425 protein-coding genes, 8 tRNA genes, 3 rRNA genes, 2 other RNA genes, 3 pseudogenes, 1 CRISPR repeat array and 2 riboswitches (2 of these 444 only partly in view) are annotated in these 455413 nt (G+C 63.6%); of the genes and pseudogenes, 241 read left to right on the top strand and 200 right to left on the bottom strand.

Going from position 1 to position 455413, the window contains the following annotated elements:
* A protein-coding gene (locus FLM21_RS21580) for a carbohydrate-binding protein (RefSeq protein ID WP_308418775.1) crosses the window boundary here: on the bottom strand, nucleotides 1-1999 show its 5' portion. Its footprint begins 746 nt before the window's first position; 1999 of the gene's 2745 nt are visible here — the first part of the coding sequence; it begins with the start codon at nucleotides 1997-1999; its stop codon lies beyond the left edge, outside the window.
* A gap of 703 nt (nucleotides 2000-2702) precedes the next feature.
* Between FLM21_RS21580 and FLM21_RS00175 the strand changes: the two genes are divergently transcribed.
* Nucleotides 2703-4001 (top strand): SUMF1/EgtB/PvdO family nonheme iron enzyme, encoded by a 1299-nt coding sequence (locus FLM21_RS00175; RefSeq protein WP_148713635.1) that lies wholly within the window; start codon nucleotides 2703-2705, stop codon nucleotides 3999-4001.
* Nucleotides 4002-4097: 96 nt separating this feature from the next.
* Here the strand turns inward: FLM21_RS00175 and FLM21_RS00180 are convergent, their stop codons facing one another.
* Nucleotides 4098-4982: a helix-turn-helix domain-containing protein gene (locus FLM21_RS00180; protein WP_187360020.1), complete on the bottom strand. Its 885-nt coding sequence runs from the start codon at nucleotides 4980-4982 to the stop codon at nucleotides 4098-4100.
* 400 nt (nucleotides 4983-5382) lie between these two features.
* Between FLM21_RS00180 and FLM21_RS00185 the strand changes: the two genes are divergently transcribed.
* The 4 genes from FLM21_RS00185 (at nucleotide 5383) to egtB (ending at nucleotide 10533) form a co-directional block, all read left to right on the top strand.
* On the top strand, nucleotides 5383-6921 hold the full coding sequence (locus tag FLM21_RS00185; protein WP_187360021.1) for a glycosyl hydrolase family 18 protein: 1539 nt from the start codon (nucleotides 5383-5385) through the stop codon (nucleotides 6919-6921).
* A gap of 163 nt (nucleotides 6922-7084) precedes the next feature.
* Nucleotides 7085-8065 (top strand): hypothetical protein, encoded by a 981-nt coding sequence (locus tag FLM21_RS00190; protein ID WP_148713638.1) that lies wholly within the window; start codon nucleotides 7085-7087, stop codon nucleotides 8063-8065.
* A gap of 177 nt (nucleotides 8066-8242) precedes the next feature.
* Nucleotides 8243-9283, top strand: a complete 1041-nt coding sequence (gene egtD / locus FLM21_RS00195; RefSeq protein WP_187360022.1) for an L-histidine N(alpha)-methyltransferase — start codon at nucleotides 8243-8245, stop codon at nucleotides 9281-9283.
* The gene (gene egtB, locus FLM21_RS00200; protein WP_148713640.1) at nucleotides 9280-10533 is read left to right on the top strand and encodes an ergothioneine biosynthesis protein EgtB; all 1254 of its coding nucleotides are present in this window, start codon (nucleotides 9280-9282) and stop codon (nucleotides 10531-10533) included. The genes egtD and egtB overlap by 4 nt, the downstream gene beginning before the upstream one ends.
* Nucleotides 10534-10538: 5 nt before the next feature.
* On the opposite strand, the gene FLM21_RS00205 is transcribed toward egtB, so the two are convergent.
* Entirely contained in the window at nucleotides 10539-10805 is a 267-nt protein-coding gene (locus tag FLM21_RS00205) for a hypothetical protein (RefSeq protein ID WP_148713641.1), read from the bottom strand.
* 645 nt (nucleotides 10806-11450) lie between these two features.
* Between FLM21_RS00205 and fusA the strand changes: the two genes are divergently transcribed.
* The gene (gene fusA, locus FLM21_RS00210) at nucleotides 11451-13475 is read left to right on the top strand and encodes an elongation factor G (RefSeq protein WP_148713642.1); all 2025 of its coding nucleotides are present in this window, start codon (nucleotides 11451-11453) and stop codon (nucleotides 13473-13475) included.
* Between the two features lie 34 nt (nucleotides 13476-13509).
* On the opposite strand, the gene FLM21_RS00215 is transcribed toward fusA, so the two are convergent.
* The gene (locus FLM21_RS00215) at nucleotides 13510-13839 is read right to left on the bottom strand and encodes a four-helix bundle copper-binding protein (RefSeq protein WP_148713643.1); all 330 of its coding nucleotides are present in this window, start codon (nucleotides 13837-13839) and stop codon (nucleotides 13510-13512) included.
* 396 nt (nucleotides 13840-14235) lie between these two features.
* On the opposite strand from FLM21_RS00215, the gene FLM21_RS00220 reads away from it, so the two are divergent.
* Entirely contained in the window at nucleotides 14236-16983 is a 2748-nt protein-coding gene (locus tag FLM21_RS00220) for an ImpA family metalloprotease (RefSeq protein ID WP_187360023.1), read from the top strand.
* A gap of 65 nt (nucleotides 16984-17048) precedes the next feature.
* Here the strand turns inward: FLM21_RS00220 and rtcA are convergent, their stop codons facing one another.
* The 6 genes from rtcA to FLM21_RS00250 all read right to left on the bottom strand — a co-directional run bounded on the left by rtcA (nucleotide 17049) and on the right by FLM21_RS00250 (nucleotide 22625).
* Nucleotides 17049-18086, bottom strand: coding sequence for an RNA 3'-terminal phosphate cyclase (gene rtcA, locus FLM21_RS00225; protein WP_148713645.1), 1038 nt, complete (start codon nucleotides 18084-18086; stop codon nucleotides 17049-17051).
* 42 nt (nucleotides 18087-18128) lie between these two features.
* Nucleotides 18129-18941, bottom strand: coding sequence for a nucleotidyltransferase domain-containing protein (locus FLM21_RS00230; protein WP_148713646.1), 813 nt, complete (start codon nucleotides 18939-18941; stop codon nucleotides 18129-18131).
* A gap of 11 nt (nucleotides 18942-18952) precedes the next feature.
* Entirely contained in the window at nucleotides 18953-19717 is a 765-nt protein-coding gene (locus FLM21_RS00235) for a hypothetical protein (RefSeq protein WP_148713647.1), read from the bottom strand.
* 159 nt (nucleotides 19718-19876) lie between these two features.
* Nucleotides 19877-21091 (bottom strand): RtcB family protein, encoded by a 1215-nt coding sequence (locus tag FLM21_RS00240; RefSeq protein WP_148713648.1) that lies wholly within the window; start codon nucleotides 21089-21091, stop codon nucleotides 19877-19879.
* On the bottom strand, nucleotides 21088-21447 hold the full coding sequence (locus FLM21_RS00245) for a zinc-ribbon domain-containing protein (RefSeq protein ID WP_246120786.1): 360 nt from the start codon (nucleotides 21445-21447) through the stop codon (nucleotides 21088-21090). Before FLM21_RS00245 ends, FLM21_RS00240 begins: the two co-directional genes overlap by 4 nt.
* A gap of 41 nt (nucleotides 21448-21488) precedes the next feature.
* Entirely contained in the window at nucleotides 21489-22625 is a 1137-nt protein-coding gene (locus FLM21_RS00250; protein WP_148713649.1) for a slipin family protein, read from the bottom strand.
* A gap of 611 nt (nucleotides 22626-23236) precedes the next feature.
* Between FLM21_RS00250 and rtcR the strand changes: the two genes are divergently transcribed.
* Entirely contained in the window at nucleotides 23237-24823 is a 1587-nt protein-coding gene (gene rtcR, locus FLM21_RS00255) for an RNA repair transcriptional activator RtcR (protein WP_148713650.1), read from the top strand.
* A gap of 54 nt (nucleotides 24824-24877) precedes the next feature.
* The gene (locus FLM21_RS00260) at nucleotides 24878-26794 is read left to right on the top strand and encodes a helicase-related protein (RefSeq protein ID WP_148713651.1); all 1917 of its coding nucleotides are present in this window, start codon (nucleotides 24878-24880) and stop codon (nucleotides 26792-26794) included.
* A gap of 82 nt (nucleotides 26795-26876) precedes the next feature.
* On the opposite strand, the gene FLM21_RS00265 is transcribed toward FLM21_RS00260, so the two are convergent.
* The 5 genes from FLM21_RS00265 to FLM21_RS00285 are packed head-to-tail and all read right to left on the bottom strand — an operon-like array spanning nucleotide 26877 to nucleotide 31795.
* Nucleotides 26877-28949, bottom strand: coding sequence for a type IV pilus secretin PilQ (locus tag FLM21_RS00265; RefSeq protein ID WP_148713652.1), 2073 nt, complete (start codon nucleotides 28947-28949; stop codon nucleotides 26877-26879).
* Complete coding sequence (locus FLM21_RS00270; protein WP_246120787.1) at nucleotides 28949-29500, bottom strand: pilus assembly protein PilP; 552 nt, start codon at nucleotides 29498-29500, stop codon at nucleotides 28949-28951. Before FLM21_RS00270 ends, FLM21_RS00265 begins: the two co-directional genes overlap by 1 nt.
* A 5-nt stretch (nucleotides 29501-29505) precedes the next feature.
* Nucleotides 29506-30138, bottom strand: a complete 633-nt coding sequence (locus FLM21_RS00275; protein ID WP_148713653.1) for a type IV pilus inner membrane component PilO — start codon at nucleotides 30136-30138, stop codon at nucleotides 29506-29508.
* The gene (locus FLM21_RS00280) at nucleotides 30135-30725 is read right to left on the bottom strand and encodes a PilN domain-containing protein (protein ID WP_148713654.1); all 591 of its coding nucleotides are present in this window, start codon (nucleotides 30723-30725) and stop codon (nucleotides 30135-30137) included. The genes FLM21_RS00275 and FLM21_RS00280 overlap by 4 nt, the downstream gene beginning before the upstream one ends.
* Nucleotides 30722-31795, bottom strand: coding sequence for a pilus assembly protein PilM (locus tag FLM21_RS00285; protein ID WP_148713655.1), 1074 nt, complete (start codon nucleotides 31793-31795; stop codon nucleotides 30722-30724). Before FLM21_RS00285 ends, FLM21_RS00280 begins: the two co-directional genes overlap by 4 nt.
* Before the next feature lie 217 nt (nucleotides 31796-32012).
* Between FLM21_RS00285 and FLM21_RS00290 the strand changes: the two genes are divergently transcribed.
* From FLM21_RS00290 to FLM21_RS00305, 4 genes are all read left to right on the top strand, one after another.
* On the top strand, nucleotides 32013-34274 hold the full coding sequence (locus FLM21_RS00290; protein ID WP_246120788.1) for a penicillin-binding protein 1A: 2262 nt from the start codon (nucleotides 32013-32015) through the stop codon (nucleotides 34272-34274).
* Between the two features lie 81 nt (nucleotides 34275-34355).
* Complete coding sequence (locus tag FLM21_RS00295) at nucleotides 34356-34955, top strand: nucleotidyltransferase family protein (protein WP_148713657.1); 600 nt, start codon at nucleotides 34356-34358, stop codon at nucleotides 34953-34955.
* An 8-nt stretch (nucleotides 34956-34963) separates the two neighbouring features.
* Complete coding sequence (locus FLM21_RS00300; RefSeq protein WP_187360024.1) at nucleotides 34964-35692, top strand: flagellar brake protein; 729 nt, start codon at nucleotides 34964-34966, stop codon at nucleotides 35690-35692.
* On the top strand, nucleotides 35689-37131 hold the full coding sequence (locus FLM21_RS00305; RefSeq protein WP_148713659.1) for an NAD(P)H-hydrate dehydratase: 1443 nt from the start codon (nucleotides 35689-35691) through the stop codon (nucleotides 37129-37131). The genes FLM21_RS00300 and FLM21_RS00305 overlap by 4 nt, the downstream gene beginning before the upstream one ends.
* A gap of 66 nt (nucleotides 37132-37197) precedes the next feature.
* Here FLM21_RS00305 and FLM21_RS00310 read toward each other — a convergent pair.
* From FLM21_RS00310 to rplU, 16 genes are all read right to left on the bottom strand, one after another.
* Nucleotides 37198-38303, bottom strand: a protein-coding gene (locus FLM21_RS00310) for an IS3 family transposase (RefSeq protein WP_373281771.1) whose coding sequence is annotated in 2 segments (ribosomal slippage) — nucleotides 37198-38054 and nucleotides 38054-38303 — 1107 coding nt in all. Because the reading frame shifts where the segments join, the coding sequence is not laid out codon by codon here.
* A 148-nt stretch (nucleotides 38304-38451) separates the two neighbouring features.
* A 5S ribosomal RNA gene (gene rrf, locus FLM21_RS00315) occupies nucleotides 38452-38564 on the bottom strand.
* Between the two features lie 172 nt (nucleotides 38565-38736).
* A 23S ribosomal RNA gene (locus FLM21_RS00320) occupies nucleotides 38737-41626 on the bottom strand.
* Nucleotides 41627-41865: 239 nt separating this feature from the next.
* Nucleotides 41866-41941: transfer RNA gene (locus FLM21_RS00325), tRNA-Ala, on the bottom strand.
* Between the two features lie 38 nt (nucleotides 41942-41979).
* Nucleotides 41980-42056: transfer RNA gene (locus tag FLM21_RS00330), tRNA-Ile, on the bottom strand.
* 173 nt (nucleotides 42057-42229) lie between these two features.
* Nucleotides 42230-43763, bottom strand: a 16S ribosomal RNA gene (locus FLM21_RS00335).
* The 16S, 23S and 5S rRNA genes sit together here with 2 tRNA genes alongside, the layout of an rRNA operon.
* A 440-nt stretch (nucleotides 43764-44203) precedes the next feature.
* The gene (locus tag FLM21_RS00340) at nucleotides 44204-44668 is read right to left on the bottom strand and encodes a GNAT family N-acetyltransferase (protein ID WP_222846739.1); all 465 of its coding nucleotides are present in this window, start codon (nucleotides 44666-44668) and stop codon (nucleotides 44204-44206) included.
* Nucleotides 44669-44745: 77 nt separating this feature from the next.
* Nucleotides 44746-46059 carry a THUMP domain-containing class I SAM-dependent RNA methyltransferase gene (locus FLM21_RS00345; RefSeq protein WP_187360025.1) on the bottom strand — a complete coding sequence of 438 codons (1314 nt, stop codon included), beginning with the start codon at nucleotides 46057-46059 and terminating at the stop codon, nucleotides 44746-44748.
* Nucleotides 46060-46066: 7 nt separating this feature from the next.
* Nucleotides 46067-46414: an MmcQ/YjbR family DNA-binding protein gene (locus FLM21_RS00350; protein ID WP_148713662.1), complete on the bottom strand. Its 348-nt coding sequence runs from the start codon at nucleotides 46412-46414 to the stop codon at nucleotides 46067-46069.
* The gene (locus tag FLM21_RS00355; RefSeq protein ID WP_148713663.1) at nucleotides 46411-47652 is read right to left on the bottom strand and encodes a DUF2399 domain-containing protein; all 1242 of its coding nucleotides are present in this window, start codon (nucleotides 47650-47652) and stop codon (nucleotides 46411-46413) included. Before FLM21_RS00355 ends, FLM21_RS00350 begins: the two co-directional genes overlap by 4 nt.
* A complete protein-coding gene (locus FLM21_RS00360; RefSeq protein ID WP_148713664.1) occupies nucleotides 47649-50468 on the bottom strand; it encodes an AAA family ATPase in 2820 nt (939 codons plus the stop codon). Before FLM21_RS00360 ends, FLM21_RS00355 begins: the two co-directional genes overlap by 4 nt.
* Nucleotides 50468-51187, bottom strand: a complete 720-nt coding sequence (locus FLM21_RS00365) for a hypothetical protein (protein ID WP_148713665.1) — start codon at nucleotides 51185-51187, stop codon at nucleotides 50468-50470. The genes FLM21_RS00360 and FLM21_RS00365 overlap by 1 nt, the downstream gene beginning before the upstream one ends.
* A gap of 7 nt (nucleotides 51188-51194) precedes the next feature.
* A complete protein-coding gene (locus FLM21_RS00370) occupies nucleotides 51195-52445 on the bottom strand; it encodes a YvcK family protein (protein WP_148713666.1) in 1251 nt (416 codons plus the stop codon).
* 72 nt (nucleotides 52446-52517) lie between these two features.
* A complete protein-coding gene (obgE, locus tag FLM21_RS00375) occupies nucleotides 52518-53669 on the bottom strand; it encodes a GTPase ObgE (RefSeq protein ID WP_148713667.1) in 1152 nt (383 codons plus the stop codon).
* A 141-nt stretch (nucleotides 53670-53810) separates the two neighbouring features.
* Nucleotides 53811-54083, bottom strand: a complete 273-nt coding sequence (rpmA, locus tag FLM21_RS00380; protein ID WP_148713668.1) for a 50S ribosomal protein L27 — start codon at nucleotides 54081-54083, stop codon at nucleotides 53811-53813.
* 20 nt (nucleotides 54084-54103) lie between these two features.
* A complete protein-coding gene (rplU, locus tag FLM21_RS00385; protein WP_148717399.1) occupies nucleotides 54104-54415 on the bottom strand; it encodes a 50S ribosomal protein L21 in 312 nt (103 codons plus the stop codon).
* A gap of 208 nt (nucleotides 54416-54623) precedes the next feature.
* Here rplU and FLM21_RS00390 point away from each other — a divergent pair, with 208 nt between their 5' ends.
* From FLM21_RS00390 to FLM21_RS00410, 5 genes are all read left to right on the top strand, one after another.
* The gene (locus FLM21_RS00390; RefSeq protein ID WP_246120789.1) at nucleotides 54624-55586 is read left to right on the top strand and encodes a polyprenyl synthetase family protein; all 963 of its coding nucleotides are present in this window, start codon (nucleotides 54624-54626) and stop codon (nucleotides 55584-55586) included.
* 42 nt (nucleotides 55587-55628) lie between these two features.
* Nucleotides 55629-55705, top strand: a tRNA-Pro gene (locus FLM21_RS00395).
* A 92-nt stretch (nucleotides 55706-55797) separates the two neighbouring features.
* Complete coding sequence (locus FLM21_RS00400; RefSeq protein WP_148713669.1) at nucleotides 55798-57144, top strand: beta/alpha barrel domain-containing protein; 1347 nt, start codon at nucleotides 55798-55800, stop codon at nucleotides 57142-57144.
* 102 nt (nucleotides 57145-57246) lie between these two features.
* The gene (locus FLM21_RS00405; RefSeq protein WP_148713670.1) at nucleotides 57247-58002 is read left to right on the top strand and encodes a substrate-binding periplasmic protein; all 756 of its coding nucleotides are present in this window, start codon (nucleotides 57247-57249) and stop codon (nucleotides 58000-58002) included.
* A 137-nt stretch (nucleotides 58003-58139) separates the two neighbouring features.
* Nucleotides 58140-58478 (top strand): BON domain-containing protein, encoded by a 339-nt coding sequence (locus FLM21_RS00410; protein WP_246120790.1) that lies wholly within the window; start codon nucleotides 58140-58142, stop codon nucleotides 58476-58478.
* Between the two features lie 93 nt (nucleotides 58479-58571).
* Here FLM21_RS00410 and FLM21_RS00415 read toward each other — a convergent pair whose 3' ends face one another.
* The 4 genes from FLM21_RS00415 to FLM21_RS00430 all read right to left on the bottom strand — a co-directional run bounded on the left by FLM21_RS00415 (nucleotide 58572) and on the right by FLM21_RS00430 (nucleotide 63420).
* Nucleotides 58572-59879 (bottom strand): NAD(P)/FAD-dependent oxidoreductase, encoded by a 1308-nt coding sequence (locus FLM21_RS00415; protein WP_148713671.1) that lies wholly within the window; start codon nucleotides 59877-59879, stop codon nucleotides 58572-58574.
* 163 nt (nucleotides 59880-60042) lie between these two features.
* Nucleotides 60043-60984, bottom strand: coding sequence for a DegV family protein (locus FLM21_RS00420; RefSeq protein ID WP_148713672.1), 942 nt, complete (start codon nucleotides 60982-60984; stop codon nucleotides 60043-60045).
* A gap of 148 nt (nucleotides 60985-61132) precedes the next feature.
* A complete protein-coding gene (locus tag FLM21_RS00425) occupies nucleotides 61133-62437 on the bottom strand; it encodes a DUF3422 family protein (protein ID WP_148713673.1) in 1305 nt (434 codons plus the stop codon).
* 185 nt (nucleotides 62438-62622) lie between these two features.
* Complete coding sequence (locus FLM21_RS00430) at nucleotides 62623-63420, bottom strand: inositol monophosphatase family protein (protein ID WP_281284958.1); 798 nt, start codon at nucleotides 63418-63420, stop codon at nucleotides 62623-62625.
* A gap of 130 nt (nucleotides 63421-63550) precedes the next feature.
* Between FLM21_RS00430 and hemB the strand changes: the two genes are divergently transcribed.
* Entirely contained in the window at nucleotides 63551-64549 is a 999-nt protein-coding gene (hemB, locus tag FLM21_RS00435; RefSeq protein ID WP_148713675.1) for a porphobilinogen synthase, read from the top strand.
* 62 nt (nucleotides 64550-64611) lie between these two features.
* On the opposite strand, the gene FLM21_RS00440 is transcribed toward hemB, so the two are convergent.
* The 7 genes from FLM21_RS00440 to FLM21_RS00470 form a co-directional block, all read right to left on the bottom strand.
* A complete protein-coding gene (locus FLM21_RS00440; RefSeq protein WP_246120792.1) occupies nucleotides 64612-65124 on the bottom strand; it encodes an outer membrane lipoprotein in 513 nt (170 codons plus the stop codon).
* Between the two features lie 91 nt (nucleotides 65125-65215).
* Complete coding sequence (locus tag FLM21_RS00445; RefSeq protein ID WP_148713676.1) at nucleotides 65216-65809, bottom strand: 2OG-Fe(II) oxygenase; 594 nt, start codon at nucleotides 65807-65809, stop codon at nucleotides 65216-65218.
* A complete protein-coding gene (locus FLM21_RS00450) occupies nucleotides 65784-67856 on the bottom strand; it encodes a site-specific recombinase (protein ID WP_148713677.1) in 2073 nt (690 codons plus the stop codon). Before FLM21_RS00450 ends, FLM21_RS00445 begins: the two co-directional genes overlap by 26 nt.
* Nucleotides 67857-67866: 10 nt before the next feature.
* Nucleotides 67867-68721, bottom strand: coding sequence for a fructosamine kinase family protein (locus FLM21_RS00455; protein WP_148713678.1), 855 nt, complete (start codon nucleotides 68719-68721; stop codon nucleotides 67867-67869).
* A 121-nt stretch (nucleotides 68722-68842) separates the two neighbouring features.
* Entirely contained in the window at nucleotides 68843-69259 is a 417-nt protein-coding gene (locus FLM21_RS00460; protein WP_148713679.1) for an ExbD/TolR family protein, read from the bottom strand.
* Between the two features lies 1 nt (nucleotide 69260).
* Complete coding sequence (locus FLM21_RS00465; RefSeq protein WP_148713680.1) at nucleotides 69261-69992, bottom strand: MotA/TolQ/ExbB proton channel family protein; 732 nt, start codon at nucleotides 69990-69992, stop codon at nucleotides 69261-69263.
* 103 nt (nucleotides 69993-70095) lie between these two features.
* Nucleotides 70096-70431, bottom strand: a complete 336-nt coding sequence (locus tag FLM21_RS00470) for an antibiotic biosynthesis monooxygenase family protein (RefSeq protein WP_148713681.1) — start codon at nucleotides 70429-70431, stop codon at nucleotides 70096-70098.
* Nucleotides 70432-70518: 87 nt separating this feature from the next.
* Between FLM21_RS00470 and soxR the strand changes: the two genes are divergently transcribed.
* Nucleotides 70519-70989, top strand: coding sequence for a redox-sensitive transcriptional activator SoxR (soxR, locus tag FLM21_RS00475; protein WP_148713682.1), 471 nt, complete (start codon nucleotides 70519-70521; stop codon nucleotides 70987-70989).
* Between the two features lie 15 nt (nucleotides 70990-71004).
* Here soxR and FLM21_RS00480 read toward each other — a convergent pair whose 3' ends face one another.
* Nucleotides 71005-71949, bottom strand: a complete 945-nt coding sequence (locus FLM21_RS00480) for a helix-turn-helix transcriptional regulator (protein ID WP_148713683.1) — start codon at nucleotides 71947-71949, stop codon at nucleotides 71005-71007.
* A gap of 98 nt (nucleotides 71950-72047) precedes the next feature.
* On the opposite strand from FLM21_RS00480, the gene FLM21_RS00485 reads away from it, so the two are divergent.
* Entirely contained in the window at nucleotides 72048-72779 is a 732-nt protein-coding gene (locus FLM21_RS00485) for a glutathione S-transferase family protein (RefSeq protein WP_148713684.1), read from the top strand.
* Nucleotides 72780-72829: 50 nt separating this feature from the next.
* On the top strand, nucleotides 72830-73507 hold the full coding sequence (locus FLM21_RS00490) for a 4'-phosphopantetheinyl transferase family protein (protein ID WP_187360026.1): 678 nt from the start codon (nucleotides 72830-72832) through the stop codon (nucleotides 73505-73507).
* Here FLM21_RS00490 and FLM21_RS00495 read toward each other — a convergent pair whose 3' ends face one another.
* From FLM21_RS00495 to parE, 4 genes are all read right to left on the bottom strand, one after another.
* Nucleotides 73508-74029, bottom strand: a complete 522-nt coding sequence (locus FLM21_RS00495; RefSeq protein WP_148713686.1) for a nucleoside 2-deoxyribosyltransferase — start codon at nucleotides 74027-74029, stop codon at nucleotides 73508-73510.
* Nucleotides 74030-74091: 62 nt separating this feature from the next.
* Complete coding sequence (locus FLM21_RS00500; RefSeq protein WP_148713687.1) at nucleotides 74092-74976, bottom strand: phosphotransferase; 885 nt, start codon at nucleotides 74974-74976, stop codon at nucleotides 74092-74094.
* Between the two features lie 106 nt (nucleotides 74977-75082).
* A complete protein-coding gene (locus FLM21_RS00505; RefSeq protein WP_148713688.1) occupies nucleotides 75083-75526 on the bottom strand; it encodes a GNAT family N-acetyltransferase in 444 nt (147 codons plus the stop codon).
* Nucleotides 75527-75541: 15 nt separating this feature from the next.
* Nucleotides 75542-77515, bottom strand: a complete 1974-nt coding sequence (gene parE, locus FLM21_RS00510; protein WP_148713689.1) for a DNA topoisomerase IV subunit B — start codon at nucleotides 77513-77515, stop codon at nucleotides 75542-75544.
* Nucleotides 77516-77797: 282 nt separating this feature from the next.
* On the opposite strand from parE, the gene FLM21_RS00515 reads away from it, so the two are divergent.
* Nucleotides 77798-78151, top strand: coding sequence for a globin family protein (locus FLM21_RS00515; RefSeq protein ID WP_148713690.1), 354 nt, complete (start codon nucleotides 77798-77800; stop codon nucleotides 78149-78151).
* Here FLM21_RS00515 and FLM21_RS00520 read toward each other — a convergent pair.
* A complete protein-coding gene (locus tag FLM21_RS00520) occupies nucleotides 78124-79053 on the bottom strand; it encodes an NmrA family NAD(P)-binding protein (RefSeq protein ID WP_187360027.1) in 930 nt (309 codons plus the stop codon). The genes FLM21_RS00515 and FLM21_RS00520 overlap by 28 nt on opposite strands.
* Before the next feature lie 138 nt (nucleotides 79054-79191).
* On the opposite strand from FLM21_RS00520, the gene FLM21_RS00525 reads away from it, so the two are divergent.
* The gene (locus FLM21_RS00525; protein ID WP_148713692.1) at nucleotides 79192-80142 is read left to right on the top strand and encodes an AraC family transcriptional regulator; all 951 of its coding nucleotides are present in this window, start codon (nucleotides 79192-79194) and stop codon (nucleotides 80140-80142) included.
* On the opposite strand, the gene FLM21_RS00530 is transcribed toward FLM21_RS00525, so the two are convergent.
* Nucleotides 80139-81629 (bottom strand): YifB family Mg chelatase-like AAA ATPase, encoded by a 1491-nt coding sequence (locus FLM21_RS00530; protein WP_148713693.1) that lies wholly within the window; start codon nucleotides 81627-81629, stop codon nucleotides 80139-80141. The genes FLM21_RS00525 and FLM21_RS00530 overlap by 4 nt on opposite strands.
* Nucleotides 81630-81719: 90 nt before the next feature.
* Here FLM21_RS00530 and FLM21_RS00535 point away from each other — a divergent pair, with 90 nt between their 5' ends.
* The 3 genes from FLM21_RS00535 to FLM21_RS00545 are packed head-to-tail and all read left to right on the top strand — an operon-like array spanning nucleotide 81720 to nucleotide 83881.
* Nucleotides 81720-82757 (top strand): sensor histidine kinase, encoded by a 1038-nt coding sequence (locus FLM21_RS00535; protein WP_246120794.1) that lies wholly within the window; start codon nucleotides 81720-81722, stop codon nucleotides 82755-82757.
* Nucleotides 82723-83478: a LytR/AlgR family response regulator transcription factor gene (locus tag FLM21_RS00540; RefSeq protein WP_148713694.1), complete on the top strand. Its 756-nt coding sequence runs from the start codon at nucleotides 82723-82725 to the stop codon at nucleotides 83476-83478. The genes FLM21_RS00535 and FLM21_RS00540 overlap by 35 nt, the downstream gene beginning before the upstream one ends.
* A complete protein-coding gene (locus FLM21_RS00545) occupies nucleotides 83471-83881 on the top strand; it encodes a DUF2721 domain-containing protein (RefSeq protein WP_148713695.1) in 411 nt (136 codons plus the stop codon). The genes FLM21_RS00540 and FLM21_RS00545 overlap by 8 nt, the downstream gene beginning before the upstream one ends.
* A gap of 63 nt (nucleotides 83882-83944) precedes the next feature.
* Here the strand turns inward: FLM21_RS00545 and FLM21_RS00550 are convergent, their stop codons facing one another.
* From FLM21_RS00550 to FLM21_RS00565, 4 genes are all read right to left on the bottom strand, one after another.
* The gene (locus FLM21_RS00550; RefSeq protein ID WP_148713696.1) at nucleotides 83945-84316 is read right to left on the bottom strand and encodes a diacylglycerol kinase; all 372 of its coding nucleotides are present in this window, start codon (nucleotides 84314-84316) and stop codon (nucleotides 83945-83947) included.
* 1 nt (nucleotide 84317) lies between these two features.
* The gene (locus FLM21_RS00555; protein ID WP_148713697.1) at nucleotides 84318-85073 is read right to left on the bottom strand and encodes a BPSS1780 family membrane protein; all 756 of its coding nucleotides are present in this window, start codon (nucleotides 85071-85073) and stop codon (nucleotides 84318-84320) included.
* A gap of 136 nt (nucleotides 85074-85209) precedes the next feature.
* The gene (locus FLM21_RS00560) at nucleotides 85210-86409 is read right to left on the bottom strand and encodes an acetate/propionate family kinase (protein ID WP_148713698.1); all 1200 of its coding nucleotides are present in this window, start codon (nucleotides 86407-86409) and stop codon (nucleotides 85210-85212) included.
* Nucleotides 86402-87760 (bottom strand): bifunctional enoyl-CoA hydratase/phosphate acetyltransferase, encoded by a 1359-nt coding sequence (locus tag FLM21_RS00565; RefSeq protein ID WP_148713699.1) that lies wholly within the window; start codon nucleotides 87758-87760, stop codon nucleotides 86402-86404. Before FLM21_RS00565 ends, FLM21_RS00560 begins: the two co-directional genes overlap by 8 nt.
* 222 nt (nucleotides 87761-87982) lie before the next feature.
* Between FLM21_RS00565 and FLM21_RS00570 the strand changes: the two genes are divergently transcribed.
* Entirely contained in the window at nucleotides 87983-88453 is a 471-nt protein-coding gene (locus tag FLM21_RS00570; RefSeq protein ID WP_148713700.1) for a hypothetical protein, read from the top strand.
* Here the strand turns inward: FLM21_RS00570 and FLM21_RS00575 are convergent.
* The 5 genes from FLM21_RS00575 to FLM21_RS00595 form a co-directional block, all read right to left on the bottom strand.
* Nucleotides 88450-89490, bottom strand: a complete 1041-nt coding sequence (locus FLM21_RS00575) for an FUSC family protein (RefSeq protein ID WP_187360028.1) — start codon at nucleotides 89488-89490, stop codon at nucleotides 88450-88452. The genes FLM21_RS00570 and FLM21_RS00575 overlap by 4 nt on opposite strands.
* A gap of 109 nt (nucleotides 89491-89599) precedes the next feature.
* Nucleotides 89600-90679 (bottom strand): 3-deoxy-7-phosphoheptulonate synthase AroG, encoded by a 1080-nt coding sequence (gene aroG, locus FLM21_RS00580; protein ID WP_148713702.1) that lies wholly within the window; start codon nucleotides 90677-90679, stop codon nucleotides 89600-89602.
* Between the two features lie 96 nt (nucleotides 90680-90775).
* Entirely contained in the window at nucleotides 90776-91201 is a 426-nt protein-coding gene (locus FLM21_RS00585; RefSeq protein WP_148713703.1) for a Fur family transcriptional regulator, read from the bottom strand.
* Complete coding sequence (gene dksA, locus FLM21_RS00590; RefSeq protein WP_148713704.1) at nucleotides 91201-91617, bottom strand: RNA polymerase-binding protein DksA; 417 nt, start codon at nucleotides 91615-91617, stop codon at nucleotides 91201-91203. Before dksA ends, FLM21_RS00585 begins: the two co-directional genes overlap by 1 nt.
* 130 nt (nucleotides 91618-91747) lie before the next feature.
* The gene (locus tag FLM21_RS00595; protein WP_148713705.1) at nucleotides 91748-92053 is read right to left on the bottom strand and encodes a c-type cytochrome; all 306 of its coding nucleotides are present in this window, start codon (nucleotides 92051-92053) and stop codon (nucleotides 91748-91750) included.
* 181 nt (nucleotides 92054-92234) lie between these two features.
* On the opposite strand from FLM21_RS00595, the gene FLM21_RS00600 reads away from it, so the two are divergent.
* The 15 genes from FLM21_RS00600 to queC all read left to right on the top strand — a co-directional run bounded on the left by FLM21_RS00600 (nucleotide 92235) and on the right by queC (nucleotide 104268).
* Complete coding sequence (locus tag FLM21_RS00600; RefSeq protein ID WP_148713706.1) at nucleotides 92235-93095, top strand: energy transducer TonB family protein; 861 nt, start codon at nucleotides 92235-92237, stop codon at nucleotides 93093-93095.
* Nucleotides 93095-93616 (top strand): crossover junction endodeoxyribonuclease RuvC, encoded by a 522-nt coding sequence (gene ruvC, locus FLM21_RS00605; protein WP_148713707.1) that lies wholly within the window; start codon nucleotides 93095-93097, stop codon nucleotides 93614-93616. Before FLM21_RS00600 ends, ruvC begins: the two co-directional genes overlap by 1 nt.
* Nucleotides 93617-93690: 74 nt before the next feature.
* A complete protein-coding gene (locus FLM21_RS00610; protein WP_148713708.1) occupies nucleotides 93691-93990 on the top strand; it encodes a TFIIB-type zinc ribbon-containing protein in 300 nt (99 codons plus the stop codon).
* A 99-nt stretch (nucleotides 93991-94089) separates the two neighbouring features.
* Entirely contained in the window at nucleotides 94090-94692 is a 603-nt protein-coding gene (ruvA, locus tag FLM21_RS00615) for a Holliday junction branch migration protein RuvA (RefSeq protein ID WP_148713709.1), read from the top strand.
* Nucleotides 94692-95288 (top strand): phosphatase PAP2 family protein, encoded by a 597-nt coding sequence (locus FLM21_RS00620; protein ID WP_246120873.1) that lies wholly within the window; start codon nucleotides 94692-94694, stop codon nucleotides 95286-95288. The genes ruvA and FLM21_RS00620 overlap by 1 nt, the downstream gene beginning before the upstream one ends.
* The gene (gene ruvB, locus FLM21_RS00625; RefSeq protein WP_148713711.1) at nucleotides 95285-96328 is read left to right on the top strand and encodes a Holliday junction branch migration DNA helicase RuvB; all 1044 of its coding nucleotides are present in this window, start codon (nucleotides 95285-95287) and stop codon (nucleotides 96326-96328) included. Before FLM21_RS00620 ends, ruvB begins: the two co-directional genes overlap by 4 nt.
* Before the next feature lie 114 nt (nucleotides 96329-96442).
* A complete protein-coding gene (gene tolQ / locus FLM21_RS00630) occupies nucleotides 96443-97126 on the top strand; it encodes a protein TolQ (protein ID WP_444542097.1) in 684 nt (227 codons plus the stop codon).
* A gap of 40 nt (nucleotides 97127-97166) precedes the next feature.
* A complete protein-coding gene (gene tolR, locus FLM21_RS00635; RefSeq protein ID WP_148713712.1) occupies nucleotides 97167-97562 on the top strand; it encodes a protein TolR in 396 nt (131 codons plus the stop codon).
* Nucleotides 97559-98419: an energy transducer TonB gene (locus tag FLM21_RS00640; RefSeq protein ID WP_148713713.1), complete on the top strand. Its 861-nt coding sequence runs from the start codon at nucleotides 97559-97561 to the stop codon at nucleotides 98417-98419. The genes tolR and FLM21_RS00640 overlap by 4 nt, the downstream gene beginning before the upstream one ends.
* A gap of 28 nt (nucleotides 98420-98447) precedes the next feature.
* The gene (tolB, locus tag FLM21_RS00645; RefSeq protein ID WP_246120798.1) at nucleotides 98448-99719 is read left to right on the top strand and encodes a Tol-Pal system beta propeller repeat protein TolB; all 1272 of its coding nucleotides are present in this window, start codon (nucleotides 98448-98450) and stop codon (nucleotides 99717-99719) included.
* A 149-nt stretch (nucleotides 99720-99868) separates the two neighbouring features.
* Nucleotides 99869-100411: a peptidoglycan-associated lipoprotein Pal gene (pal, locus tag FLM21_RS00650; RefSeq protein WP_148713714.1), complete on the top strand. Its 543-nt coding sequence runs from the start codon at nucleotides 99869-99871 to the stop codon at nucleotides 100409-100411.
* A 159-nt stretch (nucleotides 100412-100570) separates the two neighbouring features.
* Complete coding sequence (ybgF, locus tag FLM21_RS00655) at nucleotides 100571-101314, top strand: tol-pal system protein YbgF (RefSeq protein WP_148713715.1); 744 nt, start codon at nucleotides 100571-100573, stop codon at nucleotides 101312-101314.
* A 147-nt stretch (nucleotides 101315-101461) separates the two neighbouring features.
* On the top strand, nucleotides 101462-102109 hold the full coding sequence (queE, locus tag FLM21_RS00660) for a 7-carboxy-7-deazaguanine synthase QueE (RefSeq protein ID WP_148713716.1): 648 nt from the start codon (nucleotides 101462-101464) through the stop codon (nucleotides 102107-102109).
* 135 nt (nucleotides 102110-102244) lie between these two features.
* On the top strand, nucleotides 102245-103573 hold the full coding sequence (locus FLM21_RS00665) for a chloride channel protein (protein WP_148713717.1): 1329 nt from the start codon (nucleotides 102245-102247) through the stop codon (nucleotides 103571-103573).
* Entirely contained in the window at nucleotides 103570-104268 is a 699-nt protein-coding gene (gene queC, locus FLM21_RS00670) for a 7-cyano-7-deazaguanine synthase QueC (protein WP_148713718.1), read from the top strand. Before FLM21_RS00665 ends, queC begins: the two co-directional genes overlap by 4 nt.
* On the opposite strand, the gene FLM21_RS00675 is transcribed toward queC, so the two are convergent.
* The 3 genes from FLM21_RS00675 to FLM21_RS21450 form a co-directional block, all read right to left on the bottom strand.
* Complete coding sequence (locus FLM21_RS00675) at nucleotides 104244-105509, bottom strand: serine hydrolase domain-containing protein (protein ID WP_148713719.1); 1266 nt, start codon at nucleotides 105507-105509, stop codon at nucleotides 104244-104246. The genes queC and FLM21_RS00675 overlap by 25 nt on opposite strands.
* A 74-nt stretch (nucleotides 105510-105583) precedes the next feature.
* The gene (locus FLM21_RS00680; RefSeq protein ID WP_148713720.1) at nucleotides 105584-106750 is read right to left on the bottom strand and encodes an NAD(P)H-dependent flavin oxidoreductase; all 1167 of its coding nucleotides are present in this window, start codon (nucleotides 106748-106750) and stop codon (nucleotides 105584-105586) included.
* A 143-nt stretch (nucleotides 106751-106893) separates the two neighbouring features.
* On the bottom strand, nucleotides 106894-108228 hold the full coding sequence (locus tag FLM21_RS21450) for a carbohydrate-binding protein (protein ID WP_148713721.1): 1335 nt from the start codon (nucleotides 108226-108228) through the stop codon (nucleotides 106894-106896).
* Nucleotides 108229-108617: 389 nt separating this feature from the next.
* Here FLM21_RS21450 and FLM21_RS00690 point away from each other — a divergent pair, with 389 nt between their 5' ends.
* The 3 genes from FLM21_RS00690 (at nucleotide 108618) to FLM21_RS00700 (ending at nucleotide 112298) form a co-directional block, all read left to right on the top strand.
* Nucleotides 108618-109688, top strand: a complete 1071-nt coding sequence (locus FLM21_RS00690; protein ID WP_148713722.1) for an HD-GYP domain-containing protein — start codon at nucleotides 108618-108620, stop codon at nucleotides 109686-109688.
* A 67-nt stretch (nucleotides 109689-109755) separates the two neighbouring features.
* A complete protein-coding gene (locus tag FLM21_RS00695; RefSeq protein WP_148713723.1) occupies nucleotides 109756-110457 on the top strand; it encodes a glutathione binding-like protein in 702 nt (233 codons plus the stop codon).
* 221 nt (nucleotides 110458-110678) lie between these two features.
* Entirely contained in the window at nucleotides 110679-112298 is a 1620-nt protein-coding gene (locus FLM21_RS00700) for a methyl-accepting chemotaxis protein (RefSeq protein WP_148713724.1), read from the top strand.
* Nucleotides 112299-112360: 62 nt separating this feature from the next.
* On the opposite strand, the gene FLM21_RS00705 is transcribed toward FLM21_RS00700, so the two are convergent.
* The 6 genes from FLM21_RS00705 to FLM21_RS00730 all read right to left on the bottom strand — a co-directional run bounded on the left by FLM21_RS00705 (nucleotide 112361) and on the right by FLM21_RS00730 (nucleotide 118704).
* Complete coding sequence (locus tag FLM21_RS00705; RefSeq protein ID WP_148713725.1) at nucleotides 112361-112660, bottom strand: hypothetical protein; 300 nt, start codon at nucleotides 112658-112660, stop codon at nucleotides 112361-112363.
* Between the two features lie 151 nt (nucleotides 112661-112811).
* Entirely contained in the window at nucleotides 112812-113738 is a 927-nt protein-coding gene (locus FLM21_RS00710; protein WP_148713726.1) for a Dyp-type peroxidase, read from the bottom strand.
* Entirely contained in the window at nucleotides 113735-114313 is a 579-nt protein-coding gene (locus FLM21_RS00715; RefSeq protein ID WP_148713727.1) for a YqiA/YcfP family alpha/beta fold hydrolase, read from the bottom strand. The genes FLM21_RS00710 and FLM21_RS00715 overlap by 4 nt, the downstream gene beginning before the upstream one ends.
* Before the next feature lie 7 nt (nucleotides 114314-114320).
* Nucleotides 114321-115301: a quinone oxidoreductase family protein gene (locus FLM21_RS00720; protein WP_148713728.1), complete on the bottom strand. Its 981-nt coding sequence runs from the start codon at nucleotides 115299-115301 to the stop codon at nucleotides 114321-114323.
* A gap of 184 nt (nucleotides 115302-115485) precedes the next feature.
* Nucleotides 115486-116250: an enoyl-ACP reductase FabI gene (fabI, locus tag FLM21_RS00725; protein ID WP_148713729.1), complete on the bottom strand. Its 765-nt coding sequence runs from the start codon at nucleotides 116248-116250 to the stop codon at nucleotides 115486-115488.
* A gap of 3 nt (nucleotides 116251-116253) precedes the next feature.
* Nucleotides 116254-118704: a DUF3141 domain-containing protein gene (locus FLM21_RS00730; protein WP_148713730.1), complete on the bottom strand. Its 2451-nt coding sequence runs from the start codon at nucleotides 118702-118704 to the stop codon at nucleotides 116254-116256.
* Between the two features lie 187 nt (nucleotides 118705-118891).
* Here FLM21_RS00730 and metH point away from each other — a divergent pair, with 187 nt between their 5' ends.
* From metH to FLM21_RS00750, 4 genes are all read left to right on the top strand, one after another.
* A complete protein-coding gene (gene metH / locus FLM21_RS00735; RefSeq protein ID WP_148713731.1) occupies nucleotides 118892-122629 on the top strand; it encodes a methionine synthase in 3738 nt (1245 codons plus the stop codon).
* A 169-nt stretch (nucleotides 122630-122798) separates the two neighbouring features.
* Nucleotides 122799-124319: a threonine ammonia-lyase, biosynthetic gene (ilvA, locus tag FLM21_RS00740; protein ID WP_148717406.1), complete on the top strand. Its 1521-nt coding sequence runs from the start codon at nucleotides 122799-122801 to the stop codon at nucleotides 124317-124319.
* A 357-nt stretch (nucleotides 124320-124676) separates the two neighbouring features.
* Entirely contained in the window at nucleotides 124677-125516 is an 840-nt protein-coding gene (locus FLM21_RS00745; RefSeq protein WP_187360029.1) for a PEP-CTERM sorting domain-containing protein, read from the top strand.
* A gap of 197 nt (nucleotides 125517-125713) precedes the next feature.
* Nucleotides 125714-126166: an Hsp20 family protein gene (locus tag FLM21_RS00750; protein ID WP_148713733.1), complete on the top strand. Its 453-nt coding sequence runs from the start codon at nucleotides 125714-125716 to the stop codon at nucleotides 126164-126166.
* A 61-nt stretch (nucleotides 126167-126227) separates the two neighbouring features.
* Here the strand turns inward: FLM21_RS00750 and FLM21_RS00755 are convergent, their stop codons facing one another.
* The 4 genes from FLM21_RS00755 to FLM21_RS00770 all read right to left on the bottom strand — a co-directional run bounded on the left by FLM21_RS00755 (nucleotide 126228) and on the right by FLM21_RS00770 (nucleotide 129486).
* The gene (locus FLM21_RS00755) at nucleotides 126228-126743 is read right to left on the bottom strand and encodes a DUF4124 domain-containing protein (RefSeq protein WP_148713734.1); all 516 of its coding nucleotides are present in this window, start codon (nucleotides 126741-126743) and stop codon (nucleotides 126228-126230) included.
* Between the two features lie 2 nt (nucleotides 126744-126745).
* The gene (locus FLM21_RS00760; RefSeq protein ID WP_148713735.1) at nucleotides 126746-127312 is read right to left on the bottom strand and encodes an ankyrin repeat domain-containing protein; all 567 of its coding nucleotides are present in this window, start codon (nucleotides 127310-127312) and stop codon (nucleotides 126746-126748) included.
* Between the two features lie 83 nt (nucleotides 127313-127395).
* The gene (locus FLM21_RS00765; RefSeq protein ID WP_148713736.1) at nucleotides 127396-128259 is read right to left on the bottom strand and encodes a Rossmann-like and DUF2520 domain-containing protein; all 864 of its coding nucleotides are present in this window, start codon (nucleotides 128257-128259) and stop codon (nucleotides 127396-127398) included.
* A gap of 81 nt (nucleotides 128260-128340) precedes the next feature.
* On the bottom strand, nucleotides 128341-129486 hold the full coding sequence (locus tag FLM21_RS00770; protein WP_187360030.1) for a GGDEF domain-containing protein: 1146 nt from the start codon (nucleotides 129484-129486) through the stop codon (nucleotides 128341-128343).
* Nucleotides 129487-129625: 139 nt separating this feature from the next.
* Between FLM21_RS00770 and FLM21_RS00775 the strand changes: the two genes are divergently transcribed.
* The 4 genes from FLM21_RS00775 (at nucleotide 129626) to FLM21_RS00790 (ending at nucleotide 133750) form a co-directional block, all read left to right on the top strand.
* Entirely contained in the window at nucleotides 129626-130567 is a 942-nt protein-coding gene (locus FLM21_RS00775) for a carbohydrate kinase family protein (RefSeq protein WP_148713738.1), read from the top strand.
* A gap of 91 nt (nucleotides 130568-130658) precedes the next feature.
* The gene (locus tag FLM21_RS00780; RefSeq protein ID WP_148713739.1) at nucleotides 130659-131954 is read left to right on the top strand and encodes a sensor domain-containing diguanylate cyclase; all 1296 of its coding nucleotides are present in this window, start codon (nucleotides 130659-130661) and stop codon (nucleotides 131952-131954) included.
* 92 nt (nucleotides 131955-132046) lie between these two features.
* Nucleotides 132047-132550 carry a GyrI-like domain-containing protein gene (locus FLM21_RS00785; protein ID WP_187360031.1) on the top strand — a complete coding sequence of 168 codons (504 nt, stop codon included), beginning with the start codon at nucleotides 132047-132049 and terminating at the stop codon, nucleotides 132548-132550.
* 99 nt (nucleotides 132551-132649) lie between these two features.
* Nucleotides 132650-133750, top strand: coding sequence for a hypothetical protein (locus FLM21_RS00790; protein WP_148713741.1), 1101 nt, complete (start codon nucleotides 132650-132652; stop codon nucleotides 133748-133750).
* Between the two features lie 4 nt (nucleotides 133751-133754).
* Here the strand turns inward: FLM21_RS00790 and FLM21_RS00795 are convergent, their stop codons facing one another.
* Nucleotides 133755-134198 carry a hypothetical protein gene (locus tag FLM21_RS00795; protein ID WP_148713742.1) on the bottom strand — a complete coding sequence of 148 codons (444 nt, stop codon included), beginning with the start codon at nucleotides 134196-134198 and terminating at the stop codon, nucleotides 133755-133757.
* Between the two features lie 120 nt (nucleotides 134199-134318).
* On the opposite strand from FLM21_RS00795, the gene FLM21_RS00800 reads away from it, so the two are divergent.
* The 4 genes from FLM21_RS00800 to FLM21_RS00815 all read left to right on the top strand — a co-directional run bounded on the left by FLM21_RS00800 (nucleotide 134319) and on the right by FLM21_RS00815 (nucleotide 139278).
* Entirely contained in the window at nucleotides 134319-136355 is a 2037-nt protein-coding gene (locus FLM21_RS00800; RefSeq protein ID WP_148713743.1) for a S9 family peptidase, read from the top strand.
* A 68-nt stretch (nucleotides 136356-136423) separates the two neighbouring features.
* Nucleotides 136424-136993 carry a hypothetical protein gene (locus tag FLM21_RS00805; protein WP_148713744.1) on the top strand — a complete coding sequence of 190 codons (570 nt, stop codon included), beginning with the start codon at nucleotides 136424-136426 and terminating at the stop codon, nucleotides 136991-136993.
* Between the two features lie 217 nt (nucleotides 136994-137210).
* Complete coding sequence (locus FLM21_RS21020) at nucleotides 137211-137870, top strand: DNRLRE domain-containing protein (protein ID WP_222846740.1); 660 nt, start codon at nucleotides 137211-137213, stop codon at nucleotides 137868-137870.
* A 223-nt stretch (nucleotides 137871-138093) separates the two neighbouring features.
* The gene (locus FLM21_RS00815; protein ID WP_148713745.1) at nucleotides 138094-139278 is read left to right on the top strand and encodes a glycoside hydrolase family 18 protein; all 1185 of its coding nucleotides are present in this window, start codon (nucleotides 138094-138096) and stop codon (nucleotides 139276-139278) included.
* Between the two features lie 74 nt (nucleotides 139279-139352).
* Here the strand turns inward: FLM21_RS00815 and FLM21_RS00820 are convergent, their stop codons facing one another.
* From FLM21_RS00820 to FLM21_RS00835, 4 genes are all read right to left on the bottom strand, one after another.
* Nucleotides 139353-140459: an alkene reductase gene (locus FLM21_RS00820; RefSeq protein WP_148713746.1), complete on the bottom strand. Its 1107-nt coding sequence runs from the start codon at nucleotides 140457-140459 to the stop codon at nucleotides 139353-139355.
* A gap of 78 nt (nucleotides 140460-140537) precedes the next feature.
* Nucleotides 140538-140741 carry a 2-hydroxymuconate tautomerase family protein gene (locus FLM21_RS00825; protein WP_148713747.1) on the bottom strand — a complete coding sequence of 68 codons (204 nt, stop codon included), beginning with the start codon at nucleotides 140739-140741 and terminating at the stop codon, nucleotides 140538-140540.
* Nucleotides 140742-141344 (bottom strand): TetR/AcrR family transcriptional regulator, encoded by a 603-nt coding sequence (locus FLM21_RS00830; RefSeq protein WP_148713748.1) that lies wholly within the window; start codon nucleotides 141342-141344, stop codon nucleotides 140742-140744.
* A 255-nt stretch (nucleotides 141345-141599) separates the two neighbouring features.
* Nucleotides 141600-143456, bottom strand: a complete 1857-nt coding sequence (locus FLM21_RS00835; protein WP_148713749.1) for a peptidase inhibitor family I36 protein — start codon at nucleotides 143454-143456, stop codon at nucleotides 141600-141602.
* A gap of 393 nt (nucleotides 143457-143849) precedes the next feature.
* Here FLM21_RS00835 and prmC point away from each other — a divergent pair, with 393 nt between their 5' ends.
* On the top strand, nucleotides 143850-144656 hold the full coding sequence (gene prmC, locus FLM21_RS00840; RefSeq protein ID WP_148713750.1) for a peptide chain release factor N(5)-glutamine methyltransferase: 807 nt from the start codon (nucleotides 143850-143852) through the stop codon (nucleotides 144654-144656).
* 72 nt (nucleotides 144657-144728) lie between these two features.
* Nucleotides 144729-145052, top strand: coding sequence for a Grx4 family monothiol glutaredoxin (gene grxD, locus FLM21_RS00845; RefSeq protein ID WP_148713751.1), 324 nt, complete (start codon nucleotides 144729-144731; stop codon nucleotides 145050-145052).
* 56 nt (nucleotides 145053-145108) lie between these two features.
* Here the strand turns inward: grxD and FLM21_RS00850 are convergent, their stop codons facing one another.
* The 5 genes from FLM21_RS00850 to aceK all read right to left on the bottom strand — a co-directional run bounded on the left by FLM21_RS00850 (nucleotide 145109) and on the right by aceK (nucleotide 149827).
* Nucleotides 145109-145528, bottom strand: coding sequence for a BLUF domain-containing protein (locus FLM21_RS00850; protein ID WP_148713752.1), 420 nt, complete (start codon nucleotides 145526-145528; stop codon nucleotides 145109-145111).
* A gap of 4 nt (nucleotides 145529-145532) precedes the next feature.
* Nucleotides 145533-146231 carry a GTP cyclohydrolase I gene (gene folE, locus FLM21_RS00855; protein ID WP_148713753.1) on the bottom strand — a complete coding sequence of 233 codons (699 nt, stop codon included), beginning with the start codon at nucleotides 146229-146231 and terminating at the stop codon, nucleotides 145533-145535.
* Nucleotides 146232-146397: 166 nt separating this feature from the next.
* Complete coding sequence (locus FLM21_RS00860; protein ID WP_148713754.1) at nucleotides 146398-147168, bottom strand: YaeF family permuted papain-like enzyme; 771 nt, start codon at nucleotides 147166-147168, stop codon at nucleotides 146398-146400.
* Nucleotides 147169-147226: 58 nt separating this feature from the next.
* Nucleotides 147227-147982 carry a substrate-binding periplasmic protein gene (locus FLM21_RS00865; protein ID WP_148713755.1) on the bottom strand — a complete coding sequence of 252 codons (756 nt, stop codon included), beginning with the start codon at nucleotides 147980-147982 and terminating at the stop codon, nucleotides 147227-147229.
* A 75-nt stretch (nucleotides 147983-148057) separates the two neighbouring features.
* Nucleotides 148058-149827, bottom strand: coding sequence for a bifunctional isocitrate dehydrogenase kinase/phosphatase (aceK, locus tag FLM21_RS00870; protein ID WP_246120799.1), 1770 nt, complete (start codon nucleotides 149825-149827; stop codon nucleotides 148058-148060).
* Between the two features lie 184 nt (nucleotides 149828-150011).
* Between aceK and FLM21_RS00875 the strand changes: the two genes are divergently transcribed.
* The gene (locus FLM21_RS00875; RefSeq protein ID WP_148713756.1) at nucleotides 150012-150941 is read left to right on the top strand and encodes an MFS transporter; all 930 of its coding nucleotides are present in this window, start codon (nucleotides 150012-150014) and stop codon (nucleotides 150939-150941) included.
* Between the two features lie 51 nt (nucleotides 150942-150992).
* On the opposite strand, the gene FLM21_RS00880 is transcribed toward FLM21_RS00875, so the two are convergent.
* Nucleotides 150993-151274 (bottom strand): hypothetical protein, encoded by a 282-nt coding sequence (locus FLM21_RS00880; protein WP_148713757.1) that lies wholly within the window; start codon nucleotides 151272-151274, stop codon nucleotides 150993-150995.
* A gap of 30 nt (nucleotides 151275-151304) precedes the next feature.
* Complete coding sequence (gene loiP / locus FLM21_RS00885) at nucleotides 151305-152057, bottom strand: metalloprotease LoiP (protein ID WP_148713758.1); 753 nt, start codon at nucleotides 152055-152057, stop codon at nucleotides 151305-151307.
* A 211-nt stretch (nucleotides 152058-152268) separates the two neighbouring features.
* On the opposite strand from loiP, the gene FLM21_RS00890 reads away from it, so the two are divergent.
* The gene (locus FLM21_RS00890; RefSeq protein ID WP_148713759.1) at nucleotides 152269-152961 is read left to right on the top strand and encodes a phospholipase D-like domain-containing protein; all 693 of its coding nucleotides are present in this window, start codon (nucleotides 152269-152271) and stop codon (nucleotides 152959-152961) included.
* A 63-nt stretch (nucleotides 152962-153024) separates the two neighbouring features.
* Here the strand turns inward: FLM21_RS00890 and FLM21_RS00895 are convergent, their stop codons facing one another.
* Nucleotides 153025-153240: a hypothetical protein gene (locus tag FLM21_RS00895; RefSeq protein WP_148713760.1), complete on the bottom strand. Its 216-nt coding sequence runs from the start codon at nucleotides 153238-153240 to the stop codon at nucleotides 153025-153027.
* Between the two features lie 177 nt (nucleotides 153241-153417).
* Between FLM21_RS00895 and FLM21_RS00900 the strand changes: the two genes are divergently transcribed.
* From FLM21_RS00900 to FLM21_RS00925, 6 genes are all read left to right on the top strand, one after another.
* Nucleotides 153418-154251 carry a class I SAM-dependent methyltransferase gene (locus FLM21_RS00900; protein WP_148713761.1) on the top strand — a complete coding sequence of 278 codons (834 nt, stop codon included), beginning with the start codon at nucleotides 153418-153420 and terminating at the stop codon, nucleotides 154249-154251.
* Nucleotides 154248-155471, top strand: a complete 1224-nt coding sequence (locus FLM21_RS00905) for a TIGR03862 family flavoprotein (RefSeq protein ID WP_187360032.1) — start codon at nucleotides 154248-154250, stop codon at nucleotides 155469-155471. The genes FLM21_RS00900 and FLM21_RS00905 overlap by 4 nt, the downstream gene beginning before the upstream one ends.
* Before the next feature lie 1362 nt (nucleotides 155472-156833).
* Complete coding sequence (locus FLM21_RS00910; RefSeq protein ID WP_281284975.1) at nucleotides 156834-159050, top strand: DUF6531 domain-containing protein; 2217 nt, start codon at nucleotides 156834-156836, stop codon at nucleotides 159048-159050.
* A gap of 286 nt (nucleotides 159051-159336) precedes the next feature.
* Complete coding sequence (locus FLM21_RS00915; protein WP_281284959.1) at nucleotides 159337-161268, top strand: DUF6531 domain-containing protein; 1932 nt, start codon at nucleotides 159337-159339, stop codon at nucleotides 161266-161268.
* An 85-nt stretch (nucleotides 161269-161353) separates the two neighbouring features.
* A complete protein-coding gene (locus FLM21_RS00920; protein WP_187360035.1) occupies nucleotides 161354-163627 on the top strand; it encodes an RHS repeat-associated core domain-containing protein in 2274 nt (757 codons plus the stop codon).
* Between the two features lie 10 nt (nucleotides 163628-163637).
* Nucleotides 163638-163916 carry a DUF7716 domain-containing protein gene (locus FLM21_RS00925; RefSeq protein ID WP_148713766.1) on the top strand — a complete coding sequence of 93 codons (279 nt, stop codon included), beginning with the start codon at nucleotides 163638-163640 and terminating at the stop codon, nucleotides 163914-163916.
* 868 nt (nucleotides 163917-164784) lie between these two features.
* Here FLM21_RS00925 and FLM21_RS00930 read toward each other — a convergent pair.
* The gene (locus FLM21_RS00930; RefSeq protein ID WP_148713767.1) at nucleotides 164785-165201 is read right to left on the bottom strand and encodes a hypothetical protein; all 417 of its coding nucleotides are present in this window, start codon (nucleotides 165199-165201) and stop codon (nucleotides 164785-164787) included.
* 379 nt (nucleotides 165202-165580) lie between these two features.
* A complete protein-coding gene (locus tag FLM21_RS00935; protein WP_148713768.1) occupies nucleotides 165581-166339 on the bottom strand; it encodes an SDR family oxidoreductase in 759 nt (252 codons plus the stop codon).
* Between the two features lie 307 nt (nucleotides 166340-166646).
* Between FLM21_RS00935 and FLM21_RS00940 the strand changes: the two genes are divergently transcribed.
* Nucleotides 166647-167903, top strand: coding sequence for an endo alpha-1,4 polygalactosaminidase (locus FLM21_RS00940; RefSeq protein WP_148713769.1), 1257 nt, complete (start codon nucleotides 166647-166649; stop codon nucleotides 167901-167903).
* 45 nt (nucleotides 167904-167948) lie between these two features.
* Here the strand turns inward: FLM21_RS00940 and FLM21_RS00945 are convergent, their stop codons facing one another.
* Nucleotides 167949-168560, bottom strand: a complete 612-nt coding sequence (locus FLM21_RS00945) for a nitroreductase family protein (RefSeq protein WP_148713770.1) — start codon at nucleotides 168558-168560, stop codon at nucleotides 167949-167951.
* 108 nt (nucleotides 168561-168668) lie between these two features.
* Between FLM21_RS00945 and FLM21_RS00950 the strand changes: the two genes are divergently transcribed.
* Entirely contained in the window at nucleotides 168669-169550 is an 882-nt protein-coding gene (locus FLM21_RS00950) for a LysR family transcriptional regulator (RefSeq protein ID WP_148713771.1), read from the top strand.
* A 1-nt stretch (nucleotide 169551) separates the two neighbouring features.
* Here the strand turns inward: FLM21_RS00950 and blaOXA are convergent, their stop codons facing one another.
* On the bottom strand, nucleotides 169552-170331 hold the full coding sequence (blaOXA, locus tag FLM21_RS00955; protein WP_373281825.1) for a class D beta-lactamase: 780 nt from the start codon (nucleotides 170329-170331) through the stop codon (nucleotides 169552-169554).
* 13 nt (nucleotides 170332-170344) lie between these two features.
* On the opposite strand from blaOXA, the gene FLM21_RS00960 reads away from it, so the two are divergent.
* A complete protein-coding gene (locus FLM21_RS00960; RefSeq protein WP_148713772.1) occupies nucleotides 170345-171907 on the top strand; it encodes a hypothetical protein in 1563 nt (520 codons plus the stop codon).
* Nucleotides 171908-171956: 49 nt separating this feature from the next.
* Nucleotides 171957-172376 (top strand): cupin domain-containing protein, encoded by a 420-nt coding sequence (locus FLM21_RS00965; RefSeq protein WP_148713773.1) that lies wholly within the window; start codon nucleotides 171957-171959, stop codon nucleotides 172374-172376.
* Nucleotides 172377-172420: 44 nt separating this feature from the next.
* Here the strand turns inward: FLM21_RS00965 and FLM21_RS00970 are convergent, their stop codons facing one another.
* Together FLM21_RS00970 and FLM21_RS00975 are read right to left on the bottom strand one after the other, a co-directional pair.
* Nucleotides 172421-172780: a hypothetical protein gene (locus tag FLM21_RS00970; protein ID WP_148713774.1), complete on the bottom strand. Its 360-nt coding sequence runs from the start codon at nucleotides 172778-172780 to the stop codon at nucleotides 172421-172423.
* 231 nt (nucleotides 172781-173011) lie between these two features.
* The gene (locus tag FLM21_RS00975) at nucleotides 173012-173212 is read right to left on the bottom strand and encodes a SlyX family protein (protein WP_148713775.1); all 201 of its coding nucleotides are present in this window, start codon (nucleotides 173210-173212) and stop codon (nucleotides 173012-173014) included.
* A 308-nt stretch (nucleotides 173213-173520) separates the two neighbouring features.
* Between FLM21_RS00975 and FLM21_RS00980 the strand changes: the two genes are divergently transcribed.
* Entirely contained in the window at nucleotides 173521-174348 is an 828-nt protein-coding gene (locus FLM21_RS00980; RefSeq protein ID WP_148713776.1) for an undecaprenyl-diphosphate phosphatase, read from the top strand.
* Nucleotides 174349-174411: 63 nt separating this feature from the next.
* Here the strand turns inward: FLM21_RS00980 and FLM21_RS00985 are convergent, their stop codons facing one another.
* Nucleotides 174412-175848: an NAD-dependent succinate-semialdehyde dehydrogenase gene (locus FLM21_RS00985; protein WP_148713777.1), complete on the bottom strand. Its 1437-nt coding sequence runs from the start codon at nucleotides 175846-175848 to the stop codon at nucleotides 174412-174414.
* Between the two features lie 75 nt (nucleotides 175849-175923).
* Between FLM21_RS00985 and FLM21_RS00990 the strand changes: the two genes are divergently transcribed.
* Nucleotides 175924-176307, top strand: coding sequence for a YidB family protein (locus tag FLM21_RS00990; RefSeq protein ID WP_148713778.1), 384 nt, complete (start codon nucleotides 175924-175926; stop codon nucleotides 176305-176307).
* Between the two features lie 61 nt (nucleotides 176308-176368).
* On the opposite strand, the gene FLM21_RS00995 is transcribed toward FLM21_RS00990, so the two are convergent.
* From FLM21_RS00995 to FLM21_RS01015, 5 genes are read right to left on the bottom strand one after another with little or no spacing between them, the layout of a single operon-like run.
* Nucleotides 176369-177688, bottom strand: coding sequence for an NAD(P)/FAD-dependent oxidoreductase (locus FLM21_RS00995; protein ID WP_148713779.1), 1320 nt, complete (start codon nucleotides 177686-177688; stop codon nucleotides 176369-176371).
* Nucleotides 177685-178662, bottom strand: a complete 978-nt coding sequence (locus tag FLM21_RS01000; RefSeq protein WP_148713780.1) for a lysylphosphatidylglycerol synthase transmembrane domain-containing protein — start codon at nucleotides 178660-178662, stop codon at nucleotides 177685-177687. The genes FLM21_RS00995 and FLM21_RS01000 overlap by 4 nt, the downstream gene beginning before the upstream one ends.
* Complete coding sequence (locus FLM21_RS01005; RefSeq protein ID WP_148713781.1) at nucleotides 178659-179642, bottom strand: glycosyltransferase family 2 protein; 984 nt, start codon at nucleotides 179640-179642, stop codon at nucleotides 178659-178661. Before FLM21_RS01005 ends, FLM21_RS01000 begins: the two co-directional genes overlap by 4 nt.
* Entirely contained in the window at nucleotides 179639-181663 is a 2025-nt protein-coding gene (locus FLM21_RS01010) for a DUF2298 domain-containing protein (RefSeq protein ID WP_148713782.1), read from the bottom strand. The genes FLM21_RS01005 and FLM21_RS01010 overlap by 4 nt, the downstream gene beginning before the upstream one ends.
* Nucleotides 181664-181694: 31 nt before the next feature.
* Nucleotides 181695-183725, bottom strand: a complete 2031-nt coding sequence (locus FLM21_RS01015; RefSeq protein WP_148713783.1) for a DUF2298 domain-containing protein — start codon at nucleotides 183723-183725, stop codon at nucleotides 181695-181697.
* A gap of 279 nt (nucleotides 183726-184004) precedes the next feature.
* Between FLM21_RS01015 and FLM21_RS21615 the strand changes: the two genes are divergently transcribed.
* Complete coding sequence (locus FLM21_RS21615) at nucleotides 184005-184193, top strand: Fe-S-cluster oxidoreductase (protein WP_373281826.1); 189 nt, start codon at nucleotides 184005-184007, stop codon at nucleotides 184191-184193.
* Between the two features lie 107 nt (nucleotides 184194-184300).
* On the opposite strand, the pseudogene FLM21_RS21620 reads toward FLM21_RS21615, so the two are convergent.
* A pseudogene (locus tag FLM21_RS21620) lies at nucleotides 184301-184633 on the bottom strand (NUDIX domain-containing protein); the annotation flags it as partial.
* 137 nt (nucleotides 184634-184770) lie between these two features.
* On the opposite strand from FLM21_RS21620, the gene FLM21_RS01030 reads away from it, so the two are divergent.
* From FLM21_RS01030 to FLM21_RS01050, 5 genes are all read left to right on the top strand, one after another.
* The gene (locus FLM21_RS01030; RefSeq protein ID WP_148713784.1) at nucleotides 184771-185937 is read left to right on the top strand and encodes an imelysin family protein; all 1167 of its coding nucleotides are present in this window, start codon (nucleotides 184771-184773) and stop codon (nucleotides 185935-185937) included.
* Between the two features lie 67 nt (nucleotides 185938-186004).
* Nucleotides 186005-187411 carry a di-heme oxidoreductase family protein gene (locus tag FLM21_RS01035; RefSeq protein ID WP_148713785.1) on the top strand — a complete coding sequence of 469 codons (1407 nt, stop codon included), beginning with the start codon at nucleotides 186005-186007 and terminating at the stop codon, nucleotides 187409-187411.
* A gap of 58 nt (nucleotides 187412-187469) precedes the next feature.
* Nucleotides 187470-188474 carry an imelysin family protein gene (locus FLM21_RS01040; RefSeq protein ID WP_148713786.1) on the top strand — a complete coding sequence of 335 codons (1005 nt, stop codon included), beginning with the start codon at nucleotides 187470-187472 and terminating at the stop codon, nucleotides 188472-188474.
* Nucleotides 188475-189530, top strand: coding sequence for a DUF1513 domain-containing protein (locus FLM21_RS01045; RefSeq protein ID WP_148713787.1), 1056 nt, complete (start codon nucleotides 188475-188477; stop codon nucleotides 189528-189530). It abuts the gene before it with no gap.
* 127 nt (nucleotides 189531-189657) lie between these two features.
* Nucleotides 189658-191244 carry a sensor domain-containing diguanylate cyclase gene (locus FLM21_RS01050; protein ID WP_187360036.1) on the top strand — a complete coding sequence of 529 codons (1587 nt, stop codon included), beginning with the start codon at nucleotides 189658-189660 and terminating at the stop codon, nucleotides 191242-191244.
* A gap of 4 nt (nucleotides 191245-191248) precedes the next feature.
* Here FLM21_RS01050 and FLM21_RS01055 read toward each other — a convergent pair whose 3' ends face one another.
* A complete protein-coding gene (locus tag FLM21_RS01055) occupies nucleotides 191249-192559 on the bottom strand; it encodes a hypothetical protein (RefSeq protein ID WP_148713789.1) in 1311 nt (436 codons plus the stop codon).
* A 157-nt stretch (nucleotides 192560-192716) separates the two neighbouring features.
* Between FLM21_RS01055 and FLM21_RS01060 the strand changes: the two genes are divergently transcribed.
* Nucleotides 192717-193535, top strand: a complete 819-nt coding sequence (locus FLM21_RS01060) for a ChaN family lipoprotein (protein ID WP_148713790.1) — start codon at nucleotides 192717-192719, stop codon at nucleotides 193533-193535.
* 4 nt (nucleotides 193536-193539) lie between these two features.
* Here FLM21_RS01060 and FLM21_RS21455 read toward each other — a convergent pair whose 3' ends face one another.
* Together FLM21_RS21455 and hslU are read right to left on the bottom strand one after the other, a co-directional pair.
* On the bottom strand, nucleotides 193540-194865 hold the full coding sequence (locus tag FLM21_RS21455; RefSeq protein WP_148713791.1) for a methyl-accepting chemotaxis protein: 1326 nt from the start codon (nucleotides 194863-194865) through the stop codon (nucleotides 193540-193542).
* Between the two features lie 326 nt (nucleotides 194866-195191).
* Entirely contained in the window at nucleotides 195192-196517 is a 1326-nt protein-coding gene (gene hslU, locus FLM21_RS01070) for an ATP-dependent protease ATPase subunit HslU (RefSeq protein ID WP_187360037.1), read from the bottom strand.
* Between the two features lie 165 nt (nucleotides 196518-196682).
* Between hslU and FLM21_RS01075 the strand changes: the two genes are divergently transcribed.
* From FLM21_RS01075 to FLM21_RS01090, 4 genes are all read left to right on the top strand, one after another.
* Entirely contained in the window at nucleotides 196683-198002 is a 1320-nt protein-coding gene (locus FLM21_RS01075; protein ID WP_148713792.1) for a sphingomyelin phosphodiesterase, read from the top strand.
* Nucleotides 198002-198982 (top strand): lipase secretion chaperone, encoded by a 981-nt coding sequence (locus FLM21_RS01080; RefSeq protein WP_148713793.1) that lies wholly within the window; start codon nucleotides 198002-198004, stop codon nucleotides 198980-198982. Before FLM21_RS01075 ends, FLM21_RS01080 begins: the two co-directional genes overlap by 1 nt.
* Before the next feature lie 126 nt (nucleotides 198983-199108).
* Nucleotides 199109-199984, top strand: a complete 876-nt coding sequence (gene yedA / locus FLM21_RS01085; RefSeq protein ID WP_148713794.1) for a drug/metabolite exporter YedA — start codon at nucleotides 199109-199111, stop codon at nucleotides 199982-199984.
* 94 nt (nucleotides 199985-200078) lie between these two features.
* Entirely contained in the window at nucleotides 200079-201656 is a 1578-nt protein-coding gene (locus FLM21_RS01090) for a response regulator (protein ID WP_148713795.1), read from the top strand.
* Between the two features lie 185 nt (nucleotides 201657-201841).
* Here the strand turns inward: FLM21_RS01090 and ychF are convergent, their stop codons facing one another.
* From ychF to gcvT, 6 genes are all read right to left on the bottom strand, one after another.
* On the bottom strand, nucleotides 201842-202933 hold the full coding sequence (ychF, locus tag FLM21_RS01095) for a redox-regulated ATPase YchF (RefSeq protein ID WP_148713796.1): 1092 nt from the start codon (nucleotides 202931-202933) through the stop codon (nucleotides 201842-201844).
* Nucleotides 202934-203038: 105 nt separating this feature from the next.
* Entirely contained in the window at nucleotides 203039-203548 is a 510-nt protein-coding gene (locus FLM21_RS01100; protein ID WP_148713797.1) for a glycine cleavage system transcriptional repressor, read from the bottom strand.
* 298 nt (nucleotides 203549-203846) lie between these two features.
* On the bottom strand, nucleotides 203847-204794 hold the full coding sequence (locus tag FLM21_RS01105; protein WP_148713798.1) for a COG2958 family protein: 948 nt from the start codon (nucleotides 204792-204794) through the stop codon (nucleotides 203847-203849).
* A 356-nt stretch (nucleotides 204795-205150) separates the two neighbouring features.
* The gene (gene gcvP, locus FLM21_RS01110) at nucleotides 205151-208030 is read right to left on the bottom strand and encodes an aminomethyl-transferring glycine dehydrogenase (RefSeq protein WP_187360038.1); all 2880 of its coding nucleotides are present in this window, start codon (nucleotides 208028-208030) and stop codon (nucleotides 205151-205153) included.
* A gap of 89 nt (nucleotides 208031-208119) precedes the next feature.
* Nucleotides 208120-208506 carry a glycine cleavage system protein GcvH gene (gene gcvH / locus FLM21_RS01115; protein WP_148713800.1) on the bottom strand — a complete coding sequence of 129 codons (387 nt, stop codon included), beginning with the start codon at nucleotides 208504-208506 and terminating at the stop codon, nucleotides 208120-208122.
* A 71-nt stretch (nucleotides 208507-208577) separates the two neighbouring features.
* Nucleotides 208578-209663, bottom strand: a complete 1086-nt coding sequence (gcvT, locus tag FLM21_RS01120; protein ID WP_148713801.1) for a glycine cleavage system aminomethyltransferase GcvT — start codon at nucleotides 209661-209663, stop codon at nucleotides 208578-208580.
* 32 nt (nucleotides 209664-209695) lie between these two features.
* Nucleotides 209696-209796, bottom strand: a riboswitch (glycine riboswitch).
* 5 nt (nucleotides 209797-209801) lie between these two features.
* Nucleotides 209802-209891: riboswitch (glycine riboswitch) on the bottom strand.
* 158 nt (nucleotides 209892-210049) lie between these two features.
* Between gcvT and FLM21_RS01125 the strand changes: the two genes are divergently transcribed.
* From FLM21_RS01125 to FLM21_RS01145, 5 genes are all read left to right on the top strand, one after another.
* Complete coding sequence (locus tag FLM21_RS01125) at nucleotides 210050-210991, top strand: pseudouridine synthase (RefSeq protein WP_148713802.1); 942 nt, start codon at nucleotides 210050-210052, stop codon at nucleotides 210989-210991.
* Nucleotides 210992-211260: 269 nt separating this feature from the next.
* Nucleotides 211261-212106: a transporter substrate-binding domain-containing protein gene (locus tag FLM21_RS01130; protein WP_148713803.1), complete on the top strand. Its 846-nt coding sequence runs from the start codon at nucleotides 211261-211263 to the stop codon at nucleotides 212104-212106.
* A 104-nt stretch (nucleotides 212107-212210) separates the two neighbouring features.
* Nucleotides 212211-214580: a DNA topoisomerase IV subunit A gene (parC, locus tag FLM21_RS01135; protein ID WP_148713804.1), complete on the top strand. Its 2370-nt coding sequence runs from the start codon at nucleotides 212211-212213 to the stop codon at nucleotides 214578-214580.
* 29 nt (nucleotides 214581-214609) lie between these two features.
* Complete coding sequence (locus tag FLM21_RS01140) at nucleotides 214610-215350, top strand: glycine-rich domain-containing protein (RefSeq protein WP_148713805.1); 741 nt, start codon at nucleotides 214610-214612, stop codon at nucleotides 215348-215350.
* A 12-nt stretch (nucleotides 215351-215362) separates the two neighbouring features.
* On the top strand, nucleotides 215363-215890 hold the full coding sequence (locus FLM21_RS01145; RefSeq protein ID WP_148713806.1) for a M15 family metallopeptidase: 528 nt from the start codon (nucleotides 215363-215365) through the stop codon (nucleotides 215888-215890).
* A gap of 53 nt (nucleotides 215891-215943) precedes the next feature.
* Here FLM21_RS01145 and FLM21_RS01150 read toward each other — a convergent pair whose 3' ends face one another.
* From FLM21_RS01150 to thiD, 4 genes are all read right to left on the bottom strand, one after another.
* Nucleotides 215944-216447, bottom strand: coding sequence for a DUF1993 domain-containing protein (locus FLM21_RS01150; protein ID WP_148713807.1), 504 nt, complete (start codon nucleotides 216445-216447; stop codon nucleotides 215944-215946).
* Between the two features lie 84 nt (nucleotides 216448-216531).
* Nucleotides 216532-217125, bottom strand: a complete 594-nt coding sequence (locus tag FLM21_RS01155) for a phosphotransferase-like protein (RefSeq protein WP_246120800.1) — start codon at nucleotides 217123-217125, stop codon at nucleotides 216532-216534.
* Nucleotides 217104-218021: an AraC family transcriptional regulator gene (locus FLM21_RS01160; protein WP_148713808.1), complete on the bottom strand. Its 918-nt coding sequence runs from the start codon at nucleotides 218019-218021 to the stop codon at nucleotides 217104-217106. Before FLM21_RS01160 ends, FLM21_RS01155 begins: the two co-directional genes overlap by 22 nt.
* Nucleotides 218022-218243: 222 nt before the next feature.
* Nucleotides 218244-219062, bottom strand: a complete 819-nt coding sequence (thiD, locus tag FLM21_RS01165) for a bifunctional hydroxymethylpyrimidine kinase/phosphomethylpyrimidine kinase (protein WP_148713809.1) — start codon at nucleotides 219060-219062, stop codon at nucleotides 218244-218246.
* 61 nt (nucleotides 219063-219123) lie between these two features.
* On the opposite strand from thiD, the gene FLM21_RS01170 reads away from it, so the two are divergent.
* The 11 genes from FLM21_RS01170 to FLM21_RS21460 all read left to right on the top strand — a co-directional run bounded on the left by FLM21_RS01170 (nucleotide 219124) and on the right by FLM21_RS21460 (nucleotide 230293).
* Nucleotides 219124-219288: a rubredoxin gene (locus FLM21_RS01170; protein ID WP_148713810.1), complete on the top strand. Its 165-nt coding sequence runs from the start codon at nucleotides 219124-219126 to the stop codon at nucleotides 219286-219288.
* A 30-nt stretch (nucleotides 219289-219318) separates the two neighbouring features.
* Nucleotides 219319-220170, top strand: a complete 852-nt coding sequence (locus FLM21_RS01175; protein WP_148713811.1) for a M48 family metallopeptidase — start codon at nucleotides 219319-219321, stop codon at nucleotides 220168-220170.
* A gap of 3 nt (nucleotides 220171-220173) precedes the next feature.
* On the top strand, nucleotides 220174-220596 hold the full coding sequence (locus FLM21_RS01180) for a CopD family protein (RefSeq protein WP_148713812.1): 423 nt from the start codon (nucleotides 220174-220176) through the stop codon (nucleotides 220594-220596).
* A gap of 22 nt (nucleotides 220597-220618) precedes the next feature.
* Nucleotides 220619-221080: a CYTH domain-containing protein gene (locus FLM21_RS01185; protein WP_148713813.1), complete on the top strand. Its 462-nt coding sequence runs from the start codon at nucleotides 220619-220621 to the stop codon at nucleotides 221078-221080.
* Nucleotides 221081-221093: 13 nt separating this feature from the next.
* Nucleotides 221094-222371 (top strand): glutamate-1-semialdehyde 2,1-aminomutase, encoded by a 1278-nt coding sequence (hemL, locus tag FLM21_RS01190; RefSeq protein WP_148713814.1) that lies wholly within the window; start codon nucleotides 221094-221096, stop codon nucleotides 222369-222371.
* Nucleotides 222372-222558: 187 nt separating this feature from the next.
* The gene (locus FLM21_RS01195; protein WP_148717413.1) at nucleotides 222559-223083 is read left to right on the top strand and encodes a GspH/FimT family pseudopilin; all 525 of its coding nucleotides are present in this window, start codon (nucleotides 222559-222561) and stop codon (nucleotides 223081-223083) included.
* Between the two features lie 9 nt (nucleotides 223084-223092).
* Nucleotides 223093-223752: a type IV pilus modification protein PilV gene (gene pilV, locus FLM21_RS01200; RefSeq protein WP_148713815.1), complete on the top strand. Its 660-nt coding sequence runs from the start codon at nucleotides 223093-223095 to the stop codon at nucleotides 223750-223752.
* A 17-nt stretch (nucleotides 223753-223769) separates the two neighbouring features.
* Nucleotides 223770-224522, top strand: a complete 753-nt coding sequence (locus tag FLM21_RS01205; protein ID WP_148717414.1) for a PilW family protein — start codon at nucleotides 223770-223772, stop codon at nucleotides 224520-224522.
* A gap of 8 nt (nucleotides 224523-224530) precedes the next feature.
* On the top strand, nucleotides 224531-225049 hold the full coding sequence (locus tag FLM21_RS01210; RefSeq protein WP_148713816.1) for a pilus assembly PilX family protein: 519 nt from the start codon (nucleotides 224531-224533) through the stop codon (nucleotides 225047-225049).
* Nucleotides 225050-225060: 11 nt separating this feature from the next.
* The gene (locus FLM21_RS01215) at nucleotides 225061-229803 is read left to right on the top strand and encodes a pilus assembly protein (protein WP_148713817.1); all 4743 of its coding nucleotides are present in this window, start codon (nucleotides 225061-225063) and stop codon (nucleotides 229801-229803) included.
* A 1-nt stretch (nucleotide 229804) separates the two neighbouring features.
* Nucleotides 229805-230293 carry a type IV pilin protein gene (locus FLM21_RS21460; RefSeq protein ID WP_281284960.1) on the top strand — a complete coding sequence of 163 codons (489 nt, stop codon included), beginning with the start codon at nucleotides 229805-229807 and terminating at the stop codon, nucleotides 230291-230293.
* 20 nt (nucleotides 230294-230313) lie between these two features.
* Here the strand turns inward: FLM21_RS21460 and FLM21_RS01225 are convergent, their stop codons facing one another.
* On the bottom strand, nucleotides 230314-230871 hold the full coding sequence (locus FLM21_RS01225; protein WP_148713818.1) for an energy transducer TonB: 558 nt from the start codon (nucleotides 230869-230871) through the stop codon (nucleotides 230314-230316).
* On the bottom strand, nucleotides 230872-231369 hold the full coding sequence (locus FLM21_RS01230) for a peroxiredoxin family protein (RefSeq protein WP_148713819.1): 498 nt from the start codon (nucleotides 231367-231369) through the stop codon (nucleotides 230872-230874).
* 321 nt (nucleotides 231370-231690) lie between these two features.
* On the opposite strand from FLM21_RS01230, the gene ylqF reads away from it, so the two are divergent.
* The 8 genes from ylqF (at nucleotide 231691) to ptsG (ending at nucleotide 239220) form a co-directional block, all read left to right on the top strand.
* Nucleotides 231691-232590 (top strand): ribosome biogenesis GTPase YlqF, encoded by a 900-nt coding sequence (gene ylqF, locus FLM21_RS01235; protein ID WP_148713820.1) that lies wholly within the window; start codon nucleotides 231691-231693, stop codon nucleotides 232588-232590.
* 29 nt (nucleotides 232591-232619) lie between these two features.
* Nucleotides 232620-233447 carry a helical backbone metal receptor gene (locus tag FLM21_RS01240; protein ID WP_187360040.1) on the top strand — a complete coding sequence of 276 codons (828 nt, stop codon included), beginning with the start codon at nucleotides 232620-232622 and terminating at the stop codon, nucleotides 233445-233447.
* Between the two features lie 28 nt (nucleotides 233448-233475).
* On the top strand, nucleotides 233476-233691 hold the full coding sequence (locus tag FLM21_RS01245) for a coiled-coil domain-containing protein (RefSeq protein ID WP_148713822.1): 216 nt from the start codon (nucleotides 233476-233478) through the stop codon (nucleotides 233689-233691).
* The gene (locus FLM21_RS01250; RefSeq protein WP_148713823.1) at nucleotides 233688-233993 is read left to right on the top strand and encodes a cell division protein ZapA; all 306 of its coding nucleotides are present in this window, start codon (nucleotides 233688-233690) and stop codon (nucleotides 233991-233993) included. The genes FLM21_RS01245 and FLM21_RS01250 overlap by 4 nt, the downstream gene beginning before the upstream one ends.
* Before the next feature lie 23 nt (nucleotides 233994-234016).
* A non-coding RNA gene (gene ssrS / locus FLM21_RS21740) (6S RNA) lies at nucleotides 234017-234202 on the top strand.
* A gap of 8 nt (nucleotides 234203-234210) precedes the next feature.
* A complete protein-coding gene (locus tag FLM21_RS01255) occupies nucleotides 234211-234807 on the top strand; it encodes a 5-formyltetrahydrofolate cyclo-ligase (RefSeq protein WP_148713824.1) in 597 nt (198 codons plus the stop codon).
* Nucleotides 234808-234978: 171 nt separating this feature from the next.
* A complete protein-coding gene (gene ptsP / locus FLM21_RS01260; RefSeq protein ID WP_148713825.1) occupies nucleotides 234979-237504 on the top strand; it encodes a phosphoenolpyruvate--protein phosphotransferase in 2526 nt (841 codons plus the stop codon).
* Between the two features lie 261 nt (nucleotides 237505-237765).
* Nucleotides 237766-239220: a PTS glucose transporter subunit IIBC gene (gene ptsG / locus FLM21_RS01265; protein ID WP_148713826.1), complete on the top strand. Its 1455-nt coding sequence runs from the start codon at nucleotides 237766-237768 to the stop codon at nucleotides 239218-239220.
* A 56-nt stretch (nucleotides 239221-239276) separates the two neighbouring features.
* Here the strand turns inward: ptsG and FLM21_RS01270 are convergent, their stop codons facing one another.
* From FLM21_RS01270 to FLM21_RS01305, 8 genes are all read right to left on the bottom strand, one after another.
* On the bottom strand, nucleotides 239277-240398 hold the full coding sequence (locus tag FLM21_RS01270; protein WP_148713827.1) for an AAA family ATPase: 1122 nt from the start codon (nucleotides 240396-240398) through the stop codon (nucleotides 239277-239279).
* Nucleotides 240395-241015 (bottom strand): nicotinamide riboside transporter PnuC, encoded by a 621-nt coding sequence (pnuC, locus tag FLM21_RS01275; RefSeq protein WP_148713828.1) that lies wholly within the window; start codon nucleotides 241013-241015, stop codon nucleotides 240395-240397. Before pnuC ends, FLM21_RS01270 begins: the two co-directional genes overlap by 4 nt.
* Before the next feature lie 74 nt (nucleotides 241016-241089).
* Complete coding sequence (locus FLM21_RS01280; RefSeq protein ID WP_148713829.1) at nucleotides 241090-241503, bottom strand: hypothetical protein; 414 nt, start codon at nucleotides 241501-241503, stop codon at nucleotides 241090-241092.
* 49 nt (nucleotides 241504-241552) lie between these two features.
* The gene (locus FLM21_RS01285; protein WP_148713830.1) at nucleotides 241553-242578 is read right to left on the bottom strand and encodes a bifunctional nicotinamide-nucleotide adenylyltransferase/Nudix hydroxylase; all 1026 of its coding nucleotides are present in this window, start codon (nucleotides 242576-242578) and stop codon (nucleotides 241553-241555) included.
* Between the two features lie 11 nt (nucleotides 242579-242589).
* On the bottom strand, nucleotides 242590-244293 hold the full coding sequence (locus FLM21_RS01290) for an NAD+ synthase (protein WP_148713831.1): 1704 nt from the start codon (nucleotides 244291-244293) through the stop codon (nucleotides 242590-242592).
* 80 nt (nucleotides 244294-244373) lie between these two features.
* Nucleotides 244374-245117 carry a DUF2971 domain-containing protein gene (locus tag FLM21_RS01295; RefSeq protein ID WP_148713832.1) on the bottom strand — a complete coding sequence of 248 codons (744 nt, stop codon included), beginning with the start codon at nucleotides 245115-245117 and terminating at the stop codon, nucleotides 244374-244376.
* 20 nt (nucleotides 245118-245137) lie between these two features.
* Complete coding sequence (pncB, locus tag FLM21_RS01300) at nucleotides 245138-246340, bottom strand: nicotinate phosphoribosyltransferase (protein ID WP_148713833.1); 1203 nt, start codon at nucleotides 246338-246340, stop codon at nucleotides 245138-245140.
* A gap of 57 nt (nucleotides 246341-246397) precedes the next feature.
* Complete coding sequence (locus FLM21_RS01305; protein ID WP_148713834.1) at nucleotides 246398-247249, bottom strand: cysteine hydrolase family protein; 852 nt, start codon at nucleotides 247247-247249, stop codon at nucleotides 246398-246400.
* Nucleotides 247250-247426: 177 nt separating this feature from the next.
* On the opposite strand from FLM21_RS01305, the gene FLM21_RS01310 reads away from it, so the two are divergent.
* A complete protein-coding gene (locus FLM21_RS01310) occupies nucleotides 247427-248086 on the top strand; it encodes an NUDIX hydrolase (protein ID WP_148713835.1) in 660 nt (219 codons plus the stop codon).
* A 124-nt stretch (nucleotides 248087-248210) separates the two neighbouring features.
* Nucleotides 248211-249089 (top strand): DMT family transporter, encoded by an 879-nt coding sequence (locus tag FLM21_RS01315; RefSeq protein WP_148713836.1) that lies wholly within the window; start codon nucleotides 248211-248213, stop codon nucleotides 249087-249089.
* 542 nt (nucleotides 249090-249631) lie between these two features.
* Here the strand turns inward: FLM21_RS01315 and FLM21_RS01320 are convergent.
* Nucleotides 249632-251320 (bottom strand): AmpG family muropeptide MFS transporter, encoded by a 1689-nt coding sequence (locus tag FLM21_RS01320; protein WP_148713837.1) that lies wholly within the window; start codon nucleotides 251318-251320, stop codon nucleotides 249632-249634.
* A 154-nt stretch (nucleotides 251321-251474) separates the two neighbouring features.
* Between FLM21_RS01320 and cas3 the strand changes: the two genes are divergently transcribed.
* Genes cas3 through cas2 form a run of 7 tightly spaced genes read left to right on the top strand, consistent with a single transcriptional unit; the run spans nucleotide 251475 to nucleotide 259075 of the window.
* Entirely contained in the window at nucleotides 251475-253718 is a 2244-nt protein-coding gene (gene cas3 / locus FLM21_RS01325) for a CRISPR-associated helicase Cas3' (RefSeq protein ID WP_148713838.1), read from the top strand.
* Between the two features lie 19 nt (nucleotides 253719-253737).
* A complete protein-coding gene (gene cas5c / locus FLM21_RS01330) occupies nucleotides 253738-254406 on the top strand; it encodes a type I-C CRISPR-associated protein Cas5c (RefSeq protein WP_148713839.1) in 669 nt (222 codons plus the stop codon).
* Nucleotides 254403-256178, top strand: coding sequence for a type I-C CRISPR-associated protein Cas8c/Csd1 (cas8c, locus tag FLM21_RS01335; RefSeq protein ID WP_148713840.1), 1776 nt, complete (start codon nucleotides 254403-254405; stop codon nucleotides 256176-256178). Before cas5c ends, cas8c begins: the two co-directional genes overlap by 4 nt.
* Nucleotides 256179-256188: 10 nt before the next feature.
* The gene (cas7c, locus tag FLM21_RS01340; protein WP_148713841.1) at nucleotides 256189-257082 is read left to right on the top strand and encodes a type I-C CRISPR-associated protein Cas7/Csd2; all 894 of its coding nucleotides are present in this window, start codon (nucleotides 256189-256191) and stop codon (nucleotides 257080-257082) included.
* 19 nt (nucleotides 257083-257101) lie between these two features.
* Nucleotides 257102-257731, top strand: a complete 630-nt coding sequence (cas4, locus tag FLM21_RS01345; RefSeq protein ID WP_148713842.1) for a CRISPR-associated protein Cas4 — start codon at nucleotides 257102-257104, stop codon at nucleotides 257729-257731.
* Nucleotides 257732-258772, top strand: coding sequence for a type I-C CRISPR-associated endonuclease Cas1c (gene cas1c / locus FLM21_RS01350; protein WP_148713843.1), 1041 nt, complete (start codon nucleotides 257732-257734; stop codon nucleotides 258770-258772).
* A gap of 12 nt (nucleotides 258773-258784) precedes the next feature.
* A complete protein-coding gene (gene cas2, locus FLM21_RS01355; RefSeq protein ID WP_148713844.1) occupies nucleotides 258785-259075 on the top strand; it encodes a CRISPR-associated endonuclease Cas2 in 291 nt (96 codons plus the stop codon).
* 188 nt (nucleotides 259076-259263) lie between these two features.
* A CRISPR array of direct repeats spans nucleotides 259264-262358; the repeat unit is 32 nt; unit sequence GTCGCGCCCCACGCGGGCGCGTGGATTGAAAC.
* Nucleotides 262359-262472: 114 nt separating this feature from the next.
* Here the strand turns inward: cas2 and FLM21_RS01360 are convergent.
* The 3 genes from FLM21_RS01360 to FLM21_RS01370 are packed head-to-tail and all read right to left on the bottom strand — an operon-like array spanning nucleotide 262473 to nucleotide 263918.
* Complete coding sequence (locus FLM21_RS01360; RefSeq protein WP_148713845.1) at nucleotides 262473-262874, bottom strand: GFA family protein; 402 nt, start codon at nucleotides 262872-262874, stop codon at nucleotides 262473-262475.
* Complete coding sequence (locus tag FLM21_RS01365; protein WP_148713846.1) at nucleotides 262871-263137, bottom strand: hypothetical protein; 267 nt, start codon at nucleotides 263135-263137, stop codon at nucleotides 262871-262873. Before FLM21_RS01365 ends, FLM21_RS01360 begins: the two co-directional genes overlap by 4 nt.
* A 7-nt stretch (nucleotides 263138-263144) precedes the next feature.
* A complete protein-coding gene (locus FLM21_RS01370; protein ID WP_148713847.1) occupies nucleotides 263145-263918 on the bottom strand; it encodes an exodeoxyribonuclease III in 774 nt (257 codons plus the stop codon).
* A 124-nt stretch (nucleotides 263919-264042) separates the two neighbouring features.
* Here FLM21_RS01370 and pyrE point away from each other — a divergent pair, with 124 nt between their 5' ends.
* From pyrE to FLM21_RS01470, 20 genes are all read left to right on the top strand, one after another.
* The gene (pyrE, locus tag FLM21_RS01375) at nucleotides 264043-264684 is read left to right on the top strand and encodes an orotate phosphoribosyltransferase (protein WP_148713848.1); all 642 of its coding nucleotides are present in this window, start codon (nucleotides 264043-264045) and stop codon (nucleotides 264682-264684) included.
* Between the two features lie 43 nt (nucleotides 264685-264727).
* A complete protein-coding gene (locus FLM21_RS01380; protein WP_148713849.1) occupies nucleotides 264728-265312 on the top strand; it encodes a DUF4124 domain-containing protein in 585 nt (194 codons plus the stop codon).
* A 186-nt stretch (nucleotides 265313-265498) separates the two neighbouring features.
* Entirely contained in the window at nucleotides 265499-266266 is a 768-nt protein-coding gene (gene ppgK / locus FLM21_RS01385; RefSeq protein ID WP_148713850.1) for a polyphosphate--glucose phosphotransferase, read from the top strand.
* Between the two features lie 133 nt (nucleotides 266267-266399).
* Entirely contained in the window at nucleotides 266400-268316 is a 1917-nt protein-coding gene (gene mnmG, locus FLM21_RS01390; protein WP_148713851.1) for a tRNA uridine-5-carboxymethylaminomethyl(34) synthesis enzyme MnmG, read from the top strand.
* The gene (gene rsmG / locus FLM21_RS01395; RefSeq protein ID WP_148713852.1) at nucleotides 268316-268972 is read left to right on the top strand and encodes a 16S rRNA (guanine(527)-N(7))-methyltransferase RsmG; all 657 of its coding nucleotides are present in this window, start codon (nucleotides 268316-268318) and stop codon (nucleotides 268970-268972) included. The genes mnmG and rsmG overlap by 1 nt, the downstream gene beginning before the upstream one ends.
* The gene (locus tag FLM21_RS01400) at nucleotides 268969-269754 is read left to right on the top strand and encodes a ParA family protein (protein ID WP_148713853.1); all 786 of its coding nucleotides are present in this window, start codon (nucleotides 268969-268971) and stop codon (nucleotides 269752-269754) included. Before rsmG ends, FLM21_RS01400 begins: the two co-directional genes overlap by 4 nt.
* Before the next feature lie 62 nt (nucleotides 269755-269816).
* The gene (locus FLM21_RS01405; protein ID WP_187360041.1) at nucleotides 269817-270665 is read left to right on the top strand and encodes a ParB/RepB/Spo0J family partition protein; all 849 of its coding nucleotides are present in this window, start codon (nucleotides 269817-269819) and stop codon (nucleotides 270663-270665) included.
* 151 nt (nucleotides 270666-270816) lie between these two features.
* Nucleotides 270817-271182 (top strand): ATP synthase subunit I, encoded by a 366-nt coding sequence (locus tag FLM21_RS01410; protein ID WP_148713854.1) that lies wholly within the window; start codon nucleotides 270817-270819, stop codon nucleotides 271180-271182.
* Nucleotides 271182-272000 (top strand): F0F1 ATP synthase subunit A, encoded by an 819-nt coding sequence (gene atpB, locus FLM21_RS01415; protein WP_148713855.1) that lies wholly within the window; start codon nucleotides 271182-271184, stop codon nucleotides 271998-272000. The genes FLM21_RS01410 and atpB overlap by 1 nt, the downstream gene beginning before the upstream one ends.
* An 87-nt stretch (nucleotides 272001-272087) precedes the next feature.
* Entirely contained in the window at nucleotides 272088-272360 is a 273-nt protein-coding gene (atpE, locus tag FLM21_RS01420) for a F0F1 ATP synthase subunit C (protein ID WP_148713856.1), read from the top strand.
* Between the two features lie 43 nt (nucleotides 272361-272403).
* Nucleotides 272404-272874, top strand: coding sequence for a F0F1 ATP synthase subunit B (locus FLM21_RS01425; protein WP_148713857.1), 471 nt, complete (start codon nucleotides 272404-272406; stop codon nucleotides 272872-272874).
* Between the two features lie 7 nt (nucleotides 272875-272881).
* Nucleotides 272882-273418, top strand: a complete 537-nt coding sequence (locus FLM21_RS01430; RefSeq protein WP_148713858.1) for a F0F1 ATP synthase subunit delta — start codon at nucleotides 272882-272884, stop codon at nucleotides 273416-273418.
* A gap of 10 nt (nucleotides 273419-273428) precedes the next feature.
* The gene (gene atpA / locus FLM21_RS01435) at nucleotides 273429-274970 is read left to right on the top strand and encodes a F0F1 ATP synthase subunit alpha (protein WP_148713859.1); all 1542 of its coding nucleotides are present in this window, start codon (nucleotides 273429-273431) and stop codon (nucleotides 274968-274970) included.
* A 31-nt stretch (nucleotides 274971-275001) separates the two neighbouring features.
* Nucleotides 275002-275871, top strand: coding sequence for a F0F1 ATP synthase subunit gamma (atpG, locus tag FLM21_RS01440; protein ID WP_148713860.1), 870 nt, complete (start codon nucleotides 275002-275004; stop codon nucleotides 275869-275871).
* 39 nt (nucleotides 275872-275910) lie between these two features.
* A complete protein-coding gene (gene atpD / locus FLM21_RS01445) occupies nucleotides 275911-277290 on the top strand; it encodes a F0F1 ATP synthase subunit beta (protein WP_148713861.1) in 1380 nt (459 codons plus the stop codon).
* 17 nt (nucleotides 277291-277307) lie between these two features.
* The gene (locus FLM21_RS01450) at nucleotides 277308-277730 is read left to right on the top strand and encodes a F0F1 ATP synthase subunit epsilon (protein WP_246120802.1); all 423 of its coding nucleotides are present in this window, start codon (nucleotides 277308-277310) and stop codon (nucleotides 277728-277730) included.
* Nucleotides 277731-277896: 166 nt separating this feature from the next.
* On the top strand, nucleotides 277897-279267 hold the full coding sequence (glmU, locus tag FLM21_RS01455; RefSeq protein WP_148713863.1) for a bifunctional UDP-N-acetylglucosamine diphosphorylase/glucosamine-1-phosphate N-acetyltransferase GlmU: 1371 nt from the start codon (nucleotides 277897-277899) through the stop codon (nucleotides 279265-279267).
* Nucleotides 279268-279282: 15 nt separating this feature from the next.
* On the top strand, nucleotides 279283-279651 hold the full coding sequence (locus FLM21_RS01460; protein ID WP_148713864.1) for a hypothetical protein: 369 nt from the start codon (nucleotides 279283-279285) through the stop codon (nucleotides 279649-279651).
* A gap of 33 nt (nucleotides 279652-279684) precedes the next feature.
* Nucleotides 279685-280638 (top strand): 5'-nucleotidase, encoded by a 954-nt coding sequence (locus tag FLM21_RS01465; protein ID WP_148713865.1) that lies wholly within the window; start codon nucleotides 279685-279687, stop codon nucleotides 280636-280638.
* A 22-nt stretch (nucleotides 280639-280660) separates the two neighbouring features.
* Nucleotides 280661-281140: a DUF2938 domain-containing protein gene (locus FLM21_RS01470; protein ID WP_222846743.1), complete on the top strand. Its 480-nt coding sequence runs from the start codon at nucleotides 280661-280663 to the stop codon at nucleotides 281138-281140.
* Here FLM21_RS01470 and FLM21_RS01475 read toward each other — a convergent pair.
* On the bottom strand, nucleotides 281107-282315 hold the full coding sequence (locus FLM21_RS01475; RefSeq protein WP_148713867.1) for a WG repeat-containing protein: 1209 nt from the start codon (nucleotides 282313-282315) through the stop codon (nucleotides 281107-281109). The genes FLM21_RS01470 and FLM21_RS01475 overlap by 34 nt on opposite strands.
* Before the next feature lie 192 nt (nucleotides 282316-282507).
* Here FLM21_RS01475 and FLM21_RS01480 point away from each other — a divergent pair, with 192 nt between their 5' ends.
* The 5 genes from FLM21_RS01480 (at nucleotide 282508) to FLM21_RS01500 (ending at nucleotide 286544) form a co-directional block, all read left to right on the top strand.
* Nucleotides 282508-283182: a YiaD family glycine zipper/OmpA-like lipoprotein gene (locus tag FLM21_RS01480; RefSeq protein WP_148713868.1), complete on the top strand. Its 675-nt coding sequence runs from the start codon at nucleotides 282508-282510 to the stop codon at nucleotides 283180-283182.
* Nucleotides 283183-283357: 175 nt separating this feature from the next.
* Entirely contained in the window at nucleotides 283358-283627 is a 270-nt protein-coding gene (locus FLM21_RS01485) for an oxidative damage protection protein (RefSeq protein ID WP_148713869.1), read from the top strand.
* Nucleotides 283628-283684: 57 nt separating this feature from the next.
* Nucleotides 283685-285763: a polyphosphate kinase 1 gene (ppk1, locus tag FLM21_RS01490; protein WP_148713870.1), complete on the top strand. Its 2079-nt coding sequence runs from the start codon at nucleotides 283685-283687 to the stop codon at nucleotides 285761-285763.
* Nucleotides 285763-286218: a SixA phosphatase family protein gene (locus FLM21_RS01495; RefSeq protein WP_148713871.1), complete on the top strand. Its 456-nt coding sequence runs from the start codon at nucleotides 285763-285765 to the stop codon at nucleotides 286216-286218. Before ppk1 ends, FLM21_RS01495 begins: the two co-directional genes overlap by 1 nt.
* 146 nt (nucleotides 286219-286364) lie before the next feature.
* A complete protein-coding gene (locus FLM21_RS01500; protein WP_148713872.1) occupies nucleotides 286365-286544 on the top strand; it encodes a hypothetical protein in 180 nt (59 codons plus the stop codon).
* A gap of 82 nt (nucleotides 286545-286626) precedes the next feature.
* Here the strand turns inward: FLM21_RS01500 and FLM21_RS01505 are convergent, their stop codons facing one another.
* The 8 genes from FLM21_RS01505 to FLM21_RS01540 all read right to left on the bottom strand — a co-directional run bounded on the left by FLM21_RS01505 (nucleotide 286627) and on the right by FLM21_RS01540 (nucleotide 296314).
* Nucleotides 286627-287832: a heme biosynthesis HemY N-terminal domain-containing protein gene (locus FLM21_RS01505; protein WP_148713873.1), complete on the bottom strand. Its 1206-nt coding sequence runs from the start codon at nucleotides 287830-287832 to the stop codon at nucleotides 286627-286629.
* Nucleotides 287829-288869 (bottom strand): uroporphyrinogen-III C-methyltransferase, encoded by a 1041-nt coding sequence (locus FLM21_RS01510; RefSeq protein WP_148713874.1) that lies wholly within the window; start codon nucleotides 288867-288869, stop codon nucleotides 287829-287831. Before FLM21_RS01510 ends, FLM21_RS01505 begins: the two co-directional genes overlap by 4 nt.
* 48 nt (nucleotides 288870-288917) lie before the next feature.
* Nucleotides 288918-289676: a uroporphyrinogen-III synthase gene (locus FLM21_RS01515; RefSeq protein WP_148713875.1), complete on the bottom strand. Its 759-nt coding sequence runs from the start codon at nucleotides 289674-289676 to the stop codon at nucleotides 288918-288920.
* A complete protein-coding gene (hemC, locus tag FLM21_RS01520) occupies nucleotides 289673-290605 on the bottom strand; it encodes a hydroxymethylbilane synthase (protein WP_148713876.1) in 933 nt (310 codons plus the stop codon). Before hemC ends, FLM21_RS01515 begins: the two co-directional genes overlap by 4 nt.
* A 149-nt stretch (nucleotides 290606-290754) precedes the next feature.
* Nucleotides 290755-293031, bottom strand: a complete 2277-nt coding sequence (gene katG, locus FLM21_RS01525; RefSeq protein ID WP_148713877.1) for a catalase/peroxidase HPI — start codon at nucleotides 293029-293031, stop codon at nucleotides 290755-290757.
* A 326-nt stretch (nucleotides 293032-293357) separates the two neighbouring features.
* Nucleotides 293358-294092, bottom strand: a complete 735-nt coding sequence (locus FLM21_RS01530) for an anaerobic ribonucleoside-triphosphate reductase activating protein (RefSeq protein WP_246120803.1) — start codon at nucleotides 294090-294092, stop codon at nucleotides 293358-293360.
* 1 nt (nucleotide 294093) lies between these two features.
* Entirely contained in the window at nucleotides 294094-294279 is a 186-nt protein-coding gene (nrdD, locus tag FLM21_RS21465; protein WP_148713878.1) for an anaerobic ribonucleoside-triphosphate reductase, read from the bottom strand.
* Between the two features lie 28 nt (nucleotides 294280-294307).
* Complete coding sequence (locus FLM21_RS01540) at nucleotides 294308-296314, bottom strand: ribonucleoside triphosphate reductase (protein ID WP_148713879.1); 2007 nt, start codon at nucleotides 296312-296314, stop codon at nucleotides 294308-294310.
* 639 nt (nucleotides 296315-296953) lie between these two features.
* Here FLM21_RS01540 and FLM21_RS01545 point away from each other — a divergent pair.
* On the top strand, nucleotides 296954-297727 hold the full coding sequence (locus FLM21_RS01545) for an F-box domain-containing protein (protein ID WP_148713880.1): 774 nt from the start codon (nucleotides 296954-296956) through the stop codon (nucleotides 297725-297727).
* Nucleotides 297728-297732: 5 nt separating this feature from the next.
* Nucleotides 297733-298287, top strand: coding sequence for a PM0109 family protein (locus FLM21_RS01550; RefSeq protein WP_148713881.1), 555 nt, complete (start codon nucleotides 297733-297735; stop codon nucleotides 298285-298287).
* 493 nt (nucleotides 298288-298780) lie between these two features.
* On the opposite strand, the gene FLM21_RS01555 is transcribed toward FLM21_RS01550, so the two are convergent.
* Genes FLM21_RS01555 through msrQ form a run of 3 tightly spaced genes read right to left on the bottom strand, consistent with a single transcriptional unit; the run spans nucleotide 298781 to nucleotide 300605 of the window.
* Entirely contained in the window at nucleotides 298781-299233 is a 453-nt protein-coding gene (locus tag FLM21_RS01555; protein WP_148713882.1) for a threonine/serine exporter family protein, read from the bottom strand.
* Nucleotides 299230-299982, bottom strand: coding sequence for a threonine/serine exporter family protein (locus tag FLM21_RS01560; protein WP_148713883.1), 753 nt, complete (start codon nucleotides 299980-299982; stop codon nucleotides 299230-299232). Before FLM21_RS01560 ends, FLM21_RS01555 begins: the two co-directional genes overlap by 4 nt.
* Before the next feature lie 44 nt (nucleotides 299983-300026).
* Entirely contained in the window at nucleotides 300027-300605 is a 579-nt protein-coding gene (msrQ, locus tag FLM21_RS01565) for a protein-methionine-sulfoxide reductase heme-binding subunit MsrQ (protein WP_148713884.1), read from the bottom strand.
* 102 nt (nucleotides 300606-300707) lie between these two features.
* Between msrQ and proB the strand changes: the two genes are divergently transcribed.
* A complete protein-coding gene (proB, locus tag FLM21_RS01570) occupies nucleotides 300708-301826 on the top strand; it encodes a glutamate 5-kinase (RefSeq protein ID WP_148713885.1) in 1119 nt (372 codons plus the stop codon).
* Nucleotides 301827-301854: 28 nt separating this feature from the next.
* Here the strand turns inward: proB and FLM21_RS01575 are convergent, their stop codons facing one another.
* The 3 genes from FLM21_RS01575 to FLM21_RS01585 are packed head-to-tail and all read right to left on the bottom strand — an operon-like array spanning nucleotide 301855 to nucleotide 304687.
* Nucleotides 301855-302985, bottom strand: coding sequence for a glycerate kinase (locus tag FLM21_RS01575; RefSeq protein ID WP_148713886.1), 1131 nt, complete (start codon nucleotides 302983-302985; stop codon nucleotides 301855-301857).
* Between the two features lie 5 nt (nucleotides 302986-302990).
* Nucleotides 302991-303581 carry a CNP1-like family protein gene (locus tag FLM21_RS01580; RefSeq protein ID WP_148713887.1) on the bottom strand — a complete coding sequence of 197 codons (591 nt, stop codon included), beginning with the start codon at nucleotides 303579-303581 and terminating at the stop codon, nucleotides 302991-302993.
* Between the two features lie 41 nt (nucleotides 303582-303622).
* Nucleotides 303623-304687, bottom strand: a complete 1065-nt coding sequence (locus FLM21_RS01585) for a cation diffusion facilitator family transporter (protein WP_148713888.1) — start codon at nucleotides 304685-304687, stop codon at nucleotides 303623-303625.
* A gap of 160 nt (nucleotides 304688-304847) precedes the next feature.
* On the opposite strand from FLM21_RS01585, the gene FLM21_RS01590 reads away from it, so the two are divergent.
* The 4 genes from FLM21_RS01590 to rnpB all read left to right on the top strand — a co-directional run bounded on the left by FLM21_RS01590 (nucleotide 304848) and on the right by rnpB (nucleotide 307137).
* On the top strand, nucleotides 304848-305081 hold the full coding sequence (locus FLM21_RS01590; protein ID WP_148713889.1) for a sulfurtransferase TusA family protein: 234 nt from the start codon (nucleotides 304848-304850) through the stop codon (nucleotides 305079-305081).
* A gap of 12 nt (nucleotides 305082-305093) precedes the next feature.
* On the top strand, nucleotides 305094-306131 hold the full coding sequence (gene pyrC, locus FLM21_RS01595; RefSeq protein WP_148713890.1) for a dihydroorotase: 1038 nt from the start codon (nucleotides 305094-305096) through the stop codon (nucleotides 306129-306131).
* Nucleotides 306131-306619 carry a hypothetical protein gene (locus FLM21_RS01600; protein ID WP_148713891.1) on the top strand — a complete coding sequence of 163 codons (489 nt, stop codon included), beginning with the start codon at nucleotides 306131-306133 and terminating at the stop codon, nucleotides 306617-306619. The genes pyrC and FLM21_RS01600 overlap by 1 nt, the downstream gene beginning before the upstream one ends.
* Nucleotides 306620-306628: 9 nt before the next feature.
* An RNA gene (rnpB, locus tag FLM21_RS01605) (RNase P RNA component class A) lies at nucleotides 306629-307137 on the top strand.
* A 425-nt stretch (nucleotides 307138-307562) separates the two neighbouring features.
* On the opposite strand, the gene FLM21_RS01610 is transcribed toward rnpB, so the two are convergent.
* Together FLM21_RS01610 and FLM21_RS01615 are read right to left on the bottom strand one after the other, a co-directional pair.
* Nucleotides 307563-308009 carry a GNAT family N-acetyltransferase gene (locus FLM21_RS01610; RefSeq protein WP_148713892.1) on the bottom strand — a complete coding sequence of 149 codons (447 nt, stop codon included), beginning with the start codon at nucleotides 308007-308009 and terminating at the stop codon, nucleotides 307563-307565.
* Nucleotides 308010-308096: 87 nt separating this feature from the next.
* Nucleotides 308097-308357, bottom strand: a complete 261-nt coding sequence (locus FLM21_RS01615) for an accessory factor UbiK family protein (protein ID WP_148713893.1) — start codon at nucleotides 308355-308357, stop codon at nucleotides 308097-308099.
* A 258-nt stretch (nucleotides 308358-308615) separates the two neighbouring features.
* On the opposite strand from FLM21_RS01615, the gene glnK reads away from it, so the two are divergent.
* The 4 genes from glnK (at nucleotide 308616) to FLM21_RS01635 (ending at nucleotide 311477) form a co-directional block, all read left to right on the top strand.
* Complete coding sequence (gene glnK, locus FLM21_RS01620) at nucleotides 308616-308954, top strand: P-II family nitrogen regulator (protein ID WP_148713894.1); 339 nt, start codon at nucleotides 308616-308618, stop codon at nucleotides 308952-308954.
* A 28-nt stretch (nucleotides 308955-308982) separates the two neighbouring features.
* On the top strand, nucleotides 308983-310284 hold the full coding sequence (amt, locus tag FLM21_RS01625; protein ID WP_148713895.1) for an ammonium transporter: 1302 nt from the start codon (nucleotides 308983-308985) through the stop codon (nucleotides 310282-310284).
* A 126-nt stretch (nucleotides 310285-310410) separates the two neighbouring features.
* A complete protein-coding gene (locus FLM21_RS01630) occupies nucleotides 310411-310749 on the top strand; it encodes a DUF1289 domain-containing protein (protein WP_148713896.1) in 339 nt (112 codons plus the stop codon).
* 77 nt (nucleotides 310750-310826) lie between these two features.
* Nucleotides 310827-311477: a DsbA family oxidoreductase gene (locus FLM21_RS01635; RefSeq protein ID WP_148713897.1), complete on the top strand. Its 651-nt coding sequence runs from the start codon at nucleotides 310827-310829 to the stop codon at nucleotides 311475-311477.
* Between the two features lie 98 nt (nucleotides 311478-311575).
* Here FLM21_RS01635 and FLM21_RS01640 read toward each other — a convergent pair whose 3' ends face one another.
* Nucleotides 311576-312826, bottom strand: coding sequence for an Hsp70 family protein (locus tag FLM21_RS01640; protein WP_148713898.1), 1251 nt, complete (start codon nucleotides 312824-312826; stop codon nucleotides 311576-311578).
* A gap of 219 nt (nucleotides 312827-313045) precedes the next feature.
* Here FLM21_RS01640 and FLM21_RS01645 point away from each other — a divergent pair, with 219 nt between their 5' ends.
* Entirely contained in the window at nucleotides 313046-314383 is a 1338-nt protein-coding gene (locus FLM21_RS01645) for a YdgA family protein (RefSeq protein ID WP_187360042.1), read from the top strand.
* Between the two features lie 61 nt (nucleotides 314384-314444).
* Here the strand turns inward: FLM21_RS01645 and FLM21_RS01650 are convergent, their stop codons facing one another.
* A complete protein-coding gene (locus tag FLM21_RS01650) occupies nucleotides 314445-314885 on the bottom strand; it encodes a DciA family protein (protein ID WP_148713900.1) in 441 nt (146 codons plus the stop codon).
* 40 nt (nucleotides 314886-314925) lie between these two features.
* Here FLM21_RS01650 and FLM21_RS01655 point away from each other — a divergent pair, with 40 nt between their 5' ends.
* Together FLM21_RS01655 and secA are read left to right on the top strand one after the other, a co-directional pair.
* Nucleotides 314926-315813, top strand: a complete 888-nt coding sequence (locus tag FLM21_RS01655; protein ID WP_148713901.1) for a M23 family metallopeptidase — start codon at nucleotides 314926-314928, stop codon at nucleotides 315811-315813.
* 121 nt (nucleotides 315814-315934) lie between these two features.
* Nucleotides 315935-318676: a preprotein translocase subunit SecA gene (secA, locus tag FLM21_RS01660; RefSeq protein ID WP_148713902.1), complete on the top strand. Its 2742-nt coding sequence runs from the start codon at nucleotides 315935-315937 to the stop codon at nucleotides 318674-318676.
* Between the two features lie 165 nt (nucleotides 318677-318841).
* Here the strand turns inward: secA and FLM21_RS01665 are convergent.
* Nucleotides 318842-318917, bottom strand: a tRNA-Met gene (locus FLM21_RS01665).
* A gap of 60 nt (nucleotides 318918-318977) precedes the next feature.
* Complete coding sequence (locus tag FLM21_RS01670; protein WP_148713903.1) at nucleotides 318978-319745, bottom strand: DUF2189 domain-containing protein; 768 nt, start codon at nucleotides 319743-319745, stop codon at nucleotides 318978-318980.
* Nucleotides 319746-319968: 223 nt separating this feature from the next.
* Here FLM21_RS01670 and coxB point away from each other — a divergent pair, with 223 nt between their 5' ends.
* Genes coxB through FLM21_RS01695 form a run of 6 tightly spaced genes read left to right on the top strand, consistent with a single transcriptional unit; the run spans nucleotide 319969 to nucleotide 324450 of the window.
* The gene (gene coxB, locus FLM21_RS01675; RefSeq protein ID WP_246120804.1) at nucleotides 319969-321078 is read left to right on the top strand and encodes a cytochrome c oxidase subunit II; all 1110 of its coding nucleotides are present in this window, start codon (nucleotides 319969-319971) and stop codon (nucleotides 321076-321078) included.
* Between the two features lie 9 nt (nucleotides 321079-321087).
* On the top strand, nucleotides 321088-322743 hold the full coding sequence (gene ctaD / locus FLM21_RS01680; RefSeq protein WP_148713904.1) for a cytochrome c oxidase subunit I: 1656 nt from the start codon (nucleotides 321088-321090) through the stop codon (nucleotides 322741-322743).
* Nucleotides 322740-322838 (top strand): cytochrome oxidase small assembly protein, encoded by a 99-nt coding sequence (locus FLM21_RS21035; RefSeq protein WP_222846745.1) that lies wholly within the window; start codon nucleotides 322740-322742, stop codon nucleotides 322836-322838. Before ctaD ends, FLM21_RS21035 begins: the two co-directional genes overlap by 4 nt.
* 18 nt (nucleotides 322839-322856) lie before the next feature.
* A complete protein-coding gene (locus tag FLM21_RS01685; protein ID WP_148713905.1) occupies nucleotides 322857-323390 on the top strand; it encodes a cytochrome c oxidase assembly protein in 534 nt (177 codons plus the stop codon).
* Complete coding sequence (locus FLM21_RS01690) at nucleotides 323387-323569, top strand: DUF2970 domain-containing protein (RefSeq protein ID WP_148713906.1); 183 nt, start codon at nucleotides 323387-323389, stop codon at nucleotides 323567-323569. Before FLM21_RS01685 ends, FLM21_RS01690 begins: the two co-directional genes overlap by 4 nt.
* A gap of 14 nt (nucleotides 323570-323583) precedes the next feature.
* The gene (locus FLM21_RS01695; protein ID WP_148713907.1) at nucleotides 323584-324450 is read left to right on the top strand and encodes a cytochrome c oxidase subunit 3; all 867 of its coding nucleotides are present in this window, start codon (nucleotides 323584-323586) and stop codon (nucleotides 324448-324450) included.
* Nucleotides 324451-324603: 153 nt separating this feature from the next.
* On the opposite strand, the gene FLM21_RS01700 is transcribed toward FLM21_RS01695, so the two are convergent.
* The gene (locus FLM21_RS01700; protein WP_148713908.1) at nucleotides 324604-324807 is read right to left on the bottom strand and encodes a twin transmembrane helix small protein; all 204 of its coding nucleotides are present in this window, start codon (nucleotides 324805-324807) and stop codon (nucleotides 324604-324606) included.
* 49 nt (nucleotides 324808-324856) lie between these two features.
* On the opposite strand from FLM21_RS01700, the gene FLM21_RS01705 reads away from it, so the two are divergent.
* The 4 genes from FLM21_RS01705 to cyoE are packed head-to-tail and all read left to right on the top strand — an operon-like array spanning nucleotide 324857 to nucleotide 327865.
* A complete protein-coding gene (locus tag FLM21_RS01705; protein WP_187360043.1) occupies nucleotides 324857-325501 on the top strand; it encodes an SURF1 family protein in 645 nt (214 codons plus the stop codon).
* A complete protein-coding gene (locus FLM21_RS01710; protein ID WP_148713910.1) occupies nucleotides 325488-325982 on the top strand; it encodes a hypothetical protein in 495 nt (164 codons plus the stop codon). Before FLM21_RS01705 ends, FLM21_RS01710 begins: the two co-directional genes overlap by 14 nt.
* A 4-nt stretch (nucleotides 325983-325986) precedes the next feature.
* Nucleotides 325987-327000, top strand: a complete 1014-nt coding sequence (locus FLM21_RS01715; RefSeq protein WP_148713911.1) for a COX15/CtaA family protein — start codon at nucleotides 325987-325989, stop codon at nucleotides 326998-327000.
* On the top strand, nucleotides 326963-327865 hold the full coding sequence (cyoE, locus tag FLM21_RS01720) for a heme o synthase (RefSeq protein ID WP_148713912.1): 903 nt from the start codon (nucleotides 326963-326965) through the stop codon (nucleotides 327863-327865). Before FLM21_RS01715 ends, cyoE begins: the two co-directional genes overlap by 38 nt.
* 68 nt (nucleotides 327866-327933) lie before the next feature.
* Here the strand turns inward: cyoE and FLM21_RS01725 are convergent, their stop codons facing one another.
* From FLM21_RS01725 to FLM21_RS01760, 8 genes are all read right to left on the bottom strand, one after another.
* Complete coding sequence (locus FLM21_RS01725; protein ID WP_148713913.1) at nucleotides 327934-330057, bottom strand: TonB-dependent siderophore receptor; 2124 nt, start codon at nucleotides 330055-330057, stop codon at nucleotides 327934-327936.
* 260 nt (nucleotides 330058-330317) lie between these two features.
* Nucleotides 330318-331907 (bottom strand): PepSY-associated TM helix domain-containing protein, encoded by a 1590-nt coding sequence (locus FLM21_RS01730; RefSeq protein WP_148713914.1) that lies wholly within the window; start codon nucleotides 331905-331907, stop codon nucleotides 330318-330320.
* A 1-nt stretch (nucleotide 331908) separates the two neighbouring features.
* On the bottom strand, nucleotides 331909-332175 hold the full coding sequence (locus FLM21_RS01735; RefSeq protein ID WP_148713915.1) for a hypothetical protein: 267 nt from the start codon (nucleotides 332173-332175) through the stop codon (nucleotides 331909-331911).
* Nucleotides 332172-332423, bottom strand: coding sequence for a hypothetical protein (locus FLM21_RS01740; RefSeq protein WP_148713916.1), 252 nt, complete (start codon nucleotides 332421-332423; stop codon nucleotides 332172-332174). Before FLM21_RS01740 ends, FLM21_RS01735 begins: the two co-directional genes overlap by 4 nt.
* Before the next feature lie 49 nt (nucleotides 332424-332472).
* Nucleotides 332473-333876, bottom strand: a complete 1404-nt coding sequence (locus tag FLM21_RS01745; RefSeq protein WP_148713917.1) for an amidase — start codon at nucleotides 333874-333876, stop codon at nucleotides 332473-332475.
* Between the two features lie 138 nt (nucleotides 333877-334014).
* Nucleotides 334015-335076, bottom strand: a complete 1062-nt coding sequence (locus FLM21_RS01750) for a patatin-like phospholipase family protein (RefSeq protein WP_148713918.1) — start codon at nucleotides 335074-335076, stop codon at nucleotides 334015-334017.
* Between the two features lie 68 nt (nucleotides 335077-335144).
* Complete coding sequence (locus FLM21_RS01755; protein WP_148713919.1) at nucleotides 335145-335861, bottom strand: pseudouridine synthase; 717 nt, start codon at nucleotides 335859-335861, stop codon at nucleotides 335145-335147.
* Nucleotides 335862-335871: 10 nt separating this feature from the next.
* Nucleotides 335872-336897 carry a C45 family autoproteolytic acyltransferase/hydrolase gene (locus tag FLM21_RS01760; protein ID WP_187360044.1) on the bottom strand — a complete coding sequence of 342 codons (1026 nt, stop codon included), beginning with the start codon at nucleotides 336895-336897 and terminating at the stop codon, nucleotides 335872-335874.
* A gap of 70 nt (nucleotides 336898-336967) precedes the next feature.
* Here FLM21_RS01760 and FLM21_RS21040 point away from each other — a divergent pair, with 70 nt between their 5' ends.
* The 6 genes from FLM21_RS21040 (at nucleotide 336968) to FLM21_RS01790 (ending at nucleotide 342572) form a co-directional block, all read left to right on the top strand.
* Nucleotides 336968-337198: a uracil-DNA glycosylase family protein gene (locus tag FLM21_RS21040; RefSeq protein ID WP_222846746.1), complete on the top strand. Its 231-nt coding sequence runs from the start codon at nucleotides 336968-336970 to the stop codon at nucleotides 337196-337198.
* Between the two features lie 52 nt (nucleotides 337199-337250).
* Nucleotides 337251-337751 carry a MarR family transcriptional regulator gene (locus FLM21_RS01770; RefSeq protein WP_187360045.1) on the top strand — a complete coding sequence of 167 codons (501 nt, stop codon included), beginning with the start codon at nucleotides 337251-337253 and terminating at the stop codon, nucleotides 337749-337751.
* 107 nt (nucleotides 337752-337858) lie between these two features.
* Nucleotides 337859-339283 carry an efflux transporter outer membrane subunit gene (locus tag FLM21_RS01775; protein WP_148713922.1) on the top strand — a complete coding sequence of 475 codons (1425 nt, stop codon included), beginning with the start codon at nucleotides 337859-337861 and terminating at the stop codon, nucleotides 339281-339283.
* A gap of 16 nt (nucleotides 339284-339299) precedes the next feature.
* Nucleotides 339300-340463 (top strand): HlyD family secretion protein, encoded by a 1164-nt coding sequence (locus FLM21_RS01780; RefSeq protein ID WP_148713923.1) that lies wholly within the window; start codon nucleotides 339300-339302, stop codon nucleotides 340461-340463.
* Nucleotides 340464-340526: 63 nt separating this feature from the next.
* Nucleotides 340527-342080 carry a DHA2 family efflux MFS transporter permease subunit gene (locus tag FLM21_RS01785; protein WP_148713924.1) on the top strand — a complete coding sequence of 518 codons (1554 nt, stop codon included), beginning with the start codon at nucleotides 340527-340529 and terminating at the stop codon, nucleotides 342078-342080.
* 132 nt (nucleotides 342081-342212) lie between these two features.
* Complete coding sequence (locus FLM21_RS01790) at nucleotides 342213-342572, top strand: DUF1304 domain-containing protein (protein ID WP_148713925.1); 360 nt, start codon at nucleotides 342213-342215, stop codon at nucleotides 342570-342572.
* Here the strand turns inward: FLM21_RS01790 and FLM21_RS01795 are convergent.
* On the bottom strand, nucleotides 342569-343546 hold the full coding sequence (locus FLM21_RS01795) for an NAD-dependent epimerase/dehydratase family protein (protein ID WP_148713926.1): 978 nt from the start codon (nucleotides 343544-343546) through the stop codon (nucleotides 342569-342571). The genes FLM21_RS01790 and FLM21_RS01795 overlap by 4 nt on opposite strands.
* 110 nt (nucleotides 343547-343656) lie before the next feature.
* On the opposite strand from FLM21_RS01795, the gene FLM21_RS01800 reads away from it, so the two are divergent.
* Nucleotides 343657-344556 (top strand): LysR family transcriptional regulator, encoded by a 900-nt coding sequence (locus FLM21_RS01800; RefSeq protein WP_148713927.1) that lies wholly within the window; start codon nucleotides 343657-343659, stop codon nucleotides 344554-344556.
* A 3-nt stretch (nucleotides 344557-344559) separates the two neighbouring features.
* Here the strand turns inward: FLM21_RS01800 and FLM21_RS01805 are convergent, their stop codons facing one another.
* The 6 genes from FLM21_RS01805 to mgtE all read right to left on the bottom strand — a co-directional run bounded on the left by FLM21_RS01805 (nucleotide 344560) and on the right by mgtE (nucleotide 351607).
* Nucleotides 344560-345354: a hypothetical protein gene (locus FLM21_RS01805; protein ID WP_148713928.1), complete on the bottom strand. Its 795-nt coding sequence runs from the start codon at nucleotides 345352-345354 to the stop codon at nucleotides 344560-344562.
* A gap of 101 nt (nucleotides 345355-345455) precedes the next feature.
* Nucleotides 345456-345680 (bottom strand): RNA-binding S4 domain-containing protein, encoded by a 225-nt coding sequence (locus FLM21_RS01810; RefSeq protein WP_148713929.1) that lies wholly within the window; start codon nucleotides 345678-345680, stop codon nucleotides 345456-345458.
* A 30-nt stretch (nucleotides 345681-345710) separates the two neighbouring features.
* Entirely contained in the window at nucleotides 345711-347324 is a 1614-nt protein-coding gene (locus FLM21_RS01815) for an NAD(P)/FAD-dependent oxidoreductase (protein ID WP_148713930.1), read from the bottom strand.
* 436 nt (nucleotides 347325-347760) lie between these two features.
* Entirely contained in the window at nucleotides 347761-348738 is a 978-nt protein-coding gene (locus FLM21_RS01820; RefSeq protein WP_148713931.1) for a TonB family protein, read from the bottom strand.
* A gap of 338 nt (nucleotides 348739-349076) precedes the next feature.
* Entirely contained in the window at nucleotides 349077-350063 is a 987-nt protein-coding gene (gene trhO, locus FLM21_RS01825; protein ID WP_148713932.1) for an oxygen-dependent tRNA uridine(34) hydroxylase TrhO, read from the bottom strand.
* Between the two features lie 113 nt (nucleotides 350064-350176).
* A complete protein-coding gene (mgtE, locus tag FLM21_RS01830) occupies nucleotides 350177-351607 on the bottom strand; it encodes a magnesium transporter (protein WP_148713933.1) in 1431 nt (476 codons plus the stop codon).
* A gap of 184 nt (nucleotides 351608-351791) precedes the next feature.
* Between mgtE and corA the strand changes: the two genes are divergently transcribed.
* Entirely contained in the window at nucleotides 351792-352754 is a 963-nt protein-coding gene (gene corA / locus FLM21_RS01835; RefSeq protein ID WP_148713934.1) for a magnesium/cobalt transporter CorA, read from the top strand.
* A gap of 4 nt (nucleotides 352755-352758) precedes the next feature.
* Here corA and FLM21_RS01840 read toward each other — a convergent pair whose 3' ends face one another.
* The 3 genes from FLM21_RS01840 to FLM21_RS01850 form a co-directional block, all read right to left on the bottom strand.
* On the bottom strand, nucleotides 352759-354648 hold the full coding sequence (locus tag FLM21_RS01840; protein ID WP_187360046.1) for a bifunctional diguanylate cyclase/phosphodiesterase: 1890 nt from the start codon (nucleotides 354646-354648) through the stop codon (nucleotides 352759-352761).
* Nucleotides 354649-354709: 61 nt separating this feature from the next.
* Nucleotides 354710-355504, bottom strand: coding sequence for a DUF2145 domain-containing protein (locus FLM21_RS01845; RefSeq protein ID WP_148713936.1), 795 nt, complete (start codon nucleotides 355502-355504; stop codon nucleotides 354710-354712).
* The gene (locus FLM21_RS01850; RefSeq protein ID WP_187360047.1) at nucleotides 355501-355959 is read right to left on the bottom strand and encodes a hypothetical protein; all 459 of its coding nucleotides are present in this window, start codon (nucleotides 355957-355959) and stop codon (nucleotides 355501-355503) included. Before FLM21_RS01850 ends, FLM21_RS01845 begins: the two co-directional genes overlap by 4 nt.
* A gap of 137 nt (nucleotides 355960-356096) precedes the next feature.
* On the opposite strand from FLM21_RS01850, the gene FLM21_RS01855 reads away from it, so the two are divergent.
* Nucleotides 356097-356969, top strand: coding sequence for a DMT family transporter (locus tag FLM21_RS01855; RefSeq protein ID WP_187360048.1), 873 nt, complete (start codon nucleotides 356097-356099; stop codon nucleotides 356967-356969).
* 63 nt (nucleotides 356970-357032) lie between these two features.
* Here the strand turns inward: FLM21_RS01855 and FLM21_RS21045 are convergent, their stop codons facing one another.
* The 3 genes from FLM21_RS21045 to FLM21_RS01870 form a co-directional block, all read right to left on the bottom strand.
* Nucleotides 357033-359063 carry a glycoside hydrolase family 19 protein gene (locus FLM21_RS21045; RefSeq protein WP_222846747.1) on the bottom strand — a complete coding sequence of 677 codons (2031 nt, stop codon included), beginning with the start codon at nucleotides 359061-359063 and terminating at the stop codon, nucleotides 357033-357035.
* A 318-nt stretch (nucleotides 359064-359381) separates the two neighbouring features.
* Complete coding sequence (locus tag FLM21_RS01865) at nucleotides 359382-361400, bottom strand: carbohydrate-binding protein (RefSeq protein WP_148713939.1); 2019 nt, start codon at nucleotides 361398-361400, stop codon at nucleotides 359382-359384.
* Between the two features lie 115 nt (nucleotides 361401-361515).
* Nucleotides 361516-362250, bottom strand: a complete 735-nt coding sequence (locus FLM21_RS01870; protein ID WP_148713940.1) for a pseudouridine synthase — start codon at nucleotides 362248-362250, stop codon at nucleotides 361516-361518.
* 35 nt (nucleotides 362251-362285) lie between these two features.
* On the opposite strand from FLM21_RS01870, the gene rlmH reads away from it, so the two are divergent.
* Nucleotides 362286-362756, top strand: coding sequence for a 23S rRNA (pseudouridine(1915)-N(3))-methyltransferase RlmH (gene rlmH / locus FLM21_RS01875; RefSeq protein WP_148713941.1), 471 nt, complete (start codon nucleotides 362286-362288; stop codon nucleotides 362754-362756).
* Between the two features lie 107 nt (nucleotides 362757-362863).
* Nucleotides 362864-363448: a Maf family protein gene (locus tag FLM21_RS01880; RefSeq protein ID WP_148713942.1), complete on the top strand. Its 585-nt coding sequence runs from the start codon at nucleotides 362864-362866 to the stop codon at nucleotides 363446-363448.
* Here FLM21_RS01880 and FLM21_RS21050 read toward each other — a convergent pair.
* The 3 genes from FLM21_RS21050 to FLM21_RS01890 form a co-directional block, all read right to left on the bottom strand.
* Nucleotides 363413-363946 carry a hypothetical protein gene (locus FLM21_RS21050; protein ID WP_222846748.1) on the bottom strand — a complete coding sequence of 178 codons (534 nt, stop codon included), beginning with the start codon at nucleotides 363944-363946 and terminating at the stop codon, nucleotides 363413-363415. The two genes, FLM21_RS01880 and FLM21_RS21050, sit on opposite strands and share 36 nt — an antisense overlap.
* Before the next feature lie 146 nt (nucleotides 363947-364092).
* Nucleotides 364093-364275 (bottom strand): pseudouridine synthase domain-containing protein, encoded by a 183-nt coding sequence (locus FLM21_RS21055; RefSeq protein WP_222846749.1) that lies wholly within the window; start codon nucleotides 364273-364275, stop codon nucleotides 364093-364095.
* 282 nt (nucleotides 364276-364557) lie between these two features.
* A tRNA-Thr gene (locus FLM21_RS01890) sits at nucleotides 364558-364633 on the bottom strand.
* A 97-nt stretch (nucleotides 364634-364730) separates the two neighbouring features.
* Between FLM21_RS01890 and FLM21_RS01895 the strand changes: the two genes are divergently transcribed.
* The 18 genes and pseudogenes from FLM21_RS01895 to asnB all read left to right on the top strand — a co-directional run bounded on the left by FLM21_RS01895 (nucleotide 364731) and on the right by asnB (nucleotide 382284).
* Nucleotides 364731-365126 (top strand): pilin, encoded by a 396-nt coding sequence (locus FLM21_RS01895; protein ID WP_187360049.1) that lies wholly within the window; start codon nucleotides 364731-364733, stop codon nucleotides 365124-365126.
* 82 nt (nucleotides 365127-365208) lie between these two features.
* Nucleotides 365209-365625, top strand: a complete 417-nt coding sequence (locus FLM21_RS21470) for a pilin (protein ID WP_281284961.1) — start codon at nucleotides 365209-365211, stop codon at nucleotides 365623-365625.
* An 81-nt stretch (nucleotides 365626-365706) separates the two neighbouring features.
* Complete coding sequence (locus tag FLM21_RS01905) at nucleotides 365707-367605, top strand: hypothetical protein (protein WP_148713944.1); 1899 nt, start codon at nucleotides 365707-365709, stop codon at nucleotides 367603-367605.
* Nucleotides 367602-368483 (top strand): glycosyltransferase family 2 protein, encoded by an 882-nt coding sequence (locus tag FLM21_RS01910; protein WP_148713945.1) that lies wholly within the window; start codon nucleotides 367602-367604, stop codon nucleotides 368481-368483. Before FLM21_RS01905 ends, FLM21_RS01910 begins: the two co-directional genes overlap by 4 nt.
* The gene (locus tag FLM21_RS01915; protein WP_148713946.1) at nucleotides 368476-369717 is read left to right on the top strand and encodes a glycosyltransferase; all 1242 of its coding nucleotides are present in this window, start codon (nucleotides 368476-368478) and stop codon (nucleotides 369715-369717) included. The genes FLM21_RS01910 and FLM21_RS01915 overlap by 8 nt, the downstream gene beginning before the upstream one ends.
* Before the next feature lie 4 nt (nucleotides 369718-369721).
* Nucleotides 369722-370552 (top strand): class I SAM-dependent methyltransferase, encoded by an 831-nt coding sequence (locus FLM21_RS01920; protein WP_148713947.1) that lies wholly within the window; start codon nucleotides 369722-369724, stop codon nucleotides 370550-370552.
* An 8-nt stretch (nucleotides 370553-370560) separates the two neighbouring features.
* Complete coding sequence (locus FLM21_RS01925) at nucleotides 370561-371712, top strand: glycosyltransferase (protein ID WP_187360050.1); 1152 nt, start codon at nucleotides 370561-370563, stop codon at nucleotides 371710-371712.
* 66 nt (nucleotides 371713-371778) lie between these two features.
* Nucleotides 371779-372101: pseudogene (locus FLM21_RS21625) on the top strand (Gfo/Idh/MocA family protein); the annotation flags it as partial.
* Between the two features lie 147 nt (nucleotides 372102-372248).
* A complete protein-coding gene (locus FLM21_RS21630) occupies nucleotides 372249-372431 on the top strand; it encodes a Gfo/Idh/MocA family protein (protein ID WP_373281827.1) in 183 nt (60 codons plus the stop codon).
* A 16-nt stretch (nucleotides 372432-372447) separates the two neighbouring features.
* Entirely contained in the window at nucleotides 372448-372777 is a 330-nt protein-coding gene (locus tag FLM21_RS21635; protein ID WP_373281794.1) for a hypothetical protein, read from the top strand.
* Complete coding sequence (locus FLM21_RS01935; protein ID WP_373281795.1) at nucleotides 372723-373724, top strand: DegT/DnrJ/EryC1/StrS family aminotransferase; 1002 nt, start codon at nucleotides 372723-372725, stop codon at nucleotides 373722-373724. The genes FLM21_RS21635 and FLM21_RS01935 overlap by 55 nt, the downstream gene beginning before the upstream one ends.
* A 94-nt stretch (nucleotides 373725-373818) precedes the next feature.
* Complete coding sequence (locus FLM21_RS01940) at nucleotides 373819-375051, top strand: lipopolysaccharide biosynthesis protein (protein WP_148713949.1); 1233 nt, start codon at nucleotides 373819-373821, stop codon at nucleotides 375049-375051.
* Nucleotides 375048-375821 carry a glucose-1-phosphate cytidylyltransferase gene (gene rfbF, locus FLM21_RS01945; protein ID WP_148713950.1) on the top strand — a complete coding sequence of 258 codons (774 nt, stop codon included), beginning with the start codon at nucleotides 375048-375050 and terminating at the stop codon, nucleotides 375819-375821. The genes FLM21_RS01940 and rfbF overlap by 4 nt, the downstream gene beginning before the upstream one ends.
* The gene (rfbG, locus tag FLM21_RS01950) at nucleotides 375818-376900 is read left to right on the top strand and encodes a CDP-glucose 4,6-dehydratase (protein ID WP_148713951.1); all 1083 of its coding nucleotides are present in this window, start codon (nucleotides 375818-375820) and stop codon (nucleotides 376898-376900) included. The genes rfbF and rfbG overlap by 4 nt, the downstream gene beginning before the upstream one ends.
* 84 nt (nucleotides 376901-376984) lie before the next feature.
* Nucleotides 376985-378202, top strand: a complete 1218-nt coding sequence (locus tag FLM21_RS01955; protein ID WP_148713952.1) for a class I SAM-dependent methyltransferase — start codon at nucleotides 376985-376987, stop codon at nucleotides 378200-378202.
* 14 nt (nucleotides 378203-378216) lie between these two features.
* A complete protein-coding gene (locus FLM21_RS01960) occupies nucleotides 378217-379176 on the top strand; it encodes a Gfo/Idh/MocA family oxidoreductase (RefSeq protein ID WP_148713953.1) in 960 nt (319 codons plus the stop codon).
* A gap of 71 nt (nucleotides 379177-379247) precedes the next feature.
* Nucleotides 379248-380324 (top strand): glycosyltransferase family 2 protein, encoded by a 1077-nt coding sequence (locus FLM21_RS01965; protein WP_148713954.1) that lies wholly within the window; start codon nucleotides 379248-379250, stop codon nucleotides 380322-380324.
* Between the two features lie 70 nt (nucleotides 380325-380394).
* Nucleotides 380395-382284 carry an asparagine synthase (glutamine-hydrolyzing) gene (gene asnB / locus FLM21_RS01970; protein ID WP_148713955.1) on the top strand — a complete coding sequence of 630 codons (1890 nt, stop codon included), beginning with the start codon at nucleotides 380395-380397 and terminating at the stop codon, nucleotides 382282-382284.
* Between the two features lie 250 nt (nucleotides 382285-382534).
* Here the strand turns inward: asnB and FLM21_RS01975 are convergent, their stop codons facing one another.
* Together FLM21_RS01975 and FLM21_RS01980 are read right to left on the bottom strand one after the other, a co-directional pair.
* Nucleotides 382535-383602: a glycosyltransferase family 4 protein gene (locus FLM21_RS01975; RefSeq protein ID WP_148713956.1), complete on the bottom strand. Its 1068-nt coding sequence runs from the start codon at nucleotides 383600-383602 to the stop codon at nucleotides 382535-382537.
* 623 nt (nucleotides 383603-384225) lie between these two features.
* Nucleotides 384226-384579, bottom strand: a complete 354-nt coding sequence (locus tag FLM21_RS01980) for a hypothetical protein (RefSeq protein WP_148713957.1) — start codon at nucleotides 384577-384579, stop codon at nucleotides 384226-384228.
* An 18-nt stretch (nucleotides 384580-384597) separates the two neighbouring features.
* On the opposite strand from FLM21_RS01980, the gene FLM21_RS01985 reads away from it, so the two are divergent.
* A protein-coding gene (locus FLM21_RS01985; protein WP_373281771.1) for an IS3 family transposase occupies nucleotides 384598-385703 on the top strand; the annotation gives its coding sequence in 2 pieces (ribosomal slippage) (nucleotides 384598-384847 and nucleotides 384847-385703; 1107 coding nt in all).
* Here FLM21_RS01985 and FLM21_RS21640 read toward each other — a convergent pair.
* The 10 genes and pseudogenes from FLM21_RS21640 to rstA all read right to left on the bottom strand — a co-directional run.
* Nucleotides 385704-386105: pseudogene (locus FLM21_RS21640) on the bottom strand (UDP-N-acetyl-D-glucosamine dehydrogenase); the annotation flags it as partial.
* Nucleotides 386106-386155: 50 nt separating this feature from the next.
* On the bottom strand, nucleotides 386156-386374 hold the full coding sequence (locus FLM21_RS21475; protein ID WP_222846752.1) for a hypothetical protein: 219 nt from the start codon (nucleotides 386372-386374) through the stop codon (nucleotides 386156-386158).
* A 643-nt stretch (nucleotides 386375-387017) separates the two neighbouring features.
* A complete protein-coding gene (gene cysN, locus FLM21_RS01995) occupies nucleotides 387018-388457 on the bottom strand; it encodes a sulfate adenylyltransferase subunit CysN (RefSeq protein ID WP_148713958.1) in 1440 nt (479 codons plus the stop codon).
* Between the two features lie 52 nt (nucleotides 388458-388509).
* Nucleotides 388510-389436 (bottom strand): sulfate adenylyltransferase subunit CysD, encoded by a 927-nt coding sequence (gene cysD / locus FLM21_RS02000; RefSeq protein ID WP_148713959.1) that lies wholly within the window; start codon nucleotides 389434-389436, stop codon nucleotides 388510-388512.
* A 138-nt stretch (nucleotides 389437-389574) separates the two neighbouring features.
* Nucleotides 389575-389946 (bottom strand): ribosome silencing factor, encoded by a 372-nt coding sequence (gene rsfS / locus FLM21_RS02005; RefSeq protein ID WP_148713960.1) that lies wholly within the window; start codon nucleotides 389944-389946, stop codon nucleotides 389575-389577.
* Nucleotides 389943-390575: a nicotinate-nucleotide adenylyltransferase gene (gene nadD / locus FLM21_RS02010; RefSeq protein ID WP_148713961.1), complete on the bottom strand. Its 633-nt coding sequence runs from the start codon at nucleotides 390573-390575 to the stop codon at nucleotides 389943-389945. The genes rsfS and nadD overlap by 4 nt, the downstream gene beginning before the upstream one ends.
* Before the next feature lies 1 nt (nucleotide 390576).
* A complete protein-coding gene (locus tag FLM21_RS02015; protein ID WP_148713962.1) occupies nucleotides 390577-390867 on the bottom strand; it encodes a chorismate mutase in 291 nt (96 codons plus the stop codon).
* A gap of 57 nt (nucleotides 390868-390924) precedes the next feature.
* Nucleotides 390925-392181: a glutamate-5-semialdehyde dehydrogenase gene (locus FLM21_RS02020; RefSeq protein WP_148713963.1), complete on the bottom strand. Its 1257-nt coding sequence runs from the start codon at nucleotides 392179-392181 to the stop codon at nucleotides 390925-390927.
* A gap of 72 nt (nucleotides 392182-392253) precedes the next feature.
* Nucleotides 392254-393549, bottom strand: a complete 1296-nt coding sequence (locus FLM21_RS02025; protein ID WP_148713964.1) for an ATP-binding protein — start codon at nucleotides 393547-393549, stop codon at nucleotides 392254-392256.
* A gap of 30 nt (nucleotides 393550-393579) precedes the next feature.
* On the bottom strand, nucleotides 393580-394308 hold the full coding sequence (rstA, locus tag FLM21_RS02030; RefSeq protein WP_148713965.1) for a two-component system response regulator RstA: 729 nt from the start codon (nucleotides 394306-394308) through the stop codon (nucleotides 393580-393582).
* Between the two features lie 101 nt (nucleotides 394309-394409).
* Here rstA and def point away from each other — a divergent pair, with 101 nt between their 5' ends.
* A complete protein-coding gene (def, locus tag FLM21_RS02035) occupies nucleotides 394410-394934 on the top strand; it encodes a peptide deformylase (protein ID WP_148713966.1) in 525 nt (174 codons plus the stop codon).
* A 61-nt stretch (nucleotides 394935-394995) separates the two neighbouring features.
* Here def and FLM21_RS02040 read toward each other — a convergent pair whose 3' ends face one another.
* Nucleotides 394996-395199, bottom strand: coding sequence for a cold-shock protein (locus FLM21_RS02040; RefSeq protein ID WP_148713967.1), 204 nt, complete (start codon nucleotides 395197-395199; stop codon nucleotides 394996-394998).
* A 257-nt stretch (nucleotides 395200-395456) separates the two neighbouring features.
* Here FLM21_RS02040 and pth point away from each other — a divergent pair, with 257 nt between their 5' ends.
* The 3 genes from pth to FLM21_RS02055 are packed head-to-tail and all read left to right on the top strand — an operon-like array spanning nucleotide 395457 to nucleotide 397765.
* A complete protein-coding gene (gene pth, locus FLM21_RS02045) occupies nucleotides 395457-396077 on the top strand; it encodes an aminoacyl-tRNA hydrolase (protein WP_148713968.1) in 621 nt (206 codons plus the stop codon).
* A 3-nt stretch (nucleotides 396078-396080) separates the two neighbouring features.
* Nucleotides 396081-396701: a ParA family protein gene (locus FLM21_RS02050; RefSeq protein ID WP_148713969.1), complete on the top strand. Its 621-nt coding sequence runs from the start codon at nucleotides 396081-396083 to the stop codon at nucleotides 396699-396701.
* A 2-nt stretch (nucleotides 396702-396703) separates the two neighbouring features.
* Nucleotides 396704-397765 (top strand): CobW family GTP-binding protein, encoded by a 1062-nt coding sequence (locus FLM21_RS02055; protein WP_187360051.1) that lies wholly within the window; start codon nucleotides 396704-396706, stop codon nucleotides 397763-397765.
* On the opposite strand, the gene FLM21_RS02060 is transcribed toward FLM21_RS02055, so the two are convergent.
* The 3 genes from FLM21_RS02060 to FLM21_RS02070 form a co-directional block, all read right to left on the bottom strand.
* Nucleotides 397762-398292, bottom strand: coding sequence for a hypothetical protein (locus FLM21_RS02060; protein WP_148713971.1), 531 nt, complete (start codon nucleotides 398290-398292; stop codon nucleotides 397762-397764). The two genes, FLM21_RS02055 and FLM21_RS02060, sit on opposite strands and share 4 nt — an antisense overlap.
* A 266-nt stretch (nucleotides 398293-398558) precedes the next feature.
* Nucleotides 398559-399518: a protein-methionine-sulfoxide reductase catalytic subunit MsrP gene (gene msrP, locus FLM21_RS02065; RefSeq protein ID WP_246120805.1), complete on the bottom strand. Its 960-nt coding sequence runs from the start codon at nucleotides 399516-399518 to the stop codon at nucleotides 398559-398561.
* Between the two features lie 39 nt (nucleotides 399519-399557).
* Entirely contained in the window at nucleotides 399558-399737 is a 180-nt protein-coding gene (locus FLM21_RS02070; protein WP_148713972.1) for a protein MIGRI, read from the bottom strand.
* Between the two features lie 238 nt (nucleotides 399738-399975).
* Between FLM21_RS02070 and mraZ the strand changes: the two genes are divergently transcribed.
* From mraZ to msbA, 19 genes are all read left to right on the top strand, one after another.
* On the top strand, nucleotides 399976-400413 hold the full coding sequence (mraZ, locus tag FLM21_RS02075) for a division/cell wall cluster transcriptional repressor MraZ (RefSeq protein ID WP_148713973.1): 438 nt from the start codon (nucleotides 399976-399978) through the stop codon (nucleotides 400411-400413).
* A complete protein-coding gene (rsmH, locus tag FLM21_RS02080; RefSeq protein ID WP_148713974.1) occupies nucleotides 400410-401339 on the top strand; it encodes a 16S rRNA (cytosine(1402)-N(4))-methyltransferase RsmH in 930 nt (309 codons plus the stop codon). The genes mraZ and rsmH overlap by 4 nt, the downstream gene beginning before the upstream one ends.
* Nucleotides 401336-401650 carry a cell division protein FtsL gene (ftsL, locus tag FLM21_RS02085; protein ID WP_148713975.1) on the top strand — a complete coding sequence of 105 codons (315 nt, stop codon included), beginning with the start codon at nucleotides 401336-401338 and terminating at the stop codon, nucleotides 401648-401650. The genes rsmH and ftsL overlap by 4 nt, the downstream gene beginning before the upstream one ends.
* Complete coding sequence (locus tag FLM21_RS02090) at nucleotides 401650-403494, top strand: peptidoglycan D,D-transpeptidase FtsI family protein (protein ID WP_148713976.1); 1845 nt, start codon at nucleotides 401650-401652, stop codon at nucleotides 403492-403494. Before ftsL ends, FLM21_RS02090 begins: the two co-directional genes overlap by 1 nt.
* Entirely contained in the window at nucleotides 403491-404972 is a 1482-nt protein-coding gene (locus tag FLM21_RS02095; RefSeq protein ID WP_148713977.1) for a UDP-N-acetylmuramoyl-L-alanyl-D-glutamate--2,6-diaminopimelate ligase, read from the top strand. Before FLM21_RS02090 ends, FLM21_RS02095 begins: the two co-directional genes overlap by 4 nt.
* On the top strand, nucleotides 404969-406321 hold the full coding sequence (locus FLM21_RS02100) for a UDP-N-acetylmuramoyl-tripeptide--D-alanyl-D-alanine ligase (RefSeq protein WP_148713978.1): 1353 nt from the start codon (nucleotides 404969-404971) through the stop codon (nucleotides 406319-406321). The genes FLM21_RS02095 and FLM21_RS02100 overlap by 4 nt, the downstream gene beginning before the upstream one ends.
* A 1-nt stretch (nucleotide 406322) precedes the next feature.
* Nucleotides 406323-407408, top strand: coding sequence for a phospho-N-acetylmuramoyl-pentapeptide-transferase (gene mraY, locus FLM21_RS02105; RefSeq protein WP_148713979.1), 1086 nt, complete (start codon nucleotides 406323-406325; stop codon nucleotides 407406-407408).
* A gap of 12 nt (nucleotides 407409-407420) precedes the next feature.
* On the top strand, nucleotides 407421-408833 hold the full coding sequence (gene murD / locus FLM21_RS02110) for a UDP-N-acetylmuramoyl-L-alanine--D-glutamate ligase (RefSeq protein ID WP_148713980.1): 1413 nt from the start codon (nucleotides 407421-407423) through the stop codon (nucleotides 408831-408833).
* The gene (gene ftsW, locus FLM21_RS02115) at nucleotides 408830-410017 is read left to right on the top strand and encodes a putative lipid II flippase FtsW (RefSeq protein WP_148713981.1); all 1188 of its coding nucleotides are present in this window, start codon (nucleotides 408830-408832) and stop codon (nucleotides 410015-410017) included. The genes murD and ftsW overlap by 4 nt, the downstream gene beginning before the upstream one ends.
* Nucleotides 410014-411084, top strand: coding sequence for an undecaprenyldiphospho-muramoylpentapeptide beta-N-acetylglucosaminyltransferase (gene murG, locus FLM21_RS02120; RefSeq protein ID WP_148713982.1), 1071 nt, complete (start codon nucleotides 410014-410016; stop codon nucleotides 411082-411084). Before ftsW ends, murG begins: the two co-directional genes overlap by 4 nt.
* Before the next feature lie 4 nt (nucleotides 411085-411088).
* The gene (murC, locus tag FLM21_RS02125; protein ID WP_148713983.1) at nucleotides 411089-412480 is read left to right on the top strand and encodes a UDP-N-acetylmuramate--L-alanine ligase; all 1392 of its coding nucleotides are present in this window, start codon (nucleotides 411089-411091) and stop codon (nucleotides 412478-412480) included.
* A 1-nt stretch (nucleotide 412481) separates the two neighbouring features.
* Nucleotides 412482-413402 (top strand): D-alanine--D-alanine ligase, encoded by a 921-nt coding sequence (locus FLM21_RS02130; RefSeq protein ID WP_148713984.1) that lies wholly within the window; start codon nucleotides 412482-412484, stop codon nucleotides 413400-413402.
* A gap of 232 nt (nucleotides 413403-413634) precedes the next feature.
* Complete coding sequence (locus FLM21_RS02135) at nucleotides 413635-414405, top strand: cell division protein FtsQ/DivIB (protein WP_246120806.1); 771 nt, start codon at nucleotides 413635-413637, stop codon at nucleotides 414403-414405.
* 58 nt (nucleotides 414406-414463) lie between these two features.
* Nucleotides 414464-415696: a cell division protein FtsA gene (ftsA, locus tag FLM21_RS02140; RefSeq protein ID WP_148713986.1), complete on the top strand. Its 1233-nt coding sequence runs from the start codon at nucleotides 414464-414466 to the stop codon at nucleotides 415694-415696.
* Nucleotides 415697-415751: 55 nt separating this feature from the next.
* Nucleotides 415752-416924, top strand: a complete 1173-nt coding sequence (gene ftsZ / locus FLM21_RS02145; protein ID WP_148713987.1) for a cell division protein FtsZ — start codon at nucleotides 415752-415754, stop codon at nucleotides 416922-416924.
* Between the two features lie 262 nt (nucleotides 416925-417186).
* Nucleotides 417187-418101: a UDP-3-O-acyl-N-acetylglucosamine deacetylase gene (lpxC, locus tag FLM21_RS02150; RefSeq protein WP_148713988.1), complete on the top strand. Its 915-nt coding sequence runs from the start codon at nucleotides 417187-417189 to the stop codon at nucleotides 418099-418101.
* A 46-nt stretch (nucleotides 418102-418147) separates the two neighbouring features.
* A complete protein-coding gene (locus tag FLM21_RS02155; protein WP_148713989.1) occupies nucleotides 418148-418333 on the top strand; it encodes a hypothetical protein in 186 nt (61 codons plus the stop codon).
* Complete coding sequence (locus tag FLM21_RS02160) at nucleotides 418333-419055, top strand: 16S rRNA (uracil(1498)-N(3))-methyltransferase (protein ID WP_148713990.1); 723 nt, start codon at nucleotides 418333-418335, stop codon at nucleotides 419053-419055. Before FLM21_RS02155 ends, FLM21_RS02160 begins: the two co-directional genes overlap by 1 nt.
* A 19-nt stretch (nucleotides 419056-419074) precedes the next feature.
* A complete protein-coding gene (gene msbA, locus FLM21_RS02165) occupies nucleotides 419075-420814 on the top strand; it encodes a lipid A export permease/ATP-binding protein MsbA (protein WP_148713991.1) in 1740 nt (579 codons plus the stop codon).
* A gap of 9 nt (nucleotides 420815-420823) precedes the next feature.
* On the opposite strand, the gene FLM21_RS02170 is transcribed toward msbA, so the two are convergent.
* A complete protein-coding gene (locus FLM21_RS02170; RefSeq protein WP_148713992.1) occupies nucleotides 420824-421588 on the bottom strand; it encodes a glycosyltransferase family 2 protein in 765 nt (254 codons plus the stop codon).
* An 87-nt stretch (nucleotides 421589-421675) separates the two neighbouring features.
* On the opposite strand from FLM21_RS02170, the gene FLM21_RS02175 reads away from it, so the two are divergent.
* The 10 genes from FLM21_RS02175 to FLM21_RS02220 all read left to right on the top strand — a co-directional run bounded on the left by FLM21_RS02175 (nucleotide 421676) and on the right by FLM21_RS02220 (nucleotide 432237).
* On the top strand, nucleotides 421676-422680 hold the full coding sequence (locus FLM21_RS02175; RefSeq protein ID WP_148713993.1) for an NAD-dependent epimerase/dehydratase family protein: 1005 nt from the start codon (nucleotides 421676-421678) through the stop codon (nucleotides 422678-422680).
* Entirely contained in the window at nucleotides 422673-423785 is a 1113-nt protein-coding gene (gene rfaQ / locus FLM21_RS02180; RefSeq protein ID WP_246120807.1) for a putative lipopolysaccharide heptosyltransferase III, read from the top strand. Before FLM21_RS02175 ends, rfaQ begins: the two co-directional genes overlap by 8 nt.
* Nucleotides 423782-424918 carry a glycosyltransferase family 4 protein gene (locus tag FLM21_RS02185; RefSeq protein ID WP_222846753.1) on the top strand — a complete coding sequence of 379 codons (1137 nt, stop codon included), beginning with the start codon at nucleotides 423782-423784 and terminating at the stop codon, nucleotides 424916-424918. Before rfaQ ends, FLM21_RS02185 begins: the two co-directional genes overlap by 4 nt.
* The gene (locus FLM21_RS02190) at nucleotides 424915-426051 is read left to right on the top strand and encodes a glycosyltransferase family 4 protein (protein ID WP_148713995.1); all 1137 of its coding nucleotides are present in this window, start codon (nucleotides 424915-424917) and stop codon (nucleotides 426049-426051) included. Before FLM21_RS02185 ends, FLM21_RS02190 begins: the two co-directional genes overlap by 4 nt.
* The gene (locus FLM21_RS02195; protein ID WP_148713996.1) at nucleotides 426048-427169 is read left to right on the top strand and encodes a glycosyltransferase family 9 protein; all 1122 of its coding nucleotides are present in this window, start codon (nucleotides 426048-426050) and stop codon (nucleotides 427167-427169) included. The genes FLM21_RS02190 and FLM21_RS02195 overlap by 4 nt, the downstream gene beginning before the upstream one ends.
* Nucleotides 427166-428380: an O-antigen ligase family protein gene (locus FLM21_RS02200; protein ID WP_148713997.1), complete on the top strand. Its 1215-nt coding sequence runs from the start codon at nucleotides 427166-427168 to the stop codon at nucleotides 428378-428380. Before FLM21_RS02195 ends, FLM21_RS02200 begins: the two co-directional genes overlap by 4 nt.
* Nucleotides 428377-429420 carry a glycosyltransferase family 9 protein gene (locus FLM21_RS02205; protein WP_148713998.1) on the top strand — a complete coding sequence of 348 codons (1044 nt, stop codon included), beginning with the start codon at nucleotides 428377-428379 and terminating at the stop codon, nucleotides 429418-429420. Before FLM21_RS02200 ends, FLM21_RS02205 begins: the two co-directional genes overlap by 4 nt.
* Entirely contained in the window at nucleotides 429413-430552 is a 1140-nt protein-coding gene (gene metX, locus FLM21_RS02210; RefSeq protein ID WP_148713999.1) for a homoserine O-succinyltransferase MetX, read from the top strand. Before FLM21_RS02205 ends, metX begins: the two co-directional genes overlap by 8 nt.
* Entirely contained in the window at nucleotides 430549-431142 is a 594-nt protein-coding gene (gene metW, locus FLM21_RS02215) for a methionine biosynthesis protein MetW (RefSeq protein WP_148714000.1), read from the top strand. Before metX ends, metW begins: the two co-directional genes overlap by 4 nt.
* A gap of 123 nt (nucleotides 431143-431265) precedes the next feature.
* Nucleotides 431266-432237, top strand: a complete 972-nt coding sequence (locus FLM21_RS02220) for a Gfo/Idh/MocA family protein (protein ID WP_148714001.1) — start codon at nucleotides 431266-431268, stop codon at nucleotides 432235-432237.
* Nucleotides 432238-432243: 6 nt separating this feature from the next.
* On the opposite strand, the gene FLM21_RS02225 is transcribed toward FLM21_RS02220, so the two are convergent.
* The 3 genes from FLM21_RS02225 to FLM21_RS02235 form a co-directional block, all read right to left on the bottom strand.
* Nucleotides 432244-432741 (bottom strand): M48 metallopeptidase family protein, encoded by a 498-nt coding sequence (locus FLM21_RS02225; protein ID WP_148714002.1) that lies wholly within the window; start codon nucleotides 432739-432741, stop codon nucleotides 432244-432246.
* A gap of 49 nt (nucleotides 432742-432790) precedes the next feature.
* Nucleotides 432791-432866, bottom strand: a tRNA-Lys gene (locus tag FLM21_RS02230).
* A gap of 69 nt (nucleotides 432867-432935) precedes the next feature.
* Nucleotides 432936-433011, bottom strand: a tRNA-Lys gene (locus tag FLM21_RS02235).
* A 149-nt stretch (nucleotides 433012-433160) separates the two neighbouring features.
* Between FLM21_RS02235 and gloA the strand changes: the two genes are divergently transcribed.
* The 3 genes from gloA (at nucleotide 433161) to FLM21_RS02250 (ending at nucleotide 437663) form a co-directional block, all read left to right on the top strand.
* Nucleotides 433161-433550, top strand: coding sequence for a lactoylglutathione lyase (gene gloA / locus FLM21_RS02240; protein ID WP_222846754.1), 390 nt, complete (start codon nucleotides 433161-433163; stop codon nucleotides 433548-433550).
* A gap of 51 nt (nucleotides 433551-433601) precedes the next feature.
* Nucleotides 433602-435002: a sodium:proton antiporter gene (locus FLM21_RS02245; RefSeq protein ID WP_222846755.1), complete on the top strand. Its 1401-nt coding sequence runs from the start codon at nucleotides 433602-433604 to the stop codon at nucleotides 435000-435002.
* Nucleotides 435003-435260: 258 nt separating this feature from the next.
* Complete coding sequence (locus FLM21_RS02250; RefSeq protein WP_148714005.1) at nucleotides 435261-437663, top strand: phosphoketolase family protein; 2403 nt, start codon at nucleotides 435261-435263, stop codon at nucleotides 437661-437663.
* A 51-nt stretch (nucleotides 437664-437714) separates the two neighbouring features.
* On the opposite strand, the gene FLM21_RS02255 is transcribed toward FLM21_RS02250, so the two are convergent.
* On the bottom strand, nucleotides 437715-438923 hold the full coding sequence (locus FLM21_RS02255) for a multifunctional CCA addition/repair protein (protein ID WP_148714006.1): 1209 nt from the start codon (nucleotides 438921-438923) through the stop codon (nucleotides 437715-437717).
* A gap of 286 nt (nucleotides 438924-439209) precedes the next feature.
* Between FLM21_RS02255 and cysK the strand changes: the two genes are divergently transcribed.
* Complete coding sequence (gene cysK, locus FLM21_RS02260) at nucleotides 439210-440142, top strand: cysteine synthase A (protein ID WP_148714007.1); 933 nt, start codon at nucleotides 439210-439212, stop codon at nucleotides 440140-440142.
* Between the two features lie 51 nt (nucleotides 440143-440193).
* Here the strand turns inward: cysK and FLM21_RS02265 are convergent, their stop codons facing one another.
* Complete coding sequence (locus tag FLM21_RS02265) at nucleotides 440194-440547, bottom strand: VOC family protein (protein WP_148714008.1); 354 nt, start codon at nucleotides 440545-440547, stop codon at nucleotides 440194-440196.
* 190 nt (nucleotides 440548-440737) lie between these two features.
* On the opposite strand from FLM21_RS02265, the gene FLM21_RS02270 reads away from it, so the two are divergent.
* The gene (locus tag FLM21_RS02270; RefSeq protein WP_148714009.1) at nucleotides 440738-441148 is read left to right on the top strand and encodes a VOC family protein; all 411 of its coding nucleotides are present in this window, start codon (nucleotides 440738-440740) and stop codon (nucleotides 441146-441148) included.
* A 204-nt stretch (nucleotides 441149-441352) separates the two neighbouring features.
* On the opposite strand, the gene FLM21_RS02275 is transcribed toward FLM21_RS02270, so the two are convergent.
* Nucleotides 441353-441907, bottom strand: coding sequence for a hypothetical protein (locus tag FLM21_RS02275; protein ID WP_187360052.1), 555 nt, complete (start codon nucleotides 441905-441907; stop codon nucleotides 441353-441355).
* A 426-nt stretch (nucleotides 441908-442333) separates the two neighbouring features.
* Here FLM21_RS02275 and FLM21_RS02280 point away from each other — a divergent pair, with 426 nt between their 5' ends.
* The 4 genes from FLM21_RS02280 to pdeM are packed head-to-tail and all read left to right on the top strand — an operon-like array spanning nucleotide 442334 to nucleotide 448342.
* On the top strand, nucleotides 442334-443419 hold the full coding sequence (locus tag FLM21_RS02280; RefSeq protein ID WP_148714011.1) for a ligase-associated DNA damage response exonuclease: 1086 nt from the start codon (nucleotides 442334-442336) through the stop codon (nucleotides 443417-443419).
* On the top strand, nucleotides 443416-445092 hold the full coding sequence (locus FLM21_RS02285; protein WP_148714012.1) for an ATP-dependent DNA ligase: 1677 nt from the start codon (nucleotides 443416-443418) through the stop codon (nucleotides 445090-445092). The genes FLM21_RS02280 and FLM21_RS02285 overlap by 4 nt, the downstream gene beginning before the upstream one ends.
* A complete protein-coding gene (locus FLM21_RS02290) occupies nucleotides 445089-447653 on the top strand; it encodes a ligase-associated DNA damage response DEXH box helicase (protein WP_148714013.1) in 2565 nt (854 codons plus the stop codon). The genes FLM21_RS02285 and FLM21_RS02290 overlap by 4 nt, the downstream gene beginning before the upstream one ends.
* Entirely contained in the window at nucleotides 447653-448342 is a 690-nt protein-coding gene (pdeM, locus tag FLM21_RS02295; RefSeq protein ID WP_148714014.1) for a ligase-associated DNA damage response endonuclease PdeM, read from the top strand. Before FLM21_RS02290 ends, pdeM begins: the two co-directional genes overlap by 1 nt.
* 81 nt (nucleotides 448343-448423) lie before the next feature.
* Here pdeM and FLM21_RS02300 read toward each other — a convergent pair whose 3' ends face one another.
* From FLM21_RS02300 to FLM21_RS02330, 6 genes are all read right to left on the bottom strand, one after another.
* Entirely contained in the window at nucleotides 448424-448852 is a 429-nt protein-coding gene (locus FLM21_RS02300; RefSeq protein ID WP_148714015.1) for a hypothetical protein, read from the bottom strand.
* A gap of 64 nt (nucleotides 448853-448916) precedes the next feature.
* Nucleotides 448917-449171 carry a hypothetical protein gene (locus FLM21_RS02305; RefSeq protein WP_148714016.1) on the bottom strand — a complete coding sequence of 85 codons (255 nt, stop codon included), beginning with the start codon at nucleotides 449169-449171 and terminating at the stop codon, nucleotides 448917-448919.
* A gap of 516 nt (nucleotides 449172-449687) precedes the next feature.
* Entirely contained in the window at nucleotides 449688-449966 is a 279-nt protein-coding gene (locus tag FLM21_RS21755; RefSeq protein ID WP_148714017.1) for an ADP-ribosylglycohydrolase family protein, read from the bottom strand.
* A gap of 315 nt (nucleotides 449967-450281) precedes the next feature.
* The gene (locus FLM21_RS02315; protein WP_187360053.1) at nucleotides 450282-451208 is read right to left on the bottom strand and encodes a beta/gamma crystallin family protein; all 927 of its coding nucleotides are present in this window, start codon (nucleotides 451206-451208) and stop codon (nucleotides 450282-450284) included.
* 202 nt (nucleotides 451209-451410) lie between these two features.
* Entirely contained in the window at nucleotides 451411-451905 is a 495-nt protein-coding gene (locus tag FLM21_RS02325) for a hypothetical protein (RefSeq protein WP_148714019.1), read from the bottom strand.
* A gap of 344 nt (nucleotides 451906-452249) precedes the next feature.
* Nucleotides 452250-452325, bottom strand: a tRNA-Ala gene (locus FLM21_RS02330).
* A 294-nt stretch (nucleotides 452326-452619) separates the two neighbouring features.
* Here FLM21_RS02330 and FLM21_RS02335 point away from each other — a divergent pair.
* Both FLM21_RS02335 and groL read left to right on the top strand, forming a co-directional pair.
* A complete protein-coding gene (locus FLM21_RS02335) occupies nucleotides 452620-452910 on the top strand; it encodes a co-chaperone GroES (protein WP_148714020.1) in 291 nt (96 codons plus the stop codon).
* Between the two features lie 179 nt (nucleotides 452911-453089).
* Nucleotides 453090-454730: a chaperonin GroEL gene (groL, locus tag FLM21_RS02340; RefSeq protein WP_148714021.1), complete on the top strand. Its 1641-nt coding sequence runs from the start codon at nucleotides 453090-453092 to the stop codon at nucleotides 454728-454730.
* A 96-nt stretch (nucleotides 454731-454826) separates the two neighbouring features.
* Here the strand turns inward: groL and FLM21_RS02345 are convergent, their stop codons facing one another.
* Nucleotides 454827-455413, bottom strand: the final stretch of a protein-coding gene (locus FLM21_RS02345) for a YgiQ family radical SAM protein (RefSeq protein WP_148714022.1). 1600 nt of this gene lie beyond the right edge of the window; only the last 587 of its 2187 coding nucleotides appear in the window; its start codon lies off the right edge, out of view; it ends in the stop codon at nucleotides 454827-454829.

The raw sequence follows: 455413 nt of genomic DNA on the forward strand, positions 1-455413 counted from the left end.
CCTTGGCGCGCTTGGCGGCGATGTCGGCGATGAACTCGGCCTCGGTGCCGCCGTTCGGGTCCAGCGTGAAGGTCACTGCACCGTTGCCACCGTCTTCACCGAACGACAGCATGATCACGTCCCAGTCGTCCGACACGTCGCGGATGCGGATGGTCGGGCCCGACGGGTTGGTGAAGTTGTGCCAGTAGCCGATCAGTGCGTGCTTCGGCAGACCGTCCTGGACCAGCGGCATCACCGGACTCAGCACGCAGGTGGAGCTCGATTCAGCGACACACACCTGGACCCGGTAGCTCGCTGGAGCGGTGCTGACATTGAAGGTCTGACCACCGCCGAAGATTTCCGGACCGTTGGCCACTGGCGGCGGAAAAGCGATGCTTGCGCTGGCGTACAACGAGCGCCCTGCGTCATCAAAGACCCGCCAATAGCCAGGGATAAAGCCGAGCTGCACCCGATCCACCGACCAATTCACGGCCAGTTGCCCGGCCGCCGGGGTATTGGCAGAAAGCGTGACAAAGTTGACGGCATTTCCGGCCGGCACAACCCGGCCGCAGGGGTACGCGGGATCCCCGTAGAGCATGGTGAAACCCGGAGGAGGCGGAGCCAGCGTGGGGCACGGCATCGGAGTCGGGGTCGGCGTGACCGGGGTCACCGAGGCAGGCGTCAGCGCCGGGCTCAACACGCAGAAGGCATAACCGGCGTTGCAGACCTGGATGACATAGCGCTTGTCCGAAGGTGCGGTAAACGACTGGCTGGCCTTGTAGAGCCCGGCTTCATTGGTGATCGAACCGTTTGCGCCAAGCAGGTACTGGCCGTTGTCGGTACTGAACACCTTCCAGATCGCCGGCTGATACCCCAGGCCGAACGAGAACGTATTCAGGCTGATCTGCCAGCTCGCCGAGAGCGTGCCAGCGCCTTGATCGGTCACGGCAGCCTGCTCGAACTGCACCGTGTTCCCCATCGGCACCGGCGACCAGCTGCAAGGGCCGGTCTGGACGTTGCGCATGCCCAACGGCGAGGTCGGGATCGGGCAGTACTGCGTTGGCGTCGGCGTGGTGGTCGGCGTTGGGGTAATGGTCGGGGTCGGAGTTGGGGTGCCCGTAACCGTCGGTGTAGGCGTCGGCGGGCAAGGGATCGTGGTCGGGACCACGGCAACCACCTTCCAATAGGCGCGGTCGATCTGCCAGCTGCCGCTCACTTGCTTGGGCTCATTGGCTGCACTGGAAACGTGCGACTGCGCCGCACGCAGGTAAGCGCCGCGTGTCACGCCCTGCCAAAGCGCACTCAGCGAACCACTCGCAGGCTGGACCGACTGGCCGGCGCCATACGTGACATTGATGCGCCACGGCGGCAGCGCGGCAGGCTGCGGGTTCGGCACCCAGCAGCCCTGCGGATAGGAAGAAAAGGTCACGCTTTCGTCGGCTTGCAGCGTAACCGGCGTCACGCCATTGCAGTTGCCCAGCGACTTCCACACGCCCCAGTCACCAGACTGGGACGGGTTGTCACCCTGGGTCCACCACTTGGCTTCGTAGTTCACGCCGTTGTAGCTGACCTGATTGCCACCGGTGTAGACATTGCCGCTGACCCAGGCAGCCTTGCAGCTACCGGTGACCGGGGTGATCAGCGGGGTAATGGGTGGGGTCACGATCGGTGTGATCGGCGGCGAAGAAGGCAATACGTCGTTGCAAGTCGGGCACGGCGTTGGTGGCGGGGTGAGCGGAATCGGCGTCAGGTGAGGTGTCGGCGTCGCATTGGCGGTGCCGAGGTCCTGCCACAGCGTCGGCGTGCTCGCCGGATTCCAGTTGGCGCCGACATAGGCAGTGTGCGTCACCGTCGCCTGATAGTCGCGGCCGTTGTAAGTCACCACGGTGCCGGCGTTATAGGTGCTGCCTTCCTGCCAAGCCGCAGCCGCCAGCACCGCAGGTGCCCAGACGGCCGCGAGCAGGCTGATCGCGGCAAGCGCGGCACGGCCTCGGTGCCGCGCCGATTGGTTTAGAGCCATTTCCATCTCCTCATCGCGTATCCAATGACCGCAGTGGCATGCGCCATCGGGCAGGTACGCTGTCGGTTGTGAAGTGCGCCATGCTGGGCCGGGCCCAATTTGGCCTATCGACTATCGCATCCATTCCGAATGCATACAAATGCATGTCTGAGGAATTTCACGAACGGCAAGACAGGGTTTTATTTAACAATAAAAATCAACAACTTAACTATTTATGCGCCGACAAGTGAAATCACGGGCAGCGCAAGCAAATGCAGCTGCGATCCGTCACTCACCTTGATGAGATCGCCATCGTGGTAACGGCAAGCATGGCAGCGGAGCCGAGCTCACGCCTGCCGCCATCGAGTGCATGACTTCAAGCTAAAAAACCACGATCTTGGCTGCGCTGATACGCCTATCCACCTGCGCTACAGGTAGCTCGCAGGATTTTCCGTAGAGACCACGCCTAGTTTTCAGCGCCAAGTGCCGCACGGACAGCAAGAATCCGCGATTTCCGCGCTTTGGTTTTCACGCCGGACCCATGCCGATTTTCAGCATTAACACATCAGCAGATAGCAATGAACATGTTGTTTTTAAACAAGTTTTCTTATTAAAAACACATGCTTGCTTGAGCATGCAATGCGATCCATGCACCTTGGCGATGCCTGAGTGACATGCCGATGGGGATCGGCGCAGGCATCAAACCAAAGATGGAGGATGTTTCATGTTGGATCGCAACAATCGCCGCGCGGCAATCTCTCGCCCGGCTCAATCCCGCGCAGCCCGCACCTCCGGGCTGAAGGTACTGGGCGTTTCCCTGCTGCTGGCGCTGGCCGGCAATAGCTGGGCTGCGGCCTGGCAGGCCAGCGCCGCCTATACCCAGGGCGACATCGTCCACCACCAGGGTCAGGAATGGCTGGCCAAGTGGTGGACGCAGGGCGAGGCGCCGGGCGCCAACGCTGCGGCGTGGCAGCTGGCACCGGCAGAAGACACTGCTACCGCATGGCAGGCCGGCACGGCTTACCAGGCTGGGCAGATCGTGCTGCACGAGGGCAAGCTCTACCAGGCGCAATGGTGGACCCGCGGCAATACCCCGGCGCCGCAAGGGCCGTGGAAAGCGCTGGGTACCGGGGTGAAGGCCAAGCAGTTCGTGCGCGTGCCAGGCGGCACCTTCATCATGGGCGCCACCATCCAGGGCAACGTGAATTACGAAAACGAATACCCGATCCACCCGGTGACGCTATCGCCGTTCTGGCTTTCCAGCACCGAAGTCACCTATCGCCAGTTCGATCGCTACACCCGCGCCACCAACCAGCCGCTGCTGAGCTCGCTCGACGCGGGCGGCATGGATTTCGGCCGCGGTGAAAATCCGGCGGTGAACGTGAGCTGGACGGCGGCGATCAAGTACATCAACTGGCTGAATCAGCAGAAGGGCTGGCCCAAGTCCTACAACGAAACCACCGGCGACCTGCTCGATGCCGCCGGCCAAGCGACCACCGATGTCGCCAAGGTGATCGGCTATCGCCTGCCGACCGAGGCCGAATGGGAATACGCGGCGCGTGACCGGGGCCAGGACATCATCAACGCCTGGGGCAACGGCGCGCCGTTGATCAACGGCAAGCCGGCCGCCAATATCGCCGACATCAGCCTCAAGTCCTTCTTCGAAGGCGAGCTCGGCATTCCGCTGCCGCCGTGGATGGTCATCTGGGAAGTCACCGACGGCTATCCGCGGCTGGCGCCGGTAGGCAGCTTCGTGGCCAATTCGCTGGGAATCTACGATCTGTCCGGCAATGCCTGGGAATGGACCACCGACAAGGAGCGCGTCTACACCACGGCCGCGCAGACCAATCCGGTGGGCACCGGTACGGCACCGGGCCGCGTAATGCGTGGCGCCAGCTGGGATAACGGCCAGGAGATGCACATCACCGACCGTTATGCCGGCAACCCGGCCGAAAGCACGGGGGCCACCGGCTTCCGCCTGGCACGCTCCACCGCTTCCACCCTGCAGGATCAGGGCCAGTAATCCTGGCTGCGGGCGCCGCAATGGCGCCCGCTCCGGTGCGGTGGGCAAATGCCTGCCACACCGGCCCGCTTCAGCACGTTTTGCAAACAAGATGACTCAAATCGGCACGCGGCCTTCCTTGACGAGGCGGCTCGGTGCACAGCCGAAATGCTCGCTGAACCGGCGGGAAAAGCTGGCGATCTCCTGGTAGCCCAGTGCAATGGCCACATCGGCCACACGGCGCCCGCCCAGCAACCACTCGCGGGCCAACTGCATGCGGATCTCGAACACCAGCTGCGCCGGCGCCCGACCGTAGCGCCGCACGCATAACCGGTAGAGCTGGGTTGCGCCGAGGCCGACACGGCGGCACAGCTCCGGTACTGCCCAATTGGCCGCCGGATCGCGCCGGATCTCGTCGAGCACGCGCAACAATGCCTGCTCGCGCTCCGGCCGCTCGCCCGCCAGCCCCAGCAAGCGTTCGAGCTGGCGGCTGACCAGCTCCAGCGCCTGCGGCACCAGTGCATCGTGCGCGCCGTCGTTGCTGAGCTGCGCCTCGCGCTGCAGCAGCGATACCGCGTCGAAGAGCCGCGGCCCGTGCACGGTCTCGCCCACCCATGGCCGGCTGCGCTCCAGCGATTCCCAGCGCGTGTCGTCGTTGAGCAGCAGCCAGACATGCGGCATCGGCGCGTTGCCCATCCGTCGATAACCGCGATGCCCGCGCGCCGGCAACACGCCGAACTGTCCTGGGCCCACCTGCCAGCGCCGCTCGCCCTCGTAGAGCTCGGCCATGCCGCCCAGTACCGCGATCACCACATGGAACGGCGCATCGATGCGCTCGATGTCGCACGGCCCGTCCGGGCAGCCGACCCCGCACATGAAGAGGCCGTACTGCCGCAGCGCCGGGCACGAGGCATGGTGGTAGATCTGCGCGCCAACCAGGCGCGAGATCTCCGACTCCGTCTCACCGGTCAGCTCGAAACGCTCGTAGTAGATGGTGGCCATGCAGCGATCCCTTGCCATAGCAGGGTGATCGGCAACGGCACGATCCCCCGCAGAATCGGACAAATCCCAAGCAAAAACGGGACATTCAAATGGCCAGAACCCGCCAATTAGAATGCCTGCAGCAATATCCACCAGCGTGAATGAGCAGCGGCTTATATCAGCCCGGCTTCATCCAACACTACGGATACCGCCCCCCTTGAAACGGGGTTTTACTGCCTGGCCCGCGCTGATTCAACTGGATTAGAAAACACTGTTGGCTCCGGCATTCAAACGCAACAAATGCATCAGCCAATGCTGAATTGGCATTGCCGCAATGGGTTCAATCTGCCCAATTGCACTCGGCAATCAAAAGGTCCGGTACAGGACGCCACGCACACACCGACACGGATGGAGAATCGTCATGAAGCCATGTTTCACGCATCGCACATCGTATTCACCGGCCCAGCAGCGGTGGCGCCGAGCGGGCAGCGGGCTCGCAAGCCTCGCGCTGTTGCTGGCGCTCGCAGCCCCACACGCCTGGGCCGCAGCCTGGCAGGCCAGCAGCGCGTATACCAAGGGCGATGTCGTCAGCCACCAGGGCCAGGATTGGCAAGCGCAATGGTGGACCCGTGGCGAAGTGCCAGGCAGTGCCGGCGGCGCCTGGCAGCCGGTACAGGCGCCGGGCAATACGGCCTGGCAGGCCAGCCGCGCCTACACGGCCGGCGAGACGGTCAGCCACGGCAGCCAGCGTTATCAGGCACGCTGGTGGACGCAGGGCGAGGAGCCCGGCAAGCGTGAAGTCTGGAAGCGGCTGGACCCGGTGCGCAACGACTACAAGGTGGTGGGCTACTACATCTCCTGGGGCCAATATCCCACCTTCGGCAATTTCACGCCGCTGAAGATCAAGGCCGATCTCTATACCCACCTCAATTACGCCTTTGCCGCGGTGAATGAAGCCGGCGAAGTGGTGATGGCCGATCCCGGCGAATGGAACAACGGCAAGGGCTGGGGCGACCAGGCCAATTTCGCCCGGCTTGCCGAGCTGAAACAACAATATCCGCACCTGAAAACGCTGATCTCGATCGGCGGCGGCGGCCGTGGCTCCAAGTATTTCTCCAATGCCGGGCTCACCGCCGAGAGCCGCCAGCGCTTCGCCGACAGCGCGGTGGCCTTCATGCAGCGCTGGGGCTTCGATGGCGTCGACATCGATTGGGAGTTCCCTACCTTCGCCGTCCATCCCGAGAACGTGCTGCGCCCCGAGGACATCCACACCTTTCCGCTGCTGTTCAAGACGGTACGAGCGGCGCTCGACGCCGCCGGCAAGGCCGATGGCAAGCAGTACCTGCTGACGCTGGCCTCCGAAGCCAACCCGGCCAACCTGGTGAAATACGACTGGAAGGCGGTAGCCGCCAGCGTCGACTGGATCAATGTCATGGCCTACCAGTACGCCGGCCCGTGGGCGCTGGAGTCGGGCCATATCGCGCCGCTGTATGCCGACCCGGTCTCCGGCAAGCCGCCCAAGTACAACGCCGACGGCACGCTGCAGACCTACCTGCAGCTGGGCGTGCCCCCGGCCAAGCTGCTGATGGGCCTGGAGTACAACGGCCACCTCTGGACCGGCTGCCAGCCGCAGCACCAGGGCCGCTATACGCGGTGCAAGGGCATCGGCAAGAGCACCTGGGATTACCCGACCGAGGGTGCGCTCGACTACCAGGACATCAAGCGCAACTACGTGAACACAAACGGCTACACCCGCTACTGGTCCGAATCCGCCCGCATGCCCTGGCTGTTCAACGCCGAGACCGGCAACTTCGTCGCCTACGAGGATCCGCAATCGCTGGGCGAGAAGCTCAAGTACCTGCAGCAGCACCGGCTCGGCGGCGCCATGGTGTGGGAAGTGACCGCCGACCGCGACGACGACCTCGCCCGCCTGGTGGCTGGCGAGCTGCTGAAGAAATAGCTGGCCCATCCGCCGCAGCCGATCCGGGCCGGTGATTCGATGCGGACCTCACCACCCGCCCGCAAGCAGCGGCGGGCGCGGGTTGCGCTCGGCCGCGGCAACGGCACCGTGCCGTTCGTTTTGCCCACGACAACACCTTTCCCACCGATGTGAGGACATCATCATGACACGCAGGAATCTCGCCCTGGCTTGCACCATTTCCGCCGGCCTGCTCTATCCCGCCGCCCATGCCGAGGACCCAGGTCTGTTCGAGCGCAGTGCGGGCAAGGCCCAGCGCATCAACTGCGCCCGTGATCCACAGGCGCTGAAAGCCGCGCTGGAGCGCCGCAGCGGCGATGCCGAGAAGCTCCGCTTCGTGGTCGCCGGCGAATGCCAGGGTCCCCTGCGCATCACGCAAGGCAGCGTCGATATTGTCGGCGATGCCGGCCAGCCCGGCGCGATCCGCATCACGCAGCCGGGCGAGCAGGAGGCCGCGATCCTGGTGCGCGCCGCCAGCGCCCGCCTCGCCAACCTGAACATCCTGGTGCCAGTCGGCGCGGCCGCGATCAAGGCCAAGGCCAATGCCACTGTCGAGATCGACCGGGTGACCACCAATGCGCAAAGCGACTGGGGGGCACCGCGCGGCCAGTTCGTGGTGACGGACAGCAGCAGTGTGTTCTTCACCAACCAGGTGGCCGCCGAAGTGCTGGTGGTCGGCGGCTCGTCCGCCGAATTCGAGGCCGGCAACAGCCAGACCGTGCTCGACATCCGCGATACCTCCGCGGTGAAGTCGAGCGGCAACGGCAATCACTTCAAATCGGCGGTGCTGTCGGCCAACGGCTACTTCCTCGCCGACAACCAGGCACGGATCGACGCACTGGCCATCTGGGGCAAGGCCAGCGCCGAAGTCACCCGCGCCAGCCGGGTGGGCACGATCGACATGGGCGGACAGACCCTGTTCGCCGCCTACCTGAACTCATCAGTGACCGGACCTTACGGCATCTACGGCAACGTGGTGTTCGAGCTGGAGCACTCGACCGCCACCGGCTGGAAGACAGTCAACAACCCCCACGCCATGTTCATCGGCAACGAGGCCAATGTGAACGGCACGGTCTACCCCGGCTGGAGCTGGTCGGGCCAGGACGGCAGCCAGCCCCAGCAATAAGCCGCTGTCGCTCGGACCGTACGCTGCAGGGCCACGGCCCTGCAGTTTTTCATGGGTCGTGTGTAAAAACTGCAATCGGCTGCTGCGTTTGCAACAGCCAGACCCAGGCACGCCACTTGCCCCAATGCCCGACACGGCCGCGCCGCCGGGGCGCGGCCATCCGCACAGGGGATGCGCATGGCCACCTCGTTTTCGTTCGATTCCTCCTCCCGCCGTGGCTGGTCGCCGTTCGCCACGCTGCACGACACGCCGCTGATCGAGACCGGCGCACTGGAAAGCCCGCAGCAACGCCAGGCCGGCTTGCTGGCCGGGCTGATGCAATCGCCGGCGCGCATCGATCCCAAGTTCTTCTACGACACGCAGGGCTGTGCACTGTATGGGGCAATCTGCCAGCTGCAGGAGTACTACCCGGTCCGGCTGGAATCGGCGATCTTCCGCTGCTACCGCCAGGACATCGCAGCGCTGCTGCCCAATCACTGCCTGTGGGTGGACCTTGGCTGTGGCGACGGCAGCAAGTCCTGGCCCTGGCTGGAAGCCGTCGATGCCGCTGGCTACCTGGGCGTGGACATCGCCGAGGACTGGCTGGCGCAAACGTTGCAGGCGGGCGCGGAGCGCTTTCCGGACCTGACCTTCTCCGGCGTGGTCACCGACTTCAGCCAGGCACCGCTGTTGCGCGCGGTGCTGGATCATTGGCTCGACCAGCCGCCGGTGCTGTTCTACCCGGGCTCGTCCATCGGCAACTTCGCCCCGGCCGATGCACTGGCGCTGCTGCAGGCACTGCGCCAGCACCTCGGGCCGAACGGCCGACTGCTGATCGGTGTGGACGCGCCCAAGGACGAAGCGATGCTGCGCGCGGCCTACGACGATGCACTCGGCGTGACGGCGGCGTTCAACCGCAATGTGCTGCGGGTGGCCAACCATGAGCTCGGCTGCAATTTCGAGCCGACCGATTTCAGCCACCATGCCCAGTTCAACCGCAAAGCCAGCCGCATCGAGATGCGGCTGGTGGCACGGCGGCCGGTGACGGTGCAGCTGGGCAGCAGCACCCGGCAGTTCGCCACCGGCGACGCCATCGTCACCGAGCATTCGTACAAGTACACGGTCGAGCGCTTTGCCGAGCTGTTGCACGAGGCAGGCTACGGTGGCCTGCGGCACTGGAGCGACGATACCGGGCACTACCACGTGTTCGTCGCGGCGGCCGCGCCGATGCACGCATGAAGTCCGAATCGCCGCAGGCGCTGGCCGGGCAGCATGCGCTGCTGCAGCACTATGGCGCCGTGCGCGCCCACTCGCTGCAGCTGGTCGAAGGGCTGTCGGCAGAAGACTGCATGGTGCAGTCGATGCCGGATGCCAGCCCGCTGAAATGGCATCTCGCCCATACCAGCTGGTTCTTCGAGACCTTCGTGCTGGCCGGGCAGGCAGACTACCGCCCGTTCGATCCGGCCTTTCGCGTGCTGTTCAATTCCTACTACGTCGGCATCGGCGAGCGCCACGCCCGCCCAGCCCGCGGCGTGCTGTCCCGGCCCCCGCTGGACACGGTGCTGGCCTACCGCGGTCACGTGGATGAGGCGATGGCCAGGCTGCTGCAATCGGCGCTCAACGAGTCGCAAACCGCGCTGGTGGCACTGGGCCTGCAGCACGAGCAGCAGCACCAGGAATTGATGCTCACCGATCTGAAACATCATTTCTGGAGCAACCCGCAGCACCCGGCCTACCGCCAGCCACCCGCCATTGCCAAGGTCGAGGCCAAGCCGTCGCAATGGCTGCACTATCCCGGCGGCGGCGTGGAAATCGGCCACGGCGGCCCGGGCTTTGCTTTCGACAACGAAACGCCGCGCCACGCGGTGACGCTCGGCGGATTCGAGCTTGCCTCGCGCCTCGTCACCAATGCCGAATACGCTGTCTTCATTGCCGACGGCGGCTACCGCCAACCGACACTGTGGCTGTCCGACGGCTGGGATTGCTGCCAGCGTGAAGGCTGGCAGGCGCCGCTGTACTGGCTGGATACCGTTGGCAAGCATGCTTTCACGCTGTATGGCGATCAGGCGCTCGAGCCGTCCGCGCCGGTGGCCCACATCAGCTACTACGAGGCCGACGCCTATGCCCGCTGGGCCGGCGCACGGCTGCCGACCGAGGCGGAATGGGAACATGCGGCCAGCGCACCGCTGAGCGCCATCGACGCGGCGGCACCATTGGAACCGCAGCCGGCGCACGGCCCGGGGCTGGCGCAATGCCATGGCACGCTCTGGCAATGGACCGGCAGCGCCTACCTGCCCTACCCCGGCTACCGACCGCTGCCGGGTGCGGTCGGTGAGTACAACGGCAAGTTCATGATCAACCAGATGGTGCTGCGCGGCAGCGCCTGCAGCACGCCGCCTGGCCACGCGCGCAGCAGCTACCGCAATTTCTTCCCGCCTGCCGCGCGCTGGCAGTTCAGCGGCATCCGGCTGGCGCGCGATCCGGGCTGATGGGCCTATTCGTGGCGCAGCTGCTCGCGCTGCGGCGGGTTGTCGGCGATGCGGTCGTTGGCCTTGCGTGCACCGACGCTGAGTACCAGCATCACCACGCCGCCCAGTACCATCAGTGCCGCCAGCGGCGGCATCGCCAGCAAGGGCAGGCTGCCGACGATCATCAGCACGCCGACGATGCGCAGCATCAGCGCCCAGTTGCGGCCCTGCAGATCGCGCGGCGGGGCCACGGCGGGGGTGCGGTCAGTCCGCTCGGTAGGTTGGTTTGCCATGATGCGCTCCTGGTCCAAGGCCGGATTGGCCTGTTCCAGCTGGAGCAAGAAGCGCGCCGCACGACGAACGGCATTGCCCGCCCCCTTTGAAAGCACGATGATCCGCCCCCACTAATACAGCACGTGCCCGGCGTATTCCGCCGCCGCACGGGTACCTGGAGCCTTTCGATGATTGCCAACCTCTCGCCCCTCGCGATTGCCCGTCCCGCCAGTGCGGTGGTCGGCATGCGCGTATGCGGCGCAAATCACGCATTGAAGGTTGTCATCACCTAGGTGCCGCGCATTGCCCGGTGCCTGGTCACCGGGTACCCACATCCAGCAAACCCCGGTCTCTCCACCGGGGTTTTTTGTTTTCCATGTTCAACCAGGGAGTTCGCCATGCGGACCTACGACAAGCAGATCGAAACAATTCGCGCCAGCCAAGGGAAGCAGGGCTTGCGCCCTTCCTTTGGCGCGGTTTTGGCTGCCGTCGCGGGTTCACCCGGCACGGCGGCCCCAGCGCAAGACACGGCACGGTCATTCCCCGAGGGGAAGACCCCGACACCCGGCCCATAGCGGCCCGGCGCGCGCCCTTGCAGGGCTGAAACCCGTGCTGATCGACCAGCAGTGCCTGGCGATCCCGGGTTCGAACAGGATGAACACATCATGGAAACCAGAAACGTACGCAATATCGGCATCATCGCCCACGTCGACGCGGGCAAGACCACCACCAGCGAGCGCATCCTCTATTACACCGGCGAGAACCACCGGCTGGGCGAGGTGCACGATGGCGCCGCCACCATGGACTACGACCCGCAAGAGCAGGCGCGCGGCATCACCATCAACAGTGCGGCCACCACGGTGTTCTGGCAGGGCACGCAGATCAACCTGATCGACACCCCCGGGCACATCGATTTCAACATCGAGGTGAACCGCTCGCTGCGCGTGCTCGACGGCGCCATCGTGCTGTTCGACGGTGTGGCCGGCGTGGAGCCGCAGACAGAGACCAACTGGCGGCTGGCGGACAAGTACCGCGTGCCGCGGCTGGCCTTCATCAACAAGCTCGATCGCACCGGCGCGGATTTCCTGCGCGTGGTCGGCATGATCGAAGCGCGCCTCGGCGTGGCCGCTGCGGTGCTGCAGCTGCCGATCGGCACGGAAGGCGATTTCAGCGGCGTGATCGATCTTGTCGGCATGACCGCGCTGACCTGGCCGACTGGCCATGATGCCGCGCCGTACACCCGTGGCGAGATCCCGCCCGCGCTGCGTGCCGAGGCCGAGCGCCACCGTGGCCGCCTGCTCGACACCGTGGTGGACCAGGACGACGCGCTGCTCGCTGCCTATCTCGATGGCCAGCCGCTGGACGAGGCTGCGCTGCACGCGGCGATCCGCCGGGGCACGCTGGCCGGTGCCTTCGTGCCGGTGCTCGCCGGCTCCGCCTTCAAGAACAAGGGGGTGGAACCGCTGCTCGATGCGGCCGTGGCCTACCTGCCGGCGCCGGGCGACATCGCTGCGACCGGTGAGCACGACGTGGCATTCGATCCGGGCGGCCCGCTGGCGGCGCTCGCCTTCAAGGTGGTGCAGGACGACCACGGCGCACTCACCTTCGTGCGGTTGTATCGCGGCCGGCTGGCGGTGGGCGACAGCGTGCTCAACACCACCAGCGGCAAGCGCGAACGCATTGCGCGGCTGTACGAAATGCACGCCGACCGCAAGCGCGAGAAGACACGCGCCGAGGCCGGCGACATCGTTGCGCTGGTCGGGCTGAAGAGCACGGTGACCGGAGATACCCTGGCCGATGCGGCGCATCCGGTGGTGCTGGAGCGGATCGATGCGCCGGAGCCGGTGATCGACATCGCGATCGAGCCGCGCACCCAGGCAGACCAGCAACAGCTGTCACGTGGGCTGCAGGCACTGCTGCAGGAGGACCCGAGCCTGCGGCTGCGGCAGGATGCCGAAGCCGGCCAGACCATCCTGTCCGGCATGGGCGAGCTGCAGCTGGAAGTGACACTGGAAAAGCTGCGCACGCGCTTCAAGGTCGCAGTCAGCACCGGGCAGCCGCAGGTGGCGTATCGCGAGACCATCGCCCACGCGGCGACGGTGGCGCACGTGCACAAGAAGCAAAGCGGCGGCCCTGGCCAGTTCGCGGCGCTGACCTTGCAGGTGGAACCGCTGGCGCGTGGCGAAGGGCTGCAGTTCGATGACCGCATCAGCGGCGGTGCCATCCCGCGCGAGTTCATTCCGGCAGTGGCAGCCGGTGTGATGCGCGCGGCAAAATCCGGCGTGCTGGCCGGTCACCCGGTGGTCGACCTCAAGGTGACGCTGCTCGACGGCGGCTACCATGAGCGCGATTCGTCGCAACAGGCGTTCGAACTCGCCGCCGGCCAGGCGCTGCGGCTGGCATTGCAACAGGCGGGGCCGGTACTACTGGAACCGGTAATGGCAGTGGAAGTGGTCACGCCGCAGGATCACATCGGTGATGTGATCGGTGACCTCAACCGCCGCCGCGGGCTGGTGCGCCAGCAATCGGCGCGCGGCAATGCCGCGGTGATCGAGGCCCATGTGCCGCTGGCGCAGATGTTCGGCTACATCGGCAACCTGCGCGCCTTGAGCAGCGGTCGCGCCAGCTTCACCATGCAGTTCGACCATTACGCGCCGACGCAGCGGCAGGCCGAACCCATCATTCGCTGACCCTGCGAGGCGGGCACCACGGTGCCCGCTTTTTTCAGCCCGCCATTGCCCGGCAGATCTCGGCACACTGCCGGCACGCGATGGCACAGGCTTGGCAATGCTCGGCATCGTGCCGCGCGCATTCGGCCGCGCAGGCTTCGCACAGTTGGGCACAGATCGCACACAGTGCCGGCGCAAAGGCGCTGCCACGTGCCATCAGCGCCGCCGACAGCGCACACAGGTCGGCGCAATCGCGATCAAGCTTGATGCAGGCCGCCATCTCGGTTGCATGCCCCTCGCTGAGGCACGATGCGGCGCAATGCTCGCAGGCGACGAAGCAGGTCTGGCAAGCGGCGATGCAGTCGGTGAAATCAGTCTGTTGCATGAATGTCTCCTGGCGGTGCGATCAAAACCGACAGGGCAAATTTCATGCCGCGGGTGATGAACTTACAGTCACGCCCAGCCAAAAACTTTCATCGCACCGCGTGAAATGAAATGAAACCACTTTCACTCACAGCCGGTGACAAAGCCAGCAGCGACCAATGTGGATGAATCGGGGCATTGATCCGCATACGGCATTTTCATTGATGCATAGTCATGCACGGCGCGCTGGTGCAATCTTACGAACAGGCTTTACTTTCACAATCACTTCAATACCACTTTGCGATACCCGCCATCAGGAACAGACGGCAATTTCAGCATCCGCTGATACGATCCGTCCCACTTCAGCCCAGCTGGCTGAAGCACAACAATCGCTTCGGGGAGTCGAGAAATGCGCGGGATGGGTTGGATATTGCTGTTATTGCTGGGGCTGCTGACCGCCTGCGGCGGCGGCGGTGGAAACGACAGCGGCAGCACGCCGGGCGGCGGCAATGGCCCGACGCCGCTGCCCACGCAACCACCGGCCGTGGTCAGTGCCATCGAAGCCGCGCTCGCCAGCGGCGATCCGGCCGCCCTGACCGATGCGCAACCCATCATCGTCCAGGCCTTCAGCCATGCGCGCACGCTGTCGCAACAGCAGGCTGCCCGCATCAACGCGCTGTACGCCGGCGTGAGCAGCGAATACCTGCCGGGCAGCAACAGCCAGTTCATCCTGCCCGGCAACCCGGAGCGTGCCCAGCCGCTGGTTGTCGGCGATGGCGGGCAACGGCTGGCCGCATTCAGCACGGCGCAGCACGGCCGCAGCGCCGGCTACGGCGTGAACGTGCTTGAGCAGTTCCGCGGCAGCACCAACCTGAATCACGCACCGGCGTTTCGCCGGCTACTGGCCTGGCTCGTGGGCGACAGCGCCGACAGCGCCCTCCCCGCATCACTCGCCGTGAGCATCACCGGCCTATCGGCCGGCAACACCATTGCCGGCCTGACCAAGGCCGGCGTCACCGTCAGCGATGCGGCGTGCGACGCGCTGGCCGACAGCACCTGCGCGGCGCGTGTGGCACTGGTGATCGTCGGCGGCGGCGTGGCAGCGGATGCCACGCTGACAGCACGTACCCGCGCACTGCTGCAATCGGGCAAGCCGGTGCTGTACCTGCACAGCAATGGCTGGGGCGACAGCACCGCCGGCCGCCAGATGCTGACCGCGATGGAGCTGGAACTGGGCGGCTACGGTGGCAACTACTGGGCCGACGACAAGGTCGCCGCCGGGCGCAGCAGCAGCGCCAACGCCACGGCAGCAGCGCAGTTCGGCGCCATCCTGCCGCTGCTGGAGCGGCTGGCCAGCAACGCCTTGCGTATCGACTACGACTGGAGCCGTTGCGGCGATACCGGCTGCGGCGACGCCCCCGGCTTCAACGCCGAGGTGCTCACGCCGGCCGACGAGATTCGTGGCCAGCTCAATGCCTACAGCAGCGCCGGCCGCAACCTGTTCGCCACGCCCGATACCACGCTGCTGCGGCTGCTCGCGCTGTGGGCCGATACCGTGCGCAAAGAGATCCGCTACCCGCTCGACAAGGCCGCCAAACCGGCTGATTTCCAGCGCGCGGTGATCGCCGATGCCTGGGTCAGCTATGTGCGTAGCGCCGGTGGCCGCCAGACCGATCTGGGCTCCTACCTCGGCAGCGGCGCGGCCAGCCTGCCCGTGTCGACCAGCGATGAGACGGTGGACGTCACCCTCGCCAGCGAGAGCGGCTTTACCGCCATCGGCCGCTTCGCCATGCCGGGGCAGCCGCTGCAGGTGACGCTACTCAACCCCGGCAACGCCAGCTTGGCGCTGCGCATCAACACCCAGCGCAGCGGCTCCACCAAGTGGGGAAGCGCCAGCGATTACACCCGGCCACGCTATCTGGCGAGCCCCGCCATCAGCCTGGCCAAGGATGCGCTGGTGCCGGTGGTCACCCCCTACGGCGGGCTGCTCCAGTTGCAATACAGCGGCGCCACACCGGGTCAGGTGGTGAAGCTGCGGCTGCGCGGCACTGCTCGCCAGCCCTTCCTCGACCTGACCGCCAATGGCGATCGCGCCGCCTTCGTCGCCGCGCTGGCCAATACACCGTTCGAATGGGCCGAGATCAAGCTCGCCGGCCTCGAAGCGCACGCCCGGGTGAACATGCTGCGCGACGTGATCAATGGCGCCAGCTACCAGGGCAATGTGAACCAGTATCTCGATGAGATGGTGAACCTGTTCTTCGAGAGCGACTACGACCTCGCCGGCTTCGCCCGCAGCGGCCGCGTGCTGCCCGCCTCGGTGCAGTCGTTCTGCAGCACGCGCGGTTGGAACTGCACCGATGCCACGCTGCACCGCGGGCCCAGCACCCAGCATGTGAACGTCGATGTATACGCGCAGTGCGGTGCCGGCTGCTCCGGCAACCCGTACGACCAGACCTGGGGCCTCTCCCCGCGCGGCTGGGGCGAGAGCCATGAGCTCGGCCACAACCTGCAGCGCGGTGAGCTCAACGTGTATGGCGGGCGCAGCGGCGAGGTATCGAACAACCTGTTCCCGCTACACAAGAAATGGCGGATGTTCCGCGAACTGGGCGTGAACGAGGACAGCACGCGCGTGCGCTATCGCAATGCCTTCGATCTGCTGGTTGCCGCCAAGGCAAGCAGCACGCCGATCGATGCCGCCTACCAGGCACTGTGGGCCGACGATGGCTACGCGGTGCAGAACGGCGAGCGCATGGCGTTTTACGTGCAGTGGGTGCACTACTGGCACGAACGCACCGGCAGCATCACCCAGGCCTGGGACATCGTCACCCTGCTCTACCTGCATGCGCGCCAGCTCGCGGCCGGTGCTGCAACAGGCACGGAGTGGGATGGCAAGAAGACGGCGCTCGGCTACGGCCAATACGCCAGCCGGCCCGCCACCGACGGCAACGACAACCTGCTGCTGGCACTGTCCACCATCACGCAGCGCGACCAGCGCCCAACCTTCGATCTGTGGGGCGTGAAGTACTCGGCCACCGCTGCCAGCCAGGTGGCCGCCTATGGCTACGCGGCCGAGCCAGCGTTCTTCTATGCCAACACCAGCAGCAACGACTACAGCACGGTGCGCAAGGTGGACATGGCGGTGGCGAGCCCGGCCTGGCCGTTCTGAGCACCTGCGGAACAACCACCTTCACACGAAAACGGCGACCCGAAGGTCGCCGTTTTTTCTGGTACTCAGCGCGTATGCAGCGTCACCCTGGCACCCCGCGCCAGCGGCACGATATCGATGTCCACCGGCAGGAAGCGCTGGATCACCGCGATCTGCGTGGTCAGGTGCGAGGAAACGACGGACGTGGTGAAACTACCACCGCCAGCCAGCGCCATAGGCAACAGCAACTGGTCGGCCAGGTGCTCGCCAACGGCCGCGCCGCTGTCGAGGTGGCGCCGCAGTTCCGCCACCGTGTTGCCGGCAACGCGCTCGGCCGAGACGCCGCGCTCGCCAAAGCCGGTACAGAGCTCCGTCAGTTGCTCGAACTCGGCGCGCAGCAGCAGCACATTGCCAGGCCCCTCATCGGCCGGCAGCTCGCTCACCGCCTGCGCGGCCTCGGGAAAGGCCGCCACCACCGTATCGAGCTCGCGCCGCGCCACGTTGTAGCTGACGCCAGCGACCACCGCCTCGGCATGCACGCCACGCAGCGCACCGCGCTCCACCAGTTGCAGCGGCAGCAGGGCCGAACAGGGTTCGATGCGGGCGACGATCTCGCCGCCACCAGCCGGGTAGAAGCCGTGGCGATTCAGCGCCAACGTCTGCCGCACGCCCATCCTCGCCATCAGCGGCGCCCACGTCTGGATCAGGAAATCAGCCGGCGGCGCCGCCTTGTTATGGGTGCCGCCGCTGACCGTCACCGTGCTCGGGCCATCGGCCAGCCACAGCGCCGGCAATACCGTCTGCAGCACCAGCGTGCAGCTACCCGCCGTGCCAATGGCGAAGCGGTAGTCGCCAGCCCGCAACCGGCGCGGCGCGAAGCGCAGCGATTGCGAACCGGGCTCGGCGCCGGCGACCTGCGCATCGGCAATGGTCGCTGCCGCCTCCACCGCGGTGAGGTGCTGGCGCAGCAGTCCCGGCTTGGCCCGCCCGGCACGGATGCGCTCGATCTGGAACGGCTTGCCGGTGATCATGGATAGCGTGAGCGCGCTACGCAGCACCTGCCCACCGCCTTCGCCCTGGGCGCCATCGAGCTGCACCCAGTCGGATTGGATCGTGTTTTTCATTGTTCTGTTTTCTTAGTTCTGCGCCGGTTTGGCCGGCTGTGTTCAATGTTGCATCACGGTGCGCAGCAGCACGGCATCGAGCGCGGCCATGTCGCCTTGGGGCTGGCGAAAATCCGGCATCGCGCCCTCGCCAGCCAGCCGCATGACGATCCACTCGTGGATCAGCGGAAAGCGCGGGCCATACTCGGCCTCATCTGCCGCCATCTTCAGCGCCAGCAGGTTGTTGAGCTCGTCGCGCAGTGCGGCATCCGGAATCAGCGCCTCGGCCAGTTCGGCAAAGCGCATCGGCGGCATGCCGCGCCCCTCGTCCACCCATTGCGCCGCCAGCAGCGGTCGCAATACGTACAGGTATTTCTTAAGGCGCACCGTATTGCCCTGCAGATAGCCGCGGAAGTTCTTGCGCGCCATTGCCAGGTAATGCCAGCGCGTCTTGCGCGGCGAAAAGAACGCCGGCGCCAGCGCACGCACCTGCGCCACCCAATCGGCATCGGCACGGTAAATCACCGGCGAATCCAGCCACTCGAACAGTGTGGGATTGGAGCGCGCCAGCAATTGCAACGCCTTGCGCAGCTCCCAGCCGGAGATATCGAGTTCGTGGTCGATCGGCAGCTCGATCACGTCGCGCTGCGGCGCCACCCTGAGATACCAGTCGGGCCGGTGCACGTAGACAAAGCGCACATCGTAATCGCTGTCCGGCGAGGCAAAACCCCAGCCTCGGCTACCCGATTCACAGGCAAACAGCACGCGCACCTCATGCCGGGCCTCGATCGCCGCGAGCTCGTCCAGCACCCGTTCGCGGACAGCGGGAGCGATGGGGTGGGCAAAGCGCACCGGATTGAATGCGTTGTTCTCCATTTTCTATGTCCTTACTGCTGCCAGCTGGCGGGCCATGCCTTCGCCCATTCAGGCGGCGGCATGGTTTCCGGCTTGGCCGCGGAAAAATCATGCAATACCTGCCAGCTGAGCTCTGCCGCATAGGGATCAGCGCATAGCTGCAGTTGCCCGTCACGCGCCATCACCAACCGTCCGCGCTGATCGAATTCGATGAAATCCGCCTCGCCGAGCTCGGCAGAATCCTCGGCACGCTGCAGCGTGTAATTCCACACCGTCCGCACGACTTGTCTCGGTACTTTCACTTCCCGCGCTGAACGCTGCAGACGCAAAGTCCCGTCTTCACTTTCCTTCACCCACGGCACCGTGGCCTCCCAGCCGTAACGCCGCGGCGGAGCTACCTCGCCCACCAGCTCCCAGCCTCGTTTCAACGTCAGCGCCTCACCGAAACAGTCCGGCTCCCATGCCATGCGCAAGGCCACACCTTCGGGCACGATGCCTTTCCGGTATCGGGCGTCATAGAGAGCGAACTGCAGGTGCAGCCCACGCGGGCCTTCGAATGCGCCACCCCCGCAATAACCACCATGTGGCCAGAGCGCAAGCGCGGTGAAGAACGGCGGCCGGCTCACTGCTGTCCAGACATCATTGCGAAGCTCGACGTAGGATCGGTAGGTGTTCTTGCGCGCCAAGTAGACGAACAACTCGCCGTCGTCCGACACATCGCAGGACGCCTCAAAGATCCGCCCGCGAAACCACTGCCCGCACTCCAGCACGTCGGTGTCGGTATGCCACTTGATCATCTGCACCCAGCCGGTAGGACCGCGCCGGAGCAGTACGGCAACCGGCGCGCTCCGAGCCAGCTGTATGGTCAGTCGGCACAGCGGCGTTGCCGTCTTGGGCGTTTTCTTCTCCACGTCCAAAGTCCTTGTCTGTCTCCAACTGCTGGCTCAACCAGCAGCCTATCCCTTTACGCACACCACCTGGCGCAGCGTATGCACGATCTCCACCAGCTCGGACTGCGCGGCCATCACGGCGTCGATGTCCTTGTAGGCCATCGGAATTTCGTCGATCACCTCGCTGTCCTTGCGGCACTCCACTCCGGCCGTGGCACGGATCTGGTCATCCACGGTGTAGCGGCGCTTGGCCTCGTTGCGGCTCATGGTGCGACCGGCACCGTGGCTGCAGGAGCAGAACGCCTCTTCGTTCCCCAAGCCGCGCACGATGAAGCTCTTGGCGCCCATCGAACCGGGAATGATCCCCAGCTGGCCCTTCTGCGCCGACACCGCACCCTTGCGCGTGACCAGCACCTCGCGACCGAAGTGCATTTCCTTCTGCACGTAGTTGTGGTGGCAGTTGACCGCTTCCACATCGGCCGAGAACGGCTTGGCGATCACCTTGCGGGCGGCCGCGATCACGTTCTGCATCATCACCGCGCGGTTGCGGCGCGCGTAGTCCTGCGCCCAGCCCACTGCCTCGACGTAGTCGTCGAAGTGCTGCGCACCCTCGGCGAAATAAGCAAGATCGCGATGCGGCAGGTCGGCGATGTGTTGGCGCATATCGGCCTGGGCCAGTTCGATGAACAGGTTGCCGATGGCGTTCCCCACACCGCGCGAGCCCGAGTGCAGCATGAACCAGACGCGGTTTTCCTCATCAAGGCAGACCTCGATGAAATGGTTGCCGGTTCCCAGCGTTCCCAGGTGCTTGTGGTTGTTGGTGTTCTTCAGCTTGGGATACTTGTCGGTAATGGCCTTGAAGCCATCGGCCAGCTCTCCCCACATCGCATCCACGCTGGCAGGCGGCGTATCCCAGGCGCCCTTGTCGCGGCGACCGGGCGTGCGGCCATGCGGCACGGCGGCTTCGATGGCGCTACGCAGCCCGGCCAGGTTGTCCGGCAGGTCGGCAGCGGTAAGCGTGGTGCGCGCGGCCATCATTCCGCAGCCGATATCCACGCCGACGGCGGCCGGAATGATGGCACCGACGGTGGGGATCACGCTGCCGATGGTCGAGCCCTTACCCAGGTGCACGTCCGGCATCACGGCAAGGTGCTTGTAGATGAAGGGCATCTTGGCCGTGTTCATCAGTTGCTCGCGTGCTTCCTGCTCCACCGGCACGCCCTGCGTCCACATCTTGATCGATGCGCCGTGGGTCACGGTGAGGGTGTCGTACTTGTTCATTGCTTGTTTTCCTTGATCGTTCCCGCCAGTGCCCGGCGCCGCGCCTGGCGGCATCCGAGGCAACGGATGGCGGTTGAATACACATAGCCCTTGGCGGTTTCGTACCACCATTGCTGTTGTTCTGCAGTCCAGACCTGGCTGGCACCGCAATCGCGGCAGGTGAAGGCCAGATCGATGTAGTACCCGCGCTCGACGAATGCGGGCGCGCCGTAGCTGTTATGTGGCGCCAATAGCGCCAGGTTCGCTTGCCGGGCGCCCTTGGGCCGGACCATCACCGGGGCTCGCGTCGCCGCTTCCCGCCGAGCTTGGCGCCGCGCCATGATCGCGGCCCGTTTCTGCTTACCGCTTTGCATCATGCCTCTCCTGATCGCCCGGCGGGATCACCCACCGGGCATCACTAAACCTTCAGTTTCACCAGCCCGTTCAGCAACTGATCGAGCCCGCCGACCACCGAGATCTTGTCGATGCGTTCGGCCAGCCGCTCCAGCGTTTCCAGTTCCTTGAGCCGTAGCGCGGTCGGGTTGTCTTCCATCACCTTGGCGGTGTTGAGCAAGGAGCGGGTGGCGCCCGTTTCCTCGCGGCGGCGGATCACGTTGGCCTGCGCCGCCTTTTCCGCTTCGACCACCTGGGCGAGCAGTGCCTTCATCTCGCCCGGCAACACGATGTCCTTCACCCCGAGGCCCACCACCCGCACACCGAAGCCATCGAGCCGGCTCGCCGCGTGCTGGCTCACCACATCGTCGATCACCTGCTTGTGCTCCAGCAGTTCATCCAGCGTGCGGGTGCCGACGGCGGCACGCAGGCCGAACTGCAGCTCGCGGTAGACGTGCTCCATCGGCTTGGGCAGCCGGGAGAGCGCCAACTCCACGTCGTCGAACAGCCAGTTGGCGGCGAGGTTCACGCGCAGGCTCACCTTGTCGCGGGTGAGGATTTCCTGCCCGGTGATCTCGATTGCCTGCAGCCGGGTGTCGATCAGGTCGACCGCGATATCGCGGTTGAAGCGCCAGTAGGCATAGCGGCCCGGTTGCAGCAGCGCCACGCGCTGGCCGTCGACCCGCAACACGCCGACCTGGCCCGCCGCCACCTGCACGTTCAGCACCGCGCCCAGCCCGGCAATGCCCTTGCCGCGTAATGCCGGCTGGGCAATCCGCGCCAGCAATTGCTCCGGCACAGTCCAGCCAACGGCGAGGTCGATCCGCTCGAAGCGCTGCGGCACGGCATCCTGCCAGTACATGCGGCGCGAGCCCGGTGGCACGATCTCGACCAGCGCATCGTTCTCGAAGCGCAGGCCTGCCTCGTTGTCGCCAAGGTCGAACAGCACGAAGTGCTGCGCGACCACGGCCGGCTGGTGCTGGCGCAGGTATTCGGTCAGCGGATGCTCGAACAGCGCTTCGGTCAGCGGGTAGGTCACGATGGCGTAGTCACGCTTCACGCTGGCCTTCAGGTAACGCCCCGGCTGCAGCACCGTGACAAAGTCACCGGCGCGCAGCAGCAGGGCGCGTTCGTTCTTGCGAATCTGGAATCGTTGCCACATTTTTCTTGTCCTCTCTTTTCATCAATGTCCGACTGGCGTCGGTCCGACCGGGTGGCGGCATGGCCAACCAGGGGGCCTCGGCACCAGGGCCTGTCGTGCGCAACCTCCGTTGCCGGTTGCTGCATTCAGTGCGCCTTGCGCTCCGGCTGCCTGACAGCGATACCGCCACCGGGCCAGACCGACGGCGGCTTTGCCGCGCCGGGTACTACGTTGTTGCAAAGTCCCTTGCGGGATTTCGAGCGGGAGTCGAACCCGCGACACACGGTGTTGAACCGTTGCTCCACCACTGAGCTATCGAATGGGGCGAATCCGGGAATCGAACCCGGCGAGGCACCAAGCGTCGCCAACGACTGCGTTCCCACATGGCGGTACATGCGCTGCCCACTGGGCGGCATGCCAGCGCGACCTGCGAACCGCTCGCTCCAGGGCCATGCTTTCACTGCAATCCACCCTGGTTTAGCGAAAGCCGTGCCAGGCCAACGAGCACATCACACAAAACCAGTAATCCCATGTTTATTAATTGAATTTTCTAAAAATGCATTTCAGCACGCTTAAAACCAGATCGGTAATTGCGATACAATTGAATCGTTATTTATCCATTGATATCGCGCATGAAACGAACCGTTGTCTTCGGCTTTGTCGGTACCGTGCTCGATTACGTCGGCCGTGGCGCGCAGCGCTGGGAGAAGTGGCGGCCCACAATCGGGCTATGCCAGCAGGAGGATCTGGTCGTGCATCGGCTGGAGCTGCTGCACGACAGCCGCAGCCGTGGGCTGTTCGAGCGCCTGCAGCGCGACATCGCTACGGTTTCGCCAGAAACCGAGGTGGTCAGCGTGGAGATCAATCTGCGCGATCCATGGGATTTCGAAGAGGTGTACGCCGCCCTGCACGACTACGCGCAGCAACGCAGCTTCGATACCGAGGCCGAGGATTACCTGATCCATATCACCACCGGTACTCACGTGGCGCAGATCTGCTGGTTCCTGCTGGCTGAGGCGCGTTACCTGCCGGCGCGGCTAGTGCAGACCTCGCCGCCGCGCAAGAAGGAACCCGGCGATGTCAGCGGCAGCGTCGCCATCATCGATCTCGATCTCTCGCGCTATGACCGCATCGCCAGCCGCTTTGCCCGGGAACGCGATGAAACGGTGTCCTTTCTCAAATCCGGTATCGCCACACGCAACGCCAGCTTCAACCGCATGATCGAGCAGATCGAGCGCGTGGCCGTGCGCTCGAAGGCGCCCATGCTGTTCTGCGGCCCCACCGGCGCCGGCAAGTCGTTCCTGGCGCGCCGGGTGTACGAGATGAAGAAAACCCGGCACCAGCTCGCCGGGCGTTTCGTCGAGGTGAATTGCGCCACCTTGCGCGGTGATAGCGCGATGTCCGCATTGTTCGGCCACGTGAAGGGTGCGTTCACCGGCGCCCAGGCCGAGCGCGCCGGGCTGCTGCGCAGCGCCGATGGTGGATTGCTGTTTCTCGATGAGATTGGCGAACTGGGACTCGATGAGCAGGCGATGCTGCTGAAGGCCATCGAGGAGAAACGCTTCTTCCCGGTGGGCAGCGATCGCGAGGTGGAAAGCGACTTCCAGCTGATCACGGGCACCGTGCGCGATCTGCAGCAATGGGTGGCCGAGGGCCGGTTCCGCGAAGATCTGTATGCACGGATCAATCTCTGGACCTATGCACTGCCCGGCCTGGCCGAGCGCAGCGAGGACATCGAGCCCAATCTCGACTTCGAGCTGGCGCGCTTTGCTCGCGAGCACGGTCAGCAAGTGCGCTTCAACGCAGAGGCCCGACGCGCCTACCTGCGTTTTGCCGGTGGGCCGCAGGCGCAGTGGCGCGGGAATTTCCGCGAGCTCTCCGCATCGGTGACACGGATGGCGACACTGGCCGACGTCGGCCGCATCGACGAAGCGCAGGTCACCGAGGAGATCGCCCGCCTGCGCCGCGGCTGGCAGCAACGTGATGCCGGCGCCCTGGATACGCTGCTCGGTGAAGCAGTCGAGCAACTTGATCTATTCGACAAGCTGCAGCTAGAAAACGTGATTCTGGTCTGCCGCAGCGCCGGTTCGCTCTCCGAAGCAGGCCGCCGCTTGTTTGCGGTATCGCGCCAGGGCAAGGCCCAGGTGAACGACGCCGACCGGCTGCGCAAATACCTGGCACGCTTTGGCCTGAGCTGGGAACAGCTGCATGCCGCATGAGCACGCCCCCGGCCGGCCGCGTATAGTCCGCGCTGAACTTCAGGAACACCAAGCATGACCGATCACGCCGCCGCACTCGCCGATTATCTTGCCACCCAGGCCGCCACGCTCGTCACCATTGAAGGCAATTACGCCGTCTCGGTACACGGCGAAATCGTGGTGGAAAGGCGTCGCATCGCCTACCACCTGGTGCCCGACCAAGGCTTTCTCGGCAAAGCCAGCAAGTGGCGCAAGCTCGACGACGCCGGCCGGCTCGCCCTGCTGCAAGAGCGCTGGAACGCAGACATACGCGCCAAGCTGGAAGCGCAGCTCGTCATCACGGCCGAACAGGTATTGCGGTTGGCCAGCGAAACCGGCACCGATCCTGCCATGGCGCTTTCGGCCTTCCAGGCCAAGTACGAGCTAGCACGCCTGCGCTGCAAGATCGCCTGGGACCGCATCCGCGCTGCCCGGCAATCGCATTTGCAGCAGCAAAAGGCGCAGGAAGCTGGAGCCGCCATCGATCTGTCGCTTTATCCCGAGTCGTTCGAGATGGCACAGGGCATGGATCGGCATTTCGTCGCCATCCTGGGGCCAACCAATTCGGGCAAGACCCACGCCGCCATGCAGCATCTGGCTAAAGCCGGCAGCGGCGTTTACCTCGCACCGCTGCGGCTGTTGGCGCTGGAGAACTACCAACGCCTGCTCGATGCCGGCGTCGCAGTCAGCCTGGTGACCGGCGAGCAGCGCAAGCTGCACCCGGATGCCACCCATGTAGCCAGCACGGTGGAAATGCTCAACCCCAACCGCCGCATCGAGGTGGCGGTGATCGACGAGATTCAGCTGCTTGACGATCCGGATCGCGGCGCGGCCTGGACCGCGGCGGTCTGCGGCGTGCCAGCAGAAACGGTGTACCTATTAGGCGCGCTGGAGGCTCGGCCAGCGATCGAAGCGCTGGTCGAGCGCGTCGGCGGTACGCTGGAAGTGCGTGAACTGGCGCGCAAATCGCCGCTGACCATGGAATCGCAGCCGCTGGGTACGCTGAAGAACCTTAAACCCGGTGATGTACTGATCGCTTTTTCCCGCCGCGAAGTACTGAACTGGCGCGACCAGGCCATCACACAAGGATTTGCAGTTTCAGCCATCTACGGCAATCTCGCGCCGGAAGTGCGGCAGGCACAGGCAGAGCGCTTTATCGAAGGCCAGACCAAAATCGTGGTTGGAACCGACGCCATCGGCATGGGGCTCAACACCCCTGCGCGCCGGGTGATCTTCACCACCGCGCGCAAATGGGATGGCAACGCCGAGGGCACGATCCCAGCGGCGCTGGCCAAACAGATCGCCGGCCGCGCTGGCCGCTATGGCGCACACGAGGCGGGTTTTGTCGCTGGATTCGACGCAGCCACTCACAAGACCGTTGCCGCCTTGCTACGTGCCACACCCGAGCCCCTACCCGCGTCCGGCTTCTTCGTCGCACCCAACCTCGATTACCTTGGCCGTATCGCAACTGCCAGTGGCGAGAAGCGCCTCGCCAAGCTGCTGGAGCTGTTTACCCAGCATATCAACGTGCACGATGCCTTCTTCGTGCCCGCCAACCTCAGCGACCAGATCGACAAGGCGCGCTGGCTGGATCGACTCGACCTGTCGCTACCCGATCGCTTCACCTTCAGCTTATGCCCGGTCTCGACCAAGATCCCCATGCTGGAACGCGCACTGCAGGACTGGGCCAGCCAGCGCGCCGACCGTCGCCGCGTACCACTGCTGCGCATCGAAGGCATGGGTGGACGCAATGCGCTGCAGTACTTGGAGGACAGCTGCAAGCTGTATGCCGCTTATGCTTGGCTAGGCTATCGCATGCCGGAAACCTTCCCCGATGGGGAGATGGCGCAGGGGCTGATGCAAACCACGTCCGAACGGATTGATCGAATGCTGCAGGCACAGAATGCGACACGCGGGAAAAGCAATGAGCATTGGAGCAAGGCGACCAGGTAGGCTGCCTGACAGCCAGCTATGCCCAGCTTAATAGCAGAATAGGCCGATCTAAGATCGGCCTATTCTGTTTTGCACGCTGGATTTAGCGCAACGATACGTCGCTGTCTATGACCTTCGGAGTAATAAAGATCAACAGTTCTCGCTTGTTATCGATATTTACACGATTCTTGAACAAGTTACCGACCACAGGGAGATCACCCAACAGCGGCACCTGAGTCACAGTATTGCTTTGCTCTTGGATGTAAATGCCACCGATAATGACAGTGCCACCATTTTCCACCAAAACCTTCGTCGTCACCTGCTTGGTATTAATAGCCGGCCCGCTGATTGTGTTTTCACCACGACTATCCTTGTTCACCTTTACATCCATGATGACATTGCCATCAGGCGTAATTTGCGGCGTAACCTTCAGCGATAAGGTTGCCTTCTTGAACGAGACGGAGGTAGCACCATTCTGCGCGGATTCCGAATACGGAATTTCCTGGCCATCCTCAATTACGGCTTCGGTCTGATCAGCCGTCACAAGCCGTGGACTAGAAATGATCTTGCCTTTGCCATCTTGCTCCAACGCAGACAATTCCAAACCAAGCATGCCATCGGTCCCCGCCACCAGCATCGCAATCGAGCCGGCGCCGAATCCACCGATTGCTGCCGCCGGCAGGTTGACGGACGGCACGTTACCCGCAATTGCAGGACCCGGCGCCGAATCGCCCGATGCATTGGTGTAGTCCTTGGTAGTTAGACCGCCGCCGGCGGTTACATCTCCCTTCCAACCAAGTGCGTGAAGCTTCACACCCAAGTTGCGGCTGAACCCGTCCTCCGCCTCCACAATACGCGCCTCGATCATGACCTGACGTACCGGAATATCGGTCTTCTCGAGAATGTCCCGAATCTGGTCCAGCTTGGACGGAATATCCTGGATGATCAACAAATTGGTGCGAGGATCGATTACCGCACTCCCACGGGACGACAGGATTTTCTGCTTCTCGTCTGTGAGGATCTTCTTGAAATCATCAGCCTTCTGGTATTTCAGCTGAAACGTCTCGGTCCGAGTCGGTTCAAGTTCAGCAATCTGTTTCTTCGCTTCGAGCTCCTGCTTCTCTTTGGCTGCAAGCTCATCCCGCGGCGCAACCCACAGTACATTGCCGGCACGGCGTTGATCGAGTCCCTTGGCTTGCAGGATGATGTCGAGTGCCTGATCCCACGGCACATCCTTCAGGCGCAGAGTGAGGCTGCCGGAAACCGTGTCACTGGTAATGATATTGAGGCCGGTGAATTCCGCAATGACCTGCAGTACCGTACGAATTTCCACATTCTGGAAATTCAGCGACAATTTTTCGCCCTTGTATGCCGGACGCAATGCTGCAATCGATTTGTCATTATCGCTAGTCTTACGCACTTCGACGATAAAACGATTTTCGGTCTGATATGCCGAATACTCCCACGTGCCTGTCGGCTCAATTACCATGCGGGCGTTGCCACCTTGGCGGAAGGTATCGATCTTCTGAACCGGGGTGCCAAAATCGGCGACGTCCATACGACGCTGCAGGTTCTCGGGTAGGGTGGCCTTGAGGAAATCAACCACCAATTTGGTGCCTTGCTGGCGGATGTCGATACCAACATTGGGGCTCGTCAAATCGATCATGATCTTGCCTTCGCCACTGACGCCGCGACGAAAATCGACTTCACGCAACCCGTCCGCCCCTGTCGCAGGTGCGGTCGAAGCCGGTGCAAAATGTGTGGTTTCTGCCTTGGCGACGACCGCCTTGGAAGAGCCATCGACGGTGATCAAATAGGTATTACCTTCGACTTGTGCATCGTAGGCAGCCTGCTTATTGAGGTTCAGCACCAGACGAGTACGGCCAGTGCCCTCGGCAATATTGATTGTCCGCAGTGCCGTGCCATTCACCTGCACAGCAGTCTTGCCAGCCTTATTCGCCGTTCCAGCGAAATCGAAGGCTAACCGGGGCGGGGTATTGACTGAAAAGCTGGTCGGCTGTGGAACCGGGCCATCGAAGACTACCTTCACCACTTGCTTTTCGTTGGAAACGTTGTTGATCTCGACATTGGTGATGTCGACGGCCTGCACCATCAAGGTGATCGCGGCAGCGATCACGCCTCCGGCTAGCCGCTGCAGTCTGAGTGCCTTGTTCATTATTTCTGCTCCGCTTCATCCAGAGATAGGACCGTCTCGCGCTCGACCCAGTCACCGCCACTGTCCTCGACGATTTCCTTGAGCTTGACTTCGGTTTCGTTGATCGAGACCACCATGCCAAAATTCTGGCCCATGTAATTGCCGACTTTGACCCGGTAGAGGTTTCTATCCGGTGCGCTGATCAGCGCCTGAATCACCTTGCCCTGCTGCAGCACACCGACCATGCGCAACTTTTCCAGGTCATAGTTTTCCAGCACCTCCTTGGGCCGATTGGTATTGGGCGCTATGCCGCCACCACTGCCTTTCTTGGCCAATACCATCTTGGCGGGATCGAACGGATCCAGCAGCGAGAAAGCGTCGTAGACGAAGGGTTCGACCGTTTTCACCTCGGGAGCCGGATCAATTTTACCCCGTAGTCCTTCACTATTCTCGCGCATCCATTCCTTGAGATCGCCATGCTCCTCACCGAAGCAACCGGTCAGCAACAAGACGGCCAATGCCAAAGGGCACAGCGCTTTGCATGAACTAAGTCTGCTCATCTGCATCTTCATTTCCCTTAGTTCCGCCTTTGCTTCTTCGCTTCAGCCTCAGCCTTGCGGATTTCCTGCTGTTCCGCTTCGTCGAGCGCACGATAGGTCTTCACCGTCGCCTCCAGCGTCAGCTGCCCTGCTTGTTTGTTCGTCAACTTCATATCGCCCAAGGTGACAATGCGAGACAGCTTGGCCACATCGCTAACAAATGCGGCGAGATCATGGTACGAACCGGAGATTTTGATGCTGATTGGCAGCTCAGCGAACTCTGCAGTCTTGACTTCGCTACCTGGCTTAAACAATTCGAACTGCAGTCCGCGGCCTACGCCTGCTTGGTTGATTTCAGTCAGCAGCGTTTCCATTTCAGACTTGTTCGGCAGCTGCTTCAACAACGCACCAAATGACTGCTGGATCTCAAGTAGCTGTTGGCGATAAGCCTCTAGATTGACCGCTTTCGCCTTCTTCTGCTTGAACTCTTCCTTTAACTGTTCTTCCCGCGCCTTGCCTTCATCAAGCAAGGTGAGTTGGTCAGACCAGACATAGAAGTGCCCTACCAACACGATGACCACGAACATGATCACCAACAAACCGAGTTGGGCTGCGGCAGGCCAATTGCCGATGTCCTTGGGGTCAAGGCTCCTGAGTTCGTCGAGCGTCATTGCGCGCCCCCTTGCTTGTTCTTGTCCGCTTCCGGATCAACAGCCAATGTCCGAGTAACCTTGATGCTGAGATTGAACTCAGACAAACGCTGATTGCCTACTTGGGCCGCCTTAACCTCGATCAGCAACGGCTGCTCGAACACTTCGGAATCGTTGAGGTTGCGCATCAGCGTCGACACGCGCGCGTTGGATTGGGCATAGCCGGTTAGCGTTAACTTATCGTCAGTCTGTTGAATATCCTTGAGATAGATCCCTTCAGGTGTCTGCCGCACCAGCTGGTCGACGATGCGCACAGATTCGGAACGGTTAGATTGCAGCCGCTCGACCACCTGCTTACGTGCCAACAACGCATCCTTCTCAGCCTTGAGTCGCTCAATCTCGGCAATCTCGCGGTCCAGCTTGGTGTTTTCGTCGGTGAGAAACTGGTTGCGCTCATCCTGCGTGCTGATGCGCGCTTCCAGCACCAAATAGCCCGCAACGACAACGCCGACGGCCGCCGCAAACACGATACCCAGTAAGGCGAGATAACGACGCTGCCGCGCCAGCCGCTTCTGTTCGCGGTGAGGTAAGAGGTTAATCCTGATCATGACGGGTCGAACCTCCGCATCGCGAGCCCGCACGCGATCAACAAGCTGGGCGCATCGAGTTGTATTTGTTTGCCCCGGAGCTTACCGGTGGCCATGCCATAGAAAGGATTGGCGCGCATCGCACTGGCGACCTGGGTTCGGCTGGAAACCGCCTCGTCGAGGCCATGTATGGCACTGCAGCCGCCAGCCAGCAGGATATGATCAACCGAGTTGAAGTTGCTCGACGTATAGAAGAACTGCAGCGAGCGCGAGATTTCCAGCGCTAGCGTGTCGATGAAGGGTTGCAGGACTTCCGGCTCGTAGTTTTCCGGCAGCCCACCCGACTTCTTGGCCTGCTCTGCCTCTTCGAACGACATGTTGAACTTACGCTGTATTTCCTGCGTCAGCTGGTTGCCGGCATACGCTTGATCACGGCTATAAATCGACTGCCCATCCTTGAAGATATTCATGTGCATCGCTGTGGCACCGATGTCCACGACCGCAACGATCTGGTTCTCGCCTCGGCCGGGCAGCTGCGGGCGCATCAGTTCGAAGGCGGCCTGCGTAGCATAGAGTTCGACGTCGACAACCGAAGCCTTGAGACCGGCGCCCTCGACCACGGCAACCCGCTCATCGACCTTTTCCTTTTTCGCCGCAGCGATCAATACGTCCTCTTCATCCGGTACAGCTGGAGATGGACCCAACACTTGGAAGTCGAGGTTCACTTCGTCAAGCGAGAAGGGGATGTATTGATTAGCTTCGGTTTCGACCTGGTTTTCCAGATCACGCTCGGACAGGCCAACAGGCACCAATATCTTCTTGGTGATCACCGCAGCAGCAGGCAGGGCGATGGAGACGTTCTTCACGCGCGAGCCCAGTTGCCGCCAGGCCCGGCGTAGCGCGTCGGTCACGGCATCCGGGTTGGTGATGTTACCGTCCGACACCGCATCCTTGGGGAGGGGTTCGATGGTATAACGGTCCAGGCTGTAGTTACGCCCGGCCACGCTCAGTTCGACCATCTTCACGGCCGACGAGCTGATGTCCACGCCGATCAACGGCGCTGCCTTGGGCTTGAGAAAGTCGAGATTCAAAGAGAAATTTCCTTATTAAATAGGAAACTAGAATAGTTTTTTACGGCGATACAGCAAAAATCCTAGCAGCGCTATGCAAGCCCTGTAAAGCAAGCTAAGCAGAGCATTCGTTTTTTGCAACATCGGCTGAATCGCGTAAATTACGGCCCAACAAATCGATCGATCAATACATATGACTCGAAGAATCGTTCTGATCAGTGCTGGCGTCCTGGCAGGCTTGGCTTTATTTGCCGTCGGTCTGCTGTTTTTCGCCGTCCTGCTTACCTATCCTCGACTTCCCTCGCTCAATGCGCTAACCGATTACCGTCCCAAAATACCCCTTCGCGTCTATACCGCCGATCAAGTGCTGATCGGCGAGTTCGGCGAAGAACGCCGCGCCTTCGTTCCCATCGCCCAGGTGCCTGCCGTGATGAAGCAGGCCTTGCTCGCCGCCGAGGATGAACGTTTTTACACCCATGGCGGCGTCGATTATGTCGGTGTAGTAAGGGCTATGCTTGGCAACGTGCTATCCGGGCAATCTCAATCGGGCGCCAGTACCATCACCATGCAGGTGGCACGCAATTTTTATCTAACCAACGAAAAAACCTTTACAAGAAAATTCAACGAAGCATTGCTTTCGTTCAAGATTGAGCACAATTTATCGAAGGATCAGATCCTCGAGCTCTACATCAACCAGATTTATCTCGGTCAGCGGGCATATGGATTTGCCGCCGCCGCGCAAACTTATTTCGGCAAACCGCTCTCTCAGTTATCGATCGCCGAGGCAGCCATGCTGGCCGGCCTGCCCAAGGCCCCGTCCAAGTACAATCCGGTTGCCAATCCCAAGCGGGCCACGCTACGGCAGCACTACGTACTGCGCCGCATGCACGAGCTCAAGTTCATTGACGGCGCCCAGTACCAAGCCGCGCTGAAGGAACCACTGAAAGTCCGGCAAAGCGCTGGCATCCAATATACGGTCCACGCCGAGTACTTGGCCGAGATGGTGCGCCAAGCAATGTACGAGCGTTACAAGGATGCCGCCTACACCCAGGGATTCAAGGTCTACACGACACTCGACAGCCAGCAGCAGACAGCCGCGTACGGCGCGCTACGCAAGGGCCTGCAAGTTTACGACAACCGTCATGGTTATCGCGGCCCGGAAGGCTATATCGACGCCACTCTCTTACAACAAGGCAAGGAAGATTTGCTTGTCGACGCACTCGAAGGCAGCGAGGATGCCGGCGAGTTCAAGCTCGCGGTAGTGAATGAGGCGAGTAGCAAGCAGGTATCCGCAGTCCTAAAAAACGGTGAAGTAATTCGCATTGATAGCGACGGCCTGCGCGCAGTTCGCTTCGCTCTATCGGACAAGGCCTCGCCGACGACCCGCATCCGCGCCGGCGCCTTGATCCGCGTCCGTGAAGGTGACAAGGGTTGGCAGATTACCCAGCTGCCGCAAGTCGAGGGGGCGTTTGTCGCGCTAGATCCAAGCAATGGCGCCATCCGCGCGCTGGTCGGCGGCTTCGACTTCAACCGCAATCATTTCAATCATGTCACCCAGGCTTGGCGGCAACCGGGCTCCAGCTTCAAGCCCTTTGTCTATTCAGCGGCCATCGAGCGCGGTGTCACTCCGGCAACCATGGTGAACGATGCCCCGCTGGTCATCGACCCGCAGGACATCGGCGGCCAACGCTGGGAACCAAAGAACTACGATGGCCGCTATGCCGGCATGATGTCGGTCCGCGATGCGCTCACCCGCTCGAAGAATCTGGTTTCGATCCGGCTGCTGCAGTCGATCGGTCCTAAGTACGCGCAACAACACATCACCCGCTTCGGCTTTCCCGCCAACAAGCATCCTGCCTATCTGACAATGGCACTTGGCGCAGGGAGCGTCACGCCGCTACAACTGGCCGAGGGCTACGCAGTGTTCGCCAATACTGGCTACCGCGTGCTGCCCTACTTCATCGATCGGATCGAGAGCGACCGGGGCGAGCTGCTTGCCCGGATGGAACCGGAAGTGGCCGGCAAGAACGCCAAGCGCACGCTGGATGCCCGTAACGCCTTCGTCATGACCTCGATGATGCAGGATGTGGTCCGCCGTGGCACCGCCGCGAAAGCCAAGGTGCTGGGCCGCCACGATCTGGCCGGCAAGACCGGCACGACCAACGATGCAATCGACGCCTGGTTCGCCGGCTACAACCCCGATGTGGTCGCCGTGGTGTGGATGGGTTTCGATCAACCACGCTCGCTGGGGGGCAGCGAAACCGGTGGCGCCGCAGCGCTGCCAATCTGGATCGACTTCATGAGCGTGGCACTCAACGGCAAGCCTGAGAGGCAGCAGCCAGTTCCGGACGGCCTGATCGTCCGCTCGACCGAGACCGAAGGCGGTGCGCTCAACGAGTACTTCTATGCCGAATTCCCGGAAACCAATCCCGAGCTGGGCTTGGGCAGCGGTGGCGCAGCGGCGCAGCCCCTGGAAGAGATCAAGGACCAGCTGTTTTAATCACAGCGCCTCAAGTCGCGCAAGCGCGATTGCCTACGATGCGTTAGAGTCTGCAGGCAACGCGCACGCGAGGAGAGGACCATGGGCAAGTCACACTTGATCGAGCGCAGCGCAGACAGCCTGCGCCAGGAAATCGCTCACCGCGCCGCCCGGCTGATCGCCGAGGACCACATCCACGATTTCGGCCTTGCCAAAAAAAAGGCCGCACGCCAGCTCGGCGTGACCGAAGCACGCAACCTGCCGTCCAACAGCGAAATCGAGCAGGCGTTGTCCGATTACCGTGCAATCTATCAGCCCGGCCACGACGATGCCGTGCTGTCGTTGCGCCGTAAGGCCGTTCAGGTGATGCGTTGGTTGGCGGCGTTCCAGCCTTATCTGACGGGCTCGGTGCTCAGCGGCGTTGCCAGCGAGCACTCCGATATAAATCTGCTGTTGTTCCTTGACGACCCCAAGAGTGTCGAGCTGTTCCTACTCAACCAGCAGGTCGAGTACGAACACCTGGAACCACGCAATTCACCGCGCTTCGCCGACCACCCGACCCTGGCATTCTGGTTCGACGAAAGCCTGGTCAAGCTGCACGTACGTCCCCACAATGCAGAACGGCAAACGGTCAAACGCGAGGAACGGGCACGGTTGGAGCACGTCGAGGCGCTGCTCGCGGAGCCGCACCCGGTACCTTGATGCCGGCCATGCAATCTCCCAGCCTCGCCCCCACCTACCTCAAGGATCCCAGCCCCTACTTGGTCGACGCCGCTGTCGAAGTGGATCATCTGTTACAACATCTGCTGCTACATGGGGGTCTGCTCTGCCTTTATCCCAAGGGAAGGCGAGAGCCCGTGGTCATCAGCGCGATCCTGGAACTCGACAATACGCAGCTGTATCTCGACTCCAGTCCGGACTCCACGATCAATCAACTGCTATTGCGGCGTGGCCTGATTGCGGTGACGCAGCTGCGAGGCGTCAAACATCAGTTCGAAAGCGAGCTGGTGGCCTCCGCCGAGATTGACCAGCGCTTGGCGCTCGCCATTCCGCGTCCTCGTCAAATGCTGCGGTTGCAAAGGCGACGCAGCTATCGTCTGGCACTACCATTGGGGGCGCCGATCTTGTGTACATTGAGCGAAATGGCCGTCGCCTTGCCGATCGCGGATTTGAGTCAGGACGGCTTGGCGCTGGTCGCCGATGCGCCATTGGATCTGCAACTTGGCCAGACCTTGGCCACAGCAAGCTTCGCGCTGCCGGATGGCAGCAAGATCGAGGCCGCATTGAGGCTCCAATCCGTGGTCGAAGCGCCGCGCAAAGTGGGGCCACCTGCGATCCACTACGGCTTTCGCATGCTCTCACTCTCGCCAGCAGCGCGCCGTGCACTACAGCGTTATCTGGTGCAACTGGAACGCCAGCGCCTGGAGCGTGAACGATGAATCCACATGAGCTCTGGCACAGCACAGCGTTGCGACAGCTTGAACAACGTCACGCCGACCATCAGCCTGGTTTGATGGTACTGGCCGGTTCAGCCATTGCCGATTGGATCATGGATCATTACACCAAACAGCCTATCGCTGTCGTCGCAGGCCCAGGCAACAACGGTGGTGATGCATTGATTGCGGCACAGCAGCTGCAACGAGCGGGGTGGCCAATCCAGGTTCATCGGTATGGCTCCTGTCTCCACGCGGAGCTCGAGAAGGGTTTGCTCATCACGACCACCCCGACTGAACCAGGTGCCGGCATCTTGCTGGACGGACTGTTCGGCATCGGTCTGCATCAGGCTCCACGCGATGAAGCAGCGGATTGGATCCAGTGCATCAACCTGAGTGGTAGCACTATCATCGCCATTGATGTGCCGAGTGGGCTCGATAGTGACACCGGACATGTACCCGGTGCAGTGGTGCATGCAGCCCAGACACTAACCCTGATTGGTAACAAACCCGGCCTCCACACCGGCATCGGGCGGGATGTGGCGGGGAACGTCCACGTGCTGGATCTAGGTGTCGCCGCAAATGACACAGCAAACTACACGCTGATAACTCGCGAGAATGTGTCCTGGCTACCAGCGCGTGCCCACGCCTCTCACAAAGGCAGCTTTGGCACTGCCGCGGTCATTGGCGGCGGCGAAGGCATGGTCGGTGCCGCCTTGCTGGCCGGCCGAGCGGCATTGCATGCGGGCACCGGCAAGGTGTTTGTCGGGTTGCTGGATGACACTCTTGCAGTGGATCCGCAGCAGCCGGAATTGATGATTCGAGCAGCTTCTGCGTTATCGCACCAAGCCGAGATTGATGTATTCGCCATCGGTCCGGGGCTGGGTCAAAGCGATGCCGCACTCGCCTTGGTCGACCATGCTTTAGTGCTGCCACAACCGCTAATACTGGATGCCGACGCACTCAATTTAGTGAGTAGCCATCTGGCTCTTCAGCATCAGCTCAAGGCACGACCAATCAACAGCACCATATTGACGCCGCACCCTGCCGAAGCAGCACGTCTGCTTGGCAGCACTACCGGTGAAGTCCAGACCAATCGGATTGCTGCAGCGGAACAACTGCGAGATCGATATCAATGTACCGTTGTATTGAAAGGCGCCGGCAGCATCATCGCCGCCCCCGACGCGGCCACTGCCATCAACGGTAGCGGCAACGGCGCACTCGCGGCTGCAGGGCAAGGAGACGTGCTCACCGGGGTGATCGCCGCCCTGCTGGCGCAAGGCTTGAACGCTTATGACGCCGCACGGCTTGCCGTATGGGCTCATGGCTTTGCCGCTGACCAGTGGCGCCAACATTACCCGACAGGGATTGGCCTGACGGCCTCCGATACGCTGCAGCTGGTTCGGGGGGTGCTCAATCACAGGGATTTTGGTATCGCCGTTTAATTGGCGATCTCTTGCACGTCCCGCAGTCTCCAACTCCTGACCTTCCCCCACGGAGTGAACCACTAATTAGTTAGCGATTTGCTCATGTTGGGGTTGATGGGTTTCCCAATACTGCATCGGGGTCTGGTACTGCAGGGCACTATGCGGCCGGACATGATTGTAGTCCTGTCGCCAAGATTCGATCATGGTTCGGGCTTGGGCCAGGTTGTGAAACACCAACTGGTTCAGGCACTCCTCCCTTAGTCGGCCATTGAAGCTCTCGATGAAGGCGTTCTCCACCGGTTTGCCGAGCCGGATGAATTGCAGCTTCACCCCATGGCGATGCGCCCATTCATCCAGTGCCCGACTGGTGAACTCCGGACCATTGTCGACCTGAATCAGCGCGGGCAAGCGGCCACCCAGGCGCAGTTGCTCCAGTACCCGTGCCACTCTGACACCAGAGAGTGAGTGATCCACTTCGATCCAGACGGCCTCACGATGCCAGGTGTCGATGATCGCCAGCAGGCGAATACGTCGGCCATTCCATAAACTGTCTGCCACAAAATCCATCGCCCAGCGCTGATCAGGTCCGGCTGCCAGCGGCAACACCACGCGCAAGTGACTGGGGCGTTTCTTGCGATGACGTAAACGCAACGACAAGCCTTCTTCACGGTAAAGCCGCTCCACCCGCTTGTGGTTGATACGCCAGCCTTCCCGCTGTAGCAGCACATGCAGCCGCGGCGCACCAAAGCGCCGCCGTTGTGCAGCCAGCTCACGCAGGCGTTGCCGCAATACCGCATTGGGGTCAGGCGGTGGCTGATGGCGCAGGGTATTGCGCGCGATCTGGACCAATGCACAGGCCCGCCGTTCCGAGATGCCGTGCGCCAGCATCAACTGGCGTGCAACAGTACGGCGTTGAGCGGGCCGGCTCAGTTTTTTGCCAGCACTTCCTTGAGCATCTGGATGTCGAGGGCTTGGTCAGCGACCAGCCGCTTGAGGCGATTGTTCTCGTCTTCAAGTTGTTTGAGGCGCCGCGCTTCGGGGACGTCCATGCCGCCGAATTTGGCGCGCCACTTGTAGAAAGTGGCATCCGAGATGCCGTGTTTGCGGCACAGCTCGACAGCTGGCAGACCTGCTTCGGCCTCTTTGAGGATGGCGATGATCTGTTCATCGGTAAAACGGGACTTGCGCATGCGGGCTCCTTGGCCGTCATGCTAACTAATTCTTGGTATAGCTGGGTGGGGGAAGGTCACTCCTACTCTCAGCGCTACGCCCTCCAAGGTTCAGCCCCACTCCAAACAAAAACCCCCTGATGCGCGGCATCAGGGGGTTCGATGGGGAGTCTGGCGATGACCTACTTTCACACGGGAATCCGCACTATCATCGGCGCTAAGTCGTTTCACGGTCCTGTTCGGGATGGGAAGGCGTGGGGCCAACTCGCTATGGTCGCCAGACGTAACTGGTTGCGTTACGACTGTTATCGTTTCGCTGAATTCGATAGAAGAAGCACTACTTCATGGCCTGGCTTGTGTCCGCATTCGCGTCCCTCACCACACCACACTCAAATTTGTTCAGGGTTTGTATCGAGTCTCGTCACAACACCCGAACCATCGCGGCTCAGGTTATAGGATCAAGCCTCACGGGCAATTAGTATCAGTTAGCTTAACGCATTACTGCGCTTCCACACCTGACCTATCAACGTCCTGGTCTCGAACGACCCTTCAGGGGAATCAAGTTCCCAGGGAAGTCTCATCTTGGGGCAAGTTTCGCGCTTAGATGCTTTCAGCGCTTATCTCTTCCGCACTTAGCTACCCGGCGATACCACTGGCGTGATAACCGGTACACCAGAGGTGCGTCCACTCCGGTCCTCTCGTACTAGGAGCAGCCCCCCTCAAACTTCCAACGCCCACTGCAGATAGGGACCAAACTGTCTCACGACGTTTTGAACCCAGCTCACGTACCACTTTAAATGGCGAACAGCCATACCCTTGGGACCGGCTACAGCCCCAGGATGTGATGAGCCGACATCGAGGTGCCAAACTCCGCCGTCGATGTGAACTCTTGGGCGGAATCAGCCTGTTATCCCCGGAGTACCTTTTATCCGTTGAGCGATGGCCCTTCCATACAGAACCACCGGATCACTATGTCCTGCTTTCGCACCTGCTCGACTTGTCGGTCTCGCAGTCAAGCCACCTTGTGCCATTACACTATCAGTACGATGTCCGACCGTACCTAGGTGACCTTCGAGCTCCTCCGTTACACTTTGGGAGGAGACCGCCCCAGTCAAACTGCCTACCATGCACGGTCCCCGATCCAGATGATGGACCTAGGTTAGAACCTCAAACGCACCAGGGTGGTATTTCAAGGACGGCTCCATGGCAACTAGCGTCACCACTTCAAAGCCTCCCACCTATCCTACACAAGTCCGTTCAAAGTCCAATGCAAAGCTACAGTAAAGGTTCACGGGGTCTTTCCGTCTAGCAGCGGGGAGATTGCATCTTCACAAACATTTCAACTTCGCTGAGTCTCAGGAGGAGACAGTGTGGCCATCGTTACGCCATTCGTGCGGGTCGGAACTTACCCGACAAGGAATTTCGCTACCTTAGGACCGTTATAGTTACGGCCGCCGTTTACCGGGGCTTCGATCAAGAGCTTGCACCCCATCACTTAACCTTCCGGCACCGGGCAGGCGTCACACCCTATACGTCCACTTTCGTGTTAGCAGAGTGCTGTGTTTTTGATAAACAGTCGCAGCCACCTTTTCACTGCAACCACTTCGAGCTCCACGAGCAAGTCGCTTCACCCTACAGTGGCACACCTTCTCCCGAAGTTACGGTGTCAATTTGCCGAGTTCCTTCTCCTGAGTTCTCTCAAGCGCCTTAGAATTCTCATCCTGCCCACCAGTGTCGGTTTGCGGTACGGTCAATTCTGAGCTGAAGCTTAGTGGCTTTTCCTGGAAGCATAGGATCAATCACTTCGGTCTCAATGAGACCTCGTCATCACGCCTCAGTGTTAACAGGGATCCGGATTTGCCTAAATCCCCCACCTACACGCTTAAACCGGGACATCCAACACCCGGCTGACCTACCTTTCTCCGTCCCCACATCGCACTCAGAATCGGTACAGGAATATTAACCTGTTTCCCATCGACTACGCTTTTCAGCCTCGCCTTAGGGGCCGACTCACCCTACGCCGATTAACGTTGCGTAGGAAACCTTGGGCTTTCGGCGAACGGGCTTTTCACCCGTTTTAACGCTACTCATGTCAGCATTCGCACTTCCGATACCTCCAGCAGCCTTTACAAGCCACCTTCACAGGCCTACGGAACGCTCCCCTACCATGTATCAAAGATACATCCGCGTCTTCGGTTCTAGATTTGAGCCCCGTTACATCTTCCGCGCAGGACGACTCGACCAGTGAGCTATTACGCTTTCTTTAAATGATGGCTGCTTCTAAGCCAACATCCTGGCTGTCTATGCCTTCCCACCTCGTTTTCCACTTAATCTAGCATTTGGGACCTTAGACGGCGGTCTGGGTTGTTTCCCTCTTGACACCGGACGTTAGCACCCGATGTCTGTCTCCCAAGCTCGCACTTAACGGTATTCAGAGTTTGCCATGGTTTGGTAAGTCGCGATGACCCCCTAGCCATAACAGTGCTTTACCCCCGTTAGTGATACTTGAGGCACTACCTAAATAGTTTTCGGGGAGAACCAGCTATTTCCAGGTTTGTTTAGCCTTTCACCCCTATCCACAGCTCATCCCCTAGTTTTGCAACACTAGTGGGTTCGGACCTCCAGTGCGTGTTACCGCACCTTCATCCTGGCCATGGATAGATCACCTGGTTTCGGGTCTACGCCCAGCAACTAAACGCCCTATTCGGACTCGGTTTCCCTACGCCTCCCCTATTCGGTTAAGCTCGCTACTGAACGTAAGTCGCTGACCCATTATACAAAAGGTACGCAGTCACCCCACGAGGGGGCTCCCACTGTTTGTATGCATCCGGTTTCAGGTTCTATTTCACTCCCCTCCCGGGGTTCTTTTCGCCTTTCCCTCACGGTACTGGTTCACTATCGGTCGATCACGAGTATTTAGCCTTGGAGGATGGTCCCCCCATCTTCGGACAGGATTTCGCGTGTCCCGCCTTACTTGTCGTATGCTCAGTACCACCATTGTCTTTTCGTGTACGGGGCTATCACCCACTATCGCTGGCCTTTCCATACCATTCCACTAAAACAATGACTATCACATACAGGCTCTTCCCATTTCGCTCGCCACTACTTTGGGAATCTCGGTTGATTTCTTTTCCTCAGGGTACTTAGATGTTTCAGTTCCCCTGGTTCGCTTCACATGACCTATGTATTCAGTCATGGATACCTCAAAAGAGGTGGGTTTCCCCATTCGGACATCTGCGGATCAAAGCTCGTTTGCCAGCTCCCCGCAGCTTTTCGCAGGCTGCCGCGTCCTTCATCGCCTGTGATCGCCAAGGCATCCACCAGATGCACTTATTCGCTTGATCCTATAACCTCAAACACGATGTGTTCTTGATTACAGTGTTTGCGACGTCTGAATCCTTCGACTTGTCGAATTCAGAACTCGATACAATCAAACCCAATTAAAACAAATTTGAGTCTTGCTTCTTCTATCTTGTTAAAGATCAGATACAGAGTTTAATACTCGTCCAACTGAAGCAGTCAGAAGCAAACCCACTGCATCTTGCAATGACTTTGCTTCTGAATCCTTCCAGACATTCGGTGTTGGTGGAGGCAGACGGGATCGAACCGACGACCCCCTGCTTGCAAAGCAGGTGCTCTCCCAACTGAGCTATGCCCCCATCGGATCAAACTGTCTTCCCATCCACCAAGCGGTAAATGGTGGGTCAGATAGGAATCGAACCTATGACCCCCGCCTTATCAAGACGGTGCTCTAACCGACTGAGCTACTGACCCAGTTTTCTTCCACCAGACCATTCACGCCACCCGCGCCATCATCATTTAGATAATCTACGCCGGCTGAGCGACTGACCCAGTTTCTTCCCCGGGTCATCTACATGACCCAGTTCTCCGTATCTTCAACTTACAGCCGATGAGTGTGAGTACTTGGCAAGAGAACCTTGCTCTTGAAAGGAGGTGATCCAGCCGCAGGTTCCCCTACGGCTACCTTGTTACGACTTCACCCCAGTCATGAATCCTACCGTGGTAACCGGCCTCCTTGCGGTTAGCCTAGCTACTTCTGGTAGAACCCACTCCCATGGTGTGACGGGCGGTGTGTACAAGGCCCGGGAACGTATTCACCGCGACATGCTGATCCGCGATTACTAGCGATTCCGACTTCATGCACTCGAGTTGCAGAGTGCAATCCGGACTACGATCGGTTTTATGAGATTGGCTCCCCCTCGCGGGTTGGCGACCCTCTGTACCGACCATTGTATGACGTGTGAAGCCCTGGTCATAAGGGCCATGAGGACTTGACGTCATCCCCACCTTCCTCCGGTTTGTCACCGGCAGTCTCCTTAAAGTGCTCAACTGAATGGTAGCAACTAAGGACAAGGGTTGCGCTCGTTGCGGGACTTAACCCAACATCTCACGACACGAGCTGACGACAGCCATGCAGCACCTGTGTTACGGCTCCCGAAGGCACCCCTCTATCTCTAAAGGGTTCCGTACATGTCAAGACCAGGTAAGGTTTTTCGCGTTGCATCGAATTAATCCACATCATCCACCGCTTGTGCGGGCCCCCGTCAATTCCTTTGAGTTTTAATCTTGCGACCGTACTCCCCAGGCGGTCTACTTCACGCGTTAGCTGCGTTACTAAGGATCGAAATCCCCAACAACTAGTAGACATCGTTTAGGGCGTGGACTACCAGGGTATCTAATCCTGTTTGCTCCCCACGCTTTCGTGCATGAGTGTCAGTGTCAGCCCAGGGGGTTGCCTTCGCCATCGGTGTTCCTCCACATCTCTACGCATTTCACTGCTACACGTGGAATTCCACCCCCCTCTGCCGCACTCTAGCGAGCCAGTCAGCAATGCAGTTCCCAGGTTGAGCCCGGGGATTTCACATCGCTCTTAACAAGCCACCTGCGCACGCTTTACGCCCAGTAATTCCGATTAACGCTTGGACCCTACGTATTACCGCGGCTGCTGGCACGTAGTTAGCCGGTCCTTATTCTTCAGGTACTCTCATCCCCGGGAGATATTAGCTCCAAGGATTTGCTCCCTGACAAAAGGGCTTTACAACCCGAAGGCCTTCTTCACCCACGCGGCATTGCTGGATCAGGCTTGCGCCCATTGTCCAAGATTCCCCACTGCTGCCTCCCGTAGGAGTCTGGGCCGTGTCTCAGTCCCAGTGTGGCGGGTCGTCCTCTCAGACCCGCTACTGATCGTCGCCTTGGTAGGCCTTTACCCTACCAACTAGCTAATCAGCCATCGGCCGCTCTAATAGCGTGAGGTCTTGCGATCCCCCACTTTCCCCCTCAGGGCGTATGCGGTATTAATCCGGCTTTCGCCGGGCTATCCCCCACTAATAGGCACGTTCCGATGTATTACTCACCCGTTCGCCACTCGTCAGCGGACCGAAGTCCCTGTTACCGTTCGACTTGCATGTGTAAAGCATGCCGCCAGCGTTCAATCTGAGCCAGGATCAAACTCTTTTGTTTAATCACTTAGCTTTAGTACTTTGGCTCGTACTTAACTCAAGGAATCATCCGAAGATGATTTTCTTTCGTCTCGTGCGAGCACTTGTTGGTTTCCCACCAAGCACTCACACGCATCGGCTGTATTTTGTTAAAGATCAGAACCGCTGCACCGCCGAAACCTGCTAAACTCTTCGTTTCGCTTGTTTCGTTGCTGTGTCAGCAGCGAAGAAGCCGAACTATACGGCCCTCCCACACACCCGTCAACACCTCCCCGCAAAATTCTTCCGCACAATCCGCTAAACCCCTGAACCGCAACGGAACATGGCAACAGCATCGGCGGTCATTCAGGCAGATGTGCGCTTGGGGTGCAGGCAAACAGCAAGGCAGAACACCGTAAACACCCAGGCCGCCCCTTAAGGCGGCCTGGGTGTTTATACGTCCAGCAAGCGTGGGCAGCCGATTCAGCTCCAGAGCATGCCGGCGTAAAGTCCCGGGTCGGAATGCTCAATCACCATCGCCCCCAAGGCGCAGCGATAGTATTCCACCGGGCCGGCAGAACCGATCACCGCATAGGCGTAGCCGTTGGCGTGCATGGCGTGCAGTGCAGTCAGCATCAAGGCCGTTCCAATGCCCTGCCCCCGCGCCGACTCATCCACCCCGGTCGGCCCGAACAGGCCTTTGGCGGTGGTGTCATAGCAGGCAAAGCCCAACAGCTGCCGATCACACGTGGCGACGAACACGGTGGGCGGGGCAAAGCCGAAGCCCACTTCGCATTCGCTTTGCCAAGTCGGTCCAAAAGTAGAGCCGGCCCAACCTGCGACCAAGTGCTTTTCCGGTGCCAGCCCACGCCGGATATCGAAGCCCTGCGCCTTGACCTTGGTGAGCGCCGGCTCCAGTGGCGGCAGGTCGTAAAGCCTGACCAGCATGTCCGGCATATCGTGGCCCTGTATCAGATAGAGAGATAAACAAAAGGGGCGCCCGAATGCGCCCCTTGTATACATACTCAGCGGTTGGAACCCGCCACCAGCTGGAACTCGTACAACCGGCATTCCAGTGCTCCGTTGTACAACGGGGTACGGCGGCTGGGCGAAAGCCGGATCAGTTTGGGCAGGCGTTGATCGCCAGTGAAGAAGAAGGCCCGCCAGCCGCTGAAGCGACGCTTCAAACCATCACCGAGCTGCGGGTAGAACGCCGCCAGCGCCTCCTGGTCTTCCAGCCGCACACCATAGGGCGGGTTGGCGATCAGGCAGCCCGGTTCGGCGGGGGGGGCGACATCGAGCACATCGGCGAGCTTGAGGGTGACCAGCGATTCCAGCCCCGCCGCCTTGATGTTCGCCCGCGCGGCGTCGAGTGCCATTGCATCACGGTCGCTACCGACAATCGGGTACCGCAGGGTTGTGAGCTCCTCGGCCCGCGCCTCTGCACGTACCGACTGCCAACGCTCCGGCTGGAACGGCTTCAGTTTTTCGAAGGCAAACTGGCGATCACGCCCCGGCGCGCGCTTGAGCGCAATTGCCGCAGCCTCGAGCACGAAGGTGCCGCTGCCGCACATGGGATCGAACAGCGCCTCCTGGCCATGCCAGCCCGCCAGTTGCAGCAAGCCGACGGCGAGGTTCTCGCGTAGCGGCGCATCGACCGTTTCAACGCGATGGCCACGCTTGAACAGCGGCTCGCCGGAGGTATCGAGATATAGCGTGGCAACGCGGTCGGTGAGGAACAGTTGCAGGCGCACGTCCGGCACAGCGGTGTCGACGCTGGGACGCTGCCCGGTGGCCGCGCGGAACACGTCGCAGACGGCATCCTTGATCTTGAGCGCGGCGAAATCGACGCTGCGCAACGGGCTACGCTGTGCAGTGACGCCCACCTTGATGGTGCGATACACGTCGAACAATGCCGGCCAGTCGATACGACTCGCCATGCGGAACAGGTCCGCCTCGTTGCGGTAGGCGTGCTCGTCGAGCCGCCACAGGATGCGGCTGGCAATGCGTGAATGCAGGTTGGCCTGGTAGACCAGCGACCACTCGCCGCTGAAGGCCGCGCCGCCATCGACCACGCGCACCTCGCCCGCCCCGATGGCAATCAGCTCATCGGCCAACAGGTGCTCCAGACCACGCGGGCTGGGCGCGAAGAACTGCTGGATGCCGCTGATTGTCAGCGGCTTGGGCTGGGGAGCTGGTGCTGCGACCGGCTTGGCCTCGGCCGCACGCGGTTGCGGCGGACGGACATGGCCGCGCGCGCCGGGACGTAGCGGTACCTTGCGCTCGTCGCTCGGCGCATCGGTGGTGCGCTTGGGCAGGCTAAGTGTTTTCTTGGTCATGACATTCTCAATCGAACGGTGGCAGCACTTGGCGCTGCCGAACCGGCAGCTTGGCGCGTACCAATCGGTAGGCATCGTGCAATAGCGCCGAAAGTGTTGCCTCGTCGAGCACGGCAACGTGATCGAGCGATACCCAGTGATGGCGCGCGAGATATGGCGCCGGCCGAACGCCTGGCAGATCGGTCAGCTCCAGGAAGCGGGTCGCATCGACCTTGAAGGCGATCGCGTCGCCATTGAGCCGATGCAGACTGAACATCTTGTCGCATACCGACCAGACCTCGACGTCGCCCCACTTGATGTCACTGCTGGCACCGGGCAGCGCGGCGCAGGTGGCACGCCAGAAATCCACGCTCATATGTATTGTTCCTGTTCAGCCTTCGCAGGCAGCCCGGCCTCATCCAGTCGAGCCATTGCGTCGACCAATTCAAGCAAGGGCGCTGCGATGCCGTGCCGCCGCAAAGCCTGGAGTTTACGCTGGTCTGCATCGTTCAGCGGCAACCTGTGCCGGCACCCGCGCAGGGTGTCACCATCCATGCCCCACGGTTGCCAAGGCAAACCCGCCGCTTCGACCCTTGCGGCCACACGCTGCGCCAGATCTACGCCCCAGGGATCGCAATCGCAAGCCACGACGACTGGCACCTGCGCCAAGGGCAGCAGATAGTCAAAACCACGCAACCACCAACCTGCTGCATACCCGGGCAACCAGATCAGCAACGTGACCCCATCGCGCAAATTCGATGCCGCACGAGCAAAACTGGTCAGATTCTCGACCACGGCTATTCGTCCGAAGCCATCCATGTGACTCATACCGGCCAGTGCCGTCGCCGTCAGCGCCATATGCTCATCCAGCTGAGCCAGATCGAAAGCCAATGCGCTGCCTCGCCAGACTCGGCCTGCCCCCGCCAGATACAACAGCGGCGGATGATCACCGATACCGCAAGCCGCCAGATCAACCGCTTCGGCCAGCCAACGCCATTCGGTTTCGCTGATCGCCTTAGTCGCCCCACGTGCCTCATGCGAAAAATCGCGCCGCGTTCCGCCCCGCCCAGCATCCAGCCACCGCACCAGAGCATCAAATAGTTCGCGACGTTTGATCGCTGTTTGCGGCGGGGAGTCACGCAATGCATGCGCCAGCAGAAATAACCGCTCATCATCAGCAACGACATGTCGCGCCGCAGCCCGCGCATCGCGCTCGGCATTCGGGTCAGGCAAGCCAAGTTCGACCCGCAAAGCTACCTTATCGAGCCAGCGCAAAATCTGCGGCTGCCACGATCCGCGCATATTGCGCGCGGTCACTTCCTCGACCTCGACCCAGCCACGCACCAGCAAGCCGGACAACAGCTCATGGGCCACTTCATGCTGTGCATTGCCCGACCACCTGACGCAATCGACCCAGCGAGTGCTTTCCGCTGCCGACTTCTTCAGCCAGATCATCAGCAGTTCGCGCCGCGCCTGCGGCCAATCACGCAAACTACGATCTGCATCACCACGCGCCCTGACCAGGCGACGACCATCCAGCGTGCTGCAACCGGCATCGCCCAGCGCCATCCACTCCAGCGCCGGATCACCCGGATAATCGCGCCACAGATTCACGAGGCGGCCGGCTCGGCCGCGCGGATGCGCCGTCGCGTCTGCGCGATCAGCGGCGCCCAGGTCTCGCCCGGCTGCTTTTTGCGCGTGGTCAGCGTCAATTCGGACGGGCCGTACACATTGGTATTGTGCGTCAGCGGCGTGGTGATCAGGTATTGCGCCTGCGTGGCCTTGAGGAAGCCACCGACACGGTCGATGTTGAAGATGTCGAGGTGGGCGAACGGCTCATCGATGAACACGAAGCCAGTCGGGTTCGATTCGTCCATCATCAGGCCGATCAAGAGGATCAGCGATTTCATCACTTGCTGGCCGCCCGACGCCTCGCCGTCATTCAGCCCCATCATGCCCTTCTGGTCGAAGTTGAAGCGTGCGGTGAGGCCAGCCTGGGCCAGCGTCAGGTCGTCGTTGTCGAGCTGCGGCAGATCGAGCTCGACCTCGATACCGGCCAGCTCGCCCAGCCGTTTCACATTGCGGCCATAGGCGCGCACGGTGGCCTTGAGCTTGTTGATATACGCGGCGCGGGCTTCGTCGGTGAGCTGGCTGGTGCGGTCGACCTCGTTGCGGTGCAGCTGGGTGTCACGCTCCAGCGCCGCATAGTCACCGGCCAGCTTGTCGCGCCGCGCCACCACCATCGGATCGGTTTCCCAATCGCCGCCGGCCAGCCGCGCCCGCTCGTGCTCGACCATGTGCAGCACTTCGCGCGAACCACCGTACTTGTCCTTCAGGGTGCGCAGCGCTTCAGCTGCGGCGTATGCAGGCGGCAGTGCCGCCTTGCCGCTGCGCAGCGCGCGGATCTGCCGCGACTGCTCTTCGCGCTGACGCGTCAGCTGATCTATCAGCGCGCCCACCTGGATATCGAGTCGGGTGCGCGCATCCTTCAGCTTCTCGAAGGCCACGCGGCCTTCCTCGCGGGCATTGCGGGTTTCGTCCCAGCCGACCTGGGCGGCGGCCAATGCAGCGCCAGCCTCCTGGGCCCGACGCTCCTCTTCCGGCCAGCGCTCGGCAACGGCGGCGAACTCATCCTGCCGCGCCGCAAGCTGCACCACCGCCTGCATGCCCATCAGTGACTGGGTGAGCATTGATACTTCGCGCTCCAGATCGCCAAGCTGCGCCTCGTCGGCCAGCAATTGCTCGTTCAGCTCACGCAGCCGGCGGCTCACTTCGGTGAGGCGCGAATGGCGTGCCGCCTCGCCGAAGGCATAGTCGCCGGGCTTGGCGGAGATATCCCGCGCGCCGCGGCGCTCCTTGTGATAGCCATCACGGGTGATCCAGTCGCCGTCGAGCTTCTGGCCATCGGCTACCGAGCGGGCACGCTGGGTTCGGCTGAGCAGGCCGACCAGCCAACCCGGCACATCGGCCTTGAAATCGACGATCTCCAAAATGGAATTGGCCGGCGCCCGCGCCACCGGCTCGCGCTCGGGCACGATGAAGTGGCGGTATTTCAGCTCCTGGCCGATTTCCCAGGCGCGCTGCCTGTCGCTGCTGCGATTGAGCAGGATGATATGGCGATAGGGTGTCAGCAGCGCCTCGACCGCATCCTGCCAGCTGTTGTCGCGCACCTCGACGATCTCGGTCAGCAGTTGGTGACCGATGCCGGCCTCGTCCAGCGCCGCACGCATGCGGGCGACGAAATCGGGATGCGGCGGGCGGCCCTGCTGCAGCGCGAATTGCGCCTCGGCCAGCCGCTGCCGCTCTTCCTTGGCGGCACGGATCGCCTGCTTGAGTTCGGCGACCGCGTCCTTGCGGCCGGAGAGCTTGTCGTTCAGCGCCACCGCGTCCGCACCGTGTTCCAGCTCGGCCAACTGGCGCAGCCGCTCGGCTTCCTTCAAGGTTTTTTCGCTGTCGCGCGCAGCATCGCGGGCATCCTGGAAGGCCTTGAATGCCAGATCGTACTCACGCCGCGCCGCTTCCTCGTGCGTCAGCGCCTCGCGCTGTGCGGCCTCAGCCTGGCGGTAGTCAATATCGATGGTATCGAGCTCATCCTGCTTCTGCCGCAAGGCGCGACGGCTGCCCTTGAACTGGTTGATGTAGCCACGCAGGCTGTCCCATTGCTCGACGTAGCGTAGTGCTGGCACCACCTGGGCTTCCAGCTGCTCGACGTCATCCTGCAACGCGCGCCATTCCAGGTGATTGTTGGCACGCAGCTTGAGCCGCTCGACATCGACGCCCAGCGTGGAGAGCTGCTGTTCCATCTTGGAGAGCTCGCCCTCGGCCTCCTTCAGCCGCAACTTGGTCTCGGCATAGTGATCGAGCACCTGCTTGTCGCCGAATACCTGGAACACCAGGTCGAGCAGCGCCTTGGGACTGTATTCGCACAGCTTGTCGGTATCGCCCTGCTCCAGCGCCAGCACCTCGGCGATCGCCGGCGTCAGCCCGGCCTGCTCCAGGCGGCGCTTGTATTCATTGACGCCGATCCACGACAGCTGCGATTCGGTCTCGGCCGTGAGCGTGACATTGCCCTCGGCAATGGCGTACTGCCGCACCCAGTCGCCGCCCTGCTTCTTGATGCGGCAGAACAGCGTGACCTCATCGCTGGTGGCCGGAAAGAACAGATAGGGGAACAAGCCGCCACTGTTGCGGCGCGGATTGCTCGCCACGCCACGCAGCCACGCATAGTTCTCGCGGTTGTTGCGCACATAGCGCTTATAGTCGCGCCGGCCCGAGCACTTGAGCGCCAGCAGCGTGCGCAGCGCATCGAGCAAAGTGGTCTTGCCCGAGCCATTGGGACCGACGATGGTAACGATCTGGGCATCGAGCGGCACGCGCACGGCACGCCAGAAATCCCAGTGGATCATTTCGAGTTCGCGGATCTGGAACATCAGTCCTGCTCTCCTGCCAGCTCCGGGGTATCGACGAAGAGCGCCTCATCCTCCTGCTCATCCTCCGCCTCAGGCTCTACCGCGATGCGCGTGCCCGACAGCTTGAGCACTTCGCCCAGCGCGCCGTCGATGATGCGCGGCGCGAGGCGGGCGTAGTCGATCATCAAATCGAGCAATGGCCCTTCAAAGATCATCTTGTTGCGGCGGACCACGAAGCCGAGCTTGGCGAGCTGGCCGAGGTTCATCGAGAAGCGCGCCTTGCCGCCGAGCTTCTTGCCGAAATCGGCGTAGACGGCGTCTTCCGGTACGCCGGGTGCCATCTCGTCACCATGGGTGATCGGCTTTTGCTCGCCGAACATGTCGGACTGCGTGTCACCGGCGCGCTCGGCGCGAGCGATCTGGCGCTCGCGCTTGGGCAGGATGATCAGCGCCCACAGCACCACCAGCAGCGCGATCGCGTCGCGCGGCAGGCCCATATTGTTGGACAGCCAATTCTCGCCCTCACCGAACACCCAGTCTTCCATCTCGGGCTTGAGGCCGACGGCGATGTATTCGGCGTAGGGATTCTCCAGCAGTTGCAGGCCGCACTCGGCGAGGCGCTGTTCCAGACTTTCGCGGAACGATTCGTCGATCAGTGCGCGGCGGGCCAGCGGATCGCGGCGGGCAATGAAGCGGTGCGCCAACAGGCGCGCCAGCAGGATGTTGAGGGCTTGATCCATGTGGGTCCTAGATCGGCTCAAGGCGGCCACGGGTCAGCGTGGCGACATCGGGGTGATCGAGTTCATCGACGGCATCCTCGGTGACGAGGGCCAGTGGCAGCTTGACGAGGTCGGCGACCACGCTCTGCTCCAGCGCCGCTTCGGCATCGCCGAGCAGCGACAGCAGCGATAATCGATAGGCGGTTTCCGGATAGCTGTCGGCCAATACGGCATCGGTCAGTGGCGCGGTGATGTCGATGTCCTTGAGATAGCTGTACAGCTCCTCGGCCAGCAGCAGCCGTTCTGCCTCCACCGCGGAAACCGAGGCAGCAAGCTCGGAAGTCGGCAGCGCGGAGGCGGTCTCGTCGGCGCGCTCGCGTTCGATCAGCTCGAACTCAGCCACGTCGAGCAGGATGTCGGAGACGGCAAAGGCCGGCTCGGGGTGATAGCTGAGCAGGTCGCGACCCAACGCAGCCAGTTGCTCCTGTGAGCGGCCACGCAACCAGTCGGCAACGTTGGTCGAGGTCAAACCGGACTGCCCCAGGTGCACACGCTGGGCGGCGAGCTCGGCCAGCCGGCGCTGGAACACGCCGGCCATGCGCAGCATGCGGCCCTGCGCCAGCGCGATGGCCTGCGCCACCTGGTGCACGGCGTGATCGGCCGTTTCGTCGGCAAGCACGCTGCGCATCACCTCGGTACCTTTCTCCACCCAGCGCCACACCGCCTCCAGTTTGGCGCGCGCGCTGCGGATCTGGAATTCGGATTGCGATTCCAGCGCCTCCTCGAAATCGCCATGCAGCTCGTTGAGCCGCGCCAGCAGGTGTTGCAGCGCTTCGGGCGCGATATTACCCACCGCCTGGCCGGCGGCGACCTGGGCAGTCAGGTAGCCGAGCTCGGCATCCCCATCGGCAAACTGCGTCAGCGTGGCAATGGCAGCGAGCGCAACTCGGCCCGGCTCGGACAACGAATACAGCGCGTTGTCGCTATCCCAGACCAGGAGGCCGTTGTCGCGCAGGCGCTTGAGCACGGTGTCGCGCTTGACTGGATTGATGTAGGCGAAGTGGCTGTCTAGCTCCTGCGGGCTCCAGCGCGGCGCATCGGCGCGGCCGCCGATCTCGCGCAGCATCAAGAGGCGCACCAGCACTTCGTCCTCGCCACCGCGGAACAGCGTGATCAGCGCATCGAGATAAGGCTTGGCACGCAGCAGTGCCGCCAGCGGGCCGAGATCGCGCGCGTCGAGCCCGGGCTGGAAGAATTCGGAGAACGTATCGGCGTGCATGGCGAGGCAGGTTAACGGCAACGGGGCGGCAAGGCCAGCCCCGTTTCACACCGGGTCACGGCGGCAATACGCTCAGTTCTCGTCGGCGTCGAATTGCTTGACCGCGTCGACGTCGTCTTCGTCGAGCTTTGGCGTCGGCGGCAGCAACGCCTCGTGCTCGCGCACCAGTGCCCGCGCGGCTTCGAGATAATCCATGATGGCGTAGGTCAGCTCGCGGCAACCTTCGCCGGTCAGGCCGGAAATGGTGAACACGCGCAGGAAGTTGGGATCGAACACCGCCAGCGGATCGGGCTGACGCTCGCTGACACCCATCGCCGAGAGGAAAGCCTCGATGCGCGCTTCGCGCTCCTCGTCGTCGACCATGTCGAGCTTGTTCAGCACCAGCCAGCGCGGCTTGCGGTGCAGCGCGTCGTCGTACTTGCGCAGCTCTTCGACGATAGCGCGCGCCTCGGCAACCGGATCGACTTCGGCATCGAATGGTGCGAGATCGACGATATGCAGCAACAGGCCGGTGCGCTGCAGATGCTTGAGGAAACGATGTCCAAGACCAGCGCCATCGGCGGCGCCTTCGATCAGGCCGGGGATGTCCGCCACCACGAAGCTGCGGTTCTCATCGATGCGTACCACGCCCAGGTTGGGATGCAACGTGGTGAATGGGTAATCGGCCACCTTCGGGCGTGCGGCCGAAACGGCAGCGATGAAGGTCGACTTGCCGGCGTTGGGCATGCCGAGGAGGCCGACATCGGCCAGCACTTTCAGCTCCAGCCGCAGCTCGCGGCGCTCGCCTTCCTCGCCGGGCGTGGTCTGGCGCGGCGCGCGATTGACCGAGCTCTTGAAGTGGATGTTGCCCCAGCCGCCCTTGCCGCCCTTGGCCAGGCAAATACGCTCGCCATCGCAGGTCAGGTCGGCGACCACCTCGCCGGTTTCGGCGTCAGTGATCAGCGTGCCGACCGGGAAGCGCAGCGTCACCTCGTCGCCAGCAGCGCCGTAGCAATCGGCACCACGGCCGGATTCGCCATCCTGCGCCTTGTATTTCTTGACGAAGCGATAGTCGACCAGCGTGTTGATGTTCTGGTCAGCTACGGCCCAGACGCTGCCGCCCTTGCCGCCATCGCCGCCGTCCGGGCCGCCGCGCGGCACGAACTTCTCGCGGCGCATGCTGGCCGAGCCCTTGCCGCCCTTGCCGGCGATCACTTCGATTCTTGCTTCGTCGATGAATTTCATAGGCCAGGCCCAGATGCGTGCCCCGGCGAGCGGCGCGGTGGCGATGTATTGAAACGAGCCCCGCCGCACGGCGAGGTTCCCTGCAATGAAAAAAGCCCTATCGCAGGATAGGGCTTTGCGAACCGGAAGAGAGGCTTAAGTTTAAGCTTCTTCGCCGGTGTACGGCAGCACGATCACGGTGCGACGCTTGGCGGCACCCTTGATCGCGTACTTCACGTAGCCGTCGACGAGGGCGAACAAGGTGTGATCCTTGCCGATGCCAACGTTCTCGCCCGGGTGGAATTCGGTACCGCGCTGACGCACGATGATCGAACCGGCCGGAATCAGCTCGCCGCCGTAAACCTTGATGCCAAGACGCTTGGCTTGTGAGTCGCGGCCGTTACGGGAACTACCGCCAGCTTTTTTGTGTGCCATGGTTGTAAGCTCCTCGCTGATTACGCGTCGATCGAATCGATGCGAATTTCGGTGTAGTTCTGACGATGGCCTTGGTGACGCTGATAGTGCTTACGACGACGCATCTTGAAGATGCGAACCTTGTCGTGACGACCTTGCGAGATCACCGTTGCCTTGATGGCAGCACCGGCCACCAGCGGTGCACCGATCTTCACTGCTTCACCGTCCGCCACCATCAATACTTCATTCAGTACGATCTGGCTGTCGATGTCTGCAGCAATCTGTTCTACTTTAAGTTTTTCGCCGACGACAACTTTGTACTGCTTGCCACCGGTTTTTACGACTGCATACATAACGAGCTCCAAAATTTGGACCGTGCGCCCCATGCGCACATCTCCCGCTTCAGCACGGGAACCGGCGACTATACGCGCAAGATGCTGCTGGGTCAAACACTTAGCGCGTTTCAAGCTCGCTTGGCCTGCCGTGCGGCACCGGCCAAGGGCGTTCTCGTGCTACCATCGCCCGTTTGTTTCTGGCTAGATTGCGGGGTCGAGCGTGACGATGGATTTCGTCAAATCGGTCGTCGGCGCGGAAATGGCGGCAGTCGATGCGCTGATCCGTGACCGGCTGTATTCCGAAGTGGTTCTGGTACGCCAAGTGGCCGAGTACATCGTCAGCTCCGGCGGCAAGCGGCTACGGCCCATCATCACCCTGCTGTCGGCACGGGCACAGGGCTATCAGGGCGAGCATCATCGCGAACTCGCCGCCGTGGTCGAGTTCATCCATACCGCCACGCTGCTACACGACGACGTGGTCGACGAATCCAGCCTGCGCCGCGGCCGCGATACCGCCAATGCACTGTTCGGCAATGCCGCGAGTGTGCTCGTCGGCGACTTCCTCTACAGCCGCGCCTTCCAGATGATGGTGAACTGCGGCTCGATGCGCGTGATGGAAGTGCTCGCGGATGCCACCAACATCATCGCCGAGGGCGAGGTGATGCAGCTGATGAACATCGGCAACGTCGATATCGACGAGGCCGGCTACCTGCATGTGATCCGCTACAAGACCGCCAAGCTGTTCGAAGCCGCCGCGCGCCTCGGCGCCATCCTCACCGCAGCCGATGTCGGGCGCGAGACCGCAATGGCCGCCTACGGCATGCACTTGGGTACCGCCTTCCAGATCGTCGACGACATACTCGACTACACCGGCAAGCAGGACGAGATCGGCAAGAGCCTGGGCGACGACTTGGCCGAGGGCAAGCCGACGCTGCCACTGATCTACACCATGCTGCACGGCAGCGCCGACGATGCCGCCATCGTGCGCGATGCGCTGCAGCACGCCCGCCGCGAACATTTCCCGGCCGTGCTGGGTGCGGTGGAGCGTGCTGGCGCGCTTGATTACGCGATGACCGTGGCGCGCCGTGAAGCCGAAATCGCGCTTACCCAGCTGGCCGGATTGCCCGACAACGAATCCACTCAAGCCCTGGTCGCACTCGCCGATCTTGCAGTGAACCGCAGCAGTTGACAGTCTGCAAAGAGGCGGCAATAATCGCGCTTCTTTGCAAGTCGGGGTGTAGCTTAGCCTGGTAGAGCGCTACGTTCGGGACGTAGAGGCCGGAGGTTCGAATCCTCTCACCCCGACCAAGATTCGAAGAAAAAGGCCGCACAGCAGTGCGGCCTTTTTCTTGCTTATCTATCCTGCATGGGCCGTTCAATCACAACAAGGAAACGCGCCCGTGTCGAACTACCCCATTCCGCCGCTCTCCCCCCAAGCCCTCGCCACCTGCCAAGCGCGCATCGCCGAGATGCAGGACAAGACCGGCACCCTGCAGCGCATCGACCCGGTGCTGCTCGATTTGTCGCTGCGCGAGCCCGCCGTCGGCATTCCGCTTGGCCATACCGTCGCCAACAAGTACGAACTGCTGGATCTCGCCCGCCAGGTCGGCTTCACCGACATCCTGCTCGGCACCTTCGATGTCAGCCTGCCCAACGTGCCGCAGGTGGACGACGTATTCGTGCAGCAGCTCAATGCGGCCGGCGCTGATCTCACCGGCTGTTTTGCCTTTGCCACCATCGGCAGCTTCGACGCGCAGGGCAACTTCCAACCCGACATCAGCATGCAGAAGCTGGTGGGCTACCGCATTCCCAACACCATCGTCGACATCGACGTCGCCAACGATGCGGTTCCGCCCACGCCCGAAGCGCGCCAGGCCTTCATCGACACGCTCGTCGCCAGCATCCAGTGGATGATGCAAAACATGCGCGGCGACCATGGCGGCGCACCGCGCATCTACATCAATTACCAGGACATGCCGGACGCCTTCTATCAGGACTGGCAATGGGTCGCGACCATTGCCGCCGTGCTGGCACAGCAGCCGGTGGCCGCCGCCACCTTCGAAGATGGACGCGGCACCAGCTTCCCGTTCCAGATCGGCGCCATGGCCGCCGTGGTGCGCGCCAACCTGCGGCCGGACCAGCGCCTGTTGGTGCACATGCACGTCGGTTGCGGCATGGAGAACGCCAATCTGATCGAGGCGCTGCTCAATGGTGCCGACGGCGTGTGGGCCGGCTTCGCCCGCGAGGCCGCCACCATCGGCCACGCGCCAAGTTCCGAACTGTTCGCCAACCTCGCCCGCATTGGCAACCAGAACATCGCCCGGCGCTACCAGCTCGACCGGCTGGTGCCCATCGTCCAGGCAATGACCCGGATCAACACGCTGCAGGCCGAGCCGGATGATTTCCCGGTGATCGGTAGCAACGCCTATCGCACCATGCTTAGCGTGTTCGAACAAACCGGCGCCAACTGGATGGACCTGCCCGCAGTCGCCATCGGCGCCACGCCCGGCTGGCGCGTCACGCCGGTCGCCAGCGACATCCCGGTGATCCGTGGCCGGCTGATCGAATGCGGTGTAACCGAACCGGTCACCGACGCCACGCTGATCGAGATGCGTACGCTGATGCGCGAGGACATGATTGCCGGGCAGCGCATCTGCTATGACGATCCGCCGCAACTGCTCGCGCTGTACCAGCGGGCACTAGAGGCCGCACCGCGTGCGGAAGCCACCCAGCTGCAGCAGGCCTGAGCTTCGACCGTGGCTCTGCCCGACTGCACGCCGGGCAGAGCACTGTTTGACAGCCCATCCGCGTTTGCCGATATAAGAAACCTGCCCAGTTCCAGAGCCATCATGCGTTTGCTGCTTGCCTGCCTGCTGTTGTGGTCTACCACGCTCCACGCTGCCGTGACCGTACGCTTTGCCTCGCTGCACTACCCACCCTACGCCGGTGCCAGCCTGCCGGAAGAGGGCGCAATGGTGGCGCTGCTGCGCGAGGCGCTGGCGCCGCTCGGCTATCGCGTCGACGTGGAGTACATGCCGTGGACGCGGGCGCTGGCCACGCAGCACGACACGCGCTATGCCGGCATCCTGGCGCTCTGGCCCCGCAGCGCAGGCGAGATGGTCGAACATGCCTTCGTTCCGGTCTTCGTCAGCCGCGTTGGCTACTTCGCGCGCAAGCCAGGCGCCGCGCCCGCATTGACCCAGCTTTCCAGCAAACGCCTGGGCGTGGTACGTGGCTACCGTTACCCGCCGGTGCTGCTGGCTTCGGGCGCCACGCTCGACTGGGCCAGCGACGACCTCGCCAGCCTGAAGAAGCTGGCAGCGGGCAGGCTGGACTACGCAGTACTGGAAAAGGCGGTCGGAACCGACCTGCTGCGCCAAGCCCTGCCACAGCAGCAGACTTCGTTGTACTGGCAGGAACCGTCCGTGGTCGAGCTACCGCTGGGTGTCGGCCTGTATGCGGATCGCCCCGGCGCCACGCTGCTGCAGCGCCGGCTCGAACAGGCGCTCAAGACGATGCGCACCGACGGCCGCTATCTTGCGCTGACCCAGCGCCACGGCGTCGATGCCTACGTGCCGCCGCCCACCGCGGCCAAGGCCCGCTGATCCAATAGCATGCAGTTTTCATCTTTTTGCAACATCAACGCCACAGAATCTGTCCCCACCTGACCCCAAGAGCCTGGCCAAAACAGTCTTTTCGGGCACAGCGCCAAATATCAACAGCATCGTCTTAGGGGACTCCGATGACCACCACCCTGACCCGCCTGGGCCTGATGACCGCCCTTGTCGGCACCCTGTTCATGACCGCCTGCGCCAGCGCACCGGAACAGAAGCCGGCTGCACCGGCCGCCGCCGAAAAGCCGGCCGAACTGAAGGACGCCGAACTCGCCGCCGCCGTGCAGGCCGCGCTGAATGCCGACGCCGAACTGGCCCCGTTTGCCCTCAAGGTCAGCGGCAAGGGCAAGGACGTGACCATCGAAGGTGCGACCGACACCGGTGAACAGATGGCCAAGGCCGGCCTGATCGCCGAACAGGTGAAGGGCGTGCAGTACGTGTTCAACAACATCATGCCGAAGAACTGATTCTTTTGATTCTTCCGCGTTGAACCGGCTGCAGCAAAACGGCGCCCCAGGCGCCGTTTTGCTTTGCAGGTGCTGCGTCGACTGCCGCGTGGCTCAGTGCAGCTTGATCGCCGGCCGCGCCACCCGGCGCAGCTTGTCGCCCATCCACAGCAGCAGCGTCAATGGCCAGCCGTGCACCGCCGCCTGGTGGATGCGATAGAGCGAGGCATAAATCAGCTTGGCGCCGCGCCCTTCCACGTAGTAGTTGCGCTTGGGGCCGACGATGGCAGCCAGGCTACCCACCGCAGTGTGCTTGCCCAGCGACACCATGATGCCCTGCGGCTTGAACACGAACGGCTTCACTTCGCGCCCGGCCAGTTTGTCCGCCAGCGCATCGGCCAACCACTCGGCTTCCTGGTGCGCCACCTGAGCCGTGGCCGGCAGCGGCTTGCCACCCTCGCCATCGGGCGCCTCACAACAATCGCCCAGCGCGAAGATGGCGGGGTCGGTCAACGTCTGCAGCGTGCTGGTCACCTTGATCTGGTTGCCGCGATTCACCTCCAGCCCGAGCTCAGCCAGCCACGGCGAGGCCTTGACCCCGGCCGCCCACACGGCGATGTCGACGGCGAGCCTGGTGCCGTCCGCCAGCACCACCACGCCGGGCTCGATCGCTTCCACCCGACGATGGGTGAATACCTGGATACCGCGCTTTTCCAGCTCGGCCGTGGCGTAGTCAGCCAGTGCCGGCGGCGCGGCAGCAAGAATGCGCTCGCCCGCCTCGATCAGCGTGATTTCCAGCCGGTCCGGCGTGAAGTTGGCGCCGTAGTGGTGCATCTCGCAGATGGTGTGGTGGATCTCGGCGGCGAGCTCCACGCCGGTAGGCCCGGCGCCGATGATGGCGATGCGCAGCGGCATGGCGGATGCGTGCGCGCTGGCGGCGAAGGTCAGCGCGAGGATACGCTTTCTCAATTTCTCCGCATCGTGCGGATTGTTGAGGAACATGCAGTTCTCGGCCGCGCCCGCGGTGCCGAAATCGTTGGCGACGGCACCGACCGCCAGCACCAGCGTGTCGTAGGCCAGTTCGCGCGCGGCAGACATCACCGTGCCTTCCTCGTCGCGCACCTCGGCAAGCTGCACGCTCCGGGCTTCGCGATCGAGCCCGGTCATGAAGCCGTATTCGAAGCGGTATCCGTTGCGCCAGGCATGGGCGAAGTAGTTGACCTCGTCCTCGCCGGTATTGAGCGCACCGGTCGCCACCTCGTGCAGCAATGGCTTCCAGATATGGGTGGGCGAGGCGTCGACCAGGATGACCTCGGCGGCGCCAGCGCGGCCGACGCTGCGGCCGAGTCGAGTGGCGAGTTCGATGCCCCCGGCGCCTCCGCCGACGATGACGATGCGATGCGGCTTGGCTGCTGCATTCATGCGTGTGCTCCAGTGTGGTTATCCGTTCCCGCAGAGCCGGCGGGGCAGCCCCGAGGCGACCTCACAAGAGGCGGCCGGGCCACGATCACGCTAAGCATGACGCAGAACCACGTGCACCGTAAGGCAATTGTTGCCGCTCAGGGCCCACGGCGTGGCCGCCGCTTCAGTCGAAGCGGGCCTCGCGCTCACTGGCGAACGCCACGGCGAGACCGCCGGTGCCGATGTTGACCGCCGCCGTGGTGCTCATCTCGGACAAGTGCAGCGCCAGCCCCTGCGCCGCGCAGGCATCGACCAGCCGGCTCCAGCCCGGCATGCCGCGCACGCGCGCCGGATCGCCGCAGTAGCTGACGCACACGGTCGGCGCCAGCAGGCCGCGCTCGATGTGCTCGCAAGCGGTGTCGAACAGCTTCTCCACGCCGGTCTCGAAGCCGCGGATGCGTCCCACCGGCTCGGTGGTGCCGTGAAAGCCACGGATGATGGGCTTGATGTCGAGCGCGCTGCCCAACAGGTAGGAAGCGAGGCCCACGCTCTTGTCGCCCTTGCGCCGTGCCTGGTTGCGCAGCTGGTTCAGGTTCTCGGGGATAAGGAAGGCCTGCGTGTACTGCTGCAGCTTTTCGATGTGGCGGATGATGTCGAGGGTGGACCGCTCCTCACGGATCAGCCGTGCCACCTCGGCCACCACCAGACCCTGGCCGGGGAACAGACTGCAGCTGTCGAACACCCGCAGCGAGAATGGGCCGCTGACACCGGCCGTGGCGCGGATGGGCTTGTAGCTGTTGAGGATGCCGAGCGAGGCCTGGGTTGCGTTCTCGTTGATCTTGCTGCGGCTCGCCATCACCGTCACGCAGAACACGTAGTCGAATTCGACCACCAGCTTGTCGAGGAACAGCGAGCGGATCTCCTCAACCGAGAGCGGCGCCGAGGTGTAATTGCCATCGCCGCGGTTCACCCACTCGTAGAACGCCAGCGTTGCCGCCGGGTTGCGATTGTCGATGAAATGCTCGTCTTCACCATGGATGGTGATGGGCAGGATCACGATGCCATGCTCGTCGATCAACGAACGCGGCAGATCGCAGCAGGAATCGGTGACGATGCCAATGCGCACGGTACTCTCCGGTGGGCTTCTGATCACGCCGGTCGGAGCCGGACGGCCATGCCCTTATCATTCAAAAGTGCCGCATTGTGGTGCAATCCGGATAAACCTTACAACCCGGTTTGAAACACTTGTTTCGCGTTGGCCCGACAAGCGGTATTCAATCGGCATGGGCAGCCAGTACCCGGCGCATCCGCCGCAATCCCCAAGCCACCGTCAGGGCCACCAATGGGATGGCGAGCGCGGTGACCAGCTCCACATTCAGCGCCACGCCAGCGCTCTTGATGCCCTTGGCGCCATAGCCGACGAGCCCGACCGCGTAGTAGGTGATCGCCGCCACCGACAGACCTTCCACCGTCTCCTGCAAGCGCAGTTGCAGCCGGGCGCGTTTGTCCATCGACGCCAGCAATTGCTGGTTCTGCCGCTCATGGGTGATCTCGACCCGTGTGCGCAGCAGGGATGATGCGCGCGCCACCCGGGTGGCCAGCACCCGCTGCCGCCGTGCCACCGATTCGCAGGTATCCATGGCCGGTGACAGCCGCCGCTCGACGAACTCCAAGAACGGCTGCACGCCCTGGATGCGTACCTCGCGCAGCTCCGCCACCCGCCGCTGCACGATCTCGTAGTAGGCATGCGCAGCCGAGAAGCGAAAATCGGTCTTGGACAGCGCGCTCTCTATGCGCGCCGCCAACTGCGTCAGCCGATTCAGCAAGGCCGGCTCGTCCTCCTCGCGCGCGTTCGACATCGCGCCGGTCAACTCCGCCAGTTCGCGGTCGGCATCGGACAGCTCGGGGGAAATGCTCTTGGCCAGTGGCAGCGCAAGGAAAGCCAACATGCGATAGGTGTCGAGCTCGAACAGCCGCTGCAGCATGCGGCCTGCCTGCCGGGCGCCCATGCCGGCATTGCCGAGCACATAGCGCGTATAGCCGTCGGCATGAATGCGGAAATCGGTATAAGCCACGCCCGCGCCGTCACCGATGCGTGCGCCGATCAACTCGTGGCCCTCGAAATACTGTGCGGAAACCGCGTCGGCCTCGCCTGGCAGATCGAGTTCCGGCAGCAGCCAGGCGTGCGCCGCGTGCAGCACGTTGCCCGGCAGTTGCGCCAGCCAGTCGGGCGGCAGCGCGGTGAGCGCCGTCTGCACGAAGGGCGCCTCGGCGCTCCGCTCGGCGATGACCGTCAGCGATGAGAACTCGGTGTGCCGCGCCCACTTGATCCGCACATCGCCCACCACCGTCGACCAATGCAGGCACCCGGCCGGGGGAGCCGGCACATTGCCCCAGGCGCAAAGCTCACCGATCAGCCACAGCTCCTGCTCGTGACTGGCGTTGCGGTGCAAGTAGGCTAGGTAGCTGGCGCAGGCCGGCGTGGCAAGCGGCTCGTAGGGCCGCGCATGCGCCTCGTCGTTCAGTTGCCGGCGCTGCGGGTGGTCGTTGAGCCGGGGAAGAGCAAGCGGCGCATTCATCGGGTCTCTCCTGCCTGGGGGCAAGACCATCATAAAGCGTCGCAAGGCATTTTTGTGCGGCGCACAAATGGCGGCTTAGCGTGCAGCGATGCCCCGAAATGGCGCATGGCCGCCGCTGATGTCAGGTCAGTGCCAAGTACGCTGCGGACTACCCACCTTCAGCCGAATGCAACGCCGCCAGCAGATCAGCGATTGGCGCGAGCCCAGGTCTTCCAGGCTTCGAACAGTGTCGGCGTGCGGCCGGCCACCAGCGAGCGCGACCACACCTTGTGACTCCAGTAGTCATCGTTCGACAACGTGGCGAAATGGCAGCCCGCCTCCTCGGCGATCAGCGCCCCGGCCGCGTAGTCCCACAGCTTCTGCGCGCCGTGCAGCACCACGTCGACCCGGCCGGCGGCGAGATAGCACCAGTCTATGGTCGAGGCGCCGAAGTTACGCAGGCTGGCGAACGGCGCCACCGTGACCACGCGCGTCGGCAGATGGCCGCCCAGCCACTTGGGTTCGACCACAGCCACGGCATCGCACAGGCCGATGTCCTCGATCACCAGTGGTAGCGGCTGGCCATCGAGCCAGGCACCGGCGCCAGCCGCCGCACAGAAGCATTCGTCCAGCACCGGCAGGTAGACCACGCCCAGCACCGAGCGGCCGCGCCGCATCAGCGCGATCGAGATCGCGAAATACGGCAGGCCGTGAACGAAGTTGGTGGTGCCGTCTATGGGATCGACCACCCACAGCCCGTCCGAGTTGGCATCCCACAGCGCCTGCTGCTCGGCCTCGCTCATTTCCTCACCCAGCACCGGGCAGGGCACCAGCTCGGGCAGCAAACGCGCCAGCGCCCGTTGCGACGCTAGATCGGCCTCGGTGAACAGCGTACCGTCATGCTTCTTCTCGCGCGCCACCGAAAGAAAGCGCGGCATGACCTCCTCGGCCGCGACGCGGCGGGCAACATCGGCAAGACGAGCGAGCAAGGCGAGATCGGACACGGGCGAGGCTTCGTTGGGTGGATGCCACCGATTGTAGCGAGGCCGGCGCGGCCTTGGTAATCGTTGCATGGGGGCGTTGCCGGCTGGCGCGCGTAGAATCTGCGCCAGATCATTGAACGGAGCCTTGCCGATGAGCCAGCGTGCCTTTCCCGCCTTTCGCGCCCGCCGCATGCGTCGCGACGATTTCTCGCGCCGCCTGATGCGCGAGCATGCGCTGACGGCGAACGACCTGATCCTGCCGGTGTTCGTGCTCGACGGCGACAACCGCGAGGAAGCCATCCCGTCGATGCCGGGCGTGAAGCGGCAAAGCATTGATCTGCTGCTCGAGACCGCTGCCGAGGCGGTACGGCTCGGCATTCCGGCATTGGCGCTGTTCCCGGTGACCGACGCCAGCCTCAAGACCGAGGGCGCCGAGGAGGCGTGGAATCCGGACGGCTTGGTGCCGCGCACCGTGCGCGCACTGAAGGCGGCATTCCCCGAGCTGGGCGTGATCACCGATGTCGCGCTCGATCCCTACACCAGCCATGGTCAGGATGGGCTCACCGATGCAAACGGCTACGTGATGAACGACGAAACGGTGGTCGCGCTGGTGAAACAGGCGCTCTGCCATGCCGCAGCCGGCGCCGACATGGTCGCGCCTTCCGACATGATGGATGGCCGCGTCGGCGCCATCCGCCAGGCGCTCGATGCCGCCGGCCATATCCACACTCGTATCCTTGCCTATTCGGCCAAGTACGCCTCGGCTTTCTACGGCCCGTTCCGCGATGCGGTCGGCTCCTCCGGCAACCTCGGCAAGGGTAACAAATACACCTATCAGATGGACCCGGCCAACGGCGACGAGGCCCTGCACGAAGTGGCGATGGACCTCGCCGAGGGCGCGGACATGGTGATGATCAAGCCGGGCATGCCCTATCTCGACATCGTGCACCGGGTGAAGGAGGAATTCGGCGTGCCGACGTTCGTCTACCAGGTGTCCGGCGAATACGCGATGCTGAAGGCGGCCAGTCAGAATGGCTGGCTGAACGAGCAAGCGGTGGTGCTGGAATCGCTGCTGGGCTTCAAGCGCGCCGGCGCCGACGCGGTGCTGACCTATTACGCGCTGGATGCGGCCCGCTGGCTCAAAGGCTGATCGCTACGCAGCATCAAAGCAAAAAGGGCAGCCTAGGCTGCCCTTTTCCGTTGCCGATCTGCTCAGAAGCTGTAATTCGCTGGCTTGGCCGCCGTGCCCTTCTGGTAGCCGCCGGTCGATGGCACTACCCGGGTGGTCTGGCCATCCGAGATCACGTCAACGCGCTGGTTGGGCACGATGGGTTGGTCGGCTTCCTGCACCACCACCATGCGCTGGCCGTTGTCGAGCGTCAGCGAGATTTCCAGCGCCTGCTTGCTCATCACGTTCTCCTCGATCTTGTTGCCCAAGAGGCCACCCAAGATGGAACCGAGGATACCGCTGACGATCTGGCCCGAGCCGCCGCCAATATTGCGCCCGGCCGCGATGCCGCCGATCACGCCACCAGCCACCGCGCCAATGCCGGTGGAATCCTGCATCTGCACTTCGCGCACCTGATCGACCACACCGCTTTGCACGGTGGCTGCGGTACGCATCTGGTTGCGCTTGTAGACGTTGGCCGAATCGCTGGTGGCGCAGCCCCCCAGCACGAGCGCGATCGCGGCGATGGCCGCCGCACATAACCGACTGATTCTCATGGCACTACTCTCCGCTTGTATACCGCCCATTCTACGACCGGCGGTGGGGTACGTCCGTGCAGCAGTTCACATCTTGCCGCCGTTGCCGCGGTCAGAACACGCCCGCCTCGCGGCGACGGAACCAGCCGGTCAGCGACAGGCGTTCGCGCGTGGCCGGTAGCACCTCATGCTCGAACCGGTCCGACAGGAAGGTCACCAGCGTGCCGCCGACGGGCAGCACATCGCGCGCACCTTCCTCGGTATAGATGCGCAGCTGGCCGCCGTGTTCCGCCACCCAGCCCTGGTTCAGGTAGAGCACGATGGTGACCACGCGCGTGTCCTCGCCGCGGTGCTGGTCAAGATGGCGCTTGTAGAAGGTGCCGGCCGGGTAGGCCGCCAGATGGCATTCGAGCCGGGCCAGGCCCAGGTAGAGCGTGCGGTTCAGTTCATCCTGCAGCGCGGCAAGCCGGGCGAGCACCGGCTGTACTGCCACGTCGTCCTCGTCCAGCCACAGCACGTCGTCGCCGCGGATCGCGGCATTCACCGCATGCCCGGCGGCGCGGCCGACCCCGGCACGGGCAAAGCCGTCGCGGCGGGCGCGGCACACGGCGGCGAGCTGCGCCGTCTCCTCGGCATCGAGAAAGCCCGGCAGCACGGCAAGGCCGTGCTCGGCCAGCGCGTCAGCGACGCAGGCGTACCCAGTCACGGGCGGTCTCCGCTAGATCGATGTCGGGCTGGCTGGTCACAGCAACCGGCAGTGCCGGCTGTTCGCGCGGTGGCAGCAGGAAATCGCCTGGCCGGGTGATGAAGTGTCGCAGGATGCGCCCGAGCAACGGGCGGGTGACACGGAAGGTGAGCTTGCGCGAGCGTAGCGCCACCCAGAGCGCGAGGCCAAAGCTGACCGCGAGGTTGGTGAGACCGATCAGGCCGATGCCCAAGAGCGAAATCAGCAGCACACGCAACGGCAGCTGGAAATCGAGCGCGACCGCGGCATAGGCGAGGTTGGCCGAGGCGAAGGTGATGTGGCGGATATCGACCGGCAGGCCGAGCAACACGCCGATGGTGCCGATGGTGCCCAGCATCATGCCGAAGTAGAAGTTACCCGCCAGTGCGCCGAGGTTGTGCTCGATATAGCCGGCGAAGCGCCGGGTACGGCTCTCGCCGACGATGCGGTTGAGCCAGGGCAGTGCGGCGATGCGCTGCGGAATCTGGTTGTAGATCGCCTTGTTGTCGTAATAGCCGGAGATCAGCCCGGCAAGGAACAGGCAGACCCCGGCAATGCCGGCATGGAATACCGCGAGGCTGGCGATCGGCGAGAGATCGTGCAGCAGATGCTGCGCCTTGGTCGCGTCGACCGGCGCACTGCCGGAGGTATAGAGCCACAACCAGGCGATCCCAAGCGCCACCGGCATGGCGACGATCACGTTGCCGAAGATGGCGATGAACTGCGTGCGCAGCACCTTCACGATCAGTACCGCCAGCTCGTCGAGATCGAGCTGCTTCTTGCCGCTCTTGGTGGTCTGCTGGTGGATGGATGCGGCGATCTTGGCGGCGGTCATCGCCGGCTGCTTGGTGGCGATGGTGAAGTGCAGCATGTGGATCAGCATGAAGCCGAGCGAGTAGTTGAGGCCGAACGCCAGGGCCTCGACCAGCAAGGGCAGGTGCATCTTGGAAGTCAGCAGCTTCAGCAGCGCCATGAAGCCGACGATGAAGCCGGCCCCGGCGGCCGACCTGAACATCGACATCCATTCGCGGCGGTTCTCCGCGATGTAGTGCTCGCCGGTGCGGCTGGCATGATCGGTCACCTGCAACGCCAGCAACTCGGTGTTCTCCGAGAACACGTCGCGGATACTGTGGCGGCGGTTCTCGGCGCGCACCAGGTTCATCATCGTGCTGAGCAGGCGCTCGGCGTGCTGGTCGCGATCGCCATCCGGATCGACCAGGTCGAGCAATAGCCGGATGCGCTCGATGTGCTGGCGGATGCGCAGCAGGTGATAGGTGAGGCTGACCGACACGCCCTGCCGCGCCGCGCTCTTCCTTACCTTGGCGATCTGTGCCTCGCACTGGTCGAGCAGCACCAGGATCTGCGCGTCGTCATCCTTGGGCAGGCCCTTCTCCACCAGCGCGGCCCGATAGCGGGCGATATACGCCTGGGTCTCGACGTTCTGGTGCACGAATGGCGATTCGAAGCGCCGGGTATCGGGCAGGTTGTGGATGATCTCCGGCTCGGTGCCGATGGCAGCGAGGCGCGTCGACAGCACCTGGATCGCCTCCAGCATCTGCAGCCGGGTGCGCACGATGCTGTCGTTGTCGGTCTCTTCCTCGAAATGCAGCGCACGGCCGAGCTCGAACCAGTGCTCGCGCGGTACCACTTCCAGCCATTCGTAGTCGTCCGCCCGATTGAACAGCGCGGCCAGCCGATCCTTCAGCGACGCCGGATTCATCACCGGCGGCAACAACCGCAGGCCGATCCGCCGGCGCAGCGTGGAAAAGAAGGTCTCGTTGGAGAGGATGCCGGTCTCGGTATAGAGCGGCACCTGCCAGCTGGTCGACAGCAGGTGCAGCAGGGCAGCACGCAAGGCGGCGCGGTAGTCCGGATGCTGCTCCAGCAGGTAGCACAGCGCCTGCACGCTGTTCACCGCGGCGCGCTGGTCGGTGGCCTTGCGTGGCCGCAGCTCGGCCACCAGTTGAGTCAGTAGCTCGAATGCGGCGTCGGGCGCCGTCTGTTTCAGTTTTGCGAGTATCGCCTGCATGTGTGTCCCGTCAGGTCGTTGCCACCACGCGGTCCACCGCATCCTGCGCCGCAGCCAGGTAGCCGTCGCCGAACAGGTTGAGGTGATTGAGGAGGTGGTAGAGCTGGTACAGCGCACGTCGGCGCGGATAGCCTGGATCGAGGGGCCAGGCTGCGTCGTAGGCGGTGCGGAAAGCGGGGCCGAAGCCGCCGAACAGTTCGGTCATCGCCAGGTCGGTTTCGCGGTCGCCGAAGTAGCAGGCCGGGTCGAACAGCACCGGCGCGCCATCGGCGAGGAAGCCGACGTTACCGGACCACAAATCGCCGTGCAAGCAGGAAGGCGGCGGCACATAGCCGGTAAAAAGCACGGGCACATGGTCGATCAACCGTGCGGTGCCGCGTAGCCGATAGCCGTTGCGCGCCGCCAGTTCCAGCTGCGGCAGCAGCCGGCGCTCGCACCAGAATGCCACCCAGTCGTCACACCAGTCGTTGGCCTGCGGCGTGGCACCGATGGTGTTGTCGCGATCCCAGCCGTGGTGCGGCCGGGTGATGCGGTGCAGCCCCGCCAGCATGCGCCCCAGCGCGGCATCGTCGCCGCGCGGCATCAGATCCAGCCATTCCAGCACCAGGAAGGCATGCTCGCCAGCCACGCCGTGGCACACTGCTCGCGGCACGCGCGCCGCGACCGCCAGTTCGGCCAGGCCCTGCGCCTCGGCCTCGAACATCGCCAGCCGGCTTGCCCGGTTCAGCTTGACGAAGTAGGCGCCGGCATCGCTCTCCACCCGGCAGGCGCGGTTGATGCTGCCGCCGCCGACACCGCGTGGTGACGCCAGCGTGACGGGGCGGCCCACGGTCTTGGCAATGGCGGCGGCGATGACATCCCACATGGCGGCTCCGGCGCTGGGCAACCGGCCCAGTGTAGCGCACGGCCACGCCATGCCTGCGGCATGCGCCCACAAAAAAGGCCGGTCCGGTCACCCGGTCCGGCCCACGCGTGCAAAGGTAGGGCTATTGCTGGTTGGGATCGGTAACGAAACCGATCTTGGTCATGCCGGCGCGTTGCGCAGCGGCCAGGGTCTGCGCCACCGATTCGTAGACGACGGTGCGATCCGCCGACAGGTGCAGCTCCGGCTGCGGCTGCTTAGCCGCCGCTTCGGCGAGCTTGCTGTCGAGCGTAGCCTCGTCGACCGGCTTGCCGTCCCAGAAGCGCTGGCCGGTCGCATCGATCGACAGCGCGATATGGTCGGGCTTGAGTTCCTGCGGCTGGTTCGCCGCGCGCGGCAGATCCAGCTTCACCTGGTGGCTGATCACCGGCACGGTGATGATGAAGATGATCAGCAGCACCAGCATGACGTCGACCAGCGGCGTCATGTTGATTTCGCTCATCACCTCATCGCCACCGTCATCGAAGCTGCCGAATGCCATCTCAGCGGCCTCCGGCGACGACGTTCAACGCCGGGGCCGGCGACGAGGCGGTGCCAACGCGGGCGCCAGTGATGAAGTAGGCGTGCAGGTCATGGGCAAAGCGGTTGAGCTGCGACAGCACCGACTTGTTGCCGCGCGCCAGCGCGTTGTAGCCGAGCACCGCAGGGATCGCTACCGCAAGGCCGAACGCGGTCATGATCAGCGCCTCGCCCACCGGGCCGGCCACCTTGTCGATGCTGGCCTGGCCGGATACGCCGATGCTGACAAGCGCGTGGTAGATGCCCCACACGGTGCCGAACAGCCCCACGAACGGCGCGGTCGAGCCAACCGAGGCGAGGATGGACAGGCCCGACTGCATCTGCTGCACGGCATCGTCGATGGCGCGGCGCAGGTTACTGGTGACCCAGTCGCTGACATTGAGCGCGCCGTGCAGGTCCGACTTGTTGTGCGCATGGTGGGCCACGGCCTCTGCGCCTTCCTCGGCAAGGTTGCGGAACGGGTTATCCGCCTTGGTTTCGCCGAGCACGGCAAGGCCGGCAGCGAAATCGCGCTGGTGCCAGAAGTCGTGGCTGGCTGCGCGGGCCTGGCGCTTCAGATTCATCAGTCGCCAAGCCTTCATCAGGATCACGCACCACGAGGCGATCGACATGATGAGCAGCAACACGGCCACGCCGCGCGTGACGAAGTCGCCCTGCGCCCAGAGCGCGGCGATGCCGTAGGGATTGTGTTCCATGGGGTGCAACTCCTTGATGCGGCAGGCAGGCCAGCCGGAAAAGCGGCATTTTAACGCGAACAATTCTCAACTTCAACGCAGCCGTCCTTCGCATCCCACCGCGTCACGCCGCGGCCACGGTGCTGGCAGTCTCCCGCGCTGGCGCAAACAGGCCAAAGTCCGGCCTCACCCCCAGCCAGCGCATGAAGGTCGGCGGATCGAAGCCATCTTCGGCATACCGGCGTTGCACCACGCCGCGCGCGGCGGCCATCGCGGCTTCACTTTCCCATTCGACGAGGGTGAGCACATTGAATTCGCCCTCCGCCTGGGTCAGCACCCGGTGCTGCACGCAGCCCGGCAGGGTGGCCAGCAGCCGGTCGATGCGCTGCAACTGGTCGAGGAAGGCAGGCAGTGCGTCGGCAGGCACGGCAAAACGATCGATGCGGAATATGGCAGTCATGGCTGGGCTCCTGGGCAAGGCGGCCGGTTGGCACGCGGTACCGGCAGCGTAGAATCTCAAGTTAACTTGAGGTCAAGGAGTGCGACGATGAATGGAGCCGAACGCACGGGCCTGCCCATGCAGCTGACCGTGGGCGAGGTCGCCCGCCGCAGCGGCGTGGCAGTGTCCACGCTGCATTTCTACGAAGCCAAGGGTCTGATCGCCAGCCAGCGCAGCAGCGGTAACCAGCGCCGCTACGCCCGCGAGGTGCTGCGGCGGGTCGCCTTCATCCGCGTGGCGCAGCGGGTCGGCATTGCGCTGGCCGACATCGCCGCCGCGCTCGCCCACCTACCCAGCTACGCCGCACCGAGCCGGGAGGATTGGCAACGGCTGTCCGCCGCCTGGCGCACTGATCTCGATGCCCGCATCGCCCAGCTCACCCGGCTGCGCGACGAACTGGACGACTGCATCGGCTGCGGCTGCCTGTCGATCGACCGCTGCCGGCTGCGCAATCCCTACGACGAGCTCGCCACCCTTGGCCCCGGGCCGCGCCGGCTATGGGTGGGCAAGGTGGAATGACGACAGGAAGGATCGCTAGGCCGCAGCCCGCAGTAGCCGCGCCGCGCACTCGCGGAGCTCGTCGTTGAGTGCGTCCGGCGCGCGGACCGAAAACTCGAACGGCAACGCGGCGAGCTGGCGGGCGAACCAGCGCAGGCTGTCGGTGCTGGTCTGCAGGCGCACGCCGTCGTGCTGCTGCGTCAGCGCGCCAACGTGGCTACCGAGTTCAGACAAAGCAGTCGCCAGATCGGTGCGCAACAGAATATCCACCGGGTGGGCGCGCTGCATGTCGGCAAAGCTCTGCTGCAGGTAACGCGCGGCATCGAAGTCGGCCGGGCGCAGGAAAGAAGCCGGCAACGGCCGGGCATCGCGGATGCGGTCGAGCCGGAAGGTGCGCAGGTCGCGACGCAAATGGCAATGCCCGCACAGATACCAGCGGCCGCGTCGGTAAACGAGGCCGTAGGGATCGACATCGCGCTCGGTCGCTTCGCCATCCTCGGCCTGGTACGCCAGTCTTACCCGTTGCTGTGCATGCGCGGCACTCGCCAGCGTGACCAATGCCGCGCCGCCCTCCGGGCTGGCGGGCGCCAGATCGAGCGTGGCGCGCTCGGTGAGCGCACGCAGCCGGGGCTTGAGCGCCGTCGGCATCACCCGTTCCAGCTTGGCCTGGGCGCTCTCGACCGCCGGGCCGGCATCGGCAAGGCCCAGCCCACGGGCCGCGGCGAGGCCCAGCGAGATCGCCAGCGTTTCCTCGTCGGTGAACATCATCGGTGGCAGCTTGAAGCCGGCGACCAGCTTGTAGCCGCCGTAGCGTCCGCGCTCGGCGATCACCGGAATGCCGATCTCCTCCAGTGCCGCGATGTAGCGCCGCAGCGTACGGCCATCCACCGCCAGCCGCTCGGCCAATTCCCGGCCGGACTGCTGGCCGTGCGCCTGCAGCAGCTCCAGCACCGCCAGCACCCGGGTCGCCGGTTTGGTCATGTTCTTTGCCCTTTCCTATTAGGGCGGAATATAGCCTATTTCGCTCGTATCTTGCGGTCATGCCGGGCCGCTGCCTGGCCATCCACAGGAGAAACAAGATGCAACCCGTACTGTTCTATGGCGTACCGCAAGGCTGCTCGTTCGGTTCCATCGTCGCGCTGGAATGGCTGGGCCAACCCTATTGGCTGAGCCGGATCGAGATGCTGGAGCACCCATGGCCCGCCGCCTACGCCGCGATCAATCCGCTGAACCAGACACCGGCACTGCTGCTGGAGGAAGGCGAGGCGCTGACCGAGAGCCTGGCCATCCTGCTGAACATCGGCACGCGCGGCATCAGCCGCGGCCTGGGGTTCTATCAGGGCACGCCGGAATCGGACCGGCTGATCGAAACACTGGCCTACCTCAATAGCGATTTCTTCGCCGCATTCGGTCCGCTCTGGGCCGCCTACGAGATGCAGGATGCGGACCACACTACGCGCGCCGTGTTGCAGCGGCTCGGCAATGCCGATGTGACCAAGGCGCTGGCCCATGTCGATGCGCTGCTCGACTGCCGGCCATGGCTCGCCGGTGAACAGCGCACGGTAGCCGATGCCTATTTCTCCGGCGTGGCCCGCTGGGCCGAGTATTTTCCGCAGTTCGATCTGGCGCGGGATTATCCCAACGTGCGGCGCCATCTGGACCGGCTGCGCGCCGATCCAGCGGTGCGCTTCGCCATGGCGATCGAGGCGGGCGAGCCGGCACAGAGCAGCGGCCAGTACCTGGGCCACCTGGCGCTCGATGCGCTGCCTGGCAAGCTGCATACTGCGCGCGCCGTCGGCACTATCGCCTGAGTGCGTGGGCGAGTGCCGCGCCAGCGGCCGCATGTCGTAACATGCACGGCATGTGGACCCTCAACGCGCTCGCCTCGCCCACGCCCGACGTTGCCCTGTGGCAATTGGACCTTGACCTCGAAACACCGTGGCAGGTCGGCTATCTGCGTGAACTGGCCGACGACGAAGGCGCGCGCGCGCTGCGCTACGTGCGCAGTGCCGACCGGCTGCGCTTCGTTGCCACCCGGCTCAGCCTGCGTCGCTTGCTGGGCGAACGGCTGGGCTGCACGCCGCTGGACGTCGGCTTCGTCCAGCGCGAGCACGGCAAGCCAGCACTTGCCGGTGGCGGGTTGGAGTTCAACGTGTCGCACACCGGCGGCCACGCACTGATTGCGATCTCCGAAACCCAGCCGGTCGGCGTCGATATCGAGGTGGTGAAGCCGGCCCGCGATACCGCAGCGCTGGCCGACAAGATCTACGCCCCGGCCGAGCTCGCCTGGCTGGCGGCGCAGGGCGATGCGGTAGGCGACTTCTACACGATCTGGTCGTGCAAGGAAGCAGTGCTCAAGGCCTGGGGTTGCGGCATTGCCGGCCATATGGCGCGGCTTTCCGCCGTGCCAGGCAAGGACCACCGAGTGGTGCTGACCTTCGACGATGCGCCACAGCCGGATACCCAGGCCTGGCTGCTGCCGGTGCCGGAAGGCCACACTGCGGCACTGGCGATCGGGCCGGCCCGCAGCCCGTTCTGATCAGCGCCCCAGCCGTGCCACCAACTGCTGCAGCGCCTCCCGCGGCGTAACGGCATAAAACGCACCGGCAGCGGCCTGCCACAGCATCAAATTGAGCGGCGCACCAAAGTCCTCGACATGCCAGCCTTGTTGATCGATGGGCCGGCCCGCGCCATCCCGGGCATGCGCGGCACGATCGAGCATGGTTGCTCCCGGCGCTGTATCGGGCAGCCACAGCCACACCGGCTTGCCCAGTGCATGCGCATAGCCGATCTCGAATGCCGTGCCGGAATCGGGCTCGCTCGCAGAGCGAAAGGCGCGCATATCCGCCAGCACCAGGTCGGCCTGTCGGATCAGGGCGCAGTTGGCCTCGAAGATCCATTGCCGCTGCGCGGCGGAATCCAATCCCTCCCGCACCGCGTTGTCGAGCGGGAACAGGCCTGTGAAGCCGTGTTCGGCGCAGGCGGCCTTGAGTTGCTCGCCCCAAGCCAGCGCATCGGGCCGGAACACACCGGGGCCGGCAAGATAGATGGACAAGGGCATGGCAGGCTCCGTGGCGATCTCGATCGCCGCACTATAGCGCGGCAAGGCGGAAGCCAACGCGCTCAGCGCGTCGCCAGCGCAGCATCGAATTCGCCGAGCTTGCGCTCGAACCAGGCCTCGTCGCGCCAGCCCACCAGCATCGCGTGCTTCACGTCGTCCCACAGGCTGAACAGCCAGCGCCGCTGTGGCCAACCGGGGACACACGGGCTGTGCGCCAGGTAGCGATTCAACAGATCAAGTTGCGGTGCCGCGTCGGGCAGGTGAAACAGATCAAGCTCGCGATGGCTGTAGCGCGCCTGCGCCGGATCGATCACGCCGGTGAGATGGCCGCTGACCGGATCCGCGAGGAAGTTCCAGGCATGACCGTCATCATGGATGAACACCGGCGGCTCGCCGGCCAGTGGGGTGATCAGCGCCGAGGCCAGCTCGCCGGTGGCCAGGATGCGGGCACGAATGGCAGCACCAAAGCCATCTGCCGTGGCCAGCCAGCCGGACAGCCGCGAGAGATCGGTGCTGAAGCAACTGGCGAAATCGGCGTGGCGCTCGCCTTGTTGGTCCTCGAACGCATCACCTTGCTGCGCATGCCAGTGCAGCAGCACGGCAACAATCTCCTCGCCGAGCAAGGCGGCGAATTCGTGCGGCACCTCGCCCGAGGGCACGCCTTCGACGTAGGTCTGCACCAGCGTCTGCGGCTCGACTTCAAGCTCGAGTGCAATGGGCTCGGGAACCGCCACCTGCATCGGCGTATGGATGCGCAAGCGCTTGAGCGACCGAGCCTCGCGCGCGGCCATGCCCTGCTGGCGGAAGGATTTCGCCATGCGGCGGCGGCCATCGGCCAGGCCCAGCTGGTAGACCTTGGCGTAGAAGCCCTCGAAGGTGGCCTGCTGCACGGCAGCCTCGCCAAACCAGTGCGGTGCCTGTTCCGCGATCCATGCTTCGGTATCCATCGGCTCTCCTTGCTGCGCTGTCACGCGTCTTTACGGCAAGGTAACGAAGGCGGCAGCCGCTGCCCAGCGATGACAAGCGGGAGGACAAAACCGGCAAAGCCGGTGCCTACTGCAAATTCACCGCGGGACGGGCGTAGTAGTGATCCCACTCGCCACTTTCGACCCACACAAAGCCGTGCCGCTGGTAGAAGCGGTTGGACGCACTCTGCCTCAGCGCGCCAACCCGCAGCGGCACGCCCTGCGCATCCGCCTCGGCGAAGATCTGCACCAGCACTGCCGCTCCAATCCCCCGGCCTTGCCAGGCCGACGCAATGTAGAGATGGTCGAGCAGCAGCAGGCCATCCGCCGGCTTCACCACTACGAAACCGACACGCTCGTCATTGACGACAATGTGGCGCGTCCGGGCCGGCTCGAAACCAGCGGCGAAGCGTTCCCGGGCACGATGTGGGTCAAAGCGACCCAGCCGCTCTAGGCTTTCCTGCATGGCGGCGATACGTAGAGCGATCAGCGCTTCGAGATCGGCAGCACACACCGATGTGAATGTGATCATCGGCAGAGTCACCGATTACAGGTCCGCCTCCACCTCGTTGCCGCGGGCTTCCAGCCAGGCACGGCGGCTGCTGGCTTCGCCCTTGCCCATCAGCATGTTCATCAGCTCGCGGGTATTGCGGCTCACGTCGCCGGGCACGCGCACGCGCAGCACGCGGCGGGTATCGGGGTTCATGGTGGTCTCGAACAGCTGCTCGGCGTTCATTTCACCCAGGCCCTTGAAGCGGCTGATGCTCCAGGCGCCTTCGCGCACCTTCTCGGCGCGCAGCTTGTCGAGGATGGCGGTGAGCTCGCCCTCGTCGAGCGCATAGAACTTGCGCGGCGGCTTGTTCTTGCCGCTACCGGGCACATCGACACGATACAGCGGCGGCTGCGCCACGTACACATGGCCCGCCTCGATCAGGCGCGGGAAGTGGCGGTAGAACAGCGTGAGCAGCAACACCTGGATGTGCGAGCCGTCGACGTCGGCATCGGACATGATGATGACCTTGCCATAGCGCAGGTTCGACAGATCTGCCGCATCGTTCGGGCCATGGGCGTCGACGCCGATGGCCACCGCGATGTCGTGCACTTCGTTGTTGGCGAAGATCTGATCCTTGTCGACCTCCCAGGTATTCAGCACCTTGCCGCGTAGCGGCAGGATGGCCTGGAAATCCTTCTCGCGGCCGGACTTGGCCGAGCCACCGGCCGAATCGCCCTCGACCAGGAACAGCTCGCAGCGCTCGGTCTCGTCGCTGGCGCAATCGGTGAGCTTGCCCGGCAGCACTGCCACGCCGGACGATTTCTTTTTCTCCACCTTGGTGGCGTTCTTCTGCCGGCTTTGCGCTGCGCGGATGGCAAGCTCGGCCAGCTTCTTGCCCAGGTCGACATGCTGGTTCAGCCACAGCTCGAACGGCGGCTTGACCATGGTCGAAACGAGCTTGAGGCCATCGCGGCTGGTGAGCTTGTCCTTGGTCTGACCCTGGAACTGCGGATCGAGCACCTTGGCCGAGAGTACGAAGGAGCAGCGGCCAAACAGATCCTCGGGCAGCAGCTTCACCCCCTTGGGCTGCAGGCTGTGGAATTCGATGAAGGTCTTCACCGCCTGGAACACGCCATCGCGCAGGCCGGATTCGTGCGTGCCGCCGGCCGGGGTCGGGATCAGGTTCACGTACGATTCGCGGTTCACCGGGCCGGATTCGCTCCAGGTGAAGGCCCAGGCGCAGCCCTCGCCGGGCGCGAACGCCTCGTCGCCGGCATCGGCATACTTCTCGCCCTTGAAGATGGGGATCAGCGTGTCGTAGCCGGCGAGCTGCTCCGACAGATAGCCGGTCAGGCCATCCGGGTAGCACCATTCCTTGCGCAGGAATTCGCCGCCCGCAGTTTCCACATCCAGCGTCACCACCAGGCCAGGCAGCAGCACGGCCTTGGACTTGAGCAGGTGTTCCAGCTCGCCCTGCGGGATGGTCGGGCTGTCGAAATAGCGCGGATCGGGCCGTACGGTGACGGTGGTACCGGTGTCCTTCTTGGCCACATTGCCAAGCAGGACCAGCGGCTCGAGCACATCGCCGTCGGCAAATACGATGCGGTGCTGCGTGGCATCGCGCTTCACTTCCACTTCCAGCCGGGTGGACAGCGCATTGGTCACCGAGACACCGACGCCGTGCAGGCCGCCAGAGAATGCGTAGGCACCGCCATCCTTCTTGTCGAACTTGCCGCCGGCGTGCAGCTGGGTGAACACCACCTGCACCGTGGGCACCCCCTCCTCGGGGTGGATGCCGACCGGAATGCCGCGACCGTCGTCGATCACCTTCAGCGACTGGTCGCGGTAGAGCGTGACGTGGATCTTGCTGGCAAAGCCGCCCAACGCCTCGTCGGCGGCGTTGTCGATCACTTCTTGGCAGATGTGCAGCGGATTGTCGGTGCGGGTGTACATGCCCGGCCGGTGCCGGACCGGGTCGAGACCCTTGAGAACCTTGACGGCGGATTCGTCGTAGCGCGCTGTGCTCATTGAGAAAATTGCAGTGGAACGTTGCGCGGAGTCTAACAAATGCCGACCCACCCCGGCGATGTAACCGAACGTAATCACCCGGAACCGTTGCAATGACGATCCGGTCTTGTTGGAAGCACTTGGTCACCAACCGGTTGTGGATGCGTTCAGGGCACGCATCACGCTTCGCGATGCAGCTGGACCAACGCCCAGGCATGCGAGGTTTGGGCACGCAAATGCATCGCCAGCAGTGGTTGGTGCCAAGTGCAAACACAGGGCAGATAGAAAAACAGGAGTACCACGATGCAAAAACTTGCCAGCCTGATCGGCTTTGACACCATCGTCGCCGTTGTCGACGATTTCTTCCGCGCCGCGCTGCAGCACCCGATGCTGGCACCGTGGTTATCCCGCGCCAGCGACCTGCAACCCTACCGCCAGCGGCTGATCGCCTTCTGGTATGCCGCGCTCGATGGCGAGAGCTACCGCTTGCCAAGGCCGGCCAGCCAGTTGCCCGCGCTGATCGACGATATCGATCGCCGGCAATGGCGTTCCATCGAAACGCTGCTGCACCACGCGATCGATCGCCACGTGCCGGGCCATCTGGCCCAACACTGGCATCGGCGGGTGGATCAGTTGGGTGAAACCGTCGCGGTCTGAGCTGCGTCCTGCGGCAGGTTCGCATAGGTTGCGAACAGCCCCGGCAGCGCATCCTGCAGCGCGGTCGGTGTGGTGTTGGCCGCGTTGCGGCCCTGCGTTGTATGGATCAGGCCACTGTTGAAGGCTTCGACCAGTTCGACGCACAGCGCCGCCACGTCGGCCACAAAGCCAACCTGGCGCAAGCCCGCCAATAGCTCGGCCGAACTGATCTGCTGATAACGCAAATCGGGTCGGCCGGCATGCGCGGCGATCAACGCCGTCACTTCCACGAAATCGAGATCGCGTGGCCCTAGCAGCTCTTGGATCTGCCTGCCCTGCCAGTCTGGATCGCGCAAGGCAGCGATGGCGGCATCGGCGATATCGTGTGTCGACAACATGGGCAGCTTGATGTGTGGGGCAACGGCATCGGCATGTACGCCACTCGCCAGCATGGCCGGCAGCGCGGGGCCGAAATTCTCGAAGAAATGGCTGGGATGCAGCAGCAGCAGATCAATGCCGGCGAGTTCACCCAACCGCGCTTCATGCGCATGCAGGCTGCGGATCATGCCGGTGGCCCCGGCCTGGTCTGCGCCCAGGCTGCTGAGCTGCACCACCCTGGCCACGCCAGCCTGCGCGATGGCCTCGACCATCGCCGTGCTCTGCCGCTCCTGGCTGGCCAAGTAGCCAGGCTGGGTCAGGTCGTACGGCAGCAGCGTGTAGACCGCATCCGCGCCCTCGAAGGCGCGTGCCAGATACGCGGTGTCGTCGACTTCCCCCAGCGCGATCTGCGCGCCCTGGCGCTGCAAGGCCGCGAGCCGTTGTGCATCGCGCCCCAGCGCAATCACATCAATGCCGGCCTGCAACAGACCCTGGGTGATACGGGAACCGGTGCGACCGCTCGCACCCATGACTGCAATCTTCATCTCGGCACTCCTTGCTGTGGATGGTTCGTCCACTATCCACCGCCACATCAGGATGATCCATGATGATGAGTCGCTGATTCATGCTTCATCGTCCAGACCGTTTGGACGATGGTGTGATGCACCCGCTAAACTGCCCGCATGTATCCAGACGACGCATGGGTCTGTGTCGACCCGCTGGCCGAAGCGCTGCATTTCCTGCGCATGAATGGCCTGATCTATTGCCGCTCGGAGCTGACCGCACCGTGGGGCGTGGCATTGCCGCCACTGCCCGATTGCCTGATGTTCCACTTCGTCGCGAGCGGCAGCGGCTGGCTGCATGCCCAGGGCCGTACGCCGGAACCGTTGCGTGCGGGCGATTTCGTGTTGTTGCCCCACGGCCACGGCCATACATTGACCAGCGCGCCTGGCGTGGCGACGACCGACCTATTCGAACTCGATCGCACGCTGCTCTCGCCCCGTTTCGAGGTACTGCGCCACGGTGCAGGCGGCGAAGCCACGCAGGTGATCTGCGGCGCAGTGCACTTCGATGACCCCGCCGCGCACCGGCTGGTGGCGCTGCTACCGCCGGTGCTGCGGCTCGACGGCAGCACACACGGCCAACCTTGGCTGCACGATCTGTTGCGCTTCATGGCCGTCGAAGCGCAGACGCTGCAGCCTGGCGGCGATACGGTGATCGCCCGGCTCGCCGATGTGCTGGTGATCCAGGCCATCCGCGCGTGGATGGCCAGCGATCCGGCAGCCCGGCAAGGCTGGTTGGGTGCACTCCAGGACAGGCAGATCGGCCGGGCGATCGCGCTGATGCACCGCGATCCAGGCGAGGCGTGGACGCTGGCCACGCTGGCCAGCCAGATCGGCATGTCGCGTTCGGCCTTCGCCGCACGCTTCACCCAGCTGGTAGGGCAGCCCGCGATGCAATACCTCGCCGACTGGCGCATGCATGTGGCGCTGGCCAGCTTGAAGCGCAGCGCCGAGCCACTCGCCAGCCTGGCACTGCGCATGGGTTATCAATCCGAGGCAGCGTTCAGCCGCGCGTTCAAGCGGGTGATCGGCGTCTCACCGAGCGCGATCCAGCCGCAGCGCCAAGGTTAAAGCGCGCGGCGATACTGGATGGCTTCGGCGACATGGCCAGCGCCAATGCCGGCGGTGCCATCGAGATCGGCGATGGTACGCGCCACCTTGAGCACGCGATGGTAGGCGCGGGCCGACAGGCCCAGCCGCGTCAATGCTGTACCGAGTAGCGCGCGGGCCGCCTCGTCCGGCGTACAGTGCGTGTCGATTTGCCCCGCCTCCAATGCCGCATTGGCATGGCCTTGCCGTGCTTGCTGCCTTGCCCACGCACCGCCGACGCGCTCGCGCACGGCAGTGCTCGCTTCGCCGTCAGCGGCACCGGTGAGCGCGGTTTCCGGCAGTGCCGGGACCTCGACCAGCAGATCGACGCGATCCAGCAACGGGCCGGACAGCTTGCCGCGATAGCGCGCAACCTGATCCGGCGTACAGCGACACGCCTTCTGCGGATGACCAAGGTAACCGCAAGGGCATGGATTCATCGCCGCCACCAGCTGGAAGCGCGCCGGGAAATCGGCGGCATGCGCGGCCCGGCTGATCTGGATCTGGCCGTTTTCCAGCGGCTCTCGCAGCATCTCCAGCACTTTTCGATCGAACTCGGGGAGCTCGTCCAGAAATAAAACGCCGTGATGCGCCAGCGATACCTCACCCGGTTGCGGTACGCTACCGCCGCCCACCAAGGCCACTGCCGAAGCGGAATGGTGCGGGCTGCGATAAGGCCGGGCGCCGAACTGGGCAGGTGCAAAGCCACCTCGCCCCAGCGACTGGATGGCCGCGGCCTCTAGCGCCTCCTCGGTGGACATGGGCGGCAACAAGCCGGGTAAACGCTTGGCCAGCATGCTCTTACCGGTACCCGGCGGCCCGACCAGCAAGATGCTATGCCCGCCAGCGGCAGCGATTTCCAGCGCACGCTTTGCCTGGGCCTGCCCCCGTACGTCGGCCAGATCGGGATAGCTGGCTGACATGGCTGCGGTCGGTGTGCTAACTGCGGTTAGCATCTCGCCTGCCGCAAAATGCTTACAAATTTCCAGTAAGTGTTGCGCGCCGTAGACAGTGGCTTGCGGGATCAACGCGGCTTCGCTGGCGCTGAGCAAGGGCACGATCAGCGCACGCCCGGCCAGATGGGCGGCGCGTGCCAGCGCAATACCACCACGCACCGGGCGCAGATCGCCGGCCAAACCCAGCTCACCGGCAAATTCGTACTGCGCGAGCGTATCGGCAGGCAACTGCCCGCTGGCGACGAGGATGCCAACGGCGATGGCGAGGTCATAAACGCCGGACGACTTGGGGAGATCGGCCGGTGCCAGGTTCACCGTGATGCGACGGGCCGGGAAGTCGAAGCCAGAGACGGTGAGTGCTGCGCGCACCCGTTCGCGGCTTTCCCTCACTTCGGTGTCAGGCAGGCCCACCAGGTTGAAAGCAGGCAGGCCGTTGGCCAGATGGACCTCGACCACCACAGGGTGAGCATTGAGGCCCAACAGGGCGCGGCTATGGACGATGGCAAGGGACATGCAACGGGTCAGGGAGGCCCTGCTTGGCAAAATCGGACTTTGTTTATAGTGTAGGCAGCGCTTTCAACATAAACATTCAGCGAGCTCAGGGTGAATCCAGCGACCGAGCCGGACTTGTTGCCGGATTTCCGCAATATGGGCGTGGTGCTGCGCGTGCTCGTGTTTGCGCATCTGGCACTGTTCGTCTACTCGCTCATCGGGCTGTCCAACTGGACGCTATGGGCTTCGCGCTTCTCCGATGCCGTGCTCTGGCTGGAGTTTTCCCTGCTGCCGGCGCTGCTGCTGCTCGGGCTGGCGAGCCCTTTGCTCGCACGCCTGCCCTACAATTGGGGCGCCGCGGTGGTCTGCCTGATCGCCATCCTTGGCGGCAGTATCGGTCGGGCCATCGTGCTGCCTGTAGAAGGTGGCGGCCCGACGCTGCTCGCAGGCGCACTCGCCATCCTCGCCATCACGCTGACGCTGCTCGGCTATTTCCGTTTGCGCCAGCGTTCGCTGTCGCCGCGCCTGTCGGAGGCACGGCTCGCCGCACTGCAATCGCGCATCCGCCCCCATTTTTTCTTCAACAGCCTCAACGCCGTGCTGTCGCTGATCCGCTACGAGCCGGTGAAAGCCGAGCAGATGCTGGAAGATCTGGCCGACCTGTTTCGCGTGCTGATGAAGGACAATCGCCAACTGGCCCGGCTCGATCGCGAGGTCGACCTGACCAAGCGCTATCTCAATATCGAAGCGGTGCGCCTCGGGGCACGACTCAAGGTGGACTGGCATATCGACAACATGCCGGGCGATGCCGCGGTGCCGCCCTTGATGTTGCAGCCACTTGTCGAAAATGCCATCTATCATGGCATCGAGCCGGCGCTGGAACCGGCGCCGATCCAGGTCAATATTTTCCGCATCCGCGACCAGCTCCATCTGGACGTGCGCAATCCGCTGCCGCCAGTGGACGCGGTAAGACAGCATCAGGGGAACGGCATTGCGCTGGAGAACATCCGCGAGCGCTTGCTGTTGCATTTCGACGCCGAAGCCAACCTCACGACGCAAGCCGTGAACGGCTATTATCAAGTACACATTGTGGTCCCTTACCGGGAGATTGCTCATGACGACGCCATTGCGCCTTTTTCTGGTCGATGACGAGTTACCGGCGCTGCGCCGCCTGGAAGACGTACTGAACGACTGTGCCGCCGAGTTTCCACTGGAAATCGTCGGTACCGCCACCAACGGGGTGTCGGCGCTGTCGCAGCTGGCCGAGGCCGATGCCGATGCCGCCATCATCGATATCCAGATGCCGCAAATGAGCGGGATCGAATTGGCGCGTGAGCTGCAGGGGCTGTCGCAGCCGCCGGCGGTGATCTTTGCCACCGCCTTCGAGGAATACGGCGTGGCCGCCTTCGAAGTGCGCGCGATCGACTATCTGCTCAAGCCCATCCGGCGCGAGCGCCTGCTCGACGCGCTCAATCGCGTGCGCGAGCAGCGCGAGGCCAAGAGCGTGGCCGAACCGTCATCCACCGCGCGTAGCCATTTCAGCGTGACCGAACGCGGCCGCCTGCACCTGATCCCGGTGGCCGAGGCGCGTTACCTGAAGGCCGAACAGAAATACATCACGCTGCGCACCCGCGAGCGCGAGTACCTGCTGGAGGATTCGCTGACGCGGCTGGAAGAGGAGTTTGGCAGCCGCTTCGTGCGGATACACCGCAATTGCCTAGTCGCCCGCGATTCCCTGATCGGCTTCGAGAAGGTACCCTCCAACGGGGGCGAGACGCACTGGGTGGCCGTGCTGCGCGATGTGCCGGATCGCCTGGCCGTCAGCCGTCGGCAGCAACATGTGATCAAGGATTTCAAGAAGAATGGATGAGTTCAGCATTACGACGCCATCGCTGCTTTTCCCTGCGATTTCGTTGCTGATGCTCGCCTATACCAACCGTTTTCTTGCACTTTCCACCATCATCCGCCAGCTCTACGAGGCCCATCACCGCGAGCCGCATGCGAACAACCTGCGCCAGCTGGGCAACCTGCGCCGGCGCGTGGCGCTGATCCGCGGCATGCAGGCCTTCGGCATCGTCAGCCTGCTGTGCTGCCTCGTGTCGATGGTGCTGATGTTCGTCCACCAGCCGGTGGGCGCACAGCTGTTGTTCGGTGGCAGCCTGCTGTTGATGGTCGTCTCGCTGATGCTGTGCCTGGGCGAGATCCTGATCTCCGATTCGGCGCTCAACATCCTGCTGGCCGATATCGAATCCGAGCTGCGCAAGCTGGAGTGAATCGAGACCGACGACGAAAAAACGCCCGTGACCGGGCGTTTTTTATTGCGGCCTCGCGTGCAGTCAGCGAAGCAGTGCCAAGCCCCACATCAGCGCAAGATTCACCAGACAGACCAGTTGCGCGGCGCTGCCAAGATCCTTGGCACGCTTGGCGAGGTGATGCTTTTCCAGCGACGTATGATCGACCGCCGCTTCGATGGCCGAATTGAGCAGCTCGACGATGACGGTGAGCAGGTGGCTGGCGATCACTGCCACCCGGGCCCAGCCCGGCAGCGGCAGGATGAAGGCCAGCGGCACGCCGACACAGGCCAGCAGCGACACCTGGCGGAACGCCGCCTCGTTGTCCCAACCCGCCTTGAGGCCGTCGATGGAATAGCCCAGTGCATTGATCACCCGCTGCACACCGGTCTTGCCCTTGAATGGACTCTCGGACACGTCAGTTCCCTTCGCCAAAGATATCGATGAAGCTGGTGTAACTCACCAGCGCTGCGAATGGCATCAACACAAGCAGCGCCAACCCAAACGTAAGCGGCACAAGAAGCAGTACTGGTAGGCAAATCAGCGCGAGCAACGAAAACGGCAGGATGTTTCTGCAGCACGCCACTACGCTCAATTTCATCGCATCCATCGCCTTGAACCGACGGAGAACCACCAGCATGGGGGCATACATGAACGCACTATTCACCAGTTGCACCACCAGCCCACAAGTCAGCATGACTGCGAGTACACCGGCTGCGATTTCGGGGGATTTGAGAAGCTCAGGGGTCAACTGCCCTTTTGTGATCATCAACAGGTAGGGACTGCCGATTGCAATCATGATGACGAACAAAACGAACAAGGTGGAGATGCTCACAGCCAGCAGAAGCACCCCTGTCAGCAGCAATTCTCCAAGAGAGTGCTTGAACCCAACAAACAACCCACCAAGTTCAAGTTTCTTACCATTACGGGCAGCATCGATCGATGCGATCAGTCCACCAAACAACATGACGTTCAGTAGTGATGATGCCGTTCCCAGCAAAGGAATGAACATACAAAACAGCACCATCAAGAACATCAGCCAAAACATGGTGGACCACGTGAGGCCATGTACGGAGAACAGCATCCATGCATCCTTTAACCAGCGGATACAACCCGTCGGATTGATTCGCCGCGGCTCAAGCGACATATCGATGACCGCATCGAGGTCTTGCATCTGGCTACTCCGCGTGAAAGAGCCGCTATCGTAGGGATGGGACGAGGTCGCTGACAAGCGTCGCAGTATTGGCGTTCCAGATGAAGCGCGCATGACAAGGGCGGCCCGCGGGCCGCCCTTGTGCTGACTAGTGCGATCAGTGCGCCAGACAATGCAGCGCGTGGCGGGCGATCATCAGCTCTTCGTTGGTGGGAATCACATAGACGCTGACGCGACTCTCCGGCAGCGACACCCGCCGCGGTGCGCTGCTGCGCCCGGCATTGGCCGCCTCGTCGAGCTCCACGCCCAGCCAGCGCAGCTGTCGGCACACATCGCGACGCGTCAGCACGTCGTTCTCGCCGATGCCGGCGGTGAATACCAGTGCATCGAAGCCTTGCAGCGCCGTCGCGAGCGAGGCGCCTTCGCGGGCGATCTTGCTGACGAAGTAGTCGATGGCAAAGCGGGCGTGCTCGTCGTCGCTACCACGCAGCTCGCGCATGTCGCTGGAGAGCCCGGATAGCCCCAAGAGGCCGGATTGCTTGTACAGCAGGTCCTCGATGGCTTTGGCGTCGAGCTTCAGGTGGTTGAGGAAGTGCAGCACCACGCCAGCATCGATCGAGCCGCTGCGCGTGCCCATGGGCAGCCCTTCCAGCGCGGTGAAGCCCATGGTAGAGGCAATGCTGCGGCAGCGGTCGAGCGCCGCCATCGACGAACCATTGCCCAAGTGGGCAACCACGGTACGGCCCTCGGCGGCGCGGGTATCAATGCCGGGCAGGACGCTGGCGATGTACTCGTACGACAGCCCGTGAAAACCATAGCGGCGGATGCCCTCGGCTTCCGAGAGCTGGTGCGGCAGCGCGTAGAGCTGGTTCACGTCGGGTTGGGTAGTGTGGAAGGCGGTATCGAAGCACACCACCTGAGGCACCTCGGGCAGCAGCTCGGCTAGGATGCGGATCGGCGTGATGTTGTGTGGCTCATGCAGCGGCGCCAGCGGCACCAGCAGCTCCAGCTCGGCGATGACTTCCGGCGTAACTCGCTCGGGGTGCGAGAAGCGCCGGCCGCCATGCACCACACGGTGGCCGATCACCGCCAGCGTGCGTCCGGCGGTGTGCTCGCGCAGCCACGCCAGGATGTGGCGCAGCGCGCTGTCGTGGCTCTTGGGCTGGCTGGCCGGCAATGCTTCATCCGCAAGCTTGGTGTCGGCCGCATCCTTGGCCGAGAAATGCGGCTCGGTATAGATGCCTTCGACCTGCCCCTTGTACAGCAGGGTGGGGTCGGTCGAGCCTTGCTCGAACAGTGAGAACTTGATGCTGGACGAGCCGGCGTTGATGACGAGGATCAGTTGTTGCTCAGGCATGCGGGGCTCCCTTGCGACCGGCGTGCGCCACCAGCACCATCACGGCGGCGGAGGCGAGGCGGGTCTTCACATCATCGGCGCGGCTGGTCAGCACGATGGGCACGCGCGCGCCAAGCACGATGCCGGCCGAATCAGCACCGGCGAAATAGCTCATCTGCTTGGCCAGCATGTTGCCAGCCTCGATATCGGGTACCACCAGGATGTCGGCCTGCCCGGCCACCGGCGACTTGATGCCTTTGGTCTTGGCAGCGGACATCGAGATGGCATTGTCGAACGCCAGCGGGCCGTCGAGCACGCCGCCGGTGATCTGGCCACGATCGGCCATCTTGCACAGCAAGGCGGCATCGAGCGTCGACGGCATCTTGTCGTACACCGTTTCCACCGCCGACAGGATGGCGACCTTGGGCTCGGCGATGCCGAGGATGTGCGCGAGATTGATCGCGTTCTGGGTGATGTCCACCTTGCCGGCAAGATCGGGGGCGATGTTGATCGCGGCATCGGTTACCAGCAGCGGGCGGCCATAGGCGGGCACATCCATCACGAACACGTGCGACACGCGCTTGCCACTGCGCAGGCCGGTGGTGGAGCTCATCGCAGCGCGCATCATCTCATCAGTATGCAAGCTACCCTTCATCAGCGCCTCGGCCTCGCCATTGCGGCACAGTGCCACCGCCTTGTTGGCGGCGTCGTGGCTGTGCTCGGCATCGACGATGCGCACGCCCGAGAGATCAGCATCCTCGGCCTGCGCCAGCGCTTCGATCTTGGTACGTGGCCCAACCAGGATCGGGATGATGAGGCCGGCCTTGGCTGCTTCCAGCGCGCCCAGCAGCGAATCGTGATCGCAAGGATGGACCACGGCGGTGGGCACCGGCGGCAGATCGTCCGCCTTGGCGCGCAGCGCGGCGAACACGTGGTGTTGCCGCAACGTGAGCTGCGGTGGGTCATCGAAGCGGTTCAGCCGCTTTTCAGTGGGCGGAACCACCACGATGGGGCCGGAGGCGATGGTTTCGCCGGACTGGTTGGTGCAGCGGCACGCCACCACCACCTGCTTGGAGACCTCGTGCTTTTCCGTCACCTGCAATTCGATGGTCAGCTCGTCGCCTTCACGGATCCAGCCGTGCGATTTCAGCTCATGCCCGGCAAGGATGGAACCATTGCCTGGAAAGAAATTGACGGTGGTCGACGAGAACAACGGGAAGGCGCCGATGGCGGGCACGCTACACAACTCGCCCTCCCCGCGCGAACCGGCGATCATGCCGAACAGCGTGACGTCATTCGTCTTCACCGTGTGCTTGCGCGCATAGCGCATGCCCGGACGGATGTCGTCGAACAGGATGTTTTCGTGGACCATGTGTGCTCCTGCGGGGTCACCGGGTTTGGGCTGCGGAACATCGTAGGCGTGCGGATGTTGCACTGCAATGTCCGAGCCGCTTTCTGCGTCGCCGATACATGGATGGCATCGGCTGCAGACACCCCAGCATCATAGTTCGGCGAACGGCGGACGATCTTGGTTCAGATCAAGCCGCGATGGGCCAGGGTGGCGTGGCGGGCGCGCTCGTGGAATAGTCACGTCATGCGCCAGACCACCACCCATTTGATTTGCGCCCCCACGCTTGGCCAGCCCGCCACAGTGATCGATATCCACGCCGCCCCGGGCCTGTGGGTGGGCAACGATGCGCCACTGGTCTCGCTGCAGGCGGGCGGGGAACGCCTCGTGGTGCATGCGCCATCGGCCGGCGTGGTTGCCAGCCTCGTCGTCGCGGTGGATGACCAGGTCGGCAGCGATGAGCTGCTGCTGATGATGGAAATCGAGGAAGAGGAATCGGATTGGCTGGCGCTGGTCGACGGGCTACCCCCTGCCTGCGCCATCGCCGATGTGCCACCCGTTGCCGCAGTCCATGCCGATCTCTTGCAGGTCAGCCGCGATGCTGCGGCGCTGGCCGCCCGGCTCGGCGTCGATCTGTCGCAGGTCAGCCCTGGCCCCGACGGGGTGATCGACGAAGGCGCGGTCGAGCGCTGGGTACGACAGGCACTGGGCCGTTAGCGCCCGCCCAGGCGCGCCAGCAGGTGTCGCCGCGCTGCACTGTTGAACAGCGCCACGCCCACCAACGCCACCAGGGATCCCAGCATCACATCGTTCAGCCGCTCGCGCAGGATGGCCGCCCCGGCCGTACCGCCGGCCGGCAGCAGCGCAATCTCGAACAGCAGCAGGATGAAGGCCGTGAGCGTGGCGCTGTGCAGCCATACGTTGTGCACCATGGCGAGCGGCCGATAGAACGCCAGTGCCAGCACCCCGATCAGCAGCATCAAAGGATGCGGCGTCAGGTGGGCCAGCAGCCAGGCGCCGGCCACCCCCACCAGCGTGCCGAACGCGGTCTGGAACAAGCGGCGCAGGCTGTCCGGCCCATCCGGGCGAATGGCAAACAGCGTCGCCGCTGCCACCCAGGCCGGCCGTGCCGAGTGCAGGTCCAGCGCCAGCCACAGCGCGAAGCAACAGGTCGCGGCATAGCCCACAGCATGACGCCAGCCAGCCGTTTCACCGCGGGCGATCTGCCGCACGCTGTTGGCAAGCCCCGGGTGCTGGCGTGGCAAGGCGCGGGGCCAGAACAGGCTGTCAACGCCCACAGCAACCAAGCCCACCGCGATGCCGACGGCAGCGAAGGCCAGCGCTTCAGCCGGCGGCGCGGGAACGAACGCGTAGAGCAGGAAGGCGAGTAGCGCGAAGCGGAAGATCGATTCCAGTGCCACGCCGCTGCCATCGGCCCAGCTGGTCCCCAGCGCCAGCGCGGCGAACAGCGGGAACAACCAGGGCGAGTTCGCACCGACCAGATGGCCGAGCACGGCCGCCCCCACGATCAACGCCAAGCCTGCAGCCTGCGTCAGCAACCGGTGGCGCAACGTGCCGCCGAAATCGAGAAAGCTGGCATAGAGCCCGCCGATGGCGCCGAACAGTACGCCCCACGGCTGGCCGATGGCGAGTGCGGCTATCGCTGGCACGGCCACGGCAAGCAGCGCGCAAAAGGCCTTGCGCCAGGGCAGCGGCGCATTGCGCGGGGTGAGCAGATGCAGTGGAAGCGCCATGGCAAGCTCGGTACGACGACAAGCCAGCATAGCGAGGCCGTGCAAACGTGGGCAACGCCAAAAACGACAACGCCCCGCAAAGCGGGGCGCTGGCTAGCAAGCAATATGCTCAGGCGGTGGCAGTTTCCAGCCGGCTGAAGGCGCGGCGCTCGGCTACGGCATTGGCCAGATCGGCCAGCAACTGCTCGGTGCTTTCCCAACCGATGCAAGCATCGGTGATCGACTGGCCGTAGCAGGCTGCATTGTCGCCAATCAGGTCCTGACGTCCTTCGACCAGGTGCGATTCGATCATCACGCCGAACAGGCCGTCGTTACCGGAAGAGATCTGCGCACAGACGTCGTTGCAGACCTCCACCTGACGGCGGTAATCCTTGCGGCTGTTGGCATGGCTGAAATCGACCATCACCTTCTGCGGCAGGCCGGAAGCAGCCAGGTCCGCCTGGGCGGCACGCACATGGTTGGCGTCGTAGTTCGGCTCCTTGCCGCCGCGCAGGATCACATGGCAATCCGGGTTGCCGGCGGTGGAGACGATGGCCGAATGGCCGTACTTGGTCACCGACAGGAAATGGTGCGGGCGCCCGGCGGCATGGATCGCATCGATGGCGATCTTGAGATTGCCGTCGGTACCGTTCTTGAAGCCGACCGGGCAGGACAAGCCGGACGAAAGCTCACGGTGTACCTGCGATTCGGTGGTGCGCGCGCCAATGGCACCCCAGCTCATCAGATCGGCCATGTACTGCGGCGTGATCATGTCGAGGAACTCGCCTGCCGTCGGCAGCGCCATGTCGTTCAGGTCGAGCAGCAGCTTGCGCGCGATGCGCAGGCCGTCATTGATATTGAAGCTGCCGTTGAGGTACGGATCGTTGATCAGGCCCTTCCAGCCTACGGTGGTACGCGGCTTCTCGAAATAGACCCGCATCACGATCTCGAGGCGATCCTTGTACTGCTCGCGCAGCACCTTGAGCTTGCGGCCATATTCCAGCGCGGCGTCGATATCGTGGATGGAACAGGGGCCGACGATGACCAGCAGGCGATCGTCCTGATCATTCAGGATGCGATGGATGGCCTGACGGGATTCAAATGCAGTGGCCGACGCGGTCTCGGTGACAGGATATTTCTCGAGCAGCGCGATCGGGGGCAGCAGCTCCTTGATCTCGCGGATGCGTACGTCGTCGGTCTGGTATTGCATGGGCGGTCCTGACAGCATGGCGACGACTCCGAGGATAGCGCTGAGGCTATCGTATGTCGCAATGCATTAAATTTTGGCGAAGGGCTAGATTAGCGCCTATCGACAGTCCGCGCAAATGCCTTTGACCGTGATTTCAACGGCTTCGGCGGCAAAACCGGAGGGAAGAGTGACCGGCAGATCGGCGCTCACATCCTCGAGGCAATAGAAATGCCCGCAGACGTGACAGTGGAAGTGCGCGTGCCGGTGCGGCGCCGGGGACGATACCGAAAAACGCCAAACGCGATCATCGCCCGCCAGCTTGTGCGCGAGGCCCACTTCCGTCAGCCATTCGAGCACGCGGTAGACCGTGACGCGGTCCGCCTCGTCATCGAGCGCGGCTAGGACGTCCTGATGCGACAGCGGCCGGTGCGCATCGAGCAGCGCCTGCAGCACCTTCACCCGCCAGGGGGTGATGCGCGCGCCGGACCGGGCGACCAGCGCGCGGGCGCCGGTCTCGCGATCAGACGCAACGGCGCGGGTCATCAGTCGGCGTACTGCTTCTTCAGCCGCTCGCGACGTTCCTGCGCTTCCAGCGACAGCGATGCTGTCGGCCGGGCGAGCAGGCGGGCAAGGCCGATCGGCTCGCCGGTGTCCTCGCAATAGCCGTAGGAGCCGTCGTCGATCTTGCGCACGGTGGAGTCGATCTTGAGCAGCAGCTTGCGCTCGCGATCCCGGGTGCGCAGCTCCAGCGCATACTCTTCCTCGAGCGTGGCGCGGTCGGCCGGATCGGGGGTGGCTTCCTGCTCCTGCAGGTGCTGACTGGTCTGGTTGGCGTTGGCCAGCAGCTCGGCCTTCATCTGCAACAGCCTATCCCTGAAGAACGCCAGGTGATCTGCGTTCATGTAATCCTCTTCCGGACCATTCCAGGCGAGGATGTCTTGTTCCGTGAGTTTGGCCATTGTTGTGCTCGCTTCTCAGAACTGCAGCGGCGGGTACCTTACGGCACTTTACCGCCAAATGGGCAGGGAGCTTAATCAGTTGGCGTGCGCTACGCAATACGCACGAACACCGCCTGTTCAGACCCTCCTGCTACTGCGCCAGTACCCAGTGCACGATGGTGCGCAGGTCCTGGTCGCCAATCTGCTGCGCCGGCATCGGGATCTGCCCCCAGACGCCAGCGCCGCCCTGCTTGATCTTGGCCATCAACTTCGCTTCGATGCCTTTCTGGCCCCGGTACTTCTTCGCGATGTCCTTGTAGGCCGGGCCGACGATCTTGTGATCGACGGCATGGCAGGCCAGGCAGTTGTACTTGGCCGCCACCTTGGCACCATCTTCGGCCGCATGGCTACAGGACAGGGCAAGGGCAAAAACCAGGGTCGGAGCTAGAACGCGCATCTGATTCTCTCTTACGTGAGGATATAGCGCAGTTTATGCAAGGCCCCCACCGCCCGCAACGCAACAGCCGGCCGTGTATCCCGCGTGGCGCAACGGTCACCATGGTCGCACGCAGGGCGGCGGACCCCCATGCTACACTCGCCCGATTCTCTTTTACTTGGCATTGCTTACGGAACCACCGATGGATCGCGCGCAACGTTTCATGGCAGTCGCCGTGCTCCTGTCCGTGCTGGTGCACGCAGCGCCCATCTTCGGCATCCGCTTCGTGATGCCCGACCCGCGCACGCTGTTCTCCGGCCAGCCGCTGGAAGTGGTGCTGGTGAACCAGCGCACCGAGAGCGCGCCGACCAAGGCCGACGTCGAAGCCCAGGTCAATCTCGACGGCGGCGGCAACACCGATGCCGAGAATCGCCGGGTGAAGAGTCCCCTGCCGGTGCAGGCGCAAACCAGCTCGGTCGAGCTCGAACGCACGCAACGCAAGCAGAAGCAGCTGGAGCAGGAAGCCCAGCAGCTGATGACCAAGCTCGATCGCCGCGAGGCCACGCTGCCCGCGCCGCAAAAGAGCGACAAGCCGGCGGAATCGCAGGACGGGCTCGATCCCGAGGACCTGCGCCAGCAGGCGCGCGAGCTGTCCGGCTCGGCCGCCCAGATCAGCAAGCGCTGGGAGCAGTACCAGACCCGGCCGCGCAAGACCTTCATCGGCGCCCGCGCCAAGGAATACCGCTTCGCCCGCTATGTCGAGGACTGGCGGATGAAGGTCGAGCGCCTCGGCAACCTCTCCTACCCGGTCGACAAGTACGGCCAGAAGCTCTACGGCCGCCTGCTGCTCAACATCGAGATCGATGCCAGCGGCAATCTGATGCTGGCCGAGGTCGCCAAGTCCTCGGGCAACGCCGAGCTCGATGCCGCTGCCATCGCCATCGTCAAGCGGGCTGCACCGTTCGGCCCCTTCCCGCCGGAAATCCGCAAGGACACCGACATCATCGGCATCAGCCGCACCTGGACCTTCGCCAAGGGCGACTCGGTGATCGGGGACGATTGATGCGCGTGCTCGGCATCGATCCGGGCTCGCGCGTCGCCGGCTTCGGCGTGATCGACGTGGCCGGGCAGAACCGGCATTACGTCGCCTCCGGCTGCATCAAGACCCCCACCAACGGCACGCTGCCCGAGCGGGTGAAGGCGCTGCTCGACGGCGTAGCCCAGGTCGTGGCCACTTACCAGCCCGACATCGCCGCGGTCGAGATCGTGTTCGTCAACGTCAACCCGCAATCGACACTGCTGCTGGGGCAGGCCCGCGGCGCGCTGATCGCCGGCCTCGTCACCGCCAACCTGCCGATCGCCGAATACACGGCGCTACAGGTGAAGCAGGCGGTGGTCGGCAACGGCCACGCCGACAAGGACCAGGTCGGCCACATGGTGCAGCGGCTGCTGCGGCTCTCCGGCATGCCGCAGGCGGATGCCGCCGACGCGCTCGCGGTGGCGCTGACCCACGCGCAGCATCAAGGCGGCGTGGCTCGGCAGCTGGGCAGCGGGCTGACCATCCGTCGCGGCCGGCTGGGCTGAACCCGCATCACGCGAACGGAACTCGTCGGCACGGCAACCCGTCTCAGCAGCTTTGCCTGCCTGAGGAATGAAGCATGGATTGTCCCGTCTGCAAGACCGCGCAACTGGTGATGAGCGAGCGCGCCGGCGTCGAAATCGACTATTGCCCGCAATGCCGCGGCGTGTGGCTCGATCGCGGCGAGCTCGACAAGATCATCGAGCGGGCCACGCGCGAGATGGCACCGTCCCAGCCGCCGGCACCACAGCCCGCCCCCGCCTACCAGCAGCAACCGCCGCAGCAATTCCAGCAGCCACAGCAGTATCACGGCGATCACTACCAGAAGGGCCACAAGCCCTATCGCAAGAAGAGCTTCCTGGAAGAACTGTTCGACTGATCGCCCAGCGGTTCGGGGCGCACGCATGCCATCGCGCCGCCACTGCGGCGCGATTTCGCATCCACCGTATACTGGCGGCTTTCTTCCCGGGTTTCCCTCATGATCGGTCGCCTTGCCGGCAAACTGCTGGAAAAACAACCACCGCAGATCGTGCTCGATGTGCACGGCGTCGGCTACGAGCTCGATGTGCCGATGAGCACCTTCTACGTGCTGCCCGTACTCGGCGCCGATACCCAGCTCTACACCCATCTGGTAGTGCGCGAGGATGCACAGCTGTTGTACGGCTTCGCCACCCGTGCCGAGCGCGACCTGTTCCGCCACCTGATCAAGATCACCGGCATCGGCGCCAAGATCGCACTGGCCATCCTCTCCGGCCTGTCCAGCGACGAGCTGGCATTGGCCATCGCCGGCGAGGACGTGGCACGACTGTCCAAGGTGCCGGGCATAGGCAAGAAGACAGCCGAGCGACTGGTGCTGGAGCTGAAAGGCAAGCTCGGCAGCCTGCCGACCACGCCGGCTGTCGCTGCCAAGGTCAGCGGCCCGCTGTTCGCCGCCGGCGACGCCACCAACGACATCCAGCACGCGCTGTTGGCGCTCGGCTACAACGAGCGCGAAGCTACCGCGGCGATCAAGGCGCTACCGGTCGATGTCGACGTCAATGACGGCATCCGCCTCGCGCTGAAGAGCCTCGCCAAGGTGTGATGCGGGCGGGCGCACTGACCGCCGCGATCGCGGCCCTACTCTACCTGCTGCTGGCGGCCAGCCTGTCCGCGTCCTGGCTCGGCCAGCTCGATACCGCCGCCTTTGCCTGGCTGTACGACGCCCGGCCCGGCTGGGTCGCCACCGCGCGGGCGCTGGGCCTTGCCGGTAGCCTTGTCGGCACGCTGCTGGTCGCCAGTGTGCTCGGCTGGCTGCTGCGCCAGCTCGGTCGCCCCGCCTGGCCTGGCCTGCCGCTGTTCCTGCTCGGCACCTGGGGCGTGAACTGGCTGCTCAAATACCTGACCGATCGGCCGCGACCTGCGCTGGAAGCGCTGATGCACACGCACAGCTCGTCCTTTCCCAGTGGGCACGCCATGGCTGCCGCTGCGTTGGGCTTGGCCGCCGCTGGTTTGCTGGCACGGCGCTGGCCGCACCACCGGCAGCTGTGGTGGGCGCTCGGCCTGGCGTGGCTGCTGGCTGGTGGCCTCGCCCGCGTGGTACTGGGCGTGCATCATTTCTCCGATATCATGGCCGGATACATGGCGGCCGTGGTACTGGTCGCCGGCTTCCACTTCCTTGCCAGCCGTTATTGCCGATGATCGAAACCGACTCCCTTTCCGCCGCGCCGCCCGAGCGCATCGTCACCGCCAAGACGATGTCGCAGCAGGAAGAGGCACTGGAACGCGCGCTGCGGCCCAAGCTGCTCGACGAGTACGTCGGCCAGAAGAAGGCGCGCGGCCAGCTGGAAATCTTCATCGAGGCGGCCAAGAAGCGCGGCGAGGCGCTCGATCACGTGCTGCTGTTCGGCCCGCCGGGCCTCGGCAAGACCACGCTGGCGCACATCATCTCGCGCGAGCTCGGCGTGAACCTGCGCCAGACCAGCGGCCCGGTGCTGGAGCGCGCCGGCGATCTGGCGGCGCTACTGACCAATCTGGAACCGCACGATGTGCTGTTCATCGACGAGATCCACCGCTTGAGCCCCGTGGTCGAGGAAATCCTCTACCCGGCGCTGGAGGATTTCCAGCTCGATATCATGATCGGCGAGGGCCCGGCCGCCCGTTCGGTCAAGCTCGACCTGCCGCCGTTCACGCTCGTCGGCGCCACCACGCGAGCCGGCATGTTGACCAACCCCCTGCGCGACCGTTTCGGTATCGTCGCGCGGCTGGAGTTCTACACGGCCGAGGAACTGACTCGCATCGTCGAGCGCTCGGCCGGGCTGCTGAACGTACAGATGGAGCAGGAAGGCGCGTTCGAGGTGGCACGCCGCTCGCGCGGCACGCCGCGGATCGCCAACCGCCTGCTGCGCCGGGTGCGCGACTACGCCGAGGTCAAGCACGACGGCGTGGTGACCCGCGATGTCGCCGATGCTGCGCTCGTCATGCTCGATGTCGACCATGCCGGGCTCGACGTGATGGACCGCAAGCTGCTGTCAGCGGTGATCGAGAAGTTCGGCGGCGGCCCGGTCGGGCTCGACAATGTCGCCGCCGCCATCGGCGAGGCCTCCGACACCATCGAGGATGTGCTGGAACCGTATCTGATCCAGCAGGGCCTGCTGCAGCGTACACCACGCGGCCGCATGGCCACCTTGCTGGCCTACCAGCATTTCGGCCTGCCGGCACCGCGGCAGGATGGCGTTTGAAAGCTTGCAGTGAGCAGGCAAACAGCGAATGCAATGCATTTGCGGCATTATTACGGGTCATCATCGGCCGTCCTGGTGTAAAAACGGCCTGAACACGAATCGAGGGAGAACAGGGTGGACGTCGCAATCGGCGCACAAGACATGTCGATACTGACGCTGGTGCTGGAAGCCAGCTTCGTCGTGCAACTGGTGATGGCGCTGCTGGCGCTGCTATCGCTGCTGTCGTGGTGGCACATCTTCAGCAAGTTCTTCACGCTGAGGTCGGCGATTCGCCGCACCGACGAGTTCGAGGACCGCTTCTGGAGCGGCACCGACCTCGCCGCGCTGTACGACAGCACCCGGCGCAACAACAACATCGGGCTGGAGAAGATCTTCGTCGCCGGCTTCACCGAGTTCCAGAAGCTGCGCCAGCGCGGCGGCATGGAGCTGTCGGACATCATGGACGGCACCCGCCGCGCCATGCGTGCCGCCACCCAGCGCGAGCTCGATTTTCTCGACAAGCACACGGCCTTCCTTGCCTCGGTCGGCTCGGTCTCGCCCTATATCGGCCTGTTTGGCACCGTGTGGGGCATCATGCATGCCTTCCGCGGCCTGGCAAACGTGGGCCAGGCGACACTCGCCACCGTCGCCCCCGGCATTGCCGAAGCACTGGTCGCCACAGCAATCGGCCTCTTTGCCGCGATTCCGGCCACCGTGGCCTACAACCGTTTCGCGCACGATGTCGACGGTCTTGCCAGCCGCTTCGATGCCTTCTCCGAGGAATTCCTCAACATCCTGCAGCGGCAGGCCGCGAAGTAAGGGGAGCACCATGGCCGGACATCGCCGCCCCCGTCGCGCAATGAACGACATCAACGTCGTACCCTACATCGACGTGATGCTGGTGCTGCTCGTCATCTTCATGGTGACCGCGCCGATGATGCAGCAGGGCACCATCAACCTGCCCTCGGTGGGCGCCACCACCGATCGCGAGCTTGCGGCCAAGCCCTTGCGCGTGGAAATCGATGGTAGTGGCCAGCTCAAGCTGATCGTCGACGGTACCAGCAGCGCCGCCGCCGACAATGCCGCACTGGTCGCCGCCATCCAGGGCCAGCTCGCCGCTACGCCGGATCGCCCGGTGGTGATCGCCGCCGACAAGGACGTGAAGTACGAAGTGGTGATGCAGACCATGGATGCGCTGCGCCGCGCCCAGGTGCCGCGCGTGGGCCTGTTGGTGGAGCAGAAGCCGGGACAATGAGCCCCCGACTCCAGCTCCAAGCGCGCGAGGCGCACCAGGGACTGAGCTTTGCGCTCGCCATCGTCGTGCACCTGCTGTTCGGCGCCTTCCTCTTGATCTCGGTGCAATGGCAGACCAAGAAACCCGAGCCGGTGGTGGTCGAGCTGTGGGGCCCGCCGCCTGCGGCGCCGAGCGAAGCCCGCGAAGTGCCGAAATCCGAGCCAGTGCGCCCGGAACCACCGCGACCACCGCAACCTGAGGTGAAACAGCCGGATATCGCCACCGAGCGCATCAAGCCCAAGCCGACACCGGCCAAGGTGACCCCGACGCCTGCTCCCACGCCAACGCCGCTGCCCAAGGCCACGCCGACACCGAAACCGGCACCAACGCCGGCCGCCAAGCCCACGCAGCAACCGACGCAACCGCCGAAACCCAAGCCGACGAAAAAGCCGAGCGAGATGGACCAGCTGCTTGGCACCGATGCGCTGATCAAGCCCGATGCCAAGCCACAACCGGGCGGCAAGGCCGGCGGACAAGGCAGCAATCCGGATGCGCCGGCTGGCAGCACTGGCCGCGGCAGCAGCGCCAATGGCGCCGACCTGGCCAATTACAAGGGCCGGGTGATCGACCTGATCCGCTCACGTACGGTGTTCGATGACAACACCGCCGGGAACCCGACCGCCGTCTACAAGATCAGTCTGTTGCCCAGCGGCGAAATCCAGAGCGCGATGCTGGTGCGCTCATCCGGTGACGCCGCCTACAACGAGGCCACGCATCGCGCCATCATGGCGCTGGGCCAGTTCCCGCCGTTGCCATCGAACAAGCCGTTCACCGGCGGCGAGCGTGAATGGACGATTACCTTCCGCCTGCGCGACTGACGCGGCGGAGACGATAAGGAGAAACGCGTTGAGAGCCTTGCTGAAATGGATGATGGCGAGCCTGCTGCTCGCCGCCACCGCCGCCCGCGCCGACATGACCATCGAAGTGGTCGGCGTCGGTGCCAACCAGTATCCGATCGCCATCGCCCCGTTCCAGAACGAGGTCAGCCAGCCGCAGCCGGTCAGCACCGTGATCAGCGATGATCTGGCGCGCAGCGGCCTGTTCAAGGTGATCGGCGCCGGCAACCTGTCGCCGGTGCCGTACAGCGATACGCAGGTGCCACATGGCGAACTGACCAGCCGTGGCGCGCAGACCGCCGTGGTCGGGCAGGTCACGCCGGCCGGTGATGGCACGCTATCGGTGAAGTTCTGGCTGGTCGACCTGGCCACCAAGCAGACGCTGATCGCCCACGAAAAGCGCGCCAAGCCGACGCAGCTACGGCGCGTGGCGCACCAGATCGCCGACATGATCTACCAGAAGATCACCGGCGAGCCCGGCGCCTTCTCCAGCCGTATCGCCTACGTGGTGAAGACCGGAGCCCGTTACCAATTGCAGGTGGCCGATGCCGACGGCTTCGGCGCGCAGACCCTCGTCGCCTCGAACGAACCCATCATGTCGCCCAAGTGGTCGCCCGAAGGCGGGCGCCTGGCCTACGTGTCCTTCGAGGACAAGAAACCCATCGTCTACGTGCAGGAGCTCGCCTCCGGCAAGCGCTGGCAGGCGGCGGCGTTCAAGGGCAGCAATTCAGCCCCGGCCTGGTCGCCCGATGGCCAGACGCTGGCCGTGGTGCTGACACGTGATGGCGGCAGCCAGATCTTCACTGTGCCGGTGACCGGTGGCACGCCGCGCCGGCTGACCCATACCGGTGAAATCAATACGGAGCCCTATTTCACGCCGGACGGCGGCAGCATCTTGTTCACCTCCGACCGTGGCGGCAGCCCGCAGATCTACAAAATGACGGTGAATGGTGGCGGCACCGAGCGGCTGACCTTCAGCGGCAGCTACAACGCCTCGCCCAAACTGTCGCGCGACGGCAAGACCCTCACCTATATCACCCGTGATGGCGGCTACCGCGTAGCGGTGATGGACATGGCCAGCCGCCAGGTACAGGTACTGACGGACACCAGCCTCGACGATTCACCGACCTTTGCCCCCAATGGCCGGATGATCCTCTACGAAACCGATATCGGTGGTCGCGGCACGTTGGCCGCCGTGTCGCGCGACGGCCGCGTCAAGCAACGGCTGCGTGCGCAGGCCGGCGACGTGCGCCAGCCGGCTTGGGGGCCGATGGTCCGCTGAGCGGGGTTGGACGGCCTGTCAGCATGGCGGGGCACGCAGTAAGCTGCGCCGGCTATGTTGGGGGAATCGCAAGCCAGGGCCGGGTGGGAAGCCCGGTCGAGCGCACGGCGTGGCCGTGCATGGAATCACGATGAGAAGGAGCTAGCACCATGAAGAAGATTGCACTGAGCCTGATGATGACCGCGCTGCTCGCCGCGTGCTCGAGCACGCCGAAGAACGAGGGTGGCGCCGCGCCGACGCCGGCCCCGGTCACCAATGGCACCACCACTTCGGGCACCACCTCCGGCGGTACCAGCGGCAACGATCTGGCGCAGAAGGGCTACAGCCCGCTGACCGATCCGAACAACGTGCTGTCGCAGCGCCGCGTGTACTTCGATTACGACTCCTTCGCGGTCAAGCAGGAATTCACCCCGCTGGTCGAAGCCCATTCGAAGTACCTGCTCGACAACAAGAGCGCACGCGTCATCGTCCAGGGCCACACCGACAACCGCGGCACCGCCGAATACAACCTGGCACTGGGCCAGAAGCGGGCCGATGCGGTGAAGAAGCTGATGAATGCCTACGGCGTGCAGGATGCCCAGATCGAGACCGTGAGCTTCGGCGAGGAGAAACCGCTGGAGCAGGGCGACACCGAAGAGGCGTGGGAACGCAACCGTCGCGCCGAGATCGTCTACCCCGGCGAGCAGCAGTAAGCGCCTGTTCAATGTCTTTTCACCGCAGCGTTCGGCGCGGTGGCGAAAAGGCGTTGAACAGGCTCTCGGCCGCGTCGCGACGCTTGCCCCGCGCGATGCGGCCGCTTAGTCTTGCGGCGACGCCTTGCCGTCGCCGCTTTCACGAACGGATCACCTACCATGACACTGCCGCACTCGAGATTGCTCACCATCGTCGCCGCGCTCGCCCTCACCGCGCCGGCCCATGCCTTCCTGTCGGATACCCAGGCCCGTGAGGACATCGCGGCGCTGCAGACGCAGGTGAAGCAACAGCAGGACAAGCTGACCCAACTGGAAGCTGCATCGCGCCGCATCGTCGATCTGACCAACCAGATCGAATCGCTGAAGCAGGAGATCGCCAACCTGCGTGGCCAGATCGAGGTGCTGCAGTACAACGCGCAGGCGACCGAGAAGCGGCAGAAGGACCTGTACGTCGATCTCGACAACCGCGTGCGTGCGATCGAGGAGGCCAAGGTGCAGCAGGCACAAGCACAGGCCCAGGCACAGCAAGCGGCAGCCGGCCAGTCGCTCGATACGGCCATCGCCTTATCGCGCAACGGCAAGCACAAGGAAGCCGTGCCGGCGCTGAAGCGCTTCCTCGCCGAGAACCCGGGCAACGACAAGGCGCCCGAAGCCATGTACTGGCTCGGCACCAGCCAGACCGCACTCAAGGATTACAAGGGCGCAGCCGCCTCGTACAGCGAGGTAGTGAACGCCGCGCCGAACGATCCAGTGGCACCCGACGCGCTGTTCGGCCTTGCCGTCGTCTCCAACGCCAAGGGCGACAAGAAGGGTGCACGCAGCTACCTGCTGCAGCTGATCGAGAAGTATCCGAACTCGGACAAGGCCGAGGCAGCCAAGAAGGCGCTGATCGCCGTCGATTGACCCTATCGGCAAGCCGCTGATTCGGCGAGACTTTTTTCGCCACCCGGCTTACAATACGCACCGGCCGCACCGCAGGCGATTTCCTGCAAGGGCGGCCGTTGTGCTTTCCATCGTCCGTCGGGCTGTCTTCCCGGCAAGGAGCTTCCCATGCGCGCCGAAAACCTGCGCATCACCGAGATTTTCCATTCGCTGCAAGGCGAGACCAGCCGCATCGGGCTGCCCACCGTATTCGTGCGCCTCACCGGCTGTCCCTTGCGCTGCACCTGGTGCGATTCGGCCTACGCCTTCCACGGCGGCGAGACCATGACGATCGATGCCATCGTCGAGCGCGTTGCCGAGCTCAAGGCCCGCCATGTCTGCGTCACCGGCGGTGAGCCGCTGGCGCAGAAGCCGGTGCACACATTGATGACGAAGCTATGTGATGCCGGCTACAGCGTCAGCCTGGAAACCAGCGGCGCGCTGCCGGTAAACGAGGTCGACCCCCGCGTCTCGCGCATCGTCGACCTGAAGGCCCCCGGCTCGGGCGAAGTCGCCAAGAACCTGTGGTCCAACCTCGACGTGCTCACGCGCAACGACGAGATCAAGTTCGTGCTCGCCGACCGCGGTGATTACGACTGGGCACGCCAGATGATTGCCGAGCGTGGCCTAGCCGATATCGCGCCGGTGCTGTTCTCTCCGGTATGGGAGACGCTGCCGCCGGCCCAGCTCGCCGAATGGGTGGTGGCAGACAAGCTGCCGGTGCGGATGCAGGTGCAGCTGCACAAGATCCTCTGGGGTGAGAAACCCGGTGTGTGAACACAGCGGTGCCCGCGCCGCTGTGACACATTCCCCCAAATTGATCTGCGCCACCGCGCTACCATGGCAGCGCCGAGGCCCGGCAAGTGCCGGGCTCACGCCTAAACTGGCTTTATCCCAAACCGCCCACCCACCATGCAGCTCAAACGCCTGTTGGTCCGCTTTCGCGACTTGCCCGAACGCTCTCGCGCCACGCTGGTGCTGTGGGGCGGCGCAGCCATGGTCGGCCTCGTCGCCGTGCTGCTGGCCAAGGCGGCAGAATGGGCGTTCGCCGGCTTCGACGCGCTGACCGCACGCTGGTGGTGGTGGCCCCTGCTGTCGCTGCCGCTGGGCGGCATGGCGATACGCTGGCTGATGACCCGCATCGGCCAGGGCGCCGAAGGCAGCGGCATCCCGCAGGCGATGGCTGCGCTGGAAGTGGCCGACCGCCCCGAGATCGCCGAGCGCCTGCTCGGATTGCGCATCGCCGCCGCCAAGTTCGTCGGTATCGTGCTGGGCCTGGGTTCCGGCTTCGTGCTCGGCCGCGAAGGGCCCACGGTGCAGATCGGCGCCAGCATCATGTACGCCTGCCGGCGCTTCGTGCCACTGGCCGACGCAGCGTTCCGCCGCCAGCTGATCCTTGCTGGCGGTGCGGCCGGCATTGCCGCCGCCTTCAATACCCCGCTCGCCGGCATCGTGTTCGCCTTCGAGGAGCTGGCTCGCTCAGTGGAGGAGCGCACCAGTGGCAAGTTGATCGGCGCGGTGATTCTCGCCGGGGTGGTCGCGCTGGCACTGCTCGGCAACTACACCTATTTCGGCCAGATCAACGTGCCCGGCTTTTCCTACGGCATCCTGCTGCCCACGGTACTGATCGCCGTGGTTGCCGGCCTCGTCGGCGGGGCGTTTTCCTGGTTGTGCGTGCACCCGCAGCGCTGGCTGCCGGCCCCGCTGTTGGCCTGGCGCCTGGGTCATCAGTACGCGTTCGTTGCCGGCTGCGGTGTGCTGATCGCCGGCTGCGGCCTGATCGCACCGATCTTCGGCAGCGGTGCCGAGGCCACCAGCGCCGCCATCGCCAGCGGCGACGGGCTGGCCTGGTATTTCCTGCCGCTCAAGTTCATCGGCCTCTTGGCCACCTTCCTCACCGGACTGCCCGGTGGCATCTTCGCGCCGTCGCTGTCGCTCGGCGCCGGCGTCGGCAGCTGGTTCCTGCCGTTGTTCGATCCCAGCCTGCACGTCAAGCTGATCGCCATCGGCATGGCGGCAATGCTGGCCGCAGTGACCCGCGCGCCGCTGACCTCGGCCATCATCCTGATGGAAATGACCGGCGGCCAGGACATGGTGATCTCCACGCTGGCAGCGACCATGATCGCCGCCAGCGTCGCCCGCATCTTCCGCACCAATCTCTATCACGACCTTGCCGAACGCGCGCTGCGCACCCTCGCGCCCGCCCCCGCGGCATTGGTCAGCGACAAGGACAAACCATGACCACCAGCAAACCCGCCGTCATCCTGCTCTCGGGCGGGCTCGATTCGGCCACCTGCCTTGCCTTGGCGCGCGACGCCGGCTTTGCGCCCTATGCGCTGTCGTTCGACTATGGCCAGCGCCACAATGCCGAACTCAAGGCCGCCGCCCGCGTGGCTGCCGCGCTCGGCGCGGTCGAGCACCGTATCGCGCGCATCGACTTGGCTGCTTTCGGCGGATCGGCGCTGACCGATGCCAGCATCGCCGTGCCGGTCGACGGCGTGGTCGATGGTGAAATCCCCGTTACCTACGTGCCGGCGCGCAACACCATCCTGCTGTCATACGCGCTGGCCTGGGCCGAGGTGCTGAAGGCCGACGACATCTACATCGGCGTGAACGCGGTCGACTATTCCGGCTACCCGGACTGCCGGCCCGAGTACATCGCCGCCTTCCAGGCCATGGCCCGCCTCGCGACCAAGGTCGGCGTCGAAGGCTCGCCGCTCACCATCCACACCCCGCTGATCCAGCTGTCCAAGGCCGAGATCGTAGCAACCGGCACCCGGCTCGGCGTCGACTACGGCCTCACCGTCAGCTGCTACCAGGCCGACGACGAAGGCCGCGCCTGCGGCGCCTGCGATGCCTGCCGGCTGCGGCGTGCCGGGTTCGAAGCGGCTGGCGTGCCCGATCCGACGCTTTATCGATCCGTTTCCCGTACGTAGTCCTGTGCAGTGCCGTCGGGTGCGATCAGGCGTAGCCGGCCGTCACGATGCAGCTCGATGTGCTCGTCGAAAGCATCGGCCCGCCAGTATTGGGCCGCACCGCAGTCGGCATAGGGTCGGATGCGGTAACGGCAGGCCATGCCATAGTCTCGCGCCATCGACAAGCAACCCTGCTCGGTATCGAGTTGCAGCGCCCCGCCATCGGGGTTCCGATAGTCGCCACTGCCCCAAGGCGCAGCCATCGCAATCGCAGGCGGATAGTTCGGCCAGGACTCGCCGAGTGCCAACCCCAGCATCCGCGGGGCCGTGGCGAGAGCGGGAGTGGATGAGGTATTGAACAGCACCACCGCGCAGAGATGCGGCGCCGGCAGGCCCAGCAGCATCGCGGTATAGCCGTTGACGTCACCCATATAGCCAACGCTGCGCCAGCGCTGCCCGTCGACGACCAGCTCGTCCAGCCACCAACCACAGCCGAAACCACCGGCCGGGCCATCCAGCATGGCGGCGGCATGGCGCGCATCAAGTACTTCTCCCGCAACGAGCGCGGTCCACCAACGCGCAAGATCATCCGCCGATGCGGCAAGGTCGTAAGCGCCCAAGGCAACGCTGGCATCCAGCGGCGCGGCGTGTGGGCGTGTTGGCAGCAGCTGGTGGCCTTGCGTATCGGCACTCGCCAGCGTACCAGTCCGGCTCAGCCCCAGCGGTTGCCAGAACAGCGTGTCCAGCAACGTGTAGTAGGGCTGCCCGCCAACCAGTTCGGCCACGCGGGCCAGCGCCAGATACCCGGTGTTGCTGTAGTGCGTTGCATCGCCGGGCTCGGCGAGCAACGGCGTGGCCGTGACGCGCCGGATCAGCGCCTCGGGCGTATGGCGCGTCTGCATCAGCGTCGGCCAGTAGTCCGGCAGCGCGGTATGGTTTCCCAGGCCACTGCGGTGCTGCAGCAACTGCAGCAGGGAGATCCTCGGATCGATCCCGCAATCGGGCAGGTAGCGGGCAACCGGGTCGGCGAGATCCAACCGGCCGCGCTGCGCCAGCGCAAGGATGGCAGCGGCGGTAAAGCTCTTGCTGAGCGAGCCGATGCGAAAGCGCCTGTCGATCTCGTTGCGCGCCGTGCCCTGGCTATCCGCCAGCCCGAACGCGCGCTGCGCCAACGGGGCGCCATCGGCAAACACGGCGATCACGCCGTGCAGTTCGGCGTAGGCGGCAAGTTGGCCGAGATAGGCGTTGAGGGCGGCAGTCATGGCGCGAGCAGGCAAAACAGCCACGCTGCCTCAGCCTGATCGACGCGGCAACCGCCCGGCTTGCCCTGCAGCGCTCAGCCCAGCAATTCCGCCCGCTTTCCGGTCAACAAATAGTCGATCAGCTCGCGCACCGGGCGGATCGCGTCGCCGAAGGGCAACGGGTCGGCGCCGCGGAAGAACAGGCCTTTAGCCACTTCGCCACGCATCGCGGCGGCAAGCTTGAGGTCGATGCAGAACTGGCCGATCTTGGCGAGGCCGTCGCGCAGGCCGCAACTGGTCAGGCAGTTGAGGCCCTGGGTGCAGCGGCGCGGATCGGCCTTGGCGTTGCCTTGCAGCCGCGCCTCGCGGTTGAGGTAGTTCTTCAGCCACGGCGTCAGCACGGCACGCGCCGGCAAGCCGGCCACGCTCATGAATTCGACGATGTCGTCGGGCTTGGCCCCCGCCAGCACCGCCTTGAAATTGGGATGGGCATCGCCTTCCTCGGTCACCGCGAACGCCGTGCCAAGCTGCACCGCCGAGGCACCGAGCCCCAGGTAGTGGCTGACCTTCTGGTGGCTGTTCACACCGCCGGCAACGATCAACGGCACCGAGCCGCGGGCCACGCCCAGTTCGTCGAACAGTGCCAGCGTTTCCGGTACCACGCGCTCGAACTCGAACTTGGCATCACGGATGTCGCTGATACGGGTCGCGCCCAGATGGCCGCCTGCGTGTGCCGGGTGCTCGATCACGATGGCATCGGGTTGTCGCCCCTTCTTCAGCCACTTCTTCATCAGCACAGCAATGCCGCGCACGTCCGACAGGATGGGAATCAATGCGACATCGGGATGCTCGCCGGCGAGCTCGGGCAGATCGAGCGGCAAGCCGGCGCCCATCACGATGGCGTCGGCACCGGCAGCGCAGGCAGCGCGTACCAGCTGCGGGTGGGTATCGACCGCCTTCATCACGTTGACGGCAACGAGGCCATTGCCCTGCGCCAGCTGCTTGGCCTGGTGGACTTCGCGCTGCAGCGCCTCGCAGTTGATCGCTTCCAGCTCGGCCACGTCGCGGGTGTGCTGCGAGCGCTCCAGCAGATCCGGGTGGTGGTGGCGCAGATCCACCGAGGCCAGCGTGCCCACGGCACCTTCGCGCGCCACGCTCCCGGCCAGCCGGTGCGCGGATACGCCCACCCCCATGCCTCCCTGCACGATGGGCAGCAGCGCGCGCCCCTTGATGATCAGCGGTTTGAAGGCGTGGGCAAGCATGGTTTTTATCCGTATCGGTGTGGTGTCGCAGTGTGCGGGCGCCCGCCCGCCCGACCCTTGACCTGGATCAAGGGCGCCGGACGTAAAAAAGGCCACGCCGATGAAGGCATGGCCCAAGTCGCGGAAGGATGGAGACGCGACGATCAGTTCAGCGGCTGCCAGAGCACCGGCACCACCACCGGCGTCCAGCCACCACCTACGGGCGCGGTATGCGCGATCAGCGCGCGGTAGCGCTTGCCTTGGTAACTGACCACATCGCCCACGGCGTAGTGACCCCCTTCGGTCCATGGCTGCACACCCGGCACCGGCGTCGGCGTGACCGCCGGGGTGGGCGTCGGTACGGGCCCCGGAGTAGGTGTCGGTGTCGCTTGCGGCGTCGGGGTGACCGGCGTGGCGCCGTCGAGCCGCTTCCACGGTCCCCATTCACCGGACTGCGCCGGATTGTTGCCCTGCGTCCACCAGCGCGCCTCGTAGTTCACGCCTTGGTAGCTGACACGCTGGCCGGTGGTGTAGACGGCGCTGGCCGACCAGGCCGCATACTGCCCGACCGGCGTCGGCGTGGCGGTGGGGCCGGGCGTCGGCGTCGCTCCTGGCGTGGGGGTGGCCGTGGGAACAGGTGTTGGGCCCGGCGTGGGTGAAGGGCCCGGCGTCGGGCTCGGCACGGTGCCATTCGGTACATGGGTGAACTCGGTCAACACCAGCTCGATTTCCTGGTTGTCCGACGGCGCGCGGCCCCCAACTTGCCACAGGTTGATCAGGAAGTACTGCGGCTTCTGTGCGATGCATTGCAGCGGATCGCCGGAACGGCAATAGAACTGCGTGTCGCGGGTGTCGGTGTTGAGCGGTGGCATCCGTGGGTCGAACACCCGGCGGATGAATTCGCCATCGTTGCGCCCCACGTCGGTGAAGCCAGCCATCGATTGCCAAGTGACCCGCTCCGACTCCCAGACGAAACGATGGGTCGAGCGATTGTCCGGCAGCGTGAAATCAAAGCCGTACCAGCTGCGATTGGCGCCGTTCACCGCCGGCCACACCGTGTAGTTGCCAAGCAGGGCGAAATCGTTGCCCCAGCGCGAGAACTCGATGTCGATCTCGTTGGTGGCATCGCCGCCGACATCCTTGGGCGGATAGGTGTAGAAGCCGAACACGGCGTTCTTGTCGAGCAGGTCCGGCCGGCCCAGCATCTTGAACTGATAGGTGCCAAAGCCCAGCCGCTGCAGGTTGGCGAGCTGGATCTCGGCCGATGACCAGACACCGTCGCGGTTGGCGATTTTCAGGTGCAGGTAGCCGTTCTCGTCCACCCAGGCGTTACGATCGTCCCATACATTGGGGCCGGGCCCGCCGCCGCCGGCGCGCACTTCCCAGGTGTAGCCGGACCAGGTCAGCGTCTTGGGCGTATCTGCAGCGAACAGGGTCTGCCCGATCAGCAACAGGGCCAGCGGCAGGCTGGCCAGCCTGCCCACGGTATGCGTGTTCATGTGTAGCTCCTCATGGCGCCGGGCAGTCGCCCGGTCTTGCTTCAGGTCCAACGCCGTGGCGGCGTCGCTCGGGGCACACGGGCCGACCGGCCCAACCGCGCTCCGTGAAGGTGCTGCTGCCTAGTGGCCAGCCCTTCATTGTCTTGAACCATCCATTTCTTCCCATCCAGATTCAACGTTAAGCCAATGAAGAAAAACAATGAATGTCGCAACCTCGCAATATGATTTGTCTTAATCGAGCAAAATTGTGTTTGCACGGTGCCCGGCACGCCCGGCTGCGACAGCCGGTGCCATGTTGCCGCTGGCCGCGTTGCCTATAGTGGAGCTAGCATTCGTCCACCTGCCCCGGCCTACGGCCGGGCGCTCCACTCCAGACCGGAATCCACAGCGTGGCACTCCCGACCCCCGGCAACGATTTCGTCGGCCTGGCCGACTTTCATGAAGCGCTCGCCGATTACGCCCCGGAAGCAGAACGGCTGATCGAATCGCTGCGGCAGCAACCGGAAGACCCGAAACGCGTGGCGGACTTGTTCCGGCTACTGCACAACATCAAGGGCGATGCCACGCTATGCCGCGTGCAATGGGCTGTGCCGGTGATGCATGCCGTCGAATCGCTGCTGGAGCGGGTACGCTCCGGCAAACAGCCGTTCGGCGACGGCATGCGTCAGCTGCTGCTGCTGGCGCTCGATCGCATCGTGGAAGCCACCGAGCTCGCCGTCGATCGCCAGCCGGTGGACCCGGCGCCGTTCGATGCATTGACCGTCGGCCTGGGTCGCCTGCAGCAAACCGATATCAGCCGTTTCGAGACCGAAGCGCAACAGCTGGTGGTGGCGCTGATCCATGGCGCCGAAGGCGATCAACCCGGGCCTGCGCACGATCCGGATGGCGACCTGGCGTTCTTCCGCTCGCTGGCACTGCAACTGGAGCAGCATGCGCCGACATTGGTCGGCCGCACCCAGCGCAACCTGACGCTGGCACTCGCCGCCAACGAGGCCGCCGGTAATCCGGTCGACCCGGCCCAACTCAGCGCGGCGGTCTACATGCACGACATCGGCATGATGCTGCTGCCCGAACACCTCTGGCTGACCACCGACGCGCTGCCAGAGCGCGAACGGATGCGATTGCACCAGCACCCCGGCTGGGCCGCAGGGCTGATCGGCCGCATGCCGGGCTGGCAAGACGCCGCGCGCATGGTGGCGCAGCACCATGAGCGCGCAAATGGCTCAGGCTATCCGCAAGGGCTGCAACAGGGCGAGATCTGCCAGGGCGCCGGCATCCTCGCGCTGGTCGATACTTTCGAGGCGGTGATGGTCAAGCACGCCCACCGCAGTCTCTCCAGCGCCATGCTGCGTGCCGCCACCGAGGTGAACGCCAGCGCCCAGCAATTCGATCCGGCGTTGCTGCCGCACTTCAACCTGGCCGTACGCGCACTGGCCGATGAAGCGCGTGGCGATCGTTGATGCTGCAGCGGTTGAAGCCGGCGCAACCGGCTTCATCTATGCGGGACCACTCACGCGGAGCCCCGCCATGATCGACCTCTACTACTGGACCACCCCCAACGGCCACAAGATCACGCTGTTCCTCGAGGAAACCGGCCTCGAGTACCGCATCCATCCGGTCAACATCGGCAAGGGCGAGCAGTTCGCGCCGGACTTCCTCAAGATCGCGCCGAACAATCGCATCCCGGCCATCGTCGACCGTGCGCCGGCAGGCGGCGGTGCGCCAGTGTCGCTGTTCGAATCGGGTGCCATCCTGCTGTATCTCGCGGAGAAGACCGGCAAGCTGATTCCGCCGGATCTGCACGGTCGTGCCGAGGTGCTGCAGTGGCTGTTCTGGCAGATGGGCGGCTTGGGGCCCATGGCCGGACAGAACCACCACTTCAGCCAGTACGCGCCGGAGAAGCTGCCCTACGCCATCGAGCGCTACACCAAGGAGACCGCGCGGCTCTACGCGGTGATGAACAAACGGCTGGCTGATCGTGAGTACCTGGCTGGCGAGTATTCGATCGCCGATATCGCGAGCTACCCGTGGGTGGTGCCGTATGCGGCCCAAGGGCAGAACCTCGACGACTTCCCGCACCTGAAGCGCTGGTTCAACGCCATTGCGGCACGCCCGGCTACCGAGCGCGCTTACGCCAAGGCCCAGCAGATCAACCCGACCAAACCATTGAGTGACGATGAGAAGAAAGTGTTGTTTGGCCAGGGCGCCGAGGTGGTGAAGCGCGACTGAGCACAGCAGCTCGGAGCTGCACCGGGCCATCCGAATTTCTTACTTAGAATGGAAGCAGGCCCAGGCCGGCTTTTTCCTTGCCGCCGCGCCGGATCGGCCTGCAAATCATGCATTTATTGGCTACAAACAAGAACAGTATCGCGCGCACGGCTGTAATATCAGCGTATCCTTACGCAAAGCCGGCAAAACCGGCGTGATCGCAATCCATAGGGAGTAGCGCCATGACCTTGCGCCAGAAAGCCTGGGGCCTCACTGTCATTGTTCTCGTGTTCCTGCTCGGCATGATGCTGGTCGGGCTGTATGTGCTGCGCGAGGCCAGCGACCAGGACAACCGCGCTCGCGTGAAGCAGTTGCTCAAGAGCGCTTACAGTACCGTGGTGCAGATGGAAAACATGGCGACTGAAGGCAAGTTGCCGGAAGACCAGGCCAAGGCCATCGCCACGCAGATCCTGCGCGAAAACAAGTATCACGATTCCGAATACGTCTGGGTGGCCGACCAGAACATGAACTTCGTCGCCACGCCGCTCGAACCCAAGTTGCATGGCACCAGTTTCAACGAGTTCAAGGATGCCAGCGGCAATGGCGTCGGCTCGGTGGTCAAGGCCGCACTCGACAAATCAGGCGGCGCACTGACTGAGTACTGGTGGAAATCCGAGCGCGACGGCAACGTGGTCGACATCCTTTCCGTGGCCGTGCGCACGCCGAAGTGGGGCTGGGCGATCGGCAACGGTATCAGCATGGCCGAGGCCGATGGCCGCTTCTGGAGCAACGCGCGCTGGCAGGTCATCGTCTGCCTGGTCTTCGCCGGCATCATCGGCGCGCTGCTGGTGTTCTCGGTGCGTAAGCTGATCGACACGCTGGGCGGCGAGCCGGACCAAGTGACCGCCGTGGTCACCCGCGTGGCCGACGGCAACCTCGCCGACGACGGCCGCCTGCGTTACGCCGCCGAGGGCAGCATCCTGGGCGCCGTGCTGCGTATGCAGAAGTCGCTGCGCGACATGGTCAGCGAAATCCAGCGCGATGCCGGCCAGCTGGCGCAGCATTCGTCGCAGATTTCCACCGCCAGCCGCGAGATCTCGGTGGCCGCCGGCCGCCAGACCGACGCCACTGCATCCATGGCCGCGGCGATGGAACAACTCACCGTCAGCATCAACCACATCTCGGACAACACTGCCGACACCGAGCAATCGTCGCGCGAAGCCACCGGTTTGGCTGCCGAGGGCGTCAGCCAGGTGAACAGCGCCACCAACGCAATGGAAACGATCGCCGAGAGCGTGTCGCAGGCTTCCGGCCAGATCCGTGAGCTCGACAGCAAGGCACGCGAAATTTCCAGCATTGCCGCGGTGATCAAGGAAATCGCCGGCCAGACCAACCTGCTGGCGCTGAATGCTGCCATCGAGGCCGCCCGTGCTGGCGAACAGGGCCGCGGCTTCGCCGTGGTGGCCGACGAGGTGCGCAAGCTGGCCGAACGGACCAGCAGCGCCACCATCGATATCGAGAACATGCTCGCCTCGATCCAGGGCGAAACCGATTCAGTGGTGCAGGTGATGGACGAGGCGCTACCGCGCGTGCAAAACGGTGTGGAGCTCGCTCGCCATGTAGCCGATTCGCTGAACCACATCCATTCCGGCGCCGAGGGCACGCTGCACCGGCTGCACGAGATGAGCACGGCCACCCGCGAGCAGAGCCAGGCGAGCAACAGCATTGCCAGCCGGGTCGAGGACATCTCGCAGATGGTCGAGGAGACCACCGCCTCCATCCACCGCGCCGCCGACACGGCCCAGGAGATCGAGCGCGTAGCGCAGAGCCTCAACCACGTGGTCAGCCGCTTCCGGTTGTAACCGTTGGCTTCCCCCAGCAAAAAGCCCGCGTGATGCGGGCTTTTTGCTGGGGGGGCGGCAGCCTAGTCTTCTGGCAGTCGTCCTCTGGATTCAAGTGTTGCCCTTGCTGTTCGTGTACATGCCAGCAGTACGCCCCATTCGGGCAACGCCCTGGCGGCCAGATCGTCCGTGATGAAAGTCGGGGTCGCCTCGCAGAACTGCAGCCATGCTTGGTGCACATCCAGCAGCGCGGCCCGTTCCTGCAACGTGTAAACCGGCTCTGGAAACGATGAAGGGTCGGCATCATCCGCGACCAGGTCCGCCCACAGTTCCAGAACCTCGTTGAGATCAAACGGCGGTGGGTCAGATTCGTAATCGGTCACCAACTCCACCCACTCGATCAGACGATTACGCGCATCCGTTGCTCGACCAGCTGTGCATCACATGACGCGACCGGCTCGCCGTGCTGCGATGGCTGACTAGCTTCGCGCGGAGGAAAGATGAGCTGCCAGATCCTGTTACCCCAGCCCATCGTCAGCCCGCCAGCCCCTGCAGTACCTCGCGGCTCGGCACAAAGAATGCGGCACCGCTGACGGCGCGCGTGTAGGTCAGCAGGTGATCGACCCGGCCATCGTGGGTCGGAGCGATCATGCGCGCCAGCATCTTCTCGAAGTTCAGCGGCGTGGCGCAGTAGGAGGCGAACATCAGGCCCATCTCGCCACCCGGCGTGCCGTAGGGCAGCGAATGGCGCAGCACTTCGAGCTCCTGGCCCTTCTCCTCGATCACCACGCGGCTGATGTGCGCGGTGCGCGGCTTGTCCTCGTCCGGCAGTTCCTCGTCGCCTTCCTTGGTCCGCCCGACCACCGCCTCCTGTTGCTTCACCGGCAGCTTGTTCCACTCCTTCATCCGGTGCACATAGCGCTGCACGTGCAGGTAGCTGCCGCCAGCCCAGTCCGCGTCCTCGGCACCGACCAGTGCCACAGCGGCGCGCTCGTCGCCTTCCGGATTTTCGCTGCCATCGACGAAGCCGGTCAGGTCGCGCAGGTCGCGGTAACGGAAACACGGCACGGTCTCGACCGGGTCAAACCATTCGGCAAGCTCGACCACCAGCTTCTCGCTGAGCTCGAACAGCAGGTCGTAGCGCTCGCCGCGCAGATGCAGGATCAAGTCGGCATCGGTGATCGGCGCCGGGTGGATGGCGCCGGGAATGCGTGGGAATGGCCGCAGCAGCTTGGGCTGGGCGCTGCCGACAAGCTCATGCCAGGCATCGGCACCGATGCCGACGCAGCCGACGATCAGGCTGCCCGGATTTTCCGTCGCCAGCGCATCGATGCGGGCGGGAATGCCGGCCAGCAGCCGGCGCAGGTTATCGTCACCGCGCCGCCCCAGACGGCGACGCAACAACACGAATTGGGCTTGGCGCGAGGCAAGCGGCAGGATACCGCCTTGCGGCGTCGTCATGCATGCGACTCCTGTGCAAAGGCCCAGATGGCGGGCAGCCACCGGCCGTAATCCTGAAAGGCATGGTCACCGCCCTCGATCACATCCTGGCGGCTGCCCCGGTATTTGGTGACGGCTTCGCGATAGTCGAGCACCTCGTCGCCGGTCTGCGTCAGCAGCCAGTAGCGCGACGGATCGCTCACGGCGCGCTCCAGTGCGTGCAGATCGTCGGCGTAGCGCTCATCGATCTGGTGGATCTCGCCGGTGTAGTAGTTGTGCTGCGGCCCGACGTACTGCTTAAGCAGGATATAGGGATGGACGGCTGGATTGATCAGCACCGCGCGGTCGCCGTATTCCTCGACCAGCCAAGTGGCGAGATAGCCGCCAAGCGAGCTGCCGATGTAGCACACCGGCTCGCCGCCGAGCTTGGCGCGTGCGGCCAGTAGCGCCTCGGTGGCAGCCTTGGGCTCCATCGGGATCTCGGGGCAGTGGAAATAGTCGGCCAGCCCCTGTTCGGCCATCCAGACGGCCGTATCCTGCGCTTTCTTGGAGAACGGGCTGGACAGGAAGCCGTGCAGATAAACGAGATGGACCATATGGACCTCAGGGCAGCAGCAGAGTGGAACCCGTGGTGCGGCGCGCCTCGAGATCGCGGTGCGCCTGGGCCGCATCGGCCAGCGGATAGCGCTGATCCACGCTGGCGACCACGTCGCCACGGATCACCGTGGTGAAGTAGTCCGCCGCGGTATCGACGAGTTCCTCCCGGGTGGCCGTGTAATGCCCCAGCGTCGGCCGGGTGAGGAACAGCGACCCCTTGCTGGACAGAAGCGCCGGCGAGAATGGCGGCACAGCGCCGGAGGCATTGCCAAAGCTCACCATGGTACCGCGCAGCGCCAGGCAGTCGAGCGAGCCGTCGAAGGTGTCGGCACCGACACCGTCGTACACCACCGGCACGCCCTGGCCATGGGTGAACAGCCGTACCGATTCCACCCAGCCCGGCTGGCTGTAGTCGAGCACATGGTCGCACCAGGGCGCAGCCAGCTGCGCCTTGGCACTCGATCCCACGGTGCCGATCACGGTGGCCCCGAGTTTCCTGGCCCACTGGCAGGCAATCTGGCCAACGCCACCTGCCGCGGCATGGATCAGCACAGTCATGCCAGGTTCAACCTTGAAGGTGCGCTTGAGCAGGTATTGCGCAGTCATGCCGCGCAGCAGCGTGGCAGCGGCAATCTCGTCGGGCACTTCGGCCGGCACCGGCACCAGGCGGGCCGCCGGCATCACGCGGTGGCTGGCGTAGGAGCCAGGCGTGCCGCCGGCGTAGGCCACGCGATCTCCCGGCTGGAACTCGACTACGCCTTCGCCGACTGCCAGCACTTCACCAGCCGCCTCCTGGCCCAAGCCGGATGGCAGCAGCAACGGATACAGCCCGGAACGGTGGTAGGTATCGATGAAGTTCACGCCGATGGCGGTATGCCGCAGCAACACTTCGCCGGGGCCGGGTGGCGCCAGCGTGGTATCGACAAGTTCCAGCACGTCGGGCGTGCCGTGGCGGGCAAGGCGGATCTGGCGGGCGGTCTGGGCCATGGCGTCGGTTCGGGGAGGGTTGCCGTCATTGTACGGGCTGATTGCGCGAAAGCCGCCGACGGTGAAGGTCTACCCAGCTTAGACCGGGGCGCCGGGCAGCACCAGCGCGGCGCGCCAGCCCGACAGCCGCGGAAAAGGCAGCGCGGCGCCTTAGCGCCGCGCAAGGGGCAGGATTAGCCCGCCATCAGGCGAGGATATGCAGGCCGCCGTCGACGTGAATCACCGAGCCGGTCAGCATCGCGGCACCGGGCTCGCAGAGGAAGGCGGTCGCGGCGCCGACATCGTCGATATCGATCAACGCCTGCAGCGGCGCCCGCTCAACCGCCTCGTCCAGCATCGACGAGAACTCCGGAATACCGCTGGCGGCGCGCGTCTTCACCGGGCCGGGCGATACGGCGTGGACGCGGATGCGGCTCTTGCCGAGCTCATACGCGAGATAGCGGGTGGTGGCTTCCAGCGCCGCCTTCACCGGTCCCATCACGCCGTAGTTGGGCACCACCTTCTCGGCGCCGTAGTAGCTCATGGTGATCAGCGTGCCGCCATCGGTCATCAGCGGTTCGGCCAGGTGCGCCAGCCGCACGAAGGAATGGCAGGAAATATCCATCGCCTGCAGAAAGCCATCGCGGCTGGTATCGACCACCCGGCCATGCAGGTCGTCCTTCGGCGCGAAGGCGATCGAGTGCAGCGCGATATCGAGCCGGCCGAAACGCTTGCGGATCTCTTCGAACACCGCTTCGAGCGAGCCATCGACGGTGACGTCGCACTTGGCGACGATGGCAGGCTCGAGTTCGGGCAGCAGCGGCTCGATGAAGTCACGGGTGCGATCGGTGGCATAGGTGATCACCAGCTCCGCGCCACGCGCCTTCAGCGCCTTGGCCACGCCGTAGGCGATCGAATGCTCGTTGGCGATACCGGTGACGAGGGCGATCTTGCCGGTCAGGGTGCTCATGGCTTACTCCTTGGTGGCACGCATGCGGCGTGCAGCAGGCTTGGTGGCGGACGGAACGGACTGGGCGGCCGGCTCCATGGCCGAGCTGGCCACAACGGCGGGCTCGGTCCCGCCGTCCGGCTTGGTCGCGGTAGCCTTGCTGCGCGTGCGCGGCTTGCCATTGCCTGCCGCGGCCGGGCCCGCTGCGGCGCGGTCTGTTTGCGGCGCGGCGGCCTCGACCAGCGCATCGCCCGTCGCCGGCAACACCGTGCCCAGCACTTCGGCTTCCAGCAGCGCCAAGCTGGCCAGTGCTTCGGTTGCATCCGGAATCACTTGCGCCAAGCCGCCCAGTCGGGCAAACGCGGCACGCAGTGCTGCCTCGTCGACGAACAGCGCGGGCAGCGTCTTGCGCGCCTCGGCGGGGAAGCGCCATACCAGCAACGACTGGTGGCGCACGCGGGCGTTGAGATCATCGCGCTGCAAGGCAGCCAGTTGCGGATCGGCCAGTAGCCAATCCTGCGCGGCAGCACGGCGATCCAGCCGGATGCTCGGCAGGCCGCGGCGGATCAGCAGCGCGGCACGGATCAGCCCGTCCGCGGCATCACCCTGGCCCAGCTGGCTGAACAGCAACGTGTCGTCGATGCCGAGCGGTGCCGCCGGCTGCCGACGCAGGTAGTCCGGGATGTCCTCGTTGCCGACACCAGCCAGCGCAGCCGGTGCGTAGACGCCGAAGAACAGCGCCTCGGTCGCCGCATCGCGCACTTCGCGATACACATCGAGCGAGTTGGCGAGCTGCGCCGAACCGTAGCGCTCCCATTGCCGCCATTCGGGCTGGCGCGGCGTGCGCATCTGGCGCACATGCTCGGCAGCGTGGCGGTTGAGCACCGCCAGCGGGTTAAGGCTGGACCAGCCCCAGTGCTGTACGCGCAGCGGATGGAGCTGCCGGCCGAGCTCGGCGGCGCCGGCCCGCACCCACGGTGCCAGCCACGGCCGCACCAGCGTGCTGTAGGCAGCGGTGGTCAGTTCGGAGACGGCCTCGACCGCGGCAAAGGGTGCCTCGTCGTTGCGCGCGTAGCGCTGCAGGCCACGCAGTTCCTCGACGCTGCGTTCGGTCAGCGTTGCCACGTGCTGCAGCTTGCCGTTCACCGTCTCGTCATGGATTTCCAGCTGATAGAGGCCCGGTGGCAGCGTCTCGATCACTTCCAGCAGTTCGACGATCTGCGCGTGTTCGCGCAGCGCGATCTTGGCGGAAACAAAAATGCCCAGGTGGCCGGTGGTCTGATGCGCCAAACCCACCACCACTTGGCCGGCGGCCTTCAATGCATCGGTGGTCGGGTACAGGTCGAGCACCCAGTTGATCGCCTGCTGTGGCGGCGTGATGTTGTCGCCGAACGAGGCGAACACCACGATGGGCGAGCGGACGCGGCGCAGGTCATAGGCTTCGCCGCGACCCAGCGCACGGCCCTCGGTGAGGTTGTTGCCGACGAACAGATTCTCGACGATCCAGCGGATCTCCTCCTCGTTCATCAGGTAGTAGCCACCCCACCAACGCTCGAATTCGAGGAAGCGTGGCGGCTCGGTATCGACCTGGTCGTAGAGGTGGTAGCTCTTCTTGACGAGGGTATTGGCCGGATCGAGGTTCTCGAAGTTCTGCACCAGGTAGGCGCCGTCGAACTTGCCACCACCAAGGTCGGATGCCAGCAGTGCGCTCCAGGCGCCCCCCAGCAGGCCACCGGCGTAGCGCATCGGGTTCTTGCCGTCGTTACCGGCCCAGTAGGAGACCGGAGCACCGGCCACCACCAGCGCGCCGACGAGCTCGGGCGCATGGGCCGCCACCAGCATCGCCGCCCAGCCACCCTGGCAGTTGCCGACGATGGCGGGCTTGGGCGCTTCCGGATGGCGGCGGATGATCTCGCGCAGGAACTCGGCTTCGGCAAGGGTCACGTCTTCCAGCGTCTGGCCCGGCTCGGGCTCAGGGAAGAACAGGCAGAAATACACCGGATGGCCTTCGCGCAGCGCCATGCCGACTTCGGAGTCGTCCTTGAAGCCGCCGATGCCGGGGCCATGACCAGCACGCGGATCGATGATCACGTAGGGCCGCTTGGCCTCGTCGATCTGCACGCCGGCAGGGGGAGTGATGCGCACCAGCATGTAGTTCACCGGCTGGGCGAACTGCCGGGCGTCGAGCACCGGCTGGTAGTCGAAATGCAGCAGCGGCGGCTTGCCGGCCTGGTTGTGTGCGATGTAGTTGTCGCCGCGCTGGCGCAGCGTGTCCCAGAACAGGATCTGCCGTTCGAGCGCATCGCTGGCGTAATCCCAGGCGGCCGTGATGGGATTGTCGGTGCGGACTTGTGGCGGCGGCGTCTGCGCCTGCCACCATTGCTGCGTTGCATCGAGCAGCCGGCGCTGCCAGACCAGGCCCAGCCGCCAGGGCAAGGTGGCGGCAGCGGCAAGGCGTTCATGACGGGTCTGCATGGCAACGGCTCCTTCGGGCGATAGCGGCACATCCGCTGTTATGGCAGTTGAATGTTACAGCGACAAGAGAAAAATGTTGCACCGCAATGTGGCAGTTGATGTTCGGCAGATCCAGCCCATGCCGCCGGGCGAGAAGGCGGGTCTGCTGTGATAAAATTGCCCGTTTTCGCTTACGAATCAATCGACCATGTCCACCCGCACCGCGCAGCTGCACCAGTTGTTGAACCAACGCATCCTGATGCTGGACGGCGGCATGGGCACGATGATCCAGCAGTACCGGCTGACCGAGGAGCAGTATCGCGGCGAGCGCTTCGCCGACTGGGCCAGCGATCTGAAAGGCAACAACGACCTGTTGGTGCTGACCCAGCCACAGATCATCGCGGAAATCCACCAGCAGTATCTCGAGGCCGGCGCAGACATCATCGAGACCAACAGCTTCAACGCCACCCGCATGGCGATGGCCGATTACGACATGGAAGCGCTGGTGTGGGAGATCAACCACGCCGCCGCCAAGTTAGTGAAAGACCTGTGCGTGGCCGAAACAGCAAAAAATCCGAACAAGCCGCGTTTTTGCGCTGGCATCCTGGGCCCCACCAGTCGCACCGCATCGATCAGCCCGGACGTGAACGACCCCGGCTACCGCAACGTGACCTTCGACGAACTGGTCGAGGCCTACCTGGAATCGATCGACGGCCTGGTGGCCGGCGGCGCCGACATCCTGATGGTCGAGACGATTTTCGACACGCTGAACGCCAAGGCGGCGGTGTTCGCGATCAAGAAATACTTTGCCGACCGGCCGGACATCGAAGAACTGCCGGTGATGATCTCCGGCACCATCACCGACCAATCGGGCCGCACGCTGACTGGCCAGACCACCGAGGCGTTCTACAACTCGCTGCATCACGCCGACGCGATTTCGTTCGGCCTGAACTGCGCGCTCGGCCCGGACCTGCTGCGCCCATACGTCGAAGAGATGAGCCGCATCTCCGACACCTTCGTCTCGGTACACGCCAACGCCGGCCTACCCAATCCGCTGGCACCCACCGGCTACGACCTGCTACCGGAAGACATGGCGCCACAGGTGAAGGAATGGGCCGAATCGGGGCTGGTGAACATCATCGGCGGCTGCTGCGGCACCACGCCGGCACACATCAAGGCGATCTACGAAACAGTGAAGGATCTGCCGCCGCGCCGGATTCCCGAGATCGAGCCCAAGTGCCGGCTTTCCGGCCTTGAGCCGTTCAACATCGGCGATGGCGACCTGTTCGTGAACGTGGGCGAGCGCACCAACGTCACCGGCTCCAAGGCGTTCGCGCGGCTGATCCTGAATGGCGATTACCCGGCCGCGCTGGAAGTGGCCCGCCAGCAGGTGGAAAACGGCGCGCAGGTGATCGACATCAACATGGACGAGGGCATGCTCGATGCCCACAAGGCCATGGTCACCTTCCTCAACCTGATCGCCGCCGAGCCTGATATCAGCCGCGTGCCCATCATGATCGATTCGTCAAAGTGGGACGTGATCGAGGCGGGCCTGAAGTGCGTGCAGGGCAAGTGCGTGGTCAACTCGATTTCGATGAAGGAAGGCGTCGAGGCGTTCAAGCACCATGCGCGCCTCTTGAAGATGTACGGCGCCGCCGTGATCGTGATGGCGTTCGACGAAGTCGGCCAGGCCGACACGTATGCTCGAAAAATAGAGATCTGCGAGAAGAGTTACCGCATCCTGGTCGACGAGGTCGGCTTCGACCCGGCCGACATCATCTTCGACCCCAATATCTTCGCGGTGGCCACCGGCATCGAGGAGCACGCGCGCTACGGCCTCGACTTCATCGAGGCCACCGGCTGGATCAAGCAGAACCTGCCGCACGCCAAGATCTCCGGCGGCGTCTCCAACGTGTCGTTCTCGTTCCGTGGCAACAACAAGGTGCGCGAGGCCATCCACGCAGTGTTCCTCTACCACGCCATCAAAAACGGCATGACGATGGGCATCGTCAACGCCGGCGCGCTGGAGAACTACGACGAGGTGCCGGCCAACCTGCGCGACGCTATCGAGCGCGTGGTGCTGATGGACGGAACTGATGCAATGACGGACACGGAGGCGTTGATCGCGCTGGCCGAATCGTTCCGTGGCGACGCCGCGCAGAAATCCGGCGAGGATCTGAGCTGGCGCACGCTGCCGCTACAGGAGCGCATCACTCATTCGCTGGTCAAGGGCATCACCACCTTCATCGTCGAGGACACCGAGGAGGCGCGACAGAGCGTGGAGCGCCCCATCCACGTGATCGAAGGCCATCTGATGACGGGCATGAACCACGTCGGCGACCTCTTTGGCGCCGGCAAGATGTTCCTGCCGCAGGTGGTGAAATCCGCCCGCGTGATGAAGGCGGCGGTGGCGCACCTGGAGCCGTTCATCGAGGAAGAAAAAATCCGCATGGGCCTTGCCGATGCGCCGGCCAAGGGCAAGATCGTGATGGCCACGGTGAAAGGCGACGTGCACGACATCGGCAAGAACATCGTTGGCGTGGTCCTGCGCTGCAACAACTACCAGGTGTTCGACCTGGGCGTGATGGTCGCGTGCCAGACCATCCTCGACAAGGCGACCGAGGTCGGCGCCGACATCATTGGCCTCTCTGGCCTGATCACCCCGTCGCTGGAGGAAATGGCGCATGTGGCCAAGGAAATGCAGCGGCTCGGGTTCGACCTGCCGCTGCTGATCGGTGGCGCGACCACCTCCAAGGTGCACACTGCCGTGAAGATCGAGCCGGGTTACCAGAACGGCCAGGTGATCTACGTGCCCGACGCCAGCCGCGCCGTCGGCGTGTGCTCCAGCCTGCTGTCCGATGAGCTCAAGCCCGAGTTCGTCGCCAAGGTGAAAGCCGAGTACGACAACATCCGCACCATTCACGCAGGCAAGGACCGCACCCGGTTCCTAAGCCTGCAGGCTGCGCGCGACAACGGCTTCACCCCGGCCACCGGTTTCGACTGGGCCGGCTACACCCCGCCGGTACCGAAGCAGCTTGGCGTGCTGCGCTTCGAGAACGTGCCGCTGGAAGAGATCGAGCCCTATATCGACTGGAGCCCGTTCTTCAATGCCTGGGAGCTGTTCGGCAAATACCCGAAGATCCTGCAGGACGAGGTGGTCGGCGAATCGGCGCGCGCGCTGTTTGCCGATGCCCAGGCCATGCTGAAGGACCTGGTCGCTGGACGCTGGATTTCCGCCAACGGCGTGATCGGCCTGTTCCCGGCCAATGCGGTGGACGAAGACATCGAAATCTACCATCCGGAATCCGACCCGCAGAACCGCGGCGAGCCGCTGATGACCTGGCACACGCTGCGGCAGCAGAACGTGAAGGCCGCCGGCAAACCTAACTGGTGCCTGGCCGACTTCATTGCGCCGAAGGCCTCGGGCAAGCAGGACTACATCGGTGCCTTCGCCGTGACCGGCGGCATCGGCATCGATCCACACGTGAAGGCGTTCGAAGACGCCAACGACGATTACAGCGCCATCATGGTGAAAGCCTTGGCCGACCGCTTCGCCGAAGGCTTTGCCGAGTACATGCACGAGAAGGTGCGCAAGGAACTGTGGGGCTACGCGGCCAGCGAAGCACTCAGCGTGGACGAGCTCACCGACGAGAAATACGTCGGCATCCGCCCCGCCCCCGGCTACCCGGCCTGCCCGGACCATACTACCAAGACCGACCTCTTCCGCGTGCTGGACGCCAACGCCATCGGCATGACGCTGACCGAAGGCTACGCCATGCTGCCGACGGCCGCGGTATCCGGCTTCTACTTCAGCCACCCGCAGTCGCAGTATTTCGCCGTCGGCAAGCTCGCGCAGGATCAGGTCGAGGACTACGCCCGCCGTCGCGGCGTGAGCCTCGCGCAGGCGGAACGCGATCTGGCACCGAACCTGGGGTACGCGGCGTAACCGGTTAACGGGGTATCGGATCGGTGCCCCGTTGCATGGCCATCCCCTTCTGAATCGACACCTCTCGGCCGGACGCTGCACCGCCGTAATCGGCGCGCCACTGTGCTCGCGGCGCGAGGGAGGCTTGCCGTACAATCAAGCGCTTACCCCCACCACGCCCGACATCGCCATGCCCGCGCCGACTCCCGATTACCTTGAACGCATCCTCGCCGCCCGCGTCTACGACGTGGCGGTGGAAACCCCGCTGGAACTCGCGCCCAACCTGTCGCGCCGCATCGGCAACAAGGTGTACCTGAAGCGCGAGGACATGCAGCCGGTGTTCAGCTTCAAGATCCGCGGCGCGTACAACAAGATGGTGAAGCTCAGCGCCGCCGAGCTGCAGCGCGGCGTGGTCACTGCCTCGGCCGGCAACCATGCGCAGGGCGTGGCGCTGTCGGCACAACACCTGGGCTGTCGCGCCACCATCGTGATGCCAGCGACCACGCCGCACATCAAGGTCGACGCCGTGGCCCGCCGCGGCGCCGAGGTGGTACTGATCGGCGATTCTTATTCCGATTGCTACCTGCACGCGATCAAGATCGCCGAGGAAACCGGCGCCACCTTCGTCCACCCATATGACGACGCCGAAGTGATCGCCGGCCAGGGCACGGTGGCAATGGAGATTCTGCGCCAGCACCCGGACCCGCTCGACGCGATCTTCATTCCGGTGGGCGGCGGTGGCCTGATCGCCGGCGTGGCGGCCTATATCAAGCGGCTGCGCCCGGACGTGAAGATCATCGGCGTGGAACCAACCGACGCCAACGCGATGTACCTGTCACTCAAGCTCGGCGAGCGCGTACAGCTGCCGCAGGTGGGCATCTTCGCCGATGGGGTGGCGGTGAAGCAGGTCGGTGAGGAAACCTTCCGCCTGTGCCAAAACCTGGTCGACGAGGTGATCCTGGTCGATACCGATGCGATGTGCGCGGCGATCAAGGATGTGTTCGAGGACACCCGCTCCATTCTGGAGCCGTCCGGCGCGCTGGCCATCGCCGGCGCCAAGCTGTGGACGCAACGCACCGGCCAGCAGGGTCAGACCTATGTCGCCATCGCCTCGGGCGCCAACATGAACTTCGACCGGCTGCGCTATGTGGCCGAGCAGGCCGAGATGGGCGAGGAGCGCGAAGCCATCATCGCCGTCACCATCCCGGAAAAGCCGGGTGCCTACCGCGATTTCTGTAGTCTGCTAGGCGCACGCAGCGTCACCGAGTTCAATTACCGCTATGCCGACGACAATGTGGCGCACATCTTCGTCGGCCTCGCCATCCAGAGCCGCGGCGAAGTGGCCGACCTGATCGCGCGACTGGCCGACCATGGCCTGCCCGCGATCGACCTCACCGACAACGACGTGGCCAAGATGCACATCCGCCACCTGGTCGGCGGCCGTACGGCGCATGCCAAGGATGAGCGCCTGCTGCGCTTCGAATTCCCGGAGCGCCCGGGCGCGCTAATGAACTTCCTCAACCAGATGGGTGGCAACTGGAACATCAGCCTGTTCCACTACCGCAACCACGGCGCGGACTACGGCCGTGTGCTGGTCGGCATCCAGGTGCCCGCCAACGACGATGAAGCGTTCGCCGCCTTCCTGGAAAAGCTCGGCTACCCGCACTGGGACGAGAGCGGGAATCTGGCATACCGACTGTTCCTGGCCTGAACCTGCGGCCTTGGCGCACCCGGCTTGTAGTCGGGTGCTTCAACAAGCCACTTGAAATGCCCGGCCGATTCACACCAGTGACATACGGATCGCTACAGCGGTCAATTGCCGTTCGCATATGACGAATGGCCTTCCGTAAGAAAACCTGTCGAGCGCGCACGAAGCGCAGCCGCCTGTTCGCCGAAAACCAGCACACGTTTGACCTCAAATCCTGTTATTTGCAAGCTTGCTGTTCTTAAATTGTGCAAGCAATTGCTGATATGAAATTTCCGACCGCACCTTTGGTCGGATGGCACTATATCCCGCTCGGTCATGCGCTCTAGATTTGGCTTCCCACTTTCTGCCCGAGGAGGCCGTATGCTGCGCAAGAAATATCTGGCATTGCTGGGCATTTATTCCGCACTACTCGTATTGAGTCCTAGCGCCAATGCTGCATTTTCTGACTATTCAAGATGGCTAAAATTAAACGGTGTGTACGATCCAAACACCGGAACTCGCATACCTATTGATGGCGCTACTGTAGCAGGAAAAAGTTATGACGTTTTCTATGGCGGCACTCGCTATACCAGATATGATCTGACGTTTGACATGCAACATGTTTCGCACTCTAGCAGTGCAATTTATTCAGCCGAAGCAGCGGCAAGTGGCACCCTAATGGGCGCTCATTTGTTGTCGTTCCGCCATGGAAAACTTGAAACTGAAGACCACAGCGCCAACCGTTACGACGGCGAAATGGTTTATCTTGCAGCCCTCGCAGGCGCATATGCCTATGTGTCGATTAACCAAGCCTATTTTTCATCCCCAAGGGATTACAGCTTCAACTACGGTGAGCATCCTGACCCATGGCTCCCCCAATTCAAGGGCGGATATTCGGAAATAAAGACCACGATCAACCCCTATGAACACCAGTTTCAGTTCGATGGTAGCTTTGCCAAGAAAACAAATTTTTTTGCCAATGCTTATTTAACAAGGGACCTAATATATGAGCCCTACTTCGGCACCACCGGCTCTATATTTTTTGATCCCCGCATTTCCATATCCTTTATTGCCCCTCCCGTACCGGAACCCGCCAGCTATGCACTGCTCGGTTTCGGTGGGCTGGCTGGCTGGCTGCGTTTGCGACGACGCAAGGCCTTGAGCCGTGCGGTTGGGAGCCAAACCCCGGCGATTCGAAGGCTTCGTGTATGGGACTTTTGATAGATAAGCGACCAATCCGCGCACGACCCAGCACCGGCTGCGATGACCAACCCAGGCAGAACGGCCGCAGCGATGAACAGCGCTGACCAGCGGTACTCTTGAAATACGATGCCATGCACCGATCTAGTGGTTAACGGACGCTCACGTTGAGGTCTGTTAACCACATATCGCTTGAATTTCAACGAGGATATTCGATCATGGCAACTTTTGACTTTGCTCCGCTGTACCGTTCCGCCATCGGCTTTGACCGCTTTGCCCAATTGGTCGACGACGCGCTACGCAGCGATGCGCAAGTGAGCTACCCGCCGTACAACATCGAGCTGGTCGCCGAAGACCAGTACCGCATCACCATGGCCGTTGCCGGCTTCTCGCGCGACGAGCTGGAACTGGAAACCGAGCGCGATGTGCTCAAGGTCACCGGTCGCCGCCAGCGCAGCGAAACCAAGTCCACCTACCTGCACCGCGGTATCGCCGCGCGCGATTTCGAGCACCGCTTCAGCCTCGCCGACCACGTCAAGGTCGTTGGCGCCAGCCTCGACAACGGCCTGCTGCACATCGACCTGGTGCGCGAAGTGCCCGAGGCGTTGAAGCCGCGCCGCATCGCCATCGGCGGCGCCGATGTGCATCTGATCGATCAGAAAGCCGCCTGATCGCAACGCGCATGAAAAAGCCGGGCATTGCCCGGCTTTTTCTCGTTCATGTCCGCCATGCCTACTGGTAGCCATGTTCCTTCATGCAGGCGAGGGCAAGGTTATAGCCACTCGACATGCAGGTATAGAAGTCCTTGGTCTTGCCGGAACTCGACCGGCACTCCGACTCGGAAATCCGCCCACGCGCCTTGGTCAGCAGCGGCGCCATCTTGTCGTAATCCGCCTGCTTGACCTGACCACTCTTCACATTGCGCCGGCCGGTCTCCAGCATCTGGTCCAGGCTGTAGTGGCTGTTCTCCACCGCCTTGGCGCAATCGAGCGTGCCGCCTGGCTTCACCTTCATCATGCCCTCGGCCATCTCGTTGGCAAGCTGCTTCGATTCAGCATCCACATTAGGAGTCTTTCCCGAGCTGAAGGTATTGCCCCCCTGCACCTTGAGCTCCTTGGCTTTCTTGTTCGGCGGCGGCTCGCTGCTGTACTGGGTGACGCCATTCTCGTCGACCCATTTGTAGACGGCAGCGGAAGCCGTTGCGGCGAGAGCCACCATGGCAAAGGCCAGCAGGGTTCGTTGCAGCATGCTTATCTCCGGTTTGATTCGAACAGTTGCATCATCTTGGGAACAGCGCGTTTTGCAGCATAGTCTCGGATACGCGCGGGTTGCTCACCGCTGGTGTAGATCTGGTCGGGGTCGGCGCCGAGCTTGAGCAGCAGGCTGGCGATGGCCACATCGTCTCCGGCCACCGCCCAGAACAGTGGCGTGCGCCCTTCCTCGTCCACCGTGGTGAACCGTGCGCCCGCCAGCAACAAGGTGGCAGCGCTATCGCTGGCACCGCGCTTGATGGCGACCAGCAAGGCAGTCTCGCCGACGGCATTCTCCAGATCGATATCGGCACCCGCCGCCAGCAGCTGCTCGATCAGCGCTGGGCGGTCATAGCGAGCGGCCTGATGCAGCGGTGCGCTTTCCCAGATATCGCTCGGATCATGGGCATTGATGCCGGTCTGGTTCAGCAGGCAGGACAGTGCCTCACCCCGGCCTTCACGGATCGCGACCGCCAGCGTCAGCCAGGGGTCGGCCACCGCAGTGCATGCCACGGCCTGCTGTACCAGCAGCAGGCCAGCCAGCCACATGGTCGGCGCCAGGCGCATTTCGATTCCCCCGTCATTGTTCAGCCGATGCTAATGCACAACGTGGCCACAGGGAAGCACAGCACTTCGCCGACGCGTGGCACTCACCTTGGCGAGGCGGTACCCGCAAGCAGCGTATCAAGCCGGGCCGCGACGTCAGCCTGCAGCCGTTCTGCCGCCAGTGCCACCGTGGCGTGGCCAAGCACACGGTAAGCAGGCTGTAGCATGGGCGGCAGGGCAGCGAGATGGCGGGCCACAGTGTCGACATCGCCACGAGCAATGGGCCCCGTCAAGGCACCGGACGGGCCTAGCGTCAGCGCGTTATCCAACGTCTGTCGCATCAACGGGGCGAGCATTGCAAGTGCTTGCGACTCACCCAGACCCGCCGCCGTCGCGGCCTCGGCGGCCAGCGCCGTGAGGGCGACCAAGTAGTTGGACGCCAGCACCGTGGCGGCGTGGTAGCAGGCCTTGCCACCGGGTGCCAGACGGAACGGCTGACCGCCGAGCGCGGCAGCCAACGCTTCCAGTTCAGCCGCCGCCGCGCCTTCGATCGCACATGGCGTACCCGGCAACTGCAGCAATGCGCGGCTGGGCTCGGCGAAGCTCAGCGCCGGGTGCAGGCTGCCGGTCGACGCGCCTGCCATGGCAAGGGCGTGCAGGACCATCGCATCGAGCGCGCCACTGGCGTGGAACACCACGTCACCTTGCCGGATCAAGCCACTCGCAGCTAGCTGGATCGCGGCTTCGGCAATGGCATCGTCCGGCGTGGCGATCAGCCACCAGCGTGCCACTGGCAGCGATGCGAGCGTCGCGGCGGCGGAGCCGGCGCCGATGAAAGCGACGGCGTCTGCGGCGTGCGCCGGCGTCCGGCACAGCACGCCACCGATCGCCAACGTTCCCGCCTGATGCCAGGCGCGAGCCAAAGTGCGGCCCAACTTGCCGGCCCCGATCACGTTCAAGCTGTCCATGCCCCCTCCTTGCCTGTATTGTGCCCAAAAACGAAACGGCCCCGCGAGCGGGGCCGTCCAAGGCAGGGGGCAACTACGGCTTCAGGCAGCCACAACGCTTTGCGGCGCGGTGTCGGCAAAGGCGATCGGGCCTTTTTTCTCATGCGAGATCCGCTTGGCAGCCACCCGGTAGAGCGTGTCGAAGTCGGTGCCGTCCTGGCCGAAGCGTGCAAGGCTGGCGCTGGCGGAGAAACGGATCAACAGATCGTCGTACTCCACTTCCAGATCCGCCACCGCCAGCCGGACCTTGGCAAGCAGTGTATCCAGTTCCGCCTCGTCAGCGCCGGGCGCCACGATACAGAATTCCTCGCCGCCAACACGGCCGAGGTAGGCACTGCGTCCAACGTGTTCGCGCACCGCATCGGCACAGGCGCGCAGCGCCACATCGCCGGCGCCATGACCATAGCGACCATTCAAGGTACGAAAGCGATCCATATCGATCAGCAACAGGCCGAGCTGGCCCTGGTGCTTGCGCACGCGACGCAGCTCACGCAGCGCAGCTTCTTCCAGGCCGCGCCGATTCAGCGCGCCGGTGAGCGCGTCGAAGCGTGCCAGCCGCGAAATCCGCGAGCGCAGCCGCTGGCTGACCAACTGCGGCCAGGCCATGGCAGACACCAGCAACATCGCCAGCGGCGGCAGGTAGGCAAACGGCAGCTGCGCCCACTGTCCCGGCGAACCGACCAGCCAGGCCATGGCCACCGCGATCCAATAGGCCGCATGCACCACATGGGCCACCGCAAACAGCTGGCGTGGAGGAGCCCAGCGCTCCTCGACCACCCGCGGCATCAGCGAGCTGACATGCATCAGTGCCAGCGGCAGGATGGACAAGGCGAAGCACAGACCCTGGACCGAGGCTGTCTTTTGTTGAAGAAAGCTGTAAGAATAAACAGCAATCGATAACAGAGGCCAAGGCAGCGTTGTAAGGTATTGCGTGGCTTGGCCGAGATAGGCACGGCCACCGATCAACAGCAGCGCATCGGCCAGCACCAACGCCGCAAACGCGGCAGGCGGCGCATCGAAGAAATAGACAATGCTGCCACCGAACCCAACAACGGCGCCACTTGCCAGCATGGCCAAGCCGCGCTCGCGGTGACCGAGCGCCAGCAGCGCCAAGCTGCCACAGGCCATCAGCCCGATCGCGGCCCACACACCGGCGATCGTGAGCTCAAGATCGAGCACAATCTCCATACATCCCGTTTTTTGTAAAGTTATATTCAAGTTGGAGCTTAACACGGGTGTAAAAGCAGCCTGTCCCTGCCGGGCTGTGCGGTCGAGGGCCCTGACGAGTGGCATAATCGCGCACGACAATCCATCGGAGTTACCGACAATGGCCACGCTGATCTGCGGCTCGCTCGCCTACGACACCATCATGGTGTTCCCCGACCGCTTCAAGCACCACATCCTGCCCGAGCAGATCCACATGCTGTCGATCTCGTTCCTGGTTCCCGAGATGCGGCGGGAATTCGGCGGATGCGCGGGCAATATCGCCTACACGCTGAAGCTGTTGGGCGACGATCCATTGATCATGGCCACCGCCGGCAGCGACTTTGCGCCCTACGCCGCACGGCTCGACGAGCTGGGTATTCGCCGCGACGGCATCCGCGAGCTGGCCGAGCAGTTCACCGGGCAGTGCTTTGTCACCACTGATCTGGACGACAATCAGATCAACGCCTTCCACCCCGGCGCGATGGGCTTTTCGCATTTCAACCGGGTGAACGAACTCGCGGTACCGGTCGAGCTCGCCATCGTCTCGCCCGACGGCAAGCAGGGCATGCAGGAACACTGTACGCAGCTGCACCAAGCGGGCATTCCCTTCATCTTCGATCCAGGCCAGGGCCTGCCGATGTTCAGCGGCGAGGAACTGCTGACCATGATCGGCCAGGCCAACTACCTATCGTTCAACGACTACGAAGCCGAAATGGTGATGCAGAAAACCGGGCTCACTCTGCAAACGCTGGCGCAGCAGGTGAAGGCGCTGATCGTGACGCTCGGCGCCGAAGGTGCGCACATCTACGCCGACGGCGTGCGCCACGACATCCCTGCAGTACCGGCCACCGCGGTGGTCGATCCCACCGGCTGCGGCGATGCCTTCCGCGCCGGCCTGCTCTATGGCCTGCGCCGCGGCTGGGACTGGCCGACCACCGGCCGGCTGGCGTCCTTGCTCGGCTCGATCAAGATCGCCGAACGCGGCGCGCAGAACCACACGTTCAACCGGCACGAACTCGCAACGCAATATGCCGCAGCCTTCGGCAGCGCGCTGCCCGGCTGAACTGTTACCGCGGCCAGCAGGCGCTGGCCGCATGGCGGAACTTCGCTATGCTGTAACAGGTGCGCTGCGCACCTCGTATGCGAGCGCCATCATGCCTGACCCCGCCCCTGCGCCTTCCGATCCACTGGCCGAGCTCTTGAGCCTACGAACGGTGCTCGACGAAATCGGCGCCTACATCTACGCCAAGGATCTGCAGGGGCGCTACACCTACGTCAACCGCCGCGTGCTGCAGCTGTTCGGCCTCTCGCTCGATGAAGTGGTGGGCCAGGACGACAGCGTGTTCTTCGACCTCGCCGTGTCCGACCAATTACGCCAGAACGATCACTACGTGCTGGAAACCGGCGAGACCGTGGTGCGCGAGGAAGTGAACTTCATCCGGACCAGCGGCGAGAAGCGCATCTACTGGACGGTGAAGAAGCCGGTACGCGATAAGGCCGGACACATCATCGGCATGTGCGGCGTCTCCACCGACATCACCGAGCAGAAAGCCACCGCGGAGCGCCTGCAACAGCAGCAGACGCTGCTGGAAACCGTGCTCAACAATGTCGACGCGCTGATCTACATGAAGGACGACCAGCGCCGCTTCGTCTATGCCAACCAGAAGGTCGCCGAAGTGTTCGGCCGCGACCAGGCCGAGATCGCCGGTTTGCGCGACATCGAACTGGTGTCGCCCGCCATTGCCGACCAGTTCTGGCAATTGGACCAGCACGTGTTCGCCACCGGCCAGAGCCAGGCCGGCGAGGAATGCGTGGCCAGCCCCGACGGCAAGCTGCGACACTACTGGTCGCACAAGGTGCCATTCGATCTTGCCGGGCCGACACGGACGCTGATCGGCTTCTCGTCCGACATCACCGAGCTCTACGAACTGAAGGAGCAGCTGCGGCTGCAATCCATCACCGATGCACTTACCGGCCTTGCCAACCGCGGCCACTTCTTCGAGCTGGCGATGCAGGCCTGCTCTGCAGCGCAACGGCACCAGCGGCCGTTGACGCTGATGATGCTCGATCTGGATCACTTCAAGGACATCAACGACCGCCATGGCCATCCAGCCGGTGATGCCGTGCTGCGAGCGATCGGCCGCCTGCTGCAGGACGCCGTACGGCGCGAGGATTTCGTCGGCCGGGTCGGCGGCGAGGAATTCGCCGTGCTGCTGCCCGATACCGGCATTGCCGAGGCGCAGGCCCTGGCCGGGCGCATCCTCACCACCTTGCGCGAGCAACATCTCGTGGCCAACGATCCGCACCTCGTCGTGACTGCGAGCATTGGCATTGCCGAACGCCAGCGCGGCGACCTGGGCTTCGATGCGCTGTATTCGCGCGCCGACCACGCGCTGTACGACGCCAAGCACCAAGGCCGCGACCGCATTGGCGTGAACACGCCCGATTGACGCTTTTCCGGGCTTGCCAGCTTGGCGCCCTCCCCTTGCCCAGTGCGCGATGCCAGCCAAGAATGGGGTACTCCCCCCATCGCGGACCCCCTATGGAACCCACGCTTGTCCAGCATCCCGGCGCACTGCTGCATGGTCTGATGGTCCACACCACGCTGCACGACGGCCGCAATGTCATCGATATCCCGACCGCCTGGCAAAAGGCGATGCACGAGCACCTGTTCGAGCGCATTCCGTACCGGCAGGCTGGCGAACATGCCTGCTTCGGCGCAGTCACCGCTTTCCAGCACGACACAATGGCGCTCGACTATCTGATCGGTGTCGAAGTCACCGCCGGCAATGCGCCACCGGACGGACTGGCTGCCGTCGCGCTACCCGCTGGCGAATATGCGGTGTTCCTCAGTGCGCCGGCCGCGGATCAGCAGGCATTTGGTGCCGCAATCAGCGCATGCTGGGATTACGCGCTGAGCAATTGGCTGCCGCGAAGCGGGCGCAGCCAGCGCCACGCCCCATGCTTCGAGCGCTACGACGAGCGCTCGGATGAAGACCGACCGGATCGGCAATGCGAGCTCTGGATTCCGCTCGACCCGCGCTAGCCATCGGCGGCAACACGTCAAAGTCGTTGGCGTTTATGTCATTGGCGTAGTTTCGACCGGCGGCTAACATGCCCTGTATCGCGCCCACCGGACCGTGCCATGAGTGACAGCAGCAACAAGCGCAACCAACATGCCAGCCTGCTGGGCGGCATCGACCTCGTCGCCGCACGCCGGGCACTGAAACCGACCACGCCACTGCCGAAACCGGCCAAGACCGATGCCCACGGTGATTTCCTCGCGCAACAGCGCCAGAGCCTGAAAAAGACCGGCACCGATCTCTCCAAGCCCTTCGTCAATCCGAGCCAGATCAAGGAGCGGCCGAAGCAGCACTACATCATGTCGCCGCTCGACCATACCGAGAACCTGTTCAACAACGCTTATGGCATGGCGCGCCACAAGCAATCCCGAAATAAACTCGCGGTGCAGCCGGTGTTCCTCAACCATCAACAGCGCATCAGCTTTCGCAAACGCGTCGACGACGAACTCACCAAGGTCACCGGCGTCGACAGCGCGTCCAACGCCAAACGCAAGGCGTTGCAGACCCTGTCCGGCTACTCCAGCCTGACCGGCGCGCGCATGAGCATGCAGGGTGTGGAAAACGCGCGGCTCTATGTGCAGGGTCACGGCTCGCCAGGCAAGCATTCGATCAGCTCGGATGCCGAGGTACTGTCCGATGCGCAGGCGCAGATGCGCATGGGCAAGAACAAGCGTGTCGAATCGGTCGGCAAACCCAGCGCCACGACCACCCAGGTCAAGGAGAGGGCATCGACCGAACATACCGCCAGCACGCTGCTCGGTCTTGGCGTGACAGCGCAGACCGATCTGCGCGCCAATTCCTGCTACAGCGGCACCGAGAAAAAGATCAAGTTCAGCAGCGTGAAATCGCTCAAGTCCAGCTACGCCAGCGGCACCGTGGCCAACAAGGCGGGGAACTGGGACAAGACCTTTGCCGGTGGCCTGCAAGCCGAGTTGAATCGACAAGCCAAGGTTGGGCCGTCCCTGGCCGATGCCAGCGGCCTCGCCAACAACCATAAATTCGCCGTCAAAGGCTATATGGGCCCGACCAGCCAGGGCGGCGTGAAGGTCAATCAGCCCGACGGCTCCACCGGCACGCATTTTCGCGTGAAGCTGCAATACAAGGACGGCCTTGGCACCCAGGATTTCGCCACCCGCCGCTCCAAATCGGGCCGCACCGGCTGAATCTTTACAGCACGCGAATCTGAAGGCGCCTGCAGGCTTGCCAGTGCGCGAGCGCGCACAGCCAGCCGGCGGTGAGCGCACCGATGGCACCGCCAAAACCACCGATGACCAGCGGCCCGAATCCACCTCCGCTCTCGAGTGCCGTCACCCAGGCAAACGGCACAGCCCCAGCCACAAAGCCTGCCGAAATCAGCAGCAGCGGCTTGGCGAGGTTGAAACGACGCAACAACAGAATCAGCGGCAGCCCCACGGCAAACAACACGACATAGTTCACCAGCAAATCCACGCCGAGGACCACGGCCATCGCAAGGCCAATCTCGTTGGCGCTGCGCCAGCCCGAACCGATCAAGACGGCCGTGACCAAGATGAAGTGCACCAGCAGATGCGCGAGGAGGGGCGCACACGTGGCAGCGATCAACAGCTCGGATTTGCTGGGGTTGGTCAACATTGATCTCGTCCACGGCAGGTGCAGCAGTGTAACTGCCTATCACGCCTAGGTACTCAAGCCGCCTTCGCCGCAGCGCAGACGAAAACGCTATGCTGCGTCTTTGCCTAGACCGAGTACGTCATGCCCCTGCCTCCCATCGCTCCCCGCCGCCCGCGTCGCCTGAAAAAGCACGGCGAGACCCGCATCGACGACTACTACTGGCTGCGAGACAAGGACGATCCGGCCGTCCTCGATTATCTGCAGGCGGAAAACGCCTACGCCGAGGTCGTGATGGCGGACAGCAAGCCGCTGCAGGACACGCTGTTCGCCGAAATGAAGGCGCGCATTCGCGAGGATGACAGCTCGGTGCCCTACCGGCTGGGCGACTGGATGTACTACTACCGCTACGAGGTGGGCGGCCAGTACCCCCTGCTGTGCCGCAAGCGCTGGCACGCCACGGACGACTGGCAGAGCGAGCCCGAGCAGCTGTTGCTCGACGTGAACGCGCTCGCCGCCGGCCAACCCTATATGGAGGTCGGCGAATTCGAGATCAGCCCGGATGGCCAATGGCTGGCGTACAGCACCGATGCCACCGGCTACCGCCAGTACACGCTGCGCATCAAGGATCTCGCCAGCGACGCGCTGCTCGATTTCAGCGCCGAGCGGGTCACCTCGGCGGCGTGGGCACTCGACAACCGCACGCTGTTCTTCACCACCGAGGATGCGGAAACCAAGCGCTCCAATCAGCTGTGGCGCTGGCAGCGCGGCAGCGCCGTACCGGTGCTGGTGCGCGAGGAACGTGACGCGCGCTTCGGCGTCGATGTGTACCTCAGCCGCAGCCAACGCTTCCTGATCTGCCAATCCGGCAGCCACACCACCAGCGAGATCCGCGTGCTGCCGGCCACGCGCCCGCTGGGACGCTGGCGCGTACTGCTACGCCGCCGTGCCGGCATCGAATACAGCGTCGAGCATGGCCACGACCGGTTCTGGCTGCGCATCAACGACCAGGGCCGCCATTTCCGCCTGGTGACGGTGCCCGACCACGGCGCCATCGGCGCGGCACCGAGCTGGACCGAGATCCTGCCGGAGCGCAATGGCGTGATGCTGGAAGGGGTCGATCTGTTCCGCGATTTCCTGGTCTGCCACGAACGGGTGAACGGCCTTGGTCAACTGGTCGTAACCGAGCTGGCCAGCGGCGAACACCACACCGTCGCCTTCGACGAGGCGGTGTACAGCCTTGCCGGCGGCGCCAACGCCGAGTGGGACAGCCGCACCTACCGCTTTGGCTACGAATCGCTGACCACGCCGGACACCGTGTACGACTACGACCTGGCCAGCCGCGAACGCACGCTGAGAAAACGCCGCCCGGTGCTCGGCGATTTCGATCCGGCACACTATGCGAGCGAACGCCTGTGGGCGACGGCACCCGATGGCACGCAGGTGCCGATCTCGCTGGTGCGCCGCCGCGATGCCACGCTGCCGGCACCGCTCTGGCTGGAAGGCTACGGTGCATACGGCGCGCCGAACGACGTGTATTTCTCGTCCAGCCGGCTCTCGTTGCTCGATCGCGGCTTCAGCTACGCCGTGGCCCATATCCGTGGCGGGGGCGATCTGGGCAAGACCTGGCACGATGCCGGCCGGCTCGCCAACAAGCATCACACCTTCAGCGATTTCATCGCCTGCGCCGAACACCTGTTCGCCACCGGCCATACCACGCCGCAACAACTGGTGATCGAAGGCGGCAGCGCCGGCGGCCTGCTGATCGGCGCAGTGCTCAACCAGCGGCCCGACCTGTGCCGTCTCGCCATCCTGGAAGTGCCCTTTGTCGACGTGCTGACCACCATGCTGGACCCGGACCTGCCGCTGACGGTGGGTGAATACGAGGAATGGGGCAATCCGAATCGCCGCGAGCAATACGGCTGGTTGCGCGCCTACTCGCCGTACGACAATCTCGCCACCACCGCCTACCCGGCCATGCTGGTGCGCACCTCGCTCAACGACAGCCAGGTGATGTACTGGGAGCCGGCCAAGTACGTGGCCCGGTTGCGCACGTTGAAGACCGACGCCAACCCGCTGCTGTTCATCACCAACCTGGATGCCGGCCACGGCGGTGCCAGCGGTCGGTTCGATCACCTGCGCGAGGTGGCACTGGCCTATGGCGTGGCGCTGGGATTGTGAGCTGGTGAGCCGAACGGAAGCCGACTGAGGCAAGCCGCCACAATCAATCGCATCGAAGCCAATGTCTGATGAAAATCGTCGTCTCCCTGATCGTCGCGGCGCTGCTCACCGTCGCCATTGAGGCCGCGCGTATCGACCAGTTGACCTGGCTGGCCACGATGGTCGGGCCGCTTGCGCTCGGCGAGCCCATCCTGGTGTTCAGCGCGTGCCTCGGCCTGTGCATCTGGGCAAGCTTCAGCTTGCTTCCGAGTCCTATCAGCCGCGCCAACTTCGATTTCGAGCAGTTGTTCCGAGCGCTCGACACCCTGGAGCAGGATGCGGCACCCGCACTGTGGGAAAAAGCACTGAGCCTGACACCGCAAGCACCACTGCATTTCTCCGCAGTGCTGAAACAGTTCGATCGCCTGCACGCATCGGCGCCAGACGCGCCGAATACCCAATTTGTCCGCGCGTTGGTCGAGCGCTGGAAGCATGGAAAACTTGCCCAGCTGATGCCGCCAGGCAAGGAAGCGGAACTCGATGCACTGCTGTTGGCACTCCAGCAGCGCAATCTGCTTTTCTCCGATGAGCTAGGCCACTATTTGCAGCGTGGTGGCCCGCAAGGCGCAATCGGCATCATCCGAAAATACGCGGGCTGAAGTCGCCACGCCCACCACCCTGCAGCACAAGCGCGACCGGATATCTGGTCGCTGGTCGGAGCGTGGCATCCCGTTGGCATTCGGCGATAATGCACCGCCGCAAGCTTGCAACAAATCAGGCACAAACTTTCATGGCATGTACTTCGGCCGGCAAGGGCTGCAGGCAAGCATTGTGGCGCGTGCACACGCCATGACTACATTCAAACAGAGGATCATCATGAAAAAACTGAACGCCGTTGCAACGGCGCTCCTGCTGCTGGCGGCGAGCTACACGCATGCCGCGCTGATTCCGGCCACCGTCAACGCCAGTCATGTCGCCAACGTGACCAATGGCATGACCTATTTCAATGGCTTCCACGATGGCGGCGTCGCGGGTAACCACCTGACGGTGAACTGGACCACCGCCTACCAGAACGTGGGTCTGCTGCAGTTCGATGTCTCGTCGTTTGCCGGCACCAGCCTGCAAGCCCAGCTCAATCTCTACCACCAGTTCAACTGGGGCAACGGCGCCCAGTTCGGCATCTACCGCAATACCAGCGCCTGGGAAGGCGTGACCAGCGACTGGGCGAGCCGCCCGAGCTTCGATGCCACGCCGGCAGCCATCCTCAGCATCTCCGACAACGAAACGGAAGTTGGTCGTTCAGTCGATATCAGCGCGCTGGTACAGGGCTGGGCCAATGGCAGCTTCGCCAACTACGGCATCACGCTGCAACGCATCGACCAGGACAACCCCTACGTCTATTTCACCTCCAGCGCGGTGGGCGGAGGCTTCGCCCCCAACCTAACCATCGCGCCGGTACCGGAGCCGGAAACCTATGCACTGATGGGCCTTGGCCTCGTCGGCCTGATCGCGGCGCGTCGTCGCCAGCGCAAGTAAATCGCTGTAATTGCCAGACCCGTGGCGCGTGCCACGGGCCTGTGCATCTCGCTGTACTGCGCGGGTTTTGACTGTGCTTGCACTCTCGGGCCCGCGCCCTTTCCTCCATTGCCCTGTTCTGCGGCACCTCCCGCGTCTTGCCCAACAATGGGCTCGGCATCGCGTGCAGCCCAAATGCAGCGGTGCCCGGGACATCCCGCACACCACCGATGGAGGAAATAACATGAAGATATGCAACCTGCTGTTGGGCTGGCTGCTGACCGCCGCAGCCATCGCCCCTGCCGTCGCAGGCACGGACAAGCGCGTGGACCGACCGGAAGTCGCCGCCTATATCCGTACCTGGCCGCTGCCCGACGGGCGCCACTGGCGAGCGGACGACATCGCCGGCAAGGACATCACCCAGCTCACGATCGCCTTTGCCGCATTGCGTGCCAATGGTGAGGTCTATCTGCCGGACACCGAGCCACGCATCGGCAACGACGGCCAGCCACAACCGGTGTTCAAGGGCTTGTGGCAGGAGGTTGCCAAGCTGCAGCGCCGCTACCCCAAGCTGAGGATCAACTTGGCGATCGGCGGTTGGGGCGCCAATGGCTACTCGCAGATGGCAATGACGGCCGAGGGCCGGCAACGCTTCATTGCCAGCGCCATTGCGCTGGTCGAGCGTCACCGGCTCTCCGGCCTTGGCATCGAATGGCAATATCCGGTGGGGCCGGACTGGGGCCTGCCGATCAAGACCGATCCCAAGGATCGCGACAACTACCCACTGCTGCTCGAGGAAACCCGCGCCGCGCTCGACGCCCTATCCAAGCGCACCCAGCGCCGCTACCAGCTCACCGCCGCCGTGCCGGCCGGCCCGTGGTTCGGCCAGAAGAACGATCTGACCCGGGTGGCGCGCAGCGTCGATTTCCTCACGGTGACCGCCTATGGTGCCTACGGCAGCTGGAGCGCCAATACCGGGCATTTCTCCAACCTATATCAGCGCCCGGACGATCCGGCCTTTGGCGGCTGGAGCACCGACCAGGCGATGCGGACCTACCTGGATGCCGGCGTACCGCCGGCCAAGCTGCTGATGGGGGTGCCATTCTATGGTCCGGTCTGGAAAGGCGTAGCCAACGTACAGAACGGGCTGTTCCAGAAGTTCGGCGCGGCGGGCAGCGATCTCGCCTGGAGCGAGATCAAAGTCGGTTACCTGGGCCAGCCCGGCTATGTCCGCCATTGGGATGACGTAGCCAAAGCGCCATGGCTGTACAACGGCGATACCTTCATCAGCTACGAGGATGCAGAGAGCCTGCGCCACAAGGTGCGCTACCTGAAGGACAAACGGCTCGGCGGCCTGACGATCTGGGAGTACGCCCACGATCCGCAGCGTGAACTGCTCGGCGCGATCAACGCGGCGCTCGCCGACTGATCATCCCGGCAGAGCACTGGCCCGGCGTCCTGCCGGGCCAGTACCGGTTCAAGCGGGATGTTGCCGCCGTGCGCTCAGTCGGCCAGCGCCGGGTAATCGGTATAACCCTGTTCTGCGCCACCGTAGAACGTGCTCGGGTCCGGCGTGTTCAGCGCCGCACCTTGGGCAAAGCGTTTCACCAGATCGGGATTGGCGATATAGGGGCGGCCGAAAGCCACGGCATCGGCGGTGCCGGCGGCAATCAGCGCTTCGGCCTTCTCGGCGGTGTAGTTGCCGCAGAACACCAGTGCGCCGGTAAAGGCCTGGCGCAGGGCCGTGCGGAATTCGGTCGTCAGTGCCGGGCCGCCTACCCAGTCCGGCTCGGCGATATGCAAATAAGCAAGCTTGCGCCGGCTGAATTGCTGCGCGAGGTAGATGGCAGCCGCCTCCGATTCGGCATCCTCGATATCGTGAGCGACAAAGTTGGGCGACAGACGGACGCCGACGCGGGCAGCGCCGATCTCGGCCACCAGGGCATCGACCACCTCCAGCAGCAGGCGCGCACGGTTTTCCAGGGTGCCGCCGTATTGGTCGGTGCGCTGGTTCACGCCGGTGGCGAGGAACTGGTGCAGCAGATAGCCATTGGCAGCGTGGATCTCGACGAAATCGAAGCCAGCACGGACCGCACGGCGTGCCGCGGCCGCGTAGTCGGCCACGATGCCGGGGAGCTCCGCGGTTTCCAGCGCACGCGGCGTATCGGTCGGCGCATTGCCGGCCGTGCCGTCCGGCTGCACGACGAAGCTCTTCGAGTTGACTGCGCGGAGGGCGGACGGGGCAACCGGTGCCTGGCCGTCTTCCTGCAACAGGCGGTTGGAGATGCGGCCGACGTGCCACAGCTGCAGCGACACCGCACCACCGGCCGCATGCACGCCGTCGACCACCGCCTTCCAGCCCGCTTCCTGCGCATCGCTATAGATGCCCGGCGTCCAGGCATAGCCCTGGCCCTGGCGCGAGATCTGCGTCGCTTCGGTCACGATGAGGCCGGCGGTCGCCCGTTGCGCGTAGTAGCGGGCGTTCAAGGCACTGGGTACATCGCCCGGCTGGCTGGCGCGCGACCGGGTCAGCGGTGCCATGAACACGCGGTTGGCCAAGGTGAAATCCCCCACGCGTACCGGGGTCAGCAGTTTGTCGATTGTCGTCATTACTCGCTCCTAAATTAGACCGGTCGTCTATAAAATGCATCAAAAAAACCAGCCCGCAGGCTGGGAAGGTAAATGGGTTCAGGCGCCGCGCTTACGACGCTCGCTGACCTGTTCGCCGGCGATGCCCCAGTTTTCGGCCTCCACCTCGTCGATCACCACCACTGTGGTGGCCGGGTTCTTGTTCAGCACGCGCTGCAGCAGTTCGGTCACGCCGGCGATCAGCTCCGCCTTCTGCGCCGATGTCACGCCGTCGCGGGTCACCTTGATGTTCACATAGGGCATTCAGCGCTCCTTGAGTCCAAGCAATGTCGCGGTGCCGCGCCGCGCGATCACGAACGGCTCGGCGCTGTGCCGCACCTTGGCAATCAGCGCGGATCCCAACCACAACTGGTACAGCGCGCCGGCCAGCTGTGCCGCCTCGGGCCCTGCGGCAATCGAGCCATCGGCCCGGCCGAGCACGATGATCGCGGCCAGCCGTTCGGTCACCCGGCCCATGCCGGCTTCCAGCGCGCGCCGCATATCGTCCGAAAGATCACAGACCTCGCCACTCAGCTTCACCGCGAGGCAGCGGTTGCCGCAGCTGTCCGCCTGCCCCGGCTCGGCAGTCCAGCCGGCGAAATAGTGCTCCAGCTTGCTGCGACCATCGAACATGCGGTCGGCCAGCAAGCGGTCGATCCGCGCCAGTGATTCGGCGAAATAGCGCTCGAGCAGCGCTACACCATAGCCTTCCTTGGAATCGAAGTAGTGATAGAACGATCCCTTGGGCACCCCGGCCGCACCGAGGATTTCCGCGAGCCCGGCCGCAGCAAAGCCTTTGCCGAGGATGATGTCGGTGCCGGTGGCCAGCAGGTGGTCGCGGGTATCGGTTGCACGGTCGGATTTCATGGCGAGAGCTTAACGCCAACTAGACCGATCGTCTAGGAAATATCCGATCAACGGGCAGGCTGACAAAAAAAGCCCCCTCCCGTGAGGGAGGGGGTAACAGGATGGGACCAGAGCGGTCAGCCCTCGCCGACTGACCGTGGGGTGGTCCTTGGAGTCGCGCAGAGTGCGCAGGGTACGGGTAGCGAGCCCGAAACCGGGGCTGGACCCTGTCCTGCAAGGCGCTGCGACTGCCGCAGCCCCCTGCTAGACCGGGCCTCAGTCAAATCGTTTCGTCATCTTGTCCACCGAGTCCTTGAGCCAGACGAAAATGCCCTCGTTCTGATAGCGCGCGTGCTTCTCGCCAGCGCACATCACGTAGCTTTGCAGCGGATCACAGTGCGGTGCACCGAACACATGGCCGGTCTCATGCACGGCAACGATCTGGGAGCGATTGCGGCTGAGATCGAAACTGAACAACCCGCTCACCTGCGTATTCAGCCACGAGCAGGCCACGCCGCCACCGAAGGCACCGTCGAGCGCCACGACCAGATCGAAGCCGTGATGGTCGACGTGGGTCGGCGTGCTGCCCGGATTCCAGGTGCGGGTCAGGCCCAGCGTTTGGGTGGCGTACTCGGCCGCACGCTCGCAGTGGCCCAGTCCGGTGTTGGCGGCGCTGTTGTAGCCGGGGATGCCGTGGAACAGCTGGCGCACGTTTTCGATCTGGTCGAAGCCGCCGTTGTAACGGGCGTAGCTGCCGGCTGTGGCTTCCGGATTGCTCGGCGTGAACACGTCGGACGCGCGGGTGAAGGCCTCGGTCAGATAGGCGGAAACGCTGCGCGTTTCGCGGATCTGGTTAAAGTAATCCTGGTTGTAGACGACGGCGTTGAACACCACGTTGCTGCCGCCAACACTGAAATCGCGCCCGCTGTAGCTGTTGTCGCTGAGGGTGCGGCCATCCTGCAGGCCGATCTGCACTGCCTCGACACGGTAGTCGCCGCGACCGATCGCATACTGCTTGCGCAGCGCGGTGTCGTTGAGGAATGGGCCGGCATCGAGCACGATCTGGCGCGATTCGCCCGCAGCCAGCACGATGCTGGTCTGGCCGAGCGCCACGCCGGCGAAGTCGTTGAAGCGCTTGCTGGTGAGCGTGGGGCGCAGCGTGAAGGTACCGCCGCTGGTGCTGCGTACCGTCAGGCGCAGGCGCAGCGCATCGCCCTTCACCGGTGCACCACCGCTGGTGTTGCTGATGGCCACCGCGGTCACGTCGGCATCGCCGCCGCAGTTGGTCGTGCATGGCGTACCGGCGCGGGCCACGGTGAACGAGGTCAACAGGTTGTCGAAGCCGATGCTGGCAAGATTGGTATTGTCGGCGCGCAGCGTGGTCGACAGGCCACCTTGGCCGGTGTGCTCGCGCAGCGTCACCTGGTAACCCGCCTGCACCTTCACCGACGAGACGATGTCGTTCCAGCCCGGCGGCACCTCGGCCGCGCCCTCGTTGGCACAGAACGAATTGCCGCCGTAGTTGGTGTTCTCGTAAAAGCAGACCGCGCCACCGGCCGGCACCGGTGTCGGCGTCGGGGCTGGTGCGGCGGCCACGCGGTAGGAGGTGACGAGGTCGTTGAACTGGCGATTGCCGAGATTGGCTTCGGCGGCCAGCAGCGTCAGGCCACGACCGGCGAAATTGGCGTGCTCGAACAGATCGACCATATAGCCGGGCTGTACCCGCACCGATGACGCCTTGTCGTTGAAGCCGCCCGGCAGATTGCCGCTTCCGACGCCGAAGCAGGTGGAAGCGCCCTGGTAATCGGCGTGCTCGAACAGGCAGACGATGCCGCTCGGTGCCGGGGTCGGCGCTGGCGTGGGGACGGGGGTCGGTTGGGGGGTCATACTGCAGCTGCCACCGCTGCGCCACAGGCTGGGCGTCGATTGCGGATTCCAGCCGGCGCCGGCATAGGCGGTGTGCGTCACCAGGGCGGTCCAGGTGGCGCCGCCGTAATTCACGGTGTCGCCCGCCTGATAGGTGCTGCCTTCGGCCCAGCTGCCACGGCAAGCCGCGGCGGCTTCGCCGGCAAGCCCCACCAGCAGCAAGGCCAACAGCGGCGACCAGGCACGGCTGCGATACGACTGCTTCATTTTTCCACTCTCCGGCCCGCCTTTTCGGCGGTGCTTCTTGGCCAGGAGCGGGCTGGACGCGGCGCCAAGGCGCACGCGGTGGACACGGCACGAACGCGCCGCGGCTTCATCCACACTCTCTGGTCTCTTGTCTGCCCCGGCACTTTGGCTCTTGGGCGTCTCGACTCTCGGCGGAGTCGTTGTTCGGGCGGATTTTTTTCATGCCTGCCACTTTCCGACAAGCCGTTTCCGCTCCGGCGGTGTCGTTTGTACTACAGGCGGCCTTTTCGTGAAAGCGCTTTCTTTTGCGAGTGTTTCATGCCAACAACATGGCCAGCCGTCGGTCTGCCTGCCGCTGCTTGCCGTCGCCCCGGCCCACACGGACAATCCGCGCTTCAATTGTACGAAACCGCCATGACCACAGCCCGTACCCTGATCGCCGAAAGCGGCATAGACCGCGTCGACGCCCGACTGCTGTTGCAGCAGGTGCTCGGCGTCAACCGCGCGTGGCTGATGGCGCATGACGACGAGCCGCTCGCCGATGATGCAATCGCGCGCTTCGCGGCGCTGGCCACGCGGCGGCGTGCGGGCGAGCCGGTGGCATACCTGCTCGGCGTGCGCGAATTCTATAGCCGCGACTTCGCGGTCGGCCCCGGCGTGCTGATCCCGCGACCCGAGACCGAGCTGCTGGTCGAGCTGGCACTGGCGCGCGCCCCACAAGGCGCGGTGGTGCTCGATCTGGGCACCGGCTCCGGCTGCATCCCGGTCACACTGAAGCTGGAGCGCCCGGACCTCATTGTCAGCGCTGTTGACATCAGTACCGACGCGCTCGCCATCGCCGCGCGCAATGCGGCCGCGCTGGATGCCGATATCGTGCTGCGTCAGTCCGACTGGTACGCGGCGCTCGCCGACGCGCAGTTCGACCTCATCGTTTCCAACCCGCCCTATATCGTGGCGGGCGATGCCCACCTCACCCAGGGCGACCTGCGCTTCGAGCCCATCGATGCCCTGACCGACCACGCGGATGGCCTCGCCCATATCCGTGCCATCATCGCCGGCGCGACGGCCCGGCTAAGCGCCGGGGGCTGGCTGCTGTTCGAGCATGGCTACGACCAGGGGCCGGCCAGCCGGGCGCTGCTCGCCGCCGCAGGCTTCGTCGAGGCGCAGACGTGGACCGACCTGGCCGGACTCGATCGCGTGAGCGGCGGCATCCGCCCGTAAGCGTTGCTTGTCGGCGCCATGGCGAATCGCTACAATTCCCGACTAATTTGATCGACTAATTCGAGGCACGCCATGAGCGAACGCGACGTCCAGGCCGAAATCCACAAGATCGTCACCGAGAACCCGGTGGTGCTGTTCATGAAAGGCACGCCGACCTTCCCGCAATGCGGCTTCTCGGCTGCGGCCATCCAGCTCTTGAAGAACTGCGGTGCCACTGTCGCCGCCGTCAACGTGCTGGCCGACCAGGACATCCGCCAGGGCGTGAAGGACTACGCCAACTGGCCGACCATTCCACAGCTCTACGTCAACGGCGAGTTCGTCGGTGGCTCGGACATCATGAAGGAGCTCTACGCCAACGGTGAGCTGCAGAAGATGATCGACGGCACCGCCGAATAAGCGACCGAGAGCCAATAAAAAACGCCGCGATTGCGGCGTTTTTTATTGGGTGCTCATCAACCGCAGAACGAAGCCGTGGCCGCCAGTTCCTCCAGCAGCGCGGCGGTCGCCGGGCCGGGCATGGTGTAGGGGTCCAGCTCGGCGGTCGGCGAGTACTTCAGCAGCAACGACAGGTTGATCTTGTCCAGCCGCAGCTTGCCCATGCTCCAGGCGGCGTAGCGGCGGGATGCGATCTCGGTGTAGTCGAGCAGCACCAGATCATGATGGCGCGCATCGCGCTGCAGCCGGTTGTACAGCGTGTTCACCTGCTCGCGCCCGCCCTCGATGGCCTGCACGAACACATCGCTGGTGTAGCACAGCACGCCGGTGATGCCGTGATCGGCATTGTTCTGGCGTGAGGTAACGAGGATGGCCTCGATGGCCTCGGCCGAGATCGTTGCAGCGGCGCGGCTGGCGTAGATCAGGCGAACCAGCATGGCATCACCCCTTGTTGTTCAGCAGCGCCAGAAATTCGCGCCGCAGGTTGGCGTCGCGCAGGAAGGAGCCGCGCATCACGCTGTTGATCATCTTCGATTCCATGTCCTTCACCCCGCGCCAGTGCATGCAGAAGTGGTCGGCCTCCATCACGATGGCAAGGCCATCGGGCTGCAGCCGGTCCATCAGCGTGTCCGCCAGCTGCGATACCGCCTCTTCCTGGATCTGCGGCCGGCTCATGATCCATTCGATCAGCCGTGCGTACTTGGACAATCCAATCAGATTGGAGTGCTCGTTGGGCATCACGCCGACCCATACCTTGCCGAGGATGGGGCACAGGTGGTGCGAGCAGGCGCTGCGCACGGTGATGGGGCCGACGATCATCAGCTCGTTCAGCCGCTCGATATTGGGGAACTCGGTCACCGGCGGTGCCGGGCGGTAGCGACCGTGGAACACCTCGCGCACGAACATCTTGGCCACGCGCCGGGCGGTGTCCTGGGTGTTGTGATCGCTCGTGGTATCGATCACCAGGCTTTCGAGCACGCCTTGCAGCTTGGTGGCCACTTCGGCCTGCAGTGCATCGAGCTCGCCTTCCTCGATATAGCCGGCGATGTTGTCGTTGGCGTGAAAGCGCGCGCCAGCGGCGCGGATACGGGCGCGGATGCGCGCCGAGACCGATGGATCGGTCAGATCATCCTGGGACATGCTTCCGTCTCGCAGTGTTCGGGTTATCTACCCGTGTTAGCCGGTTTTGTGCTCGGCGTCACGGTGGCGACCCCATGCGCGGCAAGCCGCGCCGGCGGTCGAGGCCCGATGCTAACACCGAACACGCAGCCCGGCGCCGCGCGCGGCGATGCCGGTATTCACACCGTCAGCGGCGTGCAGCGTCGACCACTTGCGGCGCAGGCGAGAACTTGAGGTGGCCGATATAGGTGAGCGGCTGGTGGATACGCATCGCCGGCACATCGCCTTCGCGCATGTGCAGGATGTCGGCCGGGCTGATCCAGGCCGGATCGGCCTCGGTCAACGGCAGGCCGGCAGCGGCGTAGGCCTGCAGCACGAACTGCGAGCAGAAGAAGCTCTGGTTGTCCGGCGTGCCGAGCTGGATGGTGGCGATGCCGCGCAGGCAGGCATCGCGGGTGATCTCGGGCAGCAGCGGCAGCTCGCACAATCGGCGCTGCAGCGAGAACGGCGCATGCAGCACCACGCCAACATAGTTGTATGGGCGGCCGACCTGGGCCTCGGCGAAGGCACGCAACGCCGTCGCCTGCGCTTCGTCGAGCTCGGCCCGGCGGAATGCCACCACCACGGACTCTTCCGCCATCGCATCCGCCAGCGGGCGCACCCGCACGCCGCTGCCTACCGCTTCGGCCACCAGGCCGTCGCCAATATAGAGCGCGGCATGGCTCACCGGCGCCAGCGTGGCCAGGCGGATGCCCGCCGAGGTGATGCCATTGGTGGCCGATAGCAGGATGTCGCCGGGCGCCAGCGCTTCGGGCGCGATCAACTGACCGCCGTTGCGCGGCGCCAGGCCCTGCTGCTGGAAGGCGACGCTGGGCAGCGGCTGGCCCTCGGCGGCGGGGCGGACGTTGGTGGCGCAGCCGGCGAGCAGCGCGATAAACAGCAGCAACAGGACTTTCATGGGCAAGACGGGGAAACGGACCGGCCGCAGCTTAACCCAAGCCTGGCACGGCGGCGACTCAGCGCTGCAAGTAGGGCACGAGATAGCGCTCGAACCGGCCCGGCGCCCAGGCAAGCGCTGCGGCACGCTCGTAGCGCTCGGTCAAGTCGGCCGGCACGCCGGGTGGCAGCGTGCGGCTGAACACGGCATAGCGTGCCTGCACCGGCAAGGGCAGCGGCAACACCCGTGCTTGCATTCGCAGCCGGGCCGCGTAGTAACCGGGCGCATGGGCGTTGCTGAAATAAGCGGCATCAAGCCGGCGGGCGCCGAGCTTGCGCAGGTTGCCCAGCTCCGCCTCCACTTCGGGGTTGTCATCCCAGTTGAGGCCGGCGCGCTGCAGCGGTTGCGGCAACGGTACGCCGGCGATCGAGCCCAGCAGCAGGCCGTCGAGCTGGTTGAAACTGTCGATGGCGCGCAGTGGGCTGTCCGGCCGTACCGCCAGCACGGGCTGGAACCGCACGTAGGCCTTGCTAGCAAAGTGCAGCTGTTGTTGCCGTGCCGCTGTCTGCGCCAGCAACGGCACCATCGCGTAGCTGCCGTCCTTCAGCCCGCGTTCCAGCCGTGGCGTGGAGACCGGCGGCTGCCAGACGAAGCGTACACCCATGCGCGGCGCCAGCTCCCGGTCGAAGAAATCAACCAGCGCGCCACGCACCTTGCCGCCTTCGGCCATCACATAAGGCACAACGCTGAAGCTGGCGATGGGCACGCGCGGCAGCTCGGCGGCCCTCAGGCAGGGCGGCAACAGGCACACGAAGAAGGGGATCAGCCAGCGCATGCGTGCCAGTGTAGCCGCAGCACCGGCCCGGACCCGCAGCGACCCGCGATCGGCGTCGCGTCGGTCCCACACCGTTTAGACAGCCGGCCGCCGATAGCGCAGCTGCTGCGGGTAGGGGTGGAAGTCCTCGGCGATGCCCGCCTCGATATTGGCCTTGGCACGCTGCCAGAACTCGGGGGTGAGCAGGTCGGCATGGTGGCGCATGAAAGCCGCACGGATATCCGGTCGCGCCAGCAGGAAAGTGGCGAACTCCTCCGGATACACCTCGTTCTTGTGGCCGGTGTACCACGCCTCGCCCGACAGCTCGTATTCCGGCGCCAATGGCGGCGGAATGCGGCGGAAGCTGCAGTCAGTCATGTATTCGATCTCGTCGTAGTCGTAGAACACGACGCGGCCGGCGCGGGTGATGCCGAAGTTCTTGAACAGCATGTCGCCGGGGAAGATGTTGGCAATCGCCAGCTCGCGCAGCGCATTGCCGTAGTCGCGGATCACCGTGTCGACCACGTCGGCCGGGGCGGTATCCAGCAGCATGTTGAGCGGCAGCATGCGCCGCTCGATGTAGAGATGGCGGATCACCACGTCGTCGCCATCTTCCTCGATCATCGACGGTGCCAGCGCTTTGAGCTCGTCGAGCACCGCCGGATCGAAGCGCGCGCGTGGCAGCGCCACGTCGGAAAACTCCAGCGAATCGGCCATGCGGCCCACCCGGTCGTGGCGCTTCACCATCAGGTATTTCTGCCGCACCGTCTCGCGCGACACATCCTTGGGCGGCGGGATCACGTCCTTGATCACCTTGAACACGAAGGGATACGACGGCAGCGTGAACACGATCATCACCATGCCCTTGATGCCGGGCGCGAAGGCGAAGCGGTCGCTGGTGTGCTTCAGGTGGTGGAACAGCTCGCGGTAGAACATGGTCTTGCCCTGCTTGCCCAGCCCCAGCATGGTGTAGAGCTCGGCGCGCGACACATCCGGCAACATCTTCTGCAGGAAGCGCACATGGGCGGACGGCACTTCCATGTCCACCAGGAAATACGCGCGCGACAGCGAGAACAGATGGCGGATGTGGCGATGTTCGAACAGCGCGGCGTCGACATACAGCTCGCCACTGGCGTTGCGGTACAGCGCCAGCGCGAACGGCAGCTCCAGATCGCCATTGACCGCGCGGCCGATCAGGTAGGCGGTATTGCCGCGATAGAACGGCGTCGCCAGCACCTTGATATGCGCGTTGAATGCCAGCTTGGGCCAGTGGCCCAGATGCCGGTGCAGCGAGCGCAGCACCCGGCGCACGTCGCGCGCCTCGTCCTCGAATGGCAGGGTGAAGCCGAAATCGCGCAGCGTGCGCGAGATGGTCGCGGCCAGCCCGGCTTCGGCCGGGTAGTAGGTGCGGTAGGTGGCCGGTGCCTCGGCCTCGATGTATTCGGTGGAAACGGCCGGCCTGTAGAAGATGAAATCGTTGTGGAAATACGAGCGGTGCAGGATGCGGCAGCACACCGAGTTGAAGAAGGTCTCGGCAAGCTCCGGCTGCTTGTGGTTGATCAGCAGCTTGATGTACTCGGTCTTCACCCGCGCCCAGGTGGCATCGGTGAGGCGCTGCGCGCCGAATTCGCTGATCAGCCGCTCGGTGGCCTCGAACACGCGCGCGTCGTAGAAGGCGATGCGGTCACGCACGGCAATCCGCTGCGCCTGCGCCTGGCCGGCCTCGAAATGCGCCTGCGCCGCCTGGCTCACCGCGCGGAACAGCCGGTAGTGATGATCGAAACCATCGAGTATCGCCTGTGCCAAGGCCCGGGCCTGGCCCAGTCCGGCATCGAGCGCTTCCATCAGCGGATCTTGCTGCAGCATCGTCGTCTTCCTTCGCGCACGTTCCTTCACTGTAGCCGCGTGCGCACTGCTGCATGCAGTTGGCGAAAACCCCAGTCGGCGCGTTTCAAGCGCCGCCGCGGCTTGATCCGGATTGCGCAGCGCAACAAGCGTTACGAGAGATGCAACGAGGTTCGTCTAGATTCGGGGTTTGCCCGGAGCTGCCATGACCGAACTCGATCCGCGCCGCGAGCTGGCGCTGTTGCTGCTGCTGACCGCGGTGATGTTCATCACCATCGTCGACTTCATGGTGCTGATGCCGCTGTCGCCGTACCTGATGCTGCAGTTCCATGTCACCCCGGCACGCTTCGGCTTCCTGGTGTCGGCCTACTCGCTGGCCGCCGTCGCCGGCGTGCCGCTGGGGCTGTTCCTTGCCGAGCACCAGGGCTGGCGCGCGCCGTTCGCCGCGCTCGCCGTGCTCAGCGCACTGGTCTGGCTGGCGGTGTGGCGCCAGGTGCCGCCAGTGCGCGGCCATCTGACCCAGTCGCCGACCGGCCTGTGGCAGGGCTACCGCGAGCTGCTGGCCGTGCCCAACCACTGGTGGGCCTGCGGCGTGACCGCGCTGACCATGCTGTCCGGCTTTTCCGTGATTCCATATATCTCGCCGACCCAGGTGGCCAACGTGGGGCTGGACCCGCACTACCTCGCCTGGATCTACCTGGTCGGCGGCGGAGCCACACTGTTCACCCGCCCAGTGATCGGCCGGCTGGCGGATCGCTATCGCCAGGCGCACGTGTTCTCGGTGCTGGTGATCCTGAGCTTCATCCCCATCGTGCTGGTCACCCAGACGCTGCAGCTGTCGTTTGCCTGGCAACTGCTGTTCACCACGCTGTTCTTCATCTTCGTCAGCGGCCGCTTCATCCCCGCCTCGGCGCTCGTCACCGGTGCCACCGAGGCCCGGCTGCGTGGCCGGCTGATGGCGTTCAACTCGGCAGTGCAGAACTTCGCCTCCGGCATTGCCGCCTTCGTGGCCGGGCTGATGATGAGCCAGGGGCCGCGTGGCGAGCTGCTGGGCTTCGGTTGGGTGGGCCTGATGAGCTGCGTGTTCGGCCTGGTTGCCATCTGGGTGGCCTATCGGGTGAAGGCGGTGGCCTGAGCCAAAGCAAAACGGGAGCCAAGGCTCCCGTTTTGCTGGACCGCCGCCGCCTCAGGGCTGGCGCTTGGGCAGGCTCAAGGCATACGCCAGCAGGCCGGCGCAGGCTACGCCGCCGCTGATGGCCAGCCACCAGGTGCGGATCAGCATCGTGCCGGGCTCGGCGATCGCCTCTGGCATCGCCCAGAGCAACAGCAAACCCGCCTTTTGCGCGAGCAGCGCGAGAAAGAACGTCAGCGTGGCCAGCGTGCGGGTGCGATGCCACAGCACGCCAGCCGCCACCAGCATCAGCAAGCTGGCGATCTGCGAGAGCTGGATGGCGAATTCGAACAGCATGACGGTTCTCCCTCGATGTATGGCGACAGCTTACTTCTTCTCGGCCGCCAGGCGTTGCTCGATGTTCTTCGCGCGATCCGCGGAGGCCGGGTGCGAGCTCAGCATGCTGTGGTCGCCGCCATCGAGCTGCGCCAGCTTCTGGAAGGCGGTGACGAGGCCTTCGCGCTTGAGCTTGCGCTGGGTCAGCAGGTCGAACGAGTAGTTGTCGGCGTCGGTTTCCTGCGATTGCGAGAACTGCGCGTTGATCAGGCTTTCGGTGAACTCCCCCAGTTGTGAATCGGCCAGCGTGGCGGCGCGGGTACCGGACGAGGAGGCAGCATCACGCGCGGCGGAAACGGCATACGCGGTCTGCATTGCCTTCTTGGTGTGGCCGAGCGCCACATGGCCGATCTCGTGGCCGATCACGCCAGCGACTTCGTCGTCGGTCATCAGGTCCATCAGGCCGCTGTACACGCGCACGCAGCCATTGGCCATCGCCCAGGCGTTCACCTCGCTGGTGAGGTAGACCTTGTAGTTGATCGCCTGGCCGTTGATCTCGCTGCCGAGGCCCTTGGCGATCTTTTCCAGGCGCTTGGCGTACTTGTCCTTGGCGGGGGCGATCTTGGATTCACCATCGCTCTGGGCGCAGGCCTGGTCCGACAGGCTCTTTACATCGGCATCAGACAGCGTGGCGGCCTGCACCGCCTTGGAGCCGGCCTTGACCATGCCGCCCAGGTCGAAGGCGTGGATTTGGCTGAAGAAGAGACCGGCGAGCAGGGCCGGGATCAGGTGACGAGGGGACATGACGATACTCCGCGTGGACAAAGCGGCGGAGGATAGCAGGAAATTGTCAATTTCTGGTAAGCAATTACAACCTATCGTCTGCACTGCACCGCCGTCCGGCGAGGTGCATCGCGCCGCATGCGTCAGCTGCGCCGGCGTTCAATCCGCCGCTTGCCTGGCCACCGCCCGCGGCGTAGGTTGCATGCCAGTTTCCATTGATCCGGGCTGACCAATGCATCTCCACCCGCTGCTGCAACACTTGGACGCCAGCTTCGCCGATCAACGCCTCAGCGACGACGAACGCCGGGCGTTCGCCAGTGCGCTGCGCGATGCCGATCCGCCCGAGGAAGGGCTGCGCCAGCTGCGCAACGCCGCATTCGAGCGGATGCGCACAGCGCTCACCACGCCGGAGCAGCACGCCGCGCTGAAATGGCTGGAAGGCATCGTGCGCACGCTGGATCTGGCTCGCGCGGGCGACGCCCCGGCCGAGGTCCACGCCCATTTCAGCCCGGGCAGCGCCTGCCGCGCCGCCATCGTCCAGCGCCTGCAGCAGGCACGGCTCAGCGCCGATATCTGCGTGTTCACCATCTCGGACGACGCCATCGCCGAAGCCATCGTCACCGCGCATCGCCGGGGCGTGGCGGTACGCGTAGTCACCGATGACGACAAGGCGCTCGATGCCGGCAGCGACGTGGATTGGCTGCGCAATGCCGGGGTGCCACTGGCCTGCGATCGCAGCCCGGCCCATATGCACCACAAGTTCGCGCTGGTGGATGGCCGCTGGCTGATCAACGGCAGCTACAACTGGACGCGCTCGGCTGCCACCACCAACGAGGAAAACCTGGTGGTCTGCAACGACGTGGGGCTGGTGGCCGAGTTCCAGCGCTGCTTCGATGCGCTGTGGCAGCGCTGGTCTGGAACCTGAGTGCAGACGGCGGGCAGCAAAAAGCCGGGCATGGCCCGGCTTGGTGTTTGGCAGTGGTGCCGCTTATTCAGCGATCAGCACCAGGCTGGCCAGATCTTCATTGGTCTTCTGGCCAGTAGGCCAGCACACGCGGGCGCGATCGCCCACGATCTTCAGCACACGGCCGTCGATGCGCTCGACACCGTCAAGGCCGGCGACGCGGTTCACGCGGGCATTGATGGCGATGTTGTCACGACGACCGAATACGAAATTCACGATGGCAGCAAAGAACGAGTACATGATGTAGCTCCTGGGTTATGTAGTATTGCTACGTAATTTAATGTAGTTATGTTTCAATTTCAATAAGCATTTTCTGGTAACTTTGCAACATAACGTATCCAGGCCACGCCATCGGCATGGCTGGCGGCAAACCCGCGGCATCAGCGGGTTACAATGGCGCATCCCCAGGATCGCGCCATGACCGAGAAACACGACATCCGCCCCGGGCAGTCCATCGAGCTGCTGAAGGCACTACATATCCTCACCCGCGACGGCAAGCTCAACCAGGACAGCCGCCGCAAGCTCAAGCAGGTGTATCACCTGTTCAATTTCATCGAGCCACTGCTGGCCGAGCGCGTGGCCGACCACAGCGACATCACGCTGGTGGACCATGGCGCCGGCAAGAGCTACCTCGGCTTCATCCTCTACGACCTGTTCTTCAAGGATCGCGCGCCACAGGGCCGCATCTATGGCATCGAAACGCGCGACGAACTGGTGCAAAGCTCGATGGCGCTGGCGCAGAAGCTGGGCTTTGCCCAGGGCATGCGCTTCTACAACCTGTCGGTCGCCGATTCGATCAGCTCGGACAAGCTGCCCGCCACCGTCGACGTGGTGACCGCGCTGCACGCCTGCAACACCGCCACCGACGATGCGATCCGCTTCGCGCTGGAAAAACAGGCGCGCCATATCGTGCTGGTGCCCTGCTGCCAGGCCGAGGTGGCCAGCGTGCTGCGGCAGAACAAGCCACGCGCGCTGAAAAGCCCGCTGGCCGAGATCTGGCGCCACCCGATCCATACCCGTGAATTCGGCAGCCAGATCACCAACGTGCTGCGCTGCCTGGAGCTGGAAGCGCACGGCTACCAGGTGACGGTGACCGAGCTGGTCGGCTGGGAGCATTCGATGAAGAACGAGCTGATCCTCGCCGAATACAAGGATCTACCGCGCGCCAAGCCCGCCGCGCGGCTGGCCGAGCTGATCGATACGCTGGGGCTGGAAAGCCTCGCCGAGCGCTTCGGCGCCTGCCCGGCATGAGTACCGGCGCGCGCCACGTCGCCATCATCGGCGGCGGTCCGGCCGGGCTGATGGCCGCCGAAGTGCTGGCCGGTGCCGGCCACCGCGTGGACGTGTACGACGCCATGCCCTCGGTGGGCCGCAAGTTTCTGCTCGCCGGCGTGGGCGGCATGAACATCACCCACAGCGAGCCGCTAGAGCAACTGCTCACCCGCTACGGCAGCGCCCGCCCGCAGCTGGAAGCCATGGTCCGCGCCTTCGATGCCGACGCGCTGCGTACATGGATACATGGCCTCGGCATCGAGACCTTCGTCGGCACCTCCGGGCGGGTATTCCCGCGCGAGATGAAGGCCGCACCGCTGCTGCGCGCCTGGCTCGCCCGGCTCAAGGCAGCCGGCGTAGCCTTCCACGTGCGGCACCGCTGGCAGGGCTGGGATGATCGCGGCGCGCTGCGTCTCGCCGGCCCTGATGGCGATATCACCGTGCAAGCCAACGCCACGGTGCTGGCCCTCGGCGGCGCCAGTTGGCCCCGGTTGGGCTCGGACGGCAGCTGGGTGCCGCTGCTCGCCGCCTGCGGCGTGGCCATTGCCCCGCTGCAGCCGGCCAACTGCGGCTTCGACGTGGGCTGGAGCCCTTGGTTTGCCGACAAGCACGCTGGCCAGCCGCTGAAGGCCGTGGTGCTGCACCACGAAGATTGGCAGCGCCAGGGCGAATTCGTCGTCACCACCGGTGGCATCGAGGGCAGCCTGATCTACGCCGCCTCCGCCCGCCTGCGCGATGCCATTGCGCGCGACGGTCACGCCACTGTCACGCTCGACCTTGCACCAGGCCGCACGCTGGAGCGGCTGACTGCGGACCTCGCCGCCCCGCGTGGCGCCGATTCCATGGCCAACCATCTGCGGCGCAAGGCGCATATCGATGGCGTAAAGGCCGGGCTGTTGCGCGAGCTGCTGCCCAAGGACACCTTCACCGACACCGCCGCGCTCGCCCAGGCGATCAAGGCCCTGCCGTTACGCCTGACCGCCCCGCGCCCGATCGATGAAGCGATCAGCAGCGCCGGCGGCGTGCGCTGGGATGCCATGGACGATCAGCTGATGCTGACCGCCCTGCCCGGCGTGTTCTGCGCCGGCGAAATGCTCGACTGGGAAGCCCCGACCGGGGGCTATCTGCTGACAGGGTGTTTTGCCAGTGGCAGGCAGGCAGGGGAAGGGGTGAAGGGGTGGTTGGAGGAGCAGGGGTAAGTGGTTCGATTGCCGAGTTGTTGCTCAGCGGCGTGGTAGGCGATTAGCGCCTATGGCGCGGTGTTTTGATGCCGGTTCCGCCCGGCGGACGGGTTCATTTCTTTTGCTTCGCCAAAAGAAACGAACCAAAGAAAAGGCGACCCCGCCTTGCGGCCCTCCGGGCTGCCCTCAGTCGGTCGCGAGCCTAAGGTCTCGCTCCGCTCCTTCGGCGCTTGGCAAAGGGGAGGAAAACCACGTGCCAACATGGCTGCTAAAGCGTAAGCCTCTGAACGCTAGGCGACCTTATGCGTACTACGCGCCATGAAGTGTGGGTAAGCTGATCACTCGTGAGCACTCTTTATAAGGTGCTCGTAATCACCTCGCAGCTCGGATTTGATCAACACTTTCAGAAGCTGCTGATCGGCCAAAGCAGACGGTGGCACGTCGAGGCGCTTACGTCTGCTATGCGTCAAAAAGCGGTGGCTTGGTTTATGGCCGATAGCTTGCCGAAAGCGCATGCATACGAAACTAAGCGCTACGCGCGATGCGTCGGCGGGAACTGCTACACCCGGTGGCCGGCGAGGCCATGCGCTGGGAACGCCCAGCGCCGTTTTGAATGCACGAAGCAGGGGCCCAATCGCAGGGTTTGTGTATTGGATGTACCAGTGCTGCAGCGCCTTGGGGCTGCGCCAACCGGTCGCCAGCATGGTGTAGGCCGGGTGGCCTGGCGCCTATCCGTGTGATTGAACCTAGCGACCGCCCAACCCGTGAGCCGGGATTGAGATGGCTGGGCGGCGCCTCCAAAGAGTAAGCACTCGCTACGAACTTGCTACCGTTGGCGCAATAAAAAGCACCGTTCATCTTGCTTACGCAATGCTGAATTTTTTCTGAGGCAGAATCCCGGCGCCTTGCGAAGATGGCGCACGTACCGAGTGACTGCCCAAGCGGGTCCAAAGGGTGGCATGCGCCCCTTCGCCAAACATTTCTCCCCCGTGATATCTGCCCATGAAACGATCGATGTTTGTCCTGTTCTCGCTGCTGCTCCGACCAGCGCAGGTTGCAGTATCACACTATGACCAAGCTGAGATGCTAGCTGAGGCGCGCGCACTCGACACCTATCCGTCTCGCCTAAGGTATTGAAAAGTTGTTGAGCACATTAAAAACTATTAGCTGATAAGGTTGAAAATAGTGTTCCAACCCCCCTTGATTTTATCTGCAATCGTATTCTCGGGATCACGCAGTAATACGTTCACAATGCCTTCAGATAAAGCCCATTTTCTTATGTCAAGGTCTTTTTTTTGGGGGGCGATTTATTTTTTTCTCTTCTACTTTTTAACAAGTCCGGTTTTTGCTGAGCGCTGGGATGTAACCATGGCGAAAGCAATGCCAAATGGCGCTTGGGGGGAAGCGTCCTATATCGGTAGTGTCGAAGGCAAATATTACAATATTCCTGTGTGCGGGCTAGCCATAAAAACAATACCGTCCGACCCTGCATGGGTAGTCAAATGTAGTGGTTGGGGTGGGACTATTTCTTTTCAATCCTACACGGCCTCTGTGAATGAACGCGGATACCCTGGCAATCATGTGGCAAATTACCATATTAATGCTCGCGCTGTACCTGCTTGCGCGGCTGGAACCTTTTGGGGGGTAATCAGCCAATCATGTCAGCCGTTGTGCCCGTCTGGTGCTTATCTTGAAAGCGGTACAAACCGCTGCCGACAGATCTTTGTGGAGCCACAGTGCGCTGGCGGGCAATGCACGGAGGCCAACCCCAATCTGGGGCAGCCGAATGCCTGTGCTGGGATTCCAAGTTCTGGGAATCCAATTTCAACCAGCACGGCCAACAAGTTCCAAACCGAGCGGGATATCAGCTTGGGCATCGTGCGATTCGAGCGCTATTACAATAGCCGCACCACTGCGGACTTGGGCCTGGGGCTGGGCTGGCGGCATTCCTTCCAGGCGCGAATTATGCCTAAGACTGTCTGGGTCGCCCAGGCCGAAATTGGGACGGGGATTGCAGCTGCACCCGGTTCCATGATGGCCATGGTCGCCAGTGTGGATTCGGATTGGGCGGCCCATAAAGAAGTGCTTCGATCAGCGCAAGTGCTTGGGTCAGAACAGGTGGTTTATTACCTCGTGGAACGCCCGGATGGAAAGAGTTTTGCCGTTGCTCCGGATGGCGCCCCTTTGGATTCGACGGGCTGGCCTTATCAGCTTGAAGTGAAAAGCGATGGCTTTATCTTGAAAACCGGGCTTGGCTTCGAAAGGTATGATGCGCAAGGCCGCTTGATCGAAATCACGCAGCTCAATAATCGCTTTGAACTCAGCTATGACCAAGTGGGTCGCCTACAGCAGGTTAAGAGCCAGTTTGGCGACGTGCTGGGGTTTGCTTATAACGTCAATGATCGTTTGATCGGCCTGCAATATAAGGGGGTGGATGTTGCACGCTATGCCTACGGTACTATCGGCCGTTTGAGCAGTGTCACTTACCCCGACCAAACCACTCGGCAATATCACTATGAAGACCCCAACCCCTACCTGCTGACTGGCATCACCGACGAAGCGGGCCTGCGTTATGCCACTTGGCGTTACAACGCCAATGGCGAAGCCATCTCCTCTGAGCACGCCGGTGGGATCGACAAGGTCACGTTGGCCTTCAGCCAAAGCGGCACCACCCGGACCACCGAAGAAACCGACCCGCTCGGCTCGGTGCGCCGCTATCGCTTTACCCAAAGCGGCAAACGCTGGTTGCTGACCGGCAAGGACCAACCCGGTGGCGCTGGTTGCGATCCAGCCAGCTCGGCGCTGGGCTACGACACCAACGGCAACATCAAGACCCGCACCGACTTCAATGGCGTCACCACCAGCTACGTCTACGAGCTGAGCCGCAACCTCGAAACAAGTCGCACCGAGGCCGGCGGCACGCCGCAGGCCCGCACCATCACCACCTCCTGGCACCCCACCTTCCGCCTGCCCGCCACGATTACCGAACCGGGCCGGGTTACCGAGTTCACCTACGACCCTACCAAGGGCCTGCTCACCCAGAAGAAGGTCACCGCCGACGGCGTCAGCCGCAGCGAATCGTGGAGCTACTTCCCCAACGGCCTGCTGCAGACCGCCACCGATGCCCGCGGCAAGGTGACCCACTATACCTACGACGCCCAGGGCAACCTGGCGACGGTGACCGATCCGGTCGGTCTGGTGACTCAGTTCACCAGCTATGACCCACACGGCAATGTGCTGACCCAGATCGCCCCCAATGGCGTGACCACGACCTTCACCTACGACCTACGACAACGGCTCAAGACCCGCACCACCGGCGGTGAACTGACCCAGTTCGCCTACAAGCCGACGGGCTTGCTGGAGAAGGTGACCTTCCCCGATCAGAGTTGGCTGCAGTACCGCTATGACCCGGCCCACCGCTTGATCGGCATCGATCACAGCAATGGCAGCCGGATCGACTACACCCTGGACAACGCCGGCAATACCAAGCGCGAAGATCGCTACGACCCGGCTGGCGTGTTGGCTGCGGCGCAGCAGGCCGTTTTATCGACGCAGGAAAATCGTTCGACAGTAAAAAGCGCCTCAACCCAATATTAAGCATTAATTTATTTATATGTGATTAAGGATGTTTATGAGAAATTCGCGCCCTCTTCTCAAAAGCGGCACGCTATTGCTGGCCGCTGCCTTTTGCTCAATCGGCCAAGTGCACGCAGATGTAGAACGGGTTAATATACCCGGTGGCTACTACCATATGATTTATGTTAAAGGGCCTATCTACGGCGCCACTCCCACTGCACTGTGCTCAAAGCTTGGTGGGTATTTTTCTTGGACATACAACAACTGCTTCAAGACCTCTGACGAAAGCGGGCCATCATTTTTTAACATGAACACTATTGTTCGAAATGGCTGCCCTGTTTATTATTCAACGGCTTGGCACGATTACTATCAGTACTACGATGCCAACTTCGGCCGATGTGAAACTTGTCCTGATGGACAAGAATTTGATGTTACTACCGCAGAATGTAAGGCTCCCCTCCCTGAACAAGTCAAATCGTGCGATGCAAGTTCTGGTGGCAGTGGGGCAAACGTCTTCGCTGCTTCGGGAGCGCCTCCCGAAATCAGCGCGCAATGCGGCAACCCCATCTTCTTCAATGCCGGCCGCAAGGTGCAGCGCGAATCGGATTACAGCGCAGCGGGCAATAGCCTGCTCGATTTCAGCCGCAGCTACGACAGCCAGTCATCGTTGGTCGGCGCCAATGCCGGCGCGCTGGGCGAGCGCTGGCAGCACAATCATGACTTCCGTCTGGTTTCCGTCTCTGCGCAGAAACTCTATGTGCGCCGCCCTGGCGGGGTGCTGATCCACTTTGCACCCAAGGCGGGCAGCAGTACCGAGTGGATCGCCGATGCCGATATCCAGGACAAACTGGAAAAACTGGCCAATGGCTGGCAATACACCACTGCGAATGATGTGGTCGAGACCTACGACAATAACGGCCGCCTCATTAAGCGGACCTTCCTGGGCGGGCGGGCGCTGACCTATACCTACGACGGCAATGGTCGGTTGCAGACCGTCGCGGATGACACCAATCGCACCCTGACCTTTGCTTACAATCCGTCTGGCCAGTTAGCGACGCTGTCGCTGCCGGGTGGCGGCACCATCGGCTACGAATACAACGCCGGCGCACTGAGTGCCGTGACCTATCCGGATGCCAGCAAACGGCAGTATAGCTATGTGTCGCGCACGGTCGGCACCACCACCCTGACCACACTGTTGTCCGAGCTGGTCGACGAAGTGAATACCACGTTCGCCAAGTGGGAGTACACCACGGATGGCCTTGCGTCTTCGAGCGAGCATGCTGGCGGGCTAGATCGCTATACCGTGGCCTATACCCGCGATGCGGCCACACAGCGACTGACTACTGCCGTGGTGACCAACCCCTTGGGCGCCGTATCGAGCTATACGCTGAGCAGCGTGCTCGGCGTCAATCGCCCCACGGTGGTGAACCGGCAGTTCGACAGCAAGAGCCGCAGCCAGAACTTCGATGCCAACGGCAATCTGGTCGACGTCAAGGATTGGGACGGTATTGCCTCGCAGTACAGCTACGACCTGACCCGCAATCTGCCAACTGGCGTCACAGTCGCATTGGGCACGCCGCAAGTCCGCACCGTCACCACCACTTGGCACCCCACCTTCCGCCTGCCCGCCACCATCACCGAACCGGGCCGGGTCACCACCTTCACCTACGACAACACCAAGGGCCTGCTCACCCAGAAGCAGGTCACCGCCGACGGCGTCAGCCGGATCGAAGCGTGGAGCTACTTCCCCAACGGCCTGGTGCAGACCGCCACCGATGCCCGCGGCAAGGTGACCAGCTACACCTATGACGCCCAGGGCAATCTGGCGACGGTGACCGATCCGGTCGGCCTGGTGACCCGCTTCACCAGCTACGACCCGCACGGCAATGTGCTGACGCAGATCGCGCCCAATGGCGTGACCACTACCTTCACCTACGACCTGCGGCAACGGCTCAAGACCCGTACCACCGGCGGTGAACTGACTCAGTTCGCCTACAAGCCGACGGGCTTGCTGGAGAAGGTGACCTTCCCGGATCAGAGCTGGCTGCAGTACCGCTACGACCCGGCCCATCGCTTGATCGGCATCGATCACAGCAATGGCAGCCGGATCGACTACACCCTGGATAACGCCGGCAATACCAAGCGCGAAGACCGCTATGACCCGGCCGGCGTGTTGGCCGCGGCGCAGCAGGCGGCGACCCAGGCGCAGAGCCTCACCACCGCGCCGAAGGCGCAGTGAGGGCTTTATGCAACTGTCGACTCACGCTACCCCCATGCCTGTTCAAGCACCCCATTCATCACACGCCTCTTCATCAGGATTCCCGATGACGCTTTCCACCTTCCGCCGCCTGTTGCTGGCCGGCCTGGCCCTGGGCAGCAGCGCGGTCTACGCCGCCCTGCCGGCCCACCAGTCCACCGTCAGCACCTACTACGACTACGACGCCCTCGGCCGTCTGGAACGGGTGTATGACGCCAAGGGCTACCAGACCACCTTCACCTACGACGCCAACGGCAACCGCAAGACCCGCAAGGATGCGCTGGGCCGCATCACCAGCTACAGCTACGACGCGCTCAACCGGCTCAAGACCATCACCAACCCGGATACCGGGGTGATCACCTTCAGCTATGACGGCCGCGACAACCTGGTCTCGGTCCAGGATGCCGAAGGCTTCACCACCAGCTACACCTACAACGGCTTCGACGACCTGATCCGCCAGGTCAGCCCGGATAGCGGTACCACGACGTATGTTCACGAAGCCGATGGTCATCTCAAGAGCAAGACCGACGCCCGCAACAAGACCGCCACCTACACCCGGGATGACCTGGGGCGGGTGAAGCAGATCGCCTTCGTCGACGAAACCCACAGCTTCACCTACGACACCGCCGCCAATGGCAACGGCTTGCTCGCCAGCTTCAGCGATGCCAGCGGCAGCACCAGCTACGGCTACAACGCCCAAGGCCGGCTGGCACTGGTCAACCGCAGCATCGGCGGCATCGCCCTCAACAGCCAGCTCGGCTACAACAGTGCTGGCCAGCTGAGCCAGATCACCTATCCCTCCGGCACCCTCGTCAACTACAGCTGGAGCAATGGCCGGATCAGCGAGGTCAAGGTCAACGGCCAGGTGCTGCTGAACAACGCGCAATACGGCGCCAATGGCCGCCTGCTGGGCTGGACCTGGGCCAATGGCAAACAGCGGAAACACCCCGGTGACAACCAGGGTCAGATTGCCGGCATCACCACCGCCACCCAGACCTACACCTACAGCTATGACGCCGTTGGCAATCTGACCAAGCAAGACCCCGGCACGACCCCGGCCGGCGTACGCGAGTATGGCTACGACAGCATGGACCGGCTGACGCTGAACAACATCGGCACCAGCACCAGCTATGGCTACCAGTACGACCTGAACGGCAATCGCACCGAACGCCGGCTGGGCACCGCCGTCACCCAGCTCAACCACGACCCCAACAGCAACCGGGTGCTGTCGCAGAGTGGCGCCACCACCGCCAACTACAGCTACGATGCCGCCGGCAACATGGTGAACAGCGGGGCCAACGTCTACAACAACGCCGGCCGCCTCACCAAGACCAAGGTCGGCACCATCTGGTGGCAATACAGCTACAACGCCCTCGGCCAGCGGGTGAAGAAGAGCGATGGGGTCAACGACACCACGCTGTTCACCTATGACGAAGCCGGCCAGACCGTCGGTGAATACGACGCCACCGGCCAACGCCGTACCGAAACTGTGTGGCTGGACAACATCCCGGTCGCCGTTATCCAGGGCGCCGGCGCCAGCCCCAAGCTGTACTACGTGTGGGCGGATCACCTGAACACCCCGCGCCAGCTGACTGACCCGAGTGCCAACAACAAGCTGGTGTGGGAATGGACTTTCGGTGAAGCGTTCGGCAACTGGAACGTGAACGAAGACCCGGATGCCGACACCATCAAGGTGACGTACAACCTGCGCTTCCCGGGGCAGTACTTCGACAAGGAGATCGGCCGGCACTACAACTACTTCCGGGACTATGATCCGCGGATTGGGCGGTATATCCAGAGTGACCCGATTGGGTTGGAAGGTGGGATTAATACGTATGGGTATGTAGAAGGGAGTCCGCTCGCTTTGATTGACCCGCTGGGCTTGATGTCATGTGGCGAGTGGGCTGAGTACATTTGGGAGGATGGAGTTTTAAAGGCACTCGAAGGATGGCCTGTTGGTGGGGCTGCAGTTGCCATGTCGTTGCGGAGGGGCGGGAGCCTGCTTGCAAAGGGAGCATCTGGTTATTCTGTTGCTTTCGAAACTACAATTCCTAAACTTGGGCTAGGAACGAGGCCAGAACATAATAAAGCTGCCAATGCCGCTTTAGATCAACTCATTAAAAGTGATGCAGGATTTGCTAAAATAGCGAATGAGCTCGGCATAACGGTCCCTGCGAACCGGGGTACAAGCCCTGCCAACTGGACTTGGCACCATGTGGCAGACCAACCAGGGGTTCTGCAGTTGGTGCCAAAAAGTCAGCACCAATGGGGCAGCCTCCAACAACAGTTACTGCACCCGGGTGGTAAGGGTGGATTTTCACAATGGGGTGCAGCTTATTAAGGAAAGAGCAATGACATTAAGGGAAATATTATTTACTGCAGAAGGCCTCGGTGAATATGACGTTGTATATGCGCAAAGACCGTGGTCTTTGGATTCACCGGCGCGCGTTGTTCAATATCAGCCGGATGAAACGGTGCTTCGTCAATCAGAGGATGGCTCTCTTGAATATTTTCTCGAGGCCACACTGATAAAGGACATTCGAGAGCAAGTTCAAGAGGGCGGTGGAGTACCCTCAGAAGCATTTAGGGTAATAATGTACTACGCAGAAAACGACGCGTTTCCCGAATAGAATTTTGCCTTCATACGGCTCAACAGCCTAAGCTACGAAGCTGTATGAAGTCCTATTTCTTTGGGCGAAAAATTCGCATATGCGCGACTGGCACCGGAAGCCAATTATTAAAATAGGACTGGCAGGAAATGCAGAACAGCGGGGTTAGGTCTTGCCTTATGCCCATCACAAACCTCGGCGTTCTGGTCAGGCAACCAGAGGTGGGCCATGTCAACAGGGAAAGGGGGCAGATTTATTTTCTAGTCTGCCCCAATGCCGTCCTAAAACCATTTGGCTCGACAACATCCCCGCCGCCGTAGTGCAAGGTGCCGGTGCCAGCCCCAAGCTGGACTACGTCTACGCCGACCGCCTGAACACCCCGCGCCAGCTGACCGACGCCGCCAACAACAAGCTGGTGTGGGAATAGACCTTTGGCGAGCCGTTCGGCAACTGGAACATGAACGAAGACCGGGATAACGATGGCGTCAAGGTGCCGCACTGAGCAACGTCCGCATTGGGATAGATAGCGCTCATGAGTGGTTCTGCGTGCCATAGTCCGCTTTGGCCGAAAAGCTGACAAATTAACTTCTGATCGAATGGCCAGCGGGCGCACATGATTAACAGCGGGATGATCACGAGTCGCCAGATTCAAAGGCGTTTCATCAGGGCACAAGCGTTGGCATATGGTTTCCTCCCCTTTGCCAAGCGCCGAAGGAGTGGAGCGAGACCTAGGCTCGCGACCGACTGAGGGTAGCCCGGAGGGCCGTAAGGCAGGGGTCGCCTTCTTTTGGCTACTTTTCTTGGCGACGCAAGAAAAGCAGCCCGTCCGCCGGGCGGAACCGGCATCAAAACACCGCGCCGCAGGCGCTAACCGCGCAGTGAAACCAGCCTAGCGGCCGAGCGATTCGCAATCCAGATGCCAATGACTGGCACGCTCTGGCAAGCCACGCTGGCTACAGCGCCACAACATTCCCGATTCGCTGCCCGATACCGCCCGGTAGTACACCGCAGCGCCTTTGATGTCATCGAACTGGGCAGACAATTCGGCACGACTGGCGTGCCATTGCAGCACGCCGCTCTGCCCATGCTCGGCATCGTAAAACCCGCCTTCCAGCCCAGCCTCTGTCAAGGTGGCCGGCCAGCGCTGGTGTATTTCCCGGTAGGCGGCAAGCTGCGGCGCCAGCCGCTTCGCCGCCGCAAGCGCCGCTTGCACCTGCTTGCGCTGCATATCCTCCTGAACTGCCGGTAGCATCACGGCAACAACAAGTCCGGCGATCAACGCCAGCACCAGCAATAGCCATTTCATCGCGCACGATCTTCGCGTTGTGGGGGGCGTTGATTCTGCACCAAGCAGCACCCTTCACCTATCACCGCTGCGCTTTACGGAGTGATATGGGGCACTCAACGCTCGCCCACCTTGCCGCACATCCCAGTGCATGGTTTTCCTCCCCTTTGCCAAGCGCCGAAGGAGTGGAGCGAGACCTAGGCTCGCGACCGACTGAGGGTAACCCGGAGGGTCGTCAGGCAGGGTCACGCCAAAGCTTGGCGGCTTTGCCGCCTAGCGACGCGCGATGCAGAGCACGCATTTTCTTTGGTTCGTTTCTTTTGGCGAAGCAAAAGAAATGAACCCGTCCGCCGGGCGGAACCGGCATCCAAACACCGCGCCGCAAGGCGCTACCCCTCCCCTATCGCTTCACCGACACCCCTCCATCCACCATCAACGCCGCACCGGTGGTGAACGATCCCAAATCGGATGCCAGATACAACACCGATTTGGCGATCTCCTCCGGCGTGGCGATCCGCCCCAGCGCATGCAGGCTGCGGATATGGGCGATGGCCTCCGGGCTGTTCGCCACCTCGCGGCCCATGGGGGTGTCGGTGCCGCCGGGCAGGATGGCGTTCACCCGCACGCCGTGCTCGCCGTATTCGGCCGCCAGCGCCTTGGTGAGGCCAATCACGCCGGCCTTGCTCGCCGCATACGCCGCCATGCCGGGAAAGCCCACCGTGTGGCCGACAAAGGTGCTGGTGAAGATCAGCGCGCCGCCGCCGCGCGCCACCAGCGCCGGCAGCTGGTGCTTGGCGCCGAGGAAGGCGGCGGTGAGGTTCACATCCAGCGTCTGCTGCCAATCCGCCAGCGTGATCTGGGGTGCCGGCAGCATCGGGCCGAGGTGGCCGGCGTTGTTGAAGGCGATGTCCAGCCCGCCGAATTCGCCAACAGCCGCTGCAACCAGCGCCTTGGCATGCGCCTCGTCGCGCACATCACCGGGCAGTGCCAGCGCCTGGCCACCCTCGCGTTCGATCAATGTTTTCAACGTGGCCAGCCGTGCCGCGTCGCGCCCGGCCAGCACCAGCCGTGCACCCTGCTGGGCAAACAGGCGTGCGGTGGCATGGCCGATGCCGGAGCTGGCACCGGTGATCAGCGCAACCTTGTTCGTGAGGATCATTGCGGTACTCCTAGTGACATGGAGTGCCCATCTTGGCCATGGCCGCGCGGCGCGGCTCCCCGTTTCTTGCCACGACATTGTTCGCGGCTGCGCGAATGAACTGAGCCTGATCAGCCCATGACATGGCCGGGGAAACGACCGCTCATGCGGCAAATCCGGTGAGCCATCCTGCCCCGCTTGCGCGGCGTGCCGGTGGCCGGCAGGCTGCCGCGCCAGAGGCCCGTTCAGGGCCCGGCTCGCGCAGGGCGCGGGATGAGTCGGAGTCGGCAAGCAGTGTGTTCATCCATCAGTCTTGAGGAGAACACCCATGAATCATTCCCCGTCACGCCGCGCGTGTGGCCAGGCGCTGCTGGCGCTGGCCGTCGCCGCGATCGGCCTGCCCGGCATCGCCAGCGCTGCGCCGGCCTGCTTCTTCGCCCACGTGAACTACGCCGGAGCCAGCTTCTGCGCCGGTGAGGGCACGGCCAACGTGGACCTGCGCCGCTGGAACGACCGGATTTCCTCGGTGAAGCTGGAGCCTGGCTACCAGCTGCAGCTGTTCGAGCACATCAACCAGGGCGGCCGCAGCCTGACGCTGACCGGCAACGTGCTCAATCTCGTCAACGTGGGCTTCAACGACGTGGCGTCGTCCTATCGCATCAGCCGCATCGCCACCCCGACTCCCCGGCCGACGGCAACGCCGACCCCGCGACCCACACCGCAACCGACGCCCCGGCCCACTGCCACCCCAACGCCACGCCCGACCGCAGTGCCCACCCCCATCATCACGACCGTGCCCACCCCACGACCCACGCCGCGGCCAACCCCGGTCGCCACGCCGGTACCCAGCCCGACGCCGACCCCGGTGGCTGACCGCTGGCTGCCCAAGCCCGGCACCACCTGGCAGTGGCAGCTGCAGGGCAATTTCGATGTCACGCAGCAAGCAGCTGTCTACGATCTGGACCTGTTCGAGACCTCGGCGCAGCAAGTGGCGCAGCTCAAGGCACAGGGCAAGCGGGTGATCTGCTACCTGAACGCCGGCGCCTGGGAGGAATACCGCGAGGATAAGGATGCCTTCCCCGCCTCGGTGCTGGGCAAGGAATACGAGGGCTGGGAAGGCGAGCGCTGGCTGGATATCCGCCAGATCGCGCTGCTCGCCCCAATCATGCGGGCGCGGCTGGACCTGTGCCGTGACAAGGGCTTCGATGGCGTGGAGCCGGACAATATCGAGGGCTACACCAACAACACCGGCTATCCGCTGACCCGCGCCGACCAGATCGCGTACAACCGCTGGCTGGCCGCCGAGGCGCATGCGCGCGGGCTGTCCATCGGCCAGAAGAACGCGCCGGAGCTGACCGCGGCGCTGATCGACGTCTACGACTGGGCAATGACCGAAGACTGCGCGTACTACAACTGGTGCGCCGATCTGAAGCCCTACGTGACCGCGGGCAAGGCGGTGTTCATGGCCGAGTACACCGATCTGACCGGCACGACCGCCAAGTTCTGCCCGCAGGCCACGCAGCTGGGCTTCTCCGGCATCCTCAAGCGGCGCGAGCTGAGTGCCTGGCGCCAAGTCTGCCCGTAAGGCGCGAAGGTGGCAGCGGGCCAGCGCCCGCTCCACCCGACCCGGCTATTGCCAGGCAAGCACTTCGGTAAGCGGCAGCCGCGGTTTCTGTGGCCAGTTGCCGGCGGCGGCGTGGCCGATGGCAACCAGCATCACCGGGATCTCGTCGTCCCCCAGGCCGAACTCGCGGTGCACGCCAGCGGCATCGAAGCCGATCATCGGGCAGGAGGCCAGCCCGGCATCCTCGGCCGCCAGCATCAGCGTCATCGCCGACAGCGAAGCGGAGCGGATCGCTTCGTCGCGCTGGATCTGCGGCTGATCGTCATACATTTCGGTGGCGTAGTGCACGAAGGTGGCTTGCAGGTCGGTGCTGACGAGGCCCGCATCCACGCTGGGCTGCAGCGCGGCCGCCAGCGTGGCGTGCGGCGCCAGCCGGCCGACAACGATCACCGTGGCCGCGGCATGCACCACCTTGTCCTGACCATTGGCATGGCGCAGCAGCCGTTGTTTGGCCTCCTGGCTGCGCGCCACCACGAAGCGACGGTTCTGCGCATTGAAGGCGCTCGGCGCCAGCGTGGCCAGCCGCAGCAGCTCGGTCAGCGTGGCATCGGCCACCTCACGTGCGGCATCAAACTGGTTGGCGGAAGCGCGTTGTTCGATCAGCGTGGCGAAATCCATGGTCGTTCCCAAATGAAGCGGCCAGGCCGCGATGCACGCAGTCTCTGCCAAACCATCCATGTCGATAAATGGCGCTAGAATTTGTTCATTCCGAACCAAAGGTTAGTGATGGATAGACTGCGCAGCATGGAGGTGTTCGTGGCGGTGATCGAGCGTGGCGGCTTTGCGCCGGCGGCGTGCGTGCTCGGCATCTCGGCGGTGATGGTAGGCAAGCATGTACGCCAGCTGGAGGAGCGCCTCGGCACGCGGCTGCTGGAGCGCACCACCCGCAAGCAGCGGCCCACCCCGGCCGGCGCAGGCTTCTACGACGATTGCCGCAAGGTGCTGGAGCAGGTGCGCGTGGCCGAGGCCGGCGTGGAAAGCCTGCAAAGCGCGCCACGCGGCCTGTTGCGGGTCAGCGCGCCGGTCACGCTGGGGCAAACGGTGATCGCGCCGCTGCTGGCCGGTTACCTCGTGGCCTATCCGCAGGTGCAGGTGGAGCTGATGCTCAGCAATCGCCGGGTCGACCTGATCGAGGATGGCTTCGATCTGGCGATCCGCATCGGCCCGCTGGGCGAAGCCAACCTGGTGGCGCGGCCGCTGCGGCAATACTGCTTCGCCCTCTGCGCCGCCCCTGAATACCTGGCGCGCCACGGCACGCCACAGCACCCGTCCGAGCTGATGCAGCACCACTGGCTGACGCACTTTCTGCAGGGCGAGCGCAACGAGCGCACCGGCTTTATCGATGGCCACGGCCGCAATTGGCCAGTGCAAAGCCGCTACGCCAGCAACGATAGCCACGCGCTGCGCCAGGCCGCGCTGGCCGGCCACGGCATCCTGCGCCAGCCACAGGTACTGCTGGAAGACGACCTGGCCGCCGGCCGGCTGCAGGCCATCCTCGCCGATTACGTGCCCGCCCCGCTGCCGGTACACCTCGTCTACCTGCCCGACCCTCGCCCCCGGCCCAAGCTGCACAGCCTGGTCGATTTCCTGCAGCAGGCGCTGGGTTGAATCAGATCACGCCCGCCTCGCGCAGCAGTGCCTTGCCCAGCGGCATGCGCTGCGCGCCATCGGTATCGCGGACCATGTCGATATTCAGCGCAAAGCTGTAGACCTTGCCGCCGCGCTCCACCCAGCCCACCCACCAGCCGATGTTGGGCTGCTGCGCGGCTGCCCAGCCGGTCTTGCCGTGCAAGGTGTAATCCGCAGTGTCTTCCTGCACCGTGATCTGCCGCACCAGCCGCTGGCTGCGCTCGGATGCGGGCAGCTTGCCCTGCGCCAGCCGCGCGAGGAAGCGCGTCTGCTCCAGCGCCGAGATCGCCAGCGGGCCGCGCAGCCAGAACTGGTCGACCACATGGCCGATGCGCTGGTTGCCGTAGCCCAGGCGCTGTACCCAGAAATTCATCCGCGCATGGCCGATGCGGCGCGCCACCTGCTGGTAGACCGGCACGTTGGAGACGCGGATCGCCTCTGGCAGCGCCATGTCGTGAGCCCACTGCGGCAGATAGGTGGGGCCGCCACCGTAGGGGATGACCTCGTCCAGATCCTTCACAGTACCGGTTTCCAGCGCGATCAGGCTGTTGGGGATCTTGTAGGTGGAGGCTGGGGTGTAGCGGGTGGCGGCGCGCTGCGCATCCCAGACGGTGGTGCGATCGGCAGCGACGTCATACAACACGAAAGTGCCACGCACGCCGTACTGTGCGAAGACCTTGCCCCAGTCCGGGCGTTCGACCGGCTCGGTCGCGCGTGACAGCGGTGACAGCAACAGCGCGGCAGCGGCGACCGCGAACAGACACAATGAGCGGATGGACAAGCGCACGACGAATCTCCCTGGTGGCGTGCCGGCGGCACGTGATGACGACCATGCTAGGCGGGCCGGGCCTGTAGCGGCAGCATCTCCACCGTCCCCACTGTCACATGGGCCGCTGATCGAGCTGACGCAGCCGCAGACGGTGGACGGCCGGCGCGCGTCGTACCAGTCGCTCTGGCTGCTGGTGCGCTTGATCCAGGCGACGCACACGGGTGACCCGCGCGTGGCGGTGGCCGAGCTCGCCGGCGTGGTCAGCCAGGCCAAGTCGCTGCGCATGGTGGTAAGCCGCGCGTTCCGCGATTTCGCCAGTTGGGGCGTAACCGTCGGCTGGGGCGACGACGTCGCACGCGATCCGCGCTTTCTCAACGTGGAGCGCCGCAGCCAGGGCCCGTTCTGGCTGGCGCCGGGCGCGCTGCCACGCCTGCAGGTGGCGGGGCAGCCAGCCGTGGCCGCCGAGATCGCCGCCTTCCTTGGCCAACCCGCGCCCGAATCCATGACCACCGCCCTACCGGACCGGACCAAGCTGCCGTTCTGGCAACAGATGGCCAGCGCACAGCTCGCGCTGCGCCGCGGTGCGCTGGTGTCGGCCACCGGCGGCGACAGTGCGCTGGCCGCCTTGCACGCGGCAGTCCAGCACGCGCATACGCCGGAACTCGAAGCGCAACGGCTGCTGACCGAGGCCTGGGTGTGGCGCCGGCTCGGCGACAGTCGCCAGGCACTGGCTTGCGTGCGCCGGCTGCAACGGCTGCGGCAACGCAGCGGCCTGGTGGCGGCCGCGGAACCCGCAGCGATGCAGCAACTGCTGCTGGCCTGGTGCGCCTACGACCGGCGCGAACTCGATGCCGCGCGCAATCTGCTGGTCGCCATGCAGGCCAGTCACGCCGTTCTGCTGGTACACCATCCGCAGATCGGCTTCGAGTGGCACAACCTCTATGCGCTGGCGCTGCGCTCCAGCGCACTGACCGACCCCGACGATACCGGGGCCGTTGCGATGGCCGAAGCCGCGCTCGGCCATTTCGGCACGGCGCTGGCACTTGCCCAGGCGCAAGGCCAGCTCGAATCGGCGCAGCAGGCTGCCGCCAATCACGGCATGGCGCTGTGGCTGTTCCACACTGCCCGGCTGCGCCCGCTGCCGGATGCCGCGGAGCAGGCAGTGCAATGGATCGCCTACAGCGAGTGGCTGTGCCAGCAGGCCGGCAATCATCAACCCTCGGTGTGGAACGCGCTGTTCCTGATGCGCATCGCCCGTGGCGCGGCCGAAGTCTGTGCGCCAGCTGCAATGCTGGCCTGGGCTGGCCCCTATACCGAGGCCCTGGCGCAGTTCGACCAGCCCGGAGGCTGGTTCGCCGTTGCCGAGGGGTTGCTCTACCAGCATGACAGCGGCCAGCGCCGCTATCCGGCCACCCAGCTCTGCGGCCTGTTGCTGGAAGCGCTATGGCACGGTCGCCAGCATCCTGGCGCCGGGGCGTGGCGCGATCGGCTGCTGGCACTGCTGCCCGAGCTTTCCGCAGCCGATCGCGGTTACTACCGCGCCGCCCTGGCCGAGATGACCGCCTGATGGCATGGCAAGCGGCTATGCTTTCGGCATCGAAAACCGGAATCCAACCATGCGCCTGATCCCCGCCGCACTCCTGCTGCTTGCCCTCGCCGCCCCCGCCCATGCGCTCGACAACCTCGCCAGCGTGAAGGCCACGCCGCTGTTGAAGACCACCACCAGCTGGAACGGCGCACCACTCAGCTACCCGGCAGGGACTGCCGAGATCAGCGGCCTGATGATCGAGATCCCCATTGGCGGTGAAACGGGCTGGCACAGCCACCCGGTGCCGTCGTTCGGCTACGTGCTCGAAGGTGAGCTGGAAGTGTCGCTGCAGAACGGTAGGAAGAACCGGATCAAGGCCGGCGAAGCGCTGGCCGAGGTGGTCGACACGCTGCATAACGGCCGCAACGTGGGCGCGGGGCCGGTGAGGCTGGTGGTGTTCTACGCCGGCGCCAAGGGCGCGCCACTGACGGAGAAGCCCGCTCAGTAATGCCGCGGGGTCTCCTGCTGTGCCGCGGCGCGCGCGCTGGCGCCTCAGGGCTGCGCGTCGATATCGGCCAGCGATTCCGCACCCTTGGCGGTGACTGCGTGGCTACCGTCGTCGCGCGCTTCGATATGACCCTTGCGCAGCAGGAAGGCCAGCACGCGCGGCTGGATAGCCGCATCCGGCTTGCGCAGCAGCAGCCGGATCGCATCGATGCAGCTTTTCAGGAACAGCGCATCGCGGCCCTTGTCGGTCAACTCTGGAATGCCGTTGCGGCCATAGGCAACGAACTTCAGCCCGGTGAGCTGCTTGATATGCCGGAATACGCGCGGGCTGAGCCGGCGGCTTTTCAAGCCACGGCCGATTTCGGCCAGCGCTTCGAGGGCATCGATGGACAGTGTTTCTGTCATGGTAAAGAGCCGTACAGTTGACCGGCCACCCAACGCGGCCGAGGAGCGCGATGGTAAGCGAGCCCTGCCCTGCGCGCCACGACACCGGGCCAACGGCGGGTGGTGAAGTGGCTGAGCAGTGGGGGCGATAGAGCGGCGCTCGGCTTATTCCTCTTGGCGCAAAGGGGGAACGCCGTTGCAACGCCGACAACACTCTGCATACCAACGGGAGTAGTTCCCCGCCATGCGCGCTCAATAATGCGGTGGAATTTCCTGCTGCGGCGCGCCGCGCGGGCCGAACTCCAGCGTCTGCAGCTGCCGGTAGAGTTCACGCAGCTGCTCCTGCTGCGCGTCGAGCTGCATTTGCTGCTGGGTGACGATCTTGTTCAGGGTGTCGAGTAGGTCTTCCTGGAAGGCGAGCTTGATCTCGAGTTCGGTGACGCGGTCTTCCATTGATCCAGCCTCCAAGCGCAAAGCGCGAGCATACCGGGCGGCGCAAAAAAAAAACCGGGCCATGGGGCCCGGTTATCAGGGAGGAGATGAGCAAAATGCGCGTCGCCACTCGGGGAAAGCAGCGATTGGTTCGCACACGGAAACAGACTTGGGGTTGATGGCTGGAGTTCCCAAGCCGCCCGTGAAAATTCACCGCCTAGCCAGCGACCGGTCAGTGCCCAATGACGGCCTTGCAGCGGGCCGGACACAGCGAAGCGTCATCCGGGACCGCTATAATGCGCGCTTTTCCCAACTTTCCCGGACCTTGCATGGATCTCTTGCTGCTGCTCAAATCGCTTGTCATGGGTCTCGTCGAAGGCGTGACCGAGTTCCTGCCCATCTCCAGCACCGGCCATCTCATTCTCGCCGGCGACCTGATGAACTTCCTGTCCAAGGACAAGCGCGATGTCTACGAGATCTTCATCCAGCTCGGCGCCATGCTGGCGGTGGTCTGGGAATACCGCGCCAAGCTCGGCCGCACGCTGAGCGTGGGCGTACGCCAGGCGGGCAGCGAGCGCAACCTCTTGCTGGCAGTGATCATCGCCTTCATCCCGGCCGCCATCCTCGGCAAGCTCTTCAACGAACCGATCAAGGCGGTGCTGTTCAATCCGGTGCCGGTGGCCATCGCCTTCATCGTCGGCGGCCTCGTCATCCTGTGGGCGGAGAAGCGCCAACACACGGTGACGGTGACCGAGGTGGACGACCTGTCGCTGAAGGATGCGCTCAAGGTCGGCCTGTGCCAGTGTCTGGCGCTGATTCCCGGCACCAGCCGTTCCGGCGCCACCATCATCGGTGGCCTGTTCCTTGGCCTGTCGCGCAAGGCCGCAACCGAGTTCTCGTTCTTCCTCGGCATCCCCACGCTGGGCGCCGCCTCGCTCTACAGCCTGTACAAGCATCGCCATGTGCTGGATGCCGGCGACGCTGGCGTGTTCGCGGTCGGCTTCATTGCGTCCTTCGTGTTTGCCTTCATCGCCATCCGCGCGCTGATCCGCTATGTGGCGAGCCACACCTTCATTCCGTTCGCCTGGTACCGCATCGCCTTCGGCCTGATCGTGCTGATCACGGCCTGGACCGGCATCGTCGACTGGTCGGTCTGATCGGTTCCGCATCAAGCAGACAGGGCTGCCGGTTGCAGCCCTGTTTTCATTGCGGCAATGCATTCACACGCCGAGGCACAGGTACTTCAGTTCCTGGTACTCGGCAAGGCCGTACTTCGAGCCCTCACGGCCAAAGCCGCTCTGCTTCACGCCACCGAATGGCCCGACCTCATTGCTGAAGAGGCCCGTGTTGATGCCGACCATACCGTATTCCAGTGCTTCGGCCACGCGGAACACCCTTGAGAGGTTCTGGCCATAGAAATACGCGGCAAGGCCAAACTCGGTGGCATTGGCCAGCCGCACCGCGTCAAGCTCCGTCTGGAACTTCACCAGGCCCGCCACCGGGCCGAAGGTTTCCTCGCGGCACAGCAACGCACCCTCGGCAACATCGGCGAGCACGGTTGGCGCATACCAGGTACCACCGAGCGCCTTGGCACCGGTCAGCACCCGGGCGCCATTGGCCGTTGCGTCGGCAACGTGCGCTTCGACCTTGGCCAGCGCGTCGGCATCGATCAACGGGCCCTGCTCGATGCCGCTGTCGAGGCCGTTGCCAACCTTCAGCGCAGCGACGCACGCGGTGAGCTTTTCAGCGAACTGGTCGTAGACGGCGGCCTGCACGTAGAAGCGGTTGGCGCAGACGCAGGTCTGGCCGGTATTGCGGAACTTGGCGGCGATCGCGCCTTCCACCGCGGCATCGATGTCGGCATCGTCGAACACGATGAAGGGCGCATTGCCGCCAAGCTCCAGCGACAGTTTCTTCAGCGTTGGCGCGCACTGCGCCATCAGCGTGCGGCCAACCTCGGTCGAGCCGGTGAACGAGAGCTTGCGTACGGCCGGGTTCTCGGCGAGCTCGGCGCCAACCTCGCTGGCGGCGCCTGGCACCACGTTGAACACGCCCGGCGGCAGGCCGGCCTCGATCGCCAGCGCACCAAGTGCCAGCGCGGTCAGTGGCGTCTGGCTGGCGGGCTTAACCACCATGGTGCAGCCGGCGGCGAGCGCGGCGCCAGCCTTGCGCGTGATCATCGCGGCCGGGAAATTCCACGGCGTGATGGCAGCACACACACCGATCGGCTGCTTCAGCACCAGGATGCGCCGGTCGGCCTGCGGGTGTTCCAGCACATCGCCGTTGATGCGACGCGCCTCCTCGGCGAACCAATCGACGAAACCCGCGGCATAGGCGATCTCGCCACGTGCTTCGGCCAGCGGCTTGCCCTGTTCGCGGGTGGGGATCTCGGCGAGTTCGTCCTGATGCGACAACATCAGCTCGTACCAGCGGCGCAGCAGCGCAGCGCGGGACTTGGCCGGTAGCGCACGCCAATCGGGCAGCGCCGCTTCGGCAGCGGCGATGGCAGCCCGGGCTTCGCTGCGCCCGCAACTGGCTACCTCGGCGATCACGCTGCCGGTGGCCGGATCGGTCACGGCGAAGCGCTGCACGGTGGCGGTCCAGCTACCGGCGATCAGCGCATCCCGCTGCAACAGGCTTTGCAAACTGGCGTTCATATCGTGCGCTCTATAGTGAGGGTTCTCGTTCCATCTTGCTGCCGCGGGGCAGCCCCTTCAATCAGGAGTAATCACATGTTCGAGCAACTGGGCAATCTGCTGGGCGGCGGCACCAACGAGGGCTTCGGCGCCGTGGTATCCGACGTGCTGGCGCAGCAGGGCGGCGTAGCCGGCCTCGTCGAGAAATTCCAGCAAGGCGGGCTGGGTGAACTGGTGCAGTCGTGGGTCGGCACCGGCGGCAACCTGCCCGTATCGGCGGACCAGATCCAGTCGGTGCTCGGCAGCGACGCCGTGACCCAGATCGCCGGCAAGCTGGGCATCGATCCGCAACAGGCTTCCGATCTGGTCGCGCAGTACCTGCCCGGCATCGTCGACCAGCTCACCCCCAACGGCGAGCTGCCGGTGGGCGGCGATATGCTGTCGCAGGGCCTCGGCGCACTCGGCAAGCTGTTCGGCTAGCCACAGCCGCCCAATAAAACAAGCCGCCCTTGGGCGGCTTGTTTGCGTTGCAACGGCACGATCAGCCGAGCTTCTCGGCCAGCGCACGACCGAGCTTGCGGCCTTCGCGCACCGCGTAGTTGGTGCCACGATCCTCCGGGTAGATCTGCGCCATCGAGCACAGGTGGAAGCCCGGTTGCGGGCCAGCCTCCGGCGGGATCAGCGTGCTGTAGCGCTTCTCCACCACCGGCTGCGACCAGCGCGCCTTCCACACGTGGTGGCGCTGGATCCAGCTGCGGTCGAGCTTGGGGAACATCTTCTGCAGGTAGGGCAGCGCGAAGTCCAGCACCTCGTCGGCGCTCATCCGGTACAGCGCATCGGTGTGCGGCAGGTACTTGGACAGGTAGACGATATGGCGGCCGCCGTAGGTTTCCGGCTTCTCGAAGTTGGTATGTTCGATCACGCCGACGAAGGGGAAGCTCGGGTCGTTGACGTTGAGCCAGTAGGTATTCGACAGCGAGCGGTCGAGCTCCAGCACCAGGCAGACGTTGGCAAGGTAGTGGATGCGCTCGAGCTTGGCCACGTAGTCAGCCGGCGCCCAGTCCTTGACCATGCCGGCCACCAGCGGCAGCGCGGTGGTGGCGATCACGTGGTCGGCGGTGATGGTGCCGTTCGCGGTATCGATCTGCCACAGCGCGCCGTCCGGGCGGATGGTGCTGACCGGCGTGCCGGTCTCGATGCGGCCGCCCAGCTCGCGCACGCGCGCCGCCAGTGCCTCGGCCAGCGCGACGAAGCCGCCCTTGAAGTAGGCGAGACGTTCCTCGCCGCCCTTGCCGCGTGAACCGCCACGCAGCTTCAGCTTGTTCCAGAACCACACCGCCGAAATCTCTTCGGCCACCGGGCCGAACTTGCCCTTGAGCAGCGGCTCCCACACCACGCGGTAGACGCGCTCGCCGCCGAGCTCCTTCAGCCATTCGGCAGCGGTCTTGTCCTCCAGCTCCATCCAGTGCTCGACCCGGCGCGCGCGCAGCGCCAACAGGCCCAGACGGATACGGTCGGTAAAGGCGAGCGGCGTGAAGTTCAGCAAGTCCCACGGCGTGGAGAGCTTGAAGAAGTGGTTGGCGTAGTAGACGCCGGTATTGGTCGGATTGATCGCAACCCGGTCGTTGAGGCCGAGCTCGTCGATCAGCCGCATCACTTCCAGATCGTTGGTGAACCAGTGGTGGTAGAAGCGATCGAGCTTCTCACCGGCCACGTCGAACGCGGCGGCAAGGCCGCCGATCTCGTGCTCGGCTTCGAGCACGGTGACGGCGATGCCCTGCTTGGCAAGCTCATAGGCGGCGGCAAGGCCGGTGAAGCCGCCGCCGACGACGGCGACGCGGGTGGCGTGGGCAAGGCTCATGACATGGACTCTCTGGGAATTCGGGTACGGGTGGCCAGCAGATAGGCGCCGCCGGCCAACGTCGGCGGCAGCCACAACAGCGCGTGGACCAGCAGGGCGTAGGCCGTCGCCACCACTTGGCCATTGCCGAGCGCAGTCATTGCGCGCACGGTGAAGTAATCGAAGGTGCCGACATAGCCCGGCGTGCTGGGAATCAGCGTGGCCAGCGTGCCCACCGGCAAGGCCAGCCAGCCTGCCAATGGTTCGGCGAGGCCCGGTACGGCCAGCGCGGCGAACCAGAACACGCAGCCTTCGAACAGCCAGGCGGCAATCGACCAGCCAACCAGGCGCGCCATGGTGCTGCCACTGGCGAGGTGGCCCAGCGTGGCCAGGCCGCGGTCGATCTCGGTATTGAGCTTGTCGCCAATGCGCGGCGACACCCTGGCGGCCAGTCGGCCACCCCAGCGTGCCAGCGGCGCGAAGCTTTGCGGGAACAGCAGCACGCCGAGGATGGCGAGGCCCAGCGCGATCAGCATGGCGCTACCGACGCCGGCCAGTGCGCTGGCATCGAGCCCGAAAGCGGCCAGCGCGGCGCCGAACAATACCAGCACCATCAACAGATCCAGCAGGCGCTCCACGAACAACGTCGCCAGCACCGTGCCGGAGGTGGTGCCAAGCCGGCCGTTGAAGGCGAAGGCACGCAGCACGTCGCCCGCGCGGAACGGCAGCACATTGTTGGCGGCAAAGCTTGCCAGCAAGGGCCCGGCACAATCGGACCAGGCGAGCTGTGGGTTGTCGCGGGCCAGCATGGCGCGCCAGCGGGCGATCCGGCAGGCATAGCCGCCACAGAAGGCAACCAGCGCGGCTACGACCCAGCCGGCATCGGTGCCGGCAAAGGCACGGCCAAGTTCGGCCGGATCGATCTGCCGCGCAATCAGCCAGACGAAGGCACAGGCGAGGACCAGCCCGATCGCCGGCTTGAGGTAACGCTTCACTTGCGGTCCACCACCGGGCTGCGCGAGCGGGCCGGGCCTTCATGGTTGGCGTAGCCGATGTATTCCTGCACTACGTAGAGCGGCCGGTGCTTCACCTCGTTGTAGATGCGACCGATGTACTCGCCGAGGATGCCGACGCAGATCAGCTGCACGCCGCCGATGAACAGCACGGCGATCATCAACAGCGTCCAGCCCTCGACGTGGATCTCGGTGAAGAGGCGCATCACCAGCGCATACACGATGCCCGCCAGCGACAGCAGGGCGGCGCTCATGCCGAGGCCGATCGACATCTGCAGGGGCTTGGTCGAGAACGACAGGATGCCGTCGGTGGCGAACTTCAGCATCTTGCGCAGCGGGTACTTCGATTCGCCGGCAAAGCGTTCGGCACGGCGGTACGGCAGGGCCGTCTGCTTGAAGCCGACCCAGCTCACCATGCCGCGCACGAAGCGGTCGCGCTCGGGCATGGCGACGAGGCTGTCGACCACGTGGCGGCTCATCAGGCGGAAGTCGCCGGTATCGAGCGGGATGGGTACGTCGGAGAGCTTGTTCAGCACGCGGTAGAACGCGCGAGCGGTAGCGAGCTTGAACGCCGATTCACCGGGCCGCTCGGTGCGTACGCCGTAGACCACGTCGTAGCCTTCGCGCCACTTGGCGATCATCTGGTGCACCACTTCGGGCGGATCCTGCAGGTCGGCGTCGATCAGCACCACGGCATCGCCACGCGCGGCATCGATACCGGCGGTGACGGCGGTCTGGTGGCCGAAATTGCGGGCGAAGCCAACCACGCGGATGCGCGGATCTTCGTCGGCGAAGCTGCGCAGCAGCGCGCGGGTACGGTCACGGCTGCCGTCGTCGATGAAGATGAGTTCGACGTCGAGATCGGCGAGCTCGCCACAGAAGGCCTTGAGGCGCTTCATGGTTTCACCGATGACTTCTTCCTCGTTGTAACAAGGAACGACGATGGACAGCAGTTGGTTCATGGCTTGATCTCGCGGCGCACCCACAGGCCGGTGAGCGGGTTGTCGCCAAACGGTTTCCAGCTGTAATGGCCGGCGATGGCGTTGTTGATGGTGGCCCAGGACTGCGGGCTGGCGTTGTTGTCCGCCGGCGTCCAGACGATGTAGTCGACCTTGTGCCGGGCCAGCCAGTTGGCCATGTCCGGCATCTCGCCCTTGTAAAACGACTTGAGCAGGTTGGTCTCGCTCCACACCGACGACGGCGCGCCGTGCCACAGGCTGACGTGGTTGACCCAGCCCATCATCGACACCTGCTGGGCAAACATCGCGACCAGCCCCTGGTTGGTGTAGGCGTCGCCCAGCCAGTTCTCCAGCACGATGCCGCGCTCGGCGTGCTTGAGGTAGTTGATCATGTCGCGCAGCGCCGGCTGGTCGCGGATGAACCAGGATTTGCCGTTCAGCTGGCCCATCTCGGTCTTGGGCGTGTGGATCCAGTAGCGCGCCACGTCGTAGGCATAGCTGCATACCAGCAGCAGCGCGATCACCGTGGCCACGCGCACCCAGCGCAGCGTACTCGCCAGTGCCAGCGCACCGCAGGCCAGGAGGCCGCCGCTGTAGAGCCAGCCCCACCACTTCATCGTGGTATTGGTGCGGTCGTATTTGCCGCCGGACGGGTCGTCGACGTACACCAGCTCGGAGATCGCCAGCATGACGAGGAAGGCCACGCCAAAGCAGATCGCCAGCGGCCGGGTCTTCTTGTCGACAACGGCCAGCCCCATCATCACCAGCATCGGCCACCAGAAGATCAGGAAGCGCAACGGTGGGGTATGGTCGCCCATCGGTACCGGCTTGATCGGCGTACTGATTGCCTGCGCGGCCAGCCCCGACAGATACGGATAGACCAGCAGGCCGCCGACGATGGCGCCAGCGAACACGGCTTGCCAATCCGGCGGATTCTTCTGCCACTGTCGCCAGCCGGCCCAGGTCAGCACCAGCAACGCGGCGAAGGGGAAGATCCAGGTATTGGTGATCAGCATCGCCGCTGCGGTGATCGGCAGCAGGAATTGGCCGATGCGCCGGTGATCAGCCTCGTCCTCGCGCGGCGGCGCCTCCACCCAGGCGATCAGCGCCAGCGCCAGGAACAGCAGCAGATAACCCCCGATCGGCGGATGGAAGTCACCGAGGAAGAACTGGTAGCCGAAGTTCTCCATCGGAATGTCGCGCGGCTCCCAATCCGGCGTCGGCTTGGCCTCGGGCGGCGTCTTGGGGAACAGCGCACGCCCGAAATCGGTGTTCACCCACTGGTCGAAGTTGCCGATGAAGCGGGCGCTGCCCCACATGTATTCGGTGGCGGCCCAGGAATCGGGCTTGTCGGCCGGCTGGCCGACAGCGAAGTGGATGATGGGGGTGATGCCGGTACCGCCAAGCGTGATCGCGGCGACCAGCAGCCAGCGCGCCCACACCTTTTCGATGAAACGCCCGGCAAAATACCACGCCAGCGTCAGCGACAAACCCATCACCAGACCGAAAGCGATGTTGTATGCGAACACCGGCTCCCAGCCGAACAACCGCGCCATCAGGGCCGCGCCGTAGTGCATGAAGGCGTAGTAGAAGTCGAACTTGTACGGCGGATACCAGGTGTCGAGCGGCGGCAGCTGCTCGCCCGGCATGTAGTTCAGCATGAAGTAGAGATCGGCCGTGCGCTCACCGGCATTCGGATAGATGCCGGGGAAGCAGTACTTCCAGACGAAGCCGATGGCGAAGCCCACCAGCAGCACCTTTTCCCAGCGCCAGAAGTCCGAGCCCTTCAGCTCCTTGCGACAGATATAGAGCGCCAGGCCCGCCAGCGCGGCGGTGAACGGCCAGGCCCAGGACAGATTGCCGAGGCCGGCGAAGTGTTCGACTGCGCACACGGCCAGCGTAACCAGCAACACGCCGGTGGCGCGGGCGATGGGGAAGGGCAGCCAGCGGCCGACGACGGCGGTGAGGCCGGCGAGGTGCAGCCACAACAGGGCGAGGCTGGCGACGAGGAAAATCAGTTGCATGACGTGTTCTCTTCTAACTCAGCGGCTTGGCTCAGCGGCGTTCCCAGACGCCGAAACTGGCCCCGTTCTCGTCGGCCAGCGGATGCCAGACATAGCTGGCAGCCAGTTGTTGTTGCAGGGTGGCGAAGGCGGCTGGGTCACGCTGCTGGTCCCAGCGGGCCCAGACCACGTAGCGCACGTTGCGCGCCAGCAGCCACTCCACCGGATTGGCGAGCTGTGCGTGGTAGAGCTGGCGCACTGCGTCGGCATCGGCACGGATGGTGTACGGATCGCCGCGCCACAAGCCTTCGTGCGCCGGCCAGCCGTTCATGGCCGGTTGCGCCGCATGCAGCGCAAAGGCCGAGGTATTGACGTAGGAACCGCCGTCCAGCCCTTCCACCACGATGCCGCGCTCGGCCGAGCGCAGGTATTCGAGGATGCGGCGGTGCACGCCGTCATTCATCAGCCAGCCATCACCCGCCAGCTTGCCGGCTTCCGGCTTGGGCTGGGTGGCGAGGTACTGGACCTGCGGCCAGAGGAAGGCAAGGCAGCCCGCCAGCGGCAACGCCGCCAGCCAGCGCCAGGCGCGGCGCTCGGCGCCCACCAGCGGCGCGGAAAGCAGCGCAAGGCCGGCCGGGAACAGCCAGGACCACCACTTCAGCGTGGTGTTGAAGCGGTTGTAGCGATCACCGATCGGATCGTCGACGTAGAACACCTCGCTGATCACCAGCGCCAGCACCATGCCGCCAGCGACCCAGGCGCCGAAACGTGCCGACGGGCTGTCCTCGCCAAAGCGGCGCGCCAGACTAAGCACCACCAGCCACAGGATGGGCCACCAGATCGCCAGCCACTGCGCCGCCGGCGTGTGGTCGATGGCGGTGACAACGCGAATCGGCAACGACAGGCCACTGCCGGTGAAATACACCAGGAACGGGTAGATCAGCGCCACGCCGGTGCCAGCGCCGACCAGCAGCGCCTTCCACGAGAACGGCTGCTTCTGCGCATAGCGCCACAGCACCCAGCCGGCGATCAGCGCCAGCTGCAGCGGGAACACCCAGGCATTGGCGGCGATGGTAACCGGCAGCGACACACCGAGCAGGAACTGCAAGCGGTCGAGCGTCGCCGCCTCGGCATCGGCGCATTCGCGGTTCTGCGGCGGGCACCCAGTCTGCAGCCGCGCGATCAGCGCCAGTGCGAAGAACAGCAGCACGAAGCCGGCCAGCGGCGGGTGCAGGTCACCCAGATAGATGTAGTAGCCGGTGTTCTCCAGCGGCAGGTCGCGCGGACCATAGGGCTGCTGCTGCAATTCGGGCGGGCCGCTGTTGAACAGCTGGCGGCCCCAATCGGCGGTGATGCTCTGGTCGAAGGTACCGGTGAAGCGGGTGCTGGCCCACAGCCGGGTCGTCGCATTGCCGGCATCGTACGGCCCTTGGAACAGCGCCGGCAGCAGCGGCGCCAGGCCATTGCCACCGACGATCACTGCCGCGACGATGACGGCGCGCCAGCGTGGGCTGGCCACCCAGCGCGATGCCATCGACCAGGCGAGACTGCCCATCAGGCCGATCACCACGCAGAACGCGAGGTTCATGCTCCAGCCAGCCGACAGGTCGAACAGCCGGCCCATCAGCGCAGCAGCGTAGTGCAGCAGCGCGTAGTAGCTGTCGAACAGCTGGCCGGGCAGCCATTGATCCGGCGGCGGCAGCGTGGCGCCGTCGATGTAGTTGCGGATGAAATAGAGGTTGGTGATCTTCTCGGCCGAGGCATCAAGATTGGGCCAGAGAAAGCGCCACAGCAGCGCCCAGCCGAACGGCACGATGAAGGGCAGCTCGCCCAGCCAGAACGCCTTGTTCGCCAGATCGCGCCGCAGGATGAATACCGAGGCAGCGAAGGTGATCGGCCATAGCCAGGACAGCCGGCCAAGGCCGACGAAATGCTCGACGCAGAACAACACCAGCACGATGCCGAGCAGGCTGCTCGCGCGCACGATGTGGCGGTCGATCCAGTTGCTTTTCACCACCTGGCCCAACGCGGCCAGATGCACGAGCAGCAACAGCACCGTCAATGCGGTGAAGATCATGCTCATAGGGGCTCCTCCATCGACCGGCAGTGTACCGGTCGCGTGGCGCCCCGTGTCGGGGCGCTCTTGTTGTAATGAACGAGCTTACTACAAGCGCCGCTTTTTGCGCAGCAGGCGGCACTGCTGAAACCCTTTGCAGTTCACAGCGGCCGCACCGTTCATACCTGCATGTTTGGCCGTCCGGCGGGAAGCGGCGACAATGCCGCGATGTCGTCCGCCGCATCCTGCCGCAGTGGCTGTGCCGCCTGTTGCATCGCTCCATCGATTTCCAGCGCCATTCCAGGCATGCCGCACGGCAAGCCCGCTGGTGTGCCATGCGTGCAACTGGACGAAGCCTGGCGCTGCAAGCTGTTCGGCCGGCCGGAGCGCCCTGCCGTGTGCGGCGGGTTGCAGCCTGCGCTCGACATGTGCGGCGCCGACCGCGCCGGCGCCATCGCCTGGCTCACCCGGCTGGAGCAGGCCACCGCGCCGTGAGCGGGCGGTGTGAGAACCCGGCAATCGCACTCTGCCAGCCGCACGCGCAAGGCATGCAGGGCGCCGGCGAACAGCGGATGCCCATCATCATCAGGCTCAGCGGCGAGCGGGTGCCAGAAGAAGGCGAATTCATGCCCGCCGTCGTCGCTCGTGTAGTGGCGCCACTGTGCCGACAGCGCATCCGCCACCGTCACTCGCTGGAACGACCAGACCTGCCCCTGCCAGCCGCTATCCCAGATTCCCAGCGGTCGCGCCGGTGTCACGGCCGTGAGCCCCGCTTCCTCGGCGAGCTCCCGCAGCGCGGCCGCTTCCGCGGCCTCCCCTGGTTCCAGCGTGCCCTTCACCAGTTGAACGCCCGCCAATGGATGGCGAAATACCAGCAGCTCGTACCCGCCAGGCGCTTCACGCAGCACCACCGGGCATGCCTTGTTCACCACCATGCACTGCGCCCCTCTTTCAACGGATCAATTCTTGCCGACAGCCGGCCGTTGCCCGGCGCCCAATTTCTTGAAACAAGAAACATTATCAATTAAGGTGTGGGCCGTTCATGCATTCGACCAAACACAGGGAACCGTCGATGTCTTTCGCCTCCACCTCGCTGCGCGCGCTGGCCGTTTTTGCCGCCACCGCCGTCGTCGTCTCCGCCCCGGCTCGCGCTGCTGAAGTCAGCCAGCGCGCCGTGCTCGACAACTACGCCAACATCGTTGCTGCCAACTACGACGACAGCGTCGCTGGCGCCAAGGCGCTGCAGGCCGCGGTGAACGAGTTCATCGCCGCGCCGTCGGAAGCGGACCTCGCCAAGGCGCGCAAGGAATGGCTGGCTGCGCGCGAATGGTATGGCCAGACGGAAGCCTTCCGTTTCTACGGCGGCCCGATCGACGACGAGAACGGTCCGGAAGGCCTGATCAACGCCTGGCCGCTCGACGAAGCCTATATCGACTATGTCGAAGGCAAGGCCAAGGCCGGCATCATCAACAACGCCAAGGCCAAGATCACCGCCAAGAACCTGCGCGCGCTGAACGAGCGCGGCGGCGAGGAAAACATCGCCACCGGCTGGCACGCCATCGAGTTCCTGCTGTGGGGCCAGGATCTGAACGAAAACGGCCCAGGTGACCGCAAGTTCACCGACTACGTCGACGGCAAGGCACCGAACGCCGATCGCCGTCGCCTCTACCTGAAGACCGTGACCGACATGCTGGTGGCCGATCTGGAATCGGTTGCCAAGCAATGGGCGCCGAACGCCAAGAACTATCGTGCCAAGTTCGTGGCCGGCGGCAACGACAGCGTGAAGAAGATCCTCACCGGCATCGGCACGCTGAGCCGTGGCGAGCTGGCCGGCGAGCGCATCGAAGTGGCGCTTGATACCCAGGCCCAGGAAGACGAGCACTCGTGCTTCGCCGACAACACCCATCGCGATATCGTGACCAATGCCCAGGGCATCCAGAACGTGTGGGAAGGCCGCTACAAGGGCCGTGACGGCAAGGTGGTCGAGGGTGCCAGCCTGAAGGCCCTGGTTGCCCAGAAAAACGCCAAGCTGGCCGATACCACCAGCGCCAGCATCGCCAATACCGTGAAGCTGACCGAAGCGATCAAGGCACCGTTCGATCGCGAGATCATCGGCGACGCCAAGGCGCCGGGCCGCCAGCGCGTGCAGGCCGTGGTCGAGGCACTGAAGAAGCAGGCCGCCAACCTCGTCGAATCGGCTCAGGCGCTCGGCATCAAGCGTCTGAATACCGCCGTATAATCGCAGACTGACCCCGCGCACGCGGCCCCGCCACAAGCGGGGCCGTAGCCATTTGCAAGATACGACCATGCGTTACAAGCTGTTGATCCCCGCCGTGCTGGTTGCCGGCACCGTGCTCGCCGCCGTCAGCGGCAAGCTGGCCCGATTCGAGGCCGGTGAAGACCTTCCGGGTGGCGTGGCCGCCACCATCGACGACCATGGCAAGAATGCGTTCTCGCTGCCGGCGCCGGCGCTGTCCGATGCGCAGAAGACCGATTTCGTCGTCGGCAATTCCTTCTTCAAGAAGGCCTGGGTCGAGGCGCCGTCATCCACCGCCGCACGCGATGGCCTGGGGCCCCATTTCATCGCCCGCTCCTGCGGCGCCTGCCACACGCTCGATGGCCGTGGCGCGCCGCCCACCATCACCCGCGGCGTGCAGGACGAGCAGCCGATGGCGCTGCTGATCCGCCTGTCCATCCCCGGCACCGATGCCCATGGTGGCCCGGCACCCGAACCGACCTATGGCGGCCAGTTCAACAACGACGCCATTCCGGACGTGAAGCCGGAAGGCAAGGTGCAGATCCGCTACCGCGAGCTGCCCGGCAAGTTCGCCGACGGCACCCGCTACAGCCTGCGCGCGCCGACCTACACATTCACCGAGCTGGGCTATGGCCCGATGCACCCGGATGTGCAGTTGTCGCCGCGCATCGCGCCGCACATGATCGGCCTCGGCCTGATCGAGGCAATCAAGCTGGAGGACGTGCAGGCCAATGCCGCGCGCCAGGCAGCCGAGAACAAGGGCATCAAGGGGGAGCCCAACTGGGTGTGGGATGCCTACGCGCAGAAGACGGTGCTGGGCCGCTACGGCTGGAAGGGCAACGTCGGCACGGTGGCGCACCAGGCGGCCGGCGCCTTCGTCGGCGATATCGGCATCACTTCCAAGCATTTCCCCAACGAGGAATGCACGGCGGCGCAGAAGGATTGCCTGGCCTCGCCCACCGGCGGCAAGCCGGAAATCGACGAGCGCAAGATGGACCAGGTCATTCTCTACAGCCAGGCACTGGCGGTGCCGAGCCGGCGCAATCCCAAGGATCCCGCCGTGCTGCGCGGCAAGCAGGTGTTCGCCGATGCCAATTGCGTCAGCTGCCATGTGCCGAGCTACACCACCGGCACGCATCCGACGCTGCCCAAGCTGTCCAACCAGAAGATCTGGCCATATACCGACCTGCTGCTGCACGACATGGGCGAGGGCCTGGCGGACAATCGCCCCGACTTCAAGGCGGGCGGCCGGCAATGGAAGACGCCGCCGCTGTGGGGGCTTGGGCTGATCCCGGCGGTGAACGGCCACAGCTACTACCTGCACGATGGCCGCGCCCGCAACCTGATGGAAGCGGTGCTGTGGCATGGCGGCGAAGCCGAAGCCAGCAAGCAGTACGTGCTCAAGTTGAACAAGCAGGACCGGGACAACCTGGTGCGCTTCCTGCAATCGCTGTAACGGCGTGGGGCCCGGCCCCGTGCCCAACCCGCGATCTGCGGATCGCCAAGGAGACCTGATGAACGCCACCGTGCGTATCCTCGCCCTGCTGGCCGTGGCCGGCCTCGCTCACGCCGAGGCCCCGGTACCCGACGCCGGCTTTGCCACTCGCTGGGTGCAACAGGCCTACATCGGCCGCCACCAGGCGCTGGCGCAGGCCGTCGATGGCTTTGCCGCCGCCAGCCGCAGCTTCTGCGCCAAGCCCGGTGCCGACACGCTCACGGCTACCCGCAGCAGCTGGCAGGGCGCGATGCTGGCCTGGCGCAACATGGACGGCGCCACCGGCGGCCCCATCGTGCTGGAGCGCACCGGCCGCATGATCGATTTCCGCCCCACCCGGGTGAAGGACATCGAGAAGCGCATCGCCGCCGGCGACGGCATCGATCCACACAATGTCTCGGTACGCGGCCTCTCCGCTGCCGAATACCTGCTGTACGGCGAGGCCGAGCCGGCGGCACAACTGGCCAAGCTCAAGACCAAGGCGCGCTGCGCCTACCTCGTCGGTAGCGCCGAGCGTGCCGCCGAGGATGTGCACCAGCTCGATGCGGGCTGGCAGCTCTATGTGGAGCAACTGGGCGGCGAAGCCGAATTCTTCCGCAAGAACCTGCTGCCGGAGACCATCGGCCTGATGCTGTCCGGGCTGGAAGGCGCGATCCGCCGACTGCCGCGGGTGGAAGAAGCCGAGCCCTCCGCCTGGCCGGACTGGCGCAGCAATCTGTCCAAGGCAGCGCTGACCGCGCAGCTCGATGGCTTCACCACCGCCTACTTCGGCCCCAAGGGCGATGCCGGCCTCGCCAGCTTCGTCGCGGCGCAAGGCCATGCGGCAGTCAATGCCAAGCTGAAGACCCAACTCGATGCCGCCCGCGCCGCCATCGCCAAGCTCAACGCCGACCAGGCCAGGCAAAGCGAGGCACAGCAGACCGCCGTGCGCACCAGCCTTTCCGCACTGAAGCAGACCGTGGCTGGTGATCTCGCGACCGCGCTCGATATCGTGCTGGGCTTCAACGATTCGGACGGCGACTGAGTGATCGCCAGCGGGCTATCGCGTCGCCACTTCCTCGCCGCGTTGGGCATGCTGGCGCTGCCTTTGCCAGCGCTGGCCGGGCAACCCGCGCGCACATTGCTGGCCGCTGCGGCCGACACGGACGGTCCGTTCTTCAGCGCAGTGGACGGCAAGCCGATACGGCTGCCCACGCGCGGCCACGGCATGCTGCCCATCCCGGGCAGCGACGAGCTGATCCTGGTGGCGCGCCGCGCCGGCTTCTGGCTGTCGCGCATCAACTGGCGCAGTGGCGAGGAAATCCGCCGCATTGCACCCGAACCGGGCCGCCATTTCTATGGCCACGCCATCCTCAGCCCGGACGGCAAGACGCTCTACACCACCGAGAACGACATCGCGCGTGGCCAGGGCATGGTCGGCGTCTACGACGCGAGCACGCTCACGCGGCTGGCCGAGTTTCCCAGCCACGGCATCGGCCCGCACGAGCTCTACTGGCTGGTGCCGGGCAAGACGCTGGCCGTGGCCAACGGCGGCATCCTGACACTGCCGCAGTCCGGGCGCGACAAGCTCAATCTCGCCACCATGGAACCCTCGGTGGTCATTCTCGACCTGCCGTCGGGCCGGCTGCTGGAACGGCATGCGCTGCCCGAGCGCAGCTACAGCCTGCGCCATATCGCCCGCACTGCGGACGGCGCGCTGGGCATCGCCATCCAGGCCGAATCGCCGGACGGCCGCGACGTGATGGATACACCGCTGCTGGCCATCCTGCAGGGCGGTAAGTTGACGCTGGCCGAGCACCTGCCCGGCTGGGGCGGCTATGCGGCCAGCGTGGCAGCGGCCGGCAATGTGTTCATCGCCACCGCGCTGCAGGGCGATGCCGTCCTGCTGTGGGACAGCCGTGGCGCGTTCCTTGGCGAGATCGGCATGCAGCGCCCGGCCGGCATCGCGGTCGACGGCGCGCGTATCTACGTGTCCAACGAGATGGGCGTGATCGCCGAGCTGGATCTGGCCCGGCGCAGCCTCAGCCCGCTGGTCACGCAGGCCGGCATCAAGTGGGACAACCACCTCGCCATCGTCTGAGCAGTCGGCACAGGCTCTCAGATCGCCTCAATTGCCAAAGCTGATCCGGGGCAAGCCAAGGCGGACCGGCTGACCCTACACTGCAGCTGGATAGATGCCGACGGCCATGCCGGCAGCAGGGGGCGCAATGCAAACCACAACCGGACGTACGCTGGCGGCGATTGAGCCGACCCGGGGCATACGCCGCGCGGCCGTGCTCGCCTGCACCGCGCTGCTGCTGATCGGCGTGCTCGGCAGCTATCATCGCTACCGGCAGAACCTCGATACCGAAACCCGGCAGCTGGTGCAGGAAGCCGGCGAGGTCGCCGCAGCGCTCGACCACCAGCTCGACCTCTACCGCTTCAGCATCGATGCGCTGGCGCTGGACGCGGCCGACATGCTGGGCGGGCTGTATACGCTGAACATCGATATCACCGACCAGCTGCTACAGGAGCACGCCCGCGGCGGCTACTACCTGGGCGACCTGCCCGGTGCCTGGAACCGGGATATCGGCGAGCTGACCGGCTTGGGGCCACTGCCCGAGCCCGGCTCGCAGGCAGCGCGGGAAATGGACATGGCCCTCGGCCTCACCCCCTTGTTCCAGGCCATCCGCAACCGCGATCCCTCGCTGCCGTGGATCTACTACGTGTCTGCGCAGCAGTTCGTCTACATCTACCCGCCGCCACGCGAACAGGGGCGTGACTTCTTCTTCTCGGACCAGGTCAAGCAACTGGCAGGGCCGGCGCTGAACCCGGAGCGGCGCACCCGCTGGACCGCGGCCTACCGCGACCTGGTGACACAGGCACCGATGGTCACGCTGAGCCGGCCGGTGTACGAAGGCGACAGCTATCGCGGCACGCTGGGCCTCGATATCCAGCTGCAATCGCTGATACAGCGCCTGCGCGCCCGGCCGGTGCCGCATGCATCGCTGCAGCTGCTCACCCGCGACGGGCGCGACCTGCTCGGTGATCGCGCTAGCACCGTGCCCAAGGCAGTGGTCAGCGCGCGGCCGGGCCAGGTGCTGAGCCACGATGGCGACAGCTATGCGGCGTTTCCGCTGCGCGCGGCCGATTGGGTGCTGGTCGCCAGGGCGCCGCGTGACGCGCTGGCGTGGGAGGCGCTGAAGGCCACGTCGCTGATGGCCGGCGCGGTCCTGGCGGTGCTGTGCTGCCTGCTGCTGATGGTGTTACTGGGCCGCAGCATGCAGCAGGTGCAGCGCATGGCGATCAAGGATGCACTGACCGGGCTTTACAACCGCCGCCATTTCGATGAGGTGGCGCGGCTGGAATTCGCCCACCGACGCCGCAATGGCGGCTGGCTGGGCCTCGCCATCGTCGACATCGATTACTTCAAGAAATACAACGACCACTACGGCCACCAGGAGGGCGACCGCGTCCTGGCACGGGTGGCCCAGGCGCTGCGCAGTACGCTGCAGCGTGAGACCGATGGCGTGTTCCGCGTCGGCGGTGAGGAATTTGCCGTGCTGGTGAAGCTGGGTGACCCGGCCGACATGGCATTGCTGCTGGAGCGGCTCTGCCAGGCGATACGCGATCTGGCTACGCCGCATGTACAGAGCGACTGGCAACGGGTAACGCTGTCGCTCGGGGCCACGGTGATCGGCGGTGACGACACCACCGATGTCGACACCGCCTACCGCCAGGCCGACGCCGCGCTATACCGGGCCAAGCAAGGTGGCCGCAATCGCTATGCGCTGGAGGCGTACGCAGAACGGTGACGACTCAGAGCCGGTACAGCGCCTTGATCAGGTCGAGCGCGGCCTGCTCCTCGCGGCTGATCTTGCCGAACAGCCCGCCGGAGGCACTGGCCGCGGCGTGGCCAAGGTTGTACAGCTGCTGCTTGCTGTAGCGCGCCTGTACATTGTCCAGCTGCGCATCGAGGATGCTGCCGACCGCGCCGATGAACGCCGCCAGCTGCTCCAGCGGCTCGCCGTCGCCGGTCTGCAGCGCATCGGCCACCTGTTGCAGGTATTGCTCCGGTGCTTGCTGCACCAGCGGCAGAATATCGCGCACCGCCACACCGAACGGATTGTCGATGGCGGCGAGGCGCTGGATTTCCCGCTGCAGGCTCTGCCGCTCCTTGTCGTCGATCCGCCCGTCGACGCCAGCCACCAGCAGGAAGATCAGGCCGGGGGCGTGCTGTAGCAACCACTGCTCAGCCTGTGCGTTGTCGCTTGCTGGCGGTCCGCCTGCCTCGACCACCAGGTGTGGCCGGGCCGCCTCCAGCAGGCTGGCCCAGGCTGCCATGTCGAGGGCAGGGCAGTCGAGCAGGTCCTCGGAAATCCATTCGGCGCGCTCGCCCAGCAAGGCAACCAGCCGCTCGAACGGCAGCAGTGCCAGCCCGTCGTCGTCCCCCTGGTAGAGCGCGACCAGCTCGGCCCGCTCCCACAGCAGGCTGCGCGTTTCCGGTGCGTAGGTAGTGATGCGCTGCGCCACGCCCTCGCGTTCCACCACCATCACCTGGGGCTGGAACAGCCCGGCTTCCTCCGGATAGTTGAAGCGCTGGATCTTGTCGAACCAGCGATGGGCAATGCGCTTGGGCTCGCGCAGCAGGTCGGCGCGCAAGCGCGGCCCGGCATGCAGCGTGCGATCGAGCGTGGTGAGCTGGATGCTGGGATGCTCGCCGCGCAGGTACTGGCTCAGCACCATTTTCAGCGTGCTGCTGGCATGGCCCTTGGCCCATTCGGCATCGTACTTGGCACGAAAATCCGCCAGCGCCAGCGGTTCATCGTCCTCCGGCGCGATGGCGCTGCCGGCCAGATGGGCAAAGCCCATCGCAAAGCGCAGCGCCAGGATGTAGTCGGCCGGCGACGAGCCCGCCAGGATGCGCACGCGAACCTGCCCTTCGTCATATTCGATCTCGGTGCTGCGTGCCGACGCGCCCGGCCGGTGCCAGTGGCTGATGCCGGCCGGCCACGGTCCGGCGGCCGGGAAATCGGCTTCCAGCGCAGCAAGTCCCTCGACCAGGATCACGCCGAGCAGCGCCTCCACAGCAGGTGGCTGGGCGAGCTGGACGTACAGGCTGTGGCTCATCGAGGCGGCTCTCCAGTATGCGGGGGTATCGGGCGACTCCATGCTGGAGCAGCCTGGCGGCGGCGGCAAGGCGGGCAGGCCGACCTGTCGCGGCGCGCGTGAAACCGGCGGATGTGCGGTGATAGAATATTGAGATCAATTCTCGTTACCAAGAATCATGTCCCTGTTTTCCCGTGCCTCCCTGCTGCTTGCCATGACCTGCACCCTCGCCGGCTGCGCCACCTCGGTCCCGCCACAAGCTGGTCCTACCGTGCTACTGCTCGGTGAAGTCCACGACAATGCCGACGGCCATGCCCGGCGCTATGCCCAGCTGCAGCAGCGAGTCGAGGCCGGTTGGCGGCCGGTGATCGCGATGGAGCAGTTTGATCGTGAACGGCAGGCCGAGCTCGATGCCGCACTCGAATCCTGCACCGATGCCGATTGCGTGATCGCCGCCGCCACGCCGGCCAAGACCAGTTGGCAATGGCCGCTCTACAAGCCGGTGATCACGCTGGCGCTGCAGCACAAGCTGCCGCTCGCCGCGGCCAACCTGTCGCGCGCCGACGGGGCCAAGGTGGTACGCGAAGGCTTTGCCAGCGTGTTCGATGCCGCAACGCTCGCCCGCTACCGGCTGGACCAGCCACTGCCCGAGGCCCTGATGCGTGGCCAGGAGCATGAAGTCGATGTCGGCCATTGCGGCCAGCTGCCGCCTGCCATGCTGCCAGGCATGGCGAGGGCGCAGATCGCGCGTGATGTGTGGATGGCCAAGGTGCTCGAGGATCACGCAGCGCAAGGCGTGGTGCTGCTCGCCGGCAACGGCCATGTAAGGCGCGATCTGGGCGTACCGCAGTGGTTGACGCTGCCGGCTGGCCGCGTTGAGAGCGTGGGCTTCGTCGAGCGTCAGCCCGAAGCCGGCAGCTACGACCGCGTCGTCACCATTGCATCGCGGGCCGATCGGCCGGACCCGTGCGCCGGGCTGACGATGCCGCAGAAGTAGCGCCTCAGCGCACCTTGAGGCTGGCCACGGCGGAGAAGGTGTTGATCACCTCGCGCACTTGGCGGCTGGCATCGCGGATGCGGTCGATCGCGGCGCCGGCATCGTTGGCGTATTCCACGCCCTGCTCGGCTTGCTGCAGCATCTGGTTCACGCCGACGATGGCTGAACTCGTGCCGTCGCGGATCAGATCAATCATCGATGCGATTTCGCGGGTGGAACTCGAGGTGCGCTCGGCCAGCTTGCGTACTTCGTCGGCCACGACCGCGAAGCCGCGGCCCTGTTCACCGGCCCGGGCCGCCTCGATGGCGGCGTTGAGCGCCAGCAGATTGGTCTGGTCGGCAATCTCGCGGATGGTGGCGACGATGGACGAGATACTGGAAGAGCGCCCGCCCAGCTCCTCGATCAGCTGCGACGAGGTGCGCGCGCTGGCAGCGATGTTGCGCATCTCGGAGGCCGCAGTCTCGATAACATGCGCACCCTGCTGCGACACCTGGTCGGTCTGCTCGGACAGCGTATAGGCCTCCTTCACGTGCTGCAGGTCGTTCTGGATACCCAGTTCGCGCTGTGTCACGTCGCGCGCGAACTTGATCACCTTGTAGACCTTGCCCTCGCCATCGATGATCGGGTTGTACGACGCCTCCAGCCACACCGTGCCACCGTTGGCGCCGCGTCGCTCGAACAGGCCGGTGACGAATTCGCCAGCGTTGAGCCTGCGCCAGAAGGCCGCATACTCGGCACTCGCCGCGTAACCGGGATCGCAGAACAGCCGGTGATGCTTGCCGCGGATCTCGTCCAGCCGGTAGCCTATGGTGCGCAGGAAATTGTCGTTGGCGGTGAGGATGGTGCCGTCGGGCGCGAACTCGATCACCGCCAGCGCACGGTTGATCGCCTTGATCTTGTTGGCCTGCTCCTCAGCCTGCACCACATGGGCCGTGATGTCCTGGGCGAACTTCACCACCCGCGCCAGCTGGCCGGCCGCATCGTAGACCGGGTTGTACGAAGCTTCCAGCCAGATCACCGAGCCATCCTTCTTCACCCGCTTGAACTCGCCGGACACATACTCGCCCTGCTGCAGCTTGCGCCAGAACGCGCTGTATTCCTGGCTGCCGGCATAGTCGGGCTGGCAGAACATGCGATGGTGCTGGCCAGCGATCTCGGCCAGCGTATAGCCGATGGTGCGCAGGAAATTGGCATTGGCGGTGAGCACCGTACCATCCGGCCGGAACTCGATGATGGCCATCGAGCGATCCAGCGCGTCGAGCACGCCTTGCTGTATGGCCAGCTGCTGCTGCGCGTTGGCAAGTTGGTGCTGGGTCTGGCGGTTGAACATGGTTGATCGTCTCCACGAAAGCGCATTCATATCGGTCAGTGCAAGCAAGCCTGAATATCCTGTTCAAGTTAGATCAACCAAAAATGAGCGGAAGATTAAAATCGATTCATGATTCGCCTAAGGTTGCTTTCACCAGCCGAGTGGAAGCAGGGCACCTGCAACGACGTCGGTGCTTGATCTGTATGGCATACGGGGGTTTCACCGCCTGCCGTGTGCCAAGCAGCGGGCAAACGAAAAAGCACCCGATTTGCATCGGGTGCTTTTAAGCACTTGGTCAGGACGATGGCATGGGTGCGCCATTACCCAACGAGGTCATGGATACAAACTTACAGCACGTAGCGCGCCAGATCCTCGTCGCGCGAGACGGCGCCCAGGCGCGCTTCCACGTAGCCAGCGTCGACGGTCACGCGACCGCTCCTGGCGTCGAACGACACCTCCTCCAGCAGCTTTTCCATCACCGTGTGCAAACGGCGGGCGCCGATATTCTCGGTGGACTCGTTCACCTGCCAGGCAATCTCGGCAAGGCGCTTCACGCCCTCGTCGGTGAAATCGAGCTCGACGCCTTCGGTCGCGAGCAGGGCCTGGTATTGCTTGGTAAGGCAGGCGTCGGTACCGGTAAGGATGCTGGCGAAGTCGTCGACCGACAACGAAGCGAGCTCCACCCGGATCGGTAGCCGGCCCTGCAGCTCGGGGATCAGGTCGGATGGCTTGGCCAGCTGGAACGCGCCGCTGGCGATGAACAGCACGTGGTCGGTCTTGATCATGCCGTACTTGGTGGTGACGGTCGTGCCCTCCACCAGCGGCAGCAGGTCGCGCTGCACGCCCTGGCGGCTGACTTCGCCGGCGGCGCCCTCGGCGCGGCTCGTCACCTTGTCGATCTCGTCGATGAACACGATGCCGCTCTGCTCGACCGCCTGAACCGCCTCGGCGCGCAGGTCGTCCTCGTTCACCAGCTTGGCGGCCTCCTCCTCGGTGAGCAACTTGAGCGCGTCGGGCACCTTGAGCTTCTGCGGCTTCTTCTTGTCGCCGAAGGCGCCCTTGAACATGCCCTGCAGCTGGCTGGCGAAATCCTCCATGCCGGGCGGCGTAAGCACTTCCATATTGGGCTGGGCAATGGCGACGTCGACCTCGATCTCCTTGTCGTCGAACTTGCCCTCGCGCAGCTTCTTGCGGAATTTCTGCCGGGTTTCGTTGCCGCTCTCGTCGTCGTTCACCGTGGCGAACGGGTTCTTTGGCGGCGGCGGCAGCAGGATGTCGAGCACGCGATCCTCGGCGGCATCCTCGGCGCGCACGCGGTTCTTGCGGATCGCCGTGTCACGCACCTGCTTGAAGGCGATCTCGGCGAGATCGCGGATGATGCTGTCGACGTCCTTGCCCACGTAGCCCACTTCGGTGAACTTGGTCGCCTCCACCTTGATGAAGGGCGCATCGGCGAGCTTGGCGAGGCGCCGGGCGATCTCGGTCTTGCCGACGCCGGTAGGGCCGATCATCAGGATGTTCTTGGGCGTGATTTCGTGGCGCAGCGGCTCGTCCACCTGCTGGCGGCGCCAGCGATTGCGCAGCGCGATGGCGACAGCCTTCTTGGCATCGCGCTGGCCGACGATGTGCTTGTCGAGTTCGTGGACGATTTCCTGCGGGGTCATGGTGCTCATGGCGTGTTCCTGTGCGCTATGCCCGCCAGTTGGGGGCTGGAGCGGCCGATTTAAAGCCGGCACCGCTGTAACAATGGTGACCTGCCGTCGTCATCTGCCATTGATCTAGACGTCATGATGTATGGGTAGTCTGCCGACCAGACCAACCATGGTAGGGGAGACACCATGACATCCTGGCTGCGCAACACGCTCGCCGCCCTGGCCTTGCTGGCCGGCGCGGCGCAAGCTGAAACCTATGTGTACGTAACCAACACCACCCCGCATACCGTCAGCGTGAGCACCGCGCAAAGCGGCGACGGCACGCTGGCCCGCGGCGACAGCTGGGGCACGGAGGCCACCAGCATCCCGCCGTACGCCACCCGCCGCGTGCTGTGGATGAACCGCAACGTCGGCATCAAGAACGGCAAAAGCTATTACTTCGATACCAAGGTGAGCGGTGGCGGCAGCACGGTGACACTGCGGCAGAAGCTGACCGGCACCTGGGCCTCCAGCAACCTGTGGCAAGCGGCGCGTGGCGCGGATTTCGACGAGCCGTGGTACGGCGATCGTGCCATCCACAACCGCGACACCCAATACGCCGGCAAGGCCTCGGTGATGTCGTACCGTGCCGAATTCACCGGCGGCTATGACGATGTGTACTACGTGATCCACAACCGCAACGCGGTCGAACCCGCCAGCGGCCAGAATGATTTCAAGCTGCTCACCTACAACGTCTGGGCCTTGCCGCCGATCTCCAGCAACAACTGCGCGCGGCTCGACGAGATCGCCAACAACCTGGCCGGCTACGACGCGGTCACCGTGCAGGAGCTGTTCGACAACGACTGCCGCGCCCAATTCCTGGCCAAGGTACGCACGGCCTTCCCCTATCAGTCGCAGTTGGTGGACATCCCCAGCAACATCCTGCAGGACGGCGGCACGATGATACTGTCGCGCTGGCCCATCCTCGTCGACCGGACACTGGTGTTCGACCAGTGCACCGGCAGCGACTGCCTTGCCAACAAGGGTGCAAACTACGTGCAGGTGCTGAAAAACGGCAAGGTCTACCACCTCGCCAACACCCACGCGCCGTCGTTCGATACCGACGAGGCCCGGCAGATGCGCCGCTACGCCTTCGGCCAGATCCGCACGCTGCTCGATGGCCAGCAGATCCCCGCTGCCGACGCGCTGCTGATCGCCGGTGACATGAACGTGAACAAGTACAAGTTCCCGGACGATTACGCACAGATGCAAAGCATCCTGCGCGCCACCGCGCCCACCAGCACCGGCTACGTGAACACCTTCGATGCCAGCGTGAACCTGAACGCGGGCAACGGTGTTTCCGGCGGCACCGTCGAATACCTGGACTACGTGCTGGTCGGCAACGGCCACCGCCCGCCACGCACCGCCAGCAACGACGTGCGCGTATTGCGCACATTGCGCAGCGACCTGTGGAAGGTACGTGACCTGTCTGACCACTTCCCGGTCGCCGGCCTGTTCGCCTACTGATGCGGCGTATCCTGATCGCGCTCGCGCTGCTCGCCGGCAGCGCGGGCGCGGCCTGGCTGTGGTGGCCGGCAAGCAGTGATGAGGCAGCGGCAATGGCTGCGCCGGCGACCTCGCCCAGCCCGAACGCCGCGGCCAACGGTGCAGCAGCCGGTGCACTGTTCGCCGGCCGCTGGGGGGAGGGTGCACCGCCACCGGACAGTGGCGAACGGCTGGCGCAGGGCCTCGCCACGCTGACCCGGACTGGGCCCAGCGCAATTGCCGCAGGACGGCTGCAGGACTGGTGGCGCGATGGCCAGGCACTGTGCCGGGCGCAGCAGCTGGCCGATTGCCGCCAGCTGTTGCTCGACAGCCTGGCGGAGTGGCCCGATGCCCAGGCCGCCGCCGTGGTCCGCACGGCACTGGAAAAACTGCCTGAAGTCGATGTGGCCGAGCAGCGCCTGGTGCAATCGATGAACACGCCGCTGTCCGAGCGCTTGGCGAAGCTGTCGGCGCTGCGCCGCGCGCTGATGGGCGAGGAAGCCGCCGCCGCTTGGTTCGGCCGCGAAGAGGCCATGGTGGCATTTCGCGCGGCAGTGAACGCATTCGCACAAAGCCCGCAAGCCCGCGCCATGCCGCAGTCCGCACGCATGCAGCAGGTCGAGGCCTTGCGCCGCCAGCACTATGGCGCCTACTACGCCGAGCTGAAGGTCGCCGAAGGCGCGCAGACCGGCTACCAGATCGAATATGGCCTCGCACAGCTCAATGCGCGCGATGTCGCCGCCGACGCTGCCTTGCGCCAGCAGTTGCAGGCACGGTATTTCGATCCGGCCACCGCGCAGGCGATGGCGACGCTGGATGCCGATCATGCTGCCCAGCAAGCGCGGCAACGAGCATACGCCGCAGCACTGGCCGAACTCGAGGCACGCCATGCCGATCGCGACAGCACGGCTTACCAGCAGCAACTGGCAGCATTGCGGCAACGGCTGTTCGCCAGCCCCTAGTCCATGAACTCGTGCGCTTTGGCAAGTGCATGCCGACGCAATACGCGCCGTGGGATAGGCTGTATCGCGCCAAATCCCGACAGGCTGTAACGTGCCAGCGGATACTGGAGCTGTTATCTTGCGTCAATGAAGCTGACCCTTTCACCGCGCGCACTGCTCGCGCTCTGCCTCGCTGCGATGTACGTGGTATGGGGCTCCACCTACCTGGGCATCCGCATCGGCGTCGAGGGCCTGCCGCCCTTGCTGCTGGCTGCCCTGCGCTTTCTCGCCGCCGGCGGCGTCATGCTGGCCTTCCTGCGCTGGCGCGGCGTGCCATGGCCGGCACGCCATGAAATGCGCAACGCCGCAGTGATCGGCACGCTGATGCTGGCCGTCGGCAACGGCGCCGTCTGCGTGGCCGAGAAAACCGTGCCCTCGGGCTTGGCAGCACTCTTGGTCGCCTGCGGCCCGTTGTTCGCCATCCTGATCGCCTGGGCCTGGGGCAACCGGCCGCGTGCCGCCGAATGGCTGGGCATTGCACTCGGCCTCGCTGGCGTTGCCGTGCTCAACCTCGACCATCGCCTAGCGGCCAGCCCGCTCGGCTTCGCGCTGATCGTGCTGGCCGCCGCCACCTGGGCCTTCGCCTCGGTACTGCAGGGCCGCATCGCCATGCCGGCCGGGCCGATGTCGGCAACGATCCAGATGCTGGCAGGCGGTGTGGTGCTGACCATCGCCTCGCTGCTGTTCGGCGAGCGCATGCCGGCGAGCGTGCCGTGGCAAAGCTGGGCCGCGCTGGCCTATCTCACGGTGTTCGGCTCCATCGTCGCCTACAACGCCTACGTCTATGTGCTGCGCCACGCCCGGCCGGCGTTGGCGATGAGCTATGCCTACGTCAATCCGGCCATCGCGGTGGCGCTTGGCGCGTTGCTCGGCGGCGAGTTGATCACCGGCCCCATCGTCGCCGGCATGGTGGTGATCCTGGCTGGCGTGGTGTTGATCGCGCTCGGCAACCAGCGGCGCTGATCCGCCCATCCCCGCCACGCCGACTATAGTGGTCGTAGTCCGCACGCACAGCGGACAGGCGCCGCACGGCGTGATACCGACGAGGGTGGGGCGCATGGACAACGAAGACAACTGGCTGATCGACGACAGCGACGACGTGGCGACCGCCACCGCAGTCGATCCCTGGCGGGTGCTGATCGTCGATGATGAACCGGACATCCACCAAGTCACCCGGCTGGCGCTCGGCAATATCGATTTCCTCGGCCGACCGCTGGAGTTGATGTCCGCCTATTCCGGCCGCGAGGCGCTGGCCACGCTCGAGCAGGATGACGACATCGCGCTGATGTTGCTCGACGTGGTGATGGAAAGCGAGGAAGCGGGGCTGCGGGTGGCGCGCGCGGTGCGCGAAGAGCAGCACAATCACCGGGTGCGCATCATCCTGCGCACCGGCCAGCCCGGCATCGCGCCGGAGCGCGAGGTGATCGAGAGCTACGACATCAACGATTACAAGGCCAAGACCGAGCTCACGCGCGACAAGCTCTATACCGCCGTGCTCGGCACGCTGCGCTCGTACCGCGACATCATGCTGATCGAGCAGCAGCGCCAGATGCTGGCCGCCAACCGCCGCGGCCTGTTGAAGGTGATCGATGCCTCGTCCAGCATCTTCCAGCTGCAATCGATCCGCCAGTTCGCCCAGGGCGTGCTCGAACAGCTGCAGGCGCTGCTGTTCTTCGAACAGGAAGCGCTCTACGTGGTAGTGAAGGGCAGCGTCGCCGCACTGGACCAGGACGGTGCCACCACCGTGCTCTATGCCACCGGCGGCTACGCTGCATTGTGCGACAAGCCCTTGGCCGACGACGTGCTGGCACGCTTCAAGCCCTCGATCGACGAAGCAATGCGCGATGGCCGCAGCGTGTTCGCCGACGACCACTTCGTCGGCTTCTTCCGCGCCCATCAGGGTGCAGCCAACCTGCTGATCATCGACGGCCCGGTCGCGCTGTCGCACGCCGATCGCGATCTGGTCGAGCTGTTCTGCCGCAACGTGAGCATCGCCTTCGAGAACCTGATGCTGCGCGCCGAGATCGAGGATACGCAGCGCGACATCATCTACCGGCTCTCCGAGGTGGTGGAAAACCGCTCGCAGGATACCGGCAAGCACATCCACCGCATGGCCGAATACGCCTGGCTGCTGGCACGCGAGCTCGGGCTGTCCGACGAGGACGCCGAGATCATCCGCGCCGCCAGCCCACTGCACGACATCGGCAAGGTCGGCATCCCGGACGTGGTGCTGCACAAGCCCGGCCGGCTGGATGATGCCGAGCGCCGCATCATGGATACGCACGCCGCGCTCGGCCACGCCATGCTCAAAGATGCCAAGCCGCGCATCCTGAAGATGGCCGCCATCATCGCGCACCAGCACCACGAACGCTGGGACGGCGCCGGCTACCCGCAACGCCTGGCTGGCGAAGCCATCCACATCGCCGCGCGCATCATCGCGCTGGCAGACGTCTACGATGCGCTCTCGAACGCCCGCTGCTACAAGCCCGCCTGGCCGCGTGAGGACGTGCTCGAAGCGATCAGCCTCGGCCGCGGCAGCCAGTTCGACCCGGCCGTGGTCGATGCCTTCTTCGCGGTGCTGCCACAGCTCGAGGCTGTCCAGGCCCGGCTGCAGGACACGCAGCAAGGCAGTTGAGGACCACGGTTCAACATGCCTCGTTCAACCTCGGCCTGGCTGGCGCGCATTGAAGCGCCTATCGCATCAACGGCTCGACCACTCGGCGCCTGATCTAGCAATGCGCAGAACGGGTTGGAAAAACGGCACGGCAAGCCCAAACAAAAACCCCGCCAGCGGCGGGGTTCTGGTGGAAGCGATGCGGATCAGACGTTGAACAGGAAGTTCAACACATCTCCATCCTTCACCACGTATTCCTTGCCTTCGGCGCGCATCTTGCCGGCTTCCTTGGCGCCTTGTTCACCCTTGTACTGGATGAAGTCATCAAAACCGATGGTCTGCGCGCGGATGAAACCGCGCTCGAAATCGGTGTGGATCACGCCAGCCGCCTGCGGCGCGGTGTCGCCCTTGTGGATGGTCCAGGCGCGCACTTCCTTCACGCCAGCGGTGAAGTAGGTCTGCAGACCCAGCAGGTCGTAAGCGGCGCGGATCAGGCGGTTGAGGCCGGGTTCGGCTTGGCCCAGCTCGGCGAGGAACTCGATCTTGTCGGCATCGTCGAGCTCGGCGATCTCGGATTCGATGGCGGCGCAGACCGCCACCACCGGCGCGCCTTCGGCGGTGGCGTGCGCGCGCACCTTGTCGAGCAGCGGATTGTTCTCGAAGCCATCCTCGGCCACATTGGCCACGTACATCGCCGGCTTGATGGTGAGCAGGCACAGCGACTTGATCTGCAGCTTCTCGTCGTCCGAGAGGCCAACCGAACGAGCCGGCTTGCCTTCGTTCAGGTGTGGCACCAGCTTTTCCAGCACCTTCACCAGTGCGATCGCTTCCTTGTCGCCGCTCTTGGCCTTCTTGCCATCGCGCTGGATCGATTTTTCGACGGTGGCAAGGTCGGCTAGTGCCAGTTCGGTGCCGATGACGATGATGTCGTCGATCGGATCGATGCGGCCGGCCACGTGCACGATGTTGTCGTCGTTGAAGCAGCGTACCACGTTGACGATGGCGTCCGTCTCGCGGATGTTGGCGAGGAACTGATTGCCGAGGCCTTCGCCCTTGGACGCGCCGGCAACGAGGCCGGCGATGTCGACGAACTCGACGATGGCTGGCACCACCTTCTGCGGATTGACGATGCCGGAGAGCTGCGCCAGCCGCGGATCCGGCACTTCCACCACACCCACATTGGGCTCGATAGTGCAAAACGGGTAGTTGGCAGCTTCGATGCCGGCCTTGGTCAGCGCGTTGAAGAGCGTGGACTTGCCGACATTGGGCAGGCCGACGATGCCGCATTTGAGACTCATGCTTGGATCCTGTGCGTGGCGGGCAGCGATCGCCCGGAAAACGCGCGATTTTACCGTGACTTAGCGCATCAGCCCAAACGTCGTGCGAATCGGCCGGCTTGCGGCTTATTCGTCCTGACCGATCTCGACGAAGAGATCGTCCGACAGCGCCTCCAGATCGCGCTGCAGCGCATCCGCATCAAAGCCGGCCGGCGCGCGCAGCACCGCGTCGGCGTAAAACATGCTCTCGCTCGACATCGCTGCCGATGCCACCTCGGTACTGAGCTGCTCGACATTCACGCCGTGGCGCGCCAGCACTTGGCTCACTTCCTTGACGATGCCGACGCGGTCGTGTGCCGACACCGACAGCGTGAATTCATAGGTGAATTCGGGCTCGGCGCCACCTTCGACCACGCTGACGGTGAGATCGGTCAGCGCGGCCAGCGCGCCTTCCAGCGCGGCGCGGCGCTCGGCGGTGACTTCGACGCGCAGCACACCGGCGAACTGGCCGGCGAGGCGGCTCAGCGCCGATTCCAGCCAGTTCGCATTGTGCGCGGCCAGCGTTTCGGCCAGCTGTTCGACGAGGCCCGGCTTGTCGCGGCCGAGCACGGTGAGGACGAGGGTTGCGATTGCCATGGCTGGATTCCTTGTTAGACGACGCCGGCCGGTTCCAGCGTGTTGATGACGGCCTCCACCGGGTGGCCGTCGGGATCGATCACGAATGCCGCATAGTAGTGGGCGCCGTAATGCGGCCGCAAACCGGGCGCGCCGTTGTCGCGGCCTGCGTGCCAAGTGCCGCAGCATGGAAAGTACCGACTGCTGCACCTGGCGTGTGCTACGACGCCGACATTCTCAGGCAGGCAATTGGCATGAATAAGTGAAGCTTACCGAAGAGCGGCACCTCGCGGTCGTTGTCCGCCTCAAGTCACGCCTTTCAATCCATCGTCTCGGGCACATCCCAATCAGCCAGCCGCGCTTCGCCTATCTGATAGAACTGCTTCACCAGCTTCACGTAATTCAGAAAGTCCCGATTTTCGGTTGCCAGTCGGTTGACCATATCCCAATCAATTTCGTCGCGCTCGCGAGCCGGAATCAAGACCTGACTTTCTGCTGGGTTGTCGGCATCCAGTTTGATCAACCCAATGCCGTGTGCCGCGAACAGCATCCGCAATTCCTTCAGCGTCTCCTGTCCCTCGATCTCGACTGCGACCAAGTAGCCAAAATTGGCCCATGACGAGTTCGAAACCGCCTGAAAAAAACACTCGCGCACGTTCGATCGATTGATCAGCAATTTGACCTCGAACGACCACAACTTGGTTCGCTTGTCGGAATACTGATGCACGCAGTCGCGCACTTCCTGGTGCCATTCAGCCCCCAGGTCCTCCATCCCGACCACATCGGGGTAGAGCCAGCGGTTACCATTTGGCCCACGCTTGTTCGATGAGCGTTTCTCGTCGATGCGCTTCGAGTAAACACCAAACTCCTCCCACAGATACAGCGCGAGTATTGGGTACATTGCATGCTCCCCGCGCGCGGAATCATTGCTGCCTGCCTTCTCGATGGAAATAACGCCTTCAGCCGCTGCAACCTCCGCAACGTCAGACTTCTCGCTGTAGTAGTACTTGCGTGGTCTGCCTTCGGTTGTCTTCAGCTCCGGGTGCCGCTTTTGCAGACCAGGGCGCCGTGAACCAATTTCCGCAACCAGCTGCTGCACCAAATCGGCATCGGTTTTGATGTAACCGCCCAGGCTGTTGGATTTCTTCTCCTGGCACTCAGTTGGATAGGCACTAAATATCCACTCCGCGATCTGCCTTGCCGTCCACTTTTCGTCGGGGCGTGCTTTCAAGCAATCGAGCACTGCCTTCGCCAGATTCAGTGCCATATCGGTTCTCCGAGGGCTCGACGCGGTAGAGCGCCAGGCCCATGCGGCTTGTTAGCGATATTCCAGATGAAGCCGACTAGGTTTTGGTGTTGTGTGTTTTGCATTGGCAACTCTTGAATACGATTACGCTCGTGGCGGTGGCAGGCTGAGCGTTCACGGCGCTCCCCTTCAGGCCACCGCGGCTTCACTGCAAGCGCGAAGGCTGCAATTTATCAGCTCCGCGGCTTGCCAACGAGCGGGGGTTCGCCCGCTGGCCTCGTCAGGACAGGGATGCCATCCATCATCCGATCCTGAGGCAATGGCAACGAAAAAGCCCGGCAAACGCCGGGCCTTTTCGTTCACAAAGCCACGCGTGCTTACGCCGCGTACTCGTCCATCGGCACACACGCGCAGAACAGGTTGCGGTCGCCGTATACGTCGTCGATGCGATTCACGCTGGGCCAGAACTTGTTGTCGCGCACCCAGGCGAGCGGAAACACCGCCACGTCGCGGCTGTAGGGTCTATCCCACTCGCCGCTGATTACATCCGCCTGCGTGTGCGGCGCATTTTTCAGCGGGTTGCCCTCAGAAGGCCACTCACCGGCTTCCACCTTGGCAATCTCGGCGCGGATACTGATCAGCGCCTCGACGAAGCGGTCGAGCTCCATCTTGGATTCCGATTCAGTCGGCTCGATCATGATGGTGCCCGGCACCGGAAAGCTCATGGTCGGGGCGTGGAAGCCGTAGTCCATCAGCCGCTTGGCGATGTCCACTTCGCTCACACCGCAGGCCGCCTTGATCGGGCGGATGTCGATGATGCACTCGTGCGCCACGCGGCCACGCGTGCCGGTGTAGAGCACCGGGTAGTGGCCGGCGAGGCGGGCGGCGACATAGTTGGCGTTCAGGAGGGCCGTTTGCGTGGCGAGCTTCAGTCCCTGGGCCCCCATCATCGCGATATACATCCACGAGATCGGCAGGATAGATGCCGAGCCATATGGCGCGGCCGACACGGCGCTCTGCCCGGCGCTTTCGCCTGGCACTGCACGCACCGCGTGGTTGGGCACGAACGGGGCTAGGTGCGCCTTGAGGCCGATCGGGCCCATGCCGGGGCCACCGCCGCCGTGCGGAATGCAGAAGGTCTTGTGCAGGTTCATGTGGCTGACGTCGGCACCGATGAAGCCGGGGGCAGTCAGGCCGACCTGGGCGTTGAGGTTGGCGCCATCCATGTAGACCTGGCCGCCGTGGGCGTGGATCACGTCGCAGATCTCGCGCACCGCTTCCTCGAACACGCCGTGCGTGGAAGGGTAGGTGAGCATCAGGCACGACAGCTCGGCCGCGTGTTTCTCCGCCTTGGCCTTGAGGTCGGCCACATCGACGTTACCGGCCTCATCGCAATCGACGACGATCACCGACAGGCCCAGCATCTGCGCGGTGGCCGGGTTGGTGCCGTGGGCGGACTTGGGGATCAGGCAGATGGTGCGATGGCTATCGCCACGCGACTGGTGATAGCGCTGGATGGCGACCAGGCCGGCGTATTCGCCCTGTGCGCCGGAGTTCGGCTGCATGCAGACGCTATCGAAGCCGGTGATCACGCGCAGCCACTCGGCCAGCTCCTCGATCATCGCCACGTAGCCCTCGGTCTGATCCAAGGGGGCGAACGGGTGGATGCGGCCGAATTCCGGCCAGGTGACCGGGATCATCTCGCTGGTGGCATTGAGCTTCATGGTGCAGCTGCCGAGCGAGATCATCGAGTGGTTGAGCGCAAGATCCTTGTTCTCCAGTCGCTTCAGGTAACGCAGCATCTCGTGCTCGGTGTGATAGCGGTTGAACACCGGATGGGTGAGGATGGCGCTGGTGCGCGCAAGGCCGGCCGGGATCAGGCCGATTTGATTCGAACCGGTTGCGGTCGCATCGAGCGCAGCCAAGTCAGCGCTGACGCCGAACACGGCCCATAGCGCGGCGATGTCATCGCGCGTGGTCACCTCGTCGAACGACAGCGCTACGGTGTTCGCATCGACCAGGCGGACGTTGTAGCCAGCCGCATCCATCTTGGCGACCAGCGCGGTCGCGCCGGCCACGGCGATGCGTAGCGTATCGAAGGCACTGCCGTTCAGCACCTGCACGCCGCCTTGCTTGAGGCCGGCAGCAAAGATCGCGGCCAGACGCGCCACGCGGCCGGCGATGCGCTTGAGCCCGGCCGGGCCGTGGTAGACCGCGTACATGCCGGCGATGTTGGCCAGCAGTACCTGCGAGGTGCAGATATTGGAGTTCGCCTTCTCGCGGCGGATGTGTTGTTCGCGGGTCTGCAGCGCCATGCGTAGCGCGGTCTTGCCGCGGGTATCGACCGATACGCCGATGATGCGGCCCGGGACCGAACGCTTGTGCTCGTCGCGGGTGGCGAAGAAGGCGGCATGCGGGCCACCGAAGCCCATCGGCACGCCGAAGCGCTGGGCGGAGCCCAGGGCGATGTCGGCGCCGAGCTCGCCCGGCGACTTCAGCAGCACCAGCGCCAGCAGATCAGTGGCAACGGCCACGACCGCGCCAGCGGCCTTCAGCGCAGCAATCGCCGGCGCGAGGTCGACCACCTCACCGTTGTCGCCCGGGTATTGCAGCAGCGCACCGAACACGTCGGCGGCAGCCGCTTCCTCGGCAAGGCCCACCTTCAGCTCGAAGCCAAAGCCGGCGGCGCGGGTCTTCAGCACATCCAGCGTCTGCGGAAACACGTTCGCATCGACGAAGAACACGTTGGACTTGGATTTGGAAATCCGCCGTGCCATCGCCATGGCCTCGGCGGCAGCCGTCGCCTCGTCGAGCAGCGATGCATTGGCCAGCTCCAGCCCGGTCAGGTCGATCACCATCTGCTGGTAGTTGAGCAGCGCTTCCAGCCGGCCTTGCGCGATCTCGGCCTGGTACGGCGTGTAGGCGGTGTACCAGCCCGGGTTTTCGAACACATTGCGCAGGATGACCTTGGGGGTGTGCGTGTCGTAATAACCCTGGCCCAGCAAGGAGGTGCGGATCACGTTGTGACGAGCGTGCCGGCCGATGTCGGCCAGCGCATCCACTTCGCGGCGTGGTGCCGGCAGCGGCAGATCGGCCGGCAGCCGGATGGCAGCCGGTACGGTTTCGTTCACCAAGGCGTCGAGCGAGGCAACGTTCAGCGCAGCCAGCATCTCGGTCTGGGCAGCGGCATCGGCACCCAGGTGGCGGGCAATGAATTCGTCGCGGTTTTCGAGCTGGGCAAGAGTAGGAGTGGGCATGCTGTGTTCTATCCATTACGGCCGACCTGCAGCCGGCACAAGGCAAACCGCCCGCTTGTGGCGGGCGGGCGCGTCAAGGGCAAAGGCGATCAGGCGCCGATCAGCGCGGCGTAGCCAGCGGCATCCAAGAGGCCATCCAGATCAGCCGGATTGGCCGGCTTCACGCGGAAGAACCAGGCCTCGCCGTATGGATCGCTGTTGGCCGATTCCGGCGCATTCGGCAGCTCTTCATTGATGGCGACGACTTCGCCAGCGATCGGGGCATAGATGTCGCTGGCCGCCTTCACCGATTCGACCACGCCGGCGGTATCGCCAGCGGCGTAGTTCGCGCCGACTTCGGGCAGCTCGACGTAGACCACGTCACCGAGCAGCTCCTGGGCGTGGTCGGTGATGCCGATCGTGACGGTGCCGTCGGCCTCGACGCGCAGCCACTCGTGGGTGTCGACATACTTCAGTTCGGCGGGGACGTTGCTCATGTTTATGTGCTCCAGATTCGATATGGGGATTTGATTGGAATAGGGCGACGCTACACGCGCCCGTATGTTGGTTATTCGAAAACCTGCTTGCCGTTGCGCACGAACGGCATCTTCACGATCCGTGCCGGCTCCAGCTTGCCGCGTATATCGACCTCCACCGTGCCGGCAGCTGCGCTCGGCACGCGCGCCATGGCGATGGAAAGCTTGAGCGTGGGGCTGAAGGTGCCACTGGTGATCACGCCGTCGCCAGCGGAGGTCTTGACGATCTGGCCAGCGCGCAGCACGCCGCGGCCTTCGAGCACCAGGCCCACCTGCTTGAACGCGGGGCCGTTGGCCTTTTCGGCCTCGATCACCTTGCGACCGATAAAGTCGCGCTCGGGCGGGTTCCAGGCAACGGTCCAGCCCATGCCGGCGGCGAGCGGCGATACATGGTCGTCCATCTCGTGGCCGTACAGGTTCATGCCGGCCTCCAACCGCAGCGTATCGCGTGCGCCCAGGCCAGTCGGTGCAACGCCGGCGACAAGCAGCGCATTCCAGAAAGCGATCGCTTCGTTGCCGGGCAACATGATTTCCAGACCATCCTCGCCGGTATAGCCGGTGCGAGCAACGAACCACTCACCGGCGGGCAGGCCTTGGAACACCTGCAGGCTGTCGATCAGCGCAGCGAGTTCCGGCTTGGCGGCCTTGGTCTTGGCAATGGCTTGTGGTCCCTGAATGGCAAGCATCGCCAGTTCAGGGCGCTCGGTAAGTTCCACGTGGAACGTCACTGCCTGCTCGCGCATCCAGGCCAGATCCTTGGTGCGGGTGGCAGCGTTGACTACCACGCGGTAGTCCCACGCGGTCCTGTAGACGATCAGGTCGTCGATCACGCCACCGCGTTGGTTCAGCATGCCCGAATATAGCGCCTTGCCTTCGACACCGAGCTTGGCCACGTCGTTGGCCAGCAAGTGCTGCAGGTAGCGGGTGGCGTCGGGGCCGGTCACATCGACCACGGTCATGTGCGACACGTCGAACACGCCGGCGTCGCTGCGCACGGTGTCGTGCTCCTTGAGCTGGGAACCGTAATGGATGGGGAGTTCCCAGCCGGCGAAGTCCACCAGCTTGCCGCCGGCAGCGACATGGGCTTCGAACAGGGGGGTGCGTTGCAGGGCGGTCATGGACTCACTCGGTGGTTGGGCATAGCGCTCACTCACACCCCTCTGTCCCTGAACCTGAGATTTTCCGACGCATCCGCGTCGTTAGCCCCTTCGGTGGGCGCATCGCCGTGCGCCGCTCTCCAGATTGGACGGGGCGAACCCCGATTTGCAGTCCTTTTGCCTGAGCGATTGCGGGTGCACTTGCGCCTTCGGCGGCCGGCAGATCCGGCGCTCTCCTGCAGAATGCCGGCATTATCGATGCGCCGCAGGGCACTGGCAAGCCACAAACGCGCTGGTGACGCTGCCATCCGTCCGGCCAGGAAAAACCCCATCCAGATCAAACAGCAGCCGGCGTTCCGCCCCCAGAGTGATGCCGTACAATCGCGGCTTTTGCGCTGCCGTACTCCATGCTTGATCTCTCGAATGCGCCGCTGCCCGTGGTCAACGGCGTCAATCCCAGCTTCATCAACCTGCCACCGGGTGGGCAGTGGCCGACCGTGCTCGCCTTCCTGGTCGAGCGCTTTCCCATGGTTGGCGAGGCGGAGCTGCGGCGACGGCTACAGGCAGGGGAGCTGGTCGACGACAGCGGCGTCGCGTTCAACGTAACCACACCGTATCGGCCCAAGGCGCGGCTGTGGTACTACCGCCAAGTGCCAACCGAGCGCGTCATCCCGTTCGAGGAGACCATCCTGTACCAGGATCGTTACCTCGTCGTCGCCGACAAGCCGCACTTCCTCACTTGCGTGCCAGCCGGCAACCACCTCTACGAGACGCTGCTGTCGCGCTTGCGATACAAACTGGCCATGCCGCAGCTCACGCCCATCCACCGGCTCGACCGCGAAACGGCAGGCATCATGCTGTTCTGCGCCGATCCGGCCAGCCGCGGCGCCTATCAGCAGCTGTTTGCCACCCGTGAAGTGCAAAAGGAATACGAGGCGATCGCGCCGTATCGCGCTGATCTGGCCCTGCCACTACGGCTTGCCAACCGGCTGGAAGAAGACCCTGCCAACCGCTTCCAGATGATCACGGTAGCGGGTGAAGTAAACGCCATCACCGATATCAGCCTGATCGAACGGCGTGGCAACTGGGCGCGCTACCGGCTGCAGCCGGCCACCGGCAAGAAGCACCAGCTGCGGGCGCATCTCGGTAGCCTCGGCATCGGCATCGCCAACGATCCCTGGTACCCGGTGCTCACCAGCATCACCAAGGACGACGACTTCAGCCGGCCGTTGCAGCTGCTGGCGCGGGCGATCTCGTTCACCGATCCAGTCAGTGGCGAACCGCGGTATTTCCGCAGCCCACGCACCCTCAGCTGGCCACCCGCCGAGCAGGCACTGCAACCGGTCTGAGCCCTGTTGTTGCGGTGCAATTTCCGCCAGCCCGCAATAACACGCAAAAATGGTGCAGCGCACACCGTTCACGCCCCAGAATCGACCATTCCGGCGGGATACGCGTTTACCCCTAGTCTGGCTCGTATATGGTTTTAGGTACCATGGCGCCCCGGTTGCGAGATCACCCCGCGCCGCGGTGACTTCTCCGCTCACCTGCCCATCCGGCCCCGGTAGCTGATATGCCCGCCGCTGCGCCCATCGCAGCGATATAAAAGAAGGAACAGAGGATGAGCAAAACCCTGATCGGCAGCGCACTGGCCGCCGCACTGGCCATCGGCGGTGCCTGGCACCTGCTGGGCAACAAGCCCGTGATCAAGGCAGCCGAAGCTGCCACCGAGAAGCCGGTTGCCGCGGTACCCACCCGTACCTTGCGGGTGGCGCTGGAAGGAAAATACCCGCCATTTGAATTCATCAATGCGCAGAAGCAGCTGGTCGGTTTCAATATCGACGTGGCCAACGCTTTGTGCGCCGAGATCAAAGCGCGCTGCGAGTTCAAGCGTTATGGCTGGGACGAGTTGATCCCGGCGCTACAGAAAGGTGAGGCCGACGCCATCATCGCCTCGATGTCGATCACGCCGGAGCGACAGCAGAAGGTGCTGTTCACCTATATCTATACCCGGGTGCCCGGCGCCTATATCGCACCCAAGACCGAACGCATCATCTGGCCGGTGATCACGGCCGAGCGCATCCGCGACAAGACCATCGGCGTACCGTCCGATACCACGTTCGACGACTACGTGAAGCACGAGCTCGAGCCGGCCGGGGTCAAGGTCAAGCGTTATCCTTCCGCCGAGGACGTGTTCGCCGCACTGAAGCTGGGTGAGGTGCAGCTGGTGTTCGGCGACAGCGCCGTGCTCACCGATTTCATTCGCGTGCCGGGCAACGCCGAGCAGTTCGAGGTGGTCGGCAACAAGGTGCAAGGCAGCGAATGGCTGGGCCAGGGCGAAGCCATTGCCATTGCGCAGAACCAGCCAGCACTGCGCGACGAGCTGAATGGCGCGCTGCAGAAGTTGATCACCAGCACCACTTACGACGAGCTGCAGAACCGCTACTTCCTGTTCCGCGTGCTGTAAGTCGCCACACCGGTGGCGCGGTTTCACGTGAAACCATGTCACCGGTGAAACGCCCGCCGGGCTCGGGCTACAATGCCGGCTGATACCTGCTCCACAGCCTGCTCATGTCCGATATCGACGACCTGCTCGAACCCGAACTCGCCCCTGCGACGCCCAGCGACGGCGGCAACCGCCGCTACGTCAGTGCCGAACTTTCCACCAGCGATCCCGACGATGGCGAATCGGTGCAGCTGGGCCTCTACGCCGAAAAGAGCTACCTCGAATACGCGATGAGCGTAGTGAAAAGCCGCGCGCTGCCGCAGGTCGAGGATGGCCAGAAGCCGGTGCAGCGCCGCGTGCTGTACACCATGCACGAGTTGGGACTGGCGGCTGGCGCCAAGCCGGTGAAATCGGCGCGTATCGTCGGTGAGGTGCTGGGCAAGTTCCACCCGCACGGCGACCAGTCTGCCTACGATGCACTGGTGCGGATCGCGCAGGATTTCTCGCTGCGCTACCCGCTGATCGACGGCCACGGCAATTTCGGCTCACGCGATGGCGATGGCGCCGCCGCGATGCGATATACCGAAGCACGGCTCACGCCGATCGCCGAATTGCTGCTCGGCGAACTCGATGCCGGCACCACCGATTTCATCCCCAATTACGACGGCGCCTTCGAGGAACCGGTGCTGCTGCCGGCACGGCTGCCGATGCTGCTGCTCAATGGCGCCTCCGGCATTGCCGTCGGCATGGCGACCGAGATCCCCTCGCATAACCTGGGGGAGGTTGCCGACGCCGCAGTCGCACTGATCAAGAATCCGGCGCTGAACGTAGCTGAGCTGATGCAGCACGTGAAAGGCCCGGACCTGCCCGGCGGCGGGCAGATCATCTCGTCCGCACGCGACATCCAGTCTGCATATGAAAATGGTCGCGGCAGCCTCAAGGTACGTGCACGCTGGGTCGTCGAGGAACTGGCCCGCGGCCAGTGGCAAGTGGTGGTGACCGAGTTGCCGCAGGGCACATCGTCGCAGCGCGTGCTCGAGGAAGTCGAAGAGCTGACCAATCCCAAGATCAAGAAGGGCAAGAAGGCGCTGAGCCAGGAACAGGTGCAGACCAAGCAGCTGATTCTGTCGCTGCTCGATCGGGTGCGCGACGAATCGGGCAAGGACCAACCGGTGCGACTGGTGTTCGAGCCCAAGTCGTCGCGGCAGAAGCCGGACGAGCTGATGACGGTGCTGCTAGCGCACACCTCGCTGGAAACCAATCTGCCGCTAAACCTCGTCACCATCGGCCGCGACGGCCGTCCGGGGCAGAAGTCGCTGCGCGATGTGCTGAGCGAGTGGGTGGAGTTCCGCTTCGTCACCGTTACCCGCCGTACCGAATACCGGCTGGGCAAGGTCAACGACCGCATCCATATCCTCGAAGGGCGGATGGTTGTCTTCCTCAATATCGACGAGGTGATCCGCATCATCCGCGAGAGCGATGAACCCAAGCCGGCGCTGATCGCCCGTTTCCAGCTCAGCGATCGCCAAGCCGAGGACATCCTAGAAATCCGCCTGCGTCAGCTGGCCCGGCTGGAAGGCATCAAGATCGAGCAGGAACTTGCGGCATTGCAAACCGAAAAAGCCGAGCTGGAACACCTGCTGGCCAATCCACAGGCGATGCAGAAGCTCGTGATCAAGGAAATCGAGGCGGACAAGAAGAAGTTCGCCGACCCGCGTCGTACGCTGATCGAAGAAGCCGAGAAGGCAGTGCTGGAAGTGGCCGTCGTCGACGAACCGACCACGCTGATCCTGTCGGAGAAGGGCTGGATCCGTTCGCGCCAGGGCCACGGCATCGATCTGCAAAACCTCACCTTCAAGGATGGCGATGCGCTGCACGCCGCCATCGAGTGCCGCACCATCGACGCCGTGGCATTGATCGGCTCGGACGGCCGCGTCTACACCATCCAGGCCTCGGTGGTGCCCGGCGGCCGCGGCGACGGCGTGCCAGTGACCACACTGGTCGAACTGGCAGCCAAGAGCCGCATCATCCAGCTGCTGACCGCGAGGAACGAGGAGTGGGTGGTGATTGCCAACACGGCGGGCTACGGTTTTGCCTGCCAGTTCGAGAATCTGCTGTCGCGGCAAAAGGCTGGCAAGGCCTTCATCACCGTGGAAGCGGGCGAATCCTTGCTGAAACTCTCCACCTTCGTTCCACGTGAAACATCGCTGGTTGCCTGCCTTTCCAAGGCCGGCAAGCTGCACCTGTTTGCCTATGGCGAATTCAAACAGCTGGCCGGCGGTGGCCGCGGTGTGATTACCATGGCACTGGACGACAAGGACCAGCTCGCGGCGATTACCGTATGCGACGGTGCCACGCTCAAGCTCACCGGCACCGGTCGTGGCGGCAAGGCGACCGAGCTGACGCTGGACGCGAACGAGATGGCGCCCTATGTCGGCAAGCGTGCGCGCAAAGGCAAGCCGATCAATGCCGGACTGAAGTTCCCCGGGTTCTAAGTATGATGACCGCGCTGCTGTTGCTCGGCTTGCTGCTGGTCGCCAGCTACTACCTGTGGCGCGCACTGGCACGACGCAAACAACGGCAGCGGGTCGGATCCATCAACGGCTATCTGTTCCCGTCTGCGATCAGGGCCAAAGTCCAGCAGCACCACGCGGCCAGCGGTCTTGACGCGGCGGCTCTACTGAAAGTCGAGGCGGCGCTACGGCAGTTCTTCCGCATCAACGGCGCCGCCGGCAAAAAGAGGGTTGCCATGCCGTCGCAACTGGTCGACGACTACTGGCACGAATTCATCCTGCATACACGCGAGTACCAGCGCTTCTGCAAGGGTACGCTGGGCCGCTTCCTGCACCACACTCCTGCGGGCGGCATATCCACCCAATCACGCCAGCAACAGGCCATTCAGCGTGCATGGGTGCTGGCCTGCCGCGACGAGGGCATCAATCCGCAACGGGCAGACCGCTTGCCCCTGCTGTTCGGTATCGATGCACTGTTTGGCATCGCCGGCGGTTATCACTACACGCTGCAATGTGGTGAGCGCGCTGATGGCAGCTCCGCTGCACCGTTCTGCGGCAGTGATTTGGGAACGAGTTGCGCCAGCGACGCATCCTACACTCCCAGCTCCAGCGACAGCAGCAGTGATTACAGCAACAATAACAGCGACGATGGCAGATACGATTCCGACGGCAACGACACCAGCAGCAGTGGCAACGATAGCGGCTGCAGCAGTAGTTGTGGCAGTAGCTGTGGTGGCGGCGGCAGTGATTGAAGGAGGGCGCACATGAACGAAGCGCTACGCGCGATCTGGGCCGAGCTCGGCATCGACGAAGCAGTGATCGCGACCAAGCAACTACGTCTCTACGACGAAGCGGAACAACTACTGGAGGTCGAAGTCGCCGACGACGGCCGTATCTGGCAACTGACTCCGGCTGCCACGGCGGCCTGGCGGGCCATGCAACAAGCGGCGCTGGACGACGGCATCGTGCTGCGCATTGCCTCGGCTTATCGCGGCACCCAGCGCCAAGTGGAATTGATCCGCCGCAAGCTGAGCATGGGCCAACCGATCGACAATATCCTGCAGGTGCTGGCTCCCCCGGGCTGCAGCGAACACCACACCGGCCGTGCTGTCGACATCTACACTCCTGGCGGTCCGGTGGTCGAGGAAGCATTCGAAACCACAGCCGCCTACGCCTGGCTGATGGAGAATGCGTGGCGCTTCGGCTTTCGGCTATCGTTCCCGCGCGACAATCCCTACGGCTATGTTTACGAGCCGTGGCACTGGTGTTTCCAGCCTACCCAACTGGCGTGAAAAAAGCCGGCCTACGCCGGCTTTGTTCTGTCCTACTGCAGCATCGCTGGTTCTCAAACTTGGCCGATATAGTCGGACTTGCCGATCTGCACGCCGTTATGCCGCAGGATGGCGTAGGCCATCGAGACGTGGAAGTAGACGTTGGGGATCACGAAGTGCTGCAGGTAGAAGTCGCCCTGCATCGGATGATCCGGCATCCACGGCATCACCACCGTCTGGTTCGGCGCATTGTCCAGCGCGTGTTCGGGAATGGTCTGCAGATAGCTGATGGTCTGCTCGACGCGCACCTTCAGTTCATCGATCCGCGTTTCTGTGTCATCAAACTTCAGCGGCGCCATGCCGGCCAACCGTACTGCCACGCCCTTGGCCTGATCGGTGGCGATCTGTACCTGCTTCACCAGCGGAAACATGTCCGGCGCCAGTCGGGCGGACAACAGCACGCTCTCGTCGATCTTGCGCTCGTCGCAGAAGGCAACGGCCTTGTCGAGCAGGGCAGACAGATTGCCCAGCATTCGGACGAACGAGGGAATGGACAGCTGGTGATAGGAAAGGCTCACGGCAGGCTCCTGGATTGGGGGATGGGCCGGCAACCACCGGCCTAGCCGCAACATGGATGCCAATTGCGCCCGATTCAAGCGCAATCAGCCGGCCATCTCCAGCCTTACCAGCGTTTCGTGTGCGCCACGCCAGTCCTGCCCGGACTGCAGCTTCACCATCAGCTGGGCTACCAGCGTATCGACGGCATCACGGCTGTCCACCTCGATGTCGTAGCAGAAGTGCTGGTGCACGCGCGGCAGCTCCCACACCGACAGCCCAGGCGCGCGATCACCCCGTCGGGCTTCGCGTGCTGCTGCCGTTTCGGCGTCGCACTGTACGCCGACCAGCACGACAGAGTAGCCGGCGAGCTCGGTCAACAGTTCGCGGATCTCGCCGGCTTCGCACCAGGCGTTATCGATGATGAGCTTGAGCCCGGCTTGCAGCAGCGATGGAATCGCGTAGTGATAGCCACGTACCAGCGCCTGCCAATCATAGCCACGCCGCTGGATTGGCTCGCCGCGCTGCATCAGCGCCAGATCGATGGGCGGCAGCGCGTACAGCACGCTGTCGATCGAGAAATTGAGGTACTGCTCCGGCAGCACCTGCTGCAGCGCGCGGGCCAGCGTGGTCTTGCCCGCGCTGCTACAGCCGTTGAGGACAATGACCTGCGGCAGCATCAGCCCATCAACGGCAGGCACAGGTCGTAGCGGCCGTCGCGCCGACCGAATTCGAAGTAATGTTCCAGCCGTGGCCGCGACGGATCGGGCACGAGGCCCGTTTGAGGCAACCAGGTAAGCATCAGGTCGCGCCAACGCGGGCCAATGTCGTCGGACAGGCCGCTGTGGTGGAACACCGCCCAGCGCCCGGCTGGCAGCCGGTATTCACCCATGCCGCGCGGTACCCGTACCTGCGGGCTGATCTCGAATGCCGCGTCGTAGCGGCGGCGACCCGCTGGCGTGGTGGCCGGGTCGCTCCAGATCAGGCCATAGCGCTCGTTGCTGCTGGGGATTTGATGGATCTGGCAACCGCGTTCCAACTCCAGGAACAAGTTTTCCAGATGCCGGCCATAGTCGCCGACTTCACGGACCGTCAGCATGCGCTTGGCCGGCCAATCCTCGACCGAGATCCGGGTGGCAACCTCGGTGAACGACCACTGGAAATCGGCCTCGGTGCCGGCAATCGCCTCGCCAGGCTGATAGGAAATCGGGCCAAGATTGCGCTTCAGCCATTCCCGTGCCGGCGGCGTGCCACGGCGCCAGGCGCTGGGCGTGAAACCATAAGTCCGGTTGAACGCGCGGCTGAACGTGGCTGCGGACGAGAAGCCCACAGCCAGTGCCACCTCGCCGATCGGCATGCGCGGTGCCCAATGCAGCAACGATGCGGCAACTTCCAGCCGCAGCCGCCACAGAAAGGCTTGTGGCGTGGTCTGGTAGTGCGCCTGGAAGCGTCGCACCAGGTACCACGGTGAATAATGGGCGGCTTCGGCGAGATCGGCTAACGTCAATGGCGCCGCCAGATCGCGCACCATGCGATTGATCGCGCGCTCCAGCCGCGGGCAGGGCGCAGGGGCCAGGAGAGGATTCGGGGCGTTCATGTCGTCGGCGAGGGTAAGCTGAAGCCAGCAGCGAGCTAGATAGATCAAGCATCTTGGAGCAAAGTTGCCCCGATTTGGAGCATCGAACCGTCATGTCCGCAAGTACGGCAAAAATAACTTGTTCACTCGTTCCTGATACTTACAATCAACGCTCAAATGATAGCCGTTCGAAAGGGAAATTTGCCGATTCGAACAACCAAGCCTACGCGCCGAAGGTGACGCCTACTGTGCTTCGTCGCCGCGCGCCCAGAACATGCGATCCGGCAGCAGTTGGCCCATGCCGGGCCGGTAGGCATTGACCAGGGTCTGCCACACATATTCCTGCGCATCGCGCACGGCTGTGGGCAATTCCACCCCACTGGCCAGCGCCCCGGCGATGGCAGCAGACAAAGTGGCGCCGGAGCCGTGATACCGGCCCGTCAGACGGTCCCAGCTGTCGCTACGCACCCGGCCATTTGCGGAGTACAGCGTGTTGCTCACCTTGCTGGTCTGCTCTTGCGCGCCGGTGATCAGCACGTATTCACAGCCACAGCCGATCAGCCGGCTCGCCGCGGCATCAAGCGGCAGCTCGTCCTGCTCCTCGGCGTCGTCCGAACCCAGTCGGCGTGCCTTGCGGCTGTTGGTCACCATGATCAACGTGTGTGGCAACAGCATGTCGCGGATGGCGGCGGTGAATTCATCGGTCGAGTAGTCATCGCGCTGGCTGTGCTCAAGCACCGGGTCGAGGATCAGTGGCACGTCCGGATAATCGGCGACGATCTCGGCGATGACGGTCAGGTTTTCGATGCTGCCGGTGAGCCCGACCTTGATCGCATCGATCTGCATGTCTTCCAGCACCATGCGCGCCTGCTCGTCCACCCAGTCCGCCTCGATCGCCTGAACTTCGTGCAGCCCGGCCGTGTCTTGCACGGTGAGCGCCGTCAGCACCGGCAGCGCATGGCAGCCGAGCGACGCCAGCGTCGTCAGATCGGCAGCAAGGCCGGTACCGGCACTGGGATCGTTGGCGGCGAAGACAAGGACAAGAGGGGGGGTGGGGCGCATCGCGGCGGCCGTAAGGGATAAGGTAGAATCCGATTCTAAACCAGCGCCCGGAGCTTCCCCGATGAAAAAATACATGTGCTTGATTTGCGGTTTCATTTATGACGAAGCCGAAGGCCGCCCGGAAGATGGCATCGCCCCCGGCACCCCTTGGAACGATGTGCCGATGAACTGGACCTGCCCGGATTGTGGCGCCCGTAAGGACGACTTCGAAATGGTCGAGATCTGATCCGGGCCCCACGCACAGGAGAAAACCCCGATGAAAAAACTGTTGATCGCCGCCCTGGTTGCTGGTGTGTTGACGGCCTGTCAGCAGGTGAGCACCACCAACGGTGGCAGCGTGGGGGTGAATCGCAAGCAGTCGATGAGCTCGCTGCTTTCGGCGCAGCAGGTCGACGAGATGTCGGCCGAGTCGTACAACGATGCGCTGAACAAGGCGCGCAAGGCTGGCAAACTCAACACCGATGCCAAGATGGTGGGGCGTGTGCGCGCCATCGCCGACCGGGTGGTCCCGCAGACCGCAGTCTATCGCCCGGACGCACTGCAGTGGAAATGGGAAGTGAACGTCGAGCAGAGCGACCAGCTCAACGCCTATTGCATGGCCGGCGGCAAGATCATGTTCTACTCGGGCATCATCACCAAGCTCAAGCTCACCGACGACGAGATCGCCCAGATCATGGGTCACGAGATTGCGCATGCGCTGCGCGAGCACGCTCGCGAGCGGATGAGCAGCGAGTACAACAAACAGCTTGCCTTCACTGGTTTGTCGCTGGGCATTTCCATCCTCACCGGCAAGAACTACGACGACTATCTGAAGCTGGCCAACCAAGTCACCGATGTGGCCTACAGCCTGCCCAACAGCCGCGAACATGAATCCGAAGCGGACACGATTGGCCTGGAGCTCGCAGCGCGTGCCGGCTACAACCCGCAGGCGTCGGTGACGCTATGGCAGAAGATGGCTGCCGCCGGTGGCGGCGCACCACCGGAATTCCTCTCCACCCACCCGTCGAGCCAGACCCGCATTCGCGACCTGCAGGCCAAGATCCCGGCTGTACAACCGCTGTACGACGCAGCCAGCAAGCCGACCACCAAGAAGCCAAGCAAGAGCTGACCGATGCTCTGGATCAAGGCGCTGCACATCATCTTCGTCATCAGCTGGTTCGCTGGCCTGTTCTACCTACCGCGGCTGTTCGTCAACCACGCAATGGCTGAAGATGCCGCCACACGAGCGCGGCTGCAGCTGATGGAGCGCAAGCTGCTGCGCTTCATGACGCCACTCGCAGTGCTTGCGCTATTGTTCGGTGGCTGGACCTGGGCCTACTACGATTTCTACGCCGGCGCCGGCTGGCGCTGGATGCACGCCAAATTGCTGCTGGTCGGCATGCTGGTCGGCTATCACGGCTGGTGCTGGCAGCTGTATCGCGGCTTCGCAGCCGACAGCAATCGCCACAGCCATGTCTGGTTCCGCTGGTTCAACGAGTTCCCGGTACTGGTGCTCGCCGCGGTCGTCATCCTGGTCGTGGTCAAGCCATTCTGACCCCTCCCTTGAAGGAGACGCGATGAGCGTCGAAATCGAACGCAAATTCCTGGTCAATAGCGGCGCCTGGTGCAGTGAGGCTTCTCGCAGTATTCGTATTGCCCAAGGCTATCTATGCACCGATCCCGAACGCACGGTACGGGTGCGGCTGAAAGGTGAACAGGGCTTTCTGACCATCAAGGGCAGGAACGACGGCATCACTCGCGCCGAGTTCGAATACGAGATCCCGCTTGCCGATGCCGAAGCACTGCTCAAGCTATGCCCACAGTTGCTCGACAAGACCCGTCATCTAGTCGAGCACGCCGGCCACACGTGGGAAGTTGACGAATTCCACGGCGACAACGCCGGGCTGATCGTCGCCGAGATCGAGCTCGGCAGTGTTGACGAAGCCTACGCCCGCCCCGACTGGCTGGGTGCCGAGGTCTCGCACGACCCCCGCTACTTCAACAGCGCGCTTTCCACCCACCCCTATACCCGCTGGTAAACCGGAGTTCCCCATGAGCCGCAACCAAACCCTGTTCGACGCCGCGCAACGCCACATCCCAGGTGGTGTGAATTCACCGGTGCGCGCCTTCGGCTCGGTGGGCGGCACGCCGCGCTTCTTCGAGCGTGGCGAGGGGCCCTATGTATGGGATGCCGACGGCAAGCGCTACATCGACTACGTCGGCTCATGGGGGCCGCTGATCCTCGGCCACGCCCATCCGGCCGTGATCGAAGCGGTCGAGCGCACCATACGCAACGGCCTGTCGTTCGGCGCGCCGACCGCTGCAGAAATCGAACTCGCCGACCTGCTGTGCCAGCAACTGCCCAGCCTGGAGCAGGTGCGGCTGGTATCGAGCGGTACTGAAGCCACCATGAGTGCGATCCGCTTGGCGCGCGGTTTCACTGGCCGTGACAAGTTGGTGAAGTTCGAAGGCTGCTACCACGGCCATGCCGACAGCCTGCTGGTAAAGGCAGGCTCCGGTCTGCTGACCTTCGGCAACCCATCCAGCGCCGGCGTGCCTGCCGCAGTCGCCGCCGACACCATCGTATTGCCCTACAACGACGTCGCGGCACTGGAGCAGCTGTTTGCCGAGCAAGGTCACCAGATTGCGGCACTGATCGTGGAGCCGATCGCCGGCAATATGAACCTAGTGCAAGCGACGCCGGAGTTCGTCGCCGCCATGCGCAAGCTGACGCAGGAACATGGCGCCGTGTTGATCTACGACGAAGTGATGACTGGCTTCCGCGTTGGCCCCCAGTGCGCCCAAGGCCTGCATGGCATCACGCCGGATCTCACCTGCCTCGGTAAGGTGGTCGGCGGCGGCATGCCACTGGCCGCCTTCGGCGGCCGTGCCGACATCATGGCCAAGCTCGCCCCGCTGGGCCCGGTCTATCAGGCAGGCACGTTATCCGGCAATCCGGTGGCCGTTGCTGCCGGTTTGGCCACACTCGGGGAAATCCTCAAACCTGGCTTCTTCGACAACTTGACCACCAATACGCACATACTGGTGAGAGAGCTGACAAATACTGCAAAGAATTGGAACGTCGCGTTTAGTGCACAAGCCGTCGGAGGGATGTTTGGTATCTACTTCAGCAACACACTTCCAAAAAGTCATGCTGAGGTACTGGCCAGTGATCGCGCTCGTTTCAACACATTTTTTCACCGGATGCTAGCTGATGGCGTGTACCTCGCTCCATCTGCATTCGAAGCTGGCTTCGTGTCAGGAACACACGAAATCGAACATCTGGAAGCTACGCTCATCGCCGCAAACAATGCGTTCAGTAGAATTTAATTAAATTCAGTAAGTGATTGCCCCTACAGGAAAAACTATAGGGACTCACGCGATCCTGCCTTGGACGAGCGGCGTTCCTACCACTCGCTTGCCATCCCCTCACGCTTGTCAGGATCGCTTGCCTTCGCTGTTTTGAGCCGTCGATAGTATTAGCACATACTGATGCCAAAAAGCGAAAGGAGGCGCCATGCGCCAAACTGGTTTCACACTCATCGAAGCCATGATCGTGATCGCGCTGATCAGCATCATCCTGAGCATCGCTGCACCTTCGCTACGCAACATGATGCAGGACAGCAGGCTCGCTAGCGCTTCCGAAGAAATGCTCACCAGCATGATGCTGGCGCGTACTGAAGCGATCAAACGCAATGCTCGCGTGATGCTGTGCAATAGCTCGGATCCAGCCGCAACCTCCGCAAGCTGTGTTACCAGCTCGCCGGATTGGAAGACCGGCTGGCTGGTATTCGTCGACAAGGATGCCGACAATACTTTCAGCACCGGCGACGAAATCCTGCGAGTGGTCAACGTTGTGGAAAAGGTCGGTTCTATCGCGCCGAGCGATACGACGCTCACGAATGTCCGTTTCCGCTCGGTGCTGAATCAGGCCAGTAAGGATGTAAGTTTTACGTTTTGCACCAGTGGTCAACGTAGTCGCGTGGTAACACTGGACAAGACCAGTCGTGTCAATCGGACCATTGGCAGTGCCTGCACCTGAGTAGCGATCATGCACAAGACAAGCGGCATCATCCTGATTGAAGTGCTAGTTTCGCTGGCTATTCTGGCTATCGGCATACTCGGCTTGGCCAGCTTGCAGGTCTATTCGCTCAAAAGCGGCCAAAGCGCCTACTGGCGTTCAGTTGCAAGCGACCTCGCCAACGATATGGCTGACCGAATCAGGGCTAATCGTTCACCAAAGCAAAATATCGGCGAAGGCAATGCACCAGCCACTGATGAGGAAAACAAGCCCATTCCTTTTGCTCCTGACTATGGTCGTCTTTCATGCAGCGAAAACGCTGGTGCCATTAGCTGCAATTGGATGAGCGGCTACACTGTACCGAATGGCACTGCTGGAAGTGATTTAGCCAAGGACGACTTAGAAAATTGGATGCAGCTGGTTAAAACATCACTGCCAGTCGGTACAAATGGTGGTGCCATTATTTGCCGCGACAATGATCTGACCGATGATCCTGGTAGCGGCGGGCAGCCGATTTTAAACCCTGCAGCAAATGACTTCGTCACCAAAACAGGCTGCTTAGCCACCAACGCAGCTTTATATGCAACAGCGCCATATGTCATCAAAGTTTGGTGGCAAGAGCAGGAGATTAGCAGCGGCAACGGTGGCCTTTCCAGTGGTGTCCTCCAATACTTCGCCACACCTATATAAAGACCAGGATCGAAATCATGCGCCGCATTAAAGGCTTTACCATCATCGAGCTCATGATCGGCCTTACCCTCGCCCTGCTTCTTGCATTTGCAATTGCATCAGTTTACCTACAAACCAAGCAATCATTCCGTCTGCAAAATGCGCAGAGCCGCATCAGTGATGAAGGAAACTATGCTCTGGGGCTTTATCGTCGAATGTTGAGCCAAGCAGGTTATCGCAGTTGGTCAGGGACGCTGGGCACCGCGACGCAAGAAGCGGCATTCCCCGCTTCCACACCATTTGCTGCAGGCCAAAGTTTGATGGATTCAGGTGGCGAATTGTTTGTTCGTTTCAGTGGAGACCCCGACGGCAGTATTCTGCGCTGCGATGAAAGCAACGACAGTAGCTATCCATCGCTGAATGCCGCAGGAAGTCAAAATAGTATTTACAGCTACAAACTGTTCCAAGATGGAAGCGAATTGAAGTGTGCCGTATCCGACGGTACAGCAGAGCGAGTCATCACTTCAAACGTAGTCGACTACGCTGTGATCTTCGGCGTCGACAACGACAGCAACCAGATTGCAGATGAATATGCAGTTGCAGATGACGTTACCAATTGGGCACAAGTCTATGCAGCGCGGGTTTGCATTGTATTGAGTTCGCAATCAGACAATCTCGCGCCAGAATCCATGAGCTATCAAGACTGCGACGGAGACTCCCAAACTGCCACTGATAAAAAACTCTACCGTACCTTTATCACCACTGTGCAGTTGCGCAACCGATATAAGTAGGCCTCCTCATGTATCCATCGCGCCAATCCGGCTTTGTTTTGATTACCAGCATCATGTTCATGCTGGTGTTGACTTTGGTCGTTGTATATGCCGTACGATCTGCCACCATATACGAACGCGTTGCTGGCAATAATCGTAATTATAGCCAAGCCTTTCAGGCGGCAGAGTTCGCATTGCAACAGGCCCGAGGCACGCTCGTAGATATCCCCACTATTCCGAGTACTAATAGCTGCATATCAGGTTTATGTGGCAAAGACACAGATATTAGTATTTTTAATAATCCAGAGAACTGGATCAGCAACAGCAATTTAAATAAAAGTTGTGCAGTAAACGATAGTTGTAATACTAGCGGCGCTAGTAAAGCCATTAGCTTTCCCGGGGCATCTAGCCAGCAGCCCAGATATATTATTAAAGAATTAAACAGTAGCGGAAGCTGCGCTTTTTACGAAATTACCGCTTTTGGCAAAGGAGGGAATGCGTCCAGTGGATCCATCCTTCGTTCCGTCGTCAAAGCATGTGATAGCTGAGGAACACCAACATGAAGAATGCAAGCTACCTAACGCTAGGCGTCATTGTTACTGCCACCTCATTAACTGGTATTGCTGCGGTAATTCAACAAGATAGCCGCGATCCTTATAGACCGTTGCAAACGCTGAGCAGTGCCCCTCCGCTGAATATGCTTGTACTAGGGCGTGATCACAAGCTTTGGTACGAAGCATATAACGATGCTTCCGATCTAGATGGAGATGGCTATGTCGATGTAGGTTACAAAGGATGGATGCTGAAGCCCGGGCAAACGGTGGCTCAGCGTGGTAATTTTAAGATCGACTATTACGGCTATTTCGATTCATATAAATGCTACAGATACGCAAACAATCAGTTTGAACCAGTTGCCACTACTTCGAACAAGAAATGTTCAACCGTAAGTGGCGGGCGTTGGAGCGGCGACTTTCTGAATTATCTCACCATGTCCCGAATAGACGCCATTCGAAAGGTGCTATACGGTGGTACTCGCTCTACCGATAGCACCACAGCTACTATTCTCGAGCGCGCTTATATCCCTCAAGATGCTCATTCTTGGGGCAAAGAGTATTTTACCGAATCAGCAGATGGTTACAAAATAAGTGACTATACCCCGCTTGCGCAACCTAATTCAGGTCGTAGGCATTTATTTGCTAATACGACCGTATACGATTCAACGTATGGCGGTTATGGAAATCCGCCTTTGCTCCGTTATACGACCAATCAAAGTGTTAGGATCTGGGACTGGGTAAGCCGGGAAGGTCCTGTTGCAGGAACAAGTTTGGGCAGTACCAGCATTAGCCCTGTACCGGTCGACATGACAGTTCGTGTAAAAGTTTGCGATTCGAGCATAGGTCTAGAATCGAATTGCAAACGATATGGAAGTATCTATAAACCTACAGGCTTGTTGCAGCAGTATGGTGATAGCGACAATATGCGTTTCGGCTTATTGACCGGAAGCTATAGCAACAATCTACGTGGTGGGATCCTTCGTAAGGAAATTGGAAAATTCAATACAGAGATCAATAGCGAAACTGGGCAATTTACGAACGTAGATGGTATTGTAAAGTCACTTAATGCGTTGCGCATTGTAGGATTTGGAAAGTATTCAACCCCATGGGGTTCGTCGGAATACATCTACAAATGTTCCTGGAATTTCGCAAGTACACCGCTAACCAATGGAAACTGTGAACCTTGGGGAAATCCGGTTGGAGAGATGTTGTATGAAACTATGCGCTATTTCTCTGGAGCGTCAACAGCGACATCAACATTTTCTTCTGATGCCGTTGGCGACACCCTTGGATTACCGCGCGTAACATCATGGAAAGACCCATACGGGAGCACTAGTGGGAACAATGTGTGTTCCAAACCATTTGCAACATTAATTGCGGATATTAATCCGTCTTGGGATGGCGATAATTTATCCAGCCCTTCTTTGAATGGGAAGTCAATTAATTTAGCTAGTATCGGTTCAGATTTATGGAACGAAGAATTTAAAGGAGCGGCTGATGTAGTTGTAGGTAACGTTTGCAGCCCAGACAATCAAGCAGCATGCCCCACAGCAAATAAAGATGCGCCAACGCGTAAATCTGTCAATTCATTTTGGAACATAACGGGCCTTGCTGAAGAACCGGGGAAAAAGGGAAGCTTCTCTTCCCCGATAATTGCTAATTTCGCACGTACAAATGATATTAATCCGGCTGCTGGCACTCAAGCGGTATCTACGTTTTCAGTTGCATTGGCATCACCACTGCCAAAAATAGAAGTACCTATTCCAAATTCGGAAAAACGCGTAACTATCATTCCTTTTGCCAAATCTGTAAACGGATCAGGTATTACGCCAACGGGTGCTTATCAACCTGTAAATCAAATTGTTGACTTCTACGTCGATACAATTTTGAACATGCCAGGATTTCCGTACGATCAGGCTGGGCAATCAGTAACAGGCCGTATAGCAGGAAAACCATATTATAAATTTCGGATTAATTTCGAAGACGTCGAGTATGGTGGCGACCATGACATGGACGCAATTGCAGAATACGAAGTGACGCTGGATGCGACAAACAAGGTAAAAGTGGATGTTAAATCACGATATGCTTCCGGCGGCATCATTCAGCATATGGGTTATGTATTATCAGGAACAGGTTCCTCTGATGGCATTTATCTAGTGGTACGTGATTGTGATACAGCAAATCCTTCTTTAGGAACTGGTAATCCATGCCAACACACAGGAACTGATCCAGCTGCAGATGTTGATTTCTGGATGGATACTCCAAATACAACTAATCAAGCTTTGCCATTAGCAGACAGCCGTACATTTACACCGGTGGATATGGCTGCCACAAAAGATCTGAAATCCCCTCTCTGGTATGTAGCGAAGTACGGTGGTTTTATTGATAACGATGCCGATAATAGCGTTAATTTGAACAAACTTGATGACAGCGCTGAATGGGATGCAGACGGGGATGGTACACCGGACAATTATTTTTTAGTGGTTAATCCCCTGAAACTTGAGGAACAATTAGGTAAGGCATTTGCCAAGATAGATGCAACTGCTCGGGCAACTGCGCAGATTGGTGCTTCTGGCGGCAGCACCAGCACTGAAGCTGAAGATCTGATCCTATATCGTGCCTCCTATGTTGTGGACAAATGGTCAGGCGAAATCTCCGCATTTAATAACAATACTAATGACACCGGGCTTGGTTCGCTCGTTTGGAGTAGCAAGGATAATTTGATTCAACCTGGTGTACGGAAAATTTTGACGCATAACAATTCAACCGGAACGGGCTTGGCTTTTCGAAGCAGTAGCGTTGCAACTGCAACGGCTCAATGGGCAAATTTGAATACATCAGCGACCGGTACGGTTGATTCATTAGCAGCGGACCGACTCGATTATCTGCGCGGCAGTAGTGCAAAAGAAGGAACTGCTAGTAGTGATTTCCGTGTCAGACAACGAATTGGGGGACAAAGCAATTATTATGGTGACATTCTTGATACTGCCCCTTATTACGTAAACCAACCCATTCCTGGCTATAGGACCGATGCAGGGTACAAAACTCATGTGCAGAACATCATTGGCCGTGGGATTACGCTCTATGCGGGTGCCAACGACGGAATGTTGCATGCAATGAATGCAGCCAAAAACGATACGGCGGATCGTGGCAAGGAACGCTTTGCTTATGTGCCAGGCATCGTTTATCCAAAGCTTTCGAAGCTAATGAGCTCTTCTTATCAACATGAGTACTATGTAAACGGCCAAATCACCGTGAATGACGTTGAAATATCCACTGGCAACTATAAAACAGCGCTAGTAAGCACCCTAGGATTCGGTGGAAAAGGGTTGTTTGCACTAGATGTAACACGACCCGAGGAGGTTACTGAAGCAAGTGCTTCTAACGTTCTTTGGGAATTTTCTTCAACCGACGATGCGGATATGGGCTATCAACTCAGTTCCGCCATCATGGTGCAAGCAAATGACAATAAATGGTATGCCATTACAGGCAATGGCGTTAATAGCAACAATGGCCACGCGGTATTGTTTTTGCTTGAAATGTCCGGCCCTAGCAAATCGCCCAAAAATTGGACAGGAAAATACTTGAAGTTCGACACCAATGTCGGTTCGCCTACGGACAAGAATGGGATGTCGGCAGTGAACTTCGTCAGCCTTGAAAGTGCATGGCATTGCGACGGTAGTGGTGACCAAAAGGTGGATCTGCTTTATGCAGGGGATCTCTTTGGAAATGTTTGGAAATTTGATATGCGTAGTGCGAAGCCCGCAGAATGGAAATTTGCATTGACCAATTCAAGCGGACAGCCAAAACCAATTTTCACTGCAACGGGCCCCAATGATAAACGCCAAGCGATCGCTAATTTTCCTGGTGTAGGAGTTCACCCCGAAGCAGGATGCATTGCCGCAGGTACCGTTGAAGACGGCACCACACCAAAAGACGATATCTATGTTTTCTTCGGTACTGGAAAATTCATGGGTGACTGCGACAAGAACAATACATGCACCGATGAAGACAGCGCCAATACAATTTATGGATTACGAGATCAAGGGAATGCCATCTCGAAATCAGAACTGCTTAAACGGACTTATGGTTATATGACCCAGAGTGACGTAGATAGCTATAATTCGGGAAAAGATGGGAAAGATCAGGTCGCTTTGAATGACGTATCTGGCTTTGTGACTATGAAGGCAGATCCGAATTGCAAAGATAAAAATGGTGCAGCTAAAATATGTGAAATGGATTGGAAAAAGTACCAAGGTTGGTACATGAATATGGTCGACCGGAACAATGTCATTGGTCAGGGAACACGCGCAGTAGGTAGCCCACGACGTATAGGGAAGACACTGATGGTGTTCAATGTTATGAATCTTGATCAGGCTACTGACCAATGCACAATAAACGGTAGCATGACCACCCTTGTGTTGGATTATGGTACAGCAACTGGCCAATCTCGTTCCCGTTTTACCATTGTGAATAACTCCGGCAAAACAGTGAATTTGCCAAATATCGGCTATACCACGCAAGTTTTTCAGCCTAATGGCTCGGTTACTTTAGGTCGTGGTAGCGGTACTGGAGAAGGTGGAAATGTCGATACAGGTGGTGGGATCGGTGACAGTCACGATGGTGGCCGTTGTTATGGTGGCATTTGTAATAGCGGCGGTAAAAAAGATTGCACAACCGAGAAATGCACGAAGATTAATGTTTCCAGAACAGTAACCCCAGTCAATTGGCGGGAAGTGATCCAGTAAAATGAAAAAAGCCTCCATCAACGGAGGCTTTTCTAACAGGGGAATGAATATGAAATTACGTGGATTCACGCTGATCGAATTAATGATTGTTGTTGCAGTAATCGGTATTTTGGCTGCAATAGCGATTCCTTCATATTCTGAATATATATACAGAACCCGAAAAGGTGATGCCCAAGCCGTGTTGCTGCAAAACGCACAAATGCTAGAGCGCAGGTACACAATTAAGAATAGTTATCTTGAAAATGCCGCCGATACTTGTCCAATGGATGCTCCTATCGCGAACGCACCTATTGATGGTTCGACTAAATATTACGAAATCACGATACAATCTTGTGATGCAGAGTCTTTTAAACTAAGAGCAAACCCAATTGGGTCTCAGCAACGGTATGGGCAAAACAAGGATTATATTACGCTTAGCAATACTGGCTTGAGAGAATGGGATAAAGACCATGACGGTTCAATAGGCACTAATGAAACAACTTGGAAATAAATACCATTTTATTGGGATTTTTATACACTGAATTTTATCCGTTGGCTGCTTTCGATGGCGCCTCCATTCTTCATGGCTGGCACAAAGTAAGTTTCATACAATATCTGAACTACTCTCCTAGTTTCTGCTTCGGAAAGGAGAGATTGAATTATGGATACTTGTTTGACAATGCCGTTCTGATCTATCAGCAATTCAATCTCCAGCACTGTGCCTCGTAACGTGGGATCAACATCTAATTCAATATCAATCGGCTTAAAAGGATTTGCTGCTTCAACGCTCTCTACTTTTTTTTGTGCATTTTTTTCGATAGGTGAAAATAGCCAGTCAGGTTTTTCTGGCCAAGCTGATTGAGTAGCGAATTGTTTTTTTTCTGAAGGCTTTTTTAAGATTTCTTGATGTCTGCTGGAATAAATGCTATTTAATTTTTCCTTACGCTCAAGGGAAATTTTTAATAAAATTTCCGAAGGATTTTTTTTATTACTATTGGGCGTTGCATTTAAAAAAAAAAGAAAAATAAATAAATGAAAACAGATAGACCATACTGATCCGAGAAGAAGGGTTTTTTTTGTAGAATTCATTTAGTATTTTAGCAACTCCTTTTGAACGGTTTCGCGAAATTCTTTAAATTCTGGTTCTCCGATATATTTTCTAACGATGGTGCCTTTTTTTCCTATTAAATAGGATGTTGGAGTTAGTTGTACTTCCCCAAAAGCCCTGGAAATATCATTGTTTCTATCATGCGTCACATTGAAGGGTAGCGCTTGTTGTGCAATATATTTTCTTATTTGTTCTGGATTATCGTACTGCATTGCTACAGCTACTGTTTGATAACCATCCTTTGCAAATTCATTTTGTATTTTTATCAATTTTGGCATTTCAGCGATGCAACCTGTGCAAGTTGTAGCCCAGAAATTCACTAGCACCACTTGACCTCTCAGTTCTTGCAAGGATTGTTTTTTCCCTTCCAGATTAGTCCAGCTGATTTGTGGTGCTTGTTGTTCTCGTTCAAGAAATATGAAAAAAACAACTACTGTAAGAAAAACGATGAATGCTGATCGGATGAAGAAACGTTGCATGAGGTGTTCTGTGGTGAGATTACAGATAACGTGAATCAACAATATAGGAATAGAAAAAGTAAGAACAGATAATAAAGGGCGCGGATTTCTGTGGGTAACTGAAATTTATCAGTGTATTCAACTACTTGCAACGATTTTTGCCTGTTCCTATCCAGCCTAGATGTCTTGTGGATAGTTTGGTGAGCATTTTGAAGTAGCTTGTCATACTTGCCTTATCCGCAGCTCCGCTGACTTTATCCACAGAAGTGCTTGTGTGTAAGTCCTTGATCACTCGCTCGGCTATACTGCCAAGCCGTATAAACCGAGTGTGGTACGCCAGCTATGGTCATCCAGTGGTTCCCCGGTCACATGAACGCCGCTCGCAAGCAGGTGGCAGAGACCATGGCCAAGGTCGATGTGGTGATCGAGATCGTCGACGCCCGTCTGCCATGGTCCAGTACCAACCCGATGATCGAGCAGCTACGCAGGCATCGGCAGCGCCCTGCGCTCAAGATACTCAACAAGGCAGATCTGGCCGACCCGCGTTTGAACCAGATATGGCTGGACTGGTTCAGTGCTCAGCCTGCCACGTTGGCCATCCTGATGGGCGAGGACAACAAGCAGGCGCAGGTGAAGCGTTTGCCGCAGCTGTGCCAGGAGCTGGCGCCGCATCGCACTGGGGCCGAGAAGCCGCTACGAGCGATGATCATGGGCATCCCCAATGTGGGCAAGTCGACCTTGGTGAACGCGCTGATGGGCCGGCGCATCGCCAATGTGGCGGATACGCCTGGCGTGACCAAGTCGCAGCAGCGCGTGGAGACGGTGGGTGGCACCATCTTCTACGACACACCTGGCCTGATGTGGCCCAAGATCGAAGTTGAAGCCTGTGGTTATCGCATCGCGCTGGGTGGTTCGATCGGCCGAAACGCTTACGACGATGAGGACGTCGCGCTGTTCGCCGTCGAAACCCTCGTTGAACGCTATCCTGCGCTGCTGCAAACCCGGTACAAGCTCGACAACATCGAAGCGCCACCCGAGAAGCTGATGGAACTGATCGGCCGCAAGCGTGGTGCGGTGATTGGCGGTGGGCGTATCGACATGCAGAAGACCGCTGAGCTGATCCTCACCGAATTCCGCAATGGCACGCTGGGCCGTATCACGCTGGAAACGCCGGATGATGTGGTGCTACTGACGCAAGTCGATCAACTGGTCGAACCATCGCCGGGCGACGACGTATCGTGAAATGGCTGTGCGTTGCGGCACTATTGTGGTTGAGCACCGCAAGTGCGTCAGTCACAGTGCGTGATGATGCTGGTGCGACGGTCACGCTGCGACAACCTGCGAAGCGCGTCATCACGCTGACGCCGCATGCTACCGAGCTGGTTGCCGCGATCGCACCGCACGCGTTGGTCGCTGTGGATCGCTTCAGCAACTATCCGCCAGCGGTTACCAAGCTGCCGCGAGTGGGTGACTACGCAGCGCTGAACATCGAGGGCATCGTATCGCTCAAGCCTGATCTGGTGATCAGTTGGGAAGGCGAGGCCAACGACGCAGCGACGCGACGGCTGCGCGAGCTCGGGATCGAAGTGTTCAACAGCCGGCCGGATACGGTCGAAGCGATTGCGAGCAATCTGGAACGCTTGGGTAGCCTGCTCGGTCAGCCACAACGGGGCCAGGTACTTGCCGATGCGCAGCGCCGCAGCCTGGCAGGCCTGCAGCAGCGCTATGCTGGCCTGCGCAAGGTGCGGGTGTTCCTGCAGCTTGGCGATCAGCCGATGTACACGGTGTCGAAGAAAGCATTTCTTGGGCGGGCGCTGGTCGATTGCGGTGCTACCACGCCTTATGGTGATGATGCGGCCATGGTGCCGCTAGCCAGTCTGGAAACCGTGCTGCAGTTCCGCCCAGATGTGATTCTGGTTGATGGTGACCAGAGCCTGCTGGGGCGCTGGCAGCGTTTCCCGGCTGTGCCGGCGGTAGTTAACCGCAGAGTGTTTCCGCTGCAAGGCGATGCCTTGGTGCGACCGGGTCCACGCTTTGTCGGCGCAATGGCGCAACTGTGCAGCTGGGTCGACACGGCGCGCGGTGGCAAATTGCCCTAGAATCGTCGCTCGACCAGGAGATTCGAACATGGATGCCGAACTCGAAAGCCTTGCCGACAAGATCAGGCAGCTGGTGGCCCTTTGTGACCGGCTGAAGGCCGACAACCACGGCCTGCGCCAGGAGGTGCTGGCGCTCGAGCAACACAATCAGCAGCTCGCAGCCAAGGTTGATGGCGCCAAGACCAAGGTGGCCGCCATCCTGGCCCGACTGCCGGAAGACGGTGACGAGGAGGACCAGCCGTGAACGACATCAAGCAACTCGATGTGACCATCATGGGTCGTGAATTCCGCGTCGCCTGCCCGGTGGACGAAGAGGCCACGCTGCTGCAGGCTGTGCAGATGCTCGATGGCAAGATGCACGAGATCCGTGACGGCGGCAAAGTGATCGGTATCGAGAAGATCGCCATCATGGCCGCACTCAACATCGCCCACGAATACTTGCACATGGAAGTCGGCGGTTTTGACATCGGAGGCTATCGGCGTAGAATCGAGGCCATGAATGCAACGCTCGATGCGGCGCTGCAGGATCAGGGGCAGTTGTTCTGATCAGCACGCATCGCGCCACGATTGCTTTCCTGCGGTGTTTGTCCGGTTCATAAATTCCTTGAACCGATAAGTACAGCATCAGTTGCCAGCAATAACAGCTTCCTGTTGCGCGCGTTCCCTAGTCGAACGTACCTGATGGCGGCGAGTTGGCAACGACTTGAGCCCTTTGGGTTCAGGATGCCGGACCGGACGGCACTCGCGGGAAGCCCCCTCTGCCTTGAGCTCCTCCCTCCCCTTTCCCGACAAGATCCAGCTGCGGCGCGCACTGCGCGCCCGACGTGCCGCGTTGTCGCCTGCGCAGCACCGTGCTGCAGCGCTGGCCGTTGCAAAGCAGGCTATCGGATTGCTGCGTCCGGCACGCAAGATCGCGGGCTATGTGGCCACTGGCAGCGAGCTTTCCGTCTGGCCCTTGTTGTTGCGGGCGCTGCATCGCGGCTGCCAGGTCTATCTACCACGAGTACCGCGCCGTGGACGGCGCATGGATTTCGTACGTTTCGATCATGCATCGGAATGGCGGCTCGGCGCATACGACATTCCCGAAGCAACGCATGTCGAAGTGCTTGCACCTCGCCGGCTTGACGTGGTGTTCGTGCCGCTGCTGGGGTTCGACGCGCAGCTTGCACGGCTTGGCCAGGGCGGTGGCTACTACGACAGCACCTTCCACTTCCGCCGCCATCGCTTGAATTGGCGCAAACCGTTGTTGGTGGGGCTCGCCTTCGATGAACAGCAGCTCGATGCGCTGCCGGTGGAACCTTGGGATCTTCGGCTTGATCTCGTCATCACTCCTACGCGAATCTTGCGGTCACCCCGCTGAACGGTTTTTTCCGGCTTGCCCATCGGGTATCGATCCGACTTACGTCAAAGTTTGCGCGGTTTATCATGACAACTTGGAAAAATTCACAGCTCGCGGTGAGGGCTCCCTCTAAACTGATCGGCAAATGCTGATTTAGCCCCAACCGATATTCCCGTCTTTCGAGGTCCGTTTATGTCCAACCAGCGCATTGAACTGCTTGCTCCTCTCACCGGCTTGATCGTCCCTATCGAGACCGTGCCCGATCCGGTGTTTGCGCAGAAGATGGTTGGCGACGGCGTCTCGATCGATCCGACGTCCAATGTGCTGGTTGCGCCAGCCAACGGCCGAGTCACCCAGCTGCATTCGTCGCACCACGCAGTGACGCTGACGACGACCGAAGGCGTGGAGGTGCTGCTGCACATCGGCCTGGATACCGTCATGCTCAAAGGCGAGGGTTTCAAGGCGCTGGTGAAGGAAGGCGACAACGTCCGTACCGGCCAGCCGCTGATCGAGTTCAATTCCGAATTCATCATGAAGGCTGGAAAGAGCATCCTCACCGAGATGGTGATCACCAATGGCGACAAGATCGCCGCCTACCTGCCGGCTAATGGTTTCGCCCGCGCCGGCCTTACGCCGGCGCTGACACTGGAATTGGTCGACCTGGCTGCACCGGCCCCGGCAGCCACGAGCGATGCTGCGCTCTCCGAGCCGGTGAAGGTACCCAATCCCACTGGCCTGCATGCCCGCCCCGCCGCCGTGCTCGCCAATTCAGCCAAGACCTACAAGAGCGACGTGAAGCTGGTGCGTGGCAACGATGAAGGCAATGCCAAGTCGGTCGTGTCCATCATGGGCCTTGAGGTGAAGCACGGAGACGAGGTCCGGGTGAAGGCAACCGGCTCCGATGCCCAGGCTGCGATCAAGGCACTGGCCGAGCTGATCCGCTCCGGCTGTGGCGAAGACTGCGGTCCTGGCGTACCGGCGCCGGCGCCCAAGCCGGTGATGAAGCCGGTGGCGAAAAAGCCGCATTCCACCGATCCGAACGTGCTTGCCGGTGTTTCCGCATCGCCGGGCCTGGCTGTTGGCCAGATCTTCCAGGTGAAGCAGGATGTGATCGAGGTGCGCGAACAGGGCGACAACGCCCAGGTCGAGCGCCGTCGCCTTGACGATGCGCTGAAGGAAGCGCGCCAGCAGCTCGAGGCGCTGAAGGCCGAGATCGAGGACGAATCCAAGGCCGAGATCTTCGCGGCGCACCAGGAACTGCTGGCGGATCCGGATCTGCTCGATATCGCGATCTCCGGCATCACCAACGGCAAGAGCGCCGGCTTTGCCTGGCGCTCTGCCTTCACCACCTATGCCGACAAGCTGGCCAAGCTGCAGAACGAAGTACTGGCTGGCCGCGCCAACGACATCCGTGACGTGGGCCGCCGTGTGCTGCGCCTGTTGGCTGGCGTGAAGGAAGCCGAACTCATCGTGCCCGAGAACGCCATCCTGATTGCCGAGGAACTGACGCCGTCCGACACCGCCAGCCTCGATCGCACCAAGGTGCTGGGCTTTGCCACCACCGGCGGCGGTGCCACCAGCCACGTGGCCATCCTGGCGCGCTCGCTGAACATTCCGGCGATCTGCGGCATCGAGGAAGCCGTATTGCAGCTGGCCAACGGCACGCCGGTCATTCTCGATGGCACCAAAGGCACGTTGCGCAAGAACCCGAGCCAAGTCGAGGTCACCCAGATCCGCGACAAGCAGGCGGCGCTGGCCAAGAAGCGCGCTGAAGAGCTGGCGAGCGCCATGCATCCGGCCATCACCCGCGACGGCACCCGGGTCGAGGTGGTTGCCAATATCGGTGGTCTCGACGAAGCCAAGCAAGGCGTGGAGCTCGGCGGCGAAGGCGTCGGCCTGCTGCGCAGCGAGTTCCTCTACCTCGAGCGTACCGATGCGCCGAGTGAGCAGGAGCAGACGCAGATCTACAGCGATATCGCCAAGGCATTGGGTACCGAGCGCACGCTGGTGATCCGCACGCTGGATGTCGGCGGCGACAAGCCGCTGCCCTATCTGCCGATGCCGGCTGAGGAAAACCCCTTCCTCGGCGTGCGCGGCATCCGGCTGTGCTTGGCGGCGCCCGAGATCCTGCGCACCCAGGTGCGCGCCATCCTGCGCGCTGCGCCGTATGCCAAGCTGCACGTGATGTTCCCGATGATCGCCTCGCTCGAGGAAGTGCGCGAAGCCAAGGCCGTCATTGCCGAGGAACGTGCTGCGCTCGGCATTACCGCCGATATCAAGGTCGGCATCATGGTGGAAGTGCCATCCACCGCCGTGATGAGCGAGCTGTTCGCCCGCGAGGTCGATTTCTTCTCCATCGGCACCAACGACCTGACCCAGTACACACTGGCGATGGACCGCGGCCACCCCAAGCTCGCCAAGCAGGCGGATGCGCTGCATCCCGGCGTGCTGCGGCTGATCGCCATGACGGTGAAGGGTGCCCACACCCATGGCAAATGGGTGGGCGTGTGCGGTGGCATCGCTTCCGATCCGCTCGCCGTGCCAGTGCTGCTGGGTATCGGCGTGGACGAGCTCTCGGTCAGCGTGCCGGCCATTCCGGCGATCAAGGCGCTGGTGCGCAAGCTCAACAAGGCCGATTGCGTGAAGCTCGCCAACGAAGTGCTGCAAATGGGCACCGCTGCCGAAGTGCGCGCCAAGCTCGCCACGCTGGTCGATTGAACTCCTGATTGTTTGGTCACCACGCCATCGGCCATGCCGATGGCGTTTGCACGTCTGCCCGCCTATAAAGCGTTCAGGGCCGTGGTCTGCACATTGGTGGTGCGCGCGGAAAAATCGAGTACTGAATCGATTTTGCACAGCAAATGCAGCACGCTTGATCCAGCGCAAACGAAACCTGCCCCGCTAGTACGAACACCTGATAGTAAGCCGCGCCCTGCGCGCGGATCATCCGCTCCAAATCAAGCTGATGGGAGTCAGATCATGTTCAAGCAAGCCTTTGCGGTGCTGCAGAAGATAGGCAAGGCCTTGATGCTGCCGGTGGCGGTGTTGCCGGTGGCTGGCCTGCTGCTCGGTATTGGTGCATCCAATTTCTCCTTCATCCCCGATGCCGTATCGCAGGTAATGGCACAGAGCGGCGGCGCCATCTTCGGCAACCTGCCGATCATCTTCGCCGTCGGCGTGGCGCTGGGCCTGACCGAGAACGATGGCGTGGCCGCGATTGCCGCCGTGGTTGGCTTCGTGGTGATGATCGCCACCATGGGGGTGATGGCCACGGTGTGGGGCATCGAGCCCGCCACCGTGATGGGCATGAAGTCGATGGAAACCGGCGTGTTCGGCGGCATCATCATCGGCGGCGTGGCAGCAACGCTGTTCAACAAGTACTATCGCATCTCGCTGCCACCATATCTTGGCTTCTTCGCCGGCAAGCGCTTCGTGCCCATCGTTACTGGCGTGGCGGCGATCTTCGTCGGCGTGGCGCTGTCCATCGTCTGGCCGCCGATCCAGAACGGTATCGAGGCGTTTTCGCACTGGGCCGCATACAGCAGCCCGCGCACCGCAGCCACGGTGTACGGCTTTGTCGAGCGCTTGCTGATCCCGTTCGGCCTGCACCACATCTGGAACGTGCCGTTCTTCTTCGAGATGGGCAGCTTCACCGATGCCGCCGGCAAGGTGGTGCGTGGTGACATCAATCGCTTCTTCGCCGGTGACCCCACCGCCGGCGTGCTTGCTGGCGCCTTCCTGTTCAAGATGTTCGGCCTGCCAGCTGCAGCAATTGCCATCTGGCACAGTGCCAAGCCCGAAAACCGGGTGAAGGTGGGCGGCATCATGATCTCGGCCGCGCTCACCTCTTTCCTCACCGGCATCACTGAGCCGATCGAGTTCTCCTTCCTGTTCGTCGCGCCGGTGCTGTACGTGATCCATGCCGTGCTCGCTGCCTCGACCCAGTTCGTGGCCAACACGCTGGACATGCACATGGGCTTCACCTTCTCGCAGGGGGGCATCGACTTCCTGCTGTTCAACGCCTTTGGCAAGAACGCGCAGAACTGGTGGCTGGTGTTCATCCTCGGCCCGATCTACGCGGCGATCTACTACGGCGTGTTCCGCTTCGCCATCACCAGGCTCAACCTCAAGACCCCCGGCCGCGAGGATGACGAAACCGGCGTGATCGAGGCCGAGCTTGCCAGCAGCGTGGGCGACGATCGCACCCGCGAGCTGGTGTCCGCCTTCGGTGGCGGCGACAACATCCAGAGCCTGGATGCTTGCATCACCCGGCTGCGCATCGCGGTGGCCGACATCGGCAAGGTCGATCAGGCCAAGCTCAAGGCGATGGGCGCGGCCGGCGTGATGGTGGTCGGCAACGGCGTGCAGGCGGTGTTCGGCACCCACTCGGAAAACATGAAGACCGACATGGCCAAGTTCCTCGGCCGCCACTGAGGGAACGGCTTCATCGCCGAGGGGCGCCGCGGCGCCCCTTTTTCATTGGATGCCGTTCAGGCGGTGACGCGTTGTTCCAGCGGCAGCGTGAACCGGCTGTGCCGTTGCCAAGCCGCATCGACCGCGGCCAGCGCCTGGGCCAAGCGTGTTTGCCGATCACCGACGAGCCGTAGCCATGGCACCGGCTGTGCGGCCAGAACATCGGCAAAGCGTTGCGTCATCCACGGTCGCAGCGTTTCGCCATCGCGCAGGCCGTCATCCTCGAACGGCACGCCGGCGTGGTCGGTCAGCAGGTAGAGCTGGCGCGGCGGCATGGCGGCGGCGATCGCCTCGACCCCCGGATGACGCAAACCGCGATAGCGCTCATGCCATATACAGGTGGCGAGTGCATCGGTATCGCACACCAGCACCGGCCCGCCCTCGCGCGCGGCTGCGTTTTCGCGCCACGTCTGCTCGGCCGCGATCAGCGCGAAATCGTCCGCCTGCCAGTGCACGTCCTGCGGTCGCGCTTTGGGATCGCGTGCGCGCGCCAGCGCCAGCAGGTTCTGGCTGTACTCGCGGCCATACTCCGCTACCCAGCGCGTTGCCGTCCAGGCACCGCCGCGCGCTTGCAGCGCCATGGCGAGATCACGAGCCAGCGTGGTGGTGCCGGTCGATTCGGCACCGACCACGGTCACCCGCATTGCAAGCCCGGCACGCACCGGCGCCGGCAGTTGCCACCAGTGCGCGGCGAGGTCGGCGCGCACCGCCGTGCCGGATACCGGATGCAGCGCCCGCTGCGGATCAAGGCAGACCGATGTCGCGCCAAAGTGCCGTGCCAGCTCGCTACCGTAGCTTTCCGATGTGAACACCGCATCGACGGCGACATCGGCCGCCGCACCCTCGCTCACCGCCCAACGCATGATGCTGACGTGCGCATCCCAGATCGCCGCATCGTGGTAATCCACCGGCACATCGTCGAGCGCACCGACCACGCACACGTTGGGCAGATCTGCCAGGCATTCGCGCAACCAGGCGACGCGATCGGCAATCGAGATTGATTCGACCGACGCGCCCAGCACCGCCACCGTCACCTGCCGGCAATGCCGGGCGGCGGTGCGCATCAGATAGAGGTGCCCCAGGTGCGGCGGATAGAACTTGCCGATCACCAGGCCATGCTGGAATTGAACGCGATTCACGCCGCCGCCCCGGCTGGCTGTGGCTTGTTCCAGGCGAACCAGCCACGGATGCACAGCAGCAGGAACACCGCGTAGAGGATGGCGATCAGCGGCAGGCCGCGGCTGAAGTAGAGCGGGATCGACACTACATCGACCGCGATCCACCACAGCCAGCTGTCACGGCGGCGCTGGTTCAGCAGCCATTGCGCGCACAGGCTCATTGCGGTGATCAATGCATCCATCAGCGGCGCACTGCCCTTGGCCCACAGCATCAGCTGCCACAGCAGCAGCGTGACGAGGGCTGCGGTGAGTGCCAGCAACAGCCATTCGCGTCCACTGGAGCGGAACACCGGCAACTCTGTGGCATCACCGCCATGCCGTAGCCACGCCCGCCAGCCGATCAGGCCCATGGTGATGAACACGATCTGCAGCCCGGCATCGGAGAACAGCCGCAGCTCGACGAACACCAAGCCCAGGATCACGCAATTGACGATGCCAACCGGGAAGTTGGCGATATGCGAGCGCGTGGTCAGCCACACGCAGATAAGGCCTGTGGCAAAGCCGGCGAGATCGCCGATGGACAGCGGCATGCCGAGTACGGTGGTAACGGGTTCGAGTAGTGGGGCGAGCAGCGACATGAAGGTTTGCTTGAAGGTGGTTGATGAATGCGCGATGCGGTGCTCGCGCAAGGGCGAGCGTGTTCTGGCGGGTGTTATGAAAAATCCATCTCTTGCCCGCTGCGCACATCCACTGGAGGCCAGGCATCGATATGGTGAAACATGCACACCGTGCGTTCCGGCAACGCACGCGCGGCGGCGTGCAAAACATCAATCAGGCTGTTGTCGCCGTGATCCAGCGCATCTGGCCAATCCGGATAGACGCTGTCCAGCGCGATGCTGAATGTTGAACTGCCGGCTTCATCGACGATGTCGGCCAGATATCCCCAGTCCCCGCTTTCGGCAACGTTCTGCATGGCATCGCCGAACTGCTTGCCCTGCTGGATATGCCAGGCCCAAAGATTCAAATACGGCACGCCGTTGCTGGTATCGACCATGGCTTCCAGCAAATCGGCATGGTGATGTCGGGCGATGAATGCGGTGATTGCATCCGCGATGTCGTTTTTCATGTTGTCGTCAGTGTTGAAGCGAAGCCCGATGCCGCGTCGTGGCAATCGATCATGCCCCGGCGGTCAGATCGAGGAAGTGATCAAGGATATGGAAATGGTCCTCGAAAAATCGATTTTCCATCGCCGCGAGTTCAGCCACTGGCACCCAGCGTGCGGCAGCGGCATCGTCGCTGCCGGCCACTTCGGGCAGGCGCTCCATGGCGATGACGAAGTGATGGGCGTGGGTAATGGTGCGGCCGCGCAGGCTGCGATCGGGGTGGTCGAACACCGCTACATCACGCAGCGCGGCTTCCAGCGTGCTGTCCAGCAGCGCCAAACCGGTTTCCTCGCGCAGCTCGCGGATCGCGCCCTGCAGCAGCCGTTCGCGGCCATCGAGAAAGCCACCGGGCAGCGCCCACAATCCTTGCCCCGGCGCGTGCTTGCGCTCCACCAGCAGCACATGGCCCGCGATTTCGACCACCGCATCGACGGTGATGAAGGGGCCGCTGCCCCAGCGCTTGCAGCTGGCGATCAGCGCCGCGTGCTCGGCGCACAGCGGGCCGAACGCCGGCAGCACGCGCCAGCCTTTCAGGTAGCCGGCGATGGCGGGTGGCACCAGCGTGGCCAGCAGCGCATCGGCGGCTGCGTCGTCGTCCACGCCGAAATAGATCTGCCGCACGCTGGTGGCATCGAGCTCGCCCTGGGCCGGTAGCGGCAGCAGCGTCCAGCCGGGGAAACGCTGCAGGTAGTAGCTCGATGCATCCTTGGCATGGCCGATCAGCGCGACGCGGCGCGGCGGCGCAGCGCCATCGACCGCGCTGCGCACGGCGGCAGTCCAGCGGCCATCGTCGTAGTAGTCGCGCACCGGGGCGAAGCGCACGCGGGCCGCGTCGGCCTCGCTCAGCGTGGCGGCAATCATTGCGGCGCGTTCCTGCCAGCTGAACGGGTTCTTGGCATCGCGTGCGCGGTGTGCGGAACCGAGCACCACCACCACTTGCGGTGCGCGGCGCAGTGCTTCGGCCAGCAGCGCGGCATGGCCCAGGTGGAAGGGCTGGAAGCGGCCGATCAGCACCGCGCAATCGAAATCGTGGCTCATGGCTGGTCCAATCAGAACAGGTGGTGGGCGGTGATGGGCATCTGCCGGCCGCTGCCAAAGGCGCGGGCGCGCAGCCGCAGGATCGGTGGCGCCTGGCGCCGCTTGTATTCATTGCGGGCGATCATGCCGCGTATCCGTGCCACCAGCGCTTGGCCTGCCGCATCGGCGGTCAACCGCGCGTACTCGGCCTCGACCTTTGCTCTCTCGTCGTGGCCCAGTCTTGCGCCCTCGATCAGCACTTTGAGCAGTGCATCGAGCACCGGGTAAGGCGGCAAGCTGTCGGTGTCGCGCTGGCGGGGCGCCAGTTCGGCGGACGGTTCCTTTTCGATGATGGCGAGCGGAATCAGCTCGCGGCCGGCGGCTTCGTTCAGATGGCGGCTCAGCGCGAACACTTCCGTCTTGTACAAGTCGCCAATCAGCCCCAGCCCGCCATTGGTATCGCCATACAGTGTGCAATAGCCGACCGAGATCTCGCTCTTGTTACCGGTGGTGAGCAGCAGGTGGCCGTAGCTGTTCGAATATTCCATCAGCACCGTGCCGCGCACCCGCGCCTGCAGGTTTTCCAGTGGCAGGCCGGCCAGCGGCGCACCGAAGGCGGTGGCAAAGCTACCGGCAAAGGCATCGACCATATCGCGGATCGGGTGCTCGATCAGCTGCACACCGAGGTTGCGGCACAGCGTGACCGAATCGTCGACGCTGCCAGCGCTGGAAAAGCGTGACGGCATGGTGATGGCGGTGACGTTGGCGGCGCCGAGCGCCTCGGCCGCCAGCGCCAGCGTCAGTGCGCTGTCGATGCCGCCGGAGCAGCCGACCACGGCACGGGAAAAGCCGCAACGCCGCGCGTAGTCGCGCAGGCCCAGCACAATCTGCTGGCGGTAGAACGCCATCACCGGCAGCCCAGCCGGATCGACTGCGGGCAGCGCGGCGCCATCGCTGGCCACAAAATGCGTGCCGTCGAAACCCAGCGTGCGGATGTCCTCGGCAAAGCGTTCGGCCTCGAACACCACGCCGGCCTGCGGGGTGACGGCGAAGGAGGCGCCATCGAACACCAGCTGGTCCTGCCCGCCGACCTGGTTCACATACAGCAGCGGCAGATCGTGGCGCCGGCTGGCGGCGGTGAACAGCTGGTGGCGCTGCTCGCGCTTGCCGATGTTGGACGGGCTGGCGTTGATCGACACCACCAGATCCGGCGCCGCCTCGGCCAGCCGCTGGAACGGGTTCACCGCATAGTCGCGGCCATCGTCGTTCCAGCCGTCCTCGCAGATCAGAAAGCCGATGCGCCACGGGCCGATGCGCAGCACCCGGTTGGCATCCGGCCCCGGCTCGAAATGGCGGCGCTCATCGAAGATGTTGTAGGTGGGCAGCAGCTGTTTGGCGTACTGCAGCCGCACTTCCCCGTCGGCGATCACCAGCAGGCTATTGAACAGTGGCTTGCCCGGCCCCTCGCGGCGGGTCGGCGTGCCGATCACCCAGTTGAGTCCCGGCGTGACGTGGCTGGCGGCCAGCAGCTCGGCCAGCGCCGTGTCGATGGCGGCCAGAAACGCCGGCTCGTCGAGCAGATCGCCGGGGTAATAACCGGTGAGCGACAGCTCGGGAAACACCACCAGCTCGGCACCATCGCGCTGCGCCGTTTCGGCTGCGGCGCGCATCAGTGCGAGATTGCCGGCGAAGTCGCCGACGGTGGGATTGATCTGGGCTACGGTGATGCGCAGCATAGCGATATCCGGTTAAGTATCGAGCTGATTCAGAGAATAGCGAGACATGTTCTACTTCAGGCCAAAAATATTATTTGTAATCACCATATAGGTTTGTTTAGTAAAACAGAGCGACGCACGGGCACTGTTAATCCTGCTTGCTGGATAATTTTTTCGATTGCGTCACATACATGTAATGGCATTGTAGGGCTTATAACAAATTCTTGAATATCGTTGTTGAGATCAAGATCTATTGATTTTCCAGGTAAAGGTTTGGGGTAGTCATCCCAATCCGGGCGATATTCTTGAATTAAAAAACGTACTTCACGTTCATGTGCAAAGGATTTGCGTTTAAAAAAGTAAGGTAAATAGGAGCAATCTACATTAATGTGATCTGTTTTATAGTCAATGTAGTTTACTCGGCCGGCTTGTTTAATTTCGCTCTCAGACCAAGTAAGTAGTTTGTGTATGTTTCCAAATTGGGTTCTAACAGCAACCCCTTCTCCATAAACTTTCCACATTCCAAAAGATTCATATTCATCTTCATACCAGCATGAAACATATGTATGAGGTCTTAAGAAGCGGTAGACTTCGAGGTCTTGTAAATATTGCCCGTTCCCATATTGACTTCTTATACTCTCTTTTGCACGTTCACCATAATCCCCCTCAAAAGGGTCTTCGAAGCTCGGCGCGGAGGAAAAGAATAGCCTTTTCGATGTTATTAGACTTAGAAATTTATCGAGTGAATAGTAGCGCCAGATTGTTGCACCAGCTTCTGGAGCGTTAAGAATTTTTTGACGCTCTTGCAGTGCTTTTTCTAGTTCTTTTGGATTCAATACAATCACAACTTGCTCCTAGATTTGGCCTAACTCGCCGTGTGATTAAAAACCTGCCGCAAATACGCGAGAAAAGTCTGGTCCTCGCACAGCGTCTTGCCCGGCGCGTCGGAGAGCTTGGCCACCGGCTGGCCGTTGCAGTGGGTGAGCTTCATCACGATGTTCAGTGCCTTCAAGGGGGTGTCGTTACTCAGATTGGTGCCGATGCCAAAGCTGGTGCGGATGCGGCCGCGGAAGTGGTGGTGTAGCGCCAGCGCCTTTTCGATGGTGAGGCCGTCCGAGAACACCAGCTGCTTCACGCGTGGATCGATGCGCAGTGCTTCGTAGTGGGCAATGGCCTTCTCGCCCCAGGCAACCGGATCGCCCGAATCGTGGCGCAGGCCGTCGAACAGCTTGGCGAAGTAGAGATCGAAGTCGCCAAGAAAGGCATCCATGCCGACCACGTCGGTCAGCGCAATCCCAAGGTCGCCACGGTATTCCTGCACCCAGCCTTCCAGCGCAGATTTCTGGAAATCGCGCAGCCGCGAGCCGAAGGCCTGATAGGCCTGCAGGTATTCGTGCGCCATGGTGCCGATCGGCGTGATGCCGTAGCGCTTGGCCAGATACACGTTGGAGGTGCCGCGCACGAACTGCGGCACGTCGCGCGTCAGCGTTTCCACCACTTCATCGTGCCACTCGGCCGAGTAGCGGCGGCGCAGGCCGAAATCGAAGGCGATGAAGGGGAAATCACCGCTGGCGGCGAGTTCCGGTGCGGCGGCCTGCAGCGTGGCGATCTTGGCGGTGAGCCGTTGCCGCGCTTCGCCCAGCACCGCGTCGCTGTCGCCCAGGCGGCGGAAGTACAGCGCGTTCACGATGTAGAGCACGAAGATCTCAAAGCCCATCACGTGCACCAGCGGGCCACGGGCGACGATCTGCAGCGTGTCGCCAGCCGTTTCCACCGAAACGAAGTGGCGCTGGAAGCGGAATACGGTGAGGAAGTCGACGAAATCGCCCTTGATAAAGCGCAGGCCGCGCAGGTAGTCCAGTTCGTCCTGGGCGAACTGCATCGCACACAGCGCATCGAGCTCGGCCTCCACCTCTGCCTTCAGTTCAGCCAGTGGGAAGGCCGGCGTATTGCGGCAGACGAAGGCGTACTCGGCCATGGCGCCGGGCTGGCGATGCAGCAATGCCTGCCACATGGTGAACTTGTAGAGGTCGTTTTCCAGCAGGCTGCGCACGACGGGGGCGTTCATCTCGGTTCCTCAGTCTTTAAGAGTTGGGCGGGATTATCGCCCGATGTTGCATCTGGCTTACACCAAGCATTCTGCCGCGATCTGCTCGCTGGTGGCGAGCCGTGCGCCACGCGCCTGCATGTCGGCGAGGAAATCGCGGTACTGCGCTTCGAAGCCGCCGACGGCGCTCATGCAGTCGGTCAGCAGTGTCAGCCGCGCTGCGCCATCGGGTAGCCTGGCCACCAGATGCTCGGTGGTGGCTTTCACGCAGTGGCTGCCCGCCTCGCCACCGATCAGGATGACATCGGCCGTATCGAGCGCGGCGACCAAGGCGGCGTTGGTGCTGGTACTGGCATCGTCCGCCAGCGGCACTTCGGCTTCGACTGCGCTGTAGTGCTCGGTCCACGGGTTGGTGCCCTTCACTGCCTTGGCCACGATCTTCAGCTCGCGCTCCTCCCAGCGGTTGTAGGCGGCGCGCAGGCTGTCGTGCACGGCATGGCCCCAGCTGCCGATCTCGCAGTGCACCGGCCATACCATGTGGGTGTAGCGGCCCTTGGCTTCCAGCTCGCGCAGGTAGGCCAGCACCCGGTTGGCCGCGGTGGCATCGCGTGGCCGATAGCGGCCGCTTTCCACCTCGGCGGCGCTGATCGCGGTGAACGGCGCCACCGCGCTGCCATCGGCTTGCTGCCAGAACGTGGGGTGGCCGATGTCGAGCCGCTGGTGCGAATCGAGCGTGATGGTGATCGCATCGAGCCGGCTGCCTACCGTATCGATCAGCTTTGCCAGCCGCAGCATGTCGGCATGGGCACCAGCCACCGGCAGGGCCGGTGCAAGGTGCTCGCCTGCAGCCAGCGGATTGGCCGGGCGGAAGGCGGGCGGCAGATCGCAGAAATCGTTTTGCGGATCGATGATGAGCAGGTGGGTGCGCATGGCGGGCCTCTGTCGGCGGGGGTGTGATTCCAATGTAATTTACTTAGTTTATTTTTGCAACTAATTATTCGTTCCAGCGAAACCGGGCAATAGCTTAGTCTTTGTTTATTCCGTGGAGGTGGTAAAACAATGACCATTGAGTTAGTTTATGTTCCGATCTAACTGGCTGGCAACGAGATGGGCGATGTGATCTGCACGGTGGACGTGGTGCTGCTGACGCTGCGCGAGGGGGCGCTGCAGGTGCTGCTGCACCGGCGTGAGCGTGATCCCTACGCCGGCATGCTGGCGCTGCCGGGCGGCTATGTGCACACCGACAGTGACCGCGATACCCGTGATGCGGCCCTGCGCGTGCTGCGCGATAAACCCGCCGTGCACAGCCCGTTCCTGGAGCAGCTTGGCACCTTCAGCGGGCCGGCACGCGATCCGCGTGGCTGGTCGATCAGTGTGGCGTACTACGCGTTGGTGCCCGATACGCTGGTGACTGAAGCAGCCGACGCTGCGCTGTGCCCGGTGGATGATCTGCGTGGTCTGCCGTTCGATCACGCGCAGATCGTTGCGGCGGCGGCCGAGCGCGTGCGCAACAAGAGCAGCTATTCCTCGCTGCCGGTGCACCTGTGCCCGGAACCGTTCACGTTGCCGCAGCTGCAGGCGGTGTACGAGGCGCTGCTCGGCGAGCCGCTGAACAAGGTGAGCTTTCGCCGCAAGATGGATGAGCTCGACGTGCTCGAAGCCATCCCCGGCGCGTTCTCCAGCGGCAATGCGCACCGCCCGGCGCAGCTCTACCAGGTGAAGCCGGCCTGGCGGCATGCGCTCTCACTGAGCGAACGGGCGATCTGATCCGGCGCGCCATCGCGCCGACTGTGGCTGGCGGTTGGCCTGGCGGTGGACCAAGCTGCCAGGAAACGGGAAGCGCGCTACGGGCGCATCGGGCATCCTGCCCTCCCGATTGCCGGACCCTGCCATGAACGCTGCCTCTGCCCTGCGCCTGATCCTGCTCGCTGCCATCTGGGGCGCGTCGTTCCTGTTCATGCGCGTGTCGGTGCCGGCGCTGGGCCCGGTGATCCCGGCGGTGGGCCGCATCGTGGTCGGCGCCGTGTTCCTCGCGCTGGTGGCCTTGCTGCTGCGCCGGGTGGCGCTGCAGCGGGCGCACTGGCGACACTATCTGATCCTGGGCCTGTTCAATACCGCGTTGCCTTTCCTGTGCTACGGCTTCGCTGCCCGCCAGCTGACCGCATCGGTGATGTCCATCCTCAATGCCACCGCGCCGATCTGGGGTGCGCTGGTGGCGGCGGTATGGCTGGGAGTGAAGCCAACGCTGAAATCGGCCTGCGGCCTGCTGCTGGGCGTGGTCGGCGTTACCGTGCTGGTGGGCCTCGATGCCGCCACCAGCCAGCCTGGTGCCGGCTGGGCCATCATGGCCGTACTCAGCGCTACCCTGTGCTACGCGATTGCCAGCAGCTACAGCAAACGGCACGCCGCCGATGTGCCGCCATTCGCCGCTGCCCATGGCAGCATGTGGGCCGCCAGCTTCACCATCCTGCCGCTGCTGGCGTGGCAGCCCGCGCCGGTGGTGCCGACGCCGCTGGCAGTATGCGCCGTGCTGGCGCTCGGCGTGTTCTGCACTGGCATGGCCTACCTGCTGTACTTCCGCTTGGTGCAGGACATCGGCCCGGCCTCCGCGCTCACTGTCACCTTCCTGATTCCGGTGTTTGGCGTGCTGTGGGGTGTGCTGCTGCTGGGCGAGACCATCGGCCACAACACGCTGGCGGGTGCCGCGCTGGTGCTGGTGGGCACGGCGCTGGCGACAGGGTTCGATCCTCGGCGTGTGTGGCGGGGTTGAACCCCCAAACCTGTAGACACAGAGCGCACAGAGTAAATATGGAGAACACAGAGAGAACCCGGCTTACCTTTGGTTTTCTCCGTGTTCTCTGTGCCCTCGGTGTGCTCTGTGTCTACAGGTTTTCGGTTCGATTCGGATTTGAAGACAATGCGAGTGCAGCGCCTGCGGCGCGGCTAAATGCCTTGAGCGGGATTCCGCCCCGCGGCCGGGAAGGGGGATTTGCTCCGCCAAATCCCCCTTCACCCCAAAGGCGGCCCCGCACCTTGCGGCCCTCCGGGCTGCCCTCGGTCAGTCGCGAGCCTCAGGTCTCGCTCCATTCCCTCGGCGCTTGGTGAAGGGGGAAGTCTTCAAACTCGCTGCGGTGTCCAACGTTCAGGTCATGAACATTGCAAGGTGGAGTGCGGATTCAAGCTGGTGCAACTGTCCCCCGGTCACGGTGCCCGCAGGGGGCAGAGCTCGGGGTTAGAGGGATTTATCCGGCAGTTCGCGGGCGCTTGCCGGCCACAGCGTGATTCCCCGCGAGCGTAGTCGTCCCCACGCCCTCAGCTCACCCTCGGGGCATCCAGCCATTCCACCTGCCGGCGCATGCGCCAAAGCAGCAGCATCCCCGGCACGCCGACCAGCATTGATAGCTCGAAGAAATGCACCCAGCCCAGCGAATCGACCAGATACCCCGACGTGGGCCCCACATACACGCGTCCCACCGCCGACAACGCCGACAGCAGCGCATACTGGGTGGCGCTGGCCTCGCGGTTGCACAGCGCCATCAGCAGCGACACCAGCGCCGCCGTACCCATGCCGCCGGCCAGGTTTTCCAGCGTCATCGATACGCCCAGCAATACATCGAGGCTACCGTCCCAGCCCTTGCCGGTACGGAACACCTGCAGCAGCTCTTCCGGCAATGGCAGGTGCACGCTGCCGAGCGCCCCCTTGCCATAGAGGGCAAGTGCCCAGTAGCCGACGTTCGAGGCAATCTGCAATACGCCGAACGCCAGCAAGGAGCGGTACAGCCGCAGCTTCACCATCAACAGTCCGCCGACAATGCCGCCAACGATGGTGGCCACCATGCCGACGATCTTGTTGACCACGCCGATCTCACCCAGGCTGAAACCCACACCCTGCTGCAGGAAGGCCACGCTCAGCACGCCGGCAAAGGCGTCACCTAGCTTGTAGAGCACGATCAGCAGCAAAAAAGCCCAGGCATATTCGCGGCGGAAGTACTGCTGCATCGGCGAGATCAGCAATTCGAAGCGTGCGAGCTTGGCGCCGTACAGCGCCATTGGTACTGCGCCACCGATCTCGGCCAGCACGAACAAGAGGCCGGTCCAGTTGTTCTCGCTGTCTGGCCCGAAATCCGCCCAGCCGGCCAGATGGCCCAGCGCGATCAGGCCTTGCTGAGCCAGCATGAAGCCGAGCCATGCCCCGGCCAACATGGCCAGAAAGCCGTTCAGGTGGCGCCACTCACCAAACAGCCGCGAACCGATCAGCGCGTTGACCAGCAGGGCGGCGGCCACGGCGGCCAGTGGTGCAAATGCCCCTGGCCACCACCACGCGGCGGCCACGGCGGCGGCCAGCAGCAACATCAGCGTGACGATGAAGCGTACGAATTCACTGGCCGAATGATTGGCGTGGTAGGCCAGCCGGGGAGCGATCAGCTGAACGACGGCAGCCAGCCCCAGCATCAAGCCACCAAGCAGCGCATAGGTACGGCCCCAGCCGATGGCCTCCGCCATCAGGAAGGCCAGCCCGCCCGAGGTGAGCATCGCCAACCGGTAGCCCAGCACCCCGACCGCCGCCGCCGCGCCGCGTTCATCGTCATGGCTGACATCAACGCGGTAGGCATCGACCACCACATCCTGTGAGGCCGAGAAAAACGCGACGCCCAATGCAAACAACGCAAAGGTGCCCGTGTGCGCCCCAGGCTGCAGCCCGGCCATGGCCAGCAGCAATACCCCCAGCGCCAGCTGGGTGATCAGCAACCAGCCCTTGCGCCGCCCCAGCCCCGGCAGCTCGAAGCGGTCCATCAGTGGCGCCCACAGGAATTTGTAGGTGTACGGCATGCCCACCAGCGCCAGCAGGCCAATGGTCTTGAGATCGAGCCCGTCGCTGGTCAGCCACGATTGCATCGCCTGGCCGGTCAGCGCCAGCGGCAGGCCGGAAGCGAAGCCGAGCAGCAGCACGGCCGCCATGCGGCGATTGGTGAATACGGCGGTGTAGGTGGCGAGCGACATGGATTGGGCTGACGGCAGGGATGAGCGCGCAGTATCGCATGGTGCGCTGTGCAAGCCGCTGCGCGCGATGAAAGCAACAACTTCTGACCCAAAACAAATCAATAACTGACTTGTGTGTTAATTTTTTTCAGTCAATGATGTCTGGATATTGGCAATGCATGCTGATTTTGCTTTCTTTGCGCACTCCACCGAGCGAGCTGATCGTCAGGATTGGCAGCTTCTCACCGAGCATTTGCGTGGCGTGGGCGACCTGGCTGGCAGCTACGCGGCAGTGTTCGGGGCGAAACCGCTGGGGCAGATTGCCGGCCTGCTGCACGATCTGGGCAAATACACCGCTGAATTCCAGCTGCGGCTATGCGGCGGCGCGCGGGTCGATCATGCCACCTGGGGCGCCAGAATCGCGGTCGAGCGCTTCGGGTCGCTGGGCACGCTGCTCGCCTACGGCATTGCCGGCCACCACGCTGGCCTTGCCAATGGCCGCGACACCGCCGAACGCACCAGCCTGCAGGATCGCCTGCGCGCACCGCTGCCCGAGTTGAACCCGCAGTGGCAGCAAGACATCGCCCTGCCTGCCACGCCGTTGGCACCATCGGATGGCTTCAAGCCGAATCAGGCGCGCGGGCAGTTTCAGCTGGCGTTTCTGGGGCGGATGCTGTTTTCCTGTCTGGTCGACGCCGATTTCATCGATACCGAAGCGTTCTACCAAAAGGTTGAACGTCGCCAACCCACACCGCGCGGCAGTGCGGTGGCTTTGAGTGCATTGCGCGAGCGCCTGAACCACAGGCTCGCCAGCTTCAAGACCGATACTCCCGTCAACCGCTTACGTGGCGAAATCCTCGCCGGCGTGCGCAGCCACGCGGCTGATCCGACGGGGGTGTTCTCACTGACGGTGCCCACCGGTGGCGGCAAGACACTGGCCTCGCTGGCCTTCGCGCTCGACCACGCCATTGCCCATGGCCTGCGCCGGGTGATTTTCGTCATCCCGTTTACCAGCATCGTCGAGCAGACCGCCGCCGTGTTTCGCGATGCGTTCGGTGAGCTGGGCGAAGCGGCGGTGCTGGAGCACCACAGTGCTTTTGTCGAACCGATACGGCGTGATGATCCTGACTATTACCAGTCTGATAAGAAATTGCGTTTGGCGATGGAAAACTGGGATTACCCCATCGTCGTTACCACCTCGGTGCAGTTCTTCGAAAGCCTGTATGCCGACCGGCCTGCGCGCTGCCGCAAGCTGCACAACATTGCCGGCAGCGTGGTCATTCTCGACGAGGCACAAACCTTGCCGCTGAAGCTGCTGCGCCCGTGCGTGGCCGCGCTCGATGAACTGGCGCGCAATTACCGCAGCAGCGTGGTGCTATGCACCGCCACGCAACCGGCGCTGCATTGCGAGGACTTTGTGGGTGGCTTTGAAAAAGTCACCGAGCTTGCACCGGATCCGGAGCAGCTGTTCCGGCAACTGGAGCGTGTGACTGTCCGGCATGTCGGTGTGCTCGTCGATGCCGCTCTCGCGGAGATGCTGCGTACGTGCGAGCAGGCGCTGTGCATCGTCAACAACCGCAGGCATGCCCGTGCCCTGTTCGATGCGATTGCCGACGAGCCCGGCGCGCGCCATCTCACCACGTTGATGTGCGCCAAACATCGCAGCGCGGTGCTGGCGGACATCCGCGCCGATCTGAAGGCGGGCCGGCCGTGCCGGCTGGTGGCCACGTCGCTGATCGAAGCCGGTGTCGATGTCGATTTCCCGATCGTGCTGCGCGCCGAGGCTGGGCTCGATTCGATTGCGCAGGCGGCAGGGCGCTGCAACCGCGAAGGCCGGCGCAACGCTGCCGACAGCGAGGTGCTGATCTTTGCCACCGACAATCCGGATTGGGCGCCGCCACCCGAGCTGACGCAATTTGCCCAGACCACGCGCGAGGTGCTGCGCCGTCACGGCGCTGTGCCGCTGAGCCAGGCCGCGATTAAGGCCTATTTCACGCAGCTGTACTGGCAGAAGGGCGAAGCCGAGCTCGATGCGCACGGCCTGCTCGGTGCCATCGAAGCCGGCAAGCTCGCCGGTCTGCCGTACGAATTGCTGGCGAGCAAGTTTCGCATGATCGAATCAGCTCAGTTGCCGGTGATCGTGCCGTTCGACGACACCGCCCGCACAGCGCTGCGCGAGCTCGAATACGCCGAAGGCTGCGGCGGCATCGCCCGCCGCTTGCAACCGTATCTGGTGCAACTGCCGCGCGCCGGCTACCAGGCGCTGCGCAACGCTGGCGCCATTCAGCCGGTGCAGCCGGAGCGCTTTGGCGAGCAGTTCATGCAACTGGTGAACCCGGATCTGTACGACGACTGCTTTGGCTTGAGCTGGGAGAACCCGGCCTTCATCCAGGCGGACCGGCTGGTCTGGGCCAATTGATAACCCAAAGGGGAGGACGATGACTTACGGCATCCGATTACACGTCTGGGGCGAGCGTGCCTGTTTTACCCGGCCTGAGATGAAAGTGGAGCGTGTCTCGTACGACGTGATCACGCCATCGGCCGCCCGCGGCATCCTGGAGGCGATTCACTGGAAGCCGGCCATCCGCTGGGTGGTCGATCGCATTCTGGTGGTGAAGCCGATCCGCTTCGAATCGATCCGCCGCAACGAGGTGGGCGGCAAGCTGTCGGCCGCCAGCGCGGCCAAGGCGATGAAGGCCGGGCGTACCGATGGGCTGGTGGCGCTGGTCGATGAAGACCGCCAGCAACGCGCCGCCACCGTGCTACGCGATGTGGCCTATGTGATCGAGGCGCACTTCGAGTTGACGCCCAAGGCCGGGCCGGACGATAGCGAGGGCAAGCACCTCGATATCTTCAACCGCCGCGCCCGCAAGGGCCAGTACTTCCAAGCGCCTTGCCTTGGCACGCGCGAATTCGCCGCGCATTTCGAGCTGATCGAGAGCGATGACGCCCTGCCGCAGCCGCATACCAGCCTGCTGGAAGCACGCGATCTGGGCTGGATGCTGCACGACATCGATTTTGCCGATGGCATGACGCCACGCTTCTTCCGCGCCGCGATGGATCAGGGCTGGATCACGGTGCCGCCGTTCGAGGAGGCCGCCGCATGATGCTGACCGCGCTGAACGACTACTACCAGCGTCTAGCGGCACAGGACCAGGTGCCACGCTTTGGCTTCAGCACCGAGAAGATCAGCTACGCCTTGCTGCTGAATGCCGATGGCGAACTGGTCGATGCGCCGCACGACATCCGCGATACCAATGGCAAGAAGCTTCTGCCGACCGCATTGACGGTGCCGCAGCCGGAAAAACGCACGGTCGGCATCAAATCCAACTTTCTGTGGGACAAAACCAGTTACGTGCTCGGCGTCAGCGCCAAGGTCAGCCCGCGCACTGCCGATGAGCATGCCGCGTTCAAGACCTTGCATGAGCAATGGCTGGCCGATAGCGACGATCCGGGTTTGCGCGCGGTGCAGCTGTTCCTGCGCAACTGGACCCCCGAGCGCTTTGCCGACTTCCCGCCGGCCATTCAGGAAGGTTTGCTCGACGCCAATGTGGTGTTCCGCCTCGATGGCGAGCGCCAGTATGTGCATGAAACAGCGGCGGCACAGCAACTGCGCGCTCGCATGCTGGCCGATGGCGACGCGGCATCGGGTCGCTGCCTGGTCACCGGAGAACATGCACCGCTGGCGCGGTTGCACCCGGCGATCAAGGGGGTCAACGGCGCACAGAGTTCCGGCGCATCCATCGTGTCGTTCAACCTGGAATCGTTCACCTCCTACGGCAAATCGCAGGGTGAAAACGCGCCGGTGTCCGAACTGGCAGCCTTTGCCTACACCACCGTGCTCAATCACCTGCTGCGCCGCGACGAGCACAACCGGCAGCGCTTGCAGATCGGTGATACCACGGTGGTGTTCTGGGCGCAGGCGGCCACGGCGGCGCAGGCCGAGGTCGCCGAATTCACCTTTGCCAGCCTGTTTGATCCGCCAGCCGATGACGCGGGAGAAACCGCCAAGCTGCGCAGCGTGCTCGATGCGGTGGCCAAGGGCCGCCCACTGCGCGAACTGGGGCTGAATCTGGACGACGACACGCGCTTGTTCGTGCTCGGGCTGGCGCCCAATGCATCGCGCTTGTCGATCCGCTTCTGGCATACCGGGCGACTGGACGAAATGGCGCGCCGGCTGGCCGAACACTTCCGCGACCTGGAACTGCAACCGCTGCCGTGGCGCAGCGAGCCGGCGATATGGCGCCTGCTCTATGCCACGGCGGCGCAGGGCAAGGCCGAGAACATTCCGCCGCAACTGGCCGGCGAGCTGACCCGCGCCATCCTGACCGGCTGCCGCTACCCGCGCAGCCTGTTGACCAATCTGATCATGCGCATGCGCGCCGACGGCGACATCTCCGGCGTGCGCGTGGCGCTGTGCAAAGCCGTGCTCGTGCGTGACCAACGCCTGGGCGTTGCCGGCATCAACCTGGAGCTACCCGTGAGTCTGGACAAAACCAACACCGATCCCGGCTATCTGCTGGGCCGATTGTTTGCCGAGCTGGAAAACGCGCAGCGCAGCGCGCTGGGCAAGGACATCAACGCCACCATCCGCGACCGCTACTACGGCGCGGCCTCGGCCACCCCGGCCAGCGTGTTCCCCATGCTGCTGCGTAATGTCCAGCACCACCTCTCCCGGCTGCGCAAGGACAAGCCGGGGCTGGCGGTCACGCTTGAAGCCAGCATCGGCCAGATCGTCGATGGCCTCGGCAACGCCTTCCCGCGCAGCCTGCGGCTGGAGGCACAGGGCCACTTTGCCATCGGCTACTACCACCAGACCCAAGACCGCTTCAAAGCCAAGGGTGGCTCCGATGCCACCGATGATGAAATCGCCGAATAAGGAACCTGCCATGACTGCCATCGCCAACCGCTACGAATTCGTCTACCTGTTCGACGTGACCAACGGCAACCCCAACGGTGACCCGGATGCCGGCAACCTGCCGCGCCTTGATCCGGAAACCAACCAGGGCCTGGTGACCGACGTGTGCCTGAAGCGCAAGCTGCGCAACTATGTTGCTTTGGAAAAAGAGCAAGCTGGCAAACCAGAGCAAGGCTATGCAATCTACATGCAGGAAAAGTCGGTGCTGAATAACCAGCACAAGCTTGCATGGGAAGCGCTTGAGCTGCCGCCCGATGCAAAGGACGCATACAAGAGATTGCCGAAGGACGAAGCCAAAGCGCAGGAGCTCACGGCTTGGATGTGCAAGAACTTCTTCGATGTGCGCGCGTTCGGTGCGGTGATGACCACCGAAATCAACGCCGGCCAGGTGCGCGGCCCGATCCAGCTGGCGTTTGCCACCTCCATTGACCCGGTGGTGCCGCTGGAGGTGTCGATCACCCGCATGGCGGTCACCAATGAGAAGGATCTGGAAAAGGAACGCACCATGGGTCGCAAGCACATCGTGCCCTATGGCCTGTATCGCGCCCATGGCTTCATTTCGGCCAAGCTCGCCGAGCGTACCGGCTTTTCCGATGATGACCTGCAACTGCTGTGGCGCGCGCTGAGCAATATGTTCGAGCACGACCGCTCGGCCGCGCGCGGGGAAATGGCAGCGCGCAAGTTGATCGTGTTCAAGCACGACCATGCCATGGGCAATGCGCCGGCGCACAAGCTGTTCGAGGCGGTGAGCGTCACTCGCGTAAATGGCGAAACCGACACCCCGGCGCGCGGCTTTGCCGACTACCGCGTCGAGGTCAATGCCGCCGCAGTGCCGGCCGGCGTGACGGTGCAGGAACTGCTGTAAGCCGCAGCGGAGCGGGACCATGGACCTCGCCGACGACCTGATCCCGCTTTCCGCCTTGCAGCACTATTTGTACTGCCCGCGCCAATGTGCGCTGATCCACGTGGAGCAGCTGTGGGCCGAAAACCGACACACCGCCGAGGGCCGCGTCCTGCATGAGCGTGCCGATACCCCGGCGGTGGAAAAGCGGCGTGGCGTGCGCACTGTTACCGCCATGCCCTTGCAGGCGCCGGCGCTGGGTGTCGCCGGGGTGGCGGATGTAGTGGAGTTTCACGCCGCGGTCGATGGCGAGCAGGCCTATCCGGTGGAATACAAGCGTGGCAAGCCCAAGGCGCACCGGGTCGATGAGGTGCAATTGTGCGCGCAGGCGCTGTGCCTGGAAGCCATGCTCGGCCGACCCGTGCCAGAAGGCGCCTTGTTCTATGGCCAGACGCGGCGGCGGCAGGTCGTACTGTTCGATGCCGCGTTGCGTGACCTCACATTGAACATCATCACGGCGACGAAGGCGCTGTTCGAGCAAGGCCGCACGCCGTCGGCCGACTATCAGCCACGGCGCTGCGACGCCTGTTCGCTGATCGACTTGTGCCAGCCCAAGCTGCTGGGTCGGCGCAAGCCGGTGTCGGCTTGGCTGCGGCAGCAATGGGAGGATTGAATGCGGCGCCAGTTGAACACGCTGTATGTGACCACCGAGGGTGCCTGGCTGCGCAAGGATGGCGCCAATATCGTGATGGAGGTAGAAGGCGAGGAACGTGGGCGCCTGCCGGTACACATGCTGGAAGGCCTGGTCTGCATCGGCCGCGTACTGGTCTCGCCACCGCTGCTTGGTTTCTGCGCCGAACAGGGCATCTGCGTCAGCTATCTCAGCCCCAACGGCAAGTTTTTGGCGCGGGTCGAAGGCCCGGTCTCCGGTAACGTGCTGCTGCGGCGCGAACAATATCGGCGCAGCGACGACGCGGCGGGTTGCGCCGCCATCGTGCGTCATCTGCTGATTGGCAAGGTGCATAACCAGCGCGCCGTGCTGGGCCGGGCCTTGCGTGATCACGGCGATAAGCTGGCGGAACCGGCGCGGGCCGAGCTGGAACAGGCGCATCGGCGCCTGGCGCGGATCGCCGACAAGCTGTGGCTCGAACCGCAACTCGACGTGCTGCGCGGCCTGGAGGGTGAGGCCGCGCAATCGTACTTTGCCGTGTTCGACCATTTGATCCGCGTCGATCACCCCGCCCTGCGCTTTGGCGGCCGCAGCCGGCGCCCGCCACGTGACGCGGTCAATGCCTTGCTGTCCTTCCTCTACACCCTGCTAACCCACGATTGCCGCTCGGCACTGGAAAGCGTCGGCCTTGATCCAGCCGTTGGCTTCCTGCACCGCGACAGGCCAGGCCGGCCCAGCCTCGCACTCGATCTGGTGGAAGAATTCCGCCCGGTGCTGGCTGACCGTCTGGCCTTGTCGCTGCTCAACCGCCGCCAGCTGAATGAGCGTGATTTTCGCCAGATGGATAACGGTGCCGTGCTACTGAAAGACGACGCCCGCAAGACCGTGCTGGTGGCGTATCAGGAGCGCAAGCGCGAAAGCATGCTGCATGCCTTTCTCGACGAAAAAGTCGAATTGGGGCTGTTCCCCGCCATTCAGGCCCAGTTGCTGGCGCGCCACCTGCGCGGCGATCTGGATGCCTACCCACCGTTTCTGTGGAAATAGGGAGTTGCGCCCATGATGGTGCTCGTCAGTTACGATGTCAGCACGATGACCAAGGCGGGCGAAGCCCGCTTGCGCAAGGTGGCCAAGACCTGTCGGGACTATGGCCAGCGCGCGCAATTCTCGGTGTTTGAAATCGAGGTCGATCCCGCGCAATGGGTGTCACTGCGACAAAGACTATGCGATCTGATCGACCCGGAGCACGACAGCTTGCGCTTCTATTTTCTGGGCAATAACTGGCAGCACAAGGTCGAGCATATTGGTGTAAAGCCGGTGCTGGATTTGAACGGGCCTCTGGTGTTCTAGCACAGGAGCACCGCGCGAACCTCAAGTGGCTGGGATTTTCCTGGGAGATTCGCAGTCGCTTAATGCGTTGTTTCGTATGTTATTTTTCGTATTAACTCCTTGGTCAATATTCCCTGCGTGGCTTTGTCTGCGCGGTTCGCGCCGCTGCATCAATTTTCTTTTGTTCGGCAAAGCGTTATAAGCACCAGGTCGCGCCCCACGCGGGCGCGTGGATTGAAACAAGAACAAGGCCATCCCGGACGGTGAGCGCGCCAGGTCGCGCCCCACGCGGGCGCGTGGATTGAAACCTGCTAATTCGTCGTTTCGCTCGATGTGCTGCTTGTCGCGCCCCACGCGGGCGCGTGGATTGAAACAACAAGGAGCCTGAATCATGGCAAAGAATTTCAAGGTCGCGCCCCACGCGGGCGCGTGGATTGAAACACGGAACCGGTCACGCTCACGCCCAGACGGACGGGTCGCGCCCCACGCGGGCGCGTGGATTGAAACAAGCCAACCGAGGAAGAAAACTACGGCTGGCGCGTCGCGCCCCACGCGGGCGCGTGGATTGAAACGGCCGGGCGACGTAGATAGCACGACTGGGCGCAGGTCGCGCCCCACGCGGGCGCGTGGATTGAAACCCGGCATCGCGCAGCGTACGAATCATCGTGGCCGTCGCGCCCCACGCGGGCGCGTGGATTGAAACATACCGACGAGGGCGACCGCATCCACCTCAAGCGGTCGCGCCCCACGCGGGCGCGTGGATTGAAACTGCTACAGCTACATCCGGCTTGAGTGGGAGCCCGATGTCGCGCCCCACGCGGGCGCGTGGATTGAAACAGGAACTGCATCCACGCGAGATCTCGAAGGGCCAGGTCGCGCCCCACGCGGGCGCGTGGATTGAAACACCCCGATGTAGCTGACCTCACCATCCAACACCGGGTCGCGCCCCACGCGGGCGCGTGGATTGAAACTTCGAGCCACAGCTTGGCGTCGAACTCCGACATGCGTCGCGCCCCACGCGGGCGCGTGGATTGAAACCTGATCGTCTTGCCGATCAGGGTGCCGATGCGCGGTCGCGCCCCACGCGGGCGCGTGGATTGAAACCACCTCGCTCAGGCCATGCAGGAAGAGCAGGGCGTCGCGCCCCACGCGGGCGCGTGGATTGAAACGGGATAGCCGCACACGGCCTGGCCATCTGGCATTGTCGCGCCCCACGCGGGCGCGTGGATTGAAACACCGGCAACGGTTCAGCGCAGCCGGCCCACTGGATGTCGCGCCCCACGCGGGCGCGTGGATTGAAACACGGCGCTGGCGGCGGCAAGGGCGGCGGCGGTAGGTCGCGCCCCACGCGGGCGCGTGGATTGAAACCCAAGCCCTAGCATCCTCCTCAGCCGGAATGCCTGTCGCGCCCCACGCGGGCGCGTGGATTGAAACTGCAGCGAGTGGTGCGCGGCCGCCCTCGGTCTACCGTCGCGCCCCACGCGGGCGCGTGGATTGAAACAGGTCGAGACGCTCCTCCACCCAGTCATCCGCCGGGGTCGCGCCCCACGCGGGCGCGTGGATTGAAACTACAACCCGCCGATGATCCAGTACGGCGTGCACAAGTCGCGCCCCACGCGGGCGCGTGGATTGAAACGCTACCTTATGACGGGGAAACCGTGATGGACCAGGTCGCGCCCCACGCGGGCGCGTGGATTGAAACCTTCCCAGGCCAAGTGCAGCCGCTTGGCACTGGAGTCGCGCCCCACGCGGGCGCGTGGATTGAAACATTCACGCAACGGGCGCGCACCACACGAAGGTGCTCGTCGCGCCCCACGCGGGCGCGTGGATTGAAACTGCCACCATCCGTCAATGCAGCGCGAGCCCAGCACGTCGCGCCCCACGCGGGCGCGTGGATTGAAACAGCGGCTGCTCGCTCAGGCAGGCGGCACTGCGCCCGTCGCGCCCCACGCGGGCGCGTGGATTGAAACAGGATCACAACCGACACCGACGCATCCGCGAAAGGTCGCGCCCCACGCGGGCGCGTGGATTGAAACTGCTGCGAGCTTGACCGCCCGCGCCACGCGCTCGGTCGCGCCCCACGCGGGCGCGTGGATTGAAACCAGTCGAAGGGGTAGTACGCGCCCCCCCCTCGCGGTCGCGCCCCACGCGGGCGCGTGGATTGAAACATCTTCGCGACCTCATCGGCCTGCTCGGAACTGGTCGCGCCCCACGCGGGCGCGTGGATTGAAACGGCGTCTGGTCGGGGTTGTGGAAGAGCACCGTCACGTCGCGCCCCCCGCGGGCGCGTGGATTGAAACTTTCACCCGTACATCAATGCGGGGGTCATGCCCGCGTCGCGCCCCACGCGGGCGCGTGGATTGAAACATCTCGTCGTTGATCATGGTCCGCAGCCGACGCATAGTCGCGCCCCACGCGGGCGCGTGGATTGAAACAACCGAGTGCGCTGCGGTGTCCATGAAGTACCGAGGGTCGCGCCCCACGCGGGCGCGTGGATTGAAACTCGCGCTTGGAGTCGAAGCCATCTGCGTTACGGGGTCGCGCCCCACGCGGGCGCGTGGATTGAAACAACGCTTTCAGCGTTTCCAATTCCCCGGGCTGGCGTCGCGCCCCACGCGGGCGCGTGGATTGAAACCCGGTTGAGCTGAGCGAGCAAGACCACGGGGACGTGTCGCGCCCCACGCGGGCGCGTGGATTGAAACGCACCATCTGGTTGCGACCAAGCTTGTTTTTGCCGTCGCGCCCCACGCGGGCGCGTGGATTGAAACTCGGCAACAACCGCGTTATACGCATCACGCGCCGCGTCGCGCCCCACGCGGGCGCGTGGATTGAAACAACAGCGCCTGTGCGCCGTTGACGTGTTCGAACTTGTCGCGCCCCACGCGGGCGCGTGGATTGAAACGACTTGTCGCGCTTGGCACGGCTCACCAGATCCGAGTCGCGCCCCACGCGGGCGCGTGGATTGAAACGAGCAATTTGGCGTGGGCGACTACGGCAACATGATGTCGCGCCCCACGCGGGCGCGTGGATTGAAACTACGTGCAGCGCAAGGGAGGCAGGCCAGTCTTTGCGTCGCGCCCCGCGCGGGCGCGTGGATTGAAACACGTGGTGGACGATGGCCTGAGCCCCTACGATCCCGTCGCGCCCTACGCGGGCGCGTGGATTGAAACCCGTTCGGGCCGGTGTCGACGATGGTCACGGCAAAGTCGCGCCCCACGCGGGCGCGTGGATTGAAACATCCAGCGCAAAGGCGGCCGCCCCTGCTATGCCGCGTCGCGTCGCACGCGGGCGCGTGGATTGAACTTCCGTTAGCACTTGGCAGCTATTTCGACGGCCTCAGAGGCTGCCTACCTCTCGATGGGCTGCAGGCGGTTCGGGCGACGCTGGGGTTCAGGCTCTAGCACTTGCTCTGGCCGCATCAGTTCTGACGGTCCGAAATATGATGGATGCCGTCGCTGGTGGGAACGTCACCGAGTTCGAACGGGTTCACGCCTTCCAGACAGGCCACGTTGTAGCCATAGACGCGGGGGTCTGAGCGGCGTTGATGGTGGGTGTAGATGCCGCACTCACCACAGAAGTAATGCTGGGCCGTCATGGTGTTGAAGCGGTAGCGCCGCAATGCCTCCTCACCCTGGAGGATGCGCAGGCCAGCCAGCGGCACCGATGCCATCACGGCGCCCTTCATGCGGCAGATGGAGCAGTTGCATCGCCGGGGATCGACGATCCCATCCGGCAAATCCAGCTCGAACACCACGGCGCCGCAATGGCACCGTGCCGGATGAATGGCGAGGATCACGGTGCTGCCGACCTGGCGGATCATGCGCGTGCCCTGCGCAACTGCCACCACGCGAACGCGAGGCAAGCTATGCCCATCAGCCCTTCGCCGAAGGCCCACAGCTGCCAGGCCTGGCCGGCGCCGAGCCAGGCATCGGCGAGCCGCGTCAGGTAGGCGCAGACCTCGCCGCCTTGCGGCTTGCAGGCGTAACGGCTGTGCCAGTCCCACAAGGCCAGCCAGACGAAGACAATACCCAGCAGCGCGGCGGGAATGGCGGTCTGGCGCGGGGTGAGGCCGGTATCGCTCATGTGGGCCTCACAGCGGGTAGTCGTAGTCGATGACCAGCGGCGCGTGGTCGGAGTACTTCACGTCCTTGTAGATGCTGGCGTGTGTGGCGCTGGCGGCAAGGGCCGGCGTGGCCACCTGATAATCGATGCGCCAGCCCACGTCCTTGGCATAGGCCTGGCCGCGGTTACTCCACCAGGTGTAGCCGGGCGCGTCCGGGTAGAGCGTACGCCAGACGTCGACCAGCTTGAGCTCGCCGAACACCCGGCCGATCCAGGTGCGCTCCTCAGGCAGGAAGCCAGAGTTCTTCAGGTTGCCCTTCCAGTTCTTCAGGTCGATCTCGTTGTGCGCGATGTTCCAGTCGCCCACCACCACTACGTCGCGCCCGCAAGCGGCGAGCTGCGCCAGGTGCGGCCAGAACGCTTCCATGAACTGGAACTTCACCTGCTGGCGCTCCTCGCCCGAGGAGCCCGAAGGCAGGTAAAGCGAGATCACCGACAGCTTGCCGAACTGCGCCTCGATATAGCGGCCCTCGGCGTCGAACTCCGGCAGGCCCAGGCCCTCGATCAGCGCATCGGGTTCGCGTCGGCAGTAGAGGCCCACGCCGCTGTAGCCCTTCTTCTCGGCATAGTGGAAGTAACCGCGGTAGCCGGCGGGTGCGCGCATTGCGTCGGAAAGATCACCGGCCTGCGCCTTGAGCTCCTGCAGGCCGATCACGTCGGCGCCCGATTGCGTTACCCAGTCGAGAAAACCCTTGTTGCTGGCGGAGCGGATACCGTTAAGGTTGGCCGAGACGATGCGCATGAAAGCGTTCCTCTTACAGGCAGACAAGGGGGCTTGTGCCGCGTGATATGCTGTTTTTTGTCACATCGCTCCCGAAAATCGGCAGTTGCCGCCTGCGGGAGCGCGCCTTCAGGAGCCCGAAACCATGTCCGATTTCCGTCAGGAATTCATTGAATTCGCCGTGGCACAGAATGTGCTGGGATTTGGCGAGTTTATCACCAAAGCCGGTCGCAACTCGCCGTACTTCTTCAACGCCGGCCTCTTCAACGACGGTGCATCGCTGGCCGAACTGGCGCGTTTCTACGCGCAGGCGGCACTGGCCTCCAAGGTCCAGTTCGATGTGCTGTTCGGGCCTGCGTACAAGGGCATCGTGCTGGCGGCGGCCACGGCGGTGAAACTGGCCGAAGCCGGGCAGAACGTGCCCTTCGCCTACAACCGCAAGGAAGCGAAGGATCACGGTGAAGGCGGCGTGCTGGTCGGCGCCAAGCTCACCGGCCGCGTGCTGATCATCGACGACGTGATCTCGGCGGGCACCAGCGTGCGCGAATCGGTGAGCATGATCCGCGCCCACGGCGCCGAGCCGGCCGGCGTGCTGATCGCGCTTGATCGTATGGAGCGCGGCCAGGGTGAACTGTCGGCGGTGCAGGAAGTGGAGCAGCAATTCGGCATCCCGGTGATCCCGATCGCCACGCTGGAAGATCTGCTCAGCTACCTTGCGGCCAAGCCAGGAATGGGCGAAAACTTGAAGAAAGCCGAGGCGTATCGCGCGCAGTACGGCATCCGGTAAGCGGCATCCACCCTCGCCGGAGGATTTGAACGAGGTCGAGGGTATGAAGCGTTGGGTATGGGCATTGGCATTGATCGTGGGTCTGGCTTCGGCGCAGGCCGAGGCCAAGATGTATCGCTGGGTGGATGAGAACGGCAACGTCCAGTACAGCGACAAGCCGCCGATCAAGGACCCCAAGAGCGGCGTGTCCGAGGTCAACAAGTCCGGCACCGTGCGCAAGAGCACGCAGCCGCAGACTGAAGAGGAAAAGCGCCTGGCCGAGCAGGCCGAGCGCGAGGCCAAGGAGCAGAAGCGCCGCGACAAGGCGCTGCTGCAGTCGTTCTCGAAGCCAGAGGAGATCGACCTGCTGCGCGATCGGCAGATCGAGGTGGTGCAGACGGCGATCCAGACCAACAAGCTCAAGCGCCAGGCGGTGCTCGACAAGCAGGCGCGGCTCAACAAGCAGACCGAGCGCTTCACCAAGCAGAAGAAGCCGCTGCCTTCTGACCTGGAAGCGGATCTGGCGATGACCCGCAAGGAGGTGGACGACATCGATCGCGATACCGCCAAGCGCAATGCCGAGATCGAAGATCTGAAAAAACGCGCCGAGGCCGACAAGCGCCGCTTCATCGAGCTACAGGGGCAGTAACGCGATTTGCGTCGCATCAACGGCCAGCAGCGATGCTGGCCGTTTTGCCGTCTATCATGCGTAAAATGGCGGCCGCGCGGCGCTGGGGCATTCGGTTCCTGCGGCGCGGCCTAGGTATTTCTCCGTAGTTCGGCCTTCCCGGTGCGCGGGCAAACTGCGCGCGCATCATCGATAGGATCAATCTGCATGGCGGCACAACAAGACAAGGTGGTTCTGGGTATCGATATCGGCGGCACTGGCATCAAGGGTGCGCCGGTCAACGTCGCCACCGGCGAGCTGCTCGCCGAGCGAGTGCGGCTCGATACCCCACAGCCGGCCACGCCGGAGGCCGTCGGCCGCGTGGTCAAACAGCTGGTCGACGAATTTGCCTGGACTGGACCGGTGGGCTGTACCTTCCCGGCCATCGTCCACAACGGCGTGACGCTGTCGGCCGCCAACGTCGACAAGAGCTGGATCAATGCGCCGGCGCAGGACATCCTGTCCCAGGCCACCGGCCTGCCGCTGAAGCTGGTCAACGACGCCGACGCCGCCGGCTTGGCCGAAGCCATTTTCGGTGCTGCCAAGGGCAAGGGCGGCAAGGTGCTGGTGATCACGCTCGGTACCGGCATCGGCAGTGCGCTGATCGTCGATGGCAAGCTGATCAGCAACACCGAGTTCGGCCACGTGATCTACCCGAAGGACGGCATCGCGGAAAAGTACTGCTCGGCCAAGGTCAAGGATGACCTCGACATGAAGTACAAGGATTACGCGGTGCGGCTCAACGGCTATCTCGAACACCTGCAACTGCTGCTGTCGCCGGATCTCGTGATCATCGGCGGCGGTATCTCGAAGAAGCACGACAAGTTCATCCCCGAGCTCAAGGGGCTGCGCTTCCCGGTGGTCCCGGCCGACCTGAAGAACGATGCCGGTATCGTTGGCGCGGCCTTGGAGGCGGCGGCCACCTTCGGCATCTGATCTGGCCGAAGTGTGTCGATCGAACGGCCCTGCGGGGCCGTTTCGTTTTGCCGGGCCTGCCCACCGCTGCGTGGCGCAAGTGCCTGTTTTGCCGTAGAATATTTGCCCTTTTACCCGTCAGGCGTTTTCACCCATGCTCTATCCCACCCGTTACGACGTGATCGTGGTCGGCGGCGGCCATGCCGGTACCGAGGCGGCGCTCGCGAGCGCGCGCATGGGGCGCAAGACGCTGCTGCTGACGCACAATATCGAAACGCTCGGTCAGATGAGTTGCAACCCGTCGATCGGCGGCATCGGCAAGGGTCACCTGGTGAAGGAGGTCGACGCGCTGGGCGGCGCCATGGCGCTGGCCACCGACATGGGCGGCATCCAGTTCAAGACGCTCAACTCCAGCAAGGGCCCGGCCGTGCGCGCCACCCGCGCCCAGGCTGACCGCATTCGCTACAAGGCCGCCATCCGCGGCATGCTGGAGAACCAGCCCAACCTCGACCTGTTCCAGCAGGAAGTGGCCGACCTGATCGTCGACGGCGATCGCGTGGTCGGTGCCATCACTGCCATCGGCGTGCGCTTCGAGGCCAGCGCCGTGGTGCTGACCGCCGGCACCTTCCTTGGCGGCAAGATCCACGTCGGTCTGGAAAACCAGATCGGCGGCCGCGCCGGCGATCCGGCGTCGATCTCGTTGTCGGCCCGGCTGCGCGAGCTGCAGCTGCCGGTGGGCCGGCTCAAGACCGGCACGCCGCCGCGCATCGACGGGCGCACCATCAATTTCGACGTGCTGGAAGTCCAGCCGGGCGATGTGCCCGAGCCGGTATTCTCGGTGCGTGGCAACCGCGCGATGCACCCGCAACAGCTGCCGTGCTGGATCGCGCACACCAATACGCGCACCCACGAGATCATCCGTAGCGGCTTTGATCGCAGCCCCATGTTCACCGGCAAGATCGAAGGCGTTGGTCCGCGCTACTGCCCCAGCATCGAAGACAAGGTGAACCGCTTCGCCGACAAGGACAGCCACCAGATCTTCCTGGAGCCGGAAGGCCTGGACACGCACGAGTTCTATCCGAACGGCATCTCGACCAGTCTGCCGTTCGATATCCAGATCGCCGCGGTGCAGTCGATCCACGGCCTGGAAAATGCGCGCATCCTGCGCCCCGGCTATGCGATCGAGTATGACTATTTCGATCCGCGCGGCCTCAAGGCCAGCTTCGAGAGCAAGGCGATCCAGGGCCTGTATTTCGCTGGCCAGATCAACGGCACCACGGGCTACGAGGAAGCGGCGGCCCAGGGCCTGTTCGCCGGCATCAACGCTGCGCTGTTTGCCCGTGAGCAGGATGCGTGGACGCCGCGTCGCGACGAGGCCTACCTCGGTGTGCTGGTCGACGACCTGATCACCCGTGGCGTGACCGAGCCGTATCGCATGTTCACCAGCCGTGCCGAGTTCCGCCTGCAACTGCGCGAGGACAACGCCGACCTGCGGCTGACGGAGATCGGACGCCAGCTGGGCGTAGTCGGCGACGCGCAGTGGGATCTGTTCTGCCGCAAGCGCGATGCGGTCGAGGCCGAACTGGCACGCTTGAAGTCGGCCTGGGTCAACGGCCGCGTGGTGGCCGCGCATGAGGCCGAGCGGGTGTTCGGCAAGCCGCTGGAGCGCGAGTATTCGCTGGCCGAGTTGCTGCGTCGCCCCGAGGTGAGCTACGACACCCTGCTGACGCTGGCCGCGGCCCAGCCCGGCGAAGGCCAAGCGCCGGTGACCGATCCGCTGGTCGCCGAGCAGGTCGAGATCCAGGTGAAGTACCACGGCTATATCGAGCGGCAGCAGGCCGAAGTGGCCCGCCGCGAAACGCTGGAGGATGCGCGCCTGCCGGCCGATTTCGATTACGGCCAGGTGGTCGGTCTTTCCAAGGAAGTGCAGCAGAAGCTCGCCAAGCACCAGCCGGAAACGCTGGGCCAGGCCAGCCGCATTTCCGGCATCACGCCGGCGGCGATCGCCCTGCTGGTGGTGCACCTGAAGAAGAAACAGCTCGCCGACGGCGGCCGGGACAAGGTGGCCTGATGACGGTGGCGAACGTGGAGGCGCTGGCGCCCCTGCTGACGCAAGGACTGGCTGCGCTGAAGCTGCCGCTGTCCGCCGCGCAGCAGCAGTCGCTGCTCGATTACGTGGCGTTGCTCGCCAAGTGGAACAAGACCTACAGCCTGACCGCGATCCGCGAGCCCGAGCGCATGGTGCCGCAGCACCTGCTTGATTCGCTGGCGCCACTGCCGGCGTTCGAGCAACTGGGTGGTACGCGCATCCTTGACGTTGGCTCGGGCTTCGGTACGCCGGGCATCCCGCTGGCGATCGCCCGCCCGGATTGGCAGTTCACGCTGCTCGACGCCAACCAGAAGAAGACCACCTTCCTGCGTCAAGCCGTCATGGATCTGAAGCTCGCCAATGTCAGTGTGGTGAACGGCCGGGTCGAGGCCGTCACGCAGGAAGGCGGGTTCGACATCATCACCGCGCGTGCCTTCGCCGAGCTTGCCGATTTCATCAGCTGGACCCGCCACCTGCTGGCGCCAGCGGGTAGCTGGCTGGCGCTCAAGGGAGTCTGGCCGCACGACGAGATCGCCAAACTGCCGGTGGACATCACGGTGAACAGCGTCGATCATCTGGCCGTGCCCGGCGTCGAGGCCGAGCGGCACGTGGTCCATCTGACAGTGAAGCGCACATGAAGATACTGGCGATCGCCAACCAGAAAGGCGGCGTAGGCAAGACGACGACGGCGGTGAACCTGGCGGCGAGCCTGGCGCACCTGGGCCGGCGGGTGCTGCTGGTCGACCTCGATCCGCAGGCCAATGCCACCATGGGTAGCGGCATCGACAAGGCCAAGCTCACGCACACCGTCTACACACTGCTGATTGGTGATTCCACGCTGGCCGATACGCTGCAGCAGTCCGAATCGGGTGGCTATGACATCCTGCCGGCCAACCGCGAGCTGGCCGGCGCCGAAGTGGAGCTGGTCGAGGCCGAGGCGCGCGAATCGCGGCTGAAGGATGTGCTTGCCAGCGTGGCTGGCCAATACGATTTCGTGGTGCTCGATTGCCCGCCGGCGCTCAACCTGCTGACGCTCAACGGCCTTGTCGCCGCCGATTCGGTGATGATCCCGATGCAGTGCGAGTACTACGCGCTCGAAGGTTTGTCCGACCTAGTGAACACGCTGCGCCGGGTGAAGCAGAGCCTCAACCGCAAGATCGAGATCGAAGGCCTGCTGCGCACCATGTTCGATCCGCGCAGCACGCTGGCACAACAGGTCAGCGACCAGCTGGTCAAGCACTTCACCTCCAAGCTCTATCACACGGTGATCCCGCGCAACGTGCGGCTGGCCGAGGCGCCGTCCTATGGCCGGCCCATCCTCGCCTACGACAAGTCGTCCAAGGGCGCGCAGGCCTACCTGCAACTCGCCGAGGAGTTGCTGGCGCGGCATAATCCCGCCGAAGCTGCCCAGCCTATGTAAGCCGGTGCCCTACCGGCACGCCGGGCGCGCGATTTCCTATCCCGAACGGGACTGTCCTACTCATGATCAAGAAATTCAAAGGCCTTGGCCGTGGACTCGATGCGCTGATGGGCGATGCCCAGGCGGGCGAGACGCTGCAGCAATTGCCGATCGATGCCCTACAACCGGGCCGTTTCCAGCCGCGCCAGCATATCGATCACGATGCGCTCACCGAGCTCGCCGAATCGATCAAGGCGCAGGGCCTGATGCAGCCGGTGCTGGTGCGTGCCATCGACGATGGCTTGGAAACCCGCTACGAGATCATCGCTGGCGAGCGCCGCTGGCGCGCCTGCAAGCTGGTTGGCCTGACCGAGATCGCTGCGCTGGTGCGCGAAGTGCCGGACGAGGCCGTCGCCGCCATGGCGCTGATCGAGAACATCCAGCGCGAGGATCTCAACCCGTTGGAGGAGGCGCACGGCCTGGCGCGACTGATCGATGAATTCGGCATGACGCACGAGGCAGTCGCGCATGCCGTTGGCAAGTCGCGTACCACTGTCACCAACCTGCTGCGCTTGCTGAACCTGGCTGAGCCAGTGCGCGAGATGTTGCTTGCTGGCCAGCTCGACATGGGGCACGCCCGGGCGCTGCTGGCGCTTGAGACGCTGGCGCAGCTCGATGCTGCCAAGACCGTGGCACTGAAGGGATTGTCGGTGCGCGAGACCGAGGCGCTGGTGAAGCAGCTACAGGCCGAGCCAGCCGCTGCGCAAGCCACCGAGCGGGTCGACCCGGATGTGGCGCGGCTGGAAGAAGAGGTATCGCAGCGCTGGGGAGCGCGGGTGCAGATCCGTCAGGGGCGCAAGGGCGCCGGTCGCGTGACGATCGATTACGCCAGTCTGGACGAGCTTGATCGGCTGCTAAATCGACTGCAGTAAAGATGTGGGGTATGCACCGGAATGGTGCGAAATGCTGACGCCGTTGTTCAGCTATGGCATTGATATGCCGATATAGTTTCGCGCTATCGGTAAAATTGACGGCGCGCAAAGCGGCTCCGTATAATCCACGGGTTTTTCCCATGGGGAAGCCATGGTCAAGCGGCAGGAAATCCGTCGCGTTGTCCGCCTCAAGCTGGTGCTGACCGTTGCCGTTTCGGTGCTGGTCTTTGCTTTATGGGGTGGTCGCGCCGGGATTTCAAGTGCGATGGGCGGCGGGATTTCGCTGGTGGGTGCGTTGCTGTATGCGCGCATCGCCTATCCGGGGGGATGGGTGTCACCGAAAGCCATGCTGTCGCGGCACTATGCCGCCGAAATGGCCAAATTTGGCTGGACCATAACCGGATTCGCGCTGGTGATCGTCACGATCCCGGTGCACGGCCTGGGGTTGTTGTTGGGCTACATCGCTGCAACGACGGCCTACTGGCTGAGCTTATTCGTAAAACTGGAAAAGAACTGATGGCTGCCGAACAAAGCGCAACGGACTACATCGTCCACCACTTGACCCACTGGCGTGCCCACACCGAGGGCTTCTGGTCGGGTTTCCACCTCGATACCTTCTGGGTCGCGCTGATCCTGGGCTTCCTGTTTGCCGGCGTGTTCGGCTACGTCGCCCGCCAGGCGACCTCCGGGGTGCCGGGGCGGCTGCAGAACTTCATCGAACTCATCGTCGAGATGGTCGATACCCAGATCAAGGATGCCTTCCATGGCAAGAGCAAGGTGATCGGCCCGCTGGCGCTGACCATCTTCGTCTGGGTGTTCCTGATGAACGCGATGGACTTCCTGCCGGTCGATCTGCTGCCGATGGCCGCGCAAGCGGTCGGCCACTACGTGTTCGGCGCCGACCCGCACCATGTCTACATGCGCGTCGTGCCAACCGCCGACGTGAACATGACCTTTGCACTGTCGCTGTCGGTGCTGATCGTCATCATCGGCTTCTCGATCAAGGCCAAGGGCCTGTTCGGCTGGATCAAGGAATTGATGACCGCGCCGTTCCATGCGTCGGGTCTCGTAGGCACCATCATCCTGGCGCCGATCAACTTTGTATTCCAGCTGATCGAACTCTTTGCCAAGCCGATCTCTCTCTCCCTGCGTCTGTTCGGCAACATGTACGCCGGCGAGCTGATCTTCATCCTGATCGCGCTGCTGCCGTGGTGGATCAACTGGGTGCTGGGCGCCCCGTGGGCGATCTTCCACATCCTGGTGGTCACGCTGCAGGCCTTCGTGTTCATGATGCTGACCATCGTCTACCTGTCGATGGCGGTCGAAGACCACTAATCCCGAATCGCGCTGGGTGGCGTTGCCGCCCGGTTCGTTGTGTTTCAACCCTTGTATCAACGACCTTTCTCACTAGGAGATATCAAAATGGCTGCACCCGAACTCATCGCTGGCATTCAAAGCTCGACCGTGATCGCTGTGTCGATCATCATCGGTCTCGCTGCCATCGGTACTGCTCTGGGCTTCGCTATCCTCGGCGGCAAGTTCCTCGAGTCCTCCGCTCGCCAACCGGAAATGATCCCGGTCCTGCAAACCAAGCTGTTCATCATCGCCGGTCTGCTTGATGCCATCTCGATGATCGGTGTTGGTGTTGCCCTGCTGTTCACCTTTGCAAACCCGTTCCTCGCTGCCCTCGGTTAATCGTCGGTTTAAGAGCAAACCCTTAAACCTGGAGGACTAGTTCGTGGAATTCAATGCATCCCTCATCGGGCAGGCGATTACGTTCGCCATCCTGGTGTGGTTCACCATGAAGTTTGTCTGGCCTCCGCTGACCCGGATGATGGATGAGCGCGCCGCGCGCATCGCCGACGGCTTGGCAGCGGCAGACCGCGCCAAGCAGGACCTCGCCAATGCCGAAAAGGCATCGGCCGACCGTCTGCGCGAAGCCAAGCAACAGGCCGCCGAACTCATCGCCCAAGCCGAGAAGCGTGCTGCCCAGATCGTCGAGGAAGCCAAGGTCCAGGCCAAGGTGGAAGGCGACCGTCTGGTCAAGGGCGCGCAGTCCGAGATCGAGCAACAGGTTCAAAGCGCCCGCGAAACGCTGCGTCAGCAAGTGGCTGACCTCGCTGTCGCCGGTGCCGAGAAGATCCTGAAGCAAGAGATCGACGCGGCTCGTCACGCCACTCTGTTGGCATCCATCAAAGCGGAACTGTAAGACAGTCATGGCAGAACTCATCACCGTCGCAAGACCCTATGCCGAGGCCGTCTTTCGTCTGGCGAAGCAGGAAGGCAAGCTCGGGCCGTGGTCCGAAGCCCTTGCCAACCTGGCCGTGATTGCGGGTGACCAGACCGCACAGGACGTGGTGGCCAATCCCAAGTATTCGGCTCAACAGGTAGAAGCGCTGCTCGTCAGCCTGCTCGGCGGCAACGTCGACGCTGAAGTGAAGAACTTCCTCGCCGTGGTGCTGGAAAACCGCCGTTTCACCGCGCTGCCGGAAATCGCCAACGAGTTCGAGTCGCTGAAGGCGTCCGAAGAAGGCGAAGTGAAGGCTGAGATCACGTCGGCATTCCCGCTGAGCGAGGCGCAGGTGGCCGAACTCACGGCGACCCTGTCCGCCGACCTCAAGCGCCGTGTGGAAGCCGAAGTCACGGTTGCGCCCGAGCTGATCGGTGGCGTGACGGTGAAAGTCGGTGACCTGGTGATCGACGCTTCCGTACGCGGCAAGTTGACAGCGCTGGCGACAAGCCTGAAGAGCTAGGAGATTTTTTATGCAACTCAATCCGTCTGAAATCAGTGAACTGATTAAGGCTCGGATCCAGAATCTGTCGGCAAGCGCTGAAACCCGTACCATTGGTACGGTTGTTTCGGTGACCGACGGCATCGTTCGCGTCCACGGCTTGTCCGACGTGATGCAGGGCGAAATGCTGGAATTCCCGGGCAACACCTTTGGCCTCGCGCTGAACCTTGAGCGCGATTCTGTTGGCGCCGTGGTGATGGGTGATTACACCCACATCAAGGAAGGCGACGAAGTCAAATGCACTGGCCGCATCCTGGAAGTGCCGGTTGGCCGCGAACTGGTCGGCCGCGTGGTGAACTCGCTGGGCCAGCCGATCGATGGCAAGGGTCCGCTGGGCACCACCCTGAGCAGCCCGATTGAAAAGATCGCCCCAGGTGTGATCGCGCGTCAATCGGTTGACCAGCCGTTGCAGATCGGCCTCAAGGCCATCGACACCATGGTGCCGATCGGTCGTGGCCAGCGTGAGCTGATCATTGGCGACCGCCAGACCGGCAAGACCGCCGTGGCTCTGGATGCGATCATCAACCAGAAGGGCACTGGCGTCGTGTGTATCTACGTCGCCATTGGCCAGAAGGCGTCGTCGATCGCCAACGTGGTGCGCAAGCTGGAAGAGCACGGCGCCATGGGTCACACCATCGTCGTCGCTGCCGCTGCTTCGGAATCGGCCGCGCTGCAATACATCGCCGCCTACTCCGGCTGCACGATGGGCGAATACTTCCGCGACCGCGGTGAAGACGCGCTGATCGTGTATGACGATCTGTCCAAGCAAGCTGTGGCCTATCGCCAGATCTCGCTGCTGCTGCGCCGTCCGCCGGGTCGTGAAGCCTACCCGGGCGATGTGTTCTATCTGCACAGCCGTCTGCTGGAACGTGCCGCACGGATCAACGCCGACGAAGTCGAGAAGCTCACCAATGGTGAAGTGAAGGGCAAGACCGGTTCGCTGACCGCGCTGCCCATCATCGAAACGCAAGCCGGTGACGTGTCCGCCTTCGTTCCGACCAACGTGATCTCGATTACCGACGGCCAGATCTTCCTGGAAACCGATCTGTTCAACGCGGGTATCCGTCCTGCGATGAACGCCGGTATCTCCGTGTCGCGCGTCGGTGGCGCTGCCCAGACCAAGGTCATCAAGAAGCTTGGCGGCGGTGTGCGTCTGGCACTGGCCCAGTACCGTGAACTGGCTGCGTTCGCGCAGTTCGCTTCCGATCTGGACGAAGCCACCCGCAAGCAGCTCGAGCGCGGCAAGCTGGTGACCGAACTGATGAAGCAGGCGCAGTACAGCCCGCTCAAGGTGTCGGAACTGGCCGTGACGCTGCTGCTGATCAACAAGGGCTCGTACGACGACGTCAAGGTTGAGAAGGCGCTGGCATTCGAAGCGGCTTTCCTCGCCCACCTCAAGTCCAACCACGCCGACGTATTGGCGCGCGTGGACCAGAGTGGCCAGCTGTCGGGCGACGACGAAGCAGTCATCGTGAAGGCGGTGGAGAGCTTCAAGTCGGCCAACGCTTACTGATTCGAAACCCAAATAGAAAAGGAATCGAATCATGGCTGGCGGCAAGGAAATTCGCACCAAGATCAAAAGCGTAAAGAACACGCAGAAGATCACCCGCGCCATGGAAATGGTGGCCACGTCCAAGATGCGTAAGGCCCAGGACCGCATGAGGTCGGCTCGTCCCTACGGTGAAAAAATCCGTAATGTGGCGGCCCACCTCGCGGTGGCCCTGGTGGACTATGCCCACCCCTTCCTGCAAAAGCGCGAAACCGTGAAACGGGTCGGCATCATCACGGTCACGTCGGACAAGGGCTTGTGCGGTGGCTTGAACACCAACGCCCTGCGTCTGGCGCTGAACCTGATGAAGCAATGGCATCAGGCTGGTCGCGAAGTCGCGGTCACCGCCATCGGCAACAAGGGTTTTGGCTTCATGAGCCGTAACGGGGCCAAGGTCATTTCGTCGACCGTCGGCCTTGGTGATGCACCGCATCTTGACCAACTGGTCGGTCCGATCAAGGTCATGGTCGATGCGTACATCGCAGGTGAAGTGGACGAAGTGCACCTCGTGTACACCAAGTTCATCAACACCATGAAGCAAGAGCCTGTGGTCGAGCAGTTGCTCCCGCTCGCTGGCGAGGCCTTTGGCCAGCCCGAGCACAGCTACAACTGGGAGTACCTGTACGAGCCGGATCCCAAGACGGTGATCGACGAGCTGATGACCCGCTACCTCGAAGCCCTGGTCTATCAGGCTGTGGCTGAAAACATGGCGTCCGAGAATGCGGCGCGGATGGTAGCGATGAAGGCAGCGACCGACAACGCTGACAAGGTGATCGGCAATCTGCAACTGCTGTATAACAAGACGCGTCAAGCGGCGATTACGAAAGAACTTTCGGAAATTTGCGCCGGCGCTGCAGCGGTTTAACAGATCGCCAACCTGAATTTACTGATTAGGAACCCTAAGATGAGCCAAGGGAAAATCGTACAAATCATTGGCCCGGTGGTCGACGTGGAATTTCCGCGCGACAACCTGCCCAAGGTGTATGACGCGCTCAAGCTGGTCGACCAGGATCTGGTGCTGGAAGTGCAGCAACAACTGGGCGACGGCGTGGTGCGCGCCATTGCCATGGGTACGACCGATGGTCTGAAGCGCGGCCTGGCCGTGGGCAATACCGGCAACCCGATCTCGGTGCCGGTTGGTACCGCGACCCTGGGTCGTATCATGGACGTGCTGGGCAATCCGATTGACGAAGCTGGCCCGGTGCAGACCGAAGCCCGCCGCGCCATTCACCAGCCTGCACCGAAGTTCGACGAACTGAACCAGTCGGTCGACCTGCTGGAAACCGGCATCAAGGTGATTGACCTTGTATGCCCGTTCGCCAAGGGCGGCAAGGTGGGTCTGTTCGGCGGCGCCGGTGTCGGCAAGACCGTCAACATGATGGAACTGATCAACAACATCGCCAAGGCGCACTCGGGTCTGTCCGTGTTTGCCGGCGTGGGTGAGCGTACCCGTGAGGGCAACGACTTCTACCACGAAATGAAGGACTCCAACGTCCTCGACAAGGTGGCGATGGTGTATGGCCAGATGAACGAGCCGCCGGGCAACCGCCTGCGCGTGGCGTTGACTGGCCTGTCGATCGCCGAGCAGTTCCGCGACGAAGGTCGTGATGTGCTGTTCTTCGTCGACAACATCTACCGTTACACCCTGGCCGGTACCGAAGTGTCCGCACTGCTGGGTCGTATGCCGTCTGCGGTGGGCTACCAGCCGACGCTGGCGGAAGAAATGGGCGCCCTGCAAGAGCGCATCACTTCGACCAAGACCGGTTCGATCACGTCGATCCAGGCCGTTTACGTGCCTGCCGATGACTTGACCGATCCGTCGCCGGCCACCACCTTCGCCCACTTGGACGCTACCGTCGTTCTGAGCCGTGACATCGCTGCGCTGGGTATCTACCCGGCCATCGACCCGCTCGACTCGACTTCGCGCCAGCTCGATCCGCAAGTGGTGGGTGAAGAGCACTACGCCGTCACGCGTGGCGTGCAGCAGACGCTGCAGAAGTACAAGGAACTGCAGGACATCATCGCGATTCTGGGTATGGACGAACTGTCTCCCGAAGACAAGCTCGCCGTGGCCCGCGCGCGCAAGATCCAGCGTTTCCTGTCGCAGCCGTTCCACGTTGCTGAAGTGTTCACCGGCTCGCCGGGCAAGTACGTGCCGTTGAAGGAAACCCTCAAGGGCTTCAGAGGCATTCTCAACGGCGATTACGATCACCTCCCCGAGCAGGCCTTCTACATGGTCGGCGGCATCGAGGAAGCGCTCGAAAAAGCCAAGACCTTGCAATAAGGGGATAGGCGATGGCCATGACCATGCATGTGGACGTGGTAAGCGCTGAGGAACTGATCTGGTCCGGTACCGCCGAGTTCGTCTCGGCCCCGGCCGAAAAGGGCGAGATCGGTATCCTGCCGCGCCATGCGCCGCTGCTGTCCCGGATTCGTCCGGGCGCGCTGCGCATCAAGCCGGCCAACAGCAACGATCCGGACGTCGTGCTTTACGTCTCCGGTGGTTTGCTTGAGGTGCAACCGCACGTAGTGACCGTATTGGCCGATACTGCCATCCGCGGTGCCGACCTCGACGAAGCCAAGGCCCGCGAAGCCAAGGCCCGCGCCGAGGAAGCATTGAAGGGCAAGAACGGTGCGATGAACTTTGCAGTGGCGCAAGCCGAGCTGCTCGAAGCTGCGGCGAAGATCGCCGTGCTCGAGAAGCTGAAGAAGCGTGGTCACTGATCTTCCCCGGAAGAGTGAAAAGGCAGCCGTAAGGCTGCCTTTTTTCTTGCCTGTCATTCGGCTGCCGTCCTGCATCGGCTGACGGCAGCCGCTAAGGGAGTTGTCGTAGTCGGCAAGCAATGGGGATGGGATAGAATCGGCGCAATCCCCAAACCACGAGCTCCATATGTCTGCTGTCAACGTCGTCGTTCTCGCTGCCGGTCAAGGCAAGCGCATGTATTCCAAGCTGCCCAAGGTGCTGCACCGCCTCGCCGGCAAGCCGTTGCTGGGCCATGTGCTCGATACCGCCCGCCAGCTCGATCCCTCGCGATTGATCGTGGTGTTCGGTCATGGCGGCGACCAGGTACAGGCCGCCTTTGTCGGCCAGGACGACTTGGGCTGGGCGCATCAGGCGCAGCAGCTGGGCACCGGCCACGCACTGCAGCAGGCCGTGCCGCAGCTCGATGGCGACGTGACGCTGATGCTGTACGGCGACGTGCCGCTGACCCGTCTTTCCACGCTCCGCGCACTGCTCGACGCCAGCCACGGCGGCGCGCTCGGCATCCTCACCGATGTACTCGAGGATGCCAGCGGTTATGGCCGCATCGTGCGTGACGCGGCCGGCAATGTGCAGCGCATCGTCGAGCAGAAGGATTGCACCCAGGATGAAGCCGCGATCCGCGAGATGAACACCGGCATCCTGGCGCTGCCCACCGCGCGGCTCGCCGGCTGGCTGGCCGAGCTGAAGAACGACAACGCCCAGGGCGAGTACTACGCCACCGACCTGATCGCACTCGCCGCGCGCGACGGCGTACGCATCGCCACCGTGCACCCGGACCACCACTGGGAGGCTGAGGGCATCAACAACAAGCTGCAACTCGCCGCGCTCGAGCGCATCCATCAGGGCGAAGTGGCCAGTGCATTGTTGACCGCAGGCGTCGGTCTGGCCGATCCGGCGCGCATCGACGTACGTGGCACGCTCAAGCACGGCCAGGATTGCCTGATCGACGTGAACTGCGTGTTCGAAGGCGAGGTGGTGCTGGGCAACGATGTGCAGATCGGCGCCAACTGCGTGCTGAAGAATGTGAAGGTCGCCGACGGCGTGGTGATCCACCCGTTCTGCCACCTGGAAGACGCGGAGATCGGCCCGAACGGCGTGATCGGCCCGTATGCGCGGCTGCGGCCTGGCGCCGAGCTGGCCGCCGACGTGCATGTCGGCAATTTCGTCGAAGTGAAGAAGTCGACCATCGGCACCGGCTCCAAGGTCAACCACCTCAGCTATATCGGCGACACCAGCATGGGCGCTGGCGTCAACGTCGGCGCGGGCACCATCACTGCCAACTACGACGGCGTGAACAAGTTTCGCACCGTGATCGAGGATGGCGTGCGCATCGGCTCCAACAATGTGCTGGTCGCGCCGGTGACCATCGGCACCGACGCGACCACCGCCGCAGGCTCGGTCATCAGCAAGGACGCGCCCGCCGGCAAGCTCACCGTCGCCCGCGCACGGCAGGTGACGCTCGACGGCTGGCAACGTCCGGTGAAGATCGCGAAATAAGGCGGCAGGTGCGCCATGAGTTGGCTGCTCTACCTGGCTGCGCTGCTCGCCATCCTGCTCGGGCTGGCGCATAGCGTGCTGGGCGAGCGCTATATCCTGATCCGGCTGTTCCGGCGGCAGGATCTGCCCAAGCTGTTCGGCAGCCAGGATTTCACTGTGCGGACTTTGCGCTTTGCCTGGCACCTCACCACGCTGGCGTGGTGGGGATTCGCCGGGCTGCTGTGGCTGCTGGCGCAACCGGGCTGGCAGCCATCGCAATTGCTGCTGCTGATGGCCACCACCTTCGCTGCCAGCGCCGTGCTGACGCTGCTGATGTCGCGTGGCCGGCATCTGGCGTGGCCGGTGATGGCGGCGATCGCGCTGCTGGTGTTCTACTACGTCTGAATCGTTGCGTCCCACCCGCTCAGGAGCACTCCGATGCCTGCCACCCTCAACGGCAAGCTGGTCGTCGCCATCAGCTCGCGTGCGCTGTTCGATTTCGAGGAAGAGAACCGCGTATTCGAGGACGAGGATGACGCGGCGTATATGCGCGTGCAACTGGAACGGCTCGATGCACCGGCGCGCCCGGGCGTGGCCTTCGCGCTGATCAAGAAGCTCTTGGCGTTCAATCATGGCGACACGCAGCCGGTCGAGGTGGTGATCCTGTCGCGCAACGATCCGGTGAGTGGGCTGCGCGTGTTCAAATCGGCCGAGCACAACGGGCTCAAGCTGGAGCGCGGTGTGTTCACCCGCGGTCGGGCGGCGCATCACTACCTGACCCCATTGCAGGCCAACCTGTTCCTCAGCGCCAACGATGCCGACGTCCGCGAGGCGATCGTCCGCGGCTTTCCGGCGGCTCGGGTTTACCCGCAATCGCTGCTGGCTGCCGAGACGCACGCCGACGAAGTGCGCATCGCCTTCGATGGAGACGCCGTGCTGTTCTCCGACGAAGCCGAGATCGTGTACCAGAAGGACGGCCTGCCGGCCTTCCATGCGCATGAACACGACAAGGCCGCGCTGCCGCTACCGGCCGGGCCGTTCCGCCCGTTGCTGGAAGCCTTGCACCGGCTGCAGCAGCAGGCAGTGGAGCAGGCCGCCGAAGGCGGCATGAAGCTGCGTACCGCGCTGGTCACCGCCCGTAGCGCCCCGGCGCATGAACGAGCGATCCGTACACTGATGAGCTGGGGCATTGCGGTCGACGAAGCGATGTTCCTCGGCGGCCTGGACAAGGGCCCGTTCCTGCGCGAGTTCGCGCCGGATTTCTTCTTCGATGATCAGACCGGCCACTGCGAATCGGGCGCCCGTGTTGGGCCGACCGGGCAGGTGATCTATGGCGTGACGCACGGTGGCGAGCTCGCCAGCTTCGCCGTGCCGTCGCAGCAGGTCGACTAGGCGAGGCCGGCCGATGCTAATCATGCCTGCCTTGGCACATGTGCTGCTGCTGGGCGTTGTCGCCACGCTGGCGACCGATGCCTGGACCCTGCTGCTGCGGTTGCTCGGCATCCCGGTGCTCGACTGGGCGATGGTGGGCCGCTGGGTCGGTCACTGCGTGCAGGGCCGCGTCCGTCACGACCGGATCGCGCAGGCGGCCGCCGTGCGCCATGAGCGCGTGCTGGGTTGGTTGACGCACTACGTCACCGGTTTGGTGTTCGCCGCCGCGTTCCTGGCGCTGGTCGGGCCGGCCTGGATCGTCCGGCCCACCTTGCTGCCGTCGCTGATTTTCGGCCTTGCCACGGTGGCGTTCCCGTTCCTGCTGCTGCAACCGGCACTGGGCCTCGGCATTGCGGCGTCGCGCGCAGCCCGGCCTTGGCAGGCACGCTGGCGCAGCCTTGCCACGCATGCGGTGTTCGGCCTCGGGCTCTACTTGGCGGCCTTGCTGTCCGTGCTGGGCTGAGCCGTGCCGTCTGCGCCTATGGTGATCGGGCGACGGATGATGTTCAGCGTGAGAGGCTGACCAGCTCGCATCAGCGTCAACGAAAGCGGGGTATCGACCTTGCCTCTGATCAGTTGGCTGGCCGCCTCGACGGTGAGGTCGGCGCTGCTGCGCCCGTCGATCCCGGTCACGATGTCGCCCGCGGCGACGCCTGCCGCGGCGGCTGGGCCGCCGGACAGCACCTCGCGGACTTCCAGCGCTCTTTCCGCGCCTCGCTGCAGGACGACTCCGATCCCGGCAAAACGAGTTGGCTGCTCGTCCAGTGCGATCCAGCGCTGGGGCAGGGCCGCGTGGCAATCCGCGCAGACCAGCGCACCGTCGGCATCCCGCTTCAGAAAAAGCAGCGCTTCCTGTTGCGGGCCGTCACAGTGCGCGGCATCCCGCTCCGCCCACAGGCTCACGCCGGCCTCGCTCTGGCACGCCTGCATGGTGTTGGGCATCAACGGCAGATCACCATTGATCAAGCCAAACGACACATAGGCGGTGTCGCCACGCAGCACGATCGCCGGCTGGCCGATGTCGCGCAGTTCGCCGCGGCGCCAGCCTTGCCAGGCGACGTACAGGTCGGGATAGCGATCGGCAACATAGGTGCCGTTGTGCAGGCCGGCTACCCGCTGCGGCTGTGCGCGCAATGAAGGTGGAACGACGACGTAGGGATAGAAGTCCGGCGCGGCCTCCTCGCGCTGCAGCTGGCCATCGGCAAAGTGCAGGCTGAACAGCTGGCCTTGTCGCTTGGCGAAGGCCTGCCTGTAATAGCCGCTGACCGGGCCAATGGCGTCGTAGCGCAGCGGCACCACGATGCGACCGTTGCGATCGACAAAGCCCGCCTTGTTGTCCAGGCCCACGCCAACCAGCCCGATCAGGTAATACGGCAGCGGATTGATCCTGTCGTAGCGGACGGGAATAAGCAGCTTGCCGCTATCGGCGTCGAGCACCCCCCAGGATGTGCCGCGGCGGGCCAGCACGAAGTCGGGGCTTTCGCGAGCATCGTGGACCAGTTGGTCGTAGCGCTCGCCGGTCAATGGCTTGCCGCCGTGTTGCAGCACGTATTGCTTGCCGACGGGAACGATTTGGAGCTGATCGTCGGCCTGACAGCTCAGGCTCCATAGCAGCAGGGCGGCGAAAAGCAGGCGCATGGTGCGGCTCCCGAAGAAAAGGCAATGCTAGCGACTGGGGCGGATGGTTCGCCAGCTATTCGGTTTTGGACTTGGCGAGCAATGCCAGCGTGGCCTGCCCCACAGCGATGACGGCGATGTGACGTATTTCCTCTTGGCCTGATCCGGGCATCGCCGATAATCGCAGCACCACAACTACAGCCGGAGAACACTATGCGCAAGATCGTAACGCTGTCCCTGATATCCGCTCTGGCCCTGACTGCCTGCGCCACCAACGATCTGGGCGAGAAGCGCGACCTCAACAACACCGAGATGGGCGCCATCATCGGTACGCTCGGTGGCGCGGCCATCGGTGCCGCCGTCAATCACAAGAACCGTGGCAAGGGTGCGCTGATCGGCGCGGTGGGCGGCGGCCTCGCTGGCGCCGGCATCGGCTACTACATGGACCAGCAGGCCAAGGATCTGCAGAAGCAGCTGGCAGCGGAAATCCAGCGCGGCGAGATCACGCTGCAGAAGAACAGCGACAATTCGCTCTTGGTGAGCATGACCTCGAACACCGGCTTTGACACCAATTCGTCGCAACTCAAGGGGGGCTTTACGCCCACGCTCGACAAGATCGCCAAGGTGGTCAACCAGTACGGCAAGACCGCGATCACCGTGGTCGGCCACACCGATAACGTCGGCAAGGATGCCTACAACCAGACGCTGTCCGAGCAACGTGCCCGTTCCGTGGTCGATTACCTCGTCGGTCGCCAGGTGAACCCGGTGCGTCTCGACAGCTATGGCAAGGGCAAGACCCAGCCGCGCGCGAGCAACGATACCGAGGAGGGCCGTCGTCTGAACCGGCGCGTCGAGCTGTGGATCATGCCGGTGGAAGCCGCCAAGTAAGCCGGATTTGTGTCATCAGCCCGCGCCGTGGCGCGGGCTTTTTGTTGCTGGTGCGAAGGCGGCTGCGGCTCGGGGTACAATCGGCGCAGGGTAGCGGGTGAACACCTGATCGCCGCCGCTGTCATGGATATGCAATATTTTTGTCATTAAATAGCGTTCTGCTGGAGTTACTGTCATGAGCCGCACCGTTCATTGCGTCAAACTGGGCCGCGAGGCCGAAGGCCTCGATTTCCCGCCGCTGCCAGGCGAATTGGGCCGCCGCGTGTACGAGCAGGTCTCGAAGGAGGCGTGGGCTGCCTGGGTCAAGCACCAGACCATGCTGATCAACGAGAACCGCCTCAGCCTCGCCGACCCGCGTGCCCGACAGTACCTGCAGCAACAGCTGGAGAACTATTTCTTCGGCGGTGGCGCCGATGCCGTTGCCGGCTACGTGCCCCAGTCCTGACCGTTCTATTCACGGGCCGCGTTGCGGCCCGCTTCGCATCGCGTTGCAAAGGATCCCATGAGCCATAAACCCGCCGACAACCAGCTGATGTTGAACCGCGAACTGGGCCTGTTGGAGTTCAACCGCCGTGTGCTGGCCCAGGCCGAGGATGCGCGCAATCCGCTGCTGGAGCGGTTGAAGTTCCTCTGCATCGTGTCCAGCAACCTCGACGAGTTCTTCGAGGTGCGCATGGCCTGGCTCAAGGAAAACGTGCGCCAGTACCCGACGCGGCTGCTGCCGGAGGGGCTCACGCCGCACCAGGCCTACGAGCTGATCATCCAGGATGCGCACCAGATGGTCGAACATCAGTACCGCGTGCTGCGCGAGGTGATGTTCCCGGCGCTGGCCAAGGAAGGCATCCACTTCTTCCGCCGCAGTCTGTGGACCGATGCGCAACGCGAATGGGTGCGTGACTTCTTCTTCCGCGAACTGATGCCGGTGCTGACGCCGATCGGGCTCGATCCGTCGCACCCGTTCCCGCGTATCCTCAACAAATCGCTCAATTTCATCGTCGAGCTCGAAGGCCGCGACGCCTTCGGCCGCAATGCCGAGATGGCCATCGTCCAGGCGCCACGCATCCTGCCGCGCTTCGTGAAGATGCCCAAGGAAGTGAGCGGTGCCGAGCACGGCTTCGTGTTCCTGTCGTCCATCCTGCATGCCCACGTCGACGAGCTGTTCGCCGGCATGCATGTGCTCGGCTGCTACCAGTTCCGCGTCACCCGCGATTCGGATGTGACCGTCGACGATGAGGACGTGAAGGATTTGCGTGCCGCGCTGGAAGGCGAATTGAGCCAGCGCTCCTATGGCGACGCGGTACGGCTGGAGGTGGCGGACAACCTGCCGTCCCACCTGCAGGAATACCTGAAGGAGCAGTTCCGCCTGGAAGACGGTGACGTGTTCCGGGTGAACGGCCCGGTGAACCTGGTGCGGCTGATGCAGGTGCCGGACCAGGTCGAGCGCCCCGAGCTCAAGTTCGAGCCGTTCATGCCCGGCCTGCCTGCAGAGCTGCGCAAGCAGCCGGATCTGTTTGCCGCCATCCGCCATGGCGACGTGCTGCTGCATCACCCATATCAGAGCTTCACTCCGGTGATCGACTTGGTGCAGCAGGCCGCGCGCGATCCGCACGTGGTCGCGATCAAGATGACGGTGTACCGCACGGGCAGCGAATCGGCGCTGATGGATGCGCTGGCCGAGGCGGCGCAGCGCGGCAAGGAAGTAACCGCGGTGGTCGAGCTGATGGCGCGCTTCGACGAGGAAGCCAACATCAACTGGGCCGCCAAGCTCGAGCGTGCCGGCGTGCACGTGGTCTACGGCGTGTATGGCTACAAGACGCACGCCAAGATGCTGCTGATCGTGCGGCGCGAGGAAGGCAAGCTGAAGCGCTACGTGCACGTCGGCACTGGCAACTATCATCCGCGTACCAGCAAGCTCTACACCGATTTCGGCCTGATGACCGACAACGAGGACATCACCAGCGATGTGAACGACGTGTTCATGCAGCTGACCGGCCTTGGCTTGGCTGGCGACCACAACGCGCTGTGGCAGGCGCCGTTCACGCTGCAGCCCAATTTCATCAAGGCGATCGACCGCGAGATCGCCCACGCCAAGATCGGCCGCAAGGCGGTGGTCATCGCCAAGATGAACGCGCTGTTGGAGCCGACCATCATCGACAAGCTGTACGAGGCAAGCCAGGCCGGCGTGACCATCCACCTGATCGTCCGTGGCGTCTGCGCGCTGCGCCCCGGCATTCCGGGGCTATCGGACAACATCAAGGTGCGCTCCATCATCGGCCGCTTCCTCGAGCACCACCGCGTCTACTACTTCTACAACGACGGGGCCGAGGATGTGTATCTCTCCAGTGCGGACTGGATGGGTCGCAACCTGTTCCGCCGGATCGAGATCGCCTTCCCCGCGATCAGCCCCAAGGTGAAACGCCGGGTGATCCGCGAATCGCTGCGGCCCTACCTCGTCGACAACGTCCAAGCCTGGGAAATGCTGTCGGACGGCCGCTATCGCCGCAAGGCAACGCGCGGCGCCAAGGAGCGTTCAGCCCAGGCCATGCTGCTGGCCGAGCTCGCCGCCAAAGCCCGCAACTGATGGATCTGATCCTCTGGCGCCACGCCGAGGCCGAGGATGGCAACGACGATCTGGCCCGGGCGCTGACCAGCACCGGGCGCAAACAGGCGCGCAAGATGGCGGCGTGGCTGGCGCACCAGCTGGCCGGCCAGCCGGTGCGGGTCGTCGCCAGCGCTGCCCGCCGGGCGCAGGAAACGGCGCAGGCGCTGACGCCACATCCCGAAATCGATGCCCGGCTCAATCCCGGCGCCCGCGCCGCAGCCTATCTCGAAGTGTGCGACTGGCCGCGCGGCGATGGCCGGGTGGTGGTGCTGGTCGGCCACCAGCCGACGCTGGGCCGGGCCGCCAGCCTGCTGCTCACCGGTGGCGAACTCGACTGGAGCCTGAAGAAGGCCTCGATCTGGTGGCTGCAGCGTCGGGTGAAGGACGGCGCGGTGCAATACCTGCTGAAGGCCGTGCACGCCCCCGATCTGTAGCACCGCTGTCACGCGGCTGCGGCATGCTGGGCGCAAGGCTGGCTGCAAGAAATTGAGCGACCGCAAACCTCGTGCATTGGTGCCTGCAGGCCAGTGTGCTGCGGATTAAGCTCGCATCGGGCCAGCATTGTCTCGGAGGACGCACCATGTCACACCGCTATCACCTGATCGCCAAGCCGCGCCTGCCCGACGCGTTGAACAAACCCAGCTTCCTTGCGCGTCAGCGCGACCAGCAGCCGTTTTCCTGGATCCGCCTCGATGCCGCCGAGCATGGCAGGGAGCAGCCGGCCAAACCGGTAGCGCAGCCGGAACCGCAGCACCACTAGCGGGCGGGATGGCCGCTGCATCCTGCTAGCGGCCGTTCCAGGGCTGGAAACGACGACGCGGCTGGTAGCCGCGTCGGGAGGGTCAGTTGTTGCCGGGCTCCTGTAGCGCCAGCGCCAGGCTCTCGCGATAGTGCTGGGCCGCGGCCTCGGGCCGTTCCAGCTTTTCCAGCAGATTCGCGAGTTCCGCGTGCGCCACTGCAGTGGCCTGCACGGCGATGCTGGCCTCGAGATAGGTCTGCGCCTTGCCCCACAACGCGCGTTCGCGGCACAGCCGGCCCAGCGTCAGCAGCAGCTCGTGGTCGTCGCGGCGGGTCTTGAGCCAAGCCTCGGCCTGCTGCAGCTGGCTCTGCACGACGTCGCCTTCCAGCGCCAGCGTGCCATAGCGCAATACCAGCTCGCCGGACCAGTCGGCCGCCAACGCTTCCTCGATCGCTTCGCGTGCGAGTTCGGGTTGCTGTTGCTCGCAGAAGGCATCGACCACGGCCAGTACCAGTTGCGGCGCGGTGCGGTCGCTCGCGGGCAGGCGGGACCACCAGTCCTTCAGTTCCTTCAGCGAACGTGGCTTGCCGGCCAGCGATGCCAGCTGCGCCTGCACCCGCAGCCGGCTGGCCTGGGCGGCATCGATCGCGTCGCTCTTGGCGAGCTGGTCGACCAGCCGTAGTACCGCTTCCTGGTTGCCTTCGCGCTGACGGAGCCGCAGCTCCAGCTTGAGCGCGGCGGTGAGCTTGGGCGAGATCGCGCGTGCCTCGCCGATGGCGCGATTGGCATCGTCGTAGCGGCGTTCGTCGAGATAGAGCTCGGCCTCGGTCATGGCCAGCGCCAGATGCTGCGGGCCCAGCTTGGTGCGCAGCCGTTCGAAATACTGGTCGCGGCGGGTGTAGTCGCGCATTGCATGGGCCGCGCGCGCGGCGAGCAGCCCGTTCACCGCGAGCGCTTCCTGGCCACGGCTGGCGGCGAAGGCGTCGGCAGCCAGCCGCTCGGCGCGCTGGTAACGGCCCTCGAAGAAGGCGATGCGCGCCTCGCGCTCCAGCTCGACCGAGGCACGGTTGCGCCGGGCATCGCGATAACGGCGTACCCGTTCTGGCAGGCCGCCAAGCTCGCTGCCGACCTTCAGTGCGCCGTACAGCAACACCGTCACCAACAGCAGCAGCACGATGAACACATTGAGCGACAGCTCGATCCGCCACGGCGGGATGAACAGCAGCGCATAGCCGGTGTTCACCCGGGCGAACATCATCAATCCGACCGCAAGCGCGGCCAGTGCGATCAGCCAACCCAGCGCCTTCACTGTTGCACCTCCCGCGTGCTGATGCGGGCGCTACGCACGGCGGCCAAGCTCTCGGCGAGGCTGGGCAGCTGCATCGACAGCGTCTGTTGCGACAGTTCGGCCAGCGTACGCTGGGTGTTGTGCGTTTCGCGGGCGTCGCGATCGAAGTAGCCGGCGAGGTACTGGTCGACTGCCTTGAGATCGGCACGGAAGGCACCTTCATTGCGCAGCAGCAGCGCGGTGCGAGCGTCCAGGAGGCGCAGCTTCACGTTCTCGCGCAGGAAGAAGGCCTGCTCGGGCGTGAGCAGCATGGCTTCGGGCTTGTCCATTTCGCGGATTCGCACCAGCTGGCGCAGTTCGCCCCACAGCTCGCTGCCCAGGCGCTCGAACCAGTTGCGGGTGTCCGCCTTCGACGACGGTGCTGCGGCATGGTGGTAGCCATCGACGGCCAGCGGCAGCTTGTCGACGGTGCCGACGAGGCTGTCGAGCTTGGCCGAGATGCCGACCACGTCGAGATAGGGTTGGGTCTTCAGCCGGTCGATGTCGCGCGCCACCGCCTGGCGCACGGGGATCAGCTCGGGCCGGTCGAGCTCGGCGAGCTTGTTCTGCACCGTTTCCAGCCCGACCAGCGCGCTTGTCACGTTGCCGGCCAGCTGCAGCTGCTGGCTGGCGAACGACAGCGTCTGTTCCAGATCGGCCAGCACGCGTTGCGTTTCGCTGCGGGTGAGTGCGTCGTACAGCGTGGCGAGTGTCGCCTGCTGCGATTGCGCCTCGGCCTGCCTGGCGGTGACCTGGGCAAGCTCGCGCTCCAGCGTGCGCAGCCGCTCGTTGGCTGCTGCTTCACGCGCGGTCGCGGCATTGGCTTGCTGCGCATGGCGTGCCAGCTGGTCGCCAACCTCACGCTTCATCGCCTCGGTGGCCTGCTGCTGGTACAGCCAGACACCGGCCGCTGCGGCCAGGGCGATGGCTGCCAGCACGGTACCGGCGGACGGCGCGAAGCTGCGTTTCGGTTTGGGCGCGGCAAGCGCGGCGGAGAGCGAGTCTGTTTGCTGCGTCATGTGTACCTAGGGCCTGTTTACAGGTGTTTCACGGCGCTGGGGCCTGCGCTATTGCGCATAGTGGCGGTGCACTGCGTCGACGATACCGGCATCGCCGGCGGCAGTCAGCGTGACGTGGCTGACGCCGAGTTGCTGCAGGGCCGCAACGATGCGCGGATGCGGCGCAAAATACTGTAGCGATTGTAGCCGCTCGCGGGTGACGGCTCCAATCGCGGAAAACAAGTGTTGCGCGGCTTCGGAGCTGGAAATGACCACGCCATCGCAACCGGCGGCGAGCTCGGCGGCAAGGTGGGCTTCGTCGAACGCCGGCGGCAGCCGCCGGTAGGCGGCCACGGTGGTCAATGTGGCGTGCCGCGCGGTCAGGCCTTGTGGCAGCACCTCGCGGCCGCCGTCGCCGCGCAGCAGCAGTGCCTGCTTGCCGGCGAGCGGCATCACGCGGTCGAGTTCGGCGAGCAGGCCTTCGCTGTCGTAGCGCTCGGTGGGCGCGATCACCCGTGCGATGCCCAGCTCACGGGCCCGTGCGGCGCTGCCGGGCCCGACCACGGCGGCGGGCAGGGGGGCGGGCCATGGCGTGTTCAGCCGTTCGAACACGGCGTCGAGTGCTGACGGGCTGACGAAGATGGCGAGATCGAACTGATCGAGCCCGGCCAGCGCGGCGGTGAGCGGTGCCGGATCGAGCGGTGGTGCGATCTCCAGCAGTGGTAGCCGCACCGCGATGGCGCCGGCGGCAGTCAGCTGCGCTGCCAGTGCATCGGCCTGATTACGCGGCCGGGTAACCCAGATGCGGCGGCCGGCGAGCGCGCTCATGCTTCCTTCAGCGCTTCCAGGATGTCCGCTGCGCCCTCGGTCAGCAACAGTTCGGCCACCTTGAGGCCCAGGCCGTCGGCGGCGGCGCGGGTGCCGTTGGCCTCACCGTAGACGATGCGGCTGCCGTCGGGCAGGCCGACGCAGCCCCGCAGGCGTAGGAAGCCGTCGTCATCCTCGGCGAAGGCGGCGAGCGGAATCTGGCAGGAGCCGCCGAGCCGACGCGACAGCGCGCGCTCGGCTGTGACGCAGGCGGCGGTTGCGGCATCGTTGAACGGCGCGAGCAGCTCGGCGAGGTCGGCACGATCGGCGCGGATCTCCAGGCCCAGCGCGCCTTGGCCGGGGGCCGGCAGGCTGTCGTCGAAGTGCATTTCGTCGCGAATGCGCTCGCCGAGGCCCAGGCGCTTGAGGCCGGCGGCGGCGAGCAGGATGGCGTCGTAATCGCCCGCATCGAGCTTGGCGAGGCGGGTGCCGACATTGCCGCGCAGTGGCTTCACTACCAGTTCCGGGTAGCGGGCGCGCAGTTGCGCCTCACGCCGCAGGCTGGAGGTGCCGACCACACTGCCGGCGGGCAGCTCGGCGAGGCTGGCGTAGCGGTTGGAGACAAAGGCATCGCGCGGGTCTTCGCGCTGGCCGATCGCGGCCAGGGCAAAGCCTTCGGGCAGTACCATCGGCACATCCTTCATCGAATGCACCGCCAGATCGGCGCGGCCTTCGGCCAGGGCCTGCTCCAGCTCCTTCACGAACAGACCCTTGCCGCCGATCTTGTTCAGCGTCACATCGAGGATACGGTCGCCCTGCGTGGTCATGCCCAAGAGTTCCACCGTCAGGCCCGGGTACTGGGCCAGCAGCCAGTCGCGTACGTGATGCGCCTGCCACAGCGCCAGCGGGCTTTCACGGGTGGCGATGACGATGCGGTCGGGAAGAGGCATGGCGGCTGGGTTTCTGTAGAAAACACAGATTTTATCATGCGGGGGCAAAGGCTTAGCCGCTGCGGCATGGATGTGAAAACGCCCGGCTTCGGCCGGGCGTAAAGAGAACAGGAAAACGATCAGCGTCGGCTGCGCTATGCAGCCAAGGTTCAGGCCAGGTCGAAACGATCAGCGTTCATCACCTTGGTCCAGGCCGCGACGAAGTCCTGCACGAACTGCTGCTGCGCATCATTGCTGGCATAGACCTCGGCCAGCGCACGCAGCTGCGAGTTGGAGCCGAACACCAGGTCGACCCGGGTGCCGGTCCACTTCACCGTGCCGCTGGCGCGATCGCGCCCTTCGAACACATCGGCTGCATCCGATACCGGTCGCCAGGCGGTGCGCATGTCGAGCAGATTGACGAAGAAGTCGTTGCTCAACGTCCCTGGCCGCTCGGTGAACACGCCATGCGCGGCTTGGCCGACATTGGCACCCAGCACGCGCAGGCCGCCGACCAGCACGGTGAGTTCCGGCGCGGTCAGCGTCAGCAGCTGCGCCCGGTCGATCAACAGTTCCTCGGCTGCCACGCTGTAGCGCCCTTTCAGGTAGTTGCGGAAACCATCGGCGATCGGCTCCAGCGGCGCGAACGACGGCACGTCGGTCTGATCCTGCGTGGCATCGGTGCGGCCGGGCGTGAATGGCACCGTCACCGCGTGCCCGCCCAGCTTCGCCGCCTGCTCGATCCCCGCACAGCCTGCCAGCACGATCAGGTCGGCCAGCGAGATCTGCTTGCCACCGCCCGCCGTGCCATTGAATTCGGCCTGGATGCCTTCCAGCTTTTGCAGCACCTGCGCCAGCTGCGCCGGCTGGTTGACTGCCCAATCCTTCTGCGGCGCCAGCCGGATGCGCGCACCATTTGCGCCGCCGCGCTTGTCGGAGCCGCGGAAGGTGGAGGCCGACGCCCAGGCGGTCGACACCAGTTCCGACACGGTAAGGCCCGACGCCAGCACCTTGGCCTTGAGCGCCGCGACATCGGCGTCGTTGACCAGCGGGTGATCGGCCTTGGGCACCGGGTCCTGCCAGATCAGTTCCTCGGCCGGCACTTCCGGGCCGAGATAGCGCGCGCGCGGGCCCATGTCGCGGTGGGTCAGCTTGAACCAGGCGCGGGCAAACGCATCGGCGAACTGGTCCGGGTTTTCCATGAAACGGCGCGAGATCTTTTCGTAGGCCGGATCGAAGCGTAGTGAGAGATCGGTGGTGAGCATGGTCGGCACCAGCTTCTTCGCGGGATCGTGCGCATGCGGGATGGTCGCGCCGGCGCCCTTGGCGACCCACTGGTGGGCGCCGGCCGGACTTTTGGTCAGCTCGTACTCATAGCCGAACAGGTTCCAGAAGAAGTTGTTGCTCCACTTGGTTGGCGTCGTGGTCCAGGTGACTTCCAGGCCGCTGGTGATCGTGTCGCCCGCCTTGCCGCTGCCGAAGCTGCTTTGCCAGCCCAACCCCTGTTCGGCGATATCGCCTGCTTCCGGTTCGGCGCCGACATGCGATGCGGGCCCCGCGCCGTGCGTCTTGCCGAAGGTGTGGCCGCCGGCGATCAGTGCCACTGTCTCCTCGTCGTCCATCGCCATGCGGGCAAAGGTTTCGCGGATATCGCGCGCCGCTGCGAGCGGATCGGGATTGCCATCCGGGCCTTCCGGGTTCACGTAGATCAGGCCCATCTGCACCGCGCCGAGCGGGTTTTCCAGCACGCGCGAGTGGATGTCGCCGTCGGCATCATCGTCGGTGACCAGTACCGCGTCGTCCTCGCCCTTGGCCACGCCCGGCGAGCCGTGGGCATAGCGCACATCGCCGCCCAGCCAGGTCTTCTCCGCCCCCCAGTACACGTCCTGATCCGGTTCCCACACGTCTTCGCGGCCGCCGCCGAAGCCGAAGGTCTTGAAGCCCATCGTTTCCAGGGCCACATTGCCGGCGAGGATCATCAGGTCGGCCCAGGAAATCTGCTTGCCGTACTTCTGCTTGACCGGCCACAGCAGGCGGCGCGCCTTGTCGAGGTTGACGTTGTCCGGCCAGCTGTTGAGCGGCGCGAAGCGCTGCTGGCCCCTGCCACCGCCGCCCCGCCCATCGCCGATGCGGTAGGTGCCCGCGCTGTGCCAGGCCATCCGCACGAACAGGGGGCCGTAGTGGCCGAAATCGGCGGGCCACCAATCCTGTGAATCGGTCATCACGGCGGCCAGATCGCGTTTCAGCGCCGGCAGATCAAGCTGCTTGAACGCTTCGCGGTAATCGAACGCGGCGCCCATGGGATCGGAGAGCGAAGAATGCTGGTGCAGGATGTTCAGGTTGAGCTGGTTGGGCCACCACTCGCGGTTCGAGGTGCCGCCGGTGCCCTGGCTGGTGAGCGCGCCATGGAAGGGGCACTTGCCCTGGCTTTCTACATTGCTGTTCATCACTTTCACTCCAACGACTACTGCACGGATGGAATGGATGTCGCCAGCTGGCTTGCCCGGCAGCATCCGGTTGCTTTGCGTGGTGGGCCTTGCACGGCGCTGAGCAGCTTTACGCGCAGTGGCGCCAAGATGGTGAATGGGCTGTGAACCGATCGAACCCAGTATCCGACTCGTTATCGCAAATGAAAAATTGATTAAATATTGAATAAAAATAGCGTAAAGCTATGAATAAGAGGTAGCCCATGCTGAATGGCGGCGAAAGCGCCATATGCATTTCGGGTAGGACAATCGGTGCGCTTGCGCAAGATGGTTGCCACTGCCGCGCTTCACGCCGCCTCGCGCAGCGTAAAGCGGTCGAACCGGCTGGCCAGCATGGAGAGCAGTTGCGAAGCGGGAGCGCCGACGGGATGGCGGATCAGTTCATCATCGCGGCAGCCGGTGGGCCGGAAGCACTGCAGCGCGTAGTCGCGCACGCCCAGTGCGGCAAGTCGATCCGCCAGTCGTACTAGCGCGGCATGGTCTTGCAGCAGCGGGTGCCAGGTGGTGCGGCATTCGAAGGCAACGCCGCTTGCCAGCAGCAGATCGAGCGAACGCTGCGCTGCCACGCCGCTGCTCGCCACGCCGGTCACGTCGGCGTAGTCGGCAAAGTCATGCTTCACGTCGAAGCCCACCCAGTCGAGCTGCGGCAGGCACTGCCCGAGCCGCGCCGGATAGGCGCCGCCGGTGTGCAGCGCCGTCTTGAAGCCAAGTGCGCGCACCTGTGCCAGCATCTCCGGCAGCCTGGCCTCGACCAATGGGTCGCCACCGCAGAACACCACGGCGTCGATCAGGCCGCGCCGGGTGGGCAACCAGCCCAGCAGTTCATCCCATTGTGGCGCGCCCGGCGGCGAGGCGCGCTGCTGCAGCGCCGGGTTGTGGCAGTAGCGGCAGCGCCAGGGGCAGCCGGCGACGAACACCACGCAAGCGAGCTCGCCCGGCCAGTCGCAGCCGGAAAACGGCACGAAGCCGGCCAGCCGGGGCGGCCGGCGGGCTTCGTCGTGCAGGCGCAGCGCGGTGTTCACCTCAGCGCTCGCGGAAGAACGTCCGCTCGGCAAATTCGCCCTGCTTGCCGGTATTGAACGCCGACACCGGCCGGTGATAGCCCATCACCCGGGTCCAGACTTCGCAGCGGGTGCGTTGTTCGTCGGGCAGGGCTGATGTGGTCTGGGCATCGCTGGCCAGGTGGCGTTGTTCAGCGAGATCGGTCATCGCGGTAGTCCTTTAAGAGTGGTTGGTGTCATTCGGCACAGCAGGCTTCGCGCTGTTGCAGTAGATCGGCATCGCACTTGGGGCAGAACGCGTGGTGGCCAGACAAATAGCCGTGCTTGGGGCAGATCGAGAAGGTGGGCGTCACCGTCACATAAGGCAGCCGGTAGTTGGAAAGTGCACGCTGTACCAAGCGCTTGCAGGCCTCGGCCGACGAGATGGCCTCGCCCATGTAGAGATGCAGCACGGTGCCACCGGTGTATTGGCGCTGCAGCGCCTGCTGGCGCTCCAGCGCATCGAACGGATCGTCGGTGTAGCCGACTGGCAGTTGAGTGGAGTTGGTGTAGTACGGCTGCTCGAAGCTGCCGGCCTGAAGGATGCCGGGGTAGCGCTTGCGGTCCTCGCGGGCGAAGCGATAGGTGGTGCCCTCGGCCGGCGTCGCTTCCAGGTTGTAGAGGTGGCCGGTCTCCTCCTGGAAGCCGGTGATCCGCTGGCGGATGTGCGCCAGCAGCCGCAGCGCGAAATCGTGGCCCCAGGGTGTGGAAATGTCTTCGGCATCGTGCGTGAAGTTGCGGATCATCTCGTTCACGCCGTTGATGCCTAGCGTGCTGAAATGATTGCGCAGCGTGCCGAGATAACGCCGGCTGTACGGGTAGAGCCCGGCATCCATCAGCCGCTGGATCACCTTGCGCTTCAGCTCCAGCGATTGCTTGCCCAGCTCCAGCAGCAGATCGACACGGCGCAGCAGCCCCGCCTCGTCACCGGCATATTCGAAGCCGATCCGTGCGCAATTGAGCGTGACCACACCGAGCGAACCGGTCTGCTCGGCACTGCCAAACAGGCCGTTGCCACGCTTCAATAGCTCGCGCAGGTCCAGCTGCAGCCGGCAGCACATCGAGCGCACCATCTGCGGTTCCAGATCCGAATTCACGAAGTTCTGGAAATACGGCAGGCCATACTTGGCGGTCATCTCGAACAGCAGCGCGCTGTTGGGGTGATCCCAGGCGAAATCCTTGGTGATGTTGTAGGTGGGAATGGGAAAGGTGAACACGCGCCCCAGCGCATCGCCTTCCATCATCACCTCGATGTAGGCGCGGTTGATCAGGTCCATCTCGGCCTGCAGTTCGCCGTAGTTGAACGGGCATTCCTCACCGCCCACGTAGGGAATCTGCTCGCGCAGATCCTCGGGGCAGATCCAGTCGAAGGTGAGGTTGGTGAAAGGCGTCTGCGTGCCCCAGCGGCTGGGCACGTTCAGGTTGTAGATCAGCTCCTGGATGTACTGTTTCACCTGCGCATACGAGAGCTTATCGGCGCGCACGAATGGGGCCATATAGGTATCGAACGAGCTGAAGGCCTGCGCACCGGCCCATTCGTTCTGCAACGTGCCGAGGAAATTCACGATCTGGCCGATCGCGGCCGAGAAATGGCGCGGCGGCTTGGCCTCCACCTTGCCCGGCACACCATTGAAGCCCTCGTGCAGCAGCCGGCGCAGGCTCCAGCCGGCGCAGTAGCCGGCCAGCATGTCCAGGTCGTGGATATGGATCGCGCCGGCGCGGTGTGCCTCGCCCACCTCGCGCGGGTACACGTGGTTCAGCCAGTAGTTGGCGATCACCTTGCCGCTGGTGTTGAGGATCAGCCCACCCAGGCTGTAGCCCTGGTTGGCATTGGCCTGCACCCGCCAATCGCTGCGTTCCAGGTATTCGTTGATGCTGGCGGCCACATCGACCACGGTGCGCGTGTCCTCGCGCAGCCGGCGGTGCGATTCGCGGTAGCCGATATAGGCGCGTGCGGTTTTCAGGTAGTTCACCTGCAGCAGCACCGTTTCCACCGCATCCTGCACCGCCTCGATCTGCGCCGTGCCGCCGTCGTCGAGCCGCATGCACACCGTGCACGCCAGCTGCGCCGCACGCTCGTCATCGAACTCGCCAGTAGCTGCACCGGCGCGCGCCAGCGCATCGGCGATCTTGGTGGCATCGAACGGCACGATGCGGCCATCGCGTTTGCAGAGGTATTGCGGAGAGAGCGCCGAGCCCAACATCTTTGTGCTCCTTGAGGGGATGGGCACAATATATTGTGGTTTGGTGGGGAAATTCGGATGAACTGGGCTGGGGTTGATGGGGGTCAAAAACTGACGAGGGAGGGGGGATGTGCCTGCGGCACGGGGTGTAGAGGGCTGCCTTTGCCCGGCGAGTGGTGGCGATGGCTCGCGCTTCAGTGTTCCCTCTTTGGAGCAAGGGGGTGAGGGGGATTTGGTTGGATGTACAGCCTGCGCGGTTTTGTGTGCTACAGCTGGGAAGACACTAGTTAGCGCCTACGGCGCGGGTTTTGATGCCGGTTCCGCCCGGCGGACGGGTTCATTTCTTTTGCTTCGCCAAAAGAAACGAACCAAAGAAAAGGCGACCCCGTGCCTTACGGCCCTCTGGGCTTCCCTCAGTCGGTCGCGAGCCTAAGGTCTCGCTCCACTCCTTCGGCGCTTGGCAAAGGGGAGGAAAATTATGTGTCGACGTATGAGCTATGATGAAACGCCTTTGGATCAAGCCGGTAGGCGAACGAAGGACTTCACTTGCACAAATTTCAACATTTGACCCCAGCATTCCTACGGCCAAGGCCTTCCATGCCGAACGCGTCCCGCAAGATCTCGATGGCAGCAAGGCTGCGGCATGAAAGGAGTGGTTCAATGCTCACGGCGATATTGAACGGCAAAAAGCGTGGCTCTGGCTTGGCTGGTTTGGCGCTGCACGAGGTCGAAGGCGCCGAGGACATTCTGACCAGCTCGGTGTTCGAGCGAATTTCTTATTTTCCCGATCTATTGGTTGATGCATTTCTGAGGGAATTACTGACTACTGACTGCCACTGGGGGGCAATCCGCGAGTTTTGCTACTGGCCTCGGTTAAATCTGGATCAACAGCAGGTGGAACCCGATTTGCTAATCCATGCCGAGCATTCCATATTGATTGAGGCAAAGCGCTGGGATGGGGCGTGTCAGCAAAACCCATTACAAATAGCGAATGAGATTTTTGCCTGCCTGCAAGCCAAGTATTTGCGGGCCGGCGATTTCGTGTTGGTGCTGGGAGGCTTGCCCGAGGATGAAATGACGATCCGTGATCAATTCGAGCGAAATGTACGTTGCTTGCTCGCCAATGCTGGTGTAACGACAGAGGTCAAACTTGTGCTGCGCAGCTGGCGCCAGCTGTATGCCGCCATTGAGAAGGTCTGCTCGCAGCAAGCTGAACCGGCATTTAAGCGAATACTCAACGATATTGAATCGGCATTTGCTTGGCACGATGTGCGCCTAATGCCCATGCCGTGGTTGCATGACATGCCCACGGCTTCTCCGGCAAAGCTGGCCTGCGACACGGTCAATCTTTGGCGGCCAGGCACCAATGTTCATTTCGGCAGACTTGACATTGCGTGGGGATTCACTACTGAGTGCTTTGATTACTGGAGGTAGAGGCAATGGCCCAATCCCTGCAGGAAAAACTGGTGGAGGTGCGCCGCGCCTACCGCCTGCTGGCAGATTACCAGCAGCGGTTGGTGGAGCTGCTGGAATACATCAGAAAGCAACTGGGCTTTACTCAGTACCATCACATTTTCAATTCTGGAAATACCGGGGTGCCGTCACCTTATCGTTTGGCACAAAGCAGCGAGGGAGGAGTGTGGGCTCTACCCTTATTGTCCTCGCAATTATTCTGGATCAAGCACAAAGGCCAAGATGACCCGATACACTTGCAGCAGGCTGGCGACTGGATGATCTGTGCGATTTTGCGATCCGATGCCCATGGCGATAAAAGGATTCCTTGGTTGGATACAACCGAGCGTACTACTCCTGAAGAAAGCGTTAGTGAAATTAGTTTCTGCTTTTATCGCTGTGATGAATCACCCTTGGAAAAACCAACTGGTTTACTGGTGTTTACGAACCCAATGATTGGCCGCCCATTGGTCAGGTCAGTGCGGCGAATCAACCCAGCGGTTTTCGCATGTATGTTGACCGCATCGATCTGGCCGATCTGAACTCGGAAGAGGCAGTAAAGGCAGCCATCGGAAGGCTACGAGCGGATGTAGAGAAAGCGTTGGATGCCAAGCTTTAGGTAGCATCCCAGGCTCCACCTGCCGTTCGGAATCAGATCGTGCTGCGCCATGGCGCTAAGTAGACCCCTCTGTAACATGCAAGAAAGCGAGAACTTGACCGAGCAGCAGCCCCTCAAGACGTGTAGAACGCACCCGTGAAGGACCGCGTTTCAGAGGCATTTGCTTTGGCAGCTATGCAGGCTCGCGGTTTTCCTCCCCTTTGCCAGCACCGAAGGACCGGAGCGAAACCCTAGGCTCGTGACCGACTGAGGGAAGCCCGGAGGGCCGTAAGGCACTGGGTCGCGTTTTCTTTGGTTCATTTCTTTTGGCGAAGCAAAAGAAATGAACCCGTCCGCCGGGCGGAACCGGCATCCAATCACTGCGCCGCAGGCGCTAATCGCCAAATACACCACGGGCGCCGCCGCCCAATTCCCCTCTAATGCCCCTTCTTCGGCCACAACAACGCCGGCGCAGCAATCCCGATCGCTAGCGCGAGCAAAATCATCGCCGCCTTCACGATGTTGTAGCCGGCATCGACCAGATGCGGCTGAGCCTGGCTCGCGTCGGTGACGGTGGCGAGCTGCAGCAGAGCCTGCACGGCCTTGTACATGTAGGTGCCGGGCACCATGGGGATGGCGGCGCAGACGGCGTAGACCGGGGCGGCCTGGCGGGCGCGGCGGCTCCACCATTCGGCACAGATGCCGATCAACAATGCGGCGAGCAGGGTGCCGAGCACGATATCGCTGCCGGCGTGCAGCAGGCCGAAGCGCAGGCCGTGGCCGGCCAGCGCCAGTGCGCACGACAACCACAGCGTGCGCGGTGGCACGTTGAACAGCACGGCAAAGCCGAGTGCAGCGGGGATGGACCAGAGCTCGACCAGCCAGCTCATGCCAGCACCCGCAGCGCCAGGCTCATGCCGATGCCGATGCCGAGCACGAACACCGCGCTCATCGTCAACCGCACGGTGCCGTTGAGGTAGTTGCCGCTCAGAAGATCAGCCGCGCCGTTGATCAAGGGCACGCCGGGGATCAGGAACAGCACCGAGGCGGCGAGCGCGGCATCCGGCGTGGCGGACCAGCTTCGCGCGAGCAGGCCGGTGACGCTGGCGGCGAGTGCGGCGGTGGCGATGGCGAACACCAGCGGCTTGTAGCCCTGTTTGGCCAGCACCAGCCGCAGCCCGGTGCCGAGCCCGGCGCCGATGGTGGTGGCGAGCACGGCGGCGAGATCGCCGCCGAACAGCGCGGCAAAGCCGCCGCAGGCAAAGCCGACCGCCAGCGCGGTCAGCCAGCGCGGTGCGTAGTGCGGGTGATCGTGCAGTTCGCGCAGCAGGGTGGTGAAAGCCGGAGCGCCGATGCGCTTGGCTTCCAGTGCTGCCAGTGCACGCTCCACCCCAGTGAGTGCGCGGAAGTTCACGCCCATGTGCGGCGCCTTGTAGAAGGCGGTGTGCTGCTGCCCGCTGCCGTTTACCGTCAGCCCCAGGTTGAGCGAGGACACCACGGTATAGGCGCTGTCCGCGCCGAGGGCGCGGGCGGTGCGGACCATGGTTTCCGAGGTGCGGGCGGTGTCGCCGCCGGACTGGTGGACCAGATTGCCGGCGGTGAGGGCGAGGTGGGCGATATCGGCGAGGGCAAGCGTCATGCCGATAGCTTAGGCGATGGCGGCGATGACCGTGTTGCGCCGCATCAAGCGCGCCAGCGCCGCCACACGCGCCAGCCCAGCAGCAGTGCCAGCACGGCGGCGTAGATCGCCGGCTCGGTCACGTCGCGCTTCACCAGCCACCAGTAGTGCAGCACGGCGAGCACGGCCACCAGGTAGACCAGCCGGTGCAGCCGGCCCCAGTTGCGCTTGAGCCGGCGCATCATCGCGTCGGTCGAGGTGACGGCGAGCGGCAGCAGCAAGAGCAGCGCGGTAAAACCCACGGTGATGAAAGGGCGCTTCACCACGTCGTGCCACATGGCGGCAAGGTCGAAGCCATGGTCGAGCGCCAGCCAGATCAGGAAGTGCAGGCAGGCATAAAAGAAGGCGAACAGCCCCAGCATGCGGCGCAGCCGGACCAGCGCATTCCAGCCGGTGAGCTGGCGCAGCGGCGTGATGGCGAGCGTGGTCAGCAATCCGACCAGCGCCCAGGTGCCGGTCTGGTGCGTCAGGTATTCGACCGGGTTCACGGCGGCGAACACGAATACACCGGTCCACGCCAGTGGCGCGAGGCAGGCGAGGAACAGCGTGGGCTTGAGCCAGCGAGGCAGGGTGGAGGGCGGCATGGGGCTAGGTGGATCCGTCGGGCTGCGAGTTCCCGTCAGTCGTCGCTCAGCAGCAAAACTGACAGCCCGGCTATAATCGGCGGCTCTACGGGAAATCGCATCATGAACAGCCTTATCCAGTCCGCGCAACGCATCGTCGTCAAGGTCGGCTCCAGCCTCGTCACCAACGAGGGGCGCGGGCTCGATCACCATGCACTCGCCCGCTGGGCCGCCGAGATTGCCGAGCTGACGCGCCTGGGCAAGGCGGTGGTGTTGGTCTCCAGCGGTGCTATCGCGGAGGGCGTGGCGCGGCTGGGCTGGAAGGAAAAGCCATCGGCCGTGCACGAGAAGCAGGCTGCCGCCGCCGTCGGCCAGATGGGGCTATGCCAGGCCTACGAGAGCGCCTTCCGCGCCCACGGCCTGAAGACTGCCCAGGTGCTGCTGACGCATGAGGACATGGCCGATCGCACCCGTTACCTGAATGCCCGCTCGACGCTGCTGACGCTGCTGGGCCTTGGCGTGATTCCCATCATCAACGAGAACGACACCGTGGTCACCGCCGAGATCAAGTTCGGCGACAACGATACGCTGGGCGCGCTCGTCACCAACCTGATCGAGGGCGACGCCCTGATCATCCTGACGGACCAGCAGGGCCTCTACACCGCGGACCCGCGCAAGGACCCGAGCGCCACGCTGATCCGCAACGCGGTGGCCGGCACGCCGGAACTCGAGGCCATGGCCGGCGGCGTCGGTTCCAGCGTCGGCACCGGTGGCATGTATACCAAGATCATCGCCGCCAAGCGCGCCGCGCGCAGCGGCGCCGCCACGGTGATCGCCTGCGGCCGCGAGGACAGTGTGCTCACCCGGTTGGCCAGCGGCGAGCCCATCGGCACCGAACTGGTGGCGCAGACCACGCCGCTGGCGGCGAAGAAGCAATGGATCGCCGATCATCTGCAGTTGCGCGGCCGGGTCCTGGTCGACGACGGCGCGCGCCGTGCAGTCGTCGAGCGCGGTTCCAGCCTGCTGCCGATTGGCGTGATGGCCGTCGAGGGTGAGTTCTCGCGTGGCGACGTGGTCAGCTGCGTGGACGCGGAAGGCCGAGAGATCGCCCGCGGCCTTGCCAACTACGGCGCAGCCGAAGCCCGCCGCATCGTGCGCCTGCCCACCGGCCAGATCGAGGCTGCGCTCGGCTATATCGACGAACCCGAGCTGATCCACCGCGACAATCTGGTGCTGGTCTGAGCCACGGCCCGTCGGCCGGCAGCATCGGTTAACGCAGCAGCAGCCCGAGCTTGAGCAGGGCCGCGAGGTTGCGCGCTGCAGCCGTCAGCCGCGGCGCGGCGCGGGCCAGCGCTTCGGTGGTATTGCACGGTGCGCGGGTTGCGGCGAACAGCGCCGTGAAGCCGGCGTCCAGCAGTGCGTCGGCATCGTCGGCCAGGCTGCCGGCGAGCCCGATCACTGGCTTGCCCAGGCGCTGCGCACGTCGGGCCAGCGCCAGCGGCGCCTTGCCGCTCAGCGTCTGGCCATCCATCCGGCCTTCGCCGGTGATGACGAGGTCGCAATCGGCAATCAATGCATCGATCCCCACCGCATCCAACACCCATTCGGCACCTGATTGCAGCGTGGCGCCCAAGGCCAACAGCGCTGCCGCCGTACCGCCGGCGGCGCCTGCACCCGGCAGGTCGGTGACATCGCGGCCGCAGGCCTGGGTGAGCAGCTTGCCGTAGTGGGCGAGTGCCGCGTCGAGCTGGTCGACCTGCTGTGCGGTTGCGCCTTTCTGCGCGGCGAATACGCGGGCGGCGCCGTTTGGCCCGGCCAGCGGGTTGTCGACATCACTGGCAATGATGAGCTCGATGCCGGCCAGTCGGGCCAGTACCGGTTGCAGATCGATGCTGGCCAGCTGCGCCAGTGCGCCACCACCGGCCGGCAGCGGCTGCCCGGCGGCATCCAGCAAACGTGCACCGAGCGCCTGCAGCAACCCCGCGCCACCGTCGCAGGTGGCGCTGCCGCCCAGCGTGACCAGCAGCCGGCGCGCGCCTGCCGCTACGGCCGTCGCCATCAGCTCGCCCACGCCATGGGTGGTGGTGGTGGTCGGATCGCGTTGCGCGGGCGGCACCAGCATCAGCCCGGCAGCCTGCGCGAGTTCGATGCAGGCCAGATTGCCGCGCATCGCCCATTCGGCATCGACCGCATCGCCAAGCGGCCCGCTCACCCGCGTGGATTGGTGGTCGGCGCCTTGAGCGATCAGCACGGCCAGCGTGCCTTCGCCACCATCGGCAATGCCTTGCCGTACCAGTTGGGCCTCCGGCCAGGCCGTGGCGAAACCGGCGGCGATCGCCTCGGCGGCGGCGGCGGCGCTGAGGCTTTCCTTGAAGGAGTCAGGCGCGATCAGGACGCGCATGGCAATCAGTTGTTACGGCAACCAGGGCAGTCACTGGGTTGTTTCTTGGCATCCCAGAGTTCATCCACGATGGTGGTCGCTTTCTCCGGGAAGCCGCCATTGCAGAACACTGCGGACAGCTCGCCCTGATAGGCATTGCGCTGGTTCTTGACCATGCGTTTCCAGCCTTGGCTGCCATCCTGCCACGACTTACCATCCTCGCTGCCGTAGGCATAGACGCGATACTGCTTGGTGCGGCAATCGAGCCCTTCGAAGCTGAGATTCCGAACGTTGCCCCGCTTGGGAACCACGGCAAAGGCATAGCGGACGATGTCGTCCGGGCCCACACTGATGCTGTCGAGCGCGATATAGAAGTCGTTGGCGCGCGATTCGAAATTCACCGAATACGGCACCCAACGCTTCAGCTCTGAAAGCGCGGGCTTGGTGAAGGCTTGCTCCGGTGGCTTGGGGGGAGGCTGATCGCCAAACAGCCATTCCTTGATGCCCCAGCCGTCGTCATCGGCACTGTTGTCGTAGACTCCGGACTCTCCGGAGGCTTCGGCGGCATGCACGCCAGCCGAGAGCAGTAAGGCGGCAAGGACTATCCAGCGTTTCATCGTGCGTACTCCAAAACGGCGATGCTAGCAGTGCCGCTTGTTCAATGTCGATGACCACCATGACCATGCTGGTGGTCGTGGTCGTGGTCGTGGTCGTGGTCGTGGTCGGCGCGGGGTGTGCCGGCCACCGGCGTGATCGGGATGTGTCGACCGGGCGGATGGTAGAACCACGAGGGCTGCAGCGTCACGTGGTCGATGCCGAAGCGACCGGCCAGCAGCTTGCCCAGTCGCGCCAGCAGGGCTGGCCATTCCCGTGGGGATTCGATTACCAGGTGGGCGGACAGCGCCACCCGACCCTGGGCGATGTGCCACACATGCAGGTCGTGCACCTGGGCTACGCCTTCTTCCTTGGCCAGTGCGTAGCCGACTTCCTCGAGCTTGATATGACTGGGCACGCCTTCCATCAGCACGTGGGTGCTCTGGCGCAGCAGCTGCCAGGTCGAGCGCAGGATCAACAGGCTCACCGCCACCGAGAGGATGGGGTCGATCGGCTGCCAGCCGGTGAAGTAGATGACGGCACCGGCGGCGATCGCGGCCACCGAGCCCAGCAGGTCACCCAGCACGTGGATCAGCGCGGCCCGGCTGTTCATGTTGTCGTGATCGTGCGAGAGGATCCACGCCGAGAGGATATTCACCAGCAGGCCGATCACCGCAATGACCATCACGCCGGCACCGTTCACCGGATGCGGGTTCAGCAGCCGGCTCACCGCCTCCACCGCGATCCACACCACCAGTGCGATCATCGCCACGCTGTTCACCAGCGCGCCGATCACCTCGGCACGGGCGTAGCCATAGCTCTGGCGCTGATCGGCCGGACGCTGGCCCACCACATTGGCGATCACCGCCAGCAGCAACGCTGCCGCATCGGTGAACATATGGCCTGCATCCGAGATCAGTGCCAGCGAGCCGGTCCAGAGGCCGCCGCCGAGCTCGATCAGGCCGAAGCCGCCGGTGATGACCAACGCCAGCAGCAGCCTGCGCTGTGTGGCATGGGCACCATGGTGATGATGGTGGTGCGTGTGGTCGAAGCGGTGATCGTGGTCCTGGTTGTGGCCACCGGCCGCGTCGTGCGGGTGGGCGTGGGGGTGCGGGTCGGTCAGGGCCATGGCGGTGCAGGAGGTGGGCCGGAATGACGGCTAGCCTGCCGCGTTCGCCTGCGCTTGGCAACGGCAGTCTTGCCGGCCGTGCCGCGCAGGGTGGAGGGGCAAGCGGCTCGCCGCTGGCGGGCGGGCCGAGTAAAATCAGGCTTTTGCCCGACGTGCCGCCATGACGCCGCAACTGACCATCGACCTTTCCGGTCTCAACTGCCCGCTGCCCATCCTGCGCGCCAAGAAGGCGCTGGCCAATCTGCAGGGGGGCGATCTGCTTGCCGTCACCTGCACCGATCCAGCCACCCCCACCGATTTTGCCGCCTTCTGCCGCCAGACCGGCCACCAGCTGGTCGATTCGTCGGCACAGGATGCCAAGTTCCATTTCCTGATCCGCAAGCGCGCGGACTGAACCGAGACCGTCATGACCCAGACTCTGACCATTACCCGCCCGGATGACTGGCACCTGCACCTGCGCGATGGCGCGCTGATGGCGTCCGTGCTGCCGCATACCGCGCGCGAATTCGCCCGCGCCATCGTCATGCCGAATCTGAAGCCGCCGGTCTCGACGGTGGCAATGGCCGAGGCCTACCGCGAGCGCATCCTGGCCGCGCTGCCCGCTGGCAGCGATTTCCAGCCCTTGATGACGCTGTATCTCACCAGCGGCCTGACGCCCGATGAAGTGGTGAAGGCGAAGCAAAGCGGCGTGGTGCAGGCGGTGAAGCTGTACCCGGCCGGTGCCACCACCAATTCCGAGGCCGGCGTGGCCGGACTCGACGGTGTGATGCCGACGCTGGAAAAGATGGCCGAGATCGGCCTGCCGTTCCTGGTGCATGGCGAAGTCACCGATCCGGCAGTGGATGTGTTCGATCGCGAGGCGGCCTTCATCGACCAGGTGATGGCGCCCTTGCTCTGCCGTCTGCCTGAGCTGCGCGTGGTGTTCGAGCACATCACCACCAAACAGGCCGCGCAGTTCGTGGCTGAGGCCGGCGACAACGTCGGCGCTACGGTCACACCGCAGCACCTGCTGATGAACCGCAATGCGCTGTTCCAGGGCGGCATCCGGCCGCACCACTATTGCCTGCCAGTGCTCAAGCGCGAGGAGCATCGCCGCGCGCTGGTCACTGCAGCGACCTCGGGCTCACGCAAGTTCTTCCTCGGTACCGACAGCGCGCCGCACGCGCAGCACACCAAGGAGGCACCGTGTGGCTGTGCCGGCATCTACTCGGCGCACGCAGCGCTCGCCTTCTACGCCGAGGCCTTCGAGGCCGCCGGTGCGCTGGACAAGCTGGAAGCCTTTGCCAGCTTCAACGGCCCGGACTTCTACCGCCTGCCGCGCAACAGCGGCACGGTCACGCTGGTGAAGGATGCCTGGACCGTGCCGGCGTCCTATCCGTTCGGCGAACACGACGTGGTGCCGCTGCGCGCTGGGGAAGCGCTCACTTGGCGGCTGGCCGACTGATGGCCATCGTCCATCGCGCGGCCTTCCGTGTTGGCTGGTGGGCGGCGCTGGCGGTGATCGCGCTGCTGGCGTGGTTCGGCCGGCCGTTGTTGTCGGGCGCTAGCTTCGAGCACGGCTTCTTCGGCCTGTTCTGGTACAGCATGCTGGCGCTGGCCACCGTGCTGTGGGCACTGCCCAGCGAGCAGGGCTGGGACGGCTCCCGCTTCTATCGCCGCTGGCGGCTGCTCGGCGTTGTCACCGTGTTCGAGCGCAGCTACCCGGCAAGCGAGTTCACCGGGATCGCGCTGGAACAGGAGTCGGCTGCCGTTGGGCGCGACCATGTCTGGCTGGTGTTGATGGGTACAACGCGGCTGGTGTTCGCGCACTGGCGCGCCAGTGCTGCAAGCGTGGCCGAAGCCCAAGCACTGGCGCAGGCGCTGTCCTGCGCCAGTGGGCTGGTGCTGGCCGCTGCCGATACGGCTACCCAAGGCGAGCCCCACGCGGGATAATGGCGGGGCAAAGCAGGCCGGATCGTCGCTGCCGTGGCAACACGGGGGAGGAAAGTCCGGGCTCCGCAGGGCAGGATGCCGGCTAACGGCCGGGCGGCGAAAGCCGACGGACAGTGCAACAGAGAGCTGAACCGCCGATGGCATGGGCTGCGCCGAGCGCAAGCGAGGCTAGGTCCATCTACTTAGGATGCGTGCAGACTGGCTTGCCAGGATGTGCGTGGACTGGGTGGTCGGGTTGAAGGCGCGATTGAAGCGTGCCGGACCGGGCACAGGCAAGGGTGAAAAGGTGTTCCCGTCGGGGAAGTGGGCAACCACCGGTAAGAGCGCACCGCGGACGTGGCAACACGGACGGCAGGGTAAACCCCATCCGGAGCAAGACCAAGCAGCAGGCGTCGACGGGGCCCCCTGAGTCTGCGGGTAGGTTGCTGGAGCGTGTCGGCAACGGCACGCCTAGAGGAATGACGGTCGCTCGCGGTTCGCCGCGATCACAGAACCCGGCTTACAGGCCAGCTTTGCATGGATACAAACAAAACGCCGCTCATTGAGCGGCGTTTTGTTTTTGAGCTATATCCGTCCGAGGGCACTGGTGTTCTTCTGACACATAAATGTGCTCCCACTCGTAATGGTAAGCACATCCAAGCAGCGCAGCGACTGTACACATATGCAACCATCCATGCTCTGTCTTTTGCAGCGACGTTGCGTATCTAACGTCGGGGTATTCCCGCCGCAACAACGCTAATGCGCGCTTTCCCGTGAGCGCTTTCGCCGACGCTGTCTGAATATGGCGGGTCTGAATCAAACGCTGATCTGTCCCGATACAGCGAAAAACCTTGAATGTGATAACGGTCACCTCGCAAGAATCCCAATAGCTGGCATACGGACAGCGCTGAATTCAATCTAAATGCGCGCAACGCCAATGTAGCCTGCCACAAGCGAGCAGTTCTCACACCTTCAGCACAAACTGCAGAAACCCCATCTCGCGGCGGAAGCCCTGGTTCTGATAGAGCCGCTGGGCGCGCACGTTCTCCGGAGCGGTTTCGACGCGAACCTGCACTGCGCCGGCGGCGCGCGCAGCGATCTCGACGGCCTGCAGCAGCTGGGTGCCGATGCGCTCGCCACGCAGGTCCGATTGCACGTAGATGTCGTTCAGCACCCAGATCGGGCCGAGCGCCAGCGATGAGAGGCTGGGGTAGGCCTGGGCGAAGCCGCACAGCGCGCCGTCCGCCGCTTCGGCAACGAACAACCGGGCATCCTTGTGCTCGATGCGCAGCGCGATGAAATCGCGGGCACGGGCGAGGTCCGGCTCGCGGCCGTAGAACTGGCGGTAATGGTCGAACAGCTGCGCGAGCGGTTGAAGGTCGGCAGGGGTGGCGGTGCGGATCGTGGTCATGGCAGGGTCTGAAAATGAAGAACCGGGCGCGGGCCCGGTCCGGGGCCGGAGATCTCCGGCCTCAAGCAAGAACGATGCCGCCAGGGGTTATAGCCCATCCTGCGGGTTGTTGGCGTGCAGTCTTGCTTCCAGTTCCAGCACGCGCGCCTCCAGTGCCGTCAGCGTTTCGCGGGTGCGGGCCAGCACTTCCTGCTGTACCTCGAATTCCTCGCGGGTCACCAGATCCATCTTGGTGAAGGCCGAGGCCATCATCGCGCGCACGTTCTTCTCGATGTCCTTGGCGGGGCTGTTGGCAATGGCTTCTGACATCTTGGCGGAGATTTCGTCGAAAAACTTTTCCTTCAGCATGGCGGGCTCCTTCGTAGGCGGGTACGGCTCAGTGTAGCAGACGACACAAGTCGGGCCTGTTGCTGGGACCACGGCGCGCGGCGCCAGTTCTTGCACCGATTTGGTGCGATTGTGGGGCGCTGCGCCAAGCTTGTGCGCGGACTCGGTGCGGATGGTGCGTCAGCAGGGCAGGCGGCACGGCGGAACTACGTCGCATCGCGCTTGGCACGCTTTCTGCTGACAGCTACCCCGTCATCACCCGGCTACGAGGAATTCCCCATGAAATTCGTTACCGCCATCATCAAGCCGTTCAAGCTCGATGAGGTCCGCGAGGCCCTGTCCGCCATTGGTGTGCAAGGCATGACCGTGACTGAAGTGAAAGGCTTCGGCCGCCAGAAGGGTCACACCGAGCTGTATCGCGGCGCCGAGTACGTCGTCGACTTCCTGCCCAAGGTCAAGCTGGAAATCGCCATTGCCGACGATCTGGTCGACCAGACCATCGAAGCGATCGAGAAGGCCGCCCAGACCGGCAAGATCGGCGACGGCAAGATCTTCGTGTTCGACCTCGAGCACATCGCACGCATTCGCACCGGCGAGACCGGCGAAGCTGCCATCTAATTCGCTTCAGGGAAGGAGAGATACGCAAATGAAAAAACTGATCGCAGCAAGCCTGCCGCTGCTGGCGGGCCTGGCCCACGCTGAAGAAGCGGCCGCGCCGGTGCTGAGCAAGGCCGACAACGGCTGGATTATGGTCTGCACCGCCCTCGTCATCCTGATGTCGATTCCGGGCCTGGCGTTGTTCTACGGTGGCCTGGTGCGCACCAAGAACATGCTGTCGGTACTGGCACAGGTGCTGACCGTGTTCGCACTGATCTCGGTGCTGTGGGTCGTTGCCGGTTACAGCATCGCCTTTACCTCGGGCAATGCCTTCATCGGCGGTTTCGATCGCATCATGCTCGCCGGCGTTACTCCGGCTTCGCTGGCCGATACCTTCACCGCCGACGTGAAGATCAGTGAGTTCACCTTCATCGCCTTCCAGGGTGCGTTTGCCGCAATCACCTGCGCGCTGATCGTCGGCGGCTTTGCCGAGCGCGTGAAGTTCAGCGCCGTGCTGATCTTCACCGGCGCGTGGTTCCTGCTGGCCTATGCGCCGATCGCCCACATGGTGTGGTTCACCGAAGGCCTGCTGTTCAAGGATGGCGCGCTCGATTTCGCTGGCGGCACCGTGGTGCACATCAACGCCGCTGTGGCTGGCCTCGTGGGTGCCTACTTCGTTGGCAAGCGCGTCGGTTACGGCCGTGATGCGATGACCCCGCACAGCCTGACCATGACCATGATCGGCGCTTCGCTGCTGTGGGTGGGCTGGTTCGGCTTCAACGCCGGCTCCGCGCTGGAAGCCAACGGCACCGCCGCCCTCGCCTTCGTCAACACCACCGTTGCCACCGCTGCGGCCACGCTGACCTGGCTGTTCGTCGAGTGGATGCTCAAGGGCAAGCCCTCGCTGCTGGGTGCTGCTTCGGGTGCCATTGCCGGCCTCGTCATCATTACCCCGGCTGCTGGTCTGGTGGGTGTCGGTGGCGCTCTGGCCATGGGCCTGATCGGCGGTGTGGCTGGCCTGTGGGGTGTGCATGGCCTGAAGAAGCTGTTGAAGGTCGACGATTCGCTCGACGTGTTCGGCATCCACGGCGTGTGCGGCATCATCGGCGCGGTGCTGACCGGCGTGTTCTATGCCCCGTCGCTCGGCGGCATGGGCCCGGCGGAGTTTGACATGGCCAAGCAGGTGCTGATCCAGCTCGAAGGCGTGGGCGTCACCATCGTGTGGTCGGGCCTCGTCTCCATCGTGCTGTTCGCCATCCTCAAAGCCACCATCGGCCTGCGCGTGAAGGAAGATGAAGAGCGCGAAGGCCTTGACGTGACCAGTCACGGCGAGAAGGCCTACAACATGTAATCACCAAGAGGCCGGGCGCCAGCCCGGCCCACAAGCAGAACAATAACGCCCTGAGCCCGCCGCCCGGCGGGCTTTTCTTTTGTGCCGCGCTGGCGAGGCGGGCGATGCCACTGCGATACTGTTGTCATGAACGAAGCCGATTCCTCCTTCCCGCATCCGTCGCCGTGCGTCGCGCTGTGCCAGCTCGACGAAGACGGCGTCTGCATTGGCTGTCGCCGCACGGTGCGGGAGATATCCAGCTGGTCGCGGCTGGACGAAGCACAGAAGGCTGCGGTGTGGCAGCGCCTGCGCGCGCTGCCGCGCCGGACCAGGCTGATCACCTGCAGCAACTGCAGCACGCGCTTTCCCTGCGGCAGCGGCGGCGAGGCTGGCGGCTGCTGGTGCGCCGATCTGCCGCCGGTTGCGGTGACCAATGCGCAGGATTGCCTGTGTCCGGCCTGCCTGCGGCAACAGCCGCTGGCCTGAGCGTTTTCCCCGCCTGCAGTTGCAATCACCCCGTGCCGGCCGCACCTGAAGTTCATCTCCTCGAGCCGGTGCCCATCATGGCCGCAACGCTGAAAATCGATTTTGTCTCCGACGTGGTCTGCCCCTGGTGTGCCATCGGCCTGCAGGGCCTGCTGCAGGGTGCCGCGCAGGCCGGGGTCGAGCTTGACCTCACCTTCCACCCGTTTGAGCTCAACCCGCAGATGGGGCCGGAGGGCGAGGACATCGCCGAGCACCTGATCGCCAAGTACGGCATGAGTCGCGAGCAGCTGGCGCAGAGCCAGGAAGCGATCCGGCAGCGCGGCGAGGCCCTGGGTTTCCATTTCGATATGGACGCGCGCTCGCGCACCTATAACACCTTCGATGCCCATCGCCTGCTGCACTGGGCCGGTGAGCTCGGCGCCGCGCAGCAGCTGGCGCTGAAGCAGGCGCTGCTGCAGGCTTATTTCGGCGCTGGCCGCAATGTCAGCGCTGCCGATGTGCTGGTCGAGGCCGCCATTGCTGCCGGGCTCGATGGTGAAGCGGCGCGCGAGGTGTTGGAAAGCCCGCGCTATGCCGGCGAAGTACGCGAGACCGAGCGCCATTACCAGCAGCAGGGCATCAGCGGGGTGCCGGCGGTGATCATCAACCAGCAATACCTGATCTCGGGCGGCCAGCCGCCGGAAACCTTCGCCCAGGCGCTGCGGCGGATCGCCGACGGTCAGGCCTAGTCTCCGGTTTGGCGCCGAGGTCGAGGAGGGTACGGCGCCTCGGTCTGCCCGCCGCTTGGTCGCGGACCATCGCCGCGAGCGTGGTCCCGGCGCTGGCCTCAGCCGTAGCGCTGCCTTGCCACCACCGCAAGGCCCGAGCCGACGCTGCCATAGGCATCACCTTCGACCGTGCGCGCCGATGGGAAACGCGCGGCCAGCGTGGCGCGCAATGCCGGCACCGCGGAGGCGCCGCCAGTGAAGAACAGCGTGTCGATCTCGTCGGGCCGCACGCCGGCCTGCAGCAGTGCCGCATCGGCGGCGCGGACGACGGCAGCGAGCTCGTCGGCGATCGCCGCTTCGAATGCGCCGCGTTGCAGCGTGAGCTGCAGCGCATCGTCGATCTCCGGCAACGGCATGGCCACCGTCTCGGCGGCCGAGAGCGCGATCTTGGCGTCTTCCACCCGCATCGCCAGGTGGTGGGCGGACTGCTGGCGGATCACGTTCAGCAGGCGGTTGAAGCGCACGCTGTCGGTCACGTCCGGCGCCAGTTCCTGCAATGTGCGCCAGCCTTTCTTCGCATAGGCGAAGTTGATGGTGTGCCAGGTGGCGAGCTGGAAGAACACCGTACTGGGGAACACCGCGCCGTTGGCGAGCAGTGCGCCAAGGCCCAGCTCGGGCATGATGGCAGTCAGCGACAGCCGCTTGTCCAGGTCGGTGCCACCGACATGCACGCCGCTGCTGGCCAACAGATCGCTGCTGCGGTCCGCCAGGCCTCGGCGTTGCGGCGAGAGGCGCACCAGCGAGAAGTCAGAGGTGCCGCCGCCGATGTCGACCACCAGCGTCAGCTCCTCGCGCGTGATGTCTTCCTCATAGGCATGCGCGGCTGCGATCGGCTCGAACTGGAAGCTCACTTCGGCAAAGCCCAGCTCCCGCGCGATCTCGGCGAGCGTGCGCTCAGCCAGCCGGTCGGCCTCGTCGTTGTCGTCGACGAAGCGTACCGGCCGCCCCAGCACCACTGCATCGAAGCTGTGCCCCGCACCTGACTCGGCCCGACGTTTCACCTCGCCGATGAAGCAGCCGATCAAAGATTTGAACGATAGCTGACGCCCGGCGACCTCGGTGCCCTGATCGATCAGGCTGCTGCCGAGCAGGCTCTTCATCGCTCGCATCAGCCGGCCTTCGTAGCCTTCCAGGTATTCGGCCAATGCGACACGGCCGAAAGCGAGGCTGTCCTCGTCGAGGTTGAAGAACACCGCCGAGGGCAGGGTGACCTTACCGTCCTCCAGCGCCAGGAGGCGCGGTCCGGCTGCCGTGTAGTGTGCGGCGGTGGAATTGGAGGTGCCGAAATCGATACCGCAGGCGTGATGCATGGCGCTCCACCATGGATATAGAGGGCGCGCGAAAGTACGCGACAGACCCCGCGCAGTCAAACCCGCCTGTCCGGTGGTCGGGGCATTAGGACCGGCCCCGTTTGCCCGCCCCCTGCAAAGCTGGTAGCTTGCGCATTTTCTGACGATCAACGTCGGAAAAATGAAAAACAACATTCAAATACGCACCCGTGGATGGTGCGTCACACAGGGATTTCCTCCATGAGCAAGATCATCAAGGCTGCCGTGGCCGTTGCGGTGCTCGGCGCTGCCGGCTATGCCGGGGCCACCTGGTATGTTGGCCATCGCGTCGACGGCAAGCTCGACGACTGGGCCAAGCAGGCCGAAGGCCACAAGCTGGTCCAGGTTGCATCGCGCAAGTTCGAGCGCGGTTTCTGGACCTCGACCGAGACTGTCACCTATCGCATCGGCTGCGAAGGCGTGGCTGCCAGCCCGCTGCCGGCCGACGGCCTGACGGTGACCGTGCGCAACGTCGTGGCGCACAACCCGCTCAAGCCCGGCATCACCACCGAGTTCGTCTACAGCGACGAAGCCCGCAAGGAATTGGCCAAGCTGTTCAAGAATCAGCAACCGCTGACTATCCACACCAGCATCGGCCTGAATGGCGAGCTGACCACGGACATCGCCAGCCCCGCAGCCAGCGTGACCGAGGACGGTGGCACGCTGCAGTGGAAGGGCCTGAAAGGTACCTTCAAGTATGACCAGGACTTCAGCTATGTGAAGAGCACGTTGGATCTCGCTGGTGCTGAAGTACAAGGCCCCCAGGGCGAGCGCATGCACTTTGGCGCGCTGCGCAGCGTCAGCGACCGCGTCCGCGCGCCGGAAGGGGTCTACACCGGCAAGGACACGCTGGAGTGGGCTGGCGCTTCGGCCAACTTCACCACACCGGAAGGCCGCGCCATCGATTTCTTGCTGGGCAAGGGCGGTTTCGAAGGTACCTCCGAAGTGAAGGGCGGCCTGTTGAGCGGCAAGGTCAGCGGCCAGTTCGACCAGGTGGTGGTGAATCAGGCCAAGCTTGGCGCACTGTCGCTTGCCTATAGCATCGATCGCATCGATGCCAAGGCAATCAAGGCCTACAACGACGAAACCTGGGTCAAGGGCTGGCTGCAGTGCGATTTCGCGCCGCAGGGCCAGCAGGCGCGCCTGAAAACGCTGCTGACTGCGATTTTGGCGCACGACCCGGCGCTGCAAATGAAGCTGGCGCTGAAGAACGCTGCCGGTGAAGGCAGCTATCAGCTCGATCTCGCCAGCCACGATGTCGCCGAGCAGGACTTTGCCAACCCGATGGCGCTGATCGCCAAGGTGAATGCTTCGCTGGCGGTGCAGGTGCCACAGGCTCTGGTCAAGCAGCTGATCGCCCAGCTCGATCCGGAAAATGCCGAGACCAGCCAAGCCCAGTTCGAGTTCGCGCTGGCGCAGGGCATGGAGCGTGGCTTCGTCGAGACCGAGGGCGACCTGGTCAAGGCCAAGCTGGTGCTCAAGGGTGGCCAGATCGAAGTGAACGGCCAACCGAAGACCATGGCGGATTTCCTGCAGTAAGCATCCGCAATCATCAGCAAAAAGCCCGGGTCACTCCGGGCTTTTTGCTGTTCAGGATCGGCTAGCGCTTGAGCCGATGACGCCGCGCCAGGCGCTCGACCGCGTCGCGCAGCGGGCCGCGTTCCAGCGTATCGGCCAGTTGCTCGAAGGCGCCGACTGCGGCTGCACCCATGGCTAAGTCCTTGGTCGATTTCGCTTTTTCCCGCCGCAGCGCAACTTGCACCTTGGGGCGGATTGCGGTAGCTTGCCATCCGGCTTGCCTGACTGCAGCCAGCAGCGTATCGCCAAACTGCTTGAGACGCGCTGCTGCTGCCGGTGAAGTCGTACCCAATACCAACGTGTCCCCTTCCAGCGTGACGGCAATGCAGCTGGCAGCCAGCGCAGGTGGCAGGCTGGCCCGCACGCAATTGGTCAGTCGATTGATGTCGCTGACGCGGGAGACCAGCTGCAGCAGCTGGCGATCCTGGCCGATGAAGGCCGGGTAGGCGGGGCGTTTGGCCATGACAATGGGTCCGCAGGACCGGATGGAGAGTTAACCTTCCATGAATATTATTCTGGTTTCGAGCCGCTTCTCCAGCGCTCGCCAACTCGGTCCGTACACCATTGCCGCACTCGCGGGCGCCGTAGCGCTGTTTGCAGGCGGTGCTGGCCTTGCCACCGGCCTACTGTTGCAGGGCACATCGACGCCGCAGCTGTTCCAGCTGACCAAGTCGCCGCGCCAAGCTGACCTCGACGTGCTGGCGGTGAAGCTTGGCGAATTGCAGGCCAAACTCACCCGGCTCGATGGTTTGGCCAAGCAGGTGGGCCTGAAGACCGGGATCGACGTGAAGCCTTTTCTGTCCAGCCAACCGGCACCGACAGGCGGCATCGAGCAGCCCGGTCACGCACTCAACTTTTCAGAACTCACGCACGAACTGGCGTCGTCAACCGACCTTGCCGACGCCTATCTCGACCATCTGGCGCTGACCGAATCCATCCTGCTGCGCCCGCAACGCTGGCAACTGCCATCGCGGGCGCCGTTGTCCACTGGCCTGCAATCGTCGAGCTTCGGCTGGCGCATCGACCCGTTCAATGGCCGTCAGACTTTCCATGAAGGCATCGACTTCGTCGGCCCCGTCGGTACCCCGATTACCGCCGCCGCCGCAGGCACCGTGGTCTATGCGGACCGCCATCCCCAGTATGGTAATATGGTCGAGCTCAGTCACGAGAACGGCTTGACCAGCCGCTACGCCCACGCCAGCGCGTTGCTGGTGAAGGTTGGAGATCGGGTCAGCGCCGGGCAGCGAATCGCCGAAGTGGGCAGCACCGGGCGCTCCACCGGCCCGCATCTGCACTTCGAAATCCGCTACAAGGGCGTGGCGCAGAATCCGCTGCGTTTCATGGCACCGGATCAGATCAAGCCGCTGACTGAAGTGGCCAGCCACGATTAGGGATGGAAATCCCGGTGGGGCGTCCCCACTTGGGTAGCAGTCTGCACGCGGCGGATGGGTTTCCCCTTCCGCCGTTGTTTTAACTACAACACCGCCCCGACGGCGGGACACGGCCTTCGACATGATTTCGACTCTGCTCAAGAAAGTTTTCGGTAGCCGCAACGACCGCCTGCTCAAGCAGTACAGCGCGACGGTTGCCAAGATCAACGCGCTCGAAGCGCAGATCGAACCGCTGTCGGACGAGGCCCTTCAGGCCAAGACCCAGGAATTCCGCGAACGGCTGGCCAAGGGCGAGGCGCTGGATGCCGTCCTGCCCGAAGCCTTTGCCGTCTGCCGCGAGGGCGCTAAGCGCGCGCTCGGCATGCGTCACTTCGATGTGCAGCTGATTGGCGGCATGGTGCTGTACTACGGCAAGATCGCCGAAATGCGCACTGGTGAAGGCAAGACGCTGGTCGCCACGCTGCCGGCCTACCTGAACGCACTGACCGGCAAGGGCGTGCACGTTGTCACCGTCAACGATTACCTCGCGCAGCGCGACGCCGGCACCATGGGCCGCCTGTACAACTTCCTTGGCCTGTCTTGCGGCGTGATCATTGGCCAGATGCCGCACGACGAGAAGCAGAAGGCCTACGGCTGCGACATCACCTACGGGACCAACAACGAATTCGGCTTCGATTACCTGCGCGACAACATGGTGTTCGCCACCGGCGAGCGCGTGCAGCGCGACCTCGCCTATGCCATCGTCGATGAGGTGGATTCGATCCTGATCGATGAGGCGCGTACCCCGCTGATCATTTCCGGCCCGGCCGAGGACAGCACTGATCTTTACGTGCAGATGAACACCATCCCGCCACAGCTGACGCGGCAGGAAACCGAGGATGGCGAAGGCGACTATTGGGTGGATGAAAAGGCCAACTCGGTGCTGCTGTCCGAGTCCGGCCACGAGAAGGTCGAAGCCATCCTCACCAGGATGGGCCTGCTGCCGGAAGGCGACAGCCTGTACGCCGCCGCCCACATCGGCCTGATGCATCACATGTATGCGGCGTTGCGCGCCCACGCGCTGTTCCACAAGGACCAGCACTACGTGGTACTCGACGGCGAAGTGATCATCGTCGATGAATTCACCGGTCGCTTGATGGCTGGCCGGCGCTGGTCCGAAGGCCTGCACCAGGCGGTCGAATCCAAGGAAGGCGTCGAGATCAAGCAGGAAAACCAGACGCTCGCCACCATCACGCTGCAAAACTACTTCCGCATGTACGGCAAGCTGTCCGGCATGACCGGCACGGCCGACACCGAAGCCTACGAGTTCCAGCAGATCTACGGCCTTGAGACGGTGATCATCCCGACCAATCGGCCCATGGTCCGTCAGGATCGCCAGGACCAGGTGTTCAAGACGGCGAAGGAGAAGTACAACGCCATCATCGCCGACATCAAGGGCTGCGCGGAGCGTGGTCAGCCGGTGCTGGTCGGCACGACCTCGATCGAACAGTCCGAGCTGTTGTCGGGCATCCTCAAGCAGGATGGCATCCCGCACAATGTGCTCAACGCCAAGCATCATGCCAAGGAAGCGGAGATCGTCGCCCAGGCTGGCCGCCCTGGCCAGGTAACCATTGCCACCAACATGGCCGGTCGCGGTACCGACATTGTGCTCGGCGGCAATGTGGAGCGCGAACTGCGCGCGATCGAAACCGATGAGGCGCTTGATGAAGTGAGCCGCCGCAGCAAGATCGATGCGTTGAAGAACGACTGGAATGCGCTGCACGAGGCCGTGGTGAAGGCCGGTGGCCTGCATATCATCGGTACCGAGCGCCACGATTCGCGCCGGATCGACAACCAGCTGCGTGGTCGCTCCGGTCGCCAGGGTGATCCGGGCTCCAGCCGCTTCTATCTCAGCCTGGAAGACACGCTGCTGCGTATCTTCGCCGGCGAGCGCGTCGCCTTCGTCATGGACAAGCTGAAGATGCCGGAAGGCGAGCCGATCGAGGCCGGCATCGTCAGCCGCGCCATCGAGTCGGCGCAGCGCAAGGTCGAGGGCCGCAACTTCGACATCCGCAAGCAGCTGCTCGAGTACGACGACGTCTCGAACGAACAGCGCAAGGCGATCTACGGCCAGCGAAACGAGATCCTCGAGTCGGACAATGTCGCCGACACCATTGCTGCGATGCGCGATGCGTTCTTCGGCGAACTGTTCGACCAATACCTGCCGCAGGGCAGCATGGAAGAGCAGTGGGATCTGGTCGGGCTGGAAAAGGCACTGACCGAGTACGGTATTACCGCGCCGGTTGCCCAGTGGTTCAAGGATGAGACGGAACTGTCTGATGAAGCGGCCAAGGCGCGTGTCATCGAGCTGGCTGCGCAGACCTATGCCGCCAAGCTGGAGGAGGCTGGTGAAGCAACGTTCCGCCAGTTCGAGCGCTCGGTGCTGCTGCAGCACCTCGACTACAGCTGGCGCGAGCACCTGACCAGCCTTGATCACCTGCGTCAGGGCATCCATCTGCGCGGCTATGCGCAGAAGAACCCGAAGCAGGAATACAAGCGCGAGGCGTTCGAGCTGTTCGAGGCACTGCTCGAGAGCATCAAGCGCGATGTCGTGCGTATCGTGATGAACGTACAGGTCCGCTCGCAGGCCGATCTCGATGCAGTGGCACCACAGGCGCTGCCGGAGTCGGCGATGCAGTTTCAGCATGCGGATCTGGAGGCGCTGCTGGCGTCCGGCGACGAGGACCAGATCAAGGCAGCGCTGATGTCCGCGATGGCCGCGCAGGGTGGCCCGAGCGCGCAGCTTGCCGGCGTCGGCCGTAACGACCCGTGCCCGTGCGGATCGGGCAAGAAGTTCAAGCACTGCCACGGCCAGATCGGCTGAGGCAAACCCAGTACAAACAAAAACCCGGCTATATGCCGGGTTTTTGTTTTGAGCCTACCGAGAAGCCAGCCTGCCTAGGCATTCAGATCGAGGCGATTGTTCAGCCAGGCCGCGTACTACACGTAATAAAAAACCCTGCTACATACGCAGCAGGGTTTCGATATTTGGTTGCGGGAACAGGACTCGAACCTGTGACCTTCGGGTTATGAGCCCGACGAGCTGCCAACTGCTCCATCCCGCGACAGAGAAGTGAGACTATATGGCAGCTAGCCGGAGCTGTCAACTGTTTGCGTGAAATCGCTTACTCGACCAAGTCCTTGTAGGCGACCCAAGTAGCGTGTCCGAGCACCGGGAAGATCACGATCAGGCCGAACAGCGCTGTCGCAAACCCGATGGCGGTCAGACCGACGATCAGTGCCGCCCACAGCAGCATCGCTGGCAGGTTTTCCAGCACCGCGCGCAGGCTGGTCATCATCGCAGTCACGGTATCGATTTCCCGATCGGCCAGCATCGGGATCGAGATAGCGGTCAGCGCAAATACCACTGTGGCGAGCAATGCCCCGGCGACGAACCAGGCGATGGTGAAGCCGGCATATTCCCCGGTCAGCGCGTAGAAGAAGCCTTGCAGCGACACAGCTTCACCGCCGTAGAACAGCGCGAACAGGATGGCGGAGATGCGTTCCCAACTTAGCGCGATCAGGCCTAGCACGAAGCCGAAGAAGGCGATCTGGCTGAGGTTCTTCACATAGTCGCGCACTGATTGCATGAACGAAGCCGGCAGGCCCTGTTCCCGTTCACTGGTGAGCTCGTAGATACCTGAGGCGATCAGGGGAGCCAGCAGCAGGAAGCTCGAGATGCAGAAGGTGAAGAGATACGGATAGCCGACCGCGATGCCCAGCGACAGCCACCCGGCAATGGCCACGATCACGCCCCAGACGAGGCTCGGGCCAGGGTGCGCGCGGAAATCCTGCCAGCCCGATTTCAGCCAATGAAACGGTCGCCCAAAGCCGACTTTGCGGGTCTTGGGCAGGGAAAAATGATCGTCGAGACTGTCCATATGCATGTCCATGTCGGCTCCTCCTTGGTCTGGGCGCTACTTGCCACTCGTAACCTTTGGTTTAGGTCTAGTTGCGCCAAAAATGTGCAAAAAACCGACAGGCGGGCACCAGAATATGCCGACGGTCTTGCGGAGACGTCGTTTTTTCCTAAATATTGTTTGGGATAAAAACCAAGTCCCGATAAGACCGACGCGCGAATAAGCGACGCGGCATACCCAACCAGTGGAGGTTCCAATGCGGTTTCAGCGTGCCCTCGGGCTCGCAGCGCTTTTGCCTGCCTGTACGTTTGCCATTGACGGCAAATACACCTTTCAGACCCCTCAGACCCTGATCGCTCGTGACATCTCCGACCTGCACGCCTGGATCATGGCGGTCATCGTCGTGATCTTCGTCGCGGTGTTCGGGGTGATGTTCTATTCGATCTTCAAGCACCGGAAGGCCTCCGGCCACAAGGCGCGGCATTTCCACGAGAACACCTCCGTGGAAGTGCTGTGGACGCTGATCCCGGCGGTGATCCTCGTGGTCATGGCATGGCCGGCCGCCAAGGTGGTGCTGGCGCAGAAGGACACACGCGATGCCGAGGTGACCATCAAGGCCACCGGCTACCAGTGGTTCTGGGGTTACGACTACCTGGACTACGGCTTCGGCTACAAGAGCAAGCTCGCCACGCCGCGCGAGCAGATCGAGAACTACAAGGGCCAGGGCGCAGCCAAGGACACGCACTACCTCCTGGAAGTGACCGAGCCGCTGGTGGTGCCGATCGGCACCAAGGTGCGGATGCTGACCACCGCGAACGACGTGATCCACTCCTGGGGCGTGCCGGCTTTCGGCGTGAAGCAGGATGCGATCCCCGGCTTCATTCGCGATACCTGGTTCAAGGCCGAGAAGGTCGGCACCTTCCGTGGACAATGCGTCGAATTGTGCGGCCGTGACCACGGCTTCATGCCCATTGTGGTGCAGGTGGTGTCGAAGGACGACTTCAAGGTCTGGGTCGACAAGAAGCAGAAGGAAGCCAAGGCGGCGGCCGACGACCCGAACAAGGTCTGGAAGCTCGACGAGATGATCGCCCGCGGCAAGACGGTCTACGACGCCAACTGCGCAGCCTGCCACAAGGCAGATGGCGCCGGTGGTGGCCCGTTCCCGGCTCTGGCCGGCTCCAAGATCGCCAACGGCCCGATGGCCGCGCATCTGGGCATCGTACTGCACGGCAAGGGCGCCATGCCGGCCTGGCAAGGCCTGTCGGATACCGAGATCGCAGCCGTGATCACCTATGAACGCAACTCCTTCGGCAACAAGATGGGCGATATGCTGCAGCCGAAGGACGTGAAGGCCGCTCGCAAGTAAGGACCCGACATGACCGCTGCTACCGATACTCTCAACCCGACCCAAGGCGATCATGCGGGCGAGGCTCATGGCCACGACGACCATGGTCACCACGCTGCCACTGGCTGGCGCCGCTGGGTATATGCCACCAACCACAAGGACATCGGCACGCTGTACCTGTGGTTCTCGTTCTCGATGTTCATCCTGGGCGGGACCATGGCGCTCGGCATCCGCGCCGAGCTGTTCACGCCGGGCCTGCAGTTCTGGCAGCCCGAGTTCTTCAACCAGCTGACCACGCTGCACGGCATCATCATGGTGTTCGGCGCCATCATGCCGGCCTTCACCGGCCTGGCGAACTGGATGCTGCCGCTGATGCTGGGTGCGCCGGACATGGCGTTCGCGCGGATGAACAACTGGAGCTTCTGGCTGTTGCCGCCATCGGCGCTGCTGCTGGTGATCTCGCTGTTCGTGCCGGGCGGCGCCGCCGCCGGCGGCTGGACGCTCTATCCGCCGCTGTCGCTGCAGTTCGGCATGGGCATGGACCTGGCGATCTTCTCGGTCCACCTGCTGGGTCTGTCGTCGATCATGGGTTCGATCAACATCATCGTCACCATCCTCAACATGCGCTCGCCCGGCATGACGCTGATGAAGATGCCGATGTTCGCCTGGACCTCGCTGGTGACGGCCTACCTGCTGATCGCGGTGGCGCCGGTGCTGGCCGGTGCAGTGACCATGCTGCTGACCGACCGCCACTTCGGCACCCACTTCTTCAAGGCTGTGGGCGGTGGTGATCCGGTGCTGTTCCAGCACATCTTCTGGTTCTTCGGCCACCCCGAGGTCTACATCATGGCGCTGCCGGCGTTCGGCATCGTCAGCCAGATCATCCCCACCTTCGCCCGCAAGCCGCTGTTCGGCTACCACTCGATGGTGTACGCGACCGCCTCGATCGCCATCCTGTCGTTCATGGTCTGGGCGCACCACATGTTCTCGGTGGGCATGCCGGCGACTGCGCAGCTGTTCTTCATGTTCATGACGATGCTGATCGCGGTGCCGACCGGGGTGAAGGTGTTCAACTGGATCGCCACCATGTGGCAGGGCGCGATGAGCTTCGAGACGCCGATGCTGTTCGCGGTCGGCTTCGTCTGCCTGTTCACCGTCGGCGGCTTCTCCGGCTTGGTGCTATCGATCGCGCCGGTCGACACCCAGATGCACGACACCTACTACGTGGTGGCACACTTCCACTACGTGCTGGTGGCGGGCGCGCTGTTCAGCCTGTTCGGTGCCGTCTACTACTGGCTGCCGAAATGGACCGGCTACATGTACAGCGAGAAGATGGGCAAGTTCCACTTCTGGTGGTCGATGGTGTGGTTCAACGTCACCTTCTTCCCGATGCACTTTCTGGGCCTGGCCGGCATGCCGCGGCGTATCCCGGACTACCCGCTGCAGTTCACCGACTTCAATGCGCTCGCCTCGGTCGGTGCCTTCTGCTTCGGTTTGGGTCAGCTCTTCTTCCTCTACAACGTGATCCACACCATCCGCGGTGGCGTCGGCAAGGCGCCGGCCAACCCGTGGGAAGGTGCGCACACCCTGGAATGGGAAGTGCCGTCGCCGGCGCCGCACCACACCTGGGAAACCCCGCCGTCGCAGGAACTGGTGGAGAAGGGCCTCAAGGAGCAGGCGCTGTGACCATCAGCCGCAATGCCAAGACCGCGCTGATCCTCACCAGTATCGCGCTGATGTTCTTCATCGGCATCATCGTGCGGCGCTGGTTGTTCGGCTGAGCCGGGGATACGGAAGCGATGACCAGCGCTACCCTGACCTCCGTCGAGCGCGACCGTGCCAACCGCCGTACCGCGATCAAGCTGGGCATCGCGGCGGCGGCCATGGTCGGCTTCGCCTATGGCATGGTGCCGTTCTACAACGTGTTCTGCGAGGCGCTCGGCATCGACCGGGCCCGGCCGGAACTGGCCGACGTGCATGCGGCGGCGATGCGGGTGGAGTTTGACACCAACGTCAGCAATGGCCTGCCAGCACGCCTGACGCCGCTGGAGCCGGTGGTCGCCGGCCGTGCCGGTGGCCTCGTCAAGGCCAAGTTCCGGCTGGAGAACCTGTCCGATGCGCCGCTGGGCCTGCGCGCGGTTCCGAGCTATGCCCCGGAGCGCGCCGGGCGCTTTCTCACCAAGATGGAATGTTTCTGCTTCAACGCGCTGACGCTGGCGGCCCGCGAGACCCGGGATGTGACCGTGGTGTTGCTGGTCGATGAACAGATGCCGGCCGAGCTTGGCGCGGTGACGCTGTCGTACACGCTGTTCCCGCTGGAGGACAAGGCATGAGCCTGCGTTCGACCATCAAGGCGGTGTTGTCGGGTTTCGTCGGCATCCGCTCCTCCGGCGAAACCGAGCGCGCGGGGCTTAAGCCCAAGCAGGTCATCGTGACCGGCATCGTGCTGGCGCTGTCGCTGGCACTGGCCATCTTTTTACTCGTGCGGCTGCTCGTCAGCAGCCAAGCCTAGGGAGTCACACCACAATGAACGTCGAAAACGGTGTACACGATCCGCATTACTTCGTCCCGGCGCCTTCGCGCTGGCCCATCGTCGGCTCGGCCGGCCTGTTCTGTCTGGCGCTGGGCGCGGCATTCGCAATGAACAGCGTGCCTGCCGGCAAGTGGATCCTGCTCGCGGGCGCCGCCATCATCATCTGGATGCTGTTCGGCTGGTTCGGCGACGTGATCCGCGAATCGCGGCACGGCCAGTATGGCAAGCAGGTGGACTACTCGTTCCGCTGGGGCATGAGCTGGTTCATCTTCTCCGAGGTGATGTTCTTTGCCGCCTTCTTCGGCGCCCTGTTCTACATGCGGGTGATCTCGGTGCCCGAGCTCGGCTACGACTCGACCACGCACCAGCTGCTGTGGGCTGGTTTCAAGGAAGCGTGGCCGGCCGCAACAGGGCCGAAGGTCGAGGCTTACCACGCGATGGCGCCATGGGGCCTGCCGGCAATCAACACCGCGTTGCTGCTGACCTCCGGCGTGACGTTGACCTGGGCGCATTGGGGCCTGGTGGAAAACCAGCGCGGCCATCTCAAGATCGGCCTAGCGCTCACGCTGCTGCTCGGCGCCGTGTTCCTGGGCCTGCAGGCCTACGAATACCACCACGCCTGGACCGAGATGGACCTGACGCTGGCGTCCGGCGCCTATGGCGCGACCTTCTACATGTTGACCGGCTTCCACGGCATGCACGTGCTGGTCGGTGCCATCATGCTGGCCACCATGCTGGGCCGGGTGTTGCGCGGGCATTTCGACAAGGAACACCACTTCGCCTTCGAGGCAGCCGCTTGGTACTGGCACTTCGTCGATGTGGTGTGGTTGATTCTGTTCGTCTTCGTCTACTGCATTTGACGCTAGCCCCGGCCGGGCTGCGCCTGCGCATTTCGTGGTCGGGCGGTACTCGGAATCCTCATGTACAGCCAGTACATTCCGGTTCCTGCGTGCTGTCCTCCCGCGAACTGCATGGGTTCGCTACAACCGGAACCGGCGTCTTGGTGGTGAGCATCAGGGTGTCAGGCCGTGCGGTTGCAGCCAGCCGAGCTGAATGGCGACGAGCAGCAGCACGAACAGGGCGATGGACAGCCCGATGCGCCAGGTGAGCGAGCGCACCAGCCGGGGTGATCCGGCCGGACCGCGCACCAATTGAAACATCGCACGCCCGAGTACGGCGACGATCACGATCAGCAAGATGACGGCAACGATTTTCATGGCAACTCCCGTTTCACAAGTTCGTAGCATAGCCCGGTTGCGCTGGGCGATGGCGGGCTTGCTGGCGCTGGTGTTGCTGACGCTGCTCCTGGGGGGCTGGCAGTGGTCGCGGATGCAGGAGAAGGAAGCCTTGTTCGCCCGCTACCGTGCCGCCGCCACCCATGCGCCACTGGCCTGGGCCGGTGGCGCCCCCCCTGGGGACTATCGCCAGGTGCAGCTGGCTGGCCACTGGCTGCCCGAGCGCGAGCTGACGCTGGCGCCACGCACCCATGAGGGCCAGATCGGCTTCGAGGTGGTGAGCCCGTTTCAGCTGCAGGACGGCCAGATCGTGCTGGTGAACCGTGGCTGGCTGGTACAAGGCAGCGCGATCCCTCCTACTGGCTCCGTCGCGCTCGTCGAGCTGCAGCCCTGGCCACGCTTCCTCGAGCTGGCGCAGACCCACCCCGAAGGCAACCATTTCCAGAATATCGACGCCAGGCGCTATGCCGCCTGGGCCGGCGGCCGGCAACCGGTCGCCTATGTCCGCGCATTGGGCTCGGCCACACCGTTCGCACGCAGTGCCGGCCCGGGTGCCATCGGCCCTGAGCGGCATCTGGGCTACGCGCTGACCTGGTGGGCCATGAGTGCTATCGGCTTGCTGCTGTGCTGGCGTTTTTATCGTTCCAACCGTGGAGAGGCCGATGCCATTTCCTGATGCCAAGCGTGGCCGTAAAACGCTGCTGCTGATGTTTGCGCTGTCGCTGACCCCCATCCTCGCAGCACAGGCGGTCTACACCTGGTACCGCCCTGCCGGTGGTCAGAGTTTTGGCGAACTGCTGGTCCAGCCCGCCGTGCTCGATGCGGCCAAGCAATGGCGGCTGGTGGCGCACGATCCCGCCGGCTGCACCGCACAAGCCGATGCGCTGACCTTTGCCGCGCGCCAGCTCGACGTGGCGCAGGGGCGGGAATCGGATCGCGTTGCCTACGCCGCCACGCGCCTGTGCCCCGGCAAGGTCGCCGATGCACAGGTGGTGCAGCCACGGCAGGCGCTGCCGGGCGCAGGGCTCTATCTCGTCGACCCCAATGGCAACGCGGTGATCCGCTACAGCCCGCAACAGCTGGCAAGCGACGAGGGGCGCCGCCGCGTGATGAGCGAGATCGGCAAGCTGCTGAAGAACAACCAGGCGCTAGGCTGAACACATGACACCACGCACGCTGCGCCGCCTGACGGTATTCACGGTGATCTGGACACTGGTGCTGATCATGCTCGGTGCCTATGTCCGGCTGGAGGACGCCGGGCTCGGCTGTCCGGACTGGCCCGGTTGCTACGGCCGGCTGACCGCGCCGACGCACGACCACGAAGTGGCCCATGCCGAGCTGCACTATGGCGGCGAGGTCGATCCGGCCAAGGGTTGGAAGGAAATGATCCACCGCTATGTCGCCGGCGGGCTCGGGCTGATCCTGCTGTGGCAGGCCTGGGCGCTGTGGCGCAGTCGGCGCGAAACCGGCGTGCCGGCCGCACTGGTGATCGCCCCGCTGGCAGTGGTGCTGTTCCAGGCATTGCTCGGCATGTGGACGGTGACGCTGAAGCTGATGCCCGTTGTCGTCACTGCGCACCTGCTCGGCGGCATGACCATGCTGGCGCTGGTCACCGCGCAGGCGGCCCGCGCCCGGCCCGGCCGGCTGGTGCTGCCTGCGGGACTGCGCCGCTTTGCCTGGTTCGCGCTCGCCGTGGTGGTGTTGCAGATCGCGCTGGGCGGCTGGGTATCGACCAACTACGCTGCGCTAGCCTGCGACGGCTTCCCGGCCTGTCGCGGCGGCTACCAGCTGCCGGACGACTGGGCGGTGGGCTTCCATCCATTGCGCGAACTGGGCCTGACCACGACCGGCGGCCCGCTCGATATCGACCACCTTGCCGCCATCCACTGGATCCACCGGCTGTGGGCGCTGGCGGTCACCGTCGCTGTCGCGCTGCTTGGCGTATTGCTGCTACGCCGCGGCCTGCGTGCCGGTGGCTGGCTGCTGGCCGCGCTGGTGTTGCAGCTTGGCCTCGGCATCGCCAACGTGCTGATGCACCTGCCGCTGGCGCTGGCCGTGGCGCATAACGGCGGGGCCGCGCTGCTGCTGGCCCTGCTCACCATCCTGGTTGCCCGATCTTCCTCCGAGGAGCTGTCCCATGCTCAGAACGCTTACCGCTACGCCCCGGCTCGCTGATTTCTGGGCGCTGGGCAAACCGCGCGTCGTTGCGCTGATCACTTTCTGTGCGGCCGTCGGCAGCGCACTGGCAGGCCCGGCTTGGACGGAGCTGCCGCGTGTGCTGGTGTCGCTGGTCGGCATCGCGCTGGTGGCAATGGGTGCCGCTGCGGTGAACTGCCTGGTCGAGCGCGATCGCGACGCCGAGATGCGTCGCACCCAGGCGCGGCCGCTGGTGCGCGGCTCGCTGACCCGGCTCGATGCGGCACTCTATGCGGCGCTGCTCACCGGCAGCGGTCTGTGGCTGACCGCAAGCTTCGGCAACACGCTGACCGCACTGCTGACGCTGGCCACCTTCTTCGGCTATGCCGTGGTCTACACCCGCTGGCTCAAGCCCGCCACGCCGCAGAACATCGTGATCGGCGGTGCCGCCGGCGCCATGCCGCCGGTGCTGGGCTGGGCCGCGGTCAGCAATACCGTGTCGCCCGAGGCGGCGGTGATGTTTTTGATGATCTACACCTGGACCCCGCCGCACTTCTGGGCGCTGGCGCTGTATCGCGAGCTCGACTACGCCAAGGCCGGTCTGCCGATGCTGCCGGTCACCCATGGCGCCGCCTTCACCCGCCAGACCATCGTGCTGTACGCGGTGATGCTGGCGGCGGTATGCCTGCTGCCCTTCGTCATCGGCATGAGCAGCTGGCTCTACCTCGCGGTGGCGGCCTGGTTCAACTACGGCTTCATCGCGCGCAGCCTCAAGCTGTATCGCAGCGGCGATGAAACGGTGGCGCGCGGGCTGTTCCTCTACTCGATCAAGTACCTGGCCTGGGTGTTCGGCGCGCTGGTGCTCGACCGGGCTGGCCACATGCTGTGGCAGCAGTGGATGTGAGTCCTGCTGGTGAATAAGAAGCAAAATGGGCGCCGCGGCGCCCATTTTGCTTGGGGTGAGGTCGACGCTTACCAGCGGTAGCGAGCCGACAACGTGGTGACGCGCGGATAGCCGTAGTAGCACCAGTTGATGCTGTTGCAGGCGGAGAAGTATTCCTTGTCCGTCACGTTGTTGATGTTGAGCTGCAGGCGCCAGTCCTGGATCTCGTAGTGCACCGACAGGTCGAGTAGCGTATACGAGTCGGCTTTCCACAGATTGGCTGCATCGCCGTAGGACGAGCCGGTGTAGCGCACGCCGGCGCCGAAGCCCAAGCCCTTCAGCGCGGTGCCCTGCAGGGTGTAGTCCGCCCACAGCGCAGCCTGGTGCTTGGGCAGCAGCGGAATCTGCTTGCCGAGCGTGGTGGCATCGTTGCCCTTGGTGATCTCGCTGTCGCTGTAGGTGTAGGACGCCATCACGTTGAAGCCGGGCTGGAAGTTGAACTTGCTTTCGAACTCCAGACCCTTCACTTCCACTTCACCCTGCTGCACCGAGAAGAACATGTGGTCGGGATCGACCGTCAGCGCGTTTTCCTGCGTGGTCTGGAACAGCGCCATGCTGAGCAGGTGGTTGGTGCCGGTCGGCTGGTATTTCACGCCGCCTTCGTACTGCACGCCGCGGGTCGGGCTGAACGCATCGCCCGAGAACGAGCGTTCCAGCGTAGGCTGGAACGATTTGGAGTACGCCACGTAGGGTGCCAGGCCGGAATCGAACACGTAGTTGAGGCCGACACGGCTGGAGAAGGCGCGATCATCCTGCGTGGTGGTGGTGCCGCTGATCTTGTTGTCGGCATCGGTATCCACCCAGTCCTGGCGGCCGCTCAGCGTCAGCACCCAGCGGTCGTACTTGATCTGGTCCTGCAGATAGATGCCGAGTTGCTGCTGCTTCTGCACTACGTGCGTGCCGTCGGCCGGCCGGACGATGGGCGCACCGTATACCGGATCGAACACGTCGATGGGCGGTGCCGAGCCAAAGCCCGAGGTCGCCTCGTCATTGGCCTCGCGATAGTCGAGGCCGGCCAGCACGGTGTGCGCAATCTGGCCAGTGATCAGGCGGGCTTCGACCTGGTTGTCCACCGAGAACATCTTGGTGTCGTCGTGCGGGGTATAGGTGTAGCGATTGAGGGTACGCAGGTCGCTTTGCAGACCCAGCGGACCGACCACGTCGTGGACCACCTTGGTGCGGGCGTAGCGCAGGTTCTGGCGCACCGTCCAGGTGTCGTTGAACTCGTGGGCGAACTCGTAGCCGATGGAGCTCATCTCCTTCTCGTAGGTGTCGAAATCGGGCTCGCCGGCATCGAACGAGGGAGAGATCTTGCCATTCGGGTTGGGCAGCAACGTGCCTTGTGCCGGCAGGAAGCCACCGGGGTTGCCGGTCTCGGCCTTCTGGTAGCGCGCGAGCAGCGTCAGCGAGGTATTGGCATCAGGCTTCCAGGTCAGGGCCGGCGCAACGAACAGGCGCTTGTCCTCGTTGTGGTCGATATGGGTATCACCGTCGCTTGCCAGCGCGGTCAGGCGGTACAGCCAGGTGCCATCGGTGTTCAGCGGGCCGCCCAGGTCCACGGTGGCCTGCTTGTGGTTGTAGCTGCCGATTTCCACGCCCACTTCGCGCAGCGCATCCTCGGTCGGGCGCTTGCTCACCAGGTTGACCATGCCGCCTGGCGGCAACTGGCCATACAGGACCGACGACGGCCCCTTCAGCACTTCGATGCGCTCAAGGCCGTACGGCTCGACGCGCGATTGCGTGGTCCAGCCGCCGTTGGGCAAGGTCATGCCGTCAAGGAAGATGGCCGGAGTGAAGCCGCGTACCAGCAGCCAGTCGCTGCGTGCATCGGAACCGTAGGCACCGCCCACCACGCCCGAGCTGTAGCGCAGCGCCTGGTCCACGCCATGGATTGCCTGGTCCTGCAGCTGCTCCTTGGTGATCACCGTCACCGATTGCGGAATTTCCAGCAACGAGCTGTCGGTCTTGCTGCCGGTACGGCTGCGCTTGGCGACGTAGCCGTAAACGGGGCCCTGTGCGTCTTCCAGTGCGCTGGCACTGACGGTCACGGTATCGAGTGTCACGGTGGCATCCTCGGCCAGCGCATGCGGCGCGGCGCAGGCGAGCGCCAGACTCGCGATGATCGGTCGCAGCCGATGAGGGGTGGTGTTCATCAAGACATATCCCTGTTGATGGCGCCTCCCAATGGGCGCCCATTGTTGTAAAGCTGTCGCACACCGCCCTTACGGGCGGGGTGATGCCGTGCTGGCCGGCAACGCGCCAACCAGCCCAAGTGTCTTGCCAGTTGCTGACAGCGCTTTCACGCCACAGCGCAAACACGGCCCGATCCGGCCGAGTTTCAGGTTTGCGTCGCAGCGGAATCTAGGCTGTCATCCGCACGCAGGCGTCAGTCCGATGCGCGATTGTCGTGGGGTCAGCCCGCGTGTTTGACCGGGTCAGCCTGCGTAGTGCCTGGCACGGTCAGCGCCCACACGCTGCCCGGCTGGCCATTGCGAGCGCGACGCCAGGTGGCGCGCGCCAGCGCGGCAAAGCCTGCCGCCAGCGCGAGGCCCATGGCGTCGACGCCGAACACGCCCCACAGCCCGCGCCAAGGCGAGACCAGCAGGTGGTCGCCGGTGGCAATGGCGTTGGCGAGCGGGATCAGCGCCGACAGCACGGCGGCGATCAGCAGCAGCTCGATCGCTGCGCGTGCCGGCGGGCGGCAGAAGGCCCAGGCCAGCAGGATGAAGAAGGTGGTGAAGCAGGTGACACGCTCGAACAGTGCCGGATCGGCGCCAGCCATGTGGGCGACCATGCTGGCCACAAAAGCGGCCGAAATGGCAGCACAGCTGCCGATGCACACGCCGACCGTGGCCTGCGCCATACGCCAGGTCCTGAGCGACTGGGTAGCGGCGTGGCGCTTGCGGCGTGCCTCGATCCACAGCAGGTTGCCCGAATAGAACAGGAAGGCGCCGGCAAGGCCCAGCACGAAGTACAGCCACTGCACCAAGTGTCCGCCGAAGCTGCCGAAATGCAGCGCGTATACGCTGCCGAGCACAGCCTGGTTCACGCTGCGCTGGCCGGGGGTATCGATGCGCAGCACCTTGCCGGTGGCAAGCGCTACGCCGATGCCGCCGTAGGGTGCCAGCGTGTTCGGCGATTCGCCGCGGATCTCCACGGTGGCGTTGCGATCGCCGTAGTTGGAAAAGCTCAGCCAGTTCGCCTCCATCTGCGGCGCCACCTTGCGGCTGATCGCCACGAGTTCGAGCGGCGCCAGCATGGCGGCCGGCTGGTTGGCCGCGGTGCGCGGTACGGCGGAGCTGGTGTGTTGCGTGAATTCGGCGACGAGCTTGCCGTCGAACACGCCGTAGTTGAAGACGGCAGCGGTGAAGGTGAACAGGCAGAACAGCGCCCCGGTCACCGCAAAGATGATGTGGAACGGCAGGCTAAGCACGCCGATGGCGTTGTGGGCATCCTGCCAGAACCGCTTGAGGTTGCGCCCCGGGCGCAGCGCGAACAGGTCCTTCAGCAACAGCGGCAGGTGCACCACCACGCCGGAGATCAGCGCCACGCCATAGAGCAGCGACACCACGCCCATCAGCCAGATGCCAGCCACCGGCAGGCCCAGCATGTAGTGCAGCTCGTTCACGAGATCGGCCAGCTTGGAATGCGGCGGCGGCGTGACGCCTTGTTCCACCTCGGACAGCGGCTTGTTCACCCACTCGCCGCTGGCGGCATCGAACCACCAGGCGACCAGGGCCGAATCGTGATCCGACGGCAACATCACCGCGAAATTGCCCTTGAGCTCGGGATGCTGGGCGTGGAAACGATCGATGCGCGGGCCGGCATCGTCGATCTGTTCGTAGGTGGCGCCGCGCGAGGCCGGATCCTGCCAGCTGTGCAGGTCGGCGTGAAACACGGTGATGGCGCCGGCGTAGAAGGCAATGAACAGCGCGAAGCCGGCGACGATGCCGGTCCAGGTATGCAGCGCCTGGTAGAGCTTGAGCGTGGCGGACTTGATCATCTCAGACCCCGAAACCCGTGAACTTGATCAGCCACAGCGCCGCAAGCGCGGCCACGCTGGCGAGCGCCAGCCAGAGCCAGGCGCGGGCGGTGCTGCGAAACAGCGGGCTCGCGGCGATCACTGCCATCCACAGCGGAAAGAACGGCAGCATGCCCACGACCATGCTGTGCTGCCACGGGCCGGGCCAGGCGTAGATCACGGCGCCCAAGGTAAAGGCGGACAGCGGCAGGCCCAGCACCGCCCCGGCGGCAACCTTGCCCCACATCACGCGGCCCTCCGGCGCAGCAGCGCCAGGTAGGGCAGCAACACCATGGCCAGCATCAGCGCAGTCAGCGTGGCAAACAGGCCCGATGCGAAGTCGCCACCCAGGGTGCCGAGCACCAGGGCTGCCAGCAGCAGCACGCAACCGACGCCGCGCAGCGCCGGGCGATGCGCAGCCAGCAGGCGTTGGTTGGGTGACGACAAATAGAACGGCAGCGCGGCGAGGGCGCTGAGCAGGCAGGCGAGGGCAAACATCGTGGGTGCAAGCGGTTTCGAGGCGCTCGCATATTAGCAACAACCGTTCTCATTTAGAATTTCGCGCCCGTAAGGAAAAGCACCGCTCAGCAGGTTGTTGGGGTGCAGGAAACGGCTGTGGCGACGCGCCCTCCAGTGCGCGGGCGGCGCGCAGCACCAGATCGTCGCGGTACGGCGGGCCGACCAGTTGCAGCGCCAGGGGCAGGCCGGCGGCATCGAAGCCGATGGGCATGGCCGCGGCTGGCTGCTGGGTGAGGTTGAACGGTGCCACGAATGGTGCGCTGGCCCGCTGGCCGAGCAGCGGCACGCCGTCCGCCAGTACCGGCGTCAGCAGCAGGTCGTAGCGGGCATGAAAGCGCCGCAGGCCGATCGCCAGTTCCTGGCGTGCCGTTTGCGCTGTGATCACCTCGGCCAGTGTGTGGCGGCTGGCTTGTTCCACTGCTGCGCGGATGTCGGCGTCGACCAGACGCCAGCGCTCCGGCGTGATCTCGCGCTGCAGACGGATCGCCCGTTCTGCTGCCAGTGCATCGAGGATGGGGCGGGGATCGGCAAAGCCCGGGTCGACCTCTTCGACGCGGGCACCAAGCTGGCGGAACACGTCGACGGCTTCGGCGACGCGTGCCGCGATCTCCGGCGCCACCTCGGCATAACCGAGCGTTGCACTGTAGGCGATGGTCAGGCCGCGCACGCCGTCCTCCAGCCCGATACGCCAGTCGCGACCCGGGCCCGGCAGGCTGGTCCAGTCGCGCACATCGTCGCCCTGCAGCACATTGAGCAGCAGTGCCGCATCCTCCACCCGACGGGTGATGGGGCCGATATGAAACAGGTCGCCATTGTGCGCCGGTGGATAGCCGGGCACCCGGCCGTAGCTTGGTTTGAAGCCGAACACGCCGCAGACTGCCGCCGGCACGCGGATCGAGCCGCCGCCGTCGGTCGCCACCTGCAGCGGCCCCAGCCCGAGTGCTGCGGCGACGGCCGCACCGCCGCTGCTGCCGCTGGGCGAGTGCGCCGTGCTCCAGGGATTGCGGGTGATGCCGGCAAGCGCCGTCTCGGTGGCGCCCTGCCAGCCGAACTCGGCCGTGTTGGTCTTGCCCAGCAGCACGGCGCCGGCTTCACGCAGCCGTGCTGCGGCCGGGCTGTCCTCCGCCTGCGGCGTATCCAGCGTGGCGAGGCTGCCTTTGCGCGTGGGCAAGCCGCGTACATGCAGCAGATCCTTCAGCGCGGCCGGTACACCATCGATGTCGCTCAGCGGCTCGCCGCGCGCCCAGCGCTGTTCGGCGGCACGCGCCTGTGCCAGCGCCCCCTCGGCATCGACCACCCGGTAGGCGTTGTACTGCGCCTGCGTGGCATCGATGCGCGCCAGCACGGCCTGGGTCGCGTCGAGCGGGGACAGCGTGCGGCGCCGGTAATGGCGTACCAGCTCGGTGGCGGAAAGGTCGGCAGGCGAGGTCATGGCGGCATCCAGGTGCGGGGGAAACCCGCAGCGGTGCAGGGACCGTGCCAGCCTCGCCAGCGGCGCAGCTGCACGCTTTGCGCGGAGTGCGCGAGGTAGCGCTGCTGCTTGCGCAGCAGCGGATGCAGCAGCCTGTGGTTAGCGCAGCGGCGCGATGCGCGTGGCCGGTGCACCGGCGGCCAGCCAGTCGGCGTAGTCCCCGGCCATGGCCTCGCTGGCCGCCAGCGCCGCGTGCCAATGCGCGACGCGCTCGGCGTCGCGGCCGGCATAGCGCATGAAATCCTTGCGATTGGGAATGCGCCGTGCCGGCAGACTGGCGACCAGCTCGGCCGTCGGGGCCAGCACCACGGTGCGCGCGAGATGGCGTGGCCGGCGCCAGGGCAGGAACTGGTCCAGCCAGCCGGTGGTGATGCGGTCGCTGAAATGGGGTAGCAGCATCAGCCCGGCCGGTTCGGCCAGCGGCAGGTCCATGTGGTAGTCGATCAGACCGCCATCGAGGTGGTATCCGGCCGGAGCACCGGGAAAGGACGCGATGCCGTCGATGATGCCGGGAATCGCCGCGGTGGCGGTCAGCGCGGCAGCCACGTTGTCGGCGGTGAGGCGCAGCACGTGGGTGGCGAAGCCGTCGTCCTGCAGTGCCACCGGCGTGTCGCCAGCATGGATCACGGTGCGCGCAAGGTGGCGGCCCAGTGCCTGGCGGCTGCGGGTGTTGGCGAACGCCGCGCGCGCCAGCGCCAGCTTTTCGCGCCGGCTGCCGCTGCCGTCGATGCCGGCAAGCCCGCGCGCGGCAACGATATTGAGCCTGAGCCACGGATGCTGCGGGATCTCGTCGGCGCCGGTCTCGCCGAGCAGCGCGGCGAGGATGCGCTGTGCCTCGCGGCTGACCTCGATGCGGCCGTCGCCGCGCTGGTAGAACTGCTCGTCGACATAGGCGCGGGTGAAGCGATTGAGGGCGGCCAGTGGATCACGCTGGGCCGCGCAGGCCAGCCGCCACGCCCCGATCGAGGCACCGACAGCGATGAGCGGTGTGCTGCGCCGGGCGAGCCAGCCACCAAACAGCAATTTGTCGAGCCCGGCCAACATGATCCACTTGGCGCCGCCGGCAGCGGCACCCAGATGGCTGAACAGGTCCGGCTGCCAGCCCTCTGCCCGGATACGGGTCAGGGCTTCGGGGCCGGCCAGGATTTGCAACGCGCGCATGGGCAAGCCGGGAAAAAACGATAGCCGATTCTAGCGGCTCAGCACGTCGCGGGCGTCTGGCATATTCCCTATGCGCCGTTCAGCCGGGCGAGATCGTGCTCGTCCAGATAGCGCCATTCGCCGGGGGCGAGGCCCAACCCGGCCAATTCCAGACCGCCGATCCGGCTGCGTTCCAGCGCTGCGCAGTGGTTGCCGGCGGCGGCCAGCATGCGCTTCACCTGGTGGTACTTGCCTTCGGCGATCACGATCTCGATGTGGGTAGGATCGCGCAGCAAGGCATGTTGCGCGGCGATCGGCGCAGGTTCGTCGATGAGCTTGACGCCGGCAAGCAGCGCATCGACCAGCGTCTGGTCGGCGGCCTCGGCCAGCGTGGCGACGTAGAGCTTGGGCTGATGATGCTTGGGGTGCGACTGGGCGTGGATGAAATCGCCATCGTCCGACAGCAGCAGCAGGCCGGTGGTGTCGTGATCGAGCCGGCCCACCGGCTGCACGTCGCGCCAGGTGAACTGCTCGGGTAGCAGCGTGTGCACGCCGGGGTGATGGCTGGGCTTGCGCGAGCACTCGTAGTTGGCGGGCTTGTTGAGCGCGAGGTAGAGATGGCGGCGATAGATCCAGAGTTCGTCGAACACGGTGAATTCGAGGCCCTCGGGATCGAACTCGGCCTTGTACGAGGTGACGGCATTGCCGGCAACGGTGACGTCGCCATCCTCGATCAACGCCCGGCAGCCCTTGCGGGTGCCGAAGCCTTGGCTTTGCAGGATGCGGTCCAGTGACAGTTTCTTCATGGGCGCGACTTTACCCCGCCTCGCCGCCCAGCCGGTAGTCCTGCCAGCGGTTGCGGCACGGTGCGCCCAGGCAATAACGGGCCAGGCCGCTGCCTGGATGGGCAACAGCACTCCAGAAGGTCGCCATGCCATCGACGTGGCCACAGACCGGCGCTTCATGCTCGGCGAGCAAGGTCTGCAGCGCGGCGAAGCTGGCTTCGGCGCCCAGCCCGCGTGGCGCCAGCGCCTGAAGCCGCTGCATCCGGGCCAGCGAGTTGGACCAGGACGGGCACAGCGCCACCATGTCCGGATCGAGGAAATGGTTGGTCATCACCAGTACGCCGTCCACCGGCGCGCGCACCGCGCGGCGTTGCGGGTGGACCTCGATCACGCAGGCATCCGAGGCATCGACCAGCAGATAGCTCTTGGCTTCCTTCACCGGCAGCCGTAGCAACGCGTTGCGCGCCTCGGACACGCTGGCGCAGTGTTCGAGCAGGTAGCGCACCAAGTGGTGGAAGGCGATGCCGACCGGTGCCGGGTCCGGGTGTTCGCCGGCGCCGTTGAACGAGACGAACAGGCCGTGCTGGTTCATCCCGTCAAAGCGGCCGCCAGCGAGGCCTTCATGCACGCCGATGTGGGCGTAGCCGGCGGCCGGCCGGGTCTCGATCAGGTGGCGGCGCGATTCGAAGTAGAAGAAATCGTAGTTGCGGCCGACCACCATGCCCAGCGGCGTGGCGACGGCGATGCCGCTGCAGCCACCGGTCACGCCCAGCGCGTAGTGCCACAGCGCATCGTCCGCCGCCATCCCGCTGGCCTCGGCATGGGCGTCGATCTCGGCGACCAGCGCTGGATAGTGCTCGGCAGTCAGCGCCCGGCAGTCACGCGCATAGCTGAGCTGTGCCAGTCTGGTGCCGTCATGGCCGAGTTCGGCAGGCGGGCGCAGCAGAACGCCCTGCGCGGCCATGGCAATGCCGAGTTCTGCTGGCGTGCCGGCGATGCGGTAATGGCGATAATCAGAGGCGCGCTCCGCGGCGAGGTTCTCGGCATCGATCTGCATGGCGCGCTCCGGCATTGGACTGCCGCTATTGTGTACGCCCGTGCTTGATCGTCCTTGCTGTTCGCGCTGTATGCGTGATTCGCACCTGCCCCAAATGGTTGCGGCTGGTCGCACGCTGGCGGACACCGTGGCCGCTTGGCGTGACTACGCGCCCACCTTCCTGCCCTTGCCGCACCCCAGCCCGCGCAACCCGCTGTGGCTGGCTCGCCGAAGCGGTGTTGCCCCAGCCGCGCCAGCGCATTGCCGGACTGGGCTGCACGCGCTGGCTGAGGCAGCTTCACCGCCCATCGCCACGCTGTAAGAATTTGATTGACCACAATAGTTGTAATTTGTACTATTCATCCATGAATCAAATGCCCCCCACCCCCCGCTGCTTCATTCCGGTCGAGGAAAAAATCGGTCGGGTATGCGCCCGCCTGCCGGGTGCCAACCCGCAGCATGTCACGCTGTCGCAGCTGTTCAAGCACATCCAGGGCCGCCTGCACGAACGCATGCATGCGGTGCTGCGCGAGCACAACCTGAACCCGGTGAGCTTCGTGGCGCTGACCATGCTGTACAGCGCGCCGGATACCGTGCTCAACCCGTCTGAGCTTGCCGATGCCACGGGTGAATCACGCGCCAACGTCACCCGCATCTGCGATGAGCTGGTGTCGCGCGGATTGCTGTCGCGCGAGCCGAACGCCGAGGATCGGCGTCGCATCGACCTGCGCATGGCCGAGGCCGGCGGTGAGCTGGTGCAGATGCTGCTGCCGCAATTGCAGCTGCGCGTGCATTCGGCCTACAACGTGCTGTCGCAGGACGAGAAGCTGCAGCTGGAAGCGCTGTTGAAAAAGGTGCTGGGCGCGCTGGAATAACGCGGCCCAAAGCGGTATCGGTCGATCTAGCTGGCCATGACGATGTGTTCCCCGGGACGGCTCCCCCATTCGCCGCACGGGGTTTCGTTTAACCATTTGGTTGAAAAATGAACTATCCAAAACACAACAAAATTCTGCTGTTGCTGGCTGCGGCCTTCGTGCTGGCCGGCTGCGCCGCGATACCAGACGATGCGCAGACCGTGGCGCGGCGCGATCTGGCCGGTACCGAGCTGGCGCAGGGCATCAAGCTGGCGCGCGAGGGCTGGCCCGAAGCGCAATGGTGGACCGCATGGCACGATGCGCAACTCGATGCGCTGATGGCGCGGGCGCTGAAGGAAGCGCCGACGCTGGCCAGCGCCCAGGCCCGCGTGCGCCAGGCCGAATCCAGCATGGCGCTGACCGACGCCGACGGCGGGCTGAATGCCACGCTCGACGCCTCGGTCGACCGCCAGTACCTGTCGGCCACTGGCCTGTTCCCGCCCCCGATCGGCGGCGAGTGGTACACCGATACCAAGGTGGGCCTGAACGCCAGCTACGAATTCGATTGGTGGGGCAAGCATCGCTCGCAGGTGGCTGCGTCGCTGGGCGAGATGAATGCCCGCCGTGCCGAGGAAAAGCAGGCTGAACTGACGTTGAGCGTTGCCGTGGCCCAGAGCTATTTCACGCTGCAGAGCGACCGCGCCCGGCTCGCCAGCCTGAAGGAGCGCCGTGCGCTGCAGGCCAAGCTGGTGGCAGGCCGCGCCCGCCGCGTGGCGCAGGGGCTGGAGCCGATGGCCAATCGCGCCCGTGAGGAAGGCCAGCTTGCCGCGTTCGATGCGCAGATCGCCACGCTGGAAGCCACGCTCGGCCGCCAGCATGAGGCGATCAGGGCGCTGGTGGGGGGCGGGGAGCTCGCCGAGCTGCAGACAGTGCAACCGCCGCACGCCAATCCGGCGCTGCCGGCCTCGCTCGGCAACGAGCTGCTGGCCCGCCGGCCGGATCTGCAGGCCGCGCGTTGGCGCGTGGAGAGCACGATCTCGAGCGAGGCAGCGCAGCAGGCGGCGTTCTACCCGACCGTCAGCATCGCCGGCTTTGCCGGGTTCGACACCATCACCACCGAGAAGCTGTTCGACTTCGCCAGCCGCCAGATCAACCTGATCCCGGCGATCAGCCTGCCGATCTTCGATGCCGGCCGGCTGCAGGCCAGGCTCGGCGGCAAGCGCGCCGATCGCGACGCGATGATTGCCGAATACAACCAGGCGGTGACCAATGCCGTGCGCGATATCGCGCAGGACGGCATCGCGCTGCAGGGTCTCGCCCGTGAGGAAAGCGCGCAGCAGCGCCAGCTGGCCGCGCAGCGCCAGGTGCTGGCGAGCGGCGAGGCGCAGTTCAAGCAAGGCCTGGTCGATCGCACCGCGGTGTGGTCCGCCACGCTGCCGGTACTGGCGCAGAACGACGCACTGATCCAGCTGAACCAACGCCAGCTCGATACCGAGCTGCAACTGATCAAGGCACTCGGCGGCGGATACCGCGCCGGGACCACCCAAGAATAATCGGAGCCACACCAGCATGAGCGAGCAACAAGCCACCGTTTCCAAGCAGCGCAAGCCGGCGCTGCTGATCCTCACCACGTTGTTCATCGCGGCCGGCATCGGCTATGCGGTGTACTGGGCGACTGTCGCCAGCAAGCGCGAAGTCACCGACAACGCCTACGTCGGCGGCAATCAGGTCACGCTGACCTCGCAGGTGAGCGGCAACGTCACCGAGATCCGCGCCGACGAGACCCAACTGGTGAAAGCCGGCGAAGACCTGGTGATGCTGGACCCGGCCGACGCCACCGTGGGGTTGCGCCAAGCCGAGGCCAAGCTCGGCGAGACGGTACGCGAGCTGAGGAAGCAGTACGCCAATACCGCGCAGTTCGAGACAGTGCTGCAGCAGCGCCGCACCGACCTGACCCGCGCCCGCGCCGATTACCAGCGCCGGGCGCCACTGGTTGCAGACCAACTGGTCGCGGCCGAGGAAGTGGCGCACGCCAAGGAGGCACTGACGAATGCCGAGCTGGCGGTCGATGTGGCGCAGAAGCAGCTGGACGCCTCGCGCGCCGGCATCGAGGGCGTGGACCTGATCCATCACCCCAGCGTGCTGGCCGCGAAATCCAACTTCGTGCAGGCCTGGCTCACCACGCGCCGCAACGCGTTGCCGGCGCCAGTGTCGGGCTACGTGGCCAAGCGCAGCGTGCAGGTGGGCAATCGCGTCACGCCGGGCACCGCGCTGATGAACATCGTGCCGCTCGATGCGCTGTGGGTGGATGCCAACTTCAAGGAATCCGAGCTCAAGCACATCCGCATCGGCCAGCCGGCCGTGCTGGTGGCCGATCTCTACGGCGGCGAGGTGGAATACCACGGCAAGGTGGTCGGCCTCGGCGCGGGCACCGGCAGCGCGTTCTCGCTGCTACCGGCGCAGAACGCCACCGGCAACTGGATCAAGGTGGTGCAGCGCGTGCCGGTGCGCATTGCGCTCGATCCGGCCGAGCTCACCGAGCATCCGCTGCGCATCGGCCTGTCGATGGAAGTGACGGTGGATACCCACGAGCGCGGTGGCCCGGTGCTGGCCACCCAGCCGGTCAGCCGGCCGCTGTTCACCACACGCGCGCTGGAGCAGCCGCTGCCGGAAGCCGAGCGTTTGGCTGATGACATCATCGCCCGCAACGCCGGCGCCAACCGCCACGGCTGAGCCCGGCCCCAGGCCCCCGCAGGTGCAGGGGCATTCCATCCTGCCTGATCACGAGGTTGCGTCATGAGCCAGACGGCCGCCGCTTCCCCCCCGCCCGCGCCGATCCGCGGGCTACAGCTGGTCCTGCTGACGTTGGCAGTGGCTTCGGCCACCTTCATGGAGGTGCTGGACACCACCATCGTCAACGTCTCGGTCTCGCATATCTCGGGCGACCTCGCGGTCAGCCCGACCCAGGGCACCTGGGCCATCAGCTCCTATGGCCTCGCCGCTGCCATCGCCGTGCCGATGACGGGCTGGCTGGCCAAGCGCTTTGGCGAGGTGCGGATGTTCACGCTGTCCGTGCTGCTGTTCACGGTGATGTCGGTGCTGTGCGGCTTCGCGCACAACCTGCCGACGCTGGTGTTCTTCCGCTTCATGCAGGGCCTGGTGTCCGGCCCCATGGTGCCGCTATCGCAGACGCTGCTGCTCGCCAACTATCCGCCGCAGAAGAAGGGCCTTGCGCTGGCGCTGTGGGCGATGACGGTGATCGTGGCGCCGATCTTCGGCCCGATGCTGGGTGGCTGGCTCACCGACAACTACAGCTGGCCGTGGATCTTCTACATCAACGTGCCAGTAGGCCTGTTGGCGGGCTTTGCCGCCTGGTCGCTGCTCAAGGGCCGCGAGACGCCCACGCAGAAGCTGCCGATCGACTACATCGGCCTCGCGCTGCTGTTCCTCGGGGTCGGCAGCCTGCAGCTGATGCTCGACAACGGCAACGACATGGACTGGTTCAGCTCCGGCTTCATCCTCACGCTGGCGGTGATCGCCGCGGTGGCGCTGTCGGTGCTGGTGGTGTGGGAGCTGACCGATCCGCATCCCATCGTCGACCTGTCGCTGTTCAAGAGCCGCAACTTCACCATCGGCGTGCTGGCGCTGTCGCTCGGCGTGTTCTGCTTCTTCGGCAGCACCGTGCTGTTCCCGCTGTGGCTGCAGACGGTGATGGGCTACACGGCCACCTGGTCCGGCCTGGCGGTGGCGCCAGTGGGCATCCTGGCCTTCTTCATCTCGCCCATCATCGGCAAGAACATCCAGCGGCTGGATCTGCGGCTGGTGTCGTCGTTTGCCTTCATGGTCTTCGCCGCCACCATGTTCTGGTTCGCCAGCTTCACGCTGGAAACGGCGTTCGACCAGATCATCATCCCGCGTTTGCTGCAGGGCATCGGCGTGGCCTGCTTCTTCGTGCCGGTGAACCAGATCGTGCTGTCGGGCCTGCCGGTATCGCGGCTGGCGGCGGCCTCCGGCCTGGCGAACTTCTTCCGCACCATCGCCGGCAGCTTCGCCACCGCGATCGCCGTGTTCACCTGGGATCACCGCGCCACCTTCCACCATGCGCGGCTGACCGAGCATGTGACCAGCGGCGATCCGGCCACCGTCGATTACGTGGCGCGGCTGCACCAGCTCGGCCTGCCGGGCGATACCGCCTATGCGCAGATCGACAAGGTGATCGGACAGCAGGCCTTCCAGATCGCCACCACCGAGGTGTTCTGGGGGCTGGGTGTGATCTTCGTATTGCTGATGGCCATCGTCTGGCTCGCCAAGCCGCCGTTTGGCAGCGTCGGTGGTGCCGGCGGGCACTGATGGCAAAACGACAAACAAGCCGCCCAACGGGCGGCTTTGTTGCATCCACATGTCGTGTGCACGGGCGTACACTGGACAGCCATCAAAACTGATGTTAAGAAAGCGCTTTCATGACGAACGGAAGAATTTAGCGTGCATACGGTCGCTGTCTTTGTCGCCGCTCTGGTGGTGTTGCTGCACCTCTATTTCATGGTGCTCGAAATGTTCTACTGGACGCGGCCATTGGGGCGGCGGGTGTTCCGGCTGAACGAGGAGTTCGCCTACCAGAGCCGCCTGCTGGCGGCCAACCAGGGCCTGTACAACGGCTTCCTCGCCATTGGCCTTGCCTGGGGGCTGGCGATGGGGCCGGCCGGTCACGGCATCCAGCTGTTCTTCCTCGGTTGCGTGATCTGCGCCGGCGTGTTCGGCGCCGCCACGGTCGGCCGCCGCATCCTGTGGGTACAGGCGGCTCCGGCCACCGCGGCATTGCTGCTGCTGTTGGCCACCCGCTAGGCGCTGGCCGGCTCGGCTGCTGCACCAGCCACATCGGGCAGGCAGCCCAGTCCGCGCAAGGTGGTGGCCACCGCCAGATCCAGCGGCGTGCGCGGCTCGGCGCCCAGCGTGGCAACCAGCTTGTCGTTGGCAAGGCGCAGGCTATGGCGCCAGTAGGGCTGGATCTCGCGTAACTCGCGCATCAGCGGCACCACCGGTGCCAGCGCACGCACCAGCCACCAGGGGAAACGGCGCCAAGCCAGGTCCGGCCGGCTGCTGGCGCGGATGATCGCCCCCACCAGTTGCTCGCCATCCCCATCCCAGTGCCCGGCTATCTGGTAGACGGCATGGTCGTCGAGCGCATCGCCCAGTTCGACCAGGCGCAGCATGATTTCGGCCACATCGGGCAGGTAGGCCCACTGGTGACCGACGGTGCCGAGCAGATTCACCGCACCGATCGGTTGCCCCGGCGTGATCAAGCCCTGGGCAAACCAGCTGTTGCGGCTGCGTGGACCGAAGTAGTCGCCGGCCCGCACAATCAGCGTTCGTGCCCGGCCTTGCGCCGCCGCCTGCTGCAGCCGGCTTTCCAGCATCACGCGGATCTCGCCCTTGCGGGTATCCGGGTCTTGCGGCGTGGCCTCGGTGATCACGCGGTCACCGGCCGCGTAGTTGTAGACGGTACCCGGCAATACGATGCGCGCCCCATTCGCTTCGGCGGCGGCGATGGTGTTGGCTATCATCGGCAACACCCACTGTCCCCAGTTGCGATAGCCCGGGGGATTGACCGCATGCACGATCAGCGCACTGCCTGCAGCGGCACGCAACACATCGTCGCGGTTCAGCGCGTCGCCGGCGTGCCAGCGGATGCCGTTGTCCGGCCGACTGGCCGCAATGCGTGTCAGCGCGTGAACCTGCCAGCCGCGTGCCAGCAGCTTGGCCGCCACTTCCCCGCCGATGCCACCGGTTGCGCCCAGTACCAATGCCTGTTTTGCCATGTTCTGTCTCCGAGGATGTGCCGCGCCGTGGCGGCGGGATGGCTGCACTGTGCGCTCGTCACCGCCAAAACAGAATTGCCTATCCAGGCATGGTTGATATACAAAAATGCATGACCTTCATCGACCCCCCCTGGGATCTCTACCGCACACTGCTGGCCGTGCTCGAGCACGGCTCGCTCTCCGCCGCCGCCCGTGCGCTGGGGCTGGCCCAGCCAACGGTAGGCCGGCAGATCGAGGCACTGGAAACACAACTGGGCTTGCCGCTGTTCACCCGCTCGCAGACGGGGTTGCTGCCCACCGACGCCGCACGCGCATTACGGCCGCACACCGAGGCAATGCGTGCCAGCGCCGCGGCGCTGTTACGGCTGGCGCAGGGCAGTGCCGACGAGGTACGCGGCGCGGTGCGGATCACCGCGGCGGAGATGGTCGGTATTGAATTGCTACCGCCGCTGTTGGCCACGCTGCGCGAACAGCACGCCGAGCTCGTGCTGGAACTGGTGCTGTCGGACCAGCTGCAGAACCTGCTGCAGCGCGACGCCGACATCGCGGTGCGGATGAGCCCACCAACGCAGGATGCCCTGCTGGCGCAGAAGGTGGGGACGGTGGGACTGGGGCTGTATGCGCACCGCGACTACGCCCAACGCCATGGCTTGCCGCAGCGCCTGGACGAACTGGCGCAACACGCGCTGATCGGCTTCGATACCGAGCTGCCGTATATCCGCCGGCTACGCGAGCGGCTGGCGCTGCCAATCGACCGCGACGACTTCGCCGTGCGCAGCGACAACACCTTGGCGCAACTCGCGCTGCTGCGCGCCGGCTTCGGCATCGCCTTCTGCCATCACGGCATCGCCGCGCGCGACCCGGCCCTGCTGCCGGTGCTGGCGCAGGACTTCGGCTTTGGGCTGGATACCTGGGTGTTGATGCACGAGGATCTGCGCGGTAGCCGGCGCCATCGGGTGGTGTTCGATGCGCTGGCGGAGGGCCTGCGCGCGCATCTGGCCAGGCCGTGAGCGCTATTTCTCCGCGCGTACGCCGAGCTTGGCCTTGCCGCTGCTGCGATCGATGTGCAGCACCAGGCGCTTGGCACCGCAGACATTGACGTCAGCAGCGTAGACCGGCTCGATCAGTTCGAGAAATTCGAACTTCATGTCGATCAGGCAATCGACCGGTTGCTTGATCTTCACGTTGACTGCTTGGCCCGTCTCCAGATCGTCGGATTCGCCCAATAAAGGAATCCACTCATCGCTGGTGCCTGGTCGCCGGTATTCGGCCTTCATCACGATGTTCTTCAGCGTGTTCTTGAGTTCCAGCGACAGCTCCGCAGGCTTGGCCGAGCCGCGTTGCCAGTCGCGCATGAAGTTCAACGCACCAAGGCGGTTTTCCTGGCGGGTGCTCTTAGGGTAGTCATCCTTGCAGGAGACGCTGACACGCATCCTGTCACTCAGATCGTTGCCCAGCCAGTCGTAGAGCGCATTGTCGATCTCTTTCTGCGCACGGCCATCCCAGCGCACGAAGGCGCTGGTGAAACCGGCGCCACCACTGCCGTCGCCGCAGTCGCGGGAAAAGCGCATCACCCAATACCCTTCGGGAACGACCTTGGTGACGGCAAGAATCTGATAGTCGTAGCCGTACGGTGTGCCCAGGCCGCTGACATCGGTGACGAACAGCAGAAACTGCCGCTCCAGCCGCTCGGTCTTCACCGTGTAGCCGTAGTGTGGTGTTTGCGGATTCTCCCAGGCGGCCGGCGCGGCCAGGCCCTGGGTGGTCCAGAGCAGGCACAGGGCGGCAAGGCTGGCGGATCGGATCATCGTTGCCTCGGGCATCAGCTAAGCTGTGGCAGTGTACGAAGCCGCCGGTCTGGCGTCGACGGCCTCGTCGCCAGCGGCGTGTGCTCTGCCACAGTGCGGGCTCAGTCCGCTGCCGTCACCACGCGGATCTCGACACCGTCCAGCGTCACCACCTGGCCGGCGCGGATCTTGTTGGTCTTGCGCAGCTCCTGCACGCCGTCGACCGAGACGGCGCCACTGGCGACCAGCGCCTTGCCGGCGCCGCCGCTGTCGGCCACACCGGCGAGTTTCAACAGGTCGCACAGCGCGATGTAGTCCTGGTACAGCTGGATTTCGAGGATTTGCATATCGGTGTTCCTGGAATCTGGGTGGGATGTTTATGCCGTCATGGCGCGAGCAACGGCTTCGGCGATCTCGATGCCGTCCACACCGGCCGACAGGATGCCGCCAGCGTAGCCGGCACCTTCGCCCGCAGGAAACAGGCCCTTCACGTTGAGGCTCTGCAGCGTATCGCGGTCGCGGGTGATGCGCAGCGGCGAGCTGGTGCGCGTTTCCACGCCGGTCAGCAGCGCGTCGTGCATGCTGTAACCGCGGATCTGTCGCTCGAACGCGGGCAGCGCCTCGCGCATCGCGGTGATGGCGTAGTCCGGCAGCGCCAGCGCCAGATCGGTCAGTGTCACGCCTGGCGTATACGACGGCGCGACCGAGCCGAAGTCTTTCGATGGCTTGCCAGCAAGGAAATCGCCGACCAGCTGGGCGGGGGCGTTGTAGTCGCCGCCACCGAGCTCGAACGCGCGCGATTCGAGCTGGCGCTGGAATTCGATGCCGGCCAGCACGCCACCGGGATAATCATCCGGCGTGATGCCGACGACGAAGCCGGCATTGGCGTTGCGCTCGTTGCGCGAGTACTGGCTCATGCCGTTGGTGACCACGCGGTTCGGCTCGCTGGTGGCGGCGACCACGGTGCCGCCGGGGCACATGCAGAAGCTGTAGACGGAGCGGCCGTTGCTGGCGTGGTGCACCAGCTTGTAATCGGCGGCGCCGAGGATGGGGTTGCCGGCCGACGGGCCAAAGCGCGCGGCGTCGATCACCGATTGCGGGTGCTCGATGCGGAAGCCGACCGAGAACGGCTTGGCCTCCATGAACACGCCGTGGCCGTGCAGCATCTCGAAGGTATCGCGCGCGCTGTGGCCCAGCGCCAGCACCACGTGATCCGATTCGATCACGCTGCCGTCGGCCAGCTTCACCCCGCGCAGCTGCAAGCCGTCGCCGGATTTTTCCAGCAGCAGGTCGTCCACCTTGTGATTGAAGCGGATCTCGCCACCGAGGGCGACGATCTTGGTGCGCATCTCCTCGATCATGCTCACCAGGCGGAAGGTGCCGATGTGCGGCTTGCTCACATATTCGATCTCCGGCGGCGCCCCGGCGGCAACGAACTCCTTCAACACCTTGCGGCCGAGAAAGCGCGGATCGCGGATCTGGCTGTAGAGCTTGCCGTCCGAAAAGGTGCCGGCGCCGCCTTCACCGAACTGCACATTGGAATCCGGATTGAGCTCGCGCTTGCGCCACAGCCCCCACGTATCCTTGGTGCGCTCGCGCACCGCCTTGCCGCGTTCGAGCACGATGGGGTTGAAGCCCATCTCGGCAAGGATCAGCGCGGCAAACAGGCCACAGGGGCCGAAGCCGACCACCAGCGGGCGTTTGGCCGGCGGGGAAGCCAGCTGCGCGACATGGCGGTAGCCCATGTCCGGCGTGGTGCTGACGCAGCGGTCGGCTTCGAAGCGCTTCAGCAGCGCGGCTTCATGCTTTACTTCGGCATCTACCGTGTAGACCAAAAGGATGGCGGCCTTCTTGCGGGCATCGTAGGCGCGCTGGAACACGGTGAAGTTGAGCAGGTCTGCTGGTTTGATGCCGAGCTTCTTGATGACGGCGGCTGGGAGTTCTTCTTCGGTGTGGGTGAGGGGGAGCTTGATTTCGGTGACGCGGATCATGGTGTGGGTCCTGGTGGCTTGTTACGCCACAAATTGACGGGATTGCTGGTGGTGCTGTGCCGACGCGGTGGTGTTTGCGGCGGCTGGTTGTTTTGTTTGCTTAGCGCCTTCGGCGCGGGTGTTTACATGCCGGTTCCGCCCGGCGGACGGGTTCATTTCTTTTGCTTCGCCAAAAGAAACGAACCAAAGAAAAGGCGACCCCTGCCTTACGGCCCTCCGGGCTGCCCTCAGTCGGTCGCGAGCCTAGGTCTCGCTCCACTCCTTCGGCGCTTGGCAAAGGGGAGGAAAACCATGTGCCGGCTCTTGTACCAAGGCGTGACGCCGCTGTACACCCAGTGAGCCCCGGAGCGTGCGTTGCCCGGCTTCCGAGGAGGCATTTGGGGTGAGGTGAGCGCTACGTGTTATGCAAAGTGCAAGACTGAACCCCGGCTACATGTTAGTGCGAATGACCTAGAAGACTATCTCGAATTTCCTCTGGAATTAAGAGGTTGGTCCCAATTGATTCAAGTGTCGAGTTTTCTAGTGGAAAATCAGGGGTCAATCCCTTGTTTTTAAGCGACCCCCCGTTTGGAAGCTGCCACTCTGCAGGGTCTTTCCCATTTGAATCTATGGCCGTCATTCCTGCTGTCTTTTTTCCTGCGATTTTTGCTCTGCCATGTGACTGCAATCCTGCAACAACGAGCTCCGCACTGCCTGCGGTTTTTTCGTCTACCAGGGTTAAAAGCGGAAGGGTTTTTAAGTAATTAGGAACGTCAGAAAGAAAATCGATTTTTATTTCATCTTTTTGATAGAATTTTTTCCCGGTTTTGATGATGAAAGTGCTGTTGTTTTGTTTTAATTCGGCAATTTTTAAGTCGGCTTCCATGAATACAGAGGCCAACCCCGATGATTCGTATATCAGCCCCCCCGAGTTGCCTCGAACGTCGAGGACAATGAATTCTGGGGCGAAGGTTGGTAGTTTTTGCAGTTGATACCCTAGGTCTCGAGTCAATCCACGATAGATTTTTCTGATCTTTATGCTCAAAACAGCATTGTCTTCTGAGTGGGATATCTGAATGGATTCTTTTGCGGAATTGAGGGAAAATTTAACGGGAACATATAACTTCGCGTCAACGGGGTCCCCGGTTTTTGTTCGAGCAGGCGAAAACCTAGCATTCATAACTGCAGTCTTAGCTGCTTCATCTAGTGCGGCGTACCCAGATGTTTTTGAGACTCTAATATCCTTTGGTTCGCCATTTTTTGAAACGATCAGAGAAACCAAAACGCTTCCTTCTTCATGGTTCTCTATAGAGGTTTTTGGATACTTTACCTGCAGCCCGGTTGGGAGTTGCGTATGATCCGGAGTTGCGTCCTGAGCGCTGGCAAAACGGGCAATGGCAATGACGGCAAAAGAGATGAATAGCAGTTTACGCATCGCAAATTAGACGATAGTTATCTTTGAGTATAGGGAAATTAGGGTCAGACCACGCATAAAGTCACGAAGCCTCGTTTGCTTTTACACAAATGCGGGCACATGGTTTTCCTCCCCTTTGCCAAGCGCCGAGGGAGTGGAGCGAGACCTTAGGCTCGCGACCGACTGAGGGTAGCCCGGAGGGCCGTAAGGCAGGGGTCGCCTTTTCTTTGGTTCGTTTCTTTTGGCGAAGCAAAAGAAATGAACCCGTCCGCCGGGCGGAACCGGCATCAACCCCCGCGCCGCAGGCGCTACCCGCAGCCTTCGCTCTATCTCAACCGACGCGCAACCCGCGTCACTCACTACCCCTCCCGCTTATTCGCTTCCGCCGCCTCCACCTTCCGCTGCACCTTCTCCTGCCGCCGCCGCTCCGCCACATCCGATACCTCTCCACCAATATGCTGCTCCCCGCGAGCCTGCGCCAAACGCACCTGGCGTTCGCGCTCGATAAAGGCCTGCAGCTGCTCCGGGCTGTGCTGGTCGTGGCAGTGCGGGCAGCTTACGCCGGCGCGGTAATGCGGGCTGCGCTTGTCGGCCTCGGTGATCGGTAAGCGGCAGGCATGGCACAGGTCGTACTGGCCCTTCTGCAGGTGATGGTCCACCGAGACGCGGCCGTCGAACACGAAGCATTCGCCCTCCCACATCGTCTCTTCGGCCGGTACGTCTTCCAGGTATTGCAGGATGCCACCTTCCAGGTGGTAGACCTCGGTAAAGCCCTGCTCCTTCAAATACGCGGTCGATTTCTCGCAGCGGATGCCGCCGGTGCAGAACATCGCCACGCGCTTGTGCTGCTGGGGATCGAGGTGCTGCTGCACATAGGCGGGGAATTCGCGGAAGCTGTCGGTCTTGGGATTGATCGCGCCCTTGAAGGTGCCGATCTGCACTTCGTAATCGTTGCGGGTATCGACCAACAGCACGTCCGGCTGCGAGATCAGCGCGTTCCAATCCTTGGGCTTCACGTAGGTGCCGACCACGCGTTGCGGATCGATCCCTTCCACGCCCATGGTGACGATTTCCTTTTTCAGCTTCACCTTGGTGCGGTTGAACGGCTGGGCGTCGTCATAGGAGAGCTTGTACGAGATCTCGCCCACGCGCGGGTTCAGCCAGGCCAGCATCGCATCGATCGCGGCCTGGCTGCCGGCCACGGTGCCGTTGATGCCCTCCGAAGCGAGCAGCAGCGTGCCGCGGATGCCATGCGCGTCGAGCAGGTCTTGCAGCGGGGCGCGCAGGTCGGCGAAAGCGGGCAGGGCAACGAATTTGTAGAGGGCGCAGACGGTGATGCGGGACATCGCTATTCCTCGGAGCCAGGCATTGGCTCAATCAACGGGAGGGCTTCCCGTGTAAAAACAAGGAATTATGCCGGCAAGCGCGGCGGCTTGCCAGCCTGCCTTTCGCGTGCCGCCTAGGTCAGGAACACCGTGGCAAGGCCGAGGAAGATGAAGAAACCCATGCTGTCGGTGCTGGCGGTGAGCAGCACGCTGGAGCCATAGGCCGGGTCGCGGCCGAGCTTTTGCATCGTCATCGGCACGATGATGGCGACGAGGGCGGCGACTTGCAGATTGAGCACCATGGCGCTCATCATCACGGCGCCAAGCGCGATCTGGCCGTACAGCGCCCAGGCGATCAGCCCCAGCACCGCGCCCCACAACGTGCCGTTCAACAGGGCGATGCCGAGCTCCTTGATCACCAGCCGGCGCGCGTTGCTGGCGGTGATCTGGCCCAGCGCCAGACCCCGGATGATCAGCGTCATCGTCTGGGTGCCGGTATTGCCGCCGATGCCGGAGACGATGGGCATCAGCGTGGCGAGCGCGACGAGGTGGGCGATGGTGGCCTCGAATGCGCCGATCACCCGGCTGGCGAGGAAGGCGGTGCAGATGTTGAGCGCCAGCCATGGCCCGCGGTTCTTGGCCGATTTCCAGATGCTGGAGAACAGATCCTCTTCTTTCAGGCCGGCGAAGGACAGCACATCCGATTCGTCGCGGATCACGTCGACCATGGCATCGACGGTGAGGCGGCCGACCACGCGGTGGTTGCTGTCGAGCACCGGCGCCGATACCAGGTCGTAGCGCTCGAAGGCGTGTGCGGCATCGTCGGCGCGGCCATCCGGCGAGAACACCACCACGTCGCGCGCCATCACTTCGGCCACCTGGCGCTGCGGTGCGTTCACCAGCAAGCGCTTCAGCGACAGCACGCCCTTGAGCGCGCGCTCGCGGTCGATCACGAACAGCTTGTCGGTGTGCTCCGGCAGATCGCCCAGCCGGCGCAGGTAGCGCAGCACCGCCTCCAGCGAGACATCCTCGCGCACCGTCACCATGTCGAAGTCCATGATGGCGCCAACCTCGTGCTCGCGGTACGACAGCGCGCTCTGCACCTGGGCACGCTCGTCCTCGTCCAGCCCGCCCATGACCTCGGACAGCACGTGTTCGGGCAGATCGGGCGCGAGGTCGGCCAGTTCGTCGGCATCGAGCTGGCCGGCGGCGGCGACGATCTCGTGGCTTTCCATCGCGGCGAGCAGCGATTCGCGCACCGCGTCGGACACTTCCAGCAGGATTTCGCCATCGCGCTCGGTGCGCACCAGCTCCCACACCGTGAGCCGGTCAGGCAGCGGCAGCGCTTCCAGCAGGTCGGCAATGTCGGCCGGGTGCAGCCGTTCCAGCTTGATCGACAGCTCGGCGAGGTTCTGCTTGTGCACCAGCTTCTCGACCAGCTCGTGCTTGTGCATGTCCTGCTTGTGCACCATGCCCTCGACCAGCTTGTGCCGCGCCAACAGGCGCTGCACCTGGGCCAGCGTGTCCTGGAAGTTTTCCTGCGTCTTGCGGGGCGTGGTGGTCATGGCGTCTTGCGCTCTGCTGTCGGGCTGGAGGCGGCCTGTTCCGGCCGTACGGCGGGCCGGCAAGGCTGTCCGCGTGGCAGCCTAGCACGGCTGTGTGACATGAATGAACGGTAACAAAGCGCTTCATCCGGATTCACTTATAATCGCGCGGCCCGCTCCATCCCCCCGCTGTCCGAGGTGCCCCATGCTTGCAGCATTCGTCCTGGCCGAAGGCCGTCTGCGCCAGATCCCGGTGACGACCGCGGCCGACCTCGCTCAGCCTGCGGTGGTATGGGTGGACCTGGTCGATCCCACCGACGAGGAGCGCGAGCTGGTGCAGGCCGTGTTCCGCGTCGAGCTGCCGGAAGACGAGGACCTCGAGGACATCGAGGAATCCGCCCGCTGCTACGTGGACCATGCCGGGCTGCACATCAATTCCTACTTCCTGCACCAGGACAGCGACGGCGCCGACAACGTGACGGTGGCCTTCCACCTGAACCGCGGCCGGCTCCTCACCATGCGCCAGGAGGAGCTGGCGGTGTTCCGGCTGTTCCGCCTGCGTGCCCGGGTACAGAGCGGTTTTGTCGAGACGGCCGAGGACATCCTGCTTTCCATCTACGCGATCTCGGTGGAATACGACGCCGACGTGCTCGAAGGCATCTACACCGCGCTCGATCAGGTGAGCCAGGAAGTGCTCAAGCGCTCGGACGAGATCAACGACGAGAAGATGGGCGAGACGCTGGCCCACATCGCCAAGCAGGAAGACGTGAACGGCAAGGTGCGGCTCGACCTGATGGATACCCGCCGTGCGCTCTCGTTCCTGCTGCGCAGCCGCGTGCTCGATCGCGAGCAGGAGAACGACCTGCGCGAGATCCTGCGCGATCTGGAATCCCTGAACAACCACACCGGCTTCCTGTTCGAGAAGATCAACTTCCTGATGGATGCGGTGATGGGCCTGATCAACCTGGCGCAGAACAAGATCATCAAGATCTTCTCCATCGCCAGCGTGGTGTTCCTGCCGCCGACCATGATCGCCAGCGTGTATGGCATGAACTTCGACCTGATGCCGGAGCTGCACTGGCAGGGCGGCTACCCGCTCGCCATTGGCCTGATGGTGTGCTCGGGCATCGCGCCGTACTGGTTCTTCAAGCGCAAGGGCTGGCTGTAAGCGCTCAGTGCTGTTCGCCGGTGCCGTGCTGGTCGGTGATCACGTAGCGATTCTTGCCGGCGCGCTTGGCCACGTACATCGCCGCATCGGCCCGATCCAGCAGTTCATCGACCTTGGTGGGCTCGCCCGGCAGGTGCAACGCAATGCCGATGCTGGTGGTCAGCCGCACCGACTCGCCCCCTTCGAGCACGATCGGCTGCTGCATCGCATTGGCCACCTTGTCCGCGACCAGCACCGCATCGTGGCGGGCGCTGGTCACGTCTTCCAGCAGGATGGTGAATTCGTCGCCGCCCAGGCGTGCCACGGTATCGGTGGCACGCACGCTGGCGGTGAGGCGCCGGGCGAATTCGCGCAGCACCTCGTCGCCGGCGTCGTGGCCATGGCGGTCGTTCACGCCCTTGAAGCCATCGAGGTCGAGGAACATCAGCACCAAGGGCTTGCCGTGGCGTTGCTGGCGGGCAATGGCTTCGGTGACGCGCTTCATGATGGCGCGACGGTTGGGCAGGCCGGTCAGCGTATCCTCCTGTGCCATCCGCTCCATCGTGGCCTGCGCAGTCTTCTGCGCGGTGATGTCGTAGCCGAGCACGTAGTAGCCGTCGCCGGCGATCTCCGGCACCGGCACCAGGCTGATCTCGACATGGCGGCCGTCGCGTAGCGTCTCGAACTGGACGCGCTGGCCGGCGAGCACCCGGTCCACATAGGGGTCGAGGTGTTCGCGCTCGCCCCAGATCTCGCGCATGTGGCGCCCGGCCAGATGCAGGTAGCGCACGCCGAACCAGTCGCCATAGGTGGCGTTGTTGAAGCGATAGACCATGTCCGGGCCCACATGCGCGATCAGGCCGGGGATGTTGTCGGTCAGCGAGCGCAGCTGGTTGCGGGTGTGCTTCACCTCGTTCAGTGCGCCCTGCAGCGCGGCGTTGGTCTGGTTCAGCACGGCGGTGCGCTCGGCCACCCGGGCTTCGAGCTCGACATTGAGCCGGGCTAGGTTTTCCTGTGCCTCCTTGCGCGCCTGGATGTCCTCGACCACCACGATGAAGTAAGGCTCCTCGTACTTGGGGCTGGCCATCGAAACCGTGACATGGAACCAGTGGCGCCGCTGCCCTGCGAGATGAAACTGCAGGTCGAGCTGGAAGCCCGATTGCACGCCAGCCTGCATCCGGTCGGCCGCGGCGCGCACACGGGCAAGATCGTCGTCGCCAAGGAAGTTGCTGAAGTCCATCTCCTGCAGCACTTCGGCGCTGTAGCCCAGCAGCTCGCACAGCCGCTGGTTGGCACGCAGCCAGTGCGCGCCGGGCGTGACGTGCGCGATGCCGACGGCGGCCTGCTCGAAGGTGGCGCGAAATTGCGCCTCGCGCCGGGCGCGCTCAGCCTCCAGCGCGTTCTGCGTCGCCCGGGCCACGCAGCCGACCTCGCGCGCATGCAGCTCCTCCTCGACCAGACCGGCGAGATCGGCCAGCGTGTCGCGCTCGGTCGCGGAGAGTCGGCGCGGTACCCGGTCGATCACGCACAGCGTACCGAGGCGCACGCCTTCCAAGGATTTGAGCGGGTAACCAGCATAGAAGCGCACATACGGCGGGCCGGTCACCACCGGGTTGTCGCGGAACAGCGAGTCCTGGGTGGCGTCCGGGATCTCCATCAGCTCGCGCCCGAGGATGGCATGGCCGCAGAACGAGACCTGCCGTGGGGTCTGCCGCTCCGCCAGGCCCTGGCAGGACTTGAACCACTGCCGGTCCTCGTCGATCAGCGTCACCAGCGCGATCGGCACCTGCAGCATGCGCGCAGCCAGCCGGGTGATGCGGTCGAAGGCTTCCTCCGGCGGGCTGTCCAGCAGTTCCAGCTGCTGCAGGATGGCAAGGCGGCGGTCTTCGTCGGCAGGCTTGGGGGCGGCAGGCAAGGCGGGTCTCCGGGCAACAGCATTCATCATAAGCAGACGCTGCAAGCCCTGCCCAACCGGATCAACCCGCCTCGTCCACCCGCACCGTGGTCTCGCGCCAACCCTGCGCCGGCTGCGTCCAGAACCGCTCCAGCGATTCGACGGTCACCGTGCGGATGCGGTCGGAGAACCGCAGCTCGTTCGGGTGATCGTCGAACGCCACATTGGCCTTGAACACCCGCCCGCCCAGCCGGGTGAGCGTGCGCAGCTTGAGCTCGGTCGGCTGATAGCCGGCCAGCTTCAACCAGCTCTGCGCTGCCTCGCGGTTGTCGAGCCGGAGCTCGCGCGATTGCACGGTGGCCACCGTTTCCAGCAGCCACTGGTTGGAGTTCTGGTAGCGCAGCGAATACGGGTAGGCCACCACGCTGTAGGCCGGCTGATGCAGTGCGCGCAACGCCAATGGGTCCTGCAGCCGGGCCTTGAGCGCCGCCGCGGTGGCTGCCGGCGGGATCAGCACTGCAGCCTGCGGCGCGTGGATGCCGTTGAGAAAGAAGTTGCCGAGGCCCTGCGCCCACAGGTCCGAATGTGCGGTGCCGCAGTCATTCAGCAAGTGCACCACCCGCCACGGTGCGCCGGGTGCGCTGCGCCAGACCACGCCGGCGTGCGAGTAGAACAACCCGTATTTCGACAAATCCTGGCCGACACGGGCGACGACCGCCACATCGCTGCCGCTGGCATCGAGCCGTGCCTGTACCGCTTCGGCGAGCGCCAGCCCGGTACGGGCTTCGGCCAGTGTCATCGGCGCGGTCTCGCAGCTCTGCCCGGCTATGGCGGTACCGGCTGCGGCCAGCAGCAATCCGCCGCAGGCGGCCTTCATTGCGCTGCTCCGGCAATGCGGGCTTCATACAGCAGCGCCTCGCCGAGCGCGTTCGGGATGAAGGCCAGCACCTTGCCCGACGCCACCAGCAACGTGCCGCTGGTCTCGCTGACTGCCTGCACGGTTTTGCCAATGACGATGCCCGATTGCTCGAACACGCTGCGGGCGACGGTGACCGATGCCTTGCCGCTGGCCTTTACCGGCTGCAGCAGCAGCGTGACGGTATCGACGCCGGCGTCGACGATGCCGGTGACGACAAAGGCCGAACCCATCGCGGCGAACGATACGGTGCCGCTGACCGGATCGCCGGCTTCGCTGGCAAGCGACGGCGCCAGCACGATGGACATGGTGCCAACCGAGAGTTTGTCCGATGGCGAGCCATGGCCGGACGGATCGGGCCCGTGAGCATAGGCTGTGGCGCTGGCCAGGCAGACGATGGCAAATAGATGGCGCATTCCCTGTTCCCCCAATGCGGGCCGGTCGGCTTGGCGACATCCGCTTGGCGTCAACCGGCTGCGGCTATACTGGCGCACTGCCGCCGGGCTCGAATTGCCGCCGGCATTTTTTACGTACCGCCTGCCAAGTTCGTCACATGCCGTTACATGCGCTCGCCGCTTTCTTCCTGGTGCTTGTCTGGTCGACCACGGCGCTTGCCATCAACTGGAGCGTTGCCGGCGTACCCTATCCGCTGGCGCTGCTGTCGCGCTTCGCCGTAGCCGCCCTGGCAGGCTTCGCGCTGCTTGGCCTGGCGCGGCGTCCGTGGCGCATGTCGCGGCGGCTGGGCCGGGTGTGGCTGTTCAGCGGGCTGGGCACCAGCGCGTCGATGCTGTGCAGCTACTGGGCCTCGCAATACATCGCCTCCGGCATCGTCGCCGTGGTGTTCGGGCTGATCCCGCTTGCCACCGCGCTGTTCGCTCGCTGGTGGCTGGCTGAACGGTTGGACCGCCATGAGCTCGTCGGTATCGCACTCGGTGTGGCGGGGCTCGCCACGCTGTTCTCCGAACACCTGCATTTCGACGCCAGTGGAATACCCGGCCTTGCCGCGTTGCTGCTGGCCGTGGCGCTGCAATCGGCAGTCGCGGTCAGGCTGAAGGCCGAGGCGGCCGCGCTCGATCCCTTCGCAGTGAATGCCGGCGCGCTGACGGTGTGCGCGGTGGTGACCGGCATCGCCTGGCTGGCCCATGGGGCACCGCTGGCAAGCGGTCCAGTCGATGCCCGCGCGCTCGCCGCCATTGGCTATCTGTCGCTGATCGGCTCGGTGTTGGGCTTCGGCGTGTATTACTGGCTGATCCGCGAATGCCGCCCAGGCCAGGTGGCGGTGCTGTCGCTGGTGTCGCCGGCCGCCGCGCTGTGGCTGGGCCATGCGCTCAACGCCGAAGCCGTCTCCGCGCGAGTGCTGGCGGGTACCGGGCTGATCCTGGCCGGGCTGGTGCTGCACCAGCGCAACCAGCTGCTGCGCCGTTGAATGCGTCGCCCCGAATAAAAACGGCGCCCCGTGGGGCGCCGTCGAGTTGGAGCCAGGCTCCGCTTACTTGGTATTGTCGATCACGATCTGGCCGTTGAATTTCACCTGGCCGCGGAACATGTAGTCGACGCACTGCTTGTAGTCGCCGGTGTTGGCAAGGCTGAACGGCATCTGGTAATCGACCAGCTGGCAGGCCCACGATACGCCGCCCGGGTTGTTGGCGTTGTAGCCCCAGTTCTTGTCCAGATAGGCCTTGGTGGCGGCAGCCGAACCAGGCTGGAAGCCCTTCATCGATGCGCAACCGAGCTGCTCGTTGGCCGGGATGGTCACGCCCATCTCGCGGGCGAACTCGCGGTAGGCCGCGATGCGGTTCAGTACCTGTTGCTTCTCGGTACCGCCGCCGCACTCGATGCCACCGTTGATGATGTGCACGGTAGCGCCGAAGCCCGGGCTCATGTTGTTGGCCACGTCGACCGCGTTCGGCACCCAGGTGCCGTCGACCACCCAGGTCATCGGCGGCTTGGGCGATTGCGGATAGACCGCAAACCAGATGGCCGAGGCGAAGTTCAGCCAGGTGTCCGCTACGCGGCCCGGGTTGTCCAGCAGCACGTTGGCATCACCGTACAGCGACTTGCTGAACGGGCCGTAGTTGTAGTTCCACGACAGCTGCTTGGAGCCACGGCCGAAGTAGTCGATGTTCTGGCCCGAGGCGTTTTGTGCGCACGGATAGAAGATAGAGAAGATCGAGCTGCCGGCACCGCGGAAGCAATCCTGGTAGGCGCCGACGGCCGAGCCTTCGTTGTAGCCGTTCTCACGCAGGTACCACAGCGCCTGCTTGTAGGTCGGGATGGCGGTGTTCTGGTCCATCGTCGCCAGCACGGCGTTGTTCTGCGCCGGGTAGGTGCGGGCGGTGGCCGGAGTCAGCGCCGGCCAGTTGGCACCGGTTTCCTGGGTAAAGTGGGCGAACGAGGTGGCCAGCAGCTTGCGGCAGATGGCGTCGGCGTCGCGGCCGTCGCTGTAGTTGTCGCAATAGGCCGGGAACTTGGCCACGCCACGCAGGAAGTTGACGTAGGTGTAGGCGACGTTGCGCACCGGGAAGAAGCTGTCGAACTTGGCTTCGCCCAACACGCGCTCGACGCGCTTCACGTTGTCCGGGTTGGCAGCGCGGCCCGGGACGACGGCATTGACGTCGGCATCGGGCAGCACGCGCAGCGCGGCGCGGATACGGGCGATGGCGCCGGCATCGGTGCCGGCCTGGGCGGCAAGCGCGTTCTCGGCAGCGGTGAACTGGGCGTCGCTCGGATAACCGGCCGGCGCGGCGATGAAGGTCACTTGCGGCTTGTAGCTGGCAACCGGACCAGGTGTCGGGGTCGGCACAGCCGGTGTCGGCGTCGGGGTGGCGACGACCGGGGTCGGGGTAGCCGTGGGCTTGGGTGTCGGGGTCGCCGTCACCGGAGTGGGGGTGGGCGTGGCGACAACAGGGGTCGGCGTGGCGGTTGGCTTCGGCGTCGGAGTAGCGACGACCGGCGTCGGCGTGGCCGAGGTGCCGCCGCAGCTGCCGAGATCCTTCCAGACGCCCCAGGCACCCGATTGCGCCGGGTTGTCGTTGTTGGTCCACCACTGGGCTTCGTAATTGCGACCGTTGTAGGTCACGCGCTGGCCGCCGGTGTACACGGTGCCGGAAACCCAGTTCGGATAGCAGCTCGCGCTGACCGGGGTCGGTGTCGCGGCCACCGGCGTGGGCGTTGCAGCAACCGGAGTCGGCGTGGCGGGGCGGGGCGTGGGTGTCGCAGCGACCGGGGTAGGCGTGGCCGGAACCGGGGTTGCGGTCGGCGTACCCGTGCTGGTACCGAGCGATTTCCACAGCGTCGGCGTGGCGGCCGGGTTCCAGTTGGCGCCGACGTAGGCGGTATGGGTGACCTGGGCTTCGTAATCGACGCCGTTGTAGGTCACCTTGGTGCCGGCGGTGTAGGTGGTGCCTTCTTGCCAGGCCGCATAGGCGTGGGCCAGCGAGGCGGGCAGTACAACCGGGCCGAGCGTGCCGAATGCAATCAGGCACGCCCCGGCAAGCTTGCGCATGCGCAGGGTGTTCATCGCTCCAATCCTTCTCTTATGGTTTTTGATGCGCGGCACCCGTGCGGGATATGCCGCTTGCGGGCTCATCATAACGCAGGCCTGTAAGAAAAAAACTGTCACTACAAAATGGCAGTGGCCCCAAGAGGGTGTGCTGGCTGCATCGCACGCACCAATGCAAGCAAAATCGCGGCACCGATCTTTCACAACTCCGGCAACCGGGGCGGTGCAATCCGTTTGTCGTTGACGATCGGCGAGTGCTGATGGGGCCAATGAAAAACGGCGCCCGTGGGGGCGCCGCTCGAGTGACGGCGATACTGCCTGCCGCTGGAGTTGCTGTTATCCCCGGCTGGGCGCCATCGGCGGACGTGCCGGTTGATACCGGTAGGCCGCACCCGACACGCTGGCCGTGCGCGTGGCGTGCGGCTGCGCATTGCTAACTACTGGGAGCCGGGTGGGCGTCTGGGTGGGAATGAACTGCGTGGGTGTGGGCGGCGTTGGAGAAGGTGGCGCGCACGGCGGCAGCATGCCGCCGACCACTTCCCAGAGCGCCGGGTCGTACGAGACGGTGCCATTGGCGTTCCGATACGGTTCGTTTTCCGCGCTACTGAGGTGGGCTTGTTTTACGCCGAACAGGCCGACCAGATACGACGTGGCGCCGTTGCCAGCGACCATCTGGAAGCTGCCGCTGCGGGCATACACAACCGTACCTGCCGCGTATTGCTGCCCGGCGGTCCACGTGCCAAGTTGCGGATTCTGCGGGCATGGCATGGTGATGGTGCGTGCCGGGGTTGGCTGCACGGTCACTCGCGCCGGGGTGGGCGTTACGCCGAAGAAGCCCAACTGGCTCTCGCTCGCCACGCATTGCGCGTAGCCGGCATTGCAGACCTTCAGCCGGTAGATGCCCGATGGCATATAGACCGTAGCGGCACCACCGTAGCTGCTGCGATTGTTGAGGATGTCGTCCTGAACCCAGAGCTGGTAGCTGGAATAGGCGGCGCTTCCCGTTTCCATGCGTTCCAGATGCCAGCTGGACGGCGCCAGGCCCAACAACTGTGCATCCGCGCTCCACTGGACCGAGCCCCAGCCTGGGCTGCTGGTACTGGAGGTCAGCGTCCAGCCTATTGAACGTGTCGGGCCGGCAGGTAGCGTTTGCGGCGGCACCGGCGTTGGTGGCGGGGTGTAGTCGGGGGGCGTGGGTGTCGGGACGGGCTTGCCGACAAAGCCGCGCTCATCGCTGGCATAGCACGGCGCATCGGGCTGGCTGTCGCGGCAGACCAGCACGCGGTAGCCGCCGGGGGCCGAATTCTGCAACTCGCTCGCTACGGCGATGCCGCCATAGTAGTAAGCGCCCGCTTGTCCGGCACGCTGTACCACGGGATCGCTGAGCGGGTACAGCCGGTTGCCCGGGCCTTGCAGTGCCCAGTAGGTCGGCACGAAGGCGGTGTCGACTTCCTTGAGGGTGAAGGCGATGTCGGCCACCGTCATGCCCATTGAGTTGAATGCCCAATCGATTGGCGCGGCGGAGATCGGCGGCAGTGGCGTTGGCAATGGTGTGGGCAGCGGCAAGTACAAAGTGGGCGTGACGACCGGCGTCGGGGTTGGCGTCGCCGCGATTGGAGATGGCCTCGGGCCGCTTGGGCAAACGCCGATCTTGCGCCATGGGCCCCAGTCGTTGTTCGGGTCCGGGATATCGCCGTGTACCCACCACCTGGCTTCGTACAGGATGCCGCGGTAGCAGACGCGCAGCCCGCCGGTATACACCTGGGTTGCCGACCATTCCGGGGCCGCGGTAACCGGCGTGACCGGCTGGGCGGGCGTCGGGGTTGGTGTCGGTGTGGGATTGAACGGTGTGGGCCGCGGCGTGACCGGCAGGCAGACCGCCGGGCTGGGCTCAGGCTTCCAGTAGCTGCTGTTGCCCAGTGCCGTGCCAGCCGGAACGGTTTGCAGTGCACGGTAGTTGGACTGGCTCGGGCAGCTGGTATTGGCGTTGAGCACGACATAGACACAGGCACCGGCACCATAGCCGCTGCTGGCCGACCATAGCGTGTACTGGGTGGTGCAGCCCGTGGGCACCGGGCTCGGTGTGGGGCTGGGCGTGCCAGTCGTGGGCCCGAGATCGCGCCACAGCGTGGGCGTGGCGGCCGGGTTCCAGTTGGCGCCGACGTAGGCGGTATGGCTGACCAGCGCCTCGTAATCGCGGGTATTGAAGGTGACCTTGCTGCCGGCGGCATAGGTGGTGCCTTCCTGCCATGCCACGTAGGCATGGGCCAGGGAGGCGGGCAGAACGACCGGGCCGAGCGTGCCGAACAACAGCGCGCACGCCCCAGCGAGCTTGTGCAAGCCTGGGGTTTTCATGACTCTTCCATCCTCGTTGTTGTGATGTGCATGCGTGCGGATGCACTGAACATGCCGAAGTCATGCTTGCAGACGGCCAAAGCGGATACAAGGACCGAATGTCAGCTTTGGATGGCTAGCAGCGCCGTGGCCACGGCAAGGAGCCGGGATCAATCTGTTCCAGCATTGGCATGGCTGCACCGAATCCGGTGCCATGCTGCGGGTCGAGCACGAAGCGGCACTGCTCGCCGTGCCAGTAAAAGGCCAACTGCCAAGCATGCAGGTAACCGCGATCCGCGTCGGTACCGCCATAGCGCGTATCGCCCAGGATGGGCGCGCCGATGCTCTTCAGTGCTACGCGCAACTGGTGGGTGCGGCCGGTCAGCGGGCGCAGCAGATACAGCCGCACGCCGTTCCCGAGCCCGTAGCTGAAGAACTGGGTGATCGCATGTTGCTCAGCATCACGCGTCAATCGCCAGTTGCCACCGCGGCCCGGCGCCATGCCACCGGCGATGGTGCCTTGCTTCTTGGCCGGCCTGTGATCGGATAGCGCCACGTAATACTTGGCAATCTGCCTTGTTTCGAACAGCGTGCCGAACTGGCGTGCCGGCTGCGCGCCGCGCGCCACCAGCACCAGGCCCGAGGTGATGCGGTCGAGCCGGTGCACCGGATTCAGCTCGCCGCGCGAGAGTGCGCGCAGCTCATCCATGAAGCCCGGCTCGTCTCCTTCGCGATGGAAGCTCAGGCCGGCGGGCTTATGGCAGACCAGGAAATCGTCGTGCTCGAACAGCACGGCGACGCGCGCGGCGGCAGGAGCGGCGAGGCGGAGCGGAGTGGATACGTCGGCTGGCGGCTGCGTGCTAGAGTCCATGCTTTGGCTGCGCAGCGCGCGTTCGGGAAGGGGTCGTGAAGCTTATCATCATCGCTGTCGGTCACAAGATGCCGGACTGGATCGCCGACGGCTTTGCCGAATACCAGAAGCGGTTGCCGCGCGAGTTCGCGCTAAGCCTGATCGAGCTCAAGCCGGACAAGCGCGCCGGTAGCAAGACGCCGCAACAGGTGATGATGGAGGAAGCCGAACGCATCCTCGCCGCGGTGCCGCAAGGTGCGCGCGTGATCGCGCTCGACGAGCGTGGCGCCAACTGGACCACGATGAAGCTCACTGAGGCGATGAAGACCTGGCACGCCGACGGCCGTGATACGGTCTTCATCATCGGCGGTACCGACGGGCTCGACCCCAGCGTGAAACAGCGCGCCGACCAGCTGCTGCAGCTCTCCGCGATGACGCTGCCCCACGGCATGGTGCGGGTGCTGCTGGCCGAGCAGCTCTACCGGGCCTATTCCATCCTGCATAATCATCCCTACCACCGCGAATGATCGGCTGCCTTCATGGCTGAAGCCGTCTGGATTGCCGATGCGCAGCGCTGGCTTTTCCCACTGTGGCCGACGCACTACCATTCGTTGTTTTCCTCCATGAGCTAACCATGGATCTCTACCTCGCCTCCACCAGCCCCCGTCGCCGCGAATTGCTCGCGCAAGTGGGCGTCACCTTCGAGCGCATCACCAGCGAAGTAGACGAAACCCCGCTGCCAGACGAAGGCCCGCGCAACTATGTGCTGCGCCTCGCGCGCGCCAAGGCGGGCGCCGGCCGGGTAGCAATGTATAAACAAGGCCTGCCGATGCGTCCGGTGCTGGCGGCTGACACCACCGTGGTGCTCGGAGGCCGCATCCTCGGCAAGCCCGAAGACGCGGAAGACGCAGCTCGGATGCTGCGCGCGCTATCCGGCAGCACCCACTTGGTACTGACCGCACTGGGGCTGGCCGTTGGCAATGAAGTGGAAACGGTGCTGTCGGAAAGCCGGGTGCAGTTCGCCGCGCTGACTGATTCCCAGATCGCCGACTACGTCGCCAGCGGCGAGCCGATGGACAAGGCTGGCGCCTACGGCATCCAAGGGCGTGGCGGCCTTTTTGTGACACGGCTGGAGGGAAGCTTTACCGGCGTTGTCGGCCTGCCGCTGCACGAGACAGCGGCGCTACTGGCAAGGCACGGGCTGGGCTGGCTGGCGTAAACCGGTCAGCAACGGGTCGGGCCACTGCCGGCCTTTGCGGTGCCAGGGCGAGCGCTGAGGGCAGCGCGCCGCCAAGATGCGGTATATTCGGTATGTATATACAGTGAACCGGCGTAATCCGGGGTCAGGCTGTTGGGCCGCCAACAGACTGCTTGATGCGCTTGAGCGTGGTTGATGTTTTAGCGTCGTGCGACCCAGCGTTACCACTTCATTGGCCCTCAGCAGGTGCCACTGCCCCTTGGCCAGCTCGCCCAGCTGCAGCGTGCCGATGGCAACCGCGCACCAGTCGCAAGGTCTCCACTTGGTAGGTGGCCAGCAGCCGGCGGATATGGCGGTTGCGCCCTCCTCGGGCACGATCTTCAGCCAGGCGTGCTTGTCGCCCTGACCCAGCAGCTGGACTGACTTGGCGGTCAGTTGTTCGCTATCCACCTTGACTCCGGCGCGCAGCCGCTCCAACAGCTCCGCATTGGCCAGTCGATCGAGGTAGTCTTGGCCCATGGCTGGCCGGATCGGTGAGCCGCGCTGCCCACACGGTATCGTTGCTGAACAGCAGCAAGCCTTCGCTCGCCTTATCCAGCTGGCCCACCGGCCCTCAGCCATGGCAACCCCGCGCCTTCCAGGCAGCGGTAGCCCGTATCCCGCCCCTACTCGTCCTGCGCCGTGGTCACCATGCCGCGCGGCTTGTTCAGCATCAGGTAGACCGCGCGCTGCGCCGTCAGTGGCTGGCCATCGAGGGTGAAACGGTCCCGTCCCAGATCGACCCAAGCGAGCGGATCACGCCCCGGCCCGCAGCGAACCAGCTCCTCGGCTTGGGTGCGCGAACACATGCGAAGCTTGGAAAGCGCTTATGCCAGCTTGGCCCGCTGGCGGGTGACGAAGGGCTGGAATAGAGTATCGGTCGAGTCTTGTTGGCGTGGAGCCGAAAGCAATTGATTGAAACCAGCCGATTCTTGTAAGCGATGTGACGTAAAACGTCACTTTGGCACGGAAAGCTCCTTGAGCGGCACGTTGCCGCAGGCGTCCTCACAACCAATCGTCATCAGCACTGGTCGGAGCAGCCGGGCGTGGGCCAAGCAAAAGCCCGCCAAGGGCGGGCTTCGCTGTGATGCTGGTGCCGTTGATGTGAATCGAACACACGACCTACTGATTACGAATCAGTTGCTCTACCGACTGAGCTACAACGGCGAGGGCAAAATTTTGCCACAACCTCGAAAGCTCCGCCAGTGCTGCGGGTGGCATGGTCTATGCTCACCGACAATCAGTCCTTTTTTGGAGAGCGGCCATGCAACGAGGTTTTACTTTGATAGAACTGATGATTGTCGTTGCCATCATCGGAATTCTGGCGGCGCTTGCGATCCCCGCATACCAGAGCTACACGGCAAGGGCTCAGGCAACAGAAGCCGTGCAGTTGTTCGACGGACTAAAGTCGCGCATTTTGACAAGCTATGGCGAGTCTGGGGACCTGTCGATTCCTTCGGGCGCGCTAACCAGCGGCCAGTTCGTCGACACGATCGACAACACAGCACAGCCGAACGAGTATGTCGCTACTTTCAAAACGAACACTGCAGGAATGTTGCAAGGTCGAAAACTAAAAGTAGTATTCAACACTACCTCGTTGACATGGCAGTGCATGAACGTTGATCTGCCCGTCGGGCTCGTGCCGACAGCCTGCAACTAGGCATGGCATACTTCATGCTTGTTTCACCACGCAGGTGACATGTTGTCGCTGTGGTTAACCCTCTTTATCAAGGAGCACTCCTATGCACGCAATGAAGCAAGCTCAGCGCGGCTTTACACTGATCGAACTGATGATTGTGGTCGCTATCATTGGCATTTTGGCAGCCGTCGCAATCCCTGCCTATCAGGATTACACCGCCCGCAGCCAAGTTACTGAAGCTGTTAATCTGTTGGGTGGTCTGAAAACCCCGATTGCCGAGCAATATGCAGACAATGGCAGCCTGGCGATTCCCACCGGTGCGATCAAGACTGGCAAATATGTCAACAACATTACCACGGCGGCCAACTCCGGCCGGTATGTAGCAGATTTCAAGTCGTCCGGTGTAAACGGCAAGATTGCGAGCAAAACCATGTCATTCTCGTTTAACACGCAGACTGGTCAGTGGACGTGCTCGAAGGGTTCGGTCCCTGCCGGTATCCATCCGAAGACCTGCTCCTAAGAAAGCGAGGCGCTTTCAAGCCGGGCATGGCCCGGCTTTTTTTATCGCCTTATCGCACATGCAACACTTTGCAACCTGAAGATGAACCAGCGACCGATTCTCAAAGCGTACCTCCGGCAGCGACAGCTGCCTCTACTCCTGCTAATTGGCGCCCTTGTCGGCGTCATTTATTGGCAAGGTCTGCCGGGAACATTTTTGTTGGATGATTATGCAAACTTGCAATGGCTGCCTTCCTCCCCTGCCTGGGACTGGAACATCCTTTCGGAGCTTCTCGCCAAGCATGGGCGCGCTGGTCCTACTGGGCGCCCGGTCAGCCTTATAAGCTTCTATGCACAAGCCTCGAGTTGGCCTAACGATCCAGGGGCGTTTAAGGCCGTCAACATTGCGCTCCATATTGCTACTGGATTACTAATTTATAGCCTTTTCAAGGTGGTTTTTAGTAAAGGCCATCTCAAAATAATTGATCAAAACCAAGCCGCTTTCGTAGTGGCCGTGTTATGGCTGGCCAACCCAGCCCATATTTCAACGGTGCTGTACGTTGTTCAGAGAATGACGATACTGGCAACGTTGTTCGCAATACTGGCCTGTATTGGCTACGTTTGCATGCGAAATTCACTTCTTGAAAATAAAATCCGAAAGGCTGCTTTAATTACATTTGCCTGGGTGCTTCCTAGCCTAACACTCGCCGTACTTAGCAAAGAGAACGGCGCAACAACTCCTCTACTGTTTTTGGCGATCGAGCTGGCATGCTACTCAAACAATAAAAATTCGCAATATGTAAGATGGCTGCGCTTTGCCTTGTTCGCTTTTCTTTGTGCGATAATTTTATATCTGAGTCAGGCGCTTTTAAATCAATACAACGGGCGCGATTTCACCCCCGTTGAACGACTGCTCACCCAATTTAGAGTTGTTTCAGAATATGTCAAGCTCTGGTTATTGCCCGCCCCCGGCCAATATAGCCTGATTCATGACGACTACATCAAATCCACCTCCCTAATTTCGCCCGCATCTACAGCAATATGCGCATTTGCAATTTCCATTGTTGCGATATCTGCGTTCATCTTTCGCAAGAAAAATACCATCTTTTTTCTTGCTGTGCTTTGGTTTTTCGCTGCGCACAGCTTGGAATCTACCTCGCTCAATCTAGAGCTCTTTTTTGAGCATCGAAATTACCTGCCTTCCGTAGGTCTGAGTGTTTTAATTGTTGCAATGCTCGATTCAATTTTATGCAAATTTCCGTCGCTGAAGCAACCTATTGCGCTGGGGGGCATCGCGATAGCTTTCTCGTGGCTCTTTATATTAGCCCTGGAAGCGCAACGCTGGTCAAATGATTTTGACCTAATTTCAACCTGGAACAAAAACCATCCCCAATCTGTGCGAATGAAGGAAATGACGGCTGTTTATTTGGTGCTTTCGGATCGCGCAGATATCGCCTCGGACTTCGCCCATCAGTACTTTAACCAATCCAGAACGCTGCCGGCTGCCTTACTCATTTTCAATATCGCGTGTATCAATCCCAGGGTAAAACTTCTAAGTGTTGAGGAAATTAAGCCCCTTCTACGCAAGAGCCCGTTTGCTGTTCCTGTTGTTAACAACTTGTTGCAAATATCGCAAGATGCTTATGCCGAGCGGTGCGCTCTTCCCCTCACAACGGTCTTGGACTTACTCGCATCAGCCCACGAAAATCCTGTATACAGCCGTCATACCGAGCTTTTGATGGCTCAGGCGCACATAGCAGACAAATTAGGAGATACGAGACAAGCCGTGGCATTATTGAGGCGCGCCTTTGATGTAAGCCCTGAACCTATCTACATGATTGCCGCCACCACGATGCTTCTCGATAGCAAAGATCCAGCAATGAGACCCCTTGCACGGGAAACATTAAGGGCCGCGGTTAAGTCACTCCGCGGTAGCACTACGCCGAGTATCGATCAAAACGCCATCAACAATCTGCAGAAAAGAATCGGTGATGAGAAATGAAAAAATCCATCATCCTGCCAGCAAAAAACGAATCGTTAGGCTTGGCCAAAGTACTTCCCGAACTTCGGCAACGTTTTCCCGATGCCGAGTTGATCGTGGTCGATGACGGCTCAACCGACAATACCATCGAAATTGTGTCGCAGTATGTCGACCGGCTCGTGCGCCATCCTTACTCCAAGGGAAATGGCGCTGCGATTAAAAGCGGTGCTCGTGTCGCCACGGGCGACCTGCTGGTATTCATGGATGCTGATGGGCAGCACCAACCTGCTGACGTAGCTCGGTTGCTTGCAGAGCTTGCCGATAAACAATTGGATATGGTGGTTGGCGCCCGGGGCATGGCCTCGCAAGCTAGTCTGCATCGCGGCTTGGCCAATGTCTTTTACAACCGTTTTGCCAGCTGGGTTGCCGGGCATCGTATTCACGACCTCACCTCCGGCATGCGCGCGGTGCGGGCCAGGCTGTTTTGCGAATTTTTGCCCTTGCTACCCAACGGTTTTTCATATCCCACAACCATTACCATGTGTTTCTTCCGGGCGGGTTACTCCGTGGGCTATCTGCCCATCGTAGCACCGCCACGGCTCGGCAAAAGTCATGTGAAGATATGGCGGGACGGGTTGCGCTTTTTGCTGATCATTTTCAAGATTGGTACGCTATTTTCGCCGCTAAAATTGTTTGCGCCAATTGCGCTGGCATTCTTTCTGACTGGACTGGGATACTATGGCTACACCTACACCACGGTGGGCCGATTCACCAATATGTCTGGATTGCTGTTTTCCAACTCAGTACTGATTTTTCTGTTCGGTCTTGTCGCTGAGCAAATCACCAGTCTGATGTACCTTCGCAGCGCGGAGCAACATCAGGAAACTAAGCATGAATAAGCCAAGACTGCTGGTGTGCAGTTCTACGTTCCCAATTGCTCCTGGGGATTCTGAACCACCATTTGTATATGAGCTATGCCAGCGACTGGCGCAGTGGTTTGACGTGCTCGTGCTGGTCCCTGCCCCGCCTGGACTGCCGGGCGGTGTTACCCGTATGGGCAGGTTGCGAGTGTGCCGCTATCGGTATGCACCCCGCCGCTGGCAGAGGTTGGCCTACGGTGGCGGTATGTTGCCAGCGATCCGCCGGGCGCCCTGGCTGCTCCTGTTGCTGCCGATGATGCTTTTGGCGCAACTGTTCGTATTGGCTGGTTTACTGCGGCGCTGGCCGGCCCCGCTGGTGCATGCGCACTGGCTGTTTCCGCAGGGGCTGTGTGCAGCGCTGGCGCTGGCCACGTTGCCAGCGGCTTCCCGCCCACTGCTCAAACTCACCTCGCACGGCGGCGATCTGTTTGGTTTACGTGGCCGTCTGTGGGATACCCTGCTGGCATGGGTGCTGCGGCGCAGTTCAGCGCTCGCGGTGGTGAGTACCGCCATGGCTGAGCATGCCCAACAGCGCTTTGCTCTCGCGGAGCTGCCTTGGGTGTGTTCGATGGGCGTGGACACTACCAGCCGTTTTACCCCGCCGGTAGCCGATTTGACGCGCGAGGGTTTGCTGTTTGTCGGCCGCTTGGCAGAGAAGAAGGGGCTGGATACGCTGCTGCATGCACTGGCTCTGCTGCAGCAGCACCATGGGCTGCGCCCCGGACTGGTCATTGTGGGGGATGGCCCCGAGCGCCCGGTGCTGCAGTCTCTGGCGAATCAGCTAGGAGTGAGTGGTCAGCTGCGTTGGCATGGTCGCCGCCCTAACGCGGAGCTGGTGGATTTTTATCGCCGTGCTGCGCTTGTGGTCATGCCCTCACGGGTGGCTAGCGACGGTGATCAGGAAGGGTTGGGGTTGGTGGCAGTGGAGGCCATGGCATGCGGCGCACTGGTACTGGCGAGCGACTTACCTGCGTTACGCGATGTGATTTGCCCCGGAGAGAATGGGTTGACGTTCGCCGCAGGCGATGCGACGGCGCTTGCTTTTGCGTTGCAGCAGGCCCTGGCCTTGCAGCTGAGCTGCCAGGTGCGGCTGCAACAGGCGGCCGTGCAAACGGCCAGCCGCTTTGACTGGACCCGAGTGGCAAATGACTACAAATACTGGCTGTTGGGTGCCCAAAGACAACAAGGACGGCTAGAGGCAGATCGTGATTGAACACATGCACCAACTGCGTCAGCGGCTACGCAGCTGGCTGGCGCCACTGCGGCGTCTACCTCTGCATCCCCAATGGTTGCTTTCCCGCCAAGGGAAGGCGCGGCTCGCCTGGGTGCAGGCCCGCGCGCAAGGGCGCGTGCTGGATGTCGGCTGCGCTGATCAGTCCATGCGCAGTCAGCTTCCCGGGATCACCGAGTATCTTGGGTTGGATTACCCTTCCACCGCCACGGCGCTCTATCGCACCCAGCCAGGCGTTTTTGCTGATGCGGCCTCCTTGCCTTTAGCCGACGGTGTTTTCGACACCGTGCTGCTACTTGATGTGCTTGAGCATCTTGCCGAGCCAGAGGCTGCACTGCGTGAAGCTGGTCGGGTGCTGCGGCCCGGTGGCTCCGTACTGATCACGGTGCCGTTCTGCTACCCGCTACATGATCAACCCCACGATTATCAACGCTGGACCGAGCACGCCCTACGGCGGCGGCTGGCGCAGGCCGGCTTCGAGGTGCTCGAACTGGCCGAAGCCAGTGATGCGCACGCAGCAGCCGGGGTGACGCAGGCACTGACGCTGGGTCAGGCGGCGGTCGAGGCGCTCTCCCGACCAGGTTGGCGGCTGCTGGGCCTGCCTTTGCTGTTGGCTGGCATCGTGCTGGTCAACCTGCAGGCCTGGTGCCTCAGCCGCGTTTGGCCGGTACAGGGTCTGATGCCGGGGGCCTACCATCTGCGCGCCCGCCGCCCGCTTGCCGTGCAGCCGGCTCCGATGCCGGCCAGCACAGCAACCATGCTCTGTAGCTTGGCCGCACCGACCGAGTGCTCGTTCCCTGCCGGGGGGCGCCAATGAGGCTGTTGATGATTGCCTACTACTTCGCGCCCTACAGCCACGTGGCAGGGGTGCGCAGCACCAAGTTCGCCAAGTATTGGGCAGCGGCGGGTTCCGACGTCAGCGTTTATTCAGCGAACCCGGTGTTGTATGGTGAGGCCGTCATCACCGGCCAGGACGACGGCTTGCCGGTTCGTCACATGCATGCACCGCAGCTGGGTTCGGGACGGCTGCTCAACAAGCTGGTCTTTTTTTTGGGTGCCTGCTGGCACCTGCTACGACATGGTCGCGAGCATGATCTGGTGTATGTGTCGGGCGCGCCGTTTTACCCATTTATCTTGGCCGCGCTGTTTGGATGGCGGCTGCCTTTTGTGCTGGATTTCCGGGATTCGTGGAGCATGAATCCCGGTTTTGCCTATGGCCGGGGCAGGGCACGGCCGCTGCGGGCTTGGCTAGCGCGGCAAGTCGAGCGCATATCGATCCGCAGCGCGCATCTGGTTGTGTTCTGCACTCGGGTGCTGCTCGAGGAATATCGCGCCGCCTTCCCCGAGTCTTCGGCGAAGTTTGCGCTGGTGCACAACGGTTTTGATCCCGAAGACATGGCCGGGATCGAGCCAGTGCGCGCATTTGCCGAGAAGACTTTGGTTGTATCTGGCAGTTTTTTGGTTTACATGCCAGATTTTGCAGATCTGATTGCCAAGTTTCTGCGCAACCGGCCGGATTGGCGTTTCTTGTATCTTGGACAAGAAGCATCTAGCGTGGCAAAAACAATCGAGGAATATGGCGTTGCCAAAAACTCCTTGATATTGCCTCAAATGCCAAGGCGTCAGGCTCTGGCGCATGTGGCAGGTGCAGATTTATGCTTGCTCACCACTGGCACCCCAAATGGTGTTGGCACAAAATTCTATGAGTATATGGCCCTGCGCAAGCCTATTGCTTGTTTTGTGCCGAAAAACTCTGCAATCAAGTCTGAGTTTGAAGGCGTCGAAAATGTAGCTGCGTTTGAGCCCCCCTTTGACGTTGATGCCTTGTTTTTGGCGGAGGCATGGTTTGAAAGGAATTTGACTCGCCATTCAAAAAATCAATTTGATATGAGAACCTATGACAGATCACGACAAGCAGAATGTCTGCTTGAAATAATGAACGGATTGATCTCGTCTCGGAAATGTAAGTATCAATGAATATCCGCTATACGACAGCTGCTTATCTTTGGTATGACACTTCCACAGCGCAATTTGAGGTAAGTCATGCAGTTCAAACCCATCAACGATCGCCGCATCCGCTTGGCCGTGGTAGGCTTTGGCCGGATTTCGGGCAATTATTTCGACGCGCTAGTCCGTCATGCAGACCGGGCTGAGCTGACGGCTGTCTGTGACACCGCCCCCGCCGCATTGGAAGCCGCCGCCCAGCGTATGGGGGCAAGCCCTATGCCAGCCTTTATTCGCTGCTGGCCGAGGCACCCGTCGATGCCGTGGTGATGGCGACGCCCTCTGGCATCCATCCTCGGCAGACCATCCAGATCGCCCAGTCTGGCCGGCATGTGATCACTGAAAAGCCGATGGCCACCCACTGGGCGGACGGCATCGCCATGGTCGAGGCCTGCGACCAAGCGGGGGTGCGGCTGTTTGTCGTCAAGCAAAACCGGCGCAATGCCACGCTGCAATTGCTAAAGCGCTCGGTGGAAGCCGGCCGCTTCGGGCGGATTTATCAGGTTCATATGAATGTGTTCTGGACCCGGCCGCAAAGCTACTACGACCAAGCCAGATGGCGCGGCACTTGGGAGCTGGACGGCGGTGCGCTGATGAATCAGGTCAGCCACTATATCGATCTATTGGACTGGATTATTAGCCCGGTGGAGAGCGTGCACGCCTACACCAGCCACGCTGGCGCGGAATATTGAAGTGGAGGACAGTGCGGTGCTCAATCTGCGCTGGCGTTCGGGCGCGCTAGGTTCGGTGTCTGTGTCGATGCTGACCTACCCCCAAAATCTGGAAGGCTCGATCACCCTCCTGAGCGAACGCGGGACGGTTCGGGTCGGTGGGGTGGCTGTCAACGCTCTGGCGCGTGCCCTCATGAGCCGTATGGAATTCATTGATCTCAAATCTCAATACCGGCAGCTCAAGGCCGATATCGATGCAGCAATCCAGCGGGTGTCGAGCATGGACAGTTCATCCTCGGGCCGGAAGTCGCGGTGCTCGAAGAAAAACTGCCCGAATATGTCGGGGCACGTCATTGCATCACCGTAGCAAATGGTACCGATGCACTGCAGATCGCGCAGATGGCCTTGGAAATCGGCCCGGGCGACGAAGTCATCAGGCCGGCCTTTTCATTCATCGCCACCGCCGAGGCCACGGCACTGCTTGGAGCGCGGCCGGTGTATGTCGATATCGATCCACTGACATTCAATCTCGATCCCGCCTTGCTGGAGGCCGCCATCACTCCGCGAACCAAAGCCATCATCCCCGTCAGCCTGTATGGGCAGTGTGCCGATTACGATGCCATCAACGCGATCGCGGCCCGGCACGGTATTCCCGTAGTAAAGGACGCCGCGCAGAGCTTTAGCGCCACCTACAAGGGCCGGAAAAGCGGCAACTTGACGACGATTGCCTGCACCAGCTTTTTCCCGAGTATGCCCTTGGGCTGCGATGGCGATGGCGATGGCGATGGCGGGGCGATTTTCACGAACGATGAAGGGCTGGCCAAGGCCATGCGGCAGATTGCTCGCCACGGCCAAGAGCGGCATTATCACCACGTTCGGGTGGGGGTCAACAGCCGGCTGGATACCCTGCAAGCCGCCATCCTGTTGCCTAAGCTGGCCGTCCTGGACAATGAAATCGTGGCTCGGCAGCAGGTGAACGCAGCCTATCAGCATTGGCTGTTTGCTGCGGGTGGCCCGGACACGATGCTGAAGCTGCCGGTGGTGTTGCCGGAAAACCAGAGCGCCTGGGCGCAGTACACGGTGCAGAGCGCCTGTCGGGAAAAGATCCAGAGGGCCCTGCAGGAGCAAGGTATCCCCACCGCTGTGCATTACCCTTTGCCCCTCCACCGGCAACCCGCCGTTGCCGACCCCGCGATCACCGCCGCCGTCAGCGAAAGTGTCGCCCACGAGGTCGTGAGCCTGCCCATGCATCCTTATCTGCAGCAGGACGAGGTCGCCAGAATTGCCAAGGCTATCCACGGTGTGGCGACTTAGGCACACGCCCGGGCTGGGCGTGGTCGGCTGGTTGCAGGGGGGGGGCAGGCGCTTGGGCGAGTGGCTTGCCCGCCTGCGCCGGAACACCGCTGCCATGAGTGTGGCGGTCCTCACACTGGGCACCGCAGTGGCCCAAGCTATCAGCGTTTCGGCAATGCCGGTGCTGTCGCGGCTGTACGCGCCGGCCGAATTCGGGCTGCTGGCAATGTTCATGGCGGTGGTGGCGGTCGTAGCCACCCTAGTCACCCTGCGTTACGAAGTTCACATCGTCGCGGCCAAGGACGAGACGGCAGCCAGAGAGCTGGCGTGCCTCAGTCTGCTGCTCGCTGGCAGCCTTGGCGTCGTGGTCAGCCTTGCCGGTTGGGTATTGCCAGCTGCTTGGCAACAGGCGCTGGGGCTTGGTGCCCTGCACACCTGGTTGCCTTGGGCCTGTCTGACCGGCGTCCTGATTGCAGCCAGTGCGGTCACCATTGCCTGGTTGAACCGCCGTCAGGCCTACCGGCTGATCGCGCGGTTGCGCGTCTGTCAGAGTCTGCTGTTCTGCGGGGGGGCGATCCTGCTCGGCTTGAGTGCAATCGGCCACGGGCTGATGTTCGCGCAGATCGCCGCTGCTACCCTGGTCCTGCTATGGGTCGTCTCTGTCCTGCCACGGCCCGGTGTAGCTGATCTGCGTGCAATCGGCACTGTAGCTGCGCAGTACCGTAGCGCACCGCGTTACATGCTGCCCACAGCCTTGCTGGATGTGGTAACGATGCAGTTGCCGGTCGTATTGATCGCGACCTGGTACGGGGCAACCGAGGCCGGGCAGTTCAGCCTCGCCTGGCGGGTGCTGGTCCTGCCGGCGGCGTTGATCGGCGCGGCGGTCGGCCAGGTTTTTTTTCAGCGTTTTGCCGCCGCCTGGCCCGATGCCAAGGCTGCCCGCTCGTTGCTGTTCAGTGCCTGGAAAACCTTGGCGCTCGCCGGTGTGTTGCCGATGCTCTTGATGGTTCTGTTTGGCGAAGCCCTGTTTTCGCTGGTATTCGGGGATGCCTGGGCCGAGGCCGGAAAGATGGCTGCCGTACTGGCGCCGATGATTTTTGCCTCGCTGATCCATTCGCCGACGTCCACCACGGCGATCGTGCTGGGCGTGCAGAAGCAGGTGCTGCACTTGGCGATTCTGGTGCTGATCTACCGGCCACTTTCGCTGTATGTGGGTTGGCGCCTGGATGATATTTACCTCGGTCTGCTGCTTTATTCCGTACTCGAAATCGGCCAGATCGTCTTTTTTCAATGGCTGGTTTTGCAAAAAATAAAGTCCGGCATGCGCAAACAAGGGGGCGATCAATGAAGGCAGTGATTCTGGCCGGGGGGCTCGGCACGCGGATTTCAGAAGAAACCCACCTCAAGCCCAAGCCGATGATCGAAATCGGTGGCAAGCCGATCCTGTGGCACATCATGAAGATCTATTCCCATCACGGGATCAACGACTTCATCATCTGCTGCGGGTACAAGGGCTATGTGATCAAAGAATATTTCGCCAATTACTTCCTGCACATGTCCGATGTCACCTTTGACATGACCCACAACAGCATGCAGGTTCATCAGCGCAGCGCTGAACCCTGGCGGGTAACACTGGTGGATACCGGCGAAACCACCATGACCGGCGGACGCCTCAAGCGGGTGAACCCCTATCTGCGGGACGAGGAAGCGTTTTGCTTCACCTACGGGGACGGCGTGGGGGATATCGACATCGGGGCGCTCATCGCCTTTCACCGGACGCAGCGAGTGAAGGCCACGCTGACGGCGACCTGGCCGCCAGGCCGCTTTGGCGCGCTCGACATGCAGGGCCCGAGGGTGCTGAGCTTCAAGGAAAAACCCAAAGGCGATGGCGGCATGATCAATGGCGGTTTCTTCGTGCTCTCCCCGGCCGTGCTCGATTACATCAGCGACGACAGCTGCATCTGGGAGCGCGCGCCCATGGAGATCCTGGCTGAGGAAGGGCAACTCGCGGCTTATGCGCACCAAGGGTTCTGGCAGCCCATGGACACGCTGCGGGACCGCACTTACCTGGAGGAGCTCTGGCAGAGCGGCCAGGCTCCGTGGAAGGTGTGGAAATGAATCCGGCGTTCTGGCAGGGGCGGCGTGTCTTCCTCACGGGGCACACTGGGTTCAAGGGGGGCTGGCTTTCCCTCTGGCTGCAGCAGCTCGGTGCGGTCGTCACCGGCTATGCGCTGCCGCCGGCGACCGAGCCTTCGCTGTTTGTCTGCGCCAGGGTGGCCGAAGGCATGCATTCGATCTTCGGCGATGTGAGAGACCTAGCCGCGCTGACGGCCGCCATGCTGGAGGCTGCCCCTGAAGTCGTCATCCACATGGCGGCCCAGCCGCTGGTTCGTCGCGCGTATGCCGACCCAGTCGAAACCTACTCCACCAACGTGATGGGTACTGTGCACCTGTTGGAGGCCGCACGCCACTGCCTGACGGTACGTGCAGTGGTCAACGTCACGACGGATAAGTGCTACGAGAACCGCGAGTGGGTCTGGCCCTATCGCGAAAATGACCCGTTGGGCGGGTATGACCCTTACAGCAGCAGCAAAGGCTGTGCAGAGCTGGTCACCGCCGCGTATCGCAACGCGTTTTTCAACCCGGCGCAGTACGCTGCGCACGGCGTGGCAATCGCCAGCGCCCGGGCCGGCAATGTCATTGGTGGCGGGGATTGGTCGACCGACCGGCTGATTCCCGATATTCTTGCTGCGTTTTCTGAAGGCCGACCGGTAACAATCCGCCAGCCGCTGGCTGTCCGGCCCTGGCAGCACGTGCTAGAGCCGCTGCGCGGCTACCTTGTTCTAGCCGAGCGGCTGCATCAGGATGGCGCTGTGTTTGGGGAGCCGTTCAACTTCGGTCCCCGCAGCGAGGATGCCCGCCCCGTCGAATGGATTGTGCGCGAGCTGGCGCAGCACTGGGGCGCGGGGGCGAGTTGGACCCTCGACCCCGGTGAGCACCCCCACGAAGCGATGATCCTGAAGCTAGATATTGCCAAGGCTGCCGCCTGCCTGGGTTGGACGCCATGGTTGGCGCTCGGGCAGGCGCTGTCGCTTACGGTGGACTGGGCCCGCGGCATACGCAGCGGGCAGGACGCCCGGGTTTTGAGCCACGCGCAAATCGCTGCCTACCAAGCGGGTAGACCAAGGCCGGCCTGAACCGGACCGGATTGCCGGTAGGGCCGGTGTCAAAGGGAAGCTGAATTAACGGTGATCGGAGCTCGTACAAGGCTGAAGGCAGACATGAACACGTGCAACCAGATTGAAAAATGCGAGGTTTGCGGGGCGGAGACCCTGAGCCCAGTGCTGGATCTCGGCCACCATCCCATGTGTGATGACCTAGTGCCCGTTGGCAACCCGGCCGAGTGCGAGCGGTCTCCCATCGAGATTCTGTATTGTGCGCAATGTGCCACTGCACATCAGCGCTATCAGGTGCCCAAGACCCGGCTGTTTCCGCAAACGTATCACTACCGATCGCGCTTTACGGCCGATGTGCTGTCGGGTATGCAGACGCTGGCAGATTCGGTCGAGCAGCGGTTGGGCACGCTAGCTGGCCGGGTAGTGCTGGATGTCGGCTGCAACGATGGCAGCCTGCTCGACCGGTTTGCTGCCAAGGGTGCGATCACGATTGGCGTCGAGCCGACCGGGGCCGCTGCTGATGCCGAAGGGCGCGGCCATTGGATCATCAACGATTATTTCTCGTTGTCTACCGCTGACAGGATTCTCGGCTTCCAGCCGAAGGTGGATATCATCACCTTCACCAATGTGTTCGCCCATATCGAAGACCTGCCTGGTTTGCTGGTGGCGCTGGACCGCTTGATGGGCGAAAACACTGTTCTTGTCGTCGAAAACCATTATCTGGGCGCGGTGCTCGACCGAAACCAGTTCGATACGTTCTATCACGAGCATCCGCGCACCTATAGCCTCAACTCTTTTGTGCATATCGCACAGACCCTAGGCAGGCAAGTGATTGCCGTTGAATTCCCCCAGCGTTATGGCGGCAATATCCGAGTGATGATCGGTAAGCCTGGCGCTGCGTCGGTTGAAAATGTGTGGCTTATTGAAAAAGTGCTGGAGAGAGAGTCCGGTTTTGCCGAGCAGTTTGCCGCGATGAGTGCGTTTATCTCCCGCTGGAAAAATGAGAAACGTGCCGAACTTGAGGCCCTGATCGGTGGGCATGGCAAGCTGGTGGCCAAGGCCTTTCCAGGCCGGGCGGCCATTCTGGTGGAGCTGCTCGGGCTTTCTGAAAATGAAATTGATTGCGTCTACGAAAAGCCGGGCTCGCTCAAGATCGGCCACTATCTGCCGGGTACCCGTATTCCCATTCGTAGTGATGAGGAGCTGTTCACCCGCTTGGCCAGTTTGCCGGTCATTCTGAATCTGGCTTGGCACATTCCTGCAGAAATTGAGGCGTATCTCCGGGCAAAGGGCTATTCGGGGCGACTCGTCCATGTGCTCTGAGGCGGGCCACGCGCATGCCGGCAATCTCTGAATCTGACAAAAAGATGTGGGATGACGGCGCCAGATTTGCAGTGATCGGCAGCGGGTTCGGCCTATATGGCTACCTGCCGGCGCTCCTGCGCTTGGGCAGTGGGCCGGTGCTGTTGCCCGAGAAATACCGGCCGATTCTCCTCGCCCGCGATGAGCTGCGGCCCTTCGACAGTCGGGTGCACTGGCAACCCTCGATCGAGGCGGCGCTGGCCCGCGCTGACGGGGTGGTGCTGGCCGTGCCGCCGGCCGCGCAGGTGGAATGGCTGCCCGCCGTTCTCCATGCCGATCAACTGCGCAGGGTGGTGCTGGAAAAGCCGCTCGCGCCGAGCCCGGAGATTGCAGTGCGAACCCTCGCCGATCTTGCGTGCTGTGAAAGAAAAATCCGGGTTGGCTACACCTTTCTGTATGCCGATTGGTATCCCCTATTGCTGGGTCTGTGCGTTCGGCCACTGCGGCGGGTCATGCTCCGCTGGCATTTCATGGCAGACCACATTGTCAAAAACAAGGAAATCTGGAAGCGTCATCACGCGCTCGGCGGTGGTGTGGTGCGCTTTTACGGCATTCACCTTTTGGCGGTGCTCGCGTCACTGGATTACGCAAGGGTGAGCCAGAGCCGGTTGGCTAAATCGGGTGAGGGCCAGGCCCTGGGCTGGCAGGCGACGTTTGCCGGTGCCGCGCGACCTGAATTTGAGGTGGAGGTATTGATCAACGTCCCGGTCAGCGAGTTTTCGATTGCCGTGGTGGATGAACTGGGCCAAACGCAGCGGGTTTACGCCGCAGCGAGTCCCTTTGAGGGAGCTGTCAGCTCCGATGGCCAGGACAAGCGCGTCACGGTGCTGGAACGCCTGCTTGGTTCTTTCGATTCCGACGATGCAGGATATGTGTCGCTTTACCGACAGACCCATGCGCTCTGGGCAAACGCGGAGCAGTTGGCCGGTGTTTGAGAACAGCGCAAGTCATGAATGCTGGGCTTGGGCGGAAATCGGTGGGCGACAGCCTGGGGTGACTTTGAACAATGAATAGACTGCTGAGCATCGGGATTCCGACCTACAACCGGAGCTGTTGTCTTGATGTCATGCTGCAGGCATTGACGGCGAGCGTCAGCCCTTTTGCCGATCAGATCGAAGTCATTCTTTCGGACAACTGCTCGGGCGACGCCACCCCGGACATCATTGCGAACTGGTTGATGCGGCAACCGGCCGCGCTCGCCGCGCGGCACGTCCGCCACCCGGAGAACATTGGCGTGAGCCGCAATCTGGTTTCGCTGCTTTATGCCGCGTGCGGCGATTATTTCATGTTTCTGGGTGACGATGATCAGCTAAACCCCGATACGTTTGGCCGCCTTCTGCACTTGTTGGCCGAGAAACGGCCGGTAGCTGTGATTCAGGCGCTGTGGGCCGGGCGGATTCGCGGTGCAGGAACCGGTGAGCTGCGCTTCGATGAGGCGCTTTCGCTCTTCTACGAATATGGCAACGCCTGGGCCGGGGTGGTCGACCGGGAGGCCGCGGTGCGGGCGGTCAACAACCGGGGTATTCGGGGAGAGATCGAGGCGATTGTCTGGCCGCAAACGGTGTTCGGATTTCTGGCCATGCACGATGCCCAAGGCCGCCATCCGATCGAGGCGGTTGACTTTGAAATCGGCAGGCCGCTAGCCGAATCACTGAACATCACCACCAAGGCTTACTGGCTCCGGAGCCTCACCGGCCTGCTTATGGCCGCCGTGCTGGTGCAACACCACACAAGCAGCCGGGCGATTCGCAGCCGGCTGCTGGCGGGCCATTCGCACGGGGTTACGGGGCATGTCCGGGCGATCTTCTGGCACGCGCTGGTGGACGAAGACCGGACTTCGCTGACAGAACTCCGACAGTTGCTGCGCCAAGCGTTCGGCTGGCGCGGCTGGGCGTGGGCAGCACTGTTGTGGCTGGATGCCCGGCCACGGGCGCTCAGGCGGGTGGCCGAGCTCGGTTATCGGCTGAGCCGGCTTGGCCGCAGCGCTAGCCTCAAGGCACGGATCGATGCAGCACGTCGTCAGCGCGATCTCGATATCGAGAACCGGAGTACCACCGGCAAGCGTTTCGGAGACTGGTTTTGACGACATTCGCAGCGCTTCCCCCGCGCCGTGACCGAACAACCGCAGCCACGTTCAAAAGAGGGCTGAGCTGATGTGCGGGATTTTGGGGTACTTTTCGAGGGGCGCCACGCCCTTGCCGGAGGCTGCACTAGGCAGGGCTTTGCGGGCGCTGGCGCATCGGGGGCCGGATGATGCTGGTAGCGTGGCGCTGCCGATCGCCGGCGGGCACTTGGCGCTCGGGCATACCCGGCTGTCGATCATTGACCTCTCCGCCGCCGGGCACCAGCCGATGCAGGATCCCAGCGAGCGGTATTGGCTCGTATTCAACGGCGAAATCTACAACTATCCGGAGCTGCGGCAGGCACTGCAGCAACTCGGTCACCACTTTGCCGGCCATTCGGATACCGAAGTGTTGCTGGCAGCCTGGGCACAGTGGGGGCTTGCCTGCCTGAGCCGGCTGACCGGCATGTTTGCGTTTGCCGTGTTGGACCGCGTGGCGTGTAGCCTGACGCTGGTCCGCGATCATTTCGGCATCAAGCCGCTGTTTTACGCTTGCAACGCCGACGGCGTGCGCTTCGCTTCCGAACTGGGCGCTTTACGCCAGCTGCTGCCCGGGCCCCTGCAGGCGGATGCGGCACAGGTGGTCGAATATCTACTCACCGGACGCTATGACCGGGGGGGCAGGACGTTTCACGCCGGCATCAGCCAGTTGCCGCCCGGTCATCTGCTGCAACTCGATCTGCGGCAGCCCGGGCAGGCGCATCCGGAGCGCTGGTGGTGGCCAGAGATCACTGAGCGCCGTGACCTGAGCTTTGGCCAGGCGGCCGAGGCGTTACGGGCGATGTTTCTAGACAGTGTGCGGCTGCATCTGCGCAGTGATGTGCCGCTGGGGGCTGCGTTGTCGGGCGGGGTGGACTCCTCAGCCATCGTCTGCGCCATGCGCCATCTGGAACCGGCGCTGCCAATCCACACCTTCAGCTTCGTGGCGCCGGGAGATCCGTTCGATGAAGAGCGTTGGGCCGATCAGGTCAATGCCCGCGTCGGCGCAGTGGCGCACAAGGTAGAGTTGGGGGCTGGGGACCTGTTGACCGATCTTGACGACCTGATCCGCAGCCAGGGCGAGCCCTTCGGTTCGACCAGCATCTTTGCCCAGTACCGGGTCTTCCGCCTCGTTCGCGAGGCGGGCGTGACGGTGACGCTGGATGGGCAGGGCGCCGATGAACTGCTGGCAGGTTACCCCGGTTATCTGCGCTGGCGGCTGGCCAGCCTGCTGGAGCAGCGCCGCTGGGGCGAAATTGCCCGGCTCCTGCCGTGCTGGGCAGCTTGGCCCGGCCGCGGGAGCTGGCGGCGGGCCGGCCTCGCGCTGGGTGCAGCGGCACTGGGTTCGCCAACCCTAGCGCGGGTCGCCAGCCAGCTGTCCGGGCAGGACCCAGCCCCTCGCTGGCTGCGGCAGGCGTATCTGGCCGACCTGTCCGTTCCGGTCGCCTGGTTTGAGCCGACTCCGAGTGATTCAGAGGCCTGTGGGCGACGCTTGATGCAGGCGCTGCGCGCCTCGCTGACCGGAGGCGGTCTCGCGTCCTTGCTTCGGCACGGCGATCGCAACTCGATGCGCTGGTCAGTGGAAAGCCGGGTGCCCTTTCTGACGCCGGTATTAGCCGAGTTTGTGTTGAGCCTGCCGGAGGATTACCTACTCTCGCCGGAAGGCGAGACCAAGAGTGTGTTTCGTGCGGCGCTGCGCGGCATCGTGCCGGATGCGATTCTGGACCGCCGGGATAAGATTGGCTTTCAGACGCCTGAATACCACTGGTTGTCGGAGCGGGCCGACGAGCTCGAGCACACTCTGTCGGCGGCCGAATGCCTGCCTTTTCTCGATGTGGAGCAGGTGCGGCTGACGGTGCGGGCCATGTTGCGTGGCGAACGCCCCTGGCAGGCGACGGGCTGGCGCCTGATCAATGTCTGCCGTTGGCTGCAGCTACAGTGAGCGGAGGATCCGAGCAAGCGCTCCGCCTTCACCCTTTATAATCTTGGAGTCGTGTGTTCATGAAGTGTTACTGTGCTGGGGGCTCGCTCGCAGTTTGTCAAAGCTGACCTGTGCAGGTTCTACCGGGTCCATACACCGAGGTCGACCGGATAGCCGTTATGCTGTCCGAGCGCAGCACACCGAGTGCTTGCTAGCCGATTTGTACGGGAACGGCAAGGCTGGCGTGGCCATTGCCGCGGCCCTGCTGCGCCTAATCACCGCTAGCCAGGCTGGCAAAGAGCTGTCGGTAGTCCTCGACCATGCGTGTCTCGGTCCAACCCTCGCTGATCACCTGCCGGGCATTGTATTGCCCGAATTGTAGGCGTAATACAACATTGTCTCGCAGCTGCTGTAGCGCCGCCACGAAGTCATCCGTCTTTCCCAACGGCAGCAAGAAACCTCCGGCACTGTGGCAGACGGTCTCGGCCACCTCCGGGAGCGCACTGGCGACCAACGGCAAGCCGCAGGCCATGGCCTCAAGGATGGCGAGCGAATGGCCTTCGCGCACGGTGGGGGCCAGCAGCACATCGGCGGTCCGGTAGAGCTCGGGCATTGCCGCATGCGGCCGGGGCGGAATCAGCCGTACATTGGGCAGCTCAGCCAGCCGACCTAGCTGGGGCTGGCCGCGCAGGCCGGCAGTGATCCAGAACTCGAAGCCACGGCCGGCGCCGCGGATGATGGCCGGTAGCCAGTGCGCGCCCTTGCGCCGGGTTGGGTTGCCGCAGAACAGCACCCGCAGCGGTCCACTTCGCTCAGTCCGGGGTGCCGAGCTGGGCTTGAACAAGTCGGTATCGATGCCATTGTAGATAACGCGGATCGGGCCGGAGAAACCGAGGTCCTCCTGTGCTCGGGCTGCCGTGGCCGCACTGACCGCCGTAACGATATCGGCACCGGCCAGCGCCCGCCGGGTGAAGGCGCGCAGGTCAGTCCGGTAGTGCAGCCGCTGCAGCGCGGAGCTGTATGCCTGCATGAACGGATCGAGCACGTAGTTGTGCAGGGTGATCACGCGCCGTTGGTCACGTCGCCAAAGAAAGGGTGCGTAATCCGGGGTGGTGTGCAGGATGTCGGCCGGCCGGTGCAGCCCGAGCAGCAGTGGTGGGCAGAGCGTCAGCCAGGGAGAATAGCCGGCGATCTGATACCCGACAAGCTGGCGGGCGAGGCGCTGGTGTACGACATATGCGCCGTTGCCGGTCGCGATCGGGCTGTAGATCTGCGGGTTAGCGGCTATGCCTTCTGGTTTGGCTCCGTCAATCAAGCTAGCGTCCTCGAGAGTCAACAAGCATTAGAGGTGTTACAGGCGCGCCAGCCTGAGCTACCTGAGCAAGCCAGTATAGGGATACGCACGGGTTGATTTCGATATAGCATCCCAAGCGGACAGTCGAATTTCTTCGGGTCGAAAATGATCTCGTTGGAGCCGTATCCGTCAAGCGTGCCTAGCCTTCTACGTCCTTGACCAAGTATAACTCCACGCTGAGAGACATAACTTGACCGCCGGAGCAAAGGCAGGATGTGGTTGAGATTTGACGAACTATTTTCAGATTGAAGTCGTGCAGCCTAATGCGATGGCACCAGCCACAGCGCCCTCTTAAACTGCCGAATACGTAGGATACTAAAAAAACATACTGATTTCGATTTCTTGATGCCACCACCAAATAACGTTCATTGCCTAAAATTTTATAAAGAACGATTATCGTTATTGATCAGAGCGGTCGTTATTGGTGGTATAGCCACTGTGGTCAAGCATTAACGACATTGGACGCCGTTGCTAGCTTGCATCGTGTATCCACTAGCAACTGAGCGTACTTAACGAGCAACGTACAGTCGAAGTGGTTATGGTCGGTGGTCAGCACCATGCAGTCGTAGCCGACAAGGACTTCAGCGGTGAGCGGGACGGAGCTCAGATCAAACTAGGTATTCGCGCATGGCAGGGAAGATGGGGGTCGCTATATTCGACCATGGCGCCGCGCTGGCGTAGAAGGTCCATGATCTCGACGAGGGCGATTCTCGGGTGTCGTCGATGTTTTTGTAGGCGATGCTCAGCACTAGGACGCAGCTGCCCTTCACTGCCTTGGCATGCTCGTTCTGCGCGTCGGCCACTTTCTGGACCACCCAGTGCGGCATGTAATGATTGATTTCGCCAGCCAGCTCGATAAAACGGGTGTTGACGCCGTATTCCTTGGCCTTCCAGGTCCGGAAAAAGGGGTCAATCGGGATGTGACCTTCCCCCACCCAGCTATACCAAGAATTAGTTAGCATGACGGCCAAGGAGCCCGCATGCGCAAGTCCCGTTTTACCGATGAACAGATCATCGCCATCCTCAAAGAGGCCGAAGCAGGTCTGCCAGCTGTCGAGCTGTGCCGCAAACACGGCATCTCGGATGCCACTTTCTACAAGTGGCGCGCCAAATTCGGCGGCATGGACGTCCCCGAAGCGCGGCGCCTCAAACAACTTGAAGACGAGAACAATCGCCTCAAGCGGCTGGTCGCTGACCAAGCCCTCGACATCCAGATGCTCAAGGAAGTGCTGGCAAAAAACTGAGCCGGCCCGCTCAACGCCGTACTGTTGCACGCCAGTTGATGCTGGCGCACGGCATCTCGGAACGGCGGGCCTGTGCATTGGTCCAGATCGCGCGCAATACCCTGCGCCATCAGCCACCGCCTGACCCCAATGCGGTATTGCGGCAACGCCTGCGTGAGCTGGCTGCACAACGGCGGCGCTTTGGTGCGCCGCGGCTGCATGTGCTGCTACAGCGGGAAGGCTGGCGTATCAACCACAAGCGGGTGGAGCGGCTTTACCGTGAAGAAGGCTTGTCGTTGCGTTTACGTCATCGCAAGAAACGCCCCAGTCACTTGCGCGTGGTGTTGCCGCTGGCAGCCGGACCTGATCAGCGCTGGGCGATGGATTTTGTGGCAGACAGTTTATGGAATGGCCGACGTATTCGCCTGCTGGCGATCATCGACACCTGGCATCGTGAGGCCGTCTGGATCGAAGTGGATCACTCACTCTCTGGTGTCAGAGTGGCACGGGTACTGGAGCAACTGCGCCTGGGTGGCCGCTTGCCCGCGCTGATTCAGGTCGACAATGGTCCGGAGTTCACCAGTCGGGCACTGGATGAATGGGCGCATCGCCATGGGGTGAAGCTGCAATTCATCCGGCTCGGCAAACCGGTGGAGAACGCCTTCATCGAGAGCTTCAATGGCCGACTAAGGGAGGAGTGCCTGAACCAGTTGGTGTTTCACAACCTGGCCCAAGCCCGAACCATGATCGAATCTTGGCGACAGGACTACAATCATGTCCGGCCGCATAGTGCCCTGCAGTACCAGACCCCGATGCAGTATTGGGAAACCCATCAACCCCAACATGAGCAAATCGCTAACTAATTAGTGGTTCACTCCGTGGGGGAAGGTCAACTTCGCCCCCCGGGTGCTGCTTACTGGTAAGGTGCGGCGTACCGCCAGTTGGTAGAGCGCATCACCCAGTGCCAAATAGCGCCGCGTCTTCCCGCCCACCACTTTAGGATATCGGCGGTGCCGTAGTCTGTGCTCCCGGGCTCTTCGCGCGCTGGACAACACCAGCGCACAGTTTTCGCGCGGGATAGAGCGCCAAGCAGCAAGGCGTGGGGCTAACTCCTCGTCCGTAGTACCGGGCCAGGCGGTCCTCTCCAAGCTCATCAGCTGGCCCGCGCGAAAGTGCGGCAGAATGGCCTGGACCGCGTTCAAGATAAAGCTCAGATCTGGAGCATCATGGGCATCCAATGGGGTAGGTCCGCAGAGGATCAGTACGTCTGCCTCGGTGTGCGGGCAAAGTCGCTGCTGGCCGTCAGCCCCTGAGTCTACGCAGCTTGGATTAACCTAGGTTCGATCCGTTCGATATAGCTTTCGCCCCAGTTGAGCTTGGCGACCTTGACTGGATCGATGTCGAAGCCCAACACCTTGCCGCCAACTTCGGCGAAACGCAGCGCCAATGGCAGCCCCACATAGCCCAAACCATAGATGCCCACGGTGAGAGAGCGGTCTTGGATATGTTGGGCAAAGGGATCGAGGGGAGTCACGGTAGCCTATATTTACCGCGACAAAACTGCAGTGTGCCGGAATCGACTAGGTGCAGCGCAAACGCGATCCGCTCTTAGGCAAGCTTTGACTTTCTGGATGACAAATCGCCCTGTCAAGATAGGCAACAAATGTGCCAGAAATCTGTACTTTCGAACGCCAGCGTTTTACTGAAGGAGGCTAGGCAGATCAAGGCCGTGATTGTGGCCACGAAGCGGCCTTGCAGCACCGGCGTGGTCTTCACGAGCGAGTACACAGCGCCGTAGCACTTCGAACCACCAGCACCGCTTTCTGATCGCGGCGGTGATGCCGTCGGCCTGCAGTCCCTAGCGGATTTTCTCGACCACTGCTCGGCCTTGCCCTGCAAGGCTGCTTTTTTTTACATGCCCTAGCGCCCGTCTTCCATCCGGCTATCAATCTCACGACGGGGGTAGGCCACAGGTCTGCTCACCTCTGACACGTTGGTCTTGCGCTGGATGATCTCCGGCACCAGCGCTGTCTTGCGCTTCGCGGTCTAGCGTTTGATTTCTTCGTCCGTCAACATACTCATGGTGTCTTCCTCCCAACGATAACACCTGAGCAGGTTTTCACTGGGTCAATACAAAACCGCCGTTCAGGAAGTTTCTTATTGGTCGACGGTGGGGCTCAGCGCACCAATTTGCTCAAATCTACCGCCTCCCAGTGCGGAAAATATCTCCGCACCAGCCCATTCAGCTCCACCTCGAACGCGCGGTAGCGTTCCAGTTCGTCCATTTCATCGAGTGATTTGCTGGCCGAAGCGGCGACGCTAGCGATCATTCCGGCACCGGCCGTGGCGTTGCTCAGGCGGTCGATCACAATGAAGCTGCCAGTGCCGCGGCACTGGATGTAGGGGTCGAATACCACTGGGGCGTTGACTTCGAGTGTGACCAGGGCGATTTCGTTGAGGCCGATCTGCTCAGCATCGAGCTGTGCCATGGTGTTCACGTCGATGCGGTGGGCGATCTTGCTGACGCGGCCGAACACGCTCTTCCCGGCGAGCTTGATCGCGTATTCCTTGCCGACAACGAGCGGTGATTCGTTCATCCATACCACGTGGGCATCGAAGGCCTGGGCCACATTGGGCTGGGCATCGTCGGCGCGTACGATCAGATCACCGCGGCTGATGTCGATCTCGTCGTCCAGCGTCAGCGTGATGGCCTGGCCGGCGAAGGCGTCGGCTTGCTCGCCTTCGAAGGTGACGATGGCCTTTACCTTGGAGCGCTTGCCCGACGGTAGTGCGACGACGTCATCGCCTGGAGCGATGTGGCCGGCGGCAATGGTGCCGCAGAAGCCGCGGAAGTCGAGGTTGGGCCGGTTCACGTATTGCACCGGCAGGCGGAACGCGTCGAGCTGGGCGTTGCGGTTCACCTCGACGGCTTCCAGCAGCTGCATCAGCGTGCCGCCGTCGTACCACGCGGTCTGCGTGGAGGCGTTGACCACGTTATCGCCCTTCAGCGCCGAGATCGGCACGAAGCGGATGTCGGGGATGTTCAGCGCACCGGCGAATTCCAGGTAGGCCGCCTTGATCTCGTTGAAGCGCGCTTCCGAGAAGTCGACCAGGTCCATCTTGTTCACCGCGACCAGCACATGGCGAATGCCGAGTAGGCTGACAATGTAGCTGTGGCGACGGGTCTGGGTCTGCACGCCGTAGCGGGCATCGATCAGGATCACCGCCAGATCACAGGTGGAAGCGCCGGTGGCCATGTTGCGGGTGTACTGCTCGTGCCCCGGGCAGTCGGCGATGATGAACTTGCGCTTGTCGGTGCTGAAATAGCGGTAGGCCACGTCGATGGTGATGCCTTGCTCGCGTTCGGCCTGCAGGCCGTCGACCAGCAGCGCCAGATCGAACTCGTCGTCGGTGGTGTTGTACTTCTGGCTGTCCTTCTTGATCGCGGCGAGGTGGTCTTCAAAGATCAGCTTGGAATCGTGCAGCAGGCGGCCGATCAGCGTGGACTTGCCGTCATCGACGTTGCCACAGGTGATGAAACGCAGCAGATCCTTGTTCTCGTGCTGCTTGAGGTAGGCGAGGATGTCGCTGGCGATCAGGTCGGATTGGTGAGACATGTTCGGGTACGTCCAGAATACGGTCAGTGGCGGGCGGCGATGGCGCGGCGGCTTAGAAGTAGCCTTCCATTTTCTTCTTCTCCATCGAGCCGCTGGAGTCGTGGTCGATCACGCGGCCCTGGCGCTCGCTGGTGGTGGTCAGCAGCATTTCCTGGATGATGTCGGGCAGCGTCTGCGCCCGTGATTCGACTGCGCCGGTGAGCGGGTAGCAGCCCAGCGTGCGGAATCGCACCCATTCCTTGCGGATGGTGGCTTTCTGTTCGGGCGTGAGGTACTGCAGGATGCGCTCATCGTCGATCATCACCAGCGCGCCGTTGTAGTCGACCACCTCGCGCTCAGCGGCGAAGTAGAGCGGCACGATCTCGATGTTCTCGAGGAAGATGTATTGCCAGATATCGAGCTCGGTCCAGTTCGACAGCGGGAACACACGGATGCTCTCGCCCTTGTCGATGCGCGAGTTGTAGATGTTCCAGAGTTCGGGGCGCTGGTTCTTCGGATCCCAGCGATGGTTCTTGTCGCGGAACGAGTAGACGCGCTCCTTGGCGCGGCTCTTTTCCTCGTCGCGGCGGGCGCCACCGAAGGCGGCGTCAAAACCGTATTTGTTCAGCGCCTGCTTCAGCCCCTCGGTCTTCATCACGTCGGTGTGCTTGGCACTGCCGGCGGTGAACGGGTTGATGCCGGCTTTCACGCCTTCCTCGTTCACGTAGGTGATCAGATTCCAGCCTTCGGCCTTTTGCTGGTCGCGCAGCTTGTACATCTCCTGGAATTTCCAGGTGGTATCCACGTGCATCAGCGGGAACGGTGGCTTGCCGGGGGCAAAGGCCTTCTTGGCCAGATGCAGCATTACGGCGGAATCCTTGCCGATCGAGTACAGCATCACCGGGTTGTCGAACTCGGCCGCGACCTCGCGGATGATGTGGATGGACTCGGCCTCCAGCTGCTTGAGGTGGGTGAGGCGCGTTTCGCTGATGGTGTTCATGGGCAGTACAGGTCTCGGGCCCGCGGCCGTGGCCGGTCGCGGGCGACAAACAGGGGAACGTTCGAATCTACCGCAAGGTAGAGGGGGGCTAAAGACAGGCTGGTTATATCGTTATGAAGCCTGCCCTGGCGCCGTAGCTCAGACTGCCGACCAGGGGCGGCCGGTGGGATTGAAGGTCGGCTTCTGGCCGCCCCACAATTGTTCCAGATCGTAGTAGTCGCGTACGGCGGGCAGCATCACGTGCACCACTAGGCTGCCGGCATCGACCAGCACCCATTCACCGCTTTCCTCGCCTTCGGTCGAGATGATTTCGAAGCCCTTGGCCTTGAGCTCGACGGCCACGTTGTTGGCCAGTGCGCGCACCTGCCGGTTGGAGTCGCCCGAGGCGACCACCATGCACTCGAACAGGTCGGTGAGCTCCTCGGTATCGAGGATTTCGATGTACTTGGCCTTGATGTCTTCCAGCGCGGCGACAGCGATGTCGCGCATCTGTGCGGTATGTTCGTTCATGCGTGATTCCGGTAGAGCCCGCTATCCATGATCGCCCGGGCGACCGGGCTTTGCGCCGAGATATCCTCGCCGCACGCGAGGCGCGCGCGCAGTTCGGTCGAGGAAAACGGTAATAGCGGGCTGGGCAAAACCGACAGTTTACCTTTTGTCAGCGCATCAGGCTTGGCTTCGAGCCGCCGCCTGGCGAATTCGACGGCGATTTCGGCGGGCAGGCTGGCCAGATCGGTGTCCGGCCGCGCTGCGACGACGAGATGACCCAGCTCGAGCAGCTGCCGCCAGTCGCGCCAAGTCGGGAGCTGGGCCAGCGAGTCGGCGCCGATGAGCCAGACCAGCAAGGCGTCCGGCCGCTCGCGCTGCAGCTGGGTCAGCGTATCGATGGTATAGCTGTAGCCGCTTCGGCGCAGCTCGATATCGTCGGCGATGAGGCCCGCCTCACCGGCCAGCGCATCACGCACCCACGCAAAGCGCTGTGCGGCTGGAACCTGAGGTGGTGGCCGGTGTGGTGGCTCGCCGGTCGGGATCAGCCGCACTTCCGGTAATGCGAAGGTATTGCGCAGGCCGCGCGCCAGCGCCAGATGGCCATGGTGGATCGGATTGAAGGTGCCGCCATAGACGCCGAGGGTGTTCATCTCACGCCCGCTGATGCCGCGCCACCACCTCGTCGAGCAGCAGTTGCAGCAGGTTCTGCGCGAATTCGGGATCAATGCCGTGTTCGCTGGCGAGCGCGGCGAAGCGGGCACGTTGTTGCGCTTCGCGTTCGAGGTCGCGCGCCGGCAGGCCGTGCTGCTTCTTTAGCTGGCCGACTTCGGCAGTAATGGCGAAGCGCCGGGCCAGCAATGCCAGCCACTGGGCATCAAGTTCGTCGAGTTCGGCGCGCAGCGCTCGCAGAATAGGTACATGGGTTTGGAGTTCGGTTTGCATAGGGAATGCTCCAATGCGACAAGGCCCGCTAAGCGGGCCTTGTGCCAAGCAAGAAGATCAGCTGCGGATATGTCCATCACCGAGCACGATCCACTTTTCGCTGGTCAGGCCTTCCAGCCCCACCGGTCCTCTGGCGTGGATCTTGTCGGTGGAAATGCCGATCTCGGCACCCAGGCCGTATTCGAAGCCATCGGCGAAGCGGGTCGAGGCGTTGACCATCACACTGGCGCTATCCACCTCGCGCAGGAAGCGCCGCGCCTTGGTGTAATTCTCGCTGACGATGGCGTCGGTGTGGTGGCTGCCGTAGGTGTTGATATGGTCGATCGCCGCATCGAGGTCGGCGACGATCCGGATGGCCAGGATGGGAGCCAGGTATTCGGTGCGCCAGTCTTCTTCGGTGGCCGGGATCGCGTCGGGCAGGATGTCGCGGGTGGCGGCGCAGCCGCGCAGCTCCACGCCCTTCTCGCGGTAGATCGCGGCAAGCGGTGGCAGGATCACGTCGGCGACGTTCTCGTTCACCAGCAGCGTTTCCATGGTGTTGCACGGCGCGTAGCGCTGGGTCTTGGCGTTGTCGGCGATGCGGATGGCCTTTTCCGGATCGGCCTCGTCGTCGATGTAGACGTGGCAGATGCCGTCCAGATGCTTGATCACCGGCACGCGGGCGTCGCGGCTGATGCGCTCGATCAGGCCCTTGCCGCCGCGCGGCACGATCACGTCGACGAACGCGGTCATGGTGATCAGCTCGCCGACCGCAGCGCGGTCCGGCGTCTCGATGATCTGTACTGCGGATTCGGGTAGGCCGGCGGTGGCGAGGCCTTCCTTCACCAGGCGGGCGATGGCCTGGTTGCAATGGAAGGCTTCACGGCCGCCGCGCAGGATGGTGGCGTTGCCGGACTTGATGCAGAGACCTGCGGCATCGGCGGTCACGTTCGGTCGCGCTTCGTAGATGATGCCGATCACACCCAGCGGCACGCGCATCTTGCCGACCTGGATGCCGGTCGGCTGGTATTTGAAGTCGCCCATGTTGCCGATCGGATCGGGCAGGCTGGCGATCTGGCGCAGGCCTTCGGCCATGGTGGCGATGGTTTTCTCGGTAAGCTGCAAGCGCTCGAGCAGCGCCGGTTCCAGGCCGTCGGCGCGCGCCTGAGCCATGTCCTGCTCGTTGGCGGCGGTCAGCAGCGCGGCATCGCGGACGATGGCGTCGGCGATGGCGTTCAGTGCCTGGTTCTTGGCGGCGGTGTCGGCCTTGGCCATTGCGCGGCTGGCGGCGCGGGCACGGCGGCCGACGTCTTGCATGTATTGCTGGATATCCATGATGCTGCCGGGGCGGATGCTTGAAGAATCAAGCCATTGTAGCGGGGAAGCGCCGGCAGCGGCAGTGGGGGCTCAGTCTTCAGCGGTGAGCGGGCTGGGCCAGGACAGGCTCATGCGTGCACCGCCGAGGTCGCTATCGCCCACGGTCAGCGCACCGCCATGCCCCTGCATGATCATGGCGGTGATGGCGAGGCCGAGGCCATGGCCGCCGGTGCTGCGGTTGCGGCTGCCTTCCAGGCGCTCGAACGGCTTGAGCAGCCGCTCGCGCGCATCGACCGGAATGCCGGGGCCGTCGTCGTCGACATGCAGTGCGGCGTTGCCGTCCTGCCAGGCGAAGGTCACTCGCACCCGGCCGCCGCCATAGCGCCGCGCATTGTTGACGAGGTTGCCGAGCGCGCGGCCGAGGTAGTAACGATCAGCCCACAGCCAGGGTTCGTCACTGCCGCTGGCGTTGACGAACTCGATTGCATCACCGGTCACGGCTAACTCGTCGAGCTGGCGCGCCAGCCACGGCAGTGCCTCGAACGGCTGCGCCTCGGGCCGCATCTCGGGGCGCTCCAGCGTGCGCAGTGTCAGCCACTCCTCGACCAGCTGGTCCATGTGGGCGAGGTCGCGCTCGGCGCCGGCGATGAAGCCATCGACCGGGGCGCCGGCCTTCACCGCTTCCAGCCGGTAGCGCAGCCGCGCCAGCGGCGTGCGTACGTCGTGCGAAATGGCATCGATCATCGCCTGGCGGCCGCTGGACAGCTCTTCAATGTCCTGTGCCATGCGGTTCATGGTGCCGGACAGCGGTTCCAGCGGCGACGATTCCTCAAGCTCGGTGCGCGCGGAAAAATCGCCGCGCCCGAGCGCACGGCTCTGGCGGGTCAGCGCCAGCAGGTCGCGCCAGAATGGCCGCAGCCACAGCCAGGTAGGAATGCCGAGCGCCGCGCTCATCAGGATCAGGCCGATGATGTCCGGCCAGGAGACGCTGTCGAGCCGCGCGAGGAAGGCCACCGGGCCGAGCTCGATGGCGAGCTGGGTATCGGGGATACGGTGAATGTAGATGTTGCGCTTGGGCAGATACAGCGTTTCGCCATTCATCAGGCTCTGCTGCAGCGCTGGGCCTAGCTGGTAGGCTTCGACCGCCTCGATGTTCACCGGCACCGGCAGCTTGCTGCGCAGGCGGGTGATCTCGTCGTGCCACAGCGATTGCGGCAGCGCACCGAGCTCGTTCTCGACGATGATGATGGTGCTCTGGAACACGTCGTTCAGGTACTGACGATTGATGCGCTCCAGCATCTGCTTGTAGAACACCCCGATCAACAGGCCGGAGGCGAGGAAGCAGACGACGACGGTGAGGTAGAAGCGCAGGAACAGCTTGCGCATGTCAACGCTCCGCGGCGCGGTGACGCGCGCTCACTCCTGCCACCAGATGTCGGTGGCAAACAGGTAGCCCTTGTGGCGGATGGTCTTGATCTTGCGCGGCTCGTTCGGATCGTCGTCCAGTTTCTTGCGCAGTCGCGAGATGGCGACGTCGATGCTGCGGTCCATGCCGTCGTATTCGATGCCGCGTAGCGTCTTCAGCAGGTGGTCGCGCGACAGGATCTCGCCGGCGTGGCGTGCCAGCTCCCACAGCAGGTCGAAATCGCCGGTCGAAAGGTGCAGCGGTTCCTTTGCATAGGTGGCGGTGCGATTGCGCGCATCGATCTGCAGCTTGCCGAAGTTCAGCGTCTGCGGATTGCCGTTGCTGGTCGGTGTGCTCGGTACCGCGCTGGCGCCGGCCTGGGTCTGGCGCAGGTGGGCACGGATACGTGCCAGCAACACCGCAGGCGGCGTGGTTTTCACCACGTAGTCGGTGGCGCCGATCTCGAAGCCCAGGATCTGGTTCATGTCGCTGTTGAGCGAGGTGAGGATGACGATGGGCTCGCTGTAGAAGGTGCGCAGTTCGCGGCACAGCGTGAGGCCATCCTTGCCGGGCAACATCACGTCGAGCAGCACTAGGTCCGGCGGGCTCTGCCGCACGCGGTCGATCACGGTGCTGCCGTCGGGCAGGTGTTCGACATCGAACTCGAAGCTCTTCAGGAAGCCGCCGATCAGCTCTGCGAGCTCACCGTCGTCTTCCACGAACAGGATACGTTGCTTCATGGCACCCCCATGCTTGGATGCCCGATTGTAACGAAGCGCGCCGCCGCTGCGCAGGCGTTTCGCGCTAAGCTCGCCTCGGTCAATCCAAGATGGGAACTGCCATGGCGATCCGTGACGTGCTGAAGATGGGTGATCCGCGCCTCTACGAAGTGGCGCAGCCGGTGGCGGCCTTCGATACCCCGGCACTGCATGCGCTGGTGGCCGATTTGTTCGACACCATGCAGGCCAGCAAGGGGGTCGGCATCGCCGCGCCACAGATCGGCGTGGGGCTGCAGGTGGTGATCTTCGGCTTCCAGAGCAATCCACGCTATCCGGATGCGCAGCCGGTGCCGGAGACGGTGCTGGTGAATCCAGTATTGACGCCACTCTCCGACGAAATCGAGGAGGGCTGGGAGGGCTGCCTGTCGGTGCCCGGGCTGCGCGGCCTGGTACCGCGGCACCTGAAGTTGCGCTACACCGGCTTCGATCAACACGGCGTGGCGATCGATCGTACCGTGGATGGTTTCCATGCCCGCGTGGTGCAACACGAGTGCGATCACCTGAATGGCGTGCTTTATCCGTTCCATATCCGCGATCTGCACAAGCTCGGCTACACCGAGGTGCTGTTCCCGGAGCGCGGCAGTTAGCACGTACGCCAGGCAACAAAAAACCGCGGCAGGGCCGCGGTTTTTTGTGGTGCAGGGGCGATTAGGCCTTGCGGATCGCCGAAGCTTGCAGACCCTTCGGGCCTTGCTTCACTTCGAACTCAACGCGTTGGTTTTCCTGCAGGCTCTTGAAGCCGTTGCCCTGGATTTCGGAGAAATGGGCAAACAGGTCTTGGCCGCCATCATCCGGAGTGATGAAGCCGAAGCCCTTGGAATCATTGAACCACTTAACGGTACCGGTAGCCATTGCTACGTTCCTTCCTAAAACAAATTGAATAAAGCGGGCGCATGCCCTGATCTCGCAAACGATCAAGAAACGTAGCCGGGAGTACTTGCGACGCGCCGTCGTGAAACGGGCTGGGAACTGCTCGAATACATGCTTTGATGCGACTGCTGCCGGCCACGCTACACCGATTGCGGCACGAAGTCTAGCCATTTGTTGTTCACGAGACGTTACAATGCGCGGCTCGAACCATTTTGCCGCTGCGCGGCCAGTCAACCAGCATGAGCGCCACACCCATCAAATTGATCGTCGGCCTGGGCAATCCGGGCGCCGAATATGCGGCCACCCGCCACAACGCCGGATTCTGGTGGGTGGACCAGTTGGCGCGCGACGGGGGCACTACGCTGCGGCACGACAACAAGTTCCACGGCCTGATCGGCCGTGCCCGGCTGCACGGCCATGAAGTGTGGCTGCTGCAACCGCAGACCTTCATGAACCGCAGCGGACTCTCGGTGGTGTCGGTGGCGCAGTTCTATCGCATTCTGCCGCACGAAATCCTGGTGGCGCACGACGAGCTCGACATCCCGCCCGGCCAGATCAAGTTGAAGCAGGGCGGCGGCACCGGCGGCCACAACGGGCTCAAGGACATCCAGGCGCACCTGTCCACGCCCAATTACTGGCGACTGCGCATCGGCATCGGCCATCCGGGCGATCGGGCACAGGTGGCGAGCTTTGTGCTGAAGCCGCCACGCGCCGAGGAGCAGGGGCCGATCGACGATACGTTGAACCGCGCCCACCTGATCGTGCCGCAACTGCTCGGCGGCGATCTCGGTGGCGCGATGCAGAAGCTGCATACGGACGATGCCAAGCGTCGCCCGCACAAGGCGGCGCCCGAGGGCTGAACGATGAAAACCATCCTGGTCGCCAACCCCAAGGGCGGCAGCGGCAAATCGACGCTGGCCACCCAACTGGCTGCCCACTATGCGTGGGAAGGCGAAGGGGTGATGCTGGGCGACCTGGATCGGCAGCATACGGCGCGGCGCTGGCTGGATCTGCGGCCCGAGCACTACCCGGCCATTGCCGGCTGGGACCTTGCACCGGGCGAGCCGGCCCGGCCACCGAAGGGCACGACGGTAGCGATCCTCGACAGCCCCGCCGGCTTGCACGGCAAGAAGCTGGATGCGGCACTGGCCGTGGTCAGCCACGTGGTGGTGCCGGCGCAGCCCGCGAGCTTCGATGCCTGGGCGTTGACCGATTTCTTTGTGGCGCTGCGCGAGACGCGGGCACTGCGCAAGGACAAGGTCAGGGTTGCCGTGGTCGGTATGCGCTACAACCCGCGCACGCAGGCAGCGCGGCGCTTCGCCGAGTTCGTCGCCGAGCAGTCGTTGCCGCTCGTCACCTGTATCCGCGACACCCAACTCTATGTGCAGCTGCAGCCACGCGGGCTGACGCTGTTCGACCTGCCGCACCTGCGCTACGCCCGCGATCTGGCGCAATGGCAACCGCTGCTCAACTGGCTCAAGTGATCATGACCCTACCACCCCGCATCCCCGTCAATCTTGTCACCGGTTTTCTCGGCGTCGGCAAGACCACCGCGCTGACGCGGCTGCTGGCGGACAAACCGGCCGATGAATACTGGGCTGTGGTGGTCAACGAATTTGGCGAGGTCGGCATCGATGGCGCGACACTGTCTGCGGCCGGCGCCAACCTCGATGTCGCCGAAGTGCCCGGCGGCTGCATCTGCTGCACCACCAGCCCGATGTTGCGCACTGCGCTGGGCCGCATCGTCAAGGCACGGCGCCCCGATCGCATCCTGATCGAGCCGTCCGGCCTGGGCCACCCTGCAGGCATCGTCGATTTGCTGCGCGAGCCGATGCAGGCCAAGGCCTTTGAGTTGCGCGCCGTCGTCACGCTGCTCGACCCGCGGCACCTCGACGATGCGCGCTACACCGGGCACGAAACCTGGCGTGCCCAACTGGAATTGGCCGATGTGCTGGTGCTGAACAAGATCGATCTGGCGAATCACGTCGAGCTGGAGCGTGCCCGCGCGCTGGCGATGGCGTTGTATCCGGCCAAGTTGGCGGTGGTCGAGGCGACGCAGGGCGCGTTCGACCCCGCCTTGCTCGATCTGGAGCTCGACGCTGCGCGCTGGGGTGAGGTGGCGCCGCACAGCGGTGCGCACGGCCTGGCCCCGACTCGCCGCAAGCCAGCCACGTCGGCAGCGGAAGCGGCGCCGTCCTACCCACTGAGAAAAACGCAGTCCAGCCTGGGCTCGCACAGCTGCGGCTGGGTGTTCGCGCCGGAGACGGTGTTCGTGTCCTATCTGGTGGCTGACCTGTTCGAAGCGTTTGGCGAACCGGACAAGCTGGGTTTGGTTGGGCTGTCTCGCGCCAAGGGTGTGTTCCATACCGAGCGCGACTGGTATCGCTTCGACTGGGTCGACGGCGTGCCGGGCGCGGCGATCTCGGCCTATCGTCGTGACAACCGCTTCGAGGTGATCGTAGACAGCGAAACGCCGCCCGATTGGGCGGCGCTGGAAGCGGCCTTGCAGGCGGCGGTGATGCCTGCCACCTCGCAGGGGGCGGGCTAGCCCTTGAGCACTGCGCGGATCTGCGCGAGATAGGTCTGCGCCGTGGCCTCGTGGCCGCGCTCGCGCATCAACGTCAGCCAGCGCGTGATGCCGGCTTCAAGCACGGATTTGTCGACGGCGCCATCGAGCTGGCGCAGCAGATCGTCGAGCGCGCCGGACAGCTGGTTCTGGTTGCTCATGTGGAGAATGTTGCGGATGCGGGCCACCTGGCCGGCGCTGATGGTGCCGGCGGCGATCGTGATGGGAGCCGCCGGCGCAGGTGCGGCTACTGGTGCGGGTGCCGGCTTGGGCGAGGAGATCGCACCACCGGCAGCAACGCCGCCGACACGCTCGATGAAGCCATCCCATTCCAGCTCCATCAGCCGATGCACCATTTCCTTTTCCGGCAGTTGCAGCGCGAGCTGCCCGGCAGGGGTCTTGCCATCGATCATGATCAGCAGCTGGCGCAGCTTGGGCGAGAGCGCGTGACCGCGCGAGCGCACTTCTTCGGAGCCCAGATCCGTCTTGCGGAATACCACGTCCAGCATGCCCCACCCCCAGTGTCATACGAGCGCCATTTTTTACCGCAAAGGCTGGCTTCACGAAAGCGCAAAACCCCTTATCGACACCGGCGGTCGCCTGGATTCGACCATTCCGGCAGTTGTTGCGCCCATGTCGCAATCGACATATCCAGTTGAAAACAAGGCGCTAGCGTCTTTTCTACAAAAGCCGAGCACGGGAAAGGCGACCCGTCCGTCAATGATGAGCGGTCGGACTGTGTAAGCGATGTTTTCGCAACACTTGCACGTATTGATCAATAAAAGCGGCGCAGATCCATGCCACGGTACAGGCCGGCCACTTGTTCACCATAGCCGTTGAACAGCACCGTCTTGCGCCGCAGCAGCTCGCCGATGCGTCGCTCGCTGCCCTGGCTCCAGCGCGGATGGTCGACTTCCGGGTTCACGTTCGAGTAGAAGCCGTATTCCTGCGGGGCGGCCTTGTTCCAGGCCGTGGCCGGCTGTTGTTCGGTCAGCCGGATGCGCACGATCGATTTCGCACTCTTGAAGCCGTATTTCCACGGTACGACCAGCCGGATTGGTGCGCCATTTTGATTGGGCAGTGCCTTGCCGTAGAGGCCGACGGCCAGCAGCGTCAATGGATGCATCGCCTCGTCGATACGCAGCCCCTCGGTGTATGGCCAGTCGAGCACGCCGCTGGCGAGGCCGGGCATCTGCTTGGGATCGGCCAGCGTGGTGAAGGCCACGTATTTGGCGCGAGAGGTCGGCTTTACCTGCCGCAGCAGTGTACCGAGTTCGAAGCCAACCCAAGGGATGACCATGGACCAGCCCTCGACGCAGCGCAGCCGGTACACTCGCTCCTCGAGTGGCGCGAGCTTGAGCAGCGTATCGATATCGTAAGTACGCGGCGCCTCGCACTCGCCTTCCACGATGACGGCCCACGGGCGAGGCCGTAGCGTGTGGGCATTGCGCGCGGGTTCGTCCTTGTCGGTGCCGAACTCGTAGTAATTGTTGTAGCCGGTGATCTGTTCCAGGCTGTTGCGCGTCTCGCTGGTGCTGAAACGTCCCGGCCGCGCCGCCAGTGCCGATGGGTTTGTCGCGCCGGTTGCCTCGGGCAGCAGTGGCGCCAGTGCAAGACCGGCCAGGCCCTGCATCCAGCGGCGGCGTTCCAGGTAGACGGTTTCCGGCGTGATCTCGGAAGCGGTGGGCAGATCGTAGCGCAGCGCCATGGTGCGTTCCTCACAGGCAATGGGCATCAGTCGGCGCAAGCGCCTTCCGATGACATCGGACCGGATTCAGCGCGACAAGTGCCAGCCGAGCGCACCAATGGCGGTGAGCAGCAACACCGTTGCGGCGATGCGCATCGCGCGGTCGAGCTCACGCCGCCACTGCGGCTTGAACCAACTCATCACCAGCACCAGTACGGCCCAGGTCGCGAGGAGGTAGAGCGCCAGACGCAACAGTTTGGGCAACATGGGCGGGCTGAATGTCCTTACTTAAAGTAGCACTTTAAGAATGTGAGCTTGAGGCTTCATTTTATTTTGTTTTGTATATCAGTGATTTGTCATGCAATCGCCGACGTAAGTGATTGTATCAAAACGGAATTTCCGAATCCGCCCCTTGTGAGGGCGTTTTTTTTCCTCTATAGTGGGGCGCAGTGGGAAAAAGTGGGTGAAAGTGTAGAAAACAACCCAACCCAGGAAGACGGAGAACATGTTCAGCGGTGTGGCGTCTCTCAACCTCGACAGCAAGGGGCGTTTGGCTATTCCGGCCAAGCATCGCGAACTGCTGTCCGCCCGCTGCGCTGGCCGCCTCGTCATTACCGTCGAGCCCTCCGGCTGCCTGCTGATCTATCCCGAACCCGACTGGTTGCCGGTGCGTGACCAGCTCAACCAGCTCACCGGTGCCCAGATGCCGATCCGCCGCTTCATCGTCGGCCATGCCGAGGATGTCGAGCTCGATTCGGCCGGCCGTGTGCTGATCTCGCCGCGGCTGAGGCAGATCGCCGGACTCGACAAGGAGATTGCCCTCGTCGGCATGGGCAACAAGTTCGAGCTGTGGGATGAGGCGAAGTGGGCGGCACAGAACGCCTCCGTCATGGCGATCGATCCAGCGGAGCTTGCCGCGCAGATGCAGGGCATCTCGCTGTGAACTTCGTGCACAAGACCGTGCTGCTCCACGAAGCGGTCGACGCCCTGGCAATCCAACCCGAAGGCACCTACGTCGACGGCACCTTTGGTCGCGGCGGCCACTCGCGGCTGATCCTCTCGCAGCTGGGCGAGCAGGGGCGTCTGATCGCCTTCGACAAGGACCCGGCCGCCATCGCCGAGGCCGCCGGCATCGCCGACCCGCGCTTCTCCATTGTCCACGCCGGATTTGCCGACCTGGCCGATGCGCTGGCGGCGCGTGGCGTGACCACCATCGACGGCCTGCTGCTCGATCTGGGCGTGAGTTCACCCCAGCTCGACGACGGCAGCCGTGGCTTCAGTTTCCGATTCGATGCGCCGCTCGACATGCGCATGGACACCACCCGCGGCATGACGGTTGCGGAGTGGCTCAACACTGCCGATCAACAAGATATTGCCGAGGTGATACGTGACTATGGCGAAGAGCGGTTTGCTAAACAGGTTGCAGCAGCGATTGTTGCGCGTCGGGGCGAGCAGCCCATCGCAACGACGCGGGAACTTGCCACACTCGTGGCAGGCGCCGTCCGCACCCGCGAGCCGGGTCAGGACCCGGCGACGCGTACCTTCCAAGCTCTACGGATTTTCATCAATCGCGAGCTTGAGGAGTTGTCGCTGATCCTGCCGCAGGCATTGCGGCTGCTGCGCCCCGGCGGGCGTTACTCGATCATTGCCTTCCACTCGCTGGAAGACCGCATCGTCAAGCGCTTCATGCAGGACGCAAGCAAGTCGGACCTGCCTGACCGGCTGCCGGTTCGGGCGGCCGAAGTGCCGCCACCGCCGCTGCGGTTGATCGGCAAGCCGATCAGGGCGACGGCGGCAGAAGTGGACGACAACCCGCGCGCGCGCAGCGCGATCCTGCGGGTAGCGGAAAAAACGGAGGCGGCGCGATGATCCGCCTCAATCTCTTTTTGTTGGTCCTGCTGCTGCTGTGCGCGATGTCGGTCGTCACCAGCCAGCACAAGTCGCGCAAGCTCTACGCCGAATTGCAGAACGAGGCGGCGCACACGCGCAAGCTCGACGTCGAATGGGGCCAGCTGCAGCTGGAGCAGAGCACCTGGGCGATGCATTCGCGCATCGAGCAGGAAGCGACGCAGAAACTCGCCATGCAGCTGCCGGGCAGCAATCGCACGCAGGTGATCCTGCCGCGCGGCCAGGTCGTGGCCAAGCCCAAGTTGTCCGAAGACACGTCGGCGGATCACTGATGAACGCGCCGCCCAACAACCGCACCCGCCAGCGCTATGCCCAGCAACTGAAGCTGGAGCGCTGGCGTGTCTGGTTCATCGTCGGCGGTCTGATGTCGCTGTTCGGCGTGCTGATTGCGCGCGGCTTCTATCTGCAGGTGCTCAACGAGGGTTTCCTGCAGCAGCAGGGCGAAGCGCGCTACGCCCGCACGCTGAAGCTCGAGGCCAACCGTGGCATGATCACCGACCGCAACGGCGATCCACTGGCGATCTCCACCCCGGTACAGTCGATCTGGGGTAGCCCGCGCTCGATCAAGCTGCTGCCCGCAGGCGAGCAACGCCCGGCAGGCTGGGAGCCGAAGGACGAGAAGGACCCGGTGCCGATGTCGGCCGACGAAGTCGCCAAGCTCGCCAAGGCGCTGGATCTGCCGGCCAAGACCGTCGCTGCACGCCTCGGCACCAGCCGCAAGGGCGCCAGCGGCCAGACCAGCCAGCCGGATTTCATCTGGCTGCGCCGGCACATGGCACCGCAGGACGCGAAGAAGGTGCTGGATCTCAACCTGCCTGGCATCTATGCGCAGACCGAGTTCCGCCGCTTCTACCCGGCCGGCGACGTCACCGCGCACATCATCGGCTTCACCAACATCGATGGTCGCGGCCAGGAAGGCTTCGAGCTCACCCGGCAGGAGCAGCTCGCTGGCAAGCCGGGTAGCCGCACGGTGATCCGCGACCGCCGCGGTTTCATCGTCGAGGACATCTCGACGGTGATCCCGCCCAAGGATGGCGACACGCTGTCGCTGTCGATCGACCGTCGCATCCAGTACCTCGCCTACCGCGAACTGAAGAACACCGTCGAGGCCAACAAGGCGCTCGGTGGCGGCGTGGTGGTGCTCGATGCCCGCACCGGCGAGGTGCTGGCGCTGGCCAACGTGCCCTCGTACAACCCCAACAGCCGCGCCCGCATCGATCCGGCGCGCCGTCGCAATCGCGTGGTCACCGATCTCTATGAGCCGGGTTCGACCATGAAGCCGATCACCATCGCTGCGGCGCTGGAATCGGGCAAGTTCACGCCGTCGACCGTGATTGACACCGGTGGTGGCGCGATGGGCATGGCCGGCTTCGTGATCAAGGACACCCATGCCTACGGTCCGCTGTCAGTCGAGCGCGTGCTGGTGAAGTCGTCCAACATCGGTACCGCGCGGATCGCGCTGCAGCTCGATCGCGAATACCTGTGGACCTACTACAACGCCATCGGCTTCGGTCAGCCGCCGCGCACCGGTTTCCCCGGCGAGGCCTCCGGCAAGCTGCGGGCGTGGAAGACCTGGCGCCCGGTCGAGCAGGCGACGATGGCCTACGGCTATGGCCTGTCGGTGAGCCTGATGCAGATGGCGCGTGCCTACCAGGTGTTCGCCACCGACGGCGAGATCCGGCCGGTGACCTTCACCAAGCTGGTGGCGCCGCCGCCCGGCAAGCGCGTGTTCGATCCGGCCATCGCTCGCGAAGTGCGCTTCATGATGGAAAAGGTCACCCAGCCCGGCGGCACCGGCACGCGCGCGCAGGTGGTCGGCTACCGGGTGGCCGGCAAGACCGGCACGGCGAAGAAGGTAGGCATCGGCGGCTACGGCGAGAAACGCTACGTCGCTTCCTTTGTCGGCTTTGCACCGGTATCCGATCCACGCCTGATCGTGGCGGTGATGATCGACGAGCCGCAGGGCGACTCCTATTACGGCGGCACCGTCGCCGCTCCCCCGTTCGCGTCCATCGTGGCCGGCAGCCTGCGCATGCTCGGCGTGCCGCCCGATGCGCCGACCGACAACATCCTGCTGCCCGGCCCGGATGAGCCGGAAGTGAAGGAAGAGACATGAAGCCGCGTTCCTGGTCGTTGCCCGCCCTCGATTTCGCAGCCATCGACGCGCTCGCCGCCGGTCGCCACCTTGCGGTGGACAGCCGCCGCGTGAAGCCGGGCGACCTGTTCCTCGCTTTCCCCGGCGAATACGCCGACGGCCGCGCCTATATCGAGGCGGCGATTGCCAATGGCGCTGGCGCGGTGCTGTGGGAGGCGGAAGGCTTTGCCTGGGATCCGGCCTGGGCCGTGCCCAATCTGGCGATTTCGCAGCTGCGCGCGCAGGCCGGCATCGTGGCTGCGCACCTGCTGGGCTATCCGGCGCGGGCGATGACGGTATTCGGCGTGACCGGCACCAACGGCAAGACCTCGATCGCCAACTGGCTGGCGCAGTGCTACGCGGCACTGCACCGCAAGGTGGGCGTGCTCGGCACGCTGGGCAACGGCGTCTACCCGTCGCTGATCCCGTCCAGCCATACCACGCTCGATCCAGTGGCGTTGCAGGGCTGGCTGGCCGGCTTCGTCGACATCGATGTACAGGTGGTGGCGATGGAGGTGAGCTCGCACGGCCTCGCCCAGGCGCGGGCGCACGGCGTGGCGTTCGACGTCGCCATCTTCACCAATCTGACGCGCGATCACCTCGACTACCACGGCACGATGGAAGCCTACGGGGCCGAGAAGGCCAAGCTGTTCGAGTGGGAAGGGCTGAAGGCCGCGGTGATCAATGCCGACGACCCGTTTGGCGCAGCGCTGCTGGGCCGGGTGCAACTGCCGAGGGTGCTCGGCTACGGCATCAAGCGCGGCGACGTGCGTGCCACCCGTATCGAGGCCACGCTGGCCGGGCTCACGCTGAACGTGACCACGCCGTATGGCGACGCCACGCTGGTGTCGTCGCTGGTCGGCCGCTTCAACGCCTACAACCTGCTGGCCTGCCTCGCCGCGCTGCTGGCGGCCGATGTGCCGCTCGATGCCGCGGTGCGCGTGCTCGGCAGCGTGGAATCGGCTCCCGGCCGGATGCAGCGGTTGGGCGGGGAAGAGGTGCCGCTGGTGGTGGTCGACTATGCCCACACGCCCGACGCACTGGAAAAGGCGCTGACCACCCTGCGCGAGGCCATGGGCAGCCGCGGGCGGCTCTATTGCGTGTTCGGCTGCGGCGGTGATCGCGATCGCGGCAAGCGCCCGCTGATGGGACGCGTTGCCTGCGAGCTGGCCAATACCGTGGTCATCACCAGCGATAACCCGCGCACCGAAACGCCGCAGCAGATCATCGAAGACATCGTTGCCGGCGTCGAAGGTGCCACCGGCAGCGGGCATGCCGATTACTCGGTCGAATCGGACCGCCGCGAGGCGATCGCCCACACCGTGGCGCTGGCACAGCTTGGCGACGTGGTGCTGATCGCCGGCAAGGGTCACGAGCACTATCAGGAAATCGCCGGCGTACGCCATCACTTCGACGACGTCGAAGAGGCGCGTGCCGCGCTGGAAAGGAAGAAACCATGATGTTGACGCTACGCGAAACCGCGCTGGCGCTGGAAGCAAACCTGGTCGGCAATGCCGATCTGGTGTTCGACCGGGTCACCACCGACAGCCGCGACGTGCGGCCAGGGGATCTGTTCGTCGCCCTCAAGGGCGACCGTTTCGATGGCCACGACTATGTGGCAGGCGCGTTGGTGGCCGGCGCCGTCGCTGCGCTGGTCGATCACGCCACTGGCGCTGCCAATGAACTGGTCGTGGCCGACACGCTGGCTGCGCTGGGCCGGCTTGGCGCCTACTGGCGCCACAAGCTCGATCCCACGGTGATTGCCATCACCGGCAGCAACGGCAAGACCACGGTGAAGGAAATGACCGCCACCGTGCTGCGCGAACTGGCCGGCAGTGACGCCGTGCTGGCCACGCAGGGCAACCTGAACAACCACATCGGCGTGCCGCTGACGCTGCTGTCGCTGCGTGCCGAGCACCGCTATGCCGTGGTCGAGATGGGCATGAACCATTTCGGCGAGATCGACTACCTGACACACCTGGCCGCGCCGGATGTCGCCCTTGTCAACAACGCTGCCAGTGCCCACCTGGAGGCGCTGGGCTCGGTGGAGGGTGTGGCGCAGGCCAAGGGCGAGCTCTTCGGCGGCCTCTCCGACGGCGGCATCGCCATCATCAATGCCGATGACGAATACGCCGCGCTGTGGAGCCAGCTCGCGGCGGGCAGGAAGCAGATCACCTTCGGCGTGAACGCCGCAGAGGTCGGTGCGCGCGAGATCGAGCTCGGGGTGGAAGCGAGCCGCTTCATCCTCGACCTGCCGCTCGACGATGCGCCGGCCAATCTGCCGGTGCCGGGTCTGCACAACGTGCGCAATGCGCTGGCCGCCGCCGCCGTCGCCTATGCGCTCGGCTTCGCGGTCAGTGACATCGCCCATGCACTCGGCCAGTACCGCGGTGTCAAGGGCCGGCTGCAGATGAAGCGTGCCACCAATGGTGCGCGCGTGATCGACGACAGCTACAACGCCAATCCCGATTCGATGAAGGCGGCGATCGACGTGCTGGTCGCCAGCGGCGGCGACACCGTGCTGGTGCTGGGTGACATCGGCGAGGTCGGCGCCAACGCCGCCGCGCTGCATGCCGAGGTCGGCGCCTACGCCCGCGCGCGCGGCGTCGGCAAGCTCTTCACGCTGGGCGAGCAGATGTGCCATGCCGCTGAGGCGTTCGGCGAGGGCGCTGAACATCACGCCGACAACCTGACCTCGTTGCTGACCGTGCTGCAAAACGCCGCCACGCCGCAGAGCACCGTGCTGGTGAAAGGGTCGCGCTTCATGAAGATGGAACGCGTGGTCGACGCACTGGTGGAGGGAAACTGAGATGCTGCTTTGGCTATTCGATTGGCTGGGCGAATCGGTCCGCGCCTTCAATGTCTTCAACTACCTGACGCTGCGCGCCGTGCTGTCGGTGATGACCGCGCTCGGCATCTCCTGGCTGCTCGGCCCCTGGGTGATCCAGAAGCTGACCGAGCTCAAGGTAGGCCAGGCCGTACGCAATGACGGCCCGCAGACCCACCTCGTCAAGGCCGGCACGCCGACCATGGGCGGCACGCTGATCCTCTTGGCCATTGGCCTGACCACGCTGCTGTGGGGCGACCTTTCCAACAAGTACGTGTGGCTCACGCTGGTCGTCACGCTGGCGACCGGCGTGATCGGCTTCGTCGACGACTACAAGAAGGTGGCGCTGAAGAACCCCAAGGGATTGTCGGCCAAAGCCAAGATGTTCTGGCAATCGGTCATCGCCATTGGCGCCGGACTGTTCCTCACCTGGTTCGCCAAGGATCCGACCCAGACCGGCTTCGTGGTGCCGTTCTTCAAGGAAATCCTCTACCCGTTCGGCGCCATCGGCTTCTGTGTGTTGACCTATTTCGTCATCGTCGGCACCAGCAACGCGGTGAACCTCACCGATGGGCTCGATGGCCTCGCCATCATGCCAACGGTGCTGGTGTCGGGCGCGTTCTGCATCTTCGCCTATGTCGCCGGCAACGCAGTGTTCTCCAAGTACCTGGGCGTGCCGCACGTGCCAGGTGCTGGCGAGCTGGTGATCTTCTGCGCCGCCATGGCCGGCGCCGGCCTTGGCTTTCTCTGGTTCAACGCCTACCCGGCCGAAGTGTTCATGGGCGACGTCGGCGCGCTGGCGCTGGGCGCGGGCCTCGGCACCGTGGCGGTGATCGTGCGCCAGGAAATCGTGCTGCTGATCATGGGCGGCGTGTTCGTGGTCGAAGCGCTCTCCGTGATGATCCAGGTCGCCAGCTTCAAGATGACCGGCAAGCGGGTGTTCCGCATGGCGCCGCTGCATCACCACTACGAACTCAAGGGCTGGAAGGAGACGCAGGTGGTCGTGCGTTTCTGGATCATAACGATGCTGCTGGTGATGGCCGGCCTCGCCACGCTGAAGCTGCGCTAGGCGGATGGACAAATGAACTACGCAGGCAAACACACCATCGTCGTCGGGCTCGGGGATACCGGCCTGTCGGCTGCCCGCTGGCTGGCGGCGCGTAATGCGCGCGTCACCGTGGCGGACAGTCGCACCGCGCCGCCCAACGTCGATGCGTTGAAGGCCGCCGTGCCACAGGCCGAGCTGCGGCTGGGCGCATTCTCGGCGCACACCTTCATCGATGCCGACCTGCTGGTGGTCAGCCCCGGCGTCGCGCTCGCCACACCGGCCGTTGCCGCCACCGTGCAGCGCGGCGTGCCGGCCGTGGGCGACGTCGAGCTGTTCGCGCGCGAGATCGCCGCACGGCGCGCGGCCGGCAGGGCGGTGAAGGTGATCGCCATCACCGGTTCCAACGGCAAGTCCACCGTCACCACCATGGTCGGCAAGATGTGCGAGGCGGCCGGCCTCAAGACTGTGGTCGCCGGCAACATCGGCCTGCCGGTGCTCGATGCGCTGGGCGACCCCAAGACGAAGACCGCTGACGTCTACGTGCTCGAACTCTCCAGCTTCCAGCTGGAAACCACCGGTTCGCTGGCGGCCGATGCCGCCACCGTGCTCAACGTCAGCGAGGATCACCTCGACCGCTACGACGGCATGAAGGGCTATGCCGCCGCCAAGGCACGCATCTTCAGCGGCAGCGGCGCCCAGGTGCTGAACCGCGAGGACGACTACAGCCGCGACATGGGTCTGCCGGGCCGACACGTGATCCGCTTCGGCCAGGATGCGCCGCGCCGCGCCGATGAATACGGCCTTGTCGCTGCCGGCAAGGATATCGAGCTGCGCCTGGGTGAAACCGTGCTGATGCGGGCGGACGACCTGCCCATCGCCGGCCTGCACAACGCGGTGAACGCGCTGTCCGCGATCGCACTGTGCCGCGCCATCGGCTTGCCGTTGCCGCCGCTGGTGGCTGCGCTCAAGGCGTTCAAGGGCTTGCCGCACCGCGTCGAGTTTGTCGCCAGTCGCCATGGCGTGGATTACTACGACGATTCCAAGGGCACCAACGTCGGCGCGACCGAGGCGGCGCTCAAGGGCATGACCCGGCCGGTGGTGCTGATCGCCGGTGGCGACGGCAAGGGCCAGGATTTCACGCCGTTGCTGCCGGCGTGCGAGCGCATCTGCCGTGCGGTGCTGCTGATCGGCCGCGATGGCCCGCAGATCGCCGAGGTGCTGGCCGAGGCCCATTCCACCTACATCGCGGATGACGGCGACGGCGAGAACTTCCTGCCGGTGCTGGAGCTGCCGACGCTGGACATGGCGGTGCAGATGGCGGCCAACCTCGCCGAGTCGGGCGATGTGGTGCTGCTGTCGCCGGCCTGCGCCAGCCTCGACATGTTCCGCAACTACCATCACCGCGCCGAGGTATTCATCGACGCGGTCAAGGCGCTGCCCGCATGAAGCAGCTCTTCTACCAGGCCCTGAGCCGCGTCCGCCCCAGCATGAGCGCCTACGATGTCGCGCTCACCTGGGGGGTATTGCTGCTGATCTGCTTCGGCCTGGTGATGGTCTATTCGGCCTCGATCGCCATGGCCGAGGTCGATAAGGACACCGGTTTCCGCTCCACCTACTTCCTGATCCGCCACGGCATCTTCCTCACCGTGGGGCTGACTGCGGGTTTCATCGCCTTCAATATCCCGACCAAGACCTGGCAGCAGTACGCGCCGTTGCTGTTCATCATCGGCGTGATCCTGCTGGCGCTGGTGCTGGTGCCCGGCATCGGCCGCGAGGTGAACGGCAGCCGCCGCTGGCTGTCGCTGTTCGTGATCAACCTGCAGCCGTCCGAGCTGATGAAGTTCATCGTGGTGCTGTACGCCGCCGACTACACGGTGCGCAAGGCAGCCTTCATGGGTGGTGATTTCGTTGCCAGCATCACCAAGGGCCTGCTGCCCATGCTGGTGGTGATGCTGGTGGTCGGTGGCCTGCTGCTGCTGGAGCCCGATTTCGGTGCCTTCGCCGTGATCACCGCCATCGCCGTGGGCCTGCTGTTCCTCGGCGGCTTCGACTGGCGGCTGTTCGCTGGCCTGATCGCGCTGCTGGCGATCGGCTTCGTCGGCCTCGTGGTCAGCTCGCCGTACCGGATGCAGCGGGTGTTGGGCTTCCTCGATCCGTGGCAGGACCCGTACGGCAAGGGCTACCAGCTCAGTCACTCGCTGATCGCCTTCGGCCGCGGCGAATGGACCGGGGTGGGGCTGGGCGCCAGCGTCGAGAAGCTGTCCTACCTGCCCGAGGCGCATACCGACTTCCTGATGGCCATCATCGCCGAGGAGCTGGGCTTCGTCGGCGTGGCCTTGGTGGTGTGCCTGTTTGCCTTCATCGTGTTCCGCGCCTTCATGATCGGCGTGCAGGCCGCCAAGCTCGACCGCACATACCAGGCACTGGTGGCACAAGGTATCGGCATCTGGTTCGGCGTGCAGTCGGTGATCAACATCGGCGTGAACATGGGCCTGTTACCAACCAAGGGGCTGACACTGCCGCTGCTGTCGTTCGGTGGCTCGGGCATCCTCGCCAACCTGGTCACGCTGGGTGTGCTGCTACGCGTCGACTACGAGAACCGCCAGGCGCTGCGAGGGTTCAAGACATGAGCCGCCGCACCCTGCTCGTGATGGCCGGCGGTACCGGCGGCCACATCTTCCCCGCACTGGCCGTGGCCCAGGCCGTGCGCGAGCACGGCTGGGATGTGGTGTGGCTGGGCGCCAAGGGCGCGATGGAAACACGCATCGTGCCACAGCACGACATCCCGCTCGAGACGCTCGCCATCGGCGGCGTACGCGGCAAGGGCATGTTCACCAAGCTGATCCAGCCGTGGGTGCAGCTGAAGGCGCTCTTTGGCGCCCTGAACGCGATCTTCCGCCACCGGCCGGACGTGGCCATCGGGTTTGGCGGTTTCACCGGCTTTCCGGGCGGGCTCGCGATGCGGCTCATGTGGCTGCCGCTGGTGATCCACGAACAGAACTCGGTCGCAGGCCTGACCAACAAGACGCTGGCACGCATCGCCAACCGTGTGCTCTACGCCTTCCCCGGCGCCTTCCCCCGGCGTGACGACGGTTACGTCGGCAACCCGGTGCGCAGCGAGATCACCGGCGTGGCGCCGCCCGCCGAGCGCTACGGCCCGCGTTCTGGCCCGCTGAAGCTGCTGGTCGTCGGCGGTAGCCTCGGTGCACAGGTGTTCAACGAGCAGGTGCCGCAGGCGCTGGCGCTGCTGGCGCCGGAGCGCCGGCCGCAGGTGATCCACCAGGCTGGTGAAAAGCATATCGACGCGCTCAAGGTCCACTACGCGGCGGCCGGTGTCGACGCTGAGTGCGTCGCCTTCATCGCCGACATGGCGGCGGCGTATGCCGAGGCGGACCTGGTGCTGTGCCGTGCCGGCGCGCTCACGGTCTCGGAGCTTGCCTGCGTTGGCGTTGCCAGCGTGCTGGTGCCGTTTCCGCACGCGGTGGACGACCACCAGACCGGCAACGCGCGGTTCCTCGCCGAGGCCGGCGCAGGCACGCTGTTGCCACAAACCGAATTGACGGCAGCACGCCTTGCCGCGCTGCTGGAACAGACCAACCGCACCGATTGCCTGGTGATGGCGGAGAAGGCGCGCGCGCTTGCCAAGCCGGACGCCACCGCCAGCGTCGTCGCGGTCATTGAAGCATTGGCAGGTTAGGAACATGAAACACAAGGTCAAACGCATCCACTTCGTCGGCATCGGTGGCGTCGGCATGAGCGGCATCGCCGAGGTGCTGCTCAACCTCGGCTTCGAGGTCTCCGGCACCGATCTGGGCAGCAATGCCACCACGCAACGGCTGGCCACCGCCGGTGCCAGCGTGCACCAGGGCCACGCGGCCGAATTTGTCGCCAATGCCGACGTGGTGGTGATCTCCAGCGCGGTGAAGGACGACAACCCGGAAGTGGTCGCGGCGCGTGCGCGCAAGATCCCGGTGGTGCCGCGTGCGATGATGCTGGCCGAGCTGATGCGGCTCAAACAAGGCATTGCCATTGCCGGCACCCACGGCAAGACGACCACCACCAGCCTGACCGCATCCATCCTCGAAGCGGCCGGGCTCGATCCCACCTTCGTCATCGGCGGCAAGCTGCACGCGGCTGGTTCCAACGCGCGGCTCGGCTCAGGCGATTTCCTGGTCGCCGAGGCGGACGAGAGCGATGCGTCCTTCCTGTTGCTGAGTCCGGTGATCTCGGTCGTCACCAATATCGACGCCGATCACATGGATACCTACGGCCATGACTTCGAGAAACTGAAGCAGGCCTTCGTCGATTTCCTCTACCACCTGCCGTTCTACGGCCGCGCGGTGCTGTGCGTCGACGACCCGGTGGTGCGCGAGATCCTGCCGCGCGTGACCAGCCCGGTCACCACCTATGGCGTGAGCGCGGACGCCATGCTGCGCGCCGAGAACGTGGTCGCCGCCGCTGGCCAGATGCGGTTCGACGCGGTGTGGGAGAACGGCGAGACGCGCCGCATTCCGGTCACGCTCAACCTGCCGGGCATGCACAACGTGCTGAATGCGCTCGCTGCCATCGGCATCGCGCTGGAAGTCGGTGCCTCCGAAGCGGCCATCCAGAAGGCGCTGGCCGAATTCCAGGGCGTGGGCCGGCGCTTCCAGCGCTACGGCGAAGTGGCGCTGCAGGCCGGAGGCAGCTTCACCGTGGTCGACGATTACGGGCACCACCCGGTCGAGATGGCCGCGACGCTGGCCGCCGCGCGCGGTGCCTTTCCGGGGCGCCGGTTGCTGCTGGCGTTCCAGCCGCACCGCTATACCCGCACCCGCGATTGCTTCGAGGATTTCGTCAAGGTGCTGAACACCGTCGATGGCCTGCTGCTGGCCGAGGTCTACGCCGCTGGCGAAGCACCCATCGTCGCGGCCGACGGCCGGGCGCTGGCGCGCGCGGTGCGCGTGGCCGGCAAGGTCGAGCCGGTGTTCGTGGAGCAGATTGCAGACATGCCAGCCGCGATTTTTGCGGCGGTACAGGATGGCGATGTGGTGATCACCATGGGTGCCGGTTCGATCGGCGGCATTCCCGCGAAACTGGTGGCGGGGGCGTGAGATGAGCATGAAGCAGCAATACGGCAAGGTCGCGGTGGTGATGGGCGGTGATTCCACCGAGCGCGAAGTCTCGTTGATGAGTGGCAAGGGCGTGCTCGATGCACTGCGCAGCCAGGGCGTCGATGCTCAGGCCTTCGATCCGGCCGAGCGGCCGCTGACCGATCTCGTCGAGGACGGCTTCGATCGTGCCTTCCTGATCCTGCATGGCGGCGAGGGTGAGGATGGCACTATCCAGGGTGCGCTCGAATACCTCGGCGTGCCGTACACCGGCTGTGGCGTGATGGCGAGCGCCATCGGCATGGACAAGTGGCGCACCAAGCTGATGTGGCAGGCGGTGGGCCTGCCGGTGCCGGCCTACCTGCTGCTCGACGCACAGAGCGATTTCGACTCGGTGCTTGCCAAGCTCGGTTCGCCGGTATTCGTGAAGCCGTCCAATGGCGGCTCCAGTGTGGGCGTCACCAAGTGCCGCACTGCTGACGAGATCCGTGCCGCCTATGAGGTCGCAGCGCGGTACGACCCGCTGGTGATGGTCGAGCAGGCCGTGACCGGTGGCGAATACAGCTGCGCGGTGCTGGACGGCAAGGCGCTGGCCACGGTGAAGATCGAGCCCGCCACCGAGTTCTACGACTACGAAGCCAAGTACTTCCGTGACGACACCGTCTACACCTGTCCCGGCCTTACCGGTGACGCAGAAACCCAGGCGCGCCAGCTCGCCGAAGTGGCGTACCGCGTGCTGGGCGCCACCGGCTGGGCACGCATCGATTTCCTGACCGACCCGCAGGGCAAGGCCTACCTCCTGGAGCCGAACACCGCGCCCGGCATGACCAGCCACAGCCTGTTCCCGGTCTGTGCCCGCGAAGCGGGCATCAGCTACGAGCAACTGGTGCTGAAGATTCTGGATACGACGTTGGAGCAGGAATAAGGCCATGCCTGCTTCCCATGTTTGCCGTTTGAGAACCGAGAGAGAGGACACGTGATTTCGGCACCAAGAGAACCTCGTCAGGGCGTCGCGAGCGACTGCCAGGCAAGGAGTCAGCAGCGCAGTCACCGCAACGTACATGCGTACGTGAGGATGACGAGCAGCGCACGACGCCGCATGGCGGTCGCGCAGCAGCCATGCCGAGGTTCGAATGTGGGATAAGCCGCAACTCTTGATGTGGTTCGCCAATCTGCTCACCGGCCTTGCTGCCTTGCTGCTGTTCTATTCGCTGGTGTTCCTGGCGGTGAACTCGCCGCTGTTCCCGGTCAAGCGCATCAAGGTGGATGGCGAGCTCGCGCATGTGACCAAGGAGCAGTTGCAGTACGTGATCAAGAACGAGCTCAAGGGCACCTTCTTCACGCTGAACCTCGACAAGACGCGGCAGGCGTTCGAGAAGCTGCCGTGGGTACGCGAAGTCAGCGTGCGCCGGCGCTGGCCGGATCGGCTGGAAGTGCAGATCGAGGAGCACCAGGCCATTGCCCGCTGGGGCGGGGTGGCGCTGCTCAATACGCATGGCGAGCGTTTCGACGCTGCATCGAACGACCCGTTGCCGGTGCTGGAAGGCCCACCGGGCACCGAGAAGCAGATGGTCGACGGCTATCGCGAGTTCGCCGAAGTCCTGGCACCGATCAGCAAGCAGCCGGAGCACATCTGGCTGTCGGCACGGCGCGCCTGGCGGGTCGAACTCAACGACGGCACCACCATCGAGGTGGGGCGCGATGAGGCATTGGACCGGGTGAAGCGCTTCGTCGTCGCCTACCCCAATTCGCTGGCACTGATTGCGCAGAAGCAGCCGTTCCAGTACGTGGATTTGCGTTACCCCAACGGCTTTGCCGTCAGGCTGCCGGGCTACACCCCGGCCGAGCCGCCCAAGCCGGGTGCGAAGCCCGCCAAACCGGCGGCGCCGAAGCCCGCAGTACCTAGCGCGGCGGCAAGACCGGCATGAACAAGACAAACGCGGCCCTGCGGGGCCGGATGAACCAACAGCAGGGAAGAGGTCGTCAGTGACTAGAGACAGCAAGAATCTCATCGTCGGGCTCGATATCGGCACCTCCAAGGTGGTGGCCGTCGTGGCCGAGATCCAGGACGACGGCAAGCTCAACGTGGTCGGGCTCGGCTCGGCCGTCAGCCGGGGCCTGAAGCGCGGCGTGGTGGTCGACATCGAGAAGACGGTCGGCGCCATCCAGAGCGCACTCGGCGAGGCCGAGCTGATGGCCGACTGCAAGATCCGCGAAGTGTTCACCGGCATCGCCGGTAGCCATATCAAGGGCCTGAACTCGCACGGCATGGTGGCGATCAAGGACAAGGAAGTCACCCAGGCCGACATGACCCGGGTGATCGAGACCGCCAGCGCGGTGAACATCCCTACCGATCACCAGGTGCTGCACATCCTGGCGCAGGAATACGTGATCGACGGCCAGGAGGATGTGAAGGAGCCGCTCGGCATGTCCGGTGTGCGGCTGGAAGTGCGCGTGCATATCGTCTCCGGCGCAGTCTCGGCGGTGCAGAACATCACCAAGTGCGTGCGCCGCTGCGGGCTGGAGATCGCCGAGGTGATCCTGCAGCCGCTGGCCTCGGCCTACGCGGTGCTGACTGAGGACGAGAAGGACCTCGGCGTGTGCCTGGTCGATATCGGCGGCGGCACCACCGACCTTGCCGTGTTCATCGATGGCGCCATCCGCCATACCGCGGTGATCCCCATCGCTGGCGACCAGATCACCAACGACATCGCTATGGCACTACGCACACCCACGGGCGAAGCCGAGTCGATCAAGCTGCAGCACGGCGTGGCGCTGCGCCACATGACCGATCCGCAGACCATGATCGAGGTGCCGGGCGTGGGCGAGCGGGGTTCGCGCCAGATGAGCCGCCACACCCTGGCCGAAGTGATCGAGCCGCGCGTCGAGGAGCTCTACGGCCTAGTGCAGGCCGAGTTGCGCCGTGCCGGCTTCGAGGATCGCCTCTCCTCCGGCATCGTCATCACCGGTGGCGCGGCGCTGATGCCGGGCATGGTCGAGCTCGGCGAGGAAATCTTCCATATGCCGGTTCGCCTTGGCACGCCCAAGTACGTGGGCGGCCTTGCCGAGGTCGTCAAGAATTCGCGTTATTCGACGGCGGTCGGCCTGTTGCTGATCGCCAAGGAGCAGTACCTGAAGAATCCCGCCGGACGGATGAAGGACGGGTCGTTCGGCGATTTGCTGGGGCGCATGAAATCGTGGTTTCAGAACAATTTCTAAGTTGTTTTTAAGTTTCGGGTCAGTTAGGTAAAATCGGGTCTAGAGGAGAAACACCATGGCACTCACTATCGAAGTCCAAGAGGTCGCGCACCTCGTCAACATCAAGGTGATCGGCGTCGGCGGCGCCGGTTGCAACGCGATCAACAACATGATCGACCACAGCATGCAAGGGGTGGAGTTCATCTCCGCCAATACCGACGCGCAGGTACTCAAACTGTCGCGCGCCGAGAACGTGGTGCAGCTCGGTGCCGAGCTCACCCGTGGCTTTGGTGCCGGCTGCAACCCGGACATCGGTCGCCAGGCCGCAGAGGAAGATCGCGAGCGCATCGCCGATCTGATCGAGGGCGCCGACCTGCTGTTCGTCACTGCTGGCATGGGTGGTGGCACCGGTACCGGCGCTGCGCCGGTGATTGCGCAGGTGGCCCGCGAGAAGGGCATCCTCACCGTAGGCGTTGTCACCAAGCCGGGCCTCGACGAAGGTGCGCGCCAGAAGGTGGCGCAGGCTGGTATCGACGAGCTGGCCCGCTATGTTGATTCGCTGATCGTGGTCTCGAACGAGAAGCTGGAAGAAGTGCTGGGCGAGGACGTGACCATCGACGAGGCCTTCCGCGCCGCTGATGACATCCTGCGCAACGCCGTCGGCTCCATCGTCGAGATCATCCACTACCCCGGCCTCATCAACGTCGACTTCGCCGATGTGAAGACGGTGATGCGCGAAATGGGCATGGCGATGATGGGCTCGGCCCACGCGTCGGGTGCCGAGCGTGCCGTGACCGCGACCGAGGAAGCCATCCGCTGCCCGCTGCTCGACAACATTAGCTTCAAGGGCGCGCGCGGTGTGCTGGTCAACTTCTCGGCCAGCCGTGCCACGCTGAAGAAGAGCGAAATCCGCCAGGCGCTGGAAATCATCAACCAGCACGTGGCCGACGATGCACAGGTCAAGCACGGCGTGGTGTACGACGAGAGCCTGGGCGACGAGCTGCGCATCACGCTGATCGCAACGGGCCTGGGCGCCAAGGAAAACGCCAAGCCGTCGCTGTCGGTGATCCAGAGCGAAAGCCGCAAGACCGGGACCGACAACTTCAATGCGGAAGACTACGATACCCCGGCCATCTGGCGCTCGCGCCGTGGCGGTGGCGCTCCGGCGGAGCAGAGCGGCGCGGCACGGCCGGCGTTGAACAACATCGATATGGATATACCCGCCTTCCTGCGACGCCAAGCCGATTGATCGGTCTCGGCCTGCTGCGCCCGCGCATGGCTTTGTCGCGTGACAGACTCGGCATCCTTATGGACATCCAGTCCATTCCGGTGCCTCGTCCGCCCCGCTTCGCGCCCTGCACGCGCTCGCGACGGCCGTGCTCCGATCAATGGTTCGGTAAAGCAGTAGGACGGGAATAGGTTCAACCGATCGGGAACATTGCAACGATCAATCCAGCCCAAGACCCGGGGCTGCTAGAATTGTTGTCAGTTTCTGAGTGGGAAAAGTGTCCATGTTTCAACAACGTACCCTGAAATCCACGGTGCGTGCCGTCGGTGTCGGCCTGCATTCGGGTGACCGCGTCACCCTGACGCTCAAGCCCGCGCCCGTCGACCACGGCATCGTGTTTCGGCGCACCGATTTGCCCGGATCGGCACCGTTCAGGGTCGGCCCCGCCCTCGTCAACGACACGCGTCTTTCCTCTACGCTGGTCCAGGACGAGGTGCGGGTGGGCACCATCGAACACCTGATGTCCGCCTTCGCCGGCCTTGGCCTCGACAATGTCGAGGTCGAGGTCGACGCGCAGGAAATGCCCATCATGGATGGCTCGTCCGCGCCATTCATCTACCTGATCCAGTCCGCCGGCATCGTCGACCAATCTGCGCCCAAGCGTTTCGTGCGCGTGCTCAGGTCCGTCGAGGTGATCGAGGGGGACAAATGGGTGCGGCTCGATCCGCACGACGGTTACAAGGTCAGGCTGACCATTGATTTCCAGCACCCGGCATTCAAGAAATCGGCGCAGACCGTCGAGATCGATTTCGCCGACACCAACTACATCAGCGAGATCTCGCGCGCGCGCACCTTTGGCTTCATCCACGAGTTCGAATACATGCGGATGAATGGCCTGGCACGCGGCGGCAGCATGGACAACGCCATCGTCATCGACGAATACCGCGTGCTGAACGACGGTGGCCTGCGTTTCGAGGACGAGTTCGTGCGCCACAAAGTGCTCGACGCCATCGGCGATCTCTATATCCTCGGCCACCCGCTGATCGCGGCCTTTTCCGGCTACAAGAGCGGCCACGCGCTGAACAACAAGCTGCTGCGCACGCTGCTCGCCGACGAGGCCAATTACGAGTTCGTCACCTTTGGCGAACGTGCCACGGTGCCGAGCTCGTTCCACGAGCTGCCGCCGCTGGGCATCTGACGCTCCGCCGGTTGGCAGCGGCGCCCGCTTCGGCCATCATCGCGCCATGTTCGTGCTGCTCCGCGTCCTTTTCTTCATCCTCGTGCTGCTGGTGGGCTGGTTCGGCTTTCGCTACCTGCGCACTCGCGACCGCTACTGGCTGCAACTGATCCGCGGCACGCTGGGCGTGGCCCTCGCACTGGCGCTGGTGGGCGTGATCGGCTTGGTGATCCAGCGGCTGGCGGAATCCTGATGCCCCGTTTGTATATCGACCTGCCACTGGCGAGCGGCATTGCCGTCACCCTGCCGGACGAGGCGAGCCGCCACGCCCAGGTGCTGCGGCTGCAGCCGGGTGATGCGCTCATGCTGTTCGATGGCTGCGGCGGTGAATACGCGGCCACGGTCAGCAAGATGGGCAAGCGTAGCGTCGAGGTCACCGTCGGTGATCACGATCCGGTCGAGCGCGAATCGCCGCTGCAGCTGACGCTGATCCAGGCGGTGGCTGCAGCCGAGCGCATGGACTACGCGATCCAGAAAGCCACCGAGCTGGGCGTGGCCACCATCATGCCGGTCAACAGTGCCTACACGCAGGGCCGGATGAGTGGCGAGCGCGCCGAGAAGCGCTTGGCGCACTGGCGCGGCGTGGCGGTTGCGGCATGCGAGCAGAGCGGGCGTACCCGCGTGCCGCAGATCGCGCCGGTGGCCGATCTCGCCGACGTGCTGGCCGCGCCACCGGATGCCGAACTGAAACTGCTGCTGTCGCCACGCGGTGCCGTGCCGCTCGCTGGATTGCCGGTACAGGCGTCCAGCGTCGCCGTGCTGATCGGCCCCGAAGGGGGACTGTCGGCAGCGGAAGAGGAGGCTGCGCGGGCTGCCGGCTTCACCCCGCTGCTGCTCGGGCCGCGCGTACTGCGCACCGAGACGGCGGCCGCCACCGTCTGCGCGCTGCTGCAGGCGCGCTACGGCGACTATTGAATTCCCATTGCGACGTACCATGACCAATCGCCAGCTCTACTTCCGCATCCTCGGCCACATCAAGCCCTACAAGTGGGTGATCGTGGTCAACATGATCTGCCTCGCGCTCGCCGCCGCAGTCGACGCCGCGATGATCGGGTTGCTGCAGCCCATCGTCGACAAGAACCTCAATGCCGCCGGCAACATGGCCAATGCGGCCACCTGGGTGATTCCGGCGCAGATCGTCGGTCTCGCCGTGCTGCGCATGATTTCCAACTACGGCAACGAATACCTCGGCAACTGGGTGACGACCCGGGTGGTCGCCGACCTGCGCAGCAGGATGTTCGAGCGCATGATCCAGCTGCCGGTACGGGTGTTCGACCAGAATGCCGTCGGCGTGCTGTTGTCACGCGTCACCTATGACGTGAACCAGATCATGCTGGCCGGGATCCAGATCCTGACCACGCTGGTGCGTGATTCGATGATGGTGGTCTACCTGGTCGGTTTGATGCTGTGGCACGACTGGCGCCTGACATTGCTGTGCATCGTGCTGATTCCGGGTGTGGCCGTGTCGATCCGCGTGGTCGGCAAGCGCCAGCGCCGGCTGGCGCGCGAATCGCAGCAAAAGGTGGGGCAGATGACGCGCACGCTGGACGAGGCGTTCTCCGGCCAGCGCGTGGTGAAGATCTTCAACGGCCAGACCTACGAGCAGCAGCGCTTCGATCACATCAACAATCAGGTGCGTCTGGTCAACGTGAAGCAGACCGCCACCTCCAGCGCCAACTCCAGCCTGATCATGCTGCTGATCGGCATCACGCTCGCCATCATCATCTATTTCGCCAGCCTGCTGGTGCAGCACGGTGCGCTCACCGCCGGTGCCTTCGTCTCCTTCGTTGGCGCCATGCTGCTGGTGCAGCAGCCGGTGAAGAGCCTGACCAAGCTCAACGAGCAGTTCCACAAAGGGCTGGCCGCCGCCGAATCGGTGTTCGGCGTGCTGGACGAGGAGATCGAGCGCGATACCGGCACCAAGCCGCTTGCCCGCGCGCAGGGCGCGCTATCGTTGCAGCAGGTCGAGTTCCGCTACGAGCACGCCGAGAAGCTGGCGCTCAACGGCATCAGCGTCGAGGTGGCGCCGGGCGAGACCGTCGCCCTGGTCGGCAGCTCCGGCAGCGGCAAGACCACGCTGGCCAACCTGATCCCGCGCTTCTACGACCACACCGGTGGCCGGATCCTGCTCGATGGCGTGCCGCTGGCCGACTACCGACTGCGCGACCTGCGCGCACAGATCGCGCTGGTGAGCCAGGACGTGGTGCTGTTCGACGACACGGTCACCGCCAATATCGCCTATGGCGATCCGCGGCCCGACCCGGAGCGCCTGCGCGCCGCAGCACAGGCGGCGTTCGCGCTCGATTTCATCGAAGCGCTGCCCGATGGTTTTGCCACGCCGCTGGGCGAGAACGGTTCGCGGCTGTCCGGCGGCCAGCGCCAGCGCATCGCCATCGCCCGGGCGTTGTACAAGGATGCGCCCATCCTGATCCTCGACGAGGCGACCAGCGCGCTCGATACCGAGTCGGAGCGCCAGGTGCAGGCCGCGCTGGAGAACCTGATGCGCTCGCGTACCACGCTCGTGATCGCGCACCGGCTCTCGACCATCGAGAACGCCGACCGCATCCTGGTGTTGCGTGACGGCAAGGTGGCCGAGGAAGGGCGCCATGCCGAGCTGCTGGCGCGTAACGGGCTCTATGCCCAGATGCATGCCGCCCAGTTCAGTGAGGGCTAAGCCGCTGCGCTAGCGCTTGCCGTCGCGACGGTTCAGCAGCGCAAGCTTGAGGAAGCGGTAGTACACCGTTTCGGCGTTGAAGATCGCGACCTGCAGGCCGGCGGCGCCATCGAGGAAACCGCGCTTGAATACATAGGTGCGGATGAACGCCCACAGGCCACGACCCAGTGCCTTGGCCATGCTGGCGGTTTCGCCGCGTGCCGCGCGCTGCGCGGCCCCGGCGCTGGAATAGCTGTCGAGCTTGCGCAGCACGTCCTCGATGCGCTCGTACGAGTAGTGATGCAGCAGGCCATCGAGCCGGCCGGCGTTGCCGGCGTAGACCAGATGTTCATGCACCAGCTCGTCCGAGTAGCGGGCGGCGCCCTTGCGAAACAGCCGCGGGATCCAGTCGGGGAACCAGCCGGAGTGGCGCATCCACTGGCCGCAGAACGACGAAAGCCGGTTCAATTGCCAGACATCGTGGTGGCCGCTGGCGATGGCTTGACGGATCGAGGCGGCGAGCTCGGTCGTGACCACCTCATCGGCATCGATCACCAGCACCCAATCGCAGTCCACCAGATCGATGGCGCGGTTCTTCTGCAGGCCAAAGCCCGGCCAGTCGGCGGTTTCCTGGATGCGGGTGCCGTGGGCGCGGGCGATGTCCAGCGTGCTGTCGCTGCTGCCAGAATCGACGATCACCACTTCGTCGGCGAAGCTCAACGCGGCAAGGCACTGGGCGAGCCGGGCCTCGGCATTCTTGGTGATCAGGGCAACGCCCAAGGTAGGGTGAGGCATGGACGGGACGGGCGGCGAAAACGGCTATAATCGGCCATCTTGCCCGGCCGCGACAAGCCGCAGCCGGGGCTTCATCCGAGCCAACCCATGAAGATACTCGTTACCGGCGCAGCCGGTTTCATCGGCATGCACCTGACCGAGCGCCTGATCGCGCTTGGCCACGCCGTGCATGGCATCGACAGCATCAACAGCTATTACGATCCGGCGCTGAAGCAGGCGCGGCTGGCGCGGCTCACCGGCTTGCCCGGTTTTTCCTTTGCCCAGCACGACGTGGCCGATCCGGCAACGATAGACCTGATCCGCGACGGCGGCTTCGATGTGGTGGTGCATCTGGCTGCGCAGGCCGGCGTGCGCTACTCGATCGAGGCGCCGCTGGCCTACAACGCGGCGAACCTCAGCGGCTTCACCCACGTGCTCGAAGGCTGCCGCCATGGCGGCGTTGGTCATCTGATTTTCGCCAGCTCGTCGAGCGTCTATGGTGGCAACCGCAGGTTGCCGTTCCGTGAAACCGATGCCACCGAGCACCCGGTCAGTTTCTATGCGGCGACCAAGAAGGCCAACGAGGCGATGGCGCACAGCTACGCGCATCTCTACGGCCTGCCGGTGACCGGGCTGCGCTTCTTCACTGTCTACGGTCCATGGGGCCGGCCAGACATGGCGTACTACAGTTTCGCGCAGAAGATCATGGCCGGCGACACCATCGACGTTTACAACCACGGCAACATGCGGCGCGATTTCACTTACATCGACGAGATCGTTGCCGGCATCGTCGGCCTGCTCGACAAGCCGGCGCGGCCCGATCCGGCGTTCGATGTGATGGCACCGCGCAATGGCAGCAGCTGGGCGCCGTACCGCATCCTCAACATCGGCGGCAGCAACCCCGCGCAGTTGTCCGAGTTCATCACCCTCTTGGAAAAGCACCTGGGGCGCGAGGCCGACAAGCGCTACCTGCCGATGCAGGCCGGCGATGTCGAGGAGACCGCCGCCGATACCACGGCGCTGGAAGCGCTGGTCGGCCCCATCCCGCGGACCGGGCTCGATGCCGGGCTCGGCCGCTTCGTTGCGTGGTTCAAGGATTACCACGGTGTCTGAACCGCTGGCCCCGGTCAGCCCCCTGGCGCGCCCGCAGCTCAAGCGGGCACTGGTGATCAAGCTGCGTCACCACGGCGACGTGCTGTTGGCGAGCCCGGTGATCGCCGAACTCGCCGAGCAGTACCCGGAAGCCGAGATCGACGCGCTGGTCTACCACGACACCCGCGACATGCTCAGCCTGCACCCGGGCCTGGCCCAGTTGCACACCATAGGCCGGGACTGGCGCAAGCTGGGGCCGCTGGCGCAACTGTGTGCCTGGTGGCCGCTGATCCGCACGCTGAAAGCGCGCAAGTACGACCTGATCGTGCACCTGACCGACCACTGGCACGGTGCCCGGCTGGCTCGCTGGCTGAAGCCGGCAATCGCCGTGGCGCCCAAGAGCGAGCGCGGTAGCCGCTGGGCCAATCGCACTTGGCGCCGCTCGTTCACCCATCTGTTCCCGGTGCTGCCGGGCAACACCCGGCACACGGTGGAGATGCATCTCGATGCCCTGCGCCGCATCGGTATCCAGCCGGTCCGCAAGGCGCTCGGTTTCGTCGCCGGCGAGGCGGCCGAGGCCAGCATCGCGCAGCGGCTGACCGCCGCCGGTATCGCGCCGGGCCGCTACCTGTTGATCCACCCGACCTCGCGCTGGCTATTCAAGACCTGGCCGGTTGCGCAGATGGCGGCGCTGATCGATGCGTTGACCGCCCGCGGCGAGCAGGTGGTGCTGTCGGCGGCACCAGCCGCAGCGGAGCGCGAGTGGATCGTGGCGTTGCAGGCGCGGCTGACCCGCCCGGTGGCGCTTGATTTGTCGGGCCAGCTCAATCTCAAGGAACTGGGCGCGCTGATTGGCGGCGCCCGTGCCTTCATCGGCGTCGATTCCGTACCGATGCACCTCGCTGCCGCGCTGCAGACGCCGACGGTGGCACTGTTCGGGCCGTCCGGCGACCAGGAATGGGGGCCGTGGCAGGTGCCGCACCGGTTGCTGACCGAGCCGTTCTCCTGTCGCCCCTGCGGCCAGGATGGTTGCGGCGGCGGCAAGGTCAGCGATTGCCTGACCGCCATCACGCCGCAACGCGTGCTGGCCGCGCTCGATGAACTGCTTGCGGAGACGGCGCAATGATCCGGCTGGCCATCGTCCGGCAGAAATACAATCCGCATGGCGGTGCCGAGCGCTTTGTGACGCGCGCGCTGCAGGCGCTGAGCCAGCGCCGTGCGCTCGACGTGACGCTGCTGTGTCGCGAATGGAAGGACGGCGGCAGCTGGCATTGCCAGCAGTTGCGCCCGTTCCATCTCGGCCGCGCCTGGCGCGAGCGCGCCTTCGCCCGGGCTGCGCAGCGCGAGTTCGGTCGGTTCGACCTGGTGCAGAGCCATGAGCGGGTGCCCGGCTGCGATGTATTCCGTGCCGGCGATGGTGTGCACGCGGTGTGGCTGGAGCAGTATGCCCGCACGCAGTCCGGCTGGGCCAACCTGCTGCGGCGCTTCAGTCCGTTCCATCGTTACGTGCTCGCCGCCGAGCGCGCGATGCTGTCGCACCCGCGGTTGCGCATGGTGATCTGCAACTCGGAGCTGGTACGCGCGCAGATCGCCGAGCGCTTTGCGGTGCCCGACGACAAGCTGTGCGTGATCTACAACGGCGTTGATACCGAGGCCTTCCATCCACAGCTGTCCGACAAGTACCGCTATATCCAGCGGCAGGCCTGGGGCGTGCCGCAGGATGCGCCGCTGCTGGTGCATGTCGGCTCCGGCTTCGAGCGTAAGGGCGTGGCGACCACGCTGCGTGCGCTGGCTCAGGTTGAGGGTGTCTACCTCGTCGTTGCCGGCCATGACAAGGCGGCACGCCGTTACCGGCGCCTCGCCGACACGCTGGGCGTGGCGCACCGCGTGCGCTTTCTTGGCGCGGTCAATGATGTGAAGCCGGTGTACGGCGCTGGCGACGCGCTGGTGCTGCCAACGTTGTACGACCCGTTTCCCAATGTCTGTGTCGAGGCGCTGGCCGCCGGCCTGCCGGTCTTCACCAGCACCCAGTGCGGCGCTGCCGAGTGGCTGCGTGAAGGCGAGAACGGCTGGGTGCGCGATGCGCTCGATGTCGACGGCCTGGCAGCGGCAATCGCCGACTGGCAACGCCACCAGGCCGACTGGCCACGGTTGCGCGCAGCGGCGCGCGCCACTGCCGAACCGCATACGCTGGCGCGCATGGGACAGGCGCTGGAAGACCTGTACGCGCGCCTGCTGACCCCGCAAGGAACCGAATGAGCCACGACCCCCCGAGTGCTGCGCGCGCGCTGCGCATCCTGCATACCGAATCGTCCTGCGGCTGGGGCGGGCAGGAGATCCGCATCCTGACCGAGGCGGCGGGCATGATTGCCCGCGGCCACCAAGTGACCATCCTGGCCTGCCCGGATTCCAACATCCACAAGGCGGCGCTGCAGCGTGGCATCCCGGTGGTGGCCGTGCCGATCTTCAAGAAGCGCCTAGGCGCGCTGTGGGCGATGCGGCGCTACCTTGCGCGGCACGCCCAGGACTTCGACGTGATCAACACGCACAGCTCGACCGATGCCTGGCTGGTCGCGTTGGCTGGGCTGTCGGTCTACGGCATGCCACCGGTGGTGCGTACACGCCATGTGTCTACAGCGATCAACAACAGTCCGTTCACCCGTTGGCTCTACCTCGAGGCGACGCGCCATATCGTCACCACCGGCGAGCAGCTGCGCCAGACCTTGCATCGCGACAATGGTTATCCACTGGCGCGCATGGTGTCGATCCCGACCGGCATCGACCTGGACCGCTACCGGCCCGGTGACCGCGCCGCCCGGCGTGCCGGGCTTGGCCTGCCGGAGCGGCCCACGCTCGGCATCGTCGCCACGCTGCGCAGCTGGAAAGGCCACGGCGACCTGTTGCCGGTCTGGGCCCGCTTGCGCGAACGCTTTGCCGACTGGCAACTGGTGATCTGCGGCGACGGCCCACAGCGCGACAACCTGGAGCGACAGGTGGCCGAGCTCGGCATTGCGGATTCGGTGCGCTTTGTCGGTAATCGCGAGGATGTCGAGCAGTGGCTGCAGGCGTTCGACCTGTTCACGCTGCCGTCCTATGGCAATGAGGGCGTGCCGCAGGGGCTGATGCAGGCGATGGCAAGCGGTCTGCCGGTGGTGTCGACCACAGTGGGCGCCATCGCCGAGGCGGTGGTCGACGGCGAGAGCGGTTTCCTCGTCGCGCCGCGTGAGCTTGATCAGATCGAGGCCGCGCTGGCTCGGCTGATGGGCGATGCCGGCTTGCGCGAGCAGATGGCCGCGTCCGCGCTGACGCGTGCGCAGGCGCGCTTTGGAAGTGACCATATGCTCGATGCGATGACCGAGGTGTTCCGCGCCGCGATCAAGGCCGGTGCATGAGTCGAGCCGCCGGCCGCCTCATCGTCTTCGCCCGCGCCTTGCCGCGCTTGCTGGGCAAGCCGTGGCGGCGCAGGCCAACGGTGGTGCGTCGCATCCTGATCGCGCACCACCTGCTACTTGGCGACACGCTGATGCTGACCCCGCTGTTGGCCAAGCTGCGGCGCGACTATCCGGACGCCGCCATCGTCATGGCCTGCCCCAAGGCGGTGGTGCCGCTGTATGCGGCGCGGCCGTACCAAGTCGACGCTCAGCCGTTCGATCCGCGCGACGCGGCCTTGGTGCGGGGGCTGATCGCGGCAGGGCCGTTCGATCTGGCCTTCGTGCCCGGTGACAATCGCTACAGCTGGCTGGCGCTGGCCGCAGGCAGCCGCTGGATCGTCGCGCATGCCGGTGATACGGGATGGAAGAACCTGGCGGTCGACGAGCTGCACCCGTATCCGCAGGTCTCCACGGCCTGGGGCGATATCGTCGCCCAGCTGCAGCCAGGCGCGGCTCCGGCGCCCTACGCTGCTGCCGATTGGCCGGCGCCGCCAGCAGAACCGTTTACGCCTCCGGTGGGGACGTATGCGGTGCTGCATCTGGGCGCCAGCAGCGCAGTCAAGACCTGGCCGGCCGAGCGCTGGCGCGCACTGGCGCAGCACCTCGCCTTGCGCGGCATTCAGCCGGTGTGGAGCGCCGGCGGTAAGGAAACGGCGTTGATCGAGGCCGCCGATCCGGAGCGGCGTTTTCTGAGCGTTGCCGGGGCGCTGGACTTGCCACAACTGTGGCACTTGCTGGCGGGGGCTCGGCTGCTGGTTTGTCCTGATACGGGCGTGGCCCATCTCGGGCGTATCGTGGGCGTGCCCACGCTGACGCTGTTCGGGCCTGGTTCGCCAGAGGCGAGCGGCGGTGGCGAATTCTGGCGGCAGAGCCCCGGCCAAGCGCTGCAGCACACCGATATGCCCTGTCGCAACCAGCAGGTGCTGTTTCGACGCCAGCGCGACTGGCTGCGCCGTTGCGGCCGTGGCCCTACCCAATGCCTGAATTGGGATGGTGAGCACGCACTGTGCATGCGCAGCATCGACGTCGCGACGGTATTGATACGGGCCGATCAATTGATCGACGAGGCTGAAGCATGAAGCTGTTGGACAAGGTCTCCGCCCGCTGGGGCGGCTGGGTGCTGCCGTTACTGGTGTTCGCACTGCCGTTCGCGCATACGGTAGCGTTGCGGCACGTGCTCAGTGCCGCCATGTTGCTGCTGGGCGGGCTGTACTGCTGGCGCCATCGACCGAGGGACTGGCCAATCGCGCTGCCGTTCCTCGCTTGGAGCGGCTGGGCGCTGCTCTCGGCCACCTGGTCCATTTACCCGCGGGAAACGCTGAGCGCATGGTGGGGCACTGCCTTGGCATCCCTGCTGGCGTTCTACACGGCCTATCACCTGAGCGCGGGCCGGGCCGCCCGCATGCGGATGTTCATAGCGCTGGCGTTGAGCGTGGTCATCCTGCTGCTGATGTCGTTGTTCGGCTTCCGGTTGTTACAGCCGGATCTACCGATACCGGCCTGGCTGTACCACTACCCCGGCGTTGGTCTGGCCAGCACCTATGCGGTGCTGATGCTGCCACTATGCGGCTTGGCGACCCTGTCCGTCGGCAGAAGGCTGCAGCTGGCTGGTTGGCTCGGCATTGCGGCGTGCCTGATTGTCGGCGCAGCGACACTGAACCGCGTGTTCTGGCTGGCGGCGGCGCTCACCCTCGCGGTACTGTTCCTGCCCCGGTTGAACTTGCGCCGCGCGCATGGATGGCTGCTCGGCGGCGTTGTGCTGGCCGGCCTGCTGTTTGCCCTCGCCGGGGTCAACCAGTCGCGGCTGTCACTGGCGCAGCAGGGAGATGTACTGGAGTCGGCCATGCATAGTCTGCAGCAAATGGCCGAACGCGACCCCCGCCCGCAGGTGTGGCGCGCTTGGTCGAGCCAAGTCGCGCATGCGCCATGGATTGGCTTGGGCTACGGTCAGGCAGTGCCTGGCGAGTTCCTGCGCAGCGCCAGAGTGACCGATCCCATCATCAATGATCGATTGACCGGCGTGCACGCCCACAACGTCCTGATCAATACCGCGCTGCAGACCGGCGTGGTTGGGCTGGCCCTGCTGGTTTGGTTCTTCGCCGCGCTGTTGCGGGCGTTCTGGCGGCGCCGCCATGAACAGCAGGCTTTGGCGGCGGCGGGGATGGCGCTGGTGGTCGCATTGCTTGCCAAGAGCCTGACCGACGATTTCATCCGCGACGGCCTCGCCATCTATTTCTGCCTGTGGGCGGGCTTTCTGCTGGCCCGGGCGCGTGAGCCGGTCCGGGCATGAACATCCTGCTGATCCGTCGTGACAACATCGGCGATCTGGTCTGCTCCACGCCGTTGATCGTCGCCATCCGCGCGCGCTACCCACAAGCCAGGATCACGGTGCTGGCCAACAGCTACAACGCCGGCGTGCTGGCGGGCAATCCGGCGATCGACGCGGTCTATGCCTACGAGAAGGCCAAGCATCGTGAACCTAGGCAATCGCGCTGGGGCGTGTACTGGCGCACGTTGCGCTTGGTGCTCGCCTTGCGCCGACAGCGTTTCGACTGGGCCATCGCAGTTGGCAGTGGGTTGCATGTGCATGCGATCAAGTTCGCACGCTGGGTTGGGGCTCGGCAGATCGTGGCCTTTGTAGCGCAAGGGCAGCCGGTGCCGCCTGGCGTCACCCATCCGATCGACTATGTCCGCACACCGGTGCACGAGACGCTCGACTGTTTCCGCCTGTTGGCGCCGCTGGGCATTGACGGGGAGCCAGGTCCGCTGCGGGTCTATCCCGACCCAGGCCGGCTCGCGGCCATGCAGGAAAGATTGCCGAGCAAGGGCCGGGTGCTCGCGTTGCATGTCAGCGCGCGTGAAGCCGATCGGCGTTGGCCGGAGGCGCATTTCGTCGCGCTGATCACCACACTGGCGCAACGGCATCCGGACCTGACGATGCTGTTGCTCTGGTCGCCGGGGGCGGAGAGCGATCCGCGCCACCCGGGCGACGATGCGCTGGCCGGGCGCCTGCTGGCGGCCTCGGCCGGCTGGTTGCTGCCTGCACCGACAGGCGAACTCGCCGAGCTGATCGCTGCACTCGCCTGCGCTGATCTGGTGCTATGCAGTGATGGCGGAGCGCTGCATCTGGCGGCGGCGCTCGGCAAGCCCATCGTTGCCTTGTTCGAGAATCGTGAAGACAAGACCGCACGCTGGTACCCTTGGCAGGTGCCGTACCGCATGGTGATGCCACCGACCCGTGCCATCCGCGATATCCCGCTGGAACCAGTGCTGGCGGCAGTCGAAGACTTGCTGCAAACCCTCCCTGAATCGCCCGACCACGATGACTGAACCTCGCTCCATTGGTCTCGTCACTGCCCAGAAGGCGGTGTTCGATACCCCGATCACCCTGTCGTCCGGCGCCACGCTGCCGCACTACGAGCTGGTTTATGAAACCTATGGCCAGCTGAATGCCGACAAGTCCAATGCCATCCTGATCTGCCACGCCCTGTCGGGCAATCATCATGTCGCCGGGCGTTATGCCGAGAGCGACAAGAGCGCCGGTTGGTGGGACAACATGATCGGGCCGGGCAAGCCGATCGATACCGATCGCTTCTTCGTCATCGGACTCAACAACCTGGGTGGCTGTCATGGTTCGACCGGGCCGTCGAGCATCGATCCGGCCACCGGCAAGCCCTATGGTTCGACTTTCCCGCTGGTACTGGTGCGAGATTGGGTGGAAACACAGGCACGGCTGGCAGACAGGCTCGGCATCCGGCAATTCGCGGCCATCATCGGCGGCAGCCTCGGCGGCATGCAGGCACTGCGCTGGACCATCAGCCATCCGGAGCGGGTGCGCCACGCGCTGGTGATCGCCTCGGCGCCCAAGCTCACCGCGCAGAACATCGCCTTCAACGATGTCGCGCGCCAGGCCATCCTGACCGACCCGGATTTCCATGGTGGCGATTTCTACCAGCACGACACGCTGCCGCGTCGCGGCCTGCGGTTGGCGCGCATGCTGGGCCACATCACCTATCTGTCCGACGACGGCATGGGCGAGAAATTCGGCCGGCTATTGCGTAGCGGCGAGTACAAGTACGGCTTCGACGTGGAGTTCGAGATCGAATCCTACCTGCGCTATCAGGGCGACAAGTTCTCCGATTATTTTGATGCCAACACCTATCTGCTGATGACCAAGGCGCTCGACTATTTCGATCCGGCGCGGCATTACGACGGCAATCTGGTGAAGGCGTTGGCCGAAGTGCAGGCCAAATTTCTGGTGGTGTCGTTCACCAGTGACTGGCGCTTCTCGCCGGCGCGTTCGCGCGAGATCGTCAAGGCGCTGCTCGATGCCAGAAAGCAGGTGAGCTATGCCGAGATCGATTCCAAGCATGGCCACGATGCCTTCCTGATGGAGGATGCGCCGTATCACGCCATCATGCGGGGTTACCTCAACAACATTGCGCACGAGGTGAACGCATGAACGCCCATGCCCTTCGTCCCGACCTGCGCCATATCGCCGACTGGATCACGCCGGGCGCTTCGGTGCTCGACCTTGGCTGTGGCGACGGCGCGCTGCTGGCCTGGCTCGCTGCCAACAAGGATAGCCGTGGCTATGGCGTCGAGATCGACGTCGCTGGCGTCACAGCCTGCGTCGAGCGTGGTGTGAGCGTGATCCAGAGCGATCTGGAAGCGGGGCTGTCCACCTTCGAGGACAAGGCGTTCGATTTCGTCGTGCTGTCGCTCACACTGCAAGCGATGCACAACATCGAGGGCATTCTCACCGAGATGCTGCGCGTCGGCCGCACCGGCATCGTCACCTTCCCCAACTTCGGCTATTGGGAAAACCGCTGGCAGCTGCTGCTGGGGCGCATGCCGGTATCCGAGACCATTCCCTACGAGTGGTACAACACGCCCAACATCCACCTGTGCACGGTCTACGACTTCGAGCGCCTGCTGAAGAAGCTTGGCATGTGGTCGACCGGCCGCGTGGTGCTGCACCAGGGCGAGAAGATCGAGTTTCTGCCCAACCTGCTCGGCAGCCTGGCGCTGGAGCGCTTCGAGCGGGCCTGACTGTGCCGGACCGGCCGCCTGCGGGCGGCCTTGTCGTTTCCAACGGCCCCATCCGGTACTTGCCTGATGGCGGCGATGCGCCGGTGGCGATGACAATCGCGCATTCCAACCGGGAGAGGCAGCATGCGCACCATCCGCTTTGGCATCATCGGCACCGGCGGCATCGCCCGGCGCTTTGCGCAGGGCCTGGCCTGCGTGCCCGGCGCCCGGCTTGCGGCGGTGTGGAGTCGTGGTCCCGACAAGGCGCGGGCCTTTGCCGGCGACTTCGGTGCCGTTGCCTGCGATAGCGTCGAGGCGCTGCTCGCCAGCGAGATCGATGCCGTCTACATTGGCACCCCACACACCAGCCACGCGACCTACAGCATCGCCGCGATGCAGGCCGGTCACGCCGTGCTGTGCGAGAAGCCCGCAGCCGTGTCGCTGGCCGAACTGGAAACGGTGCTGGCGGTGGCGCAGAAAACCGGGCGGCTTTTCATGGAGGCGATGAAGCCGCCGTTCTATCCGCTGTTCCAGAAGCTCGACGAACATCTGGGGCGCGATCCCATCGGAGCCATCCGCTACGTGCGCGCCGGCTTCGCCAATCCCACCGTGCCGGCAGGGCATGCACTGTTCGACCCGACGATGGCTGGCGGCAGCCTGCTCGACATCGGCATCTATGGTGCTTTCCTCGCCACGCGCTACCTCGGTGCGATGCGCGAAGCGCAGACACTGGGGCGGCTCTCGGGCAGCGGCGTGGATCTGTTCGCGGCGGTGAACGCGCAGCACGAGCGTGGCGTGTCGCAGATCTATTGCGGCATGGATGTGTCCGGCGCGGGCGATGCGATGCTGGCGGGCGAGGTTGGCCATGTGCTGATCCACGAGAAGTGGTGGAGCCCGCTGCGTGCAACCATTGCCTACACCGATGGCCGCCGGGTCGAGATCGATGCGCCCGCCGTCGGCAGCGGCCTCAATTACGAATCAGCGCACTTCTGCGAGCTGCTGCGTGCGGATGCCACGGAGAGCCCCCTGCTCAGCCACGCGCAAAGCCGCGCGATGATAGCCCTGCTCGACACGGCCCGTGCAGGGCTGGGCCTCGTCTACCCGTTCGAGCGCTGATGGCGGTCAGCCCGTCGCGTGCTCCTGCCAAGTGAGCCACACCCGCAGGTCGAATTCCAGCTGGTGGTAATCCGGCTCCATATGGCAGCACAGCTGGTAGAAGGCCTTGTTGTGGTCCTTCTCCTTCAGGTGTGCCAGTTCGTGCGCCACGATCATCGCGAGAAATTGCGGTGGCAGCGCGCGGAACAGCGCGGCGATGCGGATCTCGTTCTTACGCTTGAGCTTGCCGCCTTGCACCCGGCTGGCGAAGGTGTTGCTGCCGAGTGTGCCGCTGACCAAGTCGAGCTGGTTGTCGTACAGCACCTTGGAAGGCGGTGGCGCGTTGCGCAGAAAGCGCTGCTTGCGCGCCTGCACGTAGTCGTACAGCGCAGCATCCGATTGCACCGGGTTGGCATCCGGATAGCGTTGCTGTAGCCACGTGCCGAGCCGGCCTTCGTCGAGCAACGCGGTCACGCGTTCGACGAGGTGGGATGGGTAGGCGGCGAGATAACGGTGGGCGGGCATGGCGGCGCTGGATGGCAAAAAGCCCAGCCTTGCGGCTGGGCTTCGTGTCTGGTGGGTCGTGCGGGACTCGAACCTGCGACCAACGGATTAAAAGTCCGCTGCTCTACCAACTGAGCTAACGACCCGTGCAAAGACCGGAATCTCGGCACTTGGTACTACTAATGAAAAACCGGCTTGTGGCCGGTTTCTCGTATTGGTGGGTTGTCACAGGCTCGAACTGTGGACCTACGGATTAAGAGTCCGCTGCTCTACCAACTGAGCTAACAACCCGAAGAGGGCCGAATAGTAGCCCGGCCCCGGATAGGTGTCAACACTCCGCTGTAAAATAGTTGGCCGGGCTGGGAGGCGGGCTGTCCCCGATGCCGGGTGCTGCCGGCTGCGGGTTACACTCGGGGCTTTGTTGGCCAAGGAAAACACAGATGCGCATCCTTCACACCATGCTGCGGGTAGGCAACCTGGAGCGCTCGCTCGCCTTCTATACCGAGGTGCTCGGCATGAAGCTGTTGCGGCGCAAGGACTACCCGGATGGGCGCTTCACGCTGGCCTTCGTCGGCTATGGCGAGGAATCGGAAACGGCGGTGCTCGAGCTCACCCATAACTGGGATTCCGACCGCTACGAGCTCGGCACCGGCTATGGTCATATCGCGCTGGAGGTGCAGGATGCGTATGCGACCTGTGACGCGGTGCGCGCCAAGGGCGGCAAGGTGACGCGCGAGGCCGGGCCGATGAAGCATGGCACCACGGTGATCGCCTTCGTCGAGGATCCGGACGGCTACAAGATCGAGTTCATCCAGCGCGGCACCCAATGATCGCCGGCCGCCGATGGCGGCCATCCCACCACTCTTGCGATGGGCCTTCGCATGAACAAACTGACCCCGCTGTTGCTCGGCCTCGTTCCCATGCTGGGGCAGGCCGCGCAGCTTGACGGCAGCCAGCTCTCCCTGCAGTGGGCGCTGCCCTTTGCCGGCATTCTCCTGTCGATCGCGCTGTTTCCGCTGCTGGCGCCGCATTTCTGGCATGCCCATTTTGGCAAGGTGGCAGCCTTCTGGTCTGCGGCGTTCCTTATCCCGTGCGCGCTGGCGTTCGGGCCGGGCGTGGCCGGCGGGGTGGTGGCGCACGCCCTCGTCGACGAGTTCATCCCCTTCATCATCCTGCTGTTCGCGCTCTACACCATTTCTGGCGGCATCCTGGTATGGGGCAACCTGCACGGTTCGCCGGCGCTCAATACCGGCATCCTGGCGCTGGGTTCGCTGCTGGCTTCCATCATGGGGACCACCGGCGCAGCAATGCTGCTGATCCGGCCGCTGCTCAAGGCCAACGACAATCGCCAGCACAACGTGCACGTGGTGGTGTTCTTCATCTTCCTGGTGGCCAACATCGGCGGCGGCTTGACTCCGATCGGCGATCCGCCGCTGTTCCTCGGCTTTCTCAAGGGCGTGAGCTTCTTCTGGACCTTGGAGCACATGCTGCTGCCGGTGCTGTTGTGTGTCGCCATCCTGCTGGCACTGTTCTATGTCATCGATCGTCACTACTTCACCAAGGAAGGCGTGCTTCCGGTGGATAAGACGCCGGATACCGAGGGCATCAAGCTGTTTGGCACGTTCAACTTCGCGCTGATCGTCGGCGTGGTGGCGGCGGTGGTGATGTCCGGCGTGTGGAAGCCAGGCATCGAGTTCGAATTCGCAGGGGCGTCGCTATCGCTGCAGGATCTGGTGCGCGATGTGGTGCTGATCGTGCTGGCGCTGGCCTCACTCAAGTTCACGCCCAAGCAGGTGCGCGCCGGCAACGATTTCAACTGGTTCCCGATGCAGGAGGTGGGCAAGCTGTTCGCTGCCATCTTCATCGTGATGGCGCCCGCCATTGCCATCCTGCGCGCGGGCGAGGCGGGGCAGCTGGCGCCGCTGGTGCGCACGGTATTCGATGCCTCGGGGGCGCCGCGCGATTTCATGTTCTTCTGGATGACCGGGGCGCTGTCGGCCTTCCTCGACAACGCGCCGACTTATCTCGTGTTCTTCAATCTGGCGCATGGCGATGCAGCGCATCTGATGACCGATATGGCGAGTACCTTGCTCGCGATCTCGGCAGGCGCGGTGTTCATGGGCGCGATGAGCTACATCGGCAATGCGCCCAACTTCATGGTCAAGGCGGTGGCGGAAGACCGCGGCGTGAAGATGCCGAGCTTCTTCGGCTACATGGCGTGGTCCGCATTGATCCTGTTGCCGCTGTTCGTGATCGTCACGCTGGTGTTCTTCCACGTGTAGGCGCAGCAAAGCTGTGCTGGCGCGATATAGCAAGCCCGGCTCACGCCGGGCTTCTTTTCCTTGTCATCTGGATACTTCCTACTAGCCCGGAACTTGCTTCGTCCTTGAATATCAGCTTTAGTGATTACTCACATCAGCCCGTGCCACTCCTCGGGCTTTGACCTGCATCAGTTCGCTGAAACCTGAACGGCATAGACTGCAATCCTAACGAGGCGGCGAACCCGCCCAATCCATCACAAACCGCTAACGAGGTGTACCGTGGCTAAAAAAGCGCTGAACAAAGACTTGCTGGAGAAGATGCACAAGTACTGGATGGCGGCCAACTACCTGTCCGTCGGCCAGATCTACCTGCTGAACAATCCGCTGCTGAGGGAACCCCTCAAGCGCGAACACGTGAAGCCGCGTCTGCTGGGCCACTGGGGCACCACACCGGGTTTGAATTTCGTCTACGTGCACGCCAACCGCCTGATCAAGGAACGCGACCTCAACATGATCTACATCGCCGGCCCTGGCCATGGCGGTCCGGGTCTGGTCGCCAATACCTGGCTGGAAGGCAGCTACGAAGAGTTCTATCCGAGCATCGATCGTTCCGAAGCAGGCATGCAGCGCCTGTTCAAGCAGTTTTCCTTCCCGCGTGGCATCCCGTCGCACGTGGCACCGGAAACCCCGGGCTCGATGCACGAAGGCGGTGAACTCGGTTATTCGCTGTCGCACGCCTTTGGCGCGGCCTTCGATAATCCGGACCAGGTGGTGCTCGCCGTGGTCGGCGATGGCGAAGCCGAAACCGGCCCGCTCGCCACCAGCTGGCACTCGAACAAATACCTGCACCCGGTGAACGACGGCTTCGTCATCCCCATCCTGCACTTGAACGGCTACAAGATCGCCAACCCGACCTTGCTGGCGCGCCTCTCCAAGGATGAGGTGACCAAGCTGTTCGAGGGCTATGGCTACAAGCCGCACTTTGTCGAGCTGAAGAAGGAAACCTTCAACGACAAGCCCGAATCGTTCAACGACATCCACCAGGAAATGGCCAGCACGCTCGACGCCGTGATGGATGAACTCACCGCTATTCGGGCCAAGGCCAAGGAACAGCAGGCTGCCGGCAAGCCGATTGAGCGCCCGCAATGGCCGATGATCGTGATGCGCACGCCCAAGGGCTGGACCGGGCCGAAGGAAATCAAGGGCCTCAAGGTCGAGGATTACTGGCGTAGCCACCAGGTACCGTTCTCCGATATGGACAAGGAAAACGTCAAGAACCTGGAAAAGTGGATGAAGAGCTACGAGCCGGAAACGCTGTTCGACCAAGGTGGTGCCTTCCGTGCCGAGCTGGCCGCCATCGCGCCGACCGGCATCCATCGGATGGGCAGCAACCCGGTGGTACATGGCCAGGCCAGCAAGGACCTGCGCATGCCGGACTTCCGCAAGTACGAGGTGAAGTTCGCCAAGCCGGGGACCGAGAACGCCGAAGCCACCCGCGAGATGGGCAAGTTCCTGCGCGACGTGATGGACAACAACAAGGCTGAGCAGAACTTCCGCATCTTCGGCCCGGACGAGACTGCATCCAACCGCTGGAACAACGTGTTCGAAGTGTCGGGCAAAACCTGGTTCGCCGATTACTTCAAGGAAGACAAGGCCAACGATCACCTGGCGCAAGATGGCCGCGTGATGGAAATCCTCTCCGAGCACACCTGCCAGGGCTGGCTCGAGGCCTATAACCTGACCGGCCGCCACGGCTTCTTCAGCTGCTACGAGGCGTTCATTCACGTGATCGACTCGATGTTCAACCAGCACGCCAAGTGGCTGAAGACCACCAAGCACATCAACTGGCGCAAGCCGTTGCCGAGCTTGAACTACCTGCTGACCAGCCACGTGTGGCGTCAGGATCACAACGGCTTCTCGCACCAGGATCCAGGTTTCATCGACCACGTGGTGAACAAGAAGGCCGAGGTGATCCGCGTCTATCTGCCGCCAGATGCCAATACCCTGCTGTCCGTCACCGATCACTGCCTGCGCTCGCGTCACTACGTGAACGTGGTGGTGGCCGGCAAGCAGCCTGCGCTGCAGTACTTGACCATGGATCAGGCGATCAAGCACTGCACCAAGGGGGTGGGGATCTGGGACTGGGCGTCCAATGACCAGGATGGCGAGCCGGATGTGGTGATGGCCTGCGCCGGTGAAATCCCGACCATGGAAGCACTGGCCGCGACCGACCTGTTGCGCCAGCACTTCCCGGATTTGAAGATCCGCTTCGTCAACGTGGTCGACCTGATGACGCTGCAGCCGGAGGAAGAGCACCCGCACGGCCTGTCTGATCGCGAGTTCGATTCGATCTTCACTGCCGACAAGCCGATCATGTTCGCGTTCCACGGCTACCCGTGGCTGATCCACCGCATGACCTATCGTCGCAATGGCCACAGCAACATCCATGCGCGTGGCTACATCGAGGAAGGCTCCACCTCGACACCGTTCGACATGGTGGTGGTCAACCAGCTCGACCGCTTCAACCTGGCCATCGACGTGATCGACCGCGTGCCCAAGCTTGCCAAGATCGGCGCCCATGTGCGGCAGAAGTTCGTCGACAAGCTGGTTGAGCACGAGCAGTACATCGCCGAAGTCGGCGACGACCTGCCGGAAGTGAAAAACTGGAAGTGGCCGTACTGATCTGACCGCCGCTTCACCTTGTCACTCGGCCCGCCGCAAGGCGGGCTTTTTTTATGCCATGGCCTGGGCGATGGCTTGGCGCCGCGCCTCGGCCACCCGTTCGGGGATACGTGCCTTGTCCGTGCACTCCCCAGCGATGGCACCGGCGTCCACAGCGCGTGCTGCGTTGAGTAGCCGGCGCAGGTAAGCCACCTGTGGGTAGTCGCTGTGCTCGAAGCCGGTGCGACCGCGGGCGTCGGCAAGGCAGGCATCGAGGAACTGGCCGAAGCGCTCGGGCTTGCGGAGCGCATCGCCGCGCTGGAACAACTCCAGCACCGTGCCGGGCTTGAGCTCCAGCGCGCGGTGCACCAGCAGGTGTTCGCGACAGGTGAGCAGGGCGAGATCGCGGCATTCGGCCGGGGCGCGCAACCGCTGCGACAGCGCCTCGACCAGCGGCACGCCGGCAGCCTCATGGCCGATGTGGCGCGGCAACACGTCGGCGGGCGTCACCGCCTTGCCGAGATCGTGGCACAACGCGGCGTAGCGAGTGGCCAGCGGCCAGCCTTGGCGAGCGGCGTAATCGAGCACCAGCATCACGTGCACGCCGGTATCGACTTCCGGGTGGTAGTCGGCACGTTGCGGCACGCCCCACAACGCATCGACCTCGGGTGCGATGCGCGCCAGCGCGCCACACGCGCGCAGCACGGTGAACATGCGACTCGGCTGCTCGGCCATCAGGCCGCGTGCCAGCTCCTGCCACACCCGTTCCGGCACCAGGTGGTCGACTTCGCCATCGGCGACCATCTGCCGCATCAGGTCCAGCGTCTCGTCCGCCACATCGAAGCCGAAGCGCGCGGCAAAGCGCGCCAGCCGCAGCACCCGCACGGGATCCTCGACGAAGGCCGGCGACACATGGCGCAGCAGACGCGCGGCGATGTCGGCCTGGCCGTCGTAGGGGTCGATCACGTCGCCGGCTTCATCCTCGGCCATCGCGTTGATGGTCAGATCGCGCCGCGCCAGGTCGTCTTCCAGCGTCACGGCCGGGTCGGTGAACACGGTGAAGCCTTTATAGCCACGGCCGCTCTTGCGCTCGGTGCGGGCCAGCGCGTATTCCTCGTGGGTCTTGGGGTGCAGGAACACTGGGAAGTCCTTGCCGACCGGCTTGTAGCCCTGGCTTTCCATCTCGGCGGCAGTGGCGCCGACCACCACCCAGTCGGTGTCCTTCACCGGCAGGCCCAGCAGACGGTCGCGCACGGCGCCGCCAACCTTGTAGATCTTCATGGCGTTTGCTTCTGTGTGATATAGCGATCGATTTTAGGTCCTCACCGCCGTGCTTGTCGCTGTGCCTGGGCCGCGATGGCGGGTGGCCAAACATGCAGACGCGCCGGCATGCAGGGTTGGGTACCGCAGGCCGGACCAGGGTTCTGCCACTGGTCGCAAGCGGGATGCGGTATCGGCCTGCCTCACGGCGCAGCGGATACCCCCGACGGCATGGTGCGGGACCCGGAGTCGGGCAGGCAGCGCTACAATCTTTCTCGTCGCTTCCAACCCCACACGGAATCTCGCCATGAAGATTGCCAACGATGTCACCGCCCTGATCGGCAACACGCCCCTCGTCAAGCTCAACCGCGTCACTGCTGGCGTTGGCGCCACCGTGGTGGCCAAGCTCGAGTACATGAACCCCAGTCATTCGGTGAAGGACCGCATCGCCGTGGCCATGGTCGATGCTGCCGAGGCAGCCGGCGTGATCAACGCCGACACCACCATTGTCGAGCCGACCTCGGGCAACACCGGCATCGGCCTGGCGATGGTGTGTGCGGCGCGTGGCTACAAGCTGATCCTGACCATGCCGGAGACCATGTCGAAGGAACGCCGCGCGCTGCTGCGCGGCTACGGCGCTGAACTGGTGCTGACGCCGGGGCCGGAAGGCATGGGCGGTGCGATCGCCAAGGCCAAGGCGATCGTCGAGGCCAATGCCAATCACTTCATGCCACAGCAGTTCGAGAACCCGGCCAATCCGGAAATCCACCGCAAGACCACCGCCGAGGAGCTGTGGAACGATACCGATGGCCAGATCGACATCCTGATCTCTGGGGTTGGCACCGGCGGCACGATCACCGGCGTGGCCGAGGTGCTCAAGGCACGCAAGTCATCGTTCCAGGCGATTGCGGTCGAGCCCGATGCCAGCCCGGTGTTGTCCGGTGGCCAGAAGGGCCCGCATCCGATCCAGGGCATCGGCGCCGGCTTTGTGCCGGGCGTGCTCAACACCGGCGCCTACGACGAGGTGATCCGCGTGAGCAACGACGATGCCTTTACCACGGCCCGCGCGATGGCAACGCAGGAAGGCATCCTGTGCGGCATCTCGTCCGGCGCTGCCACCTGGGCCGCATTGCAGGTGGCCCGCCGTCCGGAAAATGCCGGCAAGCTGATCGCCGTGATCATTCCGTCGTTCGGCGAACGCTATCTGTCGACCAAGCTGTTCGAAGGCCTGGTGGACTGACTGCATGCAGCACAACAAAAAGCCGGCGCAAGCCGGCTTTTTGCTTGATGGTTAGACGGGAGACCACACCGCCAGTTCGTTGCCATTGGGGTCGGCAAAATGGAAGCGCCGCCCGCCGGGAAAACCGAAGATGTCGCGCACGATCTGCCCGCCTGCGGCCTGCACCCGCTGATGGGCATCCTCCAGCTCCTCGGTATACAGGACCACCAGCGCGGCGCCCTGGCGGGTACTGCTGGTTGCATCGGCACGGTAGAAGCCGCCGGCGAGCCGGCCATCGCTGAACGAGCAGTAGTCCGGCCCGTAATCGGTGAAGGTCCAGCCGAACACGGTGTTGTAGAAGTCCTCGATCGCCGCGAGATCGCGGGCCGGCAGTTCGACGTAGTCGATCACCGAGTCATGGTTCATGGAGCCTCCCAGTGGCTGTTGCGCCGTTCATGCCCATCAGCTTAGACGCTGTGGGCAATGACCGTGATCCGCCGGGCGGCGGCAGACGGAAGCTTTTATGGTGCTGACGTGGTTGACAGCCTCACCAAAGCTCTTTAATTTAACCTAATGGTTAATTAATGCCATGCCCACCACTCAGAGGAGCATTGCCATGTCCCGCCAGATCTTCGTCAACTTGCCGGTACGCGACCTGCCGCGCACCAAGGAATTCTTCGCTGCGCTCGGCTTCGAGTACAACGCGCAGTTCACCAACGAGCAGGCCGCCTGCATGGTGGTCTCCAACGATATCTACGTGATGTTGCTGGTCGAGGAATTCTTCAAGACCTTCACCGCCAAGAAGCTGGTCGATGCGCACAGCGCCACCGAGGTGCTGGTCTGCCTGTCGTGCGACAGCCGCTCGGAAGTGGATGCCCTCGTGGCCAAGGCGGTGGCGGCCGGCGGCAAGATTCCGCGCCCGCCGCAGGATTATGGCTTCATGTACGGCCACGCCTTCGAGGATCTCGATGGCCACATCTGGGAACTGGCGTACATGGACATGAGCCAGGTGCCGCCGCAGCTCTGAAGCGGATCGAGGCAATCGGAGATCGTCGCAAGGGCCCGGGCTTTGCCGGCCTTCCGGTGGATTTTGCGGAAGGCCGATTGGATTGCCTCGGATTGGCTTGATTCGTGGGGCGCTTGGATTGACGCGCCAATGCGGCGCGAGCAAGAGGGTCGGACCGCCTGTGGCGCCATTGACGACCTCACTGGCCGCGCCGTCTCTTCGGCGCTAGCGGTGGAAAGGGCTTGGCTTGTGACGGCTGGCCTGCCATTGCGCATAGGTCTGCATACTGTGCCAGGCCACGTCGTCGCTGACCGTGGCTTGCGGCAATAGATACTCCAGTGCTTCGTATTGCTCCAGCAGGGCTTTGTCCGCGGCCTGTTGCGCAAAGCGAACCCGGCGTCGTACGGCGTCGAACGCGCAGCTGTCTGGTACGAACAGGATCCGGGGCTCGCCTGTCTCCAGGAATGACACGTCGCGCATCTCAGTGCCATCGGTCCAGATCGCATGGCGGATGCCTTCGAGATACACACGCTCGTTCAACAGGACGCGATAGCCGCACAACATCCTGCCACCCCTGGCCTTGATGAATTCGCCGACGTTTCGGCTGCAGCAATCGAGCCTGCTCCAGGGCTCGGGCAGGCAGTACAGATAGACCGGCGGATCGTGGCTCAGCACGCTGCAGAACCATGCGACATCGGCGGTGAGGGTGGCGGGGGTGGACAGGCGCGAGAACAACGTCTGGCATTGCTCCAGCAACACAAGCAGCTCTTGAGGGCCCACGGATATCGCTCCGAGACATGAGCGGCCCCGTTGTCGCTCGGCGGCGTGTACCAGCAACTGGCAACGCGCCGCGATGTGATCATGCAGCCCGGCGCCCCTACGCCCAGCCGCCTGCCCAGGAAAGCCTCGCTGCGTGCTTCCCAAGTTGAATCGCAGCGTCATTGGCGGTGCGAGTCACTGAGCAGCCTATGCCTTGACAGCGCTTTCCGTCGGCATTCCTCCAATTGGGGTGACGAGCGGGCTTGGGCTCCGTGGGATGGCTTGTGAGCGGGTGGCGGTGCGAGCAGCGTTGTTGATCTACCAGGCGGCAAGCTCATTCAAATCCGGCAATCGAATCGGTGTTTGGCCGACAGCGATGTCGGCCATGTATGGCGATGATGCATCCAGGCCACCGGCCAAGCCCGGCCGTGGCGCCCAGGATGTCGCATGCCGATTGCCTCTGCCCGCCCTCCGCTGATCGTTGCCCGGCCCAAAGGGCTGTATTGCCCCGTGGGCGACTTTTACATCGACCCCTGGCGCCCGGTGCCGCGCGCGGTGATCACGCATGCGCATTCCGATCATGCCGGCATCGGCAACGGCCACTACCTGGCGACCACGGCGGGCGAGCGGGTGCTGCGGCAACGGCTGGGCGATATCCCGTTGCAGACGCTCGATTATGGTGAGCCAGTCACGCACAACGGCGTGACGATCAGCCTGCATCCGGCCGGCCATGTGCTCGGTTCGGCGCAGGTGCGCATCGAGGTCGGTGGCGAAGTCTGGGTGGCCTCGGGGGACTACAAGGTCGAGCCTGACCCGACCTGCGCGCCGTTCGAGCCGGTGCGCTGCGACACCTTCATCACCGAATCGACCTTTGGCCTGCCGGTGTACCGCTGGCAGCCTGCATCCGAGCTGTTTGCCGAGATCAACCACTGGTGGCGCACCAATGCGGCGGCCGGGCGCGTGTCGGTGCTGTTCTGCTATGCCTTCGGCAAGGCGCAACGGATATTGAGCGGGGTCGACGCCAGTATCGGGCCCTTGCTGGTGCATGGCGCAGTGGAGCCGTTGAATGCGGCATATCGCGACAGTGGCGTGATGCTGCCTGATACCCAGCGCGTGGCCGACATCGCGCTACGCGGTGCGGATAAATCCGCCTATGCCGGCGCGCTGGTGCTGGCGCCGCCGTCGGCCAGCGGTTCGACCTGGATGCGGCGCTTTGGCGACTACGCCGATGCCTTTGCCAGCGGCTGGATGCTGTTGCGCGGCGCGCGGCGGCGGCGCGGCGTCGAACGCGGCTTTGTGATGTCCGACCACGCGGATTGGCCTGGCTTGTTGTGGGCCATTGGCGAGACCGGCGCACAGCAGGTGTACGTGACGCATGGCCAGACCGGCGTGCTGACGCGCTGGCTGACCGAGCATGGCATCGATGCCCATACCTTCAGGACGCAATACGGCGACGAGGACGAAGGCAGTCCTGTTCCTGAGGCCGCACCCGCCAACCAGCAAGTTGCGCCCCGCCACGAGGCCGGCACATGAAGCAATTTGCCGCGCTCTACGCCGAGCTCGATGCGCTGACGGCGACCAACGCCAGGCTTGCCGCGCTGATTGCCTACTTTCAGGCCGCACCGGCGGCCGATGCGGCATGGGCAGTGTATTTCCTGGCGGGCGGCAAGCCGCGGCAGATCGTGCCGGTGAAGGTGTTGCGGCTGGCCGCACGCAAGGCGGCCGCGCTGCCGGAATGGCTGTTCGATGAGTGCTACGACGCGGTGGGCGATCTCGCCGAGACCATCTCGCTGGTGTTGCCTGAACCCCAGGGCGACACCGATACGCATCTGGCCGATTGGGTGGCGGGCACCTTGCTGCCGCTGCGTGGCGAACTGGCAGAGGCGCAGATCGCCGCGCTGCAGCGCATGTGGCGCAGCCAGAACCGCTGGGAGCGCTTCGTCGGCATCAAGCTCATCACCGGCAGCCTGCGCATCGGCGTATCGCGACTGGCGGTGACCCGCGCGCTGGCGGCGGTGAGTGGCGTCGATGCCAAGCTCCTCGCGCAGCGGCTGGTGGGCTACACCGCGCAGGCGGCAATGAATGGCCGCGCATTGCCGGATGCCGACGCCTATCTCGCCTTGATCGCGCCGGGCGAGCTGGCGGCCGATGGCACTGCGCAGCGCGGGGGCCAGCCCTACCCATTCTTTCTCGCCCACCCATGGCAGCAACCGGTTGAAGCGATGGCGCCGGCGCTCGGCGACCCGGCAGATTGGCAGGTGGAGTGGAAGTGGGATGGCATCCGTGCGCAATTGGTGAAGCGGGATGGCAACGTGTGGGTGTGGTCGCGCGGCGAGGAGCTTGTCACCGAGCGCTTCCCCGAGCTACAGGCGGCGGGCACGACGCTGCCGGACGGTACCGTGCTTGATGGCGAAATCCTGGTGTGGCAGCACGGCCGCGCTGCCCCTTTCGCGCTGCTGCAGCAGCGCATTGGCCGCAAGCACCTTAGCGGCAAGCTGCTGGCCGAAGCACCGGTGATCCTGCTGGCCTATGACCTGCTGGAATGGCAGGGCCGCGATCTGCGTGCCGAGCCGCAAAGCACACGCCGCGCCCTGCTGGAGCAGGTGGTCGCCGAACATCGTCCACCCGGGGTGCAGGTCTCGCCGGTGATTGATGCGGCCGATTGGGCCGAGCTCGCGACGATCCGCGCGTCGTCGCGCGAGCGCGGCGTGGAAGGGATGATGCTGAAGGCGCGCGGCGCGCAGTACGGTGTTGGCCGCACCAAGGATGTCGGCACTTGGTGGAAATGGAAGATCGATCCCTATTCGGTCGACGCGGTGTTGATCTACGCCCAGGCCGGCCATGGTCGCCGCGCCAGCCTCTACACCGACTACACCTTCGCGGTATGGGACCAGCCCGCCGACCAGCCAAACCGCGTGCTGGTGCCCTTCGCCAAGGCGTACTCGGGCCTCACTGACGACGAGATCCGCCAGGTGGATGCCATCGTCCGCCGCACCACCGTGGAAAAATTCGGCCCGGTGCGCAGCGTGACGCCGACGCTGGTGTTCGAGCTGGGCTTCGAGGGCATTGCAGCCAGTGGTCGCCACAAGAGCGGCATTGCGGTGCGCTTTCCACGCATCCTGCGCTGGCGCCACGATAAACCGGTGGCCGAGGCCGATACGCTGGAGAGCCTGCGGGTGTTGCTGGCATCGGGGAGCGCGGCATGAATACCGAACTGCCGCAGTGCTTCGACCCAGCCGGCTGGCTGGCCGGTGCCGGGCTCACGCCGTTCCCGTTCCAGCAGGAGGTGTGGCAGGCGCTGGCGCAGGGTGAGTCTGGGCTGCTGCACGCCACTACCGGCTCCGGCAAGACCTACGCGGTGTGGCTGGGCGCGCTGGCGCGCTTCGGCGCACAGCGGGCCAATACCGCACGCAAGCCGGCTGCGCCGCCGCTGACGGTACTGTGGCTGACGCCGATGCGTGCGCTCGCGAGCGATACCGAAAAAGCGCTGCGCCGGCCGCTGGAGGAAGCTGGGCTGGACTGGACGCTGGGCGCACGCACGGGTGACACGGCGGCCAAGGTGCGTGCCGCGCAGCAGCGCCGCTGGCCCACCGCACTGATCACCACGCCAGAGAGCCTGACACTGCTGCTGGCGCGCAACGATGCCGCTGCCGTGCTCGGATCGGTGCGGCTGGTGGTGGTGGACGAGTGGCACGAGCTGCTCGGCAACAAGCGCGGCGTGCAGGTGCAGCTGGCACTGGCGCGGCTGCGCCGCTGGCAGCCGCCGCTGCAGGTGTGGGGGCTGTCCGCCACGCTGGGCAATGTGCCGCACGCGCAGGATGTGTTGCTGGCCGGCGCGCCCGGCCGCCTGGTGCGCGGGCGCATCGACAAACCTTTGCAGGTCGATACCCTGCTGCCGCTCACGCTGGAGCGCTTTCCCTGGGCCGGCCACCTTGGATTGCGCATGCTGCCGCAGGTGATCGCGGAAATCGACCGCGCAGCCACTTCACTGGTATTCCTCAATACCCGCTCGCAAACGGAGCGCTGGTACCAGGCCATCCTGGAGGCCAGGCCGGATTGGGCGGGCTTGATCGCGCTGCATCACGGCTCGCTCGACCGCGAGGTGCGCGATTGGGTGGAGGCCGGGTTGAAGGAAGGCAGGCTCAAGGCCGTGGTGTGCACGTCCAGCCTCGACCTGGGCGTGGATTTCCATCCGGTGGAGCGCGTGCTGCAGATCGGCTCGCCGCGCGGCGTGGCACGGCTGCTGCAACGTGCCGGTCGCTCCGGTCATGCACCGGGCCGACCCTCACGCATCACGCTGGTGCCCACGCACAGCCTGGAGCTGGTGGAGTCGGCTGCCGCGCAGCGCGCCATCGCCGACGGCGTGATGGAAGGGCGAACCGCGCCCGATAAACCATTGGATGTGCTGGTACAGCACGTGGTCACCGTGGCGCTGGGCGGCGGCTTCGTGCCGACGGAACTGCTGTCCGAGGTACGCACTGCCCCCAGCTACCGCAGCCTGAGCGATGCCGAATGGGCCTGGGTGCTCGGCTTCGTGCGCCAGGGCGGCGAGGCGCTGACCGCTTACCCGGAATACCACAAGGTAGCGCCCGACGATGCTGGCGTCTGGCGCGTGCCGGACCGGCAGGTTGCGCGCCGGCATCGCATGAGCATCGGCACCATCGTCAGCGACAGCAGTGTGTTGGTGCAGTATCTGGGCGGCGCACGGCTGGGCACGGTGGAAGAGGGCTTCATCGCGCGGCTCAAGCCGGGTGATCGCTTCCTGTTCGGCGGCAGGATGCTGGAGCTGGTCCGCGTGCACGATATGACCGCCTATGTGCGCCGCGCCAGCGGCAGCCAGCCGGCGGTGCCGCGCTGGAACGGCGGGCGCCTGCCGCTGTCGTCCGAACTGGCCGACGCGATGCTGGCGCAGTTCGAGGCAGCAGCCGCGGGCCGATTCGACAGCCCGGAAATGCGCTGCGTGCGCCCATTGCTGGCGGTGCAGCTCGAATGGTCTGCTCTGCCGACGCGCGATACGCTGCTGGTGGAAACGCTGCAGTCGCGAGAAGGCACACACCTCTTCCTCTACCCGTTCGCCGGCCGCTCGGTACACCTGGGGCTGGGCAGCTTGCTCGCATGGCGGCTGGCGCAGCAGCAGCCGATGACCTTTTCCATCGCCGTCAACGACTATGGGCTGGAGCTGCTGACGCCGACGCGTTTCGAGTTGGGCGGATTGATCGATGCCGCCTTGTTCACGCCTGATGATCTGGCGCACGACGTGCTCGCCAGCCTGAATGCGGGTGAGTTGGCGCAACGGCGCTTTCGCGAGATTGCACGGATTTCCGGCCTGGTGTTCCAGGGTTTTCCCGGCGCGCCCAAGAGCGCACGACAGCTGCAGGCATCGTCCAGCCTGTTCTACCAGGTGTTCCGCCAGCACGATCCAGGCAACCTGCTGCTGGCCCAGGCCGAGCGCGAAGTGCTGCGGCAGGAGCTGGATCTGGCGCGGCTGGATGCCGCGTTGCAGCACATCGCCGGGCAACGCATCCACCAAGTGACGTTGGCGCGTGCGTCACCATTTGCCTTTCCGCTACTGGTGGAGCGTTTTCGCGAAAAGCTGTCCAACGAGAAACTGGCTGACCGCATCGCCCGGCTGCTGGCCGGGCTGGAGCGTGCGGCTGGCGGCAGTGCCGGTGACCCACACGACAGCGTGCGCTTTACCGCGCCGCCACCGCCTGCGCCTCGGCGGCTGCGGCAGCGCAAGACCGGTCGACCGAGGAGCGAGTTGTGATGGGTGATGCCGGGCCACAGTCAACGCGCTACGGGCACGGCGTCGAGGTGGAGGTCGCGGGTGAAACGCTGTGCCTGCTACCGCAGCGCGCCGCCTACTGGCCGCGCCGGGCCACCTTGCTGGTTGCCGACGCACATTTCGGCAAGGCCGCTGCCTTTCGCGCGCTGGGCCAGCCAGTACCGCACGGCACCACCGCCGACAATCTGGATCGGCTGGACCAGATGCTGCTATCCCATACGGTGCAGCGGCTGGTGTTCCTCGGTGATTTCCTGCATGCCCGGCATGGCCGCAGCGATGCGCTGCTCGCCAGCCTGCTTGCCTGGCGCCAGCGTCACGCTCTACTCGAATGCGTGCTGGTGCGCGGCAACCATGATCGCCACGCCGGTGACCCGCCGGACGCGCTGGGTTTTCACGTAGTGGTGGAGCCGTGGCTGCTGCCGCCCTTTGCGCTGTGCCACGAACCGGGCCTGCTCGAACCCGGGCACTACGCGCTGGCTGGCCACCTGCACCCGGCCGTGCAACTGGTCGGCCCCGCGTTTGAGCGCATTCGCCTGCCGTGCTTCAGCTTTGACGCACACAGTGGTCTGCTGCCTGCGTTTGGTGCCTTCACCGGTGCCGCGCTGATCGCTCCACAGCCAGGGCGGAGGTTGTTCGTGGTCGGGGATGATGCGGTGTGGCCGGTGTGTTGACCGACATGCTGGCGGCAGGCCAGGCGGCCGTATTGGATAACTGTCTGGATGGCTGTATCGATATGGCGGAGTCGGGCGCGGCTAGGCTGTCCGGACAGTGGATCGTTGTCGATACAGCAGCGCGCTGGCAAGGATGAGCGCGCTCAGCAGCGGGGGCATGACGAAACCCAGAAAATAAACCCAAGAACGGAAAATGACCTCTGGCCGCCCGATAAGGGAAACGGGTACTGCCATGGCCAATATCGAAGCGATACAGATGGCCAGAACCGCTAGCGCCGGTCGCAGGCGAGCAGCGACGAGTATGTGGGTGGCACCTGCGGCCAGTGCGGAAGCGATGCCCACCGGATAAGAAAGCAGGAGTGCGAAGACGAACAACTCGAACGGATTCGACCAAGGGGATTGAGGGGTAAAGATCGAAGCCAGTGTCACGACCAGCGCGCCAATCGGTGGGCCGATTAGGCAATAGATGGCGATCAATCTTTTCGAGGCGAGCTTGGAAATTTCTGTCACTCAACGGTGAATTGACGAGCCGCTTGCCGCAGGCAATCCAGCGAACGTCGTCTCGGCGGCGCGCTTATGAGTTCGCATCCTTCGGATGTGGTTCGTTGTTGCTGGCGCCCCGGAGATTCATCAGGAAGAGTCCCACCTGCAGGGCAATCAGTGCATACGCCTCGTCATGCCAGCCCCACGCTGCCCACAGGATGTTGCTCAGGATGAAACACCAAAATCCCCAGCGGCGTTTGACCTGGCCTGAGGAAGCGACCAGCCAGGCAGCGATCAACGTGGCAAGCATGGCCGGCCACTGCAAAGCACTCAAGAATGTCTCCATGGGGCAAGATTACCCCAGTGCCGCCGCCTAGTCGCTCCTCACCAGGCCGCATTTCAGAGCGCGGGCCAAGGCTTGAACGATACTGCGCCTGGCATGACCATTCGCCACAGCGGCGAACTGACGGTATCCGGCGTGGACAAGCGGATCGCTGACGAAGGATGAGAAATGGGGGCGCCAAGCTTCAGGGCAGTTGACCTTGGCGCTGCCGGTGCCCCCGTGGGCGGGCAAGGTGTCGGCACACAATCTGTGCCGTTAAGCATTTCCTGGCCGGAAATAGAGCATTCACTGGCCAAGTGGCGTCCTTGCACGCAAAGCCGCCGCAAACGAAGGCCGCTTTGATAGGGCCGCCAGCGTGAAGAAGACCGCAGAAAGCAAATCTTGGCCAATCGCTACAAAATAAAGCAATACATGGCCAAAAAACTCGCTGTATTTTCAAGTGAGATTTAAAACAATGTCCGAGAAGTGGCCTATGCCTTGGAGCTCCTCGAACAACAAGGCTGCTCTATCGCATCTGGGCTAGCTGGCCCCAGATGAACTTGGCGGCTCCCGGCGCAGGTAAAGCTGGTCCGCCAACGCCTCGATCTCCCGAGACATGACCAACCGACTCCGCCAGTGGGCTGGAATGGCTTCAAATCCGTAGTAGGCACCTGCGAGCTGGCCGCAAATGGCTGCGGTCGTATCCGCATCATCGCCGAGATTGACGGCTTTCAAGATGGCCGTTTCGAAGTCATCGGTCGTCCAGAAGCACCACAGCGCCGCCTCCAAAGATTCCACCACATATCCGCTGCCATGAATCGCGCTTTCCGCTTTGCTACGTCATGCGCCCGCAGCCAGGGGTGCCGTCTTCGGCGCTATTGCCTGATAGCCATGCTGGAAGAGAAACGATTCCTTGTCCGCGCCTGTCAATGCAGCGCGCAGCTGCGTCGCAAACAAGCGCGTGCATTCGATGGCCTCTTCCGTGCCGTGGGTGGTTCGAGCGCTCTCGCCGGCATATTCAGTAACGAGCGCTCCCACGAGACACCTTGTTAAACTGCCATTTCAAGAAAAAGCCCACTCCTTATTGGAGTGGGCGGCCGTAGGGGCGGTTCGACACTCGGCGTAATGCGATATTTAGAACAGGACGGGCCAAACAATAGGCCCACCGGTAGCATTGCAGCTGTATTGATTCACTGCAGTGATTTTGTCATTCAGACCTAGATCGCTGATATTGCTGTACGAACCTGGGTAAAAGGTTCTCGTGGGAGCAGCTCGCCATGCGTTGTATTGCGCAGGGTCTTTAGGAGGGGCATCAATCCACACCTCCAGGCAGATGCGATCCGGCACCTTAATGGCTGTAGTGCGATCATTCATGAACCCACCGATGTTTGACACGGCCACGTTCAAGGGCGGTGTATATGTTCGGCCACCTTCTGCGTTGAAGTCTTTGTGTTCATATAAAACTGCTTTTTGGCACGCTATTGAATCGTACACGTCGATACTGGTAGTCCGGTCTTGCATAGGGTACGGCTTTAGGTCGGCCTGGCTTCCCAGAAAACTCGACGTCATGCCGCCAAAGTACTCATGCTCGTAAAGCGTGACACATTGATTGGACGCGACTGAAGAAATTTGGTCATTGATGTTGTCGTCCACACGTGCAACAGGCCCGTTCGCCACCAAAATGGCCTCTTGGTAGTCCTTGTGCTTATAGAAAACAGCTGCATTCGCCTGAATTGCGACCCCGGTCGCGAGTAGCAAGCAAATCATCTTTGCCTTATGCATGACATCCATCCTTTCGAGATTATTTTGTGTTGTTTTGGCCTTCTTGGCCGCAAACATTCTAGGCAAGTAATTTGTTCGAAATAAATGTTCAAATATTCCAAAAAACTTGTTCCGTTCTTCGGGGGCATTACGGGCTATGGCGGGCACATTTACTTGTGCAGATATTTTCCACCTAGGTTGAATAGGTAAACAGGCCTGCCTTGATGGCAGACAAGCACGCCGAAAGTAATAAGCGTGGAGGCGCAGCAGCTGCCCACCTATATAGGTGGGCTGATGCATCGTACGTAGAGCGGAATCGCGGCGGGGCATAGTTCGTGCTGCCAGCCGCACACTCGATCGGTGGTCGCGCGCTGAAGAACAAGGTGCTGCGGGGAATCGCTGCCGCAGTGTTCGTGGCCATCATCGCGTTTGAAAGCGGCTATTGCGCTTTCAATCGACGGGGAAGCCCAATACGGACAGTAGCTTTGTCTCGACCTAAGGGTTAGGGCGCACGTTCGGAACTCGGAGCGGCTTCATCGGGCTGGGCCCAAGCATTGACTCCCCAGGACTTGTCCAGCGACTCACGGCATGCTCGCGCCACGGCCAGCGATGCAAGCTGGAGTTCTTGCTCGGAAGCGCCGGCTGCGAGTGCATCCCCCATCCGTTTCATCGCTGCTTCGACTGTTCTGTTCTCCACCAATGCAAGTTCACCCCAGTAGAGCTCCCAGAAACGCGTACGTGCCTTCTTACCGGCCTCGGTTGTGCCAAGCGTGGCCACTTGCGATGCAACCTTCGTAGCCTCTGAATACAATGTCAGTTGTCGGTCCAGGAACGGCTTCGTCGCCTCTATTCGACGCGTCTCGGCCAAGCGTTCGGCTTCGAGTCGTCGCACTTCTAGTTCCTGCATTGATTTATCTCGCCACTGATAGACCCCCCACAGGAAACTGCAGATTGCGCCCGCTACGGCGAGTATCTTTAGCCAGTTCTCAAGCGACATTGTTCGCCTTCTGAGGACGCTATGCTTCTGTGCGCCCTAACGTGGAAGTAACCGGCCCCGAAGCGCCAGCGAAGGGAACCCAAATGCACAGCATTTGGGCTGTCCGGTTGACCGAAAGGTTAGAAGTCAATCTGCAACCCCATAAAGCGCAGCTGTGCGCCTCGCTCAGAGCGCTTAACAACAACTGGTTTGAACCGAAGCAAACGTGATCTTAGGGCCCCGTTTTTTTTTTTGCGCCTGCTCGACGCGTGGCAGGCGCGCAGCAGGCAAAACCCACGCGAGTCCTGGGCAGATGGTCACTTTATGCTTAACGGCACACAATCGAATGACTGGCGCTTTGCGTTTGGTGGACCGAAGGAGGATCGAACTCCCGACCTCCGCATTGCGAACGCGGCGCTCTCCCAGCTGAGCTATCGGCCCGTGGAGCCATCATAGCAACGCGGCCCCCCTGCAAAAAGTGGCCATTGATGCGGCGACGTGATGATTTGCGCCAGCGCAAACCGTGGAAGCGACTGAACACATCCGCGATGGCCGAGCAGAAACCGGATGTGTCGGCCGCCAAGGCGGGTTCGGCAAAATCCGCTCTTGAAAACGTCACACGGCGTCCATATTATTAGCACTCGTTAGCGATGAGTGCTAACCGTCAAATTGTTGCAAGCGCAACCTGAGATGTTGCACCTGTTTCGCGTCATTCATTTCGCAGGAGTTTGAAAGATGGCAATTCGTCCCTTGCACGACCGCGTCGTGATCAAGCGTGTGGAAGCTGAAGAAAAGACCGCCTCCGGCATCGTGCTGCCAGGCGCAGCTGCCGAAAAGCCGGATCTGGGCGAAGTCGTTGCGATCGGCACCGGCAAGCTGCTGGAAAACGGTTCGGTCCGTCCGCTCGCAGTCAAGGTGGGTGACAAGGTCATCCTCGGCAAGTACAGCGGCCAGACCGTGAAGGTGAACGGTGAAGAACTCACCGTGGTGCGCGAAGAAGACATCTTCGGCATCCTCGAAGCCTGATTTCGGTTTGCCTTCGATTCGATGACTGCGTTGGCTGCGCTGCGAATCTCCTCGCCGTACTCATGTACGGCTGTGTCGAGTCTTGCTTGCCGCCTTGTCCTCGAATCGAATCCTTCCCGAAATGCTGCTGCACACAGCGTGCAGCACTCCCCAGAATTCAATGATTTGGAGTAAATGAAATGGCTGCTAAAGAAGTCAAGTTCGGCGATTCCGCCCGTTCCAAGATGGTCAATGGCGTCAACATCCTGGCCGATGCGGTCAAGGTGACCCTGGGCCCGAAAGGCCGTAACGTGGTGCTGGAGCGCAGCTTCGGCGCGCCGACCATCACCAAGGACGGCGTATCGGTGGCCAAGGAAATCGAACTGAAGGACAAGTTCGAGAACATGGGCGCGCAGCTGGTGAAGGAAGTGGCTTCCAAGACTTCCGATATCGCCGGTGACGGCACCACCACCGCCACCGTGCTGGCACAGGGCATCGTCAACGAAGGCCTGAAGTATGTGGCCGCCGGCTTCAACCCGACCGATCTGAAGCGCGGTATCGACAAGGCCGTCGTGGCCCTGGTTGCCGAGCTGAAGAAGATCGCCAAGCCGACTACCACCTCCAAGGAAATCGCCCAAGTTGGCTCGATCTCGGCCAACAGCGATGAAGCCGTGGGTGCCAAAATCGCCGAAGCCATGGACAAGGTTGGCAAGGAAGGCGTGATCACCATCGAAGACGGTTCGGGTCTGGAAGACGAACTGGCTGTGGTTGAAGGCATGCAGTTCGATCGCGGCTACCTCTCCCCGTACTTCATCAACAACCCGGACAAGCAGATCGCCCTGCTGGACAACCCGTTCGTACTGCTGTTCGACAAGAAGATCAGCAACATCCGCGACCTGCTGCCGGTGTTGGAACAAGTGGCCAAGTCGGGCCGCCCGCTGTTGATCATCGCTGAAGATGTCGATGGCGAAGCGCTGGCTACCCTGGTGGTCAACAACATCCGCGGCATCCTCAAGACCGTGGCCGTCAAGGCTCCGGGCTTTGGCGACCGTCGCAAGGCCATGCTGGAAGACATCGCCATCCTGACCGGCGGTACCGTGATCGCCGAAGAAGTCGGCCTGACCCTGGAAAAAGCCACGCTGGATCTGCTGGGCCAAGCCAAGCGCATCGAAGTGGCCAAGGAAAACACCACCATCATCGATGGCAACGGTCAGGAAGAAACCATCAAGGCACGCGTTGCGACCATCCGTCGTCAGATCGAAGAAGCGACCAGCGACTACGACAAGGAAAAGCTGCAAGAGCGCGTGGCCAAGCTGGCCGGCGGCGTGGCCGTGATCAAGGTTGGCGCTGCCACCGAAGTCGAAATGAAGGAAAAGAAGGCTCGCGTCGAAGATGCGCTGCACGCTACCCGCGCTGCAGTCGAGGAAGGCATCGTGGCTGGCGGTGGCGTTGCGCTGCTGCGTGCCCGCGCCAACCTGGGTGAACTGAAGGGCGCCAACGCCGATCAGGACGCCGGTATCAAGATCGTGCTGAAGGCCATCGAAGCCCCGTTGCGCCAGATCGTTGCCAATGCCGGCGACGAGCCGAGCGTGGTGGTGAACAAGGTCGTCGAAGGCACCGGCAACTATGGCTACAACGCCGCAACTGGCGAGTACGGCGATCTGGTCGAGATCGGCGTGCTGGATCCGGCCAAGGTGACCCGCTCGGCACTGCAACACGCCGCATCGGTTGCCGGCCTGCTGCTGACCACTGATGCAATGGTGGCCGAGCTGCCGAAGGACGACGCGCCGGCAATGCCGGGCGGCGGCGGCATGGGCGGCATGGGCGGCATGGATTTCTAAGCCAGCCCGGCACCTGGTACCAAGCAAAACGCCACCTTCGGGTGGCGTTTTGTTTTGCAATCAAGCTTGGTAAAGGGTAATAAGCGACGGCGCGTTTCAACCCCGACCGCGTGGCTTGCTGGCGGCCGCGGCTCGGCTTTTGCCGGCTGCGGGGCGTTTGCCGCTACCCGGCTTGCTGCGTGCCGCCGGCATCGGCTTGCGCGGCGCCTGCCGAGGGGCCGCGACCGGCTTTTCGCCCGGCTGCTGCGACGGGATCAGGTGGTTGGGGCTGTTGCCGATCAGGTCGACGCGGCCCATGTCGACCAGTGCTTCGCGCAGGATGGGCCAGTTGACCGGGTCGTGATAGCGCAGGAAGGCCTTGTGGATCTTGCGGCTGTGCGCATCGCGGATCACCTCGACCTTTTCCGAGGTGCGGGCGAGCTTTCTCAGCGGGTTGCGGCGGGTGAACCACATGGTGGTGGCCATGGCCATCGGCGTTGGGGTGAAGGCCTGCACCTGGTCGGGCTTGAAGTTGTTCTTCTTCAGCCACAGCGCCAGGTTCAGCATGTCTTCCATCGTCGTGCCGGGGTGGGCGGCGATGAAGTAGGGGATCAGGTACTGCTGCTTGCCGGCCTGGCGGCTGTAATGCTCGAACATCTGCTTGAAGCGCTCGAAGCTACCGATGCCCGGCTTCATCATCTTGG

Source organism: Chitinolyticbacter meiyuanensis (assembly GCF_008033135.1).
GTDB classification, from domain to species: Bacteria; Pseudomonadota; Gammaproteobacteria; order Burkholderiales; family Chitinibacteraceae; genus Chitinolyticbacter; species Chitinolyticbacter meiyuanensis.

Coding starts and splice junctions, on each gene's coding strand:
- FLM21_RS00175 (WP_148713635.1), top strand. CDS start 2,703: ATGTTGGATCGCAACAATCGCCGCGCGGCAATCTCTCGCCCGGCTCAA.
- FLM21_RS00180 (WP_187360020.1), bottom strand. CDS start 4,982: ATGGCCACCATCTACTACGAGCGTTTCGAGCTGACCGGTGAGACGGAG.
- FLM21_RS00185 (WP_187360021.1), top strand. CDS start 5,383: ATGAAGCCATGTTTCACGCATCGCACATCGTATTCACCGGCCCAGCAG.
- FLM21_RS00190 (WP_148713638.1), top strand. CDS start 7,085: ATGACACGCAGGAATCTCGCCCTGGCTTGCACCATTTCCGCCGGCCTG.
- egtD (WP_187360022.1), top strand. CDS start 8,243: ATGGCCACCTCGTTTTCGTTCGATTCCTCCTCCCGCCGTGGCTGGTCG.
- egtB (WP_148713640.1), top strand. CDS start 9,280: ATGAAGTCCGAATCGCCGCAGGCGCTGGCCGGGCAGCATGCGCTGCTG.
- FLM21_RS00205 (WP_148713641.1), bottom strand. CDS start 10,805: ATGGCAAACCAACCTACCGAGCGGACTGACCGCACCCCCGCCGTGGCC.
- fusA (WP_148713642.1), top strand. CDS start 11,451: ATGGAAACCAGAAACGTACGCAATATCGGCATCATCGCCCACGTCGAC.
- FLM21_RS00215 (WP_148713643.1), bottom strand. CDS start 13,839: ATGCAACAGACTGATTTCACCGACTGCATCGCCGCTTGCCAGACCTGC.
- FLM21_RS00220 (WP_187360023.1), top strand. CDS start 14,236: ATGGGTTGGATATTGCTGTTATTGCTGGGGCTGCTGACCGCCTGCGGC.
- rtcA (WP_148713645.1), bottom strand. CDS start 18,086: ATGAAAAACACGATCCAATCCGACTGGGTGCAGCTCGATGGCGCCCAG.
- FLM21_RS00230 (WP_148713646.1), bottom strand. CDS start 18,941: ATGGAGAACAACGCATTCAATCCGGTGCGCTTTGCCCACCCCATCGCT.
- FLM21_RS00235 (WP_148713647.1), bottom strand. CDS start 19,717: ATGATCAAGTGGCATACCGACACCGACGTGCTGGAGTGCGGGCAGTGG.
- FLM21_RS00240 (WP_148713648.1), bottom strand. CDS start 21,091: ATGAACAAGTACGACACCCTCACCGTGACCCACGGCGCATCGATCAAG.
- FLM21_RS00245 (WP_246120786.1), bottom strand. CDS start 21,447: ATGATGCAAAGCGGTAAGCAGAAACGGGCCGCGATCATGGCGCGGCGC.
- FLM21_RS00250 (WP_148713649.1), bottom strand. CDS start 22,625: ATGTGGCAACGATTCCAGATTCGCAAGAACGAACGCGCCCTGCTGCTG.
- rtcR (WP_148713650.1), top strand. CDS start 23,237: ATGAAACGAACCGTTGTCTTCGGCTTTGTCGGTACCGTGCTCGATTAC.
- FLM21_RS00260 (WP_148713651.1), top strand. CDS start 24,878: ATGACCGATCACGCCGCCGCACTCGCCGATTATCTTGCCACCCAGGCC.
- FLM21_RS00265 (WP_148713652.1), bottom strand. CDS start 28,949: ATGAACAAGGCACTCAGACTGCAGCGGCTAGCCGGAGGCGTGATCGCT.
- FLM21_RS00270 (WP_246120787.1), bottom strand. CDS start 29,500: ATGAAGATGCAGATGAGCAGACTTAGTTCATGCAAAGCGCTGTGCCCT.
- FLM21_RS00275 (WP_148713653.1), bottom strand. CDS start 30,138: ATGACGCTCGACGAACTCAGGAGCCTTGACCCCAAGGACATCGGCAAT.
- FLM21_RS00280 (WP_148713654.1), bottom strand. CDS start 30,725: ATGATCAGGATTAACCTCTTACCTCACCGCGAACAGAAGCGGCTGGCG.
- FLM21_RS00295 (WP_148713657.1), top strand. CDS start 34,356: ATGGGCAAGTCACACTTGATCGAGCGCAGCGCAGACAGCCTGCGCCAG.
- FLM21_RS00300 (WP_187360024.1), top strand. CDS start 34,964: ATGCAATCTCCCAGCCTCGCCCCCACCTACCTCAAGGATCCCAGCCCC.
- FLM21_RS00305 (WP_148713659.1), top strand. CDS start 35,689: ATGAATCCACATGAGCTCTGGCACAGCACAGCGTTGCGACAGCTTGAA.
- FLM21_RS00340 (WP_222846739.1), bottom strand. CDS start 44,668: ATGCTGGTCAGGCTTTACGACCTGCCGCCACTGGAGCCGGCGCTCACC.
- FLM21_RS00345 (WP_187360025.1), bottom strand. CDS start 46,059: ATGACCAAGAAAACACTTAGCCTGCCCAAGCGCACCACCGATGCGCCG.
- FLM21_RS00350 (WP_148713662.1), bottom strand. CDS start 46,414: ATGAGCGTGGATTTCTGGCGTGCCACCTGCGCCGCGCTGCCCGGTGCC.
- FLM21_RS00360 (WP_148713664.1), bottom strand. CDS start 50,468: ATGTTCCAGATCCGCGAACTCGAAATGATCCACTGGGATTTCTGGCGT.
- FLM21_RS00365 (WP_148713665.1), bottom strand. CDS start 51,187: ATGGATCAAGCCCTCAACATCCTGCTGGCGCGCCTGTTGGCGCACCGC.
- FLM21_RS00370 (WP_148713666.1), bottom strand. CDS start 52,445: ATGCACGCCGATACGTTCTCCGAATTCTTCCAGCCCGGGCTCGACGCG.
- obgE (WP_148713667.1), bottom strand. CDS start 53,669: ATGAAATTCATCGACGAAGCAAGAATCGAAGTGATCGCCGGCAAGGGC.
- rpmA (WP_148713668.1), bottom strand. CDS start 54,083: ATGGCACACAAAAAAGCTGGCGGTAGTTCCCGTAACGGCCGCGACTCA.
- rplU (WP_148717399.1), bottom strand. CDS start 54,415: ATGTATGCAGTCGTAAAAACCGGTGGCAAGCAGTACAAAGTTGTCGTC.
- FLM21_RS00390 (WP_246120789.1), top strand. CDS start 54,624: ATGGATTTCGTCAAATCGGTCGTCGGCGCGGAAATGGCGGCAGTCGAT.
- FLM21_RS00405 (WP_148713670.1), top strand. CDS start 57,247: ATGCGTTTGCTGCTTGCCTGCCTGCTGTTGTGGTCTACCACGCTCCAC.
- FLM21_RS00410 (WP_246120790.1), top strand. CDS start 58,140: ATGACCACCACCCTGACCCGCCTGGGCCTGATGACCGCCCTTGTCGGC.
- FLM21_RS00415 (WP_148713671.1), bottom strand. CDS start 59,879: ATGAATGCAGCAGCCAAGCCGCATCGCATCGTCATCGTCGGCGGAGGC.
- FLM21_RS00425 (WP_148713673.1), bottom strand. CDS start 62,437: ATGAATGCGCCGCTTGCTCTTCCCCGGCTCAACGACCACCCGCAGCGC.
- hemB (WP_148713675.1), top strand. CDS start 63,551: ATGAGCCAGCGTGCCTTTCCCGCCTTTCGCGCCCGCCGCATGCGTCGC.
- FLM21_RS00440 (WP_246120792.1), bottom strand. CDS start 65,124: ATGAGAATCAGTCGGTTATGTGCGGCGGCCATCGCCGCGATCGCGCTC.
- FLM21_RS00450 (WP_148713677.1), bottom strand. CDS start 67,856: ATGCAGGCGATACTCGCAAAACTGAAACAGACGGCGCCCGACGCCGCA.
- FLM21_RS00455 (WP_148713678.1), bottom strand. CDS start 68,721: ATGTGGGATGTCATCGCCGCCGCCATTGCCAAGACCGTGGGCCGCCCC.
- FLM21_RS00460 (WP_148713679.1), bottom strand. CDS start 69,259: ATGGCATTCGGCAGCTTCGATGACGGTGGCGATGAGGTGATGAGCGAA.
- FLM21_RS00465 (WP_148713680.1), bottom strand. CDS start 69,992: ATGGAACACAATCCCTACGGCATCGCCGCGCTCTGGGCGCAGGGCGAC.
- FLM21_RS00470 (WP_148713681.1), bottom strand. CDS start 70,431: ATGACTGCCATATTCCGCATCGATCGTTTTGCCGTGCCTGCCGACGCA.
- soxR (WP_148713682.1), top strand. CDS start 70,519: ATGAATGGAGCCGAACGCACGGGCCTGCCCATGCAGCTGACCGTGGGC.
- FLM21_RS00480 (WP_148713683.1), bottom strand. CDS start 71,949: ATGACCAAACCGGCGACCCGGGTGCTGGCGGTGCTGGAGCTGCTGCAG.
- FLM21_RS00485 (WP_148713684.1), top strand. CDS start 72,048: ATGCAACCCGTACTGTTCTATGGCGTACCGCAAGGCTGCTCGTTCGGT.
- FLM21_RS00490 (WP_187360026.1), top strand. CDS start 72,830: ATGTGGACCCTCAACGCGCTCGCCTCGCCCACGCCCGACGTTGCCCTG.
- FLM21_RS00495 (WP_148713686.1), bottom strand. CDS start 74,029: ATGCCCTTGTCCATCTATCTTGCCGGCCCCGGTGTGTTCCGGCCCGAT.
- FLM21_RS00500 (WP_148713687.1), bottom strand. CDS start 74,976: ATGGATACCGAAGCATGGATCGCGGAACAGGCACCGCACTGGTTTGGC.
- FLM21_RS00505 (WP_148713688.1), bottom strand. CDS start 75,526: ATGATCACATTCACATCGGTGTGTGCTGCCGATCTCGAAGCGCTGATC.
- parE (WP_148713689.1), bottom strand. CDS start 77,515: ATGAGCACAGCGCGCTACGACGAATCCGCCGTCAAGGTTCTCAAGGGT.
- FLM21_RS00515 (WP_148713690.1), top strand. CDS start 77,798: ATGCAAAAACTTGCCAGCCTGATCGGCTTTGACACCATCGTCGCCGTT.
- FLM21_RS00520 (WP_187360027.1), bottom strand. CDS start 79,053: ATGAAGATTGCAGTCATGGGTGCGAGCGGTCGCACCGGTTCCCGTATC.
- FLM21_RS00525 (WP_148713692.1), top strand. CDS start 79,192: ATGTATCCAGACGACGCATGGGTCTGTGTCGACCCGCTGGCCGAAGCG.
- FLM21_RS00530 (WP_148713693.1), bottom strand. CDS start 81,629: ATGTCCCTTGCCATCGTCCATAGCCGCGCCCTGTTGGGCCTCAATGCT.
- FLM21_RS00540 (WP_148713694.1), top strand. CDS start 82,723: ATGACGACGCCATTGCGCCTTTTTCTGGTCGATGACGAGTTACCGGCG.
- FLM21_RS00545 (WP_148713695.1), top strand. CDS start 83,471: ATGGATGAGTTCAGCATTACGACGCCATCGCTGCTTTTCCCTGCGATT.
- FLM21_RS00555 (WP_148713697.1), bottom strand. CDS start 85,073: ATGCAAGACCTCGATGCGGTCATCGATATGTCGCTTGAGCCGCGGCGA.
- FLM21_RS00560 (WP_148713698.1), bottom strand. CDS start 86,409: ATGCCTGAGCAACAACTGATCCTCGTCATCAACGCCGGCTCGTCCAGC.
- FLM21_RS00565 (WP_148713699.1), bottom strand. CDS start 87,760: ATGGTCCACGAAAACATCCTGTTCGACGACATCCGTCCGGGCATGCGC.
- FLM21_RS00570 (WP_148713700.1), top strand. CDS start 87,983: ATGCGCCAGACCACCACCCATTTGATTTGCGCCCCCACGCTTGGCCAG.
- FLM21_RS00575 (WP_187360028.1), bottom strand. CDS start 89,490: ATGGCGCTTCCACTGCATCTGCTCACCCCGCGCAATGCGCCGCTGCCC.
- aroG (WP_148713702.1), bottom strand. CDS start 90,679: ATGCAATACCAGACCGACGACGTACGCATCCGCGAGATCAAGGAGCTG.
- FLM21_RS00585 (WP_148713703.1), bottom strand. CDS start 91,201: ATGACCCGCGCCGTTGCGTCTGATCGCGAGACCGGCGCCCGCGCGCTG.
- dksA (WP_148713704.1), bottom strand. CDS start 91,617: ATGGCCAAACTCACGGAACAAGACATCCTCGCCTGGAATGGTCCGGAA.
- FLM21_RS00595 (WP_148713705.1), bottom strand. CDS start 92,053: ATGCGCGTTCTAGCTCCGACCCTGGTTTTTGCCCTTGCCCTGTCCTGT.
- FLM21_RS00600 (WP_148713706.1), top strand. CDS start 92,235: ATGGATCGCGCGCAACGTTTCATGGCAGTCGCCGTGCTCCTGTCCGTG.
- ruvC (WP_148713707.1), top strand. CDS start 93,095: ATGCGCGTGCTCGGCATCGATCCGGGCTCGCGCGTCGCCGGCTTCGGC.
- FLM21_RS00610 (WP_148713708.1), top strand. CDS start 93,691: ATGGATTGTCCCGTCTGCAAGACCGCGCAACTGGTGATGAGCGAGCGC.
- ruvA (WP_148713709.1), top strand. CDS start 94,090: ATGATCGGTCGCCTTGCCGGCAAACTGCTGGAAAAACAACCACCGCAG.
- FLM21_RS00620 (WP_246120873.1), top strand. CDS start 94,692: ATGCGGGCGGGCGCACTGACCGCCGCGATCGCGGCCCTACTCTACCTG.
- ruvB (WP_148713711.1), top strand. CDS start 95,285: ATGATCGAAACCGACTCCCTTTCCGCCGCGCCGCCCGAGCGCATCGTC.
- tolR (WP_148713712.1), top strand. CDS start 97,167: ATGAACGACATCAACGTCGTACCCTACATCGACGTGATGCTGGTGCTG.
- FLM21_RS00640 (WP_148713713.1), top strand. CDS start 97,559: ATGAGCCCCCGACTCCAGCTCCAAGCGCGCGAGGCGCACCAGGGACTG.
- pal (WP_148713714.1), top strand. CDS start 99,869: ATGAAGAAGATTGCACTGAGCCTGATGATGACCGCGCTGCTCGCCGCG.
- ybgF (WP_148713715.1), top strand. CDS start 100,571: ATGACACTGCCGCACTCGAGATTGCTCACCATCGTCGCCGCGCTCGCC.
- queE (WP_148713716.1), top strand. CDS start 101,462: ATGCGCGCCGAAAACCTGCGCATCACCGAGATTTTCCATTCGCTGCAA.
- FLM21_RS00665 (WP_148713717.1), top strand. CDS start 102,245: ATGCAGCTCAAACGCCTGTTGGTCCGCTTTCGCGACTTGCCCGAACGC.
- queC (WP_148713718.1), top strand. CDS start 103,570: ATGACCACCAGCAAACCCGCCGTCATCCTGCTCTCGGGCGGGCTCGAT.
- FLM21_RS00675 (WP_148713719.1), bottom strand. CDS start 105,509: ATGACTGCCGCCCTCAACGCCTATCTCGGCCAACTTGCCGCCTACGCC.
- FLM21_RS00680 (WP_148713720.1), bottom strand. CDS start 106,750: ATGCTTGCCCACGCCTTCAAACCGCTGATCATCAAGGGGCGCGCGCTG.
- FLM21_RS21450 (WP_148713721.1), bottom strand. CDS start 108,228: ATGAACACGCATACCGTGGGCAGGCTGGCCAGCCTGCCGCTGGCCCTG.
- FLM21_RS00695 (WP_148713723.1), top strand. CDS start 109,756: ATGATCGACCTCTACTACTGGACCACCCCCAACGGCCACAAGATCACG.
- FLM21_RS00700 (WP_148713724.1), top strand. CDS start 110,679: ATGACCTTGCGCCAGAAAGCCTGGGGCCTCACTGTCATTGTTCTCGTG.
- FLM21_RS00710 (WP_148713726.1), bottom strand. CDS start 113,738: ATGACGACGCCGCAAGGCGGTATCCTGCCGCTTGCCTCGCGCCAAGCC.
- FLM21_RS00715 (WP_148713727.1), bottom strand. CDS start 114,313: ATGGTCCATCTCGTTTATCTGCACGGCTTCCTGTCCAGCCCGTTCTCC.
- FLM21_RS00720 (WP_148713728.1), bottom strand. CDS start 115,301: ATGGCCCAGACCGCCCGCCAGATCCGCCTTGCCCGCCACGGCACGCCC.
- fabI (WP_148713729.1), bottom strand. CDS start 116,250: ATGAGCACCCTGACCGGCAAGATCGCCCTCGTCACCGGTATCGCCAAC.
- FLM21_RS00730 (WP_148713730.1), bottom strand. CDS start 118,704: ATGCAGACCCGTCATGAACGCCTTGCCGCTGCCGCCACCTTGCCCTGG.
- metH (WP_148713731.1), top strand. CDS start 118,892: ATGTCCACCCGCACCGCGCAGCTGCACCAGTTGTTGAACCAACGCATC.
- ilvA (WP_148717406.1), top strand. CDS start 122,799: ATGCCCGCGCCGACTCCCGATTACCTTGAACGCATCCTCGCCGCCCGC.
- FLM21_RS00745 (WP_187360029.1), top strand. CDS start 124,677: ATGCTGCGCAAGAAATATCTGGCATTGCTGGGCATTTATTCCGCACTA.
- FLM21_RS00750 (WP_148713733.1), top strand. CDS start 125,714: ATGGCAACTTTTGACTTTGCTCCGCTGTACCGTTCCGCCATCGGCTTT.
- FLM21_RS00755 (WP_148713734.1), bottom strand. CDS start 126,743: ATGCTGCAACGAACCCTGCTGGCCTTTGCCATGGTGGCTCTCGCCGCA.
- FLM21_RS00760 (WP_148713735.1), bottom strand. CDS start 127,312: ATGCGCCTGGCGCCGACCATGTGGCTGGCTGGCCTGCTGCTGGTACAG.
- FLM21_RS00765 (WP_148713736.1), bottom strand. CDS start 128,259: ATGGACAGCTTGAACGTGATCGGGGCCGGCAAGTTGGGCCGCACTTTG.
- FLM21_RS00770 (WP_187360030.1), bottom strand. CDS start 129,486: ATGGAGATTGTGCTCGATCTTGAGCTCACGATCGCCGGTGTGTGGGCC.
- FLM21_RS00775 (WP_148713738.1), top strand. CDS start 129,626: ATGGCCACGCTGATCTGCGGCTCGCTCGCCTACGACACCATCATGGTG.
- FLM21_RS00780 (WP_148713739.1), top strand. CDS start 130,659: ATGCCTGACCCCGCCCCTGCGCCTTCCGATCCACTGGCCGAGCTCTTG.
- FLM21_RS00785 (WP_187360031.1), top strand. CDS start 132,047: ATGGAACCCACGCTTGTCCAGCATCCCGGCGCACTGCTGCATGGTCTG.
- FLM21_RS00790 (WP_148713741.1), top strand. CDS start 132,650: ATGAGTGACAGCAGCAACAAGCGCAACCAACATGCCAGCCTGCTGGGC.
- FLM21_RS00795 (WP_148713742.1), bottom strand. CDS start 134,198: ATGTTGACCAACCCCAGCAAATCCGAGCTGTTGATCGCTGCCACGTGT.
- FLM21_RS00800 (WP_148713743.1), top strand. CDS start 134,319: ATGCCCCTGCCTCCCATCGCTCCCCGCCGCCCGCGTCGCCTGAAAAAG.
- FLM21_RS00805 (WP_148713744.1), top strand. CDS start 136,424: ATGAAAATCGTCGTCTCCCTGATCGTCGCGGCGCTGCTCACCGTCGCC.
- FLM21_RS21020 (WP_222846740.1), top strand. CDS start 137,211: ATGAAAAAACTGAACGCCGTTGCAACGGCGCTCCTGCTGCTGGCGGCG.
- FLM21_RS00815 (WP_148713745.1), top strand. CDS start 138,094: ATGAAGATATGCAACCTGCTGTTGGGCTGGCTGCTGACCGCCGCAGCC.
- FLM21_RS00820 (WP_148713746.1), bottom strand. CDS start 140,459: ATGACGACAATCGACAAACTGCTGACCCCGGTACGCGTGGGGGATTTC.
- FLM21_RS00825 (WP_148713747.1), bottom strand. CDS start 140,741: ATGCCCTATGTGAACATCAAGGTGACCCGCGACGGCGTGACATCGGCG.
- FLM21_RS00830 (WP_148713748.1), bottom strand. CDS start 141,344: ATGAAATCCGACCGTGCAACCGATACCCGCGACCACCTGCTGGCCACC.
- FLM21_RS00835 (WP_148713749.1), bottom strand. CDS start 143,456: ATGAAGCAGTCGTATCGCAGCCGTGCCTGGTCGCCGCTGTTGGCCTTG.
- prmC (WP_148713750.1), top strand. CDS start 143,850: ATGACCACAGCCCGTACCCTGATCGCCGAAAGCGGCATAGACCGCGTC.
- grxD (WP_148713751.1), top strand. CDS start 144,729: ATGAGCGAACGCGACGTCCAGGCCGAAATCCACAAGATCGTCACCGAG.
- FLM21_RS00850 (WP_148713752.1), bottom strand. CDS start 145,528: ATGCTGGTTCGCCTGATCTACGCCAGCCGCGCCGCTGCAACGATCTCG.
- folE (WP_148713753.1), bottom strand. CDS start 146,231: ATGTCCCAGGATGATCTGACCGATCCATCGGTCTCGGCGCGCATCCGC.
- FLM21_RS00860 (WP_148713754.1), bottom strand. CDS start 147,168: ATGAAAGTCCTGTTGCTGCTGTTTATCGCGCTGCTCGCCGGCTGCGCC.
- FLM21_RS00865 (WP_148713755.1), bottom strand. CDS start 147,982: ATGCGCTGGCTGATCCCCTTCTTCGTGTGCCTGTTGCCGCCCTGCCTG.
- aceK (WP_246120799.1), bottom strand. CDS start 149,827: ATGCTGCAGCAAGATCCGCTGATGGAAGCGCTCGATGCCGGACTGGGC.
- FLM21_RS00875 (WP_148713756.1), top strand. CDS start 150,012: ATGACCGAACTCGATCCGCGCCGCGAGCTGGCGCTGTTGCTGCTGCTG.
- FLM21_RS00880 (WP_148713757.1), bottom strand. CDS start 151,274: ATGCTGTTCGAATTCGCCATCCAGCTCTCGCAGATCGCCAGCTTGCTG.
- loiP (WP_148713758.1), bottom strand. CDS start 152,057: ATGTCCCCTCGTCACCTGATCCCGGCCCTGCTCGCCGGTCTCTTCTTC.
- FLM21_RS00890 (WP_148713759.1), top strand. CDS start 152,269: ATGCATCTCCACCCGCTGCTGCAACACTTGGACGCCAGCTTCGCCGAT.
- FLM21_RS00895 (WP_148713760.1), bottom strand. CDS start 153,240: ATGTACTCGTTCTTTGCTGCCATCGTGAATTTCGTATTCGGTCGTCGT.
- FLM21_RS00900 (WP_148713761.1), top strand. CDS start 153,418: ATGACCGAGAAACACGACATCCGCCCCGGGCAGTCCATCGAGCTGCTG.
- FLM21_RS00905 (WP_187360032.1), top strand. CDS start 154,248: ATGAGTACCGGCGCGCGCCACGTCGCCATCATCGGCGGCGGTCCGGCC.
- FLM21_RS00910 (WP_281284975.1), top strand. CDS start 156,834: ATGCCAAATGGCGCTTGGGGGGAAGCGTCCTATATCGGTAGTGTCGAA.
- FLM21_RS00915 (WP_281284959.1), top strand. CDS start 159,337: ATGAACACTATTGTTCGAAATGGCTGCCCTGTTTATTATTCAACGGCT.
- FLM21_RS00920 (WP_187360035.1), top strand. CDS start 161,354: ATGACGCTTTCCACCTTCCGCCGCCTGTTGCTGGCCGGCCTGGCCCTG.
- FLM21_RS00925 (WP_148713766.1), top strand. CDS start 163,638: ATGACATTAAGGGAAATATTATTTACTGCAGAAGGCCTCGGTGAATAT.
- FLM21_RS00930 (WP_148713767.1), bottom strand. CDS start 165,201: ATGAAATGGCTATTGCTGGTGCTGGCGTTGATCGCCGGACTTGTTGTT.
- FLM21_RS00935 (WP_148713768.1), bottom strand. CDS start 166,339: ATGATCCTCACGAACAAGGTTGCGCTGATCACCGGTGCCAGCTCCGGC.
- FLM21_RS00940 (WP_148713769.1), top strand. CDS start 166,647: ATGAATCATTCCCCGTCACGCCGCGCGTGTGGCCAGGCGCTGCTGGCG.
- FLM21_RS00945 (WP_148713770.1), bottom strand. CDS start 168,560: ATGGATTTCGCCACGCTGATCGAACAACGCGCTTCCGCCAACCAGTTT.
- FLM21_RS00950 (WP_148713771.1), top strand. CDS start 168,669: ATGGATAGACTGCGCAGCATGGAGGTGTTCGTGGCGGTGATCGAGCGT.
- FLM21_RS00960 (WP_148713772.1), top strand. CDS start 170,345: ATGGACAAGCGCACGACGAATCTCCCTGGTGGCGTGCCGGCGGCACGT.
- FLM21_RS00965 (WP_148713773.1), top strand. CDS start 171,957: ATGCGCCTGATCCCCGCCGCACTCCTGCTGCTTGCCCTCGCCGCCCCC.
- FLM21_RS00970 (WP_148713774.1), bottom strand. CDS start 172,780: ATGACAGAAACACTGTCCATCGATGCCCTCGAAGCGCTGGCCGAAATC.
- FLM21_RS00975 (WP_148713775.1), bottom strand. CDS start 173,212: ATGGAAGACCGCGTCACCGAACTCGAGATCAAGCTCGCCTTCCAGGAA.
- FLM21_RS00980 (WP_148713776.1), top strand. CDS start 173,521: ATGGATCTCTTGCTGCTGCTCAAATCGCTTGTCATGGGTCTCGTCGAA.
- FLM21_RS00985 (WP_148713777.1), bottom strand. CDS start 175,848: ATGAACGCCAGTTTGCAAAGCCTGTTGCAGCGGGATGCGCTGATCGCC.
- FLM21_RS00990 (WP_148713778.1), top strand. CDS start 175,924: ATGTTCGAGCAACTGGGCAATCTGCTGGGCGGCGGCACCAACGAGGGC.
- FLM21_RS00995 (WP_148713779.1), bottom strand. CDS start 177,688: ATGAGCCTTGCCCACGCCACCCGCGTCGCCGTCGTCGGCGGCGGCTTC.
- FLM21_RS01005 (WP_148713781.1), bottom strand. CDS start 179,642: ATGAACCAACTGCTGTCCATCGTCGTTCCTTGTTACAACGAGGAAGAA.
- FLM21_RS01010 (WP_148713782.1), bottom strand. CDS start 181,663: ATGCAACTGATTTTCCTCGTCGCCAGCCTCGCCCTGTTGTGGCTGCAC.
- FLM21_RS01015 (WP_148713783.1), bottom strand. CDS start 183,725: ATGAGCATGATCTTCACCGCATTGACGGTGCTGTTGCTGCTCGTGCAT.
- FLM21_RS21615 (WP_373281826.1), top strand. CDS start 184,005: ATGCCGCACGGCAAGCCCGCTGGTGTGCCATGCGTGCAACTGGACGAA.
- FLM21_RS01030 (WP_148713784.1), top strand. CDS start 184,771: ATGTCTTTCGCCTCCACCTCGCTGCGCGCGCTGGCCGTTTTTGCCGCC.
- FLM21_RS01035 (WP_148713785.1), top strand. CDS start 186,005: ATGCGTTACAAGCTGTTGATCCCCGCCGTGCTGGTTGCCGGCACCGTG.
- FLM21_RS01040 (WP_148713786.1), top strand. CDS start 187,470: ATGAACGCCACCGTGCGTATCCTCGCCCTGCTGGCCGTGGCCGGCCTC.
- FLM21_RS01050 (WP_187360036.1), top strand. CDS start 189,658: ATGCAAACCACAACCGGACGTACGCTGGCGGCGATTGAGCCGACCCGG.
- FLM21_RS01055 (WP_148713789.1), bottom strand. CDS start 192,559: ATGAGCCACAGCCTGTACGTCCAGCTCGCCCAGCCACCTGCTGTGGAG.
- FLM21_RS01060 (WP_148713790.1), top strand. CDS start 192,717: ATGTCCCTGTTTTCCCGTGCCTCCCTGCTGCTTGCCATGACCTGCACC.
- FLM21_RS21455 (WP_148713791.1), bottom strand. CDS start 194,865: ATGTTCAACCGCCAGACCCAGCACCAACTTGCCAACGCGCAGCAGCAG.
- hslU (WP_187360037.1), bottom strand. CDS start 196,517: ATGAGCACCATGACCCCGCAGGAAATCGTCCACGAACTCGACAAGCAC.
- FLM21_RS01075 (WP_148713792.1), top strand. CDS start 196,683: ATGACATCCTGGCTGCGCAACACGCTCGCCGCCCTGGCCTTGCTGGCC.
- FLM21_RS01080 (WP_148713793.1), top strand. CDS start 198,002: ATGCGGCGTATCCTGATCGCGCTCGCGCTGCTCGCCGGCAGCGCGGGC.
- yedA (WP_148713794.1), top strand. CDS start 199,109: ATGAAGCTGACCCTTTCACCGCGCGCACTGCTCGCGCTCTGCCTCGCT.
- FLM21_RS01090 (WP_148713795.1), top strand. CDS start 200,079: ATGGACAACGAAGACAACTGGCTGATCGACGACAGCGACGACGTGGCG.
- ychF (WP_148713796.1), bottom strand. CDS start 202,933: ATGAGTCTCAAATGCGGCATCGTCGGCCTGCCCAATGTCGGCAAGTCC.
- FLM21_RS01100 (WP_148713797.1), bottom strand. CDS start 203,548: ATGGCAATCGCAACCCTCGTCCTCACCGTGCTCGGCCGCGACAAGCCG.
- FLM21_RS01105 (WP_148713798.1), bottom strand. CDS start 204,794: ATGGCACTGAATCTGGCGAAGGCAGTGCTCGATTGCTTGAAAGCACGC.
- gcvP (WP_187360038.1), bottom strand. CDS start 208,030: ATGCCCACTCCTACTCTTGCCCAGCTCGAAAACCGCGACGAATTCATT.
- gcvH (WP_148713800.1), bottom strand. CDS start 208,506: ATGAGCAACGTCCCCGCCGAACTGAAGTATGTCGACACCCACGAGTGG.
- gcvT (WP_148713801.1), bottom strand. CDS start 209,663: ATGACCGCCCTGCAACGCACCCCCCTGTTCGAAGCCCATGTCGCTGCC.
- FLM21_RS01125 (WP_148713802.1), top strand. CDS start 210,050: ATGCTTGATCTCTCGAATGCGCCGCTGCCCGTGGTCAACGGCGTCAAT.
- FLM21_RS01130 (WP_148713803.1), top strand. CDS start 211,261: ATGAGCAAAACCCTGATCGGCAGCGCACTGGCCGCCGCACTGGCCATC.
- parC (WP_148713804.1), top strand. CDS start 212,211: ATGTCCGATATCGACGACCTGCTCGAACCCGAACTCGCCCCTGCGACG.
- FLM21_RS01145 (WP_148713806.1), top strand. CDS start 215,363: ATGAACGAAGCGCTACGCGCGATCTGGGCCGAGCTCGGCATCGACGAA.
- FLM21_RS01160 (WP_148713808.1), bottom strand. CDS start 218,021: ATGAACGCCCCGAATCCTCTCCTGGCCCCTGCGCCCTGCCCGCGGCTG.
- thiD (WP_148713809.1), bottom strand. CDS start 219,062: ATGCGCCCCACCCCCCCTCTTGTCCTTGTCTTCGCCGCCAACGATCCC.
- FLM21_RS01170 (WP_148713810.1), top strand. CDS start 219,124: ATGAAAAAATACATGTGCTTGATTTGCGGTTTCATTTATGACGAAGCC.
- FLM21_RS01175 (WP_148713811.1), top strand. CDS start 219,319: ATGAAAAAACTGTTGATCGCCGCCCTGGTTGCTGGTGTGTTGACGGCC.
- FLM21_RS01180 (WP_148713812.1), top strand. CDS start 220,174: ATGCTCTGGATCAAGGCGCTGCACATCATCTTCGTCATCAGCTGGTTC.
- FLM21_RS01185 (WP_148713813.1), top strand. CDS start 220,619: ATGAGCGTCGAAATCGAACGCAAATTCCTGGTCAATAGCGGCGCCTGG.
- hemL (WP_148713814.1), top strand. CDS start 221,094: ATGAGCCGCAACCAAACCCTGTTCGACGCCGCGCAACGCCACATCCCA.
- FLM21_RS01195 (WP_148717413.1), top strand. CDS start 222,559: ATGCGCCAAACTGGTTTCACACTCATCGAAGCCATGATCGTGATCGCG.
- pilV (WP_148713815.1), top strand. CDS start 223,093: ATGCACAAGACAAGCGGCATCATCCTGATTGAAGTGCTAGTTTCGCTG.
- FLM21_RS01205 (WP_148717414.1), top strand. CDS start 223,770: ATGCGCCGCATTAAAGGCTTTACCATCATCGAGCTCATGATCGGCCTT.
- FLM21_RS01210 (WP_148713816.1), top strand. CDS start 224,531: ATGTATCCATCGCGCCAATCCGGCTTTGTTTTGATTACCAGCATCATG.
- FLM21_RS01215 (WP_148713817.1), top strand. CDS start 225,061: ATGAAGAATGCAAGCTACCTAACGCTAGGCGTCATTGTTACTGCCACC.
- FLM21_RS21460 (WP_281284960.1), top strand. CDS start 229,805: ATGAAAAAAGCCTCCATCAACGGAGGCTTTTCTAACAGGGGAATGAAT.
- FLM21_RS01225 (WP_148713818.1), bottom strand. CDS start 230,871: ATGAATTCTACAAAAAAAACCCTTCTTCTCGGATCAGTATGGTCTATC.
- FLM21_RS01230 (WP_148713819.1), bottom strand. CDS start 231,369: ATGCAACGTTTCTTCATCCGATCAGCATTCATCGTTTTTCTTACAGTA.
- ylqF (WP_148713820.1), top strand. CDS start 231,691: ATGGTCATCCAGTGGTTCCCCGGTCACATGAACGCCGCTCGCAAGCAG.
- FLM21_RS01245 (WP_148713822.1), top strand. CDS start 233,476: ATGGATGCCGAACTCGAAAGCCTTGCCGACAAGATCAGGCAGCTGGTG.
- ptsP (WP_148713825.1), top strand. CDS start 234,979: ATGTCCAACCAGCGCATTGAACTGCTTGCTCCTCTCACCGGCTTGATC.
- ptsG (WP_148713826.1), top strand. CDS start 237,766: ATGTTCAAGCAAGCCTTTGCGGTGCTGCAGAAGATAGGCAAGGCCTTG.
- pnuC (WP_148713828.1), bottom strand. CDS start 241,015: ATGTCGCTGCTCGCCCCACTACTCGAACCCGTTACCACCGTACTCGGC.
- FLM21_RS01280 (WP_148713829.1), bottom strand. CDS start 241,503: ATGAAAAACGACATCGCGGATGCAATCACCGCATTCATCGCCCGACAT.
- FLM21_RS01285 (WP_148713830.1), bottom strand. CDS start 242,578: ATGAGCCACGATTTCGATTGCGCGGTGCTGATCGGCCGCTTCCAGCCC.
- FLM21_RS01290 (WP_148713831.1), bottom strand. CDS start 244,293: ATGCTGCGCATCACCGTAGCCCAGATCAATCCCACCGTCGGCGACTTC.
- pncB (WP_148713833.1), bottom strand. CDS start 246,340: ATGAACGCCCCCGTCGTGCGCAGCCTGCTGGAAAACGACCTCTACAAG.
- FLM21_RS01305 (WP_148713834.1), bottom strand. CDS start 247,249: ATGCGCACCCACCTGCTCATCATCGATCCGCAAAACGATTTCTGCGAT.
- FLM21_RS01310 (WP_148713835.1), top strand. CDS start 247,427: ATGGGCGATGTGATCTGCACGGTGGACGTGGTGCTGCTGACGCTGCGC.
- FLM21_RS01315 (WP_148713836.1), top strand. CDS start 248,211: ATGAACGCTGCCTCTGCCCTGCGCCTGATCCTGCTCGCTGCCATCTGG.
- FLM21_RS01320 (WP_148713837.1), bottom strand. CDS start 251,320: ATGTCGCTCGCCACCTACACCGCCGTATTCACCAATCGCCGCATGGCG.
- cas3 (WP_148713838.1), top strand. CDS start 251,475: ATGCATGCTGATTTTGCTTTCTTTGCGCACTCCACCGAGCGAGCTGAT.
- cas5c (WP_148713839.1), top strand. CDS start 253,738: ATGACTTACGGCATCCGATTACACGTCTGGGGCGAGCGTGCCTGTTTT.
- cas8c (WP_148713840.1), top strand. CDS start 254,403: ATGATGCTGACCGCGCTGAACGACTACTACCAGCGTCTAGCGGCACAG.
- cas7c (WP_148713841.1), top strand. CDS start 256,189: ATGACTGCCATCGCCAACCGCTACGAATTCGTCTACCTGTTCGACGTG.
- cas4 (WP_148713842.1), top strand. CDS start 257,102: ATGGACCTCGCCGACGACCTGATCCCGCTTTCCGCCTTGCAGCACTAT.
- cas1c (WP_148713843.1), top strand. CDS start 257,732: ATGCGGCGCCAGTTGAACACGCTGTATGTGACCACCGAGGGTGCCTGG.
- cas2 (WP_148713844.1), top strand. CDS start 258,785: ATGATGGTGCTCGTCAGTTACGATGTCAGCACGATGACCAAGGCGGGC.
- FLM21_RS01360 (WP_148713845.1), bottom strand. CDS start 262,874: ATGATCCGCCAGGTCGGCAGCACCGTGATCCTCGCCATTCATCCGGCA.
- FLM21_RS01365 (WP_148713846.1), bottom strand. CDS start 263,137: ATGAGCGATACCGGCCTCACCCCGCGCCAGACCGCCATTCCCGCCGCG.
- FLM21_RS01370 (WP_148713847.1), bottom strand. CDS start 263,918: ATGCGCATCGTCTCGGCCAACCTTAACGGTATCCGCTCCGCCAGCAAC.
- pyrE (WP_148713848.1), top strand. CDS start 264,043: ATGTCCGATTTCCGTCAGGAATTCATTGAATTCGCCGTGGCACAGAAT.
- FLM21_RS01380 (WP_148713849.1), top strand. CDS start 264,728: ATGAAGCGTTGGGTATGGGCATTGGCATTGATCGTGGGTCTGGCTTCG.
- ppgK (WP_148713850.1), top strand. CDS start 265,499: ATGGCGGCACAACAAGACAAGGTGGTTCTGGGTATCGATATCGGCGGC.
- mnmG (WP_148713851.1), top strand. CDS start 266,400: ATGCTCTATCCCACCCGTTACGACGTGATCGTGGTCGGCGGCGGCCAT.
- rsmG (WP_148713852.1), top strand. CDS start 268,316: ATGACGGTGGCGAACGTGGAGGCGCTGGCGCCCCTGCTGACGCAAGGA.
- FLM21_RS01400 (WP_148713853.1), top strand. CDS start 268,969: ATGAAGATACTGGCGATCGCCAACCAGAAAGGCGGCGTAGGCAAGACG.
- FLM21_RS01405 (WP_187360041.1), top strand. CDS start 269,817: ATGATCAAGAAATTCAAAGGCCTTGGCCGTGGACTCGATGCGCTGATG.
- FLM21_RS01410 (WP_148713854.1), top strand. CDS start 270,817: ATGGTCAAGCGGCAGGAAATCCGTCGCGTTGTCCGCCTCAAGCTGGTG.
- atpB (WP_148713855.1), top strand. CDS start 271,182: ATGGCTGCCGAACAAAGCGCAACGGACTACATCGTCCACCACTTGACC.
- atpE (WP_148713856.1), top strand. CDS start 272,088: ATGGCTGCACCCGAACTCATCGCTGGCATTCAAAGCTCGACCGTGATC.
- FLM21_RS01430 (WP_148713858.1), top strand. CDS start 272,882: ATGGCAGAACTCATCACCGTCGCAAGACCCTATGCCGAGGCCGTCTTT.
- atpA (WP_148713859.1), top strand. CDS start 273,429: ATGCAACTCAATCCGTCTGAAATCAGTGAACTGATTAAGGCTCGGATC.
- atpG (WP_148713860.1), top strand. CDS start 275,002: ATGGCTGGCGGCAAGGAAATTCGCACCAAGATCAAAAGCGTAAAGAAC.
- atpD (WP_148713861.1), top strand. CDS start 275,911: ATGAGCCAAGGGAAAATCGTACAAATCATTGGCCCGGTGGTCGACGTG.
- FLM21_RS01450 (WP_246120802.1), top strand. CDS start 277,308: ATGACCATGCATGTGGACGTGGTAAGCGCTGAGGAACTGATCTGGTCC.
- glmU (WP_148713863.1), top strand. CDS start 277,897: ATGTCTGCTGTCAACGTCGTCGTTCTCGCTGCCGGTCAAGGCAAGCGC.
- FLM21_RS01460 (WP_148713864.1), top strand. CDS start 279,283: ATGAGTTGGCTGCTCTACCTGGCTGCGCTGCTCGCCATCCTGCTCGGG.
- FLM21_RS01465 (WP_148713865.1), top strand. CDS start 279,685: ATGCCTGCCACCCTCAACGGCAAGCTGGTCGTCGCCATCAGCTCGCGT.
- FLM21_RS01470 (WP_222846743.1), top strand. CDS start 280,661: ATGCCTGCCTTGGCACATGTGCTGCTGCTGGGCGTTGTCGCCACGCTG.
- FLM21_RS01475 (WP_148713867.1), bottom strand. CDS start 282,315: ATGCGCCTGCTTTTCGCCGCCCTGCTGCTATGGAGCCTGAGCTGTCAG.
- FLM21_RS01480 (WP_148713868.1), top strand. CDS start 282,508: ATGCGCAAGATCGTAACGCTGTCCCTGATATCCGCTCTGGCCCTGACT.
- FLM21_RS01485 (WP_148713869.1), top strand. CDS start 283,358: ATGAGCCGCACCGTTCATTGCGTCAAACTGGGCCGCGAGGCCGAAGGC.
- ppk1 (WP_148713870.1), top strand. CDS start 283,685: ATGAGCCATAAACCCGCCGACAACCAGCTGATGTTGAACCGCGAACTG.
- FLM21_RS01495 (WP_148713871.1), top strand. CDS start 285,763: ATGGATCTGATCCTCTGGCGCCACGCCGAGGCCGAGGATGGCAACGAC.
- FLM21_RS01500 (WP_148713872.1), top strand. CDS start 286,365: ATGTCACACCGCTATCACCTGATCGCCAAGCCGCGCCTGCCCGACGCG.
- FLM21_RS01510 (WP_148713874.1), bottom strand. CDS start 288,869: ATGACGCAGCAAACAGACTCGCTCTCCGCCGCGCTTGCCGCGCCCAAA.
- FLM21_RS01515 (WP_148713875.1), bottom strand. CDS start 289,676: ATGAGCGCGCTCGCCGGCCGCCGCATCTGGGTTACCCGGCCGCGTAAT.
- hemC (WP_148713876.1), bottom strand. CDS start 290,605: ATGCCTCTTCCCGACCGCATCGTCATCGCCACCCGTGAAAGCCCGCTG.
- katG (WP_148713877.1), bottom strand. CDS start 293,031: ATGAACAGCAATGTAGAAAGCCAGGGCAAGTGCCCCTTCCATGGCGCG.
- nrdD (WP_148713878.1), bottom strand. CDS start 294,279: ATGACCGATCTCGCTGAACAACGCCACCTGGCCAGCGATGCCCAGACC.
- FLM21_RS01540 (WP_148713879.1), bottom strand. CDS start 296,314: ATGTTGGGCTCGGCGCTCTCTCCGCAATACCTCTGCAAACGCGATGGC.
- FLM21_RS01545 (WP_148713880.1), top strand. CDS start 296,954: ATGCTCACGGCGATATTGAACGGCAAAAAGCGTGGCTCTGGCTTGGCT.
- FLM21_RS01550 (WP_148713881.1), top strand. CDS start 297,733: ATGGCCCAATCCCTGCAGGAAAAACTGGTGGAGGTGCGCCGCGCCTAC.
- FLM21_RS01555 (WP_148713882.1), bottom strand. CDS start 299,233: ATGAGCTGGCTGGTCGAGCTCTGGTCCATCCCCGCTGCACTCGGCTTT.
- FLM21_RS01560 (WP_148713883.1), bottom strand. CDS start 299,982: ATGACGCTTGCCCTCGCCGATATCGCCCACCTCGCCCTCACCGCCGGC.
- msrQ (WP_148713884.1), bottom strand. CDS start 300,605: ATGCCGCCCTCCACCCTGCCTCGCTGGCTCAAGCCCACGCTGTTCCTC.
- proB (WP_148713885.1), top strand. CDS start 300,708: ATGAACAGCCTTATCCAGTCCGCGCAACGCATCGTCGTCAAGGTCGGC.
- FLM21_RS01575 (WP_148713886.1), bottom strand. CDS start 302,985: ATGCGCGTCCTGATCGCGCCTGACTCCTTCAAGGAAAGCCTCAGCGCC.
- FLM21_RS01580 (WP_148713887.1), bottom strand. CDS start 303,581: ATGAAACGCTGGATAGTCCTTGCCGCCTTACTGCTCTCGGCTGGCGTG.
- FLM21_RS01585 (WP_148713888.1), bottom strand. CDS start 304,687: ATGGCCCTGACCGACCCGCACCCCCACGCCCACCCGCACGACGCGGCC.
- FLM21_RS01590 (WP_148713889.1), top strand. CDS start 304,848: ATGACGCCGCAACTGACCATCGACCTTTCCGGTCTCAACTGCCCGCTG.
- pyrC (WP_148713890.1), top strand. CDS start 305,094: ATGACCCAGACTCTGACCATTACCCGCCCGGATGACTGGCACCTGCAC.
- FLM21_RS01600 (WP_148713891.1), top strand. CDS start 306,131: ATGGCCATCGTCCATCGCGCGGCCTTCCGTGTTGGCTGGTGGGCGGCG.
- FLM21_RS01610 (WP_148713892.1), bottom strand. CDS start 308,009: ATGACCACGATCCGCACCGCCACCCCTGCCGACCTTCAACCGCTCGCG.
- FLM21_RS01615 (WP_148713893.1), bottom strand. CDS start 308,357: ATGCTGAAGGAAAAGTTTTTCGACGAAATCTCCGCCAAGATGTCAGAA.
- glnK (WP_148713894.1), top strand. CDS start 308,616: ATGAAATTCGTTACCGCCATCATCAAGCCGTTCAAGCTCGATGAGGTC.
- amt (WP_148713895.1), top strand. CDS start 308,983: ATGAAAAAACTGATCGCAGCAAGCCTGCCGCTGCTGGCGGGCCTGGCC.
- FLM21_RS01630 (WP_148713896.1), top strand. CDS start 310,411: ATGAACGAAGCCGATTCCTCCTTCCCGCATCCGTCGCCGTGCGTCGCG.
- FLM21_RS01635 (WP_148713897.1), top strand. CDS start 310,827: ATGGCCGCAACGCTGAAAATCGATTTTGTCTCCGACGTGGTCTGCCCC.
- FLM21_RS01640 (WP_148713898.1), bottom strand. CDS start 312,826: ATGCATCACGCCTGCGGTATCGATTTCGGCACCTCCAATTCCACCGCC.
- FLM21_RS01645 (WP_187360042.1), top strand. CDS start 313,046: ATGAGCAAGATCATCAAGGCTGCCGTGGCCGTTGCGGTGCTCGGCGCT.
- FLM21_RS01650 (WP_148713900.1), bottom strand. CDS start 314,885: ATGGCCAAACGCCCCGCCTACCCGGCCTTCATCGGCCAGGATCGCCAG.
- FLM21_RS01655 (WP_148713901.1), top strand. CDS start 314,926: ATGAATATTATTCTGGTTTCGAGCCGCTTCTCCAGCGCTCGCCAACTC.
- secA (WP_148713902.1), top strand. CDS start 315,935: ATGATTTCGACTCTGCTCAAGAAAGTTTTCGGTAGCCGCAACGACCGC.
- FLM21_RS01670 (WP_148713903.1), bottom strand. CDS start 319,745: ATGGACATGCATATGGACAGTCTCGACGATCATTTTTCCCTGCCCAAG.
- coxB (WP_246120804.1), top strand. CDS start 319,969: ATGCGGTTTCAGCGTGCCCTCGGGCTCGCAGCGCTTTTGCCTGCCTGT.
- ctaD (WP_148713904.1), top strand. CDS start 321,088: ATGACCGCTGCTACCGATACTCTCAACCCGACCCAAGGCGATCATGCG.
- FLM21_RS01685 (WP_148713905.1), top strand. CDS start 322,857: ATGACCAGCGCTACCCTGACCTCCGTCGAGCGCGACCGTGCCAACCGC.
- FLM21_RS01690 (WP_148713906.1), top strand. CDS start 323,387: ATGAGCCTGCGTTCGACCATCAAGGCGGTGTTGTCGGGTTTCGTCGGC.
- FLM21_RS01695 (WP_148713907.1), top strand. CDS start 323,584: ATGAACGTCGAAAACGGTGTACACGATCCGCATTACTTCGTCCCGGCG.
- FLM21_RS01700 (WP_148713908.1), bottom strand. CDS start 324,807: ATGAAAATCGTTGCCGTCATCTTGCTGATCGTGATCGTCGCCGTACTC.
- FLM21_RS01705 (WP_187360043.1), top strand. CDS start 324,857: ATGGCGGGCTTGCTGGCGCTGGTGTTGCTGACGCTGCTCCTGGGGGGC.
- FLM21_RS01710 (WP_148713910.1), top strand. CDS start 325,488: ATGCCATTTCCTGATGCCAAGCGTGGCCGTAAAACGCTGCTGCTGATG.
- FLM21_RS01715 (WP_148713911.1), top strand. CDS start 325,987: ATGACACCACGCACGCTGCGCCGCCTGACGGTATTCACGGTGATCTGG.
- cyoE (WP_148713912.1), top strand. CDS start 326,963: ATGCTCAGAACGCTTACCGCTACGCCCCGGCTCGCTGATTTCTGGGCG.
- FLM21_RS01725 (WP_148713913.1), bottom strand. CDS start 330,057: ATGAACACCACCCCTCATCGGCTGCGACCGATCATCGCGAGTCTGGCG.
- FLM21_RS01730 (WP_148713914.1), bottom strand. CDS start 331,907: ATGATCAAGTCCGCCACGCTCAAGCTCTACCAGGCGCTGCATACCTGG.
- FLM21_RS01740 (WP_148713916.1), bottom strand. CDS start 332,423: ATGTTTGCCCTCGCCTGCCTGCTCAGCGCCCTCGCCGCGCTGCCGTTC.
- FLM21_RS01745 (WP_148713917.1), bottom strand. CDS start 333,876: ATGACCTCGCCTGCCGACCTTTCCGCCACCGAGCTGGTACGCCATTAC.
- FLM21_RS01750 (WP_148713918.1), bottom strand. CDS start 335,076: ATGCGCGCGTTGCAAATCCTGGCCGGCCCCGAAGCCCTGACCCGTATC.
- FLM21_RS01755 (WP_148713919.1), bottom strand. CDS start 335,861: ATGAAGAAACTGTCACTGGACCGCATCCTGCAAAGCCAAGGCTTCGGC.
- FLM21_RS01760 (WP_187360044.1), bottom strand. CDS start 336,897: ATGCAGATCGATGCCGAGAACCTCGCCGCGGAGCGCGCCTCTGATTAT.
- FLM21_RS21040 (WP_222846746.1), top strand. CDS start 336,968: ATGCGTGATTCGCACCTGCCCCAAATGGTTGCGGCTGGTCGCACGCTG.
- FLM21_RS01770 (WP_187360045.1), top strand. CDS start 337,251: ATGCCCCCCACCCCCCGCTGCTTCATTCCGGTCGAGGAAAAAATCGGT.
- FLM21_RS01775 (WP_148713922.1), top strand. CDS start 337,859: ATGAACTATCCAAAACACAACAAAATTCTGCTGTTGCTGGCTGCGGCC.
- FLM21_RS01780 (WP_148713923.1), top strand. CDS start 339,300: ATGAGCGAGCAACAAGCCACCGTTTCCAAGCAGCGCAAGCCGGCGCTG.
- FLM21_RS01785 (WP_148713924.1), top strand. CDS start 340,527: ATGAGCCAGACGGCCGCCGCTTCCCCCCCGCCCGCGCCGATCCGCGGG.
- FLM21_RS01795 (WP_148713926.1), bottom strand. CDS start 343,546: ATGGCAAAACAGGCATTGGTACTGGGCGCAACCGGTGGCATCGGCGGG.
- FLM21_RS01800 (WP_148713927.1), top strand. CDS start 343,657: ATGACCTTCATCGACCCCCCCTGGGATCTCTACCGCACACTGCTGGCC.
- FLM21_RS01805 (WP_148713928.1), bottom strand. CDS start 345,354: ATGATCCGATCCGCCAGCCTTGCCGCCCTGTGCCTGCTCTGGACCACC.
- FLM21_RS01810 (WP_148713929.1), bottom strand. CDS start 345,680: ATGCAAATCCTCGAAATCCAGCTGTACCAGGACTACATCGCGCTGTGC.
- FLM21_RS01815 (WP_148713930.1), bottom strand. CDS start 347,324: ATGATCCGCGTCACCGAAATCAAGCTCCCCCTCACCCACACCGAAGAA.
- FLM21_RS01820 (WP_148713931.1), bottom strand. CDS start 348,738: ATGCGTAAACTGCTATTCATCTCTTTTGCCGTCATTGCCATTGCCCGT.
- trhO (WP_148713932.1), bottom strand. CDS start 350,063: ATGTCCCGCATCACCGTCTGCGCCCTCTACAAATTCGTTGCCCTGCCC.
- mgtE (WP_148713933.1), bottom strand. CDS start 351,607: ATGACCACCACGCCCCGCAAGACGCAGGAAAACTTCCAGGACACGCTG.
- corA (WP_148713934.1), top strand. CDS start 351,792: ATGCTTGCAGCATTCGTCCTGGCCGAAGGCCGTCTGCGCCAGATCCCG.
- FLM21_RS01845 (WP_148713936.1), bottom strand. CDS start 355,504: ATGAAGGCCGCCTGCGGCGGATTGCTGCTGGCCGCAGCCGGTACCGCC.
- FLM21_RS01850 (WP_187360047.1), bottom strand. CDS start 355,959: ATGCGCCATCTATTTGCCATCGTCTGCCTGGCCAGCGCCACAGCCTAT.
- FLM21_RS01855 (WP_187360048.1), top strand. CDS start 356,097: ATGCCGTTACATGCGCTCGCCGCTTTCTTCCTGGTGCTTGTCTGGTCG.
- FLM21_RS21045 (WP_222846747.1), bottom strand. CDS start 359,063: ATGAACACCCTGCGCATGCGCAAGCTTGCCGGGGCGTGCCTGATTGCA.
- FLM21_RS01865 (WP_148713939.1), bottom strand. CDS start 361,400: ATGAAAACCCCAGGCTTGCACAAGCTCGCTGGGGCGTGCGCGCTGTTG.
- FLM21_RS01870 (WP_148713940.1), bottom strand. CDS start 362,250: ATGGACTCTAGCACGCAGCCGCCAGCCGACGTATCCACTCCGCTCCGC.
- FLM21_RS01880 (WP_148713942.1), top strand. CDS start 362,864: ATGGATCTCTACCTCGCCTCCACCAGCCCCCGTCGCCGCGAATTGCTC.
- FLM21_RS21050 (WP_222846748.1), bottom strand. CDS start 363,946: ATGGGCCAAGACTACCTCGATCGACTGGCCAATGCGGAGCTGTTGGAG.
- FLM21_RS21055 (WP_222846749.1), bottom strand. CDS start 364,275: ATGTGTTCGCGCACCCAAGCCGAGGAGCTGGTTCGCTGCGGGCCGGGG.
- FLM21_RS01895 (WP_187360049.1), top strand. CDS start 364,731: ATGCAACGAGGTTTTACTTTGATAGAACTGATGATTGTCGTTGCCATC.
- FLM21_RS21470 (WP_281284961.1), top strand. CDS start 365,209: ATGCACGCAATGAAGCAAGCTCAGCGCGGCTTTACACTGATCGAACTG.
- FLM21_RS01905 (WP_148713944.1), top strand. CDS start 365,707: ATGAACCAGCGACCGATTCTCAAAGCGTACCTCCGGCAGCGACAGCTG.
- FLM21_RS01910 (WP_148713945.1), top strand. CDS start 367,602: ATGAAAAAATCCATCATCCTGCCAGCAAAAAACGAATCGTTAGGCTTG.
- FLM21_RS01915 (WP_148713946.1), top strand. CDS start 368,476: ATGAATAAGCCAAGACTGCTGGTGTGCAGTTCTACGTTCCCAATTGCT.
- FLM21_RS01920 (WP_148713947.1), top strand. CDS start 369,722: ATGCACCAACTGCGTCAGCGGCTACGCAGCTGGCTGGCGCCACTGCGG.
- FLM21_RS01925 (WP_187360050.1), top strand. CDS start 370,561: ATGATTGCCTACTACTTCGCGCCCTACAGCCACGTGGCAGGGGTGCGC.
- FLM21_RS21630 (WP_373281827.1), top strand. CDS start 372,249: ATGAATGTGTTCTGGACCCGGCCGCAAAGCTACTACGACCAAGCCAGA.
- FLM21_RS01940 (WP_148713949.1), top strand. CDS start 373,819: ATGAGTGTGGCGGTCCTCACACTGGGCACCGCAGTGGCCCAAGCTATC.
- rfbF (WP_148713950.1), top strand. CDS start 375,048: ATGAAGGCAGTGATTCTGGCCGGGGGGCTCGGCACGCGGATTTCAGAA.
- rfbG (WP_148713951.1), top strand. CDS start 375,818: ATGAATCCGGCGTTCTGGCAGGGGCGGCGTGTCTTCCTCACGGGGCAC.
- FLM21_RS01955 (WP_148713952.1), top strand. CDS start 376,985: ATGAACACGTGCAACCAGATTGAAAAATGCGAGGTTTGCGGGGCGGAG.
- FLM21_RS01960 (WP_148713953.1), top strand. CDS start 378,217: ATGCCGGCAATCTCTGAATCTGACAAAAAGATGTGGGATGACGGCGCC.
- FLM21_RS01965 (WP_148713954.1), top strand. CDS start 379,248: ATGAATAGACTGCTGAGCATCGGGATTCCGACCTACAACCGGAGCTGT.
- asnB (WP_148713955.1), top strand. CDS start 380,395: ATGTGCGGGATTTTGGGGTACTTTTCGAGGGGCGCCACGCCCTTGCCG.
- FLM21_RS01980 (WP_148713957.1), bottom strand. CDS start 384,579: ATGCTAACTAATTCTTGGTATAGCTGGGTGGGGGAAGGTCACATCCCG.
- cysN (WP_148713958.1), bottom strand. CDS start 388,457: ATGTCTCACCAATCCGACCTGATCGCCAGCGACATCCTCGCCTACCTC.
- cysD (WP_148713959.1), bottom strand. CDS start 389,436: ATGAACACCATCAGCGAAACGCGCCTCACCCACCTCAAGCAGCTGGAG.
- rsfS (WP_148713960.1), bottom strand. CDS start 389,946: ATGAACGAACATACCGCACAGATGCGCGACATCGCTGTCGCCGCGCTG.
- nadD (WP_148713961.1), bottom strand. CDS start 390,575: ATGAACACCCTCGGCGTCTATGGCGGCACCTTCAATCCGATCCACCAT.
- FLM21_RS02015 (WP_148713962.1), bottom strand. CDS start 390,867: ATGCAAACCGAACTCCAAACCCATGTACCTATTCTGCGAGCGCTGCGC.
- FLM21_RS02020 (WP_148713963.1), bottom strand. CDS start 392,181: ATGGATATCCAGCAATACATGCAAGACGTCGGCCGCCGTGCCCGCGCC.
- FLM21_RS02025 (WP_148713964.1), bottom strand. CDS start 393,549: ATGCGCAAGCTGTTCCTGCGCTTCTACCTCACCGTCGTCGTCTGCTTC.
- rstA (WP_148713965.1), bottom strand. CDS start 394,308: ATGAAGCAACGTATCCTGTTCGTGGAAGACGACGGTGAGCTCGCAGAG.
- def (WP_148713966.1), top strand. CDS start 394,410: ATGGCGATCCGTGACGTGCTGAAGATGGGTGATCCGCGCCTCTACGAA.
- FLM21_RS02040 (WP_148713967.1), bottom strand. CDS start 395,199: ATGGCTACCGGTACCGTTAAGTGGTTCAATGATTCCAAGGGCTTCGGC.
- pth (WP_148713968.1), top strand. CDS start 395,457: ATGAGCGCCACACCCATCAAATTGATCGTCGGCCTGGGCAATCCGGGC.
- FLM21_RS02050 (WP_148713969.1), top strand. CDS start 396,081: ATGAAAACCATCCTGGTCGCCAACCCCAAGGGCGGCAGCGGCAAATCG.
- FLM21_RS02055 (WP_187360051.1), top strand. CDS start 396,704: ATGACCCTACCACCCCGCATCCCCGTCAATCTTGTCACCGGTTTTCTC.
- FLM21_RS02060 (WP_148713971.1), bottom strand. CDS start 398,292: ATGCTGGACGTGGTATTCCGCAAGACGGATCTGGGCTCCGAAGAAGTG.
- msrP (WP_246120805.1), bottom strand. CDS start 399,518: ATGCCCATTGCCTGTGAGGAACGCACCATGGCGCTGCGCTACGATCTG.
- FLM21_RS02070 (WP_148713972.1), bottom strand. CDS start 399,737: ATGTTGCCCAAACTGTTGCGTCTGGCGCTCTACCTCCTCGCGACCTGG.
- mraZ (WP_148713973.1), top strand. CDS start 399,976: ATGTTCAGCGGTGTGGCGTCTCTCAACCTCGACAGCAAGGGGCGTTTG.
- ftsL (WP_148713975.1), top strand. CDS start 401,336: ATGATCCGCCTCAATCTCTTTTTGTTGGTCCTGCTGCTGCTGTGCGCG.
- FLM21_RS02090 (WP_148713976.1), top strand. CDS start 401,650: ATGAACGCGCCGCCCAACAACCGCACCCGCCAGCGCTATGCCCAGCAA.
- FLM21_RS02095 (WP_148713977.1), top strand. CDS start 403,491: ATGAAGCCGCGTTCCTGGTCGTTGCCCGCCCTCGATTTCGCAGCCATC.
- FLM21_RS02100 (WP_148713978.1), top strand. CDS start 404,969: ATGATGTTGACGCTACGCGAAACCGCGCTGGCGCTGGAAGCAAACCTG.
- mraY (WP_148713979.1), top strand. CDS start 406,323: ATGCTGCTTTGGCTATTCGATTGGCTGGGCGAATCGGTCCGCGCCTTC.
- murD (WP_148713980.1), top strand. CDS start 407,421: ATGAACTACGCAGGCAAACACACCATCGTCGTCGGGCTCGGGGATACC.
- ftsW (WP_148713981.1), top strand. CDS start 408,830: ATGAAGCAGCTCTTCTACCAGGCCCTGAGCCGCGTCCGCCCCAGCATG.
- murG (WP_148713982.1), top strand. CDS start 410,014: ATGAGCCGCCGCACCCTGCTCGTGATGGCCGGCGGTACCGGCGGCCAC.
- murC (WP_148713983.1), top strand. CDS start 411,089: ATGAAACACAAGGTCAAACGCATCCACTTCGTCGGCATCGGTGGCGTC.
- FLM21_RS02130 (WP_148713984.1), top strand. CDS start 412,482: ATGAGCATGAAGCAGCAATACGGCAAGGTCGCGGTGGTGATGGGCGGT.
- FLM21_RS02135 (WP_246120806.1), top strand. CDS start 413,635: ATGTGGTTCGCCAATCTGCTCACCGGCCTTGCTGCCTTGCTGCTGTTC.
- ftsZ (WP_148713987.1), top strand. CDS start 415,752: ATGGCACTCACTATCGAAGTCCAAGAGGTCGCGCACCTCGTCAACATC.
- lpxC (WP_148713988.1), top strand. CDS start 417,187: ATGTTTCAACAACGTACCCTGAAATCCACGGTGCGTGCCGTCGGTGTC.
- FLM21_RS02155 (WP_148713989.1), top strand. CDS start 418,148: ATGTTCGTGCTGCTCCGCGTCCTTTTCTTCATCCTCGTGCTGCTGGTG.
- FLM21_RS02160 (WP_148713990.1), top strand. CDS start 418,333: ATGCCCCGTTTGTATATCGACCTGCCACTGGCGAGCGGCATTGCCGTC.
- msbA (WP_148713991.1), top strand. CDS start 419,075: ATGACCAATCGCCAGCTCTACTTCCGCATCCTCGGCCACATCAAGCCC.
- FLM21_RS02170 (WP_148713992.1), bottom strand. CDS start 421,588: ATGCCTCACCCTACCTTGGGCGTTGCCCTGATCACCAAGAATGCCGAG.
- FLM21_RS02175 (WP_148713993.1), top strand. CDS start 421,676: ATGAAGATACTCGTTACCGGCGCAGCCGGTTTCATCGGCATGCACCTG.
- FLM21_RS02185 (WP_222846753.1), top strand. CDS start 423,782: ATGATCCGGCTGGCCATCGTCCGGCAGAAATACAATCCGCATGGCGGT.
- FLM21_RS02190 (WP_148713995.1), top strand. CDS start 424,915: ATGAGCCACGACCCCCCGAGTGCTGCGCGCGCGCTGCGCATCCTGCAT.
- FLM21_RS02195 (WP_148713996.1), top strand. CDS start 426,048: ATGAGTCGAGCCGCCGGCCGCCTCATCGTCTTCGCCCGCGCCTTGCCG.
- FLM21_RS02200 (WP_148713997.1), top strand. CDS start 427,166: ATGAAGCTGTTGGACAAGGTCTCCGCCCGCTGGGGCGGCTGGGTGCTG.
- FLM21_RS02205 (WP_148713998.1), top strand. CDS start 428,377: ATGAACATCCTGCTGATCCGTCGTGACAACATCGGCGATCTGGTCTGC.
- metX (WP_148713999.1), top strand. CDS start 429,413: ATGACTGAACCTCGCTCCATTGGTCTCGTCACTGCCCAGAAGGCGGTG.
- metW (WP_148714000.1), top strand. CDS start 430,549: ATGAACGCCCATGCCCTTCGTCCCGACCTGCGCCATATCGCCGACTGG.
- FLM21_RS02220 (WP_148714001.1), top strand. CDS start 431,266: ATGCGCACCATCCGCTTTGGCATCATCGGCACCGGCGGCATCGCCCGG.
- FLM21_RS02225 (WP_148714002.1), bottom strand. CDS start 432,741: ATGCCCGCCCACCGTTATCTCGCCGCCTACCCATCCCACCTCGTCGAA.
- gloA (WP_222846754.1), top strand. CDS start 433,161: ATGCGCATCCTTCACACCATGCTGCGGGTAGGCAACCTGGAGCGCTCG.
- FLM21_RS02245 (WP_222846755.1), top strand. CDS start 433,602: ATGAACAAACTGACCCCGCTGTTGCTCGGCCTCGTTCCCATGCTGGGG.
- FLM21_RS02255 (WP_148714006.1), bottom strand. CDS start 438,923: ATGAAGATCTACAAGGTTGGCGGCGCCGTGCGCGACCGTCTGCTGGGC.
- cysK (WP_148714007.1), top strand. CDS start 439,210: ATGAAGATTGCCAACGATGTCACCGCCCTGATCGGCAACACGCCCCTC.
- FLM21_RS02265 (WP_148714008.1), bottom strand. CDS start 440,547: ATGAACCATGACTCGGTGATCGACTACGTCGAACTGCCGGCCCGCGAT.
- FLM21_RS02270 (WP_148714009.1), top strand. CDS start 440,738: ATGTCCCGCCAGATCTTCGTCAACTTGCCGGTACGCGACCTGCCGCGC.
- FLM21_RS02280 (WP_148714011.1), top strand. CDS start 442,334: ATGCCGATTGCCTCTGCCCGCCCTCCGCTGATCGTTGCCCGGCCCAAA.
- FLM21_RS02285 (WP_148714012.1), top strand. CDS start 443,416: ATGAAGCAATTTGCCGCGCTCTACGCCGAGCTCGATGCGCTGACGGCG.
- FLM21_RS02290 (WP_148714013.1), top strand. CDS start 445,089: ATGAATACCGAACTGCCGCAGTGCTTCGACCCAGCCGGCTGGCTGGCC.
- pdeM (WP_148714014.1), top strand. CDS start 447,653: ATGGGTGATGCCGGGCCACAGTCAACGCGCTACGGGCACGGCGTCGAG.
- FLM21_RS02305 (WP_148714016.1), bottom strand. CDS start 449,171: ATGGAGACATTCTTGAGTGCTTTGCAGTGGCCGGCCATGCTTGCCACG.
- FLM21_RS02315 (WP_187360053.1), bottom strand. CDS start 451,208: ATGCATCAGCCCACCTATATAGGTGGGCAGCTGCTGCGCCTCCACGCT.
- FLM21_RS02325 (WP_148714019.1), bottom strand. CDS start 451,905: ATGTCGCTTGAGAACTGGCTAAAGATACTCGCCGTAGCGGGCGCAATC.
- FLM21_RS02335 (WP_148714020.1), top strand. CDS start 452,620: ATGGCAATTCGTCCCTTGCACGACCGCGTCGTGATCAAGCGTGTGGAA.
- groL (WP_148714021.1), top strand. CDS start 453,090: ATGGCTGCTAAAGAAGTCAAGTTCGGCGATTCCGCCCGTTCCAAGATG.